The 453,102-nt window shown below is 73.4% G+C and carries 398 protein-coding genes, 1 tRNA gene, 8 pseudogenes and 1 riboswitch (2 of these 408 only partly in view); of the genes and pseudogenes, 171 read left to right on the top strand and 236 right to left on the bottom strand.

What is annotated here, in order from left to right; all coding sequences use genetic code 11:
* The 4 genes from AC230_RS15790 to sigE form a co-directional block, all read right to left on the bottom strand.
* On the bottom strand, positions 1-229 hold the 5' portion of the coding sequence (locus tag AC230_RS15790) for a sec-independent translocase (protein WP_049716805.1). Its footprint begins 200 nt before the window's first position; 229 of the gene's 429 nt are visible here — the first part of the coding sequence; its start codon is at positions 227-229; its stop codon lies beyond the left edge, outside the window.
* Between the two features lie 105 nt (positions 230-334).
* On the bottom strand, positions 335-2,287 hold the full coding sequence (locus AC230_RS15785; protein ID WP_049716804.1) for a S1C family serine protease: 1,953 nt from the start codon (positions 2,285-2,287) through the stop codon (positions 335-337).
* A 105-nt stretch (positions 2,288-2,392) separates the two neighbouring features.
* Positions 2,393-3,088: an anti-sigma factor family protein gene (locus AC230_RS30345; RefSeq protein WP_078871278.1), complete on the bottom strand. Its 696-nt coding sequence runs from the start codon at positions 3,086-3,088 to the stop codon at positions 2,393-2,395.
* Positions 3,085-3,870 carry an RNA polymerase sigma factor SigE gene (gene sigE / locus AC230_RS15775; RefSeq protein WP_078871277.1) on the bottom strand — a complete coding sequence of 262 codons (786 nt, stop codon included), beginning with the start codon at positions 3,868-3,870 and terminating at the stop codon, positions 3,085-3,087. Before sigE ends, AC230_RS30345 begins: the two co-directional genes overlap by 4 nt.
* 209 nt (positions 3,871-4,079) lie before the next feature.
* Here sigE and AC230_RS15770 point away from each other — a divergent pair, with 209 nt between their 5' ends.
* Positions 4,080-4,727 carry an O-methyltransferase gene (locus tag AC230_RS15770; protein ID WP_078871276.1) on the top strand — a complete coding sequence of 216 codons (648 nt, stop codon included), beginning with the start codon at positions 4,080-4,082 and terminating at the stop codon, positions 4,725-4,727.
* A gap of 161 nt (positions 4,728-4,888) precedes the next feature.
* Here AC230_RS15770 and AC230_RS31165 read toward each other — a convergent pair whose 3' ends face one another.
* Positions 4,889-5,056 (bottom strand): DUF3117 domain-containing protein, encoded by a 168-nt coding sequence (locus AC230_RS31165; protein ID WP_004950282.1) that lies wholly within the window; start codon positions 5,054-5,056, stop codon positions 4,889-4,891.
* Between the two features lie 309 nt (positions 5,057-5,365).
* On the opposite strand from AC230_RS31165, the gene AC230_RS15765 reads away from it, so the two are divergent.
* A complete protein-coding gene (locus AC230_RS15765; RefSeq protein WP_049716801.1) occupies positions 5,366-6,166 on the top strand; it encodes an enoyl-CoA hydratase-related protein in 801 nt (266 codons plus the stop codon).
* Positions 6,167-6,193: 27 nt separating this feature from the next.
* Here the strand turns inward: AC230_RS15765 and AC230_RS15760 are convergent, their stop codons facing one another.
* Together AC230_RS15760 and AC230_RS15755 are read right to left on the bottom strand one after the other, a co-directional pair.
* Positions 6,194-6,793 (bottom strand): DNA-3-methyladenine glycosylase I, encoded by a 600-nt coding sequence (locus AC230_RS15760; protein WP_049716800.1) that lies wholly within the window; start codon positions 6,791-6,793, stop codon positions 6,194-6,196.
* Complete coding sequence (locus tag AC230_RS15755) at positions 6,790-7,143, bottom strand: hypothetical protein (protein WP_049716799.1); 354 nt, start codon at positions 7,141-7,143, stop codon at positions 6,790-6,792. Before AC230_RS15755 ends, AC230_RS15760 begins: the two co-directional genes overlap by 4 nt.
* A 123-nt stretch (positions 7,144-7,266) precedes the next feature.
* Here AC230_RS15755 and folP point away from each other — a divergent pair, with 123 nt between their 5' ends.
* Positions 7,267-8,127 (top strand): dihydropteroate synthase, encoded by an 861-nt coding sequence (gene folP, locus AC230_RS15750; protein ID WP_049716798.1) that lies wholly within the window; start codon positions 7,267-7,269, stop codon positions 8,125-8,127.
* A gap of 31 nt (positions 8,128-8,158) precedes the next feature.
* On the opposite strand, the gene AC230_RS15745 is transcribed toward folP, so the two are convergent.
* Complete coding sequence (locus AC230_RS15745) at positions 8,159-8,905, bottom strand: LOG family protein (protein WP_049716797.1); 747 nt, start codon at positions 8,903-8,905, stop codon at positions 8,159-8,161.
* A gap of 60 nt (positions 8,906-8,965) precedes the next feature.
* The gene (dapE, locus tag AC230_RS15740; protein ID WP_049716796.1) at positions 8,966-10,045 is read right to left on the bottom strand and encodes a succinyl-diaminopimelate desuccinylase; all 1,080 of its coding nucleotides are present in this window, start codon (positions 10,043-10,045) and stop codon (positions 8,966-8,968) included.
* Positions 10,046-10,158: 113 nt separating this feature from the next.
* Here dapE and AC230_RS15735 point away from each other — a divergent pair, with 113 nt between their 5' ends.
* Both AC230_RS15735 and AC230_RS15730 read left to right on the top strand, forming a co-directional pair.
* Positions 10,159-11,088 carry a VldE C-terminal domain-containing protein gene (locus AC230_RS15735; RefSeq protein ID WP_049716795.1) on the top strand — a complete coding sequence of 310 codons (930 nt, stop codon included), beginning with the start codon at positions 10,159-10,161 and terminating at the stop codon, positions 11,086-11,088.
* A 299-nt stretch (positions 11,089-11,387) separates the two neighbouring features.
* The gene (locus tag AC230_RS15730) at positions 11,388-11,819 is read left to right on the top strand and encodes a hypothetical protein (protein ID WP_049716794.1); all 432 of its coding nucleotides are present in this window, start codon (positions 11,388-11,390) and stop codon (positions 11,817-11,819) included.
* Between the two features lie 70 nt (positions 11,820-11,889).
* On the opposite strand, the gene dapC is transcribed toward AC230_RS15730, so the two are convergent.
* Both dapC and fdxA read right to left on the bottom strand, forming a co-directional pair.
* Positions 11,890-12,987, bottom strand: a complete 1,098-nt coding sequence (gene dapC / locus AC230_RS15725; RefSeq protein ID WP_049716793.1) for a succinyldiaminopimelate transaminase — start codon at positions 12,985-12,987, stop codon at positions 11,890-11,892.
* A 121-nt stretch (positions 12,988-13,108) separates the two neighbouring features.
* Complete coding sequence (gene fdxA, locus AC230_RS15720; RefSeq protein WP_049716792.1) at positions 13,109-13,429, bottom strand: ferredoxin; 321 nt, start codon at positions 13,427-13,429, stop codon at positions 13,109-13,111.
* Between the two features lie 114 nt (positions 13,430-13,543).
* Between fdxA and AC230_RS15715 the strand changes: the two genes are divergently transcribed.
* Positions 13,544-14,533 carry a GNAT family N-acetyltransferase gene (locus AC230_RS15715; protein ID WP_049716791.1) on the top strand — a complete coding sequence of 330 codons (990 nt, stop codon included), beginning with the start codon at positions 13,544-13,546 and terminating at the stop codon, positions 14,531-14,533.
* A 21-nt stretch (positions 14,534-14,554) separates the two neighbouring features.
* Positions 14,555-15,388: a SirB1 family protein gene (locus AC230_RS15710; RefSeq protein WP_049716790.1), complete on the top strand. Its 834-nt coding sequence runs from the start codon at positions 14,555-14,557 to the stop codon at positions 15,386-15,388.
* 39 nt (positions 15,389-15,427) lie between these two features.
* On the opposite strand, the gene AC230_RS15705 is transcribed toward AC230_RS15710, so the two are convergent.
* The 8 genes from AC230_RS15705 to AC230_RS15670 form a co-directional block, all read right to left on the bottom strand.
* Entirely contained in the window at positions 15,428-16,045 is a 618-nt protein-coding gene (locus AC230_RS15705; protein WP_078871275.1) for a response regulator, read from the bottom strand.
* Between the two features lie 24 nt (positions 16,046-16,069).
* A complete protein-coding gene (locus AC230_RS15700) occupies positions 16,070-17,254 on the bottom strand; it encodes a sensor histidine kinase (RefSeq protein ID WP_049716788.1) in 1,185 nt (394 codons plus the stop codon).
* Positions 17,255-17,266: 12 nt separating this feature from the next.
* Positions 17,267-18,007 (bottom strand): ABC transporter permease, encoded by a 741-nt coding sequence (locus AC230_RS15695; RefSeq protein WP_049716787.1) that lies wholly within the window; start codon positions 18,005-18,007, stop codon positions 17,267-17,269.
* Entirely contained in the window at positions 18,004-18,957 is a 954-nt protein-coding gene (locus AC230_RS15690) for an ABC transporter ATP-binding protein (RefSeq protein WP_049716786.1), read from the bottom strand. The genes AC230_RS15695 and AC230_RS15690 overlap by 4 nt, the downstream gene beginning before the upstream one ends.
* A gap of 186 nt (positions 18,958-19,143) precedes the next feature.
* Complete coding sequence (locus tag AC230_RS30340) at positions 19,144-22,002, bottom strand: hypothetical protein (protein WP_053161187.1); 2,859 nt, start codon at positions 22,000-22,002, stop codon at positions 19,144-19,146.
* Positions 22,003-22,231: 229 nt separating this feature from the next.
* The gene (locus tag AC230_RS15680) at positions 22,232-22,615 is read right to left on the bottom strand and encodes a DUF6113 family protein (RefSeq protein ID WP_049716785.1); all 384 of its coding nucleotides are present in this window, start codon (positions 22,613-22,615) and stop codon (positions 22,232-22,234) included.
* The gene (gene mshB, locus AC230_RS15675) at positions 22,609-23,577 is read right to left on the bottom strand and encodes an N-acetyl-1-D-myo-inositol-2-amino-2-deoxy-alpha-D-glucopyranoside deacetylase (protein ID WP_049716784.1); all 969 of its coding nucleotides are present in this window, start codon (positions 23,575-23,577) and stop codon (positions 22,609-22,611) included. The genes AC230_RS15680 and mshB overlap by 7 nt, the downstream gene beginning before the upstream one ends.
* 72 nt (positions 23,578-23,649) lie before the next feature.
* Positions 23,650-23,844 carry a hypothetical protein gene (locus AC230_RS15670; protein WP_049716783.1) on the bottom strand — a complete coding sequence of 65 codons (195 nt, stop codon included), beginning with the start codon at positions 23,842-23,844 and terminating at the stop codon, positions 23,650-23,652.
* Between the two features lie 234 nt (positions 23,845-24,078).
* Between AC230_RS15670 and AC230_RS15665 the strand changes: the two genes are divergently transcribed.
* The 8 genes from AC230_RS15665 (at position 24,079) to AC230_RS15630 (ending at position 33,424) form a co-directional block, all read left to right on the top strand.
* The gene (locus AC230_RS15665; protein WP_049716782.1) at positions 24,079-26,211 is read left to right on the top strand and encodes a S9 family peptidase; all 2,133 of its coding nucleotides are present in this window, start codon (positions 24,079-24,081) and stop codon (positions 26,209-26,211) included.
* A gap of 249 nt (positions 26,212-26,460) precedes the next feature.
* Positions 26,461-27,450, top strand: a complete 990-nt coding sequence (locus AC230_RS15660) for an ABC transporter permease (protein WP_049716781.1) — start codon at positions 26,461-26,463, stop codon at positions 27,448-27,450.
* A gap of 45 nt (positions 27,451-27,495) precedes the next feature.
* Entirely contained in the window at positions 27,496-29,319 is a 1,824-nt protein-coding gene (locus AC230_RS15655) for an ABC transporter substrate-binding protein (protein WP_049716780.1), read from the top strand.
* 9 nt (positions 29,320-29,328) lie between these two features.
* The gene (locus tag AC230_RS15650; RefSeq protein WP_049716779.1) at positions 29,329-30,306 is read left to right on the top strand and encodes an ABC transporter permease; all 978 of its coding nucleotides are present in this window, start codon (positions 29,329-29,331) and stop codon (positions 30,304-30,306) included.
* A 70-nt stretch (positions 30,307-30,376) separates the two neighbouring features.
* The gene (locus AC230_RS15645) at positions 30,377-31,417 is read left to right on the top strand and encodes an ABC transporter ATP-binding protein (protein WP_049716778.1); all 1,041 of its coding nucleotides are present in this window, start codon (positions 30,377-30,379) and stop codon (positions 31,415-31,417) included.
* Positions 31,414-32,412, top strand: a complete 999-nt coding sequence (locus AC230_RS15640; protein WP_049716777.1) for an ABC transporter ATP-binding protein — start codon at positions 31,414-31,416, stop codon at positions 32,410-32,412. The genes AC230_RS15645 and AC230_RS15640 overlap by 4 nt, the downstream gene beginning before the upstream one ends.
* A 53-nt stretch (positions 32,413-32,465) precedes the next feature.
* Positions 32,466-33,071: a DUF6232 family protein gene (locus AC230_RS15635; RefSeq protein ID WP_049716776.1), complete on the top strand. Its 606-nt coding sequence runs from the start codon at positions 32,466-32,468 to the stop codon at positions 33,069-33,071.
* Positions 33,071-33,424: a hypothetical protein gene (locus AC230_RS15630; RefSeq protein WP_049716775.1), complete on the top strand. Its 354-nt coding sequence runs from the start codon at positions 33,071-33,073 to the stop codon at positions 33,422-33,424. The genes AC230_RS15635 and AC230_RS15630 overlap by 1 nt, the downstream gene beginning before the upstream one ends.
* A gap of 25 nt (positions 33,425-33,449) precedes the next feature.
* On the opposite strand, the gene AC230_RS15625 is transcribed toward AC230_RS15630, so the two are convergent.
* The 7 genes from AC230_RS15625 to AC230_RS15595 all read right to left on the bottom strand — a co-directional run bounded on the left by AC230_RS15625 (position 33,450) and on the right by AC230_RS15595 (position 40,745).
* The gene (locus AC230_RS15625; protein WP_049716774.1) at positions 33,450-34,472 is read right to left on the bottom strand and encodes a hypothetical protein; all 1,023 of its coding nucleotides are present in this window, start codon (positions 34,470-34,472) and stop codon (positions 33,450-33,452) included.
* Positions 34,469-35,029: an RNA polymerase sigma factor gene (locus AC230_RS15620; RefSeq protein WP_049716773.1), complete on the bottom strand. Its 561-nt coding sequence runs from the start codon at positions 35,027-35,029 to the stop codon at positions 34,469-34,471. Before AC230_RS15620 ends, AC230_RS15625 begins: the two co-directional genes overlap by 4 nt.
* 95 nt (positions 35,030-35,124) lie before the next feature.
* On the bottom strand, positions 35,125-36,219 hold the full coding sequence (locus AC230_RS15615; protein ID WP_422125598.1) for an ABC transporter ATP-binding protein: 1,095 nt from the start codon (positions 36,217-36,219) through the stop codon (positions 35,125-35,127).
* Positions 36,171-37,178, bottom strand: coding sequence for an ABC transporter ATP-binding protein (locus AC230_RS15610; RefSeq protein WP_049716771.1), 1,008 nt, complete (start codon positions 37,176-37,178; stop codon positions 36,171-36,173). The genes AC230_RS15615 and AC230_RS15610 overlap by 49 nt, the downstream gene beginning before the upstream one ends.
* 11 nt (positions 37,179-37,189) lie before the next feature.
* Positions 37,190-38,173, bottom strand: coding sequence for an ABC transporter permease (locus AC230_RS15605; protein ID WP_049716770.1), 984 nt, complete (start codon positions 38,171-38,173; stop codon positions 37,190-37,192).
* The gene (locus tag AC230_RS15600; protein WP_049716769.1) at positions 38,166-39,089 is read right to left on the bottom strand and encodes an ABC transporter permease; all 924 of its coding nucleotides are present in this window, start codon (positions 39,087-39,089) and stop codon (positions 38,166-38,168) included. The genes AC230_RS15605 and AC230_RS15600 overlap by 8 nt, the downstream gene beginning before the upstream one ends.
* 21 nt (positions 39,090-39,110) lie before the next feature.
* Positions 39,111-40,745 (bottom strand): peptide ABC transporter substrate-binding protein, encoded by a 1,635-nt coding sequence (locus tag AC230_RS15595; RefSeq protein WP_078871273.1) that lies wholly within the window; start codon positions 40,743-40,745, stop codon positions 39,111-39,113.
* Positions 40,746-41,072: 327 nt separating this feature from the next.
* On the opposite strand from AC230_RS15595, the gene AC230_RS32595 reads away from it, so the two are divergent.
* The 3 genes from AC230_RS32595 (at position 41,073) to AC230_RS15585 (ending at position 45,539) form a co-directional block, all read left to right on the top strand.
* Positions 41,073-41,240, top strand: a complete 168-nt coding sequence (locus tag AC230_RS32595; RefSeq protein ID WP_157868584.1) for a hypothetical protein — start codon at positions 41,073-41,075, stop codon at positions 41,238-41,240.
* Positions 41,241-41,362: 122 nt separating this feature from the next.
* The gene (locus tag AC230_RS15590) at positions 41,363-44,260 is read left to right on the top strand and encodes a lantibiotic dehydratase (RefSeq protein WP_049717042.1); all 2,898 of its coding nucleotides are present in this window, start codon (positions 41,363-41,365) and stop codon (positions 44,258-44,260) included.
* A complete protein-coding gene (locus AC230_RS15585; RefSeq protein WP_049716768.1) occupies positions 44,250-45,539 on the top strand; it encodes a lanthionine synthetase C family protein in 1,290 nt (429 codons plus the stop codon). The genes AC230_RS15590 and AC230_RS15585 overlap by 11 nt, the downstream gene beginning before the upstream one ends.
* 236 nt (positions 45,540-45,775) lie before the next feature.
* On the opposite strand, the gene AC230_RS15580 is transcribed toward AC230_RS15585, so the two are convergent.
* The 7 genes and pseudogenes from AC230_RS15580 to AC230_RS15550 form a co-directional block, all read right to left on the bottom strand.
* Complete coding sequence (locus AC230_RS15580; protein ID WP_049716767.1) at positions 45,776-46,906, bottom strand: ABC transporter ATP-binding protein; 1,131 nt, start codon at positions 46,904-46,906, stop codon at positions 45,776-45,778.
* Positions 46,899-47,954 (bottom strand): ABC transporter ATP-binding protein, encoded by a 1,056-nt coding sequence (locus AC230_RS15575; RefSeq protein WP_049716766.1) that lies wholly within the window; start codon positions 47,952-47,954, stop codon positions 46,899-46,901. The genes AC230_RS15580 and AC230_RS15575 overlap by 8 nt, the downstream gene beginning before the upstream one ends.
* An 11-nt stretch (positions 47,955-47,965) precedes the next feature.
* The gene (locus tag AC230_RS15570; RefSeq protein ID WP_053161183.1) at positions 47,966-48,979 is read right to left on the bottom strand and encodes an ABC transporter permease; all 1,014 of its coding nucleotides are present in this window, start codon (positions 48,977-48,979) and stop codon (positions 47,966-47,968) included.
* Positions 48,972-49,898 (bottom strand): ABC transporter permease, encoded by a 927-nt coding sequence (locus AC230_RS15565; protein WP_078871272.1) that lies wholly within the window; start codon positions 49,896-49,898, stop codon positions 48,972-48,974. Before AC230_RS15565 ends, AC230_RS15570 begins: the two co-directional genes overlap by 8 nt.
* A gap of 89 nt (positions 49,899-49,987) precedes the next feature.
* Positions 49,988-51,616 (bottom strand): peptide ABC transporter substrate-binding protein, encoded by a 1,629-nt coding sequence (locus AC230_RS15560; protein WP_049716764.1) that lies wholly within the window; start codon positions 51,614-51,616, stop codon positions 49,988-49,990.
* A gap of 396 nt (positions 51,617-52,012) precedes the next feature.
* Positions 52,013-53,920, bottom strand: coding sequence for a translational GTPase TypA (typA, locus tag AC230_RS15555; protein WP_049716763.1), 1,908 nt, complete (start codon positions 53,918-53,920; stop codon positions 52,013-52,015).
* A gap of 468 nt (positions 53,921-54,388) precedes the next feature.
* Positions 54,389-56,332, bottom strand: a pseudogene (locus AC230_RS15550) (ABC transporter family substrate-binding protein); the annotation flags it as partial.
* Positions 56,333-56,677: 345 nt separating this feature from the next.
* Here AC230_RS15550 and AC230_RS15545 point away from each other — a divergent pair.
* The 5 genes from AC230_RS15545 to AC230_RS15525 are packed head-to-tail and all read left to right on the top strand — an operon-like array spanning position 56,678 to position 62,632.
* On the top strand, positions 56,678-56,962 hold the full coding sequence (locus AC230_RS15545) for a hypothetical protein (protein ID WP_049716761.1): 285 nt from the start codon (positions 56,678-56,680) through the stop codon (positions 56,960-56,962).
* Positions 56,963-57,013: 51 nt separating this feature from the next.
* Positions 57,014-57,877 (top strand): hypothetical protein, encoded by an 864-nt coding sequence (locus AC230_RS15540; protein ID WP_049716760.1) that lies wholly within the window; start codon positions 57,014-57,016, stop codon positions 57,875-57,877.
* A gap of 13 nt (positions 57,878-57,890) precedes the next feature.
* Positions 57,891-59,828 carry a fumarate reductase/succinate dehydrogenase flavoprotein subunit gene (locus tag AC230_RS15535; RefSeq protein ID WP_049716759.1) on the top strand — a complete coding sequence of 646 codons (1,938 nt, stop codon included), beginning with the start codon at positions 57,891-57,893 and terminating at the stop codon, positions 59,826-59,828.
* Positions 59,825-60,604, top strand: a complete 780-nt coding sequence (locus AC230_RS15530; protein ID WP_049716758.1) for a succinate dehydrogenase/fumarate reductase iron-sulfur subunit — start codon at positions 59,825-59,827, stop codon at positions 60,602-60,604. Before AC230_RS15535 ends, AC230_RS15530 begins: the two co-directional genes overlap by 4 nt.
* A 54-nt stretch (positions 60,605-60,658) precedes the next feature.
* A complete protein-coding gene (locus tag AC230_RS15525; RefSeq protein WP_157868583.1) occupies positions 60,659-62,632 on the top strand; it encodes a TPM domain-containing protein in 1,974 nt (657 codons plus the stop codon).
* Between the two features lie 590 nt (positions 62,633-63,222).
* Here the strand turns inward: AC230_RS15525 and AC230_RS15520 are convergent.
* The 5 genes from AC230_RS15520 to AC230_RS15505 form a co-directional block, all read right to left on the bottom strand.
* A complete protein-coding gene (locus AC230_RS15520; protein ID WP_107082142.1) occupies positions 63,223-65,742 on the bottom strand; it encodes a SpoIIE family protein phosphatase in 2,520 nt (839 codons plus the stop codon).
* A gap of 170 nt (positions 65,743-65,912) precedes the next feature.
* Positions 65,913-66,347 carry an ATP-binding protein gene (locus AC230_RS15515; protein ID WP_049716755.1) on the bottom strand — a complete coding sequence of 145 codons (435 nt, stop codon included), beginning with the start codon at positions 66,345-66,347 and terminating at the stop codon, positions 65,913-65,915.
* A 100-nt stretch (positions 66,348-66,447) separates the two neighbouring features.
* A complete protein-coding gene (locus tag AC230_RS32035) occupies positions 66,448-66,624 on the bottom strand; it encodes an SPOR domain-containing protein (RefSeq protein ID WP_107082141.1) in 177 nt (58 codons plus the stop codon).
* A 130-nt stretch (positions 66,625-66,754) separates the two neighbouring features.
* On the bottom strand, positions 66,755-68,392 hold the full coding sequence (locus AC230_RS15510; protein WP_049716754.1) for an APC family permease: 1,638 nt from the start codon (positions 68,390-68,392) through the stop codon (positions 66,755-66,757).
* A 280-nt stretch (positions 68,393-68,672) separates the two neighbouring features.
* On the bottom strand, positions 68,673-69,425 hold the full coding sequence (locus AC230_RS15505) for a GntR family transcriptional regulator (RefSeq protein WP_049717040.1): 753 nt from the start codon (positions 69,423-69,425) through the stop codon (positions 68,673-68,675).
* Positions 69,426-70,217: 792 nt separating this feature from the next.
* Here AC230_RS15505 and AC230_RS15500 point away from each other — a divergent pair.
* Positions 70,218-70,290 (top strand) — tRNA-Arg (locus tag AC230_RS15500).
* A 128-nt stretch (positions 70,291-70,418) separates the two neighbouring features.
* On the opposite strand, the gene AC230_RS33765 is transcribed toward AC230_RS15500, so the two are convergent.
* The 7 genes from AC230_RS33765 to AC230_RS15465 form a co-directional block, all read right to left on the bottom strand.
* Entirely contained in the window at positions 70,419-71,612 is a 1,194-nt protein-coding gene (locus tag AC230_RS33765) for a restriction endonuclease subunit S domain-containing protein (RefSeq protein WP_241833233.1), read from the bottom strand.
* Positions 71,593-72,792: an N-6 DNA methylase gene (locus tag AC230_RS15490; protein ID WP_241833232.1), complete on the bottom strand. Its 1,200-nt coding sequence runs from the start codon at positions 72,790-72,792 to the stop codon at positions 71,593-71,595. The genes AC230_RS33765 and AC230_RS15490 overlap by 20 nt, the downstream gene beginning before the upstream one ends.
* Before the next feature lie 203 nt (positions 72,793-72,995).
* Complete coding sequence (locus AC230_RS15485) at positions 72,996-73,181, bottom strand: hypothetical protein (RefSeq protein ID WP_049716753.1); 186 nt, start codon at positions 73,179-73,181, stop codon at positions 72,996-72,998.
* 219 nt (positions 73,182-73,400) lie between these two features.
* Positions 73,401-76,727, bottom strand: coding sequence for a type I restriction endonuclease subunit R (locus AC230_RS15480; RefSeq protein WP_049716752.1), 3,327 nt, complete (start codon positions 76,725-76,727; stop codon positions 73,401-73,403).
* A complete protein-coding gene (locus tag AC230_RS31160; protein WP_078871271.1) occupies positions 76,724-77,830 on the bottom strand; it encodes a restriction endonuclease subunit S in 1,107 nt (368 codons plus the stop codon). The genes AC230_RS15480 and AC230_RS31160 overlap by 4 nt, the downstream gene beginning before the upstream one ends.
* Positions 77,823-79,457, bottom strand: a complete 1,635-nt coding sequence (locus tag AC230_RS15470; protein ID WP_049716750.1) for a class I SAM-dependent DNA methyltransferase — start codon at positions 79,455-79,457, stop codon at positions 77,823-77,825. The genes AC230_RS31160 and AC230_RS15470 overlap by 8 nt, the downstream gene beginning before the upstream one ends.
* Before the next feature lie 17 nt (positions 79,458-79,474).
* Positions 79,475-81,640 carry a DNA methyltransferase family protein gene (locus AC230_RS15465; RefSeq protein WP_049716749.1) on the bottom strand — a complete coding sequence of 722 codons (2,166 nt, stop codon included), beginning with the start codon at positions 81,638-81,640 and terminating at the stop codon, positions 79,475-79,477.
* Positions 81,641-81,992: 352 nt separating this feature from the next.
* On the opposite strand from AC230_RS15465, the gene AC230_RS15460 reads away from it, so the two are divergent.
* Together AC230_RS15460 and AC230_RS33760 are read left to right on the top strand one after the other, a co-directional pair.
* Positions 81,993-83,741, top strand: coding sequence for a DUF6119 family protein (locus AC230_RS15460; RefSeq protein WP_049716748.1), 1,749 nt, complete (start codon positions 81,993-81,995; stop codon positions 83,739-83,741).
* A 350-nt stretch (positions 83,742-84,091) separates the two neighbouring features.
* Positions 84,092-85,270 carry a hypothetical protein gene (locus AC230_RS33760; RefSeq protein WP_241833231.1) on the top strand — a complete coding sequence of 393 codons (1,179 nt, stop codon included), beginning with the start codon at positions 84,092-84,094 and terminating at the stop codon, positions 85,268-85,270.
* A 16-nt stretch (positions 85,271-85,286) separates the two neighbouring features.
* Here the strand turns inward: AC230_RS33760 and AC230_RS15445 are convergent, their stop codons facing one another.
* From AC230_RS15445 to ychF, 3 genes are all read right to left on the bottom strand, one after another.
* Positions 85,287-85,700 carry a PIN domain-containing protein gene (locus AC230_RS15445; RefSeq protein WP_049716745.1) on the bottom strand — a complete coding sequence of 138 codons (414 nt, stop codon included), beginning with the start codon at positions 85,698-85,700 and terminating at the stop codon, positions 85,287-85,289.
* The gene (locus AC230_RS15440; RefSeq protein WP_028438980.1) at positions 85,682-85,966 is read right to left on the bottom strand and encodes a hypothetical protein; all 285 of its coding nucleotides are present in this window, start codon (positions 85,964-85,966) and stop codon (positions 85,682-85,684) included. Before AC230_RS15440 ends, AC230_RS15445 begins: the two co-directional genes overlap by 19 nt.
* A 279-nt stretch (positions 85,967-86,245) precedes the next feature.
* On the bottom strand, positions 86,246-87,334 hold the full coding sequence (ychF, locus tag AC230_RS15435; RefSeq protein WP_049716744.1) for a redox-regulated ATPase YchF: 1,089 nt from the start codon (positions 87,332-87,334) through the stop codon (positions 86,246-86,248).
* Between the two features lie 151 nt (positions 87,335-87,485).
* Between ychF and AC230_RS32590 the strand changes: the two genes are divergently transcribed.
* Positions 87,486-88,100: a DUF6542 domain-containing protein gene (locus tag AC230_RS32590; protein ID WP_157868582.1), complete on the top strand. Its 615-nt coding sequence runs from the start codon at positions 87,486-87,488 to the stop codon at positions 88,098-88,100.
* Here the strand turns inward: AC230_RS32590 and ppgK are convergent.
* Both ppgK and AC230_RS15420 read right to left on the bottom strand, forming a co-directional pair.
* Positions 87,997-88,761 carry a polyphosphate--glucose phosphotransferase gene (gene ppgK, locus AC230_RS15425; RefSeq protein ID WP_049716742.1) on the bottom strand — a complete coding sequence of 255 codons (765 nt, stop codon included), beginning with the start codon at positions 88,759-88,761 and terminating at the stop codon, positions 87,997-87,999. The two genes, AC230_RS32590 and ppgK, sit on opposite strands and share 104 nt — an antisense overlap.
* A 30-nt stretch (positions 88,762-88,791) precedes the next feature.
* Entirely contained in the window at positions 88,792-89,781 is a 990-nt protein-coding gene (locus AC230_RS15420; protein ID WP_049717037.1) for a 4-hydroxy-3-methylbut-2-enyl diphosphate reductase, read from the bottom strand.
* A gap of 108 nt (positions 89,782-89,889) precedes the next feature.
* On the opposite strand from AC230_RS15420, the gene AC230_RS15415 reads away from it, so the two are divergent.
* The 4 genes from AC230_RS15415 (at position 89,890) to AC230_RS15400 (ending at position 93,481) form a co-directional block, all read left to right on the top strand.
* Positions 89,890-91,230, top strand: a complete 1,341-nt coding sequence (locus tag AC230_RS15415; protein ID WP_049716741.1) for an APC family permease — start codon at positions 89,890-89,892, stop codon at positions 91,228-91,230.
* 63 nt (positions 91,231-91,293) lie between these two features.
* Complete coding sequence (xseA, locus tag AC230_RS15410; RefSeq protein WP_049716740.1) at positions 91,294-92,514, top strand: exodeoxyribonuclease VII large subunit; 1,221 nt, start codon at positions 91,294-91,296, stop codon at positions 92,512-92,514.
* A 22-nt stretch (positions 92,515-92,536) separates the two neighbouring features.
* A complete protein-coding gene (locus AC230_RS15405; protein ID WP_049716739.1) occupies positions 92,537-92,776 on the top strand; it encodes an exodeoxyribonuclease VII small subunit in 240 nt (79 codons plus the stop codon).
* Positions 92,777-92,890: 114 nt separating this feature from the next.
* The gene (locus AC230_RS15400; RefSeq protein WP_049716738.1) at positions 92,891-93,481 is read left to right on the top strand and encodes a malonic semialdehyde reductase; all 591 of its coding nucleotides are present in this window, start codon (positions 92,891-92,893) and stop codon (positions 93,479-93,481) included.
* 37 nt (positions 93,482-93,518) lie between these two features.
* On the opposite strand, the gene AC230_RS15395 is transcribed toward AC230_RS15400, so the two are convergent.
* Positions 93,519-94,025, bottom strand: coding sequence for a DUF4245 domain-containing protein (locus AC230_RS15395; RefSeq protein ID WP_338399800.1), 507 nt, complete (start codon positions 94,023-94,025; stop codon positions 93,519-93,521).
* A gap of 243 nt (positions 94,026-94,268) precedes the next feature.
* Here AC230_RS15395 and glpX point away from each other — a divergent pair, with 243 nt between their 5' ends.
* Positions 94,269-95,300 (top strand): class II fructose-bisphosphatase, encoded by a 1,032-nt coding sequence (gene glpX, locus AC230_RS15390; RefSeq protein WP_049716736.1) that lies wholly within the window; start codon positions 94,269-94,271, stop codon positions 95,298-95,300.
* A 130-nt stretch (positions 95,301-95,430) separates the two neighbouring features.
* Here the strand turns inward: glpX and AC230_RS15385 are convergent, their stop codons facing one another.
* Positions 95,431-95,736 (bottom strand): WhiB family transcriptional regulator, encoded by a 306-nt coding sequence (locus AC230_RS15385; RefSeq protein WP_198535530.1) that lies wholly within the window; start codon positions 95,734-95,736, stop codon positions 95,431-95,433.
* A 249-nt stretch (positions 95,737-95,985) separates the two neighbouring features.
* Positions 95,986-96,672 carry a DUF1707 SHOCT-like domain-containing protein gene (locus AC230_RS15380; protein WP_422125590.1) on the bottom strand — a complete coding sequence of 229 codons (687 nt, stop codon included), beginning with the start codon at positions 96,670-96,672 and terminating at the stop codon, positions 95,986-95,988.
* 158 nt (positions 96,673-96,830) lie between these two features.
* Here AC230_RS15380 and AC230_RS15375 point away from each other — a divergent pair, with 158 nt between their 5' ends.
* Positions 96,831-98,495: a fumarate hydratase gene (locus AC230_RS15375; protein ID WP_049716734.1), complete on the top strand. Its 1,665-nt coding sequence runs from the start codon at positions 96,831-96,833 to the stop codon at positions 98,493-98,495.
* A 70-nt stretch (positions 98,496-98,565) separates the two neighbouring features.
* On the opposite strand, the gene AC230_RS15370 is transcribed toward AC230_RS15375, so the two are convergent.
* Positions 98,566-100,083 carry a ricin-type beta-trefoil lectin domain protein gene (locus tag AC230_RS15370; RefSeq protein WP_049716733.1) on the bottom strand — a complete coding sequence of 506 codons (1,518 nt, stop codon included), beginning with the start codon at positions 100,081-100,083 and terminating at the stop codon, positions 98,566-98,568.
* 107 nt (positions 100,084-100,190) lie between these two features.
* Here AC230_RS15370 and AC230_RS15365 point away from each other — a divergent pair, with 107 nt between their 5' ends.
* The 5 genes from AC230_RS15365 (at position 100,191) to AC230_RS15345 (ending at position 106,858) form a co-directional block, all read left to right on the top strand.
* Positions 100,191-101,585, top strand: a complete 1,395-nt coding sequence (locus tag AC230_RS15365; protein ID WP_049716732.1) for a class II fumarate hydratase — start codon at positions 100,191-100,193, stop codon at positions 101,583-101,585.
* 82 nt (positions 101,586-101,667) lie between these two features.
* Positions 101,668-102,342 carry a cytidylyl-2-hydroxypropylphosphonate hydrolase gene (fomD, locus tag AC230_RS15360; RefSeq protein WP_049716731.1) on the top strand — a complete coding sequence of 225 codons (675 nt, stop codon included), beginning with the start codon at positions 101,668-101,670 and terminating at the stop codon, positions 102,340-102,342.
* A gap of 133 nt (positions 102,343-102,475) precedes the next feature.
* Positions 102,476-103,165 (top strand): class I SAM-dependent DNA methyltransferase, encoded by a 690-nt coding sequence (locus AC230_RS15355; protein ID WP_049716730.1) that lies wholly within the window; start codon positions 102,476-102,478, stop codon positions 103,163-103,165.
* A 55-nt stretch (positions 103,166-103,220) separates the two neighbouring features.
* Complete coding sequence (locus AC230_RS15350; protein WP_241833230.1) at positions 103,221-105,215, top strand: SpoIIE family protein phosphatase; 1,995 nt, start codon at positions 103,221-103,223, stop codon at positions 105,213-105,215.
* 182 nt (positions 105,216-105,397) lie between these two features.
* Positions 105,398-106,858 (top strand): catalase, encoded by a 1,461-nt coding sequence (locus AC230_RS15345; protein ID WP_049716729.1) that lies wholly within the window; start codon positions 105,398-105,400, stop codon positions 106,856-106,858.
* 81 nt (positions 106,859-106,939) lie between these two features.
* Here AC230_RS15345 and AC230_RS15340 read toward each other — a convergent pair whose 3' ends face one another.
* The 5 genes from AC230_RS15340 to AC230_RS15320 form a co-directional block, all read right to left on the bottom strand.
* Complete coding sequence (locus AC230_RS15340) at positions 106,940-107,401, bottom strand: DUF2690 domain-containing protein (RefSeq protein WP_049716728.1); 462 nt, start codon at positions 107,399-107,401, stop codon at positions 106,940-106,942.
* 200 nt (positions 107,402-107,601) lie between these two features.
* Positions 107,602-107,790 (bottom strand): hypothetical protein, encoded by a 189-nt coding sequence (locus AC230_RS15335; protein ID WP_049716727.1) that lies wholly within the window; start codon positions 107,788-107,790, stop codon positions 107,602-107,604.
* Positions 107,791-107,898: 108 nt separating this feature from the next.
* A complete protein-coding gene (locus tag AC230_RS15330; protein WP_053161181.1) occupies positions 107,899-112,320 on the bottom strand; it encodes a golvesin C-terminal-like domain-containing protein in 4,422 nt (1,473 codons plus the stop codon).
* A gap of 337 nt (positions 112,321-112,657) precedes the next feature.
* Positions 112,658-113,122 carry a DUF2690 domain-containing protein gene (locus AC230_RS15325; protein ID WP_049716726.1) on the bottom strand — a complete coding sequence of 155 codons (465 nt, stop codon included), beginning with the start codon at positions 113,120-113,122 and terminating at the stop codon, positions 112,658-112,660.
* Between the two features lie 304 nt (positions 113,123-113,426).
* On the bottom strand, positions 113,427-115,742 hold the full coding sequence (locus AC230_RS15320) for a transglycosylase domain-containing protein (RefSeq protein WP_049716725.1): 2,316 nt from the start codon (positions 115,740-115,742) through the stop codon (positions 113,427-113,429).
* 220 nt (positions 115,743-115,962) lie between these two features.
* Here AC230_RS15320 and AC230_RS15315 point away from each other — a divergent pair, with 220 nt between their 5' ends.
* From AC230_RS15315 to AC230_RS34515, 6 genes are all read left to right on the top strand, one after another.
* On the top strand, positions 115,963-116,889 hold the full coding sequence (locus AC230_RS15315) for an SPFH domain-containing protein (RefSeq protein WP_049716724.1): 927 nt from the start codon (positions 115,963-115,965) through the stop codon (positions 116,887-116,889).
* Complete coding sequence (locus tag AC230_RS15310; RefSeq protein WP_049716723.1) at positions 116,886-117,122, top strand: type II toxin-antitoxin system antitoxin; 237 nt, start codon at positions 116,886-116,888, stop codon at positions 117,120-117,122. Before AC230_RS15315 ends, AC230_RS15310 begins: the two co-directional genes overlap by 4 nt.
* 83 nt (positions 117,123-117,205) lie before the next feature.
* Positions 117,206-117,730: a PadR family transcriptional regulator gene (locus tag AC230_RS15305; RefSeq protein WP_049716722.1), complete on the top strand. Its 525-nt coding sequence runs from the start codon at positions 117,206-117,208 to the stop codon at positions 117,728-117,730.
* Entirely contained in the window at positions 117,727-118,413 is a 687-nt protein-coding gene (locus AC230_RS15300) for an ABC transporter ATP-binding protein (RefSeq protein ID WP_049716721.1), read from the top strand. Before AC230_RS15305 ends, AC230_RS15300 begins: the two co-directional genes overlap by 4 nt.
* On the top strand, positions 118,410-119,501 hold the full coding sequence (locus tag AC230_RS34520) for an FtsX-like permease family protein (RefSeq protein WP_338399799.1): 1,092 nt from the start codon (positions 118,410-118,412) through the stop codon (positions 119,499-119,501). The genes AC230_RS15300 and AC230_RS34520 overlap by 4 nt, the downstream gene beginning before the upstream one ends.
* A 9-nt stretch (positions 119,502-119,510) precedes the next feature.
* The gene (locus AC230_RS34515) at positions 119,511-120,815 is read left to right on the top strand and encodes an FtsX-like permease family protein (RefSeq protein ID WP_338399798.1); all 1,305 of its coding nucleotides are present in this window, start codon (positions 119,511-119,513) and stop codon (positions 120,813-120,815) included.
* 82 nt (positions 120,816-120,897) lie between these two features.
* Here the strand turns inward: AC230_RS34515 and AC230_RS15290 are convergent, their stop codons facing one another.
* Entirely contained in the window at positions 120,898-121,923 is a 1,026-nt protein-coding gene (locus AC230_RS15290; RefSeq protein ID WP_078871267.1) for a LysR substrate-binding domain-containing protein, read from the bottom strand.
* Positions 121,924-122,066: 143 nt separating this feature from the next.
* On the opposite strand from AC230_RS15290, the gene AC230_RS15285 reads away from it, so the two are divergent.
* Positions 122,067-122,621, top strand: coding sequence for a peroxiredoxin (locus AC230_RS15285; protein WP_049716720.1), 555 nt, complete (start codon positions 122,067-122,069; stop codon positions 122,619-122,621).
* A gap of 11 nt (positions 122,622-122,632) precedes the next feature.
* On the top strand, positions 122,633-123,166 hold the full coding sequence (locus AC230_RS15280) for an alkyl hydroperoxide reductase (protein ID WP_049716719.1): 534 nt from the start codon (positions 122,633-122,635) through the stop codon (positions 123,164-123,166).
* Between the two features lie 84 nt (positions 123,167-123,250).
* Here AC230_RS15280 and AC230_RS15275 read toward each other — a convergent pair whose 3' ends face one another.
* The 4 genes from AC230_RS15275 to AC230_RS15260 form a co-directional block, all read right to left on the bottom strand.
* Positions 123,251-124,591 (bottom strand): AI-2E family transporter, encoded by a 1,341-nt coding sequence (locus tag AC230_RS15275; protein WP_049716718.1) that lies wholly within the window; start codon positions 124,589-124,591, stop codon positions 123,251-123,253.
* A 150-nt stretch (positions 124,592-124,741) separates the two neighbouring features.
* Entirely contained in the window at positions 124,742-125,473 is a 732-nt protein-coding gene (locus AC230_RS15270) for an aggregation-promoting factor C-terminal-like domain-containing protein (RefSeq protein ID WP_049716717.1), read from the bottom strand.
* A gap of 407 nt (positions 125,474-125,880) precedes the next feature.
* Positions 125,881-127,203, bottom strand: a complete 1,323-nt coding sequence (locus tag AC230_RS15265) for a PhoH family protein (protein ID WP_049716716.1) — start codon at positions 127,201-127,203, stop codon at positions 125,881-125,883.
* Between the two features lie 502 nt (positions 127,204-127,705).
* Entirely contained in the window at positions 127,706-128,467 is a 762-nt protein-coding gene (locus AC230_RS15260) for an isoprenyl transferase (protein WP_049716715.1), read from the bottom strand.
* Between the two features lie 128 nt (positions 128,468-128,595).
* Between AC230_RS15260 and mgrA the strand changes: the two genes are divergently transcribed.
* Positions 128,596-129,636, top strand: coding sequence for an L-glyceraldehyde 3-phosphate reductase (gene mgrA / locus AC230_RS15255; RefSeq protein ID WP_049716714.1), 1,041 nt, complete (start codon positions 128,596-128,598; stop codon positions 129,634-129,636).
* A gap of 607 nt (positions 129,637-130,243) precedes the next feature.
* On the opposite strand, the gene AC230_RS15250 is transcribed toward mgrA, so the two are convergent.
* Positions 130,244-130,981, bottom strand: coding sequence for a prepilin peptidase (locus tag AC230_RS15250; protein ID WP_049716713.1), 738 nt, complete (start codon positions 130,979-130,981; stop codon positions 130,244-130,246).
* A gap of 115 nt (positions 130,982-131,096) precedes the next feature.
* Between AC230_RS15250 and AC230_RS15245 the strand changes: the two genes are divergently transcribed.
* Positions 131,097-131,477 (top strand): DUF192 domain-containing protein, encoded by a 381-nt coding sequence (locus AC230_RS15245; protein ID WP_049716712.1) that lies wholly within the window; start codon positions 131,097-131,099, stop codon positions 131,475-131,477.
* Positions 131,478-131,536: 59 nt separating this feature from the next.
* On the opposite strand, the gene AC230_RS15240 is transcribed toward AC230_RS15245, so the two are convergent.
* The 15 genes from AC230_RS15240 to AC230_RS15170 all read right to left on the bottom strand — a co-directional run bounded on the left by AC230_RS15240 (position 131,537) and on the right by AC230_RS15170 (position 146,957).
* Entirely contained in the window at positions 131,537-132,811 is a 1,275-nt protein-coding gene (locus AC230_RS15240) for a hypothetical protein (protein ID WP_049716711.1), read from the bottom strand.
* Positions 132,812-132,902: 91 nt separating this feature from the next.
* A complete protein-coding gene (locus AC230_RS15235) occupies positions 132,903-134,009 on the bottom strand; it encodes a DUF2332 domain-containing protein (RefSeq protein ID WP_049716710.1) in 1,107 nt (368 codons plus the stop codon).
* 70 nt (positions 134,010-134,079) lie between these two features.
* Entirely contained in the window at positions 134,080-136,167 is a 2,088-nt protein-coding gene (locus AC230_RS15230) for an NACHT domain-containing protein (protein ID WP_157868581.1), read from the bottom strand.
* Positions 136,168-136,472: 305 nt separating this feature from the next.
* Positions 136,473-137,060, bottom strand: coding sequence for a dihydrofolate reductase family protein (locus tag AC230_RS15225; protein ID WP_049716708.1), 588 nt, complete (start codon positions 137,058-137,060; stop codon positions 136,473-136,475).
* Between the two features lie 37 nt (positions 137,061-137,097).
* Positions 137,098-137,703 (bottom strand): OmpA family protein, encoded by a 606-nt coding sequence (locus tag AC230_RS15220; protein WP_049716707.1) that lies wholly within the window; start codon positions 137,701-137,703, stop codon positions 137,098-137,100.
* 4 nt (positions 137,704-137,707) lie between these two features.
* Complete coding sequence (locus tag AC230_RS15215) at positions 137,708-138,259, bottom strand: hypothetical protein (protein ID WP_049716706.1); 552 nt, start codon at positions 138,257-138,259, stop codon at positions 137,708-137,710.
* A 24-nt stretch (positions 138,260-138,283) separates the two neighbouring features.
* The gene (locus AC230_RS33755) at positions 138,284-138,841 is read right to left on the bottom strand and encodes a pilus assembly protein TadG-related protein (protein WP_049716705.1); all 558 of its coding nucleotides are present in this window, start codon (positions 138,839-138,841) and stop codon (positions 138,284-138,286) included.
* Between the two features lie 62 nt (positions 138,842-138,903).
* Complete coding sequence (locus AC230_RS33750; RefSeq protein WP_049716704.1) at positions 138,904-139,083, bottom strand: membrane protein; 180 nt, start codon at positions 139,081-139,083, stop codon at positions 138,904-138,906.
* 294 nt (positions 139,084-139,377) lie between these two features.
* Positions 139,378-140,265 carry a DUF5936 domain-containing protein gene (locus tag AC230_RS15200; protein WP_049716703.1) on the bottom strand — a complete coding sequence of 296 codons (888 nt, stop codon included), beginning with the start codon at positions 140,263-140,265 and terminating at the stop codon, positions 139,378-139,380.
* Positions 140,266-140,280: 15 nt separating this feature from the next.
* Complete coding sequence (locus AC230_RS15195; RefSeq protein WP_049716702.1) at positions 140,281-141,234, bottom strand: type II secretion system F family protein; 954 nt, start codon at positions 141,232-141,234, stop codon at positions 140,281-140,283.
* A gap of 88 nt (positions 141,235-141,322) precedes the next feature.
* A complete protein-coding gene (locus tag AC230_RS15190) occupies positions 141,323-142,819 on the bottom strand; it encodes a TadA family conjugal transfer-associated ATPase (protein ID WP_078871307.1) in 1,497 nt (498 codons plus the stop codon).
* Positions 142,816-143,277: a TadE/TadG family type IV pilus assembly protein gene (locus AC230_RS33745; protein ID WP_049716701.1), complete on the bottom strand. Its 462-nt coding sequence runs from the start codon at positions 143,275-143,277 to the stop codon at positions 142,816-142,818. The genes AC230_RS15190 and AC230_RS33745 overlap by 4 nt, the downstream gene beginning before the upstream one ends.
* Positions 143,278-143,549: 272 nt before the next feature.
* Positions 143,550-145,244, bottom strand: coding sequence for a CpaE/TadZ family protein (locus AC230_RS15180; protein ID WP_049716700.1), 1,695 nt, complete (start codon positions 145,242-145,244; stop codon positions 143,550-143,552).
* Between the two features lie 10 nt (positions 145,245-145,254).
* Positions 145,255-146,022 (bottom strand): Flp pilus assembly protein CpaB, encoded by a 768-nt coding sequence (gene cpaB, locus AC230_RS15175; protein WP_049716699.1) that lies wholly within the window; start codon positions 146,020-146,022, stop codon positions 145,255-145,257.
* A 98-nt stretch (positions 146,023-146,120) separates the two neighbouring features.
* A complete protein-coding gene (locus tag AC230_RS15170; protein ID WP_049716698.1) occupies positions 146,121-146,957 on the bottom strand; it encodes a hypothetical protein in 837 nt (278 codons plus the stop codon).
* Positions 146,958-147,155: 198 nt separating this feature from the next.
* Between AC230_RS15170 and AC230_RS15165 the strand changes: the two genes are divergently transcribed.
* Complete coding sequence (locus tag AC230_RS15165; RefSeq protein WP_078871263.1) at positions 147,156-148,952, top strand: chitinase; 1,797 nt, start codon at positions 147,156-147,158, stop codon at positions 148,950-148,952.
* A 45-nt stretch (positions 148,953-148,997) separates the two neighbouring features.
* Here the strand turns inward: AC230_RS15165 and AC230_RS15160 are convergent, their stop codons facing one another.
* The 6 genes from AC230_RS15160 to AC230_RS31130 form a co-directional block, all read right to left on the bottom strand.
* Positions 148,998-149,870 (bottom strand): trypsin-like serine peptidase, encoded by an 873-nt coding sequence (locus tag AC230_RS15160; RefSeq protein WP_049716696.1) that lies wholly within the window; start codon positions 149,868-149,870, stop codon positions 148,998-149,000.
* A gap of 182 nt (positions 149,871-150,052) precedes the next feature.
* Complete coding sequence (locus AC230_RS15155; RefSeq protein WP_049716695.1) at positions 150,053-150,586, bottom strand: DUF6879 family protein; 534 nt, start codon at positions 150,584-150,586, stop codon at positions 150,053-150,055.
* A gap of 113 nt (positions 150,587-150,699) precedes the next feature.
* Positions 150,700-151,014, bottom strand: a complete 315-nt coding sequence (locus AC230_RS15150; protein ID WP_157868580.1) for a hypothetical protein — start codon at positions 151,012-151,014, stop codon at positions 150,700-150,702.
* Between the two features lie 63 nt (positions 151,015-151,077).
* Complete coding sequence (locus AC230_RS15145) at positions 151,078-151,926, bottom strand: helix-turn-helix domain-containing protein (protein WP_049716693.1); 849 nt, start codon at positions 151,924-151,926, stop codon at positions 151,078-151,080.
* 24 nt (positions 151,927-151,950) lie between these two features.
* Complete coding sequence (locus tag AC230_RS15140; protein ID WP_049716692.1) at positions 151,951-152,475, bottom strand: DUF6879 family protein; 525 nt, start codon at positions 152,473-152,475, stop codon at positions 151,951-151,953.
* The gene (locus AC230_RS31130) at positions 152,399-152,752 is read right to left on the bottom strand and encodes a hypothetical protein (protein WP_338399797.1); all 354 of its coding nucleotides are present in this window, start codon (positions 152,750-152,752) and stop codon (positions 152,399-152,401) included. Before AC230_RS31130 ends, AC230_RS15140 begins: the two co-directional genes overlap by 77 nt.
* Before the next feature lie 389 nt (positions 152,753-153,141).
* On the opposite strand from AC230_RS31130, the gene AC230_RS32585 reads away from it, so the two are divergent.
* A complete protein-coding gene (locus tag AC230_RS32585; protein WP_157868579.1) occupies positions 153,142-153,312 on the top strand; it encodes a hypothetical protein in 171 nt (56 codons plus the stop codon).
* Here AC230_RS32585 and AC230_RS15135 read toward each other — a convergent pair.
* The 3 genes from AC230_RS15135 to AC230_RS15125 form a co-directional block, all read right to left on the bottom strand.
* Positions 153,309-153,716: a RidA family protein gene (locus AC230_RS15135; protein ID WP_049716691.1), complete on the bottom strand. Its 408-nt coding sequence runs from the start codon at positions 153,714-153,716 to the stop codon at positions 153,309-153,311. The genes AC230_RS32585 and AC230_RS15135 overlap by 4 nt on opposite strands.
* A 114-nt stretch (positions 153,717-153,830) precedes the next feature.
* Positions 153,831-154,589 carry an IclR family transcriptional regulator gene (locus AC230_RS15130; protein ID WP_049716690.1) on the bottom strand — a complete coding sequence of 253 codons (759 nt, stop codon included), beginning with the start codon at positions 154,587-154,589 and terminating at the stop codon, positions 153,831-153,833.
* Positions 154,586-155,563 (bottom strand): sugar kinase, encoded by a 978-nt coding sequence (locus AC230_RS15125; protein ID WP_078871305.1) that lies wholly within the window; start codon positions 155,561-155,563, stop codon positions 154,586-154,588. Before AC230_RS15125 ends, AC230_RS15130 begins: the two co-directional genes overlap by 4 nt.
* Before the next feature lie 222 nt (positions 155,564-155,785).
* On the opposite strand from AC230_RS15125, the gene AC230_RS15120 reads away from it, so the two are divergent.
* The 4 genes from AC230_RS15120 to AC230_RS15105 all read left to right on the top strand — a co-directional run bounded on the left by AC230_RS15120 (position 155,786) and on the right by AC230_RS15105 (position 160,524).
* Positions 155,786-157,072, top strand: coding sequence for a type III PLP-dependent enzyme domain-containing protein (locus AC230_RS15120; protein ID WP_049716688.1), 1,287 nt, complete (start codon positions 155,786-155,788; stop codon positions 157,070-157,072).
* 69 nt (positions 157,073-157,141) lie between these two features.
* Positions 157,142-158,767: an N-acyl-D-amino-acid deacylase family protein gene (locus AC230_RS15115; protein ID WP_049716687.1), complete on the top strand. Its 1,626-nt coding sequence runs from the start codon at positions 157,142-157,144 to the stop codon at positions 158,765-158,767.
* Positions 158,768-158,843: 76 nt separating this feature from the next.
* Positions 158,844-160,052, top strand: coding sequence for a pyridoxal phosphate-dependent aminotransferase (locus AC230_RS15110; RefSeq protein WP_049716686.1), 1,209 nt, complete (start codon positions 158,844-158,846; stop codon positions 160,050-160,052).
* 55 nt (positions 160,053-160,107) lie between these two features.
* On the top strand, positions 160,108-160,524 hold the full coding sequence (locus AC230_RS15105; protein ID WP_049716685.1) for an SCO4983 family protein: 417 nt from the start codon (positions 160,108-160,110) through the stop codon (positions 160,522-160,524).
* A 633-nt stretch (positions 160,525-161,157) separates the two neighbouring features.
* Here AC230_RS15105 and AC230_RS15100 read toward each other — a convergent pair.
* Entirely contained in the window at positions 161,158-162,978 is a 1,821-nt protein-coding gene (locus AC230_RS15100) for a phosphoenolpyruvate carboxykinase (GTP) (protein WP_049716684.1), read from the bottom strand.
* Between the two features lie 268 nt (positions 162,979-163,246).
* On the opposite strand from AC230_RS15100, the gene trhA reads away from it, so the two are divergent.
* The 3 genes from trhA to AC230_RS15085 all read left to right on the top strand — a co-directional run bounded on the left by trhA (position 163,247) and on the right by AC230_RS15085 (position 166,642).
* Positions 163,247-163,984, top strand: coding sequence for a PAQR family membrane homeostasis protein TrhA (trhA, locus tag AC230_RS15095; RefSeq protein WP_078871262.1), 738 nt, complete (start codon positions 163,247-163,249; stop codon positions 163,982-163,984).
* 473 nt (positions 163,985-164,457) lie between these two features.
* Positions 164,458-166,008, top strand: a complete 1,551-nt coding sequence (locus AC230_RS15090) for an MFS transporter (RefSeq protein ID WP_049716683.1) — start codon at positions 164,458-164,460, stop codon at positions 166,006-166,008.
* 10 nt (positions 166,009-166,018) lie between these two features.
* A complete protein-coding gene (locus AC230_RS15085; RefSeq protein WP_049717030.1) occupies positions 166,019-166,642 on the top strand; it encodes a TetR/AcrR family transcriptional regulator in 624 nt (207 codons plus the stop codon).
* Here AC230_RS15085 and AC230_RS15080 read toward each other — a convergent pair.
* The gene (locus tag AC230_RS15080) at positions 166,632-168,674 is read right to left on the bottom strand and encodes a thioredoxin domain-containing protein (protein WP_049716682.1); all 2,043 of its coding nucleotides are present in this window, start codon (positions 168,672-168,674) and stop codon (positions 166,632-166,634) included. The genes AC230_RS15085 and AC230_RS15080 overlap by 11 nt on opposite strands.
* A gap of 225 nt (positions 168,675-168,899) precedes the next feature.
* Here AC230_RS15080 and AC230_RS15075 point away from each other — a divergent pair, with 225 nt between their 5' ends.
* A complete protein-coding gene (locus AC230_RS15075) occupies positions 168,900-172,178 on the top strand; it encodes a tetratricopeptide repeat protein (RefSeq protein ID WP_049716681.1) in 3,279 nt (1,092 codons plus the stop codon).
* Positions 172,179-172,511: 333 nt separating this feature from the next.
* Here AC230_RS15075 and AC230_RS15070 read toward each other — a convergent pair whose 3' ends face one another.
* Positions 172,512-172,799 (bottom strand): membrane protein, encoded by a 288-nt coding sequence (locus AC230_RS15070; RefSeq protein ID WP_049717029.1) that lies wholly within the window; start codon positions 172,797-172,799, stop codon positions 172,512-172,514.
* A 7-nt stretch (positions 172,800-172,806) separates the two neighbouring features.
* On the bottom strand, positions 172,807-173,676 hold the full coding sequence (gene mca, locus AC230_RS15065; RefSeq protein ID WP_049716680.1) for a mycothiol conjugate amidase Mca: 870 nt from the start codon (positions 173,674-173,676) through the stop codon (positions 172,807-172,809).
* 104 nt (positions 173,677-173,780) lie between these two features.
* Between mca and AC230_RS15060 the strand changes: the two genes are divergently transcribed.
* Both AC230_RS15060 and greA read left to right on the top strand, forming a co-directional pair.
* The gene (locus AC230_RS15060) at positions 173,781-174,188 is read left to right on the top strand and encodes a DUF4307 domain-containing protein (protein WP_049716679.1); all 408 of its coding nucleotides are present in this window, start codon (positions 173,781-173,783) and stop codon (positions 174,186-174,188) included.
* A gap of 222 nt (positions 174,189-174,410) precedes the next feature.
* Complete coding sequence (greA, locus tag AC230_RS15055; RefSeq protein WP_049716678.1) at positions 174,411-174,908, top strand: transcription elongation factor GreA; 498 nt, start codon at positions 174,411-174,413, stop codon at positions 174,906-174,908.
* Between the two features lie 91 nt (positions 174,909-174,999).
* Here the strand turns inward: greA and AC230_RS15050 are convergent, their stop codons facing one another.
* The 3 genes from AC230_RS15050 to ilvA all read right to left on the bottom strand — a co-directional run bounded on the left by AC230_RS15050 (position 175,000) and on the right by ilvA (position 178,150).
* On the bottom strand, positions 175,000-175,860 hold the full coding sequence (locus tag AC230_RS15050; RefSeq protein WP_049716677.1) for an ABC transporter permease: 861 nt from the start codon (positions 175,858-175,860) through the stop codon (positions 175,000-175,002).
* Complete coding sequence (locus AC230_RS15045) at positions 175,857-176,828, bottom strand: ATP-binding cassette domain-containing protein (protein ID WP_049716676.1); 972 nt, start codon at positions 176,826-176,828, stop codon at positions 175,857-175,859. Before AC230_RS15045 ends, AC230_RS15050 begins: the two co-directional genes overlap by 4 nt.
* 125 nt (positions 176,829-176,953) lie before the next feature.
* Positions 176,954-178,150, bottom strand: a complete 1,197-nt coding sequence (gene ilvA, locus AC230_RS15040) for a threonine ammonia-lyase (RefSeq protein ID WP_049716675.1) — start codon at positions 178,148-178,150, stop codon at positions 176,954-176,956.
* 280 nt (positions 178,151-178,430) lie between these two features.
* Here ilvA and AC230_RS15035 point away from each other — a divergent pair, with 280 nt between their 5' ends.
* From AC230_RS15035 to AC230_RS15025, 3 genes are all read left to right on the top strand, one after another.
* A complete protein-coding gene (locus tag AC230_RS15035) occupies positions 178,431-178,931 on the top strand; it encodes a MarR family winged helix-turn-helix transcriptional regulator (protein ID WP_198535527.1) in 501 nt (166 codons plus the stop codon).
* Positions 178,932-179,044: 113 nt separating this feature from the next.
* The gene (locus tag AC230_RS15030; protein WP_049716674.1) at positions 179,045-179,491 is read left to right on the top strand and encodes a sigma factor-like helix-turn-helix DNA-binding protein; all 447 of its coding nucleotides are present in this window, start codon (positions 179,045-179,047) and stop codon (positions 179,489-179,491) included.
* A complete protein-coding gene (locus AC230_RS15025) occupies positions 179,488-179,739 on the top strand; it encodes a hypothetical protein (RefSeq protein WP_049717027.1) in 252 nt (83 codons plus the stop codon). The genes AC230_RS15030 and AC230_RS15025 overlap by 4 nt, the downstream gene beginning before the upstream one ends.
* A gap of 21 nt (positions 179,740-179,760) precedes the next feature.
* Here the strand turns inward: AC230_RS15025 and AC230_RS15020 are convergent, their stop codons facing one another.
* Complete coding sequence (locus AC230_RS15020) at positions 179,761-180,906, bottom strand: cystathionine gamma-synthase (protein WP_049716673.1); 1,146 nt, start codon at positions 180,904-180,906, stop codon at positions 179,761-179,763.
* Between the two features lie 215 nt (positions 180,907-181,121).
* Between AC230_RS15020 and AC230_RS15015 the strand changes: the two genes are divergently transcribed.
* The 3 genes from AC230_RS15015 (at position 181,122) to AC230_RS15005 (ending at position 183,526) form a co-directional block, all read left to right on the top strand.
* Positions 181,122-182,207, top strand: coding sequence for a membrane protein (locus AC230_RS15015; protein WP_049716672.1), 1,086 nt, complete (start codon positions 181,122-181,124; stop codon positions 182,205-182,207).
* Positions 182,208-182,276: 69 nt separating this feature from the next.
* Positions 182,277-182,945 carry a peptide-methionine (S)-S-oxide reductase MsrA gene (gene msrA / locus AC230_RS15010; RefSeq protein WP_049716671.1) on the top strand — a complete coding sequence of 223 codons (669 nt, stop codon included), beginning with the start codon at positions 182,277-182,279 and terminating at the stop codon, positions 182,943-182,945.
* Between the two features lie 140 nt (positions 182,946-183,085).
* Positions 183,086-183,526, top strand: a complete 441-nt coding sequence (locus AC230_RS15005; protein ID WP_049716670.1) for a hypothetical protein — start codon at positions 183,086-183,088, stop codon at positions 183,524-183,526.
* Between the two features lie 17 nt (positions 183,527-183,543).
* Here the strand turns inward: AC230_RS15005 and AC230_RS15000 are convergent, their stop codons facing one another.
* Complete coding sequence (locus AC230_RS15000; RefSeq protein WP_049716669.1) at positions 183,544-183,774, bottom strand: DUF2180 family protein; 231 nt, start codon at positions 183,772-183,774, stop codon at positions 183,544-183,546.
* 171 nt (positions 183,775-183,945) lie between these two features.
* Between AC230_RS15000 and AC230_RS14995 the strand changes: the two genes are divergently transcribed.
* Positions 183,946-185,178 carry a CynX/NimT family MFS transporter gene (locus tag AC230_RS14995; protein WP_157868578.1) on the top strand — a complete coding sequence of 411 codons (1,233 nt, stop codon included), beginning with the start codon at positions 183,946-183,948 and terminating at the stop codon, positions 185,176-185,178.
* Positions 185,179-185,487: 309 nt separating this feature from the next.
* Here AC230_RS14995 and AC230_RS14990 read toward each other — a convergent pair whose 3' ends face one another.
* The 8 genes from AC230_RS14990 to AC230_RS14950 form a co-directional block, all read right to left on the bottom strand.
* Entirely contained in the window at positions 185,488-186,720 is a 1,233-nt protein-coding gene (locus AC230_RS14990; protein ID WP_049717025.1) for a glycosyltransferase, read from the bottom strand.
* Positions 186,721-186,826: 106 nt separating this feature from the next.
* A complete protein-coding gene (locus tag AC230_RS14985) occupies positions 186,827-188,074 on the bottom strand; it encodes a DUF2786 domain-containing protein (protein WP_078871259.1) in 1,248 nt (415 codons plus the stop codon).
* A 163-nt stretch (positions 188,075-188,237) separates the two neighbouring features.
* Entirely contained in the window at positions 188,238-189,524 is a 1,287-nt protein-coding gene (locus tag AC230_RS14980) for a L,D-transpeptidase (RefSeq protein WP_078871258.1), read from the bottom strand.
* Between the two features lie 1,002 nt (positions 189,525-190,526).
* The gene (gene hutH / locus AC230_RS14970; protein ID WP_422125597.1) at positions 190,527-192,074 is read right to left on the bottom strand and encodes a histidine ammonia-lyase; all 1,548 of its coding nucleotides are present in this window, start codon (positions 192,072-192,074) and stop codon (positions 190,527-190,529) included.
* Between the two features lie 103 nt (positions 192,075-192,177).
* Complete coding sequence (locus tag AC230_RS14965; protein ID WP_049717022.1) at positions 192,178-193,272, bottom strand: GGDEF domain-containing protein; 1,095 nt, start codon at positions 193,270-193,272, stop codon at positions 192,178-192,180.
* Positions 193,273-193,424: 152 nt separating this feature from the next.
* On the bottom strand, positions 193,425-194,237 hold the full coding sequence (locus AC230_RS14960) for an enoyl-CoA hydratase/isomerase family protein (protein ID WP_049716666.1): 813 nt from the start codon (positions 194,235-194,237) through the stop codon (positions 193,425-193,427).
* A 117-nt stretch (positions 194,238-194,354) separates the two neighbouring features.
* On the bottom strand, positions 194,355-195,515 hold the full coding sequence (locus AC230_RS14955) for an adenylate/guanylate cyclase domain-containing protein (protein WP_049716665.1): 1,161 nt from the start codon (positions 195,513-195,515) through the stop codon (positions 194,355-194,357).
* An 88-nt stretch (positions 195,516-195,603) separates the two neighbouring features.
* Positions 195,604-196,497 (bottom strand): biotin--[acetyl-CoA-carboxylase] ligase, encoded by an 894-nt coding sequence (locus AC230_RS14950; RefSeq protein WP_049716664.1) that lies wholly within the window; start codon positions 196,495-196,497, stop codon positions 195,604-195,606.
* A 140-nt stretch (positions 196,498-196,637) separates the two neighbouring features.
* Between AC230_RS14950 and AC230_RS14945 the strand changes: the two genes are divergently transcribed.
* The 5 genes from AC230_RS14945 (at position 196,638) to AC230_RS14930 (ending at position 200,942) form a co-directional block, all read left to right on the top strand.
* Positions 196,638-198,248 (top strand): acyl-CoA carboxylase subunit beta, encoded by a 1,611-nt coding sequence (locus AC230_RS14945; protein WP_049716663.1) that lies wholly within the window; start codon positions 196,638-196,640, stop codon positions 198,246-198,248.
* Between the two features lie 60 nt (positions 198,249-198,308).
* A complete protein-coding gene (locus AC230_RS14940) occupies positions 198,309-198,521 on the top strand; it encodes an acyl-CoA carboxylase epsilon subunit (RefSeq protein ID WP_049717021.1) in 213 nt (70 codons plus the stop codon).
* 92 nt (positions 198,522-198,613) lie between these two features.
* Complete coding sequence (mmpB, locus tag AC230_RS34320; protein WP_277816856.1) at positions 198,614-198,742, top strand: morphogenic membrane protein MmpB; 129 nt, start codon at positions 198,614-198,616, stop codon at positions 198,740-198,742.
* A gap of 107 nt (positions 198,743-198,849) precedes the next feature.
* A complete protein-coding gene (locus AC230_RS14935; protein WP_049716662.1) occupies positions 198,850-200,313 on the top strand; it encodes a peptidoglycan D,D-transpeptidase FtsI family protein in 1,464 nt (487 codons plus the stop codon).
* A 17-nt stretch (positions 200,314-200,330) separates the two neighbouring features.
* A complete protein-coding gene (locus AC230_RS14930) occupies positions 200,331-200,942 on the top strand; it encodes a Maf family protein (protein ID WP_049716661.1) in 612 nt (203 codons plus the stop codon).
* Between the two features lie 117 nt (positions 200,943-201,059).
* Here AC230_RS14930 and AC230_RS32015 read toward each other — a convergent pair whose 3' ends face one another.
* Positions 201,060-201,656: a hypothetical protein gene (locus tag AC230_RS32015; protein WP_049716660.1), complete on the bottom strand. Its 597-nt coding sequence runs from the start codon at positions 201,654-201,656 to the stop codon at positions 201,060-201,062.
* Positions 201,657-202,194: 538 nt separating this feature from the next.
* Here AC230_RS32015 and AC230_RS14920 point away from each other — a divergent pair.
* Both AC230_RS14920 and AC230_RS14915 read left to right on the top strand, forming a co-directional pair.
* Positions 202,195-203,949: an acetyl/propionyl/methylcrotonyl-CoA carboxylase subunit alpha gene (locus tag AC230_RS14920; protein ID WP_049716659.1), complete on the top strand. Its 1,755-nt coding sequence runs from the start codon at positions 202,195-202,197 to the stop codon at positions 203,947-203,949.
* A gap of 124 nt (positions 203,950-204,073) precedes the next feature.
* Positions 204,074-204,628, top strand: a complete 555-nt coding sequence (locus AC230_RS14915; protein ID WP_049716658.1) for a TetR/AcrR family transcriptional regulator — start codon at positions 204,074-204,076, stop codon at positions 204,626-204,628.
* Positions 204,629-204,646: 18 nt separating this feature from the next.
* On the opposite strand, the pseudogene AC230_RS31120 reads toward AC230_RS14915, so the two are convergent.
* Both AC230_RS31120 and AC230_RS14900 read right to left on the bottom strand, forming a co-directional pair.
* Positions 204,647-205,653 (bottom strand): annotated as a pseudogene (locus tag AC230_RS31120) (DeoR/GlpR family DNA-binding transcription regulator).
* 168 nt (positions 205,654-205,821) lie between these two features.
* On the bottom strand, positions 205,822-207,261 hold the full coding sequence (locus tag AC230_RS14900) for an NAD(P)H-quinone dehydrogenase (protein WP_049716655.1): 1,440 nt from the start codon (positions 207,259-207,261) through the stop codon (positions 205,822-205,824).
* A 131-nt stretch (positions 207,262-207,392) separates the two neighbouring features.
* Between AC230_RS14900 and AC230_RS14895 the strand changes: the two genes are divergently transcribed.
* From AC230_RS14895 to AC230_RS14880, 4 genes are all read left to right on the top strand, one after another.
* Complete coding sequence (locus AC230_RS14895) at positions 207,393-207,830, top strand: gamma-glutamylcyclotransferase family protein (protein ID WP_049716654.1); 438 nt, start codon at positions 207,393-207,395, stop codon at positions 207,828-207,830.
* A 90-nt stretch (positions 207,831-207,920) separates the two neighbouring features.
* A complete protein-coding gene (locus AC230_RS14890; RefSeq protein WP_049716653.1) occupies positions 207,921-208,736 on the top strand; it encodes a purine-nucleoside phosphorylase in 816 nt (271 codons plus the stop codon).
* A gap of 347 nt (positions 208,737-209,083) precedes the next feature.
* Positions 209,084-210,772 (top strand): phospho-sugar mutase, encoded by a 1,689-nt coding sequence (locus AC230_RS14885; RefSeq protein ID WP_049716652.1) that lies wholly within the window; start codon positions 209,084-209,086, stop codon positions 210,770-210,772.
* 259 nt (positions 210,773-211,031) lie between these two features.
* The gene (locus AC230_RS14880) at positions 211,032-211,235 is read left to right on the top strand and encodes an SCO3870 family protein (RefSeq protein WP_049716651.1); all 204 of its coding nucleotides are present in this window, start codon (positions 211,032-211,034) and stop codon (positions 211,233-211,235) included.
* Positions 211,236-211,663: 428 nt separating this feature from the next.
* On the opposite strand, the pseudogene AC230_RS33730 reads toward AC230_RS14880, so the two are convergent.
* The 4 genes and pseudogenes from AC230_RS33730 to AC230_RS14865 all read right to left on the bottom strand — a co-directional run bounded on the left by AC230_RS33730 (position 211,664) and on the right by AC230_RS14865 (position 213,663).
* Positions 211,664-211,932: pseudogene (locus AC230_RS33730) on the bottom strand (DUF397 domain-containing protein).
* Positions 211,929-212,195 (bottom strand): hypothetical protein, encoded by a 267-nt coding sequence (locus tag AC230_RS14875; RefSeq protein WP_157868577.1) that lies wholly within the window; start codon positions 212,193-212,195, stop codon positions 211,929-211,931. Before AC230_RS14875 ends, AC230_RS33730 begins: the two are co-directional and overlap by 4 nt.
* A gap of 63 nt (positions 212,196-212,258) precedes the next feature.
* Positions 212,259-213,107, bottom strand: a complete 849-nt coding sequence (locus tag AC230_RS14870; RefSeq protein ID WP_049716649.1) for a helix-turn-helix domain-containing protein — start codon at positions 213,105-213,107, stop codon at positions 212,259-212,261.
* 25 nt (positions 213,108-213,132) lie between these two features.
* Positions 213,133-213,663: a DUF6879 family protein gene (locus AC230_RS14865; protein ID WP_049717020.1), complete on the bottom strand. Its 531-nt coding sequence runs from the start codon at positions 213,661-213,663 to the stop codon at positions 213,133-213,135.
* A 1,399-nt stretch (positions 213,664-215,062) separates the two neighbouring features.
* Between AC230_RS14865 and AC230_RS14860 the strand changes: the two genes are divergently transcribed.
* Positions 215,063-215,857, top strand: a complete 795-nt coding sequence (locus AC230_RS14860) for a type 2 periplasmic-binding domain-containing protein (protein ID WP_241833229.1) — start codon at positions 215,063-215,065, stop codon at positions 215,855-215,857.
* A 7-nt stretch (positions 215,858-215,864) separates the two neighbouring features.
* Here the strand turns inward: AC230_RS14860 and AC230_RS14855 are convergent, their stop codons facing one another.
* The 3 genes from AC230_RS14855 to AC230_RS14845 form a co-directional block, all read right to left on the bottom strand.
* Entirely contained in the window at positions 215,865-216,206 is a 342-nt protein-coding gene (locus AC230_RS14855; protein WP_241833228.1) for a VOC family protein, read from the bottom strand.
* 300 nt (positions 216,207-216,506) lie between these two features.
* On the bottom strand, positions 216,507-217,139 hold the full coding sequence (locus AC230_RS14850; protein ID WP_049716646.1) for a PH domain-containing protein: 633 nt from the start codon (positions 217,137-217,139) through the stop codon (positions 216,507-216,509).
* 134 nt (positions 217,140-217,273) lie between these two features.
* Entirely contained in the window at positions 217,274-218,221 is a 948-nt protein-coding gene (locus AC230_RS14845) for a hypothetical protein (RefSeq protein WP_049716645.1), read from the bottom strand.
* A 244-nt stretch (positions 218,222-218,465) separates the two neighbouring features.
* Here AC230_RS14845 and deoC point away from each other — a divergent pair, with 244 nt between their 5' ends.
* From deoC to AC230_RS14830, 3 genes are read left to right on the top strand one after another with little or no spacing between them, the layout of a single operon-like run.
* Positions 218,466-219,458, top strand: a complete 993-nt coding sequence (gene deoC, locus AC230_RS14840) for a deoxyribose-phosphate aldolase (RefSeq protein WP_198535526.1) — start codon at positions 218,466-218,468, stop codon at positions 219,456-219,458.
* 3 nt (positions 219,459-219,461) lie between these two features.
* On the top strand, positions 219,462-220,892 hold the full coding sequence (locus AC230_RS14835; RefSeq protein WP_049716643.1) for an aldehyde dehydrogenase family protein: 1,431 nt from the start codon (positions 219,462-219,464) through the stop codon (positions 220,890-220,892).
* Positions 220,885-221,793 (top strand): aldehyde dehydrogenase family protein, encoded by a 909-nt coding sequence (locus tag AC230_RS14830; protein ID WP_049716642.1) that lies wholly within the window; start codon positions 220,885-220,887, stop codon positions 221,791-221,793. The genes AC230_RS14835 and AC230_RS14830 overlap by 8 nt, the downstream gene beginning before the upstream one ends.
* Before the next feature lie 60 nt (positions 221,794-221,853).
* Here AC230_RS14830 and AC230_RS32575 read toward each other — a convergent pair whose 3' ends face one another.
* A complete protein-coding gene (locus AC230_RS32575) occupies positions 221,854-222,366 on the bottom strand; it encodes a hypothetical protein (protein ID WP_157868576.1) in 513 nt (170 codons plus the stop codon).
* Between the two features lie 64 nt (positions 222,367-222,430).
* Between AC230_RS32575 and AC230_RS14820 the strand changes: the two genes are divergently transcribed.
* Positions 222,431-223,117, top strand: coding sequence for a uridine kinase family protein (locus tag AC230_RS14820; RefSeq protein WP_049716640.1), 687 nt, complete (start codon positions 222,431-222,433; stop codon positions 223,115-223,117).
* A 112-nt stretch (positions 223,118-223,229) separates the two neighbouring features.
* Here the strand turns inward: AC230_RS14820 and AC230_RS14815 are convergent, their stop codons facing one another.
* Positions 223,230-223,970: a SigE family RNA polymerase sigma factor gene (locus tag AC230_RS14815; RefSeq protein WP_049716639.1), complete on the bottom strand. Its 741-nt coding sequence runs from the start codon at positions 223,968-223,970 to the stop codon at positions 223,230-223,232.
* 212 nt (positions 223,971-224,182) lie between these two features.
* Here AC230_RS14815 and afsQ1 point away from each other — a divergent pair, with 212 nt between their 5' ends.
* The 4 genes from afsQ1 to AC230_RS14795 all read left to right on the top strand — a co-directional run bounded on the left by afsQ1 (position 224,183) and on the right by AC230_RS14795 (position 227,758).
* Positions 224,183-224,860 (top strand): two-component system response regulator AfsQ1, encoded by a 678-nt coding sequence (afsQ1, locus tag AC230_RS14810; protein WP_049716638.1) that lies wholly within the window; start codon positions 224,183-224,185, stop codon positions 224,858-224,860.
* Positions 224,758-226,512 (top strand): ATP-binding protein, encoded by a 1,755-nt coding sequence (locus AC230_RS14805; RefSeq protein ID WP_422125596.1) that lies wholly within the window; start codon positions 224,758-224,760, stop codon positions 226,510-226,512. Before afsQ1 ends, AC230_RS14805 begins: the two co-directional genes overlap by 103 nt.
* A complete protein-coding gene (locus AC230_RS14800) occupies positions 226,509-227,105 on the top strand; it encodes a hypothetical protein (RefSeq protein WP_049716637.1) in 597 nt (198 codons plus the stop codon). The genes AC230_RS14805 and AC230_RS14800 overlap by 4 nt, the downstream gene beginning before the upstream one ends.
* Positions 227,106-227,194: 89 nt before the next feature.
* Complete coding sequence (locus AC230_RS14795; RefSeq protein WP_078871256.1) at positions 227,195-227,758, top strand: VanZ family protein; 564 nt, start codon at positions 227,195-227,197, stop codon at positions 227,756-227,758.
* Positions 227,759-227,853: 95 nt separating this feature from the next.
* On the opposite strand, the gene AC230_RS14790 is transcribed toward AC230_RS14795, so the two are convergent.
* Both AC230_RS14790 and AC230_RS14785 read right to left on the bottom strand, forming a co-directional pair.
* The gene (locus tag AC230_RS14790; protein ID WP_049716636.1) at positions 227,854-228,285 is read right to left on the bottom strand and encodes a hypothetical protein; all 432 of its coding nucleotides are present in this window, start codon (positions 228,283-228,285) and stop codon (positions 227,854-227,856) included.
* Between the two features lie 156 nt (positions 228,286-228,441).
* Positions 228,442-229,557 carry an adenosine deaminase gene (locus tag AC230_RS14785; RefSeq protein ID WP_049716635.1) on the bottom strand — a complete coding sequence of 372 codons (1,116 nt, stop codon included), beginning with the start codon at positions 229,555-229,557 and terminating at the stop codon, positions 228,442-228,444.
* Positions 229,558-229,742: 185 nt separating this feature from the next.
* Between AC230_RS14785 and AC230_RS14780 the strand changes: the two genes are divergently transcribed.
* Entirely contained in the window at positions 229,743-230,504 is a 762-nt protein-coding gene (locus AC230_RS14780; RefSeq protein WP_049716634.1) for an alpha/beta hydrolase, read from the top strand.
* Positions 230,505-230,537: 33 nt separating this feature from the next.
* Here AC230_RS14780 and AC230_RS14775 read toward each other — a convergent pair whose 3' ends face one another.
* Positions 230,538-231,542 carry a LysR family transcriptional regulator gene (locus AC230_RS14775; RefSeq protein ID WP_078871255.1) on the bottom strand — a complete coding sequence of 335 codons (1,005 nt, stop codon included), beginning with the start codon at positions 231,540-231,542 and terminating at the stop codon, positions 230,538-230,540.
* Positions 231,543-231,605: 63 nt separating this feature from the next.
* On the opposite strand from AC230_RS14775, the gene AC230_RS14770 reads away from it, so the two are divergent.
* Complete coding sequence (locus AC230_RS14770; RefSeq protein ID WP_049716633.1) at positions 231,606-232,898, top strand: MFS transporter; 1,293 nt, start codon at positions 231,606-231,608, stop codon at positions 232,896-232,898.
* Positions 232,899-233,009: 111 nt separating this feature from the next.
* On the opposite strand, the gene AC230_RS14765 is transcribed toward AC230_RS14770, so the two are convergent.
* From AC230_RS14765 to AC230_RS14715, 11 genes are all read right to left on the bottom strand, one after another.
* A complete protein-coding gene (locus AC230_RS14765; protein ID WP_107082138.1) occupies positions 233,010-234,293 on the bottom strand; it encodes a thymidine phosphorylase in 1,284 nt (427 codons plus the stop codon).
* A 99-nt stretch (positions 234,294-234,392) separates the two neighbouring features.
* Positions 234,393-234,788, bottom strand: coding sequence for a cytidine deaminase (locus AC230_RS14760; protein WP_078871254.1), 396 nt, complete (start codon positions 234,786-234,788; stop codon positions 234,393-234,395).
* On the bottom strand, positions 234,785-236,074 hold the full coding sequence (locus AC230_RS14755; protein ID WP_049716631.1) for an ABC transporter permease: 1,290 nt from the start codon (positions 236,072-236,074) through the stop codon (positions 234,785-234,787). Before AC230_RS14755 ends, AC230_RS14760 begins: the two co-directional genes overlap by 4 nt.
* Positions 236,071-237,177, bottom strand: a complete 1,107-nt coding sequence (locus tag AC230_RS14750) for an ABC transporter permease (protein WP_049717015.1) — start codon at positions 237,175-237,177, stop codon at positions 236,071-236,073. Before AC230_RS14750 ends, AC230_RS14755 begins: the two co-directional genes overlap by 4 nt.
* Positions 237,177-238,727, bottom strand: a complete 1,551-nt coding sequence (locus AC230_RS14745) for an ABC transporter ATP-binding protein (protein WP_107082137.1) — start codon at positions 238,725-238,727, stop codon at positions 237,177-237,179. Before AC230_RS14745 ends, AC230_RS14750 begins: the two co-directional genes overlap by 1 nt.
* A 206-nt stretch (positions 238,728-238,933) precedes the next feature.
* Positions 238,934-239,965, bottom strand: coding sequence for a BMP family lipoprotein (locus tag AC230_RS14740; protein WP_049716629.1), 1,032 nt, complete (start codon positions 239,963-239,965; stop codon positions 238,934-238,936).
* A gap of 132 nt (positions 239,966-240,097) precedes the next feature.
* Positions 240,098-241,327: an amidohydrolase gene (locus tag AC230_RS14735; protein WP_049716628.1), complete on the bottom strand. Its 1,230-nt coding sequence runs from the start codon at positions 241,325-241,327 to the stop codon at positions 240,098-240,100.
* Between the two features lie 153 nt (positions 241,328-241,480).
* Positions 241,481-242,671, bottom strand: a complete 1,191-nt coding sequence (locus tag AC230_RS14730) for a hypothetical protein (RefSeq protein WP_049716627.1) — start codon at positions 242,669-242,671, stop codon at positions 241,481-241,483.
* A gap of 11 nt (positions 242,672-242,682) precedes the next feature.
* Positions 242,683-243,618, bottom strand: coding sequence for an N-acetylneuraminate synthase family protein (locus AC230_RS14725; protein WP_049716626.1), 936 nt, complete (start codon positions 243,616-243,618; stop codon positions 242,683-242,685).
* A gap of 41 nt (positions 243,619-243,659) precedes the next feature.
* Complete coding sequence (locus AC230_RS14720; RefSeq protein ID WP_078871252.1) at positions 243,660-244,994, bottom strand: acylneuraminate cytidylyltransferase; 1,335 nt, start codon at positions 244,992-244,994, stop codon at positions 243,660-243,662.
* Positions 244,994-246,319, bottom strand: a complete 1,326-nt coding sequence (locus AC230_RS14715; protein WP_241833226.1) for a DUF6716 putative glycosyltransferase — start codon at positions 246,317-246,319, stop codon at positions 244,994-244,996. Before AC230_RS14715 ends, AC230_RS14720 begins: the two co-directional genes overlap by 1 nt.
* Positions 246,320-246,506: 187 nt before the next feature.
* On the opposite strand from AC230_RS14715, the gene AC230_RS14710 reads away from it, so the two are divergent.
* From AC230_RS14710 to AC230_RS14700, 3 genes are read left to right on the top strand one after another with little or no spacing between them, the layout of a single operon-like run.
* A complete protein-coding gene (locus AC230_RS14710; protein ID WP_049717012.1) occupies positions 246,507-247,472 on the top strand; it encodes a glycosyltransferase family 2 protein in 966 nt (321 codons plus the stop codon).
* Entirely contained in the window at positions 247,469-248,803 is a 1,335-nt protein-coding gene (locus AC230_RS14705; protein WP_049716625.1) for a polysialyltransferase family glycosyltransferase, read from the top strand. Before AC230_RS14710 ends, AC230_RS14705 begins: the two co-directional genes overlap by 4 nt.
* Positions 248,800-249,897, top strand: a complete 1,098-nt coding sequence (locus AC230_RS14700; protein WP_049716624.1) for an acyltransferase family protein — start codon at positions 248,800-248,802, stop codon at positions 249,895-249,897. Before AC230_RS14705 ends, AC230_RS14700 begins: the two co-directional genes overlap by 4 nt.
* On the opposite strand, the gene AC230_RS14695 is transcribed toward AC230_RS14700, so the two are convergent.
* A complete protein-coding gene (locus tag AC230_RS14695; RefSeq protein ID WP_049716623.1) occupies positions 249,894-250,544 on the bottom strand; it encodes a TetR/AcrR family transcriptional regulator C-terminal domain-containing protein in 651 nt (216 codons plus the stop codon). The genes AC230_RS14700 and AC230_RS14695 overlap by 4 nt on opposite strands.
* Positions 250,545-250,640: 96 nt before the next feature.
* Between AC230_RS14695 and AC230_RS14690 the strand changes: the two genes are divergently transcribed.
* Complete coding sequence (locus AC230_RS14690) at positions 250,641-252,098, top strand: FAD-dependent monooxygenase (RefSeq protein ID WP_241833225.1); 1,458 nt, start codon at positions 250,641-250,643, stop codon at positions 252,096-252,098.
* Positions 252,099-252,125: 27 nt separating this feature from the next.
* Here the strand turns inward: AC230_RS14690 and AC230_RS14685 are convergent, their stop codons facing one another.
* Both AC230_RS14685 and AC230_RS14680 read right to left on the bottom strand, forming a co-directional pair.
* Positions 252,126-253,529, bottom strand: a complete 1,404-nt coding sequence (locus AC230_RS14685) for a GntP family permease (RefSeq protein WP_049716621.1) — start codon at positions 253,527-253,529, stop codon at positions 252,126-252,128.
* A gap of 55 nt (positions 253,530-253,584) precedes the next feature.
* Positions 253,585-254,091 carry a gluconokinase gene (locus tag AC230_RS14680; protein ID WP_049716620.1) on the bottom strand — a complete coding sequence of 169 codons (507 nt, stop codon included), beginning with the start codon at positions 254,089-254,091 and terminating at the stop codon, positions 253,585-253,587.
* A 156-nt stretch (positions 254,092-254,247) separates the two neighbouring features.
* Between AC230_RS14680 and AC230_RS14675 the strand changes: the two genes are divergently transcribed.
* Positions 254,248-254,949 carry a FadR/GntR family transcriptional regulator gene (locus tag AC230_RS14675; RefSeq protein WP_049716619.1) on the top strand — a complete coding sequence of 234 codons (702 nt, stop codon included), beginning with the start codon at positions 254,248-254,250 and terminating at the stop codon, positions 254,947-254,949.
* Here the strand turns inward: AC230_RS14675 and AC230_RS14670 are convergent.
* Complete coding sequence (locus AC230_RS14670; RefSeq protein WP_078871303.1) at positions 254,909-256,312, bottom strand: amidase; 1,404 nt, start codon at positions 256,310-256,312, stop codon at positions 254,909-254,911. The two genes, AC230_RS14675 and AC230_RS14670, sit on opposite strands and share 41 nt — an antisense overlap.
* Before the next feature lie 124 nt (positions 256,313-256,436).
* On the bottom strand, positions 256,437-256,910 hold the full coding sequence (locus tag AC230_RS14665; protein ID WP_053161171.1) for an ATP-binding protein: 474 nt from the start codon (positions 256,908-256,910) through the stop codon (positions 256,437-256,439).
* A 234-nt stretch (positions 256,911-257,144) separates the two neighbouring features.
* Between AC230_RS14665 and AC230_RS14660 the strand changes: the two genes are divergently transcribed.
* The 3 genes from AC230_RS14660 (at position 257,145) to AC230_RS14655 (ending at position 259,873) form a co-directional block, all read left to right on the top strand.
* A complete protein-coding gene (locus AC230_RS14660; protein ID WP_049716618.1) occupies positions 257,145-258,026 on the top strand; it encodes a helix-turn-helix domain-containing protein in 882 nt (293 codons plus the stop codon).
* A gap of 9 nt (positions 258,027-258,035) precedes the next feature.
* The gene (locus tag AC230_RS31105; protein WP_078871250.1) at positions 258,036-258,233 is read left to right on the top strand and encodes a DUF397 domain-containing protein; all 198 of its coding nucleotides are present in this window, start codon (positions 258,036-258,038) and stop codon (positions 258,231-258,233) included.
* Between the two features lie 149 nt (positions 258,234-258,382).
* A complete protein-coding gene (locus tag AC230_RS14655; protein WP_049716617.1) occupies positions 258,383-259,873 on the top strand; it encodes an alpha/beta hydrolase in 1,491 nt (496 codons plus the stop codon).
* A 10-nt stretch (positions 259,874-259,883) separates the two neighbouring features.
* Here AC230_RS14655 and AC230_RS14650 read toward each other — a convergent pair whose 3' ends face one another.
* The 8 genes from AC230_RS14650 to AC230_RS14615 all read right to left on the bottom strand — a co-directional run bounded on the left by AC230_RS14650 (position 259,884) and on the right by AC230_RS14615 (position 270,479).
* On the bottom strand, positions 259,884-260,096 hold the full coding sequence (locus AC230_RS14650; protein ID WP_049716616.1) for a hypothetical protein: 213 nt from the start codon (positions 260,094-260,096) through the stop codon (positions 259,884-259,886).
* 64 nt (positions 260,097-260,160) lie between these two features.
* Positions 260,161-261,816, bottom strand: coding sequence for an acyl-CoA mutase large subunit family protein (locus AC230_RS14645; RefSeq protein WP_078871249.1), 1,656 nt, complete (start codon positions 261,814-261,816; stop codon positions 260,161-260,163).
* A gap of 209 nt (positions 261,817-262,025) precedes the next feature.
* Entirely contained in the window at positions 262,026-263,285 is a 1,260-nt protein-coding gene (locus AC230_RS14640; RefSeq protein WP_049716615.1) for a hypothetical protein, read from the bottom strand.
* Complete coding sequence (locus AC230_RS14635; RefSeq protein WP_049716614.1) at positions 263,285-263,938, bottom strand: RNA polymerase sigma factor; 654 nt, start codon at positions 263,936-263,938, stop codon at positions 263,285-263,287. Before AC230_RS14635 ends, AC230_RS14640 begins: the two co-directional genes overlap by 1 nt.
* Before the next feature lie 34 nt (positions 263,939-263,972).
* On the bottom strand, positions 263,973-264,917 hold the full coding sequence (locus AC230_RS14630) for a DUF4328 domain-containing protein (protein ID WP_049716613.1): 945 nt from the start codon (positions 264,915-264,917) through the stop codon (positions 263,973-263,975).
* Between the two features lie 270 nt (positions 264,918-265,187).
* On the bottom strand, positions 265,188-265,772 hold the full coding sequence (locus AC230_RS14625) for a hypothetical protein (RefSeq protein WP_049716612.1): 585 nt from the start codon (positions 265,770-265,772) through the stop codon (positions 265,188-265,190).
* Between the two features lie 764 nt (positions 265,773-266,536).
* Complete coding sequence (locus tag AC230_RS14620) at positions 266,537-268,612, bottom strand: glycosyltransferase (RefSeq protein ID WP_049716611.1); 2,076 nt, start codon at positions 268,610-268,612, stop codon at positions 266,537-266,539.
* A 250-nt stretch (positions 268,613-268,862) separates the two neighbouring features.
* Entirely contained in the window at positions 268,863-270,479 is a 1,617-nt protein-coding gene (locus AC230_RS14615) for a beta-N-acetylhexosaminidase (protein ID WP_198535525.1), read from the bottom strand.
* Between the two features lie 313 nt (positions 270,480-270,792).
* Between AC230_RS14615 and sdhC the strand changes: the two genes are divergently transcribed.
* Genes sdhC through AC230_RS14595 form a run of 4 tightly spaced genes read left to right on the top strand, consistent with a single transcriptional unit; the run spans position 270,793 to position 274,190 of the window.
* Positions 270,793-271,173 (top strand): succinate dehydrogenase, cytochrome b556 subunit, encoded by a 381-nt coding sequence (gene sdhC, locus AC230_RS14610; protein ID WP_078871248.1) that lies wholly within the window; start codon positions 270,793-270,795, stop codon positions 271,171-271,173.
* 8 nt (positions 271,174-271,181) lie between these two features.
* Positions 271,182-271,655, top strand: coding sequence for a succinate dehydrogenase hydrophobic membrane anchor subunit (locus tag AC230_RS14605; protein ID WP_049716609.1), 474 nt, complete (start codon positions 271,182-271,184; stop codon positions 271,653-271,655).
* Between the two features lie 22 nt (positions 271,656-271,677).
* On the top strand, positions 271,678-273,432 hold the full coding sequence (gene sdhA / locus AC230_RS14600; protein ID WP_049716608.1) for a succinate dehydrogenase flavoprotein subunit: 1,755 nt from the start codon (positions 271,678-271,680) through the stop codon (positions 273,430-273,432).
* Entirely contained in the window at positions 273,432-274,190 is a 759-nt protein-coding gene (locus tag AC230_RS14595) for a succinate dehydrogenase iron-sulfur subunit (protein WP_049716607.1), read from the top strand. Before sdhA ends, AC230_RS14595 begins: the two co-directional genes overlap by 1 nt.
* 65 nt (positions 274,191-274,255) lie before the next feature.
* Here the strand turns inward: AC230_RS14595 and AC230_RS14590 are convergent, their stop codons facing one another.
* Positions 274,256-274,795, bottom strand: a complete 540-nt coding sequence (locus AC230_RS14590) for a PadR family transcriptional regulator (RefSeq protein ID WP_198535524.1) — start codon at positions 274,793-274,795, stop codon at positions 274,256-274,258.
* An 82-nt stretch (positions 274,796-274,877) separates the two neighbouring features.
* Here AC230_RS14590 and AC230_RS14585 point away from each other — a divergent pair, with 82 nt between their 5' ends.
* The gene (locus AC230_RS14585; RefSeq protein WP_049716606.1) at positions 274,878-276,110 is read left to right on the top strand and encodes an MFS transporter; all 1,233 of its coding nucleotides are present in this window, start codon (positions 274,878-274,880) and stop codon (positions 276,108-276,110) included.
* A gap of 47 nt (positions 276,111-276,157) precedes the next feature.
* Here the strand turns inward: AC230_RS14585 and AC230_RS14580 are convergent, their stop codons facing one another.
* From AC230_RS14580 to AC230_RS33720, 6 genes and pseudogenes are all read right to left on the bottom strand, one after another.
* A complete protein-coding gene (locus tag AC230_RS14580; protein WP_049716605.1) occupies positions 276,158-277,150 on the bottom strand; it encodes an aldo/keto reductase in 993 nt (330 codons plus the stop codon).
* A 114-nt stretch (positions 277,151-277,264) separates the two neighbouring features.
* Positions 277,265-278,185 carry a TNT domain-containing protein gene (locus AC230_RS14575; protein WP_049716604.1) on the bottom strand — a complete coding sequence of 307 codons (921 nt, stop codon included), beginning with the start codon at positions 278,183-278,185 and terminating at the stop codon, positions 277,265-277,267.
* Positions 278,186-278,278: 93 nt separating this feature from the next.
* Positions 278,279-278,868: pseudogene (locus tag AC230_RS14570) on the bottom strand (isochorismatase family protein).
* A gap of 98 nt (positions 278,869-278,966) precedes the next feature.
* Positions 278,967-279,374 (bottom strand): YybH family protein, encoded by a 408-nt coding sequence (locus AC230_RS14565; RefSeq protein WP_107082136.1) that lies wholly within the window; start codon positions 279,372-279,374, stop codon positions 278,967-278,969.
* 99 nt (positions 279,375-279,473) lie between these two features.
* Positions 279,474-281,066, bottom strand: a complete 1,593-nt coding sequence (locus AC230_RS14560; RefSeq protein WP_078871246.1) for an ABC transporter substrate-binding protein — start codon at positions 281,064-281,066, stop codon at positions 279,474-279,476.
* Positions 281,067-281,196: 130 nt separating this feature from the next.
* Positions 281,197-281,478, bottom strand: coding sequence for an SCO4848 family membrane protein (locus AC230_RS33720; RefSeq protein WP_049716602.1), 282 nt, complete (start codon positions 281,476-281,478; stop codon positions 281,197-281,199).
* 10 nt (positions 281,479-281,488) lie between these two features.
* On the opposite strand from AC230_RS33720, the gene AC230_RS14550 reads away from it, so the two are divergent.
* On the top strand, positions 281,489-282,898 hold the full coding sequence (locus AC230_RS14550) for a D-alanyl-D-alanine carboxypeptidase family protein (protein WP_422125587.1): 1,410 nt from the start codon (positions 281,489-281,491) through the stop codon (positions 282,896-282,898).
* On the opposite strand, the gene AC230_RS14545 is transcribed toward AC230_RS14550, so the two are convergent.
* The 3 genes from AC230_RS14545 to trpS form a co-directional block, all read right to left on the bottom strand.
* Positions 282,895-283,779: a YihY/virulence factor BrkB family protein gene (locus AC230_RS14545; protein WP_049716600.1), complete on the bottom strand. Its 885-nt coding sequence runs from the start codon at positions 283,777-283,779 to the stop codon at positions 282,895-282,897. The genes AC230_RS14550 and AC230_RS14545 overlap by 4 nt on opposite strands.
* A gap of 223 nt (positions 283,780-284,002) precedes the next feature.
* Positions 284,003-284,611, bottom strand: coding sequence for a 2'-5' RNA ligase family protein (locus AC230_RS14540; RefSeq protein WP_049716599.1), 609 nt, complete (start codon positions 284,609-284,611; stop codon positions 284,003-284,005).
* Positions 284,612-284,736: 125 nt separating this feature from the next.
* Complete coding sequence (trpS, locus tag AC230_RS14535) at positions 284,737-285,750, bottom strand: tryptophan--tRNA ligase (RefSeq protein WP_049716598.1); 1,014 nt, start codon at positions 285,748-285,750, stop codon at positions 284,737-284,739.
* A gap of 185 nt (positions 285,751-285,935) precedes the next feature.
* On the opposite strand from trpS, the gene rocD reads away from it, so the two are divergent.
* Positions 285,936-287,150, top strand: coding sequence for an ornithine--oxo-acid transaminase (rocD, locus tag AC230_RS14530; RefSeq protein WP_049716597.1), 1,215 nt, complete (start codon positions 285,936-285,938; stop codon positions 287,148-287,150).
* Positions 287,151-287,178: 28 nt separating this feature from the next.
* Here the strand turns inward: rocD and AC230_RS14525 are convergent, their stop codons facing one another.
* The gene (locus tag AC230_RS14525; protein ID WP_049716596.1) at positions 287,179-288,054 is read right to left on the bottom strand and encodes an aminoglycoside phosphotransferase family protein; all 876 of its coding nucleotides are present in this window, start codon (positions 288,052-288,054) and stop codon (positions 287,179-287,181) included.
* A gap of 137 nt (positions 288,055-288,191) precedes the next feature.
* A pseudogene (locus AC230_RS14520) lies at positions 288,192-288,440 on the bottom strand (isocitrate lyase/phosphoenolpyruvate mutase family protein); the annotation flags it as partial.
* A gap of 130 nt (positions 288,441-288,570) precedes the next feature.
* On the opposite strand from AC230_RS14520, the gene AC230_RS14515 reads away from it, so the two are divergent.
* Both AC230_RS14515 and AC230_RS14510 read left to right on the top strand, forming a co-directional pair.
* Positions 288,571-288,888 (top strand): hypothetical protein, encoded by a 318-nt coding sequence (locus AC230_RS14515; RefSeq protein ID WP_049716595.1) that lies wholly within the window; start codon positions 288,571-288,573, stop codon positions 288,886-288,888.
* Positions 288,889-288,893: 5 nt separating this feature from the next.
* Positions 288,894-290,093 (top strand): annotated as a pseudogene (locus AC230_RS14510) (glutathionylspermidine synthase family protein); the annotation flags it as partial.
* Between the two features lie 85 nt (positions 290,094-290,178).
* On the opposite strand, the gene AC230_RS14505 reads toward AC230_RS14510, so the two are convergent.
* Genes AC230_RS14505 through AC230_RS14485 form a run of 5 tightly spaced genes read right to left on the bottom strand, consistent with a single transcriptional unit; the run spans position 290,179 to position 297,336 of the window.
* Complete coding sequence (locus tag AC230_RS14505; RefSeq protein WP_049716594.1) at positions 290,179-291,147, bottom strand: ABC transporter substrate-binding protein; 969 nt, start codon at positions 291,145-291,147, stop codon at positions 290,179-290,181.
* The gene (locus AC230_RS14500) at positions 291,137-293,122 is read right to left on the bottom strand and encodes an ABC transporter permease subunit (RefSeq protein ID WP_049716593.1); all 1,986 of its coding nucleotides are present in this window, start codon (positions 293,120-293,122) and stop codon (positions 291,137-291,139) included. The genes AC230_RS14505 and AC230_RS14500 overlap by 11 nt, the downstream gene beginning before the upstream one ends.
* The gene (locus tag AC230_RS14495; RefSeq protein ID WP_049716592.1) at positions 293,119-294,207 is read right to left on the bottom strand and encodes a quaternary amine ABC transporter ATP-binding protein; all 1,089 of its coding nucleotides are present in this window, start codon (positions 294,205-294,207) and stop codon (positions 293,119-293,121) included. The genes AC230_RS14500 and AC230_RS14495 overlap by 4 nt, the downstream gene beginning before the upstream one ends.
* A complete protein-coding gene (locus AC230_RS14490) occupies positions 294,204-295,778 on the bottom strand; it encodes a GMC family oxidoreductase (RefSeq protein ID WP_049716591.1) in 1,575 nt (524 codons plus the stop codon). Before AC230_RS14490 ends, AC230_RS14495 begins: the two co-directional genes overlap by 4 nt.
* A 55-nt stretch (positions 295,779-295,833) precedes the next feature.
* The gene (locus tag AC230_RS14485; protein ID WP_049716590.1) at positions 295,834-297,336 is read right to left on the bottom strand and encodes an aldehyde dehydrogenase family protein; all 1,503 of its coding nucleotides are present in this window, start codon (positions 297,334-297,336) and stop codon (positions 295,834-295,836) included.
* Between the two features lie 222 nt (positions 297,337-297,558).
* Between AC230_RS14485 and AC230_RS14480 the strand changes: the two genes are divergently transcribed.
* Entirely contained in the window at positions 297,559-297,957 is a 399-nt protein-coding gene (locus AC230_RS14480; RefSeq protein WP_049716589.1) for a DUF4440 domain-containing protein, read from the top strand.
* 160 nt (positions 297,958-298,117) lie between these two features.
* Entirely contained in the window at positions 298,118-298,393 is a 276-nt protein-coding gene (locus AC230_RS14475; RefSeq protein ID WP_049716588.1) for a hypothetical protein, read from the top strand.
* A gap of 87 nt (positions 298,394-298,480) precedes the next feature.
* Here AC230_RS14475 and AC230_RS14470 read toward each other — a convergent pair whose 3' ends face one another.
* The 6 genes from AC230_RS14470 to AC230_RS14445 form a co-directional block, all read right to left on the bottom strand.
* Positions 298,481-299,470: a malate dehydrogenase gene (locus AC230_RS14470; protein ID WP_049716587.1), complete on the bottom strand. Its 990-nt coding sequence runs from the start codon at positions 299,468-299,470 to the stop codon at positions 298,481-298,483.
* A 143-nt stretch (positions 299,471-299,613) separates the two neighbouring features.
* Positions 299,614-300,681, bottom strand: a complete 1,068-nt coding sequence (locus AC230_RS14465) for a helix-turn-helix domain-containing protein (RefSeq protein ID WP_049716586.1) — start codon at positions 300,679-300,681, stop codon at positions 299,614-299,616.
* A gap of 277 nt (positions 300,682-300,958) precedes the next feature.
* Positions 300,959-301,876: a helix-turn-helix domain-containing protein gene (locus tag AC230_RS14460; RefSeq protein WP_053161166.1), complete on the bottom strand. Its 918-nt coding sequence runs from the start codon at positions 301,874-301,876 to the stop codon at positions 300,959-300,961.
* Entirely contained in the window at positions 301,873-302,598 is a 726-nt protein-coding gene (locus AC230_RS14455) for a helix-turn-helix domain-containing protein (RefSeq protein WP_049717002.1), read from the bottom strand. The genes AC230_RS14460 and AC230_RS14455 overlap by 4 nt, the downstream gene beginning before the upstream one ends.
* A gap of 357 nt (positions 302,599-302,955) precedes the next feature.
* Positions 302,956-303,402, bottom strand: a complete 447-nt coding sequence (locus AC230_RS14450) for a DUF3017 domain-containing protein (protein WP_049716585.1) — start codon at positions 303,400-303,402, stop codon at positions 302,956-302,958.
* A complete protein-coding gene (locus AC230_RS14445) occupies positions 303,392-304,267 on the bottom strand; it encodes a bifunctional methylenetetrahydrofolate dehydrogenase/methenyltetrahydrofolate cyclohydrolase (RefSeq protein WP_049716584.1) in 876 nt (291 codons plus the stop codon). Before AC230_RS14445 ends, AC230_RS14450 begins: the two co-directional genes overlap by 11 nt.
* Positions 304,268-304,549: 282 nt before the next feature.
* On the opposite strand from AC230_RS14445, the gene AC230_RS14440 reads away from it, so the two are divergent.
* Positions 304,550-305,101, top strand: a complete 552-nt coding sequence (locus AC230_RS14440; RefSeq protein WP_049716583.1) for a hypothetical protein — start codon at positions 304,550-304,552, stop codon at positions 305,099-305,101.
* A 70-nt stretch (positions 305,102-305,171) separates the two neighbouring features.
* Here AC230_RS14440 and purH read toward each other — a convergent pair whose 3' ends face one another.
* Both purH and purN read right to left on the bottom strand, forming a co-directional pair.
* Complete coding sequence (gene purH / locus AC230_RS14435; protein WP_049716582.1) at positions 305,172-306,743, bottom strand: bifunctional phosphoribosylaminoimidazolecarboxamide formyltransferase/IMP cyclohydrolase; 1,572 nt, start codon at positions 306,741-306,743, stop codon at positions 305,172-305,174.
* Positions 306,740-307,366 (bottom strand): phosphoribosylglycinamide formyltransferase, encoded by a 627-nt coding sequence (gene purN, locus AC230_RS14430; RefSeq protein WP_049716581.1) that lies wholly within the window; start codon positions 307,364-307,366, stop codon positions 306,740-306,742. Before purN ends, purH begins: the two co-directional genes overlap by 4 nt.
* A gap of 338 nt (positions 307,367-307,704) precedes the next feature.
* Between purN and AC230_RS14425 the strand changes: the two genes are divergently transcribed.
* Entirely contained in the window at positions 307,705-308,460 is a 756-nt protein-coding gene (locus tag AC230_RS14425; RefSeq protein WP_049716580.1) for a hypothetical protein, read from the top strand.
* A gap of 26 nt (positions 308,461-308,486) precedes the next feature.
* On the opposite strand, the gene AC230_RS33715 is transcribed toward AC230_RS14425, so the two are convergent.
* The 6 genes and pseudogenes from AC230_RS33715 to AC230_RS14400 form a co-directional block, all read right to left on the bottom strand.
* Positions 308,487-310,517, bottom strand: a complete 2,031-nt coding sequence (locus AC230_RS33715; RefSeq protein ID WP_422125585.1) for a cell division protein PerM — start codon at positions 310,515-310,517, stop codon at positions 308,487-308,489.
* A gap of 182 nt (positions 310,518-310,699) precedes the next feature.
* The gene (gene sucD / locus AC230_RS14415) at positions 310,700-311,584 is read right to left on the bottom strand and encodes a succinate--CoA ligase subunit alpha (protein ID WP_049716578.1); all 885 of its coding nucleotides are present in this window, start codon (positions 311,582-311,584) and stop codon (positions 310,700-310,702) included.
* A 24-nt stretch (positions 311,585-311,608) separates the two neighbouring features.
* Entirely contained in the window at positions 311,609-312,787 is a 1,179-nt protein-coding gene (sucC, locus tag AC230_RS14410; protein WP_049716577.1) for an ADP-forming succinate--CoA ligase subunit beta, read from the bottom strand.
* Between the two features lie 344 nt (positions 312,788-313,131).
* Complete coding sequence (locus AC230_RS33710) at positions 313,132-314,031, bottom strand: VWA domain-containing protein (protein ID WP_241833246.1); 900 nt, start codon at positions 314,029-314,031, stop codon at positions 313,132-313,134.
* Positions 314,032-314,475: 444 nt separating this feature from the next.
* A pseudogene (locus AC230_RS32570) lies at positions 314,476-316,776 on the bottom strand (DUF5682 family protein); the annotation flags it as partial.
* Entirely contained in the window at positions 316,773-317,891 is a 1,119-nt protein-coding gene (locus tag AC230_RS14400) for an ATP-binding protein (RefSeq protein WP_049717000.1), read from the bottom strand. The pseudogene AC230_RS32570 and the gene AC230_RS14400, both read right to left, overlap by 4 nt.
* Positions 317,892-318,097: 206 nt before the next feature.
* On the opposite strand from AC230_RS14400, the gene AC230_RS14395 reads away from it, so the two are divergent.
* Positions 318,098-319,087 carry a hypothetical protein gene (locus AC230_RS14395; protein WP_053161164.1) on the top strand — a complete coding sequence of 330 codons (990 nt, stop codon included), beginning with the start codon at positions 318,098-318,100 and terminating at the stop codon, positions 319,085-319,087.
* A gap of 48 nt (positions 319,088-319,135) precedes the next feature.
* Complete coding sequence (locus tag AC230_RS14390) at positions 319,136-320,671, top strand: DUF5691 domain-containing protein (protein ID WP_049716576.1); 1,536 nt, start codon at positions 319,136-319,138, stop codon at positions 320,669-320,671.
* Positions 320,672-320,707: 36 nt separating this feature from the next.
* Here the strand turns inward: AC230_RS14390 and AC230_RS14385 are convergent, their stop codons facing one another.
* Positions 320,708-321,124 (bottom strand): coenzyme B12-dependent isobutyryl CoA mutase small subunit, encoded by a 417-nt coding sequence (locus tag AC230_RS14385; protein ID WP_049716575.1) that lies wholly within the window; start codon positions 321,122-321,124, stop codon positions 320,708-320,710.
* Positions 321,125-321,428: 304 nt separating this feature from the next.
* Here AC230_RS14385 and AC230_RS14380 point away from each other — a divergent pair, with 304 nt between their 5' ends.
* Positions 321,429-322,559, top strand: coding sequence for an esterase/lipase family protein (locus AC230_RS14380; protein ID WP_422125584.1), 1,131 nt, complete (start codon positions 321,429-321,431; stop codon positions 322,557-322,559).
* Positions 322,560-322,811: 252 nt separating this feature from the next.
* The gene (locus tag AC230_RS31095; RefSeq protein WP_198535522.1) at positions 322,812-324,332 is read left to right on the top strand and encodes a peptidoglycan DD-metalloendopeptidase family protein; all 1,521 of its coding nucleotides are present in this window, start codon (positions 322,812-322,814) and stop codon (positions 324,330-324,332) included.
* A gap of 36 nt (positions 324,333-324,368) precedes the next feature.
* Here the strand turns inward: AC230_RS31095 and pcrA are convergent, their stop codons facing one another.
* Complete coding sequence (gene pcrA, locus AC230_RS14370; RefSeq protein ID WP_049716574.1) at positions 324,369-326,819, bottom strand: DNA helicase PcrA; 2,451 nt, start codon at positions 326,817-326,819, stop codon at positions 324,369-324,371.
* A 72-nt stretch (positions 326,820-326,891) separates the two neighbouring features.
* Positions 326,892-327,245, bottom strand: a complete 354-nt coding sequence (locus tag AC230_RS14365) for a hypothetical protein (protein ID WP_049716573.1) — start codon at positions 327,243-327,245, stop codon at positions 326,892-326,894.
* Between the two features lie 322 nt (positions 327,246-327,567).
* On the opposite strand from AC230_RS14365, the gene AC230_RS14360 reads away from it, so the two are divergent.
* A complete protein-coding gene (locus AC230_RS14360; protein WP_049716996.1) occupies positions 327,568-328,593 on the top strand; it encodes a C40 family peptidase in 1,026 nt (341 codons plus the stop codon).
* Positions 328,594-328,652: 59 nt separating this feature from the next.
* Here AC230_RS14360 and AC230_RS14355 read toward each other — a convergent pair whose 3' ends face one another.
* From AC230_RS14355 to AC230_RS14340, 4 genes are all read right to left on the bottom strand, one after another.
* Complete coding sequence (locus AC230_RS14355; RefSeq protein WP_422125583.1) at positions 328,653-329,762, bottom strand: alpha/beta hydrolase; 1,110 nt, start codon at positions 329,760-329,762, stop codon at positions 328,653-328,655.
* Between the two features lie 132 nt (positions 329,763-329,894).
* The gene (locus AC230_RS14350) at positions 329,895-330,587 is read right to left on the bottom strand and encodes a LuxR C-terminal-related transcriptional regulator (protein ID WP_049716571.1); all 693 of its coding nucleotides are present in this window, start codon (positions 330,585-330,587) and stop codon (positions 329,895-329,897) included.
* Positions 330,587-331,903: an ATP-binding protein gene (locus tag AC230_RS14345; protein WP_049716995.1), complete on the bottom strand. Its 1,317-nt coding sequence runs from the start codon at positions 331,901-331,903 to the stop codon at positions 330,587-330,589. Before AC230_RS14345 ends, AC230_RS14350 begins: the two co-directional genes overlap by 1 nt.
* Before the next feature lie 60 nt (positions 331,904-331,963).
* A complete protein-coding gene (locus tag AC230_RS14340; RefSeq protein WP_049716570.1) occupies positions 331,964-333,784 on the bottom strand; it encodes a serine/threonine-protein kinase in 1,821 nt (606 codons plus the stop codon).
* A 154-nt stretch (positions 333,785-333,938) separates the two neighbouring features.
* Here AC230_RS14340 and AC230_RS14335 point away from each other — a divergent pair, with 154 nt between their 5' ends.
* The gene (locus AC230_RS14335; RefSeq protein ID WP_049716569.1) at positions 333,939-335,213 is read left to right on the top strand and encodes a PspC domain-containing protein; all 1,275 of its coding nucleotides are present in this window, start codon (positions 333,939-333,941) and stop codon (positions 335,211-335,213) included.
* The gene (locus AC230_RS14330) at positions 335,200-335,415 is read left to right on the top strand and encodes a hypothetical protein (RefSeq protein ID WP_049716568.1); all 216 of its coding nucleotides are present in this window, start codon (positions 335,200-335,202) and stop codon (positions 335,413-335,415) included. Before AC230_RS14335 ends, AC230_RS14330 begins: the two co-directional genes overlap by 14 nt.
* A gap of 1 nt (position 335,416) precedes the next feature.
* Here the strand turns inward: AC230_RS14330 and AC230_RS14325 are convergent, their stop codons facing one another.
* Positions 335,417-336,439, bottom strand: coding sequence for a L,D-transpeptidase (locus AC230_RS14325; RefSeq protein ID WP_049716567.1), 1,023 nt, complete (start codon positions 336,437-336,439; stop codon positions 335,417-335,419).
* A 212-nt stretch (positions 336,440-336,651) separates the two neighbouring features.
* Complete coding sequence (guaA, locus tag AC230_RS14320; protein WP_049716566.1) at positions 336,652-338,253, bottom strand: glutamine-hydrolyzing GMP synthase; 1,602 nt, start codon at positions 338,251-338,253, stop codon at positions 336,652-336,654.
* A gap of 324 nt (positions 338,254-338,577) precedes the next feature.
* Here guaA and AC230_RS14315 point away from each other — a divergent pair, with 324 nt between their 5' ends.
* Positions 338,578-338,865 (top strand): chorismate mutase, encoded by a 288-nt coding sequence (locus AC230_RS14315; protein ID WP_078871240.1) that lies wholly within the window; start codon positions 338,578-338,580, stop codon positions 338,863-338,865.
* 491 nt (positions 338,866-339,356) lie between these two features.
* On the opposite strand, the gene AC230_RS14310 is transcribed toward AC230_RS14315, so the two are convergent.
* The 3 genes from AC230_RS14310 to AC230_RS14300 form a co-directional block, all read right to left on the bottom strand.
* On the bottom strand, positions 339,357-341,141 hold the full coding sequence (locus tag AC230_RS14310; protein WP_049716564.1) for a GMC family oxidoreductase: 1,785 nt from the start codon (positions 341,139-341,141) through the stop codon (positions 339,357-339,359).
* Positions 341,142-341,173: 32 nt separating this feature from the next.
* Positions 341,174-342,784 (bottom strand): succinic semialdehyde dehydrogenase, encoded by a 1,611-nt coding sequence (locus tag AC230_RS14305; RefSeq protein WP_049716563.1) that lies wholly within the window; start codon positions 342,782-342,784, stop codon positions 341,174-341,176.
* 78 nt (positions 342,785-342,862) lie between these two features.
* On the bottom strand, positions 342,863-344,512 hold the full coding sequence (locus AC230_RS14300) for a serine/threonine-protein kinase (RefSeq protein ID WP_049716562.1): 1,650 nt from the start codon (positions 344,510-344,512) through the stop codon (positions 342,863-342,865).
* Positions 344,513-344,761: 249 nt separating this feature from the next.
* Here AC230_RS14300 and AC230_RS14295 point away from each other — a divergent pair, with 249 nt between their 5' ends.
* Both AC230_RS14295 and AC230_RS14290 read left to right on the top strand, forming a co-directional pair.
* On the top strand, positions 344,762-345,943 hold the full coding sequence (locus tag AC230_RS14295) for a winged helix DNA-binding domain-containing protein (protein WP_049716561.1): 1,182 nt from the start codon (positions 344,762-344,764) through the stop codon (positions 345,941-345,943).
* Positions 345,944-346,041: 98 nt separating this feature from the next.
* On the top strand, positions 346,042-347,217 hold the full coding sequence (locus tag AC230_RS14290; RefSeq protein ID WP_049716994.1) for a tetratricopeptide repeat protein: 1,176 nt from the start codon (positions 346,042-346,044) through the stop codon (positions 347,215-347,217).
* Positions 347,218-347,287: 70 nt separating this feature from the next.
* Here the strand turns inward: AC230_RS14290 and AC230_RS14285 are convergent, their stop codons facing one another.
* Positions 347,288-348,157 (bottom strand): DUF4344 domain-containing metallopeptidase, encoded by an 870-nt coding sequence (locus tag AC230_RS14285; RefSeq protein ID WP_157868575.1) that lies wholly within the window; start codon positions 348,155-348,157, stop codon positions 347,288-347,290.
* 178 nt (positions 348,158-348,335) lie between these two features.
* Here AC230_RS14285 and AC230_RS14280 point away from each other — a divergent pair, with 178 nt between their 5' ends.
* On the top strand, positions 348,336-349,010 hold the full coding sequence (locus tag AC230_RS14280; RefSeq protein WP_049716559.1) for a response regulator: 675 nt from the start codon (positions 348,336-348,338) through the stop codon (positions 349,008-349,010).
* Positions 349,007-350,131, top strand: a complete 1,125-nt coding sequence (locus AC230_RS14275; RefSeq protein WP_049716558.1) for a sensor histidine kinase — start codon at positions 349,007-349,009, stop codon at positions 350,129-350,131. The genes AC230_RS14280 and AC230_RS14275 overlap by 4 nt, the downstream gene beginning before the upstream one ends.
* Positions 350,132-350,156: 25 nt before the next feature.
* On the opposite strand, the gene AC230_RS14270 is transcribed toward AC230_RS14275, so the two are convergent.
* Positions 350,157-350,531, bottom strand: a complete 375-nt coding sequence (locus AC230_RS14270; RefSeq protein ID WP_049716557.1) for an STAS domain-containing protein — start codon at positions 350,529-350,531, stop codon at positions 350,157-350,159.
* A gap of 513 nt (positions 350,532-351,044) precedes the next feature.
* Here AC230_RS14270 and AC230_RS32000 point away from each other — a divergent pair.
* Positions 351,045-351,599 carry a sigma-70 family RNA polymerase sigma factor gene (locus AC230_RS32000; RefSeq protein ID WP_107082135.1) on the top strand — a complete coding sequence of 185 codons (555 nt, stop codon included), beginning with the start codon at positions 351,045-351,047 and terminating at the stop codon, positions 351,597-351,599.
* Complete coding sequence (locus AC230_RS14260; protein ID WP_049716555.1) at positions 351,596-352,654, top strand: zf-HC2 domain-containing protein; 1,059 nt, start codon at positions 351,596-351,598, stop codon at positions 352,652-352,654. Before AC230_RS32000 ends, AC230_RS14260 begins: the two co-directional genes overlap by 4 nt.
* Before the next feature lie 34 nt (positions 352,655-352,688).
* Here the strand turns inward: AC230_RS14260 and purU are convergent, their stop codons facing one another.
* The 4 genes from purU to AC230_RS14240 all read right to left on the bottom strand — a co-directional run bounded on the left by purU (position 352,689) and on the right by AC230_RS14240 (position 357,439).
* Complete coding sequence (gene purU, locus AC230_RS14255; RefSeq protein ID WP_049716554.1) at positions 352,689-353,564, bottom strand: formyltetrahydrofolate deformylase; 876 nt, start codon at positions 353,562-353,564, stop codon at positions 352,689-352,691.
* A gap of 52 nt (positions 353,565-353,616) precedes the next feature.
* Complete coding sequence (locus AC230_RS14250; RefSeq protein ID WP_241833222.1) at positions 353,617-354,051, bottom strand: SCO4402 family protein; 435 nt, start codon at positions 354,049-354,051, stop codon at positions 353,617-353,619.
* 81 nt (positions 354,052-354,132) lie between these two features.
* Positions 354,133-355,914, bottom strand: coding sequence for a hypothetical protein (locus AC230_RS14245; protein ID WP_049716552.1), 1,782 nt, complete (start codon positions 355,912-355,914; stop codon positions 354,133-354,135).
* A gap of 136 nt (positions 355,915-356,050) precedes the next feature.
* Positions 356,051-357,439, bottom strand: coding sequence for an NsdA family TPR-like regulatory protein (locus AC230_RS14240; protein ID WP_049716551.1), 1,389 nt, complete (start codon positions 357,437-357,439; stop codon positions 356,051-356,053).
* Positions 357,440-357,755: 316 nt separating this feature from the next.
* Between AC230_RS14240 and AC230_RS14235 the strand changes: the two genes are divergently transcribed.
* From AC230_RS14235 to AC230_RS14225, 3 genes are all read left to right on the top strand, one after another.
* Positions 357,756-358,433 carry a bifunctional DNA primase/polymerase gene (locus tag AC230_RS14235; protein ID WP_049716550.1) on the top strand — a complete coding sequence of 226 codons (678 nt, stop codon included), beginning with the start codon at positions 357,756-357,758 and terminating at the stop codon, positions 358,431-358,433.
* Positions 358,434-358,576: 143 nt separating this feature from the next.
* A complete protein-coding gene (locus tag AC230_RS14230; protein WP_049716549.1) occupies positions 358,577-359,365 on the top strand; it encodes an ABC transporter ATP-binding protein in 789 nt (262 codons plus the stop codon).
* Complete coding sequence (locus tag AC230_RS14225) at positions 359,362-360,984, top strand: hypothetical protein (RefSeq protein ID WP_049716548.1); 1,623 nt, start codon at positions 359,362-359,364, stop codon at positions 360,982-360,984. The genes AC230_RS14230 and AC230_RS14225 overlap by 4 nt, the downstream gene beginning before the upstream one ends.
* Before the next feature lie 107 nt (positions 360,985-361,091).
* Here the strand turns inward: AC230_RS14225 and AC230_RS14220 are convergent, their stop codons facing one another.
* The 3 genes from AC230_RS14220 to AC230_RS14210 form a co-directional block, all read right to left on the bottom strand.
* Entirely contained in the window at positions 361,092-362,603 is a 1,512-nt protein-coding gene (locus tag AC230_RS14220; RefSeq protein ID WP_049716547.1) for an FAD-dependent monooxygenase, read from the bottom strand.
* 127 nt (positions 362,604-362,730) lie between these two features.
* Complete coding sequence (locus AC230_RS14215; protein WP_049716546.1) at positions 362,731-363,609, bottom strand: alpha/beta fold hydrolase; 879 nt, start codon at positions 363,607-363,609, stop codon at positions 362,731-362,733.
* A gap of 587 nt (positions 363,610-364,196) precedes the next feature.
* Complete coding sequence (locus tag AC230_RS14210) at positions 364,197-364,889, bottom strand: iron-dependent transcriptional repressor DtxR (RefSeq protein WP_049716545.1); 693 nt, start codon at positions 364,887-364,889, stop codon at positions 364,197-364,199.
* Between the two features lie 220 nt (positions 364,890-365,109).
* Here AC230_RS14210 and AC230_RS14205 point away from each other — a divergent pair, with 220 nt between their 5' ends.
* Positions 365,110-365,865 carry an SIS domain-containing protein gene (locus tag AC230_RS14205; RefSeq protein ID WP_049716544.1) on the top strand — a complete coding sequence of 252 codons (756 nt, stop codon included), beginning with the start codon at positions 365,110-365,112 and terminating at the stop codon, positions 365,863-365,865.
* A gap of 116 nt (positions 365,866-365,981) precedes the next feature.
* Here the strand turns inward: AC230_RS14205 and AC230_RS14200 are convergent, their stop codons facing one another.
* Complete coding sequence (locus tag AC230_RS14200; protein WP_049716543.1) at positions 365,982-367,358, bottom strand: PAS domain-containing protein; 1,377 nt, start codon at positions 367,356-367,358, stop codon at positions 365,982-365,984.
* A gap of 380 nt (positions 367,359-367,738) precedes the next feature.
* A complete protein-coding gene (gene pdxH, locus AC230_RS14195) occupies positions 367,739-368,362 on the bottom strand; it encodes a pyridoxamine 5'-phosphate oxidase (protein WP_049716993.1) in 624 nt (207 codons plus the stop codon).
* 535 nt (positions 368,363-368,897) lie between these two features.
* Between pdxH and AC230_RS14190 the strand changes: the two genes are divergently transcribed.
* Positions 368,898-369,992 (top strand): citrate synthase 2, encoded by a 1,095-nt coding sequence (locus AC230_RS14190; RefSeq protein WP_049716542.1) that lies wholly within the window; start codon positions 368,898-368,900, stop codon positions 369,990-369,992.
* Between the two features lie 73 nt (positions 369,993-370,065).
* Here the strand turns inward: AC230_RS14190 and AC230_RS34680 are convergent, their stop codons facing one another.
* From AC230_RS34680 to AC230_RS14145, 8 genes are all read right to left on the bottom strand, one after another.
* Complete coding sequence (locus tag AC230_RS34680; RefSeq protein WP_078871236.1) at positions 370,066-371,346, bottom strand: enoyl-CoA hydratase family protein; 1,281 nt, start codon at positions 371,344-371,346, stop codon at positions 370,066-370,068.
* Between the two features lie 46 nt (positions 371,347-371,392).
* Positions 371,393-372,496, bottom strand: a complete 1,104-nt coding sequence (locus tag AC230_RS14175; protein WP_049716541.1) for an acyl-CoA dehydrogenase family protein — start codon at positions 372,494-372,496, stop codon at positions 371,393-371,395.
* The gene (locus AC230_RS14170) at positions 372,468-374,414 is read right to left on the bottom strand and encodes an ATP-binding protein (protein ID WP_049716540.1); all 1,947 of its coding nucleotides are present in this window, start codon (positions 374,412-374,414) and stop codon (positions 372,468-372,470) included. Before AC230_RS14170 ends, AC230_RS14175 begins: the two co-directional genes overlap by 29 nt.
* Before the next feature lie 46 nt (positions 374,415-374,460).
* Positions 374,461-376,059, bottom strand: coding sequence for an acyl-CoA carboxylase subunit beta (locus tag AC230_RS14165; protein WP_049716539.1), 1,599 nt, complete (start codon positions 376,057-376,059; stop codon positions 374,461-374,463).
* Positions 376,056-377,738 carry an acyclic terpene utilization AtuA family protein gene (locus AC230_RS14160; protein ID WP_049716538.1) on the bottom strand — a complete coding sequence of 561 codons (1,683 nt, stop codon included), beginning with the start codon at positions 377,736-377,738 and terminating at the stop codon, positions 376,056-376,058. Before AC230_RS14160 ends, AC230_RS14165 begins: the two co-directional genes overlap by 4 nt.
* Positions 377,739-377,898: 160 nt before the next feature.
* A complete protein-coding gene (locus AC230_RS14155) occupies positions 377,899-378,351 on the bottom strand; it encodes a hypothetical protein (protein WP_049716537.1) in 453 nt (150 codons plus the stop codon).
* Positions 378,351-379,043, bottom strand: a complete 693-nt coding sequence (locus tag AC230_RS14150) for a hypothetical protein (RefSeq protein ID WP_049716536.1) — start codon at positions 379,041-379,043, stop codon at positions 378,351-378,353. Before AC230_RS14150 ends, AC230_RS14155 begins: the two co-directional genes overlap by 1 nt.
* A 211-nt stretch (positions 379,044-379,254) precedes the next feature.
* Complete coding sequence (locus AC230_RS14145) at positions 379,255-382,056, bottom strand: FAD-binding and (Fe-S)-binding domain-containing protein (RefSeq protein WP_049716990.1); 2,802 nt, start codon at positions 382,054-382,056, stop codon at positions 379,255-379,257.
* Positions 382,057-382,137: 81 nt separating this feature from the next.
* Here AC230_RS14145 and serC point away from each other — a divergent pair, with 81 nt between their 5' ends.
* Positions 382,138-383,256 (top strand): phosphoserine transaminase, encoded by a 1,119-nt coding sequence (gene serC / locus AC230_RS14140; RefSeq protein WP_049716535.1) that lies wholly within the window; start codon positions 382,138-382,140, stop codon positions 383,254-383,256.
* A gap of 36 nt (positions 383,257-383,292) precedes the next feature.
* The gene (locus AC230_RS14135) at positions 383,293-383,814 is read left to right on the top strand and encodes a DinB family protein (protein ID WP_049716534.1); all 522 of its coding nucleotides are present in this window, start codon (positions 383,293-383,295) and stop codon (positions 383,812-383,814) included.
* Between the two features lie 72 nt (positions 383,815-383,886).
* On the opposite strand, the gene AC230_RS14130 is transcribed toward AC230_RS14135, so the two are convergent.
* Together AC230_RS14130 and AC230_RS14125 are read right to left on the bottom strand one after the other, a co-directional pair.
* On the bottom strand, positions 383,887-385,293 hold the full coding sequence (locus AC230_RS14130) for an amino acid permease (RefSeq protein ID WP_049716533.1): 1,407 nt from the start codon (positions 385,291-385,293) through the stop codon (positions 383,887-383,889).
* Positions 385,294-385,438: 145 nt separating this feature from the next.
* Positions 385,439-385,804 (bottom strand): DMT family transporter, encoded by a 366-nt coding sequence (locus AC230_RS14125; protein WP_241833221.1) that lies wholly within the window; start codon positions 385,802-385,804, stop codon positions 385,439-385,441.
* Between the two features lie 3 nt (positions 385,805-385,807).
* On the opposite strand from AC230_RS14125, the gene AC230_RS31985 reads away from it, so the two are divergent.
* The 3 genes from AC230_RS31985 to AC230_RS14115 all read left to right on the top strand — a co-directional run bounded on the left by AC230_RS31985 (position 385,808) and on the right by AC230_RS14115 (position 388,274).
* Entirely contained in the window at positions 385,808-385,981 is a 174-nt protein-coding gene (locus AC230_RS31985) for a hypothetical protein (RefSeq protein WP_198535521.1), read from the top strand.
* Positions 385,982-386,111: 130 nt separating this feature from the next.
* On the top strand, positions 386,112-386,945 hold the full coding sequence (locus AC230_RS14120) for a putative protein N(5)-glutamine methyltransferase (protein ID WP_241833220.1): 834 nt from the start codon (positions 386,112-386,114) through the stop codon (positions 386,943-386,945).
* Positions 386,946-387,293: 348 nt separating this feature from the next.
* The gene (locus tag AC230_RS14115; protein ID WP_049716532.1) at positions 387,294-388,274 is read left to right on the top strand and encodes an aldo/keto reductase; all 981 of its coding nucleotides are present in this window, start codon (positions 387,294-387,296) and stop codon (positions 388,272-388,274) included.
* Positions 388,275-388,431: 157 nt separating this feature from the next.
* On the opposite strand, the gene thpR is transcribed toward AC230_RS14115, so the two are convergent.
* Entirely contained in the window at positions 388,432-388,995 is a 564-nt protein-coding gene (gene thpR, locus AC230_RS14110; protein WP_049716531.1) for an RNA 2',3'-cyclic phosphodiesterase, read from the bottom strand.
* Positions 388,996-389,197: 202 nt separating this feature from the next.
* Here thpR and AC230_RS14105 point away from each other — a divergent pair, with 202 nt between their 5' ends.
* Entirely contained in the window at positions 389,198-389,548 is a 351-nt protein-coding gene (locus AC230_RS14105; RefSeq protein ID WP_241833219.1) for a GNAT family N-acetyltransferase, read from the top strand.
* A gap of 191 nt (positions 389,549-389,739) precedes the next feature.
* On the opposite strand, the gene AC230_RS14100 is transcribed toward AC230_RS14105, so the two are convergent.
* The 3 genes from AC230_RS14100 to AC230_RS14090 form a co-directional block, all read right to left on the bottom strand.
* Positions 389,740-391,113 (bottom strand): MFS transporter, encoded by a 1,374-nt coding sequence (locus AC230_RS14100; protein ID WP_049716530.1) that lies wholly within the window; start codon positions 391,111-391,113, stop codon positions 389,740-389,742.
* A 31-nt stretch (positions 391,114-391,144) separates the two neighbouring features.
* Positions 391,145-391,522, bottom strand: coding sequence for a MarR family winged helix-turn-helix transcriptional regulator (locus AC230_RS14095; protein WP_107082154.1), 378 nt, complete (start codon positions 391,520-391,522; stop codon positions 391,145-391,147).
* Between the two features lie 237 nt (positions 391,523-391,759).
* Positions 391,760-393,232: an NCS2 family permease gene (locus AC230_RS14090; protein WP_049716528.1), complete on the bottom strand. Its 1,473-nt coding sequence runs from the start codon at positions 393,230-393,232 to the stop codon at positions 391,760-391,762.
* 179 nt (positions 393,233-393,411) lie between these two features.
* Between AC230_RS14090 and AC230_RS14085 the strand changes: the two genes are divergently transcribed.
* Both AC230_RS14085 and AC230_RS14080 read left to right on the top strand, forming a co-directional pair.
* On the top strand, positions 393,412-393,681 hold the full coding sequence (locus AC230_RS14085) for a DUF2530 domain-containing protein (protein ID WP_078871235.1): 270 nt from the start codon (positions 393,412-393,414) through the stop codon (positions 393,679-393,681).
* Positions 393,682-393,818: 137 nt separating this feature from the next.
* Positions 393,819-396,221 (top strand): cation-translocating P-type ATPase, encoded by a 2,403-nt coding sequence (locus tag AC230_RS14080; RefSeq protein WP_049716526.1) that lies wholly within the window; start codon positions 393,819-393,821, stop codon positions 396,219-396,221.
* On the opposite strand, the gene AC230_RS14075 is transcribed toward AC230_RS14080, so the two are convergent.
* The 4 genes and pseudogenes from AC230_RS14075 to AC230_RS14060 form a co-directional block, all read right to left on the bottom strand.
* On the bottom strand, positions 396,218-396,409 hold the full coding sequence (locus AC230_RS14075; RefSeq protein ID WP_049716525.1) for a DUF1059 domain-containing protein: 192 nt from the start codon (positions 396,407-396,409) through the stop codon (positions 396,218-396,220). The genes AC230_RS14080 and AC230_RS14075 overlap by 4 nt on opposite strands.
* Before the next feature lie 34 nt (positions 396,410-396,443).
* Positions 396,444-397,328, bottom strand: a complete 885-nt coding sequence (locus tag AC230_RS14070; RefSeq protein WP_049716524.1) for a trypsin-like serine peptidase — start codon at positions 397,326-397,328, stop codon at positions 396,444-396,446.
* A 138-nt stretch (positions 397,329-397,466) separates the two neighbouring features.
* The gene (locus tag AC230_RS14065) at positions 397,467-398,495 is read right to left on the bottom strand and encodes a methyltransferase (RefSeq protein ID WP_049716523.1); all 1,029 of its coding nucleotides are present in this window, start codon (positions 398,493-398,495) and stop codon (positions 397,467-397,469) included.
* Between the two features lie 243 nt (positions 398,496-398,738).
* Positions 398,739-399,089, bottom strand: a pseudogene (locus AC230_RS14060) (sacsin N-terminal ATP-binding-like domain-containing protein); the annotation flags it as partial.
* Positions 399,090-399,648: 559 nt separating this feature from the next.
* On the opposite strand from AC230_RS14060, the gene AC230_RS14055 reads away from it, so the two are divergent.
* The 10 genes from AC230_RS14055 to AC230_RS30325 all read left to right on the top strand — a co-directional run bounded on the left by AC230_RS14055 (position 399,649) and on the right by AC230_RS30325 (position 406,061).
* Positions 399,649-400,119: a hypothetical protein gene (locus AC230_RS14055; RefSeq protein WP_049716521.1), complete on the top strand. Its 471-nt coding sequence runs from the start codon at positions 399,649-399,651 to the stop codon at positions 400,117-400,119.
* 13 nt (positions 400,120-400,132) lie between these two features.
* Entirely contained in the window at positions 400,133-400,432 is a 300-nt protein-coding gene (locus tag AC230_RS14050) for a hypothetical protein (RefSeq protein WP_157868574.1), read from the top strand.
* A gap of 178 nt (positions 400,433-400,610) precedes the next feature.
* Positions 400,611-401,444, top strand: coding sequence for an ABC transporter ATP-binding protein (locus AC230_RS14045; protein WP_157868573.1), 834 nt, complete (start codon positions 400,611-400,613; stop codon positions 401,442-401,444).
* On the top strand, positions 401,441-402,316 hold the full coding sequence (locus AC230_RS14040; RefSeq protein WP_157868572.1) for a hypothetical protein: 876 nt from the start codon (positions 401,441-401,443) through the stop codon (positions 402,314-402,316). The genes AC230_RS14045 and AC230_RS14040 overlap by 4 nt, the downstream gene beginning before the upstream one ends.
* 314 nt (positions 402,317-402,630) lie before the next feature.
* A complete protein-coding gene (locus tag AC230_RS14035; RefSeq protein ID WP_049716517.1) occupies positions 402,631-402,840 on the top strand; it encodes a hypothetical protein in 210 nt (69 codons plus the stop codon).
* 12 nt (positions 402,841-402,852) lie between these two features.
* Positions 402,853-403,392: a DUF6879 family protein gene (locus AC230_RS14030; RefSeq protein WP_049716516.1), complete on the top strand. Its 540-nt coding sequence runs from the start codon at positions 402,853-402,855 to the stop codon at positions 403,390-403,392.
* Positions 403,389-404,267, top strand: coding sequence for a helix-turn-helix domain-containing protein (locus tag AC230_RS14025; protein ID WP_049716515.1), 879 nt, complete (start codon positions 403,389-403,391; stop codon positions 404,265-404,267). The genes AC230_RS14030 and AC230_RS14025 overlap by 4 nt, the downstream gene beginning before the upstream one ends.
* Positions 404,268-404,318: 51 nt before the next feature.
* The gene (locus AC230_RS14020) at positions 404,319-404,672 is read left to right on the top strand and encodes a DUF6415 family natural product biosynthesis protein (protein ID WP_049716514.1); all 354 of its coding nucleotides are present in this window, start codon (positions 404,319-404,321) and stop codon (positions 404,670-404,672) included.
* Positions 404,673-404,720: 48 nt separating this feature from the next.
* Positions 404,721-404,912, top strand: a complete 192-nt coding sequence (locus AC230_RS14015) for a hypothetical protein (protein ID WP_049716513.1) — start codon at positions 404,721-404,723, stop codon at positions 404,910-404,912.
* Between the two features lie 492 nt (positions 404,913-405,404).
* Positions 405,405-406,061, top strand: coding sequence for a Uma2 family endonuclease (locus tag AC230_RS30325; protein WP_053161162.1), 657 nt, complete (start codon positions 405,405-405,407; stop codon positions 406,059-406,061).
* Between the two features lie 9 nt (positions 406,062-406,070).
* On the opposite strand, the gene AC230_RS14005 is transcribed toward AC230_RS30325, so the two are convergent.
* Positions 406,071-409,226, bottom strand: coding sequence for a sacsin N-terminal ATP-binding-like domain-containing protein (locus tag AC230_RS14005; RefSeq protein WP_049716986.1), 3,156 nt, complete (start codon positions 409,224-409,226; stop codon positions 406,071-406,073).
* 199 nt (positions 409,227-409,425) lie between these two features.
* On the bottom strand, positions 409,426-410,310 hold the full coding sequence (locus tag AC230_RS14000; RefSeq protein ID WP_049716512.1) for a DUF3027 domain-containing protein: 885 nt from the start codon (positions 410,308-410,310) through the stop codon (positions 409,426-409,428).
* A gap of 562 nt (positions 410,311-410,872) precedes the next feature.
* Between AC230_RS14000 and AC230_RS13995 the strand changes: the two genes are divergently transcribed.
* The 4 genes from AC230_RS13995 to AC230_RS13980 are packed head-to-tail and all read left to right on the top strand — an operon-like array spanning position 410,873 to position 414,343.
* Positions 410,873-412,258: an MFS transporter gene (locus tag AC230_RS13995; protein WP_049716511.1), complete on the top strand. Its 1,386-nt coding sequence runs from the start codon at positions 410,873-410,875 to the stop codon at positions 412,256-412,258.
* Positions 412,259-412,284: 26 nt separating this feature from the next.
* Positions 412,285-412,746, top strand: a complete 462-nt coding sequence (locus tag AC230_RS13990; RefSeq protein ID WP_049716510.1) for a hypothetical protein — start codon at positions 412,285-412,287, stop codon at positions 412,744-412,746.
* A gap of 2 nt (positions 412,747-412,748) precedes the next feature.
* Positions 412,749-413,492 (top strand): futalosine hydrolase, encoded by a 744-nt coding sequence (locus tag AC230_RS13985; RefSeq protein ID WP_049716509.1) that lies wholly within the window; start codon positions 412,749-412,751, stop codon positions 413,490-413,492.
* Positions 413,489-414,343 (top strand): 1,4-dihydroxy-6-naphtoate synthase, encoded by an 855-nt coding sequence (locus AC230_RS13980; RefSeq protein ID WP_049716508.1) that lies wholly within the window; start codon positions 413,489-413,491, stop codon positions 414,341-414,343. The genes AC230_RS13985 and AC230_RS13980 overlap by 4 nt, the downstream gene beginning before the upstream one ends.
* A gap of 48 nt (positions 414,344-414,391) precedes the next feature.
* Here the strand turns inward: AC230_RS13980 and AC230_RS34315 are convergent, their stop codons facing one another.
* On the bottom strand, positions 414,392-414,775 hold the full coding sequence (locus AC230_RS34315) for a cold-shock protein (protein WP_049716507.1): 384 nt from the start codon (positions 414,773-414,775) through the stop codon (positions 414,392-414,394).
* Positions 414,776-415,067: 292 nt separating this feature from the next.
* Between AC230_RS34315 and AC230_RS13970 the strand changes: the two genes are divergently transcribed.
* A complete protein-coding gene (locus AC230_RS13970; protein WP_049716506.1) occupies positions 415,068-415,307 on the top strand; it encodes a hypothetical protein in 240 nt (79 codons plus the stop codon).
* 15 nt (positions 415,308-415,322) lie between these two features.
* Here AC230_RS13970 and AC230_RS13965 read toward each other — a convergent pair whose 3' ends face one another.
* Positions 415,323-415,964, bottom strand: a complete 642-nt coding sequence (locus AC230_RS13965; RefSeq protein ID WP_049716505.1) for an HAD family hydrolase — start codon at positions 415,962-415,964, stop codon at positions 415,323-415,325.
* A gap of 147 nt (positions 415,965-416,111) precedes the next feature.
* Between AC230_RS13965 and AC230_RS13960 the strand changes: the two genes are divergently transcribed.
* The 4 genes from AC230_RS13960 to AC230_RS13945 all read left to right on the top strand — a co-directional run bounded on the left by AC230_RS13960 (position 416,112) and on the right by AC230_RS13945 (position 420,328).
* On the top strand, positions 416,112-417,140 hold the full coding sequence (locus AC230_RS13960; protein ID WP_049716504.1) for a FecCD family ABC transporter permease: 1,029 nt from the start codon (positions 416,112-416,114) through the stop codon (positions 417,138-417,140).
* The gene (locus AC230_RS13955; protein WP_049716503.1) at positions 417,137-418,204 is read left to right on the top strand and encodes a FecCD family ABC transporter permease; all 1,068 of its coding nucleotides are present in this window, start codon (positions 417,137-417,139) and stop codon (positions 418,202-418,204) included. Before AC230_RS13960 ends, AC230_RS13955 begins: the two co-directional genes overlap by 4 nt.
* Positions 418,201-419,025 (top strand): ABC transporter ATP-binding protein, encoded by an 825-nt coding sequence (locus AC230_RS13950; protein WP_241833218.1) that lies wholly within the window; start codon positions 418,201-418,203, stop codon positions 419,023-419,025. Before AC230_RS13955 ends, AC230_RS13950 begins: the two co-directional genes overlap by 4 nt.
* A 124-nt stretch (positions 419,026-419,149) precedes the next feature.
* The gene (locus AC230_RS13945) at positions 419,150-420,328 is read left to right on the top strand and encodes a family 2 encapsulin nanocompartment cargo protein terpene cyclase (RefSeq protein WP_049716502.1); all 1,179 of its coding nucleotides are present in this window, start codon (positions 419,150-419,152) and stop codon (positions 420,326-420,328) included.
* A 202-nt stretch (positions 420,329-420,530) separates the two neighbouring features.
* On the opposite strand, the gene AC230_RS13940 is transcribed toward AC230_RS13945, so the two are convergent.
* The 3 genes from AC230_RS13940 to AC230_RS13930 all read right to left on the bottom strand — a co-directional run bounded on the left by AC230_RS13940 (position 420,531) and on the right by AC230_RS13930 (position 423,450).
* Positions 420,531-421,700, bottom strand: a complete 1,170-nt coding sequence (locus AC230_RS13940; protein WP_078871233.1) for a carboxylate-amine ligase — start codon at positions 421,698-421,700, stop codon at positions 420,531-420,533.
* Between the two features lie 109 nt (positions 421,701-421,809).
* Positions 421,810-422,325 carry a hypothetical protein gene (locus tag AC230_RS13935; RefSeq protein ID WP_049716501.1) on the bottom strand — a complete coding sequence of 172 codons (516 nt, stop codon included), beginning with the start codon at positions 422,323-422,325 and terminating at the stop codon, positions 421,810-421,812.
* Between the two features lie 156 nt (positions 422,326-422,481).
* Positions 422,482-423,450 (bottom strand): hypothetical protein, encoded by a 969-nt coding sequence (locus tag AC230_RS13930; protein ID WP_049716500.1) that lies wholly within the window; start codon positions 423,448-423,450, stop codon positions 422,482-422,484.
* A 182-nt stretch (positions 423,451-423,632) separates the two neighbouring features.
* On the opposite strand from AC230_RS13930, the gene AC230_RS13925 reads away from it, so the two are divergent.
* Together AC230_RS13925 and AC230_RS13920 are read left to right on the top strand one after the other, a co-directional pair.
* Positions 423,633-426,074 carry a helicase-associated domain-containing protein gene (locus tag AC230_RS13925; protein WP_049716499.1) on the top strand — a complete coding sequence of 814 codons (2,442 nt, stop codon included), beginning with the start codon at positions 423,633-423,635 and terminating at the stop codon, positions 426,072-426,074.
* An 86-nt stretch (positions 426,075-426,160) separates the two neighbouring features.
* Positions 426,161-427,807, top strand: coding sequence for a DNA repair helicase XPB (locus AC230_RS13920; protein ID WP_049716498.1), 1,647 nt, complete (start codon positions 426,161-426,163; stop codon positions 427,805-427,807).
* A gap of 58 nt (positions 427,808-427,865) precedes the next feature.
* On the opposite strand, the gene AC230_RS33015 is transcribed toward AC230_RS13920, so the two are convergent.
* Positions 427,866-428,024 carry a hypothetical protein gene (locus AC230_RS33015; protein WP_198535520.1) on the bottom strand — a complete coding sequence of 53 codons (159 nt, stop codon included), beginning with the start codon at positions 428,022-428,024 and terminating at the stop codon, positions 427,866-427,868.
* A 279-nt stretch (positions 428,025-428,303) separates the two neighbouring features.
* Between AC230_RS33015 and AC230_RS13915 the strand changes: the two genes are divergently transcribed.
* A complete protein-coding gene (locus AC230_RS13915; RefSeq protein WP_049716497.1) occupies positions 428,304-430,334 on the top strand; it encodes a HelD family protein in 2,031 nt (676 codons plus the stop codon).
* On the opposite strand, the gene AC230_RS13910 is transcribed toward AC230_RS13915, so the two are convergent.
* Positions 430,331-430,675, bottom strand: a complete 345-nt coding sequence (locus AC230_RS13910; protein ID WP_198535519.1) for an ArsR/SmtB family transcription factor — start codon at positions 430,673-430,675, stop codon at positions 430,331-430,333. The genes AC230_RS13915 and AC230_RS13910 overlap by 4 nt on opposite strands.
* A 93-nt stretch (positions 430,676-430,768) precedes the next feature.
* Here AC230_RS13910 and AC230_RS13905 point away from each other — a divergent pair, with 93 nt between their 5' ends.
* A complete protein-coding gene (locus AC230_RS13905; RefSeq protein ID WP_078871232.1) occupies positions 430,769-431,965 on the top strand; it encodes an MFS transporter in 1,197 nt (398 codons plus the stop codon).
* A 67-nt stretch (positions 431,966-432,032) separates the two neighbouring features.
* Here AC230_RS13905 and AC230_RS13900 read toward each other — a convergent pair whose 3' ends face one another.
* The gene (locus AC230_RS13900; protein ID WP_049716981.1) at positions 432,033-432,725 is read right to left on the bottom strand and encodes a copper homeostasis protein CutC; all 693 of its coding nucleotides are present in this window, start codon (positions 432,723-432,725) and stop codon (positions 432,033-432,035) included.
* 55 nt (positions 432,726-432,780) lie between these two features.
* On the opposite strand from AC230_RS13900, the gene AC230_RS13895 reads away from it, so the two are divergent.
* Entirely contained in the window at positions 432,781-433,416 is a 636-nt protein-coding gene (locus AC230_RS13895; RefSeq protein ID WP_049716980.1) for an HD domain-containing protein, read from the top strand.
* A 99-nt stretch (positions 433,417-433,515) separates the two neighbouring features.
* Here AC230_RS13895 and AC230_RS13890 read toward each other — a convergent pair whose 3' ends face one another.
* The gene (locus tag AC230_RS13890; RefSeq protein ID WP_049716496.1) at positions 433,516-433,782 is read right to left on the bottom strand and encodes a DUF4031 domain-containing protein; all 267 of its coding nucleotides are present in this window, start codon (positions 433,780-433,782) and stop codon (positions 433,516-433,518) included.
* A complete protein-coding gene (locus tag AC230_RS13885; RefSeq protein ID WP_198535518.1) occupies positions 433,779-434,141 on the bottom strand; it encodes a hypothetical protein in 363 nt (120 codons plus the stop codon). The genes AC230_RS13890 and AC230_RS13885 overlap by 4 nt, the downstream gene beginning before the upstream one ends.
* A gap of 63 nt (positions 434,142-434,204) precedes the next feature.
* Here AC230_RS13885 and AC230_RS13880 point away from each other — a divergent pair, with 63 nt between their 5' ends.
* From AC230_RS13880 to AC230_RS13870, 3 genes are all read left to right on the top strand, one after another.
* Entirely contained in the window at positions 434,205-435,161 is a 957-nt protein-coding gene (locus AC230_RS13880; protein ID WP_078871231.1) for a MurR/RpiR family transcriptional regulator, read from the top strand.
* Positions 435,158-436,135, top strand: a complete 978-nt coding sequence (murQ, locus tag AC230_RS13875; RefSeq protein WP_049716493.1) for an N-acetylmuramic acid 6-phosphate etherase — start codon at positions 435,158-435,160, stop codon at positions 436,133-436,135. Before AC230_RS13880 ends, murQ begins: the two co-directional genes overlap by 4 nt.
* A 77-nt stretch (positions 436,136-436,212) precedes the next feature.
* Complete coding sequence (locus AC230_RS13870; protein WP_078871230.1) at positions 436,213-437,613, top strand: PTS transporter subunit EIIC; 1,401 nt, start codon at positions 436,213-436,215, stop codon at positions 437,611-437,613.
* Between the two features lie 20 nt (positions 437,614-437,633).
* Here the strand turns inward: AC230_RS13870 and groL are convergent, their stop codons facing one another.
* The 4 genes from groL to thrC form a co-directional block, all read right to left on the bottom strand.
* Positions 437,634-439,256: a chaperonin GroEL gene (gene groL / locus AC230_RS13865; protein WP_049716492.1), complete on the bottom strand. Its 1,623-nt coding sequence runs from the start codon at positions 439,254-439,256 to the stop codon at positions 437,634-437,636.
* A 308-nt stretch (positions 439,257-439,564) separates the two neighbouring features.
* A complete protein-coding gene (locus AC230_RS13860; protein WP_004986573.1) occupies positions 439,565-439,768 on the bottom strand; it encodes a cold-shock protein in 204 nt (67 codons plus the stop codon).
* A 444-nt stretch (positions 439,769-440,212) separates the two neighbouring features.
* Positions 440,213-440,488 carry a MoaD/ThiS family protein gene (locus AC230_RS13855; RefSeq protein ID WP_049716491.1) on the bottom strand — a complete coding sequence of 92 codons (276 nt, stop codon included), beginning with the start codon at positions 440,486-440,488 and terminating at the stop codon, positions 440,213-440,215.
* Between the two features lie 747 nt (positions 440,489-441,235).
* Positions 441,236-442,516 carry a threonine synthase gene (gene thrC, locus AC230_RS13850; protein ID WP_049716490.1) on the bottom strand — a complete coding sequence of 427 codons (1,281 nt, stop codon included), beginning with the start codon at positions 442,514-442,516 and terminating at the stop codon, positions 441,236-441,238.
* 17 nt (positions 442,517-442,533) lie between these two features.
* A riboswitch (SAM riboswitch) is annotated at positions 442,534-442,720 on the bottom strand.
* Positions 442,721-442,896: 176 nt separating this feature from the next.
* Between thrC and AC230_RS13845 the strand changes: the two genes are divergently transcribed.
* The 3 genes from AC230_RS13845 (at position 442,897) to AC230_RS13835 (ending at position 446,207) form a co-directional block, all read left to right on the top strand.
* Entirely contained in the window at positions 442,897-443,844 is a 948-nt protein-coding gene (locus AC230_RS13845; protein WP_049716489.1) for a glucosyl-3-phosphoglycerate synthase, read from the top strand.
* Between the two features lie 63 nt (positions 443,845-443,907).
* Entirely contained in the window at positions 443,908-445,398 is a 1,491-nt protein-coding gene (locus tag AC230_RS13840) for an alpha,alpha-trehalose-phosphate synthase (UDP-forming) (RefSeq protein ID WP_049716488.1), read from the top strand.
* 68 nt (positions 445,399-445,466) lie between these two features.
* The gene (locus tag AC230_RS13835; protein ID WP_049716487.1) at positions 445,467-446,207 is read left to right on the top strand and encodes a hypothetical protein; all 741 of its coding nucleotides are present in this window, start codon (positions 445,467-445,469) and stop codon (positions 446,205-446,207) included.
* A gap of 52 nt (positions 446,208-446,259) precedes the next feature.
* Here AC230_RS13835 and otsB read toward each other — a convergent pair whose 3' ends face one another.
* The 3 genes from otsB to AC230_RS13820 all read right to left on the bottom strand — a co-directional run bounded on the left by otsB (position 446,260) and on the right by AC230_RS13820 (position 448,745).
* Positions 446,260-447,117: a trehalose-phosphatase gene (otsB, locus tag AC230_RS13830; protein ID WP_049716486.1), complete on the bottom strand. Its 858-nt coding sequence runs from the start codon at positions 447,115-447,117 to the stop codon at positions 446,260-446,262.
* Positions 447,118-447,206: 89 nt separating this feature from the next.
* On the bottom strand, positions 447,207-447,434 hold the full coding sequence (locus AC230_RS13825) for a DUF3263 domain-containing protein (protein ID WP_049716485.1): 228 nt from the start codon (positions 447,432-447,434) through the stop codon (positions 447,207-447,209).
* 21 nt (positions 447,435-447,455) lie between these two features.
* Positions 447,456-448,745: an extracellular solute-binding protein gene (locus AC230_RS13820; protein ID WP_078871228.1), complete on the bottom strand. Its 1,290-nt coding sequence runs from the start codon at positions 448,743-448,745 to the stop codon at positions 447,456-447,458.
* 233 nt (positions 448,746-448,978) lie between these two features.
* Here AC230_RS13820 and AC230_RS13815 point away from each other — a divergent pair, with 233 nt between their 5' ends.
* The 4 genes from AC230_RS13815 to AC230_RS13800 form a co-directional block, all read left to right on the top strand.
* Complete coding sequence (locus AC230_RS13815; protein ID WP_049716483.1) at positions 448,979-449,881, top strand: SIS domain-containing protein; 903 nt, start codon at positions 448,979-448,981, stop codon at positions 449,879-449,881.
* A 103-nt stretch (positions 449,882-449,984) separates the two neighbouring features.
* Positions 449,985-450,995, top strand: a complete 1,011-nt coding sequence (locus AC230_RS13810) for an ROK family protein (RefSeq protein ID WP_049716482.1) — start codon at positions 449,985-449,987, stop codon at positions 450,993-450,995.
* Positions 450,996-451,000: 5 nt separating this feature from the next.
* Complete coding sequence (gene nagA / locus AC230_RS13805; protein ID WP_107082153.1) at positions 451,001-452,155, top strand: N-acetylglucosamine-6-phosphate deacetylase; 1,155 nt, start codon at positions 451,001-451,003, stop codon at positions 452,153-452,155.
* A gap of 129 nt (positions 452,156-452,284) precedes the next feature.
* On the top strand, positions 452,285-453,102 hold the 5' portion of the coding sequence (locus AC230_RS13800) for a 1-phosphofructokinase family hexose kinase (protein ID WP_049716480.1). It continues 103 nt past the right edge of the window; 818 of the gene's 921 nt are visible here — the first part of the coding sequence; it begins with the start codon at positions 452,285-452,287; the stop codon falls past the right edge of the window.

The following is a 453,102-nucleotide window of genomic DNA, read 5'->3' as shown; positions in this document are numbered from 1 at the left end:
GGACGTGCTTGCGGACGAAGGTCTTCGGGTTGAGGTCCTCGAACTCGAAGTCCTTGAACTCCGGCCCGAGCTCGGAGCGGATGTCCTCCTTGGCGCTCTCGGAGAACTGCCGGATCTTGCGCAGGGTGCGGGACACGTCCTGGATCATCTTCGGCAGCTTGTCCGGTCCGAAGATGAGCAGAGCGAGGACGACGAGCGCGATCAGCTCGGGAAGTCCTATGTCGAGCACCTGTAGCTCCTTGATGCGGGGGCGGCCGACGGCACTGGCCGTCTATCACGGTACCTGGCCCGGACGGATGCGCGGGAGACGCCCGGGCCAACAAGGGGCCAAGGATCAGTCGCGGCCCGCCGTCCCGAGCGTCAGCGGCACCGTCCGCTCCTTGCCGCCGCGCTCCACGGTGAGGGTGAGGCGGTCGCCCGGCCGGTGACTGCGGATCTTGACGATGAGCTCCTGGCCGCTGTGGACGGCCGACGAGTCGACCTTCTTGATGACGTCCCCCGGCTCGATGCCGGCCCTGTCCGCCGGGCCGCCCCGGGCCACCGGGGTCCCCGCGCCGCCCTTGGGGTTCACCCGTGCGCCGTCGCCCTGGTAGGCCATGTCGAGGGTGACGCCGATCGCCGGATGGGTGGCCCGGCCCGTGTTGATCAGCTCCTCGGCGACCCGCTTGGCCTGGTTGATCGGGATGGCGAAGCCCAGCCCTATGCTCCCGCCCTGGCCCCCGCCCGCCTCGGCGCCGCCGGCCGAGCGGATCGCGCTGTTGATGCCGATGACCCGGCCCCGCGAATCCACCAGCGGGCCGCCGGAGTTGCCCGGGTTGATCGGGGCGTCCGTCTGCAGCGCGTCCACGTAGCTGACGTCGCTGCCGTCCTGCTTCCGGCCGCCCGCCGTGATCGGACGCTCCTTGGCGCTGATGATCCCGGTGGTGACGGTGCCCGCGAGGTCGAAGGGCGCGCCGATGGCCACGACGGAGTCGCCGACGTGCACGGAGTCGGAGTTGCCCAGGGCGAGCGGGGTGAGCCCGTCGACGCCCGAGACCTTGACGACGGCCAGGTCGTAGCCGCCGTCCCGGCCGACGACGGTGGCCTTGGCGGTCTGGCCGCCGTTGAACGTCACCGTGATCTCGCCGCCGTCGCCGGCGGGCTCGACGACGTGGTTGTTGGTGAGGATGTGTCCCCGCTTGTCGAGGACGAAGCCGGTGCCGGTGCCGCGGCCCGAACTGCCGCGCACGTGCAGGGTGACGACTCCGGGCAGCGCCCGGGCCGCGATCCCGGCCACGCTGCCCGGGTCCCGGTCGTCCTTCTCGACGGGCGCCTGCGGCAGCGTCACATGCCGCCCGCCGCCGCCCCGCTCCAGCCAGGCCCCCATCCCGCCGCCCACCCCACCGGCGACCAGCGCGACGACGACCGCCCCCACGACCACCTTCTTCCGCGCCACCCCCTTCCCCACCGCCTCCTGCGGCCGCTCCACGGCCCAGGGGTCGTACTGCCACGGCCCCGGCCGCACCCCGGCCCCCACCACCGGCGGCCGCCCCCCGCCCGACACGTGCCCGGCTCCGCCGGGGTGGGGCGGGGAGGCGGGTGCGCCGGCCGGCGGGTGCGGGGCGGTAGCGGCCGGGGCGGCCGGCGGGGCCGGGTGCGGGGTGCCCGCGGCCGGGTACGACTGCGGCGTGGGGCGGGGGCCGCCGGCGTCGGCGTACGGCGGCGTGGCCGGGAAACCGGCCGGCGGCAGCGGCGCAGCAGCGGCCGGGACGCCCGGCGGGGCCGGGTGCGGGGCACCCGCGCCCGGGTACGACTGCGCGGCCGGCGCGCCGGCCGGCGGCTGCGGCGCGGCAGCCGGGACGCCCGGCGGGGTCGCATGCGGGGCACCCGCCGCCGGGTACGGCCGCGGCGTCGGGTGGGAGCCGTCCCCGCCGGGGTGCGGCTCGGGCGCGCGGGTGGCGGGGGCGGCCGGCGGGGGCGCGTGGTCCGGCCGTGGGGGCCGGGCTTCGGGCCGGGGGTGGGCGGGGGTGCCGGGTGGTGTGTAGGGGCCGGGGGCGGGGTGCGTCGGCTCAGGGCCGGCGGGAAGGGCGCGGTCCGGAGCCGGCAGCGGCGGCTGTGCGCCGGCTGTCGGCGCGGGGGCCGCCGGGGGCTGGACCGGCGGGGCCGGGGCCCAGGGGCCGGGACGGCCGTACGGGGGCGTGCCGTACGGATCCGGGCCGTGCAGCGGCGCCGCCTCCCCGGCCCCCTCGCCGCCGCGGTCGCGGTCGCGGCGCGTACGGCTCCACCAGTGCGCCCTGCCCTGGTCCATCCCGGTCTCCCCCCAACGGTTCGTCGAAGGCCGGGGCACCGTCCCGGTCGCCGGCCCACCGGCGATTCAACCAGGTCCGGCGGCGGATGAGCAGGGCAGCCCGCGTCAGCGGGAGAGGGGGGCCCGCTGGGGCATCCGGAAGGGGACGGCGACCGGCAGGGCGGGCGGGACGGCCAGCGAGGGCCGGCGGGCGACGGCGTCGCGCGCCGCCGCTCCGCCCCCCGTGGCGGAGCCGAGGGCGAACGCCGTGGTGGCCCCCCGGGGATCCTCGGCCCGGGCGCCCGGCGCCTCCTCGACCGACCCCAGCGGCTGGGCACCGACCAGGGCGAAGGCCGCGATCGTGACGGCACCGGCCGCCGCGATCCCGAACCGCCGCCCGCGCGACGCGCGCCCCACCTCGTGGATGCGGAAGCCCTGGTCGCGGGGCGCCAGTTCGCCGAGCGGCACCAGCGCGAAGGCGTCCGCCCGGTGTCCGAACGCGCCGCGGCGCCGCGGGCGGGCGCCGTCGTCGTCCGCGGCGGACGCGGCCGGGGCGCCGGGCCCGGCGGGCCCGTCGAGCCCCGCGGCCGGCAGGGCCTGGAGCCGGGCCAGCAGCGCTGCGGAGAGCGGCGGAGGAGCGGCCTCGGCGAACACGCTCTTGAGCCGACGCTGGGCGTCGGCTTCGGCCTTGCATTTTCCACAGGTGGCGAGATGGGCGAGCACCCGCTCCCGCGATTCGTGTCCCAACTCCCCGTCGACCAGGGCCGCGAGGCGGTCGCCGAGATGCTGCTCGGCGGGGGACTGACCGCCTGAACCGGTCACGCGATCCCGACCTCCCCACTCAGCCGGGCGCCGGCGGCGGCTCCCACCACCGCGCGCCGCTCGGCCCGCTGCTCGGCCCGGGCGGAGGGGGACCGGTGCCGCAGCGCCTTGCGCAGGTGGGACCGGCCGCGGTGGATGCGACTGCGAACGGTGCCCAGCTTCACGCCGAGCGTCGCCGCGATCTCCTCGTAGGAGAGCCCCTCGATGTCGCAGAGCACGACGGCCGCCCGGAACTCCGGGGCGAGGGTGTCCAGCGCCTGCTGGACGTCCGCGTCGAAGTGCGTGTCGTTGAAGTGCTGCTGGGGGGACGGCTCGCGGCTGGGGAGCCGCTCGGCGGCGTCGTCGCCCAGCGCGTCGAAACGGATGCGCTGGCGGCGGCGGACCATGTCCAGGAAGAGGTTGGTGGTGATGCGGTGCAGCCACCCCTCGAACGTGCCGGGGGTGTACGTGGACAGCGAGCGGAAGACCCGGACGAAGACCTCCTGGGTGAGGTCCTCGGCGTCGTGCTGGTTGCCGGTGAGGCGGTAGGCGAGGCGGTAGACCCGTGCGCTGTGCGTGCTGACGATCTCCTCCCAGGTGGGAGGGGTCCACGCCTGCGAGTCCGCGTCGCTGGCGAAAGTCGCGGTTGCGGAGATCTGGGTGGCGGAACGGTCAGCGGTGTCGGTCACGGATTTCGGCTCGCCGGCGGTCCGCCGGAAGCGCCTGAGCACTCCCCGGGGGCCGCTGCACGCAGCCGCACCTCCCCTGTCGGCTCTGGTGGTGTCCAGTGGAGCCCCTACCATATCCACCTCGCCCGTTAGCTCCGGATAAGGAATTTTGACCTGCTTTTGGGTTTGATCCGTCGCCCGGACCGGCCGAGGGCCCCGGCCGGACCCCCCGCGACCCCCTCACGCCGTCTTCCCACCACCTCAACGCACGGTCCCATCTGCGGGTTCCCGACAGCAGCGGATACAGTCACCGTTGCGTCGACACATGGGGACAGGAGAGGGCCATTACCGGCAACCGGCAGACGAGCTGGGCGTTCGCCGATGCGTACGGCGTCGGGCACATCGACGACCCGGCACTGCTCTGGGCGCGCGACCGGGCCGAGGAGGCGGGGCTGCGCCCGGTCTCGTCGGGCACCGGCTCCGCGCTGCGGCTGCTCGCCGCGACGGTGGACGCCAAGGCCGTCGCCGAGATCGGCACCGGCACCGGGGTGTCCGGGCTGCACCTCCTGTACGGCATGCGCCCCGACGGCGTCCTGACGACGGTCGATCTCGACCCGGAGTGCCAGCAGTTCGCCCGGCAGGCGTTCCGCGCGGCGGGCTTCGCCGGCAACCGCGCCCGCTTCATCCCCGGCCGCGCGCTGGAGGTGCTCCCCCGCCTCGCGGACGGCGGGTACGACCTGGTCTTCTGCGACGGGGACCGGCTGGAGTACCTCGACTACCTAGCGGAATCGTTGCGCCTGCTGCGCCCCGGCGGCCTGGTCTGCTTCGAGGGCGTCTTCGCGGACGGCCGCACCGTGGACTCCGCCGCCCAGCCCGCCGAGGTGCTGCGGCTGCGCGAACTGCTGCGGGCCGTACGGGAGTCGACGGTCCTGGTGCCGTCCCTGCTGCCGGTGGGCGACGGGCTGCTGTGCGCGGCACGGCGCAGCGGCTGACCGGGGCGCGGGGGCGTGGCGGACGCCGGGGCGGGGGGCGGATCCGGCCACCCGCCCGGGCCGGAACGGCCGGAAAACGTCTTGCCCCGGCGGCCGTGACCGGCCACCGGGGCAAGAGGAAAACCCGGCGAAGGACCGTGGACCGGTCCGTGTCTCATGCGTCAGACGACGACGTTCTTCAGGGCGTCGGCGAGAGCCGCCGCCTCGTCCGGGGTCAGCTCGACGACGAGACGACCGCCGCCCTCGAGCGGAACCCGCATGACGATGCCCCGCCCCTCCTTGGTCACCTCGAGCGGGCCGTCGCCCGTCCGCGGCTTCATGGCCGCCATGCTCGTTCCCCTTCCTGAAACCAGCTCATCGTCAGCCGACAACCCCTCTCGAAGGGCACGTGTCACCGGCATCGAACACATTGCTTCCAGGCCATTATCCCGCATCGCGCGACCCAATGACCAACATCGGTCGGCATCCCTTCGGCAACACGCTCCGGCAAAACCACCCAATTCGGGGATTGCTCCGCAGTTGCCCACCAACGCCTTAGCCGTACGGACGGCCGATTCTTTGACGCAGGTCACATGCCGCCCGCCGGAGATCTGCGGCAAGCTGGCCGCTGACCGCAGCCGACCGAGGGAGGACGCACCATGGCGGACACCGTGCTGTACGAGGTGAGCGACGGGCTCGCGACGATCACCCTGAACCGGCCCGACGCCATGAACGCGCTGGACACGGGGACGAAGGCCGCCCTCCTCGACGCGCTGCGGAGCGCGGCGGAGGACCGGGCCGTGCGCGCCGTCCTGCTCACCGGCACGGGCCGGGCCTTCTGCGTCGGGCAGGACCTCAAGGAGCACACCGCCGCCCTGGCCGCCGACCGCGAGCGCGGGACGAACCGGACCTGGGACACGGTCCGGGACCACTACTCCCCCATCGTCCTGGCCATCGCGGAGATGCCCAAGCCGGTGGTCGCGGCGGTGAACGGCGCCGCGGCGGGCGCGGGCGCGGGCTTCGCCTTCGCGGCGGACTACCGGGTCGTCGCCGACACGGCGGCGTTCAACACGGCGTTCGCCGGGGTGGCGCTCGCCGGCGACTCCGGCGTCTCCTGGACGCTCCCCCGGCTCGTCGGCCACGGCCGGGCGGCGGACCTGCTGCTCTTCCCCCGCAACGTCTCCGCCGAGGAGGCCCTGGAGCTGGGCATCGCGAACAAGGTCGTGCCCGCCGCCGAGCTGGCCGCGACGGCCGCGGCCCTCGCCCGCCGGCTGGCCTCCGGCCCGACCGTGGCCTACGCGGCCATGAAGAAGGCCCTGGCGTACGGGGCGGAGCGGTCGCTGCGCGAGACCCTCGGGACGGAGGAGGAACTGCAGGCGGTGGCGGGGGCGTCGGAGGACCACGGCGCGGCCGTGGAGTCGTTCCTGAGGAAGGAGCGCCCCACCTTCGCCGGGCGCTGACTCCTTCTCTCCCTCACCGGCTCTCCCTCACCGGCCCCCGGCCCGCACGTGGCACCCGGCCAAGTGGTCGTTCACCAGCCCGCAGGCCTGCATCAGCGCATACGCCGTCGTCGGCCCGACGAACCGGAAGCCCCGCCGCTTCAGCTCCTTCGCCAGGGCCGTCGACTCCGGCGTCAGCGCCGGCACGTCCGCCGCCGTGCGCGGAGCGCGCCGCCCCGCCCCGCCCGCGGGGGCGAAGGACCACACGAGCGAGGTCAGCTCCCCGGGCCCCCAGGCGGCGGCGACCCTCGCGTTGGCGAGCGCGGCCGCGATCTTGGCGCGGTTGCGGATGATCCGGGGGTCGGCGAGCAGCCGCTCCTCGTCCGCCGCCGTGAAGGCGGCGACCTCGGCGATGGAGAAGCCGGCGAACGCGGCCCGGAACCCCTCGCGGCGGCGCAGGATCGTCAGCCAGGACAGCCCGGACTGGAACGCCTCCAGGCATATCCGCTCGAAGAGCGCGTCGTCCCCGCGGACGGGGACGCCCCACTCCGTGTCGTGGTACGCGCGGTAGTCCGCCATGGACTCCGCCTCCAGCCCCCAGGGACAGCGCGCCAGCCCGTCCGGCCCGAGGACGACGCCGCCGCTCACGGCCGCCTCCCCTCGTCGTCCTCCGGGGCGGCGGCGTCCGGCGCGCTCGCCGCGGCCGCCCGCGCCCCGGCGAGCGCGGCCTCCAGCTCCGCGATCCGCGCGTCCCGCTCGGCGAGCTCCGCCGCCAGCCGGTCGAGCACGTCGTCCGTCTCCGCCATCCGGTAGCCGCGCGGCGCGACGGGCAGCCGCAGGGCCTCCAGGTCGGCGCGGCCGAGCGGGCGCCCGGCGGGCAACGGCCAGGCGACCCGGTCGGGCTCCGCCTCGGGCAGCACGCCGCCCCTGCCGCCCAGCACCGCGAGCGTGACCGCGGCCACCACCACGACCAGCGCGATGAGCAAGAACCAGAACACGGTGCTCCCCACAGTTCCCCGCCATCCGACGGCGTCCGATGGCATCCGATCCGTCCACCCCGATCGTGCCACGACCCACTGACGGTTAAGGTCACTGCTGACCACGGAGAGGGAGTGCGGGAAATGCTGCGGCTGGGACGACGCGAGTTCGACGCTCACGAACCGGTGATCATGGCGATCGTGAACCGGACGCCGGACTCCTTCTACGACCGGGGCGCCACCTTCCAGGACGAACCGGCGCTGGCCCGCGTCGAGCAGGCCGTCGCCGAGGGCGCCGCGATCATCGACATCGGCGGTGTGAAGGCCGGCCCCGGCGACGAGGTCACGGCCGAGGAGGAGGCGCGGCGGACCGTCGGCTTCGTCGCGGAGGTGCGCCGCCGCCACCCGGACGTGGTGATCAGCGTGGACACCTGGCGGCACGAGGTCGGCGAGGCCGTGTGCGAGGCGGGCGCGGACCTGCTCAACGACGCGTGGGGCGGCGTCGATCCCCGGCTGGCCGAGGTCGCCGCGCGGTACGGGGCGGGCCTGGTCTGCACCCACGCGGGCGGCGTCGAGCCGCGCACCCGGCCGCACCGGACGGAGTACGAGGACGTGATGGCCGACGTCCTGCGGGTCACCCTGGGCCTGGCCGAGCGGGCCGTGGCCCTCGGCGTGCGCCGCGACGGCATCATGATCGACCCGGGCCACGACTTCGGGAAGAACACCCGCCACTCCCTGGAGGCGACCCGGCGCCTGGACGAGATGACCGCCACGGGCTGGCCCGTCCTCGTCTCCCTGTCGAACAAGGACTTCGTGGGCGAGACGCTGGACCGGCCGGTCAAGGAGCGCCTCATCGGCACCCTGGCGACGACGGCGGTCTCGGCCTGGCTCGGCGCCCGGGTCTACCGCGTCCACGAGGTCGCCGAGACCAGGCAGGTGCTGGACATGGTGGCGTCCATCGCCGGCCACCGCCCGCCCGCGGTGGCCCGGAGGGGCCTGGCCTGACCCCCGGGCACGCGGCCGGCGCGAGGGCCCGTCAGGCCCCCGCCTCCTTCGTCACCAGGCCGATCGCCTCCTCCACGTCGTCCGTGAGGTGGAAGAGCTGGAGGTCGTGGGCGCTGACCTTGCCCTGGGCCACCAGGGTCTCCTCGATCCAGCTCACGAGCCCGCCCCAGTAGGCGGAGCCGAAGAGGACGATGGGGAACCGCGTCACCTTCTTGGTCTGCACCAGGGTGAGCGCCTCGAACAGCTCGTCCAGCGTGCCCAGTCCGCCGGGCAGCACCACGAAACCGCTCGCGTACTTCACGAACATCGTCTTGCGGACGAAGAAGTAGCGGAAGTCCACCCCGAGGTTCACATAGGGGTTGATGCCCTGCTCGAAGGGCAGCTCGATGCCGAGGCCGACGGAGACGCCGCCGGCCTCCATGGCGCCCTTGTTGGCGGCCTCCATGGCGCCGGGGCCGCCGCCGGTGATGACCGCGAAGCCCGCCTCGACGAGGCCGCGCCCGATCGCGACGGCGGCCTCGTACTCGGGGCTGTCGCGCCGGGTGCGGGCGGAGCCGAAGACGCTGATGGCGGGCGGTAGTTCGGCGAGCGCGCCGAAGCCCTCGACGAACTCGGACTGGATGCGCAGCACCCGGAACGGATCCTCGTGCACCCAGTCCGCCGTGCCCCGGGTGTCCAACAGGTGCTGGTCCGTGGTGCCCTGCTGCATCTGGCCGTGCCGCCGCAGGACCGGACCCCGGCGCTGCTCCCGCCTGCGCGCCCCTTCGGAATTGACCATTCCGTGCTCCCTCCGCTGCCGTTGGTGCAGTTCAGCGTAGGCTGCCCACGCTGCGGGCGATCACGCCGTGAGCCAGGCGCGCAGCCGCTCCTCGCAGTGCGGGATCCGCGAGGCGATCACATGCTCGTCCCGCTTGTGGGCGTAGAGGGGGTCTCCGGGGCCGTAGTTGACCGCCGGCACGCCGAGCGCGCTGAAGCGCGAGACGTCCGTCCAGCCGAACTTGGGCCGGGCGGTGCCGCCGACGGCCGCCATGAACGCCGCCGCGGCCGGGTGGGAGAGGCCGGGCAGCGCGCCGGGCGAGTGGTCGTCCACGATCATCTCGGCGACGCCGCAGCCCTCGAAGACCTCGCGGACGTGCGCGAGCGCCTCCTCCGGCGTACGGTCCGGCGCGTAGCGGAAGTTCACCGTCACGGCGCACTCGTCGGGCACGACGTTGCCCGCCACCCCGCCGGAGACGCGCACCGCGTTGAGCCCCTCGCGGTACTCCAGGCCGTCGATGACGGGCCGTCGGGGCTCGTAGGCGGCGAGCCGGGCGAGGATCGGCGCGGCGGCGTGGATGGCGTTGGACCCCATCCAGCCGCGGGCGGAGTGCGCGCGCTCGCCCTCGGTCCGGAGGATCACCCGCAGGGTGCCCTGGCAGCCGCCCTCGACCTCGCCGTCGGTGGGTTCGAGCAGGACGGCGAAGTCGCCCGCCAGCCAGTCGGGGTGGGTCCGCGCGATGTGCCCGAGGCCGTTGAGGTCGGCGGCGACCTCCTCGTTGTCGTAGAAGACGAAGGTGAGGTCGCGGTTGGGGGACGGGACGGTCGCGGCGATGCGCAGCTGCACGGCGACGCCGGACTTCATGTCGCTGGTGCCGCAGCCCCACAGCACGCCCTCGTCGTCCAGCCGGGACGGGACGTTGTCCGCGATGGGCACGGTGTCGATGTGCCCCGCGAGGACGACGCGCTCGGCGCGGCCCAGGTGCGTGCGGGCGACGACGTTGTTGCCGTGGCGGTCCACGGTCAGGTGCGGAAGCTTCCGCAGCGCCTGCTCGATCGCGTCGGCGAGCGGGCCCTCCGTCCCGCTGACCGAGGGGATGTCGACCAGTCGCGCGGTCAGAGCGGCGGAGTCGAGGGACAGATCGAGTGCGGCGTGCTCCATACAGGCGACTCTAACCCCTGCCCCGGACACCCCGGCCCGTCCTCGTGACGGGCCCGGAACCGCGCCCGGTCCGGGAACGGCGGACCGTCCGCCCCGTCAAGTAACGTGGGCGCATGTCCCCGATCTTCCCCGCCCGTCACGGGCGGCTGCTGCGCGTCGGGGCCGCCTGTGCCGTCCTGCTGGCGCTGACCGGCTATCTGGTCGCGCAGTTCCTCACGGGCGGCCCGGGAGCCCCGCGGTGCACGGTGCGCGCGGACGGGGAGTCGTACTCGCTCGATCCCGAACAGGCGGGGAACGCCTCGACGATCACGGCCGTGGGCACCTCGCGGGGGCTGCCGGAGCGGGCCGTGACCATCGCGCTGGCCACCGCCATGCAGGAGTCCGGGCTGCGCAACATCCATCACGGCGACCGCGATTCGCTGGGGCTGTTCCAGCAGCGCCCGACCCAGGGCTGGGGCACCGCCCGGCAGATCACCGATCCGGTGTACGCGGCGGGCGCGTTCTACGACCACCTCGTCCGGGTGCCGGGCTACTCGCGGCTGCCGTTGACGGTCGCGGCCCAGCGGGTGCAGCGCAGCGGCTTCCCGCAGGCGTACGCGAAGCACGAGCCGGGAGCGTCGTTGCTCGCCGCGGCGCTGAGCGGGCGGACACCTGCCGCGTTCAGCTGTTCGACCAGTCCGAGCGACGGCAGGCCCGGGGACCCGGCGGCGGTACGGGCCGCTCTGCGGCGGGACTTCGGCCCGTCCGCCCTGCCCGCCGCCGAGGTGTCCGGCGGCGGCCGGAGCGGGGCGAAGGGCGGCCCGTCCCGCACGGTCGCCGTCCCGCCGCGGCCGGTGCCCACCGCCGCGGCGGACAACGGGCCGCGGCGGCGCGGCTGGGAGCTGGCCTCCTGGGCGGTGGCGCACGCCGCCGAACTACGCGTGGAGAGCGTCTCCTTCGACGGCCGGGTGTGGACGGCGGCGCGCTCGCGGGACGGCTGGCGGCAGGCCGCGGGCCCGGCGGACGAGGGCCGGTCCGAGGTACGGATCACGACCGCTCAGTAGTGCGACCGCACCCCCGTCGGGGGCATCCGCCGGAAACGGAGGTTGCCATGGATGCGCGCTGGGCAGGCGGGGCGGCCGGGCCCGTCGTGCCGTCGCGGCGTACCTGATGAACAAAGGGTTGTCGGCTTTTCCGGGCCCCTGACGGCCGGTCCGGTTCACCCGATTGTTCATAGATCGGATCATGCGACGCATTGCCAACTCTTTACGTCGGCGCACCGCAACCTTCCTCGGGCTCGGGCGGTAGTCACAGCGTCCGCACGCCGGACAGCAACCGACTTCACCTCCGTCGAAGGAGCAACATGTCCCTCCCCCTCACGCGTCGGATCGCCCAGGCCGCCCTGCTCGTCGCGGCGGGCGCCGCCGCCTCCGTCGGCGCCGCCGGCGCCGCCAACGCGGACGCCCTCAAGGCCCCCGACGCCCTCGGCGCGGTGAGCATGGCGGACGGCGCGCAGCTGGGCAACAAGGTCGACGCCGTCTCCCACCAGGCGGGCGCGCTGACGACGGACGCCGGGAACAAGGTGGTGCACACCGCGCTGCCCGCCACCGGCCAGGCGCTGCACACCGCCGGCAAGACCGGCAAGGGCGCCCTCGACTCCACCCAGCGGACCACCGGCCAGCTGGCGGGCCAGGCCGGCCAGGCGGTCGGCGGCGCCGCGCACGGCGTGGCCAAGAGCGGCGGCAACGTGCCGGCCGGCAACGTCACCAAGGCGCTGCCGTCCCTCGGCGGCTGAACCGGCGGTCCACCACCAGACCGGCCTGCGGGGGCCCGGGAGGAGACGCTCCTCCCGGGCCCCGCGTGCGCTAGCGGGCCAGGCGCCGGACCGCCGCCTCCACCCGCTCGTCGGTGGCGGTGAAGGCGACGCGGACGAAACGGTCGCCGGCGACGCCGTAGAAGTCGCCCGGCGCGACGAGGATGCCCCGCTCGGCCAGCGCGCCGACGGTGTCCCAGCACGGCTCGTCCCGCGTGGCCCACAGGTAGAGCGACGCCTCGCTGTGCTCGATGCGGAAGCCGGCGCCCTCCAGCGCCGACCGCAGCGCCGCCCGGCGGCGGGCGTAGCGCGCGCGCTGCTCGGTGACGTGCGCGGTGTCCCCGAGGGCGGCCACGGTGGCCGCCTGCACGGGGGCGGCGACCATCATGCCGCCGTGCTTGCGGATCCGGAGCAGCTCGCCCAGGACGGCGGCGTCACCCGCGACGAACGCGGCGCGGTAGCCGGCCAGGTTGGAGCGCTTGGACAGCGAGTGGACGGCGACGATCCCCTCGAACGAGCCGCCGCAGACGTCCGGGTGGAGCACCGAGACGGGCTCCGTCTCCCAGCCCAGCTCCAGGTAGCACTCGTCGCTGAGGACGAGGACGCCGTGCTCGCGCGCCCAGGCGACGGTGCGCCGCAGCTCCTCGGCCGAGAGCACACGACCGGTCGGGTTGGACGGGGAGTTGAGCCAGAGCAGCTTGAGGCCCGTGGGGTCGAGCTCCGTCGGCTCGTCGTAGACGACGGGCTCCGCGCCGGCGAGGCGGGCGCCGACCTCGTAGGTGGGGTAGGCGAGGCGCGGGTAGGCGACCTTGTCGCCGGGGCCGAGGCCGAGCTGGGTGGGCAGCCAGGCCACCAGCTCCTTGGAGCCGACGACGGGCAGCACGTTGGCGTGCCCGACGCCCTTGGCGCCCAGGCGGCGCTCCGCCCAGCCGGTCAGCGCGTCGCGCAGCGCGGGCGTCCCCCAGACCGTGGGGTAGCCGGGGCTGTCGGCGGCGTCGGCCAGGGCCCGCTGGACGAGCGCGGGCACCGGGTCCACCGGCGTGCCGACGGAGAGGTCGACGATGCCGTCGGGGTGGGCGGCGGCCGTGGCCTTGTAGGGCTCCAGGCGGTCCCAGGGGAAGACGGGGAGGCGGGAGGAGACTGCGCTCACGACGGGAGGGCTCGCTCTCTTGCGCTAGGGGTGATCCGGGGGACGGGAGTGCCGGGCGGGAACGCCGCGGCCCCGTACGGCGGTGAGGCTGTACGGGGCCGGTGCGATGCCTAGGGGCGGTTCACTGGTTCTGCGGCGGCAGCTCGGCGATGAAGGGGTGGTCGCGCTCGATGAGCCCGAGCTTGGAGGCGCCACCGGGCGAGCCGAGCTCGTCGAAGAACTCGACGTTCGCCTTGTAGTAGTCCTTCCACTCGTCCGGGGTGTCGTCCTCGTAGAAGATCGCCTCGACCGGGCAGACCGGCTCGCAGGCACCGCAGTCGACACACTCGTCCGGGTGGATGTACAAGGACCGGGAGCCCTCGTAGATGCAGTCGACGGGGCACTCCTCGATGCACGCCTTGTCCTTCACGTCGACACAAGGCTGCGCGATGACGTAGGTCACGCTGTCGTTCCTCCTCGGTAGGGGTCATCTCGCGCGGGAGCGCGGCGTCGTCGATGCCCACACCTAGTATCTCCGTTCCGGAGCACTTGACGAACAGGAGGGGCAGGGAGAGCTGTGGAATTCACCACGGGCGGGCGGCTGGAAATCCGGATTAACTCCGGCGATGTGGGGAAACGGGTCTCGGTCCGCGCCCTCAACGACCGTACGCTCTCCCCCGAACGGTTCGCCGACACCGTCGGCGTGCTCGATTCCTGGTCGGACGGTGTGCTGTCCATCACACGCCGCGACGGGACGACCGTGCGGATCGCGGAGAAGACGCTGGTCGCGGGCAAGGTCGTCCCGGCGGCCCCGGCCCGGCGGCGCGGTCCGGCCGCCACGGTGCGCGAGCTCCAGGAGACGGCGGCCCGCGGCTGGCCCGCGGTGGAGACCGCCCGGCTGGGCGGCTGGACGCTGCGGGCCGCCGGCGGCTTCACCGCCCGCGCCAACTCGGCCCTCCCGCTGGGCGATTCCGGACTGCCGCTGCCGGCCGCGCTCGACCGCGTCACCGCCTGGTACGCGGAGCGCGGGCAGCCCGCGCGCGTCCAGATCACCACCGGCGACCCGGCCGCCGACCGCCTGCTGGACGAGGAGCTGGCCGCCCGCGGCTGGACGGAGGAGCGGCACGCCCTGATGCGGACGGCCGCCCTGGCCCCGATCGCCGACACGGACGCCGACGTGGAACGGGTGGTGATCGGCCGGGAACCGGACGGGGCCTGGCTGGACGCCTGCGGACGGACCGGGGAGAACGCGGAGGCGGCACGGGCCGTCCTGACCGGCGGGCCGTCGGTGTGGTTCGCGCACGTGCCCGGGGCCTCGGCCATGGCCCGGTGCGTGATCGACGGCCGGTGGGCCGGCTTCGCCGCCCTGGGGGTCGCCGCGGAGCACCGGCGCCGGGGGCCGGCCGCGCTGCTGATGGCCCGGCTGGCCCGGCAGGCCCTCGACGAGGGCGCCTCCGCCGCCTATGTCCAGGCCGAGCGGGACGACGCGGGGGCGGGCGCGCTCCACGAACGGCTCGGTTTCACCACGCACCACGCCTATCACTACCGTCGCGAGCCAGGACGTTGATCGCCGTCGCACCATAGAGGCATGACCGACACCACCGGCCGGCGGCGGTTCGCCGAGGAGGCCCGCGAGGAGCGGCCCGACCTGACACTGCTGTGCCTGCTGATCGCCGCCGAGGCTGATCCGGAGCTGGACGAGCGGGGCTTCGACGCCGTGCAGGCCGAGCTGGACGACCTCGCCGGGCAGCTGCCCGCGCTCGGCCGGCGGGCGGCACCCCGGCAGTGGGCCGAGGCGCTCGCCGGCCTGCTCGGCGGGCGGTACGGCTTCCGGGGCTCGCCCGCCGACTACCGGCGGCTGGAATCCTCCCTGCTGGACGAGGTGCTGCGGCGCCGGCGCGGGCTGCCGATCATGCTCTCGGTGGTGTGGATGGAGGTGGCCCGGCGGGCCGGCGCCCCCGTCTACGGGGTCGCCCTGCCCGGTCACTTCGTCGTCGGCTTCGGCGACCCCTACGGGCGGCACGCGCTCGCCGACCCCTTCGACGGCGGCCGGCCGCTCTCCGAGGAGGAGGCCGGGCTGCTGGTCGCCGGCGCGACCGGCACGCCGCTGTCCGCCGCGGCGTTCTCCCCGGCGGAACCGCTGGAGATCGTCCTCCGCGTCCTCAACAACATCCGCGCCTGGGCCGCGGCGCGGCCCGAGCGCAGCGGGGTGCAGCTGTGGGCCGTGGACCTGTCCCTGCTCCTGCCGAGCCATCCGGCGCGGCTGCGCTACGAGCGGGCGGAGCTGCTCGTGGAGCGCGGGGAGTTCGCACGGGGGGCGCGGGAGCTGGAGGAGTACGCGGAGGTGATCGCGCCGGTGGAGCCGGAGGCGGCGGAGACGGTGCGCCGGCAGGCGCGGGCGGCGCGGGCCCTGCTCAACTGACGACGCCGGACCGCCCGGCGGCCACCGGCCGGGGCGGCTTCACAGCCACCCCTTCTCCCGCGCTATGCGAACGGCCTCCGCCCGGTTCCGGGCCCCGGTCTTCTGGATGACGGTCGACAGGTAGTTGCGCACCGTCCCCGGCGAGAGGCACAGCGCCCGTGCGACCTCCGCGTTCGTCGAGCCGTCCGCCGACGCCCGCAGCACCGCCCGCTCCCGCTCGGTCAGCGGGCTGGCGCCCTCCGCGAGGGCGGCGGCCGCGAGCGTCGGGTCGATGACGCGCTCGCCGCGGAGCACCCTGCGGACGGCGTCCGCGAGTTGCGCGGCGGGCGCGTCCTTGACGAGGAAGGCCGAGGCGCCGGCCTCCATCGCGCGACGCAGATAGCCGGGGCGGCCGAAGGTCGTGAGGATGACGACCTTCACGCCGGGGAGTTCGCGACCGAGCAGCTCCGCCGCCTCCAGGCCCGTCAGCCCCGGCATCTCGATGTCGAGCAGGGCGACGTCGACGCCGGAGGTACGCGCCGCGTCCACCACGTCGTCCCCGCGGGCGACCTGGGCGACGACCTCGATGTCCGGCTCCAGGCCGAGCAGGGCGGCCAGGGCCTCGCGGACCATGGACTGGTCCTCGGCGAGGAGGACTCTGACGGTGTTATCGGTCACCGCACCAGGGTAGGCCCTGACCTGCTACGACACCGATTCCGTCCGGCGGCTCAGCGGCGCGTGCGCCTGGAGCCGGAAGCCGCCCCCGCGGGCCCGGCCGGTCTCCAGGCGGCCGTCGGCCAGGGCCATCCGCTCGGTGAGGCCCGTCAGCCCGTTGCCATGGGGGCCGGCGGGGCCTGTGCCGTCGTCGGTGACGGTCAGGCAGATCTCGTCGCCGGCCTCGGTCAGCGTGATCTCGCACCGCGTGGCACCGCTGTGCCGGACGACGTTGGTGACGGCCTCGCGGAGCGCCCAGGCGAGCGCCCCCTCCGCGTCCGGCCCGAGATCCGGGTGGCGGCCGGCCGCGCCGCCGAGCTCGGCGGTGATGCCCGCGGCGGCCAACGCGGTGCGGGCACCGGCCAGTTCGCCTTCGAGCGTGGGCCGGCGGAAGCCGCTGACCGCCTCCCGGACGTCGACCAGCGCCTGCCGGCCGACCCGTTCGATGTCGGCGACCTGCCGGGCCGCCTGCTCGGGGTGGTCCGGCAGCATCCGCCCGGCGAGCTCGCTCTTGAGCGTGATGAGGGACAGGGAGTGCCCCAGCAGGTCGTGCAGGTCGCGGGCGAGCCGCAACCGCTCCTCGTTGGCGGCGAGATGGGCGACCGTGGCCCGCGCCTCGCGCAGCTCGCGCATGGTGCGGCCCATCTGGACGACGGCCGTCATGGCCGCGCCGCCGAGCAGGATGGCCGTGACGACCAGGAGCAGCCCGGAGTCGGCGGCGCCCTTGAGCGCGCCGAGCCCCAGGGCGGTGAGCCCGATCGCCGGGATCGTCCGGGCCGCCCACTTGACCGGCAGCATCACCGCGCTGGAGATGGAGACGTACACCAGCAGCGTCAGCCAGGGCGCGCCCAAAGTGGCCACCATCAGCACCGCGAGGCCGTACAGCACGGCCAGCAGGCCGAGTTGGCGGCGGGAGACCCGGTGGCGCGGGCGCCTGCCGAAGAGCAGGAACACATAGACCACCAGGAATCCGGCGAGCCCGCACCAGCCGAGGGCCGTGGCCCCCGGCGTGTGCCTCCCGCCCGTGAGGTCGGCCACCGCGGAGAAGAGGTAGGTGAGCCAGAGGACCGTCCAGCACGCCTTGGCCATGAGCTGCCGGCGGTTCTCCGGCTGCCTGCCGATCATGATGTAGCCGTCGTCCGCGCCGGCGCCCTTGGCGTCGTCCGTTCCCATGGCCCTCCGTCCTCAGTTCTTGTGGGTGTCCCGGCGGTACAGCCAGGCCGCGGCGCCCGCGAAGAGCACCAGGTAGAGGACGAGGACGGCCGCGTCCTTCGCACCGGGCGCGTCCCCGCGCTCGATGGCCTGGCCCAGACCCGCGTAGGCGTGGGTGGGCACGTACTCCGCTATCCTCCGCAGCCACTCGGGGAAGGCCGCGGTCGGCATCCACAGGCCGCCGAGGATCGACAGGCCGAAGTAGACGACCATCACGATGGGACGCACCGCGTCACCCGTGGCAAGGTAGCCGATGGCCACGCCCAGCGCCGCGAAGACGCAGCTGCCGGCCCAGATCACGGCCACGAGGGAGGCCCACTGCCAGGCGTCGAGCCGGACGCCCTTGGCCGTCGCGGCGACGAGGAAGACCACCACGATGGACGGCAGCGACACCACGGCGGCCGAGGCGACCTTCGCCGTCACATAGCCGCGGCCCGGCAGCGCGGTCAGGCGCAGCTGGCGCACCCAGCCCTTCTCGCGCTCCTTGGCTATGCGCTCGGCGTTGCCGATGAGGACGGAGGTGATGGCGCCGAAGGTGGCCATGGAGACCATGTAGATGACGGGGAAGGTCAGCCCGGTGTCCCCGACCTTGCCGGTGTCCTTGGCGCCGGCGGCGACCAGCAGGTAGAGCGCCGCCGGGTAGAGGACCGAGAAGAACATGAACTTCTTGTTGCGCAGGGTGCGCGCGATCTCGAGCTGGATCAGGGTCTTCATCGGGCGTCCTCCGCGGCCGCGGCGTCGGTGATGGCGATGAACGCCTGCTCCAGGCCCAGCCCCGCGACCTCCAGGTTGCGGGGGTAGAGGCCGAGGCCGTAGAGCGCGTGGACGGTGGCGTCGGCGTCGCGCGACTGCAGGCGCACGGTGCGGCCGGACACCTCGACGGAGGTCAGGTGGGGCAGGCCGCGCAGCGCCTCCGCGGGGATCTCCCCGTCGAGGTCGAAGACGATCCGGCGGGCCCCGGCCCGCGCCTTGATCTCGGCGGCGGAGCCGTCGGCGAGGATCCGGCCGCGGTGCAGCACGACCACACGGTCGGCTATGGCGTCGGCCTCCTCCAGGTAGTGGGTGGCGAAGAGGATGGCCCGGCCGGCCTCCGCCTGGCGGCGCATCGTGCCCCAGAAGGTCTGACGGGCCGTCACATCCATGCCGGTGGTGGGCTCGTCGAGGACGATCAGCTCGTTCTCCCCCGCCGTCGCGAGGGCGAAGCGGACCCGCTGCTCCTGGCCGCCGGAGAGCTTGTTGACCAGGCGGTCGGCTATCCCGGTGATGCCGGCCGCCTCCATGACCTGGTCCACGGGGTACGCCCGGGGGTGCAAGTCGCAGGCCAGCCGCACCAGTTCGCGGACCTTCACCTCCTCCATCAGGCCGCCGCTCTGCAGCATCGCGCCCACCTTGCCGTCCTGCACGGCCTGTTGCGGCGAGGTGCCGAAGAGCTCGACGGTGCCGGCGTCGGGGCGGCTGAGCCCCAGCAGCAGGTCGAGCGTGGTGGACTTGCCCGCGCCGTTGGGGCCGAGCAGGGCGACGGTCTCGCCCGGGTGGAGGCGCAGGTCGAGGTCGGCCACGGCGCGCACCGTGCCGAAGGTCTTGCTGACGTTCGCGAAGCTGACGACGGGAGCGGAACCCGTGCGCCGCCCGTCCCCCGTGAACGCCGTCGTGGTGATGGTCATGGAACCATCGTCGCGGACCCGCCCGCGGCCGGGCAGTGTCGGCCGTCGTCGAAAGTCCATGACAGATGTCATGCCCGGCATGACGGAGGTCCCGGGCCGCGGCCTGCGACCCGGGACCTCCGGCACTGCCGGCCGTGACGGCCGGACACCTCGGCCGGCGGGCGGTCGGCGGCGCTCCGCCCCGCTTCAGCCCTTCGTCTTGATGACGCCCACGCGCTCCGCCGGCGTCTTGCCGCGCAGCGCCTTGCCGAGGGCGCCCGCGACGTCCTGCGGCGTGACCGGCGTCTTCGTACCGTTCCCGCGCTCGATGAGCACACCCTGGAACCGCGTCCCGTAAAGGGACTTGAGCGCTTCCAGGTTGTAGTTCTCGACGAGCTTGCCGTTGACCTCCTTGACCGAGAGGATCTTCGGCAGGGAGATCTCCGGCCCGAACGGGATCGAGTGGGCCGGATCCGTCTGGATCGTCACCCGCCCCGACATCGCCGGCTCGGCGAACTCCTTCATCATCCGGTCGACCTCGGCGTCGGTCACCTTCGGCTGCCGGTTCGTGCTGGGCAGGGAGACGGGGACGTCCTTGCCGGTCTCGGCGCGCTGCCGGTACGCCTCGGCGACGGCCTTGACCGCCTTGTCCGTGTCGATCCCCTGGTACGGCTTGCCGTACACGGCCACGGCCTTGCCCGGCTTGAACAGGATCGTCCCGTCCTTGGCCCCGCCGGTCTCGCCCGACAGCGCCTTGAGCGCGGCCGCGACCTTCTCCTCGTCCACGTTCACCGTCGGCTCGGCGCTGCGGCTGCCGCCGACGAGCGAGCCGACGACGGTGACGGGGTTGTAGTCCCGGCCGGACACCGAACGGACGGTCTCCTGGGTGTCGATGGACAGGCCCGCCACGGACGGCTTGAGCTCGGCCCGCTTGCCGCCGAACGTCACCTTCAGCGGCGCGTTCGCCCGGCTGCCGAGCTTGGCGTCGAGCTTCTGCACGGCCTGCTCCTTGGAGCTGCCGCCGATGTCGACGCCCAGCACGGTGGTGCCCTGCGGCACGTCCGAGTGGTTCATCACCAGGCCGGCGCCGTAGGCCACGCCGGCCAGGACGACCAGGCCGCCGCCGAGCATGACCAGCTTGGAGCGGCCCTTCTTCCTGGGCGCGGGCTTCGGCGCGGCCTTCGGGGCGCTCTTACCGGCCGGCCTGGGCACACTGCCCGCCGGGGCGCCGCCCTGCGCCGCGGGCGGCTTGGGCACCCCGGAGCCCGAGCCCGTCTTGGGCTTGGGCACGGCGACGCGCGGCGCGCCGGCGTCGACGGGCTTCTTCGGCCCGCCGGCACCGGGCACCGGCGGCATGCCGCTGACCAGCGTCTCCGCGGCCGGGTTCGGCCGGGACGCCGCGCCGGGCGGCGGCGGGACGGCCGTGCCGCCGCCCGGGCGCCCGCCCTTCGCGCCCGCACCGGCCTGCGCCTGGCCGCCCTTGGGGCCGCCCTTCTTTTTCCTGCCCTGCTGGGCACCCGCGTTCTTGCCCGGCTGCGCGCCGGGGCCCTGCGGCGCGCCGGGCGCGCCCGGGCCGGGCGGGGGCACGACCGGGGTGCCGGCGACGGGCGTGTCCGTGCGCCCGCCGGACTGGCCGCCGACGGGGAACGGGAGCCGGGGGCCCTGCTGCCCCTGGCCCGCGCCGCCGGGCGCGGGGAACTGCTGCGTGGTCTCGGGCGCGGCACCGCCGGTCAGAGCGTCGGCCGTCCAGGGCGCGCCCGCGCCGCCCGCGCCCTGCGGGCCGGCGAACGGGTCGCCGGGCAGCGGCATGGAGGCGGTGGTGGAGGGGTCGCCCGGCACGGGGTGGCCGCCGGTGGCCGACATCGGACCGCCCGGCACGGGCCCCTGGCCCGTCGAGCCCGGGCCGCCCGGCCACGGCGCCGCGGCGCCCGCGGCCGCCGGCTGCGGGCCGGCGAACGGGTCGTCGGGGAACGGCGTCGCACCGGTCGTGGACGAGTCCTGCGGCGGATGCGGGACACCGGCGGGGCCGCCGCCCTGCGCGGGCCCCTGGCCCGGAGCCGGGGACGAGCCCGCGTCGCCCGGCCACGGCTCGGCGCGGCGGGCGGCCCGCCGCGCCCGGGCACTGCCCGGGCCGCCGGAGGAACCGAAGGGGCCGGACGCGCCGGGGCCGCCCGCAAAGCCGGACGTGCCGGACGTGCCGGGCGTGCCGGGCGTACCGGATGCGCCGGACGCACTGCCCGGGCCCGGCCCCCCGGACACACCAGGAGCACCGGACGCACCAGGAGCCCCGGGCATACCCGAACCGCCGGACACGCCCGGCCCGCCCGGGAAGGGCGCGCCGCCGGGTCCGCCCGGCTGCCGCGGCACGCTCGCGCCGGCCATCGGGTTCGCCCCGCCGGCCGGGTTGGCGGCGGTCGTCGGGTCGCCGGGGAGGGGCGGGTGCGGGGCGGCGCCGCCCGCGAGGTCGCGCGGGCCGCGCCCGGCGCCGGGCGCGCCCGGCCCCTGCTGCGGCGTACGGCGCGGGAGCCCGGGCAGGCCGCCGGACGCCTGGCCACCGGCCGGCGCGCCGCCGGACGCCGCACCGGCCGCCATCGGACCACCGGCCATCGAGCCGCCGGCCGTCGCCCCGCCCGGCGCCGAACCGCCGTGCGCCGAACCGCCATGCGACGAGACACCGGACGGCACACCACCCGACGGCGAACCGCCCGTCGGCGTCCCCCCCGGCGGCGTCGCCGAGGCGCCCGCCGGCTTGCGGGGTGCGAACCAGTCGCTGGTCTTCTCGGCCGGCCGCTCGGCGCCCTCCGGCAGGGAGGCGGAGCCGGAGGGGGACGCGGACGCGGCGGCGGGCCGCTCGCCCTCCGCGCGCGGCGCGCCCTCGCCGCCGGACGCCTCGTCACCGACGGGCTTCCGCATGACGACCGGCGGGATGGGACGCGAGCCCGGGATGTTGATGCGGATCCGGGTCGTCAGCGTGGTCTCGGTCTTCGGTGCGTCCGGCGTGCCACCGGCCGGCGGCCGCCCGGCGCCCGCGGACCCGTAGGACGGACTGTCAGATTCACGGCTCAAAGCAGGTTCTCCCGGTTACTCTCCGCCGCCCTCTGACCTCACTGGGGTCGCCCATGCCCACGGTCAGGGGGGCTCGGCGGCGGCACCACCATACTGGGCACCGCGAGCGCGCACTTGACGACCGCCGTATACCCCGGCGGACCGGGAGCGGGCCGTACACCCGTGCGTCCCTCACGGGCCGAGCGACATCAGGGAAATGTCCGGCGAATCACCGGACAAAACAGTCGTCTCACCCGTCAAGTCGGTCGGCGCGACGCCCCGGTTGCGGCTTTTTCGCGAGGGTGGCACAGATCACAGCGACGACCATCCCGCCCAGCAGGAAGACATAGGAGCCGATTCCGGCGCCGAAGAGGAAGTCGCCCTCGGGCCGGTTGAGCGAGAGCAGCAGGACGGCGATCAGCCAGCCGGCACCGCCCGCGGCGCCGCCGGACCGGCCGCCCGACGCCACCGCCCCGCCGTAGCACAGCCCGGCGACGCCCAGCAGTGCGAGCAGCAACCCGCCCGGGAACCAGCCCGCTTGCACCAGCGAACCGGCGACGCCGACCAGGAACCCCAGGACGGCGAGGCCGAGATGGGCCGCGAGCTTCCCGCCCGTGAGCGTCCCGGTCAGCACGCGCCCTCCCCGGCACCCGCGCCGGCCCCGCCCGCGCCCCCGTCCGGTCCGGTGAAGTCCGGTCCGGGGAGGCCCAGGCCGGCGAAGAGGTCGTCCTCGCGCCCCGGCCCGCCCGCCCGGCCGCGGACGAGCCGGTAGAACTCGTCGGCGAACAGCGGCTGGCTCAGCTCGTTGGACAGGGCGAAGAAGTGGCCGTCCACCACCACCTGGGTGGCGTGCGCCCGCATCGCCGCCGCCTTCGCGGCCACGTACGGGGCGGTGCGCGGAGCGGCCGTCACCTCCTCGTCGGGCACCACGCCCGGGACGTCGTCCAGTGCGGCGACGCCGGGGAACGGCACGGCGGCGCCCGCCGCGGCGGCCTCCCGCAGCCGGGCGAAGCCCTCCTCCGCGACCGAGCGGGGCACGCAGTTCCAGTACACCTTGGCGATCTCGTGCGGCTCCCCGAGGTCGCGGCGGAACGCCTTCTCGGCGGCCAGTTCCACCGCGCGCATCGCGACGCGGTGCGCCTGGACGTGATCGGGGTGCCCGTACCCGCCGTGCGGGTCGTACGTCACCAGGACCTGGGGCCGCACCTCGCGAATCACCTCAACGAGGTACGCGGCGGCCTCGTCGACGTCCGCCCGCCAGAAGCAGTGCGGGCGCTCGTTCTGCGGGGCGCCCATCATTCCGGAGTCGCGGTAGCGCCCGGCGCCGCCGAGGAACCGGTGGTCGGTGACGCCCAGTTCCTTCATCGCGGCGGCGAGTTCACCGACGCGGTGGCCGCCCAGGGCGTCGTCCCGGTCGGCGGCCAGATGGGCCAGGCCGGGCGGGATCACCTCGCCCTCCTCGCCGAGGGTGCAGGTCACCAGCGTGACGAGGGCGCCCTCGGCGGCGTACTTGGCCATGGTCGCGCCGTTGTTGATCGATTCGTCGTCCGGGTGCGCGTGCACCAGGAGCAGCCGGCGGCCTGGAAGGTCGGTCATGGGGACAGCCTACGAGCCGGACGGCCCGGCCGGGCAGCCGCCCGCGCCGCCGGCCCACCCGCCGGCGGCCCCTCAGAACCGGATGCCGCCGATCATCGCGGTGATGCTCTTCGTGAACTGGTTGAGCGTGGGCGCGACGGTCGAGCTCGCGAGGTAGAACCCCAGCAGCACGCAGATGGCGGCGTGGCCCGCTTTCAGTCCCGACTTCCGGACCAGCAGGATGACGATGATCGCCAGCAGCACCACCGCCGAAATCGAGAGTGCCACAGCGGTTCACCTCCAGGGACGCGGTCGAACGGACGGCAGGACGGACGACGCGCGCGAGCCGGCCAGGCACGCGGCGGGTCACGGAAGACTTACCCACTATGCGTGAGCGATCATAACTTTCCGCGTGCGTCCTGACTCGGTGCACGGGAGCAAACCCGGGGCGCACGGCGACTTCTCGCCGACCCCCGCCCCTTCCTCCGGACACGCGCCGGTCCACGGCCTAGGCTCGGCCGCATGACCGGTCAGCTCTCCTTTCCCCGCCAGTACGCCCGGACGCAGCGCTACTCGCTCGGCGCCCCGCGGTCGTTCACCGTGGCGCCGGACGGCTCGCGCGTCGTCTTCCTGCGCTCCCGCTCCGGCACCGACCGCTCCCACGTCCTGTGGGTACTCGACCTCGACGACGGCCGCACCCGTCCGGCGGCCGACCCGGACGTCCTGCTGGGCGGCGCCCGGGAGGAGTTGTCCGCCGAGGAGCGCGCGCGGCGCGAGCGCACGCGGGAGGGCTCGGCGGGCGTGGTGGGCTACGCGGTGGACGCGGCCTGCGAGTTGGCGGCGTTCACGCTGTCGGGCCGGCTGTTCGTGGCGGAGCTGCCCGGCGGGACCACCGCCGAACTCCCCGTCCCCGGGCCGGTGGCGGACCCCCGCCCGGCGCCCGACGGACGGCACGTCGCGTACGTGGCGGACGGCGCGCTGCGCGTCGTGGCCGCCGACGGCACCGGCGACCGGGCCCTGGCCGAGCCCGAAGGGGCGGGCGTCACCTGGGGGTTGGCGGAGTTCGCCGCGGCGGAGGAGATGGACCGGCACCGCGGCTTCTGGTGGTCGCCCGGGAGCGACGCCCTGCTCGCCGCGCACGTGGACAACCGGCCGGTGCGCCGCTGGTGGATCGCCGACCCGGCCAACCCCGCGAGCGCCCCGGCCGAGGTCTCCTATCCGGCCGCGGGGACGCCGAACGCCGAGGTGACGCTGGCCCTGCTGGGGCTGGACGGCTCGCGCACCGACGTCGAGTGGGACCGCGCCCGCTACCCCTACCTCGCCCGCGTCCACTGGTCGGCCGGCGGCCCGCCGCTGCTGCTGGTGCAGGCGCGCGACCAGCGCACCCAGGTCTGCCTGGAGGTGAACACCGCCACCGGCGCCACCCGCGCGCTCCGCACCGAGGCGGACCCGGCGAATTGGCTTGAACTGTTCCCCGGCGTCCCCGCGTGGACCCCGGACGGCCGGCTGGTGCGGGTGGCCGACCAGGACGGGGCGCGGGTGCTCGTCGTGGACGACCGGGCCCTGACGGGACCGGAGTTGTTCGTCCACGCCGTCCTGGACGCCGGCGCCGACGACGTCCTCGTCTCCGCCTCCGCCGGCCCCGCGGCCGCCGACCCGGAGACCGGCGAGTCCCACGTCTACCGCGTCAACGAGCAGGGCGCCGAACGGATTTCGCGCGAGCCGGGACGGCACTCCGCGGTCCGCGGCGGCGACGTGACCGTCCTCGCGTCGGCCGCGCCCGGCCGGGCCGGCACCGAGACGGTGGTCCTCCGCGACGGCAAGCACGTCGCCACCGTGGCGTCCCTCGCCGAGACCCCGGTGCTCACCGCCCGGCCGCGGTTCGTCCGGGCCGGCGGGCGCCGCATCCCGGCCGCCGTGCTGCTGCCCGCCGGGTACCGCGACGGCGACGGCCCGCTGCCCGTCCTCATGGACCCCTACGGCGGCCCGCACGGGGCCCGGGTGGTGGCCGCGCAGCAGGCCCACCTCACCTCCCAGTGGTTCGCCGACCAGGGCTTCGCCGTGATCGTCGCCGACGGGCGCGGCACCCCGCACACCTCCCCGGAGTGGGTGAAGGCGATCCGCGAGGACTTCGCCGGCGCCACCCTCGACGACCAGGTCGAGGCGCTGCACGCGCTGGCCGGGGAGTACCCGCTGGACCTCGGCCGGGTCGCCATCCGCGGCTGGTCGTACGGCGGTTACCTCGCCGCGCTCGCCGTGCTGCGCCGCCCCGACGTCTTCCACGCGGGCATCGCGGGCGCCCCGGTGACCGACTGGCGGCTGTACGACACCCATTACACCGAGCGCTATCTGGGCCTGCCGGACGAGCGGCCGGACGTTTACGACCGCAACTCGCTCGTGACCGAACGGGGGTTGGCCGAGGCCGCGGACCGGCACCGGCCCCTGATGGTCATCCACGGCCTGGCCGACGACAACGTCGTCGCCGCGCACACCCTGCGGCTGTCCTCCGCGCTGCTGGCCGCCGGCCGGCCGCACGAGGTGCTGCCGCTGTCCGGGGTGACCCACATGACCCCGCAGGAACAGGTCGCGGAGAACCTGCTGCTGCTCCAGGTGGACTTCCTCCGGCGGTCCCTGGTCAAGGCCCCGACCGGGTGACGGCGGGGTGACCGCGGGTCGCGGCGTGCCCGTCCGGCTGTCAAGCACGCCGCGACCTCGATCCGCACAACCTTCGCTCAAGATGCGCCAATCCGTGGCATCGTCCACGGCAGCCCCCTTGACTGCGCGGTAACGCCATTGCGACAGTCCCGTGCAACCCGGAGTGTTCGCAGGATCACTCCCGGGGCCACCGGAGACCCGGACCACTGGCGACAGGGTCCACCGGAGACTTGGCGGGGGCGGTACGCGATGACGACTCCTTCCCTGGCCGCGGAGGACGCGGTGCCCGCGCGCCCGGCGCCGGCGGGCCGCTCGCCCGGCCGGCTGATGTGGCGGCGCTTCAGACGCGACCGCGCGGGGGTCGTCTCGGCCTGCGTGGTCGCCTTCTTCTTCCTCGCCGCCCTCGCCGCGCCGCTGATCTCCTGGGGCTACGGGAAGGACCCGTACACCACGTACGGGCTGAACGAGGGCGGTCTGCTCAACGAGTACGGCTACCCGGTCGCCCCCGACGGGGGTGTCTCCGGCCGGTTCTGGTTCGGTATCGAGCCGACGCTGGGACGGGACGTGCTGACGCAGCTCCTCTACGGCATCCGCACCTCTCTGCTGATCGCGGCCGCGGCCACGGTGCTGTGCGTGCTGACGGGCATCCTCGTCGGGGTGACGGCTGGCTACGCGGGCGGGCGCACGGACTACCTCCTGGGCCGGTTCATCGATCTCCTGCTCGCCTTTCCCCAGCAGTTGTCGTTCGTCGCCTTCACCCCTGTCGTCTACGCGCTGTTCGTCAGTCCCGGGAAGGAGACGCCCACCTCCCTGCGGGTGGTCACGCTGATCATCGTGCTGTGGGTGCTGGGCTGGATGGGACTGGCGCGGCTGCTGCGGGGGCAGGTACTGAGCCTGCGGGAGCGGGAGTTCGTCGAGGCGGCCAGGGTGACGGGGGCGTCGACGTGGCGCATCGTCTCCCGGGAGCTGCTGCCCAACCTGTGGACGCCGATCCTCGTCCAGGCCACGCTGATGCTGCCCGCGATGGTGACCGCCGAGGCGGGGCTCTCCTTCATCGGCGTCGGCATCGTCGAGCCCACCCCCGACTGGGGCCGGATGTTCGCCAACGGGGCCAAGTACTACGAGAGCGACATCACGTACATCTTCTTCCCCGGGATCGCCATGATCCTCTTCGTGGTGGCCTTCAACCTCCTCGGGGACTCCCTCCGGGACGCCTTCGACCCCCGGACCAAGCGCTGAGCACGACCGCCCCGTACGTCTCCCCTCGGACAGGCAGGTGCTTCCATGTTTCCCGCGCTTCCCGCGACACCCTCCCCTTCCGCGCGCCCGTCCCGGCGGAGAGGCCGGCACGCGGCGGCCGCCCTGGCCGCCGGGGCGCTCGTCCTCACCGCGTGCAGCAGCGGGGGCGGGGGCGGCGGGACCAGGGGCGAGGGGCCCGGCTCCGACAAGAACGTCTCCTCCAACTACACGATCGGCACCGCCGCCGACTCCAAGGGCCCCGCGCCCGAGGTGCCCGGGGCGAGGAAGGGCGGCACGGTCGGCGTCCTCCAGCGCGACGCCTTCCCGCACCTGGACCCCGGGCAGATCTACTACAGCGACGTCCTCACCGTGCAGATGCTCTACAACCGCACGCTCACCACGTACCGCGTGGACGGCAAGGGCCGCGTCACGCTCGTCGGCGACCTCGCCACGGACACCGGCACGCCCTCCGACGGCGGCCGCACCTGGACGTACACCCTCAAGGACGGGCTGAAGTTCGAGGACGGCTCGCCGATCACCTCCAAGGACATCCGCTGGGGCGTCGAGCGGCTCTACGCCTCCTTCGAGACCGACGGCCCGCAGTACATCCAGCAGTGGCTCTCCGGCGAGGGCACCACCTACCGCAAGGCGCTGCCCGACGGGCCGTACGGCGGCAAGCACCTGCCGTCCTCGGTGCTGGACACCCCCGACGACAAGACGATCGTCTTCCACTTCGCCACGCCGCACGCCGACACCCCGTACGCCGTCGCGATGCCGAGCATCGGACCGGTCAAGGCCGAGAAGGACGGGCAGCGCAAGTACGACAACGCGCCCTTCTCCAGCGGCCCTTACCGCGTCGGCGACCACAAGGTCGGCAAGTCGCTGACGCTGGTGCGCAACGAGCACTGGGACCCGGCCACGGACCCCGTCCGGCATCAGTACCCCGACCGCTTCGAGATCAGCTTCGGCCACCAGTTCGGCGACTCCACCCGGCGCTTCCTCGCCGACCAGGGCTCCGACAAGGCCGCCATGTCGTTCACCAACGCGGTGGCGCCCGAGATGACGCAGAAGGTGCTCGACCGGGCGGACACCAGGGGCCGGCGGTTCGACGAGGTCCAGCCCTACGTCGACTACATCAACTTCAACACGAGCCGCCTCAAGGACGTCCGGGTCCGCCGGGCCCTCGCCTACGCCATGCCCAACGGCCAGATCGTCCAGCAGATGGGCGGGGCCACCGCCGCGCAGCTCGCCCCCAACCTGCTGTCCCCCGCCGTCGACGGCTACGTCCCCAGCGACCCGTACGGCAAGAGGGCCAAGCCCGCCGGAGACCCCAGCAAGGCCCGGCAGTTGCTCAAGGAGGCCGGCAAGGAGGGCCAGGAGATCGTCTACGCCTACCCCAACACCGACATCCAGCAGCGGGTCTCCGTCGTCGTCACCCAGGCCCTCGAACGGGCCGGCTTCAAGGTGCAGCGCAAGGAGATCGACTCCAACACCTGGCGCAGCGCCATCTCCGACACCAAGAACTCCTTCGACATCTACCGCAGCAGCTGGGGCGCCGACTGGCCGGTCGCCTCGACGATCGTGCCGCCTCAGTACGACGGGCGCGTGATCGCGGACGGCGCGCAGAACTACAGCCACCTCGACGACCCGGCGGTCAACGCCGAGATCGACCGCATCAACGCGATCGCCGACGTGAAACGGGCCGCCCCGCTGTGGCAGAAGCTCGCCGACAAGATCCTGAAGGACGACGCGCCGTCCGTGCCCACCTTCTACAACCTCCAGTTCTCGCTGTGGGGTTCAGGGCTCGGCGGGGTCAAGTACCACACCGTGTACGGCAGTGCCGACCCGACGTCCGTCTACGTGAAGTAGCGCCGCGCCATGCTGAGATTCCTCGTGCGGCGGGTGCTCGGCGCCGCCGTCATCGTCCTGCTCATCAGCGCGATCACGTTCTTCCTGTTCTTCGCGCTGCCGTCGCAGCCGGCGCTGATGTCCTGCGGCAAGAACTGCACGCCCGACGCGCTGGCCGTCATCAACCGCAACCTCGGGCTGGACGAGCCCGTCCCCGTCCAGTACTGGCACTACGTCGTCGGCGTCTTCGCCGGCCGGGACCTGACCGTGGGGCACTGCCCCGCGCCCTGCCTCGGCTACTCCTTCTCCAACCAGCAGCCCGTCTGGGACACGATCATGGACCGCTTCCCGACCACCCTGTCGATCACGCTCGGCGCGGCGGCCGTCTTCCTGGTGGCCGGGGTGGGGCTGGGGATGATCGCGGCGGCGTTCCGGGGCACGTGGGTCGACAAGGTCGTCAGTTCGCTGTCGCTGCTGGGGCACTCCCTCCAGGTGTACTTCCTGGGGGTGGTGGCCCTGGCGGTGCTGGTGAGCGGGCTGCACTGGCTCGACAACCCGGAGTACCACCCGATCACGGAGGATCCGGTGAAGTGGTTCACCGGCATGATCATTCCGTGGCTGGTGCTCTCCGTCATCTTCGTCGCCAACTACACGCGGATGACGCGCTCCCAGATGGTCGAGCAGCTCGCGGAGGACCATGTCCGCGCGGCCCGCGCGAAGGGGCTCCGGCGGCGGACGGTCTTCTTCCGCTACGCCTGGCGCGGGGCGATGACGCCGATCGTCACCCTCTTCGGCATCGACCTCGGCTCGCTCTTCGGCGGCGCGATCATCACCGAGACGACGTTCAGCCTCCACGGGCTGGGACGGCTGGCGGTCACGTCGGTGAGCGAGACGGATCTGCCGACGCTGATGGCGGTGATGCTGGTGGGGTGCACGGCGATCGTGGTGGCGAACATCGTGGTGGACGCGGCGTACGCGGTGATCGATCCCCGTGTGCGACTGGCCTAGCCCCGTGCCCCGGTTCCTCCCCGGAGGGGGGCGCCCCCCGCTCCGCACCCACCGACCCACGGAGGCCCCTGTGACCACCACCCCCGCCCCCTTCCTCACCCTCCGCGACCTCCGCGTCCAGTTCCCCACCGACGACGGTGTCGTCAAGGCCGTCGACGGTCTGAGCCTCGCCCTGCCCCGGGGAAGGACCCTCGGCATCGTCGGCGAGTCCGGCTCCGGGAAGTCCGTCACCGGCCTCGCCGTCCTCGGCCTCCACGACCCCCGGTCCACCCGGATCTCCGGCAGCATCCTCCTGGACGGGCAGGAGTTGACCACCGCCCCCGAGCCGGCGCTGGAAAAGCTCCGCGGCGCCCGCATGGCCATGGTCTTCCAGGACTCCCTCACCGCCCTCTCCCCCTACTACACCGTCGGCCGCCAGATCGCCGAGCCGTTCCGCAAGCACACCGGCGCGTCCCGCCGCGACGCCCGGCTGCGGGCGGTCGAGATGCTCGGCAAGGTCGGCATCCCCAACCCGGCCCGCCGCGTGGACGATTACCCGCACCAGTTCTCCGGCGGCATGCGGCAGCGCGCGATGATCGCCATGGCCCTGGTCTGCGACCCCGAGCTGCTGATCGCCGACGAGCCGACGACCGCCCTGGACGTCACCGTCCAGGCCCAGATCCTCGACCTGCTGGGGGACCTCCAGCGGCAGACCGGTTCGGCCATCGTCCTCATCACCCACGACCTCGGCGTCGTCGCCGGCACCGTGGACGACCTCCTGGTGATGTACGCGGGACGGGCGGTCGAATACGGCCCGGTCGGGGACGTCCTCGGCGCCCCCCGCCATCCCTACACCTGGGGCCTGCTCTCCTCCGTGCCCCGCCTCACCTCCGACGTGACCAAGCCCCTCTCCCCCGTCCCGGGCGCGCCGCCGAGCCTGCTGGACCCGCCGCCGGGCTGCCCGTTCCACCCCCGCTGCGCGTACACGGAGCGGGTCGGCGGCGACCGCTGCCGCACCGAGCGGCCGGAGCTGCCGGAGGGCCGCGGCGCGGCCTGCCACCTGGGCCCGGAACGCGCCCGCGCGCTGTTCGGCGGGGCCCGCCGCACCGGCACGGGAGGCGACAGGCCATGAGCGGTGAACTCCTGCGCGCCGAGGGCCTGGTGAAGCACTTCCCCGTCCTCGGCGGCTTCCCCGTCCGCCGCCGCGTCGGCGCCGTCCGCGCCGTGGACGGCGTCGACCTGACCGTCCGCGCGGGCGAGAGCTTCGGGCTCGTCGGGGAGTCCGGCTGCGGCAAGTCCACGACGGGCCGCCTGCTGACCCGCCTCCTGGAACCGACCGCGGGCCGCGTCACGTACCGGGGCCGGGACATCACCCACGCGAGCCGCAAACAGCTCGCCCCCGTGCGCCCCGAGATCCAGATGATCTTCCAGGACCCGTACGCGTCCTTCAACCCCCGCCAGACCGTGGGACGGATCATCTCGGGCCCGATGGAGATCAACGGCATCCGGCCGCCCGGCGGCCGCGAGGCCCGGGTGCGGGAGCTGCTGGCCACCGTGGGGCTGAGCCCGGAGCACTACAACCGCTTCCCGCACGAGTTCTCCGGCGGCCAGCGCCAGCGCATCGGCATCGCCCGCGCGCTCGCCCTCGAACCCAGGATCATCGTCGCGGACGAGCCCGTCTCCGCGCTGGACGTGTCGATCCAGGCCCAGGTGGTCAACCTGCTGCGGACGCTCCAGGAGGACCTGGGCATCGCCTTCCTCTTCATCGCCCACGACCTCGCCGTCGTACGGCACTTCTCGCAGCGCGTGGCCGTGATGTACCTCGGCAGGATCGTCGAGACCGGAACCCGCGACGACATCTACGGGCACCCCCGCCACCCGTACACCCGCGCCCTGCTCTCCTCCGTGCCGAGCACGGACGCGGAGGAGCGCCGCGACCGCATCCGCCTCACCGGCGACGTCCCTTCCCCCGCCGACCCGCCCTCCGGCTGCCGCTTCCGCACCCGCTGCTGGAAGGCCCGGGACAAGTGCGCCACGGAGGAGCCGCCCCTGATCCGGGCCGAGGGCAGCGCGGAGGGCCACCTCTCCGCCTGCCACTTCCCGGAGGCGACACCGTGTGTACGGTAAGTCGTTGTCCATGCGGCACCAACTCGTCGTTCCAGCACAGGAGATAACCCCAGATGGCGACAGCGCAGCACCCCGGCCTCCCGGACAACGCCCCGCCCTTACCCGCCCGCCCGCCGGCGCCCCCCGGCACCGTGGACCTGCGGGTCACCAGACGGCTGCTGTGGGTGGGCCGGGCCGCCTACCCGCTGCAGAACATCGCGCGCGTCCACACCTCCACCCTCCAGCCCCGGCGCAAACAGGCCGTCATCCGCTTCCTGCGGAACGTCGCGCTCACCCTCGCCGTGGCGTTCGGACTCACGATCGTCGGCGGCGCCACCTCCCTGTCGAGCGAGGGCGCCGCCACCGGCATCATCACGTTCGTCTGGCTCGGCACCCTGGCCGCACTGATCCTCTACGTCGTGCAGCTGCTCTCCGTCCTGGCGGCCACCCCCCTCCACGTGCTGTCCGTCGAGACCTCCGGCCCCTCCCACGCCCTGGTCACCAGCCCGGACCCGCACCACCTCGACCAGCTCGTCGGCCGGATCTCCCACGCGATCGAGAACCCCGGGGCCGAGTTCCAGGTGACGGTGGAGAGCATCATGGTCAATCCGCGGAGCTACTACTTCGGGGACAACGTCAACATGTACGGCGGCACCGGCAACGTGGGGATGGCGAGCTGATGAGCGGCGACCACTACTACTTCGGCGACAGCGTCACCATGCACGGCGGGACGGGCAACACCGGCATGGTCAAGAACCAGGCCCCGGCGGGACCCCCCTCCGACGACGCCCTCCGCACCGCCGTCGAGGAACTCCTGCGCGCGGCCAGGGAGTTGCGCCCCAGCCTCCCGCCCGCCGGCGCCCGCGCCCTCGACGACACCCTCCCGGACGTCACCGACCCCGCCCCCGCCCGCCCCCAGGACCGCCACCGCGCCCTCCTCGCCGTCGCCGGCATCGCCGCCACCGTCGGCACCGTCGGCCAGCCCCTCCTCGACGCGGTCAACCGCGTCCTGGAACTGCTGGGCGCGGGGTGACGCGGCACACGCGCCGCGTCCAGCGTCACCCGCGCGGAGACCCGCCGATCCCGCCGGACGGCGGCGGCACCGTCCGGGCGGGCCCGGTGGAGAGGTAGGTGACGCGCTCCCCCGGGTCCCCCGCCCGGATCCGCCCGGCCCCCCACGGCCGGGCACGCCACGCCGTGTCCGAGGTCTCCAGCACGTGGAACGTCCCGGGGTCGACGACCAGCCGCCTGCGCCAGTCGTCCCCCTTCAGGTCCATCTCGACGGCGGTGCCGGCGCGTCCGGTGCTGTCCTTCACCCGCTCCGTCACCCGCACGCCGGGGATCCGGGTGAGGACCTCGAACAGCGCGGCGCGGACCGGGGGTTCGGCGGGCGACCGCGCGAGCAGCGCCGCGATGCCGTTGAAGAGGCCCTCCTCGGCCGTGTCCCCCCCGGCGCTCCCGACGAGCCGCTTGCGGAGCGCCGCCGGATCCGTCGGCAGCTTCCCGACGTCGTCCCAGGTGACCGGCTTGCCGGGCACGTCGTACGCCATCTGCCGGGTCTCCGTCGAGAAGTCCCCCGTCTCCAGGACGGTCCCGTCGCCCATCTGCTGGAGCGCCTTGTCCCGGCCGAACCAGAGCGTCTCGTACGTCTTCCGCGGCCCTTCGCCCTTGCCGACCGCCCAGCTCCACGTCACCGTCCGCACCTTCCAGTACGGCGCCGGCTCCACCCGTTCCCGCACCGCCGTCCGCCCCGCCGCCGGGGAGCCGTGCCCGCCCCCGGAGCCCGACCACGGCTGGACCGTGACGCCCAGGGCGACCGCCACGACCGCCGCCGCCGAGACGAGCACGGGCAGGCGCCGCCGCCACTTCCGCACCGGGACGGCCGCGGCCGCCGGCTCCCGGACGAGCTCGACGCCCCCGTCCGCGTCCTCCTCCGGGCCGGCGGCGGCCCGCCGCACCGCGGCCAGGGCGGCGGCGACGACGTCCGCCGAGGGCGGCGCGACCTCGCCCGCGGCCCGCAGCCGCCGGGCGCCCGGGAAGGCGAGGACGTCCTCGTCGTTCCTGTCCTGCTGCCCGGTCATGCGAGGTCTCCTGTCAGGGGAAGCGGGGCGGAGGGGGAGAGCGCCGCGCGCAGGCGCGAGCGCGCCCGGTGCAGGCGGGAGCGGGCGGTGCCCGCGGGGACGCCGACGACGGCCGCGGCCTCGGTCGGGCTGAGCTGCTCCCACGCGACGAGGAGCAGCAATTCACGCTCCGCCGCGGGCAGTTCGGCGAGAGTGCGGCGCATCAGCGGCGCGACCGCCGCCGCGTCCAGCCGCCGGTCGACGGCGTGCCACGGGTCGCTGCTCGCCTCGCCGGCGAGCGCGGCGCCGGATACGGGACGTTCCAGCCCGCGCCAGTGTGCGGCCAGCACGTTGCGGGCCACGCCGAAGAGCCACGCCCGGACGGGCCCGCGGGCCGCGTCGTACGTGGCGCGCCCCGCGTACGCCCGCAGCCACGCCTCGGCCAGAAGGTCGTCCGCGGCGCCGGGGGCGCGGCGCGCGAAGTAGCCGTGCAGCGCCGCGGAATGGCGCTCCACGAGCGGTTCGAAGGCCGACGCGTCCGTTCCCGAGCGCGTCAGCAGTTCCTCGTCCGTCGCCACGGACCTCCCCTTCCCCCGGCCGCCCGGTCGGCGGCCTCCACCCCCTTCTTGTGTCCGCCCCGCGCGAGCGTTCGCGCCCCCGCGCGGGCGCCGCCTCAGGTGGCGTCCTCGCCGTCCCCGGGCGCCCCCGGTTCCGCCGCGAAGTGGCACGCCGAGACGTGCGCGGCCGGTCCGCCGGTCCCGCGGAAGCGCTCCGGGACGACGAGGGGCGGCACCTCTTCGGCGCACTTGCGCTGGGCCTTCCAGCAGCGGGTGCGGAAGCGGCAGCCGGACGGGGGGTTGGCGGGGGAGGGGATGTCGCCCAGGAGGAGGATCCTCTCGCGGCGGGCGCGGGCGTCCGGGTCCGGGACGGGGACGGCGGAGAGGAGCGCCTGGGTGTACGGGTGCGTCGGGTGCTCGTAGATCTGCGCGTCCGTCCCCACCTCGGCCAGCCGCCCGAGGTACATCACGGCGACCCGGTCGGAGATGTGGCGGACGACGGACAGGTCGTGGGCGATGAAGACGTACGAGAGGTCGAAGGCGGCCTGGAGCCGTTCCAGCAGGTTGACGACCTGGGCCTGGACGGAGACGTCCAGCGCGGAGACGGGTTCGTCCGCGACGATCACCTCCGGGCGCAGCGCCAGCCCGCGCGCGATGCCGATGCGCTGGCGCTGGCCGCCGGAGAACTGGTGCGGGTAGCGGTTGATGTGCTCGGGGTTGAGGCCGACGACCTCCAGGAGTTCGCGGACCTTCTGGCGGCGGCTGCCCTTGGGGGCGGCCTCGGGGTGGATCTCGTAGGGCTCGCCGATGATGTCGCCCACCGTCATGCGGGGGTTGAGCGAGGTGTAGGGGTCCTGGAAGACCATCTGGATGTTGCGGCGGACGGCCTTCAGCGCGCGGCCGGACAGCCGGGTGATGTCCTCGCCCCGGTAGCGGATCTCCCCGGCGGTGGGCCGCTCCAGGTTGACCAGCAGCCGGCCGAGGGTGGACTTGCCGCAGCCGGACTCGCCGACGACGCCGAGCGTCTCGCCGCGCCGCAGGTCGAAGGAGACGCCGTCCACCGCCCGGACGGCGCCGACCTGCCGGCGGACGAGGACGCCCTGGGTGAGGGGGTAGTGCTTGACGAGCCCCCGCACCTCCAGCACGGCCTCGCCGTCGGGCCTCACCGCCGCGCTCCCGCGTCGTCGCGGTCCTCGAGGGTCTCCTGCCAGAAGTGGCAGGCGCTCGTCCGTTCCGGGCCGACGGTGTACAGGGGCGGGCGGTCGGTGTGGCAGACGTCCCGGGCCCTGGGGCAGCGGGGGTTGAAGGGGCAGCCGGGCGGGATGTCGGTGAGGCTGGGCGGCAGGCCCTTGATGGCGTGCAGTGGGCGGCCCTTGCGGTCCAGGCGGGGCACGGAGTCGAGCAGGCCGCGGGTGTAGGGGTGGGCGGGGGCGGCGTACAGCGCGCGGACGGGGGCGGTCTCGACGATCCGTCCCGCGTACATCACCGCGATCTTGTCGGCGACGTCGGCGACGACGCCGAGGTCGTGGGTGATGAGGACGAGGCCCATGTTGAACTCCCGCTGGAGTTCGGCGAGGAGGTCCATCACCTGGGCCTGGACGGTCACGTCCAGGGCGGTCGTCGGCTCGTCCGCGATGATCAGGTCCGGCTCCAGCGCCATCGCCATCGCGATCATGATGCGCTGGCGCATGCCGCCCGAGAACTGGTGCGGGAAGTCCCCGACGCGCTCCTCCGCCGCGGGGATGCGGACCCGCTCCATGAGCTGGACGGCGCGGGTGCGGGCGTCCCGCCGCGTCATGCCCTGGTGGACCTCGAACATCTCGGCGAGCTGGGCGCCGACGGTGAGCACCGGGTTGAGCGCGGAGAGCGCGTCCTGGAAGATCATCGCGAGCCGGTCGCCGCGCAGCCGGCGCCGGTGCTCCTCGCCCATGGTCAGCAGGTCCTGGCCGCGGAAGAGCACCTCGCCGGCGGTGATCCGGCCCGGCGGGGTGTCGAGGATGCCCATGACGGCCTGGGCGGTCACGGACTTGCCGGAGCCGGACTCGCCGAGCACGGCGAGCGTCTCGCCGGCCTCGACGGTGCAGCTGACGCCGTTGACGGCCTTGGCGACGCCGTCCCGGGTGCGGAACTCGACGTGCAGGTCGCGCACGTCCAGCAGGGCTTCGTTCACGGCCGCCTCCCTCAGCGCAGCTTGGGGTCGAGGGCGTCGCGGACCGCGTCGCCGAGCATGATGAACGCGAGCACCGTGAGACTCAGTGCCCCCGCGGGCCACAGCAGCATGTGGGGCGCGTTGCGGATCTGGGTCGAGGCGTTGGAGATGTCGATCCCCCAGGAGACGGTGGGCGGCCGCAGGCCGACGCCGATGAACGAGAGCGTCGCCTCCAGGGCGATGTAGGTGCCCAGCGCGATGGTGGCGACGACGATGACGGGGGCCACCGCGTTGGGCGCGATGTGCCGCAGCAGCAGCCGGGCGTCACCCGCCCCGAGGGCGCGGGCGGCCTGGACGTAGTCGTGCTGCTTGGCGGCGACGACGGCGCCGCGCGCAATGCGGGAGATCTGCGGCCAGCCGAGCAGGACGATGAAGCCGACGACGGGCCAGACCGAGCGGCCGGTGACGACGGAGAGGAAGACGAGGCCGCCGAGGATGATGGGGATGCCGAAGAAGACGTCGGCGAGGCGGGAGAGCACGGCGTCCCACCAGCCCCCGTAGTACCCGGCGAGCCCGCCCAGCACGCTGCCGAGCAGCGCGGCGCCGGCGGTGGCGCAGACGCCGACCGTGATGGAGGCGCGGGCCCCGTGCACGGTGCGGGTGAAGACGTCGCAGCCCTGCGCGTCGAAGCCGAAGGGGTGGCCGGCCTGCGGCCCCTCCTGGGACTTGGCGAGATCGCACTGCAGCGGGTTGCCGCCCGCGACGAGCGAGGGCCACACCGCGATGAGCAGCAGGAAGACGATGACCAGCGCGGAGAGCACGAAGACGGGGTTGCGCCGCAGGTCGTGCCAGGCGTCGGTCCACAGGCTGCGGGCCTTGGCGCTGCGCGCGGTGCCGGGGACGGGGCCGCCCTCCAGCGACTCGGCCTCGCGGGTGGCCAGGCCGGCGGCCCCGCCGGCGGCGGACCCGACGGCGTCCCGCGCCTCGGGGGGAATGCGGTCGGTGGGCTCAGGCATGGCGGATCCTCGGGTCGAGCACGGCGTAGAGGAGGTCGACGACCAGGTTGGCGACGAGGAAGACCAGGACGAGGACGGTCACGAAGCCGACGACGGTGGGCGAGTTCTGCCGCAGGATGCCCTGGTAGAGCTGGTAGCCGACGCCGTGGATGTTGAAGATCCGCTCGGTGACGATGGCGCCGCCCATCAGCGCGCCGACGTCCGCGCCGATGAAGGTGACCACCGGGATCAGGGAGTTGCGCAGCAGGTGGCGCAGGACGACGCGGTGGCGCGGCAGCCCCTTGGCGACGGCGGTGCGGATGTAGTCGGCGCGGGCGTTCTCCACCAGTGAGGTGCGGGTCAGCCGGGTCACGTACGCGAGCGAGACCAGGCCCAGCACCACGCCGGGCAGCAGGAGCTGGGCGAAGGCCGCCTCGGGCGGGACGGTCGGCGGGACGAGTCCCCACCGCACGCCGAAGAGGTACTGGAGGACGTAGCCGCTGACGAAGGTCGGTACGGAGACGACGACGAGGGTGAGCATCAGCACGGTGGTGTCGGCGGGCCGGCCGCGCCGCAGCCCGCCCGCGACGCCGAGCGCGATGCCGACGACGACCTCGAAGAGGACGGCGACGATCGTCAGCCGGATCGTGACGGGAAAGGCGTCGGCCATCAGCTCCAGGACCGGCTGCCCGGTGAAGGCGGTGCCGAAGTCGCCCGTCAGCACCTGGCCCATGTAGTGCAGGTACTGCTTCCACAACGGCTGGTCGAGGTAGAGCTCCTGGCGGATGCGGGCGGCGACGGCGGGGTCGGGGGCCTTGTCGCCGAAGAGCGCGGCGACGGGGTCGCCGAGCGCGTAGACCATGAAGAAGATCAGGAAGGTGCTGCCGGCGAACACGGGGATCATCTGGAGCAGCCGACGGACCACGTACCGCCCCATGTCACTCCCTCACTCGGCCTTTCACTTGACCTTGATGCGCTCGTAGACGGGCACGCTGAACTGATTGAGCGCCACGTCGGAAAGCCCGGCGGCGTAACCGGCGTTCCCGTTCTGGTACCAGAGCGGAACGGCCGGCATCCTCTCGGCGAGGATCCGCTCGGCCTCCTGGAACGTGGCGACGGCCGCGGCCGTGTCGGACTCGGCGTTGGCCCGGTCCACCAGCCCGTCGAAACGGGCGTCGCTGAACTTCCCGTAGTTCGACGAGGCGTTGGTGCCGAACTGCGGCTGGAGGAAGTTCTGGATGAGCGGGTAGTCCATCTGCCAGCCGGACCGGAACATCCCGCTCATGGCCTGCTGGGCGATCCTGCTGCGGAAGTCCGCGAAGGTGCCGACGGGGTTGACGGTGCAGGCCCGGTCGTCGCCCAGCACGTTGTTGATGCTGTTGCACACGGCGTCCATCCACACCCGGTGGGAACCCGTGTCGACATTGGACGTGACGGTGACCCGGCCGCCCGGCAGCCCCCCGCCCTCCCGGATCAGCCGCCTGGCCGCCGCCGGGTCGTACGTGCACGCCGCACCGCACAACCCGGCCTTGTATCCGCCCTTCTCGCCCAGCACCGGGGAGGTCCAGTCGGTCGCCGGGGTACGGGTGTCCCGGTAGATCTGCGAGGTGATCTGCCCCCGGTTGATCGCCATGGACAGCCCCCGGCGCACCTTCTCGGCCCCGGGCCGGTTCCATTGCGCGTCGTACAGCGGGAAGACGAGCGTCTGGATGATGCCGGCGGGCTGGTTGATGTACCGGCCGTCCAAGTCCTTGCGGACATTGCGCAGCTGGGTGCTGGGAATGTCGTCGACGAGGTCGATGTTGCCGGCCTGGAGGTCGGCGTACGCGGTGTTGCTGTCCGTGTAGACCCGCAGTTCCACACCGTTGTTCTCGGCCTTGTCCGGCCCGGGGTAACCGTCCCATCTGCTCAGCCGCATCGCGGAGCCGCGGGTGTACGAGTCGATGGCGTAAGGCCCGTTGCCCACAGGCTTCTTGAGCCAGCCGTCGTGGTCCTCGAAGAAGGCCCGCGGCAGGGGCGCGAAGGCCGGGTAGCCGAGCGTCCCCGGCCAAGTGGAGAATTTCGTACGGAGTTTGACGGTGAAGGTCCGGTCGTCCTTCAGGGCCAGCCCGGAGAGCGTCTTCGCGGTGGCCGCACCCGACTCCGGATGGACCTTCTCATACCCATCGATATAAGCGAAGAACGAAGCGTTCCGCTGCTTGTTGTCGGCCAACGCGGCGTAATTCCAGGCATCCACGAAGGACCGCGCCGTGACGGCCTCGCCATTGCTGAACGTCCACCCGCCCCTGACCTTGACCGTGAAGTTCTGCGCGTCCTTCGACTCGATCCTCTCGGCCAGCATGTCGACGGCGGCGCCGGTCTTCGGGTCGTACTTCTTCAGCCCGCGGAAGATGAGGTCGAGGACCTTGCCCCCCTGGACCTCGTTGGTATTGGCCGGCTCCAGCGGATTCTGCGGATCCCCCCAGGAGGCCCGCACGACCCCGGGCACCCGCCCACCCGCACCACCGCCGCAGCCCCCCACGGCGACCACCAGGAGAAGGCCGAGAACGGCACCGGCAACCCGGCCGGCCCGCGTCCGCACGCCTCCTCGCATGGGCTGCCTCCTGGGGTGCCGGGTTCCGGGTACGGCCAAATATCACCGATTCGATCACTCGGCGCACTCCCATGAACGCTGAATGTACGCCTCCGGCCGGAGAATCCGCCCGTATGCGGGAGCTTCGGGACGGCACCCACCCGGGGAACACCGGAGTCCATATCTGTGTCAGGTACCGGCCCCACGAAATCCGGTCGGGTTTTCCCTTGCCTTCATGAGTGACGGCTCTCTACAGTCCTGACCAGTTCGCGGAGCTCACCGAACTCACATTCCCAGCTCGCCTGTTCGTAATCGACGCGCGGGCCCCACCGGTAGAGGAGCATTCCCATGCCGCACGTGAACCTTGACGGCCTTTCCGAGTCCCTGGACATCACGGACCTCGACCTCGACGTGAACGTCCCGGAGACGGACTTCACCTCCACCAAGTACGTCGGCTCGACCTCCACCTGCAACAGCTGGAACGGCCACGTCTCCCGCTGCTGGAACTGCAACTGATCGATCGGCCCGGCCGGTGAACCGGGGGCGGCACTGCCCGCGCCGCCCCCGGCACGGCCGATTCCAGGGGGAACGGCTTGCTGTACGACCACTACGAAGGCGCCGGGCCACTGTTCGTCCGCATGGCAGGCGCTCCACGCACTCGCTACGCCCGCCCGGAGACGGCCGACCCCCTGGCCCGGATCCGCACACTCGCCGCGGACCCGCTGCTCCGCGAGGCGGTGCACGTCGCCAGCGGCAGCCTCGCCGACACGCTCGACCGCATCGACGCGGGTGACGTGCCGAACCCCAAGAATCTGGCCGGAACAGCCCTTTCCCTCACCCGCTACGCCCTGCGCCACAGCGGCCGACCGACTCCGTTCGGCCTCTTCGCCGGCGTCACCACCGCCCTCACCGGGCCCGCCCGGGCCACGCTCACCGGCCCCGGCCGCAAGGCGGCCCGCATCGACGGTGCCTGGCTGGACGGCCGCATTCGCGAGTGGCTCCGCCTGCCCGGGGTGCGCCGCCGGATCGACGTCGTGGTCAACGACCTGTGCCGCACGCGCGGTGACCGGCTGCTGCTCCCGACGGAGCGCAAGGAGATCTCGGTCCGCCGCAACGCCCTGGTCACCTGGGTGTGCCGAGCCGCCGTCGCCCCCGTCCCGTACAGCCGCCTCCTGGAGCGGGCGTCCGCCGCCTTCCCCCAGCTCTCGGACGAGCGCGTCGACACCGTCCTCGCCCAGCTCGTGCGACACGGCTTCCTGCTCACCTCGATCGACCAGCCCGGCACCACCCTCGACCGTGTCGAGGCCGCCGTACCGGAAGCCGCCGGACAGCTGCGCGCGGTGCGGGAGGCGCTGCGGGCGTACGAGCGGACGGCACCCGGCGAGGGCGGCGACGCGTTGCGCCGGGTCCTCGACGCGGTCTCCGCCGCCCCGGGGACCAGCCCGCCCGTCCAGGTCGACCTGGGCACCGACGCGGAGGTGAGCCTGCCCCCGGCCGTCGTCGAGGAGGCCCGCACCTACGCCTCGGCGATGTGGACCGTCTCCCCGCCCTGGGCGGCCCTGCCGCACATGCGCGACTACCGCGACGCCTTCATCGACCGCTACGGCGTCACGGCGCAGATCCCGCTGGGGGAACTCGTCGACCCGCACCGCGGGTTGGGCTACCCGTCGGCGTACCGCGACGGCGCCCTCCCCGGACCGGCCGACGCCGCGCGGCGCAAGGTCATCGCCGAGCTGACGCAGGAAGCCCTGTCGACGGCCGGCGGCGAACTCCGCCTGGACGGCGCCACCTTGGCCCTGCTCTCCGTGCCCGAGCTGACCGAGGACGAGCGCCGGGCCATGCCCCCGCACTCCCTCGAACTCTGCTTCCAGCTCCTCGCCGACAGCGCCGGCGCCCTGGACCGCGGCGAGTTCCGGCTCGTCGCCGGCCCGCACACCGGATCGTGGACCGCGGGCGCCACCGCCGGCCGCTTCGCGGAGCTCACCGGCGCGACGGACGCCCTGGCCGGGCTGCTGGGCGGCCTCGACGACGGGCATTACCTGCCCGCCCAGGTCCTCTTCCGCCCGCACGACCCGCGCACCCTCAACCCCATGCGCGTCCCGCGCCTGCTCCCGCACCGGATCCCCGTCGGGGTGTACGACGACCGCGAGGAGCCCGGCCACCTCGACTGGCGCGCCCTGCTGGTGGGCGTCGACGCCTCGGGCATGCGGCTGACCGACCCGGCGAGCGGACGTCCCGTCCTCCCGGTGGTCCCGCACCTGGTCAACCCGCACAAGCTGGCGCCCTCCCCCGCACGGCTGCTCATCGACATCGGGACGGCCCGCACCCGGGTGTGGACCGGATGGGACTGGTACGGCCTGGAAGACCTGCCCGCCCTGCCCCGGGTGACCTTCGGCCGGGTCACGCTCTGCCCCCGCCGCTGGAAGCCGGACCGCCATCTGCGCGCGGCCGCCGCCTCGGAACCGTCCGGCTGGGACGACGCCCTCACGGCCTGGCGCGACCGCTACCACGTCCCCGGGCACGTCCAACTGGTCCGCGAGGACCGCGGCTTCGGCCTCGACCTCACGGACCCCTGGCACCGGACCGTACTCCGCCAGGAGGTGCGCACCGACGCCCCGTTCGTCCTGGTCGAGGACCCGACGGCGGACGGCTCGGGCCTGGGCTGGTCGCACGGCCACCGGACGGAGGTGCTGATCCCGCTGGTGCACCGGCCGAGGACGGCACCTCCGCCGTCCCCGCCGCCGGTCCCGAGCCCGCCCGGCACCCGCCATCTCCCGGGCGAGGACTGGATCTACGCGAAGCTGTACGCGGCGGAGGACGTCCACGACGAACTGCTGACCGCGCACCTGCCGCGGCTGCTGGACGCGGTCGGGACCCGCCCCTGGTTCTTCCTCCGCTACCGCGACCCGGACCCGCATCTCCGCCTCCGGCTGCACGGCGGCCCGGAACTCCTCCCCGAACTGGCCCGCTGGGCCCGGTCGTTGCAGGATGCGGGCCTGCTGCGCACCCTGGCCCTGGACACCTACGTCCCGGAGACCGGCCGCTACGGCGGCCCGGACGCCCTGCCCCTGGCCGAACGCGTCTTCCACCTCGACAGCCGCTCGGCCCTCGAACTGCTGCGCTCCCGCGCGGACCTGCCGGACGAGGTGCTGGCCGCGGCCCACCACGCCGTACTCCTGGAGTCGCTGGGCGACTGGGACTGGTGCGCCTGGGCGGACCGGGTCTTCGCGAAGGGCCCCGCCCATACCGCTTTCCAGCGGCACCGCGCCCTGGCCCGGGAGATCATCCGCCCCGGCCGGACAGCGGAGGCCCTGGCCGGGCGGCTGCCCGGCTGGACGGACCTGTGGACGGACGCGAAGGAGGCGAGGGCCTACGGCGATCTTCTCCGGGACCACGACGCCAACCCCCTCCTCGCCCTCCTGCACATGCAGCACAACCGCCTGCTGGGCATCAACCTCGAACGTGAGGAACGGGGTTACGCGATCCTGCGCGGCATCGCCCGCGAGGAGCTGGGGAGGCGGCGGCATGCGCGCTGAGGCACGGAAGGTGGCGGCCCGCGTCCTCGACCGGCTCGCGGATCCGGAGGCGGCCGAGGCGGACACGGGTTTCCCCGACGGTCCGGCGGGCGAGCCGGTCTGGCACGACCTCTCCCTCGCCAGCGGCCATCCCGGCGTCTCCCTGGCCTTCAGCGGCAGCACGGACCGCCGCCCGGAGAACGTGGCGAGGGCACACGCGTACCTGATCCGCGCCTTGGCCGCGGTGGCGGCCGGCGGCAATCCCCCCGCCGGCCTCTACGGCAGCACGAGCGCCGCCGCCCACGCGCTCCTGATCGCCTACCGTGCGACGGGCGGCTACACATCGGCGCTCGCCCAACTCGACGCGTACCACCGTGACTTGATTCGGGAAGCGCTCCCCCAGGTCCCGTCGGACGGCCCGGTCGAGAACAACCGCGAGTACGACGTGATCTCCGGCATGACCGGCATAGGCCGCCACCTCCTGGCCCGCGGCGAGCCGCTGCTTCCCGAACTCCGCGCGGTCCTCGCCTACTTGGTGCACATGTCGAAGGACGACGTCCCCCTCCGCGGCCATCGCGTCCCCCGCTGGTGGACCTGGGCGGCCCCGCGCAAGGGCCAGGAGGCAGCACTGCCGGACGGCCACCTCAATCTGAGCCTGTCGCACGGCGTCTGCGGCCCGCTGGCCCTGCTCTCCCTCTCCTGGCAGGCGGGCGTCCACGTCCCCGGCCACCGCGAGGCGATCGAATCGCTGATGTCACTGCTGGAGACCTGGGCGGTCCCGGACGGCCAGGGCATCCGCTGGCCCCAGATCCTGACCCTGGCGGACTGGTCCGCCGGCACCGTCGCCGTCCCCTGGCACCGCCCGTCCTGGTGCTACGGCACCCCCGGCATGACCAGAGCCGTCCACCTGGCGGCCATCGCCCTGGACCGTACGGACTGGCACGACCTGGCCCACCGCTCACTCCTCCCCCTGCTGTCCCGCCCCGTGGCGGAATGGGGCGTGACGGACGCGGAGTTGTGCCATGGAGCGTCGGGCCTCCTGCACCTCTTCGGCCTGCTCGCCCCCCACATCGACGACCCCCGCGTCCCCGCCGCCCGCGACGACCTCGCGGCCATGACGTTGAGCATGTTCGACGCGTCGCACCGCTTCGGCTACCGCACGGCGGCGACGAACGCGCCCCTGGGCGCGGATCTGCCGGCGTTCCTGGACGGAGCGGCGGGGGTGGCGCTGGCGTTGGACGCGTATGCGAACGACGGGGTGGCGGGCGCCGGTTGGGACATGACACTGCTGGCCAACTGACCACGCGGCCGAGGTTCACACCTCCTGGACCATGACGCGCTTGCCCCGCTCTCCGAGCCGATCGAGCAGATGCCGGATGTCACCGGGGTCCGGTGCGGCCACCGCCGCACCCGGCCGGGCGGCCAGCACGGCCACGGCCCGTCGTCCTGCCCCGGGCGCAAAACGCCGGACAGGCTGGGCGATGCAGCCTGTCCGGCGTTCCTACGGCTCGGGGCCGGGCCCTGTTCCGGGAAGCCCTACGCCGCCCCCACCACCTGCTTCTCCTCGGCGAAGTGGCACGCCGACTCGTGCGCCGCCGGGGTCTTCCGGCCGGCGAAGACCTCCGGGACGGCGAGGAGGGGGATCTCCTCGGCGCACTTGTCCTGCGCCTTCCAGCAGCGGGTGCGGAAGCGGCAGCCCGACGGCGGGTTGGCGGGCGACGGGACGTCGCCGGTGAGGATGATGCGCTCGCGGCCCTCGCGGGCGTCCGGGTCGGGGACCGGGACGGCCGAGAGGAGGGCCTGGGTGTAGGGGTGCGTCGGGTGGTCGTAGATCTCGACGTCCGTGCCGATCTCGGCCATCTTGCCGAGGTACATCACGCCGACGCGGTCGGAGATGTGCCGGACGATCGACAGGTCGTGTGCGATGAAGAGGTAGGACAGGTTGAACTCGTCCTGGAGCTTCTCCATCAGGTTGACGACCTGGGCCTGGACGGAGACGTCCAGGGCCGAGACCGGCTCGTCGCAGATGATGATCTCGGGGTTGAGGGCAAGGCCGCGCGCGATGCCGATGCGCTGGCGCTGGCCGCCCGAGAACTGGTGCGGGTAGCGGTTGATGTACTCCGGGTTGAGGCCGACCACGTCCAGGAGCTCCTGGACCCGCTTGCGGCGGTCGCCCTTCGGGGCCACCTCGGGGTGGATCTCGAAGGGCTCGCCGATGATGTCGCCCACCGTCATGCGGGGGTTGAGCGAGGTGTACGGGTCCTGGAAGACCATCTGGATGTTGCGGCGGACGGCCTTCAGCGCGCGGCCGGACAGCTTGGTGATGTCCTGGCCCTTGTAGAAGACTTCGCCGGAGGTGGCGGTCTCCAGGGTCATCAGCAGCTTGGCGACGGTGGACTTGCCGCAGCCGGACTCGCCGACGATGCCCAGCGTCTCGCCCTGGTAGAGGTCGAAGGAGACCCCGTCCACGGCCTTGACCGCGCCGACCTGCTTCTTGAAGAGGATGCCCTGGGTCAGCGGGAAGTGCTTGACGAGGTTGCGCACCTGGAGGATCGGCTCACCGCGCTCGACGGGGGCGTCCAGCACCGCCTCGACCTCGGCGGTCGTGCTCGCGTCACTGGCCACGACGTCGGAGAGGGCCTCGTCCTGCTTGCCGGTCTCAGCCATGGATCGTCTCCTTCCAGAAGTGGCAGGCGCTCCGCCGGCCCGGCATCGCCGCGCCGTCCCGCTCGGCCACGTCGTGCAGCGCCGGGATCTCCGTACGGCAGATGTCCTGCGCCTTGGGGCAGCGGGGACTGAAGGCGCAACCGGCCGGGATGTTCAGCAGGTTGGGCGGCAGGCCCTTGATCGCGTAGAGCTCCTGGCCCTTCTGGTCCAGGCGCGGGATCGAGTCGAGCAGGCCCCGGGTGTACGGGTGGGCCGGGCGCTTGTAGAGCTCGTGCACGGGGGCGGTCTCGACGATCCGTCCCGCGTACATCACCGCGATCTTGTCGGCGACGTCGGCGACGACGCCGAGGTCGTGGGTGATGAGGATGAGCCCCATGTTGAACTCCCGCTGGAGTTCGGCGAGGAGGTCCATCACCTGGGCCTGGACGGTCACGTCCAGCGCCGTCGTCGGCTCGTCCGCGATGATCAGGTCCGGCTCCAGCGCCAGCGCCATCGCGATCATGATGCGCTGGCGCATACCGCCCGAGAACTGGTGCGGGTAGTCGCCGACGCGTTCCCTGGCCGCGGGGATGCGGACCCGGTCCATCAGCTCGATGGCCTTGGCCTTGGCGTCCTTCTTCGACAGGCCCTGGTGGATCCGGAACATCTCGCCGAGCTGGTAGCCGACGGAGAGCACCGGGTTCAGCGACGACAGCGCGTCCTGGAAGATCATGGCGATCTTGGCGCCACGGATCTTGCGGCGCTCCTCGCCGGACATCTTCAGCATGTCCTGGCCGCGGAAGAGGATCTCCCCCTTGGGGATCCGCGCCGGCGGCATGTCGAGGATGCCCATGATGGCCTGCGCCGTCACGGACTTGCCGGAGCCGGACTCGCCGAGGACGGCGAGCGTCTCCCCCGCGCCGACCGAGTAGTTGACGCCGTTGACGGCCTTGGCGACGCCGTCCCGGGTGTGGAACTCGACGTGCAGGTCCCGGACTTCGAGCAGCGGCCCCCCGTCCGGCCCCTTCTGCTCGGGGACGTTCGCGGGCTTCGCGGTGGTGGTGGTCACGTACGCCTCCCTCAGCGCAGCTTGGGGTCGAGGGCGTCGCGCACCGCGTCGCCGAGCAGGATGAACGCGAGGACGGTGAGGCTCAGGAAGCCGGCCGGCATGAGCAGGGCGTGGGGGCCGTCGCGCAGGTCCTTCTGGCTGGCGGAGATGTCCACACCCCAGGACACGGTCGGGTCCTTCAGGCCGATGCCCAGGTAGGACAGCGTCGCCTCGGTGGCGATGTAGCCACCGAGCGCGATGGTCGCGACGACGATGACCGGGCCGAGGACGTTGGGCAGGATGTGCCGGAAGAGGATCCGGCCGGTGCCGGCGCCCAGCGCGCGGGCGGCGGTGACGAAGTCCGCCTCCTTCTGCGTGATGACGGCACCGCGCATGACGCGGGCGATCTGCATCCAGCCGAAGGCGGTGAGGGCGAAGGTGACCGTCCAGATGGTGCGGTTGGTGAACGCCTGGAGCAGCACCAGGCCGCCGAGGAGCAGCGGGATGCCGAAGAAGACGTCCGTGAGGCGCGAGAGGACGGTGTCCAGCCAGCCGCCGAAGTACCCGGCGAGCATGCCGACGATGCCGCCGACGAGGGTGACCGCGAGGGTCACACAGACGCCGACGATGATCGAGGCGCGGGCGCCGTGGACCGTACGCGCGTAGACGCTCTGGCCCTGGACGTTGTAGCCGAACCAGTCCGCCTGGAAGAAGTGCGACCACTGCGGCCCGGTGAGGTAGTGGTTGCGCAAGTCGGCCTGGCGGGGGTCCACGTCGGTGAAGAGCGTGGGCCAGGCGGCCATGAGGATCAGCAGGACGAGCAGGATGCCGGACGCCCAGAACAGCCAGCTGCGGCGCAGCTCGCGCCAGGCGTCCTGGCCGAGGCTGCGGGCCTTCTCGGTGGAGGTCTGCTTGTCCGTCCCGGCGGCGAGTTCGGCGGCGACTGCCACGCCGGCCGCGGCGGTGTCCGCGAGGCCGCCGGTTACGGCGGGCCCGGCGCCCGCGACGCTGCTGGGGGTCACCTGGGGGGACTTGTTGTCAGGCATAGCGGATCCTCGGGTCCAGGACTGCGTAGAGCAGGTCGACGACCAGGCTGCTCACGAGGTAGACGAGCACCAGCACGGTCACGACGCCGACCACGGTGGGGCCTTCGCTGGTGATGACGGCCTGGTAGAGGGTGTTGCCCACGCCGGGGACGTTGAAGATGCCCTCGGTGACGATCGCACCACCCATCAGCATGCCGAGATCGGTGCCGAGGAACGTGACGACGGGGATGAGCGAGTTGCGCATCAGGTGCACCCCGACGACGCGGCGCCGGGGCAGGCCCTTGGCCACCGCGGTGCGGATGTAGTCGGCGCGGAGGTTCTCCGCGACGGTGGTCCGCGTCAGCCGGGTGACGTACGCCAGCGACAGCAGGGCGAGGACGACCGCGGGGAGGATCAGCTGGCTGAGGTCCTGGGAGTCCCGGACGGTCGGCGTCACCAGCTTCCACTTCACGCCGATCACGAACTGGGCCAGGTTGCCGAGCACGAAGACCGGGATGGACACCACGATCAGCGTGAAGATCAGCACGACTTGGTCCAGGAACTTGCCGCGGCGCAGCCCGGTGAGCACACCGAGACCGATGCCGACGACGAGCTCGATGGCGAAGGCGAAGAGCGCCAGCCGGATGGTCACCGGGAAGGCGTCGGCCATCAGGTCGGCCACCGGGCGGCCGGTGAAGCTCTGCCCGAAGTCCCCCTGGAAGAGGCCGCTGATGTAGTCCCAGTACTGCTGGATCAGGGGTTTGTCCAGCCCGTAGTCATGGCGCAGTTTCGCGACTGTCGCCGGGTCGGCCGCCTTCGAGCCGAACATGGCCTTGACGGGGTCTCCGGGGAGGGAATACACCATCAAGAAAATAAGCAGCGTGGTCCCGATGAACACCGGGATCATCTGGAGCAGTCGCCTCGCGACAAAGCGCCCCATCGTTCCTCCTGTCGCCGACGGGCCCAGCGGCCGCCGGATCCTCGTGGGAGGGCGGTCGCTGGGCCTGCGTCACTGCAAGCGTCCCGGTGTTACTTCTTGACCTCGACCTCGGTCCAGACGGCCTGGCGCTGGTAGTCGATCTTCACGTTCTGCACGCGCTTGGAGTAGCCCGCGACGGTGTGGTCGGTGAAGAGGGGGATGGCCGGCATCTGCTCGAAGAGCTTCTTCTCGGCCTCGAAGTAGCCCTTGTTGGCCTCGTCCTCGGTCTTGGCCTCGTCTGCCTTGTTCATGAGGGCGTCGACGCTCTTGTCGCTGTAGCCCATGTCGTTGGCGCCCGCGCCGGTGCGGAACTGCTCGGTGACGAAGTTGGCGATGTTCGGGAAGTCCATCACCCAGGCCATGCGGAACGGGTTGCTGAGCTTCTTGTCGGTGATCAGGTCGCGCGCCTCCTGGAAGGTGGGCTTCGCGTCGGTCACGCACTCGACACCGGCGTTCTGCCGGATGTCGTTGCACACGGCGTCCACCCACTCCTTGTTGGCGCCGTCGGCGTTGTAGGTGATGGTGACCTTGTTGCCCGGGACGCCGCCGCCCTGCTTGATGAGCTCCTTGGCCTTGGCGGGGTCGAACTTGCAGTACTCGCCGCAGGCGCCGTCCTGCCAGCCGGGGATGCCCTTGGGGGTGAAGCCGGTGGCGGCGTCCTTGCTGCCCTTCAGCGCCCGCTTGGCGATGGTGTCGCGGTCGATCGCCATGGACAGGCCCTGACGGACCTTGGCCTTCTCGGGCTTGCCCCACTCCTTGTCGTAGAGCGGGAAGCCGATGTTGGTGTTGCCGCCGTACGGCTGGCTGATGGCGCGCTTGCCGAGGTCGTCCTTGAACTTGCCGACCTGGGAGTTGGGCACCTGGTACATGATGTCGAGCTTGTCCGACAGCAGGTCCGCGTAGGCCGCGTCGTCCTTGCTGTAGAACTTGAAGTCGATGCCGCCGTTCTTGGGCTTGTCGTCGCCCTTGTAGTCGGCGAACTTACGGACCTTCAGCTCGACCTTGTGGGCCCACGAACCCTCCATCTTGTAGGGGCCGTTGCCGATGGGGTGCTCGCCGAACGCCTTGGGGTCCTTGTAGAACGCCTCGGGGAGCGGGAAGAAGGCGTCGTAGTACAGCCGCTCCTTGAAGGTGGAGACGGGGCGCGAGAGTTCGATGGTGAACTCGTTGTCGTTGACGACCTTCAGACCCGACATCGTGTCGGACTTGGGGTCGCCCTTCTCCGGGTGGACGTCCTCATAGCCCTTGATGGCCTCGAACCAGGAGGAGTTGAGCTGGGCGTTCTTGGCGTTGGCGGCCCAGTTCCAGGCCTTGACGAAGGAGTTGGCGGTGACCGTCTCGCCGTTGTGGAACTTCCAGCCCGGCTTCAGCTTGACCGTGAAGTGCTGGTTGTCCGTGGTGTCGACGCTCTGCGCCTGCGCCATCTGCAGCTTGTTGTTGATGTCGAAGGTGACCAGGCCGCGGAACATGTTGGCCATCATGTAGTGGCCGCCGACCTCGTTGGTGTTGGTCGGGATGAGCCCCCGCTGCGGCTCGGTGTTGTAGTAGGTGAACACGCCGTTGGGGTCAACGGCCGCGTTCCCCTCGTCATCGTTGCTGCTGCCGCCGCCACAGGCCGTCGCCGCCATCGCGACGACTATCGCGCCCACGACCCACTTGGCGCTCTTGGCACCGCGCATGGGTATCCCTCCTCAGGAGTCCACTGTCACCAGATAGGAGGAACCGGCCCCCGCAGCGCTGACACCCCTGACAGCACGACAGGAACCGGAACCCCCGAGTGTGCTCGTGAGTCGGACGCACTCCCCACAGCGCGTTGACCCATTGACCCGAGCTAATGGCCCCACTATTGAGCACCGCCGCCCCGTAAACCACACTTAAAGGGTTTCGCTTTGGTCACATCGACCGCCTGCCGTTGCCCGAAATCCGGACAAACACCACCCAGACAGACAGCGACGAATCGGGTCGATGACCCAAGAAACCGGATCTCGCCGTCCGTTATCCGGACAGGTATGGCAAAGGCCCGGTGCCTCCGCCGTGTTGCGGGGGCACCGGGCCTTCGGGTGGGCCGGGTGGGATCAGCCGTGCTTGGCGCGCGAGGCGGCGCGGGCGCGCTCGCGGGCGTCCAGGTTCACCTTGCGGATGCGGACCGCCTCGGGGGTCACCTCGACGCACTCGTCGTCGCGGCAGAACTCCAGCGACTGCTCCAGGGAGAGCTTCCGCGGCGGGACGATCGACTCCGCGACGTCGGCCGTGGAGGAGCGCATGTTGGTGAGCTTCTTCTCCTTGGTGATGTTGACGTCCATGTCGTCGGAGCGGGAGTTCTCACCGACGATCATGCCCTCGTACACCTCGGTGCCCGGCTCGACGAAGAGCACCCCGCGCTCCTGGAGGTTGGTCATCGCGAAGGCGGTGACCGTGCCGGAGCGGTCGGCGACCAGGGAGCCGTTGTTGCGGGTCTGGAGGGTGCCGAACCAGGGCTCGTGGCCCTCGTGGATGGAGTGGGCGATGCCCGTGCCACGGGTGTTGGTCAGGAACTCCGTACGGAAGCCGATCAGGCCGCGGGACGGGACGACGAACTCCATGCGGACCCAGCCGGAGCCGTGGTTGGACATGTTGTCCATGCGACCCTTGCGGACGCCCATCATCTGCGTGACGGCGCCCATGTGCTCCTCGGGCACGTCGATCGTCATGCGCTCGACGGGCTCGTAGACCTTGCCGTCCACGTCCTTGGTGACGACCTGCGGCTTGCCGATGGTCAGCTCGAAGCCCTCGCGGCGCATCTGCTCGACCAGGATGGCCAGCGCCAGCTCGCCGCGGCCCTGCACCTCCCAGGCGTCCGGACGCTCGGTGTCGAGCACGCGGAGGCTGACGTTACCGATCAGCTCGCGGTCCAGCCGGTCCTTGACCTGGCGGGCGGTCACCTTGCGGTCCTTGACCGCGGCCTTGGCGTCGGCGCCCTTGCCGGTGCCGCCGCGGCCGACCAGCGGGGAGGTGTTCGTACCGATGACCATGGAGATCGCCGGCTCGTCGACCGTGATCAGGGGCAGCGCGACCGGGTTCTCCGGGTCGGCCAGGGTCTCGCCGATCATGATGTCCGGGATGCCGGCGACGGCGCAGATGTCGCCCGGGCCCGCGACCTCGGCGGGCTTGCGGGTGAGCGCCTCGGTCATCATCAGCTCGGAGATGCGGACGTTCTGCACCGAGCCGTCGCGCTTCATCCAGGCCACGGTCTGGCCCTTGCGCAGCTCGCCCTGCTCGACGCGGAGCAGCGCGATGCGGCCGAGGAAGTTGTCCGCGTCGAGGTTGGTGACGTGGGCCTGGAGCGGGGCGTCCTCCTCGTACGAGGGGGCCGGGATGTGCTCCAGGATCGTGGAGAAGAACGGCTCCAGGCTGGTGGAGTCGGCGGGGACGGTGCCGTCCTCCGGCTTGGTCAGCGAGGCGATGCCGTCGCGGCCGCAGGCGTAGACGATCGGGAACTCGATCTGGTCCTCGTCGGCGTCCAGGTCGAGGAAGAGGTCGTAGGTCTCGTTGACGACCTCGTCGATGCGGGAGTCCGGGCGGTCGGTCTTGTTGATGCAGAGGATGACCGGCATCCGGGCCGCGAGGGCCTTGCGGAGGACGAAGCGGGTCTGCGGCAGCGGACCCTCGGAGGCGTCGACGAGCAGGACGACGCCGTCGACCATCGACAGGCCGCGCTCGACCTCGCCGCCGAAGTCGGCGTGGCCGGGGGTGTCGATGATGTTGATCGTGATCGGGGCCCCGCCGTCCTTGGGGTGGTACTTCACCGCCGTGTTCTTGGCGAGGATCGTGATGCCCTTCTCACGCTCCAGGTCGTTCGAGTCCATGACCCGGTCGTCGACGGAGTCGAGCTGGTGGGCGGCGAAGGCGCCGGCCTGCTTGAGCATGGCGTCGACGATGGTCGTCTTGCCGTGGTCGACGTGGGCGACGATGGCGACGTTACGAATGTCGTGGCGCGTGGGCATACTTGCGGCGCTTCTCCCGGAATCGTGGATGGCCTCGCGTACGGTCCGGTACACGGGCCTGCCGGGCAGATCAAGCCACGGCCTCACTCCATGGTACGGGGAAGCGCCCCCTTAAGCGGCCCGGGGCTGCACACGCCCGCTCTGACCTGCGGTTTCCTCTCCCCCAGCCCACCCCTCCCCTTAACCGGGGCCCGGCCCCGGACCCGAGGCGGCTCCGCGGCGGGGGGCGGGTGCGGCCCGCGGGGGCGTGCGCGGGCCGGGCCCGCCCCACGAAGGGCGGGGGCTCCGCCCCCTGCACCCCCCGGGGGGGCGTGGGCGCGGAGCGCGGTTTCGGGGCGGGGGCGGAGCGCCGCCCCCTGCCCCCTCCCGGCCGCGGGCGGGGCCGGCCCCGGGGGCGGTGGCCGGAGGCCCTCCGGGGCCGGGCCCGGGGGCCCGGGCCCAGCCCCCGAGAGCAGAGCGCCGCGCTCAGCGCAGGAAGCCCACATCCTGATAGCGCGGGCTGGCGAGGCCGAAGGCGCCGGCGTTGGCGACGGTTCGCCGGGTGGCGACGAGTTCGGGCCGCTGGTAGAGCGGGATCGCCGCGGCCGCGGCCCAGATGCGGGCGTCGGCCCGCAGGACGAGGTCGCGGGAGGCGTCGGCGTCCAGTTCGGTGGAGGCCTGGTCGAAGAGGCGGTCGATCTGGTCGGTGCCGACCCGGGTGTAGTTCTGCTCGACCTGGAGCGAGCCGTCCGCCGCCGGCTGCGGCTTGGCGAAGATCGGCCGGGCGTCCGTGGCGGGGAAGGCGCTGGCGGGCCAGGAGTAGAGGGCGAGGTCGAAGTCTCCGGACGCGATGTGGTCCTTGAAGAAGCCCGCGTCCTCGACCTTGACGATCTCCGTGCGGATGCCCACCGCGTCGAGCCGCCGCGCGATCCGCGCCCCGACCTCCCGCAGCGGCTCGGCCCCCGCCCCCTTCGGCAGGACGAAGCGGAGGGCGAGCTTCTTGCCGTCCTTGAAACGGACGGGGGCGAGGCCGCCCTTGCCCCCGTCGGTGTCCTTGTCGTCCTCGGGCACCTGCCCGTCCCCGTCGAACTCGGGCAGTTCCTCCGGCGCCCGCGGCTCGGGCTTGTCGTCGGGCCGGGCGGCTGGCGCCGGCCGCCCGGCGCCCGCCCGCGCGGGCCGGGACCGCGGCGGCTCGCCCTTGCCCTCCTTCCAGCCCGCGTCGGCGAGCAGGTCCCGCGCCGCCCCGGGGTCGGCGGAGCCGAGGGCGTCGCTGTTGTCCTCGTAGCCCGGCTGCCCGGCCACCAGGACGTGGCTGCCGAGGGGCTCGGCCGGCAGTCCGAGCGGCGCCAGGACGTACTCGGCGAGCGCCTTGCGGTCGATCGCCCGCGCCACGGCGCGCCGCACCCGCTCGTCGGAGAGCGGTCCGGAGGCGCCGTTGAGGGCGAGCTGGGTGTAGGCCGGTTCGAGCGCGCGGTGCACGGCGAGGCCGCGCAGGCCGGCGGCCGCGGCGGGCTTGTTGGCGTCGTCGCCCCGGTGCCGGGGCGGCTGGTTGGCCTTGGCGATGCGGTCGGCGGCCGCGGGGGTGATCTCGGCGACGTCGAGCCCGCCGTTCGCCAGGGCGTCGGCCCGCTCCTCGCGCGGCACGGCGCGCAGCACCAGCCGGTCGAGCTTGGCGCGGTCGCCCCACCAGCGCGGGTTGCGGACGAGCGCGAGCGTGCCCCGCGCGTCGTCGCGCTCGGCCACCTGGAACGGCCCGGCGGAGAAGGCGAGGTTCTTGCGCATGGAGTCGTTGAAGGCGTTCCCGGTGGCCATCGCGGCCCGGGGGTAGAGCGGGGTGAAGAGCCCGGCCCAGTCGGCGTAGGGCTTCGCAAAAGTGATCTTGACTTCGTGGGCGTCGGCGCCGCGCTCGACGCGTTCGATCCGGTCGTAGCCGGCGTTCCCGGCCGTCCAGAAGGCGCTGTCCTTGCCGCGCAGGGCCTTCCACTGGGCCTCGAAGTCGGCGGCGCCGACGGGGGTGCCGTCGCTCCAGACGGCGCGGGGGTCGAGGCGGTAGAGGACGACCTGTCGGGGCTCGCGCCGCACGACGCCGGCGGAGGCGAGGTAGTCGGGGTTGCGCCGCGGGCGCCCGTGGGCGTCCAGGGTGAAGAGGGTGGGGAGCACGGCGGCGGCCACCCGCTGCGCGGTGGCGTCGGCGTCCGACTGGAAGACGTTGTAGGTGGCCGGCAGGGCGTCGACGGCCCAGGTCAGGGAGCCCTTGTCGGCGACCTTGGAGCGGGGCGCGGCCGCGATGTCCTGGGTGGCGCCCGGCAGTTCGCCCCCCTCGGCGCCGCCCCCGCCGCAGCCGGCCAGGACGGGCAGCGGGAGCAGGAGCCCCGCGGCGAGCAGGGCGGCCGGGCGGCGCGAGCGGGAGCGGGAGTGCGTGCGGATGGACATGGGGGTGACAACCTCCGCCGTACGTGGCCGGACCCTTCGGAGCGCCGAAGGGATCGCTCAGGGATCACTCGGGGATCGCTCAGTCGGCGCAATGCGCGGCTGATCCGATCTTCTCCGCCCACTGAAGGCGACGGCCCGGGCGAAGGCGTGCCGACACGACGCCGCCGCCCCGCACGCCACCCACCTGGACGAACGTTTGAGCAGCGGCAGGCCGCGCGAGGAATGCGCTCCCGCGAAGGTGCAATCGGGGCGGCTATCTTCCCCTGAAGGGGTGTGACGCGCGACACTCTCTGTCGCATCACCGTCGCCACCCGCAACCGCCGATCGCGGAAGTGAGGGCAAACCGTGTCCCTGAACGACGACTTGACTGCTGTTCAGCGCTGCCTGGGCGAACTCGACCGGGCCCTCGGGCGGCTGGAGCGACAGCTGGGCAGCGACGGCCCGGAACTGCGGCGGATGCGTTCCGACGCCGGCCATCTCCGCGACAGCTTCGCGCTGTTGCGCGAGTCGCAGCCCCCGGAGCGCCCCCGTCCGGCCATCGTGACGATCCCCGACACCCCGTACGACGCCTCGCTGTGGCGGGACGCCGACGAGGAGGGGATCGGCTCCGGCGGCCGCCGCGCCCCCTAGCGGGCGCCCGGCACCCCGCCCCCTCCACCCCCGCTCCTCCCGGAGTCCCCCTTGTCAACTGGCACCGATCCACGGCCGTCCACCGGCTCCGATCCCCGACCGGCCGTCCCCGCCCCCGCGGCGGGCGGCGGCGTCCACCACTCCTCGCGGGCCGCGATCGCGGCCCGCCACCTGCGCCGCGACCGCTGGTGGCTGGCGCCCGCCGGCACCACCGCCGGCCTGCTGGTCTTCGTCGTCTACGCCACCTGGCGGGCCTTCGCCGACGAGCGCTACTACGCGGCGCCCTACGTCTCGCCCTTCTACTCGCCCTGCTTCGCCACCCGCTGCGTCCCGATGAAGGAGGGCGCCTCCTGGGGGCTGTTCGGCGACTGGTGGGCGCTCTCCCCCGCCCTGCTGGTGCTGATCTTCCCGCTGGGCTTCCGGCTCACCTGCTACTACTACCGCAAGGCCTACTACCGGGGCTTCTGGGCCTCGCCCCCGGCCTGCGCGGTCGCCGAGCCGCACAAGAAGTACACCGGCGAGACCCGCTTCCCGCTGATCCTGCAGAACGTCCACCGCTACTTCTTCTACGCGGCGGTGCTGGTGGCGGCCGTCCTCACCTACGACGCCGTCATCGCCTTCCGCGACAAGGACGAGCGCTGGGGGCACATGGGCCTCGGCACCCTCGTCCTCCTCGCCAACGCCCTGCTGATCCTGGCGTACACGCTCTCCTGCCACTCCTGCCGGCACTTCGTCGGCGGCCGCCTGCGGAACTTCTCCAAGCACCCCGTCCGCTACCGGATGTGGACCTGGGTGAGCCGGCTCAACGCCCATCACATGGCGCTCGCCTGGGCCTCGCTGGTGAGCGTCGCACTGGCCGACCTGTACGTGTACCTGGTCGCCGGCGGCGTGTTCGACGACCCGAGCTTCTTCTAGGGGAGACCTTTCGATGACACGGGTGGACCGGCAGTCCTGGGACGTGGTCGTGGTGGGCGCGGGGGGCGCCGGGTTGCGGGCCGCGATCGAGGCCCGCGAACAGGGGCTGCGCTGCGCCGTGGTGTGCAAGTCGCTGTTCGGCAAGGCGCACACGGTCATGGCCGAGGGTGGCATCGCGGCCTGCATGGGCAACGTCAACGCACACGACAACTGGCAGGTGCACTACCGCGACACGCTCCGCGGCGGCAAGTTCCTCAACAACTGGCGGATGGCCGAACTCCTCGCCCGCGAGGCCCCGCAGCGGGTCTGGGAGCTGGAGACCTGGGGCGCGGTCTTCGACCGCACGCCCGACGGCCGGATCTCGCAGCGCAACTTCGGCGGGCACGAGTACCCGCGGCTGGCGCACGTCGGCGACCGCACCGGCCTGGAGCTGATCCGCACGCTCCAGCAGAAGGTCGTCGCCCTCCAGCAGGAGGACCGAAGGGAGTTCGGGGACTACGAGGCCCGGCTCAAGGTCTTCCAGGAGTGCACGGTCACGCGGGTGCTGAAGAACCGTTCCGGGCCGGGCGGCCGGGTCTCGGGCGTCTTCGGGTACGAGCGGGAGTCCGGCCGGTTCTTCGTCCTGGAGGCCCCGGCGGTGGTGCTGGCCACCGGCGGCATCGGCAAGTCCTTCAAGGTGACCTCCAACTCCTGGGAGTACACGGGCGACGGGCACGCGCTGGCGCTGCTGGCCGGGGCCCGCCTGGTCAACATGGAGTTCGTCCAGTTCCACCCCACGGGCATGGTCTGGCCGCCGTCCGTCAAGGGCATCCTCGTCACCGAGTCGGTGCGCGGCGACGGCGGGGTGCTGCGCAACAGCGACGGCAAGCGGTTCATGTTCGACTACGTCCCGGAGGTCTTCAAGGACAAGTACGCCGAGACGGAGGCCGAGGGCGACCGCTGGTACACCGACCCGGACCACAACCGCCGCCCGCCGGAGCTGCTGCCGCGCGACGAGGTCGCCCGGGCGATCAACGCCGAGGTGAAGGCGGGCCGCGGCTCGCCGCACGGCGGGGTGTTCCTGGACGTGTCGACCCGGATGCCCGCCGAGGTGATCCGCCGCAAACTCCCGTCCATGCACCACCAGTTCAAGGAGCTGGCGGACGTCGACATCACCGCCGAGGCGATGGAGGTCGGCCCCACCTGCCACTACGTGATGGGCGGCGTCGAGGTCGAGCCGGACACCGCGGCGGCGGTCGGCGTGCCGGGCCTGTTCGCGGCCGGTGAGGTGGCGGGCGGGCTGCACGGATCCAACCGGCTGGGCGGCAACTCCCTTTCGGACCTGCTGGTGTTCGGGCGGCGCGCGGGGCTGTACGCGGCGCGGTACGCGGCGGAGCTGGGCCCGGCGGCGCGCCCGGAGGTGTCGGACGCGGACATCGCCTCGGCCGAGGCGGAGGCGCTCCGTCCGTTCGGCGCCGAGGGAACGGGCGCCGCGGAGAACCCCTACACCCTCCACCAGGAGCTCCAGCAGTCGATGAACGACCTGGTCGGCATCATCCGCCGGGCGCCCGAGATGGAGGAGGCGCTGCACCGGCTGTCGGTGCTGCGGGCCCGGGCGCGGCGGGCGGCGGTCGAGGGGCACCGGCAGTTCAACCCCGGCTGGCACCTGGCCCTGGACCTGCGGAACATGCTGCTGGTCAGCGAGTGCGTGGCGCGGGCCGCGCTGGAGCGGGCGGAGAGCCGCGGCGGGCACACGCGCGACGACCACCCGGGGATGGACCGGCGGTGGCGGCGGGTCAACCTGGTGTGCCGGCTGGCCGACGACAGCGCGGAACCGGCCGTCGAGGACCCGGCGTTGGGCCGCATCCGGCTGGAGCGGCAGGACGCCCCGCCGATGCGCCCGGACCTGCTGGAGCTGTTCGAGAAGGACGAGCTGAAGAAGTACCTGACGGACGAGGAGCTCACCCGATGAGTTATCAGGCGCACTTCAAGGTGTGGCGGGGTGACGCCGGCGGGGGCGCCCTCGGCGACTACGAGGTCACCGTCAACGAGGGCGAGGTCGTCCTCGACGTCATCCACCGGCTCCAGGCCACCACCGCGCCGGACCTGGCCGTCCGCTGGAACTGCAAGGCGGGCAAGTGCGGTTCGTGCAGCGCGGAGATCAACGGCCGGCCGCGGCTGATGTGCATGACGCGGATGTCCGTCTTCGACCCGGCGGAGACCGTCACGGTGACCCCGATGCGGGCCTTCCCCGTCGTACGGGACCTGGTCACCGACGTCTCGTACAACTACGCCAAGGCGCGCGAGGTGGCCGCCTTCGCGCCGCCGCCGGGGCTGGAACCGGGCGAGTACCGGATGCGGCAGCAGGACGTGGACCGCGTCCAGGAGTTCCGCAAGTGCATCGAGTGCTTCCTGTGCCAGGACACCTGCCACGTGGTGCGTGATCACGAGGAGAACAAGGGGGCCTTCGCCGGGCCGCGCTTCCTGATGCGGGTGGCCGAGCTGGACATGCACCCGCTGGACGCGGCCGCCGAGGCGGGCGTGGACCGCAAGGCGGCGGCCCGCGCGGACCACGGGCTCGGCTACTGCAACATCACCAAGTGCTGCACCGAGGTCTGCCCCGAACAGATCAAGATCACCGACAATGCGCTGATCCCGCTGAAGGAGCGGGTCGCCGACCGCGCGTACGACCCGCTCGTCTGGCTGGGGAGCAGGATCCGCCGCCGGGGCGCGGGCCACGGAGCGTAATACCACACGCGCTCCGGGTAGCGGCTTTGACAAACCGGTCATACGCTCCGAAGTGTGACGCGGCTTCGGAGGCGGTACCGGCCCGGGGCGCCGGCGTGGGCCATGCTCGGCGCCCTCTTCTCCCTGTGCGCGCTGCTGCTCCCGGCGCCGTCCGCCGCGCACGCGGAGACCCCGCTCGACCTGGACGCCGGCGGCCGCGTGACCGACACCGTCGGTGCCCTCGGCCGCCGCCGATCCCAGGTCGAGGCCGCCCTCGCCCGGCTGGCCGCCCAGCACGTCCAGCTCTACGTCACCTACGTCCGGGACTTCTCCGGACGGGCCGCGCACGACTGGGCCGACGCCACCGCCGACCGCAACGGCCTCGGCCCGCACGACGTCCTGCTCGCCATCGCCACCTACCCGCGGCAGTTCGCCGTCTCGACCGCGCAGGACTCGGGCTTCCGCGCCGAGCAGCTCGCCCAGGTCGCCTCGGTCGCCATCGCGCCCGCCCTCAAGGAGCACGACTGGGCCGGGGCCGCCATCGGCGCCGCCGACGGCTACCGCTCCGTCCTGGCCGGACAGCCCGTCCGCGCACCCGTCATCGTCCCCGGCCGCAGCGATCCCGGCGGCAGCGGACTGCTCCCCGGCGACCGCCGGTTCTGGATCCCCGTCGCCTGCGGCACTCTCCTGCTCCTGGCCGGGCTCTACCTGCGCGGACGGCGGGCACGCGGCCGGCCGGCGCCGCCGCCCCCGGACCCTCCGCTCGTGGCCACCACCACCCCGCCCGGCCTGGCCCGCCTGGCACAGCCCCTCACCCCGCTGCCCGAGCTGGACGCCGAGGCGGCGGCCGGCCTCGTCGCGACGGACGACGCGGTGCGCACCAGCGCAGAGGAGCTGCCGTTCGCCCTGGCGCAGCTCGGCGAGGAGGCCGTGCGGCCGTTCGCCGAGGCCGTCGCGTACGCCCGCGAGGAGCTGGCCGACGCCTTCCGGCTGCGGCAGCGGCTGGACGACGCGCCGGTGCGCGACGACGACTTCCGCCGGCACGCCCTCGACGAGATCTGCTCCCGCTGCACCAGCGCCAACCGGCGGCTGGACGCGGAGGCGGCGGCCTTCGACCGGCTGCGCGACCTGGCCGCGCACGCGGCGCTGGTCCTCGACCGGGCCGAGGCCGTCGCGCGGTCCCTGGCCCCGCGCATCGACACGGCCGAGACCGCGCTCGCCTCGGTCGCCGGCCGCTGCGCTCCCGTCGCCCTGGCCCCCGCCGAGGGGTACCCCGCCGAGGCCCGCGACCGGCTGGCCTTCGCCGAGGCCGCGCTCGCCGAGGCGCACGCCGCGCTCGCCGCGGACGAGCCGAAGCGGGCCGCCGTCTCCGTCCGGGCGGCCGAGGGCGCGCTGTCCCAGGCCCGCACCCTGGCGACGGCGGCGCTGCGGCACGCGTACGAACTCGACGGCGCGGCGCGGCGGATGGCCTCCGCGCTCGTCGACGCGGAGGCGGCCGCCGCCGTCCCGGCCGCCTCCGGGCGCGGCGCCGAGCTGCTCGCCGCGGCGCGGCGCGAGGCCGCCTGCGAACGGATCGATCCGCGGGCGGTGCTGCGGCGGATCGACGAGGCGGCGGCCGCGCTCGACGCCTCCTACCCGGGCACGGATCCCGAGCGCGCGGCCCGGGCCCGGGCGCGGGCCGGGCGTGCGGTGCTCGCGGCGCGCGGGGAGGTGGCCGGGGCGCGGGACTTCATCACCACGCACCGCGGCGCGGTCGGCGGCCGGGCCCGGACGCGGCTGGCCGCCGCCGAACGCCACCTCGCCCTGGCCCGGCCGCCCGACGGCTCCCTCCCGCCGCGCGCGGAGGCCGACGCGGAGCGGGCCGCCTCCCTCGCGCGGGCCGCGCGGAAGCTGGCGGAGCGGGACGTCGGGGTGTACGAGGGCCCGGCGGACGCGCCGACGCGTCCCCTGGGGGGCGCCCTGCTGGGCGGGATCGTCCTGGCCGGCCTGCTCCCGGCGACCTTCGGGGGCGGCGCGACCCGTGGCCGCCTGGCCGCCCGCGAGGACTGATCCCCCACCCCGCCCTCTCACCGTCTCCCCCGGCCTCCGCCCGGAACCGCCCTCCGGGCGGTGTCCTCAAACGCCGGACGGGCTGAATGGCCCGCCCCGGGCCGCCCCGTCTGCGGGAGCGGAAGCCGGGAGCCCCCGGACGGGCCCGGGAACCGGGAACCGGGGGCCGGGAACCGGGGGCCGGGAACCGGGGGCCGGGAACCGGGGGCCGGGGGCCGGGGGCCGGGGGCCGGACCCGGAACCCGTGAGCCGTGAGCCGTGAGCCGTGAGCCGTGAGCCGGGAGCCGGGAGCCGGGAGCCCGAGGGTGGGCGGCGGGGCCGCGAACAGGGGGGCAGCGGGGGGCGAGCCCCCGGTGAGGTGCAGGGGCGGAGCCCCCCGTGGGGGCGCAGGAGGCGGGCCCTGCTGGGGTGCAGGGACAAAGCCCCGAGGGCTGAGGCGGAGCTTCAGCGGGAGGCACAGGGGGCGAAGCCCCGGTGGGGTGCGGGGGCGGAGGCCCGCTGCCGGACGGAGGGCGGTGGGGGGCCGGGCTTGCCCCGGGGAGACGGGGAAAGGGCGGGGCGGGGGCATACGTCGCGCCCGCGACGCCCCGTCAGTACAGGCTCATCAGGGCCTCGACGGCGTCCGGCGCGCCGGACTCCCCGTCCGGAAGGGCGAGTTCGAACCAGACGGTCTTGCCGTCAGGAATCCGGCGGCTGCCCCACGCCGCACTCAGCAACCCCACCAGCTGCAACCCCCGCCCCCCCTCGTCCGTATCCCGCGCCCGCCGCCGCCGCGGCTGGACGGACCCCCCGTCCCAGACCTCGCAGACGAGCGTGCGGTCGAGCAGGAGACGCAGCCGGATGTCCCCCTCCCCGTACCGCAGCGCGTTGGTGACGAGCTCGCTGACGAGCAGCTCGGTGGTGTCGACCAGGGCGTCGAGCCCCCACCGGGGCAGCTGCTCGCGGGCGAGCTCGCGCGCCCGGGCGACCGAGCGCGGCTCGGCGGCGAGCGTCCAGTCGCCGACGTGCCCGGCCGGGAGCCCGCGCAGCCGGGCCATCAGCAGGGCGATGTCGTCCTCGCCGTGGTGGGTGTCGAGGGCCGAGAGGACGTGGTCGCAGACGTCCTCCAGGGGCCGCGCGGGATCCGTCAGCGCGTCCTGGAAGGCCTGGAGGCCCTCGTCCAGCGGATGGTCGCGGGATTCGACGAGGCCGTCGGTGTAGAGGGCGAGCAGCGCCCCGTCCGGCAGTTCGAGCACCGTCTCCTCGAAGAGCTCGCCGCCGACGCCGAGCGGCATGCCCGGCTGCACCTCCAGCAGCCGGGCGGGCCGCCCCTCCTCCACGAGGACGGGCGGCAGGTGGCCGGCGTTGGCGACGGTGCAGCGCCGGGTGACGGGGTCGTACACGGCGTAGACGCACGTCGCGAGGTACACCTCGGAGAGGTCGGCGGGACGGACGCTGCCCCGCACGCCGCGCGAGGCGGACTGCTTGCCGCCGGGCCGGCCGAGCCCGTGGGCGATCTCGTCGAGCGCGGAGAGCACCTCGGCCGGCTCCATGTCGAGCATGGCCAGGGTCCGTACCGCGGTGCGGAGTTCGCCCATGGCGACGGCGGCCCGCAGGCCGCGGCCCATGACGTCGCCGACGACGAGGGCCGTGCGGTGCCCGGGCAGCTCGATGACGTCGAACCAGTCGCCGCCCACCTCGGTCGCGGCGTTGCCCGGCAGGTAGCGGCAGGCGATCTCCAGCCCGGCGGCCTCGGGATCGACCGGCGGCAGCAGGCTGCGCTGGAGGATCAGGGCGCGCTCGTGCTCACGGCGGTACAGGCGCGCGTTGTCGATGCAGACCGCCGCCCGCGAGGCCAGCTCGACCGCGACGGCCCGGTCGCGTTCGCCGAACGGCTCGCTGCCGCGGGTGCGGGTGAACTGCACGAGCCCGACGACGGTGTCGCGGGCGACCATCGGCACGGCCAGGGTGGACTGCCCGGACACCCCGGGCACGGCCTGCGGCTGGGCGGTGCGCAGGGCGCCGGCGCACGGCGAGTGGAAGGCGTACCGGTGGACCTCGCCGACCTGCACGGCCTTCTCCGCCGCGGCGCCCGGGGCGCCCGGCGAGCCCGGCGCGCCGCAGGTGTCGGGGGCGACCGGCGCGCCGGAGACGGCGCTGGCGAAGGCGACGCGGCGCAGCTCGGCGCTGCCGTCCGCGAGGCCCGGCGGCGCCTCGTCACCGGCCAGGAGCCCCTGGTAGAGGTCGACGGAGGCGAGGTCGCAGAACCGCGGCACGGCCACGTCCAGCAGTTCGCGGGCGGTGGTCTCCAGGTCGAGGGAGGTGCCGATGCGGGCGCTGGCCTCGTTGAGGAGCGCCAGGTTCCGCCGGACGCCGGCGGCCTCGCGCTCGGCGCGGCGACGGCCGGTGACGTCGGTGGCGATGGCGGCCACACCGATGGGCCGGCCGCTGCCGCCGTGCAGCCGGTAGAGCGAGACGGACCAGCGGCGCCGCTCCGTCCGGCCGGGGACGGGCCCGACGAGCTGGAGGTCGGCGACGGGCTGTCCGCTGTCGAGGACCTGCCGGAGGGCGACGGTCAGCCGGTCGGCCTCGGAGCGGGGCAGGAAGTCGTGCGGGGTGCGGCCGCGGTGCCAGGCGACGGGACGGCCGAGGGCCTGGGCGAAGCTCTCGTTGACGCGCAGCAGCCTCAGATCGGTGCCGAAGAAGAAGAATCCCAGGGGAGATTGGCCGAAAACGGCCTCGGAGGCCGCGATGTCGGTCTCTATTCCCTGGAGCGCCCGGACGTCGACGGCGACGCACAGCGCGGCGCGCTCCCCGCGTTCGTTGCGGCTGGGCATCACATAGATCTCGGCGAGCCCCTGCTGGCGCTCGTCGCGCTGGTAGGGGACGAGGCCCGTCCAGGCCCGGCCGTCAAGGTCGTGGCCGGGAAGCGCGTCGCCCGAAAAGAGGACCCCTTGCCGGGGGCCGGTGAACACGTCCTGGGGATCCCTGCCGAGCGCCTGGGCCGGAGTTATCCCGAAGAGCTCGGCGGCCCGCTCGCTCCACTGCTCGATGCGGCCGTCGGGGCCCAGCGAGAAGGACGCCACGCGAATGTAGTCGTAGAGGGAGCCGGGCGGGCTGTTCTGCCACATGGACGTGGTGTCCGTACCCTCTGGGCTGCCCGCCGCAGCGCCCGCTGGCTTTTCGCTCACGTGCCCGTCCCCTCCGGCTCATGTGCTCGCACCGGCATCAGAAGGCCGAGTATCCAGCACCGGAGCCCCTCGGAACACGGACTTCACGATCACAGCACGGTCTCAACCCGCTATGTCTCCTCCCCTGCTCGGCGGGGCGGCAAGCTCAGCTCGAACCAGACGGTTTTTCCGTTGACGCCGGGCCGGGTGCCCCAGCGGCGGGAGGCCAGGGCGACGAGCTGGAGACCGCGGCCGCCCTCGTCGTCGTGGGCGGCGGCGCGTTCACGGGGCGGGTCGGGGAGCGGGTCGGAGACCTCGACCTGGAGCAGGCGTCCGGCCCGGGAGTACATGCGGACGCCGATGGGGCCGGTGGCGTAACGCAGGGAGTTGGTGACGAGCTCGCTGACGAGCAGGACCGTCACGTCGGTGACGGCGTCGAGACCCCAGTCGCGCAGGGTGTCGCGGACGAGGGTGCGGGCGGTGCGCACCGCACCGGCCTCGGCGGGGAAGCTCCACTCGGCGAATCCCGGCGTCGATGCCAGTGCGCTGTCGCCCACGCCGACCACTTCCCGACCGCTGTGCGACCCCACCGGATTGTCCGGCTTGGGGGCTAATAATCAGCACATACCCGGTATGGGGGTTGGCGTATCGGGCCGGGGGTGGCGGTCAGGAGGCCATCCGCACCCGCTCGACCGTGTAGAGCTGCCGGTGGCCGGACGCGTCGAGCCGGTCCGCCACCCGTTCCGCTTCGCTTCGGGTGGCGTACCGGCCCACGCGGTACCTGTTGCCGTTGTCGTCCTGGCGGATCACGAGCCAGGGCAGGAGCGGTTCGTTGTCAGCCATCGCCCCTGCCCTTCCGCCGTGGCACCTCTCGTGAAGAAAGCGCACTCCGCATATGCCCGAGCGTACGCCCGACCTTTACGCAGCGGATACGTCTTTTCACAAAGAGGCACGCATTCGGCCACCCGGACGGTTACTTCGAGGCGGCCGGCTCCGCGTCGGGGAGCCGGTCGGACTCCAGGGCCGCGATCTCCCGCTCGGTGGCGACCAGCGTCGGGTTGCGCCAGGCGCTGCGCACGCCCCACACGTAGAAGGCGAGACCGATCACGGCGACGACCAGCAGGTCCCAGCCCTCGGCCAGGTAGCCCTTGCCGCCGAACTCGGTACCGCCGGCCCACGAGACGAAGGCCATGACCAGCAGGTACGTCACCATCCAGGCGCCGGCCTTGAGGTGCGGCTTGAGCTCGGCCCACGGCTTGCGCAGCTCGTACCAGGCCCAGATCGGCAGACCCACCGCCATGATCAGGATGACCTTGCCGGTGAGCGGCCACTTGCCCCAGTACAGGACGAGCGAACCGAAGATCATCGCGATGGGCGCGATGACCGGCATGGCGCGCAGCTTGACCGGCCGCCCCAGGCCCGGGGCGATGCGGCGCAGCGACATCACGGCGACGGGGCCGGTGATGTACGAGATGACGGTCGCGACCGAGACGATCTCGGCGAGCGAGCCCCAGCCGCGGAAGACGGCGAGGAAGAGGAAGGCGACGACGAGGTTGAGCACCAGGGCCGGGCGCGGGACGCCGGTCTTCGGGTCGACCTTGCCGAAGATGCCCGGCAGGTGGCCGTTCTCCTGGACGCCGTGGATCATGCGCGAGGTGGTCGCGGCGTAGATCATGCCGGTGCCGGAGGGGGAGATGAAGGCGTCCGCGTAGAGGACGATCGCCAGCCAGTTCAGGCCCCAGGCGATGGCCAGGTCGGCCAGCGGGGACTTGTAGGTGAGGGCCTTCCAGCCGTCGGAGAGGTCGGCGGAGGGCACGGCCATCAGGAAGGCGACCTGGAGCGCGATGTAGATGACCAGCGCGATCAGGATGGAGCCGATGACGGCCTTGGGCAGCGACTTGCCCGGGTTGCGGGCCTCACCGGCCATGTTCAGCGGGGACTGGAAGCCGTTGTAGGCCCAGACGATGCCGGAGGTGGCCACCGCCGTGAACACCGCGCTCCAGCCGTTGGGCGCGAAGCCGCCGGCCGACTCGATGTTGTGGGTGTCAAAGTGCGACCACATCAGGGCGCCGGCGGTCAGGACCGGGACGACGACCTTGAAGACGGTGATCGCGTTGTTGGTCTTGGCGAACAGGGTGATCGCGAACCAGTTGAGGAAGAAGTAGAAGATCAGCAGGACGCTGGCGAGGGCCACACCGCTGCCGGTGAGCTCCTTGCCGTCGTAGAGGTCCTTGGCCCACTGCCACTTCCAGGAGCTCATGTACTGGACCGAGGCGGTCGCCTCACCGGGGATCACGGAGACGATGGCGATCCAGTTGGCCCAGGCGGCGAGGTAGCCGGCCAGCGAGCCGTGCGAGTACTGGCCGTAGCGGACCATGCCGCCGGCCTTGGGGAACATGGCCCCCAGCTCGCTGTAGGTCAGCGCGATGGTCAGGGCGACGACGGCGCCGATGACCCACGCGAGGATCGCCGCCGGACCGGCGATGCCGGCGGCCCGCTGGGCGCCGAAGAGCCAGCCGGAGCCAATGATCGACCCGAGGCCGACGGCCGTCAGGGCCACCGGACCGAGAGTCCGGCGGTAATTGGAGTGAGACCCCTGTTCGGTACTCAACGCCCCGGTCCTCCTTTGCTTTCTACTCCTTCATGGCAGACACAAACCGCGCCATCGTACGGGCGATTTGGCCGAGTTGGTTCTGCCAAAAGCCCCTGAGCTGGGGCTATGTGAGTTTTGCAACACAGGAAAAGTGGGGCGCATAGCCTGGCGAAGCCGGGCAAACCGCACACTTCCTACCCTTGGGTAGGGAGGCTGGGTAAGGGGTGCTTATGGGATTCGCTCCTGACTCACGAGTCAGTTCACGCCGCCGTCACCGGCGTTCATCCCGCGCTCACGGCTACTTCACCGGCAGGTGGTAGGCGATCCGGTGGCGCTCGGCGAGCATCACCACGTCCGCCGTCTCGACGGGACAGCCGCCCGCGAAGTACGTCCGGGTCACCACCAGCACCCAGTGCCCCGGCACACCGCCGAGGGCGAGCGTCTCCTGGGCCAGCCCGGGGCGGGCGCTGATCTCCTCCGTGACGTTGTCCACGACCAGGTCGATCGCGGCCATCCGCTCCACGACGCCGCGCCCGGCGAGCGGGCCCTCCTCCGGGAGCATCACCGGCGTCCGGCCGGTCAGGGCCAGCGGCTCCCAGGAGGTGGAGAGCATCGAGGGCTCGCCGGCGCAGCGGAAGAGGTAGTCGGTGCGCATCACCTTTTCGCCCACGGAGATCCGCAGGCGCTCCGCGACGGCCGCCGTGGCCGCGCCCTGCTCGCTGCGCGACTCCCAGGAGCCCTTGACCCGGGGGTCGGCCTGCTCCTGGCGGAAGGGCGTGGACTCGCCCACCGAGCGGTATCCCGTGCGCACCACGGGACGGCGCTCGGGGCGCTCGCGCACGTACGTCCCGGAGCCGGAGCGGCCCTCGACCAGCCCCTCCGCCATCAGGACCTTGCGGGCCTCCAGGGCGACGGTGTCGGAGACGCCGTACTGCTCGCGGATCCGCGCCTGGGAGGGCAGCCGGGTGTGCGGCGGCAGCTCACCGGCGACGATCTTCTTGCGCAGATCCCCGGCGACGCGAAGGTATGCGGGCTGGTCACCGAAAGCCACGTCCACTCCCAAGGTTGACGGTCCGCAACAGCTTGGCAACCCAGAGTCGCCATCCGCAACTCCAGGCCAAGGAATCACTGGATGTGGTGAACGCCAGCTCAGAGGGGACCGGCCGCCGACCTGGGCGACGCCATCGCGCACGTGCAACCCGCACGCTCCGTAGGCACATCCACGACGACACGCCGGGGCCCCGGCACCCCTCGGGGAGCCCGCCCGCGCGCCGCGCGACGGGGTCGGCGGCATTCCTGCCGCGTTCGCGCGCCGGGCGACGAGGCTGACCTGATACAACGTCAATTACTGGTTACTGCTGGGGAGTTCACGAACCGCGAAGCCCCCCGAGACTCCGTCGAAGAAAGCGGAAGGGGCCGCGCCCCCGGGCGCGGCCCCTTCGCATCACGTCTCAAGACGGTCAGACGTTAAAGCGGAACTCCACCACAAGGCTGTGACCTGCGGAAATGCGGGCGCATCCCAGCACCATTCCAGCACGGGATGCGCGACAAAGCACAAGAAGACCGAAGATCGCCAATGCTACCCGGAAGCGCCCGCACACGTCTGAAGTCTGCGGAACTTCTACGAGCGCCACATCAGGCTCGTGCCACCGCACCGAACTCGCAGAGCAGCACAGCGGTCGCGCTCACTCGCGGTCTCCCCGGAAGCCAGCGGCCAGCTCCGACGCCTTGCCGCCGCCCAGAATGCACGTCCAGACCTCGGGGCCGGCACGAGCGTCCACAGATCCCGTATACCCCCGGTTTGGCGGGGCATAGTCAGAAGCTTCCGCGCTGTCGCAGGTCAGCCTGCATAGCTCAGCGGGTGGAGCAGGCGCCTTCTAAGCGCTTGGCCGCAGGTTCGAGTCCTGCCGGGGGCGCCCCAAACATGGCTGGTCAGGGCTCTCTCGGACCGCCAACGGAGAAAAGGTGCGCGCGGTACTGCGCCGTTCGTTCAGAGCGTTGGATTCCGTGCTCCAGAGAGGGGCAACGTGGATCAGCTCGGCATTCAGCTGGCCGAAGTGAGACGCGCCAGGCCCCCCTTCTCCAGCTCGTGCACCACCAGCTCCTCCATCACGTGTCGCTCCCTGGCGGAGGCGTAGGCGAGGTCGTGCAGGGCAGCAGCACGCCTGGCGAAGTCCCGCCTCACCGCATCGGTCGGCCAGGGGATTTTGTAACGGGAAAAGTCCTTGCGCCTCATCGCGCGGGCCTGCTCGCCCTGCGTAACGGCCGTCAACTCCCGACTCCGGTAACGCAGCGAGTGCAACAACCACATCCGATCGACCTCGGACTCCGTGTATATCGCGAGCGTCCGCCGACCTGGCACTACCGGGGTAGTGGTGAGCACGGTCCGCACCTCCCCGGGACGGGGCGCGATCAAGAGGCTGCCGGACGGGCATACAACCTCCGCTTGCGCCACGGTGCGTGAAGTCACTGCACCCAGATGTACTGTCCTGCAGTTCAGTACTTCGCGGGGAGACACCCACGGCATAGCCGACTGCTCGCTGTCCGGCAGAGACTGTGCCGCACCAGCCGTAACCTGACACACTTCGCCCACTGCACGCTCGGTAGCGGGACCTTGCCCGCACGTCTGCAGCGCCTCCATGAAATGCGCATCCGCTAGTTCCGTCGCGCAAGACACAATCCGGGTGTTCAACGCATTCTTGCGCTCAGCAAGCGAGATCAGCGAAAGCAGCCTCTCCCGCACCGGCGCTGGAGGCACTGGTACGGGAAGTCGGTTGAGTGCCTGCAGAGGCAAGGTCATGTGCTCGGCGTTCGACGAGGACAGCGTGAGATAGCTCTGGCTCTGCGAGGTCTTCAGCCACCATCGAAGCCACAGATCCCATTGTTGGGCGCGGCCCTCTGGTGTCCAGCGGACGACCGCGAGCGACCTGGCGACATTCCATCCTGCGTGCTCCTCCCCTGCAACTGCTGCCTCCCCCACACGCCCCACGAGCACGACAAGGAGGTCCCCAGACCTCAGCGTGCTGCGTGGGTGGCGTCTGGCCACATCGGGAGGCACAAATGTGAACTCCTGGACGTGCACACCTCCCTCGACAATCTCTGTGGCGCGGATCATAGGGATTCCGCCGGATGCCTTCTGCTGTCGCGCAATTCCGTAGGCGGCGTACTCGACCCCGGGGAACTCACGCAACTCAACGACGGGCCACGGAGTGGGGACATCATCCGATTCTGTAGTCATGCCTGCTCTCCAGGGCATCACGGACTCGGTTCCTGGCTGCGGCGCTACGATCCATGCACTCATACAGCTCGGCCTTCCGGTTCCGGTCTCCGTCACTTGAATGCAACTGCGCGGTGCCCCCGTTCCGTACGTAGCGTGCGGGAGTCAGGGCGAAGCCCGCATCAGCGATTTCCTCAAGACTCGCCGCACGGCACCATGGCGCGGATGCAGGAGCGCCCTCGTCCTCACAGCGACGGAGACCCTGCCACTCACCGAAGATCTGCAGAAGGCGCTCGACCGAGTCCTGGTCGAAAATGCGCCGTGACCCGTTCCTCGCTGTCGGCAGTATTCCTGCATCCGCGAACAGGACCCGATGGGTGTTCGGCCGCTCCCCTTTGGCGAGCAGCCACAGCGTCATGCTCGTGCTGGTGTGTGGAAAGAGCCATGCCGGCAAAGCCACGACGCCTACAACCAGACCGTTTTCGAGCAACCTGCGACGGATCAGTCCGTCGGTGCTGTTGCTGCTGTGGGCTGCTCCGGGGGAGAGCAGGACAACGGCCCGCCCTTGCGGCGTCAGGTCGGCAAGAATGTGCTGGACCCAGGCGAAGTTCGCGTTGCCCGACCGTGGTACCTCCAGGGTCCACCGCCTGTCGTCCTTGAGTTCGCCATGCCCCCAATCTCGCAGGTTCACAGGAGGGTTGGCGACGATCACGTCGGCCGGTTCCGGCGACGTCCCAGCCCGGAGGCTGTCAGCTTCTCCCTTGCCCAGGTCGGCATGGAATCCGTGCAGGGCAAGGTTGACGGCCGCGGCATAGCGTGCCGTCGGATTGAGATCCGCTCCGGACAAGCGCACCTCGCCACCTTGGGTTCGAGCCTGGTAGGCGGCGGCTCGCAGTAGTCGCCCGCTTCCGCACACCGGGTCCCGAACCACCTCGCCTCCTCGGGGAGCGGCCAGTCCTGCGAAGAGGTACGCCAGATCATTCGGCGTGAAGTAGTCATCGCCGCGCGAATAGCGCGTCGAGTACATGTCGAGCAACACATCGAAGAGCCCCACGTCGGGCTCCAGCCGCCGAACCTCCACGATCAGCTCGCGGAGAGCCGGATCGATGAGCTCGAAGGGACGGCTCACGCCTTCGTCGCGGCACGCGGGCAGGTTGTAGGTACGAGCGACGGGCGTACGCGGCCAGATCGCATTCAGCATCGCACCCGCGGACTCCGAGCCGGGTCGCCACGGGCACCCCGCCTCCACTGCTGCTCCATGACGAGACCAGCAGTGGAGGTAGACCACTTGAAAGGCGAGTCGGTACGTCGTCTCGGCATCAGTCGTGCTGCGCAGCTTCTCAACGGCCAGTAGGACTCGCCGGTACTTCAGGCGCCCCAACTCGCTCCCTCGCTCCTTCGGGATCACGACGACATCAGCCACGTAACAGTGGCCAGTCCGATGAGCATGGCGACTCCACAGGCACCACCGCCGTACTTGACAGCTGTGACAATCTTCCCCGCGCCCGCAAACTCGAGAATGCCGGCCACGAGCCCCACCACCACAGACGCCAGGATGACCACCATCAACAGCAGCGCTCTCTGCGACATGCCCTAACTCCCCCAGGGTTCTCTACCGTTCTGCGGACCGTTCCGCGGACTCGAAAGTAGCGGCCGGGCGCTCCCCTCGTCGCGCAGCACTGGAATTTGCTTTTGAGCAAGGGGAGCGGACACGTCCGATGCCGGTCTCAACACGGGGCATCCAACCGGGCAGAGAACTGCCGCGCCAAGCAAGCGCTGTGCCGGGGCACGAGCCAATACGGACGAGGGCTATGCGTCCGCGGTCGAGCCGTCCTGGGACCACTTGTCGGCGAAGTGTTCCATCTGGCGGATCACCAGGTCGATCGCTTCCTTGGACTGCTCCGGCGGGTAGCCGTGGCGGGCCAGGAGGCGCCTGATGGTGGCGCGGAGCCTGGCCCGGACCGGTTCGCGGGCGATCCAGTCCTTCTTGAGGTTCTTGCGGACCTGGACCACGAGGTCCCGGGCGATGCCGGAGAGGATCTCGTCGCCCATGAGGTCGCGGGCGCTGCCGAGGTCGGCGACCGCGTCGTAGAAGGCGAGTTCGTCGTCGCCCAGCGGCGGGGTGAATTTCTCACCTCGCCGGGCGTCTTCCGCGACCGTCTTGGCCAGTTCCACCAGCTGGGCGATGATCTCGGCGCTGGTGAGCTGCTGACGCATGTAGCGGGTCATCAGGTCCTGAAGGCGCTGCGAGAAAGCGGTCTGGCGGACGATGTTGTGCCGGGTCTGCTCGCGCATCTTCTGCTCGACGAGGCGGCGCAGGGCTTCGGCGGCCAGGTGCGGGGTTTCGCTGTTCTGCAGGCGGCCGACGAGGGCGTCGTTGAGGTGGGTGAGGTCGGCCTTGTCCAGCCCGGCCTCGGAGAAGAGGTCGGTGACACCGCCGGTCTCCACGACGGCGGAGGTGAGCTGGGAGAGGTAGAGGGCGACGTCGCGGGCGACGGGCAGGCCCTGTGCCTCGCGGTCCATGGCGTCGAGCTTCGCCATGTACGTACGGACCTCGACGAGGAACTGGATGTCGCGCTTCCAGTACGGCTGGTCGGTGAACCGGGAGGAGATGTCGGCGGAGGACCCGGCCAGGGCGAAAAAGCGTTCCAGGCGGTAGCCGTGTTCGCGGAAGCGGCGGCTGAGAGTCTGGTTCGGGTCGTCGAGCTGGTCGGGGTTGTTGCCCGGGGTGGCGGGGCTGCGAAGGTACTCGGCGGTGGTGTAGGCCGCCTTGACGAAGGCCTTCGCGTCGGGGCGGGAGAGGCGTTCGCGCCAGTTCCAGCCGAGGAGCATCTGGTCGAGGATGTCGTACTCGTTGCGGAGTTCGTCCAGGGCGCGGTCGATGTCCTGGCCGAGAGTCCGGTCGGCCTGGTCGTCGGCGGAATACTCGGCGATGGCCTTCTGGAGGTTCTCGGTGAGGGGGGCGTAGCCGACGAGGAGGCCCTCCTCCTTCTTGCGGAAGCGGCGGTTGACGCGGGCGAGGGCCTGCATCAGGCCGGCGCCGCGCAGTGGCCGGTCCAGGTACATGGTGTGGATGGGCGGCGCGTCGAAGCCGGTCAGGAGCATGTTGTTGACGATGAGGAGCTGGAGTTCGTCCTGGGGGTCCTTAGCGCGGTTGATGACGGCCTTGCGCTGGGAGTCGCGCAGCGCGTGGGCGAGGAGTTCCTTGGAGTCCTTGCGGGAGTCCGAGGAGAAGACGATCTTCATGGCCCCGGTGGTGGGGTCGTCCGTGTGCCAGTGAGGGCGCAGTTCACGCAGCGCGTCGTAGACGCGGACGCAGATCTCGCGGGTGGCGCAGACGAGCATCGCCTTACCGGGGGCTGCGCCGGGTGCGTCGTCGGCGTCCGCGACGAAGGGCAGCATCGCCGTACGGCGTGCCTCCCAGTGTTCGACCAGGTCCTGGGTCAGGTCGCGTATCCGGGCCGGGGTGCCGTACATGGCGTTCATGGTGGCGACGGCCTGCTCGACGCGGGTGCGCTCGGTGTCGTCCAGACCGTCGGTGATGCGGTCGGCCTCGGCGTCGATGGTGGTGGGGTCGACGTCGTGGTTGAGGACGAGCTGGACGACGCGGCTCTCGTGATAGACCTTCACGGTCGCGCCGTCGTCGGCGGCCCGCTTGAGGTCGTAGGTGTCGATATAGTCGCCGAAGACCTCGCGGGTGTTCCGGTCGGCCTCGGAGATCGGGGTGCCGGTGAAGGCGAGGAGCGTGGCGTGCGGGAGCGCGTCGCGCAGATGGCGGGCGTAGCCGTCGAGGTGGTCGTAGTGACTGCGGTGGGCCTCGTCGACCACGACGACGATGTTGCGCCGCTCGGAGAGGAGCGGGTGGTCGGTCCCGGATTCCTTCTCCTGCTTGGTGCGGCCGAACTTCTGCAGGGTGGTGAAGAGGATGCCGCCGGTGCGCTTGGCGGCGAGCTCTTCGCGGAGTGCGGCGCGGTTGAGGAACTGGTGGGGCTGTTCTGGGAGGACCTCGCTCTCCTTGAACGTGTCGAAGAGCTGGTCGTCGAGGTCGGTGCGGTCGGTGACGACCACGACGGTGGGGTTGTGCAGGGCAGGGTCGCGCATGACGAGGTTGGTGGTCAGCACCATCTCCTCGGACTTGCCCGAGCCCTGGGTGTGCCAGACCACGCCGGCCTTGCCGTCGGTCGCGGCGGCGCGGCGGACAGCGTCGGCGGCGCGGGTGACCGCGAAGTACTGGTGCGGCTTGGCGATCCGCTTCATGCGCTTGGCGGGCACGAAGTTGATGAAGGACCGGACGAGGGCGAGGAAGCGGGGCTGGGTGAACAGGCCGTGCAGGGCCAGGTCCTGGCCGGTCGGGACGTCGGCATCGGCGTCGGCGTGGACGGCGGCAGCGTCCACGGTGTCCACGCGGGCGCCGAACTCGTCGGTGTTCCACGGGGCGAAGTGCTCGTACGGGGTGAAAGGGGTGCCGTACTTGGCGGTGATCCCGTCGGAGAGCAGCACGACCGCGTTGTAGCGGAAGGCGGTCGGGAACTCCTCGACGTAGTGCCGTATCTGGGTGTGCGCGGCGGCGAGGGTGGTGTTCGGGTCGCCGGCCCGCTTGAGCTCGATGACGGCGAGCGGGAGGCCGTTGACGTACAGGACGAGGTCGAAGCGGCGGTTGCGCTCGCCGTTGATCACGGTCACCTGGCGGACGGCGCGGTATGTGTTCGCGTCCGCGTTCTCCAGGTCGACGATCCGGACGGTCGGCGTGTGCTCGGCACCGAGCACGTCGGTGTACGTGACGGAGTGGATGCCGTCGGTCAGGTAGCCGTGCGCGGTCCGGTTCTCCTCGTACGTGTCCTGCGAGGTCGGGGTCGCGGCGGTCGCGAGGGCCTCACGGACGGCCTCCGGGGGGAGGGCAGGGTTGAGCCTTTCGATCGCCTCGCGGAGATCGGAGTAGAGGATCAGGTCGTCCCAGGACCGGCGGTGACCGGAACCGGGCGCGAGCTCATTGCCCTCGGCCTTCGGCCAGTCGAGCTCCACGAGCTCTTCGAGGGCGAGGAACTCCCAGTCGATTTCGAGGGGGCGGAAGTTGTCGGGGGTACCGGGGGTGCCGGGAGTCTCGCTGCTGCCGTTGTCGTTCCCGTGCGTGGTCATACGTGGTCCTCGACAATCTTCTCGGCGTCCTTGACGCGGATGCGGCCGGACATGAGTTGGGGGAGGAGGGTGTCGCGGAGGGCTGCGAGGGTCTTCGACTCACGGCGAGCCGCGAGAATCGACTGGGCCAGGGAACGAATCTGGTCGCCGACCTCACCGAACTGCCGGGGATCGACCACCTCCGTCTCCATCACCTCTGCTGGACGCACACGCTGGTGACTCTTGGAAGTGCCTGTGACCTTCGACGCCAGCTCCTCAAGGAACCTCCGCTGCGCCACTACCGACCAGAGATCATGCGTGGAGGTTCCAAGGCCAGGAACAAGAACCAGGAACTCCGTTGACGCCAGAGAGGGAACCGACCCTTCTGGCACCACGTCCCAAACTCTCGGAATTTCAGGGTTCAGCTTGGACAGAAGGACCGCAGGGGAATCGATCACGAACTTCCCGCTCTTAATCGAGAGCGGAGAACAACGATCAGGAGCCTTCCCGGAATCGAAGGCGGGCAGACTGTAGTGATCGACGAGATTGTCGGACATCTCCTGGGGGACCCGCTGAACCTTACTGAGGGTAGCGATCTCGCCCAGCCGAATCCGCTTCTCCCATCGCTCATCGAGAGCCAGAGTCAAGGCCAGTTCGTCCGCCGTGGCCGCGATGCGCTCATTGACGGCGATCTTGTCGTCCAGCACCCCAAGTACAGCCGCAATGGCGCGCTGTTCATCAGGTTCCGGAAGACTAATGGGAATCTGCGTGATGTAATTCCTATTAAGCATTGGCTGGGCAGCGCCGGAATTGTATCCAGAAAAGTCGATCTCCCCCAGCAGATGATAGACAAACCTAGGGTCATTCCCCATGAAGTCAGTCACGTAAAGCGAAGTATTGAGCGGCCAAAAATCTTCGGCGCAGTATGTAGCGTGCCCCATGGAAGCCCCAGCGCGCCCAACAACGACGCCGGGGGCCTTCGCGATCGCCGTGTCATGAAATCCACTTGGCCCAGCCGCTCCGACCACCGGAACGTTTCCCGGGTTCCGGCTCGTCGTCGGAAGGTCGTGGCCACGACGCAGCTTCACAAGCTGGTCAAGCGTAGTGCGAGTCCATTCAGACATCGACCCTCCCCAGCTGCTCGCGCACCATCTTGGCCAGCTCGTCCGACTTGTCAAACAGCTCGTACAGCTCCCCCGTCAGCCGCGTGATCTTCTCTGCGACCGCCTCGGCGTCCTCTTCCTCCGCCTCAGCTGCCCCGACGTACCGCCCCGGCGTCAGCACGTACCCGTGCTCCTGGACCGTCTTCAGATCCGCACTCGCGCAGAACCCCGGCACGTCCGCGTACTTCTCCCCCGCGTCCTTCGCGCTCGTCGTCCCGCGCCACGCGTGGTACGTCCCCGCGATCTTCGCGAGGTCGGCGTCCGTCAGGACCCGCTCGGTGCGGTCGACCATCTCGCCCATGTCCCGGGCGTCGATGAACAGGATCTCGCCCCGGCGGTCCGCGGCCGCGACCTTCTGCCCCTTCACACCCCCCGGCGACTTGTCCTTCGCCAGGAACCACAAACAAGCCGGGATCGCCGTCGTCCGGAACAGCTGCGCCGGCAGCGCGACCATGCACGCCACCATGTCCCCGTCCACCAGCGCCTGCCGGATCTCCCCCTCGCCGCTCTGCTGGCTGCTCATCGAGCCGTTGGCGAGGACGACGCCCGCCGTTCCCCGCTCCCCCAGCTTGCTGATCATGTGCTGTAGCCAGGCGTAGTTGGCGTTACCCCTCGGCGGGACACCGAACTTCCACCGCGGGTCCGACTCGTTGCGCGCCCAGTCCTTGATGTTGAAGGGCGGGTTGGCCATCACATAGTCGGCCTTGAGGTCGGGGTGTTTGTCGTCGGCGAAGGTGTCGCCCCAGCGGGCGGCGAGGTTGCCGTCGATGCCGTGAATGGCGAGGTTCATCTTGGCCAGGCGCCAGGTGCGCTCATTGAGCTCCTGGCCGTAGACAGAAATGTCAGCCTTGTGGCCGCGGCCCCGGTGGGCCTCGATGAACTTGGCGGCCTGGACGAACATACCGCCCGAGCCGCAGGCCGGGTCGTACACCCGGCCCTCGTACGGTTCCAGGACCTCCACAAGGAGACGGACGACGCTGCTCGGGGTGTAGAACTCGCCACCCCGCTTGCCTTCCGCGCGGGCGAAGTTGCCGAGGAAGTACTCGTAGACCTCGCCGAGGACGTCCTGGGCGGGCTTGTCGTCGCTGCCGCCGAAGCGGGCGTCGGTGATGAGGTCGACGAGTTCGGCCAGGCGCTTCTTGTCGACGTTGTCCTTGTTGAAGATCTTAGGGAGGACGCCGGTCAGCGACGGGTTGGCCTTCATGATGGCGTCCATCGCCTGGTCGAGGACCTCGCCTACGTTGCCGCTCTTGGCGTTGGCGGAGATCGACGACCAGCGGGCGCTCTCGGGGACCCAGAAAACGTGGTGCCCGGTGTACTCGTCCTGGTCCTCCAGGAACTCCTCCAGACGGTCTTCGGCGATGCCCTCCTCCGCGAGCTCCTTGGCGAGCTGTTCGCGGCGCTCTTCGAAGGCGTCAGAGACGTACTTGAGGAAGATCAGGCCGAGGACGAACTCCTTGTACTGGTTGGCGTCCATGGAGCCGCGCAGCTTGTCGGCGGCCTTCCAGAGGATGGCCTGGATCTCCTTGGGCGTGGAGGCGGTGAACAGCTCCGCCTGGTCGGCGGGCTTCTTCTTCCGGGGAGGCATGGGCGCTCGGGTCTCCTTCACGAGTCGGACGAGGGTCGGACGAGAGGGGGTTCGGTGAGGGTCAGCGTGCCGTCGACGAGGCCGGCGGCGGTCAGGGTGGTCAGGTCGTCGAGGGCCGCCGCGTGCTGGCGCAGCAGGGTTGTTCGGCGGGCGATGTCGGCCAGGAGCGCGTCGTAGCGCTCGGCCTCGTCGCTGGGGAGGTCGGGGATGAGGAGGTCTTCTATGCGGCGGGCGGAGCGGACCGCGCCGCTCACCCGCCGGTGTTCGGTGGCCGCCGAGCGCAGGAGCGCCGCCAGGGCGCGGGGCCTTACGGGCTGCTCGGCGTCGGACCGTGCGCGCAGGACGCGGGCGGGGAAGGCCACCACCGACAGGCCCTCGTCGTCGACGTACGCGCCGAAGCTCGGGGTGGCGGTGACGACGATGTCGCCGGGTTCGGTGAAGTAGGCGTGCTCGTAGGTGGTGTGGAGTACGGCGCGGTCGATGCGGTGGCTGCCGACCGGCGCGCTGCCGGTGATCTCGGCCGGGGTGAGGACCGTGTAGTGGCCCGCGCCGCCGGTGAGGAGGTGTTCGGCGGCGATGCGGTGGCCGGACAGTCGGCGCAGGCGGCGGTCCTTGAGCAGGCGGGCCACGGTGGTGCGACGGGCCGGCTGGTCGTCGGGGCGCAGGACGGCGTTGGCGCGGATCGTGGGCGTGTGGTCGAGGGCGCTGCGGGTGGCGTCGATCAGCTGCTGGAGGCGGAGTTCAGTCTCGGAAATGCGGGCCGGGCGTTCGACGACGGTGCGGGTGTAGCGGTCGGCGTGCGGGCGGTGCTGTGGGGTGAACGCGGCACCGGGTGCGCTGGTCAGCGCGGTGGCCCGGACGACGGCGGCGTTGCGCGGTTCGTGGCGGCTGTCTGCCCGCCAGCCGGCGTCGCGGAAGATGTCGATGTCCTCGGCCAGCGCGTCCAGGGTCTGCGGGGTGAGGGAGCGTGAGGAGAGGTCGGCGAGGAGGATCTGGCCGGTGCGCTTGTCTTCGGGGGTGCGGTGCAGGAGCCAGATCGCGGTGCGGTGGGCCGGGCGGAAGGGGAGTACGCCTTCGGGGAGGCTGATCGCGGCCTTGAGGAGGTGCTGTTCCAGGAATTCCCGGCGCAGACGGTCCGCTTCCCCGCGGGCGGGCAGGGGCCGGACGAGCGCGTCGGCGGGTCCCAGGACGACGGCCGTGCGGTCCTCGGCGAGGAGGTCGGTGAGGTCCTGCAGGCTCTGCAGGACGGCGAGCGGGCTGCGGGTCTCGGCCGCCTCATAGGGCAGGCAGCAGGCGATGACGTGCGGGTTTCCCCAGTCTTCCGTGGCCAGTTCCTCGCCGTCGGCAAGGTCCATCTCGAATTCCTGGACCCCCTGTGCCATGAGGCGGCGGCGGGCGAGCCGGGCCAGGTCCGGCATCGGGTCCGCGGAGAGGAAGAAAGGTGAGTCCTCGGCGTCGGACACGGATTCGTGCAGGGCGACCAGCAGGTCGCCGCTCCGGGGGTGCAGGACGGCGGCCGTCGCTCCTTCCTCGCGCTCGTTCAGTCGCGCGAGGCCGGTCAGGCAGGCCATCGTGCGGCTCACCAGCGGAATCGGTTCATCGGCGACGAGGTCGTCGCAACCCAGGCGGCGGCGCGCGTCCATGACCCGTTCGAGCGCTTCGGCCGGGGTGTAGGCGGCCTCGGTGAGCTGGTCGGCGAGCACGGCGAGCAGGGGGCCCTGCCGGTCGGCGTCCGGCAGGTCGCGCAGCTCTCTTTGGAGGAAGGTGTCGTCGAAGTCGGTCTCTGCGGCACACTCCAGGATCGCCTGCCAGGGCAGGTCGGCAAGGGGTTTGTCGAGGAGCTGGCGCAGGCAGAGCAGCGCCGTCACCGTGTCGACCAGGGTGCGGGCGGGGATCGCGCGCCGCCAGGCAGACAGGGTGTGCAGCACCAGCTCCGCCCGGATCTGGCCGGCGTCGGCATTGCCGCGGCCGGTGGACAGAAGCCATTCGGCGACTTCACGGCCGTCGAAGAGCGGGCTGGCTCCCTCGTACGCGATGGGCTCGGGGAAATCCGCGTGCCGGCGGGCCCAGGTGGTGACGACGGGACGTTGGACCTGGGCCAAGGTCCCGATTTCGGCGTAACTGATCCGCCAGGAGATCTCCTCGGGCAGGATGGGAGCGGTTGCTTCACGTGTGCCAGCCATGCGATTCCGCTCCCTTCGTGAAGACTGCCTCGTGCTCCCGGTCGAGAACGTTTCTCCCAGGGCACCTCACACGCTACAGCCGGTCGAGCTCTCAACTTCGCCAACGGTTGATAACCAGGGTTATCAGGTTCTCGAACAATTTCACCTCCAATCTTCTGGCACCTTCGTCACCATCACCCCGGCACCACCCGCCGGGACGCCAGCCCCATACGAGTCCGACCGCATCGGCGTCCTCATCGCCGCACCTCTGCTCCCTTGCCGGGCACTCACCCCTGTCCGCCTCAACACCACCTGTCCCGTAAGGCCGCTCGTGTTACCGAACCGCACCGCAACCTCGCCCCAGGAGACCTCTGTGTCCAGCACCGCGTCGAAGCGCACCCTGTACCGCCTGACCCACGTCAAGGCGACCCCTGAGTCGATGCTCGAAGCCCTCGACGTCGACGCCCTCGACACCCTGGACGCGGTCGTGCGGGACGTCAGCGATCACATGGGAGTTCCCGCCCTCGCGGTGTCCTTCGCCGTAGCGAAGGAGGAAGCCGCCTGGGGCAAGGACATCCTCCGGCTCACCGACGAGTCGGACCTGCTGCAGAGCGAGCAGCGCACCGGCGCACTGCTCATGCTCGCCGTCGACGGCGCGGTGTACGCGATCGGCTTCGACCAGGGGTACCGGCTTCTCCCCACCCAGCTCAAGGACGCGCGCTTCGGTCTGTCCTTCGGTATCCGCGCCATCAACCCGCGGCAGGTGCGGGACTTCACTGCCAGCGTCCTCGGCCAGGCGCGCATCGACAGTTCCCTGGTCCCTGCCGGCGCCTCCGTACCGGCCCTCGGCCTCCGGGACCATGGGAGGATCATCCGCCACCTCGGCGGCTACCTCGACGAAGTCGACCTCACTGCGGGGCGCGGCACCAGGAACGGGGCCATGACTGCGGAGGGCGGCATCGGTCTCCGTATCAAACTCGGCACCACCCCCACCACGCTGGTCAAGGACATCCTCGCTATCGCTGCGATCTGCGAGCACGCCCCTCCCCACCCCGACCTGGCCTTCGTGGAACACATCACCCCGGTCAAGGCCCCCTCCCTCATCGACGCACTCGATGCGGAACTGGACGCCACGCTCGGCCGTCCCGCAGACGGCCGGATCGTCAGCGCTGTCCCCTTCTCCCAGAGCGCCGACCTGTCCCGGTCCACCGCTTGCACCATCAAGATCGGCTCCTGCCCTCCCCACCTCCAGGACGATTTCAGTCTCGACTATGTCCTGGAGCGGGCCCGCGTGATCAAGGCAGGCGCACGCGTCGAGGCCCTCCGGCAGGGCACCGTTGAACTGTTCCGCGACACGCTCGCCGCACGGACCGCACTCGCCCCGCGCACCGCTTCCCTCGAAGCCCTGTCCAAGGAATCCGCCATGAAGTGGATCGGGGCCACCTTCTCCCTCAACTCCCGCACGTTCTGCCTGCTCGACGATGAGTGGTACGAGCTCGGGGCGGACTACCTGCGCAACGTCAACGAGACCGTGTCCACGTTGTTCCCCGACGCGCCCTCTGTCGACCTCCCGCGCTGGCCGCTCGTCGAGAAGCTGAACAAGAAGGGAATCCGCGTGATCCGCCCCGCGGACGAAGGCGACTACAACAAGCTGGCCGCACAGGACCGCCGCGGCTGGGTCTGCCTGGACAAGAAGAATGTCCACAACCCCTTTCGGGCAAGCAACTCCGTCGAGATCTGTGACCTGTTGACCGAGGACGACACTCTTGTCCTCGTGAAGGCCGCGCACTCCTCTAGCCCGCTGAGTCACCTGTTCAGTCAGGCGCGCGTCTCCGTTGAGCTCCTCTTCGAGAACGCGGCCGTACGCGCGGAGTTCGCCCGGTCCGTACACGTCAACAGCGATCCGGCCCGCAGCATCCCCGAGGACTTCACCCCGCGCCACGTCGTCTTCGCGATCCTCCTTAAGGACGGAGCCAAGCTCACGCCGGACTCCCTCTTCCCGTTCTCCGCCATCACCCTGGCCCAGACCGCGAAGGCCCTCGCCGCTCGCGGCGTGACCGTCGAAGTCATCGGCGTCGAAAGCGAGTCGGCCCAGTCCGCCATGCGCGACGAGGCTGCGTAGCCGCCCGGGACTCTCGCCGTAAATACGCCCTCTATATCTCTCATCCGAACGAGGAGTCCTTTCAACAACCCCGAATTCCCGCAAGGGCAGCGGGCATCGTCTCCGGGTCAGGGCACCCAGGGAACGGCGGGAGGCTACATGGAACAGGACCTCAACAAGCGGCAGCAGGCCGTGCTCGGCTGGGTGGGCCAGGGGTGTCCCGACGGAGTCTGGCCAGACAGCACGTACAAGACCAGCGGACAAGCCCTGCAGAAACGAGGGCTCATCAAAGTCACCAAACCCGCGGGCATTGGAGCGCCCACCTCACCGAGAAGGGGCGGCAGCATCTCATCGAACGCGGCATCCGCCCCGTGGAGCAGAGCACCCGACCGCCGGAACGCCCCGCCCGAAAATCGGCACCGCCGCGCCCCCGAGCCGTGCCGAAGGCCCTTGCGAACTACGCGGACCAGCTACTCGATGAACTGGCCGTTGCGAACGACGGCTGTCTCATCAAGCCCATCGAATCCGGCCCGCACGCGGTGAATTGGGCGTCACGGGTCAACGCCGCCCGCAAGTCCGGCAAGATCCCTCACACGCAGGAAATCCACGGATACCGCACCCACCGCGGCTATGAGATCAAGCTGATCGACATCCCTGCCTGGCGCCTCGCGGAACTCACCCCGCCCCCTGTGCCGGCCAGACTCACCAAACCCCATGCCGTCGTAGCCGCCCTCCAAAAGCAGCCGCAGCCCATGGGCCTGACCAGACCCCTCCAGGGACGAGCCCTGCGCATCATCCAAACCCTCATCGCCGCCACCACAGCCCAAGGCCACAAGGCATCGCTCGGAACCACAGAGGGCGCGCCCCCGCCCCATCGGCGCCGCAAGGCACCACCGCACTTCTCCATCACCGCCCAAGGCGAAAGAGTCGGATTGCTCGTCCTCCAAGAACAGGACCGCAGCGAACACGTCCCCACAGACAAGGAACTCGCCGACGCCAAGAAGTACTCATGGATGCGTATCCCCCGCTTCGACTACACCCCCTCCAGCCGCCTACGCTTCATACTCCGCGGCGGCAGCCCGCACCGTGCAAGCGAATGGGCAGATCTCCCCGACCGGCCTCTGGACGAACAACTCGCCGAGATCGCGCAGGAGGTCGGACTCCGCGGCGAGGCCTCAGAACGCAAACGCCTTGCAGACCAGCAAGCCAGAGAGGTACAGCAAAAGCGCTGGGAAGCCGCCCTGCAGGAAGCCCACGCCGCCTACGCCCACGCCTACCGCGTCAAACACCTCGGAGAACAGGCAGACACCTGGTACCAGGCCAGCCGCCTGACTGAATACGTCGCAGCAGTAGGCGTCCATGCCACATCACTTCCGCCCGGGCAGGAGCGGACCGAGGTCGAGGCGTGGCTCGCGTTCGCGGACGCGCACCTCCAAAACCTCACCGAATCGGCCTCAGCGCCGAAACTACCCACGCCGCCGAAACTCAGCGGCGACGACCTCAAGCCCTTCCTCTGCCACTGGAGCCCCTACGGACCCCGCTCCTACTGAGCCGGACCAAGGGAAATCACACCGCCACGAGCCGGACCCGCTCGCCGCACAGCTTGGCCATGTCGTCAATATCGGAAGTCAGCATGACCACGGGGCGGTGCTGTCGCAGCGCGGCCTCGGCGATGGCCGCATCGATCGCGTACTTGTGTCCGTGCAATCCGGCATTCATCAGCAGCTTCGAGGCAGCCCTTGCCTCCTCGTCGCCGACGGGAACGACCCGCAGCCCGGAAAGCACCCAGTTCAGGCGGGACTTGTTCGTACGGGCGTGGACGGCTTCGATGATGGCGAGTGCACTGATCACGACCTCCATGCCCCGCGAGCGCGCCTCAGCGATCAGAGCCACCACCTGCTCGTCGTCGGCGAGCAGCTTCGAGAGTCCCTCGCTGTCGAGGACCAGCGTCCCCTCGTGACTCAGCCTGCGGCGGGCCACTCGGCCTCCTCGGCGAACACCTCGTCGAAGACCTGTCGCGCCCGCTGACGAGCCGGCTCGGAGACCGGCCCCTTGCGGCTCTCGTAGTCCGCCAAGTACTCGTCCAGGACCTGCCCGCGCAGCTCACGCTCGACCGCCTCGGCGATGAACGCGGAGAACTCCCGCTTCCCCACCCTCGCCCGGATCGCCTCCGCGGTCCCCTCCGGCAGTGACAAGCTCACCCGCGTCGCCGGACCTTCCCCGATGCTGTACGTCGCCTCAGCCATACCCCGATTGTGTCAAACGAGTAGGAAAAGCGCCACGTCCGCACTACCTTCACACTCGGCCAGCGCCCCGCTCGCGCAAATCCCAGCACGGGCATCCCCATCCCATCCCAGCACGATCCCAGCACGGTAGGGATGAGCAGGGGTGATGACAGGTGACGAGGGGTCAGCCATCCCAGCACCGTCCCGCCACGGGAAAAAATTAAGGGCCCGACCCCGAAGGGTCGAACCCTCTCTGACCTGCATGTTTGCCAGATTAGCGACGTGGTGATATGTCAGCCGCTACACGTTGAAGCGGAACTCCACGACATCCCCGTCCGCCATCACATAGTCCTTGCCCTCCATGCGGGCCTTGCCGGCGGAGCGGGCCTCGGCGACGGAGCCGGTGGCGACGAGGTCGTCGAAGGAGATGACCTCGGCCTTGATGAAGCCCTTCTGGAAGTCGGTGTGGATGACACCGGCGGCCTCGGGGGCGGTGGCGCCCTTCTTGATGGTCCAGGCGCGGGATTCCTTGGGGCCGGCCGTCAGGTAGGTCTGGAGGCCGAGGGTGGCGAAGCCGACGCGGGCGAGGGTGGCGAGGCCGGGCTCCTCCTGGCCGACGGACTGGAGGAGCTCCAGGGCCTCCTCCTCGTCCAGCTCGGCCAGGTCGGCCTCCAGCTTGGCGTTGAGGAAGATGGCCTCGGCGGGGGCGACCAGGGCGCGCTGCTCGTCCTTGAACGCCTCGTCGGTCAGCTCGTCCTCGTCGACGTTGAAGACGTAGAGGAAGGGCTTGGTGGTGAGCAGGTGCAGGTCGTGCAGGAGCTCGGCCTTCTCGCCGCCCTGGACGACGCCGGCGGAGAAGAGCGTCCGGCCCTCCTCCAGGACCGCCTTGGCGGCCTCGACGGCGGCGACCTTGGGGGCGACGTCCTTCTTGATGCGCGACTCCTTCTGGAGGCGCGGCAGGACCTTCTCGATGGTCTGGAGGTCCGCGAGGATCAGCTCGGTGTTGATCGTCTCGATGTCGTCCTTGGGCGAGACCTTGCCGTCCACGTGGACGACGTTCTCGTCCTTGAAGGCGCGGATGACCTGGCAGATCGCGTCGGACTCACGGATGTTCGCCAGGAACTTGTTGCCCAGGCCCTCGCCCTCGGAGGCGCCGCGGACGATGCCCGCGATGTCCACGAAGTCCACGGTGGCCGGCAGGACGCGCTGCGAACCGAAGATCTCCGCCAGCTTCGTCAGGCGGGCGTCGGGGACGCCGACGACGCCGACGTTGGGCTCGATGGTGGCGAACGGGTAGTTGGCCGCCAGCACGTCGTTCTTGGTCAGAGCGTTGAACAGGGTCGACTTGCCGACGTTGGGCAGACCGACGATTCCGATCGTGAGCGACACGTGACGACTTCCTGTAGTGAGAGCGGGGCGGTCAACCAGTTTACGGGGCTCCCGCACGGTGCGACCGACACCGCTCGAACGAACGGCCGAGGCGGGGCAAAGGGCGTGTCCAACGCCGGATTCGCGGCGCTCCTCGACCTAGTTTGGTCGGGTGGAGCAACCCGGTGCACGCATCTCCCAGCACAAGGTCCGCCGCGCGGCCCCGGTGCCCCGGCCCGCCGCCCCCCTGGGGCAGGACGGCGGGCCGCCGGCCGGCCGGGCCCGCCCGGGGCGCTCCCCGCGCCCCGTGGCCCGCGCGCTGCGGCGGACGCAGGACCTGCGGCTGACGGGGCTGGGCAACGGCCTGCTCACCACCCTCGCGATGCTGGGGGCCGGCGAGCTGGACGCCGTGGCGGCCCATGGCTCACCGGCGCTGTACGGGGCGTTCTACGTCCTGTGCTGCGCGGTCTGCGCCCTGTCCGTGCGGCCCGCCGAGCTGGTGGCCGCGCCCGTGGCCGTGCCCATCGCCTTCGCCGTGGGGGCGCTGCCGGTCGTCGGCGGGGCCGGCGGGCTGACCGGCCGGGCGATGGGCCTGGTCAGCTTTCTGTCCCTGCAGGCCCCCTGGCTGTACGCGGGGACGCTGCTGGCCGGCCTGATCACACTCGTCCGCCGGGTGTCGCTGGTCAGACACCGCCGGCTGGTCCGGTCGCAGCAGCGGAAGCGGCCATCGCGGCCCCCACGATCCCCGCGTTGTTCTCCAGCCGAGCAGGCACGATCTCGGCGCTGACGCCCTGGATCAGCGGCAGGAACTTGTCCGCCTTGCGGCTCACGCCGCCGCCGATGACGAAGAGCTCCGGCGAGAACAGCCCCTCCACGTACCGCAGGTACTTCTGCACCCGGCGCGCCCAGCGCGCCCAGGTCAGGTCCCCGTCCTCCTTGGCCCGCGAGGACGCCCGGGTCTCCGCGTCGTGCCCGTTCAGCTCCAGGTGGCCCAGCTCGGTGTTGGGGACGAGCCGGCCGCCGGTGAAGACGGCGCTGCCGATGCCCGTGCCGAAGGTGAGCACGACGACCGTGCCCATGCGGCCCCGCCCGGCGCCGAAGGTCATCTCGGCGACGCCGGCCGCGTCCGCGTCGTTGAGCAGGGTCACCGGGGCGCCGATCCGCTCGCCGATCAGGGCGGCGGCGTCCAGGCCGATCCAGCCCTTGTCGACATTGGCGGCCGTGCGGGTGGTACCGCCCACGACGACGCCCGGGAAGGTCGCCCCGACCGGACGGCCGGACCAGCCGAAGTGGTCCACGACCTCCTTGACCCGGTCCGCGACCGCGTCGGGGGTCGCCGGCTGCGGGGTGAGCACCTTGTGGCGCTCCGCCGCGAGGGCGCCGCCCGCCAGGTCGACCGGGGCGCCCTTGATCCCGGATCCGCCGATGTCCACACCGAATGCGTCCATGGCGACCACGCTAAGGGCGGAAGGCCCGGCTCACCCCTCGGCGGCGTCGACCGCGGCGGCGGCCTCCGCGCGCAGGTCGCGGCGGAGCTCCTTGGGGAGGGAGAAGGTGATGGACTCCTCGGCGGCGGTCACGGTCTCGACGTCGTCGTAGCCGCGGGCCGCGAGCCACTCCAGGACGCCCTCGACGAGGATCTCGGGGACGGAGGCGCCGGAGGTGACGCCGACGGTGCCGACGCCCTCCAGCCACGCCTCGTCGATCTCCTCGGCGTAGTCGACGAGGTGGGCGTCCTTGGCGCCGGCGCCGAGGGCGACCTCGACCAGGCGCACGGAGTTGGAGGAGTTCTTCGAACCGACGACGATGACCAGGTCGGCCGCGGCGCCCATCTTCTTCACCGCGGTCTGCCGGTTCTGCGTGGCGTAGCAGATGTCGTCCGAGGGCGGCGAGAGCAGGTTGGGGAACTTGTTCTTCAGGGCGCCGACGGTCTCCATCGTCTCGTCCACGGAGAGGGTGGTCTGGGAGAGCCAGACGACCTTGTCGGGGTCGCGGACCTCGACGTTCGCGACGTCGTCGGGGCCGTCGACCAGCTGGATGTGGTCGGGGGCCTCGCCGGAGGTGCCGATGACCTCCTCGTGGCCCTCGTGGCCGATCAGGAGGATGTCGTAGTCCTCCTTGGCGAACCGGACGGCCTCCTTGTGGACCTTCGTCACCAGCGGGCACGTCGCGTCGATCGTCGCCAGCCTGCCGCGCCGGGCCTCCTCGTGGACGACCGGGGCCACCCCGTGCGCCGAGAAGATCACGATGTTGCCCTCGGGGACCTCCGCCGTCTCCTCGACGAAGATCGCGCCCTTCTTCTCCAGGGTCTTGACCACGTACTTGTTGTGGACGATCTCATGGCGTACGTACACCGGCGCGCCGTACTGCTCCAGGGCCTTCTCGACGGCGATCACGGCACGGTCCACACCCGCGCAGTAGCCACGGGGGGCGGCGAGCAGGACCTTGCGAGCGCGGGTTGCAGTCATGCGGTCCATCGTACGGGCCGACGGCCACGGCGCGTCCTGGCTCCCCGCCCGGGTCCGGGCCGAATACTGGCCGGACGTCCGCGGCGGGAACGAGCTGAGGAGGGCCGCATGTCCGCACCGCCCGTCGCCGGGGACGGCACGCTCCGGCGCGCCCTGTCCTTCCGGGACCTCGTCGTCTACGGGCTGCTGTTCATCGCCCCGATGGCGCCGGTCGGCGTCTTCGGCACGCTCCTCGCCACGGCGCGCGGGGCGGTGGCGCTGGTGTACGTGGTGGCGACGGTGGCGATGGGGTTCACCGCGTACGCGTACGCGCGGATGGTGCGGGTCGCGCCGCAGGCCGGCTCCGTCTACACCTACGCGCGGGTGGGCCTCGGCGAGGGGGCGGGGTTCGTGGCGGGGTGGATGGCGATGCTGGACTACCTGCTCATCCCCGCGGTGGCGTACCTCTTCTCGGGCATCGCGATGCACGCGCTCGTCCCGGCCGTGCCCGCGTGGGTGTGGACCGCGACCGCCGTCGTGGTGACGACCGGGCTGAACCTGTCGGGGGTCCGGGTGGCCGCGCTGGCCGGGTTCGTGGTGCTGGCGGTGGAGGTGGCGGTGCTGCTGGTCTTCGTGGCCGTGGCGGCGTACGCGCTGGTGGCGGACGGGCCGCGGCGGGGGTGGACGGAGCCGTTCACCGGGCAGGGGGGCTTCCCGGCGGGCGCGGTGCTGACGGCGGTGTCGGTCGCGGTGCTGTCCTATCTGGGCTTCGACGCGATCGCCGCGTTCGCGGAGGAGTCGGCGGGCGGGCCGGGGCGGGTGGCGCGGGCGGTGCTGACGTGCCTGGTGGTGACGGGCGTGCTCTTCGTCCTCCAGACGTATCTGGCGGCGCTGTTGACGCCGGTGTCCGCGGCGGAGCTGGCCGCGCGGCCGGCCGCGCAGGGGGCGGCGTTCTACGACACCGTGGACGCGGCCGGCGGGCGGTGGCTGCACGACCTGGTCGCGGCGAGCAAGGCGGGGGGCGCGGCGTTCGCGGCCCTGGCCGGGCAGGCGGCGGCGGGGCGGCTCCTCTTCGCGATGGCCCGCGACCGGCGGCTGCCCGGCCTGCTGGCGAAGGTGGACCGCGGCTCGGGCGTGCCCCGGCGGGCCGTGCTCGCCTCGGCGGTGATCACTTGCTGCGCGGCGGTGTGGGCGGCCCGGCGGGACGACGGGCTGGACCGGCTGGTGTCGGTGGTGGATGTGGGGGCGCTGGTGGCGTTCGGGCTGCTGCATGCGTCGGTGTTCGGGTGGTTCGTGGTGCGGCGGGGGGAGTGGCGGGGGGCCGATTTCGTCCGGCATGTGCTGGTGCCGCTGGTGGGGGTGGGGGTGGTGGCCGCCGTGATCGCGAAGGCGGCGGGGGCGGCGCAGGTGGTGGGGGCGGTGTGGCTGGGGGTGGGGTTGGGGGTGGCCGGGGTGCGCCGGGGGCGGTAGTCGTCGGTGCCCCCGGCCCTCCCCCGGAGGGGCCACCGCCCCACCCCCACTACCCTCGACCGCATGGCGCTCTCCACCACTCCCGAGGCCCCCCTCCCCGTCGGTCAGGTGTCCCGGCTGATCGGCGGCTGGATCGACCGGCTCGGAGCGGTGTGGGTGGAGGGGCAGATCACCCAGCTCTCCCGCCGCCCGGGGGCGGGGGTCGTCTTCCTGACGCTGCGCGACCCGTCGCACGACATCTCCCTCTCCGTCACCTGCTACCGCGCCGTCTTCGACCAGGTCGCCGACGTCGTCGCGGAGGGCGCGCGGGTCGTCGTGCACGCCAAGCCCGAGTGGTACGCGCCCCGCGGCTCGCTCTCGCTGCGCGCGGCGGAGATCCGCCCGGTGGGCGTCGGGGAGCTGCTCGCCCGCCTGGAGCGGCTGAAGAAGCAGCTCGCCGCGGAGGGCCTGTTCGCGGCGGACCGCAAGCGGCCGCTCCCGTTCCTGCCGCAGCTGATCGGCCTCGTCTGCGGCCGCGCCTCGGCGGCGGAGCGCGACGTGCTGGAGAACGCGCGGCACCGCTGGCCCGCCGTCCGCTTCGAGGTGCGCAACGTGCCCGTCCAGGGCGTGCACGCGGTGCCGCGCGTCATCGAGGCGGTCCGGGAGCTGGACGCGCACGACGGCGTGGACGTGATCGTCGTCGCCCGCGGCGGCGGCAGCGTCGAGGACCTGCTGCCGTTCTCGGACGAGGAGCTCGTCCGCGCCGTGGCCGCCTGCCGCACCCCCGTCGTGTCGGCCATCGGCCACGAACCCGACGCGCCCCTCCTGGACCTGGTCGCCGACCTGCGCGCCTCCACCCCCACCGACGCGGCCAAGCGCGTCGTGCCGGACGTCGGCGAGGAGCTGACCCGCGTCGGACAGCTCCGCGACCGCGCGCTGCGGGCCGTCACCGCGCTGCTCGACCGCGAGGAGCGCGGGCTGGCCTCCGTCCGGGCGCGGCCGTGCTTCGAGCGCCCGCAGCGGATGGTCGAGGAGCGGGAGGAGCAGGTCGAGGCGCTGCTGGCGCGCGGCCGGCGGACGTTCGGGCACCTGCTGGACCGGGCCGACTCCGAGCTGACGCACACCCACGCCCGCGTCGTCGGCCTCTCCCCGGCGGCGACGCTGCGCCGCGGCTACGCGGTGCTCCAGCACGCGGACGGCTCGGTGGTCCGCTCCCCCGCCGAGGTCGGAGCGGACGAGGAGCTGCGGGCGCGGGTCGCGGAGGGCGGGTTCACGGTGCGGGCCGTGGCCGGCGGGGCGGCGTAGGCCAGGCCCTACGCTGGTCGGCATGGCGAACAACACCGACGGGGCCCAGGCACAGGAGCGGACGACGCTCGGCTACGAGCAGGCGCGGGACGAGCTGATCGAGGTGGTCCGCCGGCTGGAGACGGGCGGGCAGACGCTGGAGGAGTCCCTGGCCCTGTGGGAGCGCGGCGAGGAGCTGGCCAAGGTGTGCCGGCACTGGCTGGAGGGCGCCCGGGCGCGGCTGGACGCGGCGCTGGCGGAGGAGGCCGGGCAGGAGGACTGACACCAGGGGTGCAGGCGGTTTGATTGAAGTTTCAGTTGAATCTTCACATACCTTGCAGTACGGTGGTGCTTGGCCGGCCACAGAACCACCGCAAGACGAAGAAGGTCACCCCCCATGTCCCTCGCCCTCGACACCGCCGCCCAGGACCTCCTCTTCCGTGAGGCCCACACGGCCAACACCTTCACCGACGAGCCGGTGTCCGACGAGCAGATGCAGGCGCTCTACGACCTGATCAAGCTCGCGCCCACCGCGTTCAACCAGTCGCCGCTGCGGATCGTCCTCGTCCGCACCGAGGAGGCCCGCGAGCGCCTCGTCGCGCACATGTCGGACGGCAACAAGGCCAAGACCCGCACCGCCCCGCTGGTCGCGATCCTCGCCGCGGACAACGAGTTCCACGAGGAGCTCCCCCAGCTGTTCCCGGCCTTCCCGCAGGCCAAGGACGCGTTCTTCAGCGAGCGCCCGGTCCGTGAGCGCTCGGCCGCGCTCAACGCCTCGCTCCAGGCGGGCTACTTCATCCTGGGCGTCCGGGCCCTCGGCCTGGCCGCCGGCCCGATGACCGGCTTCGACGCCGCCGGCGTCCAGAAGGAGTTCCTGGACGACGACCACACCCCGCTGATGGTCGTCAACATCGGCAAGCCGGGCGCGGAGGCCTACTACCCCCGCTCCCCGCGCCTGGCCTACGAGGAGGTCGTCTCGGTCGTCTGACGGCCGGCTCCCCCGAGGGCTGATCCCGGTGCCGGGGTCAGCCCTTCGGCTTGCCCGCCTTCAGCGCCGCGGCCATCTCCGTCAGCCGCCGGTCGGACGCCGTGCCGGCGACCACCGTCGTCACTCCGCGCTCCTCGCGCACCAGCGCGTTGTACTTGTCGCCCTCCCAGCGCTGCCAGACCACGCCGCCGACCTTCTCGGTGCGGCCGGTCCGCCGCGCGTGCTGGGTGGACGCGTCCGCGAAGTCCCGCGTGCGGTCGCTCTGTTCGATCTGGACGTACTCGGTGTCGGGGTCGACGAAGCCCAAGTGCCAGTACTTGCCCTCGCGTTCGCTCTCCTTGTACCAGACCGACGTCGCGCGCCAGTCCTTGCCGAGCCCCTCCGGCGCGAGCACCGGATAGGGCGCGGCCCGCCGCGCCGACTCGGTCGCGACGCGGTACTCGACCGTCTTCACCGCGTCGCCCTTGCCGCCGTGCGGCAGGAAGAGCCATGCCGAGCCCGCCACCGGAACCACCACCGCCAACGACAGCAGCAGATTCCGCACCGTCTGATTCTTACCGTTCCTGCCAGCCACGCCCCCCATCGTCCCCCATGCCCGAGTGGATCTCGACGCCGGAGGGGGTCGGGAACCGGCCAACGGGCCCGGCGGCCGCCTTGACGGTGCTCATGCGTGGGGCGCCCTGCTCATTCTCGAAATCAGCGGATAAAGTCATCAGCACCCTCACCCCCCTGGCCCACCGGGACGGGGGGACCCCACGGCCGACGCCGTACAGAAAGGTGCGCCCCGATGACCGATCATCATCTGCCGTCCCAGCTCGAGGTCAGCCCGGAGGCACCGGACCGCAACCTCGCCCTGGAGCTGGTCCGGGTGACCGAGGCGGGCGCCATGGCCTCGGGCCGCTGGGTGGGCCGCGGTGACAAGAACGGCGCGGACGGCGCGGCCGTGCGCGCCATGCGCGCGCTGATCCACACCGTCTCGATGAACGGCGTCGTCGTCATCGGCGAGGGCGAGAAGGACAACGCGCCGATGCTCTACAACGGCGAGCGCGTCGGCGACGGCACCGGCCCCGAGTGCGACGTGGCCGTGGACCCGGTGGACGGCACGACGCTGACGGCCAAGGGCATGGCCAACGCGGTGTCCGTGATGGCCGTGGCCGACCGCGGCTCGATGTTCGACCCGTCCGCGGTCTTCTACATGGACAAGCTGGTCACCGGCCCGGAGGCCGCCGACTTCGTCGACATCACCGCGCCCGTCGCGGTGAACATCCGCCGCATCGCCAAGGCGAAGCGTTCCGCCGTCGAGGACGTCACGGTCGTCGTCCTGGACCGCCCCCGCCACAACGGCCTGGTCAAGGAGATCCGCGAGGCGGGCGCCCGCATCAAGTTCATCTCCGACGGCGACGTGGCCGGCGCGATCATGGCGGCCCGCGAGGCCACCGGTGTGGACCTGCTGCTGGGCGTCGGCGGCACACCCGAGGGCATCATCGCGGCCTGCGCGATGAAGTGCCTGGGCGGCACCATCCAGGCCAAGCTGTGGCCCAAGGACGACGAGGAGCGGCAGCGCGCCCTCGACGCCGGGCACGACCTGGACCGCGTCCTGCAGACGGACGACCTGGTCGGCGGGGAGAACGTGTTCTTCGTCGCCACCGGCATCACCGACGGCGAGCTGCTGCGCGGCGTGCGCTACCGCTCCGAGACGGCCACCACCCAGTCCCTGGTGATGCGGTCGAAGTCGGGGACGATCCGGCAGATCGACTCCGAACACCGGCTGTCGAAGCTCCGCGCCTACAGCACGATCGACTTCGAACGGCCCAGCTGAGCAAGCGAGTTGACCGGGGTGCACGCCCCGGTCCCTTCCTTTCACCGTTTCCAGCGGGACTCGGCCCCGCGCCCCCGGCCGGCCGGCGGGAGGCGCCCCCGTGAAGCGAAGAAAGGCAGGGACCGAGGCGTCAGCCCGCCGCGGCGACCCGCGTGGCCCGCTGGAGCTCCGCCTCGCGGCGCCGCCGGCGGGCGAGGACGACGCGGCGCTCGGCCGCGGTGAGCCCGCCCCACACCCCGTACGGCTCCGGCTGGAGCAGGGCGTGCTCGCGGCACTCGACCATCACGGGGCAGCGGGCGCAGACGCGTTTGGCCGCCTCCTCCCGGGAGAGGCGGGCGGCCGTGGGTTCCTTTGACGGTGCGAAGAACAGCCCTGCTTCGTCCCGGCGGCACACCGCCTCCGAGTGCCAGGGGCCTGCCTGATCCCGCGCGGACATCCGCGCGGACGGTACGGCGGCTTCCTGCAGGGGCTGATGCGGTAGCAGCACGGTCCACTCCTGACGACGGCTTTGCTCGGCCGGTTGAGTCACCCTTGCCCGTCTCACCCTGCACGGCCATTCGCACCCGCAGCCGTACGAGAGACGATGCACCAAGCTTTACCCGCTGTGCGCGCTCTTATTCACACCGTTGCCACGACTGGAACACCGTCCGTCACCACCGTCCCCGGCGGCCTTGCGGCGGCGGAACTACCCCGCCGCGCGCAGGTCCTTGACCCGCTTGCCGCGCTTGGCCTTCCCCGCGACGCCGCCGAACAGCGCGCAGCCGGTGATCAGCACGGTGGGCGCCTCGGGGTCGGAGGCCTCGTGGGAGTCCACGTCGAAGCCGCCGAAGATGCCGGTGCCGGCGGAGCGCAGCGAGACGTTCTCCGGGACCTTGACCTCGACGCCGCCGAAGAGCGCCCAGGTGCTGATGGTGAGCTGCCGCTCCTCGAACAGCGCCTCGGTGAGGTCGATCTCCACGCCGCCGAAGAGGGCGAACGCGTTGATCCGGCCGCCCGCGCGCCAGCGGCCCTTGCGGGTCGCGCCGCCGAAGACGGCGACGAGGTTCTCCGCGGGCCGGACGGGGGCGCCCGGCGGGCGCGGGGCCGCGTACGCGTCGGCCGCGGCCGACGCGGCGGCCGGGCGGGCCGCCGGCAGGTCGCGCACCAGCGGCTCCAGCTCGCCCATGGTGCGGGCGCGGTACGCGGCGTCGATCCGCTCGGCGTGCTCGTCGGCGGTGAGCCGGCCCTCGGCCAGCGCCTCGCGCAGGATGTCCGCGATCCGGTCGCGGTCCGCGTCGGAGGCACGGAGCTCGGGCCCGTGCGCGGGCCCCGGCGCGGGCCCCGCCGCCTTGGTCAGGGATACCTGTTGTTTCTCCAGCGCTGACTCGTCCACGGGCCCAGGATAGGCGAAACGCGATAGATCGCGATAGCACAGGAAGTGGAGGAGTGCGCTCCGGTGCCGGGTGAGGCTTGCCTCACCAACCGGCCGGGCCCGGCGGCGCCTACGCTTGGCTCGCATACCACCCGCAGAGTGAGTGAGGGATCGCCGCGATGTCTCGGCCCGAGTTTGCCCATACCGATCTCCTGCCCCTGGGCGAGGACAGGACGCCGTACCGCCTGGTCACCTCGGAGGGGGTGTCCACCTTCGAGGCGGACGGCCGCACCTTCCTCAAGGTCGAGCCCGAGGCGCTGCGCAAGCTCGCCGAAGAGGCGATCCACGACATCCAGCACTACCTGCGCCCGGCGCACCTCGCCCAGCTGCGGAAGATCGTGGACGATCCCGAGGCCTCGGCCAACGACAAGTTCGTCGCCCTCGACCTGCTCAAGAACGCCAACATCGCGGCCGCGGGCGTGCTGCCGATGTGCCAGGACACCGGCACGGCCATCGTCATGGGCAAGCGCGGCCAGAACGTCCTCACCCGGGGCGGCGACGAGGAGGCGCTCTCCCGCGGCATCTTCGACGCCTACACCAAGCTCAACCTGCGCTACTCCCAGATGGCCCCGCTGACCATGTGGGAGGAGAAGAACACCGGCTCCAACCTGCCCGCCCAGATCGAGCTCTACGCGACCGACGGCGGCGCCTACAAGTTCCTCTTCATGGCCAAGGGCGGCGGCTCGGCCAACAAGTCCTTCCTCTACCAGGAGACGAAGGCCGTCCTCAACGAGGCGAGCATGATGAAGTTCCTGGAGGAGAAGATCCGTTCGCTGGGCACGGCCGCCTGCCCGCCGTACCACCTGGCGATCGTCGTCGGCGGCACGTCCGCCGAGTACGCGCTCAAGACCGCCAAGTACGCCTCCGCGCACTACCTCGACGAGCTCCCGGAGACCGGCTCCCCGCTCGGGCACGGCTTCCGCGACAAGGAGCTGGAGGAGAAGGTCTTCGAACTCACCCAGAAGATCGGCATCGGCGCGCAGTTCGGCGGCAAGTACTTCTGCCACGACGTGCGCGTCGTGCGTCTGCCGCGGCACGGCGCGTCCTGCCCGGTGGCCATCGCGGTCTCCTGCTCCGCCGACCGCCAGGCCGTCGCGAAGATCACCGCCGAGGGCGTCTTCCTGGAGCAGCTGGAGACGGACCCGGCGCGCTTCCTGCCGGAGACGACCGACGAGCACCTGTCGGACGACGACGTGGTGAGGATCGACCTCAACCGTCCCATGGACGAGATCCTCGCCGAGCTCACCAAGTACCCCGTCAAGACCCGGCTCTCGCTCACCGGCCCGCTGGTCGTCGCCCGCGACATCGCGCACGCGAAGATCAAGGAGCGGCTGGACGCGGGCGAGGGCATGCCGCAGTACCTGCGCGACCACCCCGTCTACTACGCCGGCCCGGCCAAGACCCCCGAGGGCTACGCGTCCGGCTCCTTCGGCCCGACGACGGCCGGCCGCATGGATTCCTACGTCGAGCAGTTCCAGGCCGCGGGCGGCTCCAAGGTCATGCTCGCCAAGGGCAACCGCAGCAAGCAGGTCACCGACGCGTGCGCCGCGCACGGCGGCTTCTACCTCGGCTCGATCGGCGGCCCGGCGGCGCGCCTGGCCCAGGACTGCATCAAGAAGGTGGAGGTCCTGGAGTACGAGGAGCTGGGCATGGAGGCGGTCTGGAAGATCGAGGTCGAGGACTTCCCGGCGTTCGTCGTCGTCGACGACAAGGGGAACGACTTCTTCACGGACCCGGCGCCGGTGCCCACGTTCATGAACATCCCGGTGCGGCCGGCCGAGTAGGCGTCCCCCTCCGGGCTTCCGCCGCCCCGCGCTCACCGCGCCGGGCGGCGGAGCCCGCAGGAAGCGGCGGCTAGGCGAAGCGCTGGGACGGGGAGTCGTCGCAGGGCTGGAGGCGGACCGGGTCCTCCGGGGCCGACAGGGTCAGGCACAGGCCCGGGGCCGCCACCGGGCGGAACGTTCCGCCGGAGTGGGCGAAGCGCTGGTTCCCACCGCCGTGGCAGTTCCACAGGGCCACCGCCGTCCCCGCCGCGTACCGGCCCTCCGGCACGTCCACGCACCGGTCGTGCGACAACGCCGCGTGCAGCGTGCCCCGTTCGGCGTCGAACCACCACTCCTGGTTGCGGTTGCCCGTGCAGGGCCATCCGCCGACCTCGGTGCCGTTGCGCGTCACCGCTCCGTACGCGTCGACGCACGCGCCGTTCGCCGCGTTGCGCAACGGCCGGTACGCCTCGTCCCACGAGCCCTCGCGCAGCACCGGCCTGTCGGTGCTCGCCGGGTCGGCGCAGCCGGCCTCGCGGTAGCCGGAGGCGTAGAACTGGCCGATGCAGGAGGCGAACGCCGCGTGGCCGCGCGCGTTGGGGTGGAAGGACTGCCGGACGGAGTTGGCGTCCGGCGGGACGGGGTTGGAGAGGTCGAGCCAGAGCCCGCGCACCCACGCGTTCTCCATGCACACCTCGTGCCCGTGGAAGAGACGGGAGTTGTCGAGGAAGTACGCCCCCGACTCCAGCGCCGCCTTGCGCATGCCGCGCTCGAACGCCGGCACCGCCGCGTTGCGGCCCCAGGCCGAGTCGGAGGTGTAGCCGACGCAGCCGCCCGGCAGCTTGCCGGGGTAGTCGGGGTTGTCCTCGAAGTCGGGGCCGATCGGGCTCGGGTAGCCCATGACGACGAGCTTGTAGTCGTCGTTCGCGTACCCCGCGCCGGACATCACGGCGCGCAGGTCCGCCACGGTCTTCTTCACCTTCGGCACGAGCCCGTCGACCCGCGCCTGCCAGCCGGGCGCGTACTTGGGCTCGCAGGGGCCCTGCAGCGTGAGGTAGCGGGTGACGCAGTCGGTGATCACCGGGCCGAACTGGAGGTCGTCGTTGGCCCCGGCGACCAGCAGGACCATCTTGACCCGCGTGTTGCGGGCCTTGACCGCCAGGTTGTCGCTCTGCACCAGCTCGTCCGCGTACTGCTTGGTGCCGCCGATGCGGATGTTGCCGGTGTCGGCGCCGGAGCAGGCGACGTTGTAGGTGACGTCGGCGGGGATCGACGTGCGGTGGATGGCGGAGTCCGGTGAGCGGTGGCACCAGTTGGACGGGCCGTTCGTGCCCGGCTCGTAGGTGCCGACGCCCTCGCCGCTGATCTCGCTGTCACCCAGTGACACCAGCGACGTCTTGCGCTGCGCGAGCGGCCGCTCGGCCGCGTCGCCGTACAGTCCCACCGCCTCCGCGGCCCGTATCTTCTCCAGCTCGGGAGAGAGGGGGGTGGAGGCGGGCGAGCGCGTTTCCGCGCGGGCGGACGGGACGGTTGCGGCCATTCCTCCGAAAACGGCCGCGAAAGCCGTCAGGGCCGCGAGTGAACAGCGCAGGGTGGGTCTGCGTGTCATGGAGCCTCCCCGATTTCTTGTGTTACCCGCGGTATTTACTGGCTGGTAGTGGCCTTTGGGAACACGTGGAACGAGCCAAACGCTGTAGCGGACAGGAGGTAGTGAGGATGACCGAGAGCGATCAGTACCGGACCGAGCACGACTCGATGGGCGAGGTGCGGGTGCCCGCCCACGCCAAGTGGCGGGCGCAGACGCAGCGTGCCGTGGAGAACTTCCCGATCAGCGGGCAGCGGCTGGAGCGCGCGCACATCGCGGCCCTGGCCCGCATCAAGGCGGCCGCCGCCAAGGTCAACGCCGAACTCGGCGTGATCGACGCGGACATGGCACGCGCCATCGAGGAGGCGGCCGGCGAGGTGGCGGAGGGCCGCTGGGACGACCACTTCCCCGTGGACGTCTTCCAGACCGGCTCCGGCACGTCGTCCAACATGAACACCAACGAGGTCGTCGCCACCCTGGCGACCGAGCGGCTGGGCCGCGCCGTGCACCCCAACGACCACGTCAACGCCAGCCAGTCGTCCAACGACGTCTTCCCGTCCTCCATCCACATCGCCGCGACGGCCGCCGTCACCGGCGAGCTGATCCCCGCGCTGGAGCACCTCGCGGGCGCGCTGGAGCGCAAGGCCGGGGAGTTCGCCGAGGTCGTCAAGTCCGGGCGGACGCATCTGATGGACGCGACGCCCGTCACCCTCGGCCAGGAGTTCGGCGGCTACGCGGCCCAGGTCCGGTACGGCGTCGAACGGCTGCGCGCCTCGCTGCCGCGCCTCGCCGAACTCCCGCTCGGCGGAACGGCGGTGGGCACCGGCATCAACACCCCGCCCGGCTTCTCCGCCGCGGTCATCGCCGAGGTCGCCCGCGCGACCGGGCTGCCGCTGACCGAGGCCCGCGACCACTTCGAGGCGCAGGGCGCGCGGGACGGACTCGTCGAGACGAGCGGCCAGTTGCGGACGATCGCGGTCGGCCTCACGAAGATCGCCAACGATCTGCGGTGGATGGCGTCCGGGCCCCGGACGGGGCTGGCCGAGATCAACCTGCCCGATCTGCAGCCGGGTTCGTCCATCATGCCGGGGAAGGTCAACCCGGTCGTCCCGGAGGCCGTCCTCATGGTCGCCGCCCAGGTCGTCGGCAACGACGCGACGGTCGCGACGGCCGGCGCCGCCGGGAACTTCGAACTCAACGTCATGCTGCCGGTGATGGCGAAGAACCTGCTGGAGTCGGTGCGGCTGCTGGGCAACGCGGCGCGGCTGCTCGCCGACCGCACGATCGACGGCATCACCGCCAACGCCGAGCGCGCCCGCGAGTACGCCGAGTCGTCGCCCTCCGTCGTGACCCCGCTGAACCGCTTCATCGGCTACGAGGAGGCGGCGAAGGTGGCGAAGCGGGCGCTCGCGGAACGCCGGACGATCCGGGCCGTGGTGCTGGAGTCCGGGTATGTGGAGCGCGGGCTCCTGACCGTCGAGCAGTTGGACGAGGCGCTGGATGTTCTGCGGATGACGCGGCCGTAGTCCGCGAGGGGGGTGCCCCGGACCCACCCCCCTGCGGCGCACGTCACGGCACACCCCCCACCCCGCCCCCTAAGATCTGCGCATGACAGCGCAAGTGGAAGCGGAACCGCCGACGGACGGCACCGGACACTGGTCCCCCGGGGACCACATCCTGTGGCGCTACCGCGCCAACGCCACGGACCGCGTCCACATCTGCCGCCCCGTGACCGTCGTCCGCGACGACCCCGACCTGCTCGCCGTCTGGCTCGCCTCGGGCACCCACTGCGTACGCCCCGTCCTGGCCGACGGCACACCCCCGTACCAGGAGCCCCTCGCGACCCGCTACACCAAGCCGCGCACCACCGCCGTCGGCACCTGGACCGGCACGGGCGTGCTGAAACTCGCACGGCCCGGACAGCCCTGGTCGGTCTGGCTCTTCTGGGACCTCGACTGGAGGTTCCGCAACTGGTACGTGAATCTTGAGGAACCGCTCGCCCGCTGGGCCGGAGGGGTCGACTCCGAGGACCACTTCCTGGACATCGCCGTCTATCCGGACCGGCGTTGGGAGTGGAAGGACGAGGACGAGTTCGCCCAGGCACAGTGCGTGGGACTGATGACGGCCGCCCGGGCCGAGGAGGTGAGGGCCGCCGGGCGCGCGGCGGTCGAGCACATCGAGTCCTGGGGCGCGCCGTTCACCTCCGGCTGGGAGCACTGGCGGCCCGACCCGGCCTGGCCGGTGCCTGCGCTCCCCGACGACTGGGACCTCCGGCGAGTGTGACGGGCGGAAGCGCTTGCCGCCGCCCCGCGGGGCGACCGTAGGATCGTGCTCCGTGATACTGCACGGTGCCAATGGATATGACGCCGTGTCATGAGAAGAGTGAGTCCACGCGAGAACGAGAAGGGGCGCAGCCGTGAGCGGTGACGACGAGCAGCGGGCCGACGGGGCTTATGCCGGTTACGTCCTGACGGGCCTGGACCGCAGCGGCCAGGCCGAGGCGTTCGACGCCATCGGCGACCGCTACGACGAGGCGTTCCCGCACAAGGACGGACAGCTCGCGGCGGGCGCCTGGCTGGCGGAGTCGCTGCCGGCGGGCTCGCGCGTGCTGGACATCGGCTGCGGCACCGGCCTGCCGACGGCGCGCCAGCTCGTGGACGCCGGGCACACGGTGGTGGGCGTCGACCTCTCCGCGGGGATGCTGGAGCTGGCCCGCGCCCACGTTCCGGAGGCCGAGTTCCACCGGGCGGACCTCGCGGAGCTGAGGGACGGCCGGCTGGGCACCTTCGACGGCGTCGCCGCGTTCTTCGCCCTGCTGATGCTGCCCCGGCCGGAGATCCCGCACGCGCTGCGGATGCTGCACGGGCTGCTGAGACCGGGGGGGCTGCTGGCGCTCTCGATGGTGGAGGCGGACGTGGACGACTATGCGATACCGTTCCTCGGCAACACGATCCGGGTATCGGGTTATCTGCGCGACGAGTTGCGGGAGGTCGTCCGCGCGGCGGGCTTCGAGATCGCCGGCGAGAGCTCGCTGGCGTACGCCCCGTTGAGCACGGACGTACCCCCCGAGATCCAGCTCTTCCTCAATCTGCGACGCGCCGCCTGACCACGGTGCGCCCTGTGCGACCGGGCTTACGGCCCCGACGGATGGAACCCCACGCGTGACGGAGCACACCGACTCCCACGGAGGACAGCGGAATGCCGCAGTCCGGCCCACCCCCGCGCCGGCCGCAGCGCCGCGCCCCCGCGCCGGCGACGAGCCCGACGAGGCCCTGCCGCTGCCGCGCGGGGCGCGTGCCGTGCGGCCGGTCATGAGCGGCGGCCTCGACGGACCGGCGGACCCGCCCGACGGCACGGGCGACGAGGGCCGTGCCCACCCGGCGGCCGAAGGCCCCCGGTCCGCGGGCGGCGGCGGGGAGCGGCTGCGCTTCGTCGGCGCGGCCACCCGCCGGATCGCCCGCGGCATCGACCTGGACGAGATCGTGCTGGGCCTGTGCCGGGCCACCGTGCCGACCTTCGCCGACGCGATCCTCGTCTATCTCCGCGACCCGCTGCCGGTCGGCGACGAGCGGCCCGTCGGCCCGGTCGTGCTGCGGCTGCGCCGTACCGACCGGCTGCCGGAGTACGCCCGCGGCCTGGGCGCCGCCGACTCGGTGTGGGGCGGCGAGCCGCCCGCCGTCCCCGCGCAGGCGGGCGAGCCGGGCCTCGGCCTGGAGCTGGCCGACGCCGCGGCCGAGCGCTGCGAGGTACGGATAGGCGGGCCGCTCGCGGAGGTGCTGCGGGGCGTCCGGCCCGTCTTCGGGGACTCCTCCGCCGCGCGGGCGGCCCTGCCCGAACTGCTGGGCGCCGACCGGCCCGTACCGCAGCAGCGGCGCACGATCCTCGCCCCGCTGCGCGGCCGGCGCCGGGTGATCGGCGCCGCGGTGTTCATACGCCGGCCCGACCGGGCGGCCTTCGAGGGCGACGACCTGCTGGTCGCCGCGCAGCTGGCGACACACACGGCGCTCGGCGTGGACAAGGCCGTCCTCTACGGCCGCGAGGTCTACATCGCCGACGAGCTCCAGCGCACCATGCTCCCCGACTCCCTCCCCCAGCCCACCGGCGTCCGGCTGGCCAGCCGCTATCTGCCGGCCGCCGAGACCGCCCGGGTGGGCGGCGACTGGTACGACGCGATCCCGCTGCCCGGCAACCGCATCGCGCTCGTCGTCGGCGACGTGATGGGCCACTCCATGACCTCCGCCGCGATCATGGGCCAGCTGCGCACCACCGCGCAGACGCTGGCGGGCCTGGACCTGCCGCCGCAGGAGGTCCTGCACCACCTGGACGAGCAGGCGCAGCGGCTGGGCTCGGACCGGATGGCGACCTGCCTCTACGCGGTGTACGACCCGGTCTCGCACCGCATCGTGATCGCCAACGCGGGCCATCCGCCGCCGATCATGCTGCACCGGGGCGGCCGCGCCGAGGTGCTGCGGGTGCCGCCGGGCGCCCCGATCGGCGTGGGCGGGGTGGACTTCGAGGCCGTGGAGCTGGACGCGCCGGCCGGGGCGACCCTGCTGCTGTACACGGACGGCCTCGTGGAGTCCCGGATCCGGGACGTGTGGACCGGGATAGAGCAGCTGCGCGAGCGGCTGATCGACACCGCGCGCCTCACGGGCCCCAATCCGCCGCCGCTGGAGCCGCTGTGCGACGAGGTGCTGGGCATGCTGGGCCCGGGCGACCGGGACGACGACATCGCCCTGCTCGCGGCCCGTTTCGAGGGAATAGCGCCGAGCGACGTCGCGTACTGGTTCCTCGACCCGCGGCCGCAGACGGCCCGGCAGGCCCGCCGGCTGGCCCGGCGCGCGCTGGACCGCTGGGCGCTGGGCGAGCTGAGCGACTCCGTGGAGCTGCTGGTCAGCGAGGTGATCACCAATGCGGTCCGGTACGCGGAGCGCCCGATCACGCTGCGTCTGCTGCGGACGAACGTGTTGCGCTGCGAGGTGGGCGACGACGTGCCCCAGCTCCCCCGGCTGCGGCAGGCGCGGCCGTCGGACGAGGGCGGCCGCGGGCTGTACCTGGTGAACAAGCTGGCGCGGCGGTGGGGCGCGACCCGGCTGAGCACGGGGAAGGTGGTGTGGTTCGAGCTGCCGCTGCCGTCGCGCCCGCAGGGGACGTGAGGCGGCGGGCCTGAGGCACGGAGTGTGACGGCGCCACCCGTCCGGCCGTACCGGGTCGCGTTCCGGACGGCGTCCAAGGCCCTGTTGCCGACGCGCTGTCGACGGAGTTGACTGGCCGACTGGAGGGCGGCCCGTCCGGTGCCCTCGTCATCACCCGTAGCGGGATTTCCGGGAGGCGTCCCATGACCGACTCGGCGCAGCAGACCCCGTACACCACCAACAACGTGGGCATTCCCGTGGAGAGCGACGAGCACTCGCTCACCATCGGTGACAGTGGTCCCATCCTGCTCCAGGACCACTACTTGATCGAGAAGATGGCCCAGTTCAACCGGGAGCGGGTCCCCGAGCGGGTGGTGCACGCCAAGGGCGGCGGCGCCTACGGCACCTTCCGGGTGACCAACGACGTCAGCCAGTTCACCAAGGCGGCGCTCTTCCAGCCGGGGAAGAGCACCGAGGTGCTCGTCCGCTTCTCCACGGTCGCGGGCGAGCAGGGCTCGCCGGACACCTGGCGCGACCCGCGCGGCTTCGCCGTCAAGTTCTATACAGAACACGGCAATTACGATCTCGTGGGCAACAACACCCCGGTGTTCTTCGTCCGCGACCCGCAGAAGTTCCAGGACTTCATCCGCTCCCAGAAGCGCCGCCCCGACAACGGCCTGCGCGACAACGACATGCAGTGGGACTTCTGGACGCTGTCCCCCGAGTCGGCCCACATGGTGACCTGGCTGATGGGCGACCGCGGCATCCCGCGGACCTGGCGCCACATGAACGGCTACGGCTCGCACACGTTCATGTGGGTCAACGCCGGCGGCGAGAAGTTCTGGGTCAAGTACCACTTCAAGACCGACCAGGGCATCGAGTGCCTGACCCAGGAGGAGGCGGACCGCCTGGCCGGCGAGGACCCGGACCGCCACCGCCGCGACCTGTACGCGGCCATCGACGGCGGCGAGGCCCCGTCGTGGACCCTGAAGGTGCAGGTCATGCCGTTCGCCGACGCGGCGGACTACCGCTTCAACCCCTTCGACCTGACGAAGGTGTGGCCGCACGCCGACTATCCGCTGATCGAGGTCGGCACGATGACCCTCGACCGCAACCCCGAGGACTTCTTCGTCCACGTCGAGCAGGCGTCCTTCGAGCCGTCGAACCTGGTGCCGGGCATCGGCCCGTCCCCCGACAAGATGCTCCTCGGCCGCCTCTTCTCCTACCCCGACGCGCACCGCTACCGCATCGGCCCCAACTACGCGCAGCTGCCGCCGAACCGGGCCCACTCGGCGGTCAACTCCTACGCCAAGGACGGCGCGATGCGCTACGAGCCGTCCGCCGCGGCCCGACCGTACGCCCCCAACTCCTATGGCGGCCCGGCCGCTTCGGCGCAGTTCGGCGACATCGCCGGCTGGTCCGCCTCCGGCGAGATGGTCCGCGAGGCGTACAGGCTCCACCGCGAGGACGACGACTGGGGCCAGGCCGGCACGATGGTCCGCAGGGTCCTCGACGACGCGGCCCGCGACCGCCTCGTCGACAACGTCTCGGGCCACCTCCTCAACGGCGTGAGCCGCCCGGTCCTGGACCGCGCCTTGCAGTACTGGCGCAACATCGACAAGGAGACGGGCGACAGGATCGCGACCCGGGTCAACGGGGGCTGACGGGGCTCGTGTGACCGGTGCCCCTGCTCCCGGCCGGGAGCAGGGGCACCGGTCACACGGACGCCGCGAACGCCGGGCGTTCTACCACTTGTTGGTGCACTGCACGCCGTACGGTGCACCGCTGCTCTTGTAGAAGCCCACGCACGCCCGGTAGTAGTAGTCCTCGCCGCCGAGCATGTTCGACCAGTCCGAGGAGTTGTACGCGCTCGGGGTGTCGACGCTGAGCGAGCGGATCAGGTTGCCGCTGCGGTCGTACTTCTCGATCGTGGCGTACGAGCTGTACCAGGAGGGGCTGGCCTTCTGCGTCGTACGGACCCAGGCCGCACGGCAGTTGTAGGACCAGCGCAGTTCGGCGACCCGGCCGTTGTTGTCGACGGTGCCGTGGCCGACGGCGTCGCTCTCGCACCCCGTGCCCTTCGGGCCCTTGTTGTCGCAGCTGGTGCCGTAGCAGCCCGCGGCGTAGGAGGTGCCGGCGAGCGGGATCAGCCCCATCACGACGGTGGCGGCCGAAACGGCGGCGACGCGAGAAGCGATCTTGAGCATGGAATGTCCTTACGTACAAGTCTCAATGAAATGCGGAACGGCTCGGACGGGCATTCCGTCGAATCGGTTCCGGTGACGAAGAATCCGCCGCATCGGTCCGGTCCGCGAGGATCCGGTCACCCGATGCCGATAAATATAAAGGCCCATTAAGTTCGTTGTCCAGAAAAGCGGAACCGCTTCTCCCGGAAAACCGCGGGGCCTTAGGGAGCGTTCCGTCCGGCGTCGATCAAACCCCCGACGACCAGCAGGATCGCGGGAAATCCGATCAGCAGGAAGGCCATGGTCCAGCCCATCCGCGGCGTTGTCCTGCGCGCGACCTTCCTGCACAGCGGGATCGCGAACAGCAGGTAGAGGAAAGCGCCGAAGAAGGCCGCGTACAGGAAACCCATGAGGAATTCTCCTTTGCCGACGGGAAGAGGGGAGGGAGGCCGGCCGGTGTGCTCCGGTTCCCCCTCCCCTCGGCGCGGGGTCACCTCACCCGCGGGTTGTTCTCGCGGTTACCGGGTGAGGTTGACGTCGAACTGCTTTTCCGGCTCGTCGCAGTGCGCGACCTTGCCGGGCCGGTTCCCGGGCCCGTCACCGAAGACCGGGACCGGTGCGTCCACGCCCCACGGGTTGCCGCCGCTGCCCCGCGTGGCCACGCCGCACCAAGCGTAGGCGTTGCCGTTCGGAGCGGTGCCGGGGAAGTTGGAGAAGTTCTTCCAGTCCCCGCCGCTGATCCGGTGGTTGGACGGACGGCCGAGGTTGTCCGTCATGCGGTCGTCGACGTACAGGTAGAGGTCGGGCATGTAGGACTGGTACACGATGCCGTTGGACGGATTCGCGTCGTCGTTCTTCAGGTAGTGCGTCGGCTTGACCGAGCCGTCGGCACAGAAGGCGGCGGCGATGTCCTGCCAGATCGGCGGCGCGTTGCCGATCACGGAGCCCCACATGTTGTTGTTCCACGACCCGCTGTTCTTGAAGAACATCGAGTAGATGTCCCCGGCGAACCGCCTCACCGCGTGGTTGGTCTCCGTGTCGGAGTTGACCTCGTCGACCCACTTCTTGACGTTGTCGTTGATCGACTGGTGGCCGACCATGGCGCGGTAGCCGTGCACGCCGCCGCCGACGGCGCGGAAGTCCACGCACTGCTTGGCGTCGTCGAGGCGCGCGGCCCGGAAGTGCGGGAAGTACGCCTGACCGGGCGTGTCCCCGTCCTCGTAGGGCCGCGAGTACTTGACGTCGCCGTACTCCAGCGCGTCCTGGGTGGTGTAGTCGATGTCCGGCGCGGGGATCCCGTAGTCCGCCTCGATCGCCTTCATGATCTTCGTGACGAAGTAGGGCAGGTGGGCGTTGCCGACCCGGGCGCGGTAGTCGGACCCGACGCTGCCGTCGACGATCTTCCCGTCCTCGCCGACCACGAAGGTCACGCTCACATCGGACTTGATCTTGTAGCTGTTCGGGTCCTTGTACGCCTCGGAGGCCGGCTTGGACGGGTCGGGACGCTCGTTGGCCATGGCCATCCACCGCGGGATCGACATCGCCGGGGCGGAGCCGTCGGCGTTCGGCTTCCAGCCGCCCGCCTTGATGTCCTTCGCCCACCTCTCGGCCTCGTCATAGGTCTTCTGACCCGTGCACTCGCCCACGGCCTTGGCGTCCTTGCACCGCGCCTCGTAGGTCAGCCCGAAGGCCTCGACCCCGTTGCCGTTGTTGTTCCACAGCGGTGCCCGCTCGGCGAGCCCCAGGCCCCACTCGTAGAGCGACTTCATCGACCGCACGGGCGTCTCGAGCGACGTCACCGGCGAGTTCGAGTTCAGCTCCTGGTTCGGGTCGAAGACCGCGGCGGCGGTCAGGGACCGCTGGACGAACTTGCCCTTGATCGGCTTGAACGCCACCGAGTTCCAGGCGATGTCCTGGTCGGCGGTGCCGTCCTTCGTGTAGTTCGTCAGCTTCACCTTGGGCGTGGACGTGAACTTGTAGGCGCCCAGCGACACCCACTTGCCGTTGTTGGCGTTCTGGTCCACGACCCGCTCGTACGGGCCGCCGACGGCGCCGCTGACGATGTACTTCGCCTGCCTGGTCTGCGCCCCGGTGTCGGGGACGTAGGCGTAGACGGCGGCGAGGTCGTACGACTTGCCCGCCGTCCACTCGCCCTCGACCACCATCCGGTTGGCCCCGCCGCCGAGGTGGTCGTCGTTGCGGGTGTGGGTGTACCAGAAGTGGCCGCCGTGACCGCCGCCGATCGAATGCAGATCGGCCTTGGCCTCGTAGTGCCGGTCCATGTCGGGATAGAAGGTGAACTGGAACTCGCCCGTCGTCCGCGGCTTCCCACAGCTCGACCACGTCTCCGTGCCGGCCGGGATCGAGGTCACGACGTCGGAGCCCTCCGGCGCACCGCCGCACACCGGCTCACCGTTCTTCAGCCGGTAGCCGCGACCGGGCTCGGAGCGCAGGGTGGCGTACTTGATCTTCTCGTTGCCGCACGAGTCCTTGCAGTCCGACTTCCAGGTGGCGTTCTCCTGGTTCCACCAGAACTGCCGGTAGCACGCCTCGTCGGGGCAGTCGACCGGGCTGCCCGGGTTGCAGCCGTTGCTCTTGTTGCAGAAGGTGTCCAGCGACGGGCTGACGCGGGAACGGCTCTGGGGAGTGAGCCACCAGGCGGGCTGGAAACCCGCGGTGGAGTAACCCGACTCGCCCTTCCAGCCCTGCTTGCCGTCCGTGTCGTAGGAGAAGCCGGTGTCGATGGACCAGGCGGCCCAGCCCATCACCTTCTCCTCGTACGGCCAGTCCTGCGGGTGCGCCGCGTCACGGATGTTGTCCCTGCTGAGGGAGGTGTCCATGAACGGGTGGTCCCAGGCGCCCTTCTTGTACATCGGGTTCGCCGGGTTGTTGTACCAGCCCAGGCCCCAGTGGCCGCCGTTCTTGCCCGACTCCGACCTGGGGTTGAAGCCGAGGTTGTAGTTCCAGACCGCCGTGAACCAGTTCTCCACACGGGACGGGTCGTCGTTGTTGACCGTGATCCGCTGGCCGTCCGTGTGGACCTCGTTCCACTTGTCGGCCAGGATCTTCATGGAGGCGGCGATGTTGGTGGCGTAGTCGATCGCGATGATCTTCTGCAGCTTCGGGTCGAGGCTCTTCTCGACCTTCTGGCCCGTCTGCTTGTCCGTCTTCTCGTGGCCGGCCAGCCGCATGCCGTCGGTGACCTGGCCGACGCCGTAGCCGCAGTCGGACTTCTCCCAGTTGATGCGCCAGTAGCCGAGGAGCGTGTCCTTCGCGCTGTGGCCGTAGTAACCGTCCACGGCGGCCAGCGGGTTGCCCATCTGGCCGGGGATCGAACCCGACTCGGCCTGCCACAGGTTGGACTCCTGCGCCAGGATGCCGAGCAGGACGTTCGCCGGGATCCGGCCCCCGCCGTTCAGCGACGGGAGGGGGAACAGCCCCTGCGGGTCGATCGTCCCCAGCCCGGCCTGGTCGCGGTAGTCGCCCTGCCGGATCCACTTGCTGCGCAGCTCACCGCGGACGGCCATGTCCACCGCCCACTCGACCTGGTTCGGCGTCGGCTGCAGCGCCTGCACGCTCATGTCGTTGCGGGAGATGGAGCACCAGCGGTCGGTGTCGGTGGGGTCGTGGGACACCGGTCCCCAGTCGGGCGCGGCGGCGGTGCGGGCCAGCGTGCGCGGCCGGCTGCCGCCGGTCAGCGCGGGGGAGAGGCCGTTCTTGAGGCGCGGCGGCGTCGAGGCCACCCGCTGCTCGACCTTGTCCCCCGTCGTCGTGGCGGTCGACGTGACGGTCAGCGTGGCGTCGCCGCCCGCCGCACCCGGGGCCTTCCCGGAGCGCGAACGCACGCCCGCCTCGGGCTCGTCCGCCTTGTCGAAGCCCTTCCCGCCGCCCTTGATACGGGTCAGTCCGGCGCGGACCCCGGGGGTGAGCACCGGGTCGACGGCGAGGCGGCCGAGGGACGAGACGTCGGTGTCGGCCGGCGCGTCGATCCTGGTGATCCCGCTCCCCTCCGCCTTCACGTCCTGGGGACGGCCGGTGAGGAAGGCGCGGCCCTGCGCACCCTGCACGAGCTCCAGTTCACCGAGGCGTCCGGTGGCCACCGTGCGCGGTGCGCCGTGCCCGCTGTACACCTTCGCCTGCGCCGTCTTCGTGCCCTTGCGGTCCACGAAGCCGATCCGGCCGTCGGCCAGGGGACGGATGTCGAAGGGGATGCTGTCGCCGCGGGCGAGCCGGCGGGTCTTCCCGCCGTCGTCGATCCGGACGAGATCGCTGCCGAGGCCGGCGACCACGCCGCCCTTCACCGGGGCGGCCGACGACACCTGGCCGCGCAGCTCGCCGGTCCTGGCGACCGGCCTGCCGGCCGTGTCCACGGTGATCACCTGCGTCTTCACCTGCGACGCGTCGTTCATGTCGCGGTACTGGGTGAAGGCGGCGGTGTGGGTGGCGGTGTTGCAGGTGGGGTCGAAGTAGGCGAGGGTGGCGGTGAACGGCAGCTTCGTCACCTCGCCCGTCTTCGTGTTGACGATCGCCGTGAACGCGCCGCCCTGCATCAGGTCGGGCTTGTTGGTGAACGCGCGCGGCGCGTAGACGGCGGCGACATGGGAGTCGTCCATGACGCACTGGTTGCCGATCCACGTGTCGGCGGGCATCCCCGGCTCGTTGAGGACGGCGGCCGTCTTCCACGCGTAGGCCTGGCCCGACTCCGCGGCGAGGATGCGCAGGCCCGCCGAGTCGGCGGCGGCGGTGACGGCCTGGTCCTTCGAGGTCTTCCAGTTCTTCCCGAGGTGCTCGTCGGGGTCGGTGACCGCCCCCGAGCCCGTTCCCGGACCCGTCGGCGCGCCGGCCGGCTTCACCTCGGCCGGCGGGGCGTCCGGTGCGGCGAGCGCCGCACTGCTCTGTATCAGCCCGGCCAGGACGGCGGCGGCCACAAGCCCCGCCATCCCGGCACGGGCCGGTCTGAACGATGTCAACTCTTCCGTCTTTCTTCGCAGTTGGCACGCGACGGAAGGGAGTGATGATGCGCGATGCACCGTATCCGCGCCTCCCCCCGGCGTCGGTGCGACGGCTTGACGGGCCACGAAAGCACGTCCGCCGAATGATCGCGCTCATCTAAGACCGGAATAAAGCCCTTGTGCAAGGCGGAAGTTGACCGCATCCAGCGCACGGCAAACGTCCCGGCGAGCCTTTCTCGCCGGGCGCTTGCGAAGGGGAAGGGAGAACGGCCGGGCCCGGCCCCTCCCCGATATCAACCGCCGTCAGGAGCGGGAAACCGGGGTATTACCCCCACTTGTTGGTGCACTGCACGCCGTAGGGGGCGCCGCTGTCCTTTTTGAAGCCGACGCACGCGCGGTAGGAGTAGTCGTTGCCGCCGAGCATGTTCGACCAGTCCGAGGAGTTGTACGTGTCCGGGGTGTCGACGCTGAGCGAACGGACCAGCTTGCCGGACTTGTCGTACTTCTCGATCGTGGCGTAGGAGCTGTACCAGGACGGGGTGGCCTTCTGCGTCGTACGGACCCAGGCGGCGCGGCACTTGTCGGACCAGCGCAGCTCGGCGACGCGGCCGTTGTTGTTCACGGTGCCGTGGCCGACGGCGTCGCCCTCGCAACCGGTGCTCTTCGGGCCCTTGTTGTCACAGCTGGTCCCGTAGCAGCCCGCCGCGTAGGACGTGCCGGCGAGCGGGATCAGTCCGAGCACGACGGTCGCGGCGGAAACGGCGGCGACACGAGAAGCAATCTTGAACATGGAATACCCTTGCGTGCATTGACGTGGGTCAGGAAGAACCCACAGGCGCGACAGCCAGAGGGAAATACGCGACTCCGGCACGACGTATGCACAGCACGACCACAAACCCCCCCGGCTCATGAAATCACCGGCACATCCCGCTGGATCGAGGTCATGTGGCGGCGCTGATCAATATAGGGTTCCCCGGCACCGCTGTCCACCATGGACATGACCACCCATTTCTCCCATTGCAGGTGGGCGAACGCACGAAGCGGCCGCCGCGCCCCTCGCGGAGTGCGGCGGCCGCTTCGTCCTGTGCGTCCTTCTAGGACGACGGGCTCGGGCTCAGGCCGTTGATGTGGATGCCGTCGTCGTTCCCGCCCGGACCACCGTTGTCACCCGGCGGGTTGGGCTTGCGGGTGTTCGTCGCCGGGGGCGTGATCGGCGGCTTCGGCGTGTGCGGCGGCTTGGGCGTGTGCGGCGTGTTCGGCGTCTCGGGCGTCTTGGTCGCCGGAGGCGTCTTCGTCGCCGGGGGCGTCTTCGTCGCCGGCGGGGTGGACGGCGGCGTCGTCGACGGGGCCTGCGTCACCGGGGGCGCCGTGGTGGCGGGCGGCGGCGGGGCCTGGGTGGCGGCGCCGTTCTCCGTCTCCAGGTCGAACTTGGCGGTGGCGTCGTCGCCGAGGGCGGCGTCGGTGTAGTCGGCCCAGATCTCGGCCGGGAAACCACTGCCGTTCATACGGGGCAGACCACCGGCGCCGTAGAGCGGCTCCTGCTTACCGCCGGGTCCTTCACCGAACACCGCGACCACCGTCGTGAGGTCCGGCGTGTAGGCCGCGAACCAGGCCGCGCGGTCCTGCTCGGCCGTACCGGTCTTGCCGGCGACCTGGAAGCGGTCGCTGCGGAACTTGTTGGCCGTGCCGTCGTCGCTCTCCACGACGCTCTTGAGGACGGCGGTCACACCGTCCGCGGCGTCACGCTTGATGACTTCCTCGCCACCGGACGACTTCGGCAGGTCGATGTTGTTGCCGCCCCGGCTGATGGTCTTGATGATGCTGGGCTCGACCTTCACGCCGTGGTTGTTCAGCGTGGCGTAGGCACCGGCCATGTGCAGCGGGCTCTGCCCCATCGCGCCGAGCGCCATGGCCGGCTTGGTGACGAAGTCCTTCACCTTGGGGTTCATGCCGAGCCCGACGGCGGTGTCCTTGACCTTCTCCAGCCCGACGTCCACGGCCATCTGCGCGAAGACCGGGTTGATCGACTTCTCCATGCCGTACTCGACGGTGACCGGCCCGTAGCTGTGCTGGTCCTCGTTCTCGGGGGCGTAGCCGTCGGCCCCCGGGCCCTGGATCACATGCTTGTTGTCACCGTTGTAGATGGTGTTGGCGTTGATCGGCTTGCCGTCCTGCGTCTTCGCCTCGTTGGCCAGCGCGGACGCGTAGATGAACGGCTTGAACGTCGAACCCGGCGTGAAGTCCTCCCGGCTGGCGTTGTTGATCCAGTGGTCCGTGTACTTCTTGCCGCCGTACATGGCGACGATCTTGCCGGTCTTCGGGTCCACCGAGACGGCACCCGGCTGGACGGCCTTGTCGATCTTGCGGGCGCCGGGGTCGAGCTTGCTCCACAGCTGGTCGTCAACCGCCTTCTCCAGGGCGGCCTGACGCTTGCGGTCGATGCTCAAGGTGATGGTGTAGCCACCGGCACCGATGTTGCCGCCGGCCTTCTTGATGGCCTCCTCCGCCTGGACCTTGGCCAGGTCGTAGAAGTAGCCGTTCTGCCCCTTGAACGTCCTGTCGGGCTTGACCTTGCCCACCTTGGGGAAGGTCATCTTCTGGCGCGCCTCCTTGGTGAGCCAGCCCTTCTCGACCTCCTTGTCCAGGACGTAGGCCCAGCGCTCCCTCGCCTTGCGCTTGCCGGTGTCGGTGCCCGTCACCACGTCGTACTGGCTGGGGGCCTGGAGCAGCGCGGCGAGGTAGGCGGCTTCCTCGGTGTTCAGCTTGCTGACGTCCTTGTTGAAGTACGCGTGGGACGCGGCCTGGACGCCGTAGGAGTTGCGGCCGAAGAAGCTGGTGTTGAGATAGCCCGTGAGGATTTCCTCCTTGGACTTCTCGTTCTTCAGCTTCAGCGAGATGATCAGCTCCGTCACCTTGCGGCTGACGGTCTGGCGCTGGTCCAGGTAGTAGTTCTTCACGTACTGCTGGGTGATCGTCGAACCACCCTGCTTGCCCCGGCCCATCACCGTGTTGAGGATGCCTCGCGTCGTGCCCATGAGGTCGACGCCGGAGTCGTCCCAGAAGTCCTTGTTCTCGGCCGCGATGACCGCGTTCTTGACCGAGTCGGGGATCTGGCTGTATTTGACCTCCTCACGGTTGAACGCGCCGTCCCGCTTGATGACGGTGCCGTCCTCGAGCTTGTAGACGGTCGCCTGCGCCTTGGCCGCGTACTTGCCGTCCTTGGGGACGTCCACGTAGAGGTACAGCGCGACGAAGGCACCGACTCCCAGGGCTATGAGCCCGAAGAAGTAGGCGAGCAGCTTCTTCCAGGTGAAGAACCGGCGTATACCGGCCTTCTTGGGCTTCCTGCCTCTGGCGCTGCGGGCGGGACCGCCCTTCTTCTGCGCCCGTCGTTCTTCCGCTCGGCCCATCTCTCCCGTAGCTCCAGTCTGTCCGCCCCCAACCCAGCTCACGAAGCTAACACCGCAAGTGTGACCAAAGGCCCATCGATCAAGGGTTTGGCGCACGTGACATATAGCACCCCCGGGGGACGGAACCCGGGTGCGGCGCGATGCGGGAAACCGTACAGGGCGGTAAAGTGCTATCAGTTTGCTAGACCCGGCATCAAGATCACCGAACCAGGGGGGCGCCATGTCCGCAACGCTCGACCACACCACCCGCAAGCCACCCGTCCGCGAGGTCCCCGCCAAGGACATCGGTGGCGGGCTGGCGTTGCTCCTGGGGCTCGTGGGGCTGCTGATCGGCATAGGGCTCGTCGGGCTCGGCGTGCGGTGTGCCAACGACGGGCGGCCCGGGGCGGCCGCCGGGCTGATCGTCGGCGGGGTCCTCGTCGGACTCGGCTCGATCATCGCGATGTGCGGCCTGAACTCCATCGCCCCCGGCGAGACGAAGGTCGTCCAGCTCTTCGGCCGCTACCGCGGCACGATCCGCACCGAAGGGCTGCGCTGGGTCAACCCGTTCACCAGCCGCCGGGCCGTCTCCACGCGGGTGCGCAACCACGAGACGGCCGTGCTGAAGGTGAACGACGCCTACGGCAACCCGATCGAGCTGGCGGCGGTCGTCGTCTGGCAGGTCGAGGACACGGCGCAGGCGGTGTTCGCTGTGGAGGACTTCCAGGAGTTCGTCGCGGTGCAGACCGAGGCGGCCGTGCGGCACATCGCCATCGAGTACCCCTACGACGCGCACGACGACGACGCGCTGTCGCTGCGCGGCAACGCCGAGGAGATCACGGAGAAGCTGGCGATCGAGCTGCACGCGCGGGTCGAGGCGGCCGGCGTGCGCATCGTCGAGTCGCGCTTCACGCACCTCGCGTACGCGCCCGAGATCGCCTCGGCGATGCTCCAGCGGCAGCAGGCGGGCGCGATCGTGGCCGCGCGGCAGCAGATCGTCGAGGGCGCGGTGGGCATGGTCGAGCAGGCGCTGGCGCGCATCAGCGAGCAGGGCATCGTCGAGCTGGACGAGGAGCGGAAGGCGGCCATGGTGAGCAATCTGATGGTGGTGCTGTGCGGCGACCGGGCCGCCCAGCCCGTCCTCAACACCGGCACCCTGTACCAGTGACCGACGATCTTCCCCCGCAAGGACGGCCGCGGCAGCGCAAGCAGGTGCTGCTGCGGCTCGATCCGCTGGTGCACGACGCGCTCGCCCGCTGGGCCGGCGAGGAACTGCGCAGCGCCAACGCCCAGATCGAGTTCCTGCTGCGCAAGGCGCTCGCGGAGGCCGGGCGGCTGCCGAAGGGGGTGGGCGCGATGCGCCGCCCGGGACGCCCCACCAAATCGGGCGAAACAGACTGAAATCCCAACTCAGCACCGCTTTTCGGCCAGCTATGCACCCCCTCTATACATCGCGTGTATACGCCTCATGTACAGTCCCCGGCATGTCAATCGGTCACACGCTTCTCGGCCTGCTGGAGTCCGGCCCCCGCCACGGCTACGACCTCAAGAGGGCCTTCGACGAGCACTTCGGCCAGGACCGTCCCCTCCACTACGGCCAGGTCTACTCGACGATGTCGCGCCTGCTGAAGAACGGCCTGGTGGAGGTCGAGGGCATAGAGCCCGGCGACGGCCCGGACCGCAAGCGCTACGCGATCACCGACGCCGGGGTCACCGACGTCGGCCGGTGGCTGGGGCGGCCCGAGAAGCCGGAGCCGTACCTCCAGTCCACCCTCTACACCAAGGTCGTCCTCGCCCTGCTGACCGGGCGCAGCGCGGAGGGCCTGCTGGACGCGCAGCGGTCCGAGCACCTGCGGATGATGCGCGGGCTGACCGAGCGCAAGCGCGGCGGCGACCTGGCGGACCAGCTGATCTGCGACCACGCGCTGTTCCACCTGGAGGCGGACCTGCGGTGGCTGGAACTGACCGCCGCCCGGCTGGACCAGCTCGCGAAGGCGGTGGGCGCGTGATACCCGCCGGTTCGCTGCTGAGCGGTGTGGGGCTGAGGAAGTCCTACGGGCAGACCCGTGCCCTGGACGGCGCGGACTTCTCGATCCACCCGGGCGAGGTCGTCGCCGTGATGGGCCCCTCCGGCTCCGGCAAGTCGACCCTGCTGCACTGCCTGGCCGGCATCGTGCCGGTGGACGAGGGGCGGGTGACGTACGACGGCCGTTCGCTGTCGGACATGTCGGACGCCGAGCGGAGTGCGCTGCGGCGCGGCGAGTTCGGGTTCATCTTCCAGTTCGGGCAGCTCGTCCCGGAGTTGACGTGTCTGGAGAACGCGGCGCTGCCGCTGCGGCTGACCGGTCTGCGCCGCAAGGAGGCCGAGGCGCAGGCGCTGCACTGGCTGGAGCGGCTGGAGGTCGCCGACGTCCGGCACCACCGGCCCGGCCAGATCTCCGGCGGCCAGGGCCAGCGCGTGGCCGTGGCCCGCGCCCTGGTCACCTCGCCGCGCGTGGTCTTCGCCGACGAGCCGACCGGCGCGCTGGACTCGCTCAACGGCGAGCGCGTGATGCAGTTGCTGACCGAGGCGGCCCGGGAGACCCACGCTGCCGTCGTCCTGGTCACCCACGAGGCGCGGGTCGCCGCGTACTCGGACCGGGAGGTCGTCGTCCGCGACGGGCGGGCCCGGGACATGGCGGGCATTCTGTGACGGACACGCACGTTGACGAGCGGCCGGGGATCCTCCGCCCGTACCCCACCGGGCCCGCCGGCCCCCGGGGCTGGCTCCGCGACCTCCTGCTCGGCGCCCGTTACGCGGTCTCCGGCGGCCGGGACGGCTGGGTGCGCACCGCGCTGACGGCCACCGGCGTCGGGCTCGGCGTCGCGCTGCTGATGATCGCCGCGTCGGTGCCGTCGATGATGGAGAAGCGGCACACGCGGGAGACGGCGCGCTCGGTCGGCATCACGGGCGAGTTCCGCAACCCCCACGAGAAGGACGCGCCGCGCGGCAGCGACACGCTGCTCTACCAGGAGGCGACCACCGACTACCACGACCGCCGCATCACCGGCGGGCTGCTGCGCCCGGACGGGCCCGGCGCCCCGCTGCCGCCCGGTGTCGAACGGATGCCGCGCGCGGGCGAGTTGGTGGTGTCCCCGGCGCTCGGCCGGCTGCTCTCGTCCGACGGGGACAAGCTGCTGCGCGACCGCTTCTCGGCCTACCGGAAGATCGGCACCATCGGTGACGCGGGGCTCATCGGCCCCAGCGAGCTCTTCTACTACGCGGGGGACGACGGCCGCATCTCGCCCGCGACGGGGGCCAGGCGCATCGACCGGTTCGGCCACGACGAGGACGACATCCCGATCGATCCGGTGCTCGTCGTCCTCACCATCATGGTGTGCGTGGTGCTGCTGACGCCGGTCGGCGTCTTCATCGCCACGTCCGTCCGCTTCGGCGGCGAGCGCCGCGACCGCCGGCTGGCGGCGCTGCGGCTGATGGGCGCGGACCTCGGGATGATCCGCCGCATCGCGGTGGGCGAGGCGCTGGGCGGCTCGGCGATCGGACTGGCGCTGGGGGCCGTCCTCTTCCTGTTCCTGCGGGAGAACGCGCGGGACGTGGCCATCCGCGGGACGAGCGTCTTCCCCTCGGACATCATCCCCTCCCCCGCCCTGACCGCCCTGATCCTCCTCGCCGTCCCGGCGTGCGCGGTCGTCGTGACGCTGTTCGCGCTGCGCGGCGTCGCGGTCGAGCCGCTGGGCGTCGTGCGCCACGCGGTGGCGCGCCGGCGCCGGCTGTGGTGACGGCTGCTGGTGCCGGCGGCGGGCGCCGGGCTGCTGTTCACGGTGGACGGGCGGGGCGCGGGGATCCACGACGACGCGCTCACCACGTACCAGGTGGCCACGGGCGCGGTGCTGCTGCTGATCGGGGTCACGGCGCTGCTGCCCTGGCTGGTCGAGGCGTTCGTCGCCCGCTTCCGGGGCGGCCCGCTGCCGTGGCAACTGGCCGTGCGGCGGCTCCAGTTGCACAGCGGTCCGGCGGCCCGCGCGGTGAGCGGCGTGGCCGTCGCGGTGGCGGGGGCGATCGCGGTGCAGATGCTCTTCGCGGGCGTGCGGGGCGACTACGAGAAGGAGCCGGCGGACACGCCCTCGCACTCGCAGCTCCAGGCGTCGTACACCCTCAAGTCGGCGGCGGAGGTGCACGGTTACGCGGAGCGGGTGCGGGCCACGCCGGGCGTGCGGTCGGCGGTCGGCTACGTGGACCGCTACATCGAGAAGGAGGGCGAGCGGGACAAGGTCAGCAGCCTCACCATCGCGGACTGCGTGAGCCTGCGCCGGCTCGCCGAGCTGGACTCGTGCAAGGACGGCGACGTCTTCGTGGGCCGGTCCGACGAGGAGAACCACCAGAAGTCCTTCGCCGCCGGCACGCGGATCGTCGTGGACCCGTACGACACGGGCGACGCCCGGAAGCGCACGTTCCGGTGGACCGTCCCGTCGTCGGCGCGCACGGTGCGCACCCACGCGGACCCGGCGGGCGAGCACCACGACGGCATCCTGGTCACCCCGTCGGTGCTGGACGCCCGGATCATCCCGGACGTCCGCACCCGGCTGACCGTCAAGACCGAGCCCGGCGACCTCGACGCCATCGAGCGGGTCCGCAACACGCTGGCCCACATCGATCCGGCGGTGCGGGTGTGGCGCCTGGGCGGTGTGGAGAAGGACGAGAACTACGCGGTCATCGAACGCGGCCTGCTGACCGGCGCCGTGGGCACCCTCGCCCTCATCGGCGGCACGATGCTCGTCGCCGCCCTGGAGCAACTCCGCGAGCGCCGGCGCCTGTTGGCCGTCCTGGTCGCCTACGGGACCAGGCGCCGCACCCTGGCCTGGTCCGTCTTCTGGCAGACCGCCGTGCCCGTCCTGCTCGGCATGGCCCTCGCGGTCGCCGGCGGCCTGGCCCTGGGCTGGACCATCCTCCGCGTCGTGGACGCCCGGGTGCGGGACTGGTGGGCCTTCTGGCCCCTGACCGGCGCGGGCGCCGGCGTCGTCATCGCGGTGACCCTGGCCAGCCTGCCCCCGCTGCTGAAGATGATGCGGCCGGAGGGGCTGCGGACGGAGTAGCGCGGGCCGGCCCCTCCCACCACGCGCGGCGGGAGGGGCCGACACCCGCGCGGGCCCGGCCCCGTCGACGCCCTCCTGCGGCTCAAGCCGGCGGGCTGACGCCTCGGCCCGCGATCCGCACCGGCAGCCCGCGCAGCGCCGAGCGCAACGCCTCCGCCAGCTCCTCGAACTCCCCCTGCCGCGCGGCGCCCGAGCGCATCACGAGGGCGATGCGGCGGGAGGGCGCGGGCGCGGCGAAGCGGGCGGTGGCGAGGCCGACGGCGCGGGTGGCCTCGACGTCCACGGCCGTGGCGGGCAGGAGGGTGACGCCCAGCCCGCCGCCGACGAGCTGGACCAGGGTGGACAGACCGGCGGCGCCGGCGTTGACGGGGCCGCCGGCGCGGCCGGCCTCGCGGCAGACGTCGAGGGCCTGGTCGCGCAGGCAGTGGCCCTCGTCCAGGAGCAGCAGGTCGAGGTCGCGCAGCACCTCGCGCGGGAGGTCGGCGCGGCCCGCGAGGGGGTGGTCGCGGGGGGTGACGAGGACGAAGTCCTCGTCGAAGAGGGGGAGTTCGGCGAGGCCGGGCGCGCCCGCCGGGACGGCGAGGAGCAGCAGGTCCAGGCGGCCGGACGTGATGCCGTCCAGCAGGGAGAACGTCTGCTCCTCGTGGACCCGGAGGTCGAGGTCCGGATAGGCGTCGTGGACGAGGCGGAGGACGGCGGGCAGGAGATAGGGCGCGACGGTGGGGATCACGCCGAGGCGCAGGACGCCGGTGAAGGGGGCCCGGGCCGCCTCGGCCTCCTCCATTAACGCGCCGACGGCGTCGAGCACGGTCCGGGCGCGGGCCGCGAGCCGTTCACCCGCCGGGCTGAGCAGCACCTTGCGGGTCGTACGCTCGAAGAGCTGAATCCCCAGGGCCTCCTCCAGCGCGGCGACGGCCCCCGAGAGCGCGGGCTGGCTCATGGAGATCGCGGCGGCCGCGTCCCGGAAGTGCAGGTGCTCGGCGACGGCGGCGAACGCCCTCAGCTGGGCCAGACTGGGCTGGCGCGGCCTCGGCGAGGGCGGGGAGGGTGATTTCAGGCCACCCGTACGCGGGGGCGCAGGCTCCGGAATGGCGCCTTCCGTGACCATGGACACCTCCATCGATAAACGACACCAATCAACACCACACAGTGTAGCTATTTCCGCTATCAATCCTCCCTATGGCAGGCTGTTGCCAGTCCAACCCCCAGAAAGTCCACGAACAGGGACTTTCTTCGCTGTGAGGAGAGCGCGTGCTCACTGTCGGTGACAAGTTCCCCGAGTTCGACCTGACCGCCTGTGTGGACCTCGACGCGGAGAAGGCCTTCGCTCAGATCGACCACAAGACCTACGAGGGCAAGTGGAAGGTCGTCTTCTTCTGGCCGAAGGACTTCACCTTCGTCTGCCCGACCGAGATCGCCGCGTTCGGCAAGCTGAACGACGAGTTCGCCGACCGTGACGCCCAGATCCTCGGCGTCTCCGGCGACTCGGAGTTCGTCCACCACGCCTGGCGCAAGGACCACAAGGACCTGCGCGACCTGCCCTTCCCGATGCTGGCCGACGCCAAGCACGAGCTCATGCGCGCCTGCGGCGTCGAGGGCGAGGACGGCTACGCGCAGCGCGCCGTGTTCGTCGTGGACCCGAACAACGAGATCCAGTTCGTCATGGTGACCGCCGGCTCCGTCGGCCGTAACCCCAAGGAGGTCCTGCGGGTCCTCGACGCCCTCCAGACGGACGAGCTGTGCCCCTGCAACTGGAACAAGGGCGAGGAGACCCTCGACGCGGTCAAGCTCCTCGCGGGCGAGTGAGCTGATCCACCATGGCGCTCGATGAACTGAAGTCCGCGATACCGGACTACGCCAAGGACCTCAAGCTCAACCTGGGCTCGGTCATCGGCAACTCCGACCTGCCGCAGCAGCAGCTGTGGGGCACCGTGCTGTCCTGCGCGATCGCGACCCGCTCGCCGATCGTGCTGCGCGAGCTGGAGCCCGAGGCGAAGGCGAACCTCTCCCCCGAGGCGTACACCGCCGCCAAGGCCGCCGCCGCGATCATGGCGATGAACAACGTCTACTACCGGACCCGGCACCTGCTGTCGGACCCGGAGTACGGCACGATGCGCGCGGGCCTGCGGATGAACGTCATCGGCAACCCGGGCGTGGAGAAGGCCGACTTCGAGCTGTGGTCGCTGGCCGTCTCGGCCATCAACGGCTGCGGCATGTGCCTCGACTCGCACGAGCAGGTGCTGCGCAAGGCCGGTGTGGACCGCGAGACGATCCAGGAGGCCTTCAAGATCGCCGCGGTGCTGCAGGCGGTCGGCGCGACCCTCGACGCCGAGGCCGTGCTGGCTGCCTGACCGGCACCCGCACCCGCGTGAACGACGGCGGCCCGTCGGTCTGTTGATCAACAGGCCGACGGGCCGCCGTCGTTCGTCCTGCGGCTACCGGACCCGCTCGCCCGGGACCTCGCCCCGGCCGTACGCCCGCAGATAGCCGACCACCGTGTTGGTCACCGCGACCAGCGGCACCGCCACGACCGCGCCGCCGATGCCCGCGACCATGCCGCCCGCCGCCACCGACAGGACGACCGCCAGCGGGTGCACCCGCACGGCGCGGCCGAGGATGAACGGCTGGAGCACGTGCCCCTCGATCTGCTGCACGGCGAGCACGACCACCAGCGCCATCGCGGCGGTGAACGGGCCCTGCGTCACCAGGGCGACCACCACGGCCAGCGCCCCGGAGATCACCGCGCCGACCAGCGGGATGAAGGCGAAGAGGAAGATGAAGACGGCCAGCGGCACGGCCATCGGCACCTTCAGGAAGTACAGCCCGATACCGATGCAGATCGCGTCGATCATCGCCACGATCACCGTGCCGCGCACATAGGCGGTGAGGGTCGCCCACGCGCGCGGCCCCGCGCCCGCCACCCCCTCGCGCGCCGCGCTCGGCACGAGCTTGAGCACCCAGCGCCAGATCTTCGGCCCGTCGTAGAGCAGGAAGAGCGTGGTGAACATCGCCAGGACGATGCCGGTCAGGGTCTCGATGATGACCTGGACGCCCTCTATGCCGGCCGAGGTGATCTCCTCCGTGTTGGACCGGAGGGCGTGGGTGAGGTTGTCCGTGACGTTGTCGATCTGCTCCTGAGTGACGTGGAACGGGCTGGTACGCAGCCATTCCTTGAGGTCGCGGAGGCCCTGTTCGAGCTGGCGGGACAGGTTGTCGGTGTTGTCCATGACCTGCCACACCACGAACCAGCCGATCAGCCCCATGACGACGAAGCCGGAGATGAACGTCAGGGCCGTGGCCAGCCCCCGGTGGACGCCCCGCCGTTTGAGCGCGGCGACGGTCGGCTGGAGCAGGGCCGTGATGAGCAGGCCCGCGACGAAGGCGAGCACCACCAGCTGTACCGCGCTGATCACACGCATCAGCACCCACAGCGTTCCCGCCAGCACCAGCAGCCGCCAGCCCGCCTCGGCCGCGACGCGCACGCCCCACGGGACGGCGGCGACCGGGTCGGGCCGCGGCGGTGCGTGCGGGGGCACGGGTGCGGACGCGGCGGCGGGGGGTCCGGACGGCTCGTCCGCCCCGGACGGCGGGCCGGCCGGGGGCGCCGGCTCCTCGGGCGCGGCGGGGCTCGGCGCGGTGTGCTCGCCGGGGGCCGGCCGCGCCCAGTCGGGCAGGGCGTCCTCCGCCTCGGTGCGCGCCCTGCGCTCGTCGAGGCGCCGGGAGAGCCGCGTCAGGCCCGCGCCCACGGCATCGAGCCAATGTGGCAATCTGGACATTTCTCTTCCTCTACCCCCACAGCCCCCGCGGTCGTCCTCGATGAACCGTACCCGGGCCGGGCCGTTCGAGGTCGAAAGGATTCCCGGGGGAGGACAGCGGAAAGCCCCCGACGGTTGCGTCGGGGGCTTCGCCGGGAGCGCGGAAGACGCTCAGTACCAGTTGTTGGCCTGCCAGAACGACCAGGCGCCGCAGGGGCTGTGGTAGCGCTCGTTCATGTAGCTGAGGCCCCACTTGATCTGGGTGGCGGGGTTGGTGCGCCAGTCGGAACCGGCGGACTCCATCTTCGTGCCGGGCAGCGCCTGGACGAGGCCGTAGGCACCGGAGGAGGCGTTGGTCGCCGTGTAGTCCCAGCTGCTCTCGTTGTTCACGATGTTGCTGAAGCACTGGAACTGGTCGGCCGGCACGATCTGCCGGGCCATGGCCTGTATCTCGGCGACGGAGTAGGAGCCCTTGACGGGGAAGTCGGCGTCGGCGCGGGCGGCGGAGCGGCTCGCGACCTCTTCCTTCTTCTCCCGCTCGGCCTCGGCCTTCTTCCTGGCCTCCTCCTCGGCCTCCTTCTTCTTCGCCTCCTCCACCGCCTCCTTCTTGGCGGTGGCGTCCTCGGCGGCCTGCTTGCGCGCGGCCTCCCGGGCCTCCTTGGTGGCGGCCGTCTGGGCCACGCCGGTCTGCGTGTCCGCCTGCTGGGTCAGCGAGGCGGTCTGCACCTGGACGTTGTGCCCGGAGGGGAGGTCCGCGAGGAGTGTCGTGTCGGCGGCGGCCGCCTCGACTCCGTGAGGGGTCCTGCCCCGTTCGTCGCCCTGGGCGACACCCACGACGGCGCCGACGGTGGTGACCGCGGTGGCGGAGGCCACGGCGAATCCCCGGACGGAGATCCGGCTCACACGCATTCCTTCCAGCATCGCCCGCGCAAGGTGACCTCGCGGACGCGATCGCGCCCCTCGCACTGGCCTCCGCTTGCTCCGGACCCGCGGAGCGGGACCGGCCGGTCACCGGAGGCACGGGCCCGGGCGGGGCCTCCGGAGAGGAGGTCCGCACGATACGCGGGCGGCATACGGCAGCGCTGTGGAGTTGGTGGTACCGCACGCCCCCGGAGGAGCAAGTGCCGTATGCGGGGCCTGACAGGACCCAGACTCTGCCCCAACCCGACGCCCGGAGGCAATTCCGCGTTGCGTGGGAAAGGTCACATCCCGTTTACCCGACAGGATTTCCGGAAAAAGCGGCGACCACGACGGCGCGCGGCTAAGCTCCCTCGCTTTGCCACGCGCCCTGTTGGCCGTACGCCGTGCCGTCAGATGCGGCCGTCCTCCAGCATCTCGGTCACCAGCGCCGCGACCGGCGAACGCTCCGAACGCGTCAGCGTCACATGGGAGAAGAGCGGATGGCCCTTCAGCTTCTCCACCACGGCGACGACCCCGTCGTAGCGGCCCACCCGCAGGTTGTCGCGCTGCGCCACGTCATGGGTCAGCACCACCCGCGAGTTGGCGCCGATCCGCGACAGCACCGTGAGAAGAACGTTTCGTTCCAGCGACTGGGCCTCGTCGACGATCACGAACGCGTCGTGCAGCGACCGCCCGCGGATGTGGGTGAGCGGCAGCACCTCCAGCATGCCGCGCCCGACGACCTCCTCGATCACCTCCGCCGTCGTCACCGCCGACAGGGTGTCGAAGACCGCCTGGGCCCACGGGCTCATCTTCTCCGCCTCGCTGCCCGGCAGGTACCCCAACTCCTGCCCGCCCACGGCGTACAACGGCCGGAACACCATCACCTTGCGGTGCTGCCGGCGCTCCAGCACCGCCTCCAGCCCCGCGCACAGCGCCAGCGCCGACTTGCCCGTACCGGCCCGGCCGCCCATCGAGACGATGCCGACCTCCGGGTCCAGCAGCAGATCCAGCGCGATGCGCTGCTCGGCGCTGCGCCCGTGGATGCCGAACGCCTCGCGGTCGCCGCGCACCAGCCGCACCGTGCCGTCCGCCGCCACCCGGCCCAGTGCCTTGCCGCGCTCGGACTGGAGCACCAGACCCGTGTGCACGGGCAGTTCGGCCGCCTCCGGCACGAAGGTCCGTTCGGCCGCGAACAGTTCGTCCACCTGGTCGGCGGTGACGGTCAGCTCCGCCATCCCCGTCCAGCCGGAGTCCGTGACGGCCCACTCGGCGCGGTACTCCTCGGCGGCCAGCCCCACCGACGACGCCTTGATGCGCAGCGGCAGGTCCTTGGAGACGACCGTGACGTCGTAGCCCTCGGCCTGGAGGTTGCGGGCGACCGCGAGGATGCGCGAGTCGTTGTCCCCCAGGCGGAAGCCGACGGGGAGTATGCCCGGGTCCGAGTGGTTCAGCTCGACCCGCAGGCTGCCGCCGAGCTCCCCGATGGGGATCGGCGCGTCCAGCCGGCCGTACTGCACCCGGTACTCGTCCAGCAGGCGCAGCGCCTTGCGGGCGAAGTAACCGAGCTCCGGGTGATGCCTCTTGGCCTCCAACTCCGTGACCACGACGACGGGCAGCACGACCTCGTGCTCCTCGAAGCGGCACATCGCGCCTGGATCCGCCAGCAGGACGCTGGTGTCGAGGACATAGGTGCGCCGGTCGTTCTCACGGCGCTTCTTGCTGGTCACCACGGGTGCACGAACCCCCTCGGGGAGAGGTGTGGACGCGACTGCGTCGCGGGGAAGACCGGGTCACACGCCCTGGGGGCCGGCCGCCGGTCCGCGGCGGCCCGGCCGCGTCACGCACACGACGGACCCCGGGGGGCCGGGCCGCACCGCCCGGCCGTCGCGGGCCTCGTCCGTTGTGCAAAGGGCCTCCCGGGCGGACGGCCCCATGCCGTCCGCTGGCAGAGCGACGGTCATTGGGCCGACCGTCGGCCTGGAGGGGATATTCCCGCCGAAGCGCTTGACCATGCAACGGCATATGCGACGCGCAGGTGAACGAACGATCTCTGTACGGCCCGTGGGCCGCGCCGCCGGGGCGCGCGCACCGGGCAAGTGACCTGCGCACCTGCGCGGCGCGGGCGGTGACGGGGTGTGCGCGGGCTCCGGCGCGGGTGCGGGGCGGAGGCGGCCGGACCGGCGTCCGGCGGGCCGCATCGTCACGCACCGCCCAACTGCCGGGCGGGTGGGCTCAGTAGCCGTAGCGGCGGTGGCGCGCCGCGTAGTCGCGCAGGGCGCGCAGGAAGTCGACCTTGCGGAAGGCCGGCCAGAAGACCTCGCAGAAGTAGTACTCGGAGTGCGCGCTCTGCCAGAGCATGAAGCCGGAGAGCCGCTGTTCGCCGCTGGTGCGGATGATCAGGTCGGGGTCGGGCTGGCCGCGCGTGTAGAGGTGCTTGGTGATGTGGTCGATGTCGACGCGCTCGGCGAGCTCCTCGAAGGTCGAGCCGTTCTCGGCGGCCTCCAGGACCAGCGAGCGGACCGCGTCGGCGATTTCCTGCCGCCCGCCGTAGCCCACCGCGACGTTGACCAGTATCCCCTTGACGCCGAGGGTGTCCTGCTCGGCCTCCTTGAGCACGGTCTGCGTCTCGGGCGGGAGCAGGTCGAGCTGGCCGACGTGGTGGACGCGCCAGCGGCCGTCCGCCGCGAGGCCGCGGACGGTGTTCTCGATGATGCCGAGGAGCGGCTTGAGTTCCTTGGCGGGGCGGTCCAGGTTGTCGGTGGAGAGCAGCCAGAGGGTGACGACCTCGACGTCCGTCTCGTCGCACCAGCCGAGGAGTTCACTGATCTTGTCCGCGCCGGCCTGGTGGCCCTGCTCGGTCGTCCGGCCGTCGGCGCGGGCCCAGCGGCGGTTGCCGTCGAGGATGACGCCGATGTGCTTGGGGACCTGGGCATGGTCGAGGCGGCCTTCCACCCGGCGTGCGTAGAGCCTGTACACCAGGTCGCGCAACTTCACGTTTCCAGCCCCTCCATGCCACTGCGGTTCCCCGCCACATCGCGGTCGCCCGAGGCGGCCACATTACTGCCAGCGTGTCGCGGGAACCCAACTCGGCCTGTCACCGGAGCGTGATAGTCAGTGGCCACATGACCGATTCGCGCTACCTCGCGGCCGAAACGCGCTACGACACCATGGAGTACCGGCGCAGCGGCCGGAGCGGCCTCAAACTGCCCGCCCTCTCCCTGGGACTGTGGCACAACTTCGGGGACGACCGCACCCTCGACTCCCAGCGCGCCATCCTGCGCCGCGCCTTCGACCTGGGCGTCACCCACTTCGATCTGGCCAACAACTACGGCCCGCCGCCCGGTTCCGCCGAACTCAACTTCGGCAAGGTGTTCGCACAGGACTTCCGGCCCTACCGGGACGAACTGGTGCTCTCCACCAAGGCCGGCTATCTGATGCACCCGGGCCCGTACGGGGAGTGGGGCTCGCGCAAGTACCTGCTCTCGTCACTCGACGCCTCGCTGAGGCGCATGGGCGTCGACTACGTGGACATCTTCTACTCGCACCGCTTCGACCCGCACACTCCGCTGGAGGAGACGATGGGCGCGCTCGCGTCCGCCGTCCAGCAGGGCAAGGCGCTCTACGCCGGGGTCTCCTCGTACAGCGCCGAGCAGACCCGGGAGGCGGCCCGGCTGCTGCGCGCCATGGGCGTCCCGGCGCTGATCCACCAGCCCTCCTACTCGATGATCAACCGCTGGACCGAGGACGACGCGCTGCTCGACGCCCTGGAGGAGGAGGGCATGGGCTGCATCGCCTTCGCGCCGCTCGCCCAGGGGCTGCTCACCGACAAGTACCTGCACGGTGTGCCGGAGGGCTCGCGCGCCGCCCAGGGCAAGTCGCTGGACCCCGCGCTGCTCACCGAGGACGTCGTCCGCCGGCTGCGCGGGCTCAACGACATCGCCGCCCGGCGCGGGCAGTCCCTCGCCCAGCTGGCCCTGGTCTGGGTCCTGCGGGACGAGCGCATGACCTCCGCCCTGACCGGGGCGTCGAGCGTGGCCCAGCTGGAGGCCAATGTGGCCGCCCTGGCCGGGCCGGAGCTCTCCAAGGAGGAGCTGGCCGAGATCGACGCGCTGGCCGTGAGCACGGAGGGGGTCAACATCTGGGCGCGCCGGGGCGATTCCTAGCCCGTTCCCGTCCCGTTGCGAACGGATCGGGCTGGGAACCGCAAGGTTCTTGCGCGATACCTGCGCGGAGTCGCACGGATTCCTACGGAGCGTGACATCGCCCCAAGAAAAACGGGCCGGTCCGTGGGGGGGATACGGACCGGCCCGAGGGGGGGTTTCCACCATAACCGGTCGGAGGGGGTACTTCATGCATCGACAAGGGTGACGCGGCGCGCGAAGCTGACTCCCGCCAGGGTTGTTGATCTTGAAATGGGGGCTTCGGGAGGGGTTGCGAAACCCCGCAAAACCGCTTCAGCGCTGGGCCTACAGTGTAGAACCGGCCGGCCGGCCGACACCGCCGGAGGGGCCCTCCGGGATTCGTCGAAAATGTTGCGCAAAGTCATCGCCGACTTGACGCCGATGCTGCTCCGTGACGGTTTCGTCGCTCCCCGCGTCGCACGAACTGCACCGCTCCGATCCCGTCCGGACCGGTCCGGACGGGATCGGACGGGTCCGGCCCGATCCGACCGCTTCCGGCCGGGTTGCGTCCGCCTTCCGGCCGGGTTGCGCCCGCCATCCGGCCGGGTTGCGCCCGCCGTCCGGCCAGGGCCATCCGCGCGAACGCGTCTCACGGGCGTACCGCCCAGCCGCCCGCCAGCACCCCCGCCCAGGCCCCTGCCACCAGGAAGGGGCCCAGGGCCATCGTGGCGCCACGGCCCGCCCGCCGGGTGAGCAGCAGGGTCATTCCGTAGGCCGAGGCGAGGAGCAGTCCCGCGAGGCCGCCGAGTATCAGCACGCCCCAGCCGTACCAGCCGAGGATCAGGCCCAGCCCCAGTGCGAGCTTCACGTCCCCGAAGCCCATGCCGGCCGGGTGGGCCAGGAAGAGCAGGAGGTAGGCGCCGCCGAGGGCCGCGCCGCCCAGCAGGGCCCCCGGCCAGGAGCCCGCCGCCCCCGGCAGCGCCGCCGCCGCGCCCAGCAGAGCCGCCGCCCCGGCCGCGAGCGGGAGGGTCAGCACGTCGGGCAGCCGGCGCACCGCCCGGTCGACCCCCGCGAGCAGCACGCCCACCGGGGCCGCCAGCAGCCACACCGCCAGCTCCGGGCGCGGCCCGACCGCCGCCGCCGTCCCCGCGCACACCGCCGCCGTGGCGGCGGCCGGCCACAGCGCGCCCGGCCCGTACCTCCCCCCGCACACCCCGCACCGCGCCCGGCCCGCCCAGCCGCCGAGGGCGTGGCCGCACGGCGCCGCCCCGCGCCACGGCTCCCCCGGCTCGACGGCCAGCCGGTACCGGGCGCGCGGCAGCAACGCGCCCACCAGGGCGCCGTACACGCCGGCCACCAGGGCCGTCACGATCAACCACCAGTCCATGAGCCGAGGTTACGGATCCCCGGGCCGGGCCGCCGGGCCTGTGGACAACCCCCTGTGGACAAGTCGGCGCCGAGGGATAACGTGGTCACCCTCGGGCGACCCGGAAGGCCCCACCATGCGCGACTGGCACGACGGTCACACCCAACTCACGCTCTGCACCGGGGACCTGGCGCCCGTCCCCGTCGAGATCGCCGCCTCGTACCGCGCCCGCACCCGCGGCCTCCTCGGCCGCGACGGGATCGACGGCGCCCTGCTGCTCACCCCGGCGGGTTCCGTGCACACCTTCGGGATGCGCTTCCCGATCGATGTCGCCTACCTGGACCGGGACTTGACCGTCCTCGCCGTGCGCACCATGGCCCCCCACCGCCTCGGCGCGCCCCGCCTGCGCGCGCGCCACGTCCTGGAGGCGGCGGCCGGGGCCATGGCGCGGTGGGGGCTCCGGCCGGGCGTGCGGCTGCGCGTGGGGGCGGGCAGCATCCCCGGAGGGACGGGCTAGCGTCCCCGGGGGCGGCCAGCGTCCCCGCAGGGACGGGCCGGCGTTGCCGGACGGACGGGCTAGCGTCCCCGGACGGACCGTCCGTCCGCGCGCCTCGCCAGGAGCACCCAGCCACCGAGCCCCAGCAGCAACGCCGTTCCGGTGCCGACGCCGGCGTACCCGGCGACGCGCAGCCACCCGCCGTCGCCCTCCGCTCCGGTGGACCGCAGCGGCACCGGGCGCCCCACCGGGACGCGCGGCAGGGCGTCCGCCCCGGCCTCCTTGCGGGCGGGCGCCGTGCCGATGGCCAGCCGCACCGGAACCGGGTCCGGACGGCCGCCCGCCGCCTTCGGGTTGAGGCTCAGCTGGAGGACGTACCAGCCGGGCCGGGCCATCCCGCGCTCGGCCTCCCCGCCGCGCAGGGCGCCCGGCCCGCCGGCCGGCGGGGTGGCGAGGACGACGGCCGCGGCGTCGCCGCCGTACCCGCCGGTCCGGTTCATCACGTGGCCGCGGGCCGCGTCGCTCAGGCCCAGCCGCACCCCGTTGGCGACGTAGGGACCGGGCGCGCTCCCGAACACCGCCTTCGCGAAGAGCTGGTGGCCGGCCGGGACGGCGACCCGGTAGAAGCGGGTCTCCCCGGGCCGGATCCGGTCCCGCCACGTACCGCCGTCCACCCGGGCCGCGTCGTCGAATCCCCGCCCGCCGGCGACCTCCCGGACCGGGCCGGCCGGCGCGGACGGCGGCTGCGAACTCCAGCCGCCGGGGCCGGGATCGGGCGCCGGCGAGCCGGTGGCGGCCGGGTGGCCGGTCGTGTACCGCAGCTCCACCGGCAGCGGCGACGCGTCACCGCCGTCGGCGTCCCCGCGCGCCACGACGAACCGGTAGGTACCGGCCGCCCCGCACGCACCGCCCGTACCGGCGAGGCGTTCCGTGTGGTCGGCGAGCGGGTACGCGCCGCCCTCCGACAGGAACGAGCGGTGCCGCGCCGGGCCGCACGGCGTGCCGTCGGCGGCGCGCAGCGACAGGTCGATCCCGTCGCGCAGCCCCGGCGTGGCGCCGGGCCGGGGCAGGGCCACCGCCGAGACGTACGCGTCCGAGCCCGCGTCCAGCCGTACGCGGTAGGACTTGTGCTCGCCGGGCGCGAGGGTGTCCGTATAGGTCCGTTCGGCGCCCGGCTCCAGCAGCGGACCGTCCGCGCCCTCCGGCGCGCCGCGCACCGCGCGGGCGCCCGGGGACGTGCCGTGCGCCGCCGGCGGGCCCGCGTCGCCGTCGGCCCGCGCCGGGGGTGCCGCGGCCGTCACGGTCAGCGCCCCGAGGGCCGCCATCGTCCGCAGTGCCGCCCTGCCGCCGTTCACCCACCGTCCCCCTCACCCGCCACCGTGACCCCGGAGGGCCATCCTGCCGCGCGGGGCGGGGAGTTCGCGAGGGACACGACGCGGGCGGGCGTCAGCCGTCGGGTGCGGTGGCCTCCGTCGCCCGTCCGTCCAGCCCCCAGGGGTGCGCCTCGGCCAGGAGCTCCTCCGGCCCGTCGCCGAGCCGGGCGGTGAGGACGAACCGGTGGGTTCCCCCGACGCGGCGCGGCTCGAACGCGACGTGGGCGAACCAGCCGCTCTCCGGCCCGCGTCCGGCCCTGCCGAGCCGGTCGAGCTCCGCCTCCGCGCGCGCCCACTCGGCGGGCGGCACGTACTGGCGCATCACCGAGTGCCAGACGACGGTGAGCGTGCCGGGCCGGAGCCGCGTGCCGGCCAGGAAGTCGGCGGCGCCCTGCCGCACCACCCGGGCGGGCACCTCGCGGGCGAGGGCCGTCGCGCCGGCGAGGCGCCCGGCCCGGTGGGGCACGTCGGGCCAGAGGTAGGCGCGCAGGGCGAGGGCGTCGCCGGGGTCGAGCGGGTCCAGCGGATCGACGTCGCAGCCGAGCCGTTCGACGACGCGCAGGGCGGGGATGCGGGCGGCGGCCGCCGCGATGCGCGGCGGCGGGGTGCCGCCGCGCCAGGCGCCGTCCAGGACGACGGGCGAGGCGGGGTCCCCCCACGCGAACCCGCCTTCCGGCGGCCCGCCCCGGATGCGGAAGCGGTCCGCCCGGAGGTTCAGCCCGGCGCTGGCGCCCAGCTCCAGCAGCCGCACGGGCGGCGGCCCGGGCAGGCCCAGGGCGTCGGTCACCACCAGCAGGCCGGCGATCAACTGGCTCGCCCGGCCTACCTCGTTCGTCTGCGGCGGGCGCCGCATCCACTCCGCCATGTGCTCCGGGTGCGCGGCGACGGCCGTGCGGAACGCCTCCCACGCGGCGTCCGGATCCCCCGCCTCCGCGTAGTGCGGGGCCAGGTCCGGCGCCTTCCCGAGCAGGACCAGCGCGTGCACCGCGCCCATCAGCCGGAGGCCCGCCGCGGCCGGTCCGGGCGCGCCCTCCAGCGGCGCGACCGCGTCGGCGCAGGGCCCGCCCGCGCGGACGTCGTCGGCGACCCGGGACAGCAGCGCCGCGTACAGCGGCGAGCCGAGCGCGGCGCAGGCACGGGCCTGGGTCTCGATGAGGCCGGCGGTACGGGCACGGGTCATGAGCGCCTCCGCGGGGTCAACGGACCTCCACCGTAGGCCCGTCGGCCCCGGGGCGGCGGTATGGGATCGATCACAGGCCCCGGCGCGGGCGCTCCGCGAGGTGGTCCCGCAGCCGTGCGTGCCGGAACTGGTGGACGCCGCCGGCCTGGCGGAGGACGCCGCGGCGGTGGGCGTCCTCCAGGAAGGCCATCGGCCGCCAGGGCAGCCGGCCGGCCAGGGCCAGGAGGGCGCACGCGAAGACGAACGCGCCCCAGGAGCGCCCCAGGACGACCACGGAGCCGCAGGCGAACCCGAAGGCGATGCCGAGCCCGTAGGCGAAGCCGGGGTCGTCGGCGGGCGGGAAGACGACGCCGCTCACGACGGCCCCGGCGAGACCGTAGACGACGCTGCCGAGACCGCCGTACGACAGGCGGCCCACGGCCCAGCCGGCCAGCGCTCCGGGGAGGACGAAGACGACGTTGACCACCAGGCCGCCGAAGAGCCGCAGTTCGGGCCAGATCGAGACCGACGGGTCCGTGTACGCGAAGACCGTTCCGAAGGTCAGGCCGAAGGAGAGCGCGAAGGACAGCCCCAGCATCAGCGCCGCCGTGCGGTCCTGCCGGAGCGTGAGCCCGGGGCTCGACACCTTCTTCGCGTCGGCGGGCACCCGCACCCACGCGTGCAGCCCCAGCGCCAGGGCGAACGGCAGGCCCAGCATCAGCGCGTCCGGGACGGGGACCTCGAAGCCGAAGCCGAGCCCGATCCCGAGCACGAAACCCACCACCGACCGGAGCAGGAACGGCGCCCGCGTCCCCCGGACACGGATCTCCACCCGCGTCGGCGGGCGGCACCGGGCGGTCGCCTGCACGAGGAATCCGGCCAGCGCGAACGGGACCGCGAAGACCAGCCCGATCACCGGCCCGCCCGCCGCGTCGCCGATCGCGCCGAACCCGACCCCCGAGGCGGTGCCGGACACCAGCCCCCGGACGCTCCCCGGCACGGCCGTCGCCACCTGCCACCAGGCGAAGTCCTGCGTCCGGTTCCGGTTCATGTGGCGCGCGGCGAACGCCAGCCACGCGCCCGCGCGTTCGGGATCGTAGCGCGCCGGGGCGGCGCGCCCCGCGCCCGGCGGCCGGGGGCGCGCCTCGTACGCCGCCGGCAGGAAGTCGCCCAGCAGACGCCCCTCGACGGCCTTCCGGTCCGGAAGGAGCAGCAGTTCCCCGGGGTCCTGCCCCGCCGGGGCGTAGACCGCCCGCGCCAGGGCCACCATGAGCGGGCTGGTCAGCGCGAGGGCCAGGGGTGTCTCCGGGTGGCGCGGGTCGGCGCGCAGCCGCGCCAGCACGTCCTGCCAGCGGCGGTCCGCGGGCGGCCGGTCGGCCGTGAGGAACTCCTCGGCCCGGTCGAGCCCGACCGGTTCCATCTCCACCACGGTCGCCCGCGTCAGGATCCGGCCGCTCCGGGCCACCGCCTCCTCGTACTCGGCCGCCAGACACGTCACCACCAGCCGGCCGTCCTCACCGCCCCGCGCCATGTCCAGCGCCCTGATCGCGAACGCGTGCAGATCCGAGGGGAGTTCGTCCAGCCCGTCCAGCATGAGCAGCACATGCCCGTCGGCGACCAGCCGGTCGGCCATGCCCCTGCCCCACTCCTTCCGGTCGGCCAGGAAGGGGTGCTCCTCGACCAGCCGGCGGGCCAGCCAGGTGTCCGGGTGCTCCCGGCGCGGATGCCACGAGGACGCCGTCATCAGCACCGGCACCGGGGCCGCCGGGTCGTACGCCTCCAGCAGGCCGAGCGTCAGCAGCATCATCGAGACGGTCTTGCCGGAGGCCCGCTCGCCCAGGATCACCAGCTGCTTGACCGGCAGTTCACGGAACGCCGCCACCAGATCGGCCACGTCGCCCCGCCGCCGGACCGCGCCCGCGCCCGCGCTCCGGGCCGCCACCGCCCGCTCCGTCCTGCGCCACCACAGCCGCAGCGGCGCCGGACTCTGCAGCCCCTGCGCCCGCGCCTCCTCCTGCCACTGCCGCCGCACCTCCTCCGCGAGCCGCCTCTTCACCCGGCTCAGCCGGTCCGGCGGCGGCGCGGCTCTCGCTCCCAGGTGGACGCTCCCGATCGTCCCGGCCTGAATCGCCGGCCCCCGGACGCTCCCACCCGAAATGTCGTTGCGCCACTGGGTCATCGCGCACCCCGTCCCGGCCGTCGCGTGCCCTCGCATGCCGTCGCGTGGCTGGAATCCAACCACGTGAACGCGCCGGTGCACCCCCGCCCGCCGGGGCGCACGGGCGCATCACGAGGGCGCACACGGGGCGGCCCCCTCATCCCTGTCCCACGCGGGCCCGGGCGTCCCGGACGGGCGCGCTGCGCCGAGCCCGTGACGCGCCCGGCGCCGCCCGCCCGGCGGTGTTCCCGGCCACCCGCCGGCGCCGGGCGCCCGTCCGGGACGGGCGGAGGCGGCACGAGGTCGCAGAAGACCGCGGCGAACCGCTACGCGTCGTACGTCAGGAACACCGCCCCGCTCTCCGTCACCACATGCTCGGACAGCGTCCACACGCGCGGCGCGAAGCCGGCCGAGGGGGCGAAGAGGGGGATGCCCGTGCCGGTGGTGAGGGGGCCGAGCTTGATGATCAGGCGGTCGATCTCCGGGTAGAGGGAGGCGGCCAGTTCGCCGCCGCCGATGAGCCAGATGTCCTTGCCGGGCTCCTGCTTGAGCTCGCGGGCCCTCACGACCGGGTCGGTGGCGACGAGTTCGACGGCGGGGGCCGGGGCCTCGGTGAGGGTCCGGGAGAAGACGAGGTGACGGAGGTGCGGGTACGCGTCCGGGACGCCGGCCCTGAGGCCGATCTCGTACGTACGGCGGCCCTCGACGACGGTGTCGAAGTGCGTGCCCTCGGCGGTGACGCCGAGGGCGGTACGGGCCTGGACCGGGAGGATTTCGGGGTATTCGGCGATCAGGTGCCGGATGTAGTCGGCGGGGACGGGCCAGAAGCCGTCGGGGCCGGTGGGGTCCGCGCCGTCCGGGCCCGCGATGTGGCCGTCGAGGGTGGTGGCGATGCAGTACACGAGCTTGCGCAAGGAGGCTCCTGGAAGCGGTTCCGGCCGATGGGCGCGATCATGATCGGCCACGGGGGAAGCTGACCTCAACCCTGCGGTTCTTGCGGCGGCCGTCCTCCGTGGAGTTGTCGGCGATGGCGTACTCCTCGCCGTAGCCCCGGATCTGGTAGGTGATCGCGGAGGAGCCGAGCTCGTGGGCGAGGCGGCGCTGGACGGCGTTGGCGCGGTCCTTGGAGAGGGCGATGCCGTGGTCGGCGGAGCCGAGGTTGTCGGTGAAGCCGAAGACGCGGACGGTGGTCGCCCGTTGCCTCCTCGCCTCGGCGGCGATCACGGCGATGCGCCGGTCGGCGGCCTTGCCCAGCTCGGAGCTGTCCTTCTCGAAGAGGATCTCGGTCTGGAGGGCGAAGGTCACGTCCACGTTGGTGTCCTCGCGGCGTTCCCCGCCGTCGCTGCCCGTCTCCACGACGGACTTGACGTCGAGGACGCGCCCGGGGGCGAGCCGAGCGCCCTTGCGCAGCCTGAGGCCGGGGGCGGTGGGGTCGAGGCGGACGGGCGGGGCGGTGTCGGCCGGGCCGCCGGGGCCGGAGGCGTACGCGGGCGGCGGGGCGGACGCGGCGAGGGCCGCGACGAGGACCAGGGCGGCGAGCGTCGGGCGGGTCCTCACCGGGTCACCCCGACAGCTTGATGCGGACGGAGGGCATGGTGGGGATCTGGAGATCGACGGCGGAGACGTCGGGGGGCGGAGCGGGGAACTGGGCGAAGAGCGGCCGGGATTCATCGGGTTTGATGTTCGTGAGTCCCGTGGTGCACAGGCATTCGCCGTCCGTGTCGCGCAGCACGAGGTAGCGCTTCTTGCTGCGGTCGTCGACGAGCGAGGCCCCCGATATCGCGGACCGCGACTTCACGCTCGTCTCCTTGGACCGCCATTCGAGCGCGTCGAAGACGGCTCTGCCGTGGTTGGTGACCGTCCCCTGGACGGTGACGAAGCCCCCGCCGTCACGGACGGCGGAACGAATCGTCACCACGACGTCGTTGGGCCCCTTCATCTCCGCGAGGGTCCCGCCGGAGGAGGAGTCCCCGGAGGCCGCGACCGGCTTCGAACCGCCGGTGCCCCCGCCCCCGTCGTCCTTGTCCCCGCCCTCGCCGCCGCATCCGGCCGCCGCCGCGGCCAGCGGGACCAGGAGGGCCATGGCCGCGAATCTCCGGTGCCCTGCGCTCATTGATCGCATTCCTTCGCTCGTCGGTCACTGGTCGGTGGCGGCAAGGCGGACGGCGAACAGGTCCTTGGCCTCGAGGAGGGGATCGATGTGGTCCGGATCGACGCGGAGTTCCCGGCCCTCGTCGCACAGGAGGCGGAGGGGGCCGGCTCCCGGTTCCGGCCGGCAGCGCGGTGCGAGGAGGGCCCTGGCCGACGCCTCCGCGTGGAGGTGCGCGGTGCCCGGTACGACGGACGTCCCGACGCTCTTCCGCGCGCGCACCGTCACGTCGAACGCGGTGGCGGCCCCCGGCCCCGCGGTGAACCGGCAGCCCCCGCCCGCCACTTCGGCGTCGTTGCGGCCCGCGAGCCGGTCCGCGTCCGCGCAGGCCGAGGCGGGCGCGTCACCGAGGCCCATGAGCCAGCGGCGCCCCGCGTCGGCGGTCCGTACGTCCCGCAGGAAGCCGGCGAACGCCTGGTCGCGGTAGCTCTGCGCGGCCGCGAGGGCGGACGCGTCGGCCGCGGACTGCGCGCCGTTCTTCGACGCCCCGGCCATGCCCACGGCGAAGACCGCGAGCGCGACGAACAGCAGGCCCGCGACGGCCACGACGTAGACGGGGAACGCCTGCCCGGCGTCCCGCGGGGCCCCGGACAGGGGTCCGCGCGGGATCAGGTGATCTTGTGGATCTGATCCATGATCGCCTTCGCGATCACCGTCCCGAAGTCCGTCGTCGTCAGCACCAGCACGATCGCCACCACCACCGCGATGATGCCCAGGTACTCCACCGAGGTCTGCCCCCGGTCGAGCAGCCGGTTCCGGAAGCCTCGTGCCCGGAAACGCTTCCCCATCCTCTTCCCTTCCGCGGGCGGCCGGTCGTTTGCCGTTCTGCGGGTGAGCCGCCGTACGCGCACGGTCACTCCTCGCACGGGAAACGTACGCCCAAACGGCAGGCGCGGAACAGTGCGCAGGCCTCACTTCTCCCCCGTCGCACGGAGGTTGGAATACCTCGCGCATCAGCCGTCGCACTCGTCGCACCTCCGTCCCGCGGGTCGAGGAGCCGCCTCCGGTCGACGACTGTCCCACAGCCGGTTGCAGAAGCGAAGAGTCTTCACACAACTCGCGCTTCGCCGCGCCGCGTTCGCTCACCGTCCCGTCACCGTCCCGAAGTCCACGGCCGAGCCGAGGAAGAAGCCGGCCACCATCAGCGCCAGCGTTCCCGGGACTATGAACGTCGTGATGATGACGGTCGCCTTGGGCACCGCGCGGGCGGCGCGGCGGCGCGCGTTCTGCGCGTCGGTACGGCGCATGTCGTTGGCGAGGTCCATGAGGGTGTCGACGATCGGCGAGCCGAGCTCCTCGCCCTGCTGGAGGGCGGAGACGAACTGCGCGACCTGCTCGGAGTCGTTGCGCCGGCGCAGGCCGTCGAACGCCTCGCGGCGGCTGACGCCCATGTCCATCTGGCGCAGGGCGATGCGCAGTTCGTCCGCCCACGGCCCCTCGTAGCGCTCCGCGACCCGGTCGAGGGCCTGCCGGAAGCTCAGCCCGGCGCTCACGACGACGGCGAGGACGTCGAGGAAGTCGGGGAGCGTGCGCTCGATCGCGACGCGCCGCTCGCGCACCGCCGCCCAGATGCCGACCTCGATCCAGAACAGCCCGAAGGCGACGAGCAGCGCGGCCACCAGCCACTGTCCCTTCGCCACCATCACCAGCGCGCCGCCGAAGCCCAGCGCGCCGTAGACCGCCCGGCGGGCCGCGTAGCGGTCCACGGTGAGGCCGCCGGGGTTCCCGGCGCGGTCGATGCGGGTGCGGACGCGCGCGACGCGCCGCTCGCCCATGAGGCGCAGGACGAGCGGGGCCCAGCGCATGCCGAGCCGGTCGACCGCCGAGCCGACGGCGGAGGCGCGGGTGGCCCCGACCTCCAGGGCGACCGCCAGGTCGGGCGGCACCTTGGCCCCGCCCCGGCAGAGGGCGGCGCCGTAGCAGACGCCGGCGACGGACACGGCGGCCAGCAGCGCGAGCAGCAGTCCCATTCGGTGAGCACCGCCTCAGACGTCGATGCGCGACATGCGCCGGATGAGGAAGAAGCCGATGCCGTAGAGCACGAACGCGCCGACGACGGCCAGTTGACCCGTCACCGTCCCGGTCATCCGGTCGATCGAACCGGGCGCGATGCGGTCCATGAGGAAGAGGGTGCCGATCCCCATCAGCGGGACGACGTACGCCGTGGCGGTCACCTGCGACAGCTGGGTACGCACCTCGCGCCGCGTCTCCTTCCGCTCCTCCAGCGTCTCGGTGAGGTTGCGCAGCGAGCGCACGACGGAGCCGCCGGCCCGGTTGGAGAGCACCAGGGTCGTGACGAGGACGACGAGTTCGCGGGAGGGAAGGCGTTCGGCGAGCTCGCCCAGGGCGTCCTCGACGGAGTGGCCGACGGCCAGCCGGTCGGCGACGGCGGCCAGTTCCTCGCCCGCCGGGGCGTCCATCTCCTCGGCGGCCATGCCCAGCGCGGTGCGCAGGGCGAGTCCGGCCTGGGTGGCGTTGGCGAGGATGCGGGAGAGTTCGGGGAGCTGGTTGATGAACTTCTCGATCCGCTTGCGGCGTTGCCGGCCCAGGAAGGCGGCCGCCGCCCAGACGGCCACGACGGCCGCGATCGGCCCGAAGAACGGGGCGAGGGCGAAGGCCGCCACCAGCCACAGGACGGCGGCCGCCGCCAGCGTCCACAGGGCGAAGTCGCCCGGCGTGACGGCGAGTCCGGTCGAGGCGATGCGGCGCTCCAGGCGGCGGCCGGGGCGGGTGCGGCGCAGGCGCCGGTCGAAGCGTGCGAAGGGGCGGGGGCGGGCGCCCCCTCCCCCGGGCCCGCCCCCGGCGTCACCGGGGCCGGTGAGGCGGTCCACCAGGGCGGCGTGCTGCTGCCGGCCGGCCAGCCAGCTCCGTACGCCGGCGACGGCCAGGGCGCCGCCGAGGAGGGTGAGGCCGAGGGTGAGGAGTGCGGGTTGGTCCATGGGTCCGGTCGCCTCGCTGCGTTCGGGTTGTCACGCGGCTGTCGTCAGGTGGGCTTCGGTCACGTGGGCTGTCGTCACATGGCTGTCGTCACGTGGGCTCGTCCTGTCCCCGGGCGGGGGCCGCGTGCCGGCCTCCCGCCGGTCGTACGGCGGGTACGGCGGCCTCCTGTGCGGCGGGGTGGGCCGCCGCCGGGAACGGCCCCGCGAACGCCTGCGGCACCGGCTCGTTCGCCAGCCGCAGCCGCTCGACCGCCCTCGCCGGGAGGGGCAGGTGCGCGAACGTCCCGCGGACGACCCGGTCCGGGCCCATGGGCTGGGCGTCGAACCGGACGACGGGGACGAGCCGGTACTCGGCGCCGGACGCGGAGGTGCCGTACGCGGAGGTGCCGTACGCGGGCGCGCCATTCGCCGACGGGCTGTGCGCCGACGTGCCGTACGCGGGCGCACCGCCCCCCGGGTCCAGCAGCGCCACCTCCGTGATCCGCCGTGAGCCGTCCGGCCCCCGGGTGAGCTGGACGACGCAGTCCACCGCGCTGTCGATCTGGTCGCGCAGCGCCTCGTACGGGATCTTCACCTCGGACATCGACGCGAGGGTGCGCATGCGCATCAGGGCGTCCTCGGCGGAGTTGGCGTGGACGGTGGCCAGCGAGCCGTCGTGCCCGGTCGACATCGCCTGGAGCATGTCGAGGGTCTCGCCGCCGCGCACCTCGCCGACGATGATGCGGTCGGGGCGCATGCGCAGGGAGTTGCGGACCAGGTCCCGGATCGTGATGCGGCCCTTGCCCTCGACGTTGGGGGGCCGCGCCTCCAGCCGGATCACGTGCCCCTGCTGGAGCTGGAGTTCGGCCGCGTCCTCGACGGTGATGATCCGCTCCCCCTCGGGGATCAGCCCCGAGAGGGCGTTGAGCAGGGTCGTCTTGCCGGAGCCCGTGGGGCCGGAGATCACGATGTTGAACTTGGCGCGGACCAGGGCGGCGAGGAGCATCAGCGTCGGCTCGTCCAGCGTGCCCGTGCCGATGAGTTCGCGCAGGGTGTAGACGCGCGGGAAGCGGCGGATGGTGAGGGTGGCGCCGTTGAGGGCGAGGGGCGGGATGATGACGTTGACGCGTTCGCCGCTGGGGAGGCGGGCGTCCACCATCGGGTGGGACTCGTCCACCCGCCGGTTGACCGTCGAGACGATGCGCTCGATGGTCTGCATCAGCTGCTCGTGCGAGGCGAACCGGACGGGGACGGGCTCGACGCGGCCCGCCCGTTCCACGAAGACGTGGTCGGGACCGTTCACCATGATCTCGGTGACGGTCGGGTCCTCCAACAGCGGCTCCAGGATGCCGAGTCCGAGGGCCTCGTCCACGACGCGGCGTACGAGCCGGTCGCGCTCGGCCGTCGACAGGACCGGCCCCTCCCGGCTGATGATGTGCCCGAGCACCCGCTCCAGCCGCCCGCGCCGCTCCCCGGCGGCGAGCGCCGACATCTCGGCGAGGTCGATCTCCTCCAGCAGCTTGGCCCGGTACACCGGCACGAGGTGGTCGGACTCCCGCCCGGCGACGGGGGATTCGGGGGTGACGATACGGGCTCGCAGGCTCACGGGGCGCCCCCGGGGGCCGCTGCCGGGGGCGCCGGGCACCGCATCGTCGCGTGCCGCGTCACGTGGAAGTCCGTACCCGGGACGATCCCGGGAACGCTGACCCCGACCGTCGCCGTGACCTCCCCGCCCCCGGCGCAGCCCGGCGCGTCCAGCGTGTCCGCGCGCTCGGCCACCCAGCCCGTCATGGCCTCACGCGCCGCGCCCGCCGGCGTGGTGCGCGGCTCGTCCAGGGTGGCCGTCCGCGCGGCGGCGCGAGCGCCCGTCCCCGCCTGCTGCGCCGCGAAGGCGGCGAGCCCGAGTTGTACGGCGACGAGGGCGACGAGGAGGAGGAGCGGGACGAAGCCGATGAACTCGACGGCCGCGGAGCCGCGTTCGGCCGCGGGGGGTGCGAGGGCGCCCCTGCCTCTCCCTTGGAGGGGGTACGGCCGGACGGGCTGATGCGGCCCGCCCGGGCGCACCCCCTCCAGGGGGGGCCGAGGACGGGTGGCGGAGCGGCGACCAGGGGGCGCAGACGGTCCAGGGGGCGAAGCCCCTGGTGGGGCGCAGGGGCGAAGCCCCGCCCGGGGTGCAGGGGGCGCAGCCCCCGGCGAGGCGCAGGGGCGGAGCCCCGCCCAGGGTCCAAGGGCCGAAGCCCCCGCTCCCGCGCGGGAGCGCGGTCCGGGGCCGGGGCGGAGCCCCGAAGAAACGGTGACATGGGGGTGCCCCCTCTGGGGGAGGGTCCGCGGCATTCTCAGTCCTCCCGCGCCACGCCCGCCGTCCCCGCCACCGGCCACGGCCAGTCCACCGCGTTCGGGACGAGCACCGGCACCTTCAGCCGCACGCCCGCGCGGTAGACCCCGCCCCGGGGACCGCAGTCGATCGCCCCCGCCCGCCACTCGTCCGGCAGATCGGCCCGCGCGGCCGCCGCGCAGTCGCGGCCCACCGCCCCCGCCCGGGCGCCCCGGTCGGCCGCGTGCCCCGCCAGCGAGTACGTGTAGCCGACGAGGACGCACTGCCAGACGACGGCGAGCGCCACGAGGATCATCGGGACGATGCCGGTGAACTCGACGGCGATCTGTCCCCGGTCGCCGCCGATCCGGCGCCGCAGGCGCGCGAACGGGGAGGCGACCGGCCGCAGTCGGCCGGCCCCGGTGTCCCCACCGGGCGGACCACCGGGCGGACCGCCGCGCCCTCCGCCACCGGGCCCCTCCCCGCCCGGCCCCAGCGCCCGGTGCCCGCCCGCCCGGCCGGCACCACCCCCCGGCCCCCCGGTCAGCCCCAGCTCCCCCGCCAGCGCCCACAGCGCCTGCCGCACCCCCGACTTCGCGTCGAGGTCCTGGATCCGCCCGGCGTCCACCACCGCCCGCAGCTCCTTGTACGCGGCGGGCACGGTCGTCCGCGCGGTCGTCGTGCCGGTCGTGCGGGCCACGAGGGACGGCTGTACCTCGGCGGTGCGGGTGTGCCGGTTCACGACGGTCATGGTGTCCTCCGCCTTGCGGATCTGGAGCCGGTCCCAGAGCCGGACCATGCGCTTGGCGGCCCGTACGGAGACCACGTCGGGCGTGGTGACCAGCAGGGCCAGGTCGGCCGTCTCGATGACGGCCGCCCCCGCGGCGGTGATCTGCGTCCCGCAGTCCACCACCACGAGCTCGTAACGGCGGCGCAGGGCGCCGGTGATCTGCCGGGCGGCCAGGTCGCCGACCTCCTCGCCTCGCTCGCCCTCGGCCGGGGCGAGGAGCAGCCCGAGGCCGGTGGGGTGCGGGAAGACCGCGTCCTGGAGGACACGGGGCGAGATGTCGGTGATCCCCGCCAGGTCCGCGACCGACCGCCGGAACCGCACGTCCAGGTACGACGCGACGTCCCCGGACTGGAGGTCGAGGTCGGCGAGGGCGACGTCCCGCCCGGCGGCGCGCGCGGCCAGCGCGAGCTGGACGGCGGTGACGGTCGTCCCGACGCCGCCCTTGGCGCCGACGACGGCGACGAGCCGCCCCTTGCCGGGCCCGGCGGACGGACCCGCGGCGCCGCCCGCCGGGCCGAGGTGGCGGCGCACCCCGTCGGCCCAGTGCGCGGCGGCCTGGACGCGGGCGGCGAGTTCGTCGTAGGAGGGCGGCAGCGCGGCGAGCCCCCGCGCGCCGCAGTCCATGGCGGCGGCGTAGAGCGCGGGCCCGGCGTCGGCGGAGAGCAGGACGACGCCGGTGGCGGGGAAGCGGAGGGCGACCTCCCAGACGAGTTCGAGCGCGGGCAGCGGCCCGAGCCGCTCGTGGACGAGGACGACCTCGGGCAGTCCGGCGGCGGAGGACGCACCGAGCACGGCGAGGGCGTCGAGGAGTTCGGCGGAGTCGCCCACGGTGCGCAGCGGTTCGGCGCCGGGGAGCTGGGCCAGGAGGGAGGCGAGGGCGTGCGCGGCCTCGGGGTCGGCGACGGCGGGGAGGATGCGGATCGTCATGGCCCGGCCCCTATTTGTCGCCGTCGAGGGTGTAGGTGCGGTCGGAGCCGCTGACGCCGGTGTCCCCGCCGGGGGCGACGAGGGCCAGCCGGACGTGGGTCGCGAACGACTCGGCGTAGGCGACGCGTTGGGCGTCCCTGGTGTCGAGGGCGAAGGTGATCGGCACGGCCTCGCCGGCCTGCCGGACGCCGCCGCCCCCGCCGCCCGCGCCGCTCCCGGCGCGCCGGTCCTGGCGGTCGAGCGGGGTGAGCCTCCCGACCTCGAGGACCTGGGCGCCGCTGACGATGACCTTGGAGACGGGCGGGGTGTTCTGCTCCTTGCCGTCCTTCCCGGCGGGGGCGGCGTTCCGGCCGTCGAAGGTGGCGTAGATGTTGACCCTGGCGCCGGGGGTGATCTTCCCGGCCACGCCCGTCGCGGCGTCGATCATGATGGCGATCTCCTGCTGCCCGGGGGCGAGCGCGGGCCGGTCGACGATCATGTCGCTCTGGAGCAGCGAGCCCTTGCGGAGCGGGGTCACGGCGATCTTGCCGCGGACGGCGGCGAGGTCGGTGACGGCGGTCGGCGGCAGCCAGCGCCTCGGCATCGCGATGCGTTCGAACGCGCCCTCGTCCAGGGTCCGGTAGGCGGGGACGTCGTCGCGGAGCCGGTAGGCGGTGACCTCGGGCCCGACCTTGGATGCGGCGTCGTCGACGACGACGAGCACCCCGGCGGCGGCACCGGCGGCGCACAGGACCGACAGGAGCAGGAGGATGATCCCGCGTCGCTGGCGTGAGTTCATGGGGCGGCGACCTCGCTGGGACGGTTCGGGGGTCGGTCGGTGACGGGTGGGGGATCAGCCGGGGGGCCGCCCGCCCCCGCCGGGTCTCCGCGCGGCGTTCACGCGGCCGCCGCCGTGACCGGGGCTGAGCAGAACCCGCAGCGGTCGCCGATGAGTTCGAGCCCGCACCAGTGGCACTCCTCGCGCCGTACGGACGCGATGAGCTGGTAGAGGACGGACGGGTCGGGGATCGCGGCGGCGAACTCGACGGCACGGTGGGTGCCCCACCAGCGGGCGGAGCCGCCGGGCAGCGGGGAGACCTCCTGGACGCCCTGGACCTGCCAGGCGGGGGCGAGGGTGCCGGTGACCCAGTCACCGTCGCGGCGGGGCCCGGCGCGGGCGACGGTCATCCGGGTCGGGTAGGCGGGCCCGGAGGGGAGTGCGTCCGCGCCGGGGCGGAAGAGGAGCGGCGCCGGGTTGACGAGGACCCCGAAGCGGACGCCGGGGAGGAGCGAGGCGACGTGCGGGCCGAGCCCGACCGGCACCCGGTCCAGCCGGGCCACGCTGGCGAGTTCGGCGCCGGCGTGGACGTAGTGGGCGAGCAGCCGGGCGGAGGAGGCGAGGACGCCGGGGCCGAGGTCGGAGAGGGACAGCTGGCGCAACTGGCGGGCCAGGACGCCGACGGCGAGCGGGGGCAGCCCGACGGGCAGCAGGGCGACCCGCTCGCTCTCCAGCAACGAGCGCACGGTGTGCAGCCGTTGGACGTACGGGGCGGGCAGCACGTCCGGATACAGGACGACGAGGTGGCCGCACTGGTCGAGCAGCAGGCCCGCCTGTGCCACGGCGGTCTCCAGCGGCTGCTCCTCCGGCGGGCGGAGGACGGCGGCGGTGGGGGCCGGGCCGTCGGGCGCGGGCAGCACCAGGTCGCCGCTGGTGACCGCTATCGCAATCGGCACGTCGGATTCCCCGTTCACTCCGGCCGTCGGGCACCCCGGCGGCCGTGGACCGTCACTGCCCGGCGCCCGTGCCCCGCCGGGCACCGGCCGCCTCCGCACTGTATCCGCGAACCTCCGCACTGTATCCACGAATGGAGCGGGTGAGAACAGTTCCTCCCGCGGTGGCCCCTCCGGGACCGCGAACCCTTGACGGACGGAATGGTCTGGACCATCCTCACGCTCCAAGCGGTGGCCGCCGCTTCCCCGCGATATCAGCGATACCCCCCACCCACGCGTTCAACTCACCCCCCACCGGAGGCAGTAGTGCATCGGCCCTGTCCACGTACCACCAGACACGCCTTCCTCGGCAGCTTCGCCGCGCTGGCCCTCGCCGCCGGCGGCGTCGCGGTCACCGCCCCCGCCCACGCGGCCGACCCGAACCTCGTCCGCAACGGCGGTTTCGAGAACGGCCTTTCCCCCTGGACCTGTTCGGCCGACAGCGGCACCGTCGCCGCGTCGCCCGCCCACACGGGTGCGGCCGCGCTCCGCGCCACGCCCGCCGGGCAGGACACCGCGCGCTGCTCGCAGACGGTCGCGGTCAAGCCCAACTCGGAGTACCGGCTGAGCGCCTGGGTACAGGGCTCGTACGTCTACCTCGGCGCGAGCGGCACCGGCACGACGGACGTCTCGACGTGGAGTCCGGGCACCGGCGCCGACTGGAAGCAGCTGACCACGTCCTTCACCACCGGTGCCGACACCAGGTCCGTCACGGTCTACACGCACGGCTGGTACGGCCAGGGCGCCTACTCGGCCGACGACGTCAGCCTCACCGGCCCCGGCGGCGACCCGACCGACCCGGGCGACCCCGTACCCGCCGCGCCCTCGGGGCTCGCGGCCGGCCGCACCACGTCCTCGTCCGTCGCCCTCTCCTGGACGCCGGCCACCGGCGCCACCGCCTACCGCGTCTACCAGGACGGCGCCAAGGTCCAGGAGGTCGCCGGCGCCTCGGCCACCGTCACGGGGCTCTCGCCCGCGACGAGTTACCGCTTCCAGGTGACGGCCGTCAACGCGGCGGGCGAGTCGCCGCGTTCGGCGGAGATCACCGCCACCACGACGGCGGGCGGCGGCGGACCGGCCGTCCCCAAGCACGCGGTCACCGGCTACTGGCAGAACTTCGACAACGGCGCGACGGTCCAGAAGATCAGCGACGTGTCCGACCAGTACGACATCATCGCCGTGGCCTTCGCCGACGCCACGACCACCCCCGGCGCCATCGGCTTCACCCTCGACCCGGCGCTGAAGTACGACGAGGCGCGCTTCAAGGCGGACATCGCCGCCAAGCACGCCGCCGGCAAGTCCGTCGTCCTCTCGGTCGGCGGCGAGCGCGGCACGATCAGCGTCAACGACCCGGCGTCCGCGAACAACTTCGCCGACAGCGCCTGGTCCCTCATGCAGAAGTACGGCTTCGACGGCGTCGACGTCGACCTGGAGAACGGGATCAACCCGACGTACATGACCCAGGCCCTGCGCGCCCTCTCCGCGAAGGCGGGCAGCAGGCTCGTCATCACCATGGCGCCGCAGACGATCGACATGCAGTCGACGTCGGCCGGCTACTTCAGGACGGCGCTCAACATCAAGGACATCCTGACCGTCGTCAACACCCAGTTCTACAACAGCGGTTCCATGAACGGCTGCGACGGCAAGGTCTACTCCCAGGGCACGGCCGACTTCCTGACCGCGCTCGCCTGCATCCAGCTCGAGGGCGGCCTCGACCCCTCACAGGTCGGCCTGGGCCTGCCCGCCTCGACGCGCGGCGCGGGCAGCGGCTACGTGTCCCCCTCGGTCGTCAACGACGCGCTGGACTGCCTCGCCAAGGGGACGTCCTGCGGGACGTTCAAGCCCGCCCGGACGTACCCCGGCCTCCGGGGCGCGATGACCTGGTCCACCAACTGGGACGCGGCGAACGGCAACGCGTGGTCCTCGGCGGTGGGACCGCACGTGCACGCGCTGCCGTAGCGGCCCGGCGAACGGGGGCCCGCCGTGCGGCGGGCCCCCCTTCCCTCACGGCTTCGGCAGCGCACACCCGGGCAGACTCAGATCGACCTTGTTGCCCTTGGCGACGCACTTGGCTATGCCGTACGTCTGCTCCGCGTAGTTGATGCCCTTCCGGACGGTGACGTTGCCGTTCTCGTCCACCTCGCACGGATTGTTCTCCGTGCAGCGCTCACCGCTCTCGTTGCCGGTGTTGTTGACGGCGACCACCTTGCCGGTGTTCACGTCGACCACCGGGGAGCCGGACGTCCCGCCGATCGTGTTGCAGGACGGCGTGTAGCGCAGCGAGTCCTTCCAGACCCAGTCGCCCTCGTGGAGTTCGTGGACGAAACCGTCCACGTTGCACGAGTAGATCTTCTTCCAGTAGCCCGAGACGACCTTGATGGCCGTCCCGGCGGAAGGCCGGTCGGCCGACAGGCCGAGCGCGTCGATCCGGTAGTTCTTCTTGATCTGCGCGTAGGTGGAGTTGAGCTGGTACAGCGTGACGTCGGTGTCCGTCATCGTCGCGTACGCCACCTTGCTCGCCCGCAGCGTCCCCGCCTTGCCCGCCGACGAGTTGAGCAGACTGAACGTCCTGGACGACGGCTGATCCACCACCACGTCCCCCGGCCCGGGCATCCCCGTCTCCAGGCAGTGGCCATTGGTCAGCACCAGCGCCGGATCGTCGTCCGCCGAGCCGGGCAGGCGTATCAGCGAGCCCGAGCAGTTGCTGAGGGCGACGGTACCGGCGAAGTCGACGGCCTTGGCGGTGGGGGTCTTGGCGGGGGACGCCTTGGCGGGGGCCTGGGCCGGGGCGGGGGCGGACGGGGCCGCGACGGCCGTCGCGGTACCGGCTCCGGTGAGCAGCAGCGTGGCGAGCGCGCCGACGAGAGGTCGTCTCATGGGGGGTGGTCCTCTCCGAGCAGGATTTGTCATGCGCATTGTTGGTACGGATGAGACCGAACGCAATCGATCAGGCGCATGAGACGGAGAAGTTGGCCGGAACCGTCCGGAGGGGGGCGGTTGTCCGGCCGGTGGGGGCTCTCATCGCTGAGGCCGGCGGCACACGACGCCGCCACCCGCGCCTACACCTCGTACTTCTCGTGGCCGATCCCACGCTCCCACACGGTCTCGAACGCGGAGGAGCGGAGCCTGACCACAGTCGGGGCCTCCGATCCGGCATCGGGCGGCGAGCCCCAATCGCCGTCGCCGGTGAACGAGTCGAAGCGCACCGCACGGGCGTCGATCAGCCAGAAGTCGTTGCCCGGCAGCGAGATATCCGATGCCGCGCGCCGTGGCGGCCAACGGACCTGCTCGCCCACCGCCACGTTGACCGACGTCAACGCATGTTCGTACCGGATGTAGTCGGTGACCGGCTCCGAGACGATCCGGGCGCGGCGCATCACCACACCTCGCCCGACTGTCTCGCGCACGAGCGACGTCCACCCCTCCCAGAAGTCCGAATCGGGGTCGATGTCGGCCTCACCGGTTCGCAGGAAGTGACCGAAGCCGCCCGCCTCGTCGGAAACGGCGTAGTTGTCCCGCATTTCGAGGTGGACAGCCGTGCGCCGAGCGGCACGGAGGAGTTCGGAGAAATGCGGCATGTCGTTCTGCGACATCACACGCCTCCCTCGGGATCGGAATGAACCTTGAACTCCTCGCACTCGGAGTGCGCGTCGCCACTCTCCCTCTAACACGGTTGCCCTCGGGCAGCCGGGGCAACGGCCACACTTCACGGCGTCCTCCCGGAGGCCGGTGGCCGTTGCTCCTCGCCGCTCCATGCGCGCGCCCGACGGGCCGACTCGGCGTACACCAGGGCGTTCGCCAGCGTCCGGGCGGTGGCCAGGGGCACCGTACCCAGGTAGACGTACGGCTCGCCGGAGAGGGAGGCGCGGCCGGTCAACTGGGGCCAGGAGTCGCGGTCTCCGACGGTGAGTCCCATGGTCTTGAGGACCTGTCCGAGCGTGAAGGCGACGTCGTCGGCCTTGCGCTTGCCCGCCATGAAGGCGTCCGCCTGCTGTGCTGCTGCTTCGGTTTCCGGGGTCATGGGGGGGACGGTAGAGACCGCCGGGTCCGGGCACCCAACGCATTGCAGGGGATTGCACACGACTTATCCGAGGGACCGGACGGCCGCTGTGATCAGCGGCCTGACCTTGGCTCCGTAGACGGCCTGCCGTTGCAGCTCGGCGAAGGCCCGCCCGTACAGGCGCGTGTCGTTGGGGGCGGAGAGCATGACGTCGGCCGTCAGGAGTTCGACGCCCGCCTGCTCCTCGTCAAAAATCATGAACGGCTCGATCGTCCACATCCGGCGCTGCGCGGTGAACGGGATGACGCCGAGGGAAACCCGGGGCAGGGACATGACCGTGAGCAGGTGGTCGAGCTGTCCAGCCATCGTGGCGACGTCCCCGATCCGGTATCGCAGGATGCCTTCCTCCAACAAAATTGAGAACCGGTGGTCACCCTCGCGGATCACCCGAGAGCGTGCCATCCGGGCCGTGACGGCCTCCTCGACGTCGTTGGGCAGATGCCGGAAGTCCGTGATGGCAGTCAGCAACGCCGTGGCGTATTCGGGTGTCTGGAGCAACCCGGGTACGACGTGCGAGCTATAGACGCGGAAGAGCTTGGTCCGCTCGTAAAGGGAGACGTAGGACTCCTGAAGCCTGCGGAGGCCGGTGCGCTGCATCCGGCGCCACTCCATGTACATGGAACTGGCCGTCCGTGACGCGGCGATGAGATCGGCAGCCTGGTCCTCCACGCCGCAGGCGGTACACCATGCCCGAAGGTCGGCATCCGAGGGCAGCGTCTTCAGGTTCTCGATCCGCGACGACTTGGAGGGGTGCCAACCGCACCGGAAAGCCAGCTCACGCCCAGTGAGCCCGGCGTCGAGACGGATTTCCCGCAGCCGCTCCGCGATGGTCTTACGGGCTTCCTGGACGCTGGAGGACGGAGAAGTGGGCATGAGCTGGTTCCAGGACTGTCCGGGTCAGACCCTGTACTCCGCGTGCGGGACCGCCCGCTCCCAGACCGTTTCGAACGCCGTGGCGCAGAGCTTCGCCACCACCGGGTCGTCGGTGAAGTCCTCGCCGACGTAGGCCCCGTTGCCGGAGAAGTGGCCGAAGCGAACGACACGTTCGTCGAAGAGCCAGAAGTCGTTGCCGGGGAGCGCGATATCGGATGCCCGACGACGGGGAAGCCAACGGACAAGTTCTCCGGCATCGACATTGAGTTGCGCACCTTCGTACTCGAACCGGATGTAGTCACTCACCGGTTCGGACACGATCCGGGCTCGTCGCATGACCACGCCCCGGCCCACCGTGCGCTCGACGAGGTCCAGCCACTCGCGCCGTCGCCCCATGCGGTCGTACCGACTGCTGTTGTCGCCGGCTTTCCATGCCGCGAAGTCGCTGTTCTCCTCGGCGACCCCGTAGGCGTCACGCATCTCCAGATGCACCGCTGAGTTCTTTGTCGAGCTGATCAACTCGTCGAAGTCTGCCGCGTTCAGCGACATCACACGCCTCATTGATGGCGGGGATCATACGGAACGGGATCCTCACCACCGCCTCGGTCTCCGGAATCGGCCCTGTTTCCCGGCACTTGGCCAAGGTCTCCTCGGAGGGTTTCCATCCTTGGAAGAGGATCTCCTCGGCTTCGTCCTCCACCCATGCTGTTGGACAGTCCCTGCCGTCGGTGGCGGGATCTTTCGCGGTGAACCGTAGCGCCACACTGACCTCCCGTATCGAGCCCTTGGGCTTGCAGACCATGGACTTCACAGCCGTGGCCGTCAAGAGGGCAACGGCAGAGAACCGAGCGTGCCGCCCCCGATACAGGACTGGCGTTCGGGGGAGTCAACTCCGGGCGGATGCCGCTTAGTCGCCGGTACGCTCAGCGAACACGAAACGGCCCCCACGTGTCTGCCAGGACACCGCAGGGGCCTACACCACCAAGGTCTAAAGCCAAAGGAAACCTGGGATGTTGCGCCATGCTACCGCGCCAGCCGGCAGATTCACCCAAGTACCGAACGACATCATCCGCCACCGCCGCCTCTCCCCCGACGCCGTACGCCTGCTCGTCCACCTCCTCTCCCTCCCCGACACAACCGCCTCATCCCAAACCCCCCGAACCGCCACCCATCCGAGCCCCACACCCGACGCCCCAGCAGCCCCGCGTCGACGGGATGCGCGAATGCCAGGGCGACCACACCCACCCGTACCTCTTCCGCCCGCTCGGCGACGGAGACCTGTGCCACGGCTGCCGTACCGAGCGCGCCGCGGAGGCCGCGCAGGGCGCCCGCGGCGCCGCGCGGTTCGGCGCCGCCGCGGTGAGGGCGGCCCTGCGGGGGTCCTAGCCCAGCACCGCCAGCGCGTCGATCTCCACCAACAGCCCGGCCGGGAGCCCCACGTACACCGTGGTACGGGCCGCGGGCACCGTGACACGCCCCGCGAAGTACGCGTCCCACACCTCGTTGAACTCGGCGAAGTGCGCCGTGTCCGTGAGGTAGACGCGGAGCATGACGACGTCCTCCCAGCTCGCGCCGCCCGCGTCCAGGACGGCGTGGACGTTGTCGAGCGTCTGCCGCACCTGTTCGGGGAGGCCGGGGCCGACCACGGCGGGGGTGGCGCCGGGGGCGGTGACGGGCAGGAAGCCGACCTGGCCGGCGACCTGGAGGACGTTGCCCTTGCGCACGCCGTGGGAGAAGAGGGCGGGCGGGGTGGTGTGCCCGGACGGGGTGACGGCGGTCTTCTCGGTCATCGTCGGTGTCCTTACTCTTCGTGTCGTCGTCATCGTGTCGTGGTCATCGCGCCGTCGTCCTCGCATGACGTCATCGTGTCGGCGTCATCACATCGACGTCATCGCGTCATCGCGTCATCGCGCCGGCTTCGCCGGCTTTCCCGAGAACTCCGCGCTGATCGCCTCGGCCGTCCCCCGCAACGCGGGGAGCAGCGCGAGCAGTTCGTCGGCGCTGACGACGACGTTGGGCGCGGAGAGCGAGCAGGCCGCGACGACGCGGCCGTCGGCGCCCCGGATGGGCGCGCCGACGCAGTTGATGGACTCCTCGTGGCCGCCGAAGTCGGTGGCCCAGCCGCGGTCGCGGACGACCGTCAGCTCGCGGAGGAAGGCGGCGGCGTTGGGCGTCGAACGCGCGGTGTACGCGGGGTAGTCGAGGCGCTCGGCGACCGCTCGCCGCTCCGCGTCCGGGAGGTCGGCCAGGAGGAGTTTCGCCACGGCGGCGACGGTGATGGCGACGGGCTTGCCGATGCGGGAGTACATCCGGACGGGGTAGCGGCTCTCGACCTTGTCGATGTAGACGACCTCGCCGTCCTCGTACACCGCGAGGTGCACCGTGTGCCCGCAGCGCTCGTTGAGCGCGACGAGGTGCGGGTGGGCGATCTCGCGGACGTCGAGGCTTTCGAACGCCTGCTGGGCGAGGGCGAAGAGGCGGGCGCCGAGGCGGTAGCGCTGGTCCTGCTGGCGGTAGACCATGCCGTGCGCGTGGAGGGTGCGCAGGAGCCGCAGTGCGGTGGACTTGTGGACACCGAGACGGGCGGCGACCTGTTCGAGGTTGGCGGGGCCCTCGGCGAGGAGGGGGAGGATGGTGAGGGCGCGGTCGACGGTCTGGCTCATGCGGTGCGCTCCTCCGGGGCGTTCGGTCCCTCGGCCCATCCGGGGCCGAGACGCAGTGTGCCCCACGCGGCGGGACCGAGGGCGGCGAGCCGGTCGGCGTGGGCGCGGGCGGGTGCGGGGTCGGGGAGGTCGCCGGGGCTGGTGAGGGCCGCGGCGGCGAGCAGGTGTCCGTACCGGAGCCGTGCGGGGAAGGGGAGTCGGCGCAGGGTGGCGGAGAGGAAGCCGGCGGCGAAGGCGTCCCCGGCGCCGACGGGGGCGACGAGCTCGACGGCGGGGGCGGGTTCGGCGACGACGAGCCCACCGGGGGCGTACGCGATGGCCTCGCGCGCCGCTCGTTTGACGACGAGCACGCCGGGTTCGGGCAGCGCGGCCCGGATGGCGGCGGCACCGCGCAGCCCCCAGGCCGCCTCCGCCTCGTCCTCCCCGACGAAGACGATGTCGCTGCGGCGGGCGAGTTCCAGGAGGACGGCGGGGCCTTCGGGGGCCGCGTGCCAGAGCCCCGGACGGTAGTTGACGTCGAAGGAGATGGCCGGGCGGCCGGGGCCGGGGGCGGTGAGGTCGCGCAGGAGCGCGAGGCAGCCCGCGGAGAGGGCCGCGGTGACACCGCTGAGGTGCAGGATGCGTCCGGACCAGGCGTCGGCGCGGTCGAGGAGGTCCGGGGAGAGGGCGGAGGCGGCCGACCCGGCGCGGTAGTAGGCGACTTGGGCGGCGGCGCGTTCGGCGGAGGTGCGGAAGTAGACGCCGGTGGGCCGGTGCGCGTCGCGGCGCGCGGCGGAGGTGTCCACGCCGTGTGCGGCGAGCGTGTCGAGGACGTGGGTGCCGAAGCCGTCCGTCCCGACGCGTCCGATCCAGCGCGTGCGGTGGCCCCAAGCGGCCAGGGCGCAGGCGACGTTCGACTCGGCCCCGCCGACGCCGCGGAGGAACGAGGACGCCTCGCCGAGCCCGTCGCGGCCGGGCGGGCGGAGGGCGATCATCGTCTCTCCGACGCAGGTGACGTCGGTGCCGCCGTCGGCCACGCGGCGCTCCTCCCTGCGGAATTCTGCGGGTTCTGCGGACCATGCGAGCCGTGCGAGGCGGCCGTGCGGATGTGAGACGGACCGTTGACCCGGCGTTCGCCCGGATGTTAGACAGCTCCGTGCGCGGTGCGCAACGCACGTTGCACATACTGCAACTGCAACCCGACTCCTGGAGGCTCCATGGCCGCCGACGCAGCCGACGCCCTGGCCCGGCTCGCCCACGACCGCATCGACCACCGCTTCAAGGGTCTGCCCCCGGACGCGGAGGGACTCGCCGTGGGGGCGCTGGCCGCCGAGCGGCGCTGCCTGTTCACCGGCGGCTTCACCACGCCCGTCCTGGCGCTGTCCACCGAGGCGCTGGACCACAACCTGGCCCTCATGGAGCGCTGGGCCGCCGAGCACGGACTCGCCTTCGCGCCGCACGGCAAGACGTCCATGGCGCCCCAGCTCTTCGAGCGCCAGCTCGCGCACGGGGCATGGGGCATCACGGCCGCCGTGCCCAGCCAGGTCCGCGCCTACCGCGCGTTCGGCGTGCGGCGGATCTTCCTCGCCAACGAACTGGTCGACGCGGCCGCGCTGCGCTGGCTCGCGGGCGAGCTGGCCGCCGACCCGGACTTCCGCATCGTCGTGTACGTCGACTCCGTCCGCGGCGTCGAGCTGATGGACGCGGCCCTCCGCGAGGCCGGGTCCGCGCGCCCGCTCGACGTCGTCGTCGAACTCGGCGCCGTGGGCGGCCGCACCGGCGTGCGCACCGAGGCGGACGCGGCACGCGTCGCCGACGCGGTCGCCGACGCCGGCGGGACGCTGCGGCTGGTGGGGGTCGCCGGCTACGAGGCCGAGATCCCGGACGCGGACGAGGCGTCCGTACGGGCGTGGCTGCGGCGACTGACCGGGATCGCCGTCGCGTTCGACGCGGAGGGGCGGTTCGCGGGGGTCGAGGAGATCGTGGTGAGCGCGGGCGGGAGCTCGTGGTTCGACGCGGTCGCGGAAGTCTTCGCGCAACTCCCGGAATTGTCCGCCCCGGTGCTGAAGCTGCTGCGTTCGGGCGCGTACGTGACGCACGACGACGGCCAGTACCGGCGGAAGACCCCCTTCGGGCGCCATCCCGAACAGGGCGCCCTGCGGCCGGCGTTCCGCCTCTGGGCCCAGTGCGTCTCCCGCCCGGAGCCGGGACGGGCCTATCTCAACGCGGGCAAGCGGGACGCTCCGTACGACCTCGACCTGCCCGAGGTGCAGGTCATCCGCTCCGCCCGGGACGGCTCGCTGCGCGAGGCCCACGGCATGACCGTCACCGGCCTGGCCGACCAGCACGCCTTCGTCTCCCTGCCGGAGGACGCGGAGCTGGAGGTCGGCGACTGGGTCGGCCTCGGCATCTCCCATCCCTGCACGGCCTTCGACAAGTGGCAGCTGATCCCGGTCGCGGCGGCGGACGGCACGGTGACGGACTACATCCGGACGTTCTTCTAGCCCACGCTTCCCCGCCCCCTCCCGCTGGGGAGCCGATGGATCCGATGGAGCCGACGGAAGGGCACATCCATGGACACCGTCATCCGCGACGCCCGCGTCATCGACGGCACCGGGCGTGCCGCCTACCGGGCCGACGTCGGCGTCGAGGGCGGCCGGATCGCCGAGATCCGCCGCCCCGGCGACGGCCCACGCCCCACCGCCCGCCGGACGCTCGACGCCGACGGCCTCGCCCTGTCCCCCGGTTTCATCGACATGCACGCCCACAGCGACCTGGCCCTCCTCCAGGACCCCGGCCACGAGGCGAAGGCCGCCCAGGGCGTCACCCTGGAGGTCATCGGCCAGGACGGCCTGTCCTACGCGCCGGTCGACGACCGCGTCCTGCCCTCCCTCCGCGCGCAGATCGCCGGCTGGAACGGCCAAGGCGGCGACGGCGCCGCCGACTTCACCTGGCGCACGACGGGCGAGTACCTCGACCGCCTCGACCACGGCTTCGACGGCGCCGGCATCGCCGTCAACGCGGCGTACCTCGTCCCCCAGGGCACCGTCCGCGCCCTGGCCGTCGGCTGGGACGACCGTCCGGCGACCGGCGCGGAGCTCGACGCGATGCGGCGCCTGGTCGCCGACGGACTGGCGCAGGGCGCCGTGGGCATGTCGTCGGGGCTGACGTACACGCCCGGGATGTACGCGAGCGACGCCGAACTCACCGAACTGTGCCGTGTCGTGGCGTCGTACGGCGGCTACTACTGCCCGCACCACCGCTCGTACGGCGCGCACGCCCTGCGCGCGTACGCCGAGATGATCGAGGTCTCCCGCGCCGCGGGCTGTCCCCTGCACCTCGCCCACGCCGTCCTCAACTTCCCGGAGAACCGGGGGCGCGCGCCGGAGCTGCTGCGCCTGCTGGACGACGCCCGCGCCGCGGGGGCGGACATCACACTCGACAGCTACCCGTACACGCCGGGCTGTACGACGCTCGCCGCGCTCCTGCCGAGCTGGGCGGCGGACGGCGGACCGGCCGCGACGCTGGCCCGGCTGCGCGACGACGCGACGGCGGAACGCGTCCGGCACGCCCTGGAGGCGGAGGGCTCGGACGGCTGCCACGGCGTGCCGGTCGACTGGGGCGCGGTGGAGATCTCCGGCGTGGCGGACGGCCGGCAGGCCGCCGCCCACGTCGGCCGCACCATTGCCGCCGCGGCGGCGGCGCGCGGCGAGGAGCCCTGGACGACGGCCCGCAACCTGCTCCTGGCGGACCGGCTGGGCACGACGATCATCCAGCACGTCGGCCACGAGGAGAACGTCCGGGCGATCATGCGGCACCCGGCGCACACCGGGGGGAGCGACGGCATCCTGCACGGCGCCAAGCCGCACCCCCGGGCGTACGGCACCTTCCCGCACTACCTCGGGCACTACGCGCGCGACCTGGGAGTGCTGCCCCTGGAGGAGTGCGTGGCGCATCTCACGTCCCGTCCCGCGGCCCGCCTCCGGCTGCCGGACCGGGGTCTGATCCGCGAGGGATACCGTGCGGATCTTGTCCTCTTCGATCCGGAGACCGTGGCCGCCGGCGCCACATTCGAAGCCCCGCGGACGCTTCCGACCGGCATTCCTTATGTCCTGATTGCCGGGCGCTTTGTGATGAAAGACGGGCGGCGTACGGACGTACTGGCGGGTCGCACCGTGCGCCGCACGCCGGTCCGCTGACGCGGGCGCTCGGGGCGCGCCGCGCACGCCGCGAAAGCCCGCGCGCGCACGTCGGCGCCCCCGTAGGGTGGCCGTCATGCAGGTGATCCAGTCAACGAAACTCGCCAACGTCTGCTACGAGATCCGTGGCCCGGTGCTGGAGGAGGCGATGCGGCTGGAGGCAGCAGGGCACCGCATCCTCAAGCTCAACACCGGCAACCCCGCGATCTTCGGCTTCGAGTGCCCTCCGGAGATCCTGGAGGACATGCTGCGCAACGTCGGCGACGCGCACGGCTACGGCGACGCGAAGGGCCTGCTCTCCGCGCGGCGGGCGGTGGTCCAGCACTACGAGACCAAGGGCATCGAGCTGTCCGTCGAGGACGTCTACCTCGGCAACGGCGTCTCGGAGCTGATCCAGATGTCGATGCAGGCGCTGCTCGACGACGGCGACGAGGTCCTCGTCCCGGCCCCCGACTACCCCCTCTGGACCGCTTCCGTCTCCCTCGCGGGCGGCACCGCCGTGCACTACCGCTGCGACGAGCAGGCGGACTGGATGCCGGACCTGGCCGACATCGAGCGCAAGGTCACCGACCGCACCAAGGCGCTCGTCATCATCAACCCCAACAACCCCACGGGTGCCGTCTACAGCGACGAGATGCTGCGCGGTCTCACCGAGATCGCCCGCCGCCACAACCTGATCGTCTGCTCCGACGAGATCTACGACAAGATCCTCTACGACGGCGTCACCCACACCCCGACCGCCGCCATCGCCCCCGACCTGCTGACCCTCACCTTCAACGGGCTCTCCAAGGCCTACCGGGTGGCCGGCTACCGCAGCGGCTGGATGGCGGTCTGCGGCCCCAAGGCCCACGCCGAGAGCTACATCGAGGGCCTCACGATCCTCGCCAACATGCGGCTCTGCGCCAACATGCCCGCCCAGCACGCGGTCGCCACCGCCCTCGGCGGCCGGCAGTCGATCAACGACCTGGTGCTCCCCGGCGGCCGCCTGCTGGAGCAGCGCGACGTCGCCCACGAGATGCTGACCAGGATCCCCGGCGTCACCTGCGTGAAGCCGAAGGGCGCGCTGTACGCGTTCCCGCGCCTGGACCCCAAGGTCTACAAGATCAAGGACGACCGGCAGATGGTCCTCGATCTGCTCCGCGCCGAAAAAATCATGGTCGTCCACGGGACGGGCTTCAACTGGCCCGAGCCGGACCACTTCCGCCTGGTCACACTGCCGAACGCCAAGGATCTGGCGGAGGCCGTGACCCGCATCGGCGACTTCCTGGAGGGCTACGCCCAATAACTTTAGACCTCGTCTAAGTTAGGATGGCCTTCTGTAGGACAGCAGGAGGCCATCCATGTACGAGCCGATCCGCACGAAGTCGGTCCACACCATGGCCGACCCGACAGGGCCCGCCGCCGCCCACGGCCCGACCCGCTCCCGCGAGCAAGAGCTCGACATCCGGCTCGCGGGACATCTGACCGCGCTGCTCACCGTGACCGACGAGCTGCGCGTCCTGACCCCCTCCCCCGACCTCGACGACGCCGCCCGCCGCCTCGCCGCCCGCATCACCCACCTGCGCGGCGGCGACGCCCCCCTCCGCGCCGTCCCCACGGTGGTCGTCACCGACCCCTCCCGCATCCGCGCCCTCCACCAACGCGCCCACATGCTCGCCGGCCAGGCCCTCGTCGTAGCCTCCTCCCGCGACGACCCGGAAAGCACCACCCTGGCCTCCGCCCGCCTCCACGCCCACGAGGCGGCCAGGACCGCCTGACAGCGCGGAACCCCGGCGGGGGCGAAGGGCGAGTTCGAGTCGAGTTCGGCTTCGGGTTCGGGGTTCGGGTTTGATCGAGGATGAACGCGGCGCGGTCGCGAGGCGGGCCCGGGGGATGAGGGGGCGCGGCCGCGTTGCGGGTCAGACGCGGCCGCGATGCGGGCGGGGCGCGGCCACACGGGGCCGGGGACGGCCCCAAAAGGGGCGGGGCGCAGGCCCGTTGCGGGCCTGGAGCACGGCCCCGCAGGGGCGCGGGCGCAGAGGCCGCGCCCGGGGCGCAGCCGCGTTGCGTGCGCGGGCCGCTGGCGCGTGCGCCCCCGAGGCGCTGCCACGTTGCCCGGCGCGGACTGCGGCCGTGTTGCGGGGCGGGCCCGACTCCGAAAGGGACGGGACGCAGCCACGTTGCGAACCCGAAGCACGGCCCGCCGTGCGTACCCGGAGCTCGGCTGCGGTGCGCGCCGGAGCACGCCCCCGGAAGGCCCGGGGTGCAGGGGCGGAGCCCCGCCCCGCGCGGAGCACGCGCCCGGCGGTCCGCCGCCGCACGCCCGGGGCGGCCCGGGGCGGAGCCCCGGGGGAAACGGTGAAAGGGCGGGGCGGGGAGAAGAAAAACCCCACCCCGCCCCGGACGACGCGTCAGCCGAGCCGCCGCACCAGCTCCCGGTACTCGTCCCACAGCTCCTTCGGCGTGTGCTCACCGAACGTCTCGAAGTGCGCGGGAATCAGCGCCGCCTCCTCCCGCCACACCTCCTTGTCGACCGACAGGAGCAACTCCACGTCCGCCTCGGACAGTTCGAGCCCGGACAGATCCAGGGCCTCCCGCGTCGGCAGGACGCCGATCGGCGTCTCGACGCCCTCCGCCCGGCCCTCCAGCCGCTCGACGATCCACTTCAGCACGCGGCTGTTCTCGCCGAAGCCGGGCCACACGAAGCGCCCGTCCGCGTCCTTGCGGAACCAGTTGACGTAGTAGATCTTCGGCAGCTTGGACTGGTCCTTGTCCTTGCCGACCTCGACCCAGTGCCCCATGTAGTCGCCCATGTTGTAGCCGCAGAACGGCAGCATGGCGAACGGGTCCCGGCGCAGCTCGCCGACCTTGCCCTCGGCGGCGGCGGTCTTCTCGGAGGCCACGTTGGCGCCGATGAAGACGCCGTGGTTCCAGCTGAAGGACTCGGTCACGAGCGGGACGGCCGAGGCCCGGCGGCCGCCGAAGAGGATGGCGGAGATCGGCACGCCCTTGGGGTCCTCCCACTCGGGCGCGATGATCGGGCACTGCGAAGCCGGCACGGTGAAGCGGGCGTTGGGGTGGGCGGCGGGGGTGCCGGACTCCGGCGTCCAGGCGTTGCCCTTCCAGTCCGTGAGACGGGCGGGCGTCTCCTCGGTCATGCCCTCCCACCAGACGTCGCCGTCCTCCGTCAACGCGACGTTGGTGAAGACGGAGTTGCCCCAGAGGGTCTTCATCGCGTTGGCGTTGGTGTGCTCGCCGGTGCCGGGCGCGACGCCGAAGAAGCCGGCCTCGGGGTTGATCGCGTAGAGGCGGCCGTCCTCGCCGAAGCGCATCCACGCGATGTCGTCGCCGATCGTCTCCACCGTCCAGCCGGAGATGGTCGGTTCGAGCATGGCGAGGTTGGTCTTGCCGCAGGCGGAGGGGAAGGCGGCGGCCACGTACTTCGCCTCGCCCTGCGGCGGGGTGAGCTTGAGGATGAGCATGTGCTCGGCCAGCCAGCCCTCGTCGCGGGCCATGACGGAGGCGATGCGCAGGGCGTAACACTTCTTGCCCAGCAGCGCGTTGCCGCCGTAGCCGGAACCGTACGACCAGATCTCCCGGTCCTCGGGGAAGTGGGAGATGTACTTGGTGCTGTTGCACGGCCACGGCACGTCGGCCTCGCCCTCGGCGAGCGGGGCGCCCAGCGAGTGCACGGCCTTGACGAAGAAGCCGTCGGAGCCGAGTTCGTCGAGGACGGGCTGCCCCATGCGGGTCATGGTGCGCATGGAGACGGCGACGTACGCGGAGTCGGTGATCTCGACGCCGATGGCGGAGAGCGGCGAACCGAGCGGGCCCATGCAGAAGGGCACGACGTACATGGTGCGGCCGCGCATGGAGCCGCGGAAGATGCCCTTCTCACCGCTGAAGATCTCCCGCATCTCGGCGGGTGCCTTCCAGTGGTTGGTCGGGCCGGCGTCCTCCTCCTTGGCGGAGCAGATGAACGTCCGGTCCTCGACGCGGGCCACGTCCGTGGGGTCGGATGCCGCGTAGTACGAGTTCGGGCGCTTGACGGGGTCGAGCTTGCGGAAGGTGCCCTTGGCCACGAGCTCCTCGCAGAGGCGCTCGTACTCGGCCTCGGAACCGTCGCACCAGACGACCCGGTCCGGCTGGGTGAGGGCGGCGATCTCGTCTACCCAGGAGATGAGCCCCTGGTGGTCGGTGGGGATGTTGGGAGCCGCATTTGCGCGCGCCACGATCGCTCCGTCCCGCCGGGGCCACGGCGCCCGGCGTCACATGTTGAGGGTGGTACGGACCGCTCGCCCGCCTGACCGGCGGCGGGTCCGTCTCTGCACATACGCCCCTTGGGGGCTGCGACCCAGACGCTTCGCGACCGCTCATCCGGTGCCGCCCGCACTCATTTGATCATCCGACTCCGTTTCCCTTCTGTCCAGGGGGCGCTCCCGTGACCATCGCCACGTGATACTGATCCGTAACTTACGGTGGCGTAGGTAGCATGACGGCATGACACCCGCGTCCGACGCGGCGCCCGTCGCGCCCGCCACCTCCGCCGGTGCCGCGACCGCCGCCCCCTCGCCCGCCCCCCATCCCGACACCGCCCTGGCCGCCGTCAAACCACGGCTGCGCGGCTGGCTGCACGCCGGGATGTTCCCCGCCGTGCTGATCTCGGGCGTCTTCCTGACGGCCCTGGCCGACAGCACCCGCGGCAGAATCGCCTGCGCCGTCTACGTCCTCAGCGCCTGCCTGCTCTTCGGCATCAGCGCGCTGTACCACCGCGGCAACTGGAGCCCCAGGGCGACCGCGGTGCTCCGCCGCCTCGACCACGCCAACATCTTCCTGATCATCGCCGGCACCTATACGCCCCTGACGATGCTCCTGATCCCGGGCAGCCGGGGCCAGTTGCTGCTCTGGGCGGTCTGGGCCGCCGCCGCGGCCGGCATCGCCTTCCGCGTCTTCTGGGTCGGCGCGCCGCGCTGGCTCTACACCCCCTGCTACATCGCCATGGGCTGGGCCGCCGTCTTCTTCCTCCCGGACTTCCTGCGCAAGGGCGGCATCGCCGTCCTCGTCCTGGTGATCGTCGGGGGGCTGCTCTACAGCGCGGGCGGCGTGATCTACGGGATCAAGCGCCCCAATCCCTCCCCCCGTTGGTTCGGCTTCCACGAGGTCTTCCACTCACTGACGCTGGCCGCCTTCGTCGTGCACTACGTGGGCATCTCCCTGGTGGCCTATTCGCACGCCTGAGCCGCCCGGGACGCCCGGGACGCCCGATATCCCCGGCACCCCCGGCACCCCCGGCACCTCCGACACTTCCGACACCGCCGGCGCCTCCGACGCCGGCATCTTCGACAGCGCGCGCCCCGGGCGCGCCCACCGCGGTGGCCGTGGCCTGGAGGCCGCGGCCACTCTCCATGTCAGGCCCCCGACGGCCGCCAGCACCACGACCAGCACGGCCAGTTCACCGGCGAGCATGTAACTCCCCACGCACACCGCGCCGATCAGCGCGGCGAGCGCGTGCACCGCTCCTCCCATCACGGATCACCCACCCCTTTTCGGTCGTCGGCCACTGACCGATTCCCTGCCCTGCACACAGCGTCACACACCCCACTGACAATCAGCGCGCCGTCAAGGAGGAGCAGCCGGGACGTCAACGATTGACAGTACCCATCTTTTGAGAGTTACTGTCATTTGACTTCAACTCCCAAAGAGGTTCCGTCATGCCTGCCACCCCCTCCGCCGCGGGCCGCCCCCGCAGCCGCTGGGTCGCCCTGGCCGCGATCGTCCTGTGCATGCTCACGCTCGGCTTCGACACCACGATCCTCAACGTGGCCCTGCCGACGATGGCCACCGAACTGGGCGCCGACACCGGCCGGTTGCAGTGGATAGCCGACTCCTACCTGGTCGTCTTCGCCGCCCTCATGCTCCCGGCCGGCCTCCTGGGCGACCGGTTCGGCCGCCGCCGCACGCTGGTCACCGGCCTGCTGGTCTTCCTCGCGGGCTCCCTCCTCGGCTCGCTCGCCGACGACAGCGCCACGGTCGTCGCGGCCCGCGCGCTGATGGGGGCCGGTGCCGCCCTGGTGATGCCGCTGGCCATCGCCGTCCTGCCGGTGCTCTTCGGCCCCGAGGAGCGCACCCGTGCCGTCGGCGCGCTCTCCGCCGCCACCGGGCTCGGCCTCCCCCTGGGCCCCCTCCTCGGCGGCTTCCTCCTCGACCACTTCTGGTGGGGCTCGGTCTTCCTGATCAACGTGCCGTTCATCGGACTCGCCGTCACCGCCTGTCTCCTGCTCCTCCCGGAGAGCACGGACCCCGCCGCCCCCACCGTCAGCGCCCTCACCACCGCACTCTCCGTCACCGGCCTCGGCGCCCTCGTCTTCGGCGTCATCGAGGGCCCCCGGCGCGGCTGGTCGTCCGCACCGGTCCTCGCCGCCTTCGCCGCCGCCTTCGTCCTGCTCGCCCTGCTCGTCGTGCGCGAACGGCGCCGCGAGCGCCCGATGCTGGACCTCGCCCTGCTGGGCCGGCCCGCGTTCCTCTGGAACACCGTCGCGGCCGCCCTGGTGATGTTCACCATGACCGGCCTGACGTTCGTCCTGCCCTCCTACCTCCAGACCGTCCAGGGCCACGACGCCTTCGGCACCGGCCTGCGCATGATCCCGATGCCGCTCGGCATGCTGGTCGCCTCCCGCGCCACCACGCCGCTCGCCGCCCGGACCGGCCCGCGCCCGGTCATCGCGGGCGGTCTGGCCGTGATGGCGGTGGCGGCACTGCTCGGCAGCCGCACCACGGTCGACGACGGCTATGGCTGGACGGCCCTGTGGCTGAGCCTCGTCGGCGTCGGCTTCGGCGGCGCCGTCATCCCCGCCATGGACGGCGCGCTCGGCTCGCTGCCGCGCGAGCGCGCCGGCGTCGGCTCGGGCCTGCTGATGACGCTCCGCCAAGTGGCCTCGGCGATCGGCCTGGCCGCCCTGAGCAGCGTGATCGCCGGCGTCTACGGCGCCCGCCTCGACACCTCCGGCCTCCCGTCCGCCGCGGCCGGCGAGGCCGCCGACTCCGTGGGGGCGGCGCACGCCGTCGCCGGGGCGCTGCACGACGCGGCGCTCACGCGGTCGGCGGACGCCGCGTACGTCCACGGCATGGACACCGCCCTGCTGGTGTCCGCCGTCGCCGCCCTCGCGGCCGCCGCGCTCGTCGCGGCCTTCCTGCCCTCCTCCCGCCCCGCCCGGAAGGAAAGGGCCGGCCGGACAGTGGTCGACGAAACGATCGATGCCTGACAATGCGGTCATGACACCGGCACGTACCTCCCCCGCCGCACAGCCCGGCCCCCGGCTCGGGCTGCGCGAACGGAAGAAGATCAAGACCCGGCAGGCGATCCGCACCGCCGCCTACCGCCTCTTCGAGGAGCAGGGGTACGACGCGACTCCCGTGGACCAGATCGCCCACGCCGCCGACGTCTCCCCGAGCACCGTCTTCCGTTATTTCCCGACCAAGGAGGACATCGTCCTCACGGACGAGTACGACCCGCTGCTGGAGTCCCTCCTCCACGAGCGGCCGGCGGACGAGCCGCCGCTGACGGCCGTGCGGCAGGCGATCGTCGAGGGACTGCGCCATGTCCTCGGCGAGGACAGCCCCGAGATGCGGATGCGCATACGCCTGATCCGGGACGTGCCCGCGCTGCGTGCCCGCTCGGGCGAGGGCATGGCCGGTTCGGCCGGGATCATCTGCCGCGCCCTGGCCGGACGGACGGGCCGGCGGGCGGACGACCTGGAGGTCCGCGTGGTCACCACGGCGGTGCTGGCCGCGATGCAGGAGGCGCTGATGACCTGGGTCGACGAAGGCCAGCACGGCGACCCGCTGACCTACCTCGAGCGCGCGCTGGACGTCCTGGAGCGCGGGCTCACTCTCTGACGCCCAACTGCCCGGCCAGCACGGCCGGATCGGCGGTCGGCCGCTCGCACGTGAAGTTCCGGCACACGTACGCGGCGGGCCGCCCCTCCACCAGCGTCCGGTCGGCCAGCAGCGGAACCTCCGCCGCCGTCGCGGAGGCGGGCTCGCCCAGGGCGACGGCCGCGCCGGGCCGCGGGGAGAGCAGGGCGACGCGGTGCAGGGCGCGCGTGGCCTCGTCGCCGCCCGGCCCGACGACCGCGATCTCGTGCGGCCCGTCCAGCAGCGCCTCCGCGACGGCCAGGCCCCAGCCGATGAAACGCGGCGCCCTCGGACCGAGCAACCGCACGACGCCGAGCGCCCGTTCGGCCGCCTCGCGGTGCGGCGCGCTGCCGGTCAGGGCCGCGTAGGTGAGCAGGGCACCGGCGGCCGCCGTCCAGCCGGAGGGCGCGGCGTTGTCCGTCGGGTCCTGGGGGCGGCGGATGAGCGCCTCGGCGTCGTCGGCCGTGTCGAACAGGGCTCCGTCCTCGTCCCGGAAACGGATGAGGACCGTGTCCAGCAACAGGCCCGCGAAGTCGACCCAGACGCCCTCGCCGGTGACCGACGACAGCGCGAGGAACCCCTCGGCGACGTCGGCGTAGTCCTCCAGCACCCCCGCGTGGGCGCCCGCGACGCCGTCCAGGGAGGTGCGGAAGAGCCGCGCGTTCCAGTCCATGTGGACGCGGACGAGGAGGTCGGCGGCGTCCGTCGCCGCCTGGACGAGGTCGGGCCGGTCGAAGTAGGCGCCCGTCTCGGCGAGCGCGGCGATCGCCAGGCCGTTCCAGGCGGCCACGACCTTGTCGTCGCGCCCCGGCCGCTGCCGGCGGTCGCGCGCGGCGCGCAGGCGGTCGCGGACCGACGCGATGCGCGCGGCGTCCACGAGGCCGTCGGTGTCCGGGAGTTGGAGGACGGACGCGCCCTCCTCGAAAGTTCCCTCGTCGGTGACGCCGAAGTGGCCGGCGGCGACCTCCGCGTCCGACTCGCCCAGGACCTCCCGCAACTCGGCGGGCGTCCAGACGTAGTAGGCGCCCTCGGCGTGCCGCCCGCTCGCGTCCTCGCTGTCCGCGTCCAGCGCCGACGCGAAACCGCCCTGCTCCGTGCGGAGTTCACGGACCAGGAAGTCCGCGGTCTCCAGGGCGACCCGGCGGGCGAGGCCGGAGCCCGTCGCCCGCCACAGGTGCGCGTACACGCGGCACAGCAGGGCGTTGTCGTACAGCATCTTCTCGAAGTGCGGCACCACCCAGCCGCTGTCCACCGCGTAGCGCGCGAAACCGCCGCAGAGCTGGTCGTAGATGCCGCCGCGGGCCATCGCCTCACACGTGGCCGACACCATGTCCAGCGCCGCCGCGGACCCCGTGCGCACATGATGGCGCAGCAGGAACTCCAGCACCATGGACGGCGGGAACTTGGGCGCCCCGCCGAACCCGCCGCGCACCGCGTCGAAGTCGCGGGTCAGCGCCATAAGCGCCAGGTGCAGCTCCTCCGCGCCGGGCGGATGCTCGCCCGCCGCGGTGAGAGAGCGCTCGGAGAGGTCGCGCACGATCCGTCCCGCGACCTCGCCCACTTCCTGGCGCCGCCCCGTCCAGGCCGCGGTCACACCCTCCAGCACCTGCCGGAAGCCGGGCATGCCGTGCCGGGGCTCCGGCGGGAAGTAGGTGCCGAAGTAGAACGGCTCGGCGTCCGGGGTGAGGAAGACGGTCATGGGCCAGCCGCCCTGACCGGTCGCGGCCTGCACGGCCTCCATGTAGACGGCGTCGACGTCCGGCCGCTCCTCGCGGTCGACCTTGACGGAGACGAAGTGCTCGTTGAGGTAGGCGGCGGTGGCCTCGTCCTCGAAGCTCTCGCCGGCCATCACATGACACCAGTGACAACTGGCGTACCCGACGCTCAGCAGGACGGGCACGTCGCGGCGGCGCGCCTCCTCGAACGCCTCGGGCGACCAGGGCCACCAGTCGACCGGGTTGTCGGCGTGCTGGAGGAGGTAGGGCGACGTCTCGTGCGCCAGGCGGTTCGGCATGGGTCCATCCTTCACCAACAAGGGCCCCGACTTCCTCACCCGCAGCCCTGATCACCGTTCGCAACACCCGTGCGGCGTTCCCGCCGGTTTTCCACAGGGGGGTTATCCACAGGGCTGCCGGAAATCCCTCCCAGGCGGAAGACTGAACGCCTTGGCATTCGCCGATCGAAAATGCACCGGCCTGCGTTGCCGGTCGAAGTGTGCCGGTCGAAGGGGGGACGACGCATGCGGAGCTCACCGCCGGCCCTGCGGAAGGGCCATCGGGGAGACGTGGAGAGCCTGTTGGAGCGGGCGGTCGAGGAGGAGGTACGGCGCTCGGGCGGCCGCGCGGACGGCGCGGCGCTGCTGCGCCGGGCGCGCGACGAGCTGGACGCGCTGACGGCGGCCGCCGCCGAGGAGTACGTCGCGTACCTCCGCGCGCTGGACGAGGAGGCGGCGTCCGTCGCGCCGCTGTCCACCCGCCTGTCGGGCCCCGCGCTCGGCACTCCCGCGCTGGTCACGGCGGTCGCCGCGGTCACCGCGTCCGTCGCCGACCTGGGGTACGGCACCTCCTCCGGCACGGCGCTGAGCACCGGCGTGGCGGTCGCCCTCGCCGGCGCGGTGACGACGGTCCTCAAGCTGACGGCCGGTCACTGGCCGGCGGCCCACCGCCGCGCCGGGCTGCGCGGCCAGCCAGGCGGCGCCGAGCAGCTCCGGCTCCAGTGGCTGACCGCGGTGGAGGTGCGCGGGATAAGGCCGTTCCTCGACCAGCGCCGGATGCTCCGCGGCACGGCGCGCCCCACCGCCGACGACCGGGCCGGCAAGGACACCACCGCCACCCTCCCGCTGCGCGGCGCGGACCGCAGCGCGGCGGCCCGCCGGCGCAGCGTCCTGGCCCGCTCCTTCGATGATCTCCCGGCCGGCCAGGGCCTGTTCACCGGCCGCAAGGAGCAGCTCGACCGGATCGCGCAGTGCGTGCGCCAGGCCCGTGCGAGCACGGAGACCAAGCCGGTCGTCGTGGTGCTGCACGGCCCGCCCGGCTCGGGCCGCTCCACCCTGGCGCTGCACGCCGCCCGCCGTCTGCGCGACCAGTTCCGCGGCGCGTGCCTGGTGGACCTGCGGGGCGAGAGCCACGACGAACCGCCGCTGGGCACCCGCGACGCCCTGCTGCACCTGCTCAACCGGCTCGGCGCCCCGCGCGACCACCTCCTCTTCCGCGAGCGGTCCTCGCACGACCAGCACCTCAAGCGGCTGTCGGAGGTCTACCACCAGCATCTGACGGGGCTGCCGGTGACGGTCGTCCTCGACGACGCCTCGGACGCGGAGCAGGTCCGGGCCCTGGTGCCCGAGCGCTCCGAGAGCCTGGTGCTGGTCACCGCCCGCACCCCGCTGGCCCTGCCGCCGGATCTGGTCGCCTGGACGCACCAGCTGGAGGTCGGCCCGCTGGAGGGGACGGCGGCGCGGGAGCTGCTGCGCTCGGCGGCCGAGGAGGAAGAGGAGGCGGCCGGCGGCGGGCTCGACGACCCCCAAGTCCTCGACGCCGTCGCCGGATTGTGCGGCGGGCTGCCGCTGGCGCTGCGCGTCGCGGGCTCCTCCCTGGGGCCGCGCACCGCGCGGACGCTCGCCGCGGAGCTGGCCGCCGCGGGCGAGAGCGGCCCCGTCGAGCGCGCCCTGTGGCTGCGCTACCTCGATCTGAACGAGGACGCAAGGAAGCTGCTGCGCCGCCTCGCGCTGGCCGGGCGGGCCTCGCTGGGCGCCGCCGCGGCGGCGGCCCTGCTGGCGGCGGGCCAGAAGGAGGCGGCGCGCACGCTGACCGAGCTGGCGCGCGCCGGCGTGATCGAGCCAGTACGCCCGGGCCGCTTCCGGATGCACGACCTGGTGCGCGACTTCGCCCACGCGCGACTGCACGAGGAGGAGCCGGCGGGCGAGCGGGCCGCCGCGCAGGAGCGGCTGATCCGCAGCTACGCGGAGCTGGCCGACTCGGTGATCCGCATGGTGGACGGCAAGACGTCCACACGCGCGGACGCCTTCGCCCAGGGCGCCGCCGGCGGCCACGGCTTCACCTCGCTGGACGCCGCGCTGCGCTGGCTGGACGACGAGTCGAGCTTCATCACGGCGGCCCTGCGGCACGCCGAGGGGGTGGACCAGTCGGCGGTGCTGCACCTGCTGGGCGCCCTGTGCGACTACTGCCTGCTGCGCGGCGACCTCTACCGGCTGGGCGAGCTGGGCGAGTTGACGCAGTCCACGGACCGGGAGCTGCTCAACCGCTCGGTGCAGTGGCGCACCGGTGTCGCGGCCCGCCAGCTCGGCGAGCTGGACAAGTCCCGTACGACGCTGACCTCGGTCGTGGATCTGTACTTCGACGCGCAGCACCCGGCGGGCGCGGCGCGGGCCCTGCGCGACCTGGGCATCACGCTCCAGCACCAGGGCAACATGCGCGAGGCGGCCGAAAAGCTGCGCGAGGCCCTGGAGTTGCAGTCCGCCCCGGAGCTGAGCGGCGACCGGGCGTGGACGCTGCACGCGCTGGGCGCGGTCGAGCGGGACCTCGGCCGGCTGGCGGAGGCGCTGGATCTGCTGGCGGTGGCGCTGGAGCTGCACCGGGAGAGCGAGAGCCTGCACGGTCAGGCGTGGACGCACTTCCACCGGGGTCAGGTGCTGCTGCGGACGGGCCGGGAGGGACCGGCCGAGGAGGAGCTGAGGGAGGCCCTGGAGCTGTACGGCCGCACCCAGGACGGCCGGGGCGCGGCCTGGGCGCTGACCCAGCTGGCCCGCGCCCGCCTGGCCGCCGGGGACGCGGCCGGTGCGGCCGGGGGGCTGCGGCAGGCGGCCGTCCGGCACCGGGAGCACGAGGACGCGCGGGGCGAGGCGTGGACGCTGTTCCACCTGGGGCAGGCCCTGGAGGAGATCGGTGATCTTCCTGAGTCGCTGCGGGAGTTGGAGCGGGCGCGCTCGATGTTCAACCGGATGCGCGACGTGTACGGCCTGGCGTGCGCCCGGCACCATTCGGCGCGGGTCACCAGGGACCAGCGGGCGGCCCGGACGGGGAGCCTGCGCAACAGCGGTTTCGCCCGGCAGCTCCTCCATGACGCCCGGCTCGACTTCCAGCGCATGGGCGTGGCGCACGGCGAGGCGTGGTCCTGTGTGGAGCTGGCGGTGGTCGACGCGGGCAACGGCCGGGCGGCGCAGGCGCTGGAGCTGCTGGACGAGGCGGCGCGGCTGTTCGGGACGCTCGGCGACCGGCGCGGGGAGAGCTGGGCGCGGTTCCTGCGCTGCACCCTGCTGCCGCTGGCGTCGCCGGGCGGTTCGGTGGTGGGCTCGGCGGTCGCCGAGGAGGAGCTCGCCCGGCTGCGGGCGGAGCTGCGCTCCGCCGACTGGGCGGTCGACCCCTCGCTGGAGCAGTACACGGAGGCGTTCGCACTGGTGCTGGAGCGGGGCGTCGAGCCGGAGTCCGGCTGGCAGGCGTGGCGCCTGGGAATGGTGCCGGGCCGCCGCTCACGGGAGGTGATCGCGGTGCTCCCCCGGTGACCCCGCCGACCCTCGCCCGCCCCCGACGCGCCACCGGCCCCGGCCCCGCACTGCCGAGACGCACCACCACCCCGGCGCTCCGCGACGCGCCAGCGCCCCGGCGCTCCACGGCGGGCCCACCGTGGGCCGCCCGGCACCGTGGCCCCCGGCACCGTGGCCCCGGCACAGCGCGCCCCGGCACAGCAGGCCCGACCCTCGCAGGCACCGCCCACGACCGCCGGCACCGCGCGCCGCGCCCCCCGGCGCGCCGCCCCGGCCCGGGGGCACGCCGGACACGCCAAAGGGTCCGGCGGCACCCCGGGGTGCCTCCGGACCGGGCCGGCCGGAGCCGGGTCAGCCCTTGGCGGGCTTGTCCTTCGGGTCGCCGGCCGACGGGTCGGACGGGGTGGCGGTGGCGGTGGCCGCCGCCAGGTCCGCGCCCTCGGCGGCGGGTTCGGGCGCCTCCTGGAAGTCCACCCGCTTCATGTGCTTGTTCATCGACTTCATGAGCAGCCACACGGCCGCGCCGATGACGGCGAAGACGATGAAGCCGAGCACACCCGGGGTGACCTTGTTCTTGTCAAGCTCCTCGCCGGCGAGCGGCACGAGGTGAGTGACGGCGAGGGAGGCAGTCGCGCTCATCATGGGGTCAATTGTTGCGGATGCCCGCGAAGAGGTCGTCCTCGGGGAGGGAGGTGCTCACGAGGGACTTGGCGAGCTCGTACTCCTCGGTCGGCCAGACCTCGCGCTGGATGTCCAGCGGCACGCGGAACCAGCCGCCGTCCGGATCGATCTGCGTGGCGTGGGCGACCAGCGCCTTGTCGCGGATCTCGAAGAAGTCGCCACATGGCACGAACGTCGTCAGGTTGCGGTCGCGGCCGATGCTGTCCCACCGCTCCAGCCACTCGCCGTAGGGGGATTCGAGGCCGCGCTCGGTCAGCGCGTCGTGCAGGGCCTGGGTGCGCTGCCGGTTGAAGCCCTGGTTGTAGTAGAGCTTCAGCGGCTGCCAGGGCTCGCCCGCCTCGGGGTAGCGCGCGGGGTCGCCCGCCGCCTCGAAGGCCACCATCGAGATCTTGTGGGTCATGATGTGGTCGGGGTGCGGGTAGCCGCCGTTCTCGTCGTACGTGGTGATCACGTGCGGCTTGAACTCGCGGATCAGCTTGACCAGCGTCCCCGCCGCCTCCTCCACGTCCTGCAGGGCGAAGCAGCCCTCGGGCAGCGGCGGCAGCGGGTCGCCCTCGGGCAGCCCGGAGTCCACATAGCCCAGCCACTCCTGCTTGACGCCGAGGATGTCCCGCGCCTCCGCCATCTCCTTGGCGCGGACCTCGTGGATGTGCTCCTCGATGTAGGGATCCCCCTGGAGCTTGGGGTTGAGGATGGAACCGCGTTCCCCACCCGTGCAGGTGGCGACCAGCACGTCCACCCCCTCGGACACGTACTTGGCCATCGTGGCCGCGCCCTTGCTCGACTCGTCGTCGGGGTGGGCGTGAACGGCCATCATTCGCAGCTGCTCAGTCAAGGCTCGATCCTCAGTCACTCGTCTCGGCAGACGCCTCCTATAGTGACCGAAGCGGGAGCCGTTTCATTCCGCGTTCACAAATCGCCGCCCGGGAGGAAACGATCATGGCAGCGCAGCGCGAGGCCCTGCCCGAGGGGCGTTATGGCCGCTCGGCGGACGCACGGGCCGACCGCAAGCTGAAGATCGTCGGCGGTGTGCTGGGCGCGGTCCTGCTCGTCTTCGTGGGGTGGGCGGGTGTGCATTACCTCACCAAGTCGGAGGTGAGCGGCGAGCTGATCCGGTCGAAGACCGTCTCCGACTCCTCGGTCCAGGCGGTCCTGGAGGTTCGCAAGGGCAAGGACGACAAGGGCGTGTGCACGCTGCGTTCGCTCGCCTACGACGGCTCCGAGGTCTCCCGGCTGGACGTGCGGATCGACCGCGCCGAGAAGCACTTCACCGAGCTGGTCACGCTCCGTACCACCGCCCGGGCCCGCTTCACGCAGCTGGAGGGCTGCCGCACCGCGCGCGGCTGACCGCCCGCCGTCCCGGACACCCCCGGAGCGATCCACGCCACAGCCCCGCTGACCTGCGTTGACGCGTCTCTTGCGCGGTTTCTCCCGGCGGCTTCTTCCCCCATTCCGGACGTAATTGTTAGGCTCGTGGTTTCGCCCGCCTTTGGAGGTGCACCCTTCTGAGTAGGGCGTTCATTTGTATCCGTGACCCCAAGTTTTTCCCAGCACCGACGAGGAGCACCTGTGACCCAGACCAGCGACAACGTCACCTGGCTGACTCAGGAGGCGTACGACCAGCTCAAGGCCGAGCTGGAGTACCTGTCTGGTCCCGCTCGCACGGAGATCGCGGCCAAGATCGCCGCGGCGCGCGAGGAAGGTGACCTGCGAGAGAACGGCGGGTACCACGCGGCCAAGGAGGAGCAGGGCAAGCAGGAGCTCCGTGTGCGCCAGCTGACCCAGCTGCTCGAGCACGCGAAGGTCGGCGAGGCCCCGGCCGCCACCGGCGTGGTCGCCCCCGGCATGGTCGTGACCATCGCCTTCGACGGCGACCCGGACGACACCCTGACGTTCCTGCTGGCCTCCCGCGAGTACGCCAGCTCGGACATCGAGACGTACTCCCCCCAGTCGCCCCTGGGCACCGGCGTGAACGGCAAGAAGATCGGCGAGGACGCCGAGTACGAGCTGCCGAACGGCAAGAAGGCCATGGTCCGCATCCTGGACGCCAAGCCGTACCAGGGCTGAGCCACGGGCTGAGCCACGACGCCGCCCACGGCCCCGGACCGCCCGCCGGTCCGGGGCCGTCCGCGTGCCGCGGGGCCGGCGCCCGGGCGCGTCACCCCGTCGCCGAGCGGTACTTGCGCACGGACAGCCACCGGAAGACCGCGATGATCAGCACCGACCAGAGCAGCGACGCCCACACCGGGTGCCGCATCGGCCAGGCCCCGGGCACCGGGTAGCCCGGCGGCAGATTGCCGAAGAGCTCGCGCGCGGCCTGCACCGTGGCGCTGAACGGATTCCATTCGGCGATCACCCGCAGCACCGTCGGCATGTTGCCGGACGGCACGAAGGCGTTCGAGATGAACGTCAGCGGAAAGAGCCAGATCAGCCCGCCGGAGGTGGCCGCCTCGGGCGTCCGCACCGACAGCCCGATCAGCGCGCCGATCCACGAGAACGCGTACCCGAGCAGGAGCAGCAGCGCGAAGCCCGCCAGCGCCCTGAGCACACCGTCGTGGATCCGCCACCCCACGATGACGGCGACCACCGCGAGCACCACCAGCGTCAGCGCGGTCTGCACCAGGTCGGCGAGGGTCCGTCCGGTGAGCACCGCGCCGCGTGCCATGGGCAGCGAACGGAAGCGGTCCACCAGCCCCTTGTGCATGTCGTCGGCGATGCCCGCGCCCGCCCCGGCCGTGGCGAAGGTGACCGTCTGCGCGAAGATCCCAGCCATGAGGAACTCGCGGTAGAGCGACGGCTTCGTGCTGCCGCCGACGGCGATCGAGCCGCCGAAGACATAGCTGAACAGCACCACGAACATGATCGGCTGTATCAGGGCGAACACGACCACTTCCGGAATCCGGACCATGCGGATCAGATTCCTCCACGCGATGACCAGGGAGTCCCGGACGGACTGCCCGACCGCGCCGCCCCGGCGGGGCACCGGCGTACGGCGCGCGGTCCTTTCGGCGACGGTCATGGCACGGTCCCTTCCCGCTCCTCCTCCGCCTCGGCGGCGTGGCCGGTGAGCGCGATGAAGACGTCGTCCAAAGTGGGGCGGCGCAGCGCGATGTCGTCCATCTCGACGCCGTGGGCGTCCAGTTCGCGGATGATCTCGGCGAGGAGGCGGGCGCCGCCCGAGACGGGCACGGTGATCCGCCGGGTGTGCTCCTCGACGGCGGTGGCGCCGTCGCCGAACCGCCGCAGCACCTCCCCGGCGGTGGCGATGTGCTCGCGCCGGTGCACGACGACCTCGACGCGCTCCCCGCCGGTCCGCGCCTTGAGCTGGTCGGAGGTGCCCCGGGCGATGACCCGGCCGTGGTCGACGACGGCGATGTCGTGGGCGAGCCGGTCGGCCTCCTCCAGATACTGGGTGGTGAGGAGCAACGTCGTCCCGCCGGCGACCAGTTCCTCGATGACCTCCCACAACTGCTGGCGGTTGCGCGGGTCGAGGCCGGTGGTCGGCTCGTCCATGAACATCACGGGCGGGCTGACGACCAGCGCGGCCGCGAGGTCGAGGCGGCGGCGCATGCCGCCCGAGTAGGTCTTGGCGGGCCGGTCGGCGGCGTCGGCGAGGTGGAAGCGGTCCAGCAGCTCCCCGGCCCGCTTCTTGGCCTGCCTGCCGTCGAGTTGGTAGAGCCGGCCGACCATGCGCAGGTTCTCGCGCCCGGTCAAGTACTCGTCCACGGCGGCGAACTGGCCCGACACCCCGATACTGTGCCGTACGGCGTCGGGGTGTTCGAGGACGTCGATGCCGGCCACGGAGGCGGAGCCGCGCTCGGGCCGGACGAGCGTGGTCAGCACCCGCACGGTGGTCGTCTTCCCCGCGCCGTTGGGGCCGAGCAGTCCCAGGACGGTCCCCTCCGGGACGTCGAGGTCGACGCCGTCCAGAGCCCTCACCTCGCCGAAGACCTTGACCAGGCCCTCGGCGTATATCGCGCCCGGCATGGAGCTTCTCCCCGTTCGGTGACGTAATACAGAATTTTACGGTCACCGACCACATCCCGCTCTGTGAGCGGACATGTCGGGCATGCCCCTCCGGTTGTGCCGACGCGGCCACCGGTCAACTGCCCTCAGGGCATCACGAGATACCCCGCCTCGCGCAGCGCCGCGCGCACGGCCGAGCAGTGCTCCTGCCCCTTCGTCTCCAGGTGCAGCTCGACCTCCGCCTCCGTGAGCCCGAGCCGGGGATCGGTGCGTACGTGGCTGACGTCCAGGACGTTGGCGTCCGCCGCCGACAGCACCTCCAGCAGCGCGGCCAGCGCCCCCGGGCGGTCGGTCAGCCGCAGCCGCAGCGACAGGTAGCGGCCCGCGGCCGCCATGCCGTGCCGCAGGACGCCCTGCATCAGCAGCGGGTCCACGTTCCCCCCGGACAGCACCGCGACGACCGGCCCCTCGAACGTCGAGGGGGCCGCCAGCAGCGCCGCCACCGGGGTCGCCCCGGCCGGCTCCACCACCAGCTTCGCCCGCTCCAGGCACAGCAGCAGCCCGGCCGCGATCTGGTCCTCCGAGACGGTGCGGACCTCGTCCACCAGGCGCTCGACGATGCCGAACGGCACGTCGCCCGGCCGTCCGACCTTGATCCCGTCCGCCATCGTCGCCGGCGCCTCCAGCGTCACCGGACGGCCGCGCTCCAGCGACGGCGGGTACGCGGCGGCGCCCGCCGCCTGCACCCCCACGATCCGTACGTCCGGCCGCAGCGCCTTGACCGCCACCGCGATCCCGGCCGCCAGACCGCCGCCGCCGATGCCCACCACGACGGTGCGCACCTCGGGGCACTGCTCCAGGATCTCCAGCCCCACGGTGCCCTGCCCGGCGATGACGTCGGGGTGGTCGAAGGGGTGGATGAAGACCGCGCCCGTGCGCCGGGCGTACTCCTGCGCGGCGCGCAGCGACTCGTCCACCACCTGTCCGTGCAACCGCACTTCGGCTCCGTACTCGCGGGTGGCCGCCACCTTCGGCAGCGGCGCACCCTCGGGCATGAAGACCGTCGAGCGCACGCCCAGCAGGGAGGCGGCGAGCGCGACGCCCTGCGCGTGGTTGCCGGCGCTCGCGGCGACGACGCCCGCCGCGCGCTCCCGCGCGGACAGCCCCGCGATGCGGACATAGGCGCCGCGGACCTTGAACGACCCGGTGCGCTGCAGGTTCTCGCACTTGAGGTGGACGGGGGCGCCGATCAGCGCGGACAGGTGGCGGCTGCCCTCCAGGGCGGTGGTCCGCGAGACCCCCGAGAGCACCTTCTGCGCGTCGCGCACCGCGTCGAGCGTCACGGACGGGACACCTCCGCCGGGCGCGGGTCCGGGGGCCGGGCCGGGCCTCCGGCCGTCCTGCGGGCGGGATGCGGACGCGGGGGACGCCGTCGTGCCGTCCCCGTCACCAACTCGTGCAGCCATGCCGCCCAGTCTCGCAGGCCGGGGCCCCTCGCGGACCCCCCTGCCCGCCCGGATCGGCCGGTTTGCCGAGCGGGCGGTACGCACGCCCGCCGGGCCGCGTACTCTGTCCCCCATTCACGAGCAATTCCAGCCCGCCGCACGAAGTGAGTCCCCAGCCATGCCCACCCCTCCGGACATGACGACCGACCTCGCACCAGGTGTCCTCGACACTCTCCAGCACCAGGTTGCCGTCTTCGCCCGCCGCGCAGAACAGACCCGCCTCGGCGGCGTCGGGCGGCTCCACCAGTCCATGGACCGCGCCGCCTACCTGCTGCTCAACCGCCTCGACCAGGAAGGCCCGATGGGCGTCAAGGCGCTCGCCGCGGGCATGGGCATCGACTCCTCGACGGTCACCCGCCAGGTCGCCCCGCTCGTCGAGACCGGGCTGGTCAAGCGCACCTCCCACCCCGAGGACGGCCGTGCCGTCGTCCTCCAGCTCTCCCCGCGCGGCAAGGCCCGCCTCGACGAGGTCCGCGCCTCCCGGCGGCAGTTGATGGAGCTGTGCACCGAGGGGTGGACGGAGGAGGAGCGCGCCGTGTTCTGCACCCTGCTCACCCGTTTCAACTCCGCGCTCTCCGAGGTGCACAGCGCGCTGCCGCAGGTGCCGCCCGCCTCTTGACCCCGCCCGGCGGCCGCGCTTGTCATGGAGGTGTCCCCCGCCGGCCGCCGGACCTCACAGCGCACCGGCGCGGGGCGTCCGCCCTGTCGCCGAGGCACACGGGGGTTCACCGGATGCGTGAGGGGCGGGCGGCCCGGACGGCGCGCCGCGACCGGGAGTTCGACGCCTTCGTCGCCGGCGCGGGCGGCCGGCTGCTGCGCACCGCCACATTGCTGACCTGCGACGCGGCCGCCGCCGAGCGGCTGCTCGTCCCGGCCCTCGCCGGCACCTACGCCGCGTGGGACCGGCTGGGCGGCGACGATCCGTACGACGTGGCCCGCCAGGAGCTGGTCGCCCGCTTCGCGCGCTCCTCCTGGCGGCACCGCCGCCCCGGCGGGGGCCTCCTCCGCCGGCTGTCCCCGCGCGAGCGCCTCGTCGTCGTCCTGCGGCTGTCCGAGGGGGTCGCGGAGGAGCAGGCGGCGGCCGGTCTGGGGCTGTCGCCGGAGCGTGTGCGGGTGGTCTGCGCCCGCGCGGTCGCCGCCCTGTGCGCCCCCGCCCCGGCCGGTCCGGCCGCGCCGTGAACTCCTACGAGCGCGACCACGAGGCCGTCCGCCGGCTGCTGGCGAGCTGCCGTCCGGCGGTGCCGCCCGGGGTGGCCGCCCGGGCGGCCGGGCGCGGCCGCCGCCTGCTGCACGCCCGGCGCGCGGTGTGCGCGCTGGGGTGGGCGCTGCTGGTCGCGGCGGCCGTCGCGTTCTGCGTCTGGGCGGCGCTCACCGAGCCGTGGACGGCGCGTCCGCCCGGCACCGCACCACCGTGGGACGACTGGTGAGCCGCGCCGGGCCGAAGTGGCTTATCCGAGCGCCTGCTTGATGTCCGCGAGCAGGTCGTCGACCGACTCGATGCCCACCGAGAGCCGCACGAGGTCCGCCGGAACCTCCAGCTGGGAACCGGCCGTCGAGGCGTGCGTCATCCGGCCCGGGTGCTCGATGAGCGACTCCACGCCGCCCAGCGACTCGCCCAGGGTGAACAGCCGGGCGCGGTTGCAGACCTCGACCGCCGCCTCCTCGCCGCCCTCGACGCGGAAGGAGATCATCCCGCCGAACGCCTTCATCTGCTTGGCGGCGACCTCGTGGAGGCGGTGCTCCGGCAGGCCCGGGTAGAAGACCTCGGTCACCCTGGGGTGCGAGACCAGCAGCTCCGCGATGCGCGCGGCGTTGGCGCTGTGCCGGTCCATGCGGACGGCGAGGGTCTTGATGCCGCGCAGCGTCAGCCAGGAGTCGAAGGGGCCGGCGACGGCGCCCATCGCGTTCTGGTGGAAGGCCAGTTCGTCGGCGAGGGCGGCGTCGGAGGTGACGAGCGCGCCGCCGACGACGTCGGAGTGACCGCCCATGTACTTCGTGGTCGAGTGGACGACGACGTCGGCGCCGAGCGACAGCGGCTGCTGGAGGTAGGGGCTGGCGAAGGTGTTGTCCACGACCAGCTTCGCCCCGGCCTCGTGCGCGACCTGGGCGACGGCGGCGATGTCCGTGATGCCGAGCAGCGGGTTGGAGGGGGTCTCCACCCAGACGGCCTTGGTGTTCGGCCGCAGCTCGGCGCGGACGGCGGCCGGGTCGGAGGAGTCGGCGACCGACCACTCGACGCCCCAGCGGCTGACGACCTTGGCGAAGAGCCGGAACGTTCCGCCGTAGGCGTCGTTCGGGATCACCACGTGGTCGCCGGGGGCGAGCAGCGTGCGCAGCAGGCAGTCCTCGGCCGCCAGGCCGGAGGCGAAGGCGAGACCGCGGGCGCCGCCCTCGAGGGCCGCCAGGTTCTCCTCCAGGGCGGTGCGGGTGGGGTTGGCGCTGCGGCTGTACTCGTAGCCGCCGCGCAGCCCGCCGACGCCGTCCTGCTTGTAGGTGGACACTTGGTAGATGGGCGGCACGACGGCCCCGGTCAGCGGGTCGGGCTCCTGCCCGGCGTGGATGGCGAGGGTTTCGAAGGCATGCTGGTCGCTCATTGGCCCGAGAGTAGTACCCGCGTTACCGGAATGGTGGTCTCCAGTTGTAACCGGCGCATGAACGATCGTCCGGCGCTCCGGAGAGACCGCGCTGACCTGCGGCAAGGGCCCGCCAGGAACGATCGGGCGGGCTGCCTCGTCCTCACATCGTCGGCAATCCGTCACCTCACCCCAGCCCCTCACCTCATCCCCCCTCTTCCGATCCGGGACAGCACATGGAGTTTCTGGCGATCCTGCTCGCCCTCGTCATCGTCTGCGGCGTCCTCGTCGTGCCCGCGATGCGCCGCCGGCGCGCGCAGCAGGACGCGCTCGGGGGCGCGGGCGCGGCCGTGGACCCGGCGCACGGCCACGGCTTCGTCCCCGCCGAGCGCCTGGACGTGCGCCTGCCCGGCCCCGACCCCGAGCTGCTCGCCGCCGTCGAGGAGGCCCGCCGCACCCAGGACTGGAAGCCGGCCGCCGAGCTGCTGGCCCGCACCCCCGCCGACACCGCCGCCGAGCTGCGCTGGCAGCGCGTGCAGACGCTGGCCGGGGCGGCCGCCCGGGAGCTCGCCGAGACGCCCGGCACCGGCGGCATGTGGCTGCGCCACTGGCGCGTGGTGGCGCCGAAGGACGCGGGCGGGGCGGCCGTCCAGGCCGAGTTCCTCGTCCAGCAGGCGCTGCGCGACCCCTCCTCGCAGGACTACCGCATGATCCTGGAGGAGGCCCGGACGGTCTGCCGGGAGGCGGCGCTGCTGGCCCCCGGCGACCCCGTCCCGTACATCGTCGAGCTGGGCGTCGCCCGCGGCCTCGGCGTGAGCGAGGCGGAGTTCCAGTCCGTGTGGGAGACCGTGGTCTCCCGCGCACCGCAGCACATGGGGGCGCATCTGGCGGCCCTGCGCTACTGGAGCGCCGCGTGGCACGGCTCGCAGGAGCAGGCGGACGCCTTCGCCCGGCGCGCGGCCGGCGGCGCCCCCGCGGGCAGTCTCCTGCCCGCGCTCCCCCTCTTCGCCGTGCACGACCACCTGCCCGACGTCGTCCTCGTCCGGAGCCTCTTCGACAGCGTGGTCGTCCGGCAGGCCGTCGAGGCCGCCCTGTACGCCGTGGCCCACGCCCCGGCCGGCCACCCCGTCCTCCCGCACGTCCGCCACCTGCTGGCCTGGTTCCTGGTCAACGCCGGGCAGTACGGCCCCGCCCTGGAGCAGTTCCGCGCGGTGGACGGCCACATCGGCGCGATCCCGTGGACGTACGAGGAGGACCCGGTCGCGGTCTACGCGGCGTACCGGGCGCGGGCGGTGGCGGGCTGGGAGCACAGCCCCCGCTGAGGCGGGAATTCCGCCCGGCGGCCGCGCGTTGTCCCGGTGAACCGCCCGCCTCCCGGATCTGGAGTCGTGATGCTCTTCCCCCACCTCCGCCACGACCACCGCCTGCCCACCGCGGAGGAGGCCCTGAAGGGCCGGCCGGAGCCCGCCTTCCCCCTCGCCGGACGCCACGCGGTCCTGGGCAACCCGCTCGCCGGCCCCTACCCCGAGGGCCTGGCCGTCGCCGACTTCGGCCTGGGCTGCTTCTGGGGCGCCGAGCGCCGCTTCTGGCAGACCCCCGGCGTCTGGACGACCCTGGTCGGCTACCAGGGCGGCCACACCCCGAACCCCACCTACGAAGAGGTCTGCAGCGGCCTCACCGGCCACACCGAGGCCGTCCGCGTCGTCTTCGACCCCGCCGTCGTCCCCTACGCGTCCCTGCTCAAGGTCTTCTGGGAGTCCCACGACCCCACCCAGGGTTTCCGCCAGGGCAACGACCGCGGCACGCAGTACCGTTCGGCCGTCTACACCCACTCCCCCGAGCAGCAGTCCGCCGCCGAGTCCTCCCGCGACGCCTACCAGTCCGTCCTCCGCGCCTCGGGCTACGGCGACATCACGACCGAGATCCGCCCGGCGGGGCCGTTCCATCACGCCGAGGAATACCACCAGCAGTACCTGGAGAAGAACCCGGCCGGTTACTGCGGCATCGGCGGGACGGGGGTCTCCTGCCCGGTGGGCGTCGCTCCGGCGGGCGGCAACTGACCGGGCGGCAAACCGAGTTCAAGGACCGCCCCACGGTCGGATCCAAGGACCGTCCCACGCCCGGAGGAGCCGCCGCTCCCCCGGCCGGACCGTCGATCGGCCGACGCCGTGCGCACGCCCCCGCCGCCACCCTGGCCGGTATGGACGAGACACTTCACGACGAGACGCTTCTGACCGAGCTCAGGGACGCGGCCATAGTGACCGGGTGCCCGGTGCCGCAGTGCGACCACTTCGAGGTCACCGTTCGCAATGAGACCGCGCACGCGCTGGTGCTGACGTCCGGGGCGGTGGCGGGGTCCTTCGACGAGGCGCCGGACAAGGGGCATGTCCTGCGACCGTGGGGGGCGGACACCTTCCGGGTCACGTCGGTGCACTACCCGTGGCAGTCGGGGGCGGCGACGCTGCGCTACCAGATGGCGGACGCCCCCGTGGGGCTCACGGCGACCGGCGGGCCGATGGGTACGTGCGCGGCGGGCGCCATGCTGGAGGGCCGGGACTGCGAGCGCTACGCCTGCGCGATCGAAGGCTCGCGGAGCGGGCGCACCACGATCAGGCTGACCGAGGAGTGCGGCCTGAACTGACGGGCGGCGACGGCCGGTCAGGCCGTCGACACGGCGGGTGCGCCGGCCGCCTGGGCGGCGTGGCAGGTGGCGCACCACACGCGCCGGGCGCGGGCGGGGGCGTGGACGACGCCCACGCCGTTGGGGCGGTGGATCTCCGGCCGGGTGATCAGGAGATGGGCCGGACAGAGGCCGGAGCTGCAGCCGTGACAGACGGCGACCGCGGGAACGGCGGCGCCGGCGGCGGCATGGCAGTCGTAGCAGTTCATCCGATGGTTCTCCTTTGGTGTCCGGCGTCGGTGTCCGGCCTCCCGCTGTCGCGCCGCAAACATGACAAAGCTTGCAAGTCCGGCTTTTCTCGGGGGCCACGAGCGTAGCAAATTTGGATGACGTTGCAACTTAGACAGAGTCTAAGCCAAGCGTCGGACGGAAGGATGCTCGTGACCCCCTCACCGGACCTGGAATCCCGCACGACGGCCCCGGCCCCGGCTCCCGCCGCCGACCGCCGCCGCCTGCTCCCCTACGCCCTCGCCGTCCTGCTCGTCGGCGTCAACATGCGACCCGCCATCGTCGCGGTCTCCCCGCTGCTGGACGACATCCGGCACGCGACCGGCCTCTCCAACGGCGGCGCCGGCGCGCTCTCCACGCTGCCGCTGGTCTGCTTCGGCGTCTTCGCCCCGCTCGCGCCGCGGCTGGCCCGCCGCTGGGGCATGGAGCGGACGCTGGTCGCGGTGCTGGCGGTACTGCTGTGCGGCACTGCGGTGCGCCTCGTCCCGGCGCCGTTCCCGCTGTTCGCCGGGTCGTTCCTGGCCGGTACGGCGGTGGCGGTCGCCAACGTGGTCGTCACCGCGCTGATCAAGCGGGACTTCGCGCGGCGGGTCGGGCTGATGTCCGGCCTGCACACCACCATGCTCGTCGGCGGCGGCGCGGTCGCGGCGGCCACGACCGTCCCACTGCGGGACGCGCTGTCGCTGTCGTGGGCCGGAGGCCTCGCCCTGTGGAGCGTTCCGGCGCTGGCCGCCCTCGCCGTGTGGGCGCCGCGGCTGCGCCGCCGGGGGGAGCGGCCGGCGGCCGCGGCGCGGGCGGACGGTTCGGTGTGGCGCAGCGGACTGGCCTGGGCGGTCGCCCTGTTCTACGCGTTCCAGTCCCTCCTCTACTACACGGCGACCACCTGGCTGCCGTCGTTCGCCGTCGACCACGGCTGGTCGGAGGGCGGCGCCGGGGGGCTGCTGGCGGTGTGCATGGGATCCGCCGTGATCACCTCGCTGTCGGTGCCGGTGTGGGCCCAACGCTCCCTCCGCCAGGGCTGGTTGGCGGTGGGGGGCACGGCGCTGTGCGTGGCCGCCTTCGCGGGCATGCTAGCGGCCCCGGGCGGGGCTCCGGCCGTGGTGTGGTCCGTGCTGCTGGGCCTCGGGCTCGGCGCCGTGCTCTCCCTGGGCATCGCCTACATGTCCCTGCGCGCCCGCACGGCGCACGAGGCCGGACTCCTGTCCGCGATGTCCCAGTGCGTGGGCTACCTGCTGGCCGCCGCCGGCCCCGTGGCCTTCGGCGCGGCCCGCGACCTGACCGGCGGCTGGACGGCGGGACTGGTCGCGCTCGTGGTGCTGGCGGTACCGATGGGGATCACGGGGGCGCTGGCGGGACGGGGCCGGGCGGAGGAGCGGGCCCGCTGAGCTCTCGGGGGGGCCGGCACGCTGGACTCTCGGGGAGCCGGCCTGCTGAACTCGGAGGAGCGGGCCCGCCGAGCTCTCGGGGAGCCGACCCCGACCTGCTGAACTCGGGAGAGGAGCCCGCTGAATTCGGGGAGCGGGCCCGCTGAACTCCAGGAATGGGACGGTGAGATCGGGGAGCAGGCGGCCGGACTCCCCGCCACGGGGGCGTTGTCAGTGGCGTGCGGCACGATGTCCTCAACGTCGGAGAGACGCACACGGGGGGGCATCGTGAGCACGTTCAGGGCATGGCTGCGCCGGCTCGGCGCACGGCTACGGGCACAGCCGGTCGATTGCCGCGACGACGGGGGCCGTTCCGTCCTCGGCGCGGATGCGGGCACCCAGGGCGCGGGCGCGTTCGCGGTAGGACGGGTCGGTGGTGACGCGCACGAGGGCGGCGATCAGCGCGTCGGCGGTGAGGCGGCGCAGGGGTACGGGCCCGGGCGAGACGCCGAGCGCGGTGACGCGGGCGGACCAGAAGCCGGCGTCGAACTGCAGGGGCAGCGGCACGGCGGGCACGCCCGCGCGCAGGGCGGCGGCCGTGGTGCCCGCCCCGGCGTGGTGCACCACGGCGGCGACGTGCGGGAAGAGCGCGGCGTGCGGGAGTTCGCCGACGGTGAGCAGGTCGTCGCCGCGGGCCTCCAGCCCGCTCCAGCCGCGCTGGACGATCCCGCGCAGCCCGGCGGCGCGCAGGGCCCGTACGACGGTGGCGCTCACCCGCGCCGCGTACGGGACGGTGGCGCTGCCCAGCCCGACGAAGACGGGCGGCGGCCCGGCGGCGAGGAAGTCCCGCACGTCCGGAGGAAGTTCGGTGCCCGGCGGGTCGTACGGCCACCAGTAGCCGTCCACGGTCAGCCCCGGGCGCCAGTCGCGGGGCCGGGGGACGACGAGCCCGCTGAAGCCGTGGTGGATCGGCCAGTCGCCGCGCTCCCGGGCGCGGCGGGCGGCACGGCCGCCACGGGGCGGCAGACCCAGGCGGGACCGCAGGGCGCGGACGGTGTCGGCGAAGATGGCGTCCACGGCGGCGTTCACGGCCCGCCCGGCGATCCGGTTGCAGGGCGCGCCCCAGGAGCCGCTGCCGATGACGGGCGGGGCGAACTCGGCCGTGGCGGCGAGGGGTTGGAGATAGACCCCCCTGCTGGGCAGCCCCAGCCCCTCGGCGATGGTGTGCCCGAGCGCCCCCAACGAGCTGGAGAGCAACAGGAGATCGGCCTCCCGAGCGGCCGCCACCAGGTCGTCCACCATCGCCCCGACGGCGGCTCTGGCGAGGGAGACGACTCTGGCGAGCTGTCCGGCGCCGGTGGAGCTGTGCTGCAGCGCGAGCCCCCGCTCACTGGCGAGCTCCGCCCGCGGGTCCACGGGCAGCGCGTGGAACCCGAGCCCCGCGGCCTCGGCGAAGGGTGCGAACCGGGCGTGCGTCACCAGCGTCACCCGGTGCCCGGCCCGCTCCAGGGCATGTCCCAGCCCCGTGAAGGGAGCCACGTCACCACGGGAACCGGCGGTCATGAGGGCCACTCGCATGGGCGCAGTATGCCGTGGGCGACGGCACCGGGCGCCCGTCGCCGGGAAACGCCGTCACCCTTTCGGGCGGCCGCGACGACTGCCCTGGGCCCTACCGCAACCGCGCCGCGTCCGCCGCCTCCCGCCCCCGGGCCCAGCCCTCCGCGTCGCGGCCCCGGAGCCGGTGGGAGGTGGTGGCGGGGAAGAGGCGTTCGGCGGTCTCGCCGACGGCGAGGTCGCGGGCGGCCAGGGCCGGGAGCACCTCGGGGGGCGCCTCGCGGGCGGTGACGTCGCGGGCCGTGGCGGAGAGGCGGTCGCCGATACGGGACGCGTAGGCGATGAGGAAGGACTCGCGGAAGTCGCGGGTGCGCCGCGAACGGCCGCCCCGGTGGTGGGCGTCGGCGGCCCGGCGCATGGCGGTGTCGGCCTGCACCAGGAGGGAGGTGTACATGAGCTCGACGAGCTCCAGGTCCGCGTCGAAGCCGACGACCGTGGAGAAGCCGAGCTCGGAGGACCACACGGCACGGCAGTGGTTGGCCGCGGCGACCGCGTCGAGCAGCAGCGCCTTCGCGGGCTCGTAGGGGCCCTCGACGCCGAGGCGGCACACCCCGGGGGCGTCGGAGGCCGCGCCGGGCCCGGCCGGGAGCGCGGCCGCGTCGAGGGAGTGCCGGGCCATCAGCTCCTGCGCCTTGGCGGAGAACGCCTCGGCCTCCTCGGGGAAGTCCGTGGACTCGGCCTTGGCGAGCAGCGCCCGGATCCGGCCGAGCGCCTTCGGCGGGACGGAGAGGGGCATGGCGGAGAGGGGCGGGGCGGCGGGCCGGCCGGTGCGGGAGGGCACGGGCCCGGCGGGCTCGATCCGCGGCAGCCCGGCCAGCAGCCGCAGCGCGGTCAGGGCCGCCGCGACGGCCTCGTAGCGGGCGGTCCGCCCGCGCCGCGCGAAGCCGTCGAGGAACGCGCCGTCGCCGTCCCACCACACCACCGCGTCCAGGTCGTCGAGCTGCCGCCCCCAGCGGCCGGTGAGGGCACCGGACGGATAGCGGCGGGCCTCCGCCGCGACGGCGTCGAGGACGAAGCGCGCGGCGGCGGGCGGGGCGTCCCGCCGGGCGAGCCGCACGGCGTCCGCGGGCTGCCACCCGCGCTCCCAGGCGGCGCGCACCTCGGCCTCGGCGGTGCGCAGGAGCGCCCGGCCGAGCGCCTCCGGCCCGGCGGGCGAGGCCGCCAGGGGGGAGGCCGCGGCCACGGCGGCGTCCTCGACCTCCGCCGCGGGGAGCGCGCGCAGCCGCCGCACGGCCGCCTCGACGGCCTCGCGGAGCGCGGTCTCCTCCGGTGCCTCACGCGGTGCCTCACGGCGCTTGCCCATGCGAGGGCCTCCTTCGAGCAGGAATGTGGCCGGAACGATGCCGGCCGGGAACGCGACGACCGGGAACGGACGGGAACGGACGGGAAGACGCCGGCCGCGAAACAGCCGGGCGGCGGCCGCGGGGATCAGCGGCCGCCGCCCGGCGGAGGGGTGGGGACGGGGATCAGGCGCCGGTGGCGCTGCCCTTGACCCACTCCGACCAGCTCATGTTCCAGCCGTTGAGGCCGTTGTCGGGGGCGATCGTCTTGTCGTCCGAGTTCTTGACGACGACGACGTCGCCGATCTGGGAGTTCGAGAAGAACCAGGCACCCGGCGTGTTCGGGTCGTTGGCGCCCTGCACGTCCTTCAGGCCGACGCAGCCGTGGCTGGTGTTCTCGTTGCCGAAGACGCCGCCGCCCCAGTAGCTGCCGTGGATGAACGTGCCGGAGGTGGACAGGCGCATGGCGTGCGGGACGTCCGGGATGTCGTACTCGCCCTTGCCGTCGCCCTTGGTGAAGCCGACGGTCGAGCCGTCCATCCGGGTCTCCTTGAACTTCTCGGAGATCACCATCTGGCCGTTGTACGTCGGGTTGGAGGGGCTGCCCGCCGAGATCGGGATGGTCTTGAGGACCTTGCCGTCCCGGACGACCGTCATCTGGTGGGTCTTCGCGTCGACCGTGGAGACCTGCGAGTGGCCGATCTTGAAGGTCACCGTCTTGTTCTGGATGCCCTTGATGCCCGGGGCGGCCTCGACCTTGTCGAGGCTCATCTTCAGGGTGACCTGGGAGTTCGCCTTCCAGTACTCCTGGGGGCGGAAGTCGAGCCGCTGGTCGTTGAACCAGTGGCCGACGACCTTCTGGCCGCTGCTGGAGGTGACCTCCAGGTGCGACTGGACGGCCTTCCGGTCCTTGATCGGCTTGTCGAAGTTGATCGACACCGGCATGCCGACGCCGACGGTCGAGCCGTCCTCGGGCGTGAAGGAGCCGATGAAGCTGTTGTTCGGCGAGACGGTGGAGAAGGACGAGTTCGCCACGGCCTTGCGGCCGTCGGCGTCCTTCGCCTCGGCGACGATCTGGTACTTGGTCGAGCGCTCGAGGTTCTTCTTCGGCAGCCAGGACTTCTTGTCCGCGGCCAGCTCGCCCTCGACCGGGCTCTGCTTGCCCGTCTTCTCGTCCAGCGACGTCATCTTCACGCTGACGAGCTCACCGTCACTGACCGTGACCTTGGCCTCGTCCGCCGTGACGCCGGCGTTGGCCGTGCCGGTCTTGGTCGCGATCTTGATCTGCGCCTTGGAGGCTTCCTGGGCGGCCGCGGCGTCGACCTTGCTCTGCGACTTGTCCTTGCCGCCGCCCTTGCCGTCGTCGCCGTCGCCGCCACCGCAGGCGGCGAGGGTGAGCACACCACCGAGCACGGCGGCCGCGGCCGCCAGGCCCTTGCGGCGCTTGCCGTCCTTCATCACACGCATCTCCATCGCTCTGGACCCCGACATCCACGGAACCGGGCCGCGGGGGCGCCTCCGCCCCTCGGTCTCCCCCACCGCCGGGCTCCCGCGGGTGCCCGGCCGTCCCGGTCACTGCATAGGGAACGCCTGACCCGAATCGCCCGTTCCACGGTTGGGAAAAGTGTGGGGAAGACCACGCCGGTGAAGACCCTCCAGTAAAGACCCTAGAGCCGCCCCCGCCCAAGCCGGGGTCCGCTCCGGGCCTCCGGGCCCCTTACGGGTTCCGTGCGGCCCGCGGCTTCCCCATCACCCGTGCGGGTCACTACCATCTGTTCGACCGGGGTTCCTTGACGGTCCGTCGGACGCGCGCGGTCCCGCGACGCCGCCCCATGAACCGTGCCCAACACCCTTGCCCCGCCCCGTTCCTCCGCTCCCGAGCACCGCCGAGGGGATGCGCCGTGACCGCACGCCGCCCGCTGCGCCCGCTGCTGACCGCCGTCGCCGCCGGAACCCTCCTGTGCGCGGGCTGGTTCGTACCCGCCCCGCGAACGCGACGCCGGAACGGCACGCGGCGTCCTCGGCGTCTCCGGTGTCCTCGGCTCCCGCTCCCCCCAAGGCGCCCACTCCCCCCAGGGCACTGGCTGCCCCCGAAGCGCACGCTCCCGCGCGGGCGCACGCCGCCTCGGAGACGCACGCCGCCTCGGAGGCGCGGCCCCCGTCCTCCGCGCGCCTCGCGGACACGGGCGGCGTGGACACCACCCCGTACGTCCTCGGCGGCGTCGCCTTCGTCGCGGCGGGCGGGGCGCTCGTCACGGTCGCCGCGCGCCGCTCACGCACCGCGACGAACGGCGGCTGAGCGTACGGCCACTGGCCACCGGGGCGACCCGCCCCGCTCCGCGGCCCGGAGCGGCCGCGCCCCCGTGCGGTCACTCGGCCCGTGCGGTCACTCGGCCCGCGCGGCGGCCCACCGCAGGGAGGGACGCCCGCGCGGCGGCCCACCACGGGAAGGGACGCCCGCCCCACCCCCCGCGCTCAGCCCAGCGGACCCGTCTCCCCCTCCGCCGCCTCGACGAGCCCGCCGGAGCGGACGAACGCCTCGGCGAGGGCGAGGTCGGGGGCGAGGAAGCGGTCCTCGCCGGGGCCCTCGACGCCCGCCGCGCGCACCGCGCGCAGGACGGCGGCGGTGGCCGGGGACGGCGTGAGGCCGGTGCGCAGTTCGACGGCCCGGGTGGCGGCGACCAGTTCGACGGCGATGACGCGGGTCAGCGCGTCCAGCGCCGTGCGCAGCTTGCGCGCGGCCGACCAGCCCATGGAGACGTGGTCCTCCTGCATGGCGGAGGACGGGATCGAGTCCACGGAGGCGGGCACGGCCAGCCGCTTCATCTCGCTGACCAGGGCGGCCTGCGTGTACTGGGCGATCATCAGGCCGGAGTCGACGCCCGGGTCGCCGGCGAGGAACGGCGGCAGCCCGTGCGAGCGGTGCCGGTCGAGCAGCCGGTCGGTGCGGCGCTCGGCGATGGAGGCGAGGTCCGCGGCGGCGATGGCGAGGAAGTCGAGGACGTACGCGACGGGCGCGCCGTGGAAGTTGCCGTTGGACTCGACGCGGCCGTCGGGCAGGACGACGGGGTTGTCCACGGCGGCGGCCAGCTCGCGGTCCGCGACCAGGCGGGCGTGCGCGAGGGTGTCGCGCCCGGCGCCCGCGACCTGCGGGGCGCAGCGGATCGAGTACGCGTCCTGGACGCGCGGCGCCTCGTCCTGGTGGTGGCCGGTGAGGCCCGAACCGGCCAGGACGCGCAGCATGTTGGCGGCGCTCGTCCCCTGGCCGGGGTGCGGGCGGATGGCGTGCAGCTCAGGGGCGAGGACCTTCTCCGAGCCGAGCAGCGCCTCCAGGGAGAGCGCGGCGGTGATGTCGGCGGAGGTGATCAGCCGGGCGAGGTCGGCGCAGGCCATGACGAGCATGCCGAGCATGCCGTCGGTGCCGTTGAGCAGCGCCAGCCCCTCCTTCTCGCGGAGTTCGACGGGCTCGACGCGGTGGGCGGCGAGCAGTTCGGCGGCGGGGCGGACGGTGCCGTCCGGGCCCTCCGCCTCGCCCTCGCCCATGAGCGTGAGCGCGCAGTGCGAGAGCGGGGCGAGGTCGCCGGAGCAGCCGAGGGAGCCGTACTCGTGGACGACGGGTGTGATCCCGGCGTTGAGCAGGGCGGCCATCGTCTCGACGACGACGGGGCGGACGCCGGTGTGCCCCGAGGCGAGGGTCTTCAGGCGCAGGAACATCAGGGCGCGGACGACCTCGCGCTCCACGCGGGGGCCCATGCCGGCCGCGTGCGAGCGGACGATGTTGCGCTGGAGCCGGGCGCGCAGGTCGGGGCTGATGTGGCGGACGGCGAGGGCGCCGAAGCCGGTGGAGACGCCGTAGACGGGGTCCGGCTTGGCGGCCAGGTCCTCGATGACCTGACGGGAGGCGGCCACGGCGGCGAGGGCCTCGTCGGACACGAGGACGCGGGCGCCGTGGCGTGCCACGGCGATTACGTCGTCCGCGGTCGTTCCGGACGTGCCCACCACCACTTCGCCCTGCATCTGCATATCCATATTCAGGCACCCTAGGGTCTGAATCGCCACCTGTCACTAGGTGAGTCCGTCCCGTACAACGCCGTGGTGGCGGGAGAGATGCCCCGCCCGCCCCGCCCTACGCCCGCCGCCCGCGGAAGCGGCGCCGTTCCGCCGCCGGCGGGCGCGGCGGGCGGTCCGCGAGGCGGACGACCGGGTCCGCGAGCCCCCCGTCGCGCCCCGCGACGACCGGCTTGCGCGCCCCCGCCGCCTTCGCCCGGTACTGCGCCGCGTCCGCGAGCCGGAACAGCCGGCGGGCCGTCCGCACCTCGCCGATCGGATCGCCGGTGGACGCGACGCCGCACGCCACGCCCTCGCCGAGCTCCAACCGCCCGGCGGCCAGGCAGAGTTCCTCGGCCGCGCGCACCACCTCGTCCGCCGGCGGGCCCACCGTCAGCAGGCAGAACTCGTCCCCGCCCAGGCGCGCCGCCAGCGCCCCCGGCAGCCGGGCGCCGCACAGCGACAGCAGCGAGCCGAAGCGCTCCAGCAGCCGGTCGCCCTGCGCGTGCCCGAGGGTGTCGTTGACGCGCTTGAGCCCGTTGAGGTCGCACACGACGAGGCTGACGACCACGCCCTCCGCGAGGTGCCGCTCCATGGCCTCGTCCAGCCGGGCGTCGACGGCGCGGCGGTTGCCGAGCCCGGTCAGCGGGTCGGTGTAGGCGAGCCTGCGGACCTCCTCCAGCCGCTCGGTCTGGACGATGCCCGCGGCCGTGACGGCGGCCAGGACGGTCGCGAAGTCCGCGTCCTTGCGGTCGAAGACGGGAGCGCCCGCCGGCCGCGCCACGTACAGCTCGCCCCACGCCCGCCCGTGCAGGACGATCGGCGCGATGACGCAGCTGCCGCGGCGGTGGCGCCGGAGGGCGGCGATGCGGTGGGCCGCGTACGCCGCGCACTCGTCGGGCCCGTCGGCCCGCTCGACCCAGGCGTGGGGCCGGCCGCCCACCCACTCCTCGTGCAGGAACTCGGCGATCTCGGGGAAGTTGTGCACGGGGTACGACTCGTCGGCCGGCAGCCGCTCCTCGTCCTCGTCCAGCTCCCCCGCGTTCACCAGGACACGCAGCCGGCCGCGCTCGCGCTCCCAGACCGAGACCGCGGCGAAGCTGCCGCGCAGGGCGCGCAGCGCCCCCTCCGCGGCGGCGCTCACGCCGCCGAGCAGATCCGGCTCGGCCGCCATCGCCTGGGCCAGCGCCACCACCGCGGAGAGGCGGTCGTCGTGCTCCCCGTCGTCCACCACCCGAGCCTCACATTCCCCGCCGTGCGCGGCGGCCCTCGCACCTCCAGCGTAGGAACGCCGCGCGCTTTCCGCTGGCCGAGCCGGAGGCGCCGTCAGAGGCCGGGCCAGTCGGGGGCGCGCTTCTCGTTGAACGCCGCGACGCCCTCGGCGCGGTCGGCGGAGAACGCGACCGAGCGCCAGGCCGCGTCCTCGACCTCCAGCCCGGCCCGCAGGTCGAGGCCGTGGCCCAGCCGCAGGGCGCGCTTCGCCGCGCGCAGGCCGACGGGCGAGTGCGCCGCGATCCGGGCGGCCAGGGCGAGCGCCTCCGCCCTGTCCCGCCCGGCCGGGACGACCCGGTCGACCAGCCCCAACTCCCGTGCCTCCGCGGCCTCCACGCGCCGCGCGCAGAAGATCAGCTCGGCGGCGCGGGCGGCCCCGACGCGGCGCGGCAGCAACTGTGTGCCGCCACCGCCGGGGATCACGCCGACGGACACCTCGGGCAGGCCGACGACGGCGGTGTCGTCCGCGACGATCAGGTCGCAGGAGAGGGCGAGTTCGTACCCGCCGCCGAGCGCGAAGCCGTGCACGGCGGCGATCGCCGGGACGGGCAGTTCCAGGACGCCCGTGTAGCAGGCGCGGGCGTGCGGGCGCTGGCGCGCGAGGTCGGCGTCGGTGAAGGAGTTGCGCTCCTTCAGGTCCGCGCCGACGCAGAAGGCGCGCTCGTGGGCGGAGGTCAGGACGACGGCCCGCACGGTCGTGTCCGCGGCGAGGGCGGCGGTCGCCTCCGCGATGCGGCGGCCCATCTCCGTGGAGACGGCGTTCATGGCCTTCGGCCGGTCGAGGACCAGCTCGGCGACGTGCCCGCCCTCATGCGTACGGACCGCGACCCACTCGCCGTACCGCTGCTCCTGCTGCTGCTCGCTCACGATCGCCCCATCCTCCCGACGCTGCGCTCCGGACGAACCGATCATGCACGGGGAGACGGTGCTTAGCCATACCCGGGGGCTTAGCCATACCCGGGGCGGGCCCGCACGGGGCGGACCTCACCCGCGGCGCGTGAGGAGCCACGGCTCCACCACGCCCAGCCCGCGCACGGGCCGCTGCCACATGGGCTGCAGCGCGAAGCGGTAGGAGGAGGCCTCCCCGGAGCCCCCCGGCCCGGCCACCTCCGCCTCGGACTTCGGCGCGTCCCCGCTGCGCGTCAGCTCCTCCGCCAGCGCGCTGTCGACCAGGACGGCGTCCTTCGGCGCTATCGACGTGAGGCGGCTCGCGAGGTTGACGGTCGTGCCGAAGACGTCGCCCATCCGCGTCGTCACCGTCCCGAAGGCGATGCCGACGCGCAGCTCCGGCATGGTTTCGTCGTTCCCGAGCGTCTCGATGAGGCGCAGGCCGATCTCCGCGGCGGTGCCGGCGTCGTCGGCCGAGTAGAGGACCTCGTCGCCGAGGGTCTTGATGAGGCGGCCGCCGTGCGCGGCGACCAGGTCGGCGGCGGTGGTCTCGAACGCCTCGACCAGCTCGCCGAGTTCCTCCTCCTCCAGCCGCCGCGTGAGGCGGGTGAAGCCGACCAGGTCGGCGAAGCCGACGGCGAGCCGCCGGTCGACCATCTCGGCGTCGTCCTGGGCCTGGACGACGCGGCCGGTCGCCGCCGCGAGCTGGCGGCGCCACACGTAGACGAGGAACTCCTCCAGCTCGGGCAGGAGCAGTTCGACCAGCGGGTAGGTGATCTCGGCACGGGTCAGGCCCGGTTCCTGGGGCTCGGTCAGGCCCTCCAGGAAGGAGTCGATCTGCCAGTCGGCGAGCCGGGCGGTGGTCTGCCCGGTGGAGCGCGCCACCTGAACGGCCATGGGCTCGCTGAGCAGCCCGGCCTCGACCAGGCCGGCCAGCCGCCGCAGCGCGAGGACGTCCGCCTCGGTGAGCGCCTTGGCCTGGCCGATGTCGGCGAAGCCCATGGCGCGCCAGAAGCGGGCGGCCAGGTCCATGGAGACGCCCGCGGCGCGGGCGGCCTGGAAGGGGGTGTACCGCCGTTCCGCGCCGAGGATCAGCGCCTCCAGGCGCAGCGCGAGGGGGTCGCCCTCCTCGCCGCCCGCGTCGATCTCGTCGGGGACCTTCCGCGCGTCCTTCCGCGGGCCCCGCTCCGGGCCCTCCTCCGGGAGGGTCTTCTCCGGCTCAACGGGACGGGGGGTCTCCCCGTCCGCGGCGGTCACCGCCCGCCCCCTGTCCGATCCGTGCGCACTGCCCTGCCGATCGCTCGCCCGCTTTCCGGGCACAACGATACGGCAGGTGTGCCCTAGCTCACTCTCCCGACGGCACCGAGGGCCCCTCCGGCCCGGACGAAGCGGGACGGAGATGGACGATGTCCCCGGCCCCGACCGGCTCCTGCACCCCGTCCGCGGTGGCGAGCACCAGCCGCCCGTCCCCGTCCACGGCCACCGCCTCGCCGACGAGGGCGCGGCCGCCGGGCAGTTCGGCGCGCACGGTGCGGCCGAGGGTGGCGCAGCCGGCGACGTACGCCTCCTGGAGGCGGCAGGGCCCGGGGTCGCCGCCGGCCTCGCGCCAGAGCACGTACCAGTCCTCCAGGGAGCGGAGCACGGCGCGCAGCAGCGGGTCGCGGTCGAGCACGGCGGCGCCCGCGAGGGCCAGCGAACCGGCGGTGGGGACGGGCAGTTCGGCGGCGCGCAGCGAGACGTTGAGGCCGATGCCGAGGACGACGGAGTCCCCGGCGCGCTCGGCGAGGATGCCACCGGCCTTGCGCTCCTGCCCGCCGACCGTGACGAGCAGGTCGTTGGGCCACTTCAGGGCGGTGTCCACGCCGGCGGCGCGGGAGAGCGCGGTCGCGGTGGCCACGCCGGCGAGCAGCGGCAGCCAGCCCCAGCGGGCGGCGGGCACGCCGGGCCCGGGGGTGAGGCGGACGGAGAAGAAGAGGCCGGAGCGGGCGGGCGCGGACCAGGTGCGGTCCAGCCGGCCGCGCCCGGCGGACTGTTCCTCGGCGACGAGCACGGCGCCCTCGGGCCCGCCGGCCGCGGCGAGGTCGCTGTTGGTCGAGCCGGTGCGCTCGACCACGTCCAGGGAGGTCCACAGGCCGCCGGGCCGCACCAGGGCGCGGCGCAGTCCCATGGCGTTGAGCGGCGGCCGGTCCAGGTCGGACCAGCGGCCGCGGTCGTCGGAGGGGTCGGGGGAGGGCGTCATGACAGCCACCCTAGAAGGGGGGCGGGTGTGGCCAACGACGCACTGCCGGAACGCATCCGCGCCGATACGCTACGACCCGGTAGCCGCCAAGGCGCGACCCAGTCCATCGACCCCCCAGGACGAGCAGGAGCCGCAGCCCGATGTCCGAGCCAGCCACCGCCCCCGGCTCCGAGGGAGCCGACATCCACACGACCGCGGGCAAACTCGCGGACCTCCGGCGCAGGATCGACGAGGCGACGCACGCCGGTTCGGCCCGGGCGGTGGAGAAGCAGCACGCCAAGGGCAAGCTGACGGCCCGTGAGCGGATCGAACTGCTGCTGGACGAGGGTTCGTTCGTCGAGCTGGACGAGTTCGCCCGGCACCGGTCGACCAGTTTCGGCATGGAGAAGAACCGCCCGTACGGCGACGGCGTCGTCACCGGCTACGGCACGGTCGACGGCCGCACGGTCGCCGTGTTCTCGCAGGACTTCACGGTGCTCGGCGGTTCGCTGGGCGAGGTCTTCGGCCAGAAGATCATGAAGGTGATGGACTTCGCGCTGAAGACGGGCTGCCCGGTCGTCGGCATCAACGACTCCGGCGGCGCCCGCATCCAGGAGGGCGTGATGGCCCTCGGGATGTACGGCGAGATCTTCCGCCGCAACACCCACGCCTCGGGCGTGATCCCGCAGATCTCGCTGGTCGTCGGCCCCTGCGCGGGCGGCGCGGTCTACTCGCCCGCGATCACCGACTTCACGGTGATGGTCGACCGGACCTCGCACATGTTCATCACCGGCCCGGACGTCATCAAGACGGTCACCGGCGAGGACGTCGGCTTCGAGGAGCTCGGCGGGGCGCGCACCCACAACGCGACCTCCGGCGTCGCCCACCACCTGGCGGGGGACGAGAAGGAGGCGATCGAGTACGTCAAGGCGCTGCTGTCGTACCTGCCGTCCAACAACCTCTCGGAGCCGCCGTCCTACCCGGAGGAGGCCGACCTGGAGGTCTCGGACGCCGACCTCGAACTGGACGTCCTGATCCCGGACTCGGCGAACCAGCCCTACGACATGCACACGGCCGTCGAGCACGTGCTGGACGACGGCGAGTTCCTGGAGACCCAGGCCCTGTTCGCACCGAACATGATCACCGGCTTCGGCCGGGTCGAGGGCCACCCGGTGGGCGTCGTCGCCAACCAGCCGATGCAGTTCGCCGGTTGTCTCGACATCGACGCCAGCGAGAAGGCCGCCCGCTTCGTGCGCACCTGCGACGCCTTCAACATCCCGGTGCTGACCTTCGTCGACGTCCCCGGCTTCCTGCCGGGCGTGGACCAGGAGTACGGCGGCATCATCCGGCGCGGCGCCAAGCTGATCTACGCGTACGCGGAGGCCACGGTCCCGCTGATCACGGTGATCACCCGCAAGGCGTTCGGCGGCGCCTACGACGTCATGGGCTCCAAGCACCTGGGCGCGGACCTCAACCTGGCCTGGCCGACGGCCCAGATCGCGGTCATGGGCGCGCAGGGCGCGGTCAACGTCCTGCACCGCGGCGCCCTGGCGGCGGCCTCGTCGGACGAGGAGCGCGAGGAGCTGCGCGCGAAGCTGGTCACGGACTACGAGGACGCGCTCTTCAACCCCTACACGGCGGCCGAGCGCGGCTACGTGGACGCGGTGATCCTGCCCTCCGAGACGCGCCGGCACGTCGTGCGCGGGCTGCGGGCGCTGCGTGACAAGCGCGAGGCGCTGCCGCCGAAGAAGCACGGGAACATTCCGCTGTAACGATCGGTCGTCATGGAGGGGGCCGATGGAGAGATGCACGGCGGAGAGAGGGAGCGCCTGGTGATCAAGGTCGTACGCGGCAACCCCACGCCCGAGGAGCTGGCGGCCGCGCTGGCGGTGGTGCAGGCGCGCGCCGCGGCGCGTGCGGCGGCCGCGGCGCCCGGGGACGAGCCGGTCCGCCCGGAGTGGGCCAGCCCGGCCCGGCGGGCGCGCAACGCGCGGGCGCACGCGCCGGGCCCGCGGGCCTGGCGGACGTCGTACTGGCCGGCGTAGTGCCGGACGGCGGGCGCGAGTAAGTCGCGTCACACCCACGCCTGAGTACCCGTACTCAGGCCGTGCGGCCGTGCGCGCCAGACGATGGGGGCGTGCTCTGGTCCGACCCGTCCGACGAGCCCCCCGAGGAGCTCCGCGAGGCCCAGGCCATGCTCCGGCGGGCGGGCCTGGTGCTCGCCGTCGGCATGGTCGTGCTCTTCCTCGTCCTGGGGCTCACCTGAGCCTGCTCCCGTTGCACAGGTACCTCACAGGTTTCGTCCCGCCGCAACCGCACCTGTCCGGATTGGCATCTTCCCCGGTGAATTGCCGCGAACCGGGGAGTTATGTCATGAACAAGCCCGTGCGACGTGTGGCGCTCTTCAGCGGACTGCTGGTGCTGTCGTTGCTGGTCAGAAGCACGTGGTTGCAGTTCGCCCAGGCGGACGACCTCGCCAACAACGAGCACAACCGCCGAGTGAAGATCAACACCTATGCGCAGCCGCGGGGCGACATCATCGTCGGCGGCGACCCCGTCACGGGCTCGACGGAGACCACGGGCAGCGACCTGAAGTACAAGCGCACCTACAAGGACGGCCCGATGTACTCGTCGGTGACCGGCTACTCGTCGCAGATCTACGCCGGCTCGCGCCTGGAGTACGTCTACGACAAGTTCCTCACGGGCACCGACGACCGGCTCTTCTTCCAGCGCACGGCCGACATGCTCAGCGGCAAGAAGCCCAAGGGCGGCGACGTGGTCACCACCATCGACCCCAAGGCGCAGAAGGCCGCCTACCGGGCGCTCTCGAAGTACAAGGGCGCCGCGGTCGCCATCGAGCCCACCACCGGCAAGATCCTCGCCATGGTCTCCACGCCCTCGTACGACCCCTCGGTCTTCTCCGGCGAGAGCACCAAGGACCAGAAGGCCTGGCAGAAGCTGGAGAAGGACCCGGACAAGCCGCTCTCCGACCGCGCGATCAAGGAGCTCTACCCGGCCGGCTCCACCTTCAAGATCCTCACCGCGGCGGCCGCCCTCGACCACGGGCTCTACACGGACATCAACGCCCCGACCGACTCCCCGTACCCCTGGAACCTGCCCGACACCGTGACCCCGATGAAGAACGAGAACGAGAGCGCGCCCTGCCGCAACGCCTCGCTCAAGGTCGCGATGCAGTACTCCTGCAACAACGTCTTCGCCAAGATCGCCGCCGAGCTCGGCCAGGACAAGATGCGCGAGACCGCGGAGAAGTTCGGCTTCGACAAGGAGCTGTTCATGCCCGTCTCGGTCACCAAGAGCGTCTACCCGGACAAGCTCAACCGCCCGCAGACCGCGCTCACCGGCATCGGCCAGGGCAGCCTGGCGGCCACCCCGTTCCAGATCGCGATGATGACCGCGGCCCTGGCCAACGACGGCAAGCTGATGAAGCCCTACCTGGTCGACAAGCTCCGCGCCCCCGACCTGTCCACGGTCGAGCAGCACAAGCCGGAGGAGATGTCCCAGGCCGTCTCGCCCGAGACCGCCAAGAAGGTCCAGGAGATGATGGAGTTCACGGCCAAGGAGGGCACCGGCAAGTCGGCCCTGATCGACGGCGTCACCGTCGGCGGCAAGACCGGCACCGCCCAGCACGGCGTCAACAACTCCAAGATCCCCTACGCCTGGTTCGTCTCCTACGCCAAGCAGGCTGACGGCTCCCCGGTCGCCGTCGCGGTCTTCATCGACCCGGAGGGCTCCGGCGTCGACCGCGAGGACGTCTCCGGCGGCGGCCTCGCGGGCCCCATCGCCAAGAAGATCATGCAGGCCGTGCTCACGAAGTAGGCCGTACGCTGGCCCCCATGACCGCAACGCCCGCACGCCGCCTCGTCCTCGCCTCCCAGTCCCCGGCCCGCCTCGGCCTGCTGCGCCAGGCCGGGCTCGCGCCCGAGGTGATCGTGAGCGGGGTGGACGAGGACGCGCTCACCGCCGCGGACCCCGCGGCGCTGGCCCTGGTGCTGGCCGAGGCGAAGGCCGCGGCCGTGGCCGCCCGGCCGGAGGCCGCCGGCGCGCTGGTCGTCGGCTGCGACTCGGTGCTGGACCTCGACGGACGGGCGCTGGGCAAGCCGGCGGACGCCGAGGACGCGACGGCCCGCTGGAAGGCCATGCGGGGCCGCTCGGGAGTGCTGCGGACCGGCCACTGTGTGATCGACACGGCGACCGGCCGCCGCAGCTCCGCGACGGCCTCGACCACGGTCCGCTTCGGTGAGCCGACCGATGCCGAGATCGCCGCCTACGTGGCCTCCGGCGAACCGCTGTACGTCGCCGGGGCCTTCACCCTGGACGGCCGCTCCGCCCCCTTCGTCGAGGGCGTCGACGGCGACCCGGGAAACGTGATCGGCCTGTCGCTGCCCCTGCTCCGCAGGCTGCTGGCGGAGCTGGGGACCACGATCACCGACCTGTGGGCGTACTGAGACCCCCCGGGGGACACCCCCCGGACCCCCGGCCGGAACGGCAGGCCCCCGAGGGGCGCCGGACCGGCGGCACGCGGCGGATCCCGGTGACGCCCGGACCGCGGGAGTGCGCGGTGGTCACAGGGGCAGCTGGCTCGCGACCTGGCCGACCTGCTTGACCTGGCTGAGCTGGTTGAGCTGCTTGAGCTTGCCGAGTTCGTTGACGGCGTCCGGGTAGAGGCTGGTGGGCGGGTTCTGGGGCGGCGTCATGCCCTTCGGGGGCGTCATCCCCTTGGGCGGGGTCGCGCCCTTGGGCGGGGTGGCGCCCATGGGGGCTCCCGCGACGGGGGCCGCGCCCGTCCTCGCGGGAGCCTTGCCGGGAGCCGCGGCGCTCCCCGGAGCACCGCTCCTCGCCGGCGTCCCGCTCTTCCCCGGGCTCGCGCTCTTCCCCGGGGCCGCGCCCCTGCCGGGAGCCGCGCCCTTCGCCGCACCGCCCTTGCCCGTGTCGCTCCGCGCCGGCGCGGCCTGGGCGGGGGTGCCCTTCCCCGTGGTGCTCCGCGTCGGCGCGGCCTTCGCCGGCGCGCCGGCCTCGGGCGGGGCGGTGACATCACCGGCGCTCGCCGTGGGCGACTTCGGCTGCGGCAGGGGCAGGGGCGCCGCGGACGCGGTGGCGGCGGAGGTCACGGAGAGGGCGGCCCCGGCCAGGGCGGCGGCCGCTGCGATGCGCTTGATCATGACTTCTTCAACGATGTCACGGCATATCGGTCACCCCTCCCACCGGTTCCGGGGACCCCACCCTCCTCCGGAACACCCAAGGATTCGCACGGACTTCGGGCCGCGCCGGGGTACGTACGAATCGGCGCGCCCTCGACCCACCGCGCGTACTCCCGCGCCGGGGCGCCCAGTTGACCGACTCGCCGCCCCTTCGCCCCCGGAGGACCACGCGGGTCGCCCGAACCCCTCCCATACCGGCTGGTAACCGCCTGCCCCGGGCCACCCTCCCGTCACGCGCTGCCGCAAACTTTCCTTCACCCGTTCGTAGGGTCCCCACAAAGATTCCGCCCCGTCGCTCCTCGAAGATCGCCGAGACCTTGACCACACCGAAGTTCCGGCGGCGCGCGAGCACGGGCGGCGTACCGTGGGAGAGCAGGGAACTTCCGTCCGCGCGGGGTACGCGACTCACACTCCGTGTGGGCAAGGTCACCCTGGACGTCGGGTCGGCACGGAGTGTCGCCAGTACCTAAACTCACCTTGTTTCAAGGAGGGAGCCATCGTGCGCAAGGTGCTCATCGCCAATCGTGGCGAAATCGCAGTCCGCGTTGCTCGTGCGTGCCGGGACGCCGGGATCGCGAGTGTGGCGGTCTACGCGGATCCGGACCGGGACGCCGTGCATGTCCGGGTGGCCGATGAGGCGTACGCGCTGGGTGGTGACACTCCTGCGACCAGCTACCTCGACATGGCGAAGGTGCTGGCCGCCGCGGCCGAGTCCGGGGCGGACGCGATCCACCCCGGTTACGGCTTCCTGTCCGAGAACGCCGAGTTCGCGCAGGCCGTCATCGACGCGGGGCTGACCTGGATCGGCCCGCCCCCGCAGGCCATCCGCGACCTGGGCGACAAGGTGGCGGCCCGTCACATCGCGCAGCGCGCCGGCGCCCCCCTGGTGGCCGGCACCGCCGACCCCGTCTCCGGGGCCGACGAGGTCGTCGCCTTCGCCGAGGAGCACGGCCTGCCGATCGCCATCAAGGCCGCCTTCGGCGGCGGCGGCCGCGGCCTCAAGGTCGCCCGCACCCTCGAAGAGGTGCCCGAGCTCTACGACTCGGCCGTCCGCGAGGCCGTCGCCGCCTTCGGCCGCGGCGAGTGCTTCGTCGAGCGCTACCTCGACCGCCCCCGGCACGTCGAGACCCAGTGCCTGGCCGACAAGCACGGCAACGTCGTGGTGGTCTCCACCCGCGACTGCTCCCTCCAGCGCCGCCACCAGAAGCTCGTCGAGGAGGCCCCCGCGCCGTTCCTCAGCGACGAGCAGAACGCCGAGCTGTACCGCGCCTCCAAGGCCATCCTCCGCGAGGCCGGCTACGAGGGCGCCGGCACCTGCGAGTTCCTCGTCGGCCAGGACGGCACGATCTCCTTCCTGGAGGTCAACACCCGCCTCCAGGTGGAGCATCCGGTCACCGAGGAGGTCACCGGCATCGACCTCGTCCGCGAGATGTTCCGCATCGCCGACGGCGAGGAGCTCGGCTACGACGACCCGCCGATGCGCGGCCACTCCTTCGAGTTCCGCATCAACGGCGAGGACCCGGGCCGCAACTTCCTGCCCGCCCCCGGCACCGTCACCCGCTTCGACCCGCCGTCCGGCCCGGGTGTCCGCCTTGACGCCGGCGTCGAGGCCGGCTCGGTGATCGGCCCCGCCTGGGACTCCCTCCTGGCCAAGCTGATCGTCACCGGCGCCACCCGCGAGCAGGCCCTCCAGCGCGCCGCCCGCGCGCTCGGCGAGTTCCGCGTCGAGGGCATGGCGACCGCCATCCCCTTCCACCGCGCCGTGGTCGCCGACCCCGCCTTCACCGCCGACCCGTTCCACGTCCACACCCGCTGGATCGAGACGGAGTTCACCAACACCATCGAGCCCTTCGCGGGCGCCGTGGCGGAGGACGAGGAGGAGGCCCCCGGCCGCGAGACCGTCGTCGTCGAGGTCGGCGGCAAGCGCCTCGAGGTCTCCCTGCCGTCCTCGCTCGGCATGACCATCGCCCGCACCGCCGCGGCCGGCGGCGCCCGCCCCAAGCGGCGGGCGGCCAAGAAGGCCACCTCCGCCGCCTCGGGCGACGCGCTGGCCTCGCCGATGCAGGGCACGATCGTCAAGGTCGCGGTCGAGGAGGGCCAGCAGGTCGAGGCCGGCGACCTGATCGTCGTCCTGGAGGCCATGAAGATGGAGCAGCCGCTGAACGCGCACCGCTCCGGCACGGTCAAGGGCATCACCGCCGAGATCGGCGCCTCCGTCTCCTCCGGCGCCGTCATCTGCGAGATCAAGGACTGACGTCCGCGCTCCGCCCCGGGGGGCCCCGGCCGACGACGGCCGGGGCCCCTCCGCGTTGATGGCATCCTGGAACGGGGAGCGAGCGGGAGGACGAACGCCCATGACGACGACGCCGCCACGGCCGATGCGCGCGGACGCGCGGCGCAACTACGAACGGCTGCTCACCGAGGCGCGCACCGCCTTCACCGAGCACGGCACGGACGCCTCCCTGGAGGACATCGCCCGCCGCGCCGGCGTCGGCATCGGCACCCTCTACCGGCACTTCCCGCACCGCACCGCGCTGATGTGCGCGGTCTTCCAGGGCGAGGTGGACGGTCTCCTCGCCCGCTCCCGCGAACTCCTCGCCGCCGACGAGCCCTGCCGGGCCCTGGTCGACTGGCTCCGCGCCGTGATCACCCACGCCGCGACCTACCGGGGGCTGTCCCGGGCCCTCATGGCCGCCCAGAGCGACGAGGCGTCGGCCCTCGCGCGCTGCAACGTCCCCATGCGGGAGGCGGGCAGCACGCTGCTCGCCCGGGCGCAGCGGGCCGGGGCCGTGCGCGCCGACGTCGGCATCACCGACCTGATGCAGCTGACGAACGCGATCGCCCTGGCCGTCGAAGAGGCCCCGGGCGACCCGGAGTTGGCCGACCGCCTGCTGCGGCTCACCCTGGAGGGCATCAAGCCGGCGCGCACCTGAGCGGGCGAGGGGGCTCCGCTATCTCCTCCGGGGCGCCAGGTCCGCCACCCGGGCCGTCGCCGCCCCCTGCCCCCCGGACTCCATCGGCACGGCGGCCGCGCCCCGCAGCGGGGCGGCCCCGGGCGGGGGCCCGCCGCGCTCGGGGCCGGGGTAGCGGCCGTCGGAGCCCACGGGGGATGCCCCCGCCGCTGCCCGGGCAGCGGGGCGACGTCCCGCCGCCGGGGCGGCGGGACGGCCTCGCCGTGCGGCGCCCCCCCGGCCCCCGGGCCCGACCCCGCGCCGGGCCCCGCGACCGAGATGTGCACGCCCTGGTCGGCGAGCGCCTGGAGCTCCGTGGCCGCACGCTCGTCGTGCCCCGGCGGCTCGTCGGTCACGAGTCTGGTGATGACGTCGGTCGGCACGGTCTGGAACATCGTGTCGGTGCCCAGCTTCGTGTGGTCCGCGAGGACCACGACCTCCGCCGCGGCCTGCACCAGCGCCCGGTCCACGCTCGCGGAGAGCATGTTGGACGTGGAGAGCCCGCGCTCCGCGGTCAGCCCGCTCCCGGACAGGAAGGCCCGGGAGACCCGCAGCCCCTGGAGCGACTGCTCGGCACCGCTGCCGACCAGCGCGTAGTTGGAGCCCCGGAGCGTGCCGCCGGTCATCACGACCTCGACCCGGTTGGCATGGGCCAACGCCTGGGCGACCAGCAGGGAGTTGGTGACCACGGTCAGCCCCGGCACCCGCGCGAGCCGGCGGGCCAGCTCCTGCGTGGTCGTACCGGCGCCCACGACGACGGCCTCGCCCTCCTCGACGAAGCTCGCCGCGAGATCGGCGATGGCCGTCTTCTCCGCGGTCGCTAGATGGGATTTCTGCGGGAAGCCGGACTCCCTGATGAAGCCACCCGGCAGCACCGCACCGCCGTGCCGGCGGTCGAGCAGTCCTTCCGCTTCGAGGGCCCGCACGTCGCGCCGTACGGTCACTTCGGAGGTCTGGACGACGCGGGCGAGCTCACGGAGCGAAACCGCCCCGTTGGCACGCACCATTTCGAGGATCAATTGACGACGTTCTGCAGCGAACACGAAACCGACAGTAACGCCAACGACCATCTGTTTTCAGCAGGTTGCTTCAATTAACGGAAGTTGTTCGCCGCGCAACCCAAGAAGTGGTATAGGCAACCGGAAGGAGAGCCGCCCCGTCCGGTCCCCCACGCCTCAACTCTCCCTCTGGGCCTTCCTGGTGTGCAGCTGTCGCGCCACCTCGGCGACAGACCCGGACAAGGAGGGATACACCGTGAACGCGTTCGCGATCTGTTCGACGGTCAGATTGTTGTCGACCGCGATCGAGATCGGATGAATCAACTCACTCGCCCGCGGCGCGACGACGACACCGCCGACCACGATGCCCGTCCCGGGCCGGCAGAACATCTTTACGAATCCGTCCCGGATTCCCTGCATCTTCGCGCGGGGATTACGCAGCAACGGCAGCTTGACGACCCGTGCGTCAATCAGCCCCTTGTCGACGTCAGCCTGGGAATACCCGACCGTGGCAATCTCCGGATCCGTAAACACGTTCGCGGATACAGCCTTGAGATTGAGCGGCGCGACCGCGTCGCCCAGGAAGTGGTACATCGCGATCCGGCCCTGCATGGCGGCGACCGACGCCAGGGCCAGCACGCCCGTACAGTCACCGGCGGCGTAGACACCCGGGGCGCTCGTTCTCGACACCTTGTCGGTCCAGATGTGCCCCGACTCGGTCAGCCGGACGCCGGACTCCTCCAGTCCGATGCCCTCCGTGTTCGGAATCGACCCGACCGCCATCAGACAGTGCGTACCGCTGATGACCCGCCCGTCCGCGAGCGTGACCTCGACCCGGTCGCCCACCCGCTTGGCGGCGGCCGCCCGCGAGCGCGCCATCACGTTCATCCCGCGCCGCCGGAAGACGTCCTCCAGCACCGCGGCCGCGTCCGGGTCCTCGCCCGGCAGCACCCGGTCCCGCGAGGAGACGAGCGTCACCTCGGAGCCCAGCGCCTGGTAGGCCCCGGCGAACTCGGCGCCGGTCACACCCGACCCGACCACGATGAGCTCTTCCGGCAGCGTGTCCAGGTCGTAGACCTGCGTCCAGTTCAGGATGCGCTCGCCGTCGGGCTGCGCGTCCGGGATCTCCCGCGGATGGGCACCCGTGGCCACCAGCACCGCGTCGGCGACGAGCGTCTCCTCGGCACCGTCCGCCATCCGCACGCGCACCTTCCGCGTACCGTCCGCGGCCCGCTCGGGATCCAGCCGCCCCCGCCCCCGCAGCACGCGCCCGCCGGCCCGCGTCACGGAAGCGGTGATGTCGTGCGACTGCGCCAGCGCCAGCCGCTTGACCCGGCGGTTGACCTTCCCGAGGTCCACCCCGATCACGGTGCCGTCGTCCGCCACACCGTCCTCGACGGTGATGCCCAGCTCCTCGTACGACGAGTCGAACGACGTCATCACCTCAGCCGTCGCTATGAGCGTCTTCGAGGGCACGCAGTCGGTCAGCACCGACGCCCCGCCCAGACCGTCGCAGTCGACGACGGTCACCTCCGCACCGAGCTGAGCGGCCACCAGCGCCGCCTCGTAGCCGCCGGGTCCGCCACCGATGATCACGATCCGAGTCACGTACTCCATTGTCCCGCACCCATCAAAGCGACTCCTCCCGGGTCCTCCCCCCACTCCGCCCGGCGCACATCGGGCCCCGCGCTCCCTTCGAGCCTGCCATCCCAAATGCGGTCCCGCCTCACTCCCGTACCCTCAGAACCATGTCGCTCTACGCCGCGTACGCCGGCAACCTCGACGCGCGGCTGATGACGCGCCGCGCCCCCCACTCGCCGCTGCGCGGCACGGGCTGGCTCGCCGACTGGCGCCTGACCTTCGGCGGGGAGCAGATGGGCTGGGAGGGCGCCCTGGCCACCGTGGTGGAGGAACCCCGCTCACAGGTCTTCGTCGCCCTCTACGACATCGCCCCGATGGACGAGGAGTCCATGGACCGCTGGGAAGGGGTCGGCCTCGGCATCTACCGCCGCCTCCGCGTCCGCGTCCACACCCTGGACGGCGAGGAGACGGCCTGGACGTACGTCCTCAACGGCTACGAGGGCGGCCTGCCCTCCGCCCGCTACCTCGGCGAGATCGCCGACGCCGCCGAATCCGCGGGCGCCCCCCACGACTACGTCATGGAACTGCGCAAGCGCCCCTGCTAGGCCATTCGTCGCAACGCACGAGGCGATCGCCGCAGGACCGTAACCTGCGACATCTACGCGCGTAGGCCGCGACCGGTTACCCTCGTCCGCGTGAACGCTTCAGTTACCCCCCAGACCGACCCGTACGCCGCGGCCGACGCCGCCGCCGCCCGTCTGCGCGAGCTCACGGGCGCCGAGACCCACGACGTCGCCCTGGTGATGGGCTCCGGCTGGGTGCCCGCCACCGAGGCCCTCGGCACCCCCGAGGCCGAGTTCCCGGTGACCGAGCTCCCGGGCTTCACCGCCGCCGCGGTCGCGGGCCACGCGGGCACGATCCGCTCGTACAAGGTCAACGACAAGCGCGCCCTGGTCTTCCTCGGCCGCACCCACTACTACGAGGGCCGCGGCGTCGCCGCCGTCGTCCACGGCGTCCGCACCGCCGTCGCCGCCGGCTGCAAGACGGTCGTCCTGACCAACGGCTGCGGCGGTCTCCGCGACGGCATGCGCCCCGGTCAGCCGGTACTGATCAGCGACCACCTGAACCTCACGGCGACCTCGCCGATCGTCGGCGCCAACTTCGTCGACCTCACCGACCTCTACTCCCAGCGGCTGCGCACCCTCTGCCAGGAGGTCGACCCCACGCTGGAGGAGGGCGTCTACGCCCAGTTCCCCGGCCCGCACTACGAGACCCCGGCCGAGGTCCGCATGGCCCGCACCCTGGGCGCCGACCTGGTGGGCATGTCCACCACCCTCGAGGCGATCGCCGCCCGCGAGGCCGGCGCCGAGGTCCTGGGCATCTCCCTGGTCACCAACCTGGCCGCCGGCATGACGGGCGAGCCCCTCAACCACGAAGAGGTCCTCCAGGCCGGCCGCGACTCGGCCGTCCAGATGGGCGCCCTCCTCGCCCAGGTGCTCCCCCGCCTCTGAGCACCCGGACACCTCCGTGGGCGCGTGCCCGCTACGACTCACGTAGCGGCACGCGCCCACCACGTTGAGCCCCCGTACGCCGCCACCCCCTCACCCGGAAACCGGCGGCGGCGACCACCCATCCGGCCCCGCCGGCCACCACCACCCGGCGGACGCGGACGGCGGAAGGGGGCGGGGCGGGACGGGGTCCGGAGAGGGCGTGACGCGTTATTTGCGGCCAAGGACACGGCACCCATTCATAGGGCCCGCACGGCCGTAAATAATGCAGCCCCGGAAGACCCCGTCCCGCCCCGCCCCCCCGACCACACACCAACCCGCACCGCCCCGACACACCCCGGAGGAACCCCGTGGAGCAGGAGCGAGACCTCCTCACCCGAGCCCGGACCTGGCTCGCCGAGGACCCCGACCCCGAGACCCGCGCCGAACTCGCCGCACTCATCGACGCGGAGAACCTGCCCGAGCTGACCGCCCGCTTCGCCGGCACGCTCCAGTTCGGCACCGCCGGCCTCCGCGGCGAGATCGGCGCGGGCCCCATGCGCATGAACCGCACGGTGGTCATCCGCGCGGCCGCGGGCCTGGCGGCCTACCTCAAGAACCAGGGCCACACCAACGGCACCGTGGTCATCGGCTACGACGCCCGCCACAAGAGCGCCGACTTCGCCCGCGACACCGCCGCCGTCATGGTCGGCGCCGGTCTCAAGGCCGCGCTCCTCCCCCGCCCCCTCCCCACCCCCGTCCTCGCCTTCGCGATCCGCCACCTCGGCGCGGTCGCCGGCGTCGAGGTCACCGCCAGCCACAACCCGCCCCGCGACAACGGCTACAAGGTCTACCTGGGCGACGGCTCCCAGATCGTGCCCCCCGCCGACGCGGAGATCGCCGCCGAAATCGCCGCGATCACCACCCTGGACGACGTCCCCCGCCCCACCACCGGCTGGGAGACCCTGGACGACACCGTCCTCCAGGCCTACCTGGAGCGCACGGACGCCGTCCTCACCGGCGGCTCCCCCCGCGACGTCCGCGTCGTCTACACCCCGATGCACGGCGTGGGCCGCACCGTCCTCACCGCCGCCTTCGAGCGCGCCGGCTTCCCGCCCCCGCTCGTCGTCGCCGAACAGGCCGACCCCGACCCCGACTTCCCGACGGTCGCCTTCCCCAACCCCGAAGAGCCCGGCGCGATGGACCTCTCCTTCGCGACGGCCCGCGACGCCGCCACCCGCGGCGAGGCGCCGGACATCATCATCGCCAACGACCCCGACGCCGACCGCTGCGCCGTCGCCGTCCCCGACCCCGACTCCGTCGAGGGCTGGCGCATGCTCCGCGGCGACGAGGTGGGCGCCCTGCTGGCCGAGCACCTGGTCCACAAGAGCGCGAGCGGCACCTTCGCGACGACGATCGTCTCGTCGTCCCTCCTCTCCCGCATCGCCGCCGCCGGCACGGGCACCCCCTACGAGGAGACCCTCACCGGCTTCAAGTGGCTCGCCCGCGTCGACGGCCTGCGCTACGCCTACGAGGAGGCGCTGGGCTACTGCGTCGACCCCGAGGGCGTCCGCGACAAGGACGGCATCACCGCCGCCCTCCTCGTCGCCGAACTGGCCGCGGAACTCAAGGAGAAGGGCCGCACCCTCGCCGACCTCCTCGACGACCTGGCCGTCGAGCACGGCCTCCACGCCACGGACCAGCTCTCCGTCCGCGTCCAGGACCTCTCCCTGATCGCCGCCGCGATGCGCCGCCTCCGCGAGCACCCCCCGACCACGCTGGCCGGCCTGCACATCACCTCGGCGGACGACCTGTCGAAGGGCTCGGAGTCCCTGCCCCCGACGGACGGCCTGCGCTACCACCTCTCCGGCGACGAGGCGGGCACGGTCTCCGCCGCCCGCGTCATCGTCCGCCCCTCCGGCACCGAGCCCAAGCTCAAGTGCTACCTGGAGGCCGTCGTCCCGGTCGCCTCCGCCGCGGCCCTGACCGACGCCCGCACCCGCGCCGCCGACGTCCTCGCCGCCATCAAGACGGACCTGTCCCGCGCGGCGGGCATCTGATCCCGTCCCGCAGGGCCGACTTCTGAACCCGTCCCGCACGGCCGGCTGACGAGGGCCCCGGTCACCACCGACCGGGGCCCTCGCCGTCCGCGCATCCAGCCGGCCCCACGACAGAAAGACCACGAAAGCCCCCCTCCCGACCCCACCGAGTCGCGGCAACCGCGACAAGGCCCCCCGACCGGCTCCCAACACCGCGTATGTAGGCTCGACCTTGATCAAGCACCTCGGTCAAGCATCTCGTGCCCGGGAGGAAGCACCCATGACGAAGGCCCCGTTCGTCACCATGACCGCCGCAACCGCGGTGCTCGGAACGGCACTTGGCTCCCTCGCCCTTCAACTCCGCGCAGACGGCTACGAGCAGTACGTCGAATCCGTAGCCACCTTCAGCGTCCTGATGTACGTCACTGCGGCTCTGGTCGTGGTGACATGGGTCCGAGACGGTCGCCGACGGCAGTCGGGCTGAGCTCCCCGAAGACGCGGACGTCACCACCGCCGGAAGCGGACCGATCTGCACGGCCCTGGCGCCCCGGGACCGCGCCCGTACTCGGCCAGTCTGGCGATCAGCCAGTCCGCAGCGGGCTTCGGGTGCTCCCACGACCCACGGACCAGCGCCGCCGGCTTCGTCGCCAGTACGCCGTCTCCAGCGGCGGCACCTCGCTCACCGGCCATTCGGCCACGGCCTCGCGATACGGTTCGGCCACCTCCGGCGGGCTGGTCACAGTGGGCATCTCCGGGGCGGGCGGCCGCCGCACACGCTCCTTGTCGAACTCGGCCTTGTCACCGACCCATTGGAATGCATGGAAGTGCACGCGGATTCGCCCGCTTCTCTCTCAAGAGAGGGTTTCCCGGCCTTCCGGGGAGCAGAAGGCCGGGAAACCGTCGATCGGGGAATCAGGCCGAGAGACCGAAACGCGCGGGATCGATCCCGGCCGCGTCCAGCTCCGCCGTCGTGAACCTCAGCGGTTCGGCCTGCGGACGCTTGCTGTCACCAAGGCCCAGACGCCGTCGCCGATCCGTGCGAGCGTCACGTACGCCTCGCCGTCCGGGTGGGTGTTGCCGCCGCAGGGCCGGGAGAACCTGACACCGTCACGCTCCGGCCCATAAAGGTCAGCTGTCGTCGCGGAGTCTGCCTTCCTGAATGCCGGAAGGACACCGTTCAGCGCGCCCGCTTTGCGGAATGGGCATAGATCAGGGCATCGATCAGCTTCCTCACCGTGGCCATGGGCACAGTGCCCAAGTACACGTACGGTTCGCCCGACAAGGACGCCCGCCCCTGCAACTGCGGCCAGGAATCCCTGTCCCCCACCCTGATGCCCATTTCCGTCAGCACCCTGTCCAGCATGAAGGCCGTGTCGTCGGCCCGCTTCTTGCCTGCCGCGAAGGCATCGGACGGCTGGGCGACTGCTTCGATGTCCGTGGTCATGCCCAAGAAACTAGAGATGAGCAACGCGCAACGTCCAAGGTGTTGCAGTTTGTTGCAGGGGAATCACCCAAGAGCGTCGATCGCAGCCGTGATCAACGACCGGGCACGGGCCCCGTACACCGCGTGGCTCTGGAGCTCGACAAAGGCCTTCACATACATGGCGACCTCCCCGGGGGCAGTCACCGTGACCTGGGCCGTGAGCAGTTCGACAGCGGCCTGCCTGTCGTCGAAGACGTTGAACGTCTCCAGAGGCCACAGGCTTCGGGTCACCTCGAACGGGATCACCCCGAGGGAGACGGACGGCAAGGAATTGACCGACAGGAGGTGTCCGAGCTGACCGGCCATCGCTTCCGAGTCACCTATGCGGTAGCGCAGTACCGACTCCTCCACCAGCATGGCGAAGCGTCTACTGCCGTCACGGATGACATGCGAGCGAGCGAGGCGGGCCGCTACCGCGTCCGCGACATCGTTGGGCGACTGACGGAAGGCGGCCACGGAGGACAGCAGGGCTGTGGCATACGCCTCGGTCTGGAGGAAGCCCGGCACAACTCTGGAGCAGTAGATGCGGAAATGGCGCGTCTGCTCGTACAACGGGACGTACGACTCCTGGATCCTGCGGAGCCCGGTCCTGTGCAACCGCTTCCATTGCACATACAGAGAGTCGGCGATCCGATTCGCGGCAATGAGGTCCGCTGCTTGATCAGGCGCCTCACAGGCCAGGCACCAAACACGGATGTCGGCGTCCGACGGGGCGGTCTTGGCGTTCTCGATCCGCGAGGACTTCGACTTGTTCCAGCCACACCGGACTGCCAGCGCCTCTACGGTCAGGCCTGCGTCCAGACGCATCTCTCGCAAGCGCTCAGCGAGCGCTTCGCGAGCAGCTTGGGCGCTGGAAGATGGTGACGTAGGCATGTGCCGGCAGTCCGTTACGCGGGCCTCAGACCTGGTACTCCTCGTGCGGGATACCGCGCTCCCACACGGCCTCGAATGCGGACGCGCACAACTTGGCAACGTCCGGGTCTTCACTCACTGACGGCCCAGCCGACGCTCCGTCCCCGGTGAAGTGGTTGAACATGACCAGACGTTCATCGAACAGCCAGAAGTCGTTACCCGGCAGTGCGATGTCCGACGCACGGCGACGCGGCAGCCAGCGCACCTGCTCGCCGGCCCCGATGTTGACCTGCGTACCCGCGTGCTCGTATCGGATGTACTCAGTCACAGGCTCCGATACGATCCGAGCCCTACGGACGACAACACCCCGTGCGACAGTACGGGCGATGAGTTCGACCCACGGCGCCCAGTAGTCCGATCCTGCGTCGATGTCCCTTTGCCCGGTGCGCTTCCAGCGTTCGAAGTCGTCCGCCTCCGGCCCGATCCCGTAGGCGTCACGCATCTCCAGGTGCACCGCTGACACCTGTGCCGATTCCAGCAGTTCCTCGAAGCTTGGCGGCTGCTTCCTCTGCGACATCACACGCCTTCCTGATCAGCGGCACCATGCGTACCGGGATACGGACGACAGCCTCCGTGTCGGGTTTGGGACTGTCCTTCCGGCATTCAGCCTGAAGTGCCTCGTCGGCCAGCCACCCTTGGAAGAGGAGCTCGGGTTCGGGTTCTTTGTCCGTGTCGACCCAGACCGCAGGGCACTCGTTGTGGCCAGTGTTGGGATCGATACCGATGAACCGAAGCGGCATAACTGCCTCCCGTGTCGGGCCGTTGCGGTCAGTTGCACGACCATCAGCCCTCCACTCACCCCAGGTCAAGAGGGCGCAGAGCTACCCCACCCAGCGCCCCTCAGCGCTGCGATGCGCTCTTGCTCCCAACACGCTCCGGACCGCATCACGGTTTCCCCGCCCGGCACCCCACCTCCGGCCCCGCCCAACTCCCCCTCAGATCAGCGGTCCAAGAAGCCATCGCACCCCCTTCCCTCAACCCACGCCGATTCAGCCCTGTCCCCGCTCGCAGAGAGAGCGACGCCGACTCCATGTGACATGAATGGTGAACCACTCCAGGCATGGCCGTTCCACAACCGTCCACTCGGCCTAGGTGGCGAGTCTGGGCCTTGCGGCGGCGCTCGGCGGAGTCATAGCCCGGACCGTACAGGTCTGGTCCGGGCCCGACGGGGAGGCGCTGCGCAGGGGTTCGGCGGCGATGACCGGACTGTGGATCGCGTCTGTGGGCGCACACCTCGGTCTGGCCCTGTGGATCGACCAGGCGGCCGGAGCCGGAGTGCGGGGAGCCGCGTCGCTTTACCCCACGAGCCCCTCGCCCACGGGCGGCTCGATGGCATCGGACACATCGCCTTGTACGACGAACGATCCCCTCGAAGTGCGGTAGATGTTCGGGCAGTCCTTTTCTCCGCACTCACCACTGCCGCTGCCGGTGAGACGGATGAGCGCTGAGCGTTCGGACATGTGAACGCCCTTGCCCTGAGCCCTGTTTGGGCGGCCTGCGATGACAGTAGGAGGGGTCATGCATGAGCGTCCATGCCGTAATGCGACTATGCACGCCTTGGACTAAGGATCTCGTGGTGGCGCCCGCTCTTCCGGACCTGCGACTGCCGCGTCGCTCCCCCGGCTGGGCCGACAGGAGCAACCGAACCGGTCAACTCCCCAGGCCCGCACTGCATCACGGTTCCCCCGTCCCGGCGCCCCACCCCCCGGCGCCGCCCAACACCCCTCAAACCCAAGGAGGAAGAACCCTTCCCAACCCCACCCCCACCCCCTCACCCCATCGGGTGACGCGCTGACACATGCCGGGAGCGGCGCGGTACGGTCGCGCCACGCGACAACCGAAAAACGACGACGGCCCCCGCCGGGACGGGCATCCCGGGCGAGGGCCTGATCATCGAGGAAGGAATGAGCTTCCCTATGACTGTCGAGCAGTCTAGCGCGCCCGCGCGCGCCGGCGTGGTGCACATCCGCCACCGGCACACCACCCACTTCACCGTCGTGGGCAATCACCTCGCCCAGCACCGCGACCTGTCCCTCGTCGCGATCGGCATCGGGGTGTACGTCCAGTCGCTCCCCGACGGGGCCACCATCGGCATCAAGGACCTCACCAGGCGCTTCCCGGAAGGGGAGATCACCATCGCCCGCGCCCTGCGCGAGCTGGAGAAGGCGGGGTACCTGGAGCGCAGGCGCGTCCGCAACGACAAGGGGCAGGTCGTCACTGTCACCCGATGGTACGAACAGCCGCAGGGGGCGGCGCAGTTGACGGCTGCCGTCGGCACGGCCCCGCGGCCCGCGCCCGCCAACCCGCCGAAGACCGAGGAGGCGCCGGAGACCACCCGGGCGCAGCCCGGCGATCGCCCCGCCGTCGATCTCCTCGCCGCTCTCCGCCGGGACGACCCCCGCCTCCTCCTCTCCCGCAAGGACGTCGGCGCCCTCGCCCCCGCCGTCCGGGCCTGGCTCGATCGCGGCATCCGGCCCGGGCAGGTCGCCCGCACACTGACCGCCGATCTCCCCGTCGGTCCCATTCCGAGGCCCGCGCGCCTCCTCGCCTACAGCCTCCGCGAATGGCTGCCGCCGCACCTGCCGCCCACGACCGGGCGGTCGGCGCAGCCGCCCCGCCCGCACCCGCTCCAGACGTGCGACGGCTGCGAACGCGCCTTCCGTTCGCCCGCCCCCGGCCTCTGCCGGGACTGCCGAACGGCCGCCGTCTGACGGGGAGTTACCGCACCCACCCCCAGAGGAAGCAGAACTCGTTCCCCTCGGGATCCGTCATGACCTGGAAGCTGCCCTGCTCGTCGGTCACCGGCTCGCCCAGGCGCGCGCCGCCCAGGCGCAGCGCCTCGGCGACGGCGGTGTCGACCGCGTCGACCTCCACGTCGAGGTGGAGCCGGTTCTTGACCTGCTTGGCCTCGGGCACGCGCTGGAAGGCCAGCCGGACGAAGCCCGGCGGCTCCACGTACGACCAGCCGGGCCCCCGGTCCACCGGCTCGCCGCCCAGCAGCCCGGCCCAGAAGCGGACCAGACGTCCGGGATCCCCGCAGTCGACGACGATCTCTCCCACGCGACCCACGCAGCCCACACGGCCCACGCGATCCACACCACTCACACCAGCATTCATGATCGGCAGGCTACGCAACGACCGCGATCAGTACAGGTGGAGGAACAGAGTGACGCCGTGTATGTCATGTCCTCTTCTTCCCCACCGGCCCATGGCGGTCGGCCGCGGACGGGACGAACTCCACCGTCCCGCCGCGTCACCCTCCCGCCGCGTCACCGCAAAGAAGCCGACCCCACGACAGACCCCACCCCGCAACGGAAGCCCCCCCAACGGACCCCACCCCGCCGCGAACCCCACCCCCCGCTACTCCAGATACAGCACCACGAACAACACCAGCCCCACCACCGACGGAGCAATCACCTCGTACGCCCAGCGCACGACCGCCGCGCCCTGCGCGCCCTCCCGCTTCGCACCCCGCTCCGCGAGTTCGCGCAGGTCCTCGATGGCCTGGTCGGAGGGGGCGCGCAGGGGGCCCGAGGAGGCGGGGGAGAGCAGCGACGCGCGGCCCGTGACGTCCTCGGCCGCGTCCCGCTGCACCCGCCGCGCCGCGCGCTTGCGCTGCCGCAGCGAGACGGGGATCGCCCAGAGCTGGTACTTCGCGCCCCCCTCCGCGAGGACCTCGCTGGAGTAGCCGGCGCGGACGGTCACGACCCGGGCCCAGGGCAGGGTGATCGTCCGGAACGGGTTGCGGACGACGAGGCGGTCGTCGTTCGCCCACACCACCGGGCGCAGGGTGAACGCGATCACCAGGGGCACCACGCACAGCAGTCCGGCCAGCGCGAGCCAGGGCGCCCGGCCCTCGCCGCGCACGATCGCGTCGCCGCCCAGCCACGCGGCGAGCGCCAGCAGCATGACGCCGGCGGCGATGCCGGCGGAGGAGCGGTAGCGCCGGTCGGCGTAGGCCGGCTGCTGGGGCGCGTCGGGGGAGCTCGTCATGGGGCCGATTCTGCCGGACGGGAGGGCCGGCGGAGGTTGCAGTACGGCAACGCCCGTACCCCTCGTACCAGCGGAAACACCAACGGCGGGGCGGGCCGGCGTCACCGGCGGCCCGCCCCGCCCCCCCGGGGGCGTCACTTGACGTGGTTCACCACCGTGCAGCCCTTGGGCAGCTTCGGGAAGAGGGTGGTGGCGTAGGTGTGGAGTCCGCCCTCCACCTTGGTGACGAGCTTCGGCTGAGCGGTGTCGATGTCGGTGATCTTGGCGATGATGCCCGCGCTCTTGGGGAGGGACGGGTGCTTGCGGTCCAGGTGGCCCAGGACGAGGCTGCGGTCGCCCATGTCCTCGAGCGACACCTCCGGACCGTCCGGGCTGTTGACCATGACCGCGAGCGTGCCCGCACCGATGTCCTGCTGCTTCACGACGGCGCACGCCTCGCGAGTGGTCCGGCCCTGACCGGAGCTGCCCTTGTCCTTCAGGGCGACGACCTTGCCGGTGCGCGCGTCGAGCCGGACCTCGTAGCCGGCGTACTTGCCGGTCACGACGGCCGGGTGCGTACGGTCGAGGACCTTCACCAGCTTGCCGTTCCAGACGACGTACGCGGTGAACTCGTGCTGCGCACGCTGGTAGACGACGGCGCGGATGCCGCCCGGCAGCGCCTTGTTGCCGATGTACTTGCCGCGGGTGAAGCGGTTGCCCCCGTCCTTGCCCAGGCCGATGTTCTTCTGCTCGACCCAGGTGACCCGGCCGTTGCGGACGTCCATCTCGACGAACAGGTCGTGCACCGTCGCGTAGGGCCGCTTGCCGTCGAGGACGGCGAGCATGACGTCGCCCTTGGAGACGGCCACCTGGAAGTGGCCGTCCTTCGTCTCGTGGACGCTCGCGCGGCTGCCGTCGGGCAGCTTGTAGGTGCGCACCGGGCCGGACTCGTCGGCGGCGGCGACGGCGACCGCCGGCGTCCGGGGCGCCGCGAACGCCGACGAGACCGGGGCGAGGACCGCGCCCGCCACGGCGGCGGAGGCGAGGGCGATGCGCAGGGTGGTGCGGGCGGTGGTACGGGCGGTGGTACGGCGACGGGACATGCGTGGCTCCTGGTGAACGAGCGCTGGAAGTGGAAGAGACGATCCGCATGCCGCTTTCCTCTGTCGGGTGGGGCCGTCGAGTCGGGCGGTGCTGCTGAGAAAGAAGTTATTGATCTTGTGTCATCGCACCGTCCTCCGCATGTCACGGACCCGCGACAGCGAAAGGAAGGCGAATCGCCGCTTCCGCCCCCAGCACCCGGGGGTGTACAGGTGCTACGCGCGTAGATATGGTGGCCTGGTGACCATGCCCACTGTTCCTTCCCAAGGCAACGAAGCCGCGGAGCGACTGGCGTCGATGGCCGACGTGACCGCCTCCGACGGCACGTTGCGCCGATTCCTGCACGGGCTCCCCGGAGTGGACCCGGTCGGGCTGGAGGCCCGTGCCGCGGCGCTCGGGACCCGTTCGATCAAGACCACGGCGAAGGCGTACGCCATCGACCTGGCCATCTCGATGATCGACCTGACGACCCTGGAGGGCGCGGACACCCCGGGCAAGGTCCGGGCGCTGTGCGCCAAGGCCCTCAACCCGGATCCGACGGACCGCACGACCCCGCGCACCGCCGCGATCTGCGTCTACCCGGACATGGTGGCCACCGCCGCGGAGTCCCTGGCGGGCTCGGACGTCAAGGTCGCCTCGGTCGCGACGGCGTTCCCCGCCGGGCGCGCCGCGCTCCCCGTCAAGCTGGCGGACACGGCGGACGCCGTGGCCGCGGGCGCGGACGAGATCGACATGGTGATCGACCGCGGCGCGTTCCTCGCGGGCCGCTACCTGGACGTCTTCGAGGAGATCAAGGCCGTCAAGGACGCCTGCCGCCGTCCGGACGGCTCCGCCGCCCGGCTGAAGGTGATCTTCGAGACGGGCGAGCTGTCGACGTACGACAACATCCGCCGCGCCTCCTGGCTCGGGATGCTGGCGGGCGCCGACTTCATCAAGACCTCGACCGGCAAGGTCGCGGTGAACGCCACCCCGGCGAACACCCTGCTGATGCTGGAGGCGGTCCGCGACTTCCGCGCCGCGACCGGCGTCCAGGTCGGTGTGAAGCCGGCCGGCGGCATCCGCACCACCAAGGACGCGATCAAGTTCCTGGTGCTGGTGAACGAGACCGTGGGCGAGGAGTGGCTGACGAACCAGTGGTTCCGCTTCGGCGCCTCCAGCCTCCTCAACGACCTGCTGATGCAGCGTCAGAAGCTGAGCACCGGGCGTTACTCCGGTCCCGACTACGTAACGGTGGACTGACACATGGCATTCGAGTACGCGCCCGCGCCCGAATCGCGCGCGGTCGTCGACATCGCCCCGTCCTACGGCCTGTTCATCGACGGGGAGTTCGTCGAGAGCTCGGGCGGGGGGCTCGACAAGACCGTCTCCCCGGCCACCGAGGAAGTGCTCGCCGAGTACACCCGGGCGACCGCGGAGGACGTCGACCGGGCGGTCAGGGCCGCCCGCAAGGCGTTCGAGAAGTGGTCGGCGCTGCCGGGCTCCGAGCGCGCCAAGTACCTCTTCCGCATCGCCCGCATCATCCAGGAGCGCAGCCGCGAGCTGGCCGTCCTGGAGACGCTGGACAACGGCAAGCCGATCAAGGAGACGCGCGACGCCGATCTCCCGCTGGTCGCCGCGCACTTCGTCTACTACGCGGGCTGGGCCGACAAGCTGGAGCACGCGGGCTTCGGTCCCGACCCGAAGCCGCTGGGCGTGGCCGGGCAGGTCATCCCGTGGAACTTCCCGCTGCTGATGCTCGCGTGGAAGATCGCCCCGGCGCTGGCCGCCGGCAACACGGTCGTCCTCAAGCCGGCCGAGACGACCCCCCTCTCGGCACTGTTCTTCGCGGACATCTGCCGCCAGGCCGGGCTGCCCAAGGGCGTCGTCAACATCCTGACGGGCGACGGCTCGACGGGCGCCGCGCTGGTGGCGCACGACGGAATCGACAAGGTCGCGTTCACCGGTTCCACCGCCGTGGGCAAGCAGATCGCCCGCACGGTCGCCGGCACCCGCAAGAAGCTCACGCTCGAACTGGGCGGCAAGGGCGCCAACATCGTCTTCGACGACGCCCCGATCGACCAGGCCGTCGAGGGCATCGTCAACGGCATCTTCTTCAACCAGGGCCAGGTCTGCTGCGCCGGTTCGCGCCTGCTGGTGCAGGAGTCGGTCCAGGACGAGCTGCTGGACGCGCTCAAGCGCCGCATGTCCACGCTGCGCGTCGGCGACCCGCTCGACAAGAACACCGACGTGGGTGCCATCAACTCGGCCGAGCAGCTCGCCCGGATCACGGAGCTGGCCGACAGCGGCACGGCGGAGGGCGCCGAGCGCTGGGCCCCGTCCTGCGAACTCCCCTCCCAGGGCTACTGGTTCGCGCCGACGCTGTTCACCAACGTCACCCAGGCCCACCGGATCGCCCGCGAGGAGATCTTCGGCCCGGTGCTGTCCGTCCTGACGTTCCGCACCCCGGCGGAGGCCGTCGCCAAGGCCAACAACTCGCAGTACGGCCTGTCGGCGGGCATCTGGACCGAGAAGGGCTCGCGGATGCTCGCGGTCGCGGACAAGCTCCGCGCCGGCGTCGTCTGGGCCAACACGTTCAACAAGTTCGACCCGACCTCGCCGTTCGGCGGCTTCAAGGAGTCGGGCTTCGGCCGCGAGGGCGGCCGTCACGGTCTGGAGGCGTACCTCGATGTCTGAGCGACTGAGTGTCTTCAAGACGTACAAGCTGTTCATCGGGGGCAAGTTCCCCCGGTCCGAGAGCGGGCGGGTGTACGAGGTGACGGCTGCGACATCAGCCGCTGACGCGGCGGGCAAGGGCAACTGGCTGGCGAACGCGCCGCTGTCGTCGCGCAAGGACGGCCGTGACGCGGTCGTCGCCGCGCGCAAGGCGTTCGGCGCCTGGTCGGGCGCGACCGCCTACAACCGCGGCCAGATCCTCTACCGCGTCGCCGAGATGCTGGAGGGCCGCCGCGAGCAGTTCGCCGCCGAAGTGGCCGACGCCGAGGGCCTGTCGAAGGCCAAGGCCGCCGCCCAGGTGGACGCCGCGATCGACCGCTGGGTCTGGTACGCGGGCTGGACCGACAAGATCGCCCAGATCGCGGGCGGCACCAACCCGGTGGCCGGGCCGTTCTTCAACGTCTCCTCGCCCGCGCCGACCGGCGTGGTGGCCCTCGTGGCGCCGGGCGAGTCGTCCTTCCTGGGCCTGGTCTCGGTGATCGCCCCGGCGATCGCCGCGGGCAACACGGTGGTCGTGGTCGCCTCCGAGAAGGCGCCGCTGCCGGCGCTCTCGCTGGGCGAGGTGCTGGCCACCTCCGACCTGCCCGGCGGGGTCGTCAACATCCTCTCCGGCCGCGCGGCCGAGATCGCCCCGTCGCTGGCGGCGCACCAGGACGTCAACGCGATCGACCTGGCGGGCGCGGACGCGGAGCTGGCGAAGGAGCTGGAGACGGCCGCGGCGGACAACCTCAAGCGCGTCCTCCGTCCACAGCCTGTGGACTGGTCCGCGGCTCCGGGCACCGGCCGGCTGCTGGCCTTCCTGGAGACGAAGACCGTCTGGCACCCGACGGGGTCGCTGGGCGCGGGCGGTTCCTCGTACTGAGCGGGTGCGCCGAGGGGCGGACGGGAGACCTCCCGTCCGCCCCTCGGGCGTTCCGCGGCGTCAGTGCGGCAGCAGGTTCAGCCCCGGCACGTCCTGCACCTTGCCGCCGTCGGAGAGCGTGCCCGTGACCTGGCGGGTGCTCACCGGGCGGAAGTCGCCGACCTTGGTGCCGACGCTGTTGTTGAGCGGGTCGACGCCGGTCCGCGCGAAGGGGTTGACCGGCAGCCGGCCCAGGATCGGGGCGAGCGGCGCCGTCGCGTGCCGGAGACCGGTCATCGCGCCGTCCCGGGCGGCCACCAGGTCGATCTGGCCGAGCTGGGCGCGGGCGGGCGAGGCGGGGGTGGGCAGCGTGGGCCCGACGGCGGGGGCCGGCGGGACCACGGGGTCGGCGCTCGCGGCGGAGGCGGCGCCGACGGCGAGGGCGGCGGACGCGGAGAGGGTGACGCCCGCACGCGTCAGCGAACGCGGGAGGTGCGAGGGGGAGCGGAGTGCGTGACGTGCGTGCGAGGCCATGACCACCTGCCGGTGCGTGAGCGGAAACCGTTCGGCGACGCAGCGTATCCGAACCGTCACGAACCGCGCATACCCGCACCCGGGGGGATCCCCCCTGCGGGTCAATGCGTCACACTGGTGTTCCGTGACTGCCCTCCCGCCTTCCGCGCCGCACGCGCGCGTCATCCTGCTGGCCGGCCCGTCCGGCTCCGGAAAGTCGTCCCTCGCCGCCCTGACGGGGCTGCCGGTCCTCAACCTCGACGACTTCTACAAGGAGGGCACGGACCCCACGCTCCCCCGGCTCCCCGACGGCTCGGGCACCGACTGGGACTCGCCGCTGTCCTGGGACGGGGACGCGGCGGTGGCCGCGATCGAGGCGCTGTGCCGCACGTCCCGCACCCCCGTGCCGGTGTACGACATCGCCACCAGCTCGCGGACGGGCACGAGCCTCCTGGACATCGGCCGCACCCCGCTCTTCGTCGCGGAGGGCATCTTCGCCGCCGACATCATCGGGCGCTGCCGTGAACTGGACGTCCTGGCCGACGCGTTGTGCCTGCGCGGCCGCCCGTCCACCACGTTCCGCCGCCGCCTCGCCCGCGACCTGCGCGAGGCCCGCAAGCCCGTCCTCTACCTGATCCGCCGCGGACTGCGCCTGATGCGCGCCGAGCGCGGCATCGTCGCCCGGCAGACCGCGCTCGGCGCCTTCCCCTGCGGCCGCGACACCGCCATGGGCCGCATCGCGGCCGCCGCGGCCGGACACTGCGAGAGGGTCGCGGCGCCCCCGCACGCGGCGGCGGGCGCCCCCTCCGAACCCGCGCCGACCGGGCGCTGACGCGGAAGCGGGCGGACGGACCCCCCGGCCGTCCGCCCGCTTCCTCCGTGCTCCCCCGTTCCCCCCTCTTCCCCTTTCCTCCCCCTCGTTTCCCCCGTGGTCCCCCGTCGTCCTAGGCCACCAGCTCGCCGAACGACTCCTCGACGCCCCGGCCGGAGCCGATGGCCTCGTCCTCGCGCAGCCGGCGCAGGGAGCGCCAGATGCTGCTCTTGACCGTGCCGACGCTGATGCCGAGGATCTCGGCGATCTCCGGGTCCGTGCGGCCCTCGTAGTAGCGCAGGACCAGCATCGTGCGCTGGAGCTCGGGCAGCCGGGCGAGCGCCTGCCAGAGGACGGCGCGCAGCTCGGTGCCGCGCATCGCGTCCTGCTCGCCCGCCGTCTCCGGGAGCTCCTCGGTCGGGTACTCGTTGAGCTTGCGGCGCCGCCAGGCGCTGATGTGCAGGTTGGTCATGGTGCGGCGCAGGTAGCCGCCGACCGCCGCCTTGTCCGTGATGCGGTCCCAGGCGCGGAAGGTGGAGAACAGGGCGCTCTGCAGCAGGTCCTCGGCCTCGTGGCGGTCGCCGGTGAGGTGGTAGGCCGTCGCGTACAGGGCGGCGCGGCGCTCCTGCACGTAGGCGGTGAACTCGGCCTCGGCGCGCGCCCGGTCCGTGGCGGCGGCCTTCCGCCGCTCCGGCTGCTCCGGCCGCTCCGGGGCCGTCGCCGGCTCCCCGTAGACGGCGGCGTCGATGGCCGTGAGGTACATGCCCTGCGTACGGGCGCGGCCGGTGCCGCGGGCGTAGCCGCGGCCGCCCGTCGCCGGGTCGTGCAGGCGCGTGCGAACTGCGCCGGTGGTGATCGTGTGCAGTGCGTTCATCTCGCGCCCCCCGTCGGTGGTGCCCGTTGGTCCGTGTCCGGACCGCTCTCCGCCCGGTGAACAGAAGCCTGCCGGGCCAGTTTCATGGCGCTGTCCGCCGACTGTCACAGCCGTGCAACAGCCCTGCTCCCCCCGGCCGGCCCCGCCGCCGGGCCGCCGGGCGACCGGAGCGGAACTCGAACTACCGCCCTGACGTAGGCCAGAATGACCGGGTGCCTTTCCTGTTGCTGATCGAGGACGACGACGCCATCCGCACGGCCCTCGAGTTCTCCCTGTCGCGGCAGGGTCACCGCGTGGTGACCGCCGCGTCGGGCGAGGACGGTCTGAAGATGCTGCGCGAGCAGCGGCCGGACCTGATCGTGCTCGACGTCATGCTGCCCGGTATCGACGGCTTCGAGGTCTGCCGCCGCATCCGGCGCACCGACCAGCTGCCGATCATCCTGCTCACCGCCCGCAACGACGACATCGACGTCGTCGTGGGCCTGGAGTCCGGCGCGGACGACTACGTGGTCAAGCCCGTGCAGGGCCGGGTGCTGGACGCCCGGATCCGGGCGGTGCTGCGCCGCGGCGAGCGCGAGTCCAGCGACTCGGCCACCTTCGGCTCACTCGTGATCGACCGCTCGGCGATGACGGTCACCAAGAACGGAGAGGACCTCCAGCTCACACCGACCGAGCTGCGGCTGCTGCTGGAGCTGAGCCGCCGCCCGGGGCAGGCCCTGTCCCGCCAGCAGCTGCTGCGCCTGGTGTGGGAGCACGACTACCTGGGCGACTCGCGGCTGGTGGACGCCTGTGTGCAGCGGCTGCGCGCCAAGGTCGAGGACGTGCCGTCCTCCCCCACCCTGATCCGCACGGTCCGGGGCGTCGGCTACCGCCTCGACTCGCCGCAGTGACGACAGCGAACGGTGAGGCCCAAGCGAACGGTGAGGTCCACGAGACAGTGACGGAACGGCCCGGTCGAGTGCGGGGCTGGGCGGCGGTCAGGAACCTGATGCGGCTCAGCATGCGGTGGATCAGCCTGCGGCTGCGGCTGATGCTGGTCTTCGCGCTGGTGGCGCTGGCCGCCGCGGTGTCCGCGTCCGCCATCGCCTACTGGCTCAACCGCGACGCGGTGCTCACCCGTACGCAGAACGCGGCGCTGGACGACTTCCGCAAGTCCCTCCAGGACAACACCGGCACCCTGCCGCTGGCCCCGACCTGCCCGGAGCTCCAGGAGGCCGCGGACCGGATGGCGGCCACCTCGCAGAAGTACGAGGTGCTGCTGATCGGCCGCGTCAAGGGCGGCGGCGAGTGCGCCGCGCCCTCCAACCGCGACCTGTTCACCCTCAAGGCCGTCCCGAAGTCGCTGGTCACCGCGGTCAACCGGGAGCGCAAGGTCGACGACTCGAACCCGTACCCGTACCACCTGTACTGGCAGCGGATCACCCTCGACGGCAAGCCCTACCTCGTCGGCGGGGCCAAGGTGATCGGCGGCGGGCCCACCGGCTACCTGCTCAAGTCCCTGGAGAACGAGCGCCAGGACCTCAACTCGCTCGCCTGGTCGCTCGGCATCGCCACCGGCCTGGCCCTGATCGGCTCCGCCCTGCTCGCCCAGGCCGCCGCCTCCACCGTGCTGCGGCCCGTGCAGCGGCTGGGCGAGGCCGCGCGCCGCCTCGGCGAGGGCAAGCTGGACACCCGGCTGGAGGTCTCCGGCACCGACGAACTCGCCGAGCTGTCGCGGACGTTCAACAAGGCCGCCGAGTCGCTGGAGAAGCGGGTGGAGGAGCTGAGCGCCCGCGAGGCGGCGAGCCGGCGGTTCGTCGCGGACATGTCGCACGAGCTGCGCACCCCGCTGACCGCGATCACGGCGGTCACGGAGGTGCTGGAGGACGAGGCCGACTCCCTCGACCCGATGATCGCGCCCGCGGTCCAGCTCGTGGTGAGCGAGACCCGGCGGCTGAACGACCTGGTGGAGAATCTGATGGAGGTCACCCGCTTCGACGCGGGCACGGCCCGGCTCGTCCTGGACGACGTGGACGTCGCCGACCAGGTCACCGCCTGCATCGACGCGCGCGCCTGGCTGGACGCCGTCCAACTGGACGCCGAGCGCGGCATCATGGCCCGCCTCGACCCGCGCCGCCTGGACGTCATCCTGGCCAACCTGATCGGCAACGCCCTCAAGCACGGCGGCTCCCCGGTGCGGGTGAAGGTGCGCCCGGCCGACGACCGGCTGATCATCGAGGTCCGCGACCACGGTCCCGGCATCCCCGAGGACGTCCTGCCGCACGTCTTCGACCGCTTCTACAAGGCGAGCGCCTCCCGCCCGCGCTCCGAGGGCAGCGGCCTGGGCCTGTCCATCGCCCTGGAGAACGCCCACATCCACGGCGGCGAGATCACCGCCGCCAACTCGCCCGAGGGCGGCGCGGTGTTCACCCTCTCCCTGCCCCGCGACGTCTCCGGCGCGACCGGCGGAGAGACCTCCGAGGGGGACGCGGGCGACGGCGGCCCGGCCGGCGGCGGCGCGTCCGGCGCCGGGAAGGGCCCCGAGCAGGAGGGCGCGCAGTGAGGCGCGCGGGAAGGCGTACGGCGCGCGGGGCCGCGATCGGCGCCGCGCTGTCCGCCGTCTGCGTGCTCGCCGCCGGGTGCGGGATCCGCGGCACCGCCGTGCCCGTCGACGCGGGCAGCGCGCCCTCGCGGGCGTCGTGCCTGGTGCGGCCGGGTGCCACCGCCTCCCCGTCCCCGGGCGCCATGGCCCTGCCCGTACAACTCCTCTGCGCCTCCCAGCTGGTGGCCGTCGTCCGGCCCCTCGCCCCGTCCGGCCACGGCGGGGCGCCGGGCGTCGCCCAGGCGCTCCTGGACGAACTGCGCCGGCCCCTCTCCTCCGCCGAGGAGTCCGCCGGCTTCTCCACCGAGGTACCGCCGCGCCTCACCGTCACCGGCGGACGGAAGGGCGACCCGCCGGGGACGCTGCGGCTGAGCACCGCGCCGGACGCGCTGTCCCCCAAGGCCCTGTCGCAGATCGTGTGCACCTTCGCGGGCACGGCCGCGGCCGGCGGCCGCAGCACGGTGCTGCTCGGCGGACCGGGCTCCGAGGCGCCGCGCTCCTACCCCTGCACGGACGAGACGCGGGCCCGCCCGGAGAGCGCGCCGGGCGGCTGACGCGCGGGGCGCCCGCCGTGGCTCGTCATGGCTCGCCGTGGCTCGTCATGGCCGGAACCGCGCGCCCCGCGCATCGCGTCCTGTGGGGCGTGCAGCGTCATGGTTACGGCGGTACGCCCGCCCTACGACACCGCTACCGCCTCGTGGGCCGCGTGCTCCTCGCCGCCCACCTCGTGGTCGCGGGCTGGCTGGCCGTGCGCCCCCTGACCGCCCCCTGGGTCTCCGCCGCGCACCTGGAACCGTTCGCCACCCTCCGCGCCGATCTCGCGCTCAGCCCGTGGGAGGCGGCGCGCACGATCGGCTCGGCGGTGCTTCCGTTCGCCCCCCTCGGGGTGCTGCTGCCCTGGGCGGGCGGCCGGATCGTGGCGTCCCCGCTGGGGTCGCTGGCCCGGACGGTGTTCACGAGCGCGATGATCGCGCTGGTGTTGCAGGTGGTTCGGGGGGGTGTGGTGGGACAGGTGCTGGATCTTGATGCGCTGCTGCTGAATGTGGTGGGGGTTGTGCTGGCGCATGTGGCGGTGGTGCCGGCGGTTCGGGCGCGGCTTCGACGGCGGGCTCCGGCCGCTCCGCCGTCGTCCGCCGCGACGGCCTCCACGCCGTCCCACGGCCTGGCTCCGTCGCCGGCGCGCGCCCGGGTGGGGGTGACTCCGTAGAAAAGTGCCCCGGTCCCTCCCCTTCACCGTTTCTGCGGCACAGCCGCGCGGGAAACGGTGAAGGGGAGGGACCGGGGCACCCCTCCCCGCGGCGATCAGCCGCGGTTGCCGCCCAGCAGGTTCGGCGTCGAGATGCCCTTCGGCAGCCCCCCGGCGGGGACGAGGCCGAGGAGGCCGCCGTTGCCCTTGTTGTCGGCGGGCGCGGCGGCCGCCTCGGGCGCGGCCTCCGGGGCCGCCTGCGGCGCCTTCGGGGCGGGCGCCGGGAAGAACGCCTTGTCCAGCGCCATGGCCGTGGACTTCATCGCCGAGGAGCCCAGCGCCCGGTTCCCCGCCTCGATCACCGGCCCGCCGGGCAGGAGCGGCGCGACCTGCTCGATGGGGAGGCTGCGGCTCGTGCCCGCGGCGAGGCCGGTCGCCCGCTCCAGCGGGCCCGCGGGAGCCGCGGCCGACGCGGTGCCCGCCGTGGCGACGGCGATGGCCGCGCCGAGGGCCGCGGCACCGATGGTCTTGATGGTTCCCTGCTTCATCTGCGATCTGTCCTCGTGACGGTGATGGATGAATTCCGGGCGGCTTTGCAACCTAGTCACGACAACGAGAGGCCCGCAACGAATGACACGGCCGGGAGAATTGAATTCCCCGGCCGTGTCGTTCAACGGGCCCCGTATTCAGGGAGGATGGAACGACTAACGGAACAGCCACTCCGACTTGATCTCCGCATAACCCGGCTTGATCACGTCGTTGATCATGGCGAGCCGTTCGTCGAAAGGAATGAAGGCGGACTTCATCGCATTGACGGTGAACCACTGCATGTCGTCGAGCGTGTAGCCGAACGCCTTGACCAGGTGCTCGAATTCACGGCTCATGCTGGTCCCGCTCATGAGCCGATTATCGGTGTTCACCGTCGCCCGGAAGCGCAGCTTGCTCAGCAGGCCGATCGGGTGCTCCTCGTAGGAAGTCGCCGCGCCCGTCTGGAGATTGGAGGTAGGGCACATCTCCAGCGGGATGCGCTTGTCGCGGACGTACGAGGCGAGCCGGCCGAGCTCGACCGTGCCGTCCTCGGCGACCTCGATGTCGTCGATGATCCGCACACCGTGGCCGAGGCGGTCGGCACCGCACCACTGGAGCGCCTGCCAGATCGACGGGAGGCCGAAGGCCTCGCCGGCGTGGATGGTGAAGTGGTTGTTCTCGCGCTTGAGGTACTCGAAGGCGTCGAGGTGGCGGGTGGGGGGGAAGCCCGCCTCGGCGCCCGCGATGTCGAAGCCGGCGACGCCGGAGTCGCGGTAGCGGTTGGCGAGTTCGGCGATCTCCAGGGCGCGGGCGGCGTGCCGCATGGCGGTCAGCAGGGCGCCGACGCGGATGCGGTGGCCGTTCTCCCGCGCGCGGCGCTCGCCCTCGCGGAAGCCCTCGTTGACGGCCTCGACGACCTGCTCGAGGGTGAGCCCGGCCTCCAGGTGCTGCTCGGGGGCGTAGCGCACCTCGGCGTAGACGACGCCGTCGGCGGCCAGGTCCTCGGCGCACTCGGCGGCGATCCGGACCAGGGCCTCGCGGGTCTGCATGACGGCGCAGGTGTGCGCGAAGGTCTCCAGGTAGCGCTCCAGCGAGCCCGAGTCGGCGGCCTCGCGGAACCATATCCCCAGCTTCTCGGGGTCGGTCTCGGGGAGGCGGTCGTAGCCGTTCTCGCGGGCCAGCTCGACGATCGTGGCGGGCCGCAGGCCGCCGTCGAGGTGGTCGTGGAGCAGCACCTTCGGGGCGCGACGGATCTGTTCGGGGGTGGGAACGTTGGTGGTCTCGCTCGTCATTGCGGCACTCTAGCCCCTACGCGCGTAGATGGGGCGGAACGATACGCAACGGTGACCCGTCGGCGGGGTGGACAGCCCGCGTCGTTCTGCCATCGTTGTCTGCCATGGTTCAGCAAGCGTTGCCGCAGCCGGAGCCAACGGAGTCACAGGGGACCGTGGGGCCACAGGGGCCCATGAGGTTCCGCATGCTTCAGAAGACCCAGCGCGCCCGCGCCGAGCTGGGCAAACCCGTCGGGGCGGGCCGCTCCGGGGACTCCGTCAACGGGGTGGCGCTGCTCCTCCCCGGCGGCCGGGCCACCGGGCGGCGCCGGCCGCCCGCCCGGCCCGCGGCCGCCCAGCGACGGCTGGCCCGGCGGCTGGAGCGGGCGGGCGCCGGCGAGGGTCTGGCCACGCATCCGGTGCGTTACCGCCATCGCGGGTGGAACGGTTCGGCGGCCGACCCGGTGCACGACGCCCTGTGGGCGGCCGACGAGGCGGTGCGGCGCTACGGCGACGTACCCGTGTGCCTGGTCGGCACGGACATCGGCGGCCGGGCCGCGCTGCTCGCCGCCGGGCACCCGGCGGTCACCTGTGTGGTGGCGATCGCGCCGTGGCTGCCGGAGCCCGAGGCCGTCCTCGACCCCGATCCGGTGCGCCAGCTCAAGGGCCGCCGGGTGCTGCTCGTCCACGGCACCGACGACGCACGCACCGATCCCGACCTCTCCTACCGGCTGGCCGAGCGGGCCAAGAAGGTCAACCGGGACGTGTGCCGCTTCGAAGCGCACACCGACGGGCACGGGCTGGAACAGCACCGCGCCGAAGTCGCCGCGCTGGCCGCCGACTTCGTCCGGGGATCGCTCTTCGGCCACCCCTACGCCCGCCCCTTGACGGACGCGCTGGCCGCGCCGCCGCCGCTGGGGCTGCGGATGCCGCTGGCCCACGGTTTCGGGCGGACGCTCGGCCACTGAGGGCACGCGGCCGGGAGACCCCCGGCCCATGCCTCAGCGGTGCAGGAGGAGTTGGCCGCGGCGTGAGAGCAGGAAGCGTTTGAAGGCGGCGACCGGCGGGGTGTCGGGGTGACCGTCCAGCCAGGCGACGCCGATCTCGCGGACGGCGCGCGGGGCGGTGACGGCGAGTTCGACGACGCCGGGGCGCGGGACGGCGGGCGGCGGCAGCAGGCCCACGCCGAGGCCGGCGGCCACCAGGCCGCGCAGCGTCTCGGGGTCCTCGCCCTCGAAGGCGATCTTCGGGCTGAAGCCGGCCTGGGCGCAGAGCGCGTCGGTGATCCGCCGCAGTCCGTAGCCCGGTTCGAGGGTGACGAAGAGCTCGGCGGCGGCCTCGGCGAGGCGGATGCGGCGGCGGGCGGCCAGGGGGTGGTCCTCGGGCACGACGAGCCGCAGCTTCTGCTCGTCGAGGCGGCGGGCGACCAGGTCGGGGGCGTCGGGGACGGGCGAGGTGAGGCAGAGGTCGAGGTCGCCGGCGCGGAGCCGCTCGATCATGGCCTCGCCGTAGTTCTGCACGAGTTGGAAGCGGACGCGGGGGTGGTCGGCGCGGAAGGCGCGGATGAGCTCGGGTACGGTCTCCGAGCCCATGGTGTGCAGGAAGCCGAAGGCGACCTTGCCGGCGGCGGGGTCGGCGTCGGCGCGTACGGACTCGGCGGCGCGGTCCACGTCCGCCAGGGCGCGCTCCACGGCGGCGAGGAACGTGCGGCCGGCGGCGGTGAGCGACAGCGTCCGCCCGTGCCGGGCGAACAGCGCGACGCCCAGGTCCTCCTCGAGGCGGGCCAGCGAACGGCTGAGCGTCGGCTGGGGCATCCCCAACTGGCGCGCGGCGCGGGTGACGTGCTCGTGCCGGGCCACGACGGCGAACTGCGCGAGGCGCGGGGTGAGGGTGGCCGCCCAGGAGTCCGGGCCGATGCCGGCCGTCAAGGATTCGACAGTTCCGCCAATGTCTTTTCTGTTGCCAACTGGTGACAGAGGCGCCTCTGACCTGGTTTCATGCTGCATGGAATGGATTATGGCCGTTCCATGCATTGGACGCATTTATCGCGGGGTGCCTACGGTGTGGTCATGCCTCCTGCCGATACCGGGGCACCCGCCGCCAGCGTGCGCGCGGGTGCCTCCCCCTCGTCGTCCCCCGCTCCCGACTCCCGCCTGGCGCCCGGCGGTTCCGGCTACCGCCGGATGAGCTTCGCCCTCTTCGCCGCGGGCGTCGCCACGTTCGCCCTCCTCTACTCCACGCAGGCCCTGCTGCCGGCCCTCTCCGAGGGGCTCGGGGTGACGGCCGACCAGGCGAGCTGGACCGTCTCCGCGGCGACCGGCGGGCTGGCGCTCGCGGTCGTGCCGCTGAGCGCCCTCTCCGAGCGGTACGGGCGGCGGGCGACGATGACGGCGGCGCTGTGCGTGGCCGCGTTCGTCGGGCTGCTGGTGCCGTTCGCCCCCGACCTGGGCTGGCTGGTGGCGCTGCGCGCCCTCCAGGGCGCCGCGCTGGCGGGCGTCCCCGCCTCGGCGATGGCCTACCTGGCGGAGGAGGTCCGGCCCAAGGCGCTGGTGGGCGCGGTCGGGCTGTTCGTGGCCGGCAACGCGATCGGCGGCATGTCCGGGCGGATCCTCGCCGGGTGGACGGCCCAGGCGTGGAACTGGCGCGCGGGCCTCGCGGCGGTCGGTGTCCTGGCGGTGCTCTGCGCGCTGGCCTTCCGGCTGCTGATCCCCAAGGCGCGGCACTTCACGCCGGGTTCGGTCTCGCCCCGTTCGTTGCTGCGCACGCTCGGGCACCATCTGTCCGACCCGCTGCTGGTCCGCCTGTACCTGATCGGCGCGCTCTTCATGACCGTCTTCGGCGCGGTCTACACGGTCATCGGCTACCGCCTCGCCCAGGCGCCGTTCTCCCTGCCGCCGGGCCTCGTCGGCTCGATCTTCCTCGTCTACCTCGTCGGCACGGTCTCCTCCGCCGCGGCCGGCAAGCTGGTGGGCCGCCTCGGCCGCCGCGGGGCCCTGTACCTGGCGATGGGCACGACCACCGCCGGCCTCCTGCTGACCCTGGCGTCCTCGCTGGCGGCGGTGCTGGTGGGGCTCGTGCTCATCACGGGAGGCTTCTTCGCCGGGCACGCGGTCGCCTCCTCGTCCGTCAGCCGCACGGCGACGACGGGCCGCGCCCAGGCGTCGGCGCTCTACCAGACGGCGTACTACCTCGGCTCGTCGGTGGGCGGCACGGTGGGTGCCATCGCCTTCCGGGCCGGGGGCTGGGACGGGACGGTCGTCCTGGGCCTGGTGGCCATGGTGGCGGCGGGGGCGATCACGCTGTACGCGACGCGGCGGGCGCTCGTGGAGCGCCGTTCGACGGCGCGGGCGGTGCGGGCGTAAGGCCCGCGCCCTACGGACCCGGAGGGGCCGGAGCCCATCACCTGTTCTGGTGGGCACCGGCCCCTCCGTTTTGCGCTCCGGACGCGCCCTCTTCCGGGCCGCGCCCGGCGGCTACGCGATGCGGTCCAGCACGATCGGGTTCGGCGTGAAGTCCGTTCCGGCGGGGGCGATGTCGACGCCGCCCTCCAGGGCCGCGAGGGCGTAGTCGAACTTCTCCGGGGTGTCCGTGTGGAGGGTCAGGAGGGGCTGGCCCGCCGTGACGGTGTCGCCCGGCTTGGCGTGCATCTCGATGCCCGCGCCGGCCTGCACCGGGTCCTCCTTGCGCGCGCGGCCGGCGCCGAGGCGCCAGGCGGAGACGCCGACGGCGTAGGCGTCGAGCTTGGTGAGGACGCCGGAGGCGGAGGCGGTGACGACGTGCTGCTCGCGGGCGACCGGGAGGGCGGCGTCCGGGTCGCCGCCCTGGGCGGCGATCATGCGGCGCCAGTGGTCCATCGCGGAGCCGTCGGCGAGGGCCTTGGCCGGGTCGGCGTCGGGCAGGCCGGCGGCCGTCAGCATCTCGCGCGCCAGGGCGAGGGTGAGCTCGACGACGTCCGCCGGGCCGCCGCCCGCGAGGACCTCGACCGACTCGCGGACCTCCAGCGCGTTGCCCGCGGTGAGGCCGAGCGGGGTCGACATGTCGGTGAGCAGGGCCACGGTCTTGACGCCGTGGTCGGTGCCGAGGCCGACCATCGTGGAGGCGAGCTCGCGCGCGTCCTCGATGTTCTTCATGAACGCGCCGGAGCCGACCTTGACGTCCAGGACCAGCGAGCCGGTGCCCTCGGCGATCTTCTTGGACATGATCGAGGAGGCGATCAGGGGGATGGCCTCGACGGTGCCCGTGACGTCGCGGAGCGCGTAGAGCTTCTTGTCGGCGGGGGCCAGGCCGTCGCCGGCCGCGCAGATGACGGAGCCGACGTTCCGCAGCACGTCCATCATCTCGTCGTTGGAGAGGAGGGCGCGCCAGCCGGGGATGGACTCCAGCTTGTCCAGCGTGCCGCCGGTGTGGCCGAGGCCGCGGCCGGAGAGCTGCGGGACGGCCGCGCCGCAGGCGGCGACCAGCGGGGCGAGCGGCAGGGTGATCTTGTCGCCGACGCCGCCCGTCGAGTGCTTGTCGGCCGTCGGCACCGGCAGGGACGAGAAGTCCATGCGCTCGCCGGACTTGATCATCGCCGCCGTCCAGCGGGCGATCTCCGCGCGGTCCATGCCGTTGAGCAGGATCGCCATGGCGAGCGCGGACATCTGCTCGTCGGCGACCTCGCCCCGGGTGTAGGCGTCGATCATCCAGTCGATCTGCTCGTCGGTCAGACGGCCGCGGTCGCGCTTGGCGCGGATGACGGAAATGGCGTCCATCAGCACATTTTCCTTAGGTTCGTGCGTCCTCAGTCTTCCCGGGGTCGGAAAGTGACCCGGACGGGCTGGGCCGCAGCCCCTCCCGTCCGGCGCTTGAGGACATCTTCAACGATTCAGGTCGGCGGGCCCAAACGCATCCGGCAGCAGCTCCGCCAGCGGGCGGACGCCCGAGGCCGTGTCGACCTCCAGCTCCGGCCCGCCGTGCTCCCACAGGAGCTGGCGGCAGCGGCCGCACGGCATGAGGACGTTGCCGTGGCGGTCGCAGCAGGTGAAGGCGGTGAGCCGGCCGCCGCCGGAGGAGAAGAGGGCGGAGATCAGGCCGCACTCGGCGCACAGGGCGACGCCGTACGCCGCGTTCTCCACGTTGCAGCCGGTGACCACGCGGCCGTCGTCGACGACGGCCGCGGCACCGACGGGAAAGCCGGAGTACGGGGCGTAGGCCCGGGACATGGCGTCCCGGGCGTGCGCGCGCAGGTCCTCCCAGAGCTGGGGAGAGGTCACTTGCCCTGTCCCTTCCGGTAGGGCTTGCCGTCCGCCTTCGGCATGCGCAGCCGTTGCGAGAACAGCGACAGCACCAGCAGCGTGACGACGTACGGCGTGGCGTCCACGAACTCCAGCGGCACCGTCTTCGTCAGCGCGAACCAGACGAACAGCAGCGCGGCCACCACGGCCGCCCCGATCGCCGGCCTGACCTTGCCGCTCTTGAAGCGCCAGGCCGCGAAGCCGACGAGGAGCACCGCGATGAGGAGCAGCAGCGCGTGGACGGTCGGGCCGCCGGAGCGGAGCTGGAGGCTGTCCATGAAGCCGAACAGGCCGGCGCTCATGGCCACGCCGCCCGGCCGCCAGTTGCCGGAGATCATCGTGGCGAGGCCGATGTAGCCGCGCCCGCCGGTCTGGCCGTCGGAGTACATGTGCGTGCCGATGGCGAGGAACGCGCCGCCGAGGCCGGCCATGGCGCCGGAGACGACGACGGCCGCGTACTTGTAGGTGTAGACGTTCACGCCGAGGGACTCGGCGGCCACCGGGCTCTCGCCGCAGGAGCGCAGGCGCAGGCCGAAGGCCGAGCGCCAGAGCACGAAGAAGGTGCCGGCGAAGAGCAGCGCCGCGACGATCGTCAGCCAGGAGACGTCGGTGACGAGGCCGCGCAGGACGCCGGCGACGTCGGAGACGAGGAACCAGTGGTGCTTCTCGACGGACTGGAGCCAGCCGGACAGGCCGGGGACGGAGAAGTCCGGCATGTTGTCCATGACGGGCGACTGCTTGTCGTTGCCGCCGGCCCGCTGGGCCTCGCTGCCCTCGGCGCCGAACCAGAGCTTGGCGAAGTACTGGGTGACGCCCAGGGCCAGGATGTTCATGGCCACACCGGAGATGATGTGGTCCACGCCGAAGGTGACAGTGGCGACGGCGTGGATGAGACCGCCGAGCGCGCCGCCGACGACGCCGGCGACGGCCGCCAGCCAGGGGCCGTGCTGCCAGCCCATCCAGCCGGCGGCGAAGGCGCCGAGCATCATCATGCCTTCGAGGCCGATGTTGACCACGCCCGCGCGCTCGGCCCACAGTCCGCCGAGGCCGGCGAGGCCGATCGGCACGGCCGCCGCCAGCGCGGAGCCGAACTGGCCCGAGCTGGTCAGGTCGTCGGCGCCGGTGAGCGCCCGCAGCGCGGAGAGGAGGATCAGTCCGCCCGCGATGATCAGCAGGACCACCGGGTAGGTGAGGCGCCGGCCGCCGTCGCCCTTGTTCTTGCCGGTCAGCCGTTCGGCGAGACCGGAGGTGAAGGTCGTACTCATGCGGCTGCCTCCGCCTTGTCGCTCTTGCGCGCCCGGGCGGCGAGCTCCTCGCCGACCTTGCGCTGCTGGGTCTTGAGGCCGTAGCGCCGCACGATCTCGTAGGCGATGACGACGCAGAGGACGATGACGCCCTGGATCACGCCGACGATCTCCTGCGCGTAGCCCTCGAACTCGAGCTGGGTGCCGGTGCGTTCGAGGAAGCCCCAGAGCAGGGCGCCGAGCGCCATGCCGACGGGGTGGTTGCGGCCGAGCAGCGCGATGGCGATACCGGTGAAGCCGATGCCGGTGGGGAAGTCGGTGCCGTAGTTGTACGAGACGCCGAGCAGGGTCGGCATGCCGACGAGGCCGGCGACGGCACCCGAGAGCACCATCGAGGTGACGACCATGCGCTTGACGCTCACACCGCTCGCCTGGGCCGCCGACTCGGACCGGCCGACGGTGCGCAGGTCGAAGCCGAAGCGGGTGCGGCCCAGCAGGAACCAGTAGGCGAGACCGGCGACGGCGGCGATCACGACGAAGCCGTAGACGGGCTTGGGCGTCGTCGGGATCTCGAAGAAGTGCGCGGAGTCCGGCAGGTAGGGCGTGTGGATCAGGTTGCCCTCCTTCTTCGCCAGCCGGCCGTCCTGGAGGAAGTAGCCGATGACCGAGGCGCCGATGGCGTTGAGCATGATCGTGCTGATCACCTCGTTGACGCCGCGGGTGGTCTTCAGCAGGCCGGCGATGCCGGCCCAGACCGCGCCGACCGCCATCGCCACGATGATGATCACCGGGATCTGGACGATGCCGGGCAGGGTGAGCGCCCCGCCGACGACGGCGGCGAAGAAGGCCGCGATGCGGTACTGGCCGTCGACACCGATGTTGAAGAGGTTCATCCGGAAGCCGATGGCCACGGCCAGCGCGGAAAGGTAGTACGGCGTCGCCTTGTTGATGATCCAGACCTGGCTGTCGCTCTTCGAGCCGAAGTCCACCATCACCTGGTAGGCGTGGAAGGGGTCCTTGCCCGTCGCCGCGATGATGACGGAGGTGATCGCGATGGCGGCCACGATCGCCAGGAGCGGGGCGGCGACGGCCAGGACGACCTTGTTCCTGTCGAACTTCTTGATCACTTGGACTCGCCCCCTTCGCTCTCCTCGTGCTCCTCGTGCTCCAGGTGGCCGGTAGCGGCGCCGGTCATGGCCGAGCCCAACTCCTCCGGGGTGATGGTGGCGGGGTCGGCGTCGGCGACCAGGCGGCCGCGGAACATCACCCGCAGGGTGTCGGAGAGCCCGATCAGCTCGTCCAGGTCGGCGGAGATCAGCAGCACCGCGAGCCCCTCGCGGCGCGCCTCGCGGATCTGGTCCCAGATCTGCGCCTGGGCGCCGACGTCCACGCCCCGGGTGGGGTGCGCGGCGATCAGCAGCTTGGGGTGGTGGCTCATCTCGCGGCCGACGATCAGCTTCTGCTGGTTGCCGCCGGAGAGCGAGGCCGCGGTGACCTCGATGCCGGGGGTGCGGACGTCGAAGTCGCGGACGATCCGCTCGGTGTCGGCGCGCGCCGCCTTGTTGTCGAGGAAGAAGCCCTTGCTGTTGGGCTTCTCGGTGACGTGGCCCAGGATGCGGTTCTCCCACAGCGGGGCCTCCAGCAGCAGGCCGTGCCGGTGGCGGTCCTCGGGGATGTAGCCGATGCCGCCCTCGCGCCGCTTGCGGGTGGGCGCGTGGGTGATCTCGGCGCCGTCGAGCGTGACGGTGCCGGCGTCCGGGTCGCGCATGCCCATGATCGCTTCGACGAGTTCGGCCTGGCCGTTGCCCTCCACGCCCGCGAGGCCCAGGACTTCGCCCTTGTGGATGGTGAACTCGATGCCGTCCAGCACCGTGCGCACCACGCCGTCGGAGTCGGTGGCCGACAGGTGCAGGCCCTCGACGGTGAGCATCGGGGTGTCGGTGACGGTGGACTCACGGGTCTCCGGCGAGGGCAGTTCCTCGCCGACCATCAGCTCCGCGAGCTGCTTGGGCGTGGTCTCGCTGGGGACCGCGGTGCCGACGGTGGTGCCGCGGCGGATGACGGTGATGTCGTCCGCGACGGAGAGCACCTCGCCGAGCTTGTGCGAGATGAAGATGACGGTCAGGCCCTCGGACTTGAGCTCGCGCAGGTTGTCGAAGAGCGCGCTGACCTCCTGCGGCACCAGGACCGCGGTCGGCTCGTCGAGGATGAGCGTCCGGGCGCCGCGGTAGAGGACCTTGAGGATCTCCACGCGCTGGCGGTCGGCGACGCCGAGGTCCTCGACGAGGACGTCCGGACGCACGCCCAGCCCGTACGCGTCGGAGATCTCCTTGATCCTCGCGCGGGCCCTGGCGCCGATGCCGTGCAGCTTCTCGGCGCCGAGGACGACGTTCTCCAGGACGGTGAGGTTGTCGGCCAGCATGAAGTGCTGGTGCACCATGCCGATGCCGCGCGCGATGGCGTCGGCCGGCGAGTGCAGGCTGACCTGCTCCCCGTCGAGGGTGATCGTGCCCTCGTCCGGCTTCTGCATGCCGTAGAGGATCTTCATCAGGGTGGACTTGCCGGCACCGTTCTCGCCGCAGAGGGCGTGGACGGTGCCGCGGCGGACCGTGAGGTGGATGTCGTGGTTGGCCACGACTCCGGGGAACCGCTTGGTGATGCCGGCGAGTTCCACCGCGGGGGCGGTGGTACCGCTGGACTCCTGTGACGCTTCGATGGCGCACTCTCCTCGGGGAAGGGAGCGGGAAGGGGCGACGCTGTACGGGCCAACTCGACGCTACGCGCGTAGCGTTGACCCTCGCATGAGCGGGCCCGGCGGGGGAAGTCCCCTCGCCGGGCCCGCTCAACCGTTCGGTACGGCCGGCCGGTGCCGACCGGGGGTCACGGCTGGGTCTTGACCTTGACCTTGCCGTCCACGACGTCCTTCTTCGCGGCGTCGAGCTTGTCCTTGATGTCGTCGATGAAGCCGCCCGAGGTGGCCAGCGAGACGCCGCCGTCCTTCAGCAGGTAGGTCTTCTGCCCGGTGATCGGCTTGCCGTCCTTGACGCTCTTGATGAGGTCGAAGACCGCGACGTCCACGTTCTTCACGACGGAGGTGAGGATGTGGTCCTTGTACTTCTCCAGGCCCGGCTGCTGGTACTGGTCGGAGTCCACACCGATGGCCCAGGCGTCCTTCTTCCCGGCGATGGCCTCGATGGAGCCGTTGCCGGAGAGGCCGGCGGCCGTGTAGATCACGTCGATGCCCGAGTCGAGCATGCCCTTGGCCTTGTCCTTGGCCGCGGCCGGGTCGTTGAAGCCCTTGTCGTTGTTCGGGTACAGGTACTGCGAGACGACCTGCGCCTTGGGGTCGGCGGCCTTGACGCCCTGCTCGTAACCCGCCTGGAACTTCTGGATCAGCGCGTTGTTCACGCCGCCGATGAAGCCGACCTTGTGGGTCTTGGACTTCAGGGCCGCGGCGTATCCCGCGAGGTAGGAGCCCTCGTGCTCGCCGAAGGTGATGCTCTCCACGTTCTTGCCGGCGGCGACCGAGTCCACCACGGCGAAGGTGGTGTCCGGGTGGTCCTTGGCGACCTTCTCGACGGACTTCTGGTAGTTGAAGCCGACGCCGATGACGGGGTTGTAGCCCGCCTCCGCCAGGGAGTTGAGGCGCTGCTCGCGCTCGGCCTCGGTCTCGCTGTTCTTGGCGGTCATCATCTTGTTCTTGATGCCCAGCTCCTTCTCCGCCCTGTCCGCGCCGCGGGCGGCGGACTCGTTGAAGGAGTGGTCGTCACGGCCGCCGACGTCGAAGGCGAGGCCGAGGCCCTTGTTCTTGCCCCCACCGGACTCGGTGGACGACTCACCACAGGCGGTGAGGGTGAAAGCGAGAGCCGCGGTGGCGATGCTCGCGACAGTGATCGTGGATACCCGGCGCACGAGGGCCCCTTCACTCGAAGCGCCTCCATTGGCGCTGGTTTCGACGGGATCGTAACGCGCGTAGATGGCCTGAAAAGGGGTAGCCGGAAGCCGTTATCGGATCGTCGCTAACCGAACTGTTGTCGGAGAAACCTACAAATTGGGGCGATCCAGGAGCGCCACGGCTGTAAAAAGCTCCACACCGACCCGGATGGCACCCTCGTCCACGTCGAAGTCACCGCAGTGGATGTCGCGCCGCGAGGTGTCCCCCACGGGCCGCACCCCGAGCCTGGCCATGGCCCCCGGGACGTGCTCCAGGTACCAGGAGAAGTCCTCCCCGCCGAGGCTCTGCTGGGTGTCCTCCACCGCCTCCGCGCCGCGCCGGGCGGTCATGGCGCGGCCCAGCAGCGCGGCCACCTCCTGGTCGTTCACCACGGGCGGGACGCCCCGGACGTAGTTGATCTGCGACTTGGCGCGGTGCAGCGAGGCGACCTCGTCCACCGCGGCGTGCACCAGGTCGGGCGCGTCCCGCCAGGCGTCGATGTCCAGGCAGCGGACGGTGCCGGAGAGCTCGGCGTGCTGCGGGATGACGTTGGGCGCGTGCCCGGTCTGGAGCCGGCCCCAGGTGACCGCGAGGCCGGCGCGGGTGTCGATCCTGCGGTTCAGCAGGGCCGGCACCTCGGTGGCCACCCGGGCGGCGGCGGTCACCATGTCGGTGCTCAGGTGCGGGCGGGCGGTGTGGCCGCCGGGGCCGTCCAGGAGGACCTCCAGCTTGTCGCAGGCGGAGGTGATCGGCCCGGTGCGCAGCCCGAGGCGGCCCACCTCGACCTTGGGGTCGCAGTGGACGGCGACGATCCGCCCGACCCCCTCCAGCGCGCCGGCGTCGATGGCCTTGAGCGCGCCGCCCGGCATCACCTCCTCGGCGGGCTGGAACACCAGCCGCACCGGGTGCGGCAGCAGCCCCTGCTCCGCCAGCCCGGCGAGCACCAGCCCGGTGCCCAGGACGATGGTGGTGTGCACGTCGTGCCCGCAGGCGTGGGCGGCGCCCGGCACGGTCGAGCGGTACGGCACCGTCTTGGTGTCCGGGATCGGCAGCGCGTCGAGGTCGGCCCGGACGGCCAGCACCGGGCGGCGCTCGGCCCCGGGGCGGGGGCGCCCGACGTCGCAGAGGAGCCCCGTGCCCGCCGGAAGCGTCCGCGGACGCAGTCCGGCCCTCTCCAGCCTGGCCCTGATCGCCGCGGTGGTGCGGAACTCGCGGTTGCCGAGCTCGGGGTGCATGTGCAAGTCCCGCCGGAACTCGATGAGTTCGGCCTCCAGGCCGGGCGGGAGCAGACCCGGGAGCGGGCCGGCGGGAGCACCTTCAAGATCGCCAACAGGGGTCACAGGAGCGGCATCACAGGGCGTCAGTTGCTTCACCCTCTGAAGAGTAGGGCCCCGCGCGGGGCAACTGCCCTCCGATCGCGAAAAGTTCAGCCGCATGGATGGGTGACCAGGGGGGTATGACCCGTATTTACGGCGTACCTTTGCGAGACACTGTCAGGTGGTGCGCGCCGGGGCGGACATCTGCGGTAGACGGCGCGCGTGCCGTGCGCTCCCGGTGACGCGGGCGAGTAAGCCGTGCGCCCGGGGCGAGGCGTGCGCGGTGAGCCAGGAGGGGTCGACGTCGCAGACGGCGACGGTGACCCCGGTGCCGGCGAGGGCGAGCGGGAGGGTGTGCACGACGGTGGACGGGAAGCTCAGCACGGTACGCCCCAGGGGCCCGCGGCGGGCGACCAGCTCCAGCGGCAGCTCGGGGCGCACGACCTCCAGGCCCAGCCGCCCGGCTATCAGGCGCAGTTTGTCCGTGCTCTCGCGGCGGTGCGCGAAGTACCGTGTCGCGCCGTGCGCGGCGACCAGGGCGCCGACGGCCTCCAGATAGCGTCCGGCCTCGACGACACCCGTCTCGACCAGGGACGTTCCCACCACATCCGTGGAGCGGGTCAGCCGCGGCGGGCCGAACGCGGCCCGCGTCCAGGCGAAGCCGTTGGCGGTGACCGCCACGCCCGGGGGCGGTTCGACCGGCATGGAGGTGAACAGCTCGACGCTCCGGCGGTCGTTCGGGGTGAGCATCCGGCGCGCCGAAGCGGACACCGGCGCGAAGACGAGGTCACGCGCCCCCTGTGCGCCGCAGGGCCGGTGCCAGCGCACGAACCGTTCCCCACGCGCGAGTTGGGCCGCGAACTCCATCGTCGCCGTCCCGTCGTCCACCACCACCAGCGTCCTCGGCCGGGCGAGGGACAGCAGCAGTTGGACGTAGCGCGAGAAGGGATCCCCGATCACGATGCGGTCCGCGGCGCGCAGCGGACCGGCGAGGGAGCCGACGGTGCGCAGGGGCGCGCCGGCGCCCCCGCGCGCCTCCTCCCAGCGCAGTCCGAAGCCCTGGTCACGGGCGAGTTCGGCCATGCGGCGGAGCTGGCCACGGGTCATCGGGTCGTGCGGCGCGAGCACGACGATCACCAGCCCGGCGGGACCGCCCGCGCCCTCCGGGGCGTCCGGGGCGGCGCCGGCGCCGCGCGGATCCGCGTCGCCGGTGCGCTGGAGGGGCACGGAACCGCCCGCCGGCGGGACGGGGAGCCGGCCGTCGCGCGGTGCGCCGTGCGCCCGGCGGTGCGCCCACTCGAGGACGTTGAGGAGCTGGACCGGGCTCTCGACGAAGGCGAGGGTGCCGGCGGGGGATTCGTCGGGCATCGGCGGGCCCGTCACACCGCGGCGACGGCGCGGCCGGCGGACGGCTCGACGACGCCCGCGACGCGGCGCAGCTTGCGCATCGGGGCGAGCTCGCTGTCGTAGACCCGCTTGATCCCGTCGCCTAGCGCCTCCTCGACGACGCGTACGTCGCGCACCAGCCGTGCCAGGCCCCCGGGTTCGACGGAGGCGGCCTGGTCCGAGCCCCACATCGCGCGGTCCAGGGTGATGTGCCGCTCGACGAGGCAGGCGCCCAGCGCGACGGCGGCCAGCGTGGTCTGCAGGCCCGTCTCGTGGCCGGAGTAGCCGATGGGGACGTTGGGGTACTCGGCCTGAAGGGTGTGGATCACGCGGAGGTTGAGTTCGGCGGCCCGCGCCGGATACGTGGAAGTGGCGTGGCACAGCAGGACGTTCCCGCTGCCGAGCACCTCGACCGCGTGCCGGATCTGCGCGGGCGTGGACATCCCGGTGGAGAGCACGACGGTGCGCCCGGTGGAGCGCAGCGTCCGCAGCAGTTCGTCGTCGGTGAGGGAGGCGGAGGCGACCTTGTGGGCGGGGACGTCGAACTTCTCCAGGAAGGCGACGGACTCCACGTCCCAGGGCGAGGCGAACCAGGCGATCCCGCGCTCCCGGCAGTGCCGGTCGATCGTGCGGTACTCGTCCTCGCCGAACTCCACCCGGTGGCGGTAGTCGATGTAGCTCATCCGCCCCCAGGGGGTGTCGCGTTCGACCTCCCACTGGTCGCGCGGGGTGCAGATCTCGGGGGTGCGCTTCTGGAACTTGACGGCGTCGCAGCCGGCGTCGGCCGCGGCGTCGACGAGGGCGAGGGCCGTGTCCAGGTCGCCGTTGTGGTTGATGCCGATCTCGCCGGTGACGTAGACGGGGTGGCCGGGGCCCACGGGACGGTCACCGAGGAGGCGGGTGCGCGGGGAGGCGCCGGTGGGGGTCATGGAGCGGTTCCTTACGTGCGGGGGCGGAGAGGGGGACGTGGTCACAGCTCGGGGCCGAGGAGCCGGCCGGCGATCTCGCGGACGGCGCCGCGGCCGCCCGGGGCGCGGGTGACGGCCCGCGCGGCGTCGCGTACGGCGGGGTGGGCGTCGGCGACGGCCACGGGCCAGCCGACCATGCGGAGGCAGGGCAGGTCGTTGACGTCGTTGCCGGCGTAGAGCACCCGCGCGGGATCGATGCCGCGCTCGTCGCACCACTGCTTGAGCACGGCGTCCTTGGTGTCGGTGCCGTGCACCACCGGCACCCCCAGCTTGCGGGCGCGGGTGGCGACGACCGCGTTCGCCTCCGTGGAGAGGATCAGCAGGGCCAGCCCCGCGCGGCGCAGGGCGGCCACGCCGAGTCCGTCGCCGCGGTGGACGGCGACGAGCTCGCGGCCGTCGGCGTCGACGAGGACGCGGTCGTCGGTCTGGGTGCCGTCGAAGTCGAGCACGACGGCGTCGACGGCGTCCCGGGCCGGGAAGTCCGGGGCGTCGAGCAGGGGCGCCAGGGCGCGGGCGCGGGCCAGGTCGTCCGGGGAGTCGATCTCCAGGACGCGGGCGGGGTCGGTGGGGACGGCCTCCGTGCGGCCGAAGAAGCGGTGGCGGGCGGCGCGGAGGCCGGCGGTGCGCATCGCGTAGGCGGCCCCGGTCTCCAGGAGGTCCTGGGGCCGGTCCTGACGCCGGGGCCGGTGCTTCTCGTCGTGGTTGACGCCGTGGGCACCGTCGCCGGATGCGCGGTTTCCGGCCACTTCGGCGGTGCCCGGCGAGCGCCAGACGAAACCGTGGAAGGGGGCGACGGTCAGCGCGCTGTCGGCGCCGCCGTCGGTGACGGCGGCGGTCACCGCGTCGACGTCCCCGGCGGTCAGGAAGGGGCTCGTGCACTGCACCAGCAGGACGACGTCGGGCGTCCGGCCGCCGGCCGCCTCGTGGGCGTCCAGGGCGTGCAGCACCGCGGACTCGCTGCTCGCCGTGTCCCCGGCGAGCTCCGCGGGCCGCCGGACCACGCCGGCGCCGGCCTCCCGGGCGGCGGCCGCGACGGCGTCGTCGTCGGTCGACACGACGACGCCGGTGACGCGGGCCGCCGCGCGGCAGGCCCGGACGGCCCGGACGACCAGCGGCACGCCGCCGACCCGGGCGAGGTTCTTGCCGGGCACGCCCTTGGACCCGCCGCGGGCGGGGACGACGGCGAGGACGTAGGGCGCTCCGTACGGCTCGGCGTGCGGCTGGGCGTGCGGCTCAGGGGATTGCTCTCGGGCACGCGGGACGGGAACGGTACGCGCGTCCGTCCCGCCGTACCCCTCCGACCCGGCGGACCCGTCCGTCCCGACGTGCGCGGCCATCACAGCTCCCCCATCCGCCGGATCACCGGCGCCACGCGCTGCACGCCGTGCCGGTAGGCACCGCGCGCCGCCTCCCGCAGGGCGCCCCGGGCGGCGCGGCGCAGCGCCCCTTCCCCGTCCGGCGGTGCCGCGCGTCCCGGCAGCGGGCGGCCGGCCGGGTCGAAGCCGTGGCGGGCGAGGATGCCGGGCAGGTAGCCGGGGGCCGTTTCCGGCGTGTAGTACGGGGCGAGCGGCGGCGGCCCGGGGGGCGCGAGCAGCTCGGCGACGCGCCGTCGCGCCGCCTCGAACGCCCCCTCGGTGGCGACCCCTTGGCGGGCGAGCCACTCCGGTTCGGGCTTGGGCAGGTGGCCGGAATCGATCCGGTCCCAGGAGACCAGGCAGCCGGAGCCGAGGAAGTGGTGGTTGCCGAGCTGCTCGCGCACGCCGAGGTCGGTGAGGACGGCGGTGGGGATCCCCCGGTGCAGGGCCTCCAGGGCGGCCGTGGAGCTGACCGTCACCAGCAGGTCGGTGCGGTCCAGGACGCCGCCCATGGTGCCGTACACCAGGCGGCAGTTGGCGGGCAGCCCACCCGGCAGCCGCGCCGCGAGCCGCTGGTACGGCAGTTCCTCGACGTGCGTGGTGTGCTCGCCGGGACGGCTGCGCAGCTTGACCAGGACCTCGCGGCGCGGGTGCAGCCGTGCGTGGCGTACGGCCCGCTCCAGCAGGTAGCGCCGGTCCTCGCGGCGTTCGGGGACGGAGGGCTGGGCGGCGAACACGACGGTGTACGGCCGGATTCCGGGCCCGGCGGGCTCGTACGGCGCCCCCTCCAGGAACGGCAGCGCGCACTGGGTGACGCCCGCGGCGTCGGCGCCCACCCCCTCGTACACGGCGCGGAACCGCTCCGCGTCGTGGCGGGAGTTGGCGAGGACGAGGTCGGCGCCGTGCCGCAACAGCAGCCCGTCGGCGAGCTTTTCGTAGACGACGCCCACGTACCCCGTCACGACCGCCGGCCGCCGCGGCGCGCCGCGCCAGGCATGGGCCAGCCCGTGCAGCAGGGCCTGCACCGCGCCGCCGACGCAGGCGAGCAGGACGACGTCGTACCGCGCGGGATCCGCCGCGGCGGCGAACTCCGGTCCGGTGGTCTCCGTCAACCGCGTCCAGTCCACGCCGACTTCGGCGAGCTGGCGCGGGGTGGGGGTCGCGCGCCCCCGGAGCAGGAATCCGTCCGGGCGGGCGCCGGGCGCGAGCCGTCGCGCGGTGAGCGCTCCCCATTTCCACCGGGTGTCGGAATCGGCGAGGACGGCGATCCGGGGCGGGGATTCGGTGTGTGAAGGCGCTGAGGGCACGGCTCCGACGATAGGAATTGATTCGGATTGGCCGGCCAACACGGGCGCAACAAGCGGTGAACAGCACGCCGACGCACGGAGAATCGCCGCGCGGGCGCGCCCGGTTCATCATTCCGCCGCGCGTCGTTCACTTCCCCTTGCGCCTGCGGACAGGGCGAATGCCGGGACGCCGCCTACCGTGGCGCGCGTGGTCAAGCTCTCCGTCATCGTGCCGTTCTTCAATGTGCAGACCTATGCGCAGGACACCCTGCGGAGCCTGCGCGCGAACACCGGCCGGGATTTCGAATTCATTCTCGTGGACGATTGTTCGACCGACGGGACGGGCGCCCTCCTGGAACGGGCGGAACGCGAGCTGCCCGGCGCCGTCCTGGTCCGCCACGCGGCCAACGGCGGCCTCGCCACGGCCCGCAACACCGGGCTGGACGCGGCACGCGGCGAGTACGTGACCTTCCTCGACGGCGACGACTGGCTCGCCCCGGGCCACCTGCGCCAACTCCTCGCCGCGATCGAGGCGTTGGGCGTGGACTTCGTCCGCACCGACCACGTCCGGTGCACCGGCCGCGCCCGCACCGTCCACCGCGTCCCGCACGGCCGGCGCGGCGTCCCGCTCGACCCGCGCGACGCGATACTGCCCGCCGACCGCACCACCGCCGTGGACTATCCCTACGCCTGGGCCGGCATCTACCACCGGCGGCTGCTCGACGCGGGACTGCTGCACTTCCGGCACGGCCTGCGCACCGCCGAGGACCGGCCCTGGATCTGGCGGCTGCACCGGGAGGCGGACAGCTTCGCGGTCGCCGGACTCCTCGGTGTCTTCTACCGCCGGGGCGTCGCCTCCTCGCTCACACAGATCGGCGACGCACGGCAACTCGATTTCCTCCGCGCATTCGACCAGGTACTCGAGGAAACGGCCCGCGACCGGGACGCCGAAGCACTCCTCCCGAAAGCCGTCCGCACCTATTGCGCGATCATTTCCCACCACCTCGGCGCCATCGAGCGATTCGAACCGGAGGTCGCCCGGGACCTGCGTTCGCTGAGCGCCGCCGCCCTGAAACGGATGCCCCCGAGCTTGCTGAACGACGCCCTGAATTCCATGGACGCGGACCGCGCCCGGCGCCTGCGCCGCGTCAAGCGGCGGGTGACCGCCCGATGACCCGCCGGCCGACCGTCCAGCTCCTCCTCGCCTCCACCCTCTACGGCGTCGCCACCCTCGCCGCCGTCCTCGACGCCGGTCTCCTCCCCCCGGCCGGCCGGCGCCTGCTGGTCCTCGCCAACAACGCCGCCGTCCCGGAGACCACGCCCGGCCCGGACGAGGCGCCCGGCTTCGACCGGCTGCGCACCCGCTTCGACGGCGTGCACTCCTGGAACGGGACGATCCGCCCCTTCCACCCCGCCGGCTGGTCGCCCCGCACCGACGACGTCCCGCTGTGGGAGCGGCACTTGAGGCTCCTGTGGGACCTCGGCGACGACGACGTGGAGATCGTCCTCGAATCCCTCCAGACCGACCCCGCGCTCGCACTGGCCCGGATCTTCCCCGGCGCGCCCCTGGAGGTCTACGCGGACGGGCTGATGAGCTACGGCCCCACCCGCATCCGGCTCGACCCCCTCGTCGGCACCCGCGTCCGCCGTCTCCTCCACCTCGACCTCGTGCCGGGCCTGCGGCCCCTGCTGCTGCGGGAGTTCGGCGTCGCGGCGGAGACGGTCCCGGGCGAGGTCTTCGCGAAGGTGCTGGCCGAGCTGGCGGACGCGGCGCCCGAGCTCCCGCCCGTGCCGCGGGAGCCGGCCCTCCTCCTGGGCCAGTACCTGGCCGCGCTCGGCATCCTCACCCCCGAGGAGGAGGAGCGGCTGCACGTCCGCATGCTGCGCGGCGCGGTCGCGCGCGGTCACCGCTCCGTCGTCTTCAAGCCGCACCCGACCGCGCCCGCCCGCTGGTCGCGGACGCTGGAGGAGGAGGCCCGACGGCTCGGCGCGGACCTCGTGGCCGTCGACTCCTCCACCCTCGCCGAGGTCCTGTACCAGCGGCTGCGGCCCGCCCTCGTCGTCGGCTGCTTCTCCACCGCCCTGATGACCGCCGGCGCCTTCTACGGCCTCCCGGCCGTCCACACCGGCACGGACCTGCTGCTGGAGCGGCTCACCCCGTACCAGAACAGCAACCGCGTCCCGGTCACCCTCGTGGACGCGCTGCTGCCGCCGCTGGAGGGGACGGGCGCGCCGGTCCGCGCGGCGGAGGCCGCGGAGCTGCTGGCGGCGGTCGGCTACGCGATGCAGCCGCGGATCAATCCGGACCTGCGCGCGGCGGCGGAACGCCACTTGTCCCGCCGTCCCGATCCGCGGTACTTCAAGCGCCGCCGCCTGACCGCCCTCGGCCTCCCCGGCGGCGTCCCGCGCCGGCTCGCCTTCCTGGCGCGCCGTCCCGCCGTGCGCCGGATCGCGCGCCGGGTGCGCACCGCGGGCCGCCGCCTCGCCGGAAGGGCGTCCGCATGACGGCCACCGTCCCCGCCCCGCCGGTGGCACCGCCCGTCGAGCGCCGCGGCGGGCGGCTGTACGCCCTCGACGGGCTGCGGCTGATCGCCGCGCTGATGGTGGCGCTGTACCACTACGGCGGGCGGAACGGCGAGATCGCCACCGCCTGGGGCGCCTCGCCCCGGCACACGTTCCCGCGGCTGTCCACGGCGTTCGCCTACGGCTGCCTCGGCGTGCAGATCTTCTTCGTCATCAGCGGCTTCGTCATCTGCATGAGCGGCTGGGGACGTCCCCTGCGCTCCTTCTCCGCCTCCCGCGCCGCCCGCCTCTACCCCGCGTACTGGGTCGCGGTCCTGCTGGTGACGCTGGTCTTCGCGCTGCCGTGGGTGACGTACCGGTCCGTCCCGCTCAGCGACACCCTCGTCAACCTCACCATGCTCCAACAGCCCGTCGGCGCCCGGCGGGTGCTGGGAGTGTGCTGGACCCTCTGGGCCGAGGTGCGGTTCTACGCGCTCTTCGCGCTCTTCGTCGTCCTGCCGGGCGCGACGCGCGCACGGGTCGTCCTCTTCTGCGCGGTGTGGACGCTGGCCGCGGTCGTCACGACGGCGGGCCACGTGGAGTCGCTGCGGGTCGTGACGATGCCCGAACACGCCCCGTTCTTCATCGGCGGCATCGGCCTGTACCTCGTCCACCGGTACGGGCACTCCGCCCTCTCCTGGGGCATCGTCGCGACGAGCTTCCTCGTCGGCCAGCACTACGCGGTGGCGGGCCTCTGGCACCCGCCCGGCACGCACTTCTTCTCGTACCGTTCGCCCTCCGTCATCATCGCCGTCCTCGCGCTGGGCTACGCGGCCGTCGCACTCGTCGCCACCGGCCGCGCGCGATGGGCGCGTTGGCGGTGGCTCCCGCTCGCGGGGGCGCTCACCTACCCCTTCTACCTGGTGCACGAGCACCTGGGATGGGTGGTCGTCGGCGCGCTGCACCGGGGGCTGGGGCTCCCGTCGTACGCCGTCCTCGGGCTGACCACCGGGCTGATGCTGGGCCTGGCGTGGGTGCTGCACGTGGCCGTGGAGCGACGCCTGACGCCCGTGCTGCGCCGGGCGCTCGACCGCTAACGGCCCCGGGGGAGCGTGGCCTCCAGCCCCGCGACGACCGCACGCAGGCCCGTCTCGAAGCCGGCCTCGGACTCCCCGAACAGCTCGGGGCCGGCCGCGGCGGAGATCGGGTGGCCGGTCAGGCGCTGCTCGCGCTCCATGAGGTCGATGCCCTTGACGCCCTGCTCCGGGTAGCCGGCCGCCGACTGCTCCTCTACGACGTACCCGATCGTGTAGCAGTACACGGTGTAGAACGCGCGGGCGGCGGCGCGCGGGGTGAAACCCGCCTCGACGAGGGCCTTGAGGTAGGTCTCCATCGTGTCCGCGTAGGACGTGTCGGTGAAGCGCGTCCCGCTGTAGACCTTCGCGCCGTCGCGGTAGGAGAGCAGGGTGCGGCGCAGGGCGCGGTGGGAGTCGGCGAGGACGTCCTGCCAGGTCCGCCGCTCCGTGACCTCCCGCAGCAGCTCGGCGCGGGACATGCGCCGGAGCATCTCCGTGGCCATGGCGTCCAGCAGGTCCTGCTTGTTCTTGAAGTGCCAGTAGAGCGCCGGGGCGCGGACGTCCAGCTCCTGGCCGATGCGGCGGAGGGTCAGGCCCTCCAGACCGACCTCGTTCAGCAGCTCCAGGGCGGTGTCCACCACCTGATCACGGTCCAGTCGCGTTCCCACCTTGACAGTTTAACGGCGTTCAACCCATCCTTAACGTCGTTAAATTGAACGCCGTTAAGGAGCGTTGCGGTGGGCGGAGTGGATCGAGTGGGCGGCGTGCCCGCAGTGGACGTACTGATCGCCGGCGCCGGTCCGGCCGGGCTGGTCCTGGCCTGCGACCTGGCCCGGCAGGGCGTGCCGTTCCGGCTGATCGACGCGGGCGACGGGGCGTTCCCGGGCTCGCGCGGCAAGGGGCTTCAGCCGCGGACGCTGGAGATCTTCGAGGACCTGGGCGTCCTGGACGCGGTCCTGGACTCCGGCGACCGGCTGCCGCCGATGAGCGCCTGGCAGGACGGCCGGATCGTCCGGGAGTGGGACATGGTCACGCGCCTGGAGCCGACGCGCGAGGACCCCTTCCGCGAGCCGTGGATGCTGCCGCAGTGGCGCACGCAGGAGATCCTGCGCGAACGGCTCGAAGCGCTGGGCGGGCGCGTGGAGTTCGGCACGCGGCTCGTGGGCTTCGCGCAGGACGGGGACGGGGTCACGGCCCGCCTCGCGGACGGCGGCGCGGTGCGCGCGGCGTACCTCGTCGGGGCGGACGGCGGGCGCAGCACCGTACGGGCCGTGCTGGGCACGCCGTTCACGGGCACGACCGTGGACCCGGCCCCGATGATGGTGGCCGACGTGGAGGTGCCCGGCCTGGCGCGGTCGCACTGGCACACCTGGGAGGGGGCGGACGGGCCGGTAGCCCTGTGCCCGCTGCCGCGGACGTCCGCGTTCCAGCTGATCGCGGCCTACCCGGCCGGGGAGCCGGACCCGTCCCCGGAGGGGGTCCGGTCCCTCGTCGCCGCCCGCACCGGCCTGCGGGTGGGGGCGGTGCACTGGGCGTCGCCCTTCCGGGCCCGGGCCGCGATGGCCGAACGCTTCCGCGACGGGCGGGTGTTCCTCGTCGGCGACGCGGCCCACGTCCACTCGCCCGCCGGGGCGCAGGGCCTCAACACGAGCGTGCAGGACGCGTACAACCTCGGGTGGAAGCTGGGCCACGTCCTGCTGCGCGGCGCCCCGCACACGCTCCTCGACTCCTACGAGCCGGAGCGCCTGCCCGTCGCCGCGGACGTCCTCGGCCTCAGCACCCGCATCCACCGCGGCCCCGCCGACGAGAACCGCCCCCTGACCTCCCGCCGCGGCCGCGAGGCCCACCAGCTCGGCCTCGACTACCGCACCGGCCCCCTCTCCCGGGACGCCCGCACCGGCCTGACCTCCGGCGCCCTCCGCGCCGGCGACCGCGCGCCGGACGGCGTGGACGCCGACGGCCGCCGCCTCTTCGAGGCGTTCCGCGGCTCGCGCTTCACGCTGCTGGCGGTGGACTGGTCTCGCGAACTGCCCGACACCTCGGACGACTTGGTGGCGACGCACACCGTCCCCGACGCGCCGGCGTACGGGCGGGGCCTGTTCCTGATCCGCCCGGACGGCTACGTCGGTCTGGCGACGGAGGATCCGGCGGACGTGGCGAAGTACCTCGGGGAGGTGGCGGGTCAGGGCCCCGCTCCGGGCGGGCGGGGGCGCGGGGTTTGACCGGGCGGAGGCGGAGACAGCGGCGGACTACACCAGCAGCGACAGCAGCATCACGAACCCCAGCCCCACCACCGAGATGATCGTCTCCATCAACGACCAGCTCCGCAGCGTCTGCCCCACATCCATCCCGAAGTATTCCTTCACCATCCAGAACCCCGCGTCGTTCACATGGCTGAAGAAGAGCGACCCGGCCCCGACCGAGAGCACCAGCAGGGCGGCGTGCGCCGTGCTCATGTCCGCCGCCAGCGGGGCGACAAGGCCCGCGGCCGAGATCGTCGCGACCGTGGCGGAGCCCGTCGCGAGCCGGATCCCGACCGCGATCAGCCAGGCGAGCAACAGGGCGGAAACCGACCACGACTTGGCGAAGTCGAGGATCATCTGTCCGACGCCGACGTCGATGAGCGTCTGCTTGAAGCCGCCGCCCGCGCCCACGATCAGCAGGATGCCCGCGATGGGCAGGAGGGACTTCTCGACCGTCGAGGCCAGCCGCTCACGGCCGAACCCGGCGGGCCGTCCGAGCGTGAACATCGCGACCAGCACGGCCGCCAGCAGGGCGATCAGCGGCGAGCCGACGACGTCGGCGACGCGCTGCACGTGGTGACGGGGATCGTCGACGACGACGTCCACGAGCGCCTTGACGAGCATCAGCACGACGGGCAGCAGCACGGTCGCCACCGTGACCCCGAAGCCGGGGCGCCGCTCCGGCCCGCCCGTGTCCGCGGCCCGTTGGGGCACCAGCTTCTCCGGCGGCGCGATGTCGACCCAGCGTGCCGCGACGCGCGAGAAGAGCGGCCCGGCGACGACCGCCGTCGGAACGGCGATCAGGACGCCGAGGGCGAGCGTGACGCCCAGGTCGGCGCCGATCGCGTCGATGGCCGCGAGGGGTCCGGGGTGCGGCGGCACGAGCCCGTGCATCACGGAGAGACCGGCCAGCGCCGGGATCCCGATGCGCATCAGCGAGTGCCCGCCCCGCTTGGCCACCAGCAGCACCACGGGGATCAGCAGCACGATCCCCACCTCGAAGAAGAGCGGCAGTCCGATGACGCCCGCGATCAGGACCATCGCCCAGGGCATGGCCCGGCCGCCGGCGCGGGCGAGGATCGTGTCGACGATCTGGTCCGCGCCGCCGGAGTCGGCGAGCAGCTTGCCGAGTATGGAGCCGAGGGCGATGAGGACGCCGACCCCGGCCACGGTCGAACCGAGCCCGGTGGTGAAGGAGGAGATCGCCTTGTCCAGCGGCGCCCCGGCGGCGGCGCCGAGCACCAGCGACCCGATGGTCAGGGCCAGAAAGGCGTGCAGCCGGAATCTGCTGATGAGAAGGACGATGACGGCGATGCCGGCGAGAACGGCGATGCCCAGCTGCGCGTGGCCCGCCGACGTGATCGGTCCGGCGGGCGCCGCGGCCAGCATCTCGACGCTGAGAGTGCTCACGGGGCTTCCTTGGAAGAAGGGGTCCTTCGGGGGAAGGAAGGAAAGGAAGGAGGGGTCAGGGGAGCCGGCCCAGGCCTGCGACCGCGCGCTCGGCGATGACCGCCGCCTCGGGTGCGACGTCCACGACGACCCCGGCCTCGTCGGCCTCCAGCGGCTCCAGGGTCGCGAACTGCGAGTCCAGCAGCCGGGTCGTCATGAAGTGGCCCTTGCGGGTGGCCATCCGCGCCGCGATCAGCTCGCGCGCACCGGTCAGGTGCAGGAAGACGAGACCGGGCGCGGCGGCCCGGAGCCGGTCGCGGTACGCGCGCTTGAGCGCGGAGCAGCTGACCACGCCGCCCCGGTCGCCCCGGTCGCGCGCCCACGCGCCGATCGCGTCGAGCCAGGGCGCGCGGTCGGCGTCGTCCAGCGGGACGCCGGACGCCATCTTCGCGATGTTCGCGGGCGGGTGGAAGTCGTCGCCCTCGGCGTAGGGAACGCCGAGGGCCTCGGCGACCAGGGGCCCGACCGTGGTCTTGCCCGTGCCCGCGACGCCCATCACCACAACGACGTGGGGGGTGGTCATGCGTACCTGTTCCTCGCTGTCTCCGGCGCTCCGGCGTCTCCCTCGACGCCGGCCGGCCTGCGCCCCACTGAAACCCAAGACGTACGACGTATTCAAGCCCTTGTGACCTAAACGTCATACTTAATCTCCCTCGCCATGGACACGTAGGCTTTTCCCATGACCAACCAGGGGCAGGGGCTGCACGCGCGCGTGCTGGAGTCCCTCGGACCCGCGATCACGGCCGGCGCGTACCCGCCGGGCAGCGTCCTGCGCACGGACGAGCTGGAGGAACGCTTCGAGGTCTCGCGCACCGTCGTCCGCGAGGTGATCCGCGTCCTGGAGTCCATGCACCTGGTGGCCTCGCGGCGCCGCGTCGGTGTGACGGTCCTGCCGCCCGACGAGTGGAACGTCTACGACCCGAACGTGATCCGCTGGCGGCTGGCCGGCCCCGACCGCCCCCGCCAGCTCCGCTCGCTGACCGTCCTGCGCTCCGCCGTCGAACCCGTCGCCGCGGGGCTCGCCGCCCGCCTGGCCACGCCCGCCCAGTGCGCCGAACTCACCGAGCACGCGCTCGGCATGGTCGCCACCTCGCGCGGCCACCAGCTCGACGCCTACCTCCGCCACGACGTCGCCTTCCACCGCGTCGTCCTGCGCGCCTCCGGCAACGAGATGTTCGCCCGCCTCGGCGACGTCGTCGCGGAGGTGCTCAGCGGACGCACCCGTCACCAGGTGATGTTCGCCGACCCCGACCCGGCCGCCGTCACCCTGCACGTACGGGTCGCCGAGGCCGTCCGCGCCCACGACGCGGCGCGCGCCGAGGAGCTGACGCGCGAGATCGTCACGGGAGCGATGGCGGAGCTGGACATCCTGGCTCCGTGACGCCCGGCGCGGAACCGGCCGCCGCCGGACCGCCCACCGCCGGACCGGCCACCGGCGGGCGCCGCTCGAACCACCGCTCCCGCTCCTCCAGTTGCCCCGCCAGCGACAGCAGCAACGCCTCGCTCCCGGCCGGGCCGAGGAGCTGCGCCCCCAGCGGCAGCCCGCCCGCCGTGAGCCCGGCGGGCACGCTCACCGCCGGCCAGCCCAGCACGTTCCACGGGAAGGTGTACGGGCACGCCCTGATCATCGCCGCGTCCGTCTCCCGTCCCGACAGCCCGTCCAGCGCCCCCACCGGCAGCGGCGGCGCGGCCGTCGTCGGCGTCAGCAGCACGTCGTACCGCCCGAACAGCTCGCCCACCCGCGCCCGCAACGGCCGCTCCGCCGCCCGCGCCAGCCGCAGCACCGCACCGCCGAGCAGCGCTCCGCCCCGGGCGTTCTGGCGGGTGCGCGGGTCCAGCAGTCCCGGGTCCGGCACGCGCCGCGCCCACTCCCGCACGCCGCCCATGGCGCGCGGGACGAACGCGGGCCCCACCGGCCCGTAGCGCGGCTCCTCCCGCACCACCTCGTGCCCCAGCGCCTCCAGCCGCGCCGCCGTCCGCTCCGTGGCCGCCCGCACGACGGGCTCCAGCCGGTGCCGCACGGCCGCGTACGCCGGCCGCAGCGACAGCGCGATCCGCAGCCGCCGGGGCCTCTCCACGGCCACCGGCGGCCCGTCCCCGACGACGTCCAGCAGCAGCGCCGCGTCCGCCACCGACCGCGCCAACACCCCGTAGCACGTCAGTCCGTTGAACATCCCGTGCTCCGGCCACGTCGGCACCCGGCCGCGCTGCGGCTTGACCCCGATCAGATGCGTCCAGGCCGCCGGGATCCTGACCGACCCCGCCCCGTCCGAGCCCAGCGCGCCCGCCACGATCCCCGCCGCCACGGCCGCCGCCGACCCGCCCGACGAACCGCCGGGCGTCCGGCCCAGGTCCCACGGGTTGCGCGTCACCCCGAACCCGGGCCCCTCGGTCATCGGCCACTGCCCCAGCTCGGGCGTGTTCGTCTTCCCGACGATCACCGCCCCGGCGGCCCGCAGCCTCCGCACGGCCTCGCCGTCCGCCCGCCGCGCCGGGAACTCCCCCCGGCACCCGAACGCCGTCGGCAGCCCCGCCACGTCCATGTCGTCCTTCACCGCCACCGGCACCCCGAGCAACGGCCGCCGCTCCCCCGCCGCCCGCAGCCGGTCCGCCTCGTCGGCCTCCCGTAACGCCTCCTCCGCCCGCACCCACCGGAACGCGTTGACCGTCCCCCGCGTCGCCTCGGCCCTCCGCACCGCCTCCTCCGTCAACTCCCGCGCCGACACCGCCCCTTCGGCCACCATCCGCACCTGCTCCACAAGCCCCGCCACAGGTCCACTCCTCTCGCCGCACGGAACGCCCACGGTAGGCGCGCGGGGCACCGGCGCACGAGCCCGCGTACGGAATTGCCGAGCGACGGCGCGCGGGCTACAGGTCGCGCCCGTCGGCGCCCTGGGCGCCGTCGAACTCGAACCACAGGCACTTCCCCACCACCACCAGCCCGTCCCACACCAGGTGCAGCCCGCAGGCGGAGGACAGTTCCCGGACGAGCAGCAGGCCGCGTCCTCCCTCGTCCCGGGCCCGCCCGGGGGCCGGGCACAGGTGCGGGCGGAGAGCCGGATTGTCGTCCCGCACCTCGAAGAGGACGCGGTCGCCGCAATCGGTGATCTGGACGGCGAGTTGGGCGGCTCCCGCGTGCTGGACGACGTTGGAGACGACGTCGGAGACGCAGAGCCGGGCGTCGTCGACGAGCAGCAGGTGACCGGTCGCTTCGAGCACGACGCCGGCGAACTCCCGGGCCACGCGGATGGAGGAGGGCTCCGCGGGGGCGAGCAACTGGTAGGGGCGGGTGGGGTCATGGGCGGGGGCGGCGCAGGGCGCGGCCAGCGCTTGGGTGGTCATGGCGGGTCTCCCAACGAGGTCATCGGTCTTTGTCATTGCCTGCATCAACTGGCCACGTTCCGGGTGCACTTCCGCAGCGGTCCGCACCGGTCGGCTACCGGAACGGTATGGACAGGGATGCAACAGGTACAACCATGTCCGCCTCGCTTCGCCCGCATGAGTGACAGCCGGACAACTCCGTGGACCGCCTTGACCGCCCAGGGCAGACTGCGCACGTCCACGAGGAGGAGCCCTATGCCACCCAGGAACAATCCGAGCGAACGCCAGCGCAGGCTGGGGGCGGAGCTGCGGAAACTTCGCAACCGCGCCCGCATGTCGGGCGACGACGTCGCCGCGCTCCTCGAAGCCGACCGATCGAGGATCAGCCACATCGAGGCGGGAAGGGTGGATGTTCCGCGCAACGGGCTGTACAAGTTGCTACGCGCCTATGGATGCGAGGACGGGCCCTACTTCGACGCGCTCATGGAAATGGCCAGGAGGCGGAGCAAGGGGTGGTGGGACGACTTCCGCGACGTCCTGGCCCCGGTGGCCGCCAACTTCGCGGAGCTGGAGTACCACTCCACGGCCATCCGGATGCACGAGCCGCTGTTCGTACCGGGGATGCTTCAGACCGAGGCGTACGCACGTGCCGTGATCGCCGAGACGGAAACCGACGAACACCGGGTGGATCGCTTCGTACGGTTCCGGATGGCCCGTCAGCAGGTCCTGGCCGGGGAGCGCCCTGTGAGGTACCGGGCCGTCATCCATGAAGCGGCTCTGCGCTCACGGATCGGCGGACCCGGGGTGATGCGTCAACAGCTGTCGAAGCTCATCGAGTTCGCGCGCCTCCCACACGTCACGATTCAGATCTTCCCGTTCGAGGGCGGCCCCTACTCCGCGTACAGCCGGTCCTTCGCCATCCTCGGCGGCGTGACGCCCGAGCTCGACACCGTGTACCTGGAACATCCGCACACATCGGCCTTCCTCCGGGATGGAGAACACATCGCCCACTACGCGAGAATGTTCGAGCGCTTGTCCGAGCTGGCCCTCGCCCCGGTGGACCCGGACCTCGCCCCCGAGTCCCATGAGGGCCGGGACTCACTGAGCCTCCTCCAACACATCATGTACCGCACGTAAGGAAACGAGATGTCAGCAGATCTCATATGGCGCAAGTCCTCGTTCAGCGGCGGCGGCAACGGAGAATGCGTGGAAGTCGCCACGGAACCGGCTCGGTTGGTGCACCTGCGTGACAGCAACCGTCCCGGCGTCACCTTCACAACCCTCCCGCTCGCCTGGGCGCCCTTCGTCGCCGCCGTCAAGTCGAGTTCGCTCGTAGCTCGTTGAGGGGCACTCCCCCCAAGGGAGGAAGTCCGAGACCACGCCCCCGCCCCCACCGGGCACCACGCGCCACGGAATTGAAGGGGGCTACCCCCACCCCCGTCCACCGGTTGACCGGATGGGCCCGGGCGGCGCGCGGCACGAGGCTTGTCCCCATGAGAAACCACCGTCGCAACGCCCTTCTCCTCACCCTCTCCACCGCCGCCGTCGCGGCCACTCTGAGCGGCGCTCCGGTCGCCGGCGCCCAGGAGGGCGCGGGGCTCCGGTGGAAGCCCTGCGTCAGGGAGAACGGGCCCGCCGGGCAGGAGTGCGCAGAGCTGAGCGTTCCGGTGGACTACCGGCGGGCGGACAAAGGACGGACGACGCTGGCCGTTTCGCGGGTGAGGAGCGACCGGCCCGCGGCGCGGCGCGGGACGCTGCTGGTGATCCCGGGTGGGCCCGGGGGGTCGGGTGTGCGGCGGCTGGCGGACAAGGGGAGGGCGCTGGCGCAGGAGTTGAGGGGCGCGTACGACATCGTCGCGCTCGATCCGCGCGGGGTCGGGGGGAGCGAGAAGGCGCGGTGCGGGATCGCGGAGAGCGACCGGGACCTCGTCCACCTGCGGCCGTGGCCCGGGAAGGACGGGGAGACCGGCGAGAACGCCGAGCGGGCACGCCGCGTCGCCGACGCCTGCGCGCGCGACGGCGGGGCGCTCGTCCGCAGCATGTCGACGGCGAACGAGGTGCGGGACATCGAGCGGTTCCGGCAGGCGCTCGGGGTGGAGAAGCTGTCCGCGTGGGGGACGTCGTACGGGACGTACGTGGCGGCGCGGTACGCGCAGGAGTTCCCCGGGCGCACCGACCGCTTCGTGCTCGACAGCAACGGCGACCCCGACCCCGCCCGCGTGGCGCACGGCTGGTCCGCGAACATGTCGCGCGCCCTGGAGGACCGCTTCCCGGACTTCGCCCGCTGGGCGGCCGACCCGGCGCGCGGGGAACTGCGCCTGGCGCGGCGCCCGGAGGACGTCCGGCCGATGTTCCTCGCGCTGGCGGACGCGCTCGACCGGCGGCCGGAGCCGACGACCACGGAGGGCGTGCCGCTGACCGGCAACCGGCTGCGGCAGGCGCTCCAGCAGACGCTGCACGGCGACGAGTTCGAGGGACTCGCGCGGATGATCGGGGCGGCCCGGGAGCCGGGCCACAAGCCCGTCCTGCCGCCTTACCTCGCGCACCCGCTGCCCGACGAGGACGCCACCGTGGCCGTCGCCACGATCTGCAACGACGTCCGCTGGCCGCGCTCCGTCCGCTCGTACGCCCGGGACGTGGCCGCCGACCGGGCCCGGTACCCGCTGACGGCGGGGATGCCGGCCGGGATCGTGCCGTGTGCGTTCTGGAAGGGCGGCCGGGACGACAAGCCGGTCCGGATCACGGCGGACGGGCCGGAGAACATTCTCATGATCCAGAATCTGCGCGACCCCGCGACCCCCTACTTCGGCGCCCTGAAGATGCGCGAGGCCCTGGGCCGGCGGGCCCGGCTCGTCACGGTGGACAGCGGCGGCCACGGGGTCTACCTCGGCAACGGGAACGCCTGCGGGGACCGGGCCGTGACCAGGTACCTGACGACCGGGGAGCGGCCGGCGCGCGACGCGTACTGCGCCGCTGGCCGCTAGCCGCTAGCCGCTAGAAGAGCTGCCCCTGGCCGTCCATCGGCGGCTCCTCCGGGTCGAAGAGCCGGGGTTCGGTCGCGAGGAGGGGCGCGGAGCGGCGGGAGCCGGGGCAGGAGACGAGGTCGTAGGAGACGCGGCGGCCCGGCGGGTCGTGGCGGGCGTAGCGGCCGCCGACGACGGCGATCTCACGGGAGCAGACGGGGCAGCTGCGACGGGGGGCGGACATCCCCCAAGTGTCGCAAATGCCGGACTGGGCGGTGTCCGAACCTCTCCTTCGGCGAACCGCTCCCTCAGAACGTCTCGGTCGGGACGTGGGAGCCCCAGACCTCCCGCAGCGCGCCGCAGACCTCGCCGACCGTGGCGCGGGCGCGCAGCGCCTCCTTCATCGGCGGGAGGACGTTCTCGTCGGGGGAGGCGGCGGCCGCGCGCAACCGCCCCAGGGCGGACTCCACGGCGGACGCGGACCGCCCGGCGCGCAGGGCGGCCAGGCGTTCGCGCTGCGTGGTCTCGATGGCGGGGTCCACCCGCAGGGGGACGTAGGGTTCCTCCTCGTCCAGCCGGTAGCGGTTGACGCCGACGACGACGCGCTCGCCGCGCTCGGTCTCCTGCGCGATGCGGTACGCGTTCCGCTCGATCTCGCCCTTCTGGAAGCCGTGTTCGATCGCGGCGACGGCCCCGCCCAGGTCCTCGACCCGCTCCATCAGCGCGACGACGGCCTCCTCCAGCTCGTCGGTGAGCGATTCGACGACGTACGAGCCGGCGAAGGGGTCGACGGTCGCCGTCACGTCCGTCTCGTGGGCGAGGACCTGCTGGGTGCGCAGGGCGAGGCGGGCGGCCTTCTCGCCGGGCAGGGCGATGGCCTCGTCGTAGGAGTTGGTGTGGAGGGACTGGGTGCCGCCGAGGACGGCGGCGAGGCCCTGGACGGTGACCCGGGCCAGGTTCACCTCCGGCTGCTGGGCGGTGAGCTGGACGCCGGCGGTCTGGGTGTGGAAGCGCAGCATCTGCGACTTGGGGTTCCGGGCGCCGAACTCCTCGCGCATCACACGCGCCCAGACGCGGCGCGCCGCGCGGAACTTGGCGACCTCCTCCAGCAGCGTCGTGCGCGCGACGAAGAAGAACGAGAGGCGGGGCGCGAAGTCGTCCACGGCCATCCCGGCGGCGACGGCGGCGCGGACGTACTCGATCCCGTTGGTGAGCGTGAAGGCGACCTCCTGCGCGGGCGAGGCCCCGGCCTCGGCCATGTGGTAGCCGGAGATGGAGATCGTGTTCCAACGGGGCATCTCCGTACGGCAGTAGCGGAAGATGTCCGAGGTGAGGCGCAGGGTCGGGGCGGGCGGGAAGATGTAGGTGCCGCGCGCGATGTACTCCTTGAGGACGTCGTTCTGGACCGTCCCCGTCAACCGGTCGGCCGGAACGCCCTGTTCCTCGCCGACGATCCGGTACATCAGCAGGAGCAGCGCGGCCGGGGCGTTGATGGTCATCGAGGTGGAGACGCGGTCGAGCGGGATCCCGTCGAAGAGCAGCCGCATGTCCTCGACGGAGTCGACGGCGACGCCGACCTTGCCGACCTCGCCGTGCGCGAAGGGCGCGTCGGAGTCGTGGCCCATCTGGGTGGGCAGGTCGAAGGCGACGGAGAGGCCGTGCCCGCCGTGGGCGATGAGCTGCCGGTAGCGGGCGTTGGACTCGGTGGCGGTGCCGAAGCCGGCGTACTGGCGCATCGTCCAGGGGCGGCCGGTGTACATCGTGGGGTGGATGCCCCGGGTGTACGGGTACGAGCCCGGCTCGCCGAGCCGTTCGCCGGGGTCCCAGTGGGCGAGGTCGGCGGGCCCGTAGACCGGCCGGATGCCGAATCCGGACTCGGTGGTCCGGGGCCGCCCGTCCGTGAACTCCCGGGCCTGGTCCTGTGCCTTCCCCTGTGCCCGCTCGTGTGCCCTCTCGCGTGCCATGAGTGACGCCTCCCGCCGCCGTGCGAACGCCGCCCCGGGCACCGGACTGTAGCGGCGGGCGGCGCGGGGTGTCAGGGGACGCGCTCGCGGCCGGCCGGCACGGGGTGCGCGGACGGGGCCGGGGGATGTGCCCCGCCCGCGCCGTGGCGCGGGGCCTGCAATATGGGGGGAACTGCGGCTCCCGCGCGGCCGATGACCAGTCGGCCCGTTCAGTACAGCGCCGGGAGGCCGGAAAACGTCACGGAGGGCGTGGAGGCGGGGGTGGGGGCGTGGTCGCCGGCCGGGCGGGGGCGGCTGGTGCCGGTTCCTCTGCCGCCTCTGCCACCACTGCCGCCGCTCTCGTCGCCGGCGCCGTCCCCGTCCGCGTTCCCGTCCTTGTCCCCGTCCGAGGGATGCCGGCCGCCGTGCGGGCCACGGTCCCCGTCCTCGTCCTCGTCCGCCGTCTCCCCGTCCGCCGGGGCGCCTTCGTGGCCGTGTTCCGCGTGGTCGTCACGCAACAGCCGCTCGCAGTAGTCGCGGACACCGGACGGGCCGCCGGCCTCGTGTTCGAGGGTGCGCACGGAGTCGTCGTCGGCCTTTTCCCGCCATTTTCCTTCGAGCAGATAGTCGTGGCAGAGGCGGGCCGCCCAGTGGCGGCGGCCACGGTGTCCGTCGTCCCGCGCCGGGGGATCGTCCTCCCGCCCCGTGCCGGGCCGTTCGTCCGGCGCGGCGGACGGGGACGGGCTGCCGGGCGTGGCCGTCGGGTCGGTGCCGTGCCGCCCGCCGGGGTGCGGCACCGGGGGCGGCAGCGGCCGGACGTCCTCCTCCGGCGTACGGGACGGGTACGAGGGTCCGGGCACGGCGTCGGGCCGGACGGTGCGCGCGTCGCGGCCGTGGTCCACGACGGGAACCTCCTCACCGCTGCGGGCCGGAGTCCCGGCCCCCGCCCGGAACGGGCCGGGCAGCCCCACGACACCGGCGGCGACCGCGACACCGCTCACCGCGCAGCCGGCCAGCGCGAGCACGAGCGCCGCGCGCGCCGGCCGCCCCCGCCGGGACCGCTGGCGCGGGCGGACCGGCCCAGTCTCCCTGTGGGCGAGGGCACTTGACGGACGATCGTCGGCCCGCTCGACCGCGTGGGGCCCCGCCGGCTTCCGGCGCGGCGCGGGGGCGCGCTCCCCGCCCGGCGCGGCGCCGGCGGCTCTCGCACGCGCCGTACCCGCGGCGGCCGTTGCCGCTCTCGCCGCGCGGAACGCCGACAGGGCCGCCTCCTCGCCGGGGAGGGACGCGCCCGGGGCGGCCGGGGCGGCCAGGGCGTGCAGGAGGGCGAGCGCCGGGGCGAGGGGTGGGCCGGTGTCCGGGGTGTGGGGATGCGCGGGGGCGCCGTTCGGCGCGTCGTACGCCACGTCATCGTGTTCATAAGGCCGTTGGGCCGTCGTGTCGGGGTCGTCGGCGCCGGGGCCGTGGTGCCGCCCGTGGTCGTCCGCCATCACATGTCCTTCTGCGTCCGGGCGCGCAATCGCGTCACACCGCGAGGGGCACTCGCTCCGTGGGCTGACCGCGGGCGGCTGTCCGGTGCGCTCGTCGTCTCCGTTGCGTTCGTGATCAGTTCGGCCAGGCGGCGCAGGCCGCGGTGGGCGGCGGTGCGGACCGCGCCGGGGCGTTTGCCCAGCACCTCGGCGGCGGTCGCGGCGTCGAGGCCGACGACCACGCGCAGGACGACGGCCTCGGCCTGGTCCTGCGGGAGCCGGGCGATGAGGGCGAGGGCGCGGCCGGTGCCGAGCGACTCCAGGGCCTCCCCCGCGGTGTCCGCGTTCCCGGCGCGGCCCGCGAGTTCGCTGTCGTCGCCGCCGACGGCGGGGCGCCGGCCGCGCATCCGTATGTGGTCGAGGGCGCGGTTGCGGGCGATCCGGGCCGCCCAGCCGCGGAAGCGGTCCGCGTCGCCGGTGAACCGGCCGAGGTCGCGGGCTATGTGGAGCCACGCCTCGGACGCCACGTCCTCCGCGTCGGTGTCGCCGACGAGTGTGCGCACGTATCCCAGCAGTCGGGGCTGTACGGAACGGTAGACGGTGCGGAACGCCGTCTCGTCACCGCCCTGCGCCGCGCGTACCGCGGCGGTCAGTTCAGCGTCGTCCCCCTGCACACCCACATCCTGCACCACTTGCAGAACTGACGGATCAGTAATGCGCGGGTCCACCGCTGTAGGGATTCCCGCCGTACGGCCCGTACGGATTCCCGCCGTACGGGTTACCGTGCGGATCGCCGCGCGGGTCGCCGTACGCAGGACCGTACGGGCCCGACGGCACCGGCGGCAACGGGCCGTACGGATATGCCGCGGGAGGCTGCCCGTGATCCAGCGCCTCCAGGGCCCGTTCCTCCTGCATGCGCGTCAACTGCCGTACGACGAGGAGGGCGAGGACGCCGGTGACCGCGCAGAGCAGATAGCCGAGGGCGCCGGCGCCGGCCAGGGCGCGCAGTCCGCGCAGGTCGTGCTCCCAGTTCCCGTCCTGGCGGAGGCGGAGGTGGTGGTGCGTGCGGGCCTCGGCCAGCGCGTAGGCCGTGGTCGTCACGGAGTTGACCGCCCCGGCCACGAGGGCGCAGACCCACCAGGAGTTGAGCAGGCCCCTGGGCGGGCGCGGGCCCTGCGGGCCGGGGGCCGCGCTGGCGCGCCAGATGTCGTTGGCGATCTGTTTGGGGAACCAGAGGTTGACCACCGGCGTGAACCACGCGCCGGCCGCCCACCCGCTGCCGAAGCGGTGCGAACCGGGGGCCAGCGCCTCGGCGTTGAGCCGGACGCGGCGGAACCACGCCGCCCACAGCGCCAGGGTGCCGAGCCCCAGCACCCCGGCGACCAGGGCCATCGAGGCGTGGAACGTGTCGGCGGAGTCGGCCCGTCGGGCCGTCGCCTCGGTGAGGTCGGCGCCCTCGGCCAGGACGTCGGCGAGCGCGGCGCGCTGCTGGAACCGCGCCGCGGCGAGCAGGAGGAGGGCGAGCAGGGTGAGGGTGAGCAGGGCGGTGAGCGCGATGCGGACGCCGCGGCGGAGGTCGACGGGGACGGCCGCCCCGGCGGGGGGCGGGGGCGGGGCGGGCCGCAGGGCCGGGGGCGGGCCGAGGGCGGCCACGGCCTGGGGGTCTCCGCCGTACGTCCGCGGAGGGTGCTGCGGGTACGGCGGGAACGGCCGGTACGGCTCGGGTGGTTGAACGGCACCGCACGCCGCGCACCGGCCGTCCGGGCCCACGGCGGCTGCGCGGCACTGACCGCACGGATACATCTCTTCGCTCCCCCCACAGGACACGCGCGGCCCGCACGTTACGGGCCGTGGGGCTCCGGCGTCCAGGACGGGTCCGGTGTGACGGAAAACCGCTGTCCGGCGCTGAAGGGAGTGCGAACCTCACCGGGGTTCGCAGCGGATGGCGGCCGGGGCCTCTCCTGTGGGGGGTGGCGGCACCGGCCGCCGCCCGTCCTCCGCGCCGGGGGCTATCCCGAGGTGCGCGAGCAGGTTCCCGAAGAGGTCCTCGACGCGCGGCCCGGGGTCGGCGGCGAGGACGGCCGCGAGTCCGGCCGGGTCCGCGGTGTGGCCCGCGGCGGCGGCCCAGGCGGAGCAGTGGGCGGCGGCGGTGCGGGGGTCGGGGAAGAGGTCGTCGAGGGCCAGGCCGGTGTCGGCCATGTAGTCCGCGAGGGCGCGGCGGCCCAGGCAGGCGGACCAGGGCGCGCCGCCCGGGCCCGCGCCGCTGACGACGGCGCAGTCGCTCTCCATCACGTACGCCGCCAGGGCCGGGGCGTCCGTCTCGTCGGCGAGGGCGCGGACGAGGGCGTCGAGGTCGCCGAGTTCGGGGCGGTGCGGGTGGTGCCAGAGCTGCCAGCCGCCGTCGAACGAGGCGGTGGGGAGGAGGAGGTGGCGCGTCGGCCGGAGCACCGGGCTCTCCGGGAGGGCGCGGTCGCGGCGGGCGAGGAGGAGGTAGCCCCAGAAGCGCATCGTTGTCTCCCGTTCTCCCGGTGGTGGTGGCGGCGGTGGCGGCGGTGGCGGTGTGCGGCTCCTTCGGTGGGTACTGCGTGGGGGTTGGGGTTTGTGTCACAGGGCGGGTGTGGTGAGGCGCCTGAGTCTTCGCCCCACCCCCGCCTTTCCCCATCTCCCCGGGCCTCCGCGCCCCGCCCCCGCCGCCTCGCGACACCGGGGCCCCTCATCGCGGCTCCACCGCTCGTCCTCAAACGCCGGACGGGCTGAATTCGCACCCCGGCCCCCTGCTCCCTGCGGGAGCGCTGCCCCAGAGCGGGGTGCAGGGGCGTAGCCCCGCGGCGGGGTGCAGGGGCACAGCCCCACAGCGGGGTGCAGGAGCACAGCCCCGCGGCGCGGTGCAGGAGCACAGCCACACAGCGGGGTGCAGGGGGCGCAGCCCCGCGGCGCGGTGCAGGGGGCGCAGCCCCGCGGCGCGGTGCAGGAGCACAGCCACACAGCGGGGTGCAGGAGCACAGCCCCGCGGCGCGGTGCAGGAGCACAGCCCCACAGCGGGGTGCAGGAGCACAGCCCCGCGGCGCGGTGCAGGAGCACAGCCACACAGCGGGGTGCAGGGGGCGCAGCCCCACAGCGGGGTGCAGGGGGCGCAGCCCCCGCTGAGGGAACGCGGGGCGCAGCCCCGCGGAGCCCTCCCCCTCCCCCGCGCGGCAGCGCGAAGAAACGGTGAAAGGGCGGGGTGGGGAAAAGGAAGCCCCCGGACAGAACCCCGCACACCCGGGAGACCGCTACTCCCCCTCCACCACGTCCTTCACCGACAGCGTCAGGTCGTTCGTGACCGTGAAGAACGGCCGCACCCGCACCCCCTCCCGCTCCGCCGCCGGAAACGTGTCGACGCCCTTGCGGTCCGCGAAGTCCCCCGCGAGGCGGCCGACGCGGAGGAGGGGGGCGCCGGCGGTGGGGCGGATGGAGAGGTCCCAGAGGTCCTGGTCGTCGGCGCGGCGCTGCCAGATCGTGCCGTAGGGGAGCCGGGCCGTCCCGTCATCGGAGGAGAGCGGCGCGCGGACGTCCGCGACGGAGCCGTCGCCGCCGCGCAGCCGGGCGACGAGCTCGGCGCCCTCGCCGAGGGCGACCCCGTACGGCCGGACGGTGACCGTGACGGCGTCGTCCGAGACGCGCACCGCCACCGCCTCGGCGTGCTCCGGCCGCAGCCACGTCCGCACGGCGAGGAAGCCGTCGCTCGTCTCGTAGGGGATCCAGACGGAGACGGGGGCGGTCAACTCCCGCCGCAGGAGCGCCTTCTGCTCGACGAGGACGGCGCGCAGACGACGGCGCGACTTCTCGCCGGGCCGCTCCGCGTACGTGTCCCAGCGCCCCTCCGGCAGGGCGGCGTGGGCCGCGCGTTCGACGCGGGCCTCCGCCCAGGCGCCGGCGCGCCGCTCCAGCGGCACCCGCACGGACTCCTTGCCCTTGCTGCCCCGGTGCCGGAGCAGTACGTGCGTGTCGGCGGCGGTGAGTTCGTCGGCGCGGACGCGGAGGACGAGGGAGCCGTCCGAGGCGACGGCGCAGCGGGCGGCCGGATGGGGCACGGCGGAGGGGTCGGCGGGCCGCGGGGCGGCGGCGGCCGGCCGGGCGGCGCGGCCGCCGCCGAAGAGGCCGCGCAGCAGGCCCTTCTTGGGGGCGGCGGTGCAGCCGGGGCGCAGCTCCTCGAAGAGCCGCTCGTAGCGGCGGGCGATGGCGTCGGGCTCGTAGCGCTTGGCGGCGCCCCGCGCGGCGGCGCCGAGCCGGGCGCGCTGGCCGGCGTCGCCGGTGAGCTTGAGGAGCGCCTCGGCGTACGCCTCGACGTTCGCGTCCTCGTCGCCGGAGGGGGAGAGCGGGACGAGGACGCCGTCGGTGCCGTCCGTCAGGATCTCGCGCGGGCCGTGCGGGCAGTCGGTGGCGATGACGGGCAGCCCGGCGTGCATGGCCTCGACGATGGTCATGCCGAAGGACTCCGCGTCGGAGGCGACGGCGGCGACGGCGCCCTTGGACCACTCGGTCTCGATGGGCGAGCGGGCGCCCATGAGCGTGATCCGCTCGTAGAGCCCGAGCTTCTCGATGCGGGCGCGGAGCTTGGCCTTGCTGGTGCCGCGCCCGTAGATGCGCAGCTGCCAGTCGGGGCGCTCGTCGGCGATGCGGGCGAAGGCGTCGATGAGGCGGTCGTAGCGCTTGACGGAGACGAGCCGCCCGGCGGAGACGATGATCTTCGAGGTGCCGTCGGAGGGTTCGGCGGCCGGCGCGGGGACGGCGTTGGGGATGGCGAGGACCTTGGCGCGGCCGCCGCCGGGGAGCCGGTCGCGGTAGTGGCCGGCGTCGGCCTCGGAGACGGTGGCGAAGGCGTCGAGCGCGTTGATCGCCGGGTCCATGACGGCGTGCAGCTCGGGGACGTGGGCCTCGTGGGTGAGGTGCTCCTGGCCGATGCGCAGGTAGCGGTCGGCGCCGTAGGCCGCGAGGTAGCCGATGAGCTTGGGCCGGGTGGCGATGACGACGTCGGCGTCGGTGGCGGCGAGGTGGGCGCGGACGCGTTCGTCGGTGAGCGCGGTGGCGGCCATGCGCCCGTTGTCGATGCGCTCGTCGCGGAAGATCTCGCTGGGCTTCTGGTTGAGCGGGGCGGCGTACTCGTCGCCGTCGGTGCCCTCGCGCAGGTCGACGAGGGGGGTGAGGCGGACGCGCGGGTCGATGGTGAGCTCGGGATCGTCCACGGGGCGGTTGACGCTGATGATGCGGACCTCGTGCCGGTCGGCGAGGGCGGTGGCGAGGTTGACGGTCGAGCGGATGGTCCCGCCGATCCCGTACGCGTTGTGCAGCAGAAATTCGATCTTCATCGGGCCCTCGTTCAGGTGCGATGGTGCGTGCGATGGTGCGATGGGCGCGCTCGCGCGCTTCCGCCGTGGACAGCTGCGCCGCGTACCGGTTCCTGTACCTTCCGTGCGGACAAATCCGCCTTCCGTTTGGGACAACGACCGGGTGCCGCGCATGGTTCGACACCGGAGGCTAGCCCGCTTTGCCGCTGCGTGCCGACGCCCGCCCGGGCCGTCCTGTTATGTGGTCGTTGGCCCTGCGCCGTAAGGGTGTTCAGCGTCCGCGCACCCGCGCGGCGAGGGCGGTGAAGTCCTGCCAGGACGGCTGTGGGGGGCGGGGGTCCCACAGCCGCTGGGCGGTGGCGGCGAGCGGGAGCCGGATTCCGCTTGCGACCTGGTCGGGGGTCTGGGCGTCGGCGTGGTCGCACCAGACGGCGAACCGGCCGCCGGGCACCCGGCCCGGTCCGGCGGTGCCCGCGGCGACGGGGGCGGTGCCGCGCAGGACGGGGGGCGACCACTCCTTGTAGATGAGCTCGCCGGTGGGGTAGCGGAAGTCGTTGGGCTGGCCGAGGACGTAGTAGAGGTAGCGGTCGTTGAGGTTGACGACCGTGCGTCCCTCGTTCAGGTATTCCTGCGGGTCGCGCGCGCCGAACTCGCGGCCGGTCCAGTACTCGACCTCGATGCCGGAGTCGGGGGCGACCAGGCCGCCGCGGAGGAAGCCGTCGTTCCACGCCTTGGGGGTCTTGCCGAGGGAGCGGGCGACGGCGGCCCGGTCGTTGAGCCAGGCGGTGGCCAGGTCCTGGACGCGGCCCTGGGGGCCGAAGCGGTCGCGGGCGAGCCGGGCGAGCCGCGGATAGGCGGTCTCGGGCTCGCGGGCGGTCAGGGCGCGGTACTCGTCGCCGCCCAGGTGCCAGTACGGCCCGGGGAAGAGCGGGGCGAACTCGCGCATCAGGTCGTCCACGACGCGCGCGGCGTCGGGGGCGGCGATGTCGACGGCGCCGCGCGTGGCGGTGCCGGCGGCGTCGCGGAGCTGGAGGCCGGGGTGTGCCTTGATGACGGCGCCGAGGTGGCCGGGCGAGTCGAGTTCGGGGATCACGGTGATGTGCAGGGAGCCGGCGAGGGCGACGATGCGGCGGACCTCGTCCTTGGTGAGGTGCTGCGGGGAGACGACCTCGGGGTGTGTGTCGCTCTGGATGCGGAAGCCCTGGTCGTCGGAGAAGTGCAGGGCGAGCTGGTTGAGCTTGAGGTCGGCCAGTTCGCGCAGCCGGGCCTCGATCCAGGCGGCGTCGAAGTGCTTGCGGGCGGTGTCCAGGTGCAGTCCGCGCTGGGCGCGGTCGGGGGCGTCCTCGACGTCCCCCTCGGGGAGGCCGCCGGCGGAGCGGACGGCCTGGAGGACGGTGCGGGTGCCGTAGAAGGCGCCGGCCTCGGCGGGGGCGGTGACCAGCACCCTGCCGCCGCGGACGGTCAGCCGGTAGCCCTCGGCGCCGCCGGGCCCGCCCGGGTGGAGGGCGAGTTCGACGTCGCCGGCGCGGGCGGGACAGGCGGCGGCGGTGAGGCGCAGCTCGCCGGCCAGCAGGCGGGCCTCGTCGGCGAGCGGGCCCTTGGGGTCGGCGACGACCCTGGCCCCGGGCGCGGGCCGCCAGCCGGGGCCGGAGCGGGCGGTGAAGGAGCGTACGGCGGGGACGGTCCGGGGCGGGCCGGTCACCGGCGCCGGGGCGGAGGACGACGAGGGCGGCGGCGCCTGGCTGGAGCGGGCGTCGTCGGGGGCGCTCCGGGCGGGAGCCGGGCCGTCGTGGGAACAGCCGGGGGCGACCACGGCGACGGCGAGGGCGACGGCGACGGCCGAACCCCTCAGCAGGGCGGTGCTGGTGACGCGGACGGGCAGACCCATGGAGAAAACCTCCCAATAGGGAGGAAGCTAGTCCTTTTTATCGCCCCGTCCATCGAATGCACGCCCGATACATTCCCCTTATGGGTGAATTTCCGGTGCTCTTCTCGGGTCCGTTCGGCCGTCCCCGGGGGGCCGGACGGCACCTGTCCCCCGCCGCGGACCCGTACATGCCAGTTTGATCACACCTGCCACACCCCGCGCGACCGAACCGACAAGGCGTCGCTACGATGGCCAGGGCCGGTGGACCGTACCCGGCCGGGCCCGACCGACAGTGAAGCCGGCAGGCCCTGATCCCGCTCCCGGAGGGTTTTCCGTGCCGGCTGGAACGCTGTACCGCGGCCGGGAAGGCATGTGGTCCTGGGTGGCTCACCGAGTCACCGGCGTCCTCATTTTCTTCTTCCTGTTCGTGCACGTACTCGACACCGCTCTCGTCCGCGTCTCCCCGGAGGCGTACGACGACGTCGTCGCGACGTACAAGACACCCGTCGTCAACGTGATGGAGTACGGCCTCGTCGCCGCCATCCTCTTCCACGCGCTCAACGGTCTCCGCGTCATCGCGGTGGACTTCTGGTCCAAGGGCCCGCGGTACCAGAAGCAGATGCTGTGGACCGTGGTCGGCGTCTGGGTCGTGCTGATGGCCGGTGCCTTCTACCCCGTGCTCCAGCACACGCTGCACACCCTGTTCGGGAGCTGACGCAAGACATGTCCGCTGAAACCACCCCCGCCGCCGCCGGCACGGTCGACGCCCCCTACGGCGTCGACAACCCGGCCCCCGTCATCGAGGCGCCCCGCAAGCGCACCAAGAAGACGCCGAAGTCGACCCGCACCAACTTCGAGCTGTACGGCTGGCTCTTCATGCGGCTGTCCGGCATCGTCCTGGTGGTCCTGGTCCTCGGCCACCTGCTGATCCAGCTCGTGCTGGACGGCGGTGTCAGCAAGGTCGGCTTCGCCTTCGTCGCCGGCCGCTGGGCCTCGCCGTTCTGGCAGGCCTGGGACCTGATCATGCTGTGGCTCGCCATGCTGCACGGCGCCAACGGCCTGCGCACGGTCATCAACGACTACGCGGAGCGGGACACCACCCGCTTCTGGCTGAAGATGCTGCTGTACACCGCCACGGTGTTCACCGTCCTGCTGGGTTCCCTGGTGATCTTCACCTTCGACCCGAACATCCGCTAGAGCCGGGGCTGAGGCGCTTTCCATGAAGATCCACAAGTACGACACCGTCATCGTCGGCGCCGGCGGCGCGGGCATGCGCGCCGCCATCGAGGCGACGAAGCGCAGCCGCACCGCGGTCCTGACGAAGCTCTACCCCACGCGCTCCCACACCGGCGCCGCGCAGGGCGGCATGGCCGCCGCCCTCGCCAACGTCGAGGAGGACAACTGGGAGTGGCACACCTTCGACACGGTCAAGGGCGGTGACTACCTGGTCGACCAGGACGCCGCCGAGATCCTGGCGAAGGAGGCCATCGACGCGGTCCTCGACCTGGAGAAGATGGGCCTGCCGTTCAACCGCACCCCGGACGGCACCATCGACCAGCGCCGCTTCGGCGGCCACTCGCGCAACCACGGCGAGGCCCCGGTCCGCCGGTCCTGCTACGCCGCGGACCGCACCGGCCACATGATCCTCCAGACGCTGTACCAGAACTGCGTCAAGGAGGGCGTGGAGTTCTTCAACGAGTTCTACGTCCTCGACCAGCTCATCACCGAGGTGGACGGCGTCAAGAAGTCCGCCGGTGTGGTCGCCTACGAGCTGGCCACCGGCGAGATCCACGTCTTCCAGGCCAAGTCGGTCATCTACGCCTCCGGCGGCACCGGCAAGTTCTTCAAGGTGACCTCCAACGCGCACACCCTCACCGGCGACGGCCAGGCGGCCTGCTACCGGCGCGGACTGCCGCTGGAGGACATGGAGTTCTTCCAGTTCCACCCGACCGGCATCTGGCGCATGGGCATCCTCCTCACCGAGGGCGCCCGCGGCGAGGGCGGCATCCTCCGCAACAAGGACGGCGAGCGCTTCATGGAGAAGTACGCTCCCGTCATGAAGGACCTGGCGTCCCGCGACGTCGTGTCCCGCTCCATCTACACGGAGATCCGCGAGGGCCGCGGCTGCGGTCCCGAGGGCGACCACGTCTACCTCGACCTCACCCACCTGCCGCCGGAGCAGCTCGACGCCAAGCTGCCCGACATCACCGAGTTCGCGCGCACCTACCTCGGCATCGAGCCCTACACGGACCCGATCCCGATCCAGCCGACCGCGCACTACGCCATGGGCGGCATCCCGACCAACGTCGAGGGCGAGGTGCTGGCCGACAACGACACCGTCGTCCCGGGCCTGTACGCCGCCGGCGAGGTCGCCTGCGTCTCCGTCCACGGCGCCAACCGCCTGGGCACCAACTCGCTGCTGGACATCAACGTCTTCGGCCGCCGCGCGGGCATCGCCGCCGCGGAGTACGCGCACAAGGCCGACTTCGTCGACCTGCCGGAGAACCCGGCGCAGTTCGTCATCGACCAGGTCGAGCGGCTGCGCAAGTCCACCGGCAAGGAGCGGGTGGCCGAGCTGCGCCGCGAGCTCCAGGAGACCATGGACGCCAACGTCATGGTCTTCCGCACCGAGCAGACCATCAAGACGGCCGTCGAGAAGATCGCCGAGCTGCGCGAGCGGTACAAGAACGTCTCCGTCCAGGACAAGGGCAAGCGCTTCAACACCGACATGCTGGAGGCCATCGAGCTGGGCAACCTGCTCGAACTGGCCGAGGTCATGGCCGTGTCCGCGCTGGCCCGCAAGGAGTCCCGCGGCGGTCACTACCGCGAGGACTACCCCAACCGCGACGACGTCAACTTCATGCGCCACACCATGGCGTACCGCGAGGTCGACGCCGACGGCAAGGAGTCCGTCCGCCTCGACTACAAGCCGGTCGTGCAGACCCGCTACCAGCCCATGGAGCGTAAGTACTGATGAGCACCGCGACTCTCGACAAGGTGGAGGCGGAGTCCAAGGCCTCGCCGTACATCAAGGTCACCTTCCGCATCCGCCGCTTCAACCCCGAGGTGTCGGCGGAGGCGACCTGGCAGGACTTCGAGGTCGACATCGACCCGAAGGAGCGCGTGCTCGACGGCCTCCACAAGATCAAGTGGGACATGGACGGCACCCTGACGTTCCGCCGCTCCTGCGCCCACGGCATCTGCGGCTCGGACGCCATGCGCATCAACGGCCGCAACCGGCTCGCCTGCAAGACCCTGATCAAGGACATCAACCCGGCCAAGCCGATCACCATCGAGCCCATCAAGGGCCTCACGGTCCTCAAGGACCTGGTGGTCGACATGGAGCCGTTCTTCCAGGCGTACCGGGACGTCATGCCCTTCCTGATCACCAAGGGCAACGAGCCGACGCGCGAGCGCCTCCAGTCCGCCGAGGACCGCGAGCGCTTCGACGACACCACCAAGTGCATCCTGTGCGCCGCCTGCACCTCGTCCTGCCCCGTCTTCTGGAACGACGGCCAGTACTTCGGCCCGGCGGCGATCGTCAACGCGCACCGCTTCATCTTCGACTCCCGCGACGAGGCGGGTGAGCAGCGCCTGGAGATCCTCAACGACAAGGACGGCGTCTGGCGCTGCCGCACCACCTTCAACTGCACCGACGCCTGCCCCCGCGGCATCGAGGTCACGAAGGCCATCCAGGAGGTCAAGCGCGCCCTGATCACGCGCCGCTTCTGACCGCCCGGCAGGACCCGGCGAGGGCCCCGCTCCGTGAGTTCACGGAGCGGGGCCCTCGCGCGTTCTCAGGCCCCGTCCTCCAGCTCGGCGATCGTGGCCTCCAGCCAGGCCAGTTCGGCCTTCGAGGTGGCCCGGGCGATGGTGAGCACGCCGCGGCGGAACGGGTCGTCCATGTCGTCGGCGGACAGCGGGCGGTCGCCGTCGTAGAAGAAGCTGCTCGGTTCCTCCAGGAACGCCCGTCGCCTGCGCAGCACTTCGGCCTGCGCGTGCCGGTCGGGCAGGTGGCGGAGGAAGGCGAGCAGGACGAACCAGCGGTTCTCGTCCGTGACGAACGGCTCGGCGGGCCGGCGCAGCCGCTCCATGAGCTCCCGCCGTCCCTCCTCGGTCAGGCTGAGCACGTGCCGCGGCGCGGCCGCCGCACCCCGCTGCGCCTCCCGGACGAGCAGCCCGGCACTCTCCATCCGCTTGATCGCCGGGTACAGGGTGCCGTGGCTGATCGCCTTGACGTGGCCCGTCAGCCGGGCGATGCGGGTGCGCAACTCGTAGCCGTGCAGGGGCGCTTCGTGGAGGAAGCCGAGTACGGCGAGATCCAACAGGCTTGACATGGACAGACAGCCTAAGCCTATGCTCCTCGCTATGTCGAACCGACATACAGCGTTTCGACATATCAGGGGAGGAGTACGACCGTTGTCGTCCACGACCGTGCAGAATCCGTCCGTCGTCGCGCCGGGGAGGGCCCCGGTCGCGGCGCTCGCCGCGCTGGCCCTGTCCGTGTTCGCGCTCTGCTCCGCCGAGTTCGCCCTTGTCGGGCTGCTGCTCGACGTCTCGCGGGACCTCCGGGTGTCCGTGGCGGACGCCGGGCAGTTGCTGAGCGCGTACGCGGTGACGGTGGCCGTCGGCGGGCCGGCCGTCACCGCCCTCACCACGCGGGTGGGCCCGAAACGGCTGGCCCTGGGCCTGCTCGCGGTCTTCGCCGCCGCCAACGTACTGGGCGCGCTCGCCCCGTCGTTCCCCCTGCTGCTGGCCGCGCGGACGCTGGGGGCCCTGACGCACAGCACGTTCGCCGCGATCTGCGTCGTGATGGCCGTCCGCCTCTCGCCGCCCGGACGCCGGGCCTCGGCGATCGCCTGGGTGTCGGGCGGACTCGGACTGGCCACCGTGCTGGGTGGGCCGATCGGGACCGCGAACGGCCAGCAGTGGGGCTGGCGGGCGACGTTCTGGTGCGTGACGGGCGCAGCCGTGGTGGGCTTCCTCGCCGTCCTCGCGCTGGTGCCCGGGTCGGTCACGCGGGAGACGGGCGTCTCGGCGCGTGGCGAGGCCGGTGCGCTCAAGCGCCCGGGGGTGCTCTGCGCCCTGACGGTGACGGCCGTCTCGCAGGCCGGCTGGTTCCTGCTCTACGCCTTCGTCGCACCGCTGCTGCGGGAGGCGTCCGGCTTCGGCCCGGCCGCGACGACCGTGCTCCTGTTCCTCTTCGGCCTCGGCGGCTTCGCCGGGAACGCCGCCGGCGGCCGGCTCGCCGACCGCGGCCTGCGCGGCACCCTGATCGCGATGCTGACCCTGCTCGCCGCCGCCCTGGCGCTGACCGGCGCCGTCGCCCACGTCCGCCCCGCCGTGCCCGTCGCGCTCGTGCTGATCGGCTTCGCCTCCGGCGCGCTGGTGCCGCCGCTCCAGGCGTGGGTGCTCGGTGCGGCGGGCGGCGGTTCGGCCCTGGCCGTCGCCGCCAACACCTCGGCCTTCAACCTCGGCAACGCCGCCGGTTCCTGGGGCGGTTCGCGGCTGCTGGACGCGGGGGTGGACATCGGCGCCCTGGGCTGGGCCGGGGCGGCCGTGGTGGCCGGGGCGGCCGTCGTGACGGCGGTCGCGCTGCGGAGGCGCGCGGGGGCGGCCGGCGGGAGGGTGGAGGCGGAGGTTCCGCGATGAGGTGGAGTGGTGGTGCGGCGGGGCGGCGCCACCCCTCTTCCCACGGCTCAGCCGTTGACGAACCGGAGGCTGTTCGCGTCGTAGCGGGTGCCGGCGACGGCGTCGGCCGGGGCCGCCTCGTCGATGGCCGCCAGTTCCTCGGCGGACAGGGTCAGGGTCGCGGCGGCGACGTTCTCCGTCAGGTACTTCTCGCGGCGCGTGCCCGGGATCGGGACGACGTCCTCGCCCCGGTGCTGGATCCAGGCCAGGGCCAGCTGTCCGGCGGTGACGCCGCGTTCGGCGGCCAGCGCCTCCAGGCGCGCGACGATCGCCAGGTTCTGCTCCAGGTTGCCGTCGGTGAAGCGGGGCTGGGTACGGCGGAGGTCCGTCTCGGGCAGGCCGTCGAGGGAGGTGTAGCGGCCGGTGAGGAAGCCGCGGCCGAGGGGGGAGAACGGGACGATCCCGATGCCCAGTTCGCGGCAGACCGGCAGGACCTCGGCCTCGATGTCCCGCGTCCACAGCGACCACTCGCTCTGCAGCGCGGCGATCGGGTGCACCGCGTGCGCCCGCCGGATCGTCTCCGCGCCCGCCTCGGAGAGGCCGAGGTGGCGCACCTTGCCCTCCTCCACCAGCTCGGCCATCGCGCCGACCGTCTCCTCGATGGGGACGTTCCGGTCGATCCGGTGCACGTAGTAGAGGTCGATGTGGTCGACGCCGAGGCGGCGCAGGGACGCCTCGGCCGCCTGGCGGACGTACGCGGCGTCGCCGCGTATCAGCGTCGGCTCGCCCAGCTTGTTGGCGAAGCCGAACTTGGTGGCGACGACGGCCTGTTCGCGGCGGCGGGGGTCCGCGAGGGCCCGGCCGAGGAGCCGCTCGTTGTGGCCGTGGCCGTAGAAGTCGGAGCCGTCCAGGAGGGTGACGCCCAGGTCGAGGGCGTGGTGGATGGTCTCGACCGACTGCGCGTCGTCCGCCGCGCCGTAGCCGTGGCTCATGCCCATGCAGCCGAGCCCCTGGGCTCCGACGGAGAGTTCACCGAGTCGGCGGACGGGAAGGGTGGGCATGGTGGGCCTCCTGGGAGTGCTGTGATCCGGGGACGTCCACGACGCTAGGCGTTGGAGCGCACTCCAACGCAAGCCCCTCCCCGCCGGCCGCCCGGTGAGCGGCGGCCCGCGCGCCTACCCGAGGTGCCCGACGACCTCGTCGTACAGCCGGGACGCCGCCCGCGACCCGTCCGCGTACCGCGCCAGCACCCGCTCCTTGCCGCGCTCGTTCACCGCGACCTCCCAGCGGCCGCCGGCGGCCCGGCGCAGGACGTGGAACTCCGTGGCGGGCAGCCGGGGTTCGCGGAGACCGGGCAGCCGGTACAGGGCGTCGGGGACGCCGGCCCGGCGCAGCCGGGCGGGGAGGCCGGCGAGGGTCACCGAGGGGGCGGCGGACACCGTGCGGCGGGGCGTGCGGGACCGGCCGGGCGTGACGTCCTCCAGCGACCCGTTCCCCAGCAGCGACTTGACGTCCTTGTCGAGCTTGATCTGGGTGCCGCCGCCGGGCTGGCCGAAGGCGGGCGCTATGGCGCCCTTCAGGCCGGTGACGGGCTTCTTCACCTTGTAGAGGTGGTAGTTGCACTCGGCGTCGTACGCCGCGCCCTGCCGGTACGTCCGGAGGTTGGACGGCGGGACGGAGCGTTCGCCGTACGTCACGGGCTTCCCGGCGCCGGCCGGGGAGACGAACGAGCCGCCCGTGCCGCCGAAGCGGTCCAGCACGGCGCCGGGGCCGACCGTCGTGGCCACCGGCTTCCCAGCGAAGCCGTCGTTCGCGGGGTAGGCCCACTGCCAGTCGTTGGTCTTCCAGTCGTTGAGGAAGGACCGGGCGGTCGGATAGATCCCGAACCGCTTCCAGTCCTTCACCAGGGCGGCCACCGGCTCCTTGGCCGGAACGTCCTTCGGGCCGAGGGACCAGTCGCCCTGGTACGGGTCGAGGCACTCCGTGGGCTGCGCGGCGGCGGGGGCGTGGGCCGTGGCCGCCGGGGCGGCCGGTCCGAGCAACGCGCCGCACGCGGCGACGGCCGTGGCCATGGATATGCCGACCGTGGCTCTCATGGCTTCCTCCTGAGGATCAGTGGTCAACACACGGAACTCAACCGTGCATTGGCCCCGGGAAGGAAGGCGGGTTTCCAGCCACGGCCGACCGCGTCACCCGCACCCGCCGCCCGCCCCCGGCGCGGTGAAGAGGACGTCCGCCGCCCGCGCCACGATCTCCACCTCGTCACCCAGCGCCCACTCGGCCACGCGCGAGGCCATCGCGGCGGGCACCTCGTCGGCGATCCCCGGCGCCGCCGGGATGTCGTACGTCGCGTGGGCGTCGTGCGGCAGGACGGTGCGGAAGCCGAGCGCCAGCGCCGAGCGGGCCGTCGCGCCGACGCACATCTCCGACATCACGCCGCAGACGGCCGGGGAGCCCACCCCGCGCCCCTCAGCAGCTCCTCCAGGTCCGTCTCCTCGAAGCCGTCGTCCACCGTCTTGCGGCGCACGACCTCGCGGGGGCCGGGCAGGACGGGCAGGTGCAGCGGCCAGCCGGGCGTGCCGGGCTCGTCCGACGCGCCCGGCTCGCCGTCGTTCTGGAGGTGGACGACGAACGCGCCGGCGGCCCGCGCCCGTTCGAGCAACGGACGTATCCGGGCCAGCAGTCCGGCGGCGGCGGGCACGGCCTCGTCACCGCTGACGAACGCCGACTGCACGTCGACGACGATCAGGGCCTCGACGGGCGGAACGCTCCGGGTCATGCGGCGTCCCCGGTCATGCGGCGTCCCCGGTCATGCGGCGTCCCCGGTCATGCGGCGTCCCCGGTCATGCGGCGTCCCCGGTCATGCGACGTCCCCGCTCAGCCGCCCGCCGGACCGGCGACGAGGGTGTTGGACCCGGCCGAGATCTTCCAGCCGTCGGCCTCCCGCGACACCACGTACAGCGGCGCGCCCTTGGCGCCCTCGACCGGCTCGCCGGCCTCCGTCACCGGGTGCTGGAGCACGTTGACGGCGACGACATCGGGACGGACGGGCAGCATCCGGACGACCTCGTACCGGACGAACTGCCCCGCCAGCATCGGGAACGCCGCGCGCGCCGCCTCGGCTATGGCCTCCCGGCCGTCGGCACGCACGCCCATGACGTTGGTCCAGGTGGCGTCCTGCGCGTAGACCGCGCCGAGAGCCTCGGCGTCCTTGGCGTTGAACGCGTCCTGGAGGTCCCGGACGACGCCTCGCACCGCTTCTTCGGTCGCGGGGGTGATGGACACGGTGGATACCGCCTTCGTTCTCGATGACACAGCACCCCGACCCAACACTCCCGGCCAAAAATGATCAAGAGGTGTCCAAAATCCCTGTCAAAACGGCTCTCACATCCGCCCCAGCCTCCACAGCCGCCAGAGCCCCGTCCCGTCCGACAGGTACTGCGCCCCCGAGACGGTGTCCTTGCTCACCACGTACTCCTTCTTCTGCCACAGCGGCACCAGCGGCACGTCCTCGGCGACGATCCTCTGGATGGTCCGGTACGTCTCCGCCGCACGCTCGCGGGGGCTGCTCAGCTCCGCCCTGCGGATGAGCCGGGCGACGCGTTCGTCGGTGTAGCCGGAGTGCAGGGTGCTGTTGGGGCCGAGGAGGGGGCTGGTGAAGGTGTCGGCGTCCGGGAAGTCGGCGATCCAGCTCAGACAGAACGCGTCGTACGCCCCGCGCGCATACCCCTCCTGGAACGTCTTCCACTCCACGTACTCCGTGTCGATGCGGAACAGCCCCGTCGCCTCCAACTGCCGTTTCAGCACGGCCGCTTCCTCCCGCGTCGCCGCGCCCTTGGAATAGGCCAGGCGGAAGCGGACGGGCGCCCGGACCCCCGCCGCCGTCAGCAGGCGGCGCGCCTCCTCCGGGTCCGGCCGCCGGTAGCGGTCGTAGAAGGACGTGGTGTGGCCGGGAACGCCCTGCGGGATCAGGGAGTAGAGCGGCTCGACGGTGCGGTGGTGGACGTCGCGGGTGAGCGCCTCGCGGTCGAGGGCGGCGGCGATCGCGCGCCGGACGGCGACGTCCTTCAGCGGGGAGCCGTCGCGCAGGTTGAACACCAGGAAGCGGGTGTTGGCCGAGGCGTTCTCCGCGACGCGGAAGCCCTTCCGGTCCCCCGAGCCGAGCGAGAGCCGGGCCGTGTCGGCGGGCGGGAGCTGGCGGGAGACGACGTCGACGGAGCGTTTCCGCCAGGCCGCCGCCATCGCGCCGGGGTCGGCGAAGTAGGCGACGGTGACGGGGTGCCCGGGCTTCCCGACGGCGCCCCGGTAGTGGTCGTTGGGGGTCAACTCGGCGCTCGCGCCCGCCGCGTAGGACGTCAGGCGGTACGGGCCGGAGCCGTCCGCCGCGTCGCCGGGGCGCAGCCGGTCGGCCGGGTAGAGGGTGCTGTCCACGATGGAGCCCGCACCCGTGGCTATCTTGAACGGGAAGGTGGCGTCCGGCGAGCGCAGGCGGAACGTCACCGTGTCGGCGCCGTCCGCCGTGACCGACCGCAGGGTCGACAGCAGGGGGCCGGGCCCCTGGTCGGACCTGATGCGCAGGATCCGGTCGAAGGAGAACTTGACGTCACGGGCCGTCAGATCGTGTCCGTTGGCGAACTTCAGCCCCTCGCGCAGCCGGCACGTGTACGTCCGCAGCCCGTCGTCGGTGAAGCGGCAGGCCGAGGCCGCGTCCGGCACCGGCGTGGCGCTGCCGGGGGCGAAGGTGAGCAGGGACTGGTAGAGGTTGCCGAAGAGCGCCCACGACCCGGCGTCGTACGCGCCCGCCGGATCGAGGGTGGTGACGACGTCGGTCGTCCCGACGGTGATCGGCCGGCCGTCGCCGCCGTCGCCGGACACCAGCGAACAGCCGCCTAGCGCCGCCGCCGTCAGCGCCGCCGCGAGGGCCGGCGCCCCGCCCCGCGTGCGTCTCCGGCTTGCTCCCCTGACCGCGTCCCCCATGGCGCGTCCCCCTTCACCAGTGACGCGCCTCACCTAAACACACGAACGCGCGTACGTCCGGGGAATCCGCCAAGTGATCGGCGGCCATCCGGGGGCGGGCGGGCTGTCCCCCGCCCGCCGCGGGGAAGCGCTATGAGGTGCGCCGCAACGCCCTGACCCCACGCAACCCGATGAGGCCGACGGCCGTCCCCAGAAGGAAAGAGGTAATCGCGAGCGCCAAGTGGACCCAGAAGTACGCGGTCGGCTCACCCGCGTCGTCGAAGGCGAGGCCGCTCCCGTCCTTCCACAGATTCTTTGCGAAAGTGATCCAAATGAACCAGCTCCAGACGCCGAAGGCGAGCAGGAACCAGGACACGGGGCGGGAGAGGACGGCGGGGGTGCGAGGGGCCGACGACCCGGAGGGATTCACCATGGGTTTCAGTATGCGATCCGGCACCGGCACTGGTCCTATCGGGTCCTCGGAGGGGGACCGCGCCGCCGGCTCGGCGCCGGGGCGGGGGCGGAGGGGTACGTTCACCGGCGTGCCGAAGACGACTTCACAGACGGTCCGGCGGCGCGGGGCGGCCCTGGTGGCCGCCTCCGCCGCGCTGTTGCTCCCGCTGGCGGCCGTTTCGCCCGCGCTCGCCGCCCCGCCGAGCCCCTCCGCCCCGCCCGCCACGCAGCCCCCGTCCGGGCGGCCGGGCCCGGGGCAGAGCCCGTCCGACGGCAAGGGCCGGCCGCCCAAGCAGCCGCCGGCGAAGATGTCCGAGGTCGGCGGCGAACTGCTGGGCCGGCCCGGGGTGCAGGTGCGGCCGGAGGCGGGGGCGCCGGCGCTGCCGAAGGGCCTGAGCGGTGACGCGTGGCTGGTCGCGGACGCCGAGTCGGGCGAGGTCCTGGCGGCGAAGAACGCGCACTGGCGGCTGGCGCCGGCGTCCACGCTGAAGATGCTGTTCGCGGACACGGTGCTGCCCAAGTTCCCCAAGGAGCAGCAGCACAAGGTCGTCGCCTCGGACCTGGAGGGCATGGGCGAGGGCAGCAGCCAGGTGGGGATCAAGGAGGAGTCGACCTACTCCGTCCACGACCTGTGGCTCGGGGTCTTCCTTCGCTCCGGCAACGACGCCGTCCACGTCCTGTCCGCGATGAACGGCGGCGTCGAGCAGACCGTCCGGGACATGCAGGCGCACGCCGAGGAGCTCCAGGCCGAGGACACGCACGTCGTGACCCCCGACGGCTACGACGCGGACGGCCAGGTCTCCAGCGCGTACGACCTGACGCTCTTCGCCCGCTCCGGGCTGCAGAAGAAGGACTTCCGCGAGTACTGCTCGACGGCCACCGCGCAGTTCCCCGGCGAGGAGAAGAAGGGCAAGAAGCGGGAGTCCTTCGGCATCCAGAACACCAACCGGCTGCTGACCGGGCAGGGCGTGCCCTTCTACAAGGGCATCGCGGGCGTGAAGAACGGCTCCACCACCAACGCGGGCAACACCTTCACGGGCGTGGCCCAGCACGGTGACCGCAAACTGCTGGTGACCGTGATGAACCCGCAGACCAAGGAGCCCAACGAGGTCTACAAGGAGTCCGCCGCCCTGCTGGACTGGGGTTTCGAGGCCGTCGGGCACGTCAAGCCGGTCGGTGTGCTGGTGCCGCCGCGGGGCGCCGCCGGCGGGCGGGACACCGGGAAGTCCGGCGGCCGGGCGGGCGACAAGGCGCAGGCGTCGGTCGCCGACTCCGCCACGGGCTCGGGCGGCGGGCTGTGGACGGCCGTCGGCATCACCGGCGGTTCGCTCGTGCTGCTGGCCGGGGCGGCGTACGTGGTGCACCGCCGGTGGCCGCTCAGGCGTCCGCCGCAGCCCTAACCGGCCTCGTCCCGCAGCAGGTCGGCGGAGGCGTCGTGCCGCGTGGTCGCCGTCCACGCGGCACAGAACAGGACCAGTTTCGCGGTGAAGTTGATCCACAGCAGCAGGGCGACGGGGGTGCCGAAGGCGCCGTACATGCTCTTGGCCGCCACCCCGCTCAGATAGCCGCCGAGCACCAGCTTGAGCGCCTCCAGCCCGACGGCCCCGATCAGGGCGGCGGACAGCAGGGTGCGCGGGGCGGGCTGGACGCGGGGCAGCCGGGTCAGGACGTAGAGCAGCAGCAGGACGTCGGCGAGGACGCCGGCGCAGAAGCCGGCGGCCGTCAGCAGCGCGCCGCCCGCGCCGCCGGACGGCAGTCCCGTCCGGCCGGCGGTCCAGCTCACGGCGGCGGACGCGAAGGCCGAGCAGCCGAGGGAGAGCAGGACGACGGCGCCCAGGCCCAGCAGGACGCCCGCGTCCCGGAGCCGCAGCAGGAACGGGTTGCCGGGGCTCTCCTCCAGCTCCCACACGGCGCGCAGGCACTCGCGCAGGGAGCCGACCCAGCCGACGCCGGTGAACAGCAGCAGGGCCCCGGCGACGACGCCGACCGTGCCGGCGTTGTCGACGAAGACGCCGAGGTCGAGGTTCTGCGAGATGCCGGGCACCTGCTCGGCGAGCCTGTCCTCCAGCTCGCGCACCTTCGCACGGCCGAGGACGGCGGCGGTGACGGCGGCGCCGAGGGTCAGCAGCGGGAAGAGGGCCACGAAGCTGGTGAAGGTGACCGCGGCGGCGAGCCGGGTCCACTTCACCCGCTCCAGCGTCTCGTAGGAGCGCCACGCGTGCGTGCGGAACAGCCGCACCGCCACGGGGCCGATCAGGGGCAGCCGCGTCAACCAGTCCATGATCGACGTTTACCCAGGATCGGGGGTGGTCTGCGGGGGCCGGTCCGCGGGGCGGGGCAGCCCCTCGGGCCGGGGGTCCGGGGGTTGCCCCCGGGGAACACAGTCCCAGGATCGGGGGGTGGTCTGCGGGGGCCCGCCTGCGGCGCGGGTCAGGCCCCGGGCCGGGGGTGCGGGGGTTGCCCCCGGGGAACGCGGCCGCCGGGCCGCGGGCCGGGGGAACGCTTCAGCGGGACGTCGCGCTCGGCCGCGAGGCCCCCTGCTGGTGGGGCACCGCGGCCTGGAGAGGGTCCTGGGCCGTCCCCTCCGCGTCCACCCCGAAGGGGTATTCGCGATCGAGGCGCCAGATGCCGTCGGGGCCCTGTTCGTACAGCGCGAAGCCGCCCGTCGTCCAGGCCGCCTCGTAGTCGGCGAGCTCCTCGTAGGCCCGGTCCATGGCCTCCTCGGGGATGCCGTGGGCGACGGTGACGTGCGGGTGGTACGGGAACTGGAGCTCGCGGGCGAGCGGCCCCGCCCCGTCCCGGATGCGCTTCTGGAGCCACGAACAGGCGGCGGAGCCCTCCACCACGTTGACGAACACCACCGGCGACAGCGGCCGGAAGGTGCCCGTCCCGGCCAGGCGCATCGGGAAGGGCCGCCCGAGGGCGGCGACCTCGGCGAGGTGCCGCTCGACGGCGGGCAGCGCCGCGGCGTCCACCTCGGTGGGCGGCAGCAGGGTCACATGCGTGGGGATGCCGTGGGCGTGCGGGTCGCCGAAGCCCTCGCGGCGCTTCTGGAGGAAGCTGCCGTACGGCTCCGGGACCGCGATCGAAACGCCGAGCGTTACGGTCCCCATCGAGTTCTCCCTCCTGTGCGCCTGTAGGTCCCCGTGGTCAGTGTGGCGGCTGCGCCGCGCCCACTGCCAGGTGTCCGCTGTGACGGACGTCTCAGCGGAATCCGCCCGGTGCAAGCCCGTGCCGGTCAGTGCTTGGCGGGCAGGAAGCCCACCTTGTCGTACGCCCGGGCCAGGGTCTCGGCGGCCACGGCGCGCGCCTTCTCCGCGCCCTTGGCCAGCACGGCGTCCAGCGTCTCCGGGTCGTCCAGGTACTCCTGCGTACGGGCGCGGAACGGCGTCACCCACTCCACCATCACCTCGGCGAGGTCGGTCTTGAGCGCACCGTAGCCCTTGCCCTCGTACTTCTGCTCCAGTTCCGCGATTCCCGTGCCGGTGAGCGTGGAGTAGATCGTGAGCAGATTGCTGACGCCCGGCTTCTTCTCGGGGTCGAAGCGGATCACGGTGTCGGTGTCGGTGACGGCGCTCTTGATCTTCTTCGCGGAGACCTTGGGCTCGTCGAGCAGGTTGATCAGACCCTTGGGCATGGAGGCCGACTTGCTCATCTTGACCGCCGGGTCCTGGAGGTCGTAGATCTTCGCCGTCTCCTTGAGGATGTACGGCGCGGGGACGGTGAACGTGTCGCCGTAGCGGCCGTTGAAGCGCTCGGCGAGGTCCCGGGTGAGCTCGATGTGCTGGCGCTGGTCCTCGCCGACGGGGACGGCGTTCGCCTGGTACAGCAGGATGTCGGCGACCTGGAGGACCGGGTACGTGAAGAGGCCGACCGTGGTGCGGTCGGCGCCCTGCTTGGCCGACTTGTCCTTGAACTGCGTCATGCGCGACGCCTCGCCGAAGCCGGTGAGGCAGTTCATCACCCAGCCGAGCTGGGCGTGCTCGGGGACGTGGCTCTGCACGAAGAGGGTGCAGCGGTCGGGGTCCAGGCCGGCGGCCAGCAGCTGGGCCGCGGCGAGGCGGGTGTTGGCGCGCAGCTCGGCCGGGTCCTGCGCGATCGTGATCGCGTGCAGGTCGACGACCATGTAGAAGGCGTCGTGGGTCTCCTGGAGGGCCACCCACTGGCGGACGGCACCGAGGTAGTTGCCGAGGTGGAACGAACCGGCGGTGGGCTGGATGCCGGAGAGCACGCGCGAACGATCAAGGGCCATGCCCTCATTCTCTCAGGTACGGCCGCCGGGTCCGTCCGACGGTGGGGCGGGGTGTCAGAGGGGTGTTAAAAAGGCCCCGTCCCTCGCGGGCCCCGTCCATCGCGAGAAACCCCGCGATCCACCGGGAGGAACCCCCGCGACCATCCGCCGCACGCCGGAACTGCCGGATCTGAACGGAGCACACGTTGATCTCCACGGAACGCAGCACCGCCGCCATCGCCGCCGCCGAGGCCCACGGCGCCCACAACTACCACCCCCTGCCCGTCGTGATCACCAGCGCCGAGGGCGCGTGGATGACGGACGTGGAGGGCCGCCGCTACCTCGACATGCTCGCCGGCTACTCGGCGCTCAATTTCGGCCACGGCAACCGGCGTCTGCTCGACGCGGCCCGGGCCCAGCTGGAGCGGGTCACCCTCACCTCCCGCGCCTTCCACCACGACCGGTACGCCGACTTCTGCGCCGAACTCGCCGCGCTGTGCGGCAAGGACATGGTGCTGCCGATGAACACCGGCGCCGAGGCGGTCGAGACCGCCGTGAAGACCGCCCGGAAGTGGGGCTACCGGGTCAAGGGCGTGCCGGACGGCCGGGCGAAGATCGTCGTCGCCGACAACAACTTCCACGGCCGCACGACCACGATCATCAGCTTCTCGACCGACCCCGAGGCGCGGGCGGACTACGGCCCGTACACCCCCGGCTTCGAGATCGTCCCCTACGGCGACCTCGCCGCCCTCTCGGCGGCCGTCGACGAGCACACGGTGGCGGTGCTCCTGGAGCCCGTCCAGGGCGAGGCCGGCGTCCTCGTCCCGCCGCCCGGCTACCTGGCGGGGGTCCGGCGGCTGACCGCCGAGCGGAACGTCCTCTTCGTCGCGGACGAGATCCAGTCCGGGCTCGGGCGCACCGGGCGGACGTTCGCCTGCGAGCACGAGGGCGTGGTGCCCGACATGTACGTCCTGGGCAAGGCGCTGGGCGGCGGCGTGGTGCCGGTGTCGGCCGTCGTCGCGTCGAGCGAGGTGCTCGGCGTGTTCCGGCCCGGCGAGCACGGCTCCACGTTCGGGGGGAACCCGCTGGCCTGCGCGGTGGCCCTGGAGGTGATCGCCCTCCTCAGGACGGGCGAGTACCAGGAGCGGGCCGCCGAGCTGGGCGAGCACCTCCACCGCGAGCTGGGCCTCCTCGTCGGCCGGGGCGCGGTGGAGGCCGTCCGCGGCCGGGGCCTGTGGGCGGGCGTCGACATCGCGCCGGCGCGGGGGACGGGCCGCGAGATCTCCGAACGGCTCCTGGAGCGCGGCGTCCTGGTCAAGGACACCCACGGCTCGACGATCCGCATCGCCCCGCCGCTGGTCATCTCCAAGGAGGACCTGGACTGGGGGCTGGACCAGCTCCGCGCCGTGCTGGCGGGGTAGCGCCCGGCACGCCGGGGCCGTCGCGCCGTCACACCAGGGCCCCGGCCAGGTAGGCGTACGCCTCGGTGAGCCACCGCTGCTCGCCCCGCTCCCGGCCCGACACCGCCGCCATCGCGCAGCGCAACTGCGCCCACCCGACGGCCCGTCGGCGGTCGAGCCCCGCCGCCTCGGCGAAGACCGCGAGGCGGCGGCGCAGCTCCGCCACCGGGTCGGGGGCCGCCAGCAGCTCCTCGTGGCGGCTGCGCACCATGGTGAAGGCGTCGTACGCCGGGTCGCCGACGACGCCCTTCGGGTCGATCGCCAGCCACTCCTCGCGTCCGCCGCGCAGGACGTTGCGCGCGTGCAGGTCGCCGTGGACGAGGAGGTCCGGCTGGGCGGCGCCCAGGTCGCGGACGGCGGCCAGGGCCGCGTCCCGTACGCGCGGCGGCAGGTCGCCGCGCCGCAGGAGCCGCTCCCACTCCCCCGCCCGGGCGTCGAGGCGCGGCAGGCGGGGCGGGGCGGGGACGGCCAGGCGGCGGGCGAGGGCGCCGGCCGCGGCCATCGCCTCGTCGGTCCCGGGGAGGTCCACGAGGCTGCCGGGGCCCGCGCGTTCGAGCAGCATCGCGAACGCGGCGTCGTCCCGCTCCAGGAGCCGGACGGCGCCCCGGCCGCCCCAGGCGGCGAACGCGTCGGGCTCGTGGACGTTGCCCGGGTGCGGGAAGGAGACCTTGAGGACGGCGCCGCCGCCCGGCCCGACGGGGACGACGATCCCCACCTGCCCGTGCGTCACCGCCCCGTCCGGGACGAGCCCCCACCGTCCGAGCAGCCGGGAGAGGAGCCCGGGCAGCCCGCGGAGCCAGCGCCGTCCCGCCTCGCCCTCGCGGGCGGCGGTGAGCCGCGCGAACTCGGCGGGGACCGGCGGCACTTGGGAGAGCCGGGGTGTCTCCGCGGCCGTCGGCGCCCCTGAGAGCGGCGCCCCGGCGGCCCCGGGCGCTCCGGAGGCCGGCCGTGCCGCGGGAGGCGGCGGGGTTCCGGGGGTCAGCACGGCTCTCCCGCGATCCCGGCCGGCAGCCCGTAGCCGTCCTCCAGGTCGGCCGGGACGGGGACGGGGACCGCCCGCGCGATCCTCGCGACGACCGCGAACATCTCGTCCGCCGGCACCTCGCCGTCCGCCACGCCCAGCGCCGCGGCGACGCCGGCGTCGGCGAGCGCGCGGGCCGGGCCGGTGTCCCAGGGGCCGGGCAGGATCAGCGGGTCGCCGGGCCGTCGTCCGTGGTGCGGGGAGCGCAGTATGGCGGCGTTGTCGGTCATGGACCGCAGCCTAGGCCGTCAACCGGCCGCCGGCACCGCCCACTTGGCCCGCCCGCGGCCCCGGACCGCCCCGCCGTCAGTGGCCCGGTCTATCGTGTCCGGACATTGTGGACGACGGGGGACTGGAGAAATGGCGGGCAGAAGACTGCGGTCGAGCACGGTGATCCTCGGCGGCATGGGCGTGCTGGCGACGGCGCTGACGTCGTGCGGGTCCGAGCCGGACAAGCGGTGCGTCGACCCGAAGAGCTACGACGTGACGCGGGGCTACCGCGTCCTGGACGCGAAGGCGTGCAAGGACGGCTCCGGCCCGGCCGGCGGCACGGGCCGCTGGTACTACGGCTCCGGCCGCTCCTCGGGCGGCTACGCCGACAACGGCACGTTCGTCAAGAGCCAGGCCGTGGACCGGGGCGGCTTCGGCTGCTCCTCGTCCGGCACGGGCGGCGGGTGAGCGGCATGCGGCGCCACCGCACGACCCCGCGCCCCCACTGGCAGGAGACCGTCGAGGAGCAGGGGGTGGTCTATCCCCTCACACGCCACCCCGACGGCGTCCTGCGCCCGTACTGGGACGAGAGCGCCTACTACTCCTTCCCGCCGGCCGAGGTCGAGGCCCTGGAGCAGGTCGTCGCCGAGCTGCACGCGATGTGCCTGGAGGCGGCGGAGCACATCGTGACCGCCGGCCGCCTCGCCGAACTCGGCATCGTGGACGGGCGGCTGGCCGCCCTCGTCGCCGAGTCCTGGCGGCGCCGGGACGAACTGCCGTGGCTGTACGGCCGGTTCGACCTGCGGTACGACGGCCGCGGCGGCCCGGCCAAGCTGCTGGAGTACAACGCGGACACCCCCACCTCGCTGGTGGAGGCGGCGAGCGCCCAGTGGTTCTGGATGGAGGACCGCTTCGGCGACCGCCCCGGGGCGGACCAGTGGAACTCCCTGCACGAGCGGCTCGTCGCGGCGTGGCGGCGGCAGGCGCCCCTCCTGCCGCCGGGCGCGCCCGTGCACTTCGCGCACTCCGCCGCCGACGAGATCGGCGAGGACCTGATGACCGTCGCCTACCTCCGCGAGACGGCCGCCCAGGCCGGGCTCGACACCCGCGCGGTCGCCATGGAGGAGATCGGCTGGGACCGGCTCTCGCAACGGTTCGTCGACCAGCGGTACGGGTTCGTCCGGGCCTGCTTCAAGCTCTACCCGTGGGAGTGGCTGGCCACGGACCGGTTCGGCCCGCACGTGCTGGACACCCTCGACAACGGCGGCGGCACGGGCTCCACCCTGTGGATCGAGCCGGCCTGGAAGATGCTGCTCTCCAACAAGGCGCTCCTGGCGGTCCTCTGGGAGCTCTTCCCCGGTCACCCGAACCTGCTGCCCGCCCACCTCGACGGCCCGCGCGACCTGGCCTCCTCCGGCCCCGGCTACGTCTCGAAGCCGCTCCTCGGGCGCGAGGGCGCCGGCGTCCGGCTCCACCCCGCCGGCGCCCCGCCCGCCGCCCCGCGCGACGAGCCGTGCTGCTACCAGGAGCTGGCGCCCCTCCCCGACTTCGACGGCAACCGCGTGGTGCTCGGCGCCTGGGTCGTGGACGGCGAGCCGGCGGGGCTGGGCCTGCGCGAGTCGGCGGGGCCGGTGACGGACGGGTACGCGCGGTTTGTCCCGCACGTGATCCTGCCGTCGCCGGACGCCGGGCCGTCCCCCGAGGACCGGCCCGCCCCGGGTGCCCGGCCCGCCACGAGTGCCCGGCCCGCCCCGGGTGTCAGGCCACCCACTCCTTCCACACGTCCGGATGCCGCTTGACCCAGCGCTCCGCCGCGTCCTCCGCCGACAGCCTGTCCTCGGCCATCAGCTGGGCGACCTCGTTCTGGTCGCGCTTCGTCCAGCGGAACTTCTTCAGGAAGGACGCGGCGTCGCCGCCCTTCCGGGCGAAGCCGGCGTTGAGGTACTTCTTCAGACGGGACGTGGGATAGGCGCAGTCGACGGAGTCGGGGTCCTTGTCGCCCTTCGCCGCGCACTCGTCGGTGTACGGCGGGAGCTTGACCTCGACCATCGGGACCTCGTTGAAGAGCCACTGCGGCTCGTACCAGTAGGTCAGGAACGGCTTGCGGTCCTTGGCGAACTGCTTGATCTGGGTGATCTGCGCCGCCTCGGAGCCCGCGAAGACCACCTGGTAGTCCAGGTTCAGGTTCTTCACGAGCGCCTTGTCGTGGGTGACGTAGGACGGCGAGCCGTCGAGGAGCTGGCCCTTGCCGCCGCTCTCGGGCGTGCGCAGCTGCGCCGCGTACTTGTTGAGGTTCCTCCAGTCGAGGACGTCGGGGTGCGCGTCCGCGAAGTACTTCGGGACCCACCAGCCGATGTGGCCGTCGACCCCGAGGCCGCCGCCGTCGGCGACGGTCTTCTTGTCGCGGACGTAGCGCTGTTCCTGCTCGGGGTGGCCCCAGTCCTCCAGGATCGCGTCCACGCGGCCCTGGCTGAGCGCGTCCCAGGCCGGCACCTCGTCCACCTGGACGGTGTCGACCCGGTAGCCGAGCTCGTGCTCCAGCAGGTACTGCGCGACGGCCGCGTTGGCACGGGCGCCGACCCAGGACTGGACGGAGAGCGTCACGGACTTCGCGCCCGCCGCGTCGGCGTAGGGCGAGCCCTGCTTCGTCATGTCGGCGGCGCCGCAGCCGGTGAGGGCCAGGAGGCCGAAGGCGGCCGCGGCGGCGGCCAGGTGCTTAGCGCGCATCGTGCGCCCCCTTCGTCGGCTGGGTGACCCGGTCGAGCATCAGCCCCAGGCAGGCGATCGAGACGCCGGCGACCAGGCCGACGGCGAGGTCGCCGCGCGCCAGGCCGAAGACGACCTCGTAGCCGAGTCCGCCGCCGCCCACGAGCGCGCCGATGATGACGACCGACAGGACGAGGACGACCGCCTGGTTCACGGCGAGCAGCAACGCGGGCCGGGCCAGCGGGAACTGGACCTGGAGGAGCTGCTGGCGGCCCGTCGCGCCGAGGGAGCGCGAGGACTCCAGCGCGCCGGGGCTGACCGCCCGCAGGCCCTCGCCCGCGATGCGGATGACGGCCGGCAGCGCGTAGACGACGGCCGCCGCGGCGGCCGGGGCGCGGCCGACGCCGAACAGGGCCACCACGGGGATCAGGTAGACGAACTGCGGCATCGTCTGGAACACGTCCAGCACCGGACGGAGCAGCCGCTCCGTGCGGGCGCTGCGCGCCACGGCGACGGCCACGGCGAAGCCGAGGACGAGCGTGGCGGCGACGGCCGCGAGGACCTGGGAGAGGGTGTCCATCGCGGTCGTCCAGCGGCCCATGACGCCGATGGCGGCGAGGGCCGCGACGGCTGTCGCCGTGGTGCGCCAGGTGCCGATCGCCCTGGCGAGGGCGGCCACGAGGAGGAGGGCGGCCCACCAGGGGAGGCCCTGGAGGGTGTCGCGGAGGGGGTCGACGATCCAGCCGGTGTAGTGGGCCGCCCAGTCGGCGGTGCCGCCGATGCCGGGGAGGCCGGTGTAGAGGTGGTCCACCAGCCAGTCCTTGGCCTGGTTGACCGGGCGGGCTATCCGGACGGTCCAGGACCTCGGCCAGGTGTCCGGGACGGTCAGGGCCAGGGCGGCTATGGCGGCCAGGCCGAGCGCCCACGTGGTGGCGGTTCGGGTGCGGGCCGACGTCCCGCCCCGCGGAACGACGGCCCGCGACGTGCGTCCCGACGTCGTCCTGTCCAGGACGACGGCCAGGAGGACGATCGGGATGCCCGCGGCGAGGGCGGCGCCGACGTCGACCGTGGAGAGGGCCTGGTAGACGCGGTCGCCGAGGCCGTCGGCGCCGATGACCGAGGCGATGACGGCCATCGAGAGGGCCATCATGATGGTCTGGTTGACGCCGAGGAGGAGCTGTTCGCGGGCCATCGGGAGACGGGCCGTCAGGAGGCGCTGGCGGGGCGTGGCGCCGAGCGATTCGACCGCCTCCAGGACGCCGCGGTCCGTGGAGCGCAGGCCGAGGGCGGTCAGCCGGGCCATCGGCGGAGCCGCGTAGACGACCGTCGCCAGGACAGCGGGGGCGACGCCGATGCCGAAGACCAGGACGACGGGGAGCAGGTACGCGAAGGCGGGCAGCGCCTGCATCGTGTCGAGGACGGGCCGCAGCACGCGGAACGCGCGCTCCGACAGCCCGGCCGCGAGGCCGAGGAGCGCGCCGACGACGACCGACGCGACGACGGCGACGACCATCAGCGCGAGGGTGCGCATCGTGGGCACCCACATGTCGAGCAGCCCGCAGACGGCGAACGACGCGAGGGCGGTGACGCCGGCCCGTACGCCCGCAGCCCGCCAGGCGACCAGCGCCGCGCCGGCCGTCACTCCGGCCCAGCCGAGGGCGAGGAGCACGACGTACACGGCGTGCACGGCGGCGATGAGGCCCGCGCTGACGTAGCCGAAGAAGTACAGGAAGAGCCAGTGGCTGTCGCGGTTGTCCACGATCCAGTCGCCGGCCGAGCGGAGCGGCCCGTCGAGCGAGACGCTGAGCGCGTCGGGCCAGGCCTCGCTCCCCCACAGGACGTGGGCGAGCGGGGCGAGCACCGCCCCGGCCGCGGCCAGGGGCAGGAGCCTGCGGGCGGCCGGCCGGCGCAGCAGCGCCCGGAGACGGCCCGCGGGCTCCTGGGCCCGGGGAGCCGTGGCCACGGAACGGGGGGTGGTGGTACCGGTGGTGCTCATGCGGCGGCTTTCTCCAGGCGGCCCGGGCCTTCGAGCCCCGCGACGACGCGCAGCAGGCACTTGAAGTCGACGATGCCGACGCACCGTCCGTCGTCGAGGACGCGGGCGGGGCTGCCGTCGCGGGCGACGACGTCGATGGCCTCGGCGACGGTGGTGCCCGCCGCGACGGTGGGCCCGGAGGAGCCCCGGGCCTCGGCGAGGGTGGCCGGGCGCATGGCCCGGCGCACGGTGATGACCTGTTCCCGGGGGACGTCGCGGACGAAGTCGCGGACGTAGTCGTCGGCCGGGGAGCCGACGATCTCCTCGGGGGTGCCGCACTGCACGACGCGTCCGCCGCGCATGAGCGCGATGCGGTCGCCGATGTGCAGGGCCTCGGCGAGGTCGTGGGTGATGAAGACCATGGTGCGGCCCTCGTCGCGGTGCAGCCGGACGACCTCCTCCTGCATGTCGCGGCGGATCAGCGGGTCGAGGGCGCTGAACGGCTCGTCGAACAGCAGGACTTCGGGGTCGGCGGCGAGCGCGCGGGCGAGGCCGACGCGCTGCTGCTGGCCGCCGGAGAGCTGCGCGGGGCGCCGTCCCTCCATGCCGGACAGGCCGACCTTCTCGATCATCTCGGCGGCCTTGGCGCGGCGGCGGAGCTTGGGGACGCCCTGGATCTCCAGGCCGTAGGCCACGTTGTCGAGCACGGTGCGGTGCGGCAGGAGGCCGAAGTGCTGGAAGACCATGGCGGCGCGGCGGCGGCGCAGTTCGCGCAGCGCGTTCCGGTCCATGGCGCAGACGTCCTCGCCGTCGATGGCGATGCTGCCGCTGGTGGGCTCGATGAGCCGGGTGAGGCAGCGCACGAGCGTGGACTTGCCGGAGCCGGAGAGGCCCATGACGACGAAGACCTCGCCGGGGCGGACGTCGAAGGAGACGTCGCGGACGCCGACCGTGCAGCCGGTGCGCTCGCGCAGGGCTTCGGGGGAGAGCTCGGCCAGTTCGGGGGTGGCGGGCACCCGTTCGGCCCGGGGCCCGAAGACCTTCCACAGGTTGCGGACGGAGAAGACGGGCGGCTGGTCCGCGACGCGGGTATCGGCAGCGGTCACTGGCCGTCCCCCCTTCCGGCCGGGGTCCGGGCAAGCAGCTCCGCGCACTTCTCCCCCACCATCAGCACGCCGATCATCGGGTTGACGGCGGGCATCGTCGGGAAGACGGACGCGTCGGCGATGCGCACGCCGTCCAGGCCGCGGATGCGCAACTGGGGGTCGACCACGGCGAGTTCGTCGTCGGCGGCGCCCATGCGGCAGGTGCCGGCCGGGTGGTAGACGGTGTGGGCGACCTTGCGGGCGTACTCGCTGATCTCCTCGTCCGTGGTGATCTCCGGGCCGGGGCAGACCTCGCGCTTGAGCCAGCCGGCCAGCGGCTCGGCCTTGGCTATCTCGCGGGCGAGCTTGATGCCGTCGACCAGGGTGCGGGCGTCGTAGTCCTCCTCGTCCGTGAAGTAGCGGAAGTCGAGGGCGGGCTTGACGGCCGGGTCGGCGCTGGTGAGGTAGAGGCGGCCGCGGCTGCGGGGCTTGGGGATGTTGGGGGTCATCGACACGCCGTGCTCGGGCTTCTCGTAGCCCAGGCGCTCGGGGTTGTCGGTGAAGGGGATCTGGTAGAAGTGGAACATCAGGTCGGGACCGGTGGAGTCGGGGTCCCGGCGGACGAAGAGGCCCGCGTCGGAGTCCATCGCCGAGTTCTCGGGGATCGGCCCGTCGGTCTCCCAGACGATCACCGACTCGGGGTGGTCGAGCAGGTTCTCGCCGACGCCCGGCAGGTCGTGGACGACGGGGATGCCGAGGGCGTCCAGGTCGGCCTTGGGGCCGATGCCGGAGTGCAGCAGCAGCCGCGGCGTGTCGACGGCGCCGGCGCACAGGACGACCTCGCGGCCGGCCTCGACCAGCAGTTCCCGGCCGTCCGCGGTGCGGGCGCGGACGCCGGTGGCGCGGGTGCCGTCCAGTTCCAGCCGGTGCACCCAGGTCTCCAGCAGGATGCGGAGGTTGGGGCGGTCGCCGGCCTCGATGTGGGGGTGGAGGTAGGCGACGGAGGCGGAGGACCGCTTGTTGTTCTCGGGGTGGTAGGCGAGGTCGAAGAAGCCGACGCCCTCGTGGAAGGGGGCCTTGTTGAAGCCCTCGACGCGCGGCACGTCCGCCGTCTTCCGCGCGGCCTCGACGAAGTCGCGGGCGATGGCGTTGCGGTCCTTCTCGTCCACCGGGACGATGTTGTTGCGCAGCTTGCCGAAGTACGGGTCCATGGAGGCCACGTCCCAGCCCTCGGCGCCGGCGGCGGCCCACTCGTCCCAGTCGCCGGGCAGCGGCTTGAAGGAGATGAGGGTGTTGTGCGAGGAGCAGCCCCCGAGCACCCGGGCGCGGCTGTGGCGGATGTGCGAATTGCCGCGCGGCTGCTCGGTGGTGGGGTAGTCGTAGTCCAGGTCGCCGCCGAGCAGCCCGAGCCAGCGGCGCAGGGTGAGGACGTCGGGGCGGTCGATGTCGGTGGGGCCGCCCTCGATGACGACGACATGGGTGCCGGGGTCCTCGGCGAGGCGGGAGGCGATCACCGAACCGGCGGTGCCGCCGCCGACGACGACGTAGTCAGCGGTGATCTTCTCAACTGCGGGGCCAACTGCGGGGGGCATACGGGGCTACTCCTCTGTTGCTGAAGGTGCTTCGCTGGTGAGTGGTGTGCGTGGGTCAGCCGGCGAACCAGCGGACGGGGGCGGGCGCGAGGTTCTGGTAGACGTGCTTGGTCTCGCGGTACTCGGCGAGTCCGGCGGGCCCGAGTTCGCGGCCGGTGCCGGACTTGCCGAAGCCGCCCCACTCCGCCTGCGGCAGGTAGGGGTGGAAGTCGTTGATCCACACGGTGCCGTGCCGCAGCCGGCCGGCCACGCGGCGGGCGCGCCCCGCGTCGCGGGTCCAGACGGCGCCGGCGAGGCCGCACTCCGTGTCGTTGGCGAGGGCGACGGCCTCGTCCTCGGTGCGGAAGGTCTCGACGGTGAGGATCGGGCCGAAGGTCTCCTCGCGGACGACCCGCATGCCGCGGTTGCACCGGTCGAGGACGGTCGGCTCGTAGAAGTAGCCGGTGGCGGGCCGGGTTTCGCTCGGCTCGGGGCGGGCGCCGCCGCAGCGCAGCACCGCGCCCTCGGCGAGCGCGGACGCCACGTACGCCTCGGTCTTGGCGAGCTGCGCGGCGGAGACGAGCGGGCCGCACTCGACGCCCGGCTCGGTGCCGCGGCCGAGGCGGATCTTCTCGGCGCGGCGGGCGAGTTCGGTGACGAAGCGGTCGCGGACGGACTCCTCGACGATCAGCCGCGAACCGGCCGAGCAGACCTGGCCGCTGTGGATGAACGCGGCGTTGAGGGCCTGGTCCACGGCGGTGTCGAAGCCCTCGTCGGTGGCGCAGGCGTCGGCGAAGACGACGTTGGGGTTCTTGCCGCCGAGTTCGAGGGCGACCTTCTTGACGGTGGGGGCGGCGGCGGCCATCACCCGGGTGCCGCTGGCGAGTCCGCCGGTGAAGGAGACGAGGTCGACGTCCGGGTGCTCGGAGAAGCGGGCGCCGACGGGGTCGCCGGGGCCGGTGACGATGTTGGCGACACCGGCGGGCAGTCCGGCCTCGACGAGGAGGCGGATCAGGCGTACGGTCGACAGCGGGGTGATCTCGCTGGGCTTGACGACGAAGGTGTTGCCCGCGGCGAGCGCCGGGGCGATCTTCCAACTGGCCTGGAGCAGCGGGTAGTTCCAGGGGGTGATGAGCGCGCAGACGCCGACGGGCTCGTGGACGACGACGCTGTGGACGGTGTCGCTCCCGGCGTCCACGACGCGACCGCCGCCCTCTGCGACGACGAGGTCGGCGAAGTACCGGAAGGCGTTGGTGACGTCGTCCACGTCGACCCGGCCCTCCTCCAGCGTCTTGCCGGTGTCGCGGCTCTCGACGAGCGCGATCTCCTCGCGGTCGCGCTGGAGCAGGTCGGCGACGCGGCGCAGGAGGGCCGCGCGCTCGGCGACGGGGGTGCGCGGCCAGGGGCCGTCGTCGAACGCCCGCCGGGCCGCGGCCACCGCGGCGTCCGCGTCGGCGGCGCCGCCCTCGGCGACGACGGCCAGGACCTTGGCGTCGGCCGGGTCGAGCACCTCCCGCCGGTCACCGGATGCGGCGCCCCGCCACACTCCGTCCACGTGGATCGTCTCGACTCCGGACATCGTCTGCCTTCCGTGCGTATGCGAGTGGCCGGGCGCCCAGCGCTCGGCCGTCAACGCGCGGCGCCTAACCGGAACGGCCCGACGTATGCCTCAACAGGCCCGAAAGGTGACCTGAATCACGCCCGCCCCTTCTGTGACATGCCGGGACGGGCCGGGCGGGAGCGGGGGCGCGAGGGCCCGTCCGGCCCGTTGACACGGGCTTCCGGGGCTTATCGTCACGTCATGTCCAAGGCCGAAATAGACGTGATCACCGAAGAGTTCTTCGGGCTCTTCGACAACCGGGGCGGCAGGGCCGTCGACGTGGGGCGGATCCGGGGGCTGTTCCTGCCCGGCGGAGTGATCGTCAGGACCGGGCCGGAGTTCGCCGCGTACTCGGTGGAGGAGTTCGCCGCACCCCGGCAGCGGCTGCTGACCGGGGGCCGGCTGGTGGAGTTCACCGAGTGGGAGACGTCCGAACGGACCGAGATCGCCGGGGACATCGCGACGCGCCGCCTCGAGTACCGCAAGTCCGGGACGCTGGACGGGGTGCCGTTCGAGGGCGGCGGGACCAAGCACATCCAGTTCGTCCGCACCCCGCAGGGCTGGCGGATCGCGGCGGTCACCTGGTACGACCGGCCCTGAACGGCGGCCGGCGGCCGGGGATTCAGCCGATTGGGCCTGTGCACGGCGGGGCCGCCGCTGTCAGCCTGGACCAGGGGGGCTCGCGCAGGGCCGCCGCACCGACGGGACCGGCATCGACGGGACCGCCGCACCGACGGGTTCGCGCCAGGGGAGAGACCGGATGAGACGCCGCCGCAGCCGCATCGCCGTTCTGGCCGCCGTCGCCGCCTTCGCCGCGGGCTCAACCGCCGTGGCGGCGGCCGCGGCTGACGGGGAGTCGGCGGAGGAGGGGCCCTGCGCGACCACGACGACCGCCGTCGTCGGACGCGACGGTTCCGTCGTCGCCACCTTCCACGACGGCGACACCAGCTGGGGCGTCAGGATCCACCGGGACGGGCGGATGCGGCAGATGACCGTCTGCGCCGAGTTCACCAGCGTGACGCACCTCGACCACTGAGAGACCCGGTGACGCAGGACAGCGGCCCCGGACCGACGTTCAGAGCGTCGGTCCGGGGCCGCTGTCCTGCGTCACCGGGCGGAGGGCTCAGATGAGGCCGAGCCCGCGGACCGCCTCGCGCTCCTCCTCCAGCTCCTTGACGGAGGCGTCGATGCGGGCGCGGGAGAACTCGTTGATCTCCAGGCCCTGGACGATCGAGTACACGCCGTCCTTGACCGTGACCGGGAAGGACGAGATGAGTCCCTCGGGGACGCCGTAGGAGCCATCCGACGGGATGCCCATGGAGGTCCAGTCGCCCTCGGCGGTGCCGTTGACCCAGGTGTGGACGTGGTCGATGGCGGCGTTGGCGGCGGAGGCGGCCGAGGAGGCGCCGCGGGCCTCGATGATGGCGGCGCCGCGCTTGGCGACGGTCGGGATGAACTCGTCGGCCAGCCACGCCTGGTCGTTCACGATCTCGGCGGCGTTCTTGCCGGCGACCTCGGCGTGGAAGATGTCCGGGTACTGGGTGGCGGAGTGGTTGCCCCAGATCGTCAGGCGCTTGATGTCGGAGACGGCGGCGCCGGTCTTCTTCGCGAGCTGCGAGACCGCGCGGTTGTGGTCGAGGCGGGTCATCGCGGTGAAGCGCTCGCGCGGCACGTCCGGCGCGGCGGCCTGGGCGATCAGCGCGTTGGTGTTGGCCGGGTTGCCGACGACGAGGACCTTGATGTCGTCCGCGGCGTGGTCGTTGATGGCCTTGCCCTGCGGCTTGAAGATGCCGCCGTTGGCCTCCAGCAGGTCGCCGCGCTCCATGCCCTTGGTGCGGGGGCGGGCGCCGACGAGCAGCGCGACGTTGGCGCCGTCGAAGGCCACGTTCGGGTCGTCGGTGATCTCGATGCCGCGCAGCAGCGGGAACGCGCAGTCGTCGAGCTCCATCGCCGTGCCCTCGGCCGCCTTGAGACCCTGCGGGATCTCCAGGAGTCGCAGCTTGACCGGCACGTCGGCGCCGAGGAGATGACCGGAGGCGATGCGGAAGAGCAGCGCGTAGCCGATCTGACCGGCCGCGCCGGTGACGGTGACATTGACGGGAGTGCGGGTCATGGCGATCTCCTGCTGCGAACTGGCGGTGGGTGTCCCTGCCCATGTTGTCCGGACCTCTCTCGGTATCAAGAGATCCGGGCGTCAGGCTATCCGACGGTGCCCTGCCCGGAGGACGGAACCGGTGTGGGACGCCTCACCCGGCGCTACGGCGTCCGCGGGACCGTGCACCCCTGCTCTCCGGAGGTCAGGACGGCGCAGGCCGTGGCCTCTCCGGGGGCGGAGACGGCGACCATCGTGGTGTGGCCGTCCGTGCCGCGCCCTATGCGGCCGGCACCGCTGCTCCGGGCGGCGCTGACGCGCAGGCTGTCGCCCGGGGCGCCCTGGGTCATCCGCGCCCAGGCGGCCTTGCAGGTGTCGCTGTAGCGGACCTCCAGATACGCCTCGCCGACGGTCGCCGAACCGGCCGTCGTCGCGTGCTGCCCGCCGCAGCCCATGGTCTCCGGGTCCTTGCCCGTGCAGCCGCCGCCCGTGCAGCCGACGCCCGCGGGCAGCGCCGCCCGGCCCCCCGCCGAGGGGGCGGCGGCCAGCGGGGCGGCCCGCTGCGCGCCCTCCGGCCCGCTGCCGAGCAGCAGCACGGCCGAGACGGCGACCAGCAGGGTGCCGAGGACACCGGTGGTGAACAGCAGCACCGGACGGCGGCGGCCCGGACGGCGGGGGCGCCCGTCCGCCAGGGGGATGGCCCTGGCCCGTACGTCGACGTCGCCGTCCGGGCGCGCGGGCGCCGGCGGGGGCGGCGCCTCCGCGAGCCCCTCCGCCCCGAACGCGGCCGCGGCCCGCTCCTCCAGCCGCGTCGGCTCGGACCGCGCCCGAACGGTCCGCGGCGCGGCGGGCTGGGGGGCGGCGGTCTGCGGCGCGGCGGGCTGGGGGGCGGGGCCGACGCCCAGCGCCGCCTTCGCCTCCGCGACCCGCAGGTCCTCCATCGTCACGTCGTGCCGCAGCTCGGCGCGGCTCCAGGCGCGCTCCGCCAGCTCCCAGAGCGTGCCCAGGTGCCCCACGTCGGTGCCCGTCGCCTCGGCGAGCGCGTCGGCGGCGCCGCGCGGCGGCAGCAGCCGGCCGTTGAGGTACCGCTCCCACGAGGTCTTGCTGTACCCGGTGCGGTCGGCGACCGCACCGATGCCCAGCCCGCTCCGCTCCACGATCCTGCGCAACTGTTCGGCGAACTCCCGCACCTGCGGGTCGAGTTCCTCCGGCAACGCTCTCCAGCGAGGCATGGCCCCTCCCCCATCGTCCCCCTGCGTACCGGTGCTACCCAGGGGAGGGCCGGAACCTGCGCGCCGGTTCCCGCCCCTCGGGCGCATCGGGGCGTTAGGGGTTGATCAACCCCTGCCGGCGCACGCCCCTGCGGCGGTCGGTCATCCGTCCGCGCCGGGCTCCGACCCCCGGCCCGCGGCCTTGGTACGGGACCGTGACACCGTCCGTGACCTCGTACCGGAACTGTCCGTTCCGCGTCACAAGGGCCGGCCCGGCCTTGATCGGCGAGGCGGTCGGTCACGATCCTCGTCCGGGAGCGGCGGCCTGTCCCCCCACGGGGGTGGAGGACAGGCCGTCCGCTCCCCCGGCCCCCGGCGAGGCCCCCTCCCGGGCCGGCGCGAAGCACTCGGGCCCGCCGTCGTCACCGGCGGCGTCGAAGCACACCCGCGCCGCGAACGGCTCCTTCGTCGCCGTCATGGCCGTCGAGAGGTAGACCTCGGTGTCCCGCCGGCTCGCGGCCCGTACGCGCTTGGGGTCGGCGCCCGGCAGCGACAGCTCGACACGGTCCCCGATCCGCAGGTGGCTCGCCTTCGCCCACACCGCCCCGCACCTCTCCGCGTACCGGATCGCGATCTCCTGCCCGCCGGCCAGCCTGCGCCGCTGGAGCGTCACCGCCATGCCCTGGGCCCCGCACCCCATCTCCTGCGGGTCCGCGCCCTCGCAGTCCGCCCCCGCGCACCCGGGCGCCCACGACTGCTCGTACGAGGCGGAGGGCGGGGCACCGCCGGGCGGTGCCCCGCCGGAGGCGTGCCGCCCGGGGACGAGGGAGAGCAGCACCGCGGCGAGGGCCGCGGCGAGGACGGCGCCGACGACGGCGTACGCCCGTACGGGCCGGCGGCGGACCTTCACCGGCGCCGCCGCCTCCGCCGGGGGAGCGGCCGCGGGCACCGGCGCCGACCGGCCGCTCCACCGCTGCTCGGCCAGCTCCCACAGCGCCACCAGCCGCCCCGCCGGCTCCCCGGCCAGCCCGCAGAGCGCCTCGACCGCCTGCCGGGGCGGAACGGTCTTGCCGTTGAGATAGCGCTCCCACGACGACTTGCTGTACGGCGTGCGCCCCGCGAGCGCGGCCAGGCTCAGCCCTGTGCGCTCCCGCAGCGCGCGCAGCTCCCCGGCGAGCGCCGCGCACTCCGCCGGCAGCGGTCGGCCGCCGCTCACCGCCGCAGCTCCGCCCAGGTGTCCGGTCCGACGATGCCGTCCACGACCAGGTGCCGGTCCTTCTGGAAGCGCTGGGCCGCGGCCTTGGACCTGGGGCCGTACGCGCCGTCCGTCAGCCCCGGGTCGTAGCCGTGGTGGCGCAGGAGGCACTGCGCCTCCAGGACCTCCCAGCCCGACGACTTGAGGTCCATGAGCGCGGTGCGGGTCGCGCTGTAGCCCGCGCGCAGCTCCCCGTGCTCGCGCCGGACCTCGCAGGGGCGGGAGCGGCCCTGGACGAAGACGAACGCGGGCGGCGCGCTCCCGCCCGCCGCGCCGCCCCCGCCGCCGTCGTCCTGCCAGGGCCGCGCCACCAGCAGCCCCGCGGCCAGGGCCGCGACGAGCACCGCGACCGCCCCGGCGAGCACGCGGGCGCGCCGGGACCTCCGCGGCGCCTCCTCCCGCACCGCCGGTTCCGCCACGGACCAGGCCGCGGCGGCGAGTTCGTGCAGCACCAGCAGGCGGACCGGATCCGTGGCGCAGACCCGCGCCAGCTCCTCCACGGCCTCCCGCGGCGGGAGCTGGCGGCCGTTGAGGTAACGCTCCCACGAGGAGCGGCTGTACGAGGTCTTGGCCGCCAGCGCGGCCAGGCTCAGCCCGCTGCGGTCCTTCAACCTCCGCAGCTGGACGACGAGTTGGACCACATGATCGTCGAGCGAGGCCGGCAGTTCCTTCCAACGCCGCATGTTCCACCCCATACGCGTCTCGTCCCCCGGGGCCACTGGGCCCTTGTGCCGCACATCATGTGCGACGCCGGGGCGGCGAACGCCGCGCGGTGCGGGGGCGGCCGCCGGTTTCGGCCAGCCCCGGCGGCCGCCGCCCGTCCCGTGACGGCCGCACGGCGTATGCCGTCCCCGCAGGTCACCGCGCGGGACGTCCCGCGACGACCCAACTGGAGCGGGTTCCTTGCCCGTTGGGGATGTGGCGCATCAGAGTCTGTGCCGTGGGCAGGGGCGGCGCGGTCCACCCCGCGCCGCCCCGGGCCGGGGGGAACACCGCGGCCCGCCCTCCCGCGGGGGAGAGGGCGGGCCGCGGTCCGGGGGCTAGCTGACGGTGAAGTGGAGCACGTCGTCCAGGAAGGGGATCTTCAGCCAGGCGTGCGGCTGGGCCATCAGCGCCAGCAGCAGGATGGCCAGACCCAGCCCGCCGTAGGTGAACATGTCGGTGAACCGCGAGCGCACGGCCAGCATGCCGACGGACGGCAGGGCCCAGCGCAGGACGGCGCCGCCGATCAGCGCGATGCCGATCAGCATCGTCCCGATCCGGAACCCGTCCAGCGCCACGACCAGCAGCCCGACCCCCGTCAGCCCCAGCACCGCCAGCAACGGCCACTGGCGCGCCGGCGCCGGCGCCTCCCCGGAGGCGGCCCGGCCCCCGCCCTCGGGCCGGGCGGTGTCCCGCGTGAACTGCGGGAAGCGGCGGGACGTCCGCGGCCTCCCCGCGCCGCGGGGGGCCTTGGCGCCGGCGGGCCGGTCCTGCTCAGACCGCATCGGCGGCGCGCTCCGCGGCCTGCTGCTCGGCGGCCTCCACGACGTTGACCAGGAGCATGGCGCGGGTCATCGGGCCCACGCCGCCCGGGTTCGGGGAGATCCAGGAGGCGACCTCGGCGACGCCGGGGTCGACGTCGCCCATGATCTTGCCCTCGCCGTCCCGGCTGACGCCGACGTCCAGCACGGCGGCGCCCGGCTTGACGTCCTCCGGCTTGATCAGGTGCCCGACGCCCGCCGCGGCGACGATGATGTCGGCCCTGCGCAGCTGCGCGGAGAGGTCACGGGTGCCGGTGTGGCAGAGGGTGACCGTGGCGTTCTCGGAACGGCGGGTGAGCAGCAGGCCGATCGAGCGGCCGACGGTGATGCCGCGGCCGACGACCACCACATGGGCGCCGTTGATCTCCACCTTGTGGCGGCGCAGCAGCTCGATGATGCCGTTCGGGGTGCAGGGCAGCGGGCCGGGCTCGTTGAGGACGAGGCGCCCCAGGCTCATCGGGTGCAGGCCGTCGGCGTCCTTGGCCGGGTCCATCAGCTCCAGCACCCGGTTGGTGTCGATGCCCTTGGGGAGCGGGAGTTGGACGATGTAGCCGGTGCAGTCGGGGTTGTCGTTGAGCTCGCGGACGACCGCCTCGATCTCCTCCTGCGTGGCGGTGGCCGGCAGCTCGCGCTGGATGGAGCCGATGCCGACCTGGGCGCAGTCGCGGTGCTTGCCGGCGACGTACCACTTGCTGCCGGGGTCGTCGCCGACGAGGAGGGTGCCCAGGCCCGGGGTGATGCCCTTGGCCTTCAGCGCTTCCACGCGGGTGGTGAGTTCGGACTTGATCGCGGCCGCGGTGGCCTTGCCATCGAGAATCTGGGCGGTCATGGCTCCATCTTCCTGGATCCGGCGGTGTCCCTTCCGCTCGGGAGGTGCACCGCCCTGTGTTCGTTCGGTGTTCGCCCGGTCTGCGTGATCACGTTCACGGCAGGATCACGGTCGCGCGGCACTTGAACAACGCCGAGGGTATCGGCTGGACAAAAGTCAAGAGCGCTACGACGATGAATCTCAGTGCCGCGGGCGGTGACGGGGGGCGAGCCGCTCAGCATGGTCCCTCCGGGTTGTCCGCGTCCGTCCCCGCACGACCGACCTCGGAGGAACGTCCCGACCATGAGCTTCGGCGACCAGAACAACCCGTACGGCCAGCCCCCGCAGGCCCCCGGCTACGGCTACCCGCAGCAGGGCGGCCAGCCCTACGCCGCGTACCCGCAGCAGGGCGGCTACGCGATGGCGCCGGTGCCGGCCGAGATGCCGGGGCTCACCAAGGCCGCGCGCGTCTTCATGTGGGTCATCGCGGTGGCCCACATCGGCATCGCCGCGATCTACGGCGTGGCGCTCGCCGCGTTCAGCGACGAGGTCAAGAAGCACGACGACGTGGACGTGCAGAAGTTCGGCGACTTCGGCAAGGGCCTCATCGGCTTCTTCATCGTCCTCGCCGCGGTGTTCGCGGTGATCGGCATCGTCCTGGCGCTGCGCTACGCGAACGGCGGCAACGGCGTCCGCGTCGGCTCGATCGTCTACGCGTCCTTCGGCATCATCAGCGGCCTGGTCAACATCGGCGCGTGGGGCCTGGGTCTGGTCGTCTTCATCCTGGCGATCCTGACCATCGTCTTCTGCGCCAAGCGCGCGTCCGCCGAGTGGTTCCAGCGGCCGCGCTACTGAGCGCCGCCCGCCCCGGCCCGGAGGCCGCACCCCTCACCGGGGGTGCGGCCTCCGGCCGTAGGGCCGCCCGTCAGTGGAGGAAGTGGCGCGTACCGGTGAGGTACATCGTCACCCCGGCCGCCCTCGCGGCCTCCACCACCTGCTCGTCGCGGACCGAACCGCCGGGCTGCACCACGGCCTTGACGCCCGCGGCGGTCAGCACCTCCAGCCCGTCCGGGAACGGGAAGAACGCGTCGGAGGCGGCGTAGGCGCCGCGCGCCCGCTCCTCCCCCGCCCGCGCGACGGCCAGCTTCGCGGAGTCGACGCGGTTGACCTGGCCCATGCCGACGCCGACGGTGGCGCCGTCCTTGGCGAGCAGGATCGCGTTGGACTTCACCGCGCGGCACGCCTTCCAGGCGAAGGCCAGCTCGGCGAGCTCCGCGGCGGGCAGTGCCTCGCCCGTGGCGAGCGTCCAGTGGGCGGGGTCGTCGCCCTCGGCCTGGAAGAGGTCGGAGTGCTGGAGCAGCACACCGCCGGAGACCGGCTTGAGGTCGCCCGGCTGGTGCGGGTCGCCCTCCACCCGCAGCACGCGGATGTTCTTCTTCCGGGCGAGGATCTCGACGGCGCCGTCCTCGTAGGCCGGCGCGGCGACGACCTCGGTGAAGATCTCGGCGATCTGCTCGGCGAGTTCGACGGTCACCGGGCGGTTGACGGCGATCACGCCGCCGAAGGCGGACAGCGGGTCGCAGGCGTGCGCCTTGCGGTGCGCCTCGGCGACGTCCGAACCGACGGCGATGCCACAGGGGTTGGCGTGCTTGACGATCGCCACGCAGGGCGCGTCGTGGTCGTGGGCGGCGCGCCGCGCGGCCTCGGTGTCCACGTAGTTGTTGAAGGACATCTCCTTGCCGTGCAGCTGCTCGGCGTTGGCGAGCCCGCCGGCCGTGCCGTCGGTGTAGAGGGCGGCGGCCTGGTGCGGGTTCTCGCCGTAGCGGAGGGTGGCCTTGCGCTCCCAGGTCTCGCCGAGGAACTCGGGCAGACCGTCGCCGTCCTCGTCCTCCGGGGCGTAGGCGTTGGTGAACCAGGCGGCCACGGCGACGTCGTAGGCGGCCGTGTGCTGGAACGCGGCGGCGGCCAGCCGCTTGCGGGCGGCGAGGTCGAAGCCGCCGCCGGCGACGGCCTTCAGCACCTCGCCGTACGCGGCGGGGCTGACGACGACGGCGACCGACGGGTGGTTCTTGGCGGCGGCGCGGACCATCGAGGGGCCGCCGATGTCGATCTGCTCGACGCACGCGTCGGGCGAGGCGCCCGAGGCGACGGTCTCGCGGAACGGGTAGAGGTTGACGACGACCAGCTCGAAGGGGCGCACGCCCAGCTCGTCGAGCTGCTCGCGGTGGGCGTCGATCCGCTGGTCGGCCAGGATGCCGGCGTGCACGCGCGGGTGCAGGGTCTTGACCCGGCCGTCCAGGCACTCGGGGAAGCCCGTCAGCTCCTCGACCGGGGTGACCGGCACCCCGGCGGCCGCGATCCGGGCGGCCGTCGAGCCCGTGGAGACGAGCTCGACGCCCGCGCCGTGCAGCCCGCGCGCCAGCTCCTCCAGCCCGGTCTTGTCGTAGACGCTGATGAGCGCCCGGCGGATGGGCCGCTTCGTACCTTCGGCGGTCACGAGATCCGTACCTTTCGTCCCTCAATGCGGTAGCCGTGCCGGGCGAGCCGCCCCACGACCTCGACGAGCAGCGCTCGCTCGACTTCCTTGATCCGCTCGTGCAGAGCGGCCTCGTCGTCCTCGTCCCGGACCTCGACCGCGCCCTGGGCGATGATCGGGCCGGTGTCGACGCCCTCGTCGACGAAGTGGACGGTGCACCCGGTGACCCGCACGCCGTACGCGAGGGCGTCGCGCACACCGTGGGCACCGGGAAAACTGGGCAGCAGGGCGGGGTGCGTGTTGACCGTCCGCCCGCCGAACCGGGCGAGGAAGTGCCTCCCCAGGATCTTCATGAAGCCCGCCGAGACGACCAGGTCCGGCTCGTACGCGGCGGTCGCCTCGGCCAGGGCCCGGTCCCACTCCTCGCGCGAGGCGAAGTCGCCCACGCGCCGGACGAAGACGGGCAGCCCGGCGCGCTCGGCGCGCTCCAGCCCGGCGATCCCCTCCCGGTCGGCGCCGACGGCCACGACGCGGGCGCCGTAGCCCTCCGGGTCGGCGGCGATCGCGTCCAGCAGGGCCTGCAGGTTCGTCCCCGAGCCGGAGACGAGCGCGACGATGCGGGCGGGACGGGCGGGGACGGCCACGAGGGGGCCCTTTCTGCTGACTGGGGCGTGCGGTTTGTAGGGTCGTACGAGAACCCGGGTACGCCGGATACGGGGAACCCTACGAAGCCGCCGACCGCCAGCAACGATACCGGCACACCCGACGGCCCCCGCGGGACGGGGGCGCACCCGCGAGGTAGCGTCTGGGGCCGGGGCTCCTCCCCGTCCCGGACGGGACCGTGCGGGGGAGCTCCGCGCGGGCGGACGCGGCGGGGACCGGCCCCGGAAACCCGTCGCACGGCCGTAGGCTCGAAGGACGCGACGGACGCGCCCGTCGCGGCCGAGCGAACTCAGACCGACCAGGGGAAGACGCACTCCACATGCCGGACCGACGCCGACTGGCGGTTCACCGCCCCCCGCTGCCCGCCGCGTCCGCCGGCGCCCCGCCCGCGACGGTTCTCGCGCGCCCCTCGGACCGGGAGCAGCGGGACAACCCGTTCGCCCCGCCGCCCGAGGGCCGGCCCGACCAGCCCTGGCGGCCGCGCGCGCCCCACGGCGGGGACGGCGGCGCCGACGGCGGGAACGGCGGCGCCGAGGAGGACGGCGGGCAGCGGCGGCCCGCCCCGCCCGCGTGGGGCAGCCAGTGGAGCAGCCGCCAGCCCGGCCGCCACGACGGCGGCTTCGGCGGCCCGCCCGGCGGCGGCCAGGACCCCTCGCACGGGCCCGGCGGCGGCCCGCGCTGGGATCCCTCCGACCCGGCCCAGCGCCGCGCCCGCTACGCCGTGCTCGCCGGCCTCTGGGGCTTCTTCTTCGCCCTGTTCAGCCTGCCGGAGGTGGCCCTGCTGCTGGGCGCCCTCTCCGTCTACTGGGGCATCAGCGCGCTCCGCGGCCGCCCCGGCGACAAGGGCGCGGCCGCCCCGCGGCCGGGCGGCTTCCGCCCCCAGACGACGGCGGCGGTCAGCGGCCTGGTGATGGGCGGCCTGGCCCTGCTGATCGTGGTGTCCACCTACGGCTTCCAGCTCGTCTACCGCGACTACTACACCTGCGTGGACGACGCCCTGACCCAGTCCTCGCGCCAGGCGTGCGAGGTCCATCTCCCCGAGCGGCTGCGCCCGCTGCTGGCGGCGGACGACTGACACGGCCCCCGGCCGGCGGTCCCGCCTCAGCGGTCCTCGAACAGCCGCTCAGGGTCGCGTGGTTCGAAGTCCGCCATGAGGCCGCCGCCGGAATCCTTGAGGGCGGCCCAGCGGGCGCGGCGGACGCCGGTGTCGTGCCACTCGGCGGCGTCCGCGACGCCGTGGGCCGGATCCGGGACGGGCGGCATCGGCGCCTTGCGGGCCTTCCGGGCCCGCCGCGCCTCCCGGCGGGCGGTCCGCTCCGCCTCGCGCCGCGCGGCCCGGTCGGCCGCCCGGGCCGCCCGCGCACCGCGGCGCCGGTGCCGGCGCGGCGGCTCGGCCCTGCCGTCGGCGCCCAGCACCGTGCCGTGCACGGGCAGCAGGGGCAGGCTCTCCGGGGCGAACTCCGGCCCGTGGCCGGCCGGTTCGGCGGAACCGCCGCCCTCCCCCACCGGGTCCGTCCCGCCGGGCCGCTGCGCCGGGAGGACCTCGGCGGCCCGCTCCCCGCCCGCCGCGAAGCCCAGCCAGCCGGCCGCCGCGCGCCACCAGCGGGGCGCCTGCCGGGGACGCGCCCGCCGGCGCCGCTCCGGGAGGTCGAGGCCCAGGGCGAAGCCGGTCCGCCGCCACCAGGAGCCGCGCCTCTCCGCCTCCGCCGCGGGCCGTTCCCTGCGCAGGTGACGCACCACCAGCGCGCCCGGGACCCCGACCGCCGCCGTCCACACCAGACAGGCGAGGCCCGCGAACCGGGCCGGCGGGCCGAAGCGGGCCAGGGTGGCGTTGCCCAGCGGCCCGCCGGCGGCGGCCGCGAGCACCGTGACCAGCACGGCGGAGGCGACCGCGGCGAGGAGGGCGATCAGCATGGCCTCGCACCGGCCCACGGTCGCCGGACGCCGCGGCACGGCCGCGGAGGCGACCGCCACCCCCGCCCCGGCCACCACCACGGCGCACCCGGCCAGCCCCAGCGGCCCCGCCTCCCCCGGGCCGGGCAGCGCGGCGAGCAGCGGGAAGCGGGGCAGCAGCGGCAGGGGGTGCCCGTGGGCGCCGAGCACGGGAAGCGCCACCGGGGCCAGGACGCCGCCCGCCCCGACGACGAAGCCGGCCCCCACCGCGTACGCCGCCGTCCACACCACGGCGTTGGGCAGCAGCGCCACGCTCAGCAGCACCACGGCGACCCGGCCCGACCAGCCCGCGGCCAGCTGCGTCACGGCCTCCTGGGCGGCGCCCCCGCCGCGCGCCAGGGCCACGGCCAGCAGCAGCGCGGCCCCGCCGAGCAGCACGCCCGTACCGGCCGCGGTGGCCCGGGCGACGGCCAGGACGTGCGGGTAGGTGAACCACGCGCGCGCCCGCCGCGGGACGAACCGCAGCACCCGCCGGACGCGCGGCGGCGGGTTCCAGGGCGGACAGCCCGAGGCCATCCACACCCCGGCGGCCGCGGGGACGGCGGCGACGAGCGGCAGGTGCAGCAGGGCGCTCAGCGGGTCGACGCGCACCGGCCCGGACGAGGCGTAGAGCACGGCCGCGAGGCTCACCAGCAGATATCCGCCGAGCAGGGCGGTGAAGGCGGTGCGCGGCGGCAGCGGGGGCGGGGGCGGTCCCGGGGGCGCGGGCGGCGGAGGCCCGGCGTCCGCCAGGTCCCCGGCCCCGTCGGCGGGTTCGCCGTCCACGGCCGGCCCTTCGCCCGCCTCCTCGGCGTACTCGGCGTCCTCGTCGCAGTCGGGGGCCGGGGCCTGGCGCGCGGCGCGGTGCACCAGCACGCAGGGGACCACGCTGAGCAGCAGCGGCGTCAGGCCCACCGGGGCGGGGTCGCCGGAGAGGGTCTCGGTGCGCACCAGTTCGGCGCCGTGCGCGAGCAGCCAGAGGCCGGTGGCGATGTGCAGCGCCCCGGCGGGGCCGCTGTCGGGGTAGGGCGACACGATCCACAGCGCCAGGACGAGCGTGGCGAACGCTCCCAGCCCCAGGCCGGCGGCGAGCGCGCCGCCGAAGAACGCCCGGCCCGTGCCCGGCGTACCGCGTGCCGCGAAGCGGAGGTACGAGGGCAGCGAGGAACCGCTGTGGGCATATGGGGTCACAAGGGCCATGCTGCCAACAACGCGCCTTTCGGGCGGGTAGCGACAAATGACCGTCGTGTCGTGTTCAGAGTGGCAATCGGGTGGTGTACGTGGCGGGGCGCGGGACGGCGAAGGGCCCGCACCCGTGCGGGGTGCGGGCCCTTCCCGCCCGGCGGGACCGCCCGTACGGCGGCACCCGGCGGGCGGTCGGCTCAGGCGCTGAGCGCGGCGCGGGCGAGGCGGGCGGTCTCGGACGGGGTCTTGCCGACCTTCACGCCCGCGGCCTCCAGGGCCTCCTTCTTGGCCTGCGCGGTACCGGACGAACCGGACACGATCGCACCGGCGTGGCCCATCGTCTTGCCCTCGGGCGCGGTGAAGCCGGCGACGTAGCCGACGACCGGCTTGGTGACGTTGGCCTTGATGAAGTCCGCGGCCCGCTCCTCGGCGTCGCCGCCGATCTCACCGATCATCACGATGAGGTCGGTGTCGGGGTCGGCCTCGAAGGCGGCCAGGGCGTCGATGTGCGTGGTGCCGATGACCGGGTCGCCGCCGATGCCGACGCAGGACGAGAAGCCGATGTCCCGCAGCTCGTACATCATCTGGTACGTCAGCGTGCCCGACTTGGAGACCAGGCCGATGCGGCCGGGCTTGGTGATGTCGCCCGGGATGATGCCGGCGTTGGACTGGCCCGGGGTGATCAGACCGGGGCAGTTGGGGCCGATGATGCGGGTCTTGTTGCCCTTGGCCTTGGCGTAGGCCCAGAAGGCGGCCGAGTCGTGGACGGCGATGCCCTCGGTGATGACGACGGCCAGGCCGATGCCCGCGTCGATGGCCTCGACGACCGCGGCCTTGGCGAAGGCCGGCGGGACGAAGACGACGGTGACGTCGGCACCGGTCTCCTTCATCGCCTCGGCGACCGAGCCGAAGACCGGGACGGCGCGGCCGTCGAAGTCCACGGAGGTGCCGGCCTTGCGCGGGTTGACGCCACCGACGATGTTGGTGCCGTCACCGAGCATCAGCCGGGTGTGCTTCATGCCCGTGGCACCGGTCATGCCCTGGACGATGACCTTGCTGTCCTTGGTGAGGAAGATAGCCATGGTGTGTCTGTGACCTCGTCCCTATTACTTCGCAGCCGCGAGCTCGGCGGCCTTGTCGGCCGCACCGTCCATGGTGTCCACGCGCTGCACCAGCGGGTGGTTGGCGTCGGACAGGATCTTGCGACCCAGCTCCGCGTTGTTGCCGTCGAGGCGCACGACGAGCGGCTTGGTGACGTCCTCGCCCTTCTCCTTCAGGAGCTCCAGGGCCTGGACGATGCCCTTGGCGACCTCGTCGCAGGCGGTGATGCCGCCGAAGACGTTGACGAAGACGGACTTGACGTCCGGGTCGCCGAGGATGATCTCCAGGCCGTTGGCCATGACCTCGGCCGAGGCGCCGCCGCCGATGTCGAGGAAGTTGGCGGGCTTGACGCCGCCGTGGTTCTCACCGGCGTAGGCGACGACGTCCAGGGTGCTCATGACGAGGCCCGCGCCGTTGCCGATGATGCCGACCTGGCCGTCGAGCTTGACGTAGTTGAGGCCCTTGGCCTTGGCGGCGGCCTCCAGCGGGTTGGCCGCGGCGTGGTCGACCAGGTCCTCGTGGTCGGGCTGGCGGAAGTCCGCGTTGTCGTCCAGGGAGACCTTGCCGTCCAGCGCGATGACGCGGCCGTCGGCCACCTTGGCCAGCGGGTTGACCTCGACGAGGAGGGCGTCCTCGGCGACGAAGGTCTTCCACAGGGTCACCATGACCTCGGCGACCTGCTCCGCGACGTCGGCCGGGAACTTCGCCTGGGCGACGATCTCGCGGGCCTTCTCCAGGGAGACGCCCTCGTTGGCGTCCACCGGCACCTTGGCCAGCTTCTCGGGGGTCGTGGCGGCGACCTCCTCGATGTCCATGCCGCCGGCGACGGAGGCCATGGCCAGGAAGGTGCGGTTGGTGCGGTCGAGGAGGTACGAGACGTAGTACTCCTCGGCGATCTCCGGAGCGGTCTCCGCGATCATCACCTTGTGGACCGTGTGGCCCTTGATGTCCATGCCGAGGATGTCCGTCGCGCGGGCGACGGCCTCGTCCGGGGTGCCGGCCAGCTTGACGCCGCCGGCCTTGCCGCGACCGCCGACCTTGACCTGCGCCTTGACGACCGAACGGCCGCCCAGTCGCTCGGTCGCCTCGCGCGCCGCCTCAGGCGTGTCGATGACTTCACCGGCCAGCACCGGTACACCGTGCTTGGCGAAGAGGTCCCTCGCCTGGTACTCGAACAGGTCCACGCGCGTCCGTCCCTTTTCCATGGATATCGCGGTTCGTTGTCTGCGCGGGCGTGCCGCGGTGGCAGCGTGAACGCGATCTATGACGAGGGCGGCACACGTGCGCCGAATACGCGGCATGTCCGTCTCGCAGGTTATCCCCGAGCGGGGGAGGTCCCTAAATCGCAGATCACACTCCGGCCGTGATTACGCTCACAGATCACCACCCCCGCCGACACCCTTCGCAACGGACCACTGGGCCCAACGGGTGGGGCGTTCGCCCGTTCCGCGCTGGGGGATGGTGGGTGGTGGGACGGCGGGGGGGCGGGGTGGGCCGGGCCCGGGGGCCGGGGCCGGGTGCCGGAGCGTCAGGCGGAGCCGGAGGACGCTTCGGTGGGCGGCACGGGCGGCCGGGGTGCGGGCGGCCCGGACAGGAACGTCCCCCCGGGTAGGGGCGGGCCGGATATGGACGGGCCGGTGACGGGTGCGGCCGGCAGGACCGACGCGGGGAGCGGGCGGTTCTCGAGGGCCGCGGCCACCACCTCCGGGAAGAGGTCGGGGGTACAGGTGAGGACGGGCACCCCCAGGGCGGCCAGGGCTGCGGCGCGCTCGCGGTCGTGGGCCGGGACGCCTTCGTCCGAGAGGGCCGGCAGGGCGACGAACCCGACGCCCGCCGCCCTCATCGCCGCGACCCGGCGCAGCATGCCGTCCGGCGGCCCGCCCTCGTAGAGGTCACTGATCAGCACGACCACCGTGTCGGCGGGCCGGGTGACGAGGGCCTGGCAGTGGGCCAGGGCGCGGTCGATGTCCGTACCGCCGCCGAGCTGGACGCCGAACAGCGCGTCCACCGGGTCGGCGAGCCGGTCCGTGAGGTCCACGACGGCGGTGCCGAAGGCGATCAGCCGGGTGTCGAGCGACCGCACGGAGGCGAGGACCGCGCCGAGGACCGTGGCATGGACGACGGAGTCGGCCATCGAGCCGGACTGGTCGACGCAGAGGATCACCTCCTTGCGCAGCGAGCGCGCCGCGCGGGCGCGGCCGACGAGCCGCTCGGGCACGAGGGCGCGGTGCTCGGGCAGGTAGTTCCCGAGGTTGGCGCGGATCGTGCGGTCCCAGTCGAGGTCGCGGGGGCGGGGACGGGCGGTGCGGGCCGAGCGGTCGAGGGCGCCGGTGAGCGCGGCGCGGGTCCGCCCGGCCAGGCGGCCCTCCAGGTCGCGGACGACCTGGCGGACGACCTCGCGGGCGGTGGCCCGCGCCTCCTCGGGCATGGTCCGGGCGAGGGAGAGGAGGGCGCCGGCGAGGTGCACGTCCGGCTCGACCGCGGCCAGGAGCTCCGGTTCACGGAGGAGGGCGATGAGCCCGTGGCGCTCCAGGGCGTCACGCTGCATCACCTGAACGACGGACGCCGGGAAGTACGTCCGGATGTCCCCCAGCCAGCGGGCGGCCCGTGGTGCGGAGGCGCCGAGCCCTCCTGCGCGCCGCCCGCCGCCGGGGCCTTGCGGCCGTCCCCCGTAGAGCGCCTCCAGCGCCCGGTCGACGGCGGCGTCCCCGTCGGCGAGGACCGCCCCCGTGCCCTCGGCACCGGGCCCGCCCCCGAGCACCAGCCGCCAGCGCCGGAGCCGCTCGGCGGAGGAGGCGGGGGCCGCGGGGGAAGCGGGGGCAGCAGGGGAAGCGGGGTGGCCGGGGGCGCCCGAGCCGCGTCCGGCGTCACTCGGGCCGGCTCCGGGACGGCCGTGCCCCGCCGGGCCGCCCCCGTCCCCCAGGTCCAGGAGCCGGCGCAGCGTCGGCATCACGGCTGCCGCGCGCCCGGGGTCGAGGGGCGGAGCCGGCTCCTGGGCGGGGTGCGCCGAGGGGGAGGTGCGGAGGCGGCGGCCGATCGCTCGGCGGACCGCGGGGTCGAACGTGGCGAACGTGCGGCGGAGCAGCGGCAGGACGGCGCGGAAGGAGGCGGCGGGGACGCCGGTGAGCCAGGTGTCGATCAGGGAGAGGAGGCGTTCGTCGTGGACGAGGAGCAGGCCGCCGGCGCCGTCCCCGGTGGTGAAGCCCTCGATCCAGGACGCCGCGTCGGCGGGCTCCCCGGCGGGCGAGAGGGCGAGACCGACGAGGCGGGCGGCCCGCGCGTCGGGGAGGCGGCCCTCGTCGAGCAGGAGCCTCGTGGCCCGGCCACGGATCTCCCCCGGGACGCGGCGCCGGCCGGTGAGGTCGGAGAGCACCGCCGCCCACCGCTCCCGCGCGTCCGGCCGCCCCAGCAGGGCGACGGCCCGGTGGACGGCGTCGACGTCGGCCCGCGCCTCCCGGGCGGCGTCGTGGCCGAGGCCGGAGCAGGCGGCGGGCAGGCCGACGAAGACGCGCTCGGCGAGCCCGGCGGCGACTCCGGCGAGGGCGGCGGTGTCCGTGCGGCGCACGTCGCCGTAGCGGACGGCGCGGACGAGGGCGGGCAGGGCCCGGGCCAGCCGGCCCACGTCCGTGTCGAGGGCGGCCCGGTCGGCCAGGGAGCGCAGGACGGCGGGCAGCGCGCCCGGCAGCCCGGCGAGCAGGCACTGTTCGGCCAGGGCGGTGACCTCGGCCGGGGAGGCGGCGGCGCGGGCGGCCGCCTCGGCGCGGGCGGTGGCGGCGGCCTCGACGGTGGTGCCCCAGGCTCCGGCCTCCGCGAGGCGGACGGCCAGTTCGGGCTCCCAGGACAGCCGCCAGGTCTCCTTGAAGGTGCCCGTGCCGCCGCGGGCGGGCAGGGGTTCGCCCCAGGCGACGCCGAGGACGCGGAGCCGGTGGAGCAGCCGGCTGCGGGCGGCGCCGGTGTCCTGGCGCAGGTCGAACTCCCGCTCGCGGGGCCCGGGTTCGGGCCGCAGGCGCAGGGCCCGCTGGAGCCGGGTGAGGTCGCGGCGCAGCGGCGGGGCGGGCGCGGCGTCGGGGACCGTGCCGAGGGCGTCACCGACGACGAGCCGGTCCCGTACGAGCGCGAGCGGGCCGGAGGAGCCGTCGCACATCACGGCCCGGACCACGTCGGTCGTCTCCGCGAGCCCCGGCAGGGGGCGCCCGCGGACGGCGGCGAGGGTGTCGGCGAGCCGGACGGCCTCGATGACGTGGGCGGACGAGACGGGGTGGCCCTCGGCGCGCAGCAGCCGGGCGACGGTGGTCATCCAGCGCTCGACGGGCCGGTCGGTGGCGTGGAAGAGGTGGCCGTACCAGCCGGGCGAGGTGATGCCGGCGCCGTACCCGCTGCGGCGGGCGAGCCGGCGGTGCGTCCAGGGCACCCAGGAGATCTCCGTCCGGACCCTGGGCAGGCCGCGCAGCAGGCCGCGGTCGGCGGTGGCGGTCCGCCGGGCGGCCAGGGCGGGGACGTGCCAGGCGCCGCAGACGACGGCGACGTCGTCGCCGAACTCGCGGCGGGCGTCGCGCAGCCGGAGCCGCATGTGGGCCTCGCGGACGGCGTCGTGGCCCGCGCGGGGGCCGGTGTCGTGGCCGGCCGTGCCGCCGGCCGGGTCGGGGCGGAGGGCGGCCATGGCGTCGGCGACGGCCCGGAAGGGCGCGAGGGGGTCGCCGCCGGGCGCGGGGTCGGCCCCGCGGTGCTCGACGGCGTCCTCCCACCACTGCTCGGGGTCGTCGCGGCCGGCGGCGGCCGCCAGGGCCTCGACCGGGTCGGGGGCGGGTGGCCCCGAACCCCCCGGCGGCAGCGCGAGGGTGTGGGCGGCGGGCAGGTCGACGAACCGGACCACCGCTCCGTGGGCCAGCGCCCAGCGGACGGCCACCCACTCCGGGGAGAAGCCGGCCAGCGGCCAGAAGGCGGCCCGGCCCGGGTCGTCCGCGACGTGGGCGAGCAGGGCCACGGGGGGCCGCATCTCCGGGTCGGCGGCGAGGTGGACGATCGCGTCGGCCTCGGGCGGGCCCTCGACGAGGACGGCGCGCGGCCGCGTCCGGTCGAGGGCGGCCCGTACGGCCCGCGCCGAGCCGGGCCCGTGGTGGCGCACGCCGAGCAGGAAGGGGCCGGGCCCCGCCCCGGTCCCACGGGCGTTCACGCCGACACCTCGCGGCAGGCGCGGTAGAGGTCCTGCCAGCCGTCCCGCTCGCGGACGACCGTCTCCAGGTACTCGTGCCAGGCCGTGCGGTCGGCCACCGGGTCGCGGACGACCGCGCCGAGGATGCCGGCGGCGACGTCACCGGCGCGCAGCACGCCGTCGCCGAAGTGGGCGGCCAGCGCGAGGCCGCCGGTGACGACGGAGATCGCCTCGGCCGTGGAGAGCGTGCCGGACGGCGACTTGACCCGCGTGCGGCCGTCGGCGGTGATCCCCTCGCGCAGTTCGCGGAAGACCGTGACGACGCGGCGGATCTCGTCGGTGCCGGCCCCGGCGGCGGGCAGGTCGAGCGAGCGGCCGATCTGGTCGACGCGCCGGGCGACGATGTCGACCTCGTCCGCGTGGGTGGCGGGGAGCGGCAGGACCACGGTGTTGAACCGGCGGCGCAGGGCGCCGGAGAGCTCGTTGACACCGCGGTCGCGGTCGTTGGCGGTGGCGACGAGGTTGAAGCCGCGCACGGCCCGGACCTCCTCGCCGAGCTCGGGGACGGGCAGGGTCTTCTCGGACAGGACGGTGATGAGGGTGTCCTGCACGTCGGCGGGGAGGCGGGTCAGCTCCTCGACGCGGACGACCGCGCCGCGGGCCATCGCCCGCAGGACGGGGCTGGGCACGAGCGCCTCGGGGCCGGGGCCGCGGGCCAGGAGGCGGGCGTAGTCCCACCCGTAGCGGAGGGCCTCCTCGGTGGTGCCGGCCGTGCCCTGGACGAGGAGCGTGGAGTCGCCGCTGACGGCGGCGGCCAGGTGCTCGGACAGCCAGGTCTTGGCGGTGCCGGGCACGCCGAGCAGCAGGAGCGCCCGGTCGGTGGCCAGCGTGCTGACGGCGACCTCGACGACGCGGCGCGGGCCGATGTACTTCGGGGTGACGACCGTGCCGTCCGGCAGCGCTCCGCCGAGCAGGTAGGTGGCGACGGCCCACGGCGAGAGCTTCCAGCGCTCCGGTCTGGGGCGGTCGTCCGCGGCGGCGAGGGCCGCGAGCTCGGCGGCGAAGGCGTCCTCGGCGTGCGGCCTGATGACGTCCCGGCCGCGGCCGCCGGTGCGGTCGGTGACGTGGTCGGTGATGCGGTCGGCGGTCTGGTCGGCGGTCTGGTCGGCGGTCTGGTCGGCGGTCTGGTCGGCGGTGAATCCGGGCACGGTCACAAGTCCCCCTCGTCGTGCGCGTTCCGGGATGTGCCACCACCCTGCACCACACCACTGACAACGCCCCTCGTTCCCAACGAACCCGCAGGTCAGGGCCGTTGTCAGTGGGGGCCTCTACCGTCGGGGGCATGAATCGACAGGGGGAACGGGGCGCGGGCGCCCCACAGGCCGCGCGCCGCCGGGCCGAGGCGCGGGCGGGGCGAATCGCGGCCGGCGTCACGGAGCTGGAGCGGCGCCTCGCCGATCTGCTGCACGGCGGCTTCGCCTCCGCCGCGCAGGGCGGGCGGGGGCCGTGGCAGGAGACCGCCGCCCGCATGGTCGACGCGCAGGCTCCCGGACTGGCCGCATCCGTGCGGGAGTTGGGGGCGACGGCGGCCGTCGGTGCCGACTGGCCGGCCCGGCTGCTGGAGCGCTGCGCGCTGCTGCACCTGCTCGGCCAGGCGTATCTGCGCGTGGACCGGCTGCCGGAGGGGCTGGCCGCGACCGTGCGCAGCCGGGTGGGCGTCGCGGTGGACACCGCGGCCCTGGCGGAGTCGGTGCCGCCGCTCCGCGACCACTGGCTGGTCCTGTCCCAACGGGACGGCGGGGACGGCCGGTTGGCCACGCGCCGGATCTGGCTCCACGGCCGGGAGACGGGCCGCACGGCGCTGCTGCTGTCCTACGGCGGGGGCGGCCGCGCTCCCGAACTCTCCCTGGACGTGGGCCTGGGGCTGGACGCGGACCTCCTCTTCCACCCGGCGGCCCGCCCCCTGCGCGCCACGCTCGCCGCACGTCACGCCGCGCCGGTGCGGCGGTCGGCTCCCCCGCCGGGCGGCGACACGGCCGCCGCCCTCCGCGCCTACGGCGAGGCGCTGCGGGACGACCCGTGGCTGGATTCGTGGCCCGTGGTGCTGCGGGACGTCGTCCCGGTCCCGGATCCGCGGCTCGGCTGGCAACTGGCCGACGCGCGGGGCGACTCGGCGATATCGGTGGACGCCCGGTGCGACGACCGCAGGGGGCTGTGGCAGCTCGCGGCGGTGTCCGGGGGCGGGCCGGTGACGGTGTTCGGCGAGTGCGGTCACCGGGGGTTCCTGCCCCTGGCCGTCTGGGGGGAGGAACTGGTGCCCCTGCGCGTCTGAGGCCGCACCCGCGCCCCCGCCCCTCCCCTCACCGGAAAGGCCACCCTCATGGACACGGACGTCTCCTGGCCCGACCTCGTGGCCACCGCCCTGCTCGGGACCGGGCGGCGCGGCTCGCCGGTCCCCTGCCGGCCCGGCCAGGACGCCGCGCAGGCGCTGCTGGACGCGGCGGCCGTGCACACCGTGCGGCGCCGCGCCGGAGCCCTGCCCGGCCGCGCGCGGCGGCGGCCGGGGCCCGCCCCGGACGACCCCCGGCCGCCGCTCCCGCCCGCCGCGCGGCGGCGGCTGACCGGGATCCTCGACGACCGGGCCGGCCCCGCCGGCGGGCGGCGGGCCGCCGGCCCGGACCTCGTCGAGCTGCTGCCGCAGTGGCTGGCGGCCGCCAACGGCCACGGCTACCGCGCCCAGGACGAGTTGCTGCCCGGCCTGCTCGACGCGGCCCGCGCCCGGACGGGTCTGCGCCCGGGGGCGCTGACCCTGGCCGGGCCGCGCGGGCTCTGGCTCGCCCGGCTCAACCCCCAGTGGGCGTACGCCCTCCGCACCCCGGCACCGGGCGGCCCGCCGCCGGCCCCCGGGGACGCGCAACGCACCTGGGCCGAGGGCTTGTTCGCCGAGCGGTCGGCCGTCCTGGCCACGCTGCGCCGCCACGACCCGGCGGCGGGGCGGGCGTTGCTGGCCGGCACATGGGCGACGGAGCGGGCCGAGGACCGGGCGGCGTTCGTCGGGCTCCTCCGGGAGGGGCTCTCGGCCGCCGACGAGCCGTTCCTGGAACAGGCCCTGGACGACCGGTCCCGTGACGTACGGGCCCTGGCCGCCGAACTCCTCGCCGCCCTGCCCGGGTCGGCGCTGGCGGCCAGGATGACCGGACGGGCCCGGCGTTGCGTCTCGCGCCCCGGTCCGCTGGTCACCGTCGAGGCCCCGCACGCCTGCGACGCGGCCATGCGGCGCGACGGGATATCCGCCGACCCGCCGTCCGGGAGCGACCGCGGCTCGTGGTGGCTGGGCCGGATCGTCGAGATGACGCCTCTCGGCTTCTGGCCCGGCCGGCTCGGCGTGGCCGGAGCGGCCGATGCGGTCGCCCTGCCCGTGGCCGGCGGCCGGCGCGCCGACCTGCACGCGGCGTGGTGCCGGGCCGCGGTCCGCTCGCGCGACGCGGAGTGGGCCCGGGCCCTGCTCGGCCCGGCCACGGCGCCGCCCGTGCCGGACGGTTCGCCGGGGCGGGATCCCGCGCGGCTGCTCTCCGTCCTCCCGCCGTCCGAACGGGCCGCGTGGGCCGGGCGGTTCGTGGCGGCGCACGGGCTCTCGGAGGCGTTCCGGCTCCTCGCGGTCTGCGAGGCGCCCTGGGCGCGACCGCTCGGGCGGGCGGTCGTGGACGCGCTCGTGGCCGCGCGGGAGGCGGGCGGCTACCCGTGGAGCTTCAGCGGTGTGATGGGGCTGGCGGAGCGGTGCGCCGATCCCGCGGAAGCGGACCGGCTGGCCGGGGCGGGGCCGGGTCCGGGCCCCGACCACTGGACGGAGGCGTTCGCGAGGCTGGAGGGGACGTTGCGGCTGCGGGCGCTGATGATGCGGGAGTTGGAAGGGTGAGTCTCCCCGCCCCTCCCCCGGAGGGGCACCCCCATGTCACCGTTTCTCCTCCGCCGGACGGACGTTGGTGCGGACCCAGTCCACGATGGACGTCGTCGTCGCCCCGGGGGTGAAGATCGCGGCGACGCCCAGCTCCCGCAGCGGCGGGATGTCCTCGTCGGGGATGATCCCGCCGCCGAAGACCTTGATGTCCTCCGCGTCGCGCTCCCGCAGCAGCTCGATCACCCTGGCGAAGAGGGTGTTGTGCGCGCCGGAGAGGATGGACAGCCCGATCGCGTCGGCGTCCTCCTGGATCGCGGTGTCCACGATCTGCTCCGGCGTCTGGTGCAGCCCGGTGTAGATGACCTCCATGCCCGCGTCGCGCAGCGCACGCGCGATGACCTTGGCCCCGCGATCGTGCCCGTCGAGCCCCGGCTTGGCCACCACCACGCGAATCGGACCGGTCACTTCCATCGCTGCCCTCCATGTAGGCGTGGACGAACGCTATCCCCGGTTCCCCAGCATCGCGCAAGCCGCCGTTTCGCGGTGGCGGCCGAAGGGGACATCACTCGTGGGACACCACGTTCGCCGCGCACCGCTCCCGCCTCCCGCCTCCCGGGAGGGACGGGCCGGTCGCGAGGGGAGCCGCGAACGAGTCCGCCGCACCGCCGCGCCGGCAGCCGCACGGCACAGCGGTGCGGCAGGCAGCACCCGGCTCCCCGGTCGAGAGGCACACGGGGGACAAGGCTTCGGCTGTGTGCCGTACCGGAGGTCGGCCATGGGGGCCTTGCCCGTCTTATCCGTGTTTTCCGGCGCCACGCGCCCCTCGGCCGCCCTGATGCGGTCCACGGCGCTGGAGCTGGCGATTCTCACCTGCCACGTCCTCCTCTACCCGACGGGCGTGACCCAGGAGCGACGCCCCGCACCCGTCACCCCCGCCCCGCCGGGCCCTCCACCCCACCCGGACGGGCCCGCCCCGCCGGACCGGACGGACCGGACGGACCAGCCGGACCGGACGGACCAGCCGGGGCCGGCGTGTGCCCCGGGTTCCCCGGGCGCCCAGGGGAACCCGCGCCCCCCAGGAATAGCAGCCGTCCCAACTCCCCCACCGGCCAAGCCGATTCCAGCACGCCGGACGCCCAAGGCACCTCACCCACCCCAGCCACCACTGAAACCCCTGACGCTCCTGTCCACTCCAGCAACCCCGGCGGCCCCAACCACTCCGGCAACCCCAACAATTCCAGCAGCCCCAGCACCCCCGGACCCGCCCCAAGAACGGCCACCCGTTCTGCTCCTCCACGGCTTCCTCGACAACCGCTCGGTCTTCGTCCTGCTGCGGCACTCGCTGCGCCGGCACGGCTGGGGGCAGGTGGCGTCGCTGAACTACTCGCCGTTCACCCGCGACCTGCGCGCCGCCGCCACCGCGCTCGGCCGGCACGTGGAGGAGCTCTGCGCCCGCACGGGTGCCCCGCGGGTGGACGTCGTGGGGCACAGCCTGGGCGGGCTGATGGCCCGGTACCACGTCCAGCGGCAGGGCGGGGACGCCCGCGTCCGCACCCTGGTCACCCTGGGCACACCGCACGCCGGCACCCGCGTCGCGCCGCTCGCGTCGGTCCATCCCGTGGTGCGCCAGATGCGGCCGGACTCCGACGTCATCGCGGAGCTGGCCCGCCCGGCGCCGGGCTGCCGGACCCGCTTCGTGAGCTTCTGGAGCGACCTGGACCAGATCATGACCCCCGTCGAGACCGCGCGCATCGACCATCCCGACCTGGTGGTCCGCAACATCCGCGTCACGGGGGTCGGGCACCTCGCCCTGCCGGTGCACGGCACGGTGGCGGCGGGCGTCCGGCAGGCCCTGCTCTCGTGGGGCGGGACGGACGACGCCCACGGCACGGCGTCCGTGGCGTGAAACAGACGGCGGGAGGGGGCTCGTTCGTGTGACCCCGGCGCAGAGGGCCAACCCTCGATCGGACCCCACTTGCCCGATAAATGTCGAACGATTTTCGAACGCCGAAGCGACTCGACGGCGTCCGGTCCACCGAAAGGCGGCCAATTCCCCAGGCTCCGGGGCGCATAAACGTGAGGAAGATTGTGGCCGTCGCATACCGCCCGGTACAGTCGCCGCTACTTCTCCTGCTCCCAAGGCGAAATGGAAGTGGTGGTGAACGACCGTCACCCCTCGGCGGCGCCGGACCCGTCGGTTCCCGCTCCCGATGCCGCATTCGGACACCACCCGTCCTACGAGCAGTACACCGGCTCCGGATACGCCGCCGGGGCGTACGGCCCCGGCACCTACGACACGGGCGCCTGGGACGGCACGAGCCAGTGGGGCGCGGCCACCGGGCACACCCAGGTCTGGGACTTCGGCGCCCTGGACACCGGTCAGCACCAGGCGCAGCAGTCCGGCTGGGGCCAGGTGCAGGATCCTTCCTGGAGCGGCGGCAGCGGCCCGGCCGGGCAGTGGCAGTGGGACACCGGCGGCTGGGACTACGCGGACACCTCCGGGCAGTGGGGCACCAGCGGCCAGTGGGACACGGGCGCGCAGTGGGACACCACCGGCGGCCAGGACGCCGCAGCGGCCGCAGCCGCGTCCCACGCCATGACCCAGACCTGGGACACCTCCTCCTGGACCATGGACCACGCCGCCCCCACGCAGACGTGGGACACCTCCTCGTACACGGCGGCGGAGGCGCCCCGGCACGAGGAGGCCCCGCACGACCCGACGATGCTTTCCGTGCCGCTGGACACGGTGGACGGGCCGCCCGCCCCCGGGCAGGAGGCCGGCACCCGGACGATGCTCGCCGTCTCCGTCCCCCCGGAGGGGACCGGCGCCCAGGACGACAGGAGCGGCCCGGAGGACGAGGGCTCCGGGGGCGCCTCCGCCCAGGGGACCGCCCCGGCCGCCGGGCGCGTGCCCAACCGCCGCAAGGGCGGTGCGCCGCGCTCCGGTTACCGTCCGCGCCGCAAGGCCCTGCTCACCGTGGCGGTCCCGTCCGTCGCCGTGATGGGAGTGGCGGGAGTGGCGGCCGCGGCGGTCGCCGGCAACGGCGGCCAGCAGGACGGCCGGCACGCACAGGCCGCCTCCGCCCCCGACACCGCGAGCGGCGCGGGCGTCAAGCTCTCCGCCGCCAACAACGCGCTGGACAGCCAGCTCGCCGGGCTCAGCCGGGGCGCGGACGACTTCGCCACCCGCGCGAACCGCACCCAGGAGCGCATCGACCTGCGCCTGCGCCAGGAGGAGGAGCGCAAGCGGAAGGCCGAGGAGGCGGCCCGCAAGGAGGCCGCCCGCCCCAAGTTCGCGCTCCCGGTCAACCAGCACGGGCTGAGCGCCTACTACGGCCAGGCGGGCGTCAATTGGATGTCGGTGCACACCGGCATCGACTTCCCCGTCAGTTACGGCACTCCCGTGATGGCGGCCACCGACGGCACCGTGCGCACCCAATACAACGTCGCCTACGGCAACATGGCCATAGTGACCGCGCCGGACGGCACGGAGACCTGGTACTGCCACCTCAGCAGCACCCGGGTCCGCTCGGGGCAGGTCAAGGCCGGCGACGTGATCGCCTACTCCGGCAACTCGGGCAACTCCACCGGACCGCACCTGCACTTCGAGGTACGGCCCGGCGGTTCGGCCGTCGACCCGCTGCCGTGGCTGCGGGGCCACGACCTGGACCCGACGTAACCGCCACAACCTACGTGACTGCCGCAACTGCCGTGACTACAGCTTCTCCACGGGCGCGTAGCGCAGCAGCAGCCGCTTCGGCTTGTCCTGCCCGAAGTCGATCGTGGCCTCGGCGTTGTCGCCCATGCCCTTGACCGAGACGACGGTGCCGAGCCCGAACGAGTCGTGCGTGACCCGGTCGCCGACGGACAGCGCGACGACCGGCCGGTCCTTGGCGCGCCGCGTGGCGAAACCGCTCGGGCCGGCCTTTCTCGACGAGGAGACGCCGGACGCCATGCCCGACACCGACGCCGACGGCGTCGCCGGTCCCGTGCGGCGCCACTCGACGTACTTGTCCGGGATCTCCTCCAGGAAGCGCGACGGCGGGTTGTACGAGGGCTGGCCCCAGGCGCTGCGCATGCTGGCCCGCGTGAGGTAGAGCCGCTCGCGGGCGCGGGTGATGCCGACGTAGGCGAGGCGCCGCTCCTCCTCCAGCTCCTTGGTCTGGCCGAGGGCGCGCTGGTGCGGGAAGACGCCGTCCTCCATGCCCGTGAGGAACACGACGGGGAATTCGAGGCCCTTGGCGGTGTGGAGCGTCATGAGCGTGATGACGCCGGTGCCCTCCTCGTCCTCGTCCGGGATCTGGTCGGAGTCGGCGACGAGGGCGACCTTCTCCAGGAAGTCCGCGAGGGTGCCCGCGCCCTCCTCCTCGCCCCGCTCCTGCTCGAACTCCAGGGCCACCGCCGCGAGTTCCTGGAGGTTCTCGATGCGGGTCTCGTCCTGCGGGTCGGTGGACGCCTGGAGTTCGGCGAGGTAGCCGGTGCGCTCCAGGACGGCCTCCAGGACGGTGGCCGGGCCGGCGCCGGACTCGACGACCGTGCGGAGCTCCTCCAGCAGGGAGGTGAAGCGCTTGACGGCGTTGGCGGAGCGGGCCGCCATGCCGTACGCCTCGTCGACGCGGCGCAGCGCCTGGGCGAAGCTGATCTTCTCCCGGAGGGCCAGTGCGTCGATCATGGCCTCGGCGCGCTCGCCGATGCCGCGCTTGGGCACGTTGAGGATGCGGCGCAGCGGGACGGTGTCCTCGGGGTTGGCGAGGACGCGCAGGTAGGCGAGGACGTCGCGGACCTCCTTGCGCTCGTAGAAGCGCACACCGCCGACGACCTTGTAGGGCAGCCCGACGCGGATGAAGATCTCTTCGAAGACGCGGGACTGGGCGTTGGTGCGGTAGAAGACGGCGACGTCCCCGGCCCTGGCGTCGCCGGCGTCGGTGAGGCGGTCGATCTCGTCGGCGACGAACTGGGCCTCGTCGTGCTCGGTGTCGGCGACGTAGCCGGTGATGGGGGTGCCGGCGCCGGACTGGGTCCAGAGGTTCTTCGCGCGGCGGTTCTGGTTGCGCTCGATGACGGCGTTGGCGGCGTTGAGGATGGTCTGTGTGGAGCGGTAGTTCTGCTCCAGCAGGATCGTGGTGGCGTCCGGGTAGTCCTCCTCGAACTGGAGGATGTTGCGGATGGTGGCGCCGCGGAAGGCGTAGATCGACTGGTCGGCGTCACCGACGACGCACAGCTCGGCGGCCTCGTCGCCGCTGCCGACGAGCTCGCGCACCAGGGTGTACTGGGCGTGGTTGGTGTCCTGGTACTCGTCGACGAGGACGTGGCGGAAGCGGCGCCGGTAGTGCTCCGCGACGTCGGGGAACGCCTGGAGCAGGTGCACCGTGGTCATGATGATGTCGTCGAAGTCGAGCGCGTTGGCCTCGCGCAGCCTCGACTGGTACATCGTGTACGCCTCGGCGAGGGTCTTCTCGAAGCCTCCCCCGGACTCCGTCTGGGAGGTGCCCCCAGCGGCCTGGGCGGCGAACGCCTCCTCGTCGATGAGCTCGTTCTTCAGGTTGGAGATCTTGGCGCTGAAGGACTTCGGCGGGAACTTCTTGGGGTCGAGGTCCAGGTCGCGGCAGACCAGCGCCATCAGACGCTTGGAGTCGGCGGCGTCGTAGATCGAGAAGGACGAGGTGAAGCCGAGCTTCTTGCTCTCGCGGCGCAGGATGCGGATGCAGGCGCTGTGGAAGGTGAGCACCCACATCGCGTTGCCGCGGGGGCCGACGAGCTGCTCGACGCGCTCCTTCATCTCCCCGGCGGCCTTGTTGGTGAAGGTGATCGCGAGGATCTGGCCGGGGTGGACGCCGCGGGCGCCCAGCAGGTGGGCGATGCGGTGGGTGAGCACGCGGGTCTTGCCGGAGCCGGCGCCCGCGACGATGAGCAGCGGGGAGCCGGAGTGCAGCACGGCCTCGCGCTGCTGGTCGTTCATCCCGTCCAGCAGCGCGGCGGGGTCGACGACCGGGCGCGGGGCGCCGTCGCGGTAGTACGCGTCCCGGGGGGCGGGTGCGTCGAAGGCCCCGCCGAAGAGGTCGTCCGGCAGGGGCTCGGGGGCCGCGTCGTCCTCCGGCGGCGGCGGGGGCTCCTCGTCGGAGGGGACGAGATCCGCCAGGAAGCTGTCGTCAAAGAGGCTGCTCATCGTTGTCCGAGTCTAGGCGGACCCGCCGACAGCCGGTCCCGGCTTCCCGGATCCGGCCGGCCCGGGGCCGGGTCACACCCAGAGGACGGCGATGAAGACGTTGGCCGTGGTCAGGGCGCCGACCGTGCCGAACGCGGCGGCCTCGACCCGCTCCTCGTCGCGCTTGACGTACACGAGTCCCAGGACGACGACCAGGAGCGCAAGTTTCAGGCCGATCTTCACGGTGTTCAGGGTGTGGCCCTGGGACTGGTGGAGGCCGACCAGCGCCACGCCCGTGACCAGCATCGTGAGCGCTCCGTGCAGCATCGCGGGGGTCATCCGGGCCCGGCCGTGGCCCATGGCCCTCATCTGGGTCAGGAAGCCTCCGAGCAGGCAGGCGATGCCGACGATGTGCAGGCCGACGATGGCGTGAATCAGTGCGTCCATGGACACCGACCCTAGCCCGGCGCCCGGTTCGCACCGAAATTGGGGCTGTACCACCAACTCGCCCTGAACCGGGGGAAGATCACCATTTCGGTCAGATGTGGGCCGGATCACTCCGAGTCGCCCGGAGGCTTCCGGCCGCCCCCGGTCGATTCACCGCCGATTGCGGCCATTTTCCGTCCAGTACCAGTCATGCGCGTTACCGCGGCACCTCGCGGTTTAGCGTCCTGTCCCCAGACGGCGGTGGCCCGCCCTCTCCCCCTCGTACGGGCCACCGCCGCACTGCTACCGCCTCCCTCCGGACCGGAAGGAAGTGACGGCCACCGTGGCGTCGCACCGCAAGCCCAAGCAGCACCCGCTCGTCGGCGGCACCGCACGGACCGCGGCCGGCCTCGCCCTGGCCGGCGCCGCCACCGCCACCGCCGCGGGCGGCACCGGCCACGCCGCCCCGCGGGCCACGCCGGACGAGGTGAAGGCCCAGGTCGCCCGCTACTACCGGCAGGCCGAGACGGCGACCGAGCAGTACAACGGGGCCAAGGAGCGCACCGACCGGGCCCGCGCCGCGCTCGACCGGCTCCAGGACGAGGCCGCCCGGAAGACCGAGCGCCTGAACGCGGCCCGGGACGCCCTCGGCTCGTACGCCGCCGCCCAGTACCGCACCGGCGGAGTGCCCTCCTCCGTGCGGCTGCTGCTCTCCTCGTCCCCGCAGCGCTTCCTCGACCAGGCGTCGCTGGCCGAGCGCAGCGGCGCCCGGCAGGCGTCGGAGGTGGCCCGGGTGCGGCGGGAGATCCGCGAGGTGCGCGAGGTGCGCAGCAGCGCCGAGGCGAAGCTCGGCGAGCTGGAGCGGGAGCAGCGTGCGCTGGCCCGGCACAAGCGCACGGTGGAGACCAAACTGGCGGCGGCCCGGGAGCTGCTCCACTCGCTGCCGCCGGCGCAGGCGCCGCACCGGGAGCACGCGGACGGGTCCGCGGAGCACGCCGTGCCGGCCCGGCTGCCGGTGAGCGGCCGCGCCGCGCAGGCCGTGGCCTTCGCCTACCGGGCGCTCGGCAAGCCGTATGTCTGGGGGGCCACCGGGCCGTCGGGCTACGACTGTTCGGGGCTGACGCAGGCGGCCTGGCAGGCGGCCGGCGTCTCGCTGCCCCGCACGACGTACACGCAGATCAACGCCGGGCACCGGGTCGCGCGGGACCGGCTGGCGCCGGGCGATCTGGTGTTCTTCTACTCGGGCGTCAGCCACGTCGGGATCTACGTCGGGGACGGGAAGATGATCCACGCGCCGCATCCGGGGGCGCCGGTGAGCGTCTCGTCCATCGACACGATGCCGTTCGCCGGCGCGACGCGGCCCGTCTAGACGGCCCGTCCGGCGGCCGTGCGCGGTCCCCTCGCCCGGGCCCCAGGCGGTCCCGGGGCCTAGGCGGTGAGCTGCTTGGTGAGCCACTGGAAGATCTCGGGGACCTGTTCCTTCCAGACGGCCGTGTTGTGGCCGCCGGCGTCCGCCGGGAGTTCCTTGACCTCGACCGTGGTGGGCAGCTTGGCGGCCTTCTTGACGTCCAGGCCCGACCGGTAGCCGTCGCGCTCGCTGCCGGAGAAGAACAGCGCCACCGGCGGCGGGGTCTTGGCCCGCTTGAGCATCTTCAGCGGGTTGTTCTCGTTGCGCAGCGCCGGGGTCTTGGCGGTGAGCGAGGCGCGGACGCCGATGGGGTCGTTGTAGCCGGAGAGGCTCACGCCGGCGTGGAAGCGGTCGGGGTGGGCGATGGTCAGCTTGGCGGCGCAGTGCGCGCCCGCCGAGTAGCCGGCGACGCCCCACGCCTCGGGCTTCTCGCTGACGCGGAAGTTGTCGACGACCATCTTGCGGACGTCGAAGCTCAGCCAGGTGTCGGCGTTGATCGTGCCGGGGGTGTTGGCGCAGCCGGTGTCGACCTTGGAGCCGAGGAGGGTGGTGCGCGGCGCGACGATGATGAAGGGCTGGATCTCGCCCTTCTCCATCATCGGCCTGAGCTGCTCGTTGACCTTCAGCGTGCCGAACCAGGCCTTGGCGGAGCCGGGGAAGCCGGGGAGGACCTCGACGACGGGGAACTTCTTCTTCTTGTACCGGGGGTCGTCGTACTGCGGCGGCGTCCAGACGTAGACCTCGCCGTTGACGCCGGAGACGCGGCCCTTGAGCTGGGTCTTGCGGACGCCCTCGCCCATGCGCCCGTCGGAGACGGCCGTGAACTTCTGGACGACCCGGGGCAGGTCCTTCATCTGCTTGCCGCCCGTGCCGTCCTTGCCGAGGTCGGCGGCGGCCGCGACGTGGTCGCCGGTACCGAGCAGGTCGTCCCAGTTGTCGTAGAGGCCGTTCGCGTTGTTGACGACCACGAAGACCATGGTGATCGCCGTGGCCTGGGCGAAGAGCAGCATCAGCAGCCGCGCGACGTACCGGACGATCCGGGGGCCCCCGATCCTGCTCCACAGCAGCAGCGGCAGGGCGAGGGCGACCACGACCAGGACGATCGTGGTCACGAAGAAGGGCGTCCCCATCAAGCTCATCGAGTCGGCTCTCGTTTCGGTCTGCGGCCTCTCGGCCCCGGCCCTTCTCTTGAGAGCCTTCCGCCACTGTTAGATGTCCGGGACCTCCTCAGGGTTCCCGGATGTGACGGAACGTGCGGTCCCTCACACCAGGCGGCGGGCGGTGGCCCAGCGGGTGAGTTCGTGCCGGTTGGAGAGCTGGAGCTTGCGCAGCACCGCCGAGACGTGGGACTCGACCGTCTTCACGGAGATGAACAGCTGCTTGGCGATCTCCTTGTAGGCGTAGCCGCGGGCGATCAGCCGCAGGACCTCGCGCTCACGCTGGGTGAGGCGGTCGAGGTCCTCGTCCACGGGCGGGGCGTCGGTGGAGGCGAAGGCGTCGAGGACGAAGCCGGCCAGGCGCGGGGAGAAGACGGCGTCGCCGTCCCGGACGCGGAAGACCGCGTCGATCAGGTCCGTACCGGTGATCGTCTTCGTCACGTAGCCGCGGGCGCCGCCCCGGATGACGCCGATGACGTCCTCCGCGGCGTCGGAGACCGACAGCGCCAGGAAGCGGACCGGGGCGTCGGCGGCGGTCGTCAGCCCCGCGCAGCGGCGCAGCACCTCGACCCCGCCGCCGCCGGGGAGGTGGACGTCCAGCAGGACGACCTCCGGGCGGGTCGCGGTGATCACGGTGACCGCCTGGTCGACGTCGGCGGCCTCGCCGACGACCTCGACGCCCGTGCGGTCGGTGGCGCCGATCTCGGCCTGGACGCCGGTGCGGAACATCCGGTGGTCGTCCACCAGCACCACGCGCACCCGGCGCCCGGGGTCGTCCGTCGTCCCGTTCATGGTCATCACGCGTTCTCCGCCCTCTCCATCTCCAGCTCCACTTCGGTCCCCTCGCCGGGGGCGGACCGCAGACGGGCCGTTCCTCCGTTGCGCTGCATTCTGCCGATGATCGACTCGCGGACGCCCATCCGGTCCTCCGGGACCTCGTCCATCGCGAAGCCGGGGCCCCGGTCGCGGACCGAGACGAAGACCGTACGCCCCTCGACCTCGGCGTACACCTGGACGGCGCCGCCCTCGCCACCGTACTTGGCGGCGTTGACCATGGCCTCCCGCGCGGCCTGGAGCTGCGCCCGCAGCCGGTCGTCGAGCGGGCAGTCGCCCACGACGACCACTTCGAGGGGGACGCCGTGGTGGTCCTCGACCTCCGCGGCCGCCGCCCGCACGGCCTCGGCCAGGGTCTCCGGCTCCTCTGACTCCTCCTTGCCGTGCCCCTCCGGGTCGTAGAGCCAGGCGCGCAGCTCCCGTTCCTGCGCCCGGGCCAGGCGGGCGACCTCGCGGGCGTCCTCGGCGTTGCGCTGGATCAGGGTCAGGGTGTGCAGGACGGAGTCGTGGACGTGGGCGGCGACCTCGGCCCTCTCCTGCGCGCGGATGCGCATCGTGCGCTCGGCGGAGAGGTCCTGCGTCATCCGCACGACCGACGGGCCCGCCAGCAGGGCGATGCCGACCAGGACGGCGAGCGACGCCTGGAGGACGGTGCCCAGGTGCTCGGCCGAGCTCTGCAGCACGACGATGCCGGTGACGCCGACGACGACGAGCAGGACCCCGGCCGCGGCGCGGGCCAGCGGCAGGACGCGCTTGCTGCGGCCGACCTCCATCCAGTGGGCGCGGCGGGCGTTGTCCGCCTGCCGCCAGACCAGGGCGACGCCGGCGCCGATCAGCACCAGCGGCCAGACGTAGACGTTGGCCCGCCCGAGGTGGAGCCGGTCGAGGAGGATCGCGGCGCCGACGATCAGCGCGAGGAACGCGAGGATCTGGCCGCGGTCGGGCTTGCGGGAGAAGAGGTGGCGGCGGCCGTCCGCCGCGACCCCGTCCTCCGGCACGGCGGCCGGGCGCGGCGCCTCCACGCCGCCGACGCCGAGCGGCACGACGAACCAGAAGACCGCGTACAGCAGGGCGCCCATGCCCTGCGCCATCAGCAGGGCCAGGAAGACCAGCCGCACCCAGGCGACGGGCACGCCCAGGTGACCGGCGAGGCCGCGGGCGACGCCGCCGAGCATCCGGCCCTCGGCGCTGCGGTAGAGCTTGCGCAGGGGGGCGGGGTCGGGTCCGGCCGGCGCGTAGGCGGCGCCGGGGCGTGGTTGCGTCGTCGGTGCGCCGGTCATGACGTCGATCGTCACACGGGACGGGTGCGCTCGGCATCGGGGTCGTCCCTGACGTGCCCCCTAGCCGTGGCCGGCCCCGGCCCGGGTGCGCAGCCCGTCGCGCACGGCGTCGAAGACCGGCCGGTGGCGGTCCCACTGCTCGGCCGGCGCGGAGAGGTACACGGCGTACTCGTCGCCGCCCGCCCTGCCGAAGCCCAGGTCGATGGCGCGGTACGGGCGGGCCCGGCCCTCGAACGAGAACTCCCAGACGGCGGCCGGGCCGCCCCGGAAGGCGGTCGCCTGCATCCGCAGCCGCCGGTAGCCGGTGAGCTTCGTCCTGAGCTCCCGCTCCACGTCCTGCCAGTGCCGCAGGGGGTCCGGGCTCGCGAGGTCGAGCACGTTCACCTTGAGGTCCACCCGCCCGGTCGGATCGATGTAGTCCACCTCGACCGCGGACTTCTGCCTCCGGCGCCACCCGTCCGGCACGGGCAGTCCCACCCCGAGGTGCTTCTCCTCCACCCAGTGATAGCCGCGGGGCAGGGCGGGCTGCCCGGACGGGGCGGTGCTCCTCGGGGACGGCGCGCCGGTGCCCGTACGCCGCGGCGCGACGGCATCGTCGTCCCCTCCTCCCCCGTCCGGCACGAGGACGAACGCCACGGCGGCGGCCGACAGGACACCGGCGACACCGCCGAGCACGGCCCACCGGCGGAAGCGGCGGCGGACGGGGGCGGGCCCGTCGCCGGGCCCGTCGCCCGGGGCGGAGGCCCGCGGTGGGGCGGGCGGGGGCACGGCGCCGGGGCCTTTCGCGGTGACCGCTCCGGCCGCACCGGCCGCGACGGCGTCCGACCCCCCGGCACCCGCCTCCCGGCCGGCCCCCGGCCGAGGGGGCGCAGCGCCGTCAGGTACGGCCGTCCCGGCCGGCGCGTCCACCGCTGTGGGCGCCGTGTACGGCGCCCCCGCGACGCGGGTCGTGGCCTCGGGGCCGGGGAGCGCCTCCGGGGCGGCGCCCACGGCGCCCACGGCGGTGGACGCGCCGGGCGCGCCCGCCGCCGTGCGCCCCTGCGGGGCGGGCGCGCCCGCGGCCTCCGCATCCTGGAGGATCTGCTCCACCAGCTCGGCCGGGGGGCGCAGGGCGGGGTCGCGGGTGAGGAGGGTTTCGATGAGGCGGGTCAAGGGGCCCGCGTGGCGCGGGGGTTCGAGGGGGTCGACGGCTATCGAGTACGCCGTCTCGATCGCCGTGTCGCGGCGGAAGGGCGGACGGCCCTCGACCGCCTCGTAGAGGGTGGCGCCCAGCGCCCACAGGTCGGCGGCCGGGCCGGGACCGGCGCCGCGGACGCGCTCGGGGGCGATGTAGTCGACGGAGCCGACCATTTCGCCGGTCTTGGTGAGTGTGGAGTTGCCGGCGAGGCGCGCGATGCCGAAGTCGGTGAGGACGACCCGCCCGTCGTGTCCCAGCAGGACGTTGCCCGGCTTGACGTCCCGGTGCAGCACCCCGGCCGCGTGGGCCGCGCGCAGGGCGGCGACCATGCGGCACCCGACGCGGGCCGCCTCGGCGGGGGCGAGGGGGCCCTGCTCCGCCAGGACCTCGCCGAGGGTCCGGGAGGGCACGTACTCCATGACGATGCACGGCATCCCGTCGTCCTCGACGACGTCGTGGACGACGACCACGTTCGGGTGGCTGATCCGCGCCGCGCTGCGCGCCTCGCGGCGGATGCGCTCGCAGAGGGTGGCGAGCTCGTCCCCGTCCGTCCCGTGCGGCACGCGCAGCCGCTTGACGGCCACGTGACGCCCCAGCAGCTCGTCCTTGGCGCGCCAGACGGTGCCCATCCCGCCGCGGCCGATGCGTTCGGCCAGCCGGTAGCGGCCGGCGAGCAGGTGCCCGGGGGTCGACGTGTCGGACATCCTGCGCACCTCCGCCCTTTTCTGCCACGTGTTCGATCGGCCACACCCTAACCGGAGCGGCCGGAACGGCCGGAGCCCCCTCGGGGACGCTCTCAGGGAAGGGCCAGGGTCACCACGGATGCCGCCCGGCGGCGCCGGTTGACACCATGGGCCCATGACTCACGCCCCACCGGCCCGCGCCGAGCGGCCCGCCCCTCCCGAGCGGGGCGGGACGCCGCTGCGCCGCAGCCGCGACCACAGGATGATCTCCGGCGTCTGCGGCGGCCTGGGCCGCTTCTGCGACCTGGACCCGGTGATCTTCCGGGTGGTCCTCGGGGTGCTGGCCGTCACGGGCGGCCTGGGACTGATCGTCTACGGCTTCGCGTGGCTGCTCGTCCCGCTGGAGGGCGAGGAGGAGAACGAGGGCCGCCGGATGCTGTCGGGCCGCGTGGAGGGCCCGGCGCTCACGGCGGTGCTGTGCGCGCTGGTCGGCTCCGGCCTGTTCCTGTCGATGCTCAACAACAGCGGCGCGATGGCGTTCTCCCTGATGCTGACCCTGGCCGTGATCGGTGCGGCCCACTGGTCGCGGCAGCGGCGCGGGGCGGACGGCGCGCCGGCGGAGGCGCCGGCGGCGCAGAAGACGATGGACGCCCCGCCGGAGACGCAGGCGCCGCCCCCGCCGGGCGCCCCGTCCTGGTGGCGCGCCCCGGTCGCCGCCCCGCGCGAGGCCGGCTACCTGTGGGGCCCGGACGACGGCGCGCACGCCCCCGCGGCGGCGGCGCAGGCGGTGGCCCGGGAGCGCGGGCGCCCGGCGGGCGAGGGCCGGCGGCTCGGCGGCTGGACGTTCCTGCTCGCCGTGGCCGCGTGCGCGGCCGGCATCGCCCTCACCCGGCACGACCACCCGCTGGGCACCACGCTGGAGATCGGCCTCGGCGCCGCGCTCGCCGTCTTCGGCGCGGGCATCGCGCTCAGCTCCCGCTTCGGGCGCACCGGCGGCGGCACGGTCACCCTGGCGGTGCTCACGGGCCTGCTGCTGACGGGCGCGGCGGCCCTGCCCGACTCGGTCACGGCCCACTGGCGGACGGTCTCCTGGCGCCCGGCCGCCGCGGCCGACCTGCGGCCGCGCTACGAGGTGGGCAGCGGCGTCGGCACGCTCGACCTCACCCGCCTGCCCCGCTCCGGCTCCGTCCGCCTCGCCACGGCCGCCGAGGCCGGCGCGGGACGGATCGAGGTCGTCCTCCCCCCGGACGTCACCGCGGACATCACCGCCGAGGTCGGCGTCGGGGCGATCCGGCTGCCGGACGAGAACCCCCGTGACGTGGACGTGAAGCCCCGGCAGACGCGGCACGCGGTCCTCGGCCCGGCCCCCGGCCACAGCGCGCGCGGCACGGTGGAGCTGCGGCTCAAGGCCGGGATCGGCGAGGTGGAGGTGACCCGTGCGGCGGCATGACTTCGAGCCCGGCCGGCTGATCGTGGGCCTGGTACTGCTGGGCGGCGGCCTGGCCTACCTGCTGGAGGCGGCGGGCCGCTGGCACTTCCCGGCGTACGCCCTGCTGCCCGCCCTCGTGGGCGGCCTGTGCCTGGCCGGGGCCGTCCCCAGCGTCACGTACCTGGTGCGCCGGCGCGGCGGCCGGCGCCGGACCGGGCGGTGACTCAGCCGGTGCGCAGCCCCAGCGCGCTGCCCTCGAGCCACTCCTGCCAGGAGAGGTTCCAGTCGCCGTAGCCGTTGCCGAAACGGTCCATCGGCTTGGGCCTGCTCCCGCCCTTGACCTCGACGACGTCGCCCTTGCGGCTCAGCCCGTAGAGCCACTTGGCGTCGGCGGTGGACATGCCGATGCAGCCGTGGCTGACGTTCTCCTTGCCGAAGGACTCGGCGTTGTCGGGCGCGGCGTGCACGTACTCGCCGCTGACCGTCTCGCGCATGCTGAAGTCGTACGAGCCGTAGAACCCGTCGGGGTGGTTGCGCGGGATGCCTATGGAGCGCGAGTCCATGACGACCCGGCCCTCCTTGGCGAGGATCGTCTTGATGCCCTGCCGGGTGCCAAAGCCCTTCGACTCGTCGCCGGCGCTGACCGGGATCGTGCGCAGCGTCTTCCCGTTGCGGACGACGGTGAGCGTGTGGGCTTCCAGGTCGACGGTGTTGACCATGGAGTCGCCGACGGTGAAGGAGACGGTGCGGTCGCGGTCGGCCGCGGCGCCGGGGCCGAGCTTCACGCCGGCGAGCCGCGCGTCCAGCGTCACCTTCGTCCCCGCGGGCCAGAACTTCTCGGGCCGGAAGTGGACGCGGGTGTCGCCCTTCGTCTCGTTCCAGTGCCAGGCGCCCGGGACCTTCGGGGACGTGGACACCTTCAGCCGGCCCTCGATGCCGGCCCGCAGCTCCTTCGCCACCTTCTGCTGCTTGAAGACGATCGCGACCGGCTGCCCGACGCCGACCGTCTCCCCGTTCGCCGGGGCGATCTCCGGCCGGACGACGCGGGCGGCGCCCGGCAGCAGGGCGGCCGGGGGCGCGGGCCTCTCGCCGACGACGGGGGTGGGCTTCGCGGACGCGGACGGGGACGCCGTACGGGCCGGCTCCTTCTTCTCCTCGGCGTCGGCGGCTCCGCCGCAGCCGGCGGCGGCCAGTCCGGCCAGGGCCAGGGCGGCGGACACCCCGAGGGGGCGGGCGAGGCGGCGCATCGTGCTCCTTACGGGTCCGGACGTGACACCGCCGGGGCGACCGCGCCCCGGCGTCGGACCATCGTAATGCGCACAAATACGCCGCTATGGGGCCCTCGGGACGAGCGCACCCCCGCCCGTCGGCGGGGGTGCCGTGCCCCCACGACGAACGACGGCCGGCCCCTCGTCCACAGCTGTGGACGAGGGGCCGGCCGTCGTTCGTCAGGGAGCCGTCACTCCCACTCGATCGTCCCCGGCGGCTTGCTCGTCACGTCGAGCACCACGCGGTTGACGTCCCGCACCTCGTTGGTGATGCGGGTGGAGATGCGGGCCAGCACCTCGTAGGGCATGCGCGTCCAGTCGGCCGTCATCGCGTCCTCGGACGAGACCGGGCGCAGCACGATCGGGTGGCCGTAGGTGCGGCCGTCGCCCTGGACGCCGACCGAGCGGACGTCGGCGAGCAGGACCACCGGGCACTGCCAGATCTCGCGGTCCAGACCGGCGGCGGTGAGCTCCTCGCGGGCGATGGCGTCGGCCTCGCGCAGCAGGTCCAGGCGCTCGCGGGTGACCTCGCCGACGATGCGGATGCCCAGGCCCGGGCCCGGGAAGGGCTGGCGCTGGACGATCTCGTCCGGCAGGCCCAGCTCCGAACCGACCATGCGGACCTCGTCCTTGAAGAGCTGCCGCAGCGGCTCGACGAGCTCGAACTCCAGGTCCTCCGGGAGCCCGCCCACGTTGTGGTGCGACTTGATGTTGGCCGTGCCCGTGCCGCCGCCGGACTCCACGACGTCCGGGTAGAGGGTGCCCTGGACGAGGAACTCGACGGGCTGGTCGTCCGGCGCCTCGGCGACGATCTCGGCCTGGGCCTGCTCGAAGACCCGGATGAACTCCCGGCCGATGATCTTCCGCTTCTCCTCCGGCTCGGTCACGCCGGCCAGGGCGGACAGGAAGCGCTCCTGCGCGTCGACGACCTTGAGCCGGACGCCCGTCGCGGCGACGAAGTCCTTCTCGACCTGCTCGGTCTCGCCCTTGCGCATCAGGCCGTGGTCGACGTAGACGCAGGTCAGCTGGGAACCGATGGCCTTCTGGACGAGCGCCGCGGCGACCGCGGAGTCCACGCCGCCGGACAGGCCGCAGATCGCCCGCTTCGAGCCCACCTGCTCACGGATGGCCGCGACCTGCTCCTCGATCACGTTGCCCGTGGTCCAGGTCGGCTCGATGCCCGCGCCGCGGTAGAGGAAGTGCTCCAGGACCTGCTGGCCGTGCGTGGAGTGCATCACCTCGGGGTGGTACTGCACGCCGTACAGCCGCTTCTCGTCGTTCTCGAAGGCGGCGACCGGCACCAGGTCGGTGGAGGCGGTGACGGCGAAGCCCTCCGGCGCGGCCGAGCAGGCGTCGCCGTGCGACATCCACACCGACTGCTCCGCCGGGGTGCCCTCGAAGAGCGTCGAGGACGCCTTCGAGACGTACAGCGCGGTACGGCCGTACTCGCGGGCGCCGGTGTTGTCGACGGTGCCGCCGAGGGTCGTGGCCATCAGCTGGAAGCCGTAGCACATGCCGAAGACCGGGACGCCGGCCGTGAACAGCGCGCGGGCGTCGTCGAGGAGCGGCGCGCCCTCCTCGTACACGGACGAGGGGCCGCCGGACAGGATGATCGCCTTCGGGTTCCTGGCGAGCATCTCGGCGACGGGCGTCGTGCTGGGAACGATCTCGCTGTAGACCCGCGCCTCGCGCACACGGCGGGCGATGAGCTGGGCGTACTGGGCGCCGAAGTCGACAACGAGCACCGGTTCCGCGGTGTGGTCGTGGGCGGCGGGAGGTGGTGCTGCTGACACGGGAGCGGCCCTTCCGGCGATCGAGGGTGGGGGGTCTCTGTTTGTCGATTCTACCGGGACGGGGGTGGCCGCTTTTGTCTCACCATCCGAATGCGGTTGGCCCCGGGCCCGCTCCGGGGCCATACTGTCCGCCATGCGCGAGCACTCGACCTTCGTCTTTACCTATGGCACCGGCCCGTCCGGCTGCCATGGTCGTGCTGCTCAGCGATAGAACAGCGACTTCCACGAGCGCCCCGGGCCGGCCAAGGCCCGGGGCGCTCGTGCGTGCACCCTCCGGGCGGGCGGCGGCACCGGGGCCCGGCAGCCCCGAGGAGAACACCCACCATGGCCACGACGACCACCACCGACACCGGCGCCCGCACCGACGAGGCCGCCCGCCTGATCGCCGGCGCCCGCGAGCGCATCGACGACCTCGACGGCCGCATCATCGGCCTCGTCCAGGAACGGATCGCCGTCTCCGAACAGATCCAGCGCGCCCGCATCGCCTCCGGCGGCCGCCGCGTCAACCTCTCCCGCGAGATGGAGATCCTCACCCACTACAGCGACCAGCTCGGCAAGAACGGCACGGTGCTGGCGATGACGCTGCTGGACCTGTGCCGGGGCCGCGTCTGACCCCGCGCCGCGGGCGGGGACGCGGGCGGGAACCCGGCGCCCGCCCCGTCACCCGTACGGCGCGTGACCGCCTCTCGGCCGCCTTCGTTGGAGTCGTTGCCCCGCGGGCCACCGGAGTGCGAGACGCCGAAGGCGCGCGTCGTGGGACCTCGCTCCGGTGGCGGGCGGCCGGCCGGCAGGGGACAGCAGCCCGGCCGCCCGTCGGGCCGGCCGGTCCCGGGGACGCCCGGGACCGGCCGCGTCCGCGGCGGGCGGTTGCGCCCGGCGGGGGTCATGCCCCACGATGCGAAGAGGACACCAACGCACCGGCTCCGTACCGCCATTGGTCGGACCACCTGACCCGCGGCGCTCCCCCCGGCGCCGCTCCGCGGCACCGGACCGCCCTGATCCCGGTGCCGGCAGTCAAGGGCCCCGCGGCCGTCCGCACGCCCCCGCGTAGACGGTCCGGGGCCCTTCGCCGTGCGCCCTCCCGGGCGTTCAGGACGCCGCGTTCAGGACGCCGGCGGCACCGGCGGCACCGGCAGGAGCGGCAACCGCAGCTCCCCGAACGCACCGTGCGGCACGGCCGGCCGGCGCGGCGCCACGGGCGCCGTGCGGACGTAGGGGCTCCCCTGGGCCGGACGCGGGTCCGGTTCGCCCTTGTTGGGCCAGAAGGACATCGCGCGCTCGGCCTGCGCCGTGATCGTCAGGGACGGGTTGACGCCGAGGTTCGCGGTGACGGCGGAGCCGTCGACGACGGAGAGGGACGGATGGCCGTAGAGGCGGTGGTACGGATCGATGACCCCGCGGTCCGGGCCGGAGCCGATCGGGCATCCGCCGAGGAAGTGCGCGGTGAGGGGGTTGCCCGTCAACTCGCCCACGTTGCTGCCCGGAAAGCCGTTGATCTCCTCGGCGAGCCGGGCCGCGGCCTCCGACGCCTCGCGCAGCTGCACCGGATTGGGCGCCCCGTGCCCCTGCCGGGCGGTGAGCAGCCCCTTGCCCGGCCCCCTCCTGCGGCGGTACGTCGTCAGGGAGTTGTCGACGGACTGCATCACCAGCCCGATGATCGTCCGCTCGGACCAGCGGCGCTTGGACAACGACCGCAGCAGCACCACCGGATGGCGGGCGCACGCCGCCGCGAAGGCGAGCGCACGCGGCGCCCGGGTGCCGAACGGGACCGGCGGGATCGTCAGCAGCCCCATCGCGTTGGAGCCCTTGCCGTAGCGCACGGGCTCGATGTGGGTGTCCGCGTTGGGGTGGACGGAGGACGTGATCGCCACGCCGCGGGTGAAGTCCGGGGCGGCGCCGTGCGCCCTGCGGTAGCGGCGCCCGTCGGTCTGGGCCCCCACCAGCGCCTCGGAGTTGGTGCGGGTGAGGTGGCCGAGGCGGCCGGAGATCCGGGGCAGCAGGCCCCGGTCCCTCATCGTGTGCAGCAGCGTCTGCGTGCCGTACGTGCCGGCGGCGAGGACGACGTGCCGCGCCCGCAGCGGGCGGGGGCGGGCGCGGGGCCGGTCGGTGGGGACGGTGACCACCCGGCAGCCCCCGCCGGGGAGTTCGGTCACGGCGACGGCCTTGGTGAGCGGGTGGATCACCGCGCCGGCCCGTTCGGCGAGGTACAGGTAGTTCTCGTTGAGGGTGTTCTTCGCGCCGTGCCGGCAGCCGGTCATGCACTCGCCGCACTCGGTGCAGGCGGTGCGGGACGGGCCGGCGCCGCCGAAGTACGGGTCGGGCACCTCCGTGCCGGGGGCCGCGCGCGGACCGTCCCCGGCCCCGTCCCCGGCCGCGTCCCGGCCGTCGCCGAAGAAGACGCCGACGGGGGCCGGATGGTAGGTGTGCCCGTAGCCCATGCGGTCGGCCGCCGCCTTCAGGTGGAGGTCCGCCGGCGTCGTCGTCGGGTTGAGGCGCACGCCGAGCATGCGCCGGGCCTGCCCGTAGTACGGCTCCAGTTCCGCGCGCCAGTCGGTGATGTCCGCCCACTGCGGGTCCTCGAAGTACGAACGCGGTGGTTCGTAGAGGGTGTTGGCGTAGTTGAGCGAACCGCCGCCGACCCCGGCCCCCGCCAGCACCATGACGTGGCCGAGGAGGTGGATGCGCTGGATCCCGTAGAGGCCCAGGGCCGGCGCCCAGAGGTAGTTGCGCAGGTCCCAGGAGGTTCTCGGGAGGGTGTCGCGGGTGAAGCGGCGGCCGGCTTCCAGGACGCCGACGCGGTAGCCCTTCTCGGTGAGCCGGAGGGCGGCCACGGCGCCGCCGAAGCCGGAGCCTATGACGAGGACGTCGTAGTCGAACTCTGCTGCCACAGGTGCCTCCGTGTGCGGGTGGACGGACAGGCTCAGCGCACGCGCAGGGACTTGAGGGCGCGCAGCCCGGCGGTCATGACACGCGCGTACGCCGCGTCGTCCAGGCCGAAGGACGGCCCCAGCGGCACCAGCCGCTGCTGTGCGACCGTCCGGGCCTCGGTGTACTTGAGCAGGCCCTCGGCACCGTGCCGGCGCCCGAGCCCCGAGTCCCCCACGCCCCCCATCGGCGCGTGCGCGCTCCCGTACGCCGCCGCGTACCCCTCGTTGACGTTGACCGTCCCCGCCCGCAGCGCCGCGGCGAGGGCTCGGCCGCGCCGGCCGTCGCGGGTCCAGACGCTCGCGTTGAGGCCGTAGGGCGTGGCGTTGGCGCGTTCGACGGCCTCGGCCTCGTCGTCGAAGCGGTAGACGGAGACGACGGGCCCGAAGGTCTCCTCCGTGCAGACCGCCATGGGCGGCTCGACGCCTTCCAGGATCGTCGGTTCGTGGAAGAACGGGCCGACGTCCGGCCGCGCCCGGCCGCCCGCCACGACGGTGGCGCCCTTGGCCACGGCTTCTCCGACGTGCCGGACGACGGTCTCCAACTGCCGCGCGGAGGCGAGCGATCCCATGTCCGCGCCGTAGGAGAGGGAGCGGCCGAGCCGTATCGCGCGGGTGCGGGCCGCGAAGCGTTCGAGGAAGCGGTCGGCGACGGACGCGTGGACGTAGAGCCGCTCGATGGAGATGCACAGCTGGCCGGCGGAGGAGAAGCAGGCGCGGACGGCCCCGGCGGCGGCCTTGTCGAGATCGGCATCGTGGAGGACCAGCATGGCGTTCTTGCCGCCGAGTTCGAGCGAGGAGCCGACGAGCCGGCCGGCGGCGGCGCGGGCGACCTCGCGGCCGGTGCGGGTGGAGCCGGTGAAGGTGACGTAGTCGGCGCGGGCGACGACCTCCGGTCCGACGACGGGCCCCTCGCCGAGGACGACCTGCCAGACGTCCTCGGGGAGGCCCGCCCCGACGAGCAGCTCGCGGGCCCACAGGGCGGTGAGCGCGGTCTCGGTGTCGGGCTTCATCACGACGGCGTTGCCGGCGGCGAACGCCGGGAGGGCGTCACCGGCGGACAGCTCCAGCGGGTAGTTCCAGGGGGCGATGTGCCCCACCACGCCGTGCGGGACGCGGAGTTCGGTGACCTTCGTCAGGACGGGGAGCACCCCGGTGTGCGCCCTCGGGCGCAGCAGCCGCGGGGCGGAGCGGCCGAGGAAGCGGGCCACGACGGCGACCGCCTGCACCTCCTCGTGGGCGTGCAGCCGGGCCTTGCCGGTCTCCAGCTGGATCAGGTCCAGCACCTCGGACTGGCGGTCGAGCAGCAGGTCGTGGAAGCGCAGCAGCACCCGGGCGCGCTCCCGTGCGGGCACGCGCGCCCAGCGCCGTCCCGCCTCGCGCGCCCGGGCGAAGGCCGCCCCGACGTCCTCGGCGGAGGACTCGGGGAGACGGGCGAGGACCTCGCCGGTGAAGGGGGTGTGGCCGGCGGTCTCGCCGGATCCGGTCACGCCCCGGGTGAGGCGGGCGACGAGGGCGGGGGTGACGACGTCCGCCGCCGTGCGGGTGTCCGTCGCCGCCGCCACCGGGTTTCCGCCGGCCGGTGCGGCGTCCTTGGAGTCGGTCATGGGGGCGAGCGTAGGGCGTCCGCGCGACCTTTGGATACCCGCAAGTAGCCTTTTGCCGCCGGGCGGTTGGCCGTGCCGTCACTGCCCGGAGAAGGGCCGGGTACGGACGAAGGTGTCCAGCGCGGTGTCGAAATGGCGTTTCCCCTCGGCCGACTTGGCGTCCGGCGCGGAGACCCACACGTCGTACATCTTCTCGCCCTCGTTCCAGGCGAGGTCGAGGGTGTGCCGGGGGCCCGCCGAGTCCTCGAAGCCGTTCCAGGTGAACTCCCAGGAGGCCGCCTCGTTCCCCTTGCGGGTCGTGCGGGCGACGCGGCCGTCGCGGTAGCCGGGGTAGCGGTCCGGCGCCTGGGCGGCGGACTCGCGCATGACGCCGAGCGGGCCGCCGTCCTTGGGGTCCTGGATCAGCACGCCGATGCGGAACTCCCTGCCGGGCGAGTAGTAGAAGACACGCGGCGGTTCGAAGGAGCGGGTGAAGCCCTCGGGGACGGCCATGGCGAAGCCCGCCGGGTCCTGGACGGCCCGGTAGCCCGGCGGGGCCTCGACGTCGGCCGCGGCGGGCGGCGGGCTCGCGGTGGCCGTGGGCAGCGCGGAGGTGGCGGAGGTGTGCGGGGAGGCGGGCGTACGGGTCACGGTGCGCGTCACCCGGGGCACGGGCCGGTCGTCCCGGCCCTCCTCGGCCTCGTCCCGGAGCATCAGCAGCGCCGTCACCCCGGCGCCGAGCCCGGCGAGGGTGACCAGGGCGACGCCGCCCAGCAGGGCGGTGCGCACCCGGGCGGAGCGGGGACGCGCCGCGGGCGGGGCCGGCGGCGGCACGGCGGGCACCGGCGCGGGGAGACCCGCGGGAGTGGGGATCCCCCGCTGCGTCGGCGTGTAGTGGACGGCGGCGGGCGGGACGCGTCCGGTCTCCAGGAACGCGCGCAGCAGCCGTTCCGCCTCATCCGTCCCCATCCGGCGGGCCGGGTCCCGCTCCAGCAGCCCCCGGACGACCGGCAGCAGCGGGCCCGCCGCCTCGGGCGGGCGGATCTCGTCGTAGACGACGGCGTGCAGGATGCCGCCCAGCGAGTCCCGGTGGAACGGCGAGGCGCCGCTGAGCGCGGTGCACAGCAGCACGCCGAGCGACCACAGGTCCGACGCCGGGCCGGCCCGCCCGCCGGCCATCCGCTCGGGGGCGGTGTACTCGGGCGAGCCGACGAACGCCCCGGCCTCGGTGATGGTCGTGGCGCCGGAGACCTGGGCGATGCCGAAGTCGGTGAGCACGACCCGGCCCGTGCCGGCCTCCAGCAGCACGTTGGGCGGCTTGATGTCGCGGTGCAGGACGCCGCGCGCGTGGGCGGCGCGCAGCGCGCCCAGCATGGCCAGCCCGATGCGGGCCGCCTCGCGGGGGTCCACCGGGCCGTCCGCCGCCAGCCGGTCGGACAGCGAACGGCCGTCCACCAGCTCCATGACGATCCAGGGACGGCCGTCCTGCTCGACGATGTCGTGCAGCACGATGACGTTGGGGTGCTTGATCAGCGCGACCGTGCGGGCCTCGCGCAGGGTGCGGTCGTGGGAGGACTGCGCGGCGCCGGCGGACGACGCGTCGTCCGGGTGCAGTTCCTTGACCGCCACCTCGCGGCCCAGCAGCTCGTCGGTGGCCCGCCAGACCGTGCCCATGCCACCGCGCCCGATCCGCCGCCCCAGCCGATAGCGCCCCGCGATCACGCCGTCGTGTGCAGCGAAACTCCCCATGGGCACATCTTGCCCCACCGGCCGGAAGGGCGGTGCGCCCCTCGTCGGGCGGGCCGGAGACCGGCCGGCGGGACCGGCACGGGACTGCTCACAGGTGCTCAGGGGACTGCGCACGGGACTGCTCCCGGGACCGGCGGCGGACCGCTCATGGAGACCGGCGGCGGACCGCTCATGGACAGGCACCGGTTATAGGACAGGACCCGGCTTGTAGGACAGGATCCGGCCTACATCCCGCCTACGCTCCCCGCCATGAGCAGCCGCCTCCCCCGCATCACCGACGCCACCCGCCGCGCCCGTCTCGGCCGGAGCCACCTCCTCTCCCCCGCCCACCGGGCCCGCACCGCCGAGGAGGTCGCCCATGCGCTGGTGGCGCTGCACGCGACGGACCCGGCCACGGTGTACCTGTCCGTCTGCGCCCGGCTCGCGGAACCGTCGGCACAGGCCGTGGACCGGGCGCTGTACGAGGACGTCACGCTGGTCAAGCTGCTCTCGATGCGGCGCACCCTCTTCGCGGTGACCACGGAACTCGCCCCGTACGTCGACGCGTCCACGGCCCGGGCCGTCGCCGAGCGGGAGCGCCGGATCCTGCTCAGGCACCTGACGGAGCACGGCGAAGGGGGCGTGCACTGGGACGAGGAGCGCCTCGCCGAGACCGAACGCGCCGCCCTCGCCGCGCTCGCCGCCCGGGGCGAGGCCACGACCGCCGAGCTCAACAAGGACGTCCCCGCCCTGCGCGAGTCGATCGTGACCTCGCCGGACAAGCCGTACGCGGCCCGGCAGAGCGTCGGCAGCCGGGTGCTGCGGCAGCTCGCCTCCGACGGGCACATCCGCCGGGCCCGGCCGCGCGGTTCGTGGACGAGCAGCATGTTCGCCTGGGCGGCCGTGGCGCCGCTCCCCGAGGTGCCCGTGCGGCGGGCGAAGGCCGAGGTGGCCCGCCGCTGGCTGGCGTCCTTCGGCCCCGGCACCGAGGCGGACCTCAAGTGGTGGACGGGCTGGTCGCTCGGCGACGTCCGCACCGCGCTCGCCGACGCCGGCGCCGTGCCCGTGGAGCTGACGGCCGGTGAGGGCCGGGCGCTGCCCGAGGACCTCGACCGCCGCGACGACTCCGCCCCGTGGGCGGCCCTGCTGCCGGGCCTCGACCCGACCACGATGGGCTGGCGCCGGCGCGACTGGTACCTGGACCCCGCCCTCGTCCCCGCGCTCTTCGACCGCGCGGGCAACGCGGGCCCCACGGTGTGGTGGAACGGCCGCGTCGTCGGCGGCTGGGCGCTGCGCGCCGACGGCGAGGTGGCGTGGCGGCTGCTCGCCGACGCGGGCCGCGAGGCGGAGGCGGCGGTCGCGGCGGAGGCGGAACGGCTGGCCGGGTGGCTCGACGGGCAGCGGGTCACGCCCCGGTACCGGACGCCGCTGGAGCGCGCGTTGGCGGAATGAGGCGGAACGCTGTGGGGAGCTCCCGTTCTGGGCATGAGTGACGTATGCGGACGCAACCCGCGGCGCGCATCACGGCGTCATGAAACCGGGGGGTGGAAGTGGACGGGAACGGCACCCATGCGATACCGGCCCACGGGCCGGCCGACATCGCCGCACGCCTGGCCGAGGCCCGGCGCACGCTCAACTCGGGGGCGGCACAGGACGCGGCCGCGCTCTTCGCGGCCCTCCGCGACGAGGCGGCCGGGCCGGGGCTCGTCGGCGAACGGGCCGCCACGCTCGTGGGGCTGGGGGACTGCGCGCTGGAATCCGGCCGACTGGACGAGGCGCGCGACCACTTCGCGGAGGCGGAGCTGCTGCTGGCGGACGAGCCGCTGCCGCGCCGGGCCCCGGCGCTGCGCGGCCGGGCCACGGCGCATCTGCTCGCCGGCGAACTCCGTTACTCCTGCTATTTGCTGGAGACCGCGCTCGACGAACTCAACGCCTCGGGGCCGCCGGACCCGGGTGCCCTGCTGCTGCTCTACACGGCCGCCATCGCGCCGTACATGGACATGGGAGCGCACGCCCGGGCCGCGCGCGCCGCGGAGTTGGCGCTGGGGCTGGCGGCACAGGTGGACGATCCGGTGCTGGTCGCGGGCGCCCACCGGGGCGTCGCGCGCACGCTCGTCGCCGAGGGGCGCTTCGCCGAGGCGGACGCCTCGCTGGCCCGCGCCGAGGAGCTGTGCCGCCGGCTCGACATCCGCACCGAACTGGCGCACTGCCACTGGACGCGCGGCTACGTCCACGCCCAGGACGGCAACCTGGCAGCCGCCGAGCGCGAACTGCGCACCGCCCGCGCGATGCTCGCCGCCAAGAAGGCCCCGCTCTTCACCGTGCAGGTCGAGGTGGAGCTGGCGGACGTCCTGCGGCGGCGCGGACGGGCCGACGAGGCGGCCTCGCTCCTGGCACCGCTGCTCTCGCCCTCCGCCCTCGGCGCGGAACGGGGTGCCGTGCACGCGGGGGGCGCGCACCGGCTGCTCGGTCTGATGGCCGAGGAGCGGGGCGACCACGAGGCCGCCGAGGAGCACTACTGCGCCGCCCTCTCCCTGCTCGAACGCACCGGCGCCGCCGGTGACCTCGCCGACCTCTGCCGCCTCCTCGGCGACCTCCTGCGCCGCACGGGCCGCACGGACGCGGCGCTGAACGCGTACCGCACGGGCCTCGGGCACCGCGCGGCGCCGGGCACGACGACGCTGGGGCCCGCGCCGTCGGTGCCACCGCGGAGGCTGGTGGGGTGAGGGGGTGGGAGTGGGGACGCGTTCCTCGGTGCGGTTCCCTCCCGGCGTACGGCCCGCGTGAGTCCGCGCCTCAGCGCGCGTGCGGCGCCAGCAGCGCGTCCCAGCCGCGGCGCAGGGCGGCGTACTCGTCCTCGCACTGCTCGGCGCGGTCCTTGGTGAGGCGCTTGCCGTCCACCAGCTTCTTGTCGCGGCCCGGCGCCGAACCGTAGAGATAACAAAGGTAGTTGGCGCTGCGGGCGGCGTCGGGGGCGTGCTCGTCGCTCGGGTCGTCGTCCGAGGGGTCGCTGTCGGCGGCGTACTGGGCGTAGTTGTCGGCGGCGGCCCGCAGCGCGGCGCGCCCCGCGGCGCCCCGGGGGATGAGCCGGTAGGCCGCGAACTGGTCGGCCACGTCCTCCTCGTGCCCGGTGAAGCGCAGGTCGAGCCGGTGGATGAGGGCGTGGGCGAGCTCGTGGTAGAGGGTCTCGGTGACGACGCCGGCGGTGCGTTCCCCGGCGTCGTCCCGCGTCTCCTCGGCGTCCTGGAACATCGACCGCACCTCGCCCACGTAGCCGTAGCAGAGGGTGACCCGGCCCGTCTCCGGGTCGTAGTCGGGGAAGTCGCCCTCGGGGCAGGAACGGCCGGTGACGGCGATGTCGCGGGGCAGCCGGAGCGCCCTGTTGAGGTCGTCCGCCACCCGCTCCGCCAGCCGGCGCCCGCGCAGGAAGTCGCGGTCGCGCACATCGCGCGCCTTCGCCGCCTCGTAGGAGACGGTGAGCCGGCCCCCGCCCGCGGACCCGCCCGCGCGCGAGCCGCCGCAGGCCGTCACCAGGAGGGCGCACGCCGTCGCCACGGCGAGCGCGCGGGCGCGGGGCGCGCGGGCGCGGGGCGCGCGGGCGCGGGGCGCGCGGGCGCGGGGCGCGCGGGACGGCGTACGGGGGCCCGGTCCGGCATGGTGCAGCATGTACTGCACTCTGCCGGACGGCAGGTCAGGGAGGGAAATCCACCCGGTGGGCGCCCGGCAGGAGTGCCGGTTCCCGCCGTCCCGCGGCCGGTGGGGCGGGTCCCCCGCCCGTGCGGCAGGCTGGAAGGTGCCGGGTACCCCTGAGGTCCCCGGGGTTGAAGGGATGAGGGAGCGGGCGGTGATCCGTGTTGCGGTGGTGGACGACGAACAGCTCGTCAGGTCGGGGCTGCGGATGATCCTGGGCACGGCCGGGGACATCGAGGTCGTCGCGGACTGCGGCGGGGGCGGGGCCGTGGACACCGTCCTGGCCGCCGCCCCGGACGTCGTCCTGCTGGACGTCCGGATGCCGGACGTCTCGGGGCTGACCGTGCTCCGCGCCCTGCGGGCCCTGCCCCGGCCGCCCGTCGTCGCCATGCTCACGACCTTCGACGCGGACGAGTACCTCTCCGCCGCGCTGAGCGGCGGGGCGGCGGGGTTCCTGCTCAAGGACACCGACCCCGAGCAGCTCGTCCGGGCCGTGCGGACCCTGGCCGGGGGCGGCAGCGTGCTGGACCCGGGCGTGACGCGGACGGTGATCGGCGGCTACCTCGCCTCCGGCGGCGCCTCCCCGGAGGCGGCCGCCGCCGAGGCGGTCCGCGCCCTGACCCCGCGCGAGCGGGAAGTGCTGGCCCACGTGGGCGCCGGCCTGGCCAACCCGCAGATCGCCGCGCGGATGGGGCTGGCCCCCAGCACCGTCAAGGACCACGTCCGGGCGGTCCTCGGCAAACTCGGCGGCCTCAACCGCGTCCAGGCCGCGATCGTCGCGGACCGCGCCGGGCTCGTGGCCGGCGGCCCCGGGGGCGACCCGCGGTGACCCGCCGCCCGCCCGCCTGGCTGCCGGTCGCCGCGCCCGTGGCCCTGGCCCTGGCCGACGCCTTCCTGGTCAACGGCGTCGACGCGGGACTCCCCCTGGCGCTCGCGCTGGCGGCGGCGGCCGCCCTGGTGTGGCGGCGGCGGCTGCCGCTGACCGTGTTCGCCGTCACCCTGGCGGGCATGTTCATCGGCTACGTCTGGTTCGCGCCGCTGATCGCGCTCTACACGGTGGCCGCCGTGCGCCCCCCGGACCGCCGGGTGCTCGCCCTCGCGGGCACGGCGTTCGCCGTCCTGCACTTCCTGCCGTACCCCGTCTCCGGCCTCCCGGTGCACGACCACCGGGCGCTGGCCCTGGACGCCGTCAACGCCGTCGTCATCGCGGCCGCCCCGATCGCCGTGGGGCTGCTCTCCCGCACCCGGCGCGAACTGGCCGGACGCCTCGACGAACTGACCCGCAGCCGCGAGCGCGAGGACCGGCTGCTGGCCGACCAGGTGCTGGCCACCGAGCGGGCCCGGCTCGCCCGCGAGATGCACGACGTGGTCGCCCACCAGGTCAGCCTGATCAGCCTCCAGGCGGGGGCCGTGCAGGTGCGCACCGAGGACACCGAGGCCCGCGCCGGCGCGCGCACCATCCGCGAGCTCTCCGTACGGACCCTGGACGAGCTGCGCCACATGGTCGGCATCCTGCGCGCGGCGGGCGCCGACACCGAGGAGCTGACCCCGCAGCCGAAGCTGGCCGACCTGCCCCGGCTGCTGGAGCTCAGCGCGCTCGACGTGACGTACGAGGACGCGTACGACCCGGACGCCGAGCGGCCGGAGGCCGTCGAGCGGGCGGCGTTCCGCACGGTCCAGGAGGCCCTGACCAACGTCCGCAAGCACGCCCCGGGGGCGAAGGTACGGGTGCGCGTCACCGAGCCGGACGGCGGGCTGCGGGTCGAGATCCGCAACGGCCCGGCGGACGCGGCCGTCCCGGCCCCGGGCCTCCCCGGCGGCGGCCACGGCCTCGTGGGCCTCCGCGAACGGGCCCAGAGCCTGGGCGGCACCCTCCGCGCGGGCGCGACGGAGGACGGCGGGTTCGTGGTGGTGGCGGACTTCCCGCCGCGCGGTGCCGGGGGACGGTGACGCGCGGGTCACCCCCGGTGGGGCGTCACGCCGAGAGCGGCCCCGACGCCTCCTCCGTCGCGCTCGCCAGGTCCGGGTAGACCTCGAAGAGCCGGCGGACGCCGAGGGCCGCGAGGACGCGGTTGACGTGCGAGCCCTCGACGGCGCCCTGCGCGGGCAGGATCAGCCGCAGCCGCCCCTGGCAGGAACGCATCAGCCGACGGGCCGCGATCAGCACCCCGACCCCGCTGGAGTCGCAGAAGCGGACCTCGCCGAGGTCCAGCACCAGACTCCGCCGGCCGTCCGCCACCGCGTCGTGGACCCGCTGGCGCACCGCCGGCGAGGTCACCAGATCCATCTCGCCGCAGACCTGGAGCACGGCCCAGTTCCCCTGCTCGCGCTCCCATACCTTCAACGTCACGCGTTCGAGCCCTTCTCACTCGGTCCGCCGGTCCTTCGCGCTTTCCGGCGCATTTCCGGACTGAGCCCTTCCGCGGTGTGGCCGCCGGCGCGTACCCTGCGCGACGGCCGCCCGGTCTCCCGGGGATCCGGAGGTTCTCCTCCCGGATCCGTCGCGAATTGCCGTCTGGCATAAACCACCGCCGTTGAGCCTATGCCCCGCCCGGGCCGTTCCTCCCCTGGGATCCGGTCACACCCGCATAACACATCGGCACATTCGTGCATGTCCGATCCACACCGATCGACCGGATCGTGACGTAGGCCCCCAAAGCGCCCCCGCGTACGGCGACCGCGCGACCGACCGTCATAGCACCCCCGCCCGCCCGGTGCGGGCCGCTTGCCCGATCTCCCCGGGATCTTCCCCGAATTCGGTACGAAGCGGCGCCCGCCGTCGGACCCGCCCGTTACATTGCCAGGAGCACCCGGCGGCACGGGAAACCCCCGGCCGCGCGGAGCACCCGGGGAGGAGGGCGGCATGACGCACGACGCACCACCACGATGGGACCGCAGGATGCAGCAGCGGCTCGCGCACGGCGAGGCCGCCGCGCTCGGCGAGCTCTACGACCGCTTCGCCTCCCTCGTCCACGGCCTCGCCCACCGCGTCCTCGACGACGAGGAGGCCGCCGACCGCGTCACCCGCGACGTCTTCGGCTACGTCTGGGAGCACCCCGACGCGTACGACCCGCGCGAGGGCCCGCTGCGCTCCTGGATCGCCGACGTCACGCACCGGCAGGCCGTCGCCCGGCTGCGCCGGGCGGAGAGCGACGGCGAGGCGGATCCCGAGGAGATCGACGAGCGGGTCCGCACCGCCTCCGCCGCCGCCCGCGCCGACTACATCGTCACCTCCATGCCGGCCTCCCTGCGCGAGGCCCTCGACCTCGCCTACTCCCGCCGCCTCGACTACCGCAGGGCCGCCGCCGGCCTCGGCGTCACGGAGGACGAGGCGCGCCGCCGGCTCCGGCTGGGGCTCCAGCTCCTCTCCACCGCCCATCAGGGGCCGCGCCGGCCCGTCGGCGGAGGCCCGCGATGACCACGCACGCGGCCCGCCCGCACCGGGTCCTCAAGTCCCTGCTCGGCGCCTGGGCGCTGGCCGCCTGCTCGCCCGAGGAGACCGCCGCCGTCGAGGAGCACCTGACCGACTGCGCCGCCTGCGCCGAGGAGGCCCTCCGCCTGCGGGACGCCGTCTCCCTCCTGCACCACGAGGAGAGCCTCGACCTCGACCCCGGGCTGCGCTCCCGGGTCCTCGCCCACTGCCTCGGCCGGCGCCCCGCCAAGATCCCGGTGCCCGGCTGGGCCGCGCCCTACGAGGCCGAGACGGCCCGCCTCGACACCCTCCTGCGCGACATCGGGGACGCGGACTGGCGCGCCCCGGTCCGGCTCCTCTGGTTCGACGGCCGCGCCCCGGCCGAGCGCGAGGTCAGCGTCGCCGCGGTCGTCACCCACCTGACCGCGGTGGACGCGGTGGTCGCCGGCCACCTGGGCCTGCCGCCCGCGGTCCCGTCCGACGACGACCCGGCGGGGGCGCACACGGCCTGGCGCGACCAGAGCCGCGCCCTGATACGGGGCGCCTCCTTCGCCGAGGCGGCGACGGCCGAACGCACCGTGAAGTACGGCCGGTTCAGCCTGCCCCTGCCGGACGCCTTCCTGGACCGCGCCTTCGAGTGCTGGGTGCACGCGGAGGACGTGGCGGACGCGGTCGCCTATCCGTACACGCCGCCGACCCCCACGCACCTGCACCGCATGATCGACCTCGCGGCGCGGATGCTGCCCCGCGCGATCGCCGGCCGCCGCCGCGCGGGCCTCGCCCCGCCCGCGCACGCCCTGTCCGCCTCGGACGCGCCCGGCCGCGCCCTCCACCTGGAGATCGAGGGCAGCGGCGGCGGCCACTGGTACATCTCCCTCGACTCCCCCGCCGCCAAGGCCGCCCCGGGCACCGAAGTGGCCCACGTCGCCCTGGACGGCCTCGAGTTCTGCCGCCTCGCCGCCGGGCGCATGCCGCCCCAGGAAGCCGCCGCCGGCCAGGACGGCGACCGCGAGGCCGTGCGCGACGTCCTCTTCGCGACGGCGTCGCTGTCGCGGATGTGAGCGCGGGGACGGGAGAGGCGGGGCGGGTCCGCCGTCAGGCGAAGACGACCGTGCGGCTGCCGTTCAGGAGCACGCGGTGCTCGCTGTGCCACTTCACCGCCCGGGCCAGCGCCTGGCACTCCACGTCGCGCCCCACGGCCACCAGCTGCTCCGGCGTGACCTCGTGCCCCACCCGCTCGACCTCCTGCTCGATGATCGGGCCCTCGTCGAGGTCGGCCGTCACATAGTGCGCGGTGGCACCGATCAGCTTCACGCCGCGCGCGTGCGCCTGGTGGTACGGCTTCGCGCCCTTGAAGCTCGGCAGGAAGGAGTGGTGGATGTTGATGATCCGTCCCGACAGCTCCTTGCAGAGGTGGTCGGAGAGCACCTGCATGTACCGGGCGAGCACCACCAGCTCGACGTTCTCGGAGCGGACGAGCTCCAGGAGCTTCGCCTCCGCCTCCGCCTTCGTCTCCTTCGTCACCGGAATGTGATGGAAGGGGATCCCGTAGGAGCCGACCAGCTCGGCGAAGTCCGTGTGGTTGGAGACCACGGCCGCGATCTCGACCGGCAGCGCCCCGATACGCGACCGGAACAGCAGGTCGTTGAGGCAGTGCCCGAACTTGGACACCATCAGGACGATCCGCATCTTCTCGTCCGCCCGGTGGATCTGCCAGTCCATGTGGAACGAGTCGCCGATGGCCGAGAAGCTGGCGCGCAGCTTCTCCAGCGACACGGGCGCCTCCGCGCTGAAGTGCACCCGCATGAAGAACAGGCCGGTGTCGCCGTCGCCGAACTGCTGACTGTCCTCGATGTTGCAGCCGGTCATGAAGAGATAGCTGGACACCGCGTGGACGATGCCCTGCTTGTCCGGGCAGGAGAGGGTGAGGACGTACTGGTCGGTCCGGGCGGGGGGCTGCGAGGCGTTCATAGCCCAATAGCGTCGCACATCCGCGGCCCCCCTCCGGACCACGAGGCGCCGGTCAGATCTTGGTCAGCATCGCCAGCACCGGCAGCGACCGCGGCGGCACGTCCGGGTCGTCCCCGTCCCCCGCCGCCAGCCGTACGTGGGCCTCGCGGGCCGCGCGGACGACCTCGGGCCAGCCGTGGTGCTCCAGGTACGCCGAGACGGGGGCGTCGGCACCGACCTGGTGCATGATCCTCAGCACCCGCAGCACCGCCGTGTCCACCAGGGCGGCCTCGCCCGAGTCGCGGAAGACCGTCCCGACGTACTTCTCGGCCGACCAGTTGTCCAGCCAGGTGTCCTCGACCAGACGGTAGACGGCGTCCGTCACGTCTCCGTACTCCTCGCGCCCGGCCAGCCAGCACTCGCGCTGGAAGGCCTCGTCCGCGAGCATGTGCAGCGCCGAGCGGACGTTGGCCCGCCAGCGCCACCACGGCATGTCATTCAGCGGCATGCCGTCCATGGTGGTCGAGCGGCGGCCGCGGCGGGAAGACTTCTCCGAACCTTGCACAGCAGTCGATCGTACGTTCCCGTCTCAGAGCTGCGTCCACTGGCGCTGGGGCAGCCCGTACTTCTTCGCGATCGGGTTCCACAGTTCGGCGGCCCGCTTCTTGGCCGCGGTCGCCTCACCGCTGGCGCGGTCGCCGGCGAGGGCGTCCTTGGTGGGACGGGCGTGCCCCTTGTGGCAGCCGTGCTTGCCGTCCACGGTGTCGGCCCAGGCCGCGTAGTGGCTGTCGGCGGCGGCGGACGCCTGCCACGCCCTGGTCAGCTGCGCGGTCAGGCCGTCGTGGCCGGGGAGCTTGTCCACGGCCGTCTTCCGCAGCCGGTCGACGAGCCCGTTGCGGTCCTTCGCCGCGTCGCGCAGATCGGCGGCGGACCTGCCGAGGTCCTTGCAGTTCCGGGTCGCGTCCACGGCCCGGATGACGGAGTCCCGGCTGCTGCCGCTGTCCTTCAGGAGGGCGTCCAGCGCCTTGGCCTGACCCTCGGCCGGGTCGGCGGGCTTCGGCTCCTTGCTCCCGGCGGGCCCCGGCGTGGCCGGGGCGCTCGGCCCGGCCGTGGCCGCGGCGGCCTTCCGGGGCTCCTGTTCCTTGTCCCCGCCGTCGTCCTTGCCCCAGAACAGGGCTCCCGCCGCGAGCCCGGCGACGGCACAGCCGGCGACGACGGCCCCGATGACGACGAGGCTCCTGCCCCGCCCGCTCCCCCGCCCGCCCGGCGCGGCGGGAACGGGCGGGGCGGCGGGCGCGTACGCCGCACCCGCCGCGGGTATGCGCGGCCCGCCGGGCGCGCCCGTCCCCGCGGCGGCGGCGCTCTGCCGGAACAGCGTGTCGAACTCGCGCGGCGGCGTCCGCTCCCCGGCGGCCGCCCCCGCCCCGGCGACGGGCGGCGCGTACGGCGCGGCGGCCGCGCCGTGGGGCCCGCCACCGGCCGACGGGCCGCCCGCCCCGGGCACGGGCGGCAGGTACTGCGTCGCCGCCTCGTCACCCGCACCGCCCGCGGGGGCCGCCCCCCGCGCCCCGCCGCCGACCGGGGGCAGGTACTGCGTGGCCGCCGCGTCGGCACCCGCACCCGCGGCGGGCGCGGCCTCGCCCCGGACGGGCGGCAGGTACTGCGTGGCCGCGGCGTCGTCGGGCGCACCGGCCGGTGCACCGCCACCGGCGGACGGCGGGCCGCCCGCACCCGGCACCGGCGGCAGGTACTGGGTCGCCGCGGCGGCGTCGCCGCCGCCCGCGTGGGCCCCGGCCCGCGCGCCGCCGCCGACCGGCGGCAGGTACCGCGTCGCCTCCCCGTCGGGCGCGCCGCCGGGCGGAGCCGCCGGAGCGGGCGGGACGGGCGGGGCCGGCGGGAGCGGGGACGGCGCGAGGTACTGGGGGGCACCGCCGTCGTCGGACGCGGCGGAAGCGTCCGGCGCGGCGGCCGGCACCGGCGGGAGGTACTGCGTGGCCGCGCCGGCGTCCGCCCCGGCGTCGCCGCGCGGCTGCGCGTACGGCGGGGGCGGCGTCGGCGCGCCCGGCATCGGCGCGCCGCCCATGGGCGGCAGGTACTGCGTCGCCTCGGAGTCGGGCGCGGGCGCCCCCGGCCCGAACGGCGGCGGAGTCGCGCCCGCGGCCGCCCCCGGCGGCATCTCCGGCGGCAGCGGGGAGCGCCGGGCCGGCCCCGGCGGAGGGCCCCACGGCCCGCCCCAGGGCTGTCCCGGCGGCGGCACCCGCTCGCCGGCGGGCCCGGCCGCCGGGGCGGGGCGGGAGGGCTGCACGACGCCCTCGTGCGCGGGCGGGGCCGCAGGGAGCTGCGGCTCGTTTCCCTGTCCGCTCTGCGTCACCGGGACTCCTCAGGCTGTACGGGTAGCGTGAACCGGCGGCTCACGCTACCCGGTGGCCCGGTGCCGGGGGCGGGACGGGCCGCGATGCGACCGGTCCCACACCCGGCACCGCGGAGGGGCCGCGCGGCGGACTCCCCTACGCCGCCTGCATCTCCATCCTCACCCCGAAGTCCCGCACCGCCGGTTCGTCGCGGTAGGGCTGCAGCCGCTGCTGGAAGTCCTCCAGGTACTCCGCGCCCCGGTTGGAGCGCAGCGTCCCCAGCAGTTCCAGCGCCCGGGTCCCGGTCGCGCAGGCCTCCTCGACCTCGCGCTGCTGGAGGTGCGCGGTGGCGAGCACCAGCAGCCCGATCGCGCGGCGGCGGACACGGCCCTGCGGATGGTGGGCGAGGGCGTCCTCGGCGTGCCGCCGTGCCGGTTCGGCCTGGCCCAGATCGCGGTGGCAGTGGGCCAGTTCGTCCGACAGGTAGGCCCGGTCGAAGTGCCGGATCCACGGCGGGTCGTCACCGGAATCCATTCCCCCGTCGGCCTGTTCGAGCTTGGCGACGGCCCGGGCCGCCACCGTCTGGCACGACCGGGCGTCGCCCAGCAGCGCGTGCCCGCGCGCCTCGGCGGCGTGGAACATCGCCTCGACCCGCGGGGTGACCTGCCCCCGCGCCCCCTCCTGGGCGGCCTTGGCGAGCTGGGCGATCTCGCGCGGGTTGCCGAGGGAGGCGGCGAGGTGGCTCATGCTGGCGGCCAGGACGTACCCGCCGTACCCGCGGTCGCCGGCGGCCTGGGCGAGCCGCAGGGCCTGGATGTAGTACCGCTGGGCGAGACCGGGCTGGCCGGTGTCGACGGCCATGTAGCCGGCCAGTTCGGTCAGCCGCGCGACGGCCGCGAACAGCTCCCGCCCGACCGCCTCGCGGTACGAGCCGGCGAGCAGCCCGGAGACGACGCTGTTGAGGTAGTGCACGACGACGGGCCGCACGTGCCCGCTGCCGTACCGGTGGTCGAGCTCGACGAGCGCGTCCGTCGTCGAGCGGACGGCCTCGACGTCGGAGACGCCCACCCGGGCGCCCGCGCTCCGCGCGACCTGCGGGTCGGCCCCGGTGATCAGCCAGTCGCGGCTGGGCTCGACCAGCGCGGACGAGGCGACCGACGTGCCGCTGAGGAAGTCCCGGCGGCCGACGTCGCTGCGCCACAGCTCGCAGACCTGCTCGATCGCCCCCATGACGGTCGGGGAGAACTGCAGGCCCACGCCCGAGGCGAGGTTCTTTCCGTTGGCCATGCCGATCTCGTCGATGGTGACCGTCCGGCCGAGCTTGCGGCCGAGCGCCTCGGCGATGACGGCCGGGGCGCGGCCGCGCGGCTGCTGGCCGCGCAGCCAGCGGGCCACCGACGTCTTGTCGTAACGGAGATCGAGACCGTGCTCGGCGCCGCACATGTTGACGCGGCGTGCCAGTCCGGCATTGGAGCAGCCGGCTTCCTGAATGAGCGCCTGCAGCCGTTCGTTCGGCTGCCGCGCGACGAGTGGCCGTGCGGCCATCTGTACCCCCTGAGACTGCTATGCGTTCGCGAATTGCCTCGCGAAGTGCGGAGAAGCCAAGCCGGCCGGTGACGCCTTCCTCTGTGATCTTTCCCCCCTGATGTCCTGAGAATGCGGGACTTTCCCGTATTGATGCCAGAGCGGTCGTGAATGCGTCGGCTGTGCCCGGCTTCCGCCTGGCAGTGGCTACCCCTTCACCGGGGCGAAGCCGCCCCTGCGCCCCCGCACATGCATCCGTGCGCCCCGTGTGCAGTTCACCGGCGGGGGCGGCGGGCCCCCGCCGGGCCCGTAACCCTTGGTGACAGCGGGAGTTGTGATGAACGTGGAAGAGACGATCGGAGTAGGGACCCCGCGCATTCCCCAACAACGCGGTGAGCGCGTGCTCGACGCCGCCGTTCGGTATGCGGAGGAACGGCACTGGCACGTTTTCGCAGGCACCTGGCTGGAGGCCGTGGACGGCCGGGAGCGCTGCTCGTGCGGCGAGCCCGACTGCCCCGCCCCGGGCGCCCATCCGGCCCGGCCGGACTGGGCCGAGCAGGCCACCGGAAGCGCGGCCGGCGCGCGCCGGATGTGGGCGAAACACCCCACCGCCTCGGTCCTGTTGCCGACCGGCCGCACCTTCGACGCGCTGGACGTCTCGGAGTCCGCCGGCTGCCTGGCGCTGGCCCGCATGGAGCGGATGGGCATCGAGCTGGGGCCGATCACCTCCACCCCGTTCCGCCGGATGCTGTTCTTCGTGCTGCCGGGCGGCGCCCTCAAGGTCGCCGACGCGGCCCGCAAGCTGGGCTGGCGGCCCTCCTCGCTGGACCTGGTCGCCCGCGGCGAGGGCGACTACGTGGTGGCGCCGCCGAGCCGCGTGGGCAACCGCGGCGCCGTCCAGTGGGCGCGCCAGCCCACCGCCGCCAACCGCTGGCTGCCGGACGCGGAGGAGCTGGTCAGCGCCCTCGCCTACGCGTGCGGCGGGCGGCAGCCGGCGGACGCCCGCGCACGGTAGGGGCGCGCGGCGGGGACGCCCCGCCCCGGGCCGGGAGGTCCCGGCGAATCCCTGACGTTTGTCACCTGTGCCCGCCCCCGCCCGAACCTACGCTGGTTCCGGGGGCGGGGCCTGCCGCCCTCAGGCACCAGCAGGAACGAGGGATGGCAGTGGGACTGGGCACCACATCCGCGGCCGTGCGGATCGAAGGGCTGTGGAAGCGGTTCGGCGAGCAGGTCGCCGTGGCCGGCGTCGATCTGGAGATACCGGCCGGGCGGTTCGTCGGCCTCGTCGGCCCCAACGGCGCGGGCAAGACGACGACCCTGTCCATGGTGACCGGTCTGCTGCGGCCCGACGCGGGACGGGTGGAGATCGCCGGGCACGACGTCTGGGCCGACCCGGCCGCCGCCAAGGCGGTCATCGGTGTCCTGCCCGAGGGCCTGCGGCTGTTCGAGCGGCTCTCCGGCCGTGAACTCCTCGCGTACACCGGGCGGCTGCGGGGGCTGCCCGGTCCCGAGGTGGACCAGCGGGCCACCCAGCTCCTCGACGTCCTCGACCTCGCCGGCGCCCAGCACAAGCTCGTCGTCGACTACTCCACCGGCATGCGCAAGAAGATCGGCCTGGCCGCGGCGCTGCTGCACAACCCCGAAGTCCTCTTCCTGGACGAGCCGTTCGAGGGGGTGGACCCGGTCTCGGCCCAGACGATCCGCCGGGTTCTCGAGCGTTACACCGCCTCCGGTGCCACGGTCGTCTTCTCCAGCCACGTCATGGAGCTGGTGGAGTCGCTGTGCTCCTGGGTCGCGGTGCTGGCGGGCGGCCGCATCCGGGCGCACGGGCCCGTCGCGGAGGTCCGCGGCGAAGCCCCCTCCCTCCAGGACGCCTTCCTCGAACTCGTGGGCGCCCGTGGGCTGTCCGAGGGCCAGACCCTCGACTGGCTGGGGGGTGCCCGATGAGCGCCGCGCCGTCCGTCCCGTCCGCCGGCCCGCTCTCCCTGGCGCCGGTCTTCGCCCGCCTCAAGCTCACCCTGCTGCGCAACGGGCTGCGCCAATCCAGCAAACGCAAGGCCGTCTACATCGTCTCCCTGGTTCTCGTCGCCCTCTTCGGCGCGCTCCAGTTGCTCGGTCTGTGCGCCCTGCGCGGCACCGCGCACGCCGCGGCGTTCACCGTGCCGCTGGCCGTGCTGCTGGCCCTCGGCTGGGCGGTCGCCCCGCTGTTCCACCCCGGCGGGGACGAGACACTCAACCCGGCCCGGCTCGCGATGCTGCCCCTGCGGCCGGCGCCGCTGGCCGTGGCCCTGCTGATCAGCTCCCTGATAGGGATGGGCCCGGCGTTCACCGTGCTGATCCTCCTCGGCTCGGTGATCGCCACGGCGTACGGGGCCGGGGCGGCGGCCGTCGCGGTGCTCGCGGTGCCGCTGGCGCTGCTGGTGTGCGTGGCCCTGGCCCGGGCCGTGGCGACGGCCAACATACGGCTGCTGTCCAGCCGCAAGGGCCGCGATCTCGCCCTGCTCAGCGGCGTGGTGATCGGTGTGGGCCTCCAGGTCGTCAACTTCGCCGTGCAGAAGCTCTCCCAGTCGGGCCTGGCGAAGCTCGAACCCGTGGCGGACGTGGCCCGCTGGATCCCGCCGGGCTCCGCGCTGGACGCCGTCCGGGCCGCGGGCGACGGCGAGTACGGCCTGGCCTCCGCCGAAATCGCCCTGACCGCCGGGGTGCTGGCCGCCCTGCTGTTCTGGTGGCAGCGGACGCTGACGAAGGTGATGGTCTCGCCCGACTCCTCCACCCTGGCCGCGGCGGAGCCGACGCGGGACCGGGAGCGCCCGTCGGGCACCGGCCTCTCCCGGCTGCTGCCGGCGGGCCGGGTGGGCACGGCCGCGGAGCGGTCGCTGCGGTACGCCCGGCGCGACCCCAAGACCAGGATGTCCTGGGGATCCGCCCTGGCCATCGGTGCGGTGGTGCCCCTGTTCAACGTCCTCCAGGGCGGGCACAGCCTGTACTTCGCGTTCGTCGCCGCCGCGATGGTCACCGGCCAGATGTTCAACCAGCTCGGGCAGGACGGGTCCGCGTTCTGGATGGTCCTCCAGACGATCGGCTCCCGCCGCGAGGCCCTTGCCGAACTGCGCGGCCGGGCCCTGGCGTTGACGCTGGTCACCGGCCCGTATCTGACGCTGGCGGTCGCCCTCCTCGGCCTCCTCACCGGCGCCTGGGGGGAGTTCGCGGAGGTGCTGGGGCTGATGCTGGCCCTGCTGGGCGGTCTCCTCGGGACGGGGGCCGTGGCCTCCGTCCTCCTGCCCTACTCCGTCCCGCAGGACCACGCCTTCAAGAACGTCGCCCCCAGCCAGACGGGCATAGCGTGGCTCGGCCTGCTCTGGGCGCTCGCGGGTGCGGCGGTCTGCGCGCCCCTGATCGGTCTGACGGTCTGGCTCCACCTCGCCGGCGCGTCCTCCCTCTCCTGGATCCTCCTGCCGCTCGGCCCGGCCTACGGCGCCCTCGCCGCCCGCATCGGTCTCCACGCGGCCGCCCACCGCATGGTGCCCCGTCTGCCGGAGATCCTGGCGGCGGCGAGCAAGGCGTAGCCCGCGCGGAGAACGCGGCTTCGCCGCGGTGCGGGGGGAGGGGGAAGGGGCGGAGCCCCCAGGGAACCGGGGGCGGCCCCTCCGGGGGAGGAAGGGCGGGAGGGGCGTCAGCCGGGCTGCGCCCCGCTCACCGCAGCCGCCACCGCCCCCACCCCGCCCCCACTCCACGCCGCGGGAACCTCCTCCGCCTCCCCCACATACCCGTCCGGCCGGACGAGCAGCATGGTGCGGCAGGAGTCGGCCCGCACCACCCGGAGCCCGGGCCCGGCCACCCGCACCGCGTCCGCCCCCCGGGGCACCACGCGCACGAACTCCCCCGCCCGCAGCGCCTCGTAGAGCCGCACCGGCCGCCCCGGCCCCTCCTCCGCCAGCGGCAGGTCGGGGGCCCGGCGCCCGACGAGCGGATGCGCCCCCGGCGGCGCCGGGTAGGCGACCGAGAGCCCGGAGACGGTCAGGGCGGCCCGGTCCACCAGGGAGGGCGTGAAGCGGAGCGCCGCGGCCCCCGCGCCCCGCACGCCCCGCACGACGGGCGACTCGGCCAGCACCGCCCGCACGATCGCCCCGCTGACCCGCAGCACCTGCCTGCCGACGGGGTGCCGCTCGGCGTGGTAGCTGTCCAGCAGCGCGTCATCCGCCCGCCCCCGGAGCACCGCCGCCAGCTTCCAGCCGAGGTTGGCCGCGTCCTGGAGGCCCGCGTTCATCCCGAGGCCGCCGGCCGGCGAGTGGACGTGGGCGGCGTCCCCGGCGAGGAGGACGCGCCCGTCCCGGTAGGCGGGCACCTGCCGCTCGTCGCTGTGGAAGCGCGAGGTCCACCGCGCGTCCCGGATGCCGAAGTCGGTGCCGAAGACGGCGCGGGTGACGTCCTTCAACTCCTCCATGTCCACGGGCGCTTCGGCCGGCAGCGCCGTCCCCCGCCGCCAGGCGATGACGCGGAACCAGCCGTCCCCGAAGGGGACGACGAACGCGAAGCCCTCGCGTCCGCCCCGGAAGGCCGGCACCTCCCCCGGCACGGCGTCGAGGCGGACGTCCGCGAGCATCACGGAGTCCAGCACGGCCCGCCCGGGGAACGGCATCCCGATCGCCTGCCGCACGGTGCTGCGCACCCCGTCCGCGCCGACGACGTAGCGGGCCCGCAGGGTGCCGGTGACGGCGCCGCCCCCGGCCCCCTCACCGGCCGGGGCCTCGGTGACGTCCACCGAGACGCCCTCCGCGTCCTGCCGCAGCCCGGTGCACCGCACCCCGCGCCGCAGCTCGGCGCCGGCCGCGACGGCGCGCTCCTCCAGGAGGCCCTCGACGTTGTACTGCGGGGTCATCAGGACGCCCGCGAAGCGGGACGGCAACCGGCCGAGGTCGATCACGGCGCGCCCGAGGAGCCGGACGTCGTGCACGAAGTACCCGGTGGACAGCAGCCGTTCGGCGAGGCCGCGGCTGTCGAGCGCCTCCAGGGTGCGGGCGTGGACGGCGAAGGCCCGGGTGAGGTTGGACTCCTGGGAGCGCCGCTCCAGCAGGACCGTGCGGACGCCGGCGGCGGCCAGGTCACCGGCGAGGAGGAGACCGGTGGGCCCGGCCCCGACGACGATCACATCTGTGGCGTGCGGGTGGGGAGTGACGGCAGGCATGACAGCCTCCTGTGCGGCTCAAGGCTCGATTCCGACGGCCGGCCCACCTCCAGTGCACACCCGCCCGGGCAGGGATGTCAACGCCCGTTGAATTAAATCCCCGCCCCGGCGGCCTCCCCCACGGCCGTCACACCGGCACCGCGTCCCTCAGGAACGGCTCGGCCACCCGCCGCCACGCGCCGGGCTGGTCGTAGTGGAGGAAGTGGCCGGCGTCGGCGACCTCCGCATAGCGCCCGCGGGGCAGGACCCGCACCATCTCCTGGGCCTCCGCACGGCCAAGCTCGCCGTCCAGCCCGCGCACCACGAGGGTGGGGCACTCGACCAGGGCCAGCTCCTCCCAGTGCGCGTCGTGCGCGTACGCCTCGCGGGCGAGGAGCATCTGGCGGCGGAAGAACAGCGGCCGCCAGCCGTCCGCGCGCTCTGCCATCACCTCCGCGTAGAAGTCGCCGCGGGCGGGGGCCGGGCGCTCCAGCGTGGGATCCTCCTGGCCGAACCACCGGCGCACGTCCGCCAGCGTGGCGAACGGGACGGGCCAGGACTTGAACCACTCGCCCCACCGGCGCTGCGTCGCCGCGCCCAGCGCCGACGCCCGCATGTCACAGATCACCAGCGCCCGGACGAGATCGGGCCGGCGGGCCGCCAGCCGCCAGGCCGTCAGGGCACCCATCGCGTGGCCGATCAGCGTGACCGGCGCCAGCCCGAGCTGCTCCACGACGGCCTCCGCGTCGGCCACGTACGCGTCCAGGTCGTAGGGGCCGCCGACCGGCTTCTCGCTGCGGCCGTGGCCCCGCTGGTCGAGCGCCACCGCGCGGTACCGCGTGGAGAGCCAGCGGGCGGCCTCCGCCCAGTGCGCGGCGCGGCCCATCAGCCCGTGCAGCAGCAGGACGCCGGCCGGGCCCGCCTCCCGGGCCCGGCCGGGCGGGACGGCCGCTTCCGGCCGGTCGGCGAACTCCCAGGCGGCAAGCCGCACTCCACCGCTCCCACTGACATCGATACGCCGCGCCATCACTCCTGACACCCCCACTTCACCCCCGGACAGCTCCACCTTATGGAACCCCCTTTCGAATGGGCCGGCCGTCGCACGCAACACCCCTCGTTCGAGTGACGGGAGCCGAGGATTGACCGTCGTCGTCAAGGGGAGAAATCGACTCGGGCGCGGACCGCTCGGGGAAGAAGGTCCGCGAGGCGCACCCTGGGAGCTCGGGGCCCCGGGTCGCCGAGGGGGAAATACGGGGAGGCGGGGCCCCGGCGATCCGCGAGGACGCCGGGGCCCTTGTCATGCCCGGAGCCTCCGCCGCGGCCGCGATGGCGGGGATCCCCGTCGTGCGGTCCGCCCACCGCGACCGGCGCCTCATCGAGGATCCCCCTCCCAGGTCGAGCGGCGCGAGCGCATATGCCACAACGCCAGCGTGACACGCCCCGGGGGCGTCTGTACGCGTTCCGCGGACTTCCGCCGACTCGGGCCGGAGCGGGGGCGGTTGGGCGCGCGGCGGGCGGACGACGGCGTCCGCCCGGCGCCGGCGGACGGCCGGCGGGCGGTCAACCCGCCCGTGAGCCGGGGGCGTTGGGGGGAAAGAGCGGCCGGGGAGCGGCTCAGCGCTTGGCGACGAAGACGTGCGAGGCGACGTCCGCGGCCAGTTCGGCGGACTCGCCGCTGCTGCCCACCATCACCCCACCGGGCGACTCCGTCACGCTGACCACGGCACCCGGCTGCACCCCCACGCGACGCAGGGTGTGCATCAGCTGGGCGTCGCTCTGGATCGGCTCGCCGATCCTGCGCACGACCACCGTCTTGCCCTCGGCGCCGGGGACGAGCTCCGAGAGGCTGACCATGTTGTCGTTGAGGTACGGATCCGCCTCGGCCTTCTCGCCCAGCTCCTCCAGGCCCGGGATCGGGTTGCCGTACGGCGACTCCGTCGGGTGGCGCAGGAGCTCCAGGACACGGCGCTCCACGGCCTCGCTCATCACGTGCTCCCAGCGGCAGGCCTCCTCGTGGACCTGCTCCCACTCCAGGCCGATCACGTCGACGAGCAGACACTCCGCCAGGCGGTGCTTGCGCATCACGCGGGTGGCCAGGCGGCGGCCCTCCTCGGTGAGCTCCAGGTGGCGGTCGCCGGCGACCGTGACCAGCCCGTCGCGCTCCATGCGGGCGACCGTCTGGCTCACCGTCGGGCCACTCTGATCGAGCCGCTCCGCGATGCGCGCGCGCATCGGGACCACACCCTCCTCCTCCAGCTCCAGGATGGTGCGGAGATACATCTCCGTGGTGTCGATCAGTCCGGACATGCGTGCCCCTCGGATAAGTAGTGCGCTGGCCCTGGACCCAATTCTGACGCATACCACCGACAAGGGGGGCGCGTACCGTCCCGCCGCCGTCCCGCCGCGGCCCCGCCACGCGGCCGTCCGTATTGACAGCGCGCAGGTCAACCGCGCAACGTGAGCCGCGCCACCGCGGCGCCGACGACGACGCCGCCCACCCCGGGACGATGCTGAGGAGCCCTTTGCGATGAGCGGGAACAAGCTGGCCGGCCAGTTCTTCGACGCCGCGATCGGGCTGCTGGGACGGGTGCGCGACGAGGAGGCCGGCAGCATCGCCGCCGCCGGGGCGATGCTCGCGGACACCGTCGCGGCGGGCGGCCGGCTCTTCGTCTTCGGCGCCGGCCACTCCTCGCTGCCCGCGCAGGACGTCGTCTACCGGGCGGGCGGGCTCGCGCTGATGAACCTGCTCGCCGTGCCGGGGACGGTCGGCGTCGACATCACCCCCGCCACCCTCGGCAGCGCGCTGGAGCGCGTGGACGGGCTGGCCGGCGCCGTCCTCGACACGAGCCCCGCCCGGGCCGGCGACGTGCTGATCGTCATCTCCCTCTCCGGGCGCAACTCGCTGCCCGTCGAGATGGCCCTCAACGCCCGGGCCCTCGGCCTCAAGGTCATCGGCGTCACCTCGCTCGCCTACGCCGAGCACACGAAGTCGCGGCACACGTCCGGGACGTTCCTCAAGGACCACTGCGACATCGTGATCGACAGCAAGGTGGACGTCGGCGACGCCGAGCTGACGGCGGAGGGCGTCGCGGCACCGTTCGCCCCGGCGTCGACGGTGGTGACGAGCGCCGTCATGCAGGCCGTCGTCGCCTCCGCGGCGGGCGAGCTCGTCGAGCGGGGCATCGAACCGCCGATGCTGCGCTCGGGGAACGTGGACGGGGGACACGAGTGGAACGGACGGGTGCTGCGCGAGTACGGCGAGCGGATCTTCTTCCGCCACTGAGCGGATCGGGGTACCGGTCGCCACCGGGCGGCTCCCGGTGCCGGTGCCGGCGGACGGACCTCCTCCCCGCCCCGCCCTCTCCCCGGAGGGAGCCGCCCCCCCGGAGGGAGCCGCTCTCACCCGCCCACGGCCGCCGCCAGGTCGATCGACGCCGCGACCCGCGTCGCGATGTCCTCCGCGTACGTCGCGTCCGCGCGGTCGAAGGGGCGCCGCGACGGGCCGCGGAGGAACGTCACCACGCCCACCGTCCGCCCGCGCGACCGCAGCGCGGTGGCGAGCGCGTGCTGCGTGCCCGCCGGCCACTTGCGGACCGGCCCCCAGTCCCGCGTGCGGTCGGAGACGGCGCGCACGGAACCGCAGCGCTCGACCGCCTGGACGGCGGGGTGGCCGTCCAGGTACGGGACGGGCAGCCCGCCCCCGGGCACCGACGCGCCCGGGCCGGAGACGCCCGTCGGCGTCGCGGCCGCCCGCAGCAGGCGGATCGGCCGCTGCGGCACGGACGCCGGCTCGGGCAGCAGGTCGATCAGCGCGTGGTCGGCGAAACCTGCGAGGGCGAAGTCCATGTAGAGCGCCGCGGCCTCCATCGGGTCCTCGCACTCGGCCACCGCCCGCCCCGCTCTGTGCAACTGGCTGCCCCGGAAGCGCAGCCGGGCGCTCTCCTGCTCGGCCAGCCGCGCCTTGGTCACGTCCAGGAACAGCCACGCCACACCCAGCGGGACGGGCTCCTCCACCAGCGGTGTGGACAGCCGCAGGAACCCGCTGCGCCAGCAGCGCCGCTCCCCCGCCCCGGCGCCCTCCCCGCCCTCGCCCGCACCCTTCACCGACACCCACAGCTCCGTCGGCGCCGGCGGCGCGCCCGACGCCAGGACGTGCTGGAGGGCGCTCTCCACGTCCTCCAGCCCCTGCTCCAGCAGGTCGCCCAGCGGGCGGCCGAGGAGCGCGGACCGGCTGGTGCGCAGCGCGCGGGCGGCGTGCGCGTTGGCGAGCGCCGGGCGCAGGTCGGCGTCGACGAGGAGCACGCCCCAGGAGGCGTCGCCGAACAGCGCCTCGCTCAGCGCCACCGACCGCTCCAGGTCGATCTGCGTGTGCACCTCGCTGAACGCGCAGTAGACGCCGGCCGGGCTGCCGTCCGCGCCGGGCACGGCCGAGGACTGCACCCGCACCAGGACCCGCCCGCCCTCCTTGGTCAGCAGCGCGAACTCGTCCACCTGGCGGCCCTGGGCCTGCATCGCGCCCAGCAGCCGGGCGGTGACCTCCGGCGCGTCCGCCTCGCGCACGGCCCAGCCGGCCAGGCCGGGCCGGCCGACGGCCTCCTCCGCGGTCCAGCCGAGGATGCGCTCGGCCTCCCGGTTCCAGTGGGTGACCGTGCCCTCGGCGTCGAACGCGCAGAGCGCCGCGTCCATGCCGTCGAGCAGCGCCACGAGCAGGTCGTGGTCCTCGCCGTCGGCGCCGGCCTCGTGGCGGGCGGGGCCGAAGTGGTGTGGAGCGGTCACGAGATACCCCCAGCTGGACGCGTCTGCATGTCCTGCACGACGGGCCATTCAACTCGACACCGCCCCGCACCACACCGTCTTCGGCGAAATCCGTGCCCCGGGAAATTCGGTTGTGGCGCCCGCCGGGGGTCCCTAGGGTGTGGTGCACACGAGAAGGGAGGTGATCGGACAGATGGTTTTCGTCCGGACGCGTGAGGTGACTGCGGGCTGACGCCCGCCGTCGCGCACAGCGCACAGGCGTCGACGGCGGTGCCGTCGGCCAATTCCCAGCAGTCACCCGGTCCGTGGGCCGCCGAGTCGTCCGCTCGGCACCCGGGCGCCGCACGCGGCACCCGGGTCAGTGGCCCACGGACCGTCTGCGTACGGCCCGTTGGGGCCCGTCACGGACAGAGGCGCTCGATCCGCCAGCCCTCGCCGTCCCGTACGTACCGCAGCCGGTCGTGCAGCCGGTGTTCCCGTCCCTGCCAGAACTCCAGCCGCTCGGGCACCACACGGATGCCGCCCCACTCCGTGGGCACCGGGATCTCCGTGCCCTCCGGATAGCGCGCCGCCAGCCGCGCGTACGCCGCGTCGATCTCCGCGCGCGAGGCGACCACCGTCGACTGGTCGCTCGCCAGCGCGCCGAGCTGCGAACCGCGCGGCCGCGAACGGAAGTACGCGGCCGTCTCCTCGGCCGCCACCCGCTTCGCCCGCCCCGCGACGATGATCTGACGAGCGATCGGGTGCCAGGGGAACAGCACCGAGACGTACGGGTTCGCCGCGATCTCCAGGCCCTTGCGCGAACCGTAGTTGGTGAAGAAGACGAAGCCGCGCGCGTCGAACGCCTTGAGCAGCACGGTCCGTGAGCTGGGACGCCCTTCGGCGTCCGCGGTCGAGACGACCATCGCGTTGGGTTCGTGGAGCCCGCTCGCCACCGCGTCGGCGAACCAGCGCGCGAACTGCTCGTACGGATCGGCCGCCAGGTCCTCCTCCGCCAGGCCCGCCGTGCGGTACTGGGCGCGCATGGCGGCGGGGTCGAGCGGGCTGTCGGGGTCTGCTGCGCGGACGGCGCGGTGGGCATCGGACACCCGCTCATCTTGCAGCACCCACGGCGCGTCCGCACCGCATCTCCCGGCGACGAAACGATGATTGTGCCCCGTGACGCCCGCGCCCAACCCTTTCCCCGGCCGCCCGCGGCGTGTGCCGGACATCACTCTTCCCCGCGGGTGGCGAAACCGCCAAAATCGCCGCTCGTACGGATGTGGGAGCACCGCACCACCGGATATCGTTTCCGGCCGGAAGGGCCGGGTGAACCGCCCCCGTGCGGGGCATGACCGGGGAGACCGGTACGGAACGCGAGCCGCGCCGGCGCCGCCGCGGAACCGTTCCGGTGGACCGTCCGGGCACCGGACCCTCCAGGCCGCCGGGGACGCCGCGGGAAGGGCGGCCCCGGGCGGCGGCGCACAGCAGCAGACACCGCAGAGGCAGACACCGCACGCACCGGCAGGGGACACCGGCAGGTCGCCGTCGCTTGTCGAACACACCACGAGGAGCCGCCTGATGTCCGATTTCGTACCCGGACTCGAGGGAGTCGTCGCGTTCGAGACGGAGATCGCCGAACCGGACAAGGAGGGCGGCGCGCTCCGCTACCGGGGCGTCGACATCGAGGACCTGGTCGGTCACGTCTCGTTCGGGAACGTGTGGGGGCTGCTGGTCGACGGCTCCTTCAACCCCGGCCTGCCGCCCGCCGAGCCGTTCCCCATCCCCGTCCACTCCGGTGACATCCGCGTCGACGTGCAGTCCGCGCTCGCCATGCTCGCGCCCGTCTGGGGACTCAAACCGCTCCTCGACATCGACGAGGCCACCGCGCGGGACAACCTCGCGCGGGCGGCGGTCATGGCCCTGTCCTACGTCGCGCAGTCCGCCCGCGGGCAGGGCCTGCCGATGGTGCCGCAGCGCGAGATCGACAAGGCGGGGACCGTCGTCGAGCGCTTCATGAAGCGGTGGCGGGGCGAGCCGGATCCGCGGCACGTCGCGGCGGTCGACGCGTACTGGACGTCGGCGGCCGAACACGGCATGAACGCCTCGACGTTCACCGCCCGCGTCATCGCCTCGACGGGCGCGGACGTCTCCGCCGCGCTCTCCGGCGCCGTGGGCGCGATGTCCGGTCCGCTGCACGGCGGGGCGCCGTCCCGCGTCCTCGGCATGATCGAGGAGATCGAGCGGACGGGGGACGCCGTCGCGTACGTCAAGCGGGCCCTCGACAAGGGCGAGCGCCTCATGGGCTTCGGCCACCGGGTCTACCGCGCCGAGGACCCCCGGGCGCGGGTGCTGCGGCGCACGGCCAAGGAGCTGGGCGCGCCGCGCTTCGAGGTCGCGGAGGCGCTGGAGAAGGCGGCCCTGGAGGAGCTGCACAACCGGCGGCCGGACCGGGTGCTGGCGACGAACGTCGAGTTCTGGGCGGCGATCGTGCTGGACTTCGCGGAGGTGCCGGCGCATATGTTCACGTCGATGTTCACGTGTGCGCGGACGGCGGGGTGGAGCGCGCACATTCTGGAGCAGAAGCGGACGGGGAGGCTGGTCCGTCCGTCGGCGCGCTACGTGGGCCCGGGCCCCCGGGACCCCCGGGAGGTGCCCGGTTACGCCGGGCGGTAGCCCCCTCCCGGGGCGGGGGCCCTCGCTTCGAGGGTGCCCCCGCCCCTCTCCCGGAGGGCCGGGGGCACCCACCTCACCCCGCACCCCCCAACGCCCCGCCCACGATCCCCGCCCACCGCTCCACCACCCGCTCCCGCCTCCCCGCATCCGGTGTCAGCAGGGACGCCAGGCCCAGCCCCCGGGCCATGTCCAGCAGACCCTGCACCACCTCCCGCACGCCGGGCACCGACTCGTCCGCCCCCAGCAGCTCCACCGCCATCCGGTGCGCTTCCCGGCCGATGCGGGCCTCCAGCTGTACGACGCGGGGCCGGAGCCGGGGTTCGGTGGTCGCGGCGACCCACAGGTGGAGGGCGGCGCGGAAGACGGGGCCGGTGTACAGGTCCACGATCGCGCGCACCACGCACGCGACGTCCGCCCCCGCGAGGCTCCGCACGGCGGCCGACTGCCGCTCGGCGACGTGCTCGACGGCGGAGGTGAACAGGTCCTCCCGCGTGGGGTAGTGGTGCTGGAGCGCGCCCCGCGAGACCCCGGCCCGCTCGGCGACGACCGAGACCGTCGAGCCGGACCAGCCGAGTTCCGCCAGGCACGCCACCGCCGCGTCCAGCAGCCGCCGCCGCGTGGCGGCGCCCCGGGCCAGCCGGTGGTCGGTCATCGCGCGCCACGCCGCGATCCTCTCCCGGGCCTCGTCCGAGGCGAAGAGCTCGGCGGAGAGGGCTACGAGCCGCTCCGCGTCCCGGGCGAACCCGGCCCGCACGCCCTCCGTCGTCAGCGCCTTGGACGCGGCCAGTCCCTGGGGGGAGGCGGCCCGCAGCCCGGCCAGTACGGGCCCGGACTCGCCGTCCACCACGGTCGCGAGCCCCACCCGCACCGCCTCGCGCGCGCCGAAGACCTCCCCCGTCAGGTAGTACCGCGCCACCGCCCGCGGGTCGAGCCGGGGCAGCAGGGTCAGCGAGACGACCGCCGGGGCGAGCCCCAGCCGCGCCTCCGTGAAGGCGAACGAGGCCGCCGCCTCCCCCGCCACGACGATGTCGCAGGCCCCCACCAGTCCCAGCCCACCGGCCCGGACGGCGCCGTCGACGACGGCCACGACCGGCTTCGGCAGCTCCACCACGGTGCGCAGCAGCCGGACGAACTCCCGGGGATCCAGCGGGGGATCCCCGCTCAGGTCCGCGCCGGAGCAGAACGCCGGCCCGGTGTGCCCGAGCACGACGAACCGGACCGCCGGATCCGCGCCCGCCTCCTCCAGCGCGGCGCGCAGCTCGCCGACGAGCCGGGCGGAGAGCGCGTTGCGGTTGGCCGGGGAGTCGAGGGTCAGGACGGCGGCGCCGTCGTCGGACGCGCGACGGACGAGCACAGGATCACCACCTCGTCGGATCACCACTTTCAAGAGGACCTGTTCCTCAATAGGACCTGGGCAGCCCGAGCGTGTGGTGCGAGACGTAGTTGAGGATCATCTCGCGGCTGACCGGCGCCACCCGGGCCACCCGCACCGCCGTGATCAGCGCCGCCAGCCCGTACTCCGTCGTCAGCCCGTTGCCGCCGAGCGTGTGCACCGCCTGGTCGACGGTGCGCACGGCGGCCTCGGCGGCCGCGTACTTGGCCATGTTGGCGGCCTCGCCCGCCCCCGCCTCGTCGCCGTCGTCGTAGAGCCGGGCGGCCCGCTCCGTCATGAGCCGGGCCAGCTCGATCTCGATGTGGGCCCGTGCCAGCGGGTGGGCGACGGCCTGGTGGGCGCCGATCGGCCGGTCCCACACGGCGCGGGTGCGGGCGTAGTCGACGGCGCGCCCGAGCGCGTACCGGGCGAGCCCCAGCGCGAACGCGGCGGTCATGACGCGCTCCGGGTTGAGCCCGGCGAAGAGCTGCCGCAGGCCCGCGTCCTGGGCGCCGACGAGCGCGTCGGCCGGCAGCCGTACGTCCTCCAGGTCGAGCTCGAACTGCCGCAGGTCGCCGTGGACTTCCATGGGGATCGGGGTGCGCCGGAAGCCCGGCGCGTCGCGGTCCACGACGAACAGGCACGGGCCGCCGCCCTCGGTGCGCGCGACGACCATCGTGGCGTCGGTCCGGTCGACGCCGCTGATGAAGACCTTGCGCCCGCCGAGCACCCACCCGTCCCCCTCGCGGCGCGCGGTCGTGGTGATGCGGTGGGAGTTGGAGCCCGCCTCGGGCTCCGTGATGCCGAAGGACATCCGCAGGCGCCCCGACGCCAGCCCCGGCAGCCAGGCCCTGCGCTGGGCCTCGGTGCCGAAGCGGGCGATGACCGTGCCGCAGATGGCGGGCGAGACCACCATCAGCGTCAACGGGTTCCCGGTGGCGGCCAGTTCCTCCAGGACGACGGCCAGCTCGGTGATCCCGCCGCCGCCCCCGCCGTAGGCGACGGGCAGGTTGACGCCGAGGTAGCCCAGCTTCCCCGCCTCCGTCCACAGCTCCTCGGGGTCGCGGACGCGGGCTCCCAGCGCGGCGACGGCGGCGCGCAGGTCACGGAGTTCGGTCGGTGCGGCGCTCATGTGCGGCCTCCTCGTTCGGGACGGCGACGACGGCGAGCAGGTCCCCGGTGGCGACGCGCCGGCCCGGGGCGGTGTGCAGGGCGGTGAGGATCCCGGCGGCGGGGGCGGTGACGCGGTGCTCCATCTTCATCGCCTCGACCCACAGCAGGACTTGACCGGCCGCGACCGGGGTGCCGGGCGCGAGGCCGTCGGCGATCCGCACGACGGTGCCCGGCATGGGGGCGAGCAGCGACCCCGGCTCGTCCTCGGGGACGGGTTCGGGGAGGCGGGGCAGCAGCGCGAACGACCGTGCGCCGAGCGGCGAGTCGACGTGGACGGACGCGCCGTGGAAGGCGACGGCGAACGGCCGCCGCACCCCGTCGATCTCCAGCGCCACGCGGTCGCGCGCGGCCTCCAGCAGGCGCACACCCGGCACGCCCTCCAGGCCGTCCCGGCCGAGGCGGTAGCGGATCTCGTGCTCGGTCCCGTCGGGCTCGGCGCGCAGGCGCTTGACCTGGGGTCCGGACGGGACGTTGCGCCAGCCGCCGAAGCGGGAGCGGCCCTGGGCGTCGGCGAGGGCGGCCGCCAGGGCGGCATGGCGGGTCACCTCCCCGTCCACGGCGGTGAGTTCGGGCAGGTGCCGCCCGTAGAAGCCGGTGTCCGGCGTCCCGGCCGCGAACTCCGGGTGCCGCAGCGACCCCACCAGCAGGTCCCGGTTGGTGACGGGGCCGTGGACGCGGGCGCGTTCCAGGGCGCGGGCGAGCCGGCGCAGGGCGGAGGGGCGGTCCGGGGCGTGCGCCACGACCTTGGCGAGCAGGGCGTCGTAGTGCGGCCCCACCTCGTCGCCCGCGCCCACGCCGGCGTCCACCCGCAGCCCGTCGCCCTCCGGGACGTCCAGCGCGTGCACCGGGCCCGTCCAGGGCCGCCAGTCGCGGGCGGGGTCCTCGGCGCAGAGCCGGGCCTCCACGGCGTGGCCCGCCGGCTCCGGGGGCCGGGCGGGCAGCCGGGCGCCCTCCGCCACCCGCAGTTGCAGGGCGACCAGGTCGACGCCGTACACGCACTCGGTGACCGGATGCTCCACCTGGAGGCGGGTGTTCATCTCCAGGAACCAGGCGCGGCCCCGCCCGTCGAGCAGGAACTCGACGGTCCCGGCCCCCACGTACCCCACCCGTCTCGCCAGCGCCGCGGCGTGCCCGCACAGCGCCTCCTCCAGGCCCTCCGGCAGGCCGGGCGCGGGCGCCTCCTCGATCACCTTCTGGTGGCGGCGCTGGAGCGAGCAGTCACGCGTGCCCAGCGTCCACACCGTGCCGTGCGCGTCCGCGAGGACCTGCACCTCGACGTGGCGTCCGTCCGCCACGTACGGCTCGACGAACACCTCGCCGTCCCCGAAGGCCGCCTCCGCCTCGGCGCGCGCGGCGTCGCGCGCCGCGTCCAGCAGGGCCAGGTCGCGGACGATCCGCATGCCCCGGCCGCCGCCGCCCGCCGCGGCCTTGACCAGCACCGGGGGTCCGGCGGCCCGCACGGCGGCGGCACCGTCGAGCGGGGCCAGCACCGGCACCCCGGCCTCCGCCGCGACGCGCTTGGCCCGCGTCTTGGACGCCATCGCCTCCATCGCCGCGGGCGGCGGCCCGATCCACACCAGCCCGGCGGCCACGACGGCCCGGGCGAACTCCGCGTCCTCGGAGAGGAATCCGTAGCCCGGGTGCACCGCGTCCGCCCCCGCCGCGCGTGCCGCCGCGACGATCAGGTCGCCCCGCAGATACGTCGCGGCGGGCGCGTCGCCCGGCAGCCGGACGGCCGCGTCCGCCTCGCGGACGTGCCGGGCGCGCGCGTCGGCGTCCGAGTGGACGGCGACCGTCGCGATGCCCAGCGCGCGGCAGGTGCGGAAGACACGGCGGGCGATCTCGCCCCGGTTGGCGACGAGCACGGACCCGATCACTGCCGCCCCCTCACATCCCTCGCAGCCCTCACATCCGTCGCAGCCCTCACATCCGGAAGACACCGAACCCCCCTCGCGCCCCCTCGACCGGCGCGTTGTGCACCGCCGACAGACAGATCCCCAGCACCGTCCGGGTGTCGCGCGGGTCGATGACCCCGTCGTCGTACAGCCGCCCGGACAGGAACAGCGGCAGCGACTCCGCCTCGACCTTCCGCTCCACGGCCGCCCGCAGCGCCGCGTCCGCCTCCTCGTCGTACGGCCGCCCCTTCGCCTCCGCCGCCGCCCGCGCGACGAGCGACAGGACGCCGGCGAGCTGCCGCGGGCCCATCACCGCGGACTTGGCCCCCGGCCACGAGAAGAGGAAGCGCGGGTCGTACGCCCGCCCGCACATCCCGTAGTGACCGGCCCCGTACGACGCGCCGACCAGCAACGACAGGTGCGGCACCCGGGAGTTGGACACCGCGTTGATCATCATGGCCCCGTGCTTGACGATGCCGCCCCGCTCATAGGCGCGGCCGACCATGTACCCGGTGGTGTTGTGCAGGAACAGCAGCGGGACGTCCCGCTGGTTGGCGAGCTGGATGAACTGCGCCGCCTTCTGCGACTCCGCGCTGAACAGCACCCCCTGCGCGTTGGCCAGGATGCCCAGCGGGTAGCCGTGCAGCCGCGCCCAGCCCGTCGTCAGTCCGGCGCCGTACAGTGGCTTGAACTCGTCGAAGTCCGAGTCGTCCACGATCCGGGCGATGATCTCGCGCGGGTCGAAGGGCGTGCGCAGGTCGCCGGGGACGACGTCCAGCAGCTCGTCCGCGGCGTACCGGGGCGGCGGCGCGGCGGCCGGATCGGCGTACGGCTTGCGGTGGTTGAGCCGGGCGACGATGCGCCGCGCCCGGCGCAGGGCGTCGTGCTCGTCCACGGCGTAGTGGTCGGCGAGCCCGGAGACCCGCGCGTGCATGTCCGCGCCGCCGAGCGACTCCTCGTCCGCCTCCTCGCCGGTGGCCATCCTCACCAGCGGCGGCCCGCCGAGGAAGACCTTGGCCCGGCCGGCGACCATCACGACGTGGTCGGACATGCCGGGGACGTACGCGCCGCCGGCCGTCGAGTTGCCGAACACGACGGCGATCGTGGGGATCCCGGCGGCCGACAGCCGCGTGAGGTCCTTGAACAGGGCCCCGCCCGGCACGAAGATCTCGCTCTGCCCGGTGAGGTCCGCGCCGCCGGACTCGACGAGGCCGACGACGGGCAGCCGGTTGGCCCGCGCGATCTCGTGGGCGCGCAGGGACTTGCGCAGGGTCCACGGGTTGCTCGCCCCGCCGCGCACGGTCGGGTCGTTGGCGCTGATCAGGCACTCCACGCCGGAGACGACGCCGATGCCGGTGACGAGCGACGCGCCCACGGTGTACTCGCTGCCCCAGGCGGCGAGCGGGGAGAGCTCCAGGAAGGGCGTGTCCGGGTCCAGCAGCAGCTCGACGCGCTCGCGGGCCGTCAGCTTCCCGCGGGCGCGGTGGCGGGCGGTGTACTTCTCGCCGCCCCCGGCGACGGCCTGCGCGTGGGCGGCCTCGATCCCGGCGAGCTTGTCGAGCATCGCGGCGCGGTGGGCCGCGCACTCGGGGCCGGCGGTGTCGAGGCGCGAGGTCAGGACGGTCACAGCAGCACCTCGGGTATCTCCAGGTAGCGGGCGCGCAGCCACTCCCCCACCGCCTTGGCCTGCGGGTCGAAGCGGACGTTCTCGGCGACGCCCCGGCCGAGGAGGCCGTCGACGACGAAGCCGAGGGCGCGCAGGCGGGGCAACACGTGGCGCTCGACGGGCAGTCCGGCCGTCTCCGGCAGGAGGTGCCGGAAGCGTTCGACGGTCAGCTCGTGGGCCAGCCACCGCCAGGCGTCCTCGCTCCGGGCCCAGACGCCGACGGTGGCGCGGCCGCCCTTGTCGCCGCTGCGGGCGCCCGCGACCAGGCCGAGCGGGGCGTGCCGGGCGGGCCCGGCGGGGAGCGGCGCGGGGAGGGCGGGTTCCGGCGGGGGCGCGGGGGCGCCCGTGGCCGGCGCGGCGGGCGGTACGGGGATGCGGGTGCCGTCGGGGAGGACGGCGACGTGCGGGACGCCGTCCGCCGGTACGTACGCGGAGTCCAGGACCCCGTACGGGGCACCGGGCCCGGGCGGTGCCGTCAGGTGCAGCCCCGGGACGCTCGCCAGGGCCAGTTCGACGGCCGCGCCGCTCAGGGCCCTCCCCACGACGTCGGGGTCGGGGTCGTGCACGACCAGCCGCAGCAGCGCGCTCGCCTCCTCCTGGACGGACGCGTCGAGGTGGTCGGTGCGGGCGAGCGTCCAGCGCACGCGGGCCGGGGCCAGGCGGGCGAGCACGTCCTCGAACTGCCCTTGGACCACCCGTGCCTTGGCGACGACGTCGAGCCCGGTGAGGACGAAGACGATCTCGTTGCGCCAGCCGCCCGCCCGGGTGACGCCCACTTTGAGCGTGGCGGGCGGGGGTTCGCCCCGGACGCCGTGGACGCGGACGCGGTCGGGCCCGTCGGGTGTGAGGCGGACGGTGTCGAGCCGGGCGGTGACGTCGGGCCCGGGGTACCGTGCGCCCTCGGTCTCGTAGAGCAGTTGGGCGGTGACGGTCCCGGTGGTCACCGCCCCGCCGGTCCCCGGGTGTTTGGTGATGACCGCACTGCCGTCGGGGTGGATCTCGGCGAGCGGGAACCCGGGGTGCCGGATGTCGTGCTCGCCGAAGAACGCGTAGTTCCCGCCCGTCGCCTGGGCGCCGCACTCCAGTATGTGGCCCGCGACGACGGCCCCGGCGAGCGCGTCCAGGTCCTCGTCCCCCCAGCCGTAGTGGGCGGCGGCCGCTCCGCTGACGAGCGCGGCGTCGGTGACCCGGCCCGTGACGACGACGTCCGCCCCGGCGCGCAGGCAGGCCGCGATCCCGCCGCCCCCGAGGTAGGCGTTGGCGGTGACGGCCCCGGCCCACCGGTCGCGCTCGCCGAGCAGGTCGTCACCGGTGACGTACGCGACGCGGACGGGGACGCCGACCCGCTCGCCCAACTCCCTTATGCGCGCGGCCAGTCCCGCCGGGTTGAGCCCGCCCGCGTTGGTGACGACCCGCACCCCGGCGTCGGCCGCCAGGCCGAGCCCCGCCTCCAACTGCCGGAGGAAGGTGCGGGCGTAGCCCCCGTCCGGATCCCTGGCCCGGTCGCGGCCGAGGATGAGCATGGTCAGCTCGGCGAGGTAGTCCCCCGTGAGGACGTCGAGCGGCCCACCGGTGAGCATCTCCTCGAACGCGCTGAAGCGGTCACCGTAGAAGCCCGAGGCGTTGCCGATTCTCAGCACGCTGGGAGCGTGGCAGCGCTTCCTCGAACAGGCAAGCGTGCTTGCCTTCTTTCCGGCCCGCCGGCCGGTAGCGGGGTGCGGTTCGCGCCACCGCCCGGGAGGACGCGGTGAGTTGGGGCGCGAGGACGCCGGCCGTCCCCTCCGGCCCGGCGCACGGCGCTCACACCGTCGCCTCCTCGCCGCCCTCCCCCTCCGCCGGCGCGGCCGTGTCGTGTCCGCCGCCGCGGGGCGCGGGGAGCAGGCGGCCCTTCGTCAGGGCCTGCACCAGACCGGCGAGCGCCTGGGTCGCGGGGACCTTGCGCAGTGCGAAGACGGTGGCCATGGAGGTGGCGGGGACTCCCATGAGGAGGAGGCAGTAACCCGCGTTGCCGGTCCGGATCATGTAGTAGCCGAGCAGGCAGTAGAGGCCGAGGGCGCCGAAGGAGAAGAGCTGGCCCAGCACCACGACGCCGTAGTCGTAGGCTATTCTCCGGTCCTGGTGGCGGGCCCTGGAATTGATCGCCTTGACCACACGGAGCAGATCACGGGAGCTCATCCCGTCGAAGGTCTTCCGCAGTTCGGCCAGCAGCGCGACAAATGCCTCCGATTCGTCGGGATTTCTCTTGCCCGCCATCAATGGGCCCCGCCGACGTCCGCCACCAGCCGGTGGAGCGTTCTGGCGATCAGATGGTTCGAATCCCCTTTGGCCGTCACGTCGACGAACCGCGAGAATGTGCCGGAGCCGTCCATTTCCCCGCCCTGTCCCGACGCCTTCTCGGCGTCCGCGTACTCGCTCACGATCCCCACCAGGATGGCCTTGGCCAGCTCGGGATCGTCCTGGCTGATGCGCAGGATCTGCCGCGTCTCCAGATCCGCGATCTTCCGCTCGGCCATGTCCTGGAGGGCGGCCTCCACCTGCCGGATCATCCGCAGCTGCGTCGTCTGCCGGTTGAGCCACCGGCGCAGCGCGGCGAGAAAGGCCGCGATCATCACGGTGGCGCCGGACGACACGGTGCAGACGGCGAAGAGCGGCCATTCCGCGTGGCTGACGAAGGCGAAGGCGCACAGCCCCAGGCTGGAGACCGCGGAGAGGAAACTGCACACCACGGCCGCGATGCGGAGCCTGGCGAGACCCGAGCGCCCGCCCAGCTCCAGCGAGAACCGCTCTCTGGCGGCCGCGTCCGTGACCTGCCCGGGGCCGCCCTCCTCGTCCCGCAGTATCGCGAGGAATTCCTTTATGTCGTCCTCGACGCTCTGCGGCGCACACGGCCCGGAACACCGGCGAGCGAGGAGTGTCTGCCCGGTCGGGTCGAAAATGCTCCGCATTCCCAGCGCGAAATCTTTTCCTCGCACGGCACCCCCTGGGCTCGCCAATGAGCGTACCCAAGCTAGCAGATCGGCAATCGGCCGGCGCCACGGACGGTGAAACTCCTGCCCAAGCCCGCCGGCCGGAACCGTCGAACAGAAAGGGAACGGTTCCGTATATCCCCGCCCGCCGGCTCGAAAAAGAACGAAGAAACGATTCGATGCCCCGGATTCACTCCAGCGCCTCTTCCAGCACTTCCGCCAGGTGCCGTGCCCTCCGTCCCGCCAGCTGCCCGATCTGTGTGCGGCACGAGAACCCGTCCGCCAGGACGAGCTTCTCCGGCCCCTCCCGCAGCGACGGCAGCAACCGCTCCTCCGCGCAGGCCACGGACACCTCGTAATGCCCCTTCTCGAAACCGAAGTTACCCGCCAGCCCGCAGCACCCGCCGCTCAACTCGCCCGTCAGGCCCGCCTTCTCGCGCAGCCGGCGCTCCGCCCCGTCCCCGAGGACGGCGTGCTGGTGGCAGTGCGTCTGCCCGGCGACCGGCCGGCCGATCACCGGCGGCCGCCAGTGCGGGGCGAACTCCTCCAGGTACTGGGCGAACGTCCGCACGGAGGCGGCGAGCCGGCGGGCGCGCGGGTCGTCGTGGCACAGCTCCGGCAGGTCCGTGCGGAGGGTGGCCGCGCAGCTCGGTTCGAGGACGACGACGGGGCGGCCGGGGGCGGCTGCCGCGTCGAGGCGGTCGAGGGTGCGGCGCATGACCGTGCGCGCCCGGTCGAGCCGGCCCGTGGAGACCCAGGTCAGACCGCAGCACACGCCGCCGCCGGGCAGGTCCGGGCGGCGGCCCGCCGCCTCCAGGACCCGCACCGCGGCCCGCCCGGCCGAGGGCGCGAAGTGCTCGGTGAAGGTGTCGGGCCACAGCAGCAGATCCGGCGCGGCGGGCCGCGGCCGCCGGGCGAACCACCGGCTGAACGGCTCGGACGCCGGCCGCGGGATGTCCCGCTCCGGCGCGATCCCGGCCACCCGCTTGCCGGCCGCCGCCAACGGCCCCACGGACACCGCCGCGTTGAACAGCGGCGCCGCCCGCAGCAGCGCCGCCGCCCGCAGCCAGGCCGGCAGCCCGCCCAGCGCGTAGTGCGCGACCGGCCGCAGCCGCCCCGCGTAGTGGCGGTTCAGGAACTCCGCCTTGTAGGTGGCCATGTCCACCCCGACGGGGCAGTCGCCGCGGCAGCCCTTGCACGACAGGCACAGGTCCAGCGCCTCGCGGACCTCCTCCGACCGCCAGCCGTCCTTCACCACCTCCCCCGCGAGCATCTCGTGCAGCAGACGGGCGCGCCCGCGCGTGGAGTGCCGCTCCTCCCGCGTCACCCGGTACGACGGGCACATCACCCCGGCGTCCGGCGACGTCCCGCGGCACTTCGCGACGCCCACGCACCGCCGCACCGCCGCCGTGAAGTCCCCGCCGTCCTCCGGGTATCCGAACTCCACGTCCACCGGCCCGCGCGGCAGCACGCCGAAGCGCAGGTTCTCGTCCAGCCCGTACGGGCGGACGAGCATCCCGGGGTTGAGCCCGCCGTCCGGATCCCACAGCTCCTTGAACCGGCCGAAGAGCTCCACGACGTCGGGCCCGTACATGCGCGGCAGCAGCTCCGCCCGCGCCTGTCCGTCCCCGTGCTCCCCCGACAGCGAGCCGCCGTGGGCGACGACGAGCCCGGCGAGCTCCTCCGAGAACGCCCGGTAACGGCGCACGCCCTCCCGGCTCGACAGGTCGAAGTTCACCCGGACGTGGACGCAGCCCTCCCCGAAGTGCCCGTACGGCGCGCCCCGGAGGCCGTGCGCGTCGAGCAGCGCGCGGAAGTCGCGCAGGTACGCGCCCAGCCGCCGGGGCGGAACGGCGCAGTCCTCCCAGCCGGGCCACGCCTCGCCGCCGTCCGGCAGCCGGGTCGCCGTGCCGGCCGCGTCCTCGCGGAGCCGCCACAGGGCGCGCCGCCCGGCCGGTTCGGTCACGACGCGGGAGGGCCCGTCGTGGGCCCGGCGGATCTCGTCCGCCCGCGCGGCGGCCTCCTCCTCCGTCGCCCCGCCGGTCTCCACGAACAGCCAGGCGGCGCCCGCCGGCAGCCCTCCGGCCGCGTCGCCGACGAGATCGGCGGCCATGCCCTCGACGGTCAGCGGCCGGTGGACGAGGATCCCTGCCGCCGCGTCGGCGGCCCCGCCCTCGTCCGCGAAGCCGAGGACCACCAGGGCCCGGGCGCGCGGCAGCCCGACCAGGCGCACGGTCGCCTCGGTCACCACCCCGAGCGTTCCCTCGCTCCCGGTGAACGCCCGCGCCACGTCCCTGCCGCGCTCCGGCAGCAGCGCGTCCAGCGCGTAACCGGAGATGCGGCGGGGCAGGCCGGGGAAGCCGGTGCGCAGGAGGGCCAAGTGCCCGTCGGCCAGGGCGCGGAGGCCGTCCGCGAGCCGGGGCGGCAGCCCGTCCGTGCCCCGGCCGAGCCGTACGCGCTCCCCGCCGTAGGTGACGACGTCCAGGCCCAGGACGTTGTCGGCGGTCGTGCCCCAGGCGACGGAGTGCGCCCCGCAGGCGTTGTTCCCGATCATCCCGCCGAGCGTGCACCGGCTGTGCGTCGAGGGATCGGGGCCGAACGTCAGCCCGTGCGCGGCGGCCGCGGCCCGCAGGTCGTCGAGCACGGCGCCGGGCCGGACGACGGCCGTCCGGTGCTCCGGGTCGACGCGGACCACCTCGTTCATGTGCCGGGTGAAGTCGAGCACGACCCCCTCGCCCGTCGCCTGCCCGGCGATCGACGTCCCCCCGCCGCGCGGGGTGACCGGCACCCCGTGCTCCCGGCAGACGGCCAGCGCGGCGGCGACGTCGTCCGCGTCGCGGGGCGCGACGACGCCCAGCGGAACCCGGCGGTAGTTGGAGGCGTCCATCGTCGTCAGCGCGCGGCCGGCGGACGAGAAGTCCACCGTCCCCCGCACGGCCGCGACCAGCGCCGCGCGCAACCCCCCGTGGCGACTCTCCCGACGATCAACCATGCGTCCCAGCATGCCCGAACACACGTCTCACCGGGCGGACATCACGTCCCGCGGGCCGCGCCGACGGATTAGGCTGCCCCCGTGGCTGACATCCAGATCCCCGCCGACCTCAAGCCCGCCGACGGCCGTTTCGGCGCCGGCCCGTCCAAGGTGCGCACGGAGGCGCTGACCGCGCTCGCCGCCACCGGAAGTTCCCTGCTCGGCACGTCCCACCGCCAGGCCCCGGTGAAGAACCTGGTCGGCTCGGTGCGGGACGGCATCCGCGCGCTGTTCTCCCTGCCCGGGGACTACGAGGTGATCCTGGGCAACGGCGGCTCCACCGCGTTCTGGGACATCGCCACGCACGGACTGATCGAGGCCAAGTCGCAGCACCTCTCCTTCGGCGAGTTCTCCTCGAAGTTCGCCAAGGCCGCGAGCCTCGCGCCCTGGCTGGACGAGCCGACGGTCATCACCTCCGCCCCCGGCACCCACCCCGAGGCCAAGGCCGAGCAGGGCACGGACGTCTACGCGCTCACCCACAACGAGACGTCCACCGGCGTCGCCATGCCGGTCCGGCGCGTGGAGGGCGCGGACGAGGGCTCGCTCGTCCTCGTCGACGCCACCTCCGGGGCGGGCGGCCTGCCCGTCGACATCCGCGAGACGGACGTCTACTACTTCGCCCCGCAGAAGTCCTTCGCCTCGGACGGCGGCCTGTGGATCGGGATCTTCTCCCCCACCGCCCTGGAGCGCGCCGCCCGCGTCCACGCCTCCGGGCGGCACGTCCCGGAGTTCTTCTCCCTGCCGACCGCCATCGACAACTCCCTGAAGAACCAGACGTACAACACCCCCGCCCTCTCCACCCTCTTCCTCCTCAACGAGCAGCTGGAGTGGCTCAACGGCCAGGGCGGCCTCGACTTCGCGGTCCGCCGCACGGCGGCCTCCGCCCGCACCCTCTACCACTGGGCCGAGGCGTCCCCCTACGCCGCGCCGTTCGTCACCGACCCCGCCAAGCGGTCGCAGGTCATCGGCACGATCGACTTCGCCGACGGCGTCGACGCCGCGGCCGTCGCCTCGACCCTGCGCGCCAACGGCGTCGTCGACACCGAGCCCTACCGCAAGCTCGGCCGCAACCAGCTCCGCATCGCGATGTTCCCGGCCATCGACCCGGCGGACGTCGAGGCCCTGACACGGTGCGTCGACTACGTCGTCGAGCGCCTCTGACTCCCCCTTGCCGGCGGGGCGTGGGAGAGTGCGGCCATGACGATGACGACACCTGACGGCCGCACCATCCCGCCCCTGCGCGCGGGCGAGCGCGAAGCGCTGGAGAGCTGGCTGGACTTCCACCGGGCGACCCTGGAGTTGAAGTGCCGCGGCCTCGACGGGGAGGGCGTGCGACGGGCCTCCGTCCCGCCCTCCGCGATGTCCCTGCTGGGCCTCGTCCAGCACATGACCATCGTCGAACGCAACTGGTTCCGGCGGGTGTTCGCGGGCGAGACCGTCCCGGACCTCCCGCCCCACGCGGGCTTCGACCTCGACCCCGGCGTGAGCCTGGACTCGGCGCTGTCCTCCTGGCGCGCGGAGATCGCCCGCGGCCGCGAACTGACCGCCTCCGCCTCCCTCGACGACGTCGGCCACTTCCCGCCCGACGACCCCGGCCCCCTCGCCGGCCGCGACGTCTCCCTCCGCTGGATCCTGATCCACCTCATCGAGGAGTACGCCCGTCACAACGGGCACGCGGATCTGCTGCGGGAGTGCGTGGACGGCGTGACGGGGGCGTAGCTTCCCGGCCCGGATGCGTCCCGGCCCGGCGCCGAGAACGCCGGGCCGGGACACCCCGTCGGGCAGGCGCCGCTATTCCGCCCGCCGCCCCCGCAGCACCATCCAGCCGACGCCCAGCAGCACGACCCACACCCCCATCACATACAGCGCCACCCGTGTCTCGGCACTCCACGCGATCAGCACGGTCACGAACGCGAAGAACGCCAGGGCCAGCAGGTTCGTGTACGGAGCCCCCGGCATCCGGTACGGCGACGCCTCCGCCTGCCCGGCCGCGACCGCGCGCCGGTACCGCATGTGCGTCACCAGGATCACGCTCCACACGAGGATCGCCCCACCCGTCGAAACGGACGTGATGTACGCGAACGCGTGCTCGGGATCGAGGGCGTTGATGAGTACGCCCAGTCCCATGGTCAGCGCCGAGACGACGAGAGCCGGGGCCGGGACGCCGCGGCCGGTCAGCCGGGCGAGCGCCGCCGGGGCGTGGCCGTTGACGGAGGCCGTGCGGAGCATGCGCGCGGTGGAGTAGAGACCGCCCGCGTTGCAGGAGGACAACGCCGAGGTCAGGACGATGAAGTTGACGATCCCGGCGGCGGCGGGAATGCCGATCTTCGCGAAGGCGGCGACGAACGGGCTGACGCCGGGGGCGAATTCGGTCCAGCTCACCACGGAGAGGATCACGATGAGGGTGCCGATGTAGAACAGTCCGAAGCGGAGGGGGAGGCTGTTGATGGCGCGCGGGATGTTGCGCTGCGGGTCCTCGGCCTCGCCCGCCGTCACGCCCACCAGTTCCACGCCGAGGTAGGCGAAGAGGACGATCTGGAGCGTCATCAGGGAGTCGTGGACGCCGTTCGGCGCGATGCCGCCGTCCTTCCACAGGTGGGTGACGGACGCGGTGTCGCCGACGTCGCCGAAGCCGACGACCAGGACGGCGATCCCGACGAGGATCATGCCCACGATCGCGACGACCTTGATCAGCGCGAACCAGAACTCCAGCTCGCCGAAGGCCTTCACGGAGATCATGTTGACCGCGAGCAGGACGACCAGCGAGACGAGCGCGGTCTGCCACTGGGCGACGCCGGGGAACCAGTACTTCACGTACTGCCCGGCCGCGGTGATCTCCGCCATGCCGGTGGTGACCCACATGATCCAGTACGTCCAGGCGGTGGCGTACCCCCAGAAGGGCCCGAGGAATTCCCGGGCGTACTCCGCGAAGCTGCCCGAGACGGGCCGGTGGGTGAGGAGTTCGCCCAGCGCGCGCATGACGAGGAGGAGCACGAGTCCGGCCACCGCGTACCAGATGATCAGGCTGGGCCCGGCCTGGGATATCGCGGTGCCGGCGCCCAGGAACAGACCGGTGCCGATCGTGCCGCCGATGGCGATCATCTGGATCTGCCGGGTGCCGAGTCCCCGTTTGTACCCCTCGGAGGATCCCTCGGACGATTGCCCGGAGGACCCGCCGGAGGATCCGCCGGGGGTCATGGAGGCGTCCGGCGTCGTCCCGCGCGCTGTCGGTGGCTGCATGCAACAGAACCCTTCTCGGAAGATCGTGGCCCCGTGACCCTAGGTAAGGCGTTTGGCCGACCACAAGACCTTTCGGAGCAGTTCACACCGGCCGCACCGGGTCTCACGCCCCGGCGGCGAGCTTGAGCGTGACGGCCCCGGCGGTGATCGCGGCGAAGGAGAACAGCTTGGGGACGGTGATCTCCTCCCGGTAGGTCACGGCGCCGAGGACGACGGTGCCGACGGAGCCGAGCCCCGTCCAGAGCGTGTAGCCGACGCCCACGTCGAGCGTGGTGAGCGCCCGGCCGAGGGTGAAGGTCCCGCCCGCGGCGGCGAGCAGGGTGAGGACGGAGGGCCAGAGTCCCGTGAAGCCCTTGGTGGCGCCGGCCCCGAGGGCGAAGGCGATCTCGAAGACGACGGCGAAGGCGAGGCCGTCGCCGCTCACCGCCGGTGCGGCCGCCGGCCGGCCCTCCACGCCCACGTGGAGCACCGGTTGAGCACCGCGCTCCAGCGCCACCACGGCCTCGGCCTCTCCGAGTACCGCGCCCGCCACGCGGCGGCCACGGCCACGCACGAGGCCACCCCCAGCGCGGTCCCGGAGGAGGCGGCCGCGACCGACGACCCCACGGCCGCCGCGGTGGCCTCCCTCCGCGGAGCGCTGGGCTGAACCCTCCGGTACAGTGGCGCTGGCCCAATACCGCGAACGACCAGGGAGGTGAGCCCCATTACCGCTGTGGCAGTCCGGGTGCTCTCCCCCCGTCGAGGTCCCGTCTGACCGGAGAGCGCCCTTCCGAACGGTGATTCCGGAAGGCACTCATGTCCGTCCCCCCCTCACTGCTTCCCTCGTCGCCCGACTGCGCGCCGCCGGCTGCGTCTTCGCCGAGGACGAGGCGGAGTTGCTCCTCTCGACCGCGCGCACGCCCGACGAGCTCGACACGATGGCCCGGCGGCGCTGCGCCGGTGAGCCGCTGGAACTCGTCCTCGGCTGGGCCGAGTTCCGCGGGCTGCGCATCGCCGTCGCGCCCGGGGTCTTCGTCCCCCGCCGCCGGACGGAGTTCCTCGCCGACCGGGCCGCCGCGCTCGCCCGCCCCGGCTCCGTCGTCGTCGACCTCTGCTGCGGCTCCGGCGCGGTGGCGACGGCGCTCGCGGCCGCCGTCCCCGGACTCGGCCTGCACGCCGCCGACATCGACCCGGCGGCGGTGCGGTGCGCCCGGCGCAACCTCGGGGAGGCGGGGCGGGTGTACGAGGGCGACCTGTACGCCGCGTTGCCGTCCCGGCTGCGCGGCCGCGTCGACGTCCTCGTCGCCAACACCCCGTACGTCCCCACCGCCGACATACCCCTCCTCCCCCCGGAGGCCCGGGACCACGAGCCCCTCGTGACGCTCGACGGCGGCGCGGACGGGCTGGAGGTCCAGCGGCGGGTCGCGGACCGGGCGCGGTCCTGGCTCGCCCCCGGGGGCTCCCTCCTCGTGGAGACGAGCGAACGCCAGGCGGTGCGCCTGATGGGCGTGTTCGCGGGCGCGGGCCTGGTTCCCCGGCTGGTGCGGCACGAGGAACTGGACGCCCACGTGGTGATCGGCGTGCGCCCCGGCTGGTCCGCGAGCTCCTCCAGCCCCCGGTGTCCGGGGTGAAGCCGACCGGGCCGGGGAGCTGCACGGCCTCCCCGTAGGGCCGGGACACGATGGTGAGGTACTCGCCGTCCTTGGGATCGGAGTGGACGGTGACCATCGCGCGGTCGCGGTCGGGCCGCCTCGCCCCGGCAGGTGCGGCAGACGCCACCGAGCAGAACGTCCGCGTCACCCCACGCGGACTTCCGTCGTCACTCTTGCGGGGCTCGGTGACCGCCTCGGATGACCGGCCTCGGCGGGCGTGAACTCGCCGTGGTGTACGCACGCTTGAGCCCGGCAACCCCGCCCCCGCCGCGCCCTCGAAAGAGTCACCCTTGCCCCCGCCCCCGTGCGAGGAGTTGGCTGAACGCCATGGAGTACACGCAACTCGGGCGTACGGGACTCAGCGTCGGTCGGATCGTTCTCGGGACGATGAACTTCGGTCCGCGGACGGACGAGGACGACAGTCACGCGATCATGGACGCCGCCCTCGACGCGGGCGTCAACCTCTTCGACACCGCCAACGTCTACGGCGAGGCCACCGACCGCGGCCGCACCGAGAAGATCATCGGCAACTGGTTCGCCAAGGGCGGCGGCCGCCGCGACAAGGTCGTGCTGGCCACCAAGGTCTACGGCGCGATGGCGGCCCCCGGCGCCGAGGCCCAGTGGCCCAACCGCTCACGGCTCTCCGCCCTCAACATCCGCCGCTCCGTGGACGGCAGCCTGCAGCGGCTCAAGACCGACCACATCGACGTCTACCAGTTCCACCACGTGGACCGCTCCACCCCGTGGGAGGAGATCTGGCAGGCCATGGACGTCCTCGTCCAGCAGGGCAAGATCCTCTACGTGGGCTCGTCCAACCTCGCCGGCTGGCACATCGCGCAGGCGAACGAGACCGCCCGGCGGCTCGGCACGTACGGGCTGGTGAGCGAGCAGTGCCTCTACAACCTGGCCGAGCGGCGCGCCGAGATGGAGGTCATCCCGGCGGCGCGGGCGTACGGGCTGGGGGTCATCCCCTGGGGGCCGCTGGGCGGCGGGCTGCTGGGCGGGGCGGTCCGCAGGGCGCAGGAGACCGGCCGGTCGGCGGAGGCGCTCGCGAACTCGGCGGTCCGGGACAAGGTCCAGGCGTACAAGGACCTCGTGGACAAGTACGGGCTGGCCCCCGGCGAGGTGGCACTCGCCTGGCTGCTCGCCCAGCCGGGGATCACGGGCCCGATCATCGGGCCGCGCACGGCGGAGCAGCTGGACTCGGCGCTGCGGGCGGTGGAACTGGAGCTCCCGGAGGAGCTGCTGACCGCCCTGGAGGCGATCTTCCCGGGGCCGGGACCGTCCCCGGAGGCGTTCGCCTGGTGAAGCCGGCGGGGGCTCACCGCACCGCGGCCACCACGGCGACGACGACGAGCATCAGGGCGAGCGCACCGGTCATGATCCGGTTCCTGGTCTTCGGGTCCACCCCCGAAGGGTAACCGGCCCCGTGGGCGGCCCGGGGTCCTAGGTCCGCCCCGGGGTCCTAGGTCCGCAGGTCCCAGGCGGCCAGGGTCTCGTAGCGGGGGCGCTCGCCCGGGACGCCGGAGCCGGGGAGCCGGCTGCGGACGAGTTCGAGGCGCCCGACGCGGAACGGGCTGCCCCGGAAGTCCGCCAGGGCCTCCGCGTACGGCCGCAGGGACACCCGCCCGGTGGCGCGGGCGAGCGTGAGGTGCGGGTGGAACGCCCGGCTCTCGTCCACGCCGGCCCCGGCCCGGCGGGCACCGGCGGCGGCCGAGCGGGCCAGCTCCCCCAGCACCCCGACGTCCCCCTCCGCACCGGCCCACAGCACGCGGTCCCCGAACCGGCCGCCCCGCGCGAGCCACAGCTCGTGCGCCGGGTGCCGGTGCGCGGCCCGCCCCAGCCGCTCGGTCAGCTCCGGGAGCAGCCCCTCGTCCACCTCGCCGAGGAAGGCGAGCGTGAAGTGCCAGGTGTCGGGGGCGGCCCAGCGCAGCCGCCCGGCGTCCGGGAGGGCGTGCAAAAGGGCTGTCGCGTCGGCGAGTTCGGCCAGGGCGGAGGAGGGCGGGGTCACAGCGACGAAGAGGCGCACGAGGTCAGTGTGACGCGCATGGGGAGCGACGAGCGGGAAAGCGGCCGGGTCGTCATCAGGAAGGGCGGAGTCGAGGACCTGTCCATGGCCATCGGCCTGTTCGACCGGGCCGTGGCGTGGCTGGTGGCCGAGGGCCGGCCGGGCCGGTGGGGCACGGAGCCGTGGTCGTCGCGCCCCACGACGGTTGGAGAACGTACGGCGGATGCCGGCGGACGGCCGGCCGTGGATCGCCGAGTACGACGGGGTGCCCGCGGGCACCCTGACGCCGGCCCGGCGCCCCCGGACTACGTCGAGCCCGCGGACGAGCCGGAGGTGTACGTGCTCCTTGTTCGTGACCGACCGCCGCCTCAAGGGCCGCGGCATAGGCTGCGCCCTCCTCGCGCACGCCGCGGAGGAGACCCGGCGCCTGGGCGTGGACCTCCTGCGGGTGGACTGCTACGCGGGCGGCGGCGGGCGGCTGGTGGCGTACTACGAGGGGCAGGGGTTCGTCCCCGTACGCCGTTTCACCGTGGGCGACTGGCCGGGACGGCTGCTGGAGCGGCGCGTGGGCTGAGGCCTGCCCGGCCCCGCGGCCGGGCGGCCGGTGGAGCCGGTGGCCGCGCCCGGAAGATCACGGGACGCCCCGGCCGCGGGCTGCTCCTGGCGAGCACCCCGCCGGCCGACGGCTCCCTCCCCCCGGACGCGGCGGCCCGGCTGCGCCGAAGCCCCCGCCGCCGCGGGCGGCGGGCGGGACCGGGGCGCGCGTCACGCCGACGCCGTCACCGCGGCCCGCTCCCCCTCCCGCTCCCGACGCGGCACGAACTCCACATGCCGGTGGCCGCGCCGCAGGTCGACGCGGAGGCGGACGCCGACCGCCCGTGCCAGGGCGAAGCCGATGGCGACGGCGGAGAGGAGCGAGGCGACACCGCCGGCGGCGAAGCCGACGCGGGGGCCGTACGTGTCGGTGACCCAGCCGACGACGGGCGCGCCGAGCGGGGTGCCGCCGACGAAGACCATCATGTAGAGGCTGAGGACGCGGCCGCGCATGGCGGGGTCGACCGCCATCTGCACGGTGGAGTTGGCGGTGACGTTGGTCGTCAGCCCGAACATGCCGATCGGCACGAGCAGCAGGGCGAAGAGCCAGAACGTCGGGGAGAGCGCCGCGGCGATCTCCAGCAGGCCGAAGGCCGCGGCGGCCCCGATCAGCACCCGGCGCCGCGAGCCGCCCCGCCGCGCGGCGAGCAGGGCCCCGGCCAGCGAGCCGGCGGCCATCAGGGTGTTGAAGAAGCCGTAGGTGCCGGCCCCGGCGTGGTAGACGTCGTCCGCGAAAGCCGTGAGCCAGATGGGGAAGTTGAAGCCCAGCGTGCCGACGCAGCCGATGAGGGCGATGGGCCAGATCAGGTCGGGCCGTTCGCGGACGTGCCGCAGGCCCTCCCGGAGCTGGCCCTTGCCGCGCGGTGTGGTCTCGGCCTTGTGCAGTTCGCCGGTGCGCATCATCAACAGGCCGGCGATGGGCGCCAGATAGGACAGCCCGTTGAAGAGGAAGGCGGCGCCGCTGCCCACGGCGGTGATCAGGACACCGGCGACGGCGGGCCCGACCAGCCGCGCGGACTGGAAGTTGGCCGAGTTGAGGCTGACGGCGTTGCGCAGGTCGGCCGGGCCGACCATCTCGTGGACGAACGCCTGGCGGGCGGGGTTGTCCACGACGGTGACGAGGCCGAGGGCGAAGGCCGTGAGGTAGACGTGCCAGACCTGGACGTGGCCGGAGAGGGTGAGGGCGGCGAGCGCGAGCCCGGTGAGGCCGCTCGCCGTCTGTGTGCCGAGGATCAGCAGTCGCTTGGGGCAGCGGTCGGCGATGACACCGCCGTAGAGCCCGAGGAGCAGGATCGGCAGGAACTGGAGGGCGGTGGTGATGCCCACCGCGGCGGACGAGCCCGTGAGGCCGAGGACCAGCCAGTCCTGGGCTATTCGCTGCATCCAGGTGCCGGTGTTGGAGACGACCTGGCCCATCGCGAAGAGCCGGTAGTTGCGGATCCTGAGCGAGCTGAACATGCCCCCCTTGTGCGGCAGGGGGGTGGTGCGTGCGTCGTCGTGGGGTTTCGGTGCGGGTGCGGAGTCTGCTCCGGGTCCCGTACTCAAGCGGGTTCGCCTCCTTTGTCCTGCGTACGCCTTACAGGTGCGCGAGTTTCTCCAGGACGGGCGCGGCGGCGCGGAGCGTCGCCCACTCGTCGTCGTCCAGCCGCCCGGCCAGCTCCGCCAGCCAGGCGTTCCTCCTGCGCCGGCTCTCCTCGAGCATGGCCTCGGCCTGCTCGGTCTGGGTGACCACCTTCTGCCGGCGGTCCTCGGGGTGCGGTTCCAGCCGGACGAGCCCCTTGGTCTCCAGCAGCGCCACGATGCGGGTCATCGACGGCGGCTGGACGTGCTCCTTGCGCGCCAGCTCGCCGGGGGTGGCCGAGCCGCAGCGGGCGAGGGTGCCCAGCACGGACATCTCGGCCGGGCTGAGCGACTCGTCCACCCGCTGGTGCTTGAGGCGCCGCGAGAGCCGCATGACGCCCGAGCGCAGCGCGTTGATCGCCGCGGTGTCGACGGCCGCCTCCTCGGGCGCCGTCTCTCCGCCGTGGGGGCCCTCCGCGGACGCGGACGGGGTACGGGACAGGTCCGACATGTTGTTTAGCCTAACTCATTACCTCGCCTAATGAAAGTGCGCATGCCGGGGCGCACGAAGCAAGAGGGCGGGGCGGTCCGTGAGGGACCGCCCCGCCTCGTGTGCCCGGCTCCGGCTCCGCTACTTCACGCCGAGCGCCCGCTCGATCGGGTCGAGCATGAAGTAGACGAGGAAGCAGGCCCCGACCACGTCGAGCAGCCAGGGGATCTCGCGGAAGCGGCGGTCGGCGATGCGCAGCAGGATGAAGGCGAGGACGCTGATGCCGATGCCGTTGGTGATCGAGTAGGTGAACGGCATCGAGACGATCGTCAGGAACGCGGGAATCGCGATCGTGAAGTCGCTCCAGTCGATCTCCTTGACGTTGGACGCCGTGATCAGGAAGCCGACGACCAGCAGGGCGGGGGTGGCGGCCTGCGAGGGCACGACGGTGGCCAGCGGCGTGAAGATCAGGGCCAGCAGGAAGAGGCCGCCGGTCATCAGGTTGGCCAGGCCCGTGCGGGCGCCCTCGCCGACACCGGCCGTGGACTCGACGAAGCAGGTGTTCGCGGAGGCGGAGCCCGCGCCGCCGGCGGCGACCGCGATGCCGTCCATCATCAGGATCCGGCCCATGTTGGGCAGTTGGCCGTTCTCGTCGGTCAGCCCGGCCTCCTCGCCGACGCCGATGATCGTGCCCATCGCGTCGAAGAAGCCGGAGAGCAGGACGGTGAAGACGAACAGGCAGCCGGTGAGGACGCCGACCTCGTGGAAGCCGCCGAACAGGCTGATGTCGCCGACCAGTCCGAAGTCGGGCGCGCCGACGACGTTGTCCGGGATGCGGGGCACGCTCAGGCCCCAGTCGGCGTCCGGGATCGTGGCCAGCTCGTTGACGACGATCGCCAGGAAGGTCATCACGACGATGCCGACGAGGATCGCGCCGGGCGCCCGGCGGACGATCAGGACGAAGGTGAGGATCAGCCCCGCCGCGAAGATCAGCACCGGCCAGCCGTGCAACTGGCCGCCCTGGCCGAGGCCCATGGGGACGGTGGTGTGGGCCGCGTCCGGGTTGCGGGTGACGAAGCCCGAGTCCACCAGGCCGATCAGCGAGATGAACAGGCCGATGCCGATCGCGATGGCGCGCCGCAGCCCGTTGGGGATCGCGTCCATGACCCGCTGCCGCAGGCCGGAGGCGACGAGCAGCATCAGCACCAGACCGGCCAGGACGACCATGCCCATCGCGTCCGGCCAGCTCATCTTGGGGGCGAGCTGGAGGGAGACGACCGCGTTGATGCCGAGACCGGCGGCGCAGGCGATGGGGACGTTGCCGATGGCGCCCATGAGGACGGTGGAGAGGCCGGCCATCAGCGCGGTGGCGGTGACCAGTTGGGCGTTGTCCAGCTTGTGGCCGTACTTGTCGATGCCGGCCCCGAGGATGATCGGGTTCAGCACGATGATGTACGCCATCGCAAAGAAGGTGGCGAGACCGCCCCGCATCTCCCGGGCGACGGACGAGCCCCGCTCGGAGATGCGGAACCAGCGGTCGAGCGGACTGCCGGACGAGGGCGGGTTCGGGGACGGCTGCTGGGCATCGACCGACGCGGTGGCCGAGGAGGACATAGACGGGACCTCAGTAGTCTGCTTTGGAGGATCAAACAATCAAGACCTGTCGGATCCGGTTCGGTTCAGTATGAATAAACAAGCCCCGAATTGCTATCTCCGCGCGTAGACCCCTATAGGGCCTGGGCTCGGGCTTGATCGATCCCGATCGGTCCAGCCGGACGGACTAGGCTGACGCCATGACGAAGTGGACCCCCAGGCACGAGGCACCGGAGCCCCTCGAAGGAAACGTGGTCGCCACCATCACCGGCGGCACGATCGTGTGGTTCGTCCTCTTCGTGATCCAGCTGCCCTTCTACGGCACGCTCCGGGACGGCGGCCACCTGTGGTGGCTGTGGACCTGCCTGGCCGGCGGCGGCCTCGGCCTGGTCGGCGTCTGGTACGTCCGCAGGCGCGACGCCGCGATCAAGCGGCACGAGGCCGCCCGCGCCGCCGAGCGCGAGCACTGAGCGCGGCCCGGCGCGAGCACTGAGCGCGGCCCGGCACGGGCACTGAGCGCGGCCCGGACGGCCGGGCAGGCCGAAACCGTCCCCTCACCGCCCGCCCCGGAAGGTGAAGCGGGCCGGACGCCCGTACCGTCGGAGGCATGAACGATCCGGCGGAGCCCGCGGAGCCCACCGCCCGCGGGCCGGCCCCGGCCCAGGCCCCGGCCCACCGCGGCCTCACCGCCACCGAGGTCGCCGAGCGCGTGGCCCGGGGCGAGGTCAACGACGTCCCCGTCCGCTCCTCCCGCTCCACCGCGGAGATCGTCCGGGCCAACGTCCTCACCCGCTTCAACGCCATCATCGGCGTCCTCTTCCTGATCATCCTGATCGTCGGCCCGCTCCAGGACGGCCTCTTCGGCTTCGTCATCGTCGCCAACACCGCGATCGGCATCTTCCAGGAGCTGCGCGCCAAGAAGACCCTCGACTCCCTCGCCGTCATCGGCGAGGCCAGGCCCACCGTCCGCCGCGACGGCCGCCCCGCCCCCGTCCCCACCGGCGAGATCGTCCTCGGCGACCTCATCGAACTCGGGCCCGGCGACAAGTGCGTCGTCGACGGCGAGGTCCTGGAGTCCGACGGCCTGGAGATCGACGAGTCGCTGCTCACCGGCGAGGCCGACCCCGTCGTCAAAAGACCCGGCGACCAGGTCATGTCCGGCTCCTTCGTCGTCGCCGGCGGCGGCGCCTTCACCGCCACCAAGGTCGGCCGCGAGGCGTACGCCGCCCAACTCGCCGAGGAGGCCAGCCGCTTCACCCTCGTCCACTCCGAACTCCGCACGGGCATCAGCCTGATCCTCAAGTACGTGACGTGGATGATGGTCCCGGCCGCCATCGGCCTCGTCGTCAGCCAGCTCGTCGTGCAGAAGCACGACTGGCGGGAGGCCGTGCGCCGGATGGTCGCCGGGATCGTGCCCATGGTCCCCGAGGGCCTCGTGCTGCTGACCTCCGTCGCCTTCGCCATCGGCGTCGTCCGGCTCGGCGGCAAGCAGTGCCTCGTCCAGGAACTGCCCGCCATCGAGGGGCTCGCCCGCGTCGACGTCGTCTGCCTCGACAAGACCGGCACGCTCACCGAGGGCGGCATGGACGTCAGCGAACTGCGCCCGCTGGCCGGCGCGCGGGAGGCGTACGTACGCCAGGTCCTCGGCGCCCTCGGCGGCGCCGACCCCCGCCCCAACGCCAGCCTCCAGGCGATCATCGACGCCTACCCCGACGGGCAGGGCTGGCGCTGCACCGGCTCCCTCCCCTTCTCCTCCGCCCGCAAGTACAGCGGCGCCGCCCTCCACGGCCCCGACGGCGACAGCGGAAACTGGCTCCTCGGCGCGCCCGACGTCCTGCTGCCCGAGGGCGACCGGGCGCTCGCCGACGTCGAGGAGCTCAACTCCCGCGGCCTGCGCGTCCTGCTGCTCGCCCGCGCCGCGCGCGACCTCGACGACCCCGACGTCGCCCGGGACGTCCGCCCCACCGCCCTCGTCGTCCTCGAACAGCGGCTGCGCCCCGACGCGGGCGACACCCTGCGCTACTTCGCCGACCAGCAGGTCGCCGCCAAGGTCATCTCCGGCGACAACGCCGTCTCCGTCGGCGCCGTCGCCGCCAAGCTCGGCCTGCCGCGCGCCGAGTCCCCCGTCGACGCCCGCCGGCTGCCCGCCCGCCGGGAGGAGATGGCCGACGTCCTCGACCGCGGCTCGGTCTTCGGGCGCGTCACCCCGCGGCAGAAGCGGGACATGGTCGGCGCGCTCCAGTCGCGCGGCCACACCGTCGCCATGACCGGCGACGGCGTCAACGACGTCCTCGCCCTCAAGGACGCCGACATCGGCGTCGCCATGGGCTCCGGCTCGGAGGCGACGCGGGCCGTCGCCCAGATCGTCCTCCTCGACAACAGCTTCGCTTCCCTGCCGTCGGTGGTCGCCGAGGGACGCCGCGTCATCGGCAACATCACGCGCGTCGCGACCCTCTTCCTGACGAAGACGGTCTACTCGGTGCTGCTGGCGATCCTCGTCGTCTGCACCCGGGTCCCCTACCCCTTCCTCCCCCGCCACCTCACGCTGCTCTCCACCCTCACGATCGGCGTCCCCGCCTTCTTCCTGGCCCTCGCCCCCAACAAGGAGCGCGCCCGGCCGCACTTCGTCCGCCGCGTCATGCGCTACGCCGTCCCGGCCGGGCTGATCGCGGGCGCGGCCACCTTCGCCACGTACGGGCTGGCCCGCGCCCACTACACGGGCGGCGACGCCCTGGGCGCCGAGACCAGCGCGGCGACGCTGACCCTCTTCCTGATCTCCCTCTGGGTGCTGGCGATCATCGCCCGGCCGTACACGTGGTGGCGGGTGCTGCTGGTCGCCGCGATGGCCCTCGGCTTCCTGGTCGTCCTGGCCGTTCCCCGGCTCCAGCACTTCTTCGCCCTGAAGCTGGTCGGGACCGCGCTCCCCTGGGCCGCCGTCGGGATCGCGGCCGCGGCGGCGGCCGTGCTGGAGGTGGCGTGGCGGTGGGTGGGACGGCGCTTCCCCGCCTAGCCGCCCGGCTCCTCGTCCTCCAGGAGGGTACGGATCTGCTCCCTCAGCTCCGGCGAATCCTGGTGCCGGTGCACCGAAACGGCGTGCTCGGTCGCCGCCTTGACGACTTCCTCCTCCTCACCGGAGATCGTCAGCGTGCAGCCGGACTCGCTGGGGAAGCGGCGGCAGTCGGCGACTTTCCTGGTCATCGCGGACCTCCTCTCGCCACCTCCAGCGTAGTTCTCAGAGCTTCTGCGCCCGGTCGAGGACCGCCCGGGCCGCGGCGCCGAGGTTCGGGCCGGACATGGTGGTGCTGTGCTCCAGGGCGTCGCCGTGGCTGTTGACCGAGACGAGCGTCCCGATGCCCGTCCGCGCGTCGAGCCCCGCGAGCCACGGCCCGCCGCTCGCGCCGCCGGTCATGTCGCACGGCACGCTCTGCTCGTCACCGGGGGCGGCCTTCGCGGTGCCCGTGCAGGCCAGCAGCCGCTGCCCCCGCTCGGGGCGCGAGGCCGGGTAGCCGAACGCGGTCACCTTCCCGCCCGGCTTGCGCCCGAACGCGACGTTCTGACCGCCGACGGCGTCGACGAGCCTCGTCCTCCGGACGGGATCGACGGTGAGGGCGGCGATGTCCGTGCGCCCCTCCGCGGCCCAGGAGGCCGGGGTCACCGTCGCACGCACCGGGAAGACGCCGTACGGGCGTTGGTCCTTCCGGTCGTACCCCGGGACGAAGACGAGGTCGGTGTAGGTGTTGGCCGGGGACGCGGACAGCCGTACGCAGTGGGCGGCCGCCATGACGGTGGACCGGTTGCCGCTGCGGACGGCGGCGGCGGTGCACCAGGTGTCGGCGCCCTTGGCGTTGACGAAGTAGAGCTTGCCGACGGTCTTCATCGCCACGCCCTTCCACGGGGTGGCCCTGGGCCCGGTCCGGCCGAGATCGACCGACAGGTCGGTCCTGCGCATCCGCTCGGGCGTCCAGTACGCGAGCGCGTGCTTGCGCGCCGCGGCGGTGTAGGCGACCTGAGCGGTGCCGGCGCCGGCGGGAGCCGCGAGGGCGGCGGGGGACGGTGCGGTGACGGCGAGGGCGGTGAGGGCGGTGGCGGCAAGGGCCGTGAGGGCGCGCGTGCGCATGGCGGGGGCTCCGGGGTGGGCGTGGGCGTCGGCGTGGTCGTGCGGGCTGAGCCGGGTGTTCCGGGTGTGGTGACGTGGGCGGGCGGCGGGCGGTTCCGTCCCGCCGCCGGCCCCCGCCGCCCGCCCCCGCGGAACGGATCAGACGGCCTCGGCCACGACCACCGAGAGCAACGTCGTCGTCGGCACGGCCCCGCTCATCCGGAACCCGGACCGGCCCAGCAGCCCCTCGAACTCCGTGGCCGTGCGCTCCCGTCCCTCGAAGAGCATCAGCATCACGGTGTCCATCCCGACCGCCGGGTGCGGGGAGCCGTCCTCCGGCAGCACGGCGTCGATCACCAGCAGGCGGCTGCCGGGGGCGGCGGCGCGGCGGACGCTGCCGAGGATGCGCAGGCAGTCCTCGTCGGACCAGTTGTGGAGGATGTTCTTCAGCAGGTAGACGTCCCCGCCCGGGGGCACGCCGTCGAAGACGTCCCCGCCCTCGACCCGCCAGCGCCCCTTCAACTCGTCGACGTCGAGAAGGTGTCGCTCGACGGTCCCCGGCCGGTCGAAGAGGACGCCGTCGAGCCCCGGGTGCCGGAGGAGTACGTCCCGCAGCAGGCCGCCCTGGCCGCCGGCCACGTCGACGACGGTGCCCGTCCCGGGGAACGGACACTCCCTGATCAACTCGTCGTTGCCGTACTGCGCGGCGAGCGAGGTCATCGCCGCGTCGAAGACGCGGCCCTTCTCGGGCGTCGCGGCCAGGTACGCGAAGAACCCCGTCCCGAAGGCCGCCTCGAACCCCGCCCGCCCGGTGCGCAGCGTCTCGCCGAGCCCTTCCGCCGACCGCCGGAACACCTCGTCCGTGCCCCAGAGCACGGCCGCCCGGTGCGACCCGGGGACGTCCGCCCGCAGCGCCTCCCCCACGTCCGTCAGCCCGAAGACCCCACCCGCGCTCTCCCTGAACACCCCCCGCTCACTGAGCAACCTCAACACCCGTCGCAACGGCCCCACCCGCGTCCCGGACCGCTCCGCCAACTCCTCCACCGCCCTGGGCCCCTCACCCAGCAGATCCGGTATCCCGTGATCCACGACGGCCCGCAACGCGGACGCGTACACGTGCCCGAACATCAGGTCGTAGAGCACCGTGGAGGACCGGTGCTCGCCGCTGCCGGCGGGGATGGTGGCCATGCGTCGCTCCTGTCTCGTACGGGTTGTGGGCTTGCGCTGGTGGGAGCCGCAACTGCTGTCCCATCCAACCCGCTTGGCACGCCTGCGGGAACCCCGCGATCTCCTCACGGCAACGGAATGTGCCGAGTTGAGACCTACGGCCGGCCTCGCTTTCCGGCTGACCGCTCCGAGTACGGCCGGGCCGAGGCTCCCGGAAGGACGGCCTCGGCTCCTGGGGAGACCAGCCACCCCGGGAGGACCGGGTCAGTCGAACCACCTGTCCCGCGCCAGCTCCCCCGTCCGCGACGGGTCCTCCAGCAGCGCCGCGGCCTCGAAGCGGCGTGACCAGTGGCCCGCCGCCCAGGCGAGGCCGGCGGCGACGCCTTCCAGGGTGGTGGCGTGGAGGACGCCGTCGGGGGTGAGGCGCCAGTCCAGTTCGACGCCGGCGACGGTGAGGCGGTCGTGCTCGACGTAGGTGGTGGGGGCGGTCGGGAGGAGGACGCGGACGCCGTCGGGGACGTCGCGGAGGGAGCCGTCGGACGCCTCGACGGGGGCGTCGACGGCCTCGCTCAGGCGGGGGACCTGGAGGAGGTCGGCGAGGTCGGCGGCGCGGGAGAGGCCGAGGCGGCATTGAGCACGGCACTGGCCATTGTCAACGACGCCTCGGAGATCGGCCGCCCCCATGCTTGGGCCGAACTGCACACCGTGGCGGCCCTGTTACTGCGGCGGGGGACTCAGGAGGGACGCACGCTGGTGGACGCTCTGGCGGAGTTGGACTGGGCTTGACGTCTATCCTCGGCGAACTTCATGTTCCTTGATGGTCTCGGTGACGTCATCTCTCGTGAACATCCACGAGCCCGTTGATCGCCAACTGCTGCTGCGCGCTCGCATAGACGGAGGTGGCGGAGAACAGGGTGATAGCGGCGGTGTCGATCCAGGCTCACTTGGGGAGTCGTCAGAAGACCGGCGGCCGTTGTCACGGAGTGACCAGAGAACCATTGAGAGTCACGAGATCACCAAGATATGATCAAGAAGTCAACTCGTCGTACACGAGAGGGCAGTGGTCCATGTCCGGATCGCTGCCCTCTCGTGTGCGTGGAACACCCGCGCCTCAACAGGTTTTGGCGAGCCACGTGAGGACGCGAGTGTCGTATTACGCAAGGGGAGATACTACGTGAACAGCAAGACCCTGCGCATGTCCGCCGCCGCGGCGATGGCCGCAGTCGCATTCGGTGTGGCTGCCCCGGCGGCGCACGCCACGGAAGCACGCGCCGTCACCGCGCAGTCGGCAACGGCCGCACAGCCTGAACTCACCGCCTCCCAGGCGCGCCAGCTGCTGGCGGCACCCGGGTTCTCCGCAGAGCTCGGCCGCGAGGGCCGTGCCGCGATCGAGGCCGTCGCCGAGGGCGAGACCTCGCCCCGCGTGAAGCGCAGCGCGGCCAGCAGCGCCGGGCGGGCCCTGCTCAACGCCATCAAGAAGCAGGGGCCCAAGTTCTACAATGCGGCTGTCAAGGCTGCGAAGGGCGGCACCAAGTCCTTCAACAAGTGGGTTGGCGGCCTGTCCTGGTACCACCCCGTTCGGATCCTCATCAGCGCGAGCGGCGCGGATGTGATCGACTGGGTCATCCGCCAGCTCGCCGGCTGAAGACGCACAACCCATGACGCGTCATGACGGGACGACAGTGCGAGGTCCCAGGGACGTCGAGGCCAACCTGTGGGGCTCGGCCCTGGTGTTCTCCTGCCTGTGCCTGTTGTCACGGGTGGGCCGTACCGCGAAGCTGGTGGACCACATCGATGGCATCACCGTGATTCTCTATGTGCTCGGCTGGGTGGGCCCGGCCCTTGCCCTCGCACTGTGCGCGGCGCGGAAACGCAGACCGTGGAACGGAGCGGTCGTGCCGGTGACCGTGCATGCGGCCTCCGGCCTGCTGTACGGAGCGGGCATCGGGTGGGAGTGAGTTCGCCCCGTCCGTTACATGTCATGGACGTCGGCCGGTCCCGTCGGGGACCGGCCGGCCCTGTCGCATCGAGAACTGTGAAGGGCGGCCTGTCGTGCCGAAGCCGGCTTCCGCGGCTCCTTTGCTCTCGGCCTCCGGGCTGGCCAAGTCTTACCGGGGGAAGAGAGTCGTCGACGGAGTGTCTCTGGCCGTGCCCGCAGGTTCGGTGACCGGCCTGTTGGGAGCCAACGGGGCGGGCAAGACCACCACACTCCGGCTGATGCTGGGGCTGGCGCACGGTGAGGGGGAAACTGCCGTCCTCGGACGCCCTCTGAGGGAATGGCATTCCCCGGGCCGGGTCGTCGGGGCAGTCCTCGGCGGCGTCGGAGGCCATCCGAGGCACCGTGTCCGTGATCACCTCGCCATGGTGGCGCATGGTCTCGGGGTTCCTGTGGGCGATGTCGGTCCGGCACTGGCCGCTATCGGGCTCGAACAGGCCACCGGGCTCCGCCTCGGCCAGCTGTCCCTGGGAATGGCCCAGCGCGTCGGCCTGGCGCAGGCGCTTCTGGGCTCGCCCCGGGTGCTGATCCTGGACGAGCCGTTCAACGGCCTGGACCCACACTCCATCGCGTGGCTGCGGGGGACGCTGCGCCGTATCGCCGATGAGGGCGGTGCGGTGTTGCTCTCCAGTCATCTACTGGCGGAAATCGACCAACTCGCCGACCACGTCGTGGTGATGGCGCGTGGACGCGTGACCGCGCAGTCGTCGGTGGACCAGATCACGGAGCGGGCCGGACTCCATGTCGTCGTGGAGAGTCCCGAGCCGGAGCGGCTGGCAGCTGCCATTGCCGAGAACGGCGGGTGTCTTGAACCGCTGGATGGAGTACGGGCACGGGTCACCGGCCTCGACCGGCATCAGGTCGGCCACCTGGCGGCGGAGCGCGGCATCCCTCTGTACTGGCTAGAAGAGAAGACCCCGTCCGTCGAGGAGTTCTACCTGTCCGTCGCGGAAGAGGAGTTCAGCACCTCATGACACCTGTGGTCACCACTACGACCGGGGCGGGCGGGAAAACGGCCGAGCACGACCGGCCCGGCATGCACCTTTCATGCGCGCGGCGGGCGCTGCGGTACGAGGGGAAGCGGCTGTCGTCGCTGCGTTCGCCGTGGATCCTCGCAGGTATCGTGGTCCTGATCGGCATCGGGAACGGGATCGACATCGGTCTGCACGACTACTCTCCCGCCGCCACCGCGGATGTTCTCCAATTCGCACCCCTCGCGTCCCAGGCCCCCATGTCGGCGTTCCTGCTCTTCGCTTTCGGGGCGACGGCGATTTCCGCGGAGTACGCCCACCAGGCCGCGAGGTCGACGTTCCTCACCCTCTCGTCGCGGCGCACAGCCTATGCGGCTAAGGTCGCGGTCACGTCGGTAACTGCGGCGGCCGTGGCGCTCGGCTCGTCGCTGCTCGGCGCTCTGATCGCAAGCGGAATGCGTGCAGTACGCGGTGAACCTTCGCTCGGCTGGTTGGGGCTGCCGGCTCCGATGGCGTCCTTCACGGTGGTGATGCTCTGCTGGCCCGCGCTCGCGGCAGGACTCACCGCACTCGTCCGGAACCGCCTTCCCGTCATCATGTTCTTGCTGCTGTGGCCATTGGTCCTGGAAAGACTCGTGGGGCTGCTGCTCGGCCGAATTCCCGGGTTCTCGGCCGTCCCGGGCCACTTGCCCTTCGCAGCCTCGCGCGCCGCGTTGTACTGCCTGCGAGGCGACGACGACTTCGAGGACGCGGGGTTCACCAGAGCGTTGCTCGGCAGTGATGTCCACCCTGCCCTGGGGCTCTTGATCTTCTGTGCGTTCACGGTGGGCGTGGTGGTAGCAGGAGGAGCCGCGTACACGCGTCGGGACGTCTGAGCTTGGCATTTATTGAGCCGAAACTGGTGGGTTCCTGCTCGTTGGTGGGAGGTGACGCAGAGGATTTCAGTGTGTCCGAGCGGTCGGCAGGCAGCTGGTGGCGGGACCGAACATCATGTCGGAGCGCGCTCGGGAGGAATGAAAGTTGTCAGCGAGAGCGACAGCCAAGGCATCGCTCCCGTCATGTGCGGGTGCAAAACAAGTCGCGAGAAACATTGAGAAACACCCGCACTTGTCACAGCGGCGAATCTGTACGGTGTCGCGAGCGTCCGGCGATCAGCGGGGCGCCCCTGTCGAGCGGAAGGACCGCGACCATGGCTCGAAGGCTCAGGATGCTCGGTACGACCTCCAAGGACGGCAAATGCCCGAGCCTCTACGAGGACTTGGACACGGGCGAAGTCCTCGTACAAGGAAAGAAGGTCACAGAACCCGAGGACATCGCCCAGCTCAAGGACGTCGCCCCGCACGAGACCTTCGTCATCGTCCCACGTGAGCTGCTGACGCGGTTCGCTCCCAAGGAGTGAGAGGAGCGAGTAGTGACGTCCTTCATCCGTGACGAGGACTTCGATCACTACTTCGATCAGGGGTTCCGGCACTCCGCGTGGCGGTTCGAGACGCGGCGGGGCTATGCCTCGGACGCCGAGGGGGAGGAGTTCCGACGCTTCCTGCGCGGGGAGGATCCTGCGGAGGACCCGCACCGGCCGTGGTGTCGCGCGGTGCGCGAACTGACCGGGCAGGGCAAGCGCATCAGGCGCGTACGGCTCTTCGACGAGCCGCCCACCGTGGGGCAGCGCTATCTGCTCGCCATCGCCTGGACCAACGTCGAGGCCGGTGAGGACATCCGGGGCCTGCCCCGGCACCGGGCCGAGGAGCTCGGGCTCCCCATGGTGGACTTCTGGCTGTTCGACTCCCGTTTCGCACTCAGGCTCCACTTCGACGCGCAGGATCAGTATCTAGGCGCCGAACTGGTCGAGGATGAGGCGACGATCCTGACGTACTGCCGTGTGCACGACACCGCATGGCAGAACGCCCTGGAATACAAGGAGTTCAAGGCCCGGGTACCGTCCACCGTGTGACGACGGACTTCCAGCAGGGCCGGGCGGTCCTCGGTGCGCGGCTCCGCGAGCTGCGCACCGAGGCCGGCCTCACCGGCCGGGCGCTGGCCCACGCCTGTGGATGGCCGCACTCGAAGGTCTCCAAACTGGAGAACGGACGGCAGACCGCGACCGGCGCGGATCTCAGGGCATGGGCAACGGCCGTCGGCCGCGAGAGCGTCACCGAGGAACTCCTCGGCCGTCTGCGGGGGCTTGAAACCCAGTACCGCTCGTGGCGGCGGCAGCTCGCCGGCGGGCACAGACCGGTCCAGGAGGGCGCCGCCCTGGAGGAGCGGCGCACGCGCAGCATTCGCGGCTTCGAAGCCGGCATCATCCCCGGGCTCTTCCAGACTCCGGAGTACGCACGATCCGTCCTGAGCCGGTACGCCGAACTGCGCGGCGTCGCGGAGGACGTCGAGGAGGGTGTCCGGGCGCGCCTGGCCCGTCAGGACGTCCTCAACGACCGTGGACGCTCTTTCCGTTTCGTCGTATGGGAGGGGGCGCTGCGCGCCCGCCTCTGTTCCCCGGAACAGATGCGGGACCAACTCTGTTACCTGACGCGCTTCCTGCGCAGCGAGACCGTCTCGCTCGGGATCATCCCGTTCGAAGCCGACGTTCGGCTGGCTCCCGATGTGGGTTTCTGGATTCACGACGAACGGCTCGTGGTGACCGAGACGTGGAACGCCGAGATCTGGCTGGACAGTGCGGACGACATCGCGTTGTACGCCAAAGTGTGGGAGACGCTCGCCGCAGCTGCCGTTTACGGAGCCGAAGCGCACCGCGTCATCGCGAGAGCCCAATATGCGTTCGGCCCGCCGCAGCACGAGAAACATCGGGAAACGCGGCCCATCCGGTGAACTCACCTTGCCTACCGTGCTGGTCATGTCAGCCGCCAAGGAGGCACCTTGATGCACATCGATCCCCTGATGACCGGGGACACCCTCCCGCTGGATCTCGTGACGATCCGGGCCACGGTACGCCGAGCGCTTCATGAGCGGCCTTCGCTCCCTCCGGCCCAGGAAGTGCGGGAGATCACCGACGCATTGCGGGGCCACCTCGAATTGATGCGACAGGAAGGGACGACCCGGCGCGATCTGCTCGGGCGCCGTACCGAGGCGTGGCACCGGTGGAACTGCGTGCTCGATCGAGCACGTACAGAGCTGGAAGGGGACCCGGGTTCCGGGCTGTGCTCAGCCGTTGCCTATATGCAGGGGCTCGGACGCACATGTCGCTACCTTGCCGACTGTCTGGACGAGTGGTAGCTCGGCCGAGCCGCCCCCCTTGCGCCGGAGTTCGAGCACCTCGTTGGGATGGCCGCCGCCGAGACAACCGACGACGTCCACCTCGCCCCACGCGTGAAGAAGACCGATCACTTCGGCGCGGCGGCGGCGCGTCCCGTCCGGGCGGAAGAGCCAGTCGAGGCGCGGTTCCACGAGCGGCCTCATGACGCTCCGGACGGGGCGGGTCAGGACCGGGGTCTCACCTACGAGATCGTGAACTGAGGAGATCGATCCCGATGGCTGACGCCTACCCTAGCGCCCCCACGCCCCTCATGGCCCGCTCCGGCTTCGGCAAGCGCTCCGCACCCGCCCAAGAGCGGCGCCGCAAGGACGGCTTCACCCATCTCCCGCCCCGCGAGGCGTCGGTCGCAGCCTTCATCGACCGGCTGCCGGAAGGCGCGGCGATCGACGGCAAGTCTCTGCCGGCGCAGTTGCCCGCGTACGGGCAGGCCGCCTGCCTGACCGCGCTGCGGCGGCTGTCGGAAGCCGGTCACCTGCGGCGGTTCACCGAGCACCTGAAGAGTGAAGAGGGAAGCCCGCGTTGGGTGACGGACGTTCTTCTCGCGGACGCCGCGCGACGACGCCTGGTGGGAGGCCGTACGAACCGTCGACGTCCCGCAGGAAGCCCCTCCGGCCCCGGCGCCGGAAGCGCCGCAGCCGTCGTGCCCCCGCGCGTACCGCCTCCTCGCCTCCCTCGGCCGTACCGATCCCCGGATGACGCTGTCGGCCGCCGACTGCGCGGCCCTCGCGCCGCTGGCCGAGCCGTGGTTCGAGCGTGGCGTCACGGACGACGAATTCGTCCGGGCCATGACGGGCCAGCTGCCGCCGGAGGTGCTGCACGCCGCCGGGTTCGCCCGCCGCCGCCTCCGCGACAAGCTGCCGCCGGAGGTGGAGGCAGCCGCCCCCGAGCGGCGGCCGCACATGCTCCTCGAATGCGTCGTCTGCCGCACCCCCGGCCCCTCCGAAGCCCTCCCCGGCGGCATCTGCCGCACCTGCCGCGGCGAAACCCCGCCCCGCCCCGACCCCTGCCGCGCCATCCCCGACGGCATCCTCGCGCCCGTCGATCACTTCGCCGACGAGTGGGGGGAACGGGGTGCACCGGAAGGGGTCCTGATGGTGGTCGAGGTCACCTCGCACGACGCCGGCACCGACCGCCGCGACCGGGTGGAGAAGCCCGCCGGTTACGCGGCCGCCGGCATCCCCGTCCACCTGCTCGTCGATCGTGACGACGAGTCGGTCACCGTCCACTACGAACCGGAGGACGGCCGGTACCAGCACCTCGTCACCAAGCCCTACGGCACGACGGTCGAGCTCCCGGAACCGGTCGGCATCACCCTGGACACGGAGCAGTTGAAGAAGTACGCGGGCTAGGCCCGTCCGCTAGTCGAACCACCTGTCCCGCGCCAGCTCCCCCGTCCGCGACGGGTCCTCCAGCAGCGCCGCGGCCTCGAAGCGGCGTGACCAGTGGCCCGCCGCCCAGGCGAGGCCGGCGGCGACGCCTTCCAGGGTGGTGGCGTGGAGGACGCCGTCGGGGGTGAGGCGCCAGTCCAGTTCGACGCCGGCGACGGTGAGGCGGTCGTGCTCGACGTAGGTGGTGGGGGCGGTCGGGAGGAGGACGCGGACGCCGTCGGGGACGTCGCGGAGGGAGCCGTCGGACGCCTCGACGGGGGCGTCGACGGCCTCGCTCAGGCGGGGGACCTGGAGGAGGTCGGCGAGGGCGGCGGCGCGGGAGGGGCGGACGGGGAGGAGGGGGCGGCCGGTGGCCAGGGGGAGGAGGTCGGGGGCGTCGGCCACGAGGGCGTCCGCGGCGTCGACGACCCGTACCGAGCCGTCGACGACCGCGCGCAGGTCGTCGGGGAGGGTGACCTCGTCGGGGTCGAGCTCGGCCAAGGCACTGTAGAGGGCGTGGAGTTGGGCCGGGCGGACCGGGCGGGAGGGGTCGGCGAGGCGGGCGAGGAGTTCGGCGGCACCGCCCGGTTCGGAGAGGAGGGCGGCGACGGACGTGCGGACGCCCAGGGCCCGCAGGACCTGTTCGTCGGCGAAGCCCGTCGCGTCGGCGGACTCGTAGAGGCCCTCCAGGAGCGGATCCCCGCCGGCCGCGCGCAGGCCCGCCGGGCGGCGGCCGTCCAGGACGGGGTGGCCGCGCAGCCACCAGGCGGTGTACGGGCGGACGGACTCCGTCGTCCCGTCCGGCAGGAGGACACGGACGGGCGTGGTCAGGGCGTCGCGCAGCGGCGGTTCGGCGAGGAGGGCGAGGGCCTGCGGCCAGGCGTCGTCGTCGACGAGGTCGAGGTCGCGGACGGCGACGATCTCCGTCGCGACGGGCGGCACGACCGTGTCGGGCAGGCGGTCGAGGACGTCCTCGCACCAGACGTCGACGGCGTCGAGCAGCCCGGCGTCGTCCGGCTCGGGGAAGTCGCCCTCGCGCGGCTCCAGTTCGTCGGGGTCGAGGACGACGTCGGTGGCGCGGACGAGGGCGAAGGTGGCGAGGACGCCGACGGCGGTCAGCGGCTGCTCGCCCCAGCGGGCGGCCAGGCCCGCGTCGACGGCGGCGAGTTCGCCGGGGCGGATCACGCTCTCGAACGGGCTGCCCGGGTAGACGAGTTCACCGGCGGGGGCGAGTTCGCCGTCCTCGTCGGGGAGGGCGAGGGCGGCGAGCCAGGGCTCGTCGCCGGGGGCGAGGTCGGCGTCGCGGACGAGGCCGAGGACGGTGTCCATCAGCTCGTCGTGGTCGAGGGCGCCGCCGTCCTCGTCCCACGCCTCGTCCAGGTCGAGGGAGTCGGCCACCGCTGCGCGGATCTGAGGCGTCGTCAGGATCGCGCGGGGGGACGACGGCGTGGCGCCCAGCTTTTCGAGGAGCGGGTGCGCGGCCTCCGGGTGGACGACCTTCAGGCCGAGGCGGGACAGCCGCTCGGCGCCGTCCCGGGGCGGCAGCAGGACCTGGCGGGGGCCGACGGCCGTGCGGCGGCCGTCGGCGAGCGGGACGGGCAGGCCCGTCAGCCGGTCCGGGTCCACGCCCGCGAGGCTGTCGTAGAGCCGCCGCCACCACTCGGCGGGGCGCTCGACGCCCGCGAGGCGGTCGACGGCCTCGCCCAGCGGGACGCGGGCCACGCCCAACGCGCGCAGTTCCGGGCGGCGTTCGAGCCCGGCGGGGACGAGGCCGCGGAACAGCTCGCCGAGGACGGCGACGGTCTCCGCGCCCGCGCCCTCCACGATCTCCGCCTCGGCGGGCCGCAGGGCGTACGCCTCCTCGCCCTCCGGGGCGGGTGCGGCGGCCGGCAGGAACGCGACGCGCGGCAGCCGCTCCAGCACGAGGCTGCGCAGCTCCGCGTCGAGGGGGCTGGTGGCCAGCGGGGACGGGACGAGGTCGAGCGTCCCGGCCGAGACCGGGCGCCAGTCGCGCACCAGCGCGGCGTACGCCTCGGCGGCGCGGCCGGTGAGGAAGTCGGTCAGCGGGCCGGGCGCGGTGTGGCGGCGGGTCGGCTCCAGGGGGAACGTGGCGATCAACAGGGCGGGCAGGCCGAGGGGTTCGTCGGTGGGGGTGGGGGCGTGCAGGACGGGCGCGGTGCGGGGGCGGGCCGGGGTGCCGTCCGGGGCGACCGGGACGGCCCAGGTCACGGACCAGGCGGGGCGCAGGCGTTCCTCGACCGGCCGGTCGGCGAGGAGGGCGGCGTCGAGACGGCCGGAGGCGCGGGCGACGCGGTAGCGGACGGGGGTGCCGGGGCGGGTGCTGTCGTCCACGACGACGTGCTCCTCGTCCTCCTGACGGCTCGTCAGGACGCGGGGCTCCGTGCTGTCCGGGGTCTCGACAACGATCTCGCGGAGGCCGGGCAGGGCCAGCAGCAGCGCGTCGTCGATCCCGGCGAGCAGCCGCTCGGCGAGGTCCTGCGCCGCGCCGTCGCGCAGGGGCAGGACGACGACGGTGTCGTAGCCGTCGGGGGCGGTGCCCTCGGCGGGGAACGGGAGGCGGAGGAGGGGGACGTGGCCGTCGCGGCGGCGGATCTCCGCCGCCAGGGTCTCGTCCTGGCCGGCGGCCTCCTCCGCCAGGGCGCGGGCCTCGCGGAGCGACCAGCGGACACCGCCGTGGCGGCTGAGGACGGCGGGCTCGTCGGTGACGGCCAGGACGGCGGCGAAGCCGACGCCGAAGCGGCCGGCGGCGTCCTCGTGGCCGCGCTTCGCCGACGCGCGCAGCGTCGCGAGCGACTCGGCGCCGGCGGCGTCGAGCGGGGCGCCGGTGTTGGCGGCGGCGAGGACGGCCGGGTCGCCGGGTGCCTCCGGGGCGTGCAGGGTGAGCCGGAGGCGGCCGGGGACGCCGGCGCGGGCCGCCGCGTCCGCGGCGTTCTGGGCGAGTTCGACGACGAGGCGGTCGCGGTAGCCGCCGAGGGCCAGGTCCTCCTCGGCGTTGGCGTCCTCGCGGAAGCGGGCCGGGGAGGCGGTCCAGGCGGTGAGGACGCCGCGGCGGAGGCGGGCGGTGTTGAAGGGGTCGGTGGTGGGGGTGGCGTTGCCGCTACCGCTGCCGCTTCCGCTGCCTGTCATGCCGCTGCCGGTCACGTCGGGTTCGTCTCCCTCTGGTTGTGGTCCAGGGGTGAACGTACCGTGCGGGTGGGTGGGGGGTGGGTGAGGGTGCCCCGGCCCCTCCCCCAGAGGGGGTGCCCCCGTTCACCGTCCCTCCGGGGCTCCGCCCCGGACCCCGGAACCGCGCTCCGCGCGGTGTCCTCAAGCGCCGGACGGGCTGTCAGGCGTGCCCCAGGTCTTCCTCCTCGGTGGCGGCCGGGCCGGTCAGGGGGAGGACGTCGACGACGGTCTCGTCGATGACCGGCGGGGCCGGGCGGGGCGGCTTCGGCATGACGGCCGCCTCGGAGTGGCCGCCGCAGCCGTACGCGAGCGAGACGACGTGCCCGTCCGCCGGGCCGAACTCGTTGCCGCAGATGCCGAACGCCTGGCCCAGCGAGCCGCCGATGGGGATGAGGAAGCCGCAGCTGACGCAGGAGGCGGGGGCCGCCTGGGCCATGGGGGTCTTGGCGCCGTGCGACTCGTCCCAGCGGTCGGCCGCGGTGTGCAGGCCGTAGCGGGAGAGGACCCGGGCCCGGCGCATGCCGAGCTCCTCGGCCACGGAGGCGATGGAGCCGCGCTCGGCCGCCGTCGGCTGGGCGGACGGCGGTCCGGCGGAGACGTCCGCGTCCTCCGCGTCGGCGAGCTCGGTCATCTCCTCGGAGAGGACGGAGTTGGGCGGCGGCACGTCCTCGCCGGACCAGCCCGGCTCCAGCCGCAGGTCGTCCGCCTCGGTGGGCAGCAGGTCGCCGGGGCCCATGTCGCCGGGGCGCAGCCGCTCGCTCCAGGGCACCCACTCGGGGGCGAGGAGCGCGTCCGGGCCGGGCAGCAGGACCGTCTCGTCGAGCGTGACGATCTTGGCGCGGGAGGCGCGGGCGACGGTGACGGCCCAGCGCCAGCCGCGATAGCCGGGATCGAGGCAGGTGAAGTAGTGCGTGACGACGCGGTCCCCGTCGGCGACGACCTCGACGTGGTCACCCACCTGCCCGGGGCTCGCGGCCTCCTCGGCCGCCGTACGGGCGAGTTCGACCGCCTCGGCGCACAGGCGGTCCGGGGTACGGCTTCGCATCGCAGCACTCACAAGAATCGATTCTCTCTTCCACGCCGTCTCACGAGTGCGCCGGCCGACGGCCGGTTCGGCGGCGGACGGAGCGGACCGTGGGGCCGCGTCGACGTCCGCCCGTTCGGCCGCGGGCGCACCTGGTCATGTCCATTCTGCGGGATCGAGACGCGGCGCGCGGCCAAGAACGACCGCTGGTGGCGCATTGTGCACGCTACCCCGGAGTCAGGTCCGGGGGATACCCGGGTTTCGGCGAGCTCCCCGGGGCACTCCGGTACGCCCCCGCGGCGCCGCCGCGCCGCCGCCGCGGGGGCGGCGCGGGCAGGGCCGCTCGGCGGGCCCGGGGGGGGCGGGCCGGCGCGGCCGGAGACCGGGCCGCCGCCGGGGCCGCCCGGCGAGGCGGCCCATGCACCCCGCCGCACACCGGCGAGGAGCACCCCGCACCCGCCCGGCAGGCCCCCGCCCCGGCGCCGAGGGGCCGTCCGCCCGGAGACAAGCGGGCCGTCCGCCGGGAGACATCCGCCCGGAGACGACGGGCCGTCCGCCCGGAGATCTGGGAGATGATGGCGGGGTGGGAGCCATCCGGTCTGCAAAGGGCGGTCCGCTTCGCCGGGGCGGCCAGGGGGTCGTGCGGGCGGTGCGGGCGCCCGTGTCGTTCGCGGCGCGGGGCGTGCGGAGGGCGACGAATGCCCACGGGGCGGGCGAGTCGGGGCTGGCCAAGCTGATCGAGCTGCACGCGGTGAACTCGGCGGGCGACATGATGGTGACGGTCGCGCTCGCGTCCACCATCTTCTTCTCCGTCCCGACGGAGGCCGCGCGCGGCCGCGTCGCGCTGTACCTGGCCGTCACGATGGCGCCGTTCACCCTCCTCGCGCCGGTCATCGGGCCGCTGCTGGACCGGCTGCCGCACGGCCGCCGGGCGGCGATGGCGGGCGCGATGCTGACGCGCGCGGTGCTGGCCGTGACGATGTCGGGGGCGGTGGCGACCGGCGGCCTGGAGCTGTATCCGGCGGCGCTCGGCGTGCTGGTCGCGTCGAAGGCGTACGGGGTGGTGCGGTCGGCGGTCGTGCCCCGGCTGCTGCCGCCGAAGATCTCCCTCGTGAAGGCGAACTCCCGGGTGACGCTGGGCGGCCTGCTCGCGACGGGACTGGCGGCCCCGCTCGGCGCGGGGCTGCACCAGCTCGGCCCGCAGTGGCCGCTCTACGGAGCGTGCGCGATCTTCACCCTCGGCACCTTCTGGTCGCTGGCGCTGCCGCACAAGGTCGACTCGGCCAAGGGCGAGGCACGGGCCCGGCTGGTCGCGCCGGACCACCGTCCGCATCTGCACGGCAGGGCCCGGGCGGCCGCCAAGCGGCAGAAGCCGGGGCTGCGCACGGTGGGCCGTTCCGTGCTGCACGGCCTCCAGGCCAACAGCGCGCTGCGGATGCTGTCGGGCTTCCTCACCTTCTTCCTGGCGTTCCTGCTGAGGGTGCATCCGCTGGCCGGGCTGGGCCCGGCGTTCTCGCTGGGCATGGTCGCGGTCGCGGCGGGCGCGGGGAACGCGCTGGGCACGGCCATGGGCGCGCTGCTGCGCTCGCGCGGCCCGGAGAAGACCATCGCGGCGGTGCTGTCGGCGACGCTGGCCACGGCGGTGCTGACGGCGGTGTTCTTCGGCGCCTTCTTCGTGGTCGTCATCGCGGCCGTCGCGGGGATCGCGCAGGCGCTGGGCAAGCAGTCGCTGGACTCCCTCATCCAGCGCGACGTCCCGGAGGAGGTGCGGACGTCGGCGTTCGCCCGTTCCGAGACGCTGCTCCAGATGTGCTGGGTGGCCGGCGGGGCGATCGGGATCGTGCTGCCGCTCAACGGCGTGCTGGGCATGTCCGTGGCCGCCGCGTTCCTCGCGCTGGGGGTGGTCACTGCCGTCCGGGGGCTGCTGGCCGCGGCCAGGCGCGGCTCACCGCACCCGCGCGTGGCGTGACGGAAACGGCCGGGTAGCCTGCCCGCATGACCGCTGCGTTTTTCCGGGACAGACGCCGCCGCGCCGCTGCCGCCGCCGGTGCCGTGACCTTTGGGCTCGTCGCCCTCTCCGCCTGCGACAAGCCGACCCCGATGGCGACGGTGACCGTCGGTTCGTCGACGGTCCAGTCGGAGGCCACCTGCTACAACGGCGGCGACGGCATCGACCAGAAGGACCTGGGCGACTGTCTCCAGAAGAGCGGCAAGACCATCAAGGCGACCGTCGACGACAAGCTGCACATCGGCGTCGACCCGAAGATCGCCGACAACGGCTGGACGATGTTCGTCAACGGCCGGGCGATGGGCAAGAACACGAAGACGTACCGGACCGTCCAGGCCGGTTACTTCTTCGAGCTGGCCAAGTCCGACGAGGTCAAGGTCAGCATCGTGGAGCTGGGCGACCGGGAGGCGCTGGGCGTCTGGAACTACACGCTGAAGGCCGAATCCTGACGATGCGGGTCCTCGTCGTCACCGCCGTCGCCGCCGAGCGGGACGCGGTGACGGCCGCGTTCCCCGGCGTCCCGGAAGAGGTCGCGCTGCCGGGCGGCGCGGTGCTGCACCGCACGGGCGGGTACGACGTGCTGGCCGCCGGCGTCGGCCCGGCGGCGGCCGCGGCCGGCACGGCGACGGCCCTGACGGCGGCCGCGCTCGCGGGCGGGCCGTACGCCCTGGCCGTCTCGGCGGGCATCGGCGGGGGCGTCGCCCCCGGGGCACCGCTGGGCGCCCTGGTGGTCGCCGAGCGGATCGTCGCCGCCGACCTGGGCGCCGAGGCGCCCGGCGGCTTCCTGACCGTCACCGAGCTGGGCTTCGGCCGCGACGCGCACCGGCCCGACCCCGGCCTCGTCCGGGCCGTCGCCGCGGCGACCGGCGCGCTGCCCGGGGAGGTGCTGACCGTCTCCACGGTGACCGGCTCCGCCGGGCGCGCCGCGGAGCTGACGCGCCGCCACCCCCGCGCGCTCGCCGAGGCGATGGAGGGCTTCGGCGTGGCCGAGGCCGCCGCCGCGCACGGCACGCCGGTGCTGGAGCTGCGCGCCGTCTCGAACGCCGTGGGGCCGCGCGACCGGGCCGCCTGGCGCATCGGGGACGCGCTGGCCGCGCTCACCGGCGCCTTCCGCGCGCTGCCCGCGGCCGTCGTCCCCGCCGCCTCGGCCGGCTCGGCCGCCGCCTCCGCAGGACGTCCCGAAGGAGCACCGTGAACGACACCGTCCGCATCGCCTACTCGCCCTGCCCCAACGACACCTTCGTCTTCGACGCCTGGGCCCACGGCCGCGTCCCCGGCGCCCCGGCCCTGGACGTGACCTTCGCGGACATCGACCGCACCAACGGCATGGCCGAGCGCGGCGAGTTCGACGTGCTGAAGGTGTCGTACGCGGTGCTGCCCTGGGTGCTGGACGAGTACGCGCTGCTGCCCTGCGGCGGCGCGGTGGGCCGCGGCTGCGGGCCCCTGGTGCTCACGCGGGACGCGCTCGGCGGCCCCGAGGCGCTGTCGGGGAGGACGGTCGCGGTGCCCAGCGAGCGCTCGACCGCCTATCTGCTGTTCCGGCTGTGGGCCGCGGCGGAGGTGCCGGGCGGCGTCGGCGAGGTCGTCGTCCTGCCGTTCCACGAGATCATGCCGGCCGTGCGGGACGGCAAGGTGGACGCCGGCCTGGTCATCCACGAGGCCCGCTTCACGTACCAGGAGTACGGGCTGACCTGCCTCGCCGACATGGGCGACCACTGGGAGGGCACCACCGGCCTGCCGATACCGCTGGGCGCGATCATCGCCAAGCGGTCCCTGGGCGCGGACACGCTGCGCCGGCTCGCGGACGCGGCCCGCGCCTCGGTGCGCATGGCGTGGGACGATCCGGAGGCGTCGCGTCCGTATGTCCTGGAGCACGCGCAGGAGATGGACCCGGCGGTCACCGACCAGCACATCGGGCTCTATGTGAACGAGTTCACGGCCGACCTCGGCGAGGACGGCTACGCGGCGGTGCGGGGGCTGCTGACCCGGGCCGCGGCCGAGGGGCTCGTACCGCCCCTCGGCCCGGACGCGCTCAGCTTTCCCTGAGAGCGCCCGGCGAGAGCGCCCGGCTCTCCCCGGGCACTCCGGGGGCGGTCAGACGTCCAGCTGGTCGGCGACGGCGCGCAGCATGCCGGCGATCTTGGCGCCGTGGGCCTTGTCGGGGTAGCGGCCGCGCTCCAGCTGCTGGGTGACGTTCTCGAGCAGCGTCGTCAGGTCCTGGACGATGGAGGCAAGTTCGTCGGGCTTGCGGCGCTGGGCGGCGGCGACGGACGGGGTCGGGTCCAGGACGATCACGCTGAGCGCCTGGTCGCCGCGCTGGCCGGCGACGACGCCGAACTCCACGCGCTGGCCGGGCTTGAGCGTGTCCACCCCGTCCGGGAGCACCGAGGAGTGCACGAAGACGTCGCCGCCGTCGTCGCGGGAGAGAAAGCCGAAGCCCTTCTCGCTGTTGAACCACTTGACCTTGCCGGTAGGCACGTCTGTCCTCGTCCTCGTACTCGTCGGAAACCGGAAACTGTCGAAAAATCCGTAAGCAAGTAAAAACCGCTCTGGATAGCACTACAGCGGGTCGCAAGACCCGCTACCCCCAAGGCTAATGGTCCCGGGCCCGGTGACAAGACGTCCTCGGGTCGTACCTCTGCGCGTCCGGCGGCGATCCTGCGTGCCCATGTCGTGCGCGGCGGTCGGTGTGCGCGTGCGCCGTTCCTGGTCACAGCCCTGTGTACGGCCCCGGGGGCGAACCCGGCTCCTGGGCCACTACCCTGCTCGGGTGAGCAACGAAACGTCCCGGCCCGGGGATCTGCTGGTCCGCGCCGGCGCCATCGTCTTCCTGATCGGCGCCGTGGCCACGCTGGCCACGGTGGCCCCGCTCTTCCTCGGCGCCGACCCGCTGCCGACGGCCGCCTACTTCGTCTCCATGCTCATGGGCGTGGGCTTCGCGATCGCGGCGGGCGGGGTGCTGCGGGCCGTCGCGGCCCAGCGGCGGGCGGCGCGGGACGCCTCCCACTGAGGCCGCGCCGGGCCGTCACGCGGCCAGGCCCGCCCGGTGCTCCTCCAGCCACGCCGGGAAGGCGGCCAGGCCGCCGTCCAGGACGACGTCCGCGCCGGCCGCCCGCAGTTCGTGCGCCGGGCACGGGCCGGTCGGGACGGCCACGGAGAGCGCGCCCGCGGTCCGGGCGCCGCGCACGTCGCCGGTGTGGTCGCCGACGTAGATCCCGGCGCCCTCGGCGCGCAGCGCCACCGCCTTCTGCTCGGCCCACAGGTCGCCGATCAGCGCGTCCGGTTCCAGGCCGAGGTGCTCCAGGTGCAGCCGGGCGTTGCCGCCGTGCTTGGCGGTGACCACCACCGACCGGCCGCCGAGCGCCCGCACCGCGGCCAGGGCCGCGCGGGCGCCGGGCATCGGGACGGTGGGCGCGATGGCGAGGTCCGGGTACAGCTCGCGGTAGCGGACGGCCATCCGCGGAACGTCCTCCTCCGGGAACCACTCCCGCAGCTCGTGGACGAGCGGCGGGCCGAGGCGGCTGACGACGAGGTCGGCGTCGATGGGGACGCCGGTCTCGGCGGCGAGGGCCTCGTAGGCCGCCTTGATCCCCGGCCGGGAGTCGATCAGGGTCATGTCCAGATCGAAGCCGACGGTGAAGGGCGCGCTGCGGGTGGGTGTGGTCATGGGCCCCATTCTCGGGTGAGGAGGGCGGGACCGGGCACGGCCCCCCGTAGACTTAGCCTTGCCTAAGTCGGGCCCGCGGTCGGGCCTTCGGCCGGGCGAGCCGTCCGGACCATGTCGAGAGAGCTGCGGTCAGCGAAAGTGGAAGCCATGTCAGCCGCCGGCCCCCCGGCCGGCGCCCGCCCGCGCGCGGCCCGCCGCCTCGGCTGGACGGCCGCGGCCGTCGTCGCCCTGCTGGCGGCGGTCCTGCTCAGCCTCGCCGTGGGCAACCGCGCCATCGCCCCGGACCGCGTCCTGGACGCCCTGCTGCACGGCGGCGACGACACCACCGCCGGCATCGTGCGCTCGCTGCGCCTCCCCCGCACCCTCATCGGGCTGATGACCGGCGCCGCCCTGGCCATGGCCGGGGTCGTGCTCCAGGGCGTCACCCGCAACCCCATCGCCGACCCCGGCGTCCTCGGCATCAGCCAGGGCGCGTCGCTCGGCGTCGTCCTGGCCATCGCGGCGGCGGGCGTGCACACGCTCGGCGGGCAGGTGTGGTTCGCGTTCGCCGGCGCCGCCCTCGCCTCCGTCGCCGTGCACGCGATCGCCACCCGGGGCCGCGGCGGCGCGTCGCCGGTCAAGCTCGCCCTCTCCGGCGCCGCGATCAACGCGCTGCTGGTCTCGGTGATCTCCGGCATCCTGACCACCCGCGCGTCCGCCCTGGACGAGTTCCGGTTCTGGCAGATCGGCTCGCTCGCCGGGCGGGACGCGGAGATCGCCCGGCAGATGTGGCCGTTCCTGCTGGCCGGCACGGTCCTCGTCCTCGGCGCGGCCCGGGGCCTGGACGCCCTCGCGCTGGGCGAGGACGCGGCCCGCGGCCTGGGCCGCAACGTCGCCGCCGTACGGATCGCGGCGGGCACCGGCGCGACCGTGCTGACCGGCGTCGGCGTGGCCGCCGCCGGCCCGATCGCCTTCGTCGGCCTCGCCGTGCCGCACATCGCGCGGGCCCTCGTCGGCGGCGACCACCGCCGGCTGCTGCCGATGGCGGCGCTGCTCGGCCCGGTCGTCCTGCTGCTCTCGGACGTCGCCGGCCGGGTGGTCTACGAGAACAGCGAGGTCCCGGCCGGCGTCACCACCGCCCTCATCGGCCTCCCCTTCCTCGTCACCCTCGCCCGCCGCCGGACGGTGGCGGCATGAGCGCCCCCACCCTGCCCACGGGCTACGCCCTGCTCCGCGCCGCCCGCGGCTCCTTCCTCGTCCACCGCCGGGCCACGGTCACGGCCGGCTGCCTCGCCCTGGCGCTGGCCGCCGCGTGCCTGGCGTACCTGTGCGTGGGCGAGGAGTTCGTCGGCCCCGGCGAGGTGCTCGACGTGCTGCTGGGCCGGCCGTCGGCGCAGGAGCTGACCGTCGGCACGTTCCGCCTGCCGCGCATGGCGGTCGGCGTCCTGGTCGGCGCCGCCTTCGGCCTCGCCGGCGCACTGATCCAGACCGTCGCCCGCAACCCGCTCGCCAGCCCCGACGTCATCGGCGTCTCGCAGGGCGCGGGCGCGCTGACCGTCGGCGCGATGACCCTCGGCGTCACCTCGTTCACGACGCTGCCGTACGTGTCGGCGGCGGGCGGGCTGCTCGCCGCCGCCCTCGTCTACCTCTTCGCCTGGCGCGGCGGGCTGCACGCCGGCCGCTTCGTCCTCATCGGCATCGGCTTCGCCGTCGCCCTGCGCGCGATCATCCAGCTCTTCCTGACCAGCGGCGACTACCTGGTCGCCCAGCAGGCCAAGGTCTGGCTCACCGGCTCCCTCAACGACGCCGGCTGGGACCGCGCCGAGCCCGTCGCCTGGGCGCTGCTGCTGCTCGCCGTCCCCCTGTGCTGGGCCGCCCGCGCCCAGCGCACGGTCGCCCTGGACGACGACACCGCGACCGCCCTGGGCGTCCGGCTGAACCGGGTGCGCGGCGGGCTCGTCCTGCTCGGCGTCGTCCTCGCCTCCGTCGCCACCGGCGCGGCCGGGCCGGTCGACTTCGTCGCCCTGCTCGCCCCGCAGATCGCCCGCCGCACCGCGCGCACCGCCCAGACCCCGCTGGTCTGCTCGGCCCTGACCGGCGCGCTCATCGTCGTCCTCGCGGACCTCCTGGCCCGCAGGCTCTTCGCGCCCACCGAACTGCCGGTGGGCGTCCTGACGGCGGCCGTCGGCGCGCCGTACCTGATCCGGCTCATCGTCAAGGGCCGCGGCACCCACGTCCGTACGGGAGGCGGCACCGCATGACCGAGCGCACCATGCCCCAGCAGCAGCGGCGCACGACCGACAGCAGGCTGCGGGCGCGGGACCTGACCCTCGCCTACGAGAACCGCACCGTCGTCGAGGGCCTCGACCTCGCCGTCCCGGACGGCCGGGTGACGGTCGTCGTCGGGCCCAACGCCTGCGGCAAATCGACCCTGTTGCGCGCCCTGGGGCGGCTGCTGCGCCCGGCGGGCGGCTCGGTCGTCCTCGACGGCGAGGAGCTGTCCCGCATCCCCACCCGGCAGCTCGCCACCCGCCTGGGCCTGCTGCCGCAGACGCCCGTCGCCCCGGAGGCGATCACCGTCGCCGACCTGGTCGCCCGCGGCCGCCAGCCGCACCAGCGCTGGTGGCGGCAGTGGTCCGAGGCCGACGAGCGGGCGGTCGCGGACGCGATGGCCCGGACGGACGTGACGACGCTGGCCGACCGCCCGGTGGACGAGCTCTCCGGCGGCCAGCGGCAGCGCGTCTGGATCGCCATGGCCCTCGCCCAGGACACCGATCTGCTGCTCCTCGACGAGCCCACCACCTATCTGGACATCGCCCACCAGGTCGAGGTCCTGGACCTGGTCCGCCTCCTCAACGCCGAACGCGGCCGCACGGTCGTGGCCGTCCTCCACGACCTCAACCAGGCGGCCCGGTACGCCCATCACCTCGTCGCGATGAAGGCGGGACGGGTGGTGGCGGAGGGGCGCCCGGAGGACGTGGTGACGGCGGAGCTGGTGCGCGAGGTGTTCGGCCTGGAGGCGGTCGTGGTGCCGGACCCGGTGACCGGCGGACCGCTGGTGGTGCCCGGGCCACCGGCCTGACATGCCCGAACTCCTGTTCCCGGCGCGGCACATGGGGCTGAGGGCGGCCTTGTGACGCCTCTCGGGCCCGTGCTACCCCTTCGGGGAGAGCAGATCCAGGCCCCAGCCCCGCGGACGGAGTCTCATGAAGGCACCAACCCCCGGTACGACGGACGCCCCCACGACGTCCCTCCCCCCTCTCCCCCGCCTGCCGACCGGCCCCACCGGGCTGGGCACCACCTCCCTGCGCCTGGCGCCGGAACGGGAACCGGAAGTGGGGGCGGAGGCGGAGCACTCACCCCCGGCGCCGCCGTCGTCACCGCCGTCGTCACCGCAACTGGCGCCCTCCTCCCAGCGCATCAAGGGCCTCTACTGCCCCCCGCCCGTACGGGACGACCGCGCGCTGGCCGACGAGATCAACGTCCGCCTCGTCGAGTGGGCCGAGAAGGAGGTGGACCTCTACCCGGACACCGACCTCCGGGACGCCCTCGTCGCCTTCGACGCGGGCCGGTCCGTCGTCCTGTGCCACCCGGACGCGCCGACCGTCGACCACCTCATGGCGGCGGCCCGCCTCCTGGCCGGCGAGAACGCCGTCGACGACTACTTCTGCGAGGCGGAGTACGGCGGCACCGCCCACCGGCGCGGCGCGGCGCTGGCCCTCGCCCAGTCCGCGATCGACCCCGCCCACAACGTCCCCCGCTACGAGGCCGACTGGCGCACCGGCATGGACTCCCACCCGGCCCTGCGCTCGATGCGCTCGGCCATGGAGTACTTCCGCGCCCTCGCCACCCCGGCCCAGGCGCACCGCTTCCGCCACGACATCGTCAACCTCTACCTCGGCTACAACGCGGAAGGCGACTGCATCTCCCAGGAGCGCACCCCGGCGGTCTGGGAGTACCTCGTCCAGCGGCAGTTCAACAGCTTCCGTCCCTGCCTCACCATCACCGACGCCATCGGCGGCTACGAGCTGCCCGCCGCGCTCTTCGCCGAGCCCGCCGTCCAGCGCGCCGTCGCCCTCTCCTCCAACGCCTCGACCATCTGCAACGACCTCTACTCCCTGCGCAAGGAACAGGCCGGCGGCCGCTTCCACTACAGCCTGCCGACCGCGATCGCCGCCGAGGAGGACTGCTCCATCGAGGACGCCTTCCAGAAGGCGATCGAGGTCCACAACGACCTCGTCCACGCCTTCGAACGCCAAGCCGCGGAACTCTCCGCCACGGGCCCCCTCCTGGCCCGCTTCATGACCGGCCTCTCCAACTGGCTGGCCGGCAACCACGAATGGCACGCGGGGAATGTGGGAACCCGCTACGCGACGTCGCCGTAGCCGGAGCCGCTGTTCAGCTCGTCCGTCCGCGGGAGGTGCGGGGGCCAGGGGGCGCAGCCCCCGGCAGGGGTGCAGGGGGCAGAGCCCCCGCCTCGCCGCGCGGAGCGCGGTCACAGCGGCGGCCGGGGGGAGGGGCGCAGCCCCTGGGAAACGGGGCGGGGGCGGGGCGGGGGCAGGGAAACGCCGCGGGGCAAGCGCGCCCTCACCCCCGTACCGTGAGCGCGTCGACGACGTCCCGCAGATCCCCCCGCCGCGCATACGCCGCCCGCTGGCGCGCCGCCCCGCCCCCGCTCGCCCGCAGCCGATGCCACGCGCTGCGCGCGAAACGCAGTTCGCCGGCGGCCTCCAAGGCCGGAGCGGCACGCTCGACGAGACGGTCGACGAGATCCGGCGCCGGCCACAGCCGCCCGGTGAGCGGATCGACCCCGGAACCCCGCAGCCCGTCCCGCGCGGCACGCCAATGCGCCGCGCGCAGAAGGGGATCGGCGACGGCCGGCGCCGCCGCACCCCGCCGGACGTCGTCCAGCAGCACCCCCACCAGCCCCCGCGCCAGCACCGCGACGAGAAGCACGGTGTCGAGCTCGGCGTTCACATCGGGCACCCGGATCTCCAGCGTGGGCCAGTGCTCGGAGGGACGCGCGTACCAGTAGACGTGCTTGCGGTCCTGGAGCATGCCGGACGCGACCAGCGTGTCCACCAGCGCGTCGTAGGCCACCGCGTCGCGGAACGGCGGCGTCGGCCCGACATGCGGCCACCGGCCGAAGTGCAGCGCCCGCCAGCTCGCGAAGCCGCTGTCCCGCCCGGACTGGAAGGGGGAGTTGGCGGCGAGCGCCTGGAGCGCCGGCAGCCAGGGCCGCAGGTGGTTGCAGAGCTGGACGGCCTCCTCGCGGCCGGAGACGGCGACGTGCACGTGGCACGCGCAGGCCCCGGTGTTGCGGTCGTCGGAGACGAACGGCCCATACGAATCGGCCAGTTGCCGGTAGCGCGGCTCGTCCTCGACGATCTCCAGCGGGCCGCGGAAGGGGATGACGGGCGTGCCCGACGCGACGACGCGGCAGCCGGCCTCGTCCGCGGCCGCCCCGAGCCCTTCCCTCAACCCCCGCAGCTCCCGCCGCATTTCGTCGAGCGTGGCGACGGGCCGCGTGCGCGTCTCGACCGTGGTGGTGAACAGCTCCGGGCCTATGCGGTCACCGAGCCGGTCACCGGCGTGTTTGATGACGTCGGGAGCGCGGGCGACGGTGGCCCGCGTCTCGCGGTCGACGAGGTAGAACTCCTCCTCGACGCCGAAGGTCGGTACGGCCGCGTAAGCCCTCTCGCCCCGCCGCCCTGACGGCCCTTGCTGCGCTGACGTCCCCTGCTGTGCTGACGACACGGCGTCACGACCTTCCCGGCCGAGGAACGATACGTCGACGGTCCGTGAGCGATCATAAGCAGAGGGGTGACCTCCCGGTAACCCGGAAAACGGCCGTCCGCCCGGGAGTTCAGGGCACCCTGACGTAGCGCACCGCGCTCGTCGCCGTCCCCTCCGTCCCCCGGACCGGAGCGGTGATGCGCACGGTCGACACGCCCTGGTAACGCCCGGACCAGCGGGCCTTCCCGGCGGCGGAGCCGGGCGTGGAGTACGTCACGACGGAGCCGTCGACGGGAACCGTCCTGGTCGCGTCGGAGACGGCGGCGTCGACGGTCCGGGAGCCGACCGCGCGGACGAGCCGGCCGTGGACGGTCACCCGCACCCGGGGGATGTTCCCCTTGCAGGCCACGCGCGTCGCGTAGACCACGCTCCGGGCGGCCCGCGACCAGTGCGGCGCGTCCGCCCCGGCCGTGCAGGAGGCCCACCGGCCGCCCTTTCCCAGCGTGAACTGCCGGACGGCGGCGGGCTTTCCGAAGCCCCGCGCGTCACCGTCCCCGGCCGCGGCGGCATGCCCGAGCGGCGCCGACACGGCGAGCAGCGCGACGCCGGCGACGCCCGCGCCGATGACCCGTCCCCTGCCTCGCACGGCGGCCCCTCTCTCCCGTCCTGTCGTCCTGTCGCCTGCCGCCCGGTCGTCCCGACGGCGGGCCCGGGGAGTCTACTGGGTCGGGACACCCAACTCCACGCCCCGTCAGGGCCTTTGCGACGGGCGCGGCAGGGACGGGCGCCCGGCGGACGCGTCCTAGCCGGGCCGGCGGGCCCGCCACAGCACGTACGCCGCCGAGGCCAGGGCCGCCACCCGCACGACCACCGGCAGCGTGTCCGCGAGCGCCGCGCCCAGTCCGCCCTGCGGGATCGGGTCGCCCCAGCGGTGTTCGAGCCGGCCCCACAGCCAGACCACACCGCCCGCGGCGGCCAGGCCCGGCACGCCCACGACCGCCCATTTGGACTCGTTCCGGGTGAGGCGGCGGGTGACGTACGCGAGGGCCCAACCCACGACCAGGACCAGCCAGTTGCCGATCACGGCGCCGACGACGAGCAGGATCGCGACGAGGACGAGGAGCGGGCTCATCGGCACCGTGCCGGGATCGGGCGCCACGCCCCGCCGCCCGAGGGCGAGGCGCCGCCGGGGCGCCCGGCCGCGCTCCGCCCGTACCCGTTCCGCGGGCGCCTGCTCGGCCGCGGCGGCCGCGGCCGGCGGCTCGTCCTCCTCCGGCGGCCGCGGCGGCTTGAGCATGTCCGGGATCTCGATCCCGCCGGTGAAGCCGTGGATCGGCTCGCCGGCGGGCAGGACGGGGGCGCCGCCCCCGAGGCTCCACCAGTCGTCCCCGGCGGCGTCCCCGGCGCGGCCCAGCTCCTCCTCCGTGGCGAGGTGCGGCGGCGCCCCCGCGTCGGGGAAGCGCACCCCTTCCGGGGGGCGCGCCGCGCCGCCGGCCGCCGGCTCCGGCCCGCGCCGCTGCTCGGGCACCCGGCCGGCCCCGGGCGAGGCGCCGGCGTCGGCCACCGCCCGCTCCGGCGGACCCAGTCCGTCGAGGATGCGGCGCACCGCGGCCGGGGTGTCGGCGCCCTCCGTGGCGCGGCGCCGCTCGATCTCCGTCCGCAGCCGGGAGACCAGGCGCATCCGGTCCCCGGAGGTGAGGGACTCGCGCTGCGCTATGTCGCCCACCCTGCTCAGGTAGTCGTAGACGAGCTGGTCGCTCTCGATCCCCACCGCGTCCCCCAGGCTCCCCGGTTCCCTCGTCCCTCCGGCGCTCCGGCGTGGCGCCGCCGTCCCGACCGACGGTACCCGGTCGTTCCCGGGGCCGTCCGCGAGAACGGCCGGGACGGCGGAGCGCAACCGCCGGGCGGGCGGAGCCACGGCCCGGGGGGCGCTCACCCGGTACCGTTAACAGAATGACCACTTCGCGGGAGCGGGAGACGCAGGGGACGCGGCGGACCACGGGCGGCGCGGCTCCGCGCACCCTCGCCGAGGAGCTGCGCGCCCGGCCCGACGAGGCGCTGTCCGGGCTCCTGCGGGCCCGCCCCGACCTGCTGAACCCGGTGCCGGGCGACCTCACCCAGCTCGCCACCCGGGCCGCGACGCGCGCCTCCGTCGTGCGGGCCCTGGACCGGCTGGACCGGTTCGCGCTCCAGACCGCCGAGGCGCTGGCGGTGGCGCCTGACCCGTGCCCGTACGGGACGCTGGCCGGGCTGATGGCCGGCGACGCCGCCGAGGACCCGCGGGTCGTCCGCGAACTGCCGCGCGCCGTCGCGACGCTGCGCGCACAGGCCCTGGTCTGGGGGCCCGACGACCGCCTCCGCCTCGTCCGCACCGTCCGCGAGCTGCTCGCCCCCTCCCCCGCGCGCCCCTCGCCGACGGGCCTCGGTCCGACCGTCGCGGAGGCGACGGCCGGGATGTCGCCCGGCCGGCTCCAGGAGCTCCTCGCCGCGGCCGGGCTGCCCGCCACACACGATCCGGTGACCGCCGTCACCGCGCTGACCGGGCTCTTCGAGGACCGTACGCGGATGGCGGCGCTGCTGGCCGGGGCGCCGCGGGAGGCCGTGGCCGTCCTCGAACGCCTCGTCTGGGGGCCGCCGTACGGGACGGTGACCGCCGACCCGGCCCCGCATCTGCGCTGGCTGCTCGACCGGGGGCTGCTGCTGCCGGCCGGTCCGGGCTCCGTCGTCCTGCCGCGCGAGGCGGCGCTGCACCTACGGGGCGGGCGGGCGCACCGCGCGCCCGAGCCGGTGGCGCCGGAGCTCGCGCCGGTGACGGAGCACGGGGCGCGGCTGGTGGACGCGACGGCCGCCGGGCAGGCGTTCACCGCGCTGGCCACCGTCGAGGAGCTGCTGGCGGACTGGGAGGCGGCCGGGCCGCTGGTGCTGCGCGCGGGCGGGCTGAGCGTCCGCGACCTCAAGCGGACGGCGGCGCTCCTGGACGTGCCGGAGCCGGTGGCCGCGTTCTGGGCCGAACTCGCCTTCGCCGCGGGGCTGTTGGCGTCCGACGGGGACGTGGACGAGCGGTACGCGCCCACCCCCGCGTACGACGAGTGGCTCGACCTGCCCGCCGAGGAGCGCTGGACGCGGCTGGCGTCCGCCTGGCTGGCGGCCACCCGCACCCCCGGCCTGGCCGGGACGAAGGACGCCCGCGGCCGCACCCTGTCCGCGCTCGGCCCGGACCTGGACCGGGCGCAGGCGCCGGAGGTGCGCCGCCGCGTCCTCGGCCTGCTGGCCGGGCTGCCGGCCGGCGCGACGGCCCCCGCCGAGGCGCTCCAGGCCCGGCTGGCCTGGGAGCGCCCGCCGCGCGGCGGCGACGACACCCGCGCGCGGCTCGCCCACTGGGCCCTGGCGGAGGCCGAACTCCTCGGCGTCACCGGCCGCGGCGCGCTCTCGGCCCACGGCCGCGCCCTGCTGGAGGGTTCGGACCCGGCCACCGCGCTGGCCCCCCTCCTCCCCGAGCCCCTGGACCACGTCCTCGTCCAGGCCGACCTGACGGCGGTGGCGCCGGGCCCGCTGCACCGGCCGCTGGCCCAGCGCCTGGGCCTGCTGGCGGACATCGAGTCCAAGGGCGGCGCGACGGTGTACCGCTTCACGCCGGAGTCCGTCCGGCGGGCCCTGGACGCCGGCCAGACCGCCTCCGACCTCACCGCCTTCCTCACGGCCCACTCCCGCACGCCCCTCCCCCAGCCGTTGCTGTACCTGATCGAGGACGTGGCCCGCCGCCACGGCCGGCTGCGGGTGGGCGCCGCGTCCTCGTACCTGCGCTGCGACGACGAGACCGTCCTGGCCGAGATCCTCGCCGACCGCCGCTCGGCCCCGCTGCGCCTGCGCCGCCTCGCGCCGACCGTCCTCGCCGCGCAGGTCCCGCCGGACGCCCTGCTGGAGGGGCTGCGGACGATGGGCTACGCCCCGGCGGCGGAGTCCGCCGCCGGGGACGTGGTCGTCACCCGCGCCGACGCCCACCGCACGCCCCCGCGCGCCGCGCCCGCCCCGGTCCCGGAGGGCCCGCCCGCGCCGGACGCGACCCTCCTCGGCGCGGCCGTCCGCGCCATCCGCGCCGGCGACCTCGCCGCCACGGCCGAACGCCGCCCCCGCCCCGCGGCCCCCGCCGACGGCGGCCTGCCCCGCACCACCTCGGCCGAGACCCTCGCCACCATGCAGGCCGCCGTCCTGACCGGCGCCGCCGTCTGGATCGGCTACGTCAACGCCGACGGCGCCGCGAGCCAGCGCGTCATCGCCCCCGTCCGCGTCGAGGGCGGCTTCGTCACCGCCTACGACCACACGGCCGACGAGGTTCGCACCTTCCCCCTGCACCGCATCACGGGGGTGGCGGAACTGGCGGACGAGCACGCGTAACCGCGCGGGCGGCCCCGGCGCCGACAGGCCCGGTAAACTTGTCCGTTTCGCGAGAAAGCGAGACGGACCCTGCTTCGGAGGCATGCGTGACCTGCTTGATCGTCCAGAGCGACAAGACCCTCCTGCTGGAGGTCGACCACGAGCAGGCCGACGCCTGCCGGCGGACCATCGCGGCCTTCGCGGAACTGGAGCGGGCGCCGGAGCACATCCACACCTACCGGGTGACGCCGCTGGGGCTGTGGAACGCGCGGGCGGCCGGGCACGACGCGGAGCAGGTCGTGGACGCGCTGGTGACGTACTCGCGGTACCCGGTGCCGCACGCGCTGCTCGTCGACATCGCCGAGACCATGGCCCGCTACGGGCGGCTGCGGCTGGTGAAGCACCCCGTGCACGGGCTGGTGCTGGAGAGCAGCGACCGGCCGGTGCTGGAGGAGATCCTGCGGTCGAAGAAGATCCAGCCGCTGGTGGGGGCGCGGATCGACGACGACACCGTCGCCGTCCACCCGTCCGAGCGCGGGCAGATCAAGCAGGTGCTGCTGAAGCTCGGCTGGCCGGCCGAGGACCTCGCCGGGTACGTGGACGGCGAGGCGCACCCCATCGAACTGCGCGAAGACGGCTGGGCGTTGCGCCCGTACCAGCGGCAGGCGGTGGACGGGTTCTGGCACGGCGGGTCGGGCGTGGTCGTACTGCCCTGCGGGGCGGGGAAGACGCTGGTCGGGGCCGGGGCGATGGCCGAGGCCAAGGCCACGACGCTGATCCTGGTGACGAACACCGTCTCCGCGCGCCAGTGGAAGCACGAGCTGGTGAAGCGGACCTCGCTCACCGAGGACGAGATCGGCGAGTACAGCGGCACCAAGAAGGAGATCCGGCCGGTCACCATCGCCACGTACCAGGTGCTGACGACGAAGCGGAAGGGGATCTACCCCCACCTGGAGCTCTTCGACTCCCGCGACTGGGGACTCGTCGTCTACGACGAGGTGCACCTGCTGCCCGCGCCCGTCTTCAAGTTCACCGCGGACCTCCAGGCGCGGCGGCGGCTGGGGCTGACCGCGACGCTGGTCCGGGAGGACGGGCGCGAGTCGGACGTCTTCTCGCTGATCGGGCCGAAGCGGTTCGACGCGCCCTGGAAGGAGATCGAGGCGCAGGGCTACATCGCACCCGCGGACTGCGTCGAGGTCCGCGTCAACCTGACGGACTCGGAGCGGCTCGCGTACGCGACGGCCGAGACCGAGGAGAAGTACCGCTTCTGTGCGACGACGGACACCAAGCGGAAGGTGACCGAGGCGCTGGTGCGCCGGCACCGGGGCGAACAGACGCTGGTCATCGGCCAGTACATCGACCAGCTCGACGAGCTCGGCGAGCACCTCGACGCGCCCGTCATCAAGGGCGAGACGAGCAACGCGCAGCGCGAGAAGCTCTTCGACGCCTTCCGCGCGGGCGAGATCTCCGTCCTCGTCGTCTCGAAGGTCGCGAACTTCTCCATCGACCTGCCCGAGGCCACGGTGGCGATCCAGGTCTCCGGCACCTTCGGCTCCCGGCAGGAGGAGGCCCAGCGGCTGGGCCGCGTCCTGCGCCCGAAGGCGGACGGGCACGAGGCGCGCTTCTACTCGGTGGTCGCCCGCGACACGGTCGACCAGGACTTCGCGGCGCACCGGCAGCGCTTCCTGGCGGAGCAGGGCTACGCGTACCGGATCGTGGACGCGGACGCGGTGCTGGCGGGCGAGGACGTCTGAGCCGGTGCCCCGGGCGGGGCGACGGGGCCGGGGCGGAGGAGCGGGCGAGGAGAGCCGGTCAGCGCTTGACCAGGCCCTCCTCCGCGACATGGCCCAGCAGCACCACGCTCACCGCCGTACCGGCGAACACCTTGAGCGCGCGGAACGCGTGGGAGAGGGCGGTCTCGGCACCGTGCTCGGCGCCCTGGACGTCCGGGGTGATTCCTGCGGTGGTCATGGATCCATGATGCGTTCCGAGGGGGCCGGGACACATCGATCCCGCGGTGTAAAGCGGCAGGCCGCGGCGTACGACTCAAGGATCATCCCGCCCCCTACGGGAGACGGACCACGGCCCTGAGAGCCGCCCCGGGGGGCGCGGAAAACCATTCGCGCCGTGCCACGCCCCCTGGCTAGAATCGCGAGCTTCCGCCTCCCGCCGCGCGTCATGGGAGCGCCGCCGTCCGGTCGGAAACCGGCGGCCGCCCACCACTCGTGACCACCACCGGGAGGCCTCGCCGTGTCCGCGCACGACCCGCTCGCCCTCGAACGCTCCCACCTCGCCGCCTCCCGCGCCGCGCTGCGCGCGATGCGGGCCGACGTCGAGGCGCTCGACATCAAGGACGTCGCCGCCAACTGGGTCAACGCCCGGGTGCTGGAACGGCAGATGGAGGAGCGCATCACCGCGCTCGCGGACCTCGCGGACACACCGCTGTTCTTCGGACGGCTGGACTACGAGACCCACGCCGCGGGGACCACCTTCCACATCGGGCGGCGCCACGTGCACGACGCCGACGGCGACCCGATGGTCGTCGACTGGCGCGCGCCGGTGTCGCAGCCGTTCTACCGGGCCTCGGCGAAGGAGCCGATGGACGTCCGGCGCCGGCGCCGGTTCGGTTACACCGGCGGGGAGTTGACCGCGTACGAGGACGAGGACCTGACCGACGCCTCGGCCGGCGCGCGGTCGAGCAGGCTGCTCCAGGCGGAGATCGAGCGGCCGCGCGTGGGCCCCATGCGCGACATCGTGGCGACGATCCAGCCCGAGCAGGACGAGATCGTCCGCGCCGGCATCGGCGGCACGGTCTGCGTCCAGGGGGCGCCCGGCACCGGGAAGACGGCGGTCGGCCTGCACCGCGTGGCGTACCTGCTGTACGCGCACCGCGAGCGGCTCGCCCGCACGGGCACGCTGGTCATCGGCCCGAACGCGTCCTTCCTGCGCTACATCGAGCAGGTGCTGCCCGCGCTCGGCGAGTTGAACGTGGCGCAGGCGACGGTGGACGACCTGGTGGCGCACGTGGAGGTGCGCGGCACGGACTCCCCCGACGCGGCCCGGATCAAGGGCGACGCCCGGATGGCCGAGGTGCTGCGGCGGGCGGTGCGCTCGGGGGTGACGATGCCGGTGGAGCCGGTGGTCGTGGTGCGCGGCTCGCGGCGCTGGCGGGTCCCGGCGTACGAACTGGAGGAGATCGTCCGCGAGTTGCTGGCCCGCGACATCCGCTACGGCGCCGCCCGCGAGGCCCTGCCGCAGCGGATCGCACACGCCGTGCTCGTCCGGATGGAGGAGGCGGGCGAGGCGCCGGACGACCGGGTGCAGGACGCGGTGGCGCGGACGCCCGCCGTGAAGGCGGCGGTCCGGGCGGTGTGGCCGGCGGTCGATCCGGTGAAGCTGGTGCTGCGGCTGCTGTCGGACGCGGCGTTCCTGGCGGAGCACGCGGAGGGCGTGCTGTCGGCGGAGGAGCAGCGGACGATCCTGTGGGCGAAGCCGGCGCGCGGCCCGAAGTCCGCCAAGTGGTCCGCCGCGGACGCGGTGTTGATCGACGAGGCGAAGGACCTGGTGACGCGGACGCCGTCGCTCGGCCACGTGGTGCTGGACGAGGCGCAGGACCTGTCGCCCATGCAGTACCGGGCGGTGGGCCGCCGCTGCGCGACGGGTTCGGCGACGGTGCTGGGCGACATCGCGCAGGGCACGACGCCCTGGGCGACACCGGGCTGGCGGGAGGCGCTGGCGCACCTGGGCAAGCCGGACGCGGCCGTCGAGGAGCTGACGCAGGGCTTCCGCGTGCCGCGCGAGGTGATCGCGTACGCGTCGCGGCTGCTGCCGGCGATCGCGCCGGGGCTGGCGGAGGCGACGTCGGTGCGCGAGGCGGCGGGCGACTTCGCCGTACGCCCGGTCGGGCTCGGGGAGTTGGACGCGGCGGTGGTCGCGGCGTGCCGGGCGGTGCTGGCGCGCGAGGGCTCGGTCGGCCTGATCGCGGCGGACGCGCGGATCCCGGCGCTCGCGGAGGCGCTGGCGGAGGCGGGGCTGGCGCACCTCGCCCCCGGGGAGGAGACGTCGGCGGCGGCGCGGCTGACGCTGGTGCCGGCGTCGCTGGCGAAGGGCCTGGAGTACGACCACGTCGTGCTCGACGAGCCCGCCGCGATCGTCGCGGGCGAACCGGACGGACGGACGGGGCTGCGGCGGCTGTACGTGGCGCTGACGCGTGCGGTGTCGGGGCTGACGGTGCTGCACGCGGAGCCGCTGCCCCGCGAGCTGGCCCAGGCGTCGGCCTAAACGCCGGCCTGGGCGTCCAGGGAGGCCAGCAGGACGTCCACGAGGCCGGGGAAGCGCTCGTCCAACTCCTCGCGGCGCAGCCGGACATGGCGGTTGCGCCCGACCACCTTGGTCGAGGTGACGCCCGCGTCGCGGAGCACCTTCATGTGGTGCGAGACCGTCGACTTGTGCAGGTGCTGCAGGCCGAAGCGGCGCGGGTCGCAGTCGCACTGCTCGCCCTCGCGGGCGTAGATGGCCAGCAGCTTCAGGCGGACCGGGTCGCCGAGGGCCTGGAGCACCTTTTCCAGCTGGATGTCCTGGATGTCCGGCTGCGGCAGCAGCTCTTCCCGCCCGTCACCCACAGACCCTCCCTTCCGGAACTGTTTGACGATCGCCCAACAATCCCTATTGTTTGACGTGCGTCCAACCCTACCTCTCACCCTCGAAGGGCACCCGTGCGTCCGCGTCTGCTCCTGCTCGCCCTCGGTACGTTCGCCGTCGGCACCGACTCCATGGTCATGGCCGGGATCCTCGACGGCATCGCCGCCGACCTCGACGTCCCCGTCCCGGCGGCCGGCCAGCTGGTCTCCGTCTTCGCCCTCGCCTACGCGCTGCTCGCGCCCGTCCTGGCCACGGCGACCGCGCGCTGGGACCGGCGGCGGCTGCTCCTCACCGCGATGGGGCTCTTCACCGCCGCCAACGCGCTCAGCGCGCTCGCCCCCGACTACGGCACCCTCCTCGCCACCCGGGTCCTCGCCGCGGCCGGCGCCGCGCTCTACACCCCCACCGCCTCCGCCGTCGCCACCGGCCTCGTCCCGCCGGAGCGGCGCGGACGGGCCCTCGCCACCGTCCTCGGCGGCATGACCGTGGCCACGGCCCTCGGCGTCCCGCTCGGCGCCTACCTCGGGCGCGCGGACTGGCGCTGGACGATGTGGCTCGTCGTGGCCCTCGGCGTCGCCGCGTTCGCGGGCCTCGCCCTGCTGATGCGCGGGCTGCCCGCGCCGGCGGCCGGGGCGCCCGGCCTGCGGGACCGGCTCGCGCCGCTGCGCGACCGCCGGGTGGTGGCCGGCTTCGCCACGACCCTCGTCTTCTTCCTCGCCCTCAACTCCGTCTACATCTACCTCGCGACGGCCCTCCGCCCCGCCACCGGCGGCGACCAGGGCCGCCTCAGCCTCGTGCTCCTCGTCACCGGCGTCGCGTCGGTCGCCGGCAGCTGGCTGGGCGGACGGCTGGTGGACCGCCTGGGGGTGCGGACGGTCCTCCTCGCGGGCAGCGCCCTCACCGGGCTGGTGCTGGCCGCGCTCCCCTGGCTCTCCCGCAGCCTGCCCGGAGCCCTCGTCTACGCCGCCGCCTGCCCGCTGACGGGCTGGGCCGTGAGCGTCGCGCTCCCGCACCGGATGGCGTCCATCGACCCGCCGAACGCGCCGCTGCTCATCTCGCTCAACAGCAGCGCCCTCTACCTCGGGGTCGCGTCGGCGGGGGGTGTGGGGAGCGGCGCCATGGCCCTGCTCGGCGACCGCTGGTTCCCCGCCGTCTCGGCGGGTCTCGCGCTCGTCGCCTGGGCGATCTCCGCGGCCACCGCCACGACGGGTCCGGCCCGCGCCGGGCGAACGGTAGCGCGCAAGGGCGCGCGGGCGGGGGCGCGCGTGTAGGGGGTTTGCCCCAGCCCCTCCCCCAGAGGGGGGCACCCCCCTCTGGGGGAGGGGCTGGGGCGTCTCCCTAGGCGCCGTCCAGCGCCTGCCGCCACACCCCCACCGCCCCCGCGTCCACCGCCGCCTCCCAGCCCCCCGGCCGCGCCGCACTCCCGATATGGAAGCCGTCGATCCCGGCGGCCAACAGCACGGGCACGTGCTGGAGAGCCAGACCACCCCCCACCAGAATCCGCGGCCCGGAAACCCTCCGTCCCGCCTCCGCCACCAGCGTCCCCAACCCGTCCTCGACCCCCGACGCCGAACCGGCCGTCAGATACGTGTCCAGCCCCGGCTGCCCCGCCAGCTGCTCCCGCACCGCGTCCCGGTCCGCCGCCCGGTCGATCGCCCGGTGGAACGTCCACCGCGCGTCCGCCCCGAGCACCGCCACGACCGCCGCCACGGCCGCGACGTCCGCCCGTCCGTCCTCGTCGAGGAAGCCGAGGACGTACTCGGACGCGCCCTCCGCGCGCAGCGCCTCGGCCGTCGCGCACAGCGCGTCGATGCCGGCCGCGCCGCCGGCGGAGAAGTCGTTGGAGGCCCGCAGCATCACGCGGACGGGCAGGTCGCAGGCCGCCCGCACGCGGGCGAACGTCTCGACCGCCGGGGTCAGCCCGTCCGCGGCCATGTCGCTGACCAGTTCCAGCCGGTCCGCCCCTCCGGCCTGTGCCGCCGCCGCGTCCTCCGGGCCGAGCGCGATTACCTCGAGAATTGGTCTAGACATGTAACCAGGGTGCCACACCCGTCCCCGCCGAGGAAGCGTGGCCCACAATGACCTCATGGCCCTCACCCTCCAGGAGCGCTGGACACGGACGGTCCGCGCGGCCCGGGACACGGACGCACCGGACCCCGGCCCGTACGCCGACGAACTCCTCAAGCGCTGGTCCGAACCGCAGCGCCGCTACCACACGGTCGCCCATCTGACCGCCGTCCTCGACCGGGTGGACGAACTGGCCGGCCACGCCGAGGACCCGGTGGCCGTCCGCCTCGCCGCCTGGTTCCACGACGCGGTCTACCTCCCCGAGCGCTCCACCAACGAGGAGCGCAGCGCGCGCCTGGCGACGCGCGCCCTCACCGAACTCGGCGCCCCCGCCGCCCGTACGGCGGAGGTCGCCCGGCTCGTCCTGGTGACGATCGACCACGACCCGCCGCCCGGCGACCGCAACGGCGAGGTGCTGTGCGACGCGGACCTCGCCGTCCTCGGCGGACCGCCGGAGGCGTACGCGGCGTACGCGGCGGAGGTGCGCCAGGAGTACGGCTTCGTGCCGAACGAGACATTCCGCGCGGGCCGGGCGGAGGTGCTGCGCCAACTGCTCGCCCTGCCACGGCTGTTCCGCACCCCGCTGGGCCACGAGCGCTGGGAGCGCACGGCGCGCCACAACCTCACGACGGAGCTGTCCCTGCTGACGACGTGAGGACGGAGCGGAGGGAGGCGGAGCCACGGCGGTGACGCCCCGGGGCCACGGCGGGGACACGGCGGAGACGGACCGGAGACGGGTCGGGGAGCAACACCCTTACGAACGGCGCCGCTTGCGCCTCCGCAACCCCGCCCCCCACAGCAGCCGCACCACCTCCCGGCTGCTCACCTCCACCGCCCCCAACCGCACCGCCTCCCCGTACGCCCCCTCGGCCACGTCGTAGTGGTCACCGTCGAACGCCCGCCCCGGCAGGCCCATCCGCGCGGCGAACGCGTGCAGCTCCTCGAAGCTCACATCGCTCACCAGGTGCGACCACATCCGCCCGTGGCCGGGCCACATCGGCGGGTCGATGTAGAGGGTCACGCGCCCAGCGCCGACCCCAGTTGCCCCACCGGCGCCACCAGCACCGCCTGCTTGGTGCAGGCCCAGTGCGGGTCGGGCCCCAGCTCGGGTTCGACCTCCAGCGCATGCGGATCACCGGAGTCGACGCAGACGGGGCAGAGCGGCCAGCGGCCGTGCCGTTCCAGCAGCGCGTCCTGGACGTCCTGGGCGATGAGCCCGGCCACGAAGCCGACGCCCTCCGGCCACTGCTCGACCCACCACCGCCGCGCCGCCACCGCGTCCTCGACCAGCGAGACGACGTCCGGCTCGGCCACGCGCCCGGCGGTCAGGTCGGCGAGGACGAGCGCCCGGGCCGCGTGCAGTGCTTGTTCGAGCTCCATGTGCTCCATTGTCCGGGACCACGGAGGTTGACGGCACACGGGGCCGAAAATACCTTTCACGGTGTGAGCCGCGATCCGAAGGAAAGCGCCGAAGCTCCGCTCCGCCCGCCGCGGCGGCCCCCCGTGCTCCCGCCCCCGGCCGCCCTCGCGGCCAAGGTCCGCACGCTCGCCCCGTCCATGACGCGCTCCATGCAGCGCGTCGCGGAGGCCCTGGTGGGCGACCCGGCCGGCGCCGCCGCGCTCACCGTCACGGCCCTCGCCGAGCACACCGGCACGAGCGAGGCCACCGTCGTGCGCACCGCCCGCGTCCTGGGCTACCCGGGCTACCGCCACCTGCGCCTCGCCCTCGCCGCGCTCGCCGCCGAGCAGGCGGCCGGCCGGGCCCCGGCCGTCACCCCGGACATCACGGTGGACGACCCGCTGGCGCAGGTCGTCGCCAAGCTCGCGCACGAGGAGGCGCGCTGCCTGGCCGACACGGCCGCCGCCCTCGACACCACGGCCCTGGAGGCGGCCGTGGCCGCGCTCGCGGCGGCCCGCCGCATCGACGTCTACGGCGTCGGCGCCTCCCACCTCGTCGGCCAGGACCTCGTCCAGAAGCTGCTGCGGATCGGGCTCATCGCGCACGCCCCCGCCGACCCCCACCTGGCCGTCACCACCGCCGTCCAGCTCCGCTCCGGCGACGTGGCCCTCGCCATCAGCCACTCCGGCGCCACGACGGACGTCATCGAACCGCTGCGCGTCGCCTTCGACCGCGGCGCCACCACGATCGCGGTCACCGGCCGGCCGGACGGCGGGATAGGGCAGTACGCCGACCACGTCCTGACCACGGCCTCCGCGCGGGAGAGCGAGCTGCGCCCGGCGGCGATGTCCAGCCGGACGAGCCAGCTCCTCGTCGTGGACTGCCTGTTCGTCGGCGTGGCGCAGCGGACGTACGACCGCGCCGCCCCCGCCCTGTCCGCCTCCTACGAGGCGCTCGCCCACCGCCACGGCCCGCACGACCCGGCAGAGGATCACCGATGACGTCCACCGCCGCCTTCGCGGCCCTCCGCGCCCACCTCGCGACGCTGACCACCGAGGCGTTCCGCCCCGAACTCGCGGACCTCGACCGGCTCCCGACCCTCGCCATCGCCCGCCTGATGAACGCCGACGACGCGACGGTCGCCGGGGCCGTCGCCGGGCAGCTCCCCCGGATCGCCGCCGCGATCGACGCCGTCGCCGGGCGGATGGCCCGCGGCGGCCGGCTGGTCTACGCGGGCGCCGGCACGGCCGGCCGGCTCGGCGTGCTGGACGCGAGCGAGTGCCCGCCGACCTTCGCCACCGCCCCGGGGCAGGTGGTCGGGCTCGTCGCGGGCGGCCCCGAGGCGCTGGTCACCGCGGTCGAGGGGGCGGAGGACCGGGCGGACGCGGCGGCCGCCGACCTCACCGCCCTCGGCCTCACGGCGCACGACACGGTCGTCGGCGTCTCCGCGTCCGGGCGCACGCCGTACGCGGTGGGGGCCGTCGCGCACGCGCGGCGGGCCGGGGCGCTGACGGTCGGGCTGTCGTGCAACGCGGGGTCGGCGCTGGGGGCGGCGGCGGAGCACGCGATCGAGGTGGTCGTGGGCCCCGAACTGATCACCGGTTCCACCCGGTTGAAGGCCGGCACCGCCCAGAAGCTCGTCCTCAACATGATCTCGACCATCACGATGATCCGCCTCGGCAAGACCTACGGAAACCTGATGGTCGACCTGCGCGCCTCCAACGACAAGCTGCGCGCCCGCGCCCGGCGGATCGTCGCCCAGGCGACGGGGGCCGGGGACGCGGAGGTGGAGGCGGCGCTGGAGGAGGCGGGCGGCGAGGTGAAGACCGCGATCCTGGTGCTGCTGAGCGGGGTGGACGGAGCGACGGCGGGACGGCTGCTGACGGAGGCGGACGGCCATCTGCGCACCGCGCTGGAGGCGGCGCGGGATCCGGCCCGCCCGGGGAGTGGGCCCTCCGGGGGGTCCGGGGACTGAGGCGGCGCGGCCGCGCCGCGGGGTCCGGGGCGGCTCCCGGTTACGGGAAGGGGCGGAGCGGGGAAAGGAAAAACCCCATGGCACCCACCGACCACCTCGCCACCGCCCTCCTCCCCCTCCTCGGCGGTCCCTCCAACATCGCCTCCGCCACCACCTGCATGACCCGCCTCCGCATCGCCCTCCACGACCCCACCGCCCTCCGCGCCCCCGGCGTCCGCGCCCTCCCCGGCGTCCTCGGACTGGTCGTCGACGGCGACACCTGTCAGGTCGTCCTCGGGCCGGGGGCCGTCGCCCGGGTCGCGGCCGACCTCGAAGAGCTCCGCCGGGCGGACGCGCTCCGCGCCGGGCGGAAGGCCCGCAACGCCACCCCCGGCAAGCTCGCCCTGCGCCGCGTCGCCCAGATCTTCGTCCCCCTCATCCCCGCCCTGACCGGCTGCGGCGTCATCGCCGGACTTGCGGGCCTGCTCGCCAACCTGCGCCAACTGCCCGCGCTCACCACGGCGTTCACCGCCACGGCGGCCGGCTTCATGGCGCTGATCGCGGTGTTCGTCGGGTACAACACGGCGAAGGAGTTCGGCGGAACCCCCGTCCTCGGCGGCGCGGCGGCCGCGGTCACGGTCTGGCCCGGGGTGACCCAGGTGCACACGGTGACGGGGCAGTTGAGACCCGGGCAGGGCGGTGTGCTCGGCGCCCTCGCCGCGGCGCTGGTCGCCGTGTACGCGGAGAAGGCGTGCCGGCGCCTCGTCCCCGAGGCGGTCGGCGTCCTCCTCGTCCCAACGGTCACGATCCTGCTCGCGGGGCTGGTCGCGCTCTACGGGCTGATGTGGCCGGCGGGCGAAGTGGCCGCCGCCGTCGGGCGGTTCGCGGACCGGCTGCCGGCCGAGGGCGGCGCGGCCGCCGGACTGGTGCTCGGCGGGCTGTTCCTGCCGCTGGTCATGCTGGGCCTGCACCAGGCCCTGATCCCGGTGCACACCACCCTGATCACCGAGCAGGGCTCCACCGTCCTCCTGCCCCTGCTGGCGACGGCCGGCGCGGGCCAGGTCGGCGCGGCGCTGGCGGTGTACGTACGGGTGGGCCGGGACGCGGCCGTCCGCCGGACGGTCCGCTCGGCGCTCCCGGCGGGTCTGCTGGGCATCGGCGAGCCGTTGATCTACGGGGTGTCGCTGCCGCTGGGCCGCCCGTTCGTGACGGCCTGCGTCGGCGGCGCGGTCGGCGGCGGCCTCCTGGGGCTGCTCGAACAGCTCGGCGGGGCGATCGGCGCCACCGCCATCGGCCCCTCGGGCTGGGCCCTGTTCCCGCTGCTCAGCGGGGAACACGGGCCGCTGCGGGCGGCGGCCGGCTACGGCGCGGGCCTCGCGGCGGGGTACGCGGCCGGCTTCGCCGTCACGTACCTCTTCGGGTTTCCGGCGGAAAACGCCCGAGGGCGGCACCCCCGTGACAACGGGGATGCCGCCCTCGGCTCGGTTCAGGACCGGTGAGCCGGCGGTGGACGCCCGGCTCAGAAGTCCATCTCACCGCCGGGCATGCCGCCCGGAGCGGCCGCGGCGGCCTTCTCCGGCTTGTCGGCGATGACGGCCTCGGTGGTGAGGAACAGGGCCGCGATGGAGGCGGCGTTCTGCAGGGCGGAGCGGGTGACCTTGGCCGGGTCGATGATGCCCTCGGCGATCATGTCCACGTACTCGCCGGTCGCGGCGTTGAGGCCGTGGCCGACGGTCAGGTTGCGGACCTTCTCCACGACGACGCCGCCCTCGAGACCACCGTTGACGGCGATCTGCTTCAGCGGGGCCTCCAGGGCCAGCTTGACGGCGTTGGCACCGGTGGCCTCGTCGCCCTCGAGCTCCAGCTTCTCGAAGACCTGGGAGGCCTGGAGCAGGGCCACGCCACCGCCGGCGACGATGCCCTCCTCGACGGCCGCCTTGGCGTTGCGGACGGCGTCCTCGATGCGGTGCTTGCGCTCCTTGAGCTCGACCTCGGTCGCGGCACCGGCCTTGATGACGGCCACGCCGCCGGCCAGCTTCGCGAGGCGCTCCTGGAGCTTCTCGCGGTCGTAGTCCGAGTCGCTGTTCTCGATCTCGGCGCGGATCTGGTTGACGCGGCCCTGGACCTGGTCGCTGTCGCCGGCACCGTCGACGATGGTGGTCTCGTCCTTGGTGATGACGACCTTGCGGGCGCGGCCGAGCAGGTCGAGACCGGCGTTCTCCAGCTTGAGGCCGACCTCCTCGGAGATGACCGTGCCGCCGGTGAGGATGGCGATGTCGCCGAGCATGGCCTTGCGGCGGTCGCCGAAGCCCGGGGCCTTGACGGCGACGGACTTGAAGGTGCCGCGGATCTTGTTGACCACCAGGGTCGACAGGGCCTCGCCCTCGACGTCCTCGGCGATGATCAGCAGCGGCTTGCCCGACTGCATGACCTTCTCCAGCAGCGGGAGCAGGTCCTTGACCGAGGAGACCTTCGAGTTGACGATCAGGATGTACGGGTCCTCGAGGGAGGCCTCCATACGCTCCATGTCGGTGGCGAAGTAGGCCGAGATGTAGCCCTTGTCGAAGCGCATACCCTCGGTGAGCTCCAGCTCCAGACCGAAGGTCTGGGACTCCTCGACGGTGATGACGCCTTCCTTGCCGACCTTGTCCATGGCCTCGGCGATCAGCTCGCCGATCTGGGTGTCGGCGGCGGAGATGGAGGCGGTGGAGGCGATCTGCTCCTTGGTCTCGACCTCCTTGGCCTGGTCGAGCAGCGCGCCGGAGACGGCCTCGACGGCCTTCTCGATGCCGCGCTTCAGGGCCATCGGGTTGGCACCCGCGGCGACGTTGCGCAGACCCTCGCGGACCAGCGCCTGGGCGAGGACGGTCGCGGTCGTCGTGCCGTCACCGGCGACGTCGTCCGTCTTCTTCGCGACCTCCTTGACCAGCTCGGCGCCGATCTTCTCGTACGGGTCCTCCAGCTCGATCTCCTTGGCGATGGACACACCATCGTTGGTGATCGTGGGGGCGCCCCACTTCTTCTCGAGGACGACGTTGCGGCCCTTGGGGCCGAGGGTGACCTTGACGGCGTCGGCGAGCTGGTTCATCCCGCGCTCGAGACCGCGCCGTGCCTCCTCGTCGAACGCGATGATCTTGGCCATGTGAAGTGGTCCTCCCAGACGGGACGGTGGATTGCTCCTCGGACCGCGCTGGCGCCCGCGACGGACGGCCTGCGCGCTCGGCGGTTCCTTGCCCCGCCGGGCCCGCGGACCTCACCGACGGTCCACAAGTCTGTCACTCTCACTCGGAGAGTGCTAAGCCAATGATTAGCACTCGACACTGGAGAGTGCAAGGCCGCCTCGGCGGAACCGCCCGTGCGGGAGGGGCGTCCCCGGGTGTGCGAAGGGCCCGCACCTGCGGGGTGCGGGCCCTTCGGCAAGCTGAGGATCCGGTGGTCGATGCGCCGCGGTCAGGCGGTCACCCTCACCATGTCTGCCTGCGGTCCCTTCTGGCCCTGCGAGATCTCGAACTCGACTCGCTGCCCCTCCTCCAGGGTGCGGTAGCCGTCCATCTGGATCGCGCTGTAGTGGACGAAAACATCCGCACCACCGTCGACCGCGATGAAGCCGTACCCCTTCTCCGCGTTGAACCACTTGACGGTGCCCTGAGCCATGCCTAACTCCCCTATTACTGGCCCTTGCACAGGACCGCACTTCGCGGACCCGGGTCAGACCTCACCCCTTGTGACACCCAGAGGTGTGCGCCGGAACGCGTCGACCGCGGCTGAATGTATCTGCACGGATGCCGTCTGCAACAGGTCAGACGGACGAGAAATCCCGGCGGCGCCGATCGGTGATATCCGGCGAACTGGGGTGGTTCCAGGGCAAGTCGGGCCGGACAGACCGCACCTTCCCGACAATTCGCGCACGTATTTCCGGTGCAAATTGACGGGTTCTCATATGCGTTCGGCTCTGACACCGGAGGGGGAACGCCCCAACTGTATCGCGGTTCAACAGACGGAATGACCCCGTCCGCTTCTGGGACGGGGTGCTCCGCGGTTTGTACAGGCTTGTTGCGAAAAGGGGGTTGGGGGAGTTGGGGGGCGCGTGGGCCGCGCTCAGCCACCCGCGACGGCCGGGATGATCGACACTCCCGCGCCGTCGGGGGTGGGTGCGGCCAGGCCGCCCTCGAAGCGGACGTCGTCGTCGTTGACGTAGACGTTCACGAAGCGGCGCAGCTTGCCCGCCTCGTCGAGGACGCGGGCCCCGATGCCCGGGTGGTTCTTCTCCAGGTCCGCGATCACGTCGGCGAGAGTCCCGCCCTCGGCGACGACCTCGGCCCGGCCGGCGGTGTAGGTGCGGAGGATGGTGGGGATGCGGACGGTGACGCTCATGGAGTGCCTCGCTCTCTGTCGTTGTTGTTGTTGAGTGGATGGATTCGGTGGGGACGGTGCGGCCTGGGCGCCGGTGCGCCTACCGGCGAAGAAGTGCCCCCGCCCCGCCCTTTCACCGTTTCTTGCCGCGCTCCGCGCGGGGGCAACGTGGCCGCTGCGTCGCCCCCGCCCCCCGCGGCGCAGGACGGGCCGGCACCCCGCTCTGCGGATCCCCTCCGGGGAGCCTCGAGGACGAGGCGAGGAGCCGCGACCGAGGGTGCCGGGGCGGAGGCCCCTGGTCGGTGCAGGGACCTGGCCGGTGCAGGGGCGGGGCTCCGCCCGGGTGCGGAGGCGAAGCCCCGCCCAGGTCCAGGGGGCGAAGCCCCCAGTGGGTGCAGGGGCGAAGCCCGCCCGGAGTCCAAGGGGGCCGAGCCCCCAGCGATGCAGGGGCGAAGCCCGCCCAGGTTCCAGGGGGAAGCCCCAGGGGGTACAAGCCGCCCCGCACCCGGGGTCCAAGGCGAACCCCAGCGGGTGCAAGGGCGAAGCCCACCCGGAACCCCGAGGGCGAAGCCCCCGGCGGCGCAGCGGCGGGCGAAGCCCCACCCTCGGTCCAGAGACTCCCCCAGCGGGGTGCAGGGGCGGAGCCCCGCCCGGGGTGCAGGGGGCGGAGCCCCCGCCGCCGCGCGGAGCGCGGGCCGGGGTGGCGCCAGGGGCGGAGCCCCTGCGGAGACGGGGAAAGGGCGGGGCGGGGAGAGGAAACCGGGCCCCCTACCCCAGGCCCGCCGCGCGGAACGCCGCCACGCTCGGCCGGATCACGGCCCGCGGCCCGGCCGAGACCGCGTCGAGCGTCTTGAGACCGTCCCCGGTGTTGAGGACCACGGTGGTCAAGGAGGGATCCAGCAGCCCGAGTTCGAGCAGCTTGCGGGTGACGCCGACCGTCACCCCGCCCGCCGTCTCCGCGAAGATCCCCTCCGTACGGGCGAGCAGCCGGATCCCGTCCACGACCTCCTCGTCCGTCACGTCCTCGACCGCCCCGCCCGTGCGCCGGGCGATGTCGAGGACGTACGGCCCGTCGGCGGGGTTGCCGATGGCCAGGGACTTGGCGATGGTGTCCGGCCGGACGGGCCGGACGACGTCGTGCCCGTCCTTGAAGGCCCGCGCCACCGGCGCGCACCCCGCCGCCTGGGCCCCGAAGATCCGGTACGGCCGGTCCTCCACCAGCCCCAGCGCCACCAGCTCCCGCAACCCCTTGTCGATCTTCGTGAGCTGCGACCCGGACGCGACCGGCACCACGAGCTGGTCCGGCAGCCGCCACCCCAGCTGCTCGCAGATCTCGTAGGCGAGGGTCTTGGAGCCCTCCCCGTAGTAGGGGCGCAGGTTGACGTTGACGAAGCCCCAGCCCTCCCCCGCCGGATCGCCGATCAGCTCGGAGCAGAAGCGGTTGACGTCGTCGTAGGTGCCCTCGATGCCGACCAGGTCGCCGCCGTAGACCGCGGCCATCACGACCTTGCCCGCCTCCAGGTCGTGCGGGATGAAGACGCAGGAGCGCAGCCCCGCCCGCGCCGCCGCGGCGCCGACCGCGCCGGCCAGGTTGCCCGTCGAGGAGCAGGAGAGGGTCGTGAAGCCGAAGGCGCGCGCCGCCTCGACGGCGACGGCGACGACGCGGTCCTTGAAGGAGTGGGTGGGGTTCCCGGAGTCGTCCTTGACGAACAGGCCGCCGGTGACGCCGAGTTCGCGGGCGAGCCGGTCGGCGCGGACGAGACGGGTGAAGCCGGGTTCCAGATTCGGTTCGGCGGCGACGCCGGCGGGGACGGGCAGCAGCGGGGCGTAGCGCCAGAGGTTCGCCGGCCCGGACTCGATGCGGCGCCGCAGCCCCTCCGGGTCGCCGGCCGGCAGCTCGTAGGCGACCTCCAGCGGACCGAAGCAGGAGGTGCAGGCGAAGACGGGTCCGAGCGCGAAGCGCTCGCCGCACTCGCGGCAGGAGAGAGCGACGGCGGGTCCGAAGGGACGGTCGGCGGAAACAGCGCGTTCGACGGCTTGCACAGCCATGGAGGCGAGGCCCTTTCTCCTCATCTTCCTCGTGGCGAACCTCGCCACGAGACGGAATTGGCACCTTCCCCGCCGGGAGCCTCGCTGTGGAACTTCCGCCCGCCGGGCCACCACGGGTGGTGGCCGGACGACGGGTGGGCGAGACCGGCTGGAGGGTTGCCGGGGCTTCATCGGGCCGTGTCCCTCTGCCCCTCTGGATGAGCGGTGTGGCACCGGTCGGCGGTGTCGGCGGCCGGGCGTTTGTGGCACACGCGGACCCCGACATACGGGCGGGCCGCGCGTTGTTCAAGACTGTATCGGAAGGTGCGGGCCCGTGAGAGGGCCGTCCGCACAGCGAGATGCGTCACACAACGTGCCTGAGTCAACGAGGAGTCGTACACGTGCTGGAAGAGGTGGAGCGCTGGCTGGCCCGGCGGTCCTGGTCCGCCGCAGACCGTCCGCTCGACCGGCTGCTCGCCGCCAAGCGCGAGACGGGGAGCACCGTGAGCGTGGTGCTGCCCGCCCTGAACGAGGAGGCCACCGTCGGGGACATCGTGGCCACGATCCGGCGCGAGCTGATGACCGCGGACGTGCCCCTGGTGGACGAGCTGGTGGTGCTCGACTCCGGTTCCGCGGACGGCACGGCACGGGCGGCCCGGGCGGCGGGGGCCCGGGTCGAGCACCGGGACGCGGTGCTGCCGCGGCTGCCCGCCGTGCCCGGCAAGGGCGAGGTGCTGTGGCGGTCGCTGCTGGTGACGAGCGGCGACATCGTGTGCTTCGTGGACGCCGACCTGCGCGACTTCTCGGCCGCGTTCGTCTCGGGGATCGTCGGCCCGCTGCTCACCGACCCGGACGTCGCCTTCGTCAAGGCGATGTACGACCGTCCGCTGGGCGAGCTGGAGGGCCAGGGCGGCCGGGTGACCGAGCTGGTGGCCCGCCCGCTGCTCAATCTGCACTGGCCGCCGCTGGCGGGCTTCGTCCAGCCGCTGGGCGGGGAGTACGCGGCGCGGCGCTCGCTGCTGGAGCGGCTGCCGTTCCCGGTGGGCTACGGGGTGGAGCTGGGGCTGCTGGTGGACGCGCTGCACACGGTGGGCCTGGACGCGCTGGCCCAGGTGGACGTGGGCGTGCGCAAGCACCGGCACCAGGACGGCCGGGCACTGGGCCGCATGGCCGCCGCCATCTACCGCACCGCGCAGCTGCGGCTGGGGCGCGGGCCGCTGGTGCGCCCGGAGCTGGTGCAGTTCGAGCGCGCGGCGGAGGGCTTCGTGCCGCGCACGTACCCGGTGGACACGGAGGAGCGGCCGCCGATGGCCGGGATACCCGAGTACGCGGAGCGCCGCGCGGCCTAGGCGGCCCCGGGGGAGGGCGGGGGCGTACGTTTGAGCGGTTGGCGGCGGGGCAAGGCTGGCGTCATGGTCGCTGAGCACGTGCACACCACCCCTCATGCCGCCCCGATCGTCGTGGCCTCCAACCGGGGGCCGGTCAGCTACCGGCTCGCCGAGGACGGCGGCCTCACGGCCGGCCGCGGCGGCGGCGGGCTGGTCTCGGGGCTCAGCGCGATCGGCCCGGAGGCCGGTGCCGTCTGGGTGTGCGCCGCGCTCGGCGAGGGCGACCGGCTCGCTGCCCGCCGCGCCGGCCGCAGACTCGACCCCGCCGACACCGGCGGGCAGCGCGTACGGATGCTCGACATCCCGGCCGAGACCTTCGCCACCGCCTACAACGGCGTGGCCAACTCGGTGCTCTGGTTCATCCACCACCTGCTCTACCAGACCCCCCTGGAGCCCGCCTTCGACGCCGGCTTCCGCGAGCAGTGGGCGGCGTACGAGACGTACAACGCGGCCTTCGCGGACGCGCTCGCCGAGGAGGCGGCCGAGGGCGCCGCCGTCCTCGTCCAGGACTACCACCTCACGCTCGTCCCCGCGCTGCTCCGCGACCGCCGCCCCGACCTGCGCATCGGCCACTTCTCCCACACGCCCTGGGCGCCGCCGGACTACTACCGGATGCTGCCGGACGACATCGCCGCCCAGGTGCTGCGCGGCGTCCTCGGCGGCGACCGGGCGGCGTTCCTCACCCGCCGCTGGGCCGAGGCGTTCGCCGCCTGCTGCGCCGACGTGCTCGGCGCGGAGGTGCTGCGCTCCGGCGACCGCCTCGCCGTGCGCTCCGAGGGGCGGACGACGGCGCTCGGCGTCCACGGCCTGGGCGCGGACGGCGCCTTCCTGCGCGAGCGCGCGCACCGGCCGGACGTCGAGGAGCGGATGGCGGCGCTGCGGCGGCAGGTCGGGCCGGACCGGCGGACGATCGTCCGGGTGGACCGCACCGAGCTGTCCAAGAACATCGTGCGCGGCCTGCACGCCTTCGCCGCGCTCCTGGAGGAGCACCCGCAGTGGCGCGGCAAGGTCGTCCACATCGCCTTCGCCTACCCCTCGCGGCAGGACCTCGCCGTCTACCGCGACTACACCGCCGAGGTGGAGCGCCTGGCCGGCGAGATCAACGCGGCCTGGGGGACGGCCGACTGGACGCCGGTCGCGCTGCACGTCAAGGACGACTTCGCGCGCTCGCTGGCGGCGTACCGGATGGCGGACGTGGCGCTGGTCAACCCCATCCGGGACGGCATGAACCTGGTCGCCAAGGAGGTCCCGGTGGTCTCCGACCACGGCTGCGCCCTGGTGCTCTCCCGGGAGGCGGGCGCGGCGGCGGAGCTGGGCGAGGACGCGCTCCTGGTCAACCCGTACGACGTGGTGGCGACCGCGCGGGCGCTGCACGAGGCGCTGCTGATGGACCCGGTGCAGCGCGCGGAGCGCACCGAGCGGCTGGCCGCGGCGGCGACGGCGCTGCCGCCGGCGCGCTGGTTCCTCGACCAGCTCGACGCGCTGGAAGAAGCAACTGCGGGGCGTACGCGGTGAGTTGACGCGCTCCGTCGCGCATCCGCTCCCCGGCTGAACGGCGGGTGGCGCTGGGTATTGATGGGCTCATGTCCACCACCCCGCGATGGATCGCCCTGACGGCGGCCTCGGCCGCGCTGTTCGCCGCGACGACGTCCGGCTGCTCCTCCGGCTCGGACGACGCCAAGCCCGAGTCGAGGGCGGCCGCCTCGAACGCGCCGTCGCCGTCGGCCACTTCGCCCTCCGCCGGCGGCGGGGGCCCCGTCCCCGTCGGGCCCGGCCCCCAGCCCGCGTACACGGTGCAGAAGCAGCCGGCCGCCGGGACGTGCACCTACCGCTACACGAAGGACAAACAGCCGCTGCCCGACCCCAAGTGCACGCCGGGGGCGACGAATCCGAAGGTCACGCAGGCCACGCTGAAGACGACGATCTGCCGCTCCGGCTACACGAAGGGCATCCGGCCGCCGGTGAGCATCACCAACCGGGAGAAGACGGCCAACGCCGAGTCCTACGGCTACAAGAAGTCGCTGCGCGACGCCGAGTACGACCACCTCATCAGCCTCCAGCTCGGCGGCGACCCCAACGACCCGCGCAACCTCTGGGTCGAGCCGCCGTCGCCCGGGCACCGGGACGGGGCGGGGCCCAACAACCCGAAGGACGTCGTCGAGACCAAGCTCAAGAACGCCGTCTGCTCCGGCAAGGCGGAGCTGACCGCCGTCCAGCGGGCCATCGCCCACGACTGGACGACGGCGCTGTCGGCGGTCGGCGTCCCGGACGACGCGAAGTCCGGCACCCGCCGGCAGGAAGCGGCGGACGCGGACGGGGACTGACGCCCGGGACCGCCGGCCGGGGCGTCGGTCCCCCGGCGGTCACCCGGCCGAGTCACCCGACTGCATCCCCCAACGCCTCCAACAGCCCCACCACACCCGCCGGCCCGTCCACCACCACGTCCGCCCGGGCAGCCAGCTCACCGACCTCCGCGCTCCCACTGCACACCAGCACCCCCCGCACCCCTTCCTCCCGCAACCCCTCCACCGCTCCGAACGCCGCCAGGTCCCCCAGGTCGTCCCCGGCGTACAGCACGCACTCCGCCCCGGCCTCCCGCACGTACTCCGCGAGGGCGACGCCCTTGTCCACGCCCGGCGGGCGGAGCTCCAGGACGAGCCGGCCCGGCTCGACGATCAGCCCGTGACGGGCGGCGAGTTCGGCGAGGGGCTCCCGGAGGGCGCGGAAGGCGGCCTGCGGGGAGGGCGCGCGCCGGGTGTGGACGGCCACCGCCCGGCCGCCCTTGTTCTCGATGGGCGCGGTCTCCACCCACGTGCCCGGCCAGGCGCCGGACTTGTCGAGGACGCCGGGCAACTCGGCCAGGACGGCCGCGATCCCGGGGTGCGGCGCGGGCGACCGCACGACCCCCGACACCGCGTCCCAGCGCTCCGCGCCGTAGTGCCCGAGCACGACCAGCCGCTCCAGCCCGGCCACCCCCGCGAACCCGCCGTAGCGCACCGCGACCCCCGCCGGCCGTCCCGTGATCACCGCGACGGAGGCGAGCCGCGGGGCGAGGCGGGCGAGCGCCGGGACGGCGCCGGGGTGGGCGCGGGCCCGCTCGGGGTCGGGCACGATCTCGGCGAGCGTGCCGTCGAAGTCGAGGGCGACGACGGCCCGCCCGGGCCGGGCGAGGAGCGCGGCGAGTCCCTCGCGCCCGGCGGCGGTCACGGGTTCCGGAAGCGTATGGCTGCCCATGGCAGCGACCCTACCCACCCCCGGCGCACCCCAACGCGCCGCCCGCTCGGCGCGGACCGATCAGCGCGAACGCACCCGGCACCGGCCGCTCAGCGCCGCGCCCGCCGCGCCTCCCGCAGCCGCCGCAGCCGGTTGACCGTCACGGGATCGTGCTCCAGGGCCCTCGGATCGTCCAGGAGCGCGTTGAGCAGCTGGTAGTAGCGGGTCGGGGTGATGCCGAGCCGCTCGCGGACGGCCCGCTCCTTGGCACCGGGCCCGGCCCACGACTCCCGTTCCAGGGCCAGGACGGCCCGGTCCCGCTCGGAAAGTTCTGCCATGCCGCAACCCTAGGACGCCGCCTAGCGCGAGACCCCGTCCGTGGAGTCCGCCTCCCGCTGGATCTCGTCGAGGATCCCCTGCACGTCGGCGCCCTTCTGCACCGTCCCGCCGATCTTCTCCTTGATCGTCTTGCTGACCTTCGCCCAGGAGGTCTTGTCGGCGGGGTAGAACTCGGCGTTCTTGAGCTGCTCCAGGAACGGGATGAGCTTCTTGCGCCGCGCCGACGCGTCGTCGTCCTTCATCATCTTGTCGGAGGCGGACTGGGTCACCGGCAGCAGGTCGTACTTGCTCGTGAAGTCGAGGACGGTCTGCGTGCTGTAGAGGAAGTCGAGGAACTGGCCGACCTCCTTCTTGTGGCCGGTCTGCTTGAAGGCCATGACCCAGTCGGCGACGCCCATCGTGGAGGCGGCCCGGCCGTGGCGGCCCGGCAGCGGCGCCATCCCGTACTTCACGTCCTTGGCCTCGGCCTGCTGCATCAGGGACGGGTGGCCGTGCAGCATGCCGACCTCGCCGCGGGCGAACGCGTCGAAGAGCTCCTGGCGGTTGGTGCGGGCGGGGTTGCCGGGGCCGGTGAGCCCCTTGCCGACGAGTTCGTCGCGGAGCCACTCGAAGGCCTCGACGTTCTTGGAGCCGCTGATGGTGTAGTTGCCGTTCTTGTCGGTGTAGCCACCGCCGTTGCCCAGCATCCACAGCATCGTCTCGGCCGGCGCCTCCTCGGGGCCCAGCGGCAGACCGAAGGGGATCTTCACCCTGGCGACCTTCAGCTTGGTCGCGGCGGCCTGGAGCTCGGCCCAGCTCTCGGGGGCCTTGACGACCCCGGCCTTCTCGAAGAGCGCCTTGTTGTAGAAGAGCAGCCGGGTGGAGGAGACGAACGGCAGCCCGTACTGCATCCGGTGCACCTCGCCCGCCTTGGCGATCGAGAAGAGGAAGTCTGCCTGGGTGGGCACGGAGAGGAGCTGGTCGGCGCTGATCAGCTTGCCGGCCGCGGCGAAGTCGGCGTACGCGCCGATCTGCGCGATGTCCGGCGCCTTGCCGGCCGCGACCATGTCGGCGACCTTCTTGTCGACCTCGGTCCAGCTGTAGACCTGGACCTCGACCTTGACGCCGCTGTGGTCGCCCATGAAGGTACGGGCCACCGACTCCCAGTACTTCTGGGAGCTGTTCTCCGGCTTGCCGTCGCCGTACTCGGCCGCGACCACCGTCAGCGTCTTGCCGCCGGGGCCGCCGCTGCCGCACGCCGTGAGCGCGGGCGCCATCGCCACCGTGGCGGCACCCGCCGCAGAGAGACCCAAGAACCGCCGCCGCTGCACTTGCCATCCACCCTTGTGGTTGATCGTTCTTTGCTGATCATTCTTCGCTGATCGTTCTTTGCGCCGAAGACGACCGCTGAAGACCGGCTTCTTCCGCGCCACCTTAAGGGCTCTTCGAACGGGCGCTCGCTCCGGCCTCACCCTTCCGCTCCCGGCCGGTGGGCTGATATCCACGCTCATGTCCGTGCCGACGGCCACGGACCAACCGCCGGATTCATGGAGGAGCCCAGGTCATGGCAGTGTCCCGCGCGTCCCGCACCGCTTCCGAACTCTCCGCCCAGCCCGCCTGCTGGCGCCGGGCCGCCGAGGCCGCCCCGTCGGTCGAGGGTCTCCCGCGCCCCGGCGAGAGAGTCGCCGTCACCGGCTGCGGCACCTCCTGGTACATGGCGCAGGCGTACGCCGCGCTGCGGGAGGCGGCCGGCGAGGGCGACACGGACGCGTTCCCGGCGTCCGAGTTCCCCGCGCGGCGGCGCCCCTACGACCGCGTCGTGGCGATCACCCGCTCCGGGACGACGACGGAGGTCCTCGGCCTCCTCGCGGCCCTGGGCACCAGCACGCCGCGCCTCGCGGTCACCGCGTCCCCCGGTACCCCGGTGACCCGCGCGGCGGAGGCCGTGGCCGTCCTGGACTGGGCGGACGAGGAGTCCGTCGTCCAGACGCGCTTCGCGACGACGGCCCTGGCGCTGCTGCGGGCGGCCCTGCCCGGCGGCGCGGCCGCGGTCGCGGCGGCGGCCGACGCGGCGGAGGCCGCCCTCGCGGAAGCCCTGCCGGCGGAGCTGCTGGAGGCCGAGCAGTGGACGTTCCTGGGCCGCGGGTGGGGGTACGCGGTGGCCCGCGAGGCGGCGCTCAAGCTGCGGGAGGCGGCGGGGGCGTGGACGGAGGCGTACCCGTCCATGGAGTACCGCCACGGTCCCGTGGCGATCGCCGGGCCGCGCCGCGTGGTCTGGTCCTTCGGTGTGGCCCCGAACGGCCTCTCCTCCACCGTCGCCGGCACCGGCGCCACCTTCGTCGAGGGCCGCGCACCCCTCACCGAACTGGTCCGCGCCCAGCGCCTCGCCGTCGCCCTCGCGGAGCGGCGGGGCTGCGACCCCGACCACCCGCGCGGCCTCACGCGCAGCGTGATCCTGGCGCCCTGAGCGGCGCGCACGGCGGCCGCGCCGGCGGACCGGGGCGGCCCGCGCCGCGCCCCGCCCCCAGTGGACTAGACCTCTCCCGGTCCCACGCGCGACACTACCTCCCGTGAAACATGTCATCGCCCTCGACGTGGGCGGCACCGGAATCAAGGCCGCCCTCGTCGGCGGCACCGACGGCGAGGGCGGCGCCGGGGGCGGCGTCGCGCTGCTGCACGAGACGCGGCGGCCGACCGGCCGGGAGCGCGGCCCGGAGGCCGTCGTCGACGGCGTCCTCGCGCTCGCGGCCGAGCTGTACGCGCTCGGCGAGAAGGAGTTCGGCGAGCCGCCGGCCGCCGCCGGCGCCGCCGTCCCCGGCATCGTCGACACCCGCGCCGGCACCGCCGTCTACGCCGCCAACCTCGGCTGGCGCGACGTCCCGCTCCGCGACCTGCTGAGCCGCAGGCTCCACGGCATCCCGGCCGCCCTCGGCCACGACGCCCGCACCGCCGGCCTCGCCGAGGGCCGCGTCGGCGCCGGCCGGGGCGCCGACCGCTTCCTCTTCGTGCCGATCGGCACCGGCATCGCGGGCGCGATCGGCATCGGCGGCCGCGTCGAGGAGGGCGCCAACGGCGCCGCCGGCGAGATCGGCCACATCGCCGTCCGCCGCGGCCCCGACGCCCCGCCCTGCGGCTGCGGCGCCCGCGGCTGCCTGGAGACGCTCGCCTCCGCGTCCGCGATCGGACGCGCCTGGGCCGCGGCCTCCGGCGACCCCGCCGCCGACGCCGCCGACTGCGCCCGCGCCGTCGAGGCGGGCGACCCCCGCGCCGCCCGCGTCTGGCAGGACGCGATCGACGCCCTCGCCGACGGCCTCGTCACCGGCCTGACGCTGCTCGACCCCCGTACGCTGATCGTCGGCGGCGGCCTCGCCGAAGCCGGCGAGACCCTGTTCCGCCCGCTGCGCGCGGCGGTCGCCGAGCGCGTCACCTTCCAGAAGCTCCCCCACATCGTCCCGGCGGCCCTCGGGGACACCGCCGGATGCCTGGGCGCGGGCCTGCTCGCCCGGGACCTGCTCGCCGGGGCACCCGGTACGACGACGCCCCGCACGCCCGGCACGGAATCCACGGAGGTATCCGCCTGATGGCCATGGTCGAACGAACGGTTCTCGACGGCGCGCGCGTCGTCCTGCCGACCGGCGTCGTGGAGAACGGCCGGCTCACCGTCGAGGGCGGCCGCATCGTCGCGGACGCCGCCGGGGAACCGCCCACGTGGGACCTGACCGGCCACTGGATCGTCCCCGGCTTCGTGGACATGCACGTCCACGGCGGCGGCGGCGCCTCCTTCTCCTCCGGCGACCCGGAGGAGGCCCTCACCGCGATCCGCGCCCACCGCGCGCACGGCACCACCACCATGGTCGCCTCGACCGTCACCGGCGACCTCGACGACCTCGCCCGGCAGGCCGCCGTCCTCGCCGAGCTGACCCAGCAGGGCGACCTGGCCGGCGTCCACTTCGAGGGCCCGTTCATCTCCCCGCACCGCTGCGGCGCCCACCAGCCCGGCCTGCTGCGCGACCCGGACCCGTCCGACGTCCGCAAGCTCGTCGACGCCGCGCACGGCACCGCCCGCATGATGACGCTCGCGCCCGAGCTCCCCGGCGGCCTCGACTCCGTCCGCCTCCTCGCCGACCACGGCGTCGTCGCGGCCGTCGGCCACACGGACTCGACGTACGAGGCGACCCTCGACGCCATCGACGCGGGCGCCACCGTCGCCACGCACCTCTTCAACGCGATGCCCCCGCTACTGCACCGCGCCCCCGGCCCCATCGCCGCCCTACTGGAGGACGACCGCGTCACCGTCGAGCTGATCAACGACGGCACGCACCTCCACCCGTCCGTCCTGGAGCTGGCGTTCGCCCGCGCCGGCGCGGACCGGGTCGCGTTCATCACCGACGCGATGGGCGCGGCCGGCATGAGCGACGGCATGTACGCGCTCGGCCCGATGCGCGTCGAGGTCAAGGACGCGGTCGCGCGCATCGCCGACGGCCCGACCGCCGGCTCGATCGCCGGCTCCACCCTCACCCTGGACACCGCCTTCCGCCGCGCCGTCACCATCGACCGGCTGCCCGTCGAGGACGCCGTCCGCGCCCTCTCGGCCACCCCGGCGCGGCTCCTGGGCGTCGACGACCGCGTCGGCTCCCTCGACGAGGGCAAGGACGCCGACCTCGTCGTCCTCGACGGCTCCTTCGGGCTCGTCGGCGTGATGCGCAAGGGCGAATGGCTGGTTCGCCCCGAAGTGCGGTAGTTCACCCCCCGGTTGTCCCCACAGCGGCAGGTCCGGGGGCTGGGCCTGCCGCTGCTGGTTTGGCATGATCGCTCCCGCAATCGTGTCGCCGCGCCACCATGCCGGCGCCCGGTCCGAGGGAGGTCGCCGATGATCCTCACGGTCACGCTCAACGCCGCGCTCGACCTCACCTACCGGGTGCCGCGGCTGCGCCCGCACACCACCCACCGCGTCACCGAGGCCGTCGAACGGCCGGGCGGCAAGGGCCTCAACGTCGCCCGCGTCCTCGCCCGGCTCGGCCACGCCGCCACCGTCACCGGCTTCGTCGGCGGCCCCACCGGCGAGACGCTGCGCCGCCTCCTCGCGGACACCGCCCCCGCCGTGACGGACGCCCTCGTCCCCGTCACCGGCCCCACCCGCCGCACGGTCGCCGTCGTCGACGCCGCCACCGGCGACACCACCCAGCTCAACGAGGCGGGCCCGCAGATCACCGCCGCCGAGTGGTCCGCCTTCACCAACCGCTACACCCAACTCCTCGACGGCGCCGGCGCGGTGGCCCTGTGCGGCAGCCTCCCGCCCGGCGTGCCGGTCGGCGCGTACGCCCACCTGGTCCGGCAGGCACGCGCCCGCCGCATCCCCGTCCTCCTCGACACCGACGGCGAACCGTTGCGCCGCGGCATCGCCGCCCGCCCCGACGTCGTCACCCCGAACGCCGTCGAACTCGCCACCCTCACCGGCTCGACGGAGCCGCTGCGCGCCGCCCTCGACGCCCGCCGCCGCGGCGCCCACGCCGTCGCCGCGACCCTCGGCCCCGACGGCATGCTCGCCGTCACCCCCGACGGCACCTGGCGCGCCGCCCCGCCCTCCCGCCTCAAGGGCAACCCCACCGGAGCCGGCGACTCCGCCACCGCCGGCCTCCTCTCCGCCTGGCTGGAGGGCCTCCCCTGGCCCGAGCGCCTGGCCCGCGC

The organism is Streptomyces caatingaensis, from assembly GCF_001187435.1.
GTDB classification, from domain to species: Bacteria; Actinomycetota; Actinomycetes; order Streptomycetales; family Streptomycetaceae; genus Streptomyces; species Streptomyces caatingaensis.
This window is presented reverse-complemented; position numbering and strand designations above follow the sequence as displayed.

What these genes read in the sequence shown, in the direction of transcription:
- AC230_RS15250 (WP_049716713.1), bottom strand. Translation starts at nt 130,981, where the DNA reads ATGGACTGGTGGTTGATCGTGACGGCCCTGGTGGCCGGCGTGTACGGC.
- AC230_RS14615 (WP_198535525.1), bottom strand. Translation starts at nt 270,479, where the DNA reads ATGGGTCTGCCCGTCCGCGTCACCAGCACCGCCCTGCTGAGGGGTTCG.
- AC230_RS15080 (WP_049716682.1), bottom strand. Translation starts at nt 168,674, where the DNA reads ATGCCGAACCGCCTGGCGCACGAGACGTCGCCCTACCTCCTCCAGCAC.
- AC230_RS15470 (WP_049716750.1), bottom strand. Translation starts at nt 79,457, where the DNA reads ATGCCTCCCCGGAAGAAGAAGCCCGCCGACCAGGCGGAGCTGTTCACC.
- thrC (WP_049716490.1), bottom strand. Translation starts at nt 442,516, where the DNA reads ATGGCTGTGCAAGCCGTCGAACGCGCTGTTTCCGCCGACCGTCCCTTC.
- AC230_RS14455 (WP_049717002.1), bottom strand. Translation starts at nt 302,598, where the DNA reads ATGCGGCGTTGGAAGGAACTGCCGGCCTCGCTCGACGATCATGTGGTC.
- AC230_RS14080 (WP_049716526.1), top strand. Translation starts at nt 393,819, where the DNA reads ATGAACGATCCGGCGGAGCCCGCGGAGCCCACCGCCCGCGGGCCGGCC.
- AC230_RS15030 (WP_049716674.1), top strand. Translation starts at nt 179,045, where the DNA reads ATGCGTGAGGGGCGGGCGGCCCGGACGGCGCGCCGCGACCGGGAGTTC.
- AC230_RS31160 (WP_078871271.1), bottom strand. Translation starts at nt 77,830, where the DNA reads ATGTCTGAATGGACTCGCACTACGCTTGACCAGCTTGTGAAGCTGCGT.
- AC230_RS14895 (WP_049716654.1), top strand. Translation starts at nt 207,393, where the DNA reads ATGTCGCTCTACGCCGCGTACGCCGGCAACCTCGACGCGCGGCTGATG.
- AC230_RS13885 (WP_198535518.1), bottom strand. Translation starts at nt 434,141, where the DNA reads ATGGAGCTCGAACAAGCACTGCACGCGGCCCGGGCGCTCGTCCTCGCC.
- AC230_RS14645 (WP_078871249.1), bottom strand. Translation starts at nt 261,816, where the DNA reads ATGGCACGCGAGAGGGCACACGAGCGGGCACAGGGGAAGGCACAGGAC.
- AC230_RS14500 (WP_049716593.1), bottom strand. Translation starts at nt 293,122, where the DNA reads ATGAGCACCACCGGTACCACCACCCCCCGTTCCGTGGCCACGGCTCCC.
- AC230_RS14205 (WP_049716544.1), top strand. Translation starts at nt 365,110, where the DNA reads ATGAGCGGGAACAAGCTGGCCGGCCAGTTCTTCGACGCCGCGATCGGG.
- AC230_RS14190 (WP_049716542.1), top strand. Translation starts at nt 368,898, where the DNA reads ATGTCCGATTTCGTACCCGGACTCGAGGGAGTCGTCGCGTTCGAGACG.
- AC230_RS15165 (WP_078871263.1), top strand. Translation starts at nt 147,156, where the DNA reads ATGGTCTGGACCATCCTCACGCTCCAAGCGGTGGCCGCCGCTTCCCCG.
- AC230_RS15730 (WP_049716794.1), top strand. Translation starts at nt 11,388, where the DNA reads ATGTCCCTCCCCCTCACGCGTCGGATCGCCCAGGCCGCCCTGCTCGTC.
- AC230_RS14285 (WP_157868575.1), bottom strand. Translation starts at nt 348,157, where the DNA reads ATGCTGCACCATGCCGGACCGGGCCCCCGTACGCCGTCCCGCGCGCCC.
- AC230_RS13870 (WP_078871230.1), top strand. Translation starts at nt 436,213, where the DNA reads ATGGCACCCACCGACCACCTCGCCACCGCCCTCCTCCCCCTCCTCGGC.
- AC230_RS14355 (WP_422125583.1), bottom strand. Translation starts at nt 329,762, where the DNA reads ATGGGGACGCCCTTCTTCGTGACCACGATCGTCCTGGTCGTGGTCGCC.
- AC230_RS14365 (WP_049716573.1), bottom strand. Translation starts at nt 327,245, where the DNA reads ATGGACGCACTGATTCACGCCATCGTCGGCCTGCACATCGTCGGCATC.
- AC230_RS15315 (WP_049716724.1), top strand. Translation starts at nt 115,963, where the DNA reads ATGTCCGCAACGCTCGACCACACCACCCGCAAGCCACCCGTCCGCGAG.
- AC230_RS14260 (WP_049716555.1), top strand. Translation starts at nt 351,596, where the DNA reads ATGACCACGCACGCGGCCCGCCCGCACCGGGTCCTCAAGTCCCTGCTC.
- AC230_RS15245 (WP_049716712.1), top strand. Translation starts at nt 131,097, where the DNA reads ATGCGCGACTGGCACGACGGTCACACCCAACTCACGCTCTGCACCGGG.
- trhA (WP_078871262.1), top strand. Translation starts at nt 163,247, where the DNA reads ATGACACCCGCGTCCGACGCGGCGCCCGTCGCGCCCGCCACCTCCGCC.
- AC230_RS15180 (WP_049716700.1), bottom strand. Translation starts at nt 145,244, where the DNA reads ATGACGATCCGCATCCTCCCCGCCGTCGCCGACCCCGAGGCCGCGCAC.
- AC230_RS15745 (WP_049716797.1), bottom strand. Translation starts at nt 8,905, where the DNA reads ATGGTCAATTCCGAAGGGGCGCGCAGGCGGGAGCAGCGCCGGGGTCCG.
- AC230_RS15665 (WP_049716782.1), top strand. Translation starts at nt 24,079, where the DNA reads ATGACCGGTCAGCTCTCCTTTCCCCGCCAGTACGCCCGGACGCAGCGC.
- AC230_RS15050 (WP_049716677.1), bottom strand. Translation starts at nt 175,860, where the DNA reads ATGACCGTCGCCGAAAGGACCGCGCGCCGTACGCCGGTGCCCCGCCGG.
- AC230_RS15130 (WP_049716690.1), bottom strand. Translation starts at nt 154,589, where the DNA reads ATGAGCCAGACCGTCGACCGCGCCCTCACCATCCTCCCCCTCCTCGCC.
- AC230_RS15590 (WP_049717042.1), top strand. Translation starts at nt 41,363, where the DNA reads ATGGCAGGCGCTCCACGCACTCGCTACGCCCGCCCGGAGACGGCCGAC.
- AC230_RS15235 (WP_049716710.1), bottom strand. Translation starts at nt 134,009, where the DNA reads ATGACCCGTGCCCGTACCGCCGGCCTCATCGAGACCCAGGCCCGTGCC.
- AC230_RS14670 (WP_078871303.1), bottom strand. Translation starts at nt 256,312, where the DNA reads ATGGTGGCCGAAGGGGCGGTGTCGGCGCGGGAGTTGACGGAGGAGGCG.
- AC230_RS15370 (WP_049716733.1), bottom strand. Translation starts at nt 100,083, where the DNA reads ATGACACGCAGACCCACCCTGCGCTGTTCACTCGCGGCCCTGACGGCT.
- AC230_RS13955 (WP_049716503.1), top strand. Translation starts at nt 417,137, where the DNA reads ATGAGCGCCCCCACCCTGCCCACGGGCTACGCCCTGCTCCGCGCCGCC.
- AC230_RS15005 (WP_049716670.1), top strand. Translation starts at nt 183,086, where the DNA reads ATGGACGAGACACTTCACGACGAGACGCTTCTGACCGAGCTCAGGGAC.
- AC230_RS15200 (WP_049716703.1), bottom strand. Translation starts at nt 140,265, where the DNA reads ATGGGACTGCTGCTCGCGCTGCTGGCCGCCGTGTCCGTCGCCGGCGTC.
- AC230_RS14620 (WP_049716611.1), bottom strand. Translation starts at nt 268,612, where the DNA reads ATGAAGATCGAATTTCTGCTGCACAACGCGTACGGGATCGGCGGGACC.
- AC230_RS14700 (WP_049716624.1), top strand. Translation starts at nt 248,800, where the DNA reads ATGACGGCCACCGTCCCCGCCCCGCCGGTGGCACCGCCCGTCGAGCGC.
- AC230_RS14515 (WP_049716595.1), top strand. Translation starts at nt 288,571, where the DNA reads ATGGCGGGCAGAAGACTGCGGTCGAGCACGGTGATCCTCGGCGGCATG.
- AC230_RS14550 (WP_422125587.1), top strand. Translation starts at nt 281,489, where the DNA reads ATGCGATCCGGCACCGGCACTGGTCCTATCGGGTCCTCGGAGGGGGAC.
- AC230_RS15595 (WP_078871273.1), bottom strand. Translation starts at nt 40,745, where the DNA reads ATGCGAGGAGGCGTGCGGACGCGGGCCGGCCGGGTTGCCGGTGCCGTT.
- AC230_RS14395 (WP_053161164.1), top strand. Translation starts at nt 318,098, where the DNA reads ATGAATCGACAGGGGGAACGGGGCGCGGGCGCCCCACAGGCCGCGCGC.
- AC230_RS32000 (WP_107082135.1), top strand. Translation starts at nt 351,045, where the DNA reads ATGACGCACGACGCACCACCACGATGGGACCGCAGGATGCAGCAGCGG.
- AC230_RS14070 (WP_049716524.1), bottom strand. Translation starts at nt 397,328, where the DNA reads ATGCGCACGCGCGCCCTCACGGCCCTTGCCGCCACCGCCCTCACCGCC.
- AC230_RS14595 (WP_049716607.1), top strand. Translation starts at nt 273,432, where the DNA reads ATGAGCACCGCGACTCTCGACAAGGTGGAGGCGGAGTCCAAGGCCTCG.
- AC230_RS15625 (WP_049716774.1), bottom strand. Translation starts at nt 34,472, where the DNA reads ATGACCGGGCAGCAGGACAGGAACGACGAGGACGTCCTCGCCTTCCCG.
- AC230_RS15570 (WP_053161183.1), bottom strand. Translation starts at nt 48,979, where the DNA reads ATGCCTGACAACAAGTCCCCCCAGGTGACCCCCAGCAGCGTCGCGGGC.
- AC230_RS15090 (WP_049716683.1), top strand. Translation starts at nt 164,458, where the DNA reads ATGCCTGCCACCCCCTCCGCCGCGGGCCGCCCCCGCAGCCGCTGGGTC.
- AC230_RS14900 (WP_049716655.1), bottom strand. Translation starts at nt 207,261, where the DNA reads ATGGAGTACGTGACTCGGATCGTGATCATCGGTGGCGGACCCGGCGGC.
- AC230_RS14860 (WP_241833229.1), top strand. Translation starts at nt 215,063, where the DNA reads ATGACTGTCGAGCAGTCTAGCGCGCCCGCGCGCGCCGGCGTGGTGCAC.
- ppgK (WP_049716742.1), bottom strand. Translation starts at nt 88,761, where the DNA reads ATGGACGCATTCGGTGTGGACATCGGCGGATCCGGGATCAAGGGCGCC.
- AC230_RS15690 (WP_049716786.1), bottom strand. Translation starts at nt 18,957, where the DNA reads ATGACCATCACCACGACGGCGTTCACGGGGGACGGGCGGCGCACGGGT.
- AC230_RS15275 (WP_049716718.1), bottom strand. Translation starts at nt 124,591, where the DNA reads ATGTCCAGATTGCCACATTGGCTCGATGCCGTGGGCGCGGGCCTGACG.
- AC230_RS14480 (WP_049716589.1), top strand. Translation starts at nt 297,559, where the DNA reads ATGTCCAAGGCCGAAATAGACGTGATCACCGAAGAGTTCTTCGGGCTC.
- AC230_RS14390 (WP_049716576.1), top strand. Translation starts at nt 319,136, where the DNA reads ATGGACACGGACGTCTCCTGGCCCGACCTCGTGGCCACCGCCCTGCTC.
- AC230_RS14845 (WP_049716645.1), bottom strand. Translation starts at nt 218,221, where the DNA reads ATGTCCCGTCGCCGTACCACCGCCCGTACCACCGCCCGCACCACCCTG.
- otsB (WP_049716486.1), bottom strand. Translation starts at nt 447,117, where the DNA reads ATGGGCAGCCATACGCTTCCGGAACCCGTGACCGCCGCCGGGCGCGAG.
- AC230_RS32015 (WP_049716660.1), bottom strand. Translation starts at nt 201,656, where the DNA reads ATGATCAAGCGCATCGCAGCGGCCGCCGCCCTGGCCGGGGCCGCCCTC.
- sigE (WP_078871277.1), bottom strand. Translation starts at nt 3,870, where the DNA reads ATGGTAGGGGCTCCACTGGACACCACCAGAGCCGACAGGGGAGGTGCG.
- AC230_RS14725 (WP_049716626.1), bottom strand. Translation starts at nt 243,618, where the DNA reads ATGACCCCCACCGGCGCCTCCCCGCGCACCCGCCTCCTCGGTGACCGT.
- deoC (WP_198535526.1), top strand. Translation starts at nt 218,466, where the DNA reads ATGCCCACTGTTCCTTCCCAAGGCAACGAAGCCGCGGAGCGACTGGCG.
- AC230_RS15085 (WP_049717030.1), top strand. Translation starts at nt 166,019, where the DNA reads ATGACACCGGCACGTACCTCCCCCGCCGCACAGCCCGGCCCCCGGCTC.
- AC230_RS15585 (WP_049716768.1), top strand. Translation starts at nt 44,250, where the DNA reads ATGCGCGCTGAGGCACGGAAGGTGGCGGCCCGCGTCCTCGACCGGCTC.
- mshB (WP_049716784.1), bottom strand. Translation starts at nt 23,577, where the DNA reads ATGACCGACCTTCCAGGCCGCCGGCTGCTCCTGGTGCACGCGCACCCG.
- trpS (WP_049716598.1), bottom strand. Translation starts at nt 285,750, where the DNA reads ATGGCCCTTGATCGTTCGCGCGTGCTCTCCGGCATCCAGCCCACCGCC.
- AC230_RS14655 (WP_049716617.1), top strand. Translation starts at nt 258,383, where the DNA reads ATGAGAAACCACCGTCGCAACGCCCTTCTCCTCACCCTCTCCACCGCC.
- AC230_RS14000 (WP_049716512.1), bottom strand. Translation starts at nt 410,310, where the DNA reads ATGCGAAGCCGTACCCCGGACCGCCTGTGCGCCGAGGCGGTCGAACTC.
- AC230_RS15580 (WP_049716767.1), bottom strand. Translation starts at nt 46,906, where the DNA reads ATGGCTGAGACCGGCAAGCAGGACGAGGCCCTCTCCGACGTCGTGGCC.
- sdhA (WP_049716608.1), top strand. Translation starts at nt 271,678, where the DNA reads ATGAAGATCCACAAGTACGACACCGTCATCGTCGGCGCCGGCGGCGCG.
- AC230_RS14300 (WP_049716562.1), bottom strand. Translation starts at nt 344,512, where the DNA reads ATGGGGAGTTTCGCTGCACACGACGGCGTGATCGCGGGGCGCTATCGG.
- AC230_RS15440 (WP_028438980.1), bottom strand. Translation starts at nt 85,966, where the DNA reads ATGGCTGAGGCGACGTACAGCATCGGGGAAGGTCCGGCGACGCGGGTG.
- AC230_RS14775 (WP_078871255.1), bottom strand. Translation starts at nt 231,542, where the DNA reads ATGCAGCATGAAACCAGGTCAGAGGCGCCTCTGTCACCAGTTGGCAAC.
- AC230_RS14835 (WP_049716643.1), top strand. Translation starts at nt 219,462, where the DNA reads ATGGCATTCGAGTACGCGCCCGCGCCCGAATCGCGCGCGGTCGTCGAC.
- AC230_RS15785 (WP_049716804.1), bottom strand. Translation starts at nt 2,287, where the DNA reads ATGGACCAGGGCAGGGCGCACTGGTGGAGCCGTACGCGCCGCGACCGC.
- AC230_RS14145 (WP_049716990.1), bottom strand. Translation starts at nt 382,056, where the DNA reads ATGGTTGATCGTCGGGAGAGTCGCCACGGGGGGTTGCGCGCGGCGCTG.
- AC230_RS32585 (WP_157868579.1), top strand. Translation starts at nt 153,142, where the DNA reads ATGCGCGAATGCCAGGGCGACCACACCCACCCGTACCTCTTCCGCCCG.
- msrA (WP_049716671.1), top strand. Translation starts at nt 182,277, where the DNA reads ATGCTCTTCCCCCACCTCCGCCACGACCACCGCCTGCCCACCGCGGAG.
- AC230_RS14815 (WP_049716639.1), bottom strand. Translation starts at nt 223,970, where the DNA reads ATGAACGCACTGCACACGATCACCACCGGCGCAGTTCGCACGCGCCTG.
- AC230_RS14605 (WP_049716609.1), top strand. Translation starts at nt 271,182, where the DNA reads ATGTCCGCTGAAACCACCCCCGCCGCCGCCGGCACGGTCGACGCCCCC.
- fomD (WP_049716731.1), top strand. Translation starts at nt 101,668, where the DNA reads ATGACAGCGCAAGTGGAAGCGGAACCGCCGACGGACGGCACCGGACAC.
- AC230_RS15765 (WP_049716801.1), top strand. Translation starts at nt 5,366, where the DNA reads ATGGCGGACACCGTGCTGTACGAGGTGAGCGACGGGCTCGCGACGATC.
- AC230_RS14225 (WP_049716548.1), top strand. Translation starts at nt 359,362, where the DNA reads ATGAGCGCCGCGCCGTCCGTCCCGTCCGCCGGCCCGCTCTCCCTGGCG.
- murQ (WP_049716493.1), top strand. Translation starts at nt 435,158, where the DNA reads ATGACGTCCACCGCCGCCTTCGCGGCCCTCCGCGCCCACCTCGCGACG.
- AC230_RS14035 (WP_049716517.1), top strand. Translation starts at nt 402,631, where the DNA reads ATGGCTCGAAGGCTCAGGATGCTCGGTACGACCTCCAAGGACGGCAAA.
- AC230_RS14985 (WP_078871259.1), bottom strand. Translation starts at nt 188,074, where the DNA reads ATGGGCAAGCGCCGTGAGGCACCGCGTGAGGCACCGGAGGAGACCGCG.
- AC230_RS15230 (WP_157868581.1), bottom strand. Translation starts at nt 136,167, where the DNA reads ATGACCCAGTGGCGCAACGACATTTCGGGTGGGAGCGTCCGGGGGCCG.
- AC230_RS14210 (WP_049716545.1), bottom strand. Translation starts at nt 364,889, where the DNA reads ATGTCCGGACTGATCGACACCACGGAGATGTATCTCCGCACCATCCTG.
- AC230_RS15565 (WP_078871272.1), bottom strand. Translation starts at nt 49,898, where the DNA reads ATGGGGCGCTTTGTCGCGAGGCGACTGCTCCAGATGATCCCGGTGTTC.
- AC230_RS15415 (WP_049716741.1), top strand. Translation starts at nt 89,890, where the DNA reads ATGTCCGCACCGCCCGTCGCCGGGGACGGCACGCTCCGGCGCGCCCTG.
- AC230_RS14640 (WP_049716615.1), bottom strand. Translation starts at nt 263,285, where the DNA reads ATGGCGGACGACCACGGGCGGCACCACGGCCCCGGCGCCGACGACCCC.
- AC230_RS14470 (WP_049716587.1), bottom strand. Translation starts at nt 299,470, where the DNA reads ATGACCCGCACTCCCGTCAATGTCACCGTCACCGGCGCGGCCGGTCAG.
- AC230_RS14020 (WP_049716514.1), top strand. Translation starts at nt 404,319, where the DNA reads ATGCACATCGATCCCCTGATGACCGGGGACACCCTCCCGCTGGATCTC.
- AC230_RS15560 (WP_049716764.1), bottom strand. Translation starts at nt 51,616, where the DNA reads ATGCGCGGTGCCAAGAGCGCCAAGTGGGTCGTGGGCGCGATAGTCGTC.
- AC230_RS15480 (WP_049716752.1), bottom strand. Translation starts at nt 76,727, where the DNA reads ATGACCACGCACGGGAACGACAACGGCAGCAGCGAGACTCCCGGCACC.
- AC230_RS13855 (WP_049716491.1), bottom strand. Translation starts at nt 440,488, where the DNA reads ATGAGCGTCACCGTCCGCATCCCCACCATCCTCCGCACCTACACCGCC.
- AC230_RS14090 (WP_049716528.1), bottom strand. Translation starts at nt 393,232, where the DNA reads ATGTCCTCCTCGGCCACCGCGTCGGTCGATGCCCAGCAGCCGTCCCCG.
- AC230_RS14230 (WP_049716549.1), top strand. Translation starts at nt 358,577, where the DNA reads ATGGCAGTGGGACTGGGCACCACATCCGCGGCCGTGCGGATCGAAGGG.
- AC230_RS15020 (WP_049716673.1), bottom strand. Translation starts at nt 180,906, where the DNA reads ATGAGCGACCAGCATGCCTTCGAAACCCTCGCCATCCACGCCGGGCAG.
- AC230_RS14660 (WP_049716618.1), top strand. Translation starts at nt 257,145, where the DNA reads ATGCCACCCAGGAACAATCCGAGCGAACGCCAGCGCAGGCTGGGGGCG.
- AC230_RS14680 (WP_049716620.1), bottom strand. Translation starts at nt 254,091, where the DNA reads ATGACCACCCCCCACGTCGTTGTGGTGATGGGCGTCGCGGGCACGGGC.
- AC230_RS15000 (WP_049716669.1), bottom strand. Translation starts at nt 183,774, where the DNA reads ATGAACTGCTACGACTGCCATGCCGCCGCCGGCGCCGCCGTTCCCGCG.
- AC230_RS32595 (WP_157868584.1), top strand. Translation starts at nt 41,073, where the DNA reads ATGCCGCACGTGAACCTTGACGGCCTTTCCGAGTCCCTGGACATCACG.
- AC230_RS14935 (WP_049716662.1), top strand. Translation starts at nt 198,850, where the DNA reads ATGAACAAGCCCGTGCGACGTGTGGCGCTCTTCAGCGGACTGCTGGTG.
- nagA (WP_107082153.1), top strand. Translation starts at nt 451,001, where the DNA reads ATGGTCGAACGAACGGTTCTCGACGGCGCGCGCGTCGTCCTGCCGACC.
- AC230_RS14880 (WP_049716651.1), top strand. Translation starts at nt 211,032, where the DNA reads ATGACGAAGGCCCCGTTCGTCACCATGACCGCCGCAACCGCGGTGCTC.
- AC230_RS14540 (WP_049716599.1), bottom strand. Translation starts at nt 284,611, where the DNA reads ATGGGGACCGTAACGCTCGGCGTTTCGATCGCGGTCCCGGAGCCGTAC.
- hutH (WP_422125597.1), bottom strand. Translation starts at nt 192,074, where the DNA reads ATGCAGATGCAGGGCGAAGTGGTGGTGGGCACGTCCGGAACGACCGCG.
- AC230_RS15600 (WP_049716769.1), bottom strand. Translation starts at nt 39,089, where the DNA reads ATGGGGCGGTACGTGGTCCGTCGGCTGCTCCAGATGATCCCCGTGTTC.
- AC230_RS15280 (WP_049716719.1), top strand. Translation starts at nt 122,633, where the DNA reads ATGGCGCTCGATGAACTGAAGTCCGCGATACCGGACTACGCCAAGGAC.
- AC230_RS14335 (WP_049716569.1), top strand. Translation starts at nt 333,939, where the DNA reads ATGACTCACGCCCCACCGGCCCGCGCCGAGCGGCCCGCCCCTCCCGAG.
- AC230_RS14105 (WP_241833219.1), top strand. Translation starts at nt 389,198, where the DNA reads ATGCCGGCGGACGGCCGGCCGTGGATCGCCGAGTACGACGGGGTGCCC.
- AC230_RS15045 (WP_049716676.1), bottom strand. Translation starts at nt 176,828, where the DNA reads ATGCCGGGCGCGATATACGCCGAGGGCCTGGTCAAGGTCTTCGGCGAG.
- AC230_RS14175 (WP_049716541.1), bottom strand. Translation starts at nt 372,496, where the DNA reads ATGAGCGCCGCACCGACCGAACTCCGTGACCTGCGCGCCGCCGTCGCC.
- AC230_RS14440 (WP_049716583.1), top strand. Translation starts at nt 304,550, where the DNA reads ATGAGCTTCGGCGACCAGAACAACCCGTACGGCCAGCCCCCGCAGGCC.
- AC230_RS15520 (WP_107082142.1), bottom strand. Translation starts at nt 65,742, where the DNA reads ATGTGGCAGAACAGCCCGCCCGGCTCCCTCTACGACTACATTCGCGTG.
- folP (WP_049716798.1), top strand. Translation starts at nt 7,267, where the DNA reads ATGCTGCGGCTGGGACGACGCGAGTTCGACGCTCACGAACCGGTGATC.
- AC230_RS14650 (WP_049716616.1), bottom strand. Translation starts at nt 260,096, where the DNA reads ATGTCCGCCCCCCGTCGCAGCTGCCCCGTCTGCTCCCGTGAGATCGCC.
- AC230_RS15650 (WP_049716779.1), top strand. Translation starts at nt 29,329, where the DNA reads ATGCTGAGATTCCTCGTGCGGCGGGTGCTCGGCGCCGCCGTCATCGTC.
- AC230_RS15075 (WP_049716681.1), top strand. Translation starts at nt 168,900, where the DNA reads ATGCGGAGCTCACCGCCGGCCCTGCGGAAGGGCCATCGGGGAGACGTG.
- AC230_RS15635 (WP_049716776.1), top strand. Translation starts at nt 32,466, where the DNA reads ATGGCGACAGCGCAGCACCCCGGCCTCCCGGACAACGCCCCGCCCTTA.
- AC230_RS14385 (WP_049716575.1), bottom strand. Translation starts at nt 321,124, where the DNA reads ATGGAAGTGACCGGTCCGATTCGCGTGGTGGTGGCCAAGCCGGGGCTC.
- AC230_RS15060 (WP_049716679.1), top strand. Translation starts at nt 173,781, where the DNA reads ATGGCAGCGCAGCGCGAGGCCCTGCCCGAGGGGCGTTATGGCCGCTCG.
- AC230_RS14830 (WP_049716642.1), top strand. Translation starts at nt 220,885, where the DNA reads ATGTCTGAGCGACTGAGTGTCTTCAAGACGTACAAGCTGTTCATCGGG.
- AC230_RS14720 (WP_078871252.1), bottom strand. Translation starts at nt 244,994, where the DNA reads ATGGCCGCGCACGTCGGGACGGACGGGTCCGCCGGGTCGGAGGGGTAC.
- AC230_RS15530 (WP_049716758.1), top strand. Translation starts at nt 59,825, where the DNA reads ATGAGTTATCAGGCGCACTTCAAGGTGTGGCGGGGTGACGCCGGCGGG.
- AC230_RS15660 (WP_049716781.1), top strand. Translation starts at nt 26,461, where the DNA reads ATGACGACTCCTTCCCTGGCCGCGGAGGACGCGGTGCCCGCGCGCCCG.
- AC230_RS15700 (WP_049716788.1), bottom strand. Translation starts at nt 17,254, where the DNA reads ATGGGAACGGACGACGCCAAGGGCGCCGGCGCGGACGACGGCTACATC.
- AC230_RS33765 (WP_241833233.1), bottom strand. Translation starts at nt 71,612, where the DNA reads ATGACTACAGAATCGGATGATGTCCCCACTCCGTGGCCCGTCGTTGAG.
- AC230_RS14220 (WP_049716547.1), bottom strand. Translation starts at nt 362,603, where the DNA reads ATGCCTGCCGTCACTCCCCACCCGCACGCCACAGATGTGATCGTCGTC.
- AC230_RS13925 (WP_049716499.1), top strand. Translation starts at nt 423,633, where the DNA reads ATGACCACTTCGCGGGAGCGGGAGACGCAGGGGACGCGGCGGACCACG.
- AC230_RS14215 (WP_049716546.1), bottom strand. Translation starts at nt 363,609, where the DNA reads ATGGCGCGGCGTATCGATGTCAGTGGGAGCGGTGGAGTGCGGCTTGCC.
- AC230_RS13990 (WP_049716510.1), top strand. Translation starts at nt 412,285, where the DNA reads ATGACCGCTGCGTTTTTCCGGGACAGACGCCGCCGCGCCGCTGCCGCC.
- AC230_RS15150 (WP_157868580.1), bottom strand. Translation starts at nt 151,014, where the DNA reads ATGACCCCGGAAACCGAAGCAGCAGCACAGCAGGCGGACGCCTTCATG.
- AC230_RS15330 (WP_053161181.1), bottom strand. Translation starts at nt 112,320, where the DNA reads ATGGCGGGGCTTGTGGCCGCCGCCGTCCTGGCCGGGCTGATACAGAGC.
- AC230_RS15135 (WP_049716691.1), bottom strand. Translation starts at nt 153,716, where the DNA reads ATGACCGAGAAGACCGCCGTCACCCCGTCCGGGCACACCACCCCGCCC.
- AC230_RS14875 (WP_157868577.1), bottom strand. Translation starts at nt 212,195, where the DNA reads ATGACCACGGACATCGAAGCAGTCGCCCAGCCGTCCGATGCCTTCGCG.
- AC230_RS13900 (WP_049716981.1), bottom strand. Translation starts at nt 432,725, where the DNA reads ATGTCTAGACCAATTCTCGAGGTAATCGCGCTCGGCCCGGAGGACGCG.
- AC230_RS14915 (WP_049716658.1), top strand. Translation starts at nt 204,074, where the DNA reads ATGCGCGCGGACGCGCGGCGCAACTACGAACGGCTGCTCACCGAGGCG.
- AC230_RS14130 (WP_049716533.1), bottom strand. Translation starts at nt 385,293, where the DNA reads ATGACCCCCGGCGGATCCTCCGGCGGGTCCTCCGGGCAATCGTCCGAG.
- purU (WP_049716554.1), bottom strand. Translation starts at nt 353,564, where the DNA reads ATGAACGCCTCGCAGCCCCCCGCCCGGACCGACCAGTACGTCCTCACC.
- AC230_RS14380 (WP_422125584.1), top strand. Translation starts at nt 321,429, where the DNA reads ATGGGGGCCTTGCCCGTCTTATCCGTGTTTTCCGGCGCCACGCGCCCC.
- AC230_RS14115 (WP_049716532.1), top strand. Translation starts at nt 387,294, where the DNA reads ATGGAGTACACGCAACTCGGGCGTACGGGACTCAGCGTCGGTCGGATC.
- AC230_RS15465 (WP_049716749.1), bottom strand. Translation starts at nt 81,640, where the DNA reads ATGGCTGGCACACGTGAAGCAACCGCTCCCATCCTGCCCGAGGAGATC.
- AC230_RS14465 (WP_049716586.1), bottom strand. Translation starts at nt 300,681, where the DNA reads ATGCCTCGCTGGAGAGCGTTGCCGGAGGAACTCGACCCGCAGGTGCGG.
- AC230_RS32035 (WP_107082141.1), bottom strand. Translation starts at nt 66,624, where the DNA reads ATGGCTGACAACGAACCGCTCCTGCCCTGGCTCGTGATCCGCCAGGAC.
- glpX (WP_049716736.1), top strand. Translation starts at nt 94,269, where the DNA reads ATGACCGATCATCATCTGCCGTCCCAGCTCGAGGTCAGCCCGGAGGCA.
- AC230_RS14575 (WP_049716604.1), bottom strand. Translation starts at nt 278,185, where the DNA reads ATGAGAGCCACGGTCGGCATATCCATGGCCACGGCCGTCGCCGCGTGC.
- AC230_RS15015 (WP_049716672.1), top strand. Translation starts at nt 181,122, where the DNA reads ATGGAGTTTCTGGCGATCCTGCTCGCCCTCGTCATCGTCTGCGGCGTC.
- AC230_RS15345 (WP_049716729.1), top strand. Translation starts at nt 105,398, where the DNA reads ATGACCGACTCGGCGCAGCAGACCCCGTACACCACCAACAACGTGGGC.
- AC230_RS14305 (WP_049716563.1), bottom strand. Translation starts at nt 342,784, where the DNA reads ATGACCGACTCCAAGGACGCCGCACCGGCCGGCGGAAACCCGGTGGCG.
- AC230_RS15320 (WP_049716725.1), bottom strand. Translation starts at nt 115,742, where the DNA reads ATGGGCCGAGCGGAAGAACGACGGGCGCAGAAGAAGGGCGGTCCCGCC.
- AC230_RS14450 (WP_049716585.1), bottom strand. Translation starts at nt 303,402, where the DNA reads ATGCGGTCTGAGCAGGACCGGCCCGCCGGCGCCAAGGCCCCCCGCGGC.
- AC230_RS14590 (WP_198535524.1), bottom strand. Translation starts at nt 274,795, where the DNA reads ATGTCAAGCCTGTTGGATCTCGCCGTACTCGGCTTCCTCCACGAAGCG.
- AC230_RS15640 (WP_049716777.1), top strand. Translation starts at nt 31,414, where the DNA reads ATGAGCGGTGAACTCCTGCGCGCCGAGGGCCTGGTGAAGCACTTCCCC.
- AC230_RS14075 (WP_049716525.1), bottom strand. Translation starts at nt 396,409, where the DNA reads ATGACCAGGAAAGTCGCCGACTGCCGCCGCTTCCCCAGCGAGTCCGGC.
- dapE (WP_049716796.1), bottom strand. Translation starts at nt 10,045, where the DNA reads ATGGAGCACGCCGCACTCGATCTGTCCCTCGACTCCGCCGCTCTGACC.
- AC230_RS14755 (WP_049716631.1), bottom strand. Translation starts at nt 236,074, where the DNA reads ATGAGTACGACCTTCACCTCCGGTCTCGCCGAACGGCTGACCGGCAAG.
- AC230_RS14235 (WP_049716550.1), top strand. Translation starts at nt 357,756, where the DNA reads ATGAACGTGGAAGAGACGATCGGAGTAGGGACCCCGCGCATTCCCCAA.
- pdxH (WP_049716993.1), bottom strand. Translation starts at nt 368,362, where the DNA reads ATGCGCGCCCAGTACCGCACGGCGGGCCTGGCGGAGGAGGACCTGGCG.
- AC230_RS14490 (WP_049716591.1), bottom strand. Translation starts at nt 295,778, where the DNA reads ATGCCCCCCGCAGTTGGCCCCGCAGTTGAGAAGATCACCGCTGACTAC.
- AC230_RS15160 (WP_049716696.1), bottom strand. Translation starts at nt 149,870, where the DNA reads ATGAGACGACCTCTCGTCGGCGCGCTCGCCACGCTGCTGCTCACCGGA.
- AC230_RS14560 (WP_078871246.1), bottom strand. Translation starts at nt 281,066, where the DNA reads ATGGGGGACGCGGTCAGGGGAGCAAGCCGGAGACGCACGCGGGGCGGG.
- AC230_RS14545 (WP_049716600.1), bottom strand. Translation starts at nt 283,779, where the DNA reads ATGGACTGGTTGACGCGGCTGCCCCTGATCGGCCCCGTGGCGGTGCGG.
- AC230_RS15385 (WP_198535530.1), bottom strand. Translation starts at nt 95,736, where the DNA reads ATGTCCGCGCGGGATCAGGCAGGCCCCTGGCACTCGGAGGCGGTGTGC.
- AC230_RS15375 (WP_049716734.1), top strand. Translation starts at nt 96,831, where the DNA reads ATGTCTCGGCCCGAGTTTGCCCATACCGATCTCCTGCCCCTGGGCGAG.
- AC230_RS14965 (WP_049717022.1), bottom strand. Translation starts at nt 193,272, where the DNA reads ATGGCGGCCGAGCCGGATCTGCTCGGCGGCGTGAGCGCCGCCGCGGAG.
- AC230_RS15735 (WP_049716795.1), top strand. Translation starts at nt 10,159, where the DNA reads ATGTCCCCGATCTTCCCCGCCCGTCACGGGCGGCTGCTGCGCGTCGGG.
- AC230_RS14325 (WP_049716567.1), bottom strand. Translation starts at nt 336,439, where the DNA reads ATGCGCCGCCTCGCCCGCCCCCTCGGGGTGTCCGCCGCCCTGGCCCTG.
- AC230_RS15110 (WP_049716686.1), top strand. Translation starts at nt 158,844, where the DNA reads ATGCAGGTGATCCAGTCAACGAAACTCGCCAACGTCTGCTACGAGATC.
- cpaB (WP_049716699.1), bottom strand. Translation starts at nt 146,022, where the DNA reads ATGAACTCACGCCAGCGACGCGGGATCATCCTCCTGCTCCTGTCGGTC.
- AC230_RS13825 (WP_049716485.1), bottom strand. Translation starts at nt 447,434, where the DNA reads ATGGCAGAACTTTCCGAGCGGGACCGGGCCGTCCTGGCCCTGGAACGG.
- AC230_RS13945 (WP_049716502.1), top strand. Translation starts at nt 419,150, where the DNA reads ATGAAGGCACCAACCCCCGGTACGACGGACGCCCCCACGACGTCCCTC.
- AC230_RS15140 (WP_049716692.1), bottom strand. Translation starts at nt 152,475, where the DNA reads ATGTCGCTGAACGCGGCAGACTTCGACGAGTTGATCAGCTCGACAAAG.
- AC230_RS15490 (WP_241833232.1), bottom strand. Translation starts at nt 72,792, where the DNA reads ATGCTGAATGCGATCTGGCCGCGTACGCCCGTCGCTCGTACCTACAAC.
- AC230_RS14445 (WP_049716584.1), bottom strand. Translation starts at nt 304,267, where the DNA reads ATGACCGCCCAGATTCTCGATGGCAAGGCCACCGCGGCCGCGATCAAG.
- AC230_RS15420 (WP_049717037.1), bottom strand. Translation starts at nt 89,781, where the DNA reads ATGACTGCAACCCGCGCTCGCAAGGTCCTGCTCGCCGCCCCCCGTGGC.
- AC230_RS13840 (WP_049716488.1), top strand. Translation starts at nt 443,908, where the DNA reads ATGGTCGCTGAGCACGTGCACACCACCCCTCATGCCGCCCCGATCGTC.
- AC230_RS13895 (WP_049716980.1), top strand. Translation starts at nt 432,781, where the DNA reads ATGGCCCTCACCCTCCAGGAGCGCTGGACACGGACGGTCCGCGCGGCC.
- AC230_RS14930 (WP_049716661.1), top strand. Translation starts at nt 200,331, where the DNA reads ATGACCGCAACGCCCGCACGCCGCCTCGTCCTCGCCTCCCAGTCCCCG.
- AC230_RS13985 (WP_049716509.1), top strand. Translation starts at nt 412,749, where the DNA reads ATGCGGGTCCTCGTCGTCACCGCCGTCGCCGCCGAGCGGGACGCGGTG.
- AC230_RS31165 (WP_004950282.1), bottom strand. Translation starts at nt 5,056, where the DNA reads ATGGCGGCCATGAAGCCGCGGACGGGCGACGGCCCGCTCGAGGTGACC.
- AC230_RS14150 (WP_049716536.1), bottom strand. Translation starts at nt 379,043, where the DNA reads ATGCGGAGCATTTTCGACCCGACCGGGCAGACACTCCTCGCTCGCCGG.
- AC230_RS14865 (WP_049717020.1), bottom strand. Translation starts at nt 213,663, where the DNA reads ATGTCGCAGAGGAAGCAGCCGCCAAGCTTCGAGGAACTGCTGGAATCG.
- AC230_RS13965 (WP_049716505.1), bottom strand. Translation starts at nt 415,964, where the DNA reads ATGACCACACCCACCCGCAGCGCGCCCTTCACCGTCGGCTTCGATCTG.
- AC230_RS15215 (WP_049716706.1), bottom strand. Translation starts at nt 138,259, where the DNA reads ATGAGCGCAGGGCACCGGAGATTCGCGGCCATGGCCCTCCTGGTCCCG.
- AC230_RS14705 (WP_049716625.1), top strand. Translation starts at nt 247,469, where the DNA reads ATGACCCGCCGGCCGACCGTCCAGCTCCTCCTCGCCTCCACCCTCTAC.
- AC230_RS14050 (WP_157868574.1), top strand. Translation starts at nt 400,133, where the DNA reads ATGACGCGTCATGACGGGACGACAGTGCGAGGTCCCAGGGACGTCGAG.
- AC230_RS15630 (WP_049716775.1), top strand. Translation starts at nt 33,071, where the DNA reads ATGAGCGGCGACCACTACTACTTCGGCGACAGCGTCACCATGCACGGC.
- AC230_RS14345 (WP_049716995.1), bottom strand. Translation starts at nt 331,903, where the DNA reads ATGACCGGCGCACCGACGACGCAACCACGCCCCGGCGCCGCCTACGCG.
- pcrA (WP_049716574.1), bottom strand. Translation starts at nt 326,819, where the DNA reads ATGAGCAGCCTCTTTGACGACAGCTTCCTGGCGGATCTCGTCCCCTCC.
- AC230_RS15125 (WP_078871305.1), bottom strand. Translation starts at nt 155,563, where the DNA reads ATGATCGCCCTCCGCCCGCCCGGCCGCGACGGGCTCGGCGAGGCGTCC.
- AC230_RS14015 (WP_049716513.1), top strand. Translation starts at nt 404,721, where the DNA reads ATGGCCGCCGCCGAGACAACCGACGACGTCCACCTCGCCCCACGCGTG.
- AC230_RS14295 (WP_049716561.1), top strand. Translation starts at nt 344,762, where the DNA reads ATGAGCAGCCGCCTCCCCCGCATCACCGACGCCACCCGCCGCGCCCGT.
- mgrA (WP_049716714.1), top strand. Translation starts at nt 128,596, where the DNA reads ATGACCGATTCGCGCTACCTCGCGGCCGAAACGCGCTACGACACCATG.
- AC230_RS14980 (WP_078871258.1), bottom strand. Translation starts at nt 189,524, where the DNA reads ATGGAGATGCGTGTGATGAAGGACGGCAAGCGCCGCAAGGGCCTGGCG.
- AC230_RS14250 (WP_241833222.1), bottom strand. Translation starts at nt 354,051, where the DNA reads ATGCCGCTGAATGACATGCCGTGGTGGCGCTGGCGGGCCAACGTCCGC.
- AC230_RS14945 (WP_049716663.1), top strand. Translation starts at nt 196,638, where the DNA reads ATGTCCGAGCCAGCCACCGCCCCCGGCTCCGAGGGAGCCGACATCCAC.
- AC230_RS14785 (WP_049716635.1), bottom strand. Translation starts at nt 229,557, where the DNA reads ATGACGAGCGAGACCACCAACGTTCCCACCCCCGAACAGATCCGTCGC.
- AC230_RS15305 (WP_049716722.1), top strand. Translation starts at nt 117,206, where the DNA reads ATGTCAATCGGTCACACGCTTCTCGGCCTGCTGGAGTCCGGCCCCCGC.
- AC230_RS15605 (WP_049716770.1), bottom strand. Translation starts at nt 38,173, where the DNA reads ATGCCTGAGCCCACCGACCGCATTCCCCCCGAGGCGCGGGACGCCGTC.
- AC230_RS33715 (WP_422125585.1), bottom strand. Translation starts at nt 310,517, where the DNA reads ATGGCCCTTGTGACCCCATATGCCCACAGCGGTTCCTCGCTGCCCTCG.
- AC230_RS14625 (WP_049716612.1), bottom strand. Translation starts at nt 265,772, where the DNA reads ATGCGCTTCTGGGGCTACCTCCTCCTCGCCCGCCGCGACCGCGCCCTC.
- AC230_RS14580 (WP_049716605.1), bottom strand. Translation starts at nt 277,150, where the DNA reads ATGCCCACCCTTCCCGTCCGCCGACTCGGTGAACTCTCCGTCGGAGCC.
- AC230_RS15115 (WP_049716687.1), top strand. Translation starts at nt 157,142, where the DNA reads ATGGACACCGTCATCCGCGACGCCCGCGTCATCGACGGCACCGGGCGT.
- AC230_RS14065 (WP_049716523.1), bottom strand. Translation starts at nt 398,495, where the DNA reads ATGGCCACCATCCCCGCCGGCAGCGGCGAGCACCGGTCCTCCACGGTG.
- AC230_RS15340 (WP_049716728.1), bottom strand. Translation starts at nt 107,401, where the DNA reads ATGCTCAAGATCGCTTCTCGCGTCGCCGCCGTTTCGGCCGCCACCGTC.
- AC230_RS14485 (WP_049716590.1), bottom strand. Translation starts at nt 297,336, where the DNA reads ATGTCCGGAGTCGAGACGATCCACGTGGACGGAGTGTGGCGGGGCGCC.
- AC230_RS15335 (WP_049716727.1), bottom strand. Translation starts at nt 107,790, where the DNA reads ATGGGTTTCCTGTACGCGGCCTTCTTCGGCGCTTTCCTCTACCTGCTG.
- AC230_RS14730 (WP_049716627.1), bottom strand. Translation starts at nt 242,671, where the DNA reads ATGCCCGACGAATCCCCCGCCGGCACCCTCGCCTTCGTCGAGAGCCCG.
- AC230_RS15485 (WP_049716753.1), bottom strand. Translation starts at nt 73,181, where the DNA reads ATGTCGCAGAGAGCGCTGCTGTTGATGGTGGTCATCCTGGCGTCTGTG.
- AC230_RS14770 (WP_049716633.1), top strand. Translation starts at nt 231,606, where the DNA reads ATGCCTCCTGCCGATACCGGGGCACCCGCCGCCAGCGTGCGCGCGGGT.
- AC230_RS14340 (WP_049716570.1), bottom strand. Translation starts at nt 333,784, where the DNA reads ATGTCCGACACGTCGACCCCCGGGCACCTGCTCGCCGGCCGCTACCGG.
- AC230_RS33710 (WP_241833246.1), bottom strand. Translation starts at nt 314,031, where the DNA reads ATGCCCGAGGAGGCGCGGGCCACCGCCCGCGAGGTCGTCCGCCAGGTC.
- AC230_RS14085 (WP_078871235.1), top strand. Translation starts at nt 393,412, where the DNA reads ATGACGAAGTGGACCCCCAGGCACGAGGCACCGGAGCCCCTCGAAGGA.
- AC230_RS14315 (WP_078871240.1), top strand. Translation starts at nt 338,578, where the DNA reads ATGGCCACGACGACCACCACCGACACCGGCGCCCGCACCGACGAGGCC.
- AC230_RS15105 (WP_049716685.1), top strand. Translation starts at nt 160,108, where the DNA reads ATGTACGAGCCGATCCGCACGAAGTCGGTCCACACCATGGCCGACCCG.
- AC230_RS14870 (WP_049716649.1), bottom strand. Translation starts at nt 213,107, where the DNA reads ATGCCTACGTCACCATCTTCCAGCGCCCAAGCTGCTCGCGAAGCGCTC.
- AC230_RS15120 (WP_049716688.1), top strand. Translation starts at nt 155,786, where the DNA reads ATGGCCGCCGACGCAGCCGACGCCCTGGCCCGGCTCGCCCACGACCGC.
- AC230_RS15400 (WP_049716738.1), top strand. Translation starts at nt 92,891, where the DNA reads ATGTCCCTCGCCCTCGACACCGCCGCCCAGGACCTCCTCTTCCGTGAG.
- AC230_RS14425 (WP_049716580.1), top strand. Translation starts at nt 307,705, where the DNA reads ATGCCGGACCGACGCCGACTGGCGGTTCACCGCCCCCCGCTGCCCGCC.
- AC230_RS15655 (WP_049716780.1), top strand. Translation starts at nt 27,496, where the DNA reads ATGTTTCCCGCGCTTCCCGCGACACCCTCCCCTTCCGCGCGCCCGTCC.
- AC230_RS15695 (WP_049716787.1), bottom strand. Translation starts at nt 18,007, where the DNA reads ATGAAGACCCTGATCCAGCTCGAGATCGCGCGCACCCTGCGCAACAAG.
- AC230_RS33720 (WP_049716602.1), bottom strand. Translation starts at nt 281,478, where the DNA reads ATGGTGAATCCCTCCGGGTCGTCGGCCCCTCGCACCCCCGCCGTCCTC.
- AC230_RS14675 (WP_049716619.1), top strand. Translation starts at nt 254,248, where the DNA reads ATGACCAACCAGGGGCAGGGGCTGCACGCGCGCGTGCTGGAGTCCCTC.
- AC230_RS30325 (WP_053161162.1), top strand. Translation starts at nt 405,405, where the DNA reads ATGACGCTGTCGGCCGCCGACTGCGCGGCCCTCGCGCCGCTGGCCGAG.
- AC230_RS15195 (WP_049716702.1), bottom strand. Translation starts at nt 141,234, where the DNA reads ATGGACCAACCCGCACTCCTCACCCTCGGCCTCACCCTCCTCGGCGGC.
- AC230_RS15290 (WP_078871267.1), bottom strand. Translation starts at nt 121,923, where the DNA reads ATGGTCACGGAAGGCGCCATTCCGGAGCCTGCGCCCCCGCGTACGGGT.
- AC230_RS31105 (WP_078871250.1), top strand. Translation starts at nt 258,036, where the DNA reads ATGTCAGCAGATCTCATATGGCGCAAGTCCTCGTTCAGCGGCGGCGGC.
- AC230_RS13960 (WP_049716504.1), top strand. Translation starts at nt 416,112, where the DNA reads ATGTCAGCCGCCGGCCCCCCGGCCGGCGCCCGCCCGCGCGCGGCCCGC.
- AC230_RS13860 (WP_004986573.1), bottom strand. Translation starts at nt 439,768, where the DNA reads ATGGCTCAGGGCACCGTCAAGTGGTTCAACGCGGAGAAGGGGTACGGC.
- AC230_RS15535 (WP_049716759.1), top strand. Translation starts at nt 57,891, where the DNA reads ATGACACGGGTGGACCGGCAGTCCTGGGACGTGGTCGTGGTGGGCGCG.
- AC230_RS15145 (WP_049716693.1), bottom strand. Translation starts at nt 151,926, where the DNA reads ATGCCCACTTCTCCGTCCTCCAGCGTCCAGGAAGCCCGTAAGACCATC.
- AC230_RS14505 (WP_049716594.1), bottom strand. Translation starts at nt 291,147, where the DNA reads ATGCGCGCTAAGCACCTGGCCGCCGCCGCGGCCGCCTTCGGCCTCCTG.
- AC230_RS13815 (WP_049716483.1), top strand. Translation starts at nt 448,979, where the DNA reads ATGGCAGTGTCCCGCGCGTCCCGCACCGCTTCCGAACTCTCCGCCCAG.
- AC230_RS14780 (WP_049716634.1), top strand. Translation starts at nt 229,743, where the DNA reads ATGCTTCAGAAGACCCAGCGCGCCCGCGCCGAGCTGGGCAAACCCGTC.
- AC230_RS13835 (WP_049716487.1), top strand. Translation starts at nt 445,467, where the DNA reads ATGTCCACCACCCCGCGATGGATCGCCCTGACGGCGGCCTCGGCCGCG.
- AC230_RS14155 (WP_049716537.1), bottom strand. Translation starts at nt 378,351, where the DNA reads ATGGCGGGCAAGAGAAATCCCGACGAATCGGAGGCATTTGTCGCGCTG.
- AC230_RS14040 (WP_157868572.1), top strand. Translation starts at nt 401,441, where the DNA reads ATGACACCTGTGGTCACCACTACGACCGGGGCGGGCGGGAAAACGGCC.
- groL (WP_049716492.1), bottom strand. Translation starts at nt 439,256, where the DNA reads ATGGCCAAGATCATCGCGTTCGACGAGGAGGCACGGCGCGGTCTCGAG.
- AC230_RS15155 (WP_049716695.1), bottom strand. Translation starts at nt 150,586, where the DNA reads ATGTCGCAGAACGACATGCCGCATTTCTCCGAACTCCTCCGTGCCGCT.
- AC230_RS14350 (WP_049716571.1), bottom strand. Translation starts at nt 330,587, where the DNA reads ATGACCATGAACGGGACGACGGACGACCCCGGGCGCCGGGTGCGCGTG.
- AC230_RS15365 (WP_049716732.1), top strand. Translation starts at nt 100,191, where the DNA reads ATGACCGAGAGCGATCAGTACCGGACCGAGCACGACTCGATGGGCGAG.
- AC230_RS14850 (WP_049716646.1), bottom strand. Translation starts at nt 217,139, where the DNA reads ATGACGAGCTCCCCCGACGCGCCCCAGCAGCCGGCCTACGCCGACCGG.
- AC230_RS15070 (WP_049717029.1), bottom strand. Translation starts at nt 172,799, where the DNA reads ATGAGCGCGACTGCCTCCCTCGCCGTCACTCACCTCGTGCCGCTCGCC.
- AC230_RS33750 (WP_049716704.1), bottom strand. Translation starts at nt 139,083, where the DNA reads ATGGGGAAGCGTTTCCGGGCACGAGGCTTCCGGAACCGGCTGCTCGAC.
- AC230_RS15405 (WP_049716739.1), top strand. Translation starts at nt 92,537, where the DNA reads ATGGCGAACAACACCGACGGGGCCCAGGCACAGGAGCGGACGACGCTC.
- AC230_RS14475 (WP_049716588.1), top strand. Translation starts at nt 298,118, where the DNA reads ATGAGACGCCGCCGCAGCCGCATCGCCGTTCTGGCCGCCGTCGCCGCC.
- AC230_RS14135 (WP_049716534.1), top strand. Translation starts at nt 383,293, where the DNA reads ATGACGATGACGACACCTGACGGCCGCACCATCCCGCCCCTGCGCGCG.
- AC230_RS15325 (WP_049716726.1), bottom strand. Translation starts at nt 113,122, where the DNA reads ATGTTCAAGATTGCTTCTCGTGTCGCCGCCGTTTCCGCCGCGACCGTC.
- typA (WP_049716763.1), bottom strand. Translation starts at nt 53,920, where the DNA reads ATGCCCACGCGCCACGACATTCGTAACGTCGCCATCGTCGCCCACGTC.
- AC230_RS14950 (WP_049716664.1), bottom strand. Translation starts at nt 196,497, where the DNA reads ATGACGCCCTCCCCCGACCCCTCCGACGACCGCGGCCGCTGGTCCGAC.
- AC230_RS15710 (WP_049716790.1), top strand. Translation starts at nt 14,555, where the DNA reads ATGACCGACACCACCGGCCGGCGGCGGTTCGCCGAGGAGGCCCGCGAG.
- AC230_RS14095 (WP_107082154.1), bottom strand. Translation starts at nt 391,522, where the DNA reads ATGCGGCTCTCGCGGCGCCTCAAGCACCAGCGGGTGGACGAGTCGCTC.
- AC230_RS15035 (WP_198535527.1), top strand. Translation starts at nt 178,431, where the DNA reads ATGCCCACCCCTCCGGACATGACGACCGACCTCGCACCAGGTGTCCTC.
- AC230_RS14990 (WP_049717025.1), bottom strand. Translation starts at nt 186,720, where the DNA reads ATGACCGCCGGTTCCCGTGGTGACGTGGCTCCCTTCACGGGGCTGGGA.
- AC230_RS14790 (WP_049716636.1), bottom strand. Translation starts at nt 228,285, where the DNA reads ATGAAGCAGGGAACCATCAAGACCATCGGTGCCGCGGCCCTCGGCGCG.
- AC230_RS14005 (WP_049716986.1), bottom strand. Translation starts at nt 409,226, where the DNA reads ATGACAGGCAGCGGAAGCGGCAGCGGTAGCGGCAACGCCACCCCCACC.
- AC230_RS14665 (WP_053161171.1), bottom strand. Translation starts at nt 256,910, where the DNA reads ATGACCACCCAAGCGCTGGCCGCGCCCTGCGCCGCCCCCGCCCATGAC.
- AC230_RS13950 (WP_241833218.1), top strand. Translation starts at nt 418,201, where the DNA reads ATGACCGAGCGCACCATGCCCCAGCAGCAGCGGCGCACGACCGACAGC.
- sucD (WP_049716578.1), bottom strand. Translation starts at nt 311,584, where the DNA reads ATGGCTATCTTCCTCACCAAGGACAGCAAGGTCATCGTCCAGGGCATG.
- AC230_RS14240 (WP_049716551.1), bottom strand. Translation starts at nt 357,439, where the DNA reads ATGGCCGCACGGCCACTCGTCGCGCGGCAGCCGAACGAACGGCTGCAG.
- xseA (WP_049716740.1), top strand. Translation starts at nt 91,294, where the DNA reads ATGGCGCTCTCCACCACTCCCGAGGCCCCCCTCCCCGTCGGTCAGGTG.
- AC230_RS33015 (WP_198535520.1), bottom strand. Translation starts at nt 428,024, where the DNA reads ATGACCACCGCAGGAATCACCCCGGACGTCCAGGGCGCCGAGCACGGT.